Genomic DNA, 455,681 nt, shown 5'->3' with positions numbered 1-455,681 from the left:
TGATCCAGTCGACCCCGTCGGGATCGTCCGGGTCCGCCTCCCACTCCCCGTCGGCCCCGACGGGCGCGAGGTCGGTCGGGTCGAACGCGCGGGTGCGTCCGTCGTTCGCGATCGCGGGGGGGAGGGTGCTGGCGGCGACGGCCACGGTGGCGGGCTCGGCCGCGAGGACGGTGGTACCGACGAGGTCGTCGGCGACGAGCATCGCGGTGTCGGTGTCGTCGGCGATCGTCTCGCCCTCCGCGACGACCACCGTGAGCGCGGCGACCACGTCGTCCGGGGACGTGCGGTCGGCCACGGCCGGGGCGAGCGCGCGCCGGAGCGCGGAGGTGGTCAGCGGCCCCAGCCCGGCGAGGTCGACGTCCCCCGAGCGCGCCCGCGCCAGGACGGCCTCCAACGGGCGGGTGCCGAACGGGTCCCGACCGGTGGCCGCGAACGCCAGGATCGCCGCCCAGCCCCAGAAGTCGGAGGTCTCGTCCGGCTCGTCGCCGTCGAGCAGCTCGGGTGCGAGGTAGCCCGGCGTGCCCAGGACCATGCCCTCGGCGGTGAGCTTGGAGTCGTCGGCGGCCTGCGCGATGCCGAAGTCGATGAGCACCGGCCCGTCGTCCCCGACGATCACGTTCGAGGGCTTGAGGTCGCGGTGCAGCACGCCCGCGCCGTGCACCGCCACGAGGGCGTCGCGCAGCCCCTCGGCCAGGTCCAGCAGCTGCTCGGCGTCCAGCGGGCCGCGCTCGCGCACGTGCTCCTCGAGGTTGTCGCCGGCCACCAGCTCGGTGACCAGGAACGCCTCGGTCGAGTCGGCCTCCGCGTCGAGGATCGCGGCGACGCCCGGGTGCCGGAGCTTCTGCAGCGCGTGCACCTCGCGGCGCAGCCGGTCCCGCGCGACCGCGTCGGACCCGATGTGCGGGTGCAGCATCTTGAGCGCGACCGCGTCGCCGCCGCCGTCGACCGCGCGGTAGACCGTCCCCATGCCGCCCGAGCCCAGCGGGGCGACGACGGTGTATCCGCCGATCTCCGTCCCGGGCTCCAGCCCCATCCGCTCCATCCCCGCACCGTAGCCGGAGCCCTCGGCACCCCGCCCGGCAACGCGCGGTCCGACCAGCACAGATAGGGTCGGTCGCAGACCCGAGGAGTTGATCTGGTGCCTACCGACGCGCCCGCGCACGGCTACGACTTCGTCGTCGTCGCGAACCGGCTGCCCGTGGACGTGAGCCTCGACGACGACGGCGAACCCACCTGGACGCGCTCCCCCGGAGGCCTGGTMACCGCTCTCGCTCCCGTGATGGCGAGCACGTCCGGCGCCTGGGTGGGCTGGGGCGGGTCACCCGACCTGGAGCTCGAGCCGTTCGACGTCGACGGCACCGAGCTGATCCCGGTGGTGCTCACCGAGGACGACCTGGAGAAGTTCTACGAGGGCTTCTCCAACGACACCCTGTGGCCGCTGTACCACGACGTCATCGAGCCGCCGGCGTTCCACCGGCAGTGGTGGGACTCCTACCAGAAGGTCAACCAGCGCTTCGCGCAGGCCGCCGCCGCCCAGGCGGCCGAGGGCGCCACGGTCTGGGTGCACGACTACCAGCTGCAGCTGGTCCCCCAGCTGTTGCGGGCGCTGCGGCCGGACCTGCGCATCGGGTACTTCCACCACATCCCGTTCCCGCCCCTGGAGCTCTTCGCGCAGCTGCCGTGGCGCGTGCAGGTGATCGAGGGGCTGCTCGGGGCGGACCTCGTGGGCTTCCAGCGGGCCGGTGACGCCGCGAACTTCGTCCGCACCGTGCGTCGGCTCACGGACCTCACGACGCGTGGGCAGATGGTCACGCTGGCGGAGCCCGACGGGCACACGGGACCGGGTCGGCACGTGCGCGCAGCCGCGTTCCCCATCTCGATCGACTCGCACGCCTTCGACGAGCTGGCGCGCACCGACGCCGTCCGCGAGCGCGCGCTGCAGATCCGCCGCGAGCTGGGCGACCCCGAGTACCTGCTGCTGGGCGTCGACCGGCTCGACTACACCAAGGGCATCCGGCACCGGATCAAGGCCTACGGGGAGCTCCTCTCCGAGGAGCGCCTGTCCCCGCAGAGCACCACGCTCGTGCAGGTGGCCAGCCCGAGCCGCGAGAACGTCGGCGCGTACCAGACCCTGCGCGACGACGTGGAGCTGCTGGTCGGTCGCATCAACGGCGACTACGGCCAGGTGGGCCACGCCCCGGTGCAGTACCTGCACCAGTCCTTCCCCATGGAGGAGATGGCGGCGCTGTACCTGGCGGCCGACGTCATGCTGGTCACCGCGCTGCGCGACGGCATGAACCTGGTCGCCAAGGAGTACGTCGCCGCCCGGTCCGACGACCGCGGCGCGCTGGTGCTCTCCGAGTTCACGGGCGCCGCCGACGAGCTGACAGGAGCGGTGCTGGTGAACCCGCACGACATCGACGGGATGAAGGACGCGATCACGTACGCCGTCCACATGGACGGCCGCGAGTCCCGCAAGCGGATGCGTCGGCTGCGACGCCGCGTGCTCGGGCACGACGTGGTGGCCTGGTCCGAGGACTTCCTGGCCGCCCTGAACGCGGTGCCCGTGCGAGCCAGCCGTGGCTGAGGACCTCGCGGCCGCGCTCGGCGCCGTGGCGACGGACCCGACGCGACGCCCGCTGCTGGTCGCCCTCGACTTCGACGGCACGCTGGCCCCGCTGCAGGACGACCCGTCCGCGTCCCGGATCCTACCCGACGGCGTCGACGCGCTCGAACGGCTGGCCGGGACGCCCGGCGTGGCGCTCGCGCTGGTGTCCGGCCGCGCCATGCACGACCTGCACACGCTGGCCCAGGTGCCGCCCGGGACGTTCCTCATCGGCAGCCACGGCGCGGAGCGGGCGCGCGTGACGACGTTCGGCCTCGACCGCGACGTCGTCCGGCTGACCGACGAGCAGGCGGACCGGCTGGCGTCGCTGGGTGCGGAGGCGGCACGGATCACTCGCGGGCGGGACGGCGTCTGGGTCGAGACGAAGCCGACCGCGGTCGTCGTGCACACCCGGCTCGCGGAGGACTCGGTGGCCCGCCCGGCCGAGGAGGAGGCGATCGCGCTCGGGGAGCGGCTCGGCTCCGGGGTCCTGCACGGCAAGGACGTCGTCGAGATCTCCGTGCTGCGGGCGAGCAAGGGCGAGGCCCTCACCGCGCTGCGCGACGAGCTCGGCGCACCGGTGGTCCTGTACGCCGGCGACGACGTCACCGACGAGCACGCCTTCGAGGCGCTCCGCGACGACGACCTGACCGTGAAGGTGGGTCTCGGACAGACGGCGGCGCGCTTCCGCGTCGACGGCCCGGACGAGCTGGTGGCCGCGCTCGCGGTGCTTGCCGACGGGCTCTGAGCCGCCGCCGACGGCCTGTGGTCGGTCGTACGACCGAGGCGTAGCGTGCGGAACATGCCCGGCCGGATGCACCAGGTCGAGCTCGTCGAGACCGTGGACGAGCCCGTGCGGTCGTCCACGGCCGGGGTGCCGGGGCGGCGCGTGGCCGTCGCGCTCGACGACGCTGCCCCCGTGGAGCGGCCCGACGACGTGCTCGCCGCCCGGACCTGGCTGCGCCGCCACGCCCGGTCGCTCGTGCCGACCGCCGCGGTCCTCGCCGCGACGCTCCTGGTCACCCAGCTCGTCATCGACCGTCGCGAGTCCGCACGCCTCGCCGCGCTCGCGGCCATCCCCGGCGTCGTGCCGCCGGCCGACGCGTCGATCGGCGTGATCTGGCGTGCCGACCCCCAGCTGGCAGCCGCTCTGCAGTCGGGTGCGATGGTCGACGGCGTGCTCGTCGGCGGGATCCAGGCCGCCGACGGCGCCCCCTCGATCGTCGGGCTCGACCCGGACACCGGGGTCGTCGCCTGGGCAACCCCGGTGGACCTGCCCACGCCCCAGCCGACGCCCACGAGCTCTTCGCCCGAGCTCTGGATCTCCTGCAGCGCGATCCGCCACGGGGGCGCGCACCTGGCCGCGTGCGTCTCGCAGCAGTACGGCGAGGACGTCCAGGGGATCCCCCCGTCCTCGGTCTGGATCCTCGACCCGGACGACGGCAGGCTGCTGGCCGAGCGCGTGGTGGACGGCGGCTCGGGGCTCGCGTTCACGGACGACGCGATGCTGCTCGCCGAGCGGGTGACCGACGACGCCGACGCGGTGCGCTGGTCGGTCACGGCCACCGACCTCGTCAGCGGCGACACCCGCTGGACCTGGGCCTCCCCACCGACCGAGCTCGTCAGCCGGGACGACGGCCCGGAAGGCCTGTCCGGGACGATCGCAGCCTCCCTGCAGACCTACGACGACCGGATCGTGGTGGGCGTCGACAACCACGCCTGGGTCCTGACCACCGACGGGGAGCTGGTGCAGGACGTGCCGCTCGAGCCGGCGTCGTGGCTGCAGCCCGCTCGGGCGGGCGTGTTCATCAAGAGCACCTGGACGTCGTCGGACCTGTACCAGGGCACCCTGCTGCTGGAGGACGGGACCGAGATCCCCGTCGACGAGGCCGCCGGCTGGCTCGCGGTCGACGACGGCTCCGCGCCGGGCGTGGTGCTCACGGTCGGCGAGGGCGGGCGCGGCACCGACGGGCTCAGCGGCCGCTCCGCTCGCACGGGCGAGCGCCTCTGGCACCTGACCGGGACCATCGTCGCCGCCCTGATGCTGGACGGGACGCTCTACGTGGCCACCAGCGACTCCCTGCGCGCGCTCGACGCCACGACCGGCGCGGTGCTGTGGCGGACCCCGCTCGAGCGCCTGGCGCACCAGCTGTCGACCGACGGCACGTACCTGCTGGTCCCCGGGCTCGGCGTCACGCTGGAGGCCTACTCGCTGCGCGACGGGGAGCTGGCGTGGAGCACCGACCTGTCCGAGGAGGTGGCCGGGGACCGGTCGACCGTCTTCGTGCAGGGCTTCCGGTCGGGCTGGCACGACCCGCGCCTGTACGTGTGGATGGACAGCGGCTCGGTCGCCGTCCTCGGGTGAGCGATGAGCGCGCCGGTCGGGCATCTCGCGCGAGTCGAGCTCGAGGAGCGCGACGAGCACCGTGACCGTGACGACGAGACCCGCACGCCGCGGGTCCGCTCCCGGGCGCGGCGGCACGCGGGCCGGGTGACCGCCTCGGTCGTCGCCCTCGTGCTGGTCCTGCTCGGTGTGCAGTCGTGGCTCGACGCCCGCGAGCGCGCACGGCTGCGGTACCTCGCCGACGTGCCCGGCGTCCTGCGCCCCCTCGCGGACCTACCGGGCGTGCTGTGGCCGTGGACACCCGCCGTCGGCTCCCTCGTCGCCGGCGACAGCGCGGGCGGCTGGGTGGTCGGCGCCGACTACCGTGCGGGCGGGGTGGACCTGCGCGGCATCGACCCCGCCACCGGCGACCGGCGGTGGTCCGTGCCGTTCCCGCTCGACGCCGCACTGCCGCCGGGAGGTCGCTCCGAGTTCCCGTCGGTGTGGGTGCGGTGCACCACGGTGCGGTCGGGCGACGGGCCGCTGGCGGTCTGCGCGGCCGAGGTCTCCCCCGTCGCGTCCGGCGGCGCCGTGACCCCGCTGATGGTGCTGGACCCCGTCGCCGGCACGGTGCTCGCCACCCCGACGGTCCCGCCCGGCTCGTTGTGGTCGACGACGGCCTCGCAGCTGGTGCGCGCGACGCCCGCGCAGGACGGTCGTGGTGGGGTGCGCTGGACGCTCACCGCGACGGACCCCACCACGGGGTCGGTGCTGTGGCGGCGCAGCACGCCCGTGGTGCCGCAGGTCCACGAGGTCCGGATCGGCGACGACGTGTTCCCCTCCGAGCCGGCCCTCGCCGCGGACGACGACCGGGTGCTCCTGACCGACAGCGGGCACGCCTGGCTGTTCGGCGCCGACGGGTCGCCTCGGGGCGACGTCACGGTCGCGACGGACGGTTGGGCGGAGCTGGGACGCTCCGGCACGCTCGTGTGGATGCCCTGGCAGAACTTCGCGGTGCCCGCGGGCGTTCTGGTCACCGCTGCGGGGGCACGCGTCGCGGTGGGCGAGCTGCCCGCCCGGCTGTCCGTGGACGACGGCACCGCGCCCGGGGTCGTCCTGCTCACCGGGGGCGACGGCGGCTGGGACGGCGTCGCCCTCGTGGCCCGCGACGCCCGCACGGGCGACGAGCTCTGGCGCGCCGAGGGCGTCCGGGGCGACCCGCTGCTCGTCGACGGCGTCGTGCACACCGCGGAGGGTGCCGACGTCGTCGCGCGCGACGCCCGCACCGGCGAGGTCCGGTGGTCCGTACCGGTGGGCGCCGTGCCGGCCTACCTGGGCACGGACGGGTCCCTGGTGGTCGTCGTCACCCCCGACCGCACGCTGCTCGGGCTCGCGCTCACCGACGGTCGCCGCGCTCGGAGCGTCGACCTGACCCGGCTGACCGCCGGCGATCCGGAGGGTATCGACGAGGTCACCGACTACGCCGGCCGGCTGCTGGTCCGGTTCCGCGACGGGTCGGGGATCGTGCTGGGCTGAACGTGGTGCGTGTCACTTCCGGGTGTGGACCGTCCACACCGGTATGGCATGATGACCCCGGGTCACCGCAGGACAACCCTCCTTCCGGTGCCCGTGTCATCGAGGACACTCTTGACACTCTTCACTACGGATCGTCCGGCACGTACCTGCCGGTGAAGGGATTGATCAGCCATGGCAACGGTCACTTTCGACAAGGCCTCCCGGGTCTACCCGGGCACTGAGCGCCCCGCTGTCGACTCGCTCGACCTCCACATCGAGGACGGCGAGTTCCTCGTCCTCGTCGGCCCCTCCGGTTGTGGCAAGTCCACGTCGCTCCGCATGCTCGCGGGCCTCGAGGACGTCAACTCGGGCCGCATCCTCATCGGCGACCGCGACGTCACGGACGTCCAGCCGAAGGACCGCGACATCGCGATGGTCTTCCAGAACTACGCGCTGTACCCGCACATGACGGTCGCCGACAACATGGGCTTCGCGCTCAAGATCGCCGGCACCCCGAAGGCGGAGATCCGTCAGCGCGTCGAGGAGGCTGCCAAGATCCTCGACCTGTCCCAGTACCTCGACCGCAAGCCGAAGGCCCTCTCGGGTGGCCAGCGTCAGCGCGTCGCCATGGGCCGCGCCATCGTGCGTTCGCCCCAGGTGTTCCTCATGGACGAGCCGCTGTCGAACCTCGACGCCAAGCTCCGCGTCCAGACCCGTACGCAGATCGCGTCGCTGCAGCGTCGTCTCGGTGTCACCACCGTCTACGTCACGCACGACCAGACCGAGGCCCTGACCATGGGTGACCGCATCGCGGTCCTCAAGGACGGCCTCCTGCAGCAGGTCGGCACGCCGCGCGACATGTACGACACCCCGGCCAACGTGTTCGTCGCCGGCTTCATCGGCTCGCCGGCCATGAACATCGGCACGTTCCCCGTGCTCGACGGCGTCGCCAACCTGGGCCGCGCCCGCGTCGCCGTGCAGCGCTCGGTCATCGGCCAGTTCACCGAGGACGACAAGAACCACGTCACCGTCGGTTTCCGTCCCGAGTCGCTCGACGTCGTGCCCGAGGGCACGCCGGACGGCATCCCGGTCATCGTGAACATCGTCGAGGAGCTCGGCTCCGACGCGTTCGTCTACGGCTCGCTCACCAACGAGTTCGGCCGCGCGGACGCGGTGCACTCCGGTGCCGGCGACGCGCAGGTCATCGTCCGTGTCGACCCCCGCGAGGTCCCCGCCAAGGGCCAGACGATCTACATCCGCATCCGCGAGGGCGAGACCCACCTGTTCCACGCAGGTTCGGGCGAGCGGATCGCCGTCTGACCTGAGCAGTCCCCGTCAGGGCGGTCCCGGCTTCGGCCGGGGCCGCCCTGTCGTTTCCCTGTCGGGGTTCTCTGAGAGGATCGGCCCATGAGCCCGACGCCGCAGCGCCTGCAGATCACCGCGGCCTCGCCCGACCCCGCCCTCCTCGACCTGCCGTGGCACATCCCGCTGGAGGAGTGGCCGGCCGAGACGCTCGCCGCCCTGCCCCGCGGCATCTCCCGGCACATCGTGCGGTTCGCCAAGATGTCCGGCCGCGTGGTCGCGGTCAAGGAGATCGGCGAGACCGTGGCGTACCGCGAGTACGAGCTGCTGCGCCAGCTGCGCCGCCTGGACGTCCCGAGCGTCGAGCCCGTCGGGGTCATCACCGGACGCAGCGACGTCAACGGCGAGCGGCTCGAGGCGGTGCTGATCACCAAGCACCTGTCGTTCTCGCTCCCGTACCGCGCGCTGTTCAGCCAGTCCCTGCGCCCCGACACCGCCACGCGGCTCATCGACGCGCTCGCCGTGCTCCTGGTCCGGCTGCACCTGGTCGGCTTCTACTGGGGCGACGTGTCACTGTCGAACACCCTGTTCCGCCGCGACGCCGAGACGTTCGCCGCGTACCTGGTGGACGCCGAGACGGGCGACCTGCACGACAAGCTGTCCGACGGGCAGCGCGGCTACGACCTCGAGGTCGCCCGCGTGAACATCATCGGCGAGCTCATGGACCTGCAGGCCGGCGAGTTCCTCGAGGAGGACGTCGACGCCGTGGCCATCGGGGACGCCCTGGCCGAGCGGTACGGCGAGCTCTGGCGCGCCCTGACCGAGTCGGAGTCCTTCACGTTCGGCGACCGCTGGCGTGTGCAGGCCCGCATCGACCGGCTCAACGACCTCGGCTTCGACGTCGGCGAGCTCGACATCACCACGGACGTCGACGGCACCAGCGTGCGCATCCAGCCCAAGGTCGTCGACGCCGGGCACCACTCCCGCCGGCTCATGCGGCTCACCGGCCTCGACGTGCAGGAGAACCAGGCGCGCCGCCTGCTCAACGACCTCGACGAGTTCCGCGCCGCGACGGACCGCCAGCGGGACGACGAGTCGTTCGTCGCGCACGACTGGCTGACCGAGATCTTCGAGCCGGCCGTCCGCAGCGTGCCGCGGGACCTGCGCGGCAAGCTGGAGCCCGCGCAGATCTACCACGAGCTGCTCGACCACCGCTGGTACCTGTCGGAGCAGCAGGGCCGGGACGTGGCGATGAAGAACGCGGCGAAGAGCTACGTGAAGAACATCCTGCCGACGCGCCCCGACGAGCAGGCGATCCTCGGCGTGCAGCCCGGCGAGATCCCGGAGGGCGACCAGCTCATCGGCTGACGCGTCCCCTCACCTAGACGGCGCGCTGGCGGGACACCTCGAACAGGGCGATGCCCGCGGCGACGCCGGCGTTGAGCGACTCGACGGCCGACGTGATCGGGATGGACGCGATGGCGTCGCACTGCTCGCGGACCAGGCGCGACAGGCCCTTGCCCTCGGAGCCGACGACGAGCACGAGCGGGTCGGTGGCGTAGGGCAGGTCGGTGATCGACACGTCGCCGCCGCCGTCCAGGCCGACGACGAACACGCCCGCCGACTTCAGGCTCTGCAGGGTGCGCACCAGGTTGGTCACCCGGGCGACCGGCACGCGCGCGGCCGCGCCCGCGGAGACCTTCCACGCCGACGCGGTGACGCCGGCCGCGCGCCGCTCGGGCACGAGGACGCCGTGGGCGCCGAACGCCCCGGCGGACCGGAGCACTGCGCCGAGGTTGCGCGGGTCGGTGACGCCGTCGAGCGCGACGATGAGCGCCGGACGGTCCGACTCCGCGGCGGCGTCCAGGAGGTCGTCGTCGTCCGCGTAGGCGTACGGCGGCACCTGGATGGCGACACCCTGGTGGACCGAGCCGTCGGTCAGGCGGTCCAGCTCGGCGCGGCTGACCTCGAGGAGCGGGTAGTTCGAGTTGCCCGCGGCGCTGATGATCTCGCGGGTGCGGTCGTCGGCCTCGAGCCGCGAGGCGATGTAGACCGTGGACACCGGGATGCCGGCGCGCAGGGCCTCGACCACCGAGTTCCGTCCGGAGACGATCTCGTGCGTCGAGCTCTTGCGACCGCCCTTGGACCCGGCAGCGCTGCGGCTCGCCCCGGCCGACTGGCGACCGGACGTGCCGCGGGTGCCCGCGACCGCGCGCCGCTCGGCGGCGAGCTTCGCCTTGTGCGCGGGGTGGTACTCGCGGTCCTCGGCCTTCGGCGTCGGGCCGCGGCCTTCGAGCGAGCGCCGGTTCTTGCCGCCCGTGCCCGCGCTCGCGACCTTCTTGGAGCTGCCCTTGCGGACAGCCCCCCGACGCTCGGAGTTTCCAGCCATGTTCAGTTCTCCATTCGGTGGTCGAGCCGGGGCCCCGGAGGGCTCAGCTCTCCTCTGCTGTGTCGGTGCGCGCGGCGAGTGACCAGCGCGCTCCGGAAGACGAGTCCTCGACCACGATGCCGGCCGCGGCGAGGCGGTCCCGGATGGCGTCGGACGTGGCGAAGTCGCGGGCGGCGCGGGCCTGCGCGCGGGCCTCCAGCTCGGCGGCGACGACCGCCTCGAGCGCGCGGGCGTACCGGGCGTCGCTGCCGTGGGCGCGCCACTGGCTGCCGCCCGGGTCGAGGCCGAGCACGTCGAGCATCGCGCGCAGCACGACCATCGCGTCGCGGGACTCGCTCAGGTCACCGCGCGCGAGGGCGGAGTTGCCGGTCCGCAGGTGCTCGTGCACCACCGCGAGCGCGGCCGGCACGTTGAGGTCGTCGTTCATGGCCGCCACGAACTCGTCGGGCAGGGCGACCGCGGCCACCTCGGCGTCGTCGGCCACCCCGACCTTCTCGGCGGCACGCTCGACGAAGCCCGCCAGCCGGTCCCAGGTGGCCTCGGCCTCGCGCAGGGTGTCGTCGGTCCACTCGAGCATCGAGCTGTACTGCACGGCGGTCATCGCGTACCGCAGCACGGCCGCCCGCTCCTTGGCCAGCACGACGGTGACCAGCAGCCCGTTGCCGAGCGACTTGCTCATCTTGGAGCCGCCCTGCGTGACCCAGCCGTTGTGCAGCCAGTACTGCGCGAACCCGTAGCCGGCCGCGCGGGACTGGGCCTGCTCGTTCTCGTGGTGCGGGAACCGCAGGTCCAGACCGCCGCCGTGGATGTCGAAGGTGTCGCCGAGGTAGCGCTGCGCCATCGCGGAGCACTCCAGGTGCCAGCCGGGCCGACCGCGTCCGAACGGGGTGTCCCAGGCGGCCGTCTCCGGCTCACCCGGCTTCGCGGCCTTCCAGAGGGCGAAGTCACGGGGGTCGCGCTTGGCGGTGTCGTCGACGGTGCCGTCCGGCGCCGGGACCATGTCGTCCACGCGCTGGTTGGTCAGGGCGCCGTACTCCGGGTAGGAGCGGACGTCGAACCACACGTCGCCCGGGCCGGTCGTGTAGGCGTGGCCGGTCTCGACCAGGCGGTCCATGAGCTCGATCATCGCCGGCACGTGGCCGGTGGCGCGGGGCTCGTGGCTGGGGGGCAGCACGCCGAGCGCGTCGTAGGCCGCGCTGAACGCGCGCTCGTTCTCGGTCGCCCACGCCCACCACGGTTCACCGGCGTCGGCGGCCTTGGCCAGGATCTTGTCGTCGATGTCCGTCACGTTGCGCACCAGCGTCACGCGGTGCCCCGTGCGGCGCAGCCAGCGGACCAGCACGTCGAACGCGATGGCCGACCGCAGGTGCCCGATGTGCGGCGGCGCCTGCACCGTGGCCCCGCACAGGTAGATGCCCACCTCGTTCGGCACGAGCGGGACGAAGTCACGCACCGTCCGGGTCGCGGTGTCGAAGAGGCGCAGGGTCACCGGTCAAGGCTACCGGCGCGGAACCCCCGCGCCTTTCACACGCCGCCCAGCCCCAACGTCCGCGGATCCGAGCGCCCTGACGACCGAAGCTGCGGACGCTACGCCTGCACCCACCGGGACGTCCGACGATGCGAGCGCCCGGGCGACCGGATGCTCGGACGTCCCGGACTCAGCCGAAGGTGCGGTGCTCGCCGCGGTAGGTGGGGACCGTGGACTCGATCGTGGTGCCRCGGACCAGGTGCACCTGCTCGAAGCGCTCCATGACCTCGCCCGACTTGGCGTGCCGGAACCAGACCCGGTCCCCGATGCGCAGGTCGGCGTCGCCGGACAGCCGCAGCGGCGTCTGCACCTCGCCCGCCCCCTCGCGGCCGGTGAGCGCCAGCCCCGTCGGCCACACGGGCCTGGGCTGGCGGGACGCGGTAGGCGGACCGGAGGCGATGTAGCCGCCGCCGAACGCGGTCGCGTAGCCCTGGCCGGGGATGCGCACCACGTCGAGCCCGAAGAACGCGGCCGGCCGGGGGGTGAACGAGCGGTAGGCGTCGAACAGGGTCGGCACGAAGAGGCCGGAGCCCGCGGTGACCTCCGTGACCACCGGGTCCGCGGCACTCGACGCCACCGAGCCCGAGCCGCCGGAGTTCACCAGGGTCAGCTCGTGGCCGACGGCCGTCTGCACCGCGTCCACGACGGCGGCCCGGCGGACGGCCAGGTCCCGGATGGACAGGCGCTTGATCGCGCGGACGGCCGGGGACGAGTCGGGCAGCCCCGCGACCTGGGCCTCGTAGAACATGACACCGACCACGTCGACGCCGGACCGCCGGGCGATCGCCGCAGCCAGCACCCCCGCGTCGGACGCCGTGTGCACCGGGGAGCGCCGCACGCCCAGGTGCGCGACCACCGGCCCGAGCCGCAGCTTGAGCGAGGCGTCGACGTCGAGGCAGACGCGCAGCGTGGAGCCGTGCGCGTCCCCGGCGCGGGCGGCCAGCTCGACCTGCGCGACGTCGTCCACCATGAGAGTCACCGCGCGGGCGGCCACCGGGTCGGCGGCGAGGGCGTCGAGCGCCGCGGTGTCGACGCTCGGGTAGCCCAGCAGCACGTCGTCGACGCCCTGCGCCACGAGCCACAGCGCCTCGCGCACCGAGTAGGCCATCACGCCGGCGAACCCGGGCAGCGCGAGCACCCGCTCGAGCACGTGCCGCACCCGGACCGACTTGCTGGCGACGCGGATCGGGGTCCCGCCGGCCCGGCGCACCAGGTCGGCGGCGTTGGCGTCCAGGGCGTCGAGGTCCACCACCGCGAGGGGCGCGGGGAGGCCGGTCGTGGCCGCGTCGAGGCGGTCGCCGAGGGTGCGCGTCACGCACCGGCTCCCGAGTCGGCTGTGGCCGGTGTGCCGGCGTCGTGGGACACCCCGAAGCGTCCCGCGAGCACCGCCACGGCGACCACCAGGACGATCGGGACGAGGAAGCCGTAGTGCAGCGAGGACGTGCTGCCGATGGCACCCACCAGCACGCCGCCGAGCACCGCGCCCACGTAGTTGAAGATGTTCAGCCGCGCCACGACCGCGTCGGCGTGCCCGGGGGCGAGCGCTCCGGCGGCCGAGAAGCACAGGGGCGCGATGACACCGAGCCCGGCACCGGCGACCGCGAAGCCGACCAGCGCCGCCCAGGGCCCGGGTGCGGCGACGACGAGCACCAGCCCCAGGGCACCGACGATCGCCGCGACGCGCAGGACGATCACCCGACCCCACCGCCGCACCAGGGGATCGCCGGCCAGCCGGGAGCCCAGCGTGGTCGTGAGGTACGCGGCGTACCCGAGCGGCGCGAACGATGCGGCCGCGAGCAGCACGTCACCGAGGTAGATGGTGCTCCAGGTGGAGATCGCCGTGTCCGCGACGTAGTACGCGACCACCCCGAGCCCGAGCAGCAGCACGGCGCCCCACGGCACCACGGGCCGCTCGCCCGCACCGACCGGCACGGCCAGCGCCTCGTCGGGCCGGGCGACGCCGTCCGCGTGCACCCCCGCCGGCCCGCGACCCCGCCAGGCGTCCCGGAGCACCCAGCCGGCCGCGAGGCCTGCCACGAGCGTCCCCGACAGCAGAGCGAGCGCCACGGGATCGGTCGGCGTGCGGCCGGTGGTGACCGCGACCAGCACGGCTCCGACGATGCCGCCCGCCGACCACGAGGCGTAGAACCCGGTCAGCAGCGAACGCCCGTACTCGCGCTGGACCGCCACGGCCTGCATGTTGGTGCCGGCGTCGACCATGCCCAGCCCGACCCCGTAGACCGCGAAGCCGGCGCCCAGCAGGGCGAAGCCAGGCGCCACGGCAGCGACCACGACGGACGCCGCGACGATCACGAGGCCGGCCCCGAGGACCACCCGGCTCCCCCCGCGCGAGCGGGCCACCCGGTCGGCCACCAGCGTGCCGAGCGCAGCCATGACGCACACGCCGAGCACGACGAGCGTGATCTGCCCGTCGTCGAGGCCGTACCGGTCCTTGAACCCCTCGAGGCTGGTGAGGAGCACCGCGTAGACGAAGCCTTGTGCGGCGAACCCGGCGGACGTGGCGACGCGGGCGCGACGAATCACCGTGGACACAGTCGGCACGGTCGGCGAGGGAACGGTCACGCCGGAGTCGCGGCGGCGTCGCCGGCGTCCGCGCCGACGGGTGCGAGCGCGACGGGCACCGCCATCGTCGACAAGTACCGGCCGAAGGCCAGCAGCCCCGCGCGCGCAGCCTCCGAGTCGCCGTCCACGAGCCACGCCAGGGAGTACCCGTCGATCACGGCGACCACCGTGCGCGCGAGGTCGCCGCGCGGCAGCGACCAGCCGACGTGCGCGGTCCGCTCGACGAGGTCCAGCACCTGCTCCGCGGCCGCCCACTGACCGCGGTACTGCTCGATGGCGACCTGGTTGAGCTCGGAGTGCCGCAGCGACGACGTGGTGAGCTCGTAGCTGAGCAGCTGCGGTCCGCGGGACTCCCGGATGCCGGTCCACAGGGCGTCCAGCACACCCTCGATGACGGTGTCCGGGTCGTCGACCTGGTCGGGGAGCTCGCCGAGGCTCCGCTCGAGGTTGGCGGTCGTGATGGCGTGCGCCATGGCGCGGAGGAGCTCGTCCTTGTCCTGGAAGCAGTAGTGCACGACTCCCAGCGAGACACCCGCCTCGGCGGCGACGGCGCGCACGGTGGCGGCATCGATGCCGTCCCGGCTCGCGACGGCGAGCGCAGCCTCGATCAGCTGCTCGCGTCTCTCGGCCACAGGCAAGCGGTTCATGACAGGGTCCCCTCCCTCTGGCGACGGCCCCACCGGCCACCCCCGACCGGCAGACGAGGCCAATGCCTCCCCCACCACACAGTTCAATAGCACTTGTCACGATAGTCAAGGACTTTGAGCACTTGACTTGGACAATCGACCAGTACGATGGTTCACCAGTATGGGACGATCGTCGGCCGCTGGCACCTGGCAGAACTGGGCCCGCACCGCGCGCGCGACGCCCCGCCGCGTCCAGCACCCCCGTGACCTGGGAGAACTCGTCGCAGCGGTCCGTCAGGGGTCTCGCGACGGGCTCGGCGTCCGGGCGGTGGGCGGCGGGCACTCCTTCACCCCCGTCGCGGTCACCGAGGGCGTCCAGATCCGTCTCGACGCGTTCGACGCGTTCGAGCGTGTCGCGCCCCGGCCGGACGGTACTTCGCACGTCACCGTCGGCGCGGGGATCCGGTTGGGCGCGCTGAACACCCTGCTGGCCGAGCACGGCCTGGCCATGCGCAACCTGGGCGACATCGACAAGCAGTCCATCGCCGGCGCGATCTCGACGGGAACGCACGGCACCGGCGCCCTGCTCGGCGGGCTCGCGACGCAGGTCGTCGGCGCCCGGCTGGTGACAGCGACCGGTGACGTGGTCGAGACCTCCCCCACCCGGCACCCCGAGCTGTTCGAGCTGGCCCGCCTGGGCCTCGGCAGCGTGGGCGTGCTCGCGGCCGTCACGCTCGAGGTGGTGCCCGCGTACCGGCTGGAGGCCCGCGAGGAGCCGTGGCCGCTGGAGGACGTCCTCGAGCGGCTGGACGGTCCGGACGGACTCGTCGAGGGCAACGACCACTTCGAGTTCTACTGGTTCCCGCACACCCGCCGCGCGCTCACCAAGCGCAACAACCGCGTGCCCGACCACGACGTGCGCCCGCTGCACCCGGTGCGGGGCTGGGTCGACGACGAGCTGCTGTCCAACGCCCTGTTCTCCGTGGCCAACGGCATCGCCACCCTCGCCCCGTCGACCACGGCCTCGATCAACGAGTTCGCTGCGCGTGCGCTGTCCTCGCGGCGCTACACCGCTCCGTCCGCCGAGGTCTTCGTCTCCCCGCGGCGCGTGCGGTTCCGCGAGATGGAGTACGCGATCCCGCGCGAGGACCTCGTGCCGGTGCTGCGGGAGATCGACGCGTGGATCGAGGGCAGCGGCGAGCGCGTCCCGTTCCCGGTCGAGGTGCGGTTCGCCGCCGCGGACGACCTGTGGCTCTCGACGGCGCACGGGCGCGAGACCGCGTACGTCGCCGTGCACCAGTACCTGCGCCTGCCGTTCGCCCGGTACTTCGCCGCGGTCGAGCGGATCGTCGCCCAGGTGGGCGGCCGCCCGCACTGGGGCAAGATGCACTGGCTCGAGGCCGAGCGGCTCGGGGAGCTCTACCCGCGCTTCGCCGACGCCCAGCGCGTCCGTGCGGAGGCGGACCCGGAGGGCGTCTTCAGCAACCCCTACCTCGACCGGCTGCTCGGGCACCACCGGCCACCGACCTCCCGGGCGGCCTAGCGCCGCGCGACCGTCGAGCCGCGGATCACCAGGCGGCCGGCCACGTACTCGGTACCCGATCCGATGTCGACACCGTCGAGCGCGGCGAACACCCGCTGCGCGGCGGTGCGGCCGAGCTGCTGCAGGTTGGCGTCGATGCTGGTCAGCTCCGGGCGGGCGTTGGTGGTCAGCACCTCCCAGTTGTCGAACCCCATGACCGCGACGTCGTCGGGCACCGTCCGGCCGAGGTCGCGGGCCGTGTCGAGCGCGCCGCGGGAGATCTGGTCGGACCCGCAGAGCACGGCGTCGATCTCGGGGTGCCGGGTCAGCAGCACCGCGGCGGCGTCGCGCCCCCAGCGCTCGGACCACTCGCTGTACATGACGTCGCCGACCAGCTCGAGACCGGCCGCGTGCAGGGCCGCCTGGACGCCGTCGGCGCGGTCGCGGGCGGCCGCGTAGGCGCGCTCGCCGGTGATGTGGGCGATCCGGGTGCGCCCGCAGGCCACCAGGTGCTCGACCGCGAGCCGCCCGGCGCTCACGTTGTCGGGGGTGATCGACAGGTCGGAGGGGTCGTCGGAGGGCGCGTAGGCGTAGACCACGGGCACCGGGATGTCGTGGCCGAGCGACGGGCGGGGGTCGGTCTGCCGACCGACGACGATGAGCCCGTCCACGCGCCGGCTGAGCAGGGCCCGCAGGTGGTACTGCTCGCGGATGGTGTCACCGCGGGCGTCGCAGAGGAACACGTTGACCTGGCCCGCGCCGAACGCGTCCTCCGCGCCCATGAGGATCGGGATGACGAACCGGCCCTCGAGGTCGCTGGTGAGCAGACCGACCGTGCCGGTGCGGCCGGCGAGCAGGCCACGGGCCAGCGGGTTTGGGGTGAACGACAGCCGTTCCGCGGCCTCGACCACGCGCTGGCGAGTGCTGTCCTTCACCTGGTCGCGGCCGTTGAGGGCCTTCGAGGCGGTCGCGACGGAGACGCCGGCGAGGCGGGCGACGTCCGTGAGGGTCACCGCGCGAGCGGGTTCTGAGCGTGCCACGGGACCACCTCCTCGTGCTTCCTCGTGCCGTTCGTGATCGAACTGTAACTGCCGCACCCCGTTGACGCGCCAGCCCCGCCCAACTATGTTCAGAAAACCTTTTCGGTGAGTTTCGGGAAACGGTCGGTTCCTCGGGCCGTCGTCGACGTGCACGTCATGACGTCGTCGGCTCGAGATGGACCCGCTTGTTCCGCCTCCTCGGACTCGCTCACCGACAAGGGTTTCGCCCCTGGACCCCCGCGGTGCCGACGACGGCACCCGCTCGACGAAGAGCACGAGGAGATGCCCATGAGGATCACCCGCACCCGATCGGCCCGCCTGGCCGCCGGGATCGTGACGGCCGGCCTGCTGGTCGGCCTGGCGGCGTGCAGCAGTGCCGACGACAACGGCGACGAGGGTGCGGCCGTCACGGCCGGCCCCGACGGGACCGACGACGGCACCACGCTCACGCTCTGGACCCGCGCCCCCCTGGAGAAGCAGGCCAAGCTCCTGGTCCAGGCCTACAACGACTCGCACGAGAACCAGGTCGAGCTGACCGTCGTGCCCAACGACGACTACGTCGCCAAGGTCGGCGCCGCCGCCGGCTCGGACGGCCTGCCGGACCTGTTCGCCGCCGACATCGTCTACGTGCCCAACTGGGTGCAACAGGGCCTGTTCCAGGACCTGACCACGCAGATCGACGGGCTGGAGTTCAAGGACGAGATCAACAAGGGGCACCTCGCGGCCGGGACCGCCGACGGCAAGGAGCACGTGCTGCCGTTCGTGCTCGACCTGTCGATGCTGTTCTGGAACAAGGACCTGTTCGCCGAGGCCGGGCTCGACCCGGAGAAGGCACCCGCGAACATGGCCGAGTACGCCGAGGCGGCCAAGGCGGTCCAGGCGCTCAACAAGCCGGACACCTACGGCACGGCCACCGGCCTCAACTGCGGCGGCTGCCTGGTGTTCACCTGGTTCCCGTCGGTCTGGGCGGACGGCGAGCAGGTCATGAGCGAGGACGGCACCGAGTCGCTGCTCAACAGCGACACGGCCAAGGAGATCTACTCCACCTGGAAGGACCTCTGGGACTCCGGCGCGGTGCTCCCGTCGTCCGAGGACGAGGCGGGTCCGACGTGGACCGCGGGCTTCACCGAGGGCAAGGTCGGCCTGATGTTCTACCCGGCCACGCTGCTGTCGTCGACCACCGGTTTCGACGTCGGCGTCGCCGGCATCCCCGGACCCGAGGGCGGCGCCTCCACGTTCGTCGGCGGTGACGGCATCGGCGTCTCCAAGGACTCCGAGAACGCGGCCCAGGCCTGGAACTTCCTGTCCTGGATGATGTCCGAGGACGCGCAGGTCGAGGTGCTGGCCAAGAACAACGACGTGGTGTCGCGCTCCGACCTCGCGGACAACGAGTACGCCGCCAAGGACCCCCGCCTGGTGACCATCAACGAGGTCGCCGGACAGGGTGACACCCCCGTCGCGCTCAACTTCCAGCAGGCGTTCAACGCGCCGAGCAGCCCCTGGCTGACCCTGGTGCGCGGCGCGGTCCTCGGCGACGGGGCGAACGTCGACGCGGACAACGACGAGATCACGGCGGTGCTCGGGCAGTAGCCCGTGACCGGTGGGGTGCCGTAGGGCACTGCGGCACCCCACCTCCCGCCCGACCGACCACGCTCGAGAGGTTCCTCCGATGACCGTCCAGACGGCCACCAGCCCGGCACCGCCCCCCACCCGCAGACGCACCAACGGCCACCGCCTGCGCGGCTGGGCGTACGCCTCACCGACCGCCCTGTTCGTCCTCGTCCTGTTCGTGGTGCCGCTGGGCCTCGTGTTCCGGATGAGCGCGTCGAAGTGGCCGCTGCTGTCGGGCGACCAGGGGATCAACTTCCCCGACAACTTCACCGCTGCGGTCGACAACCGGTTCTTCGTCGACTCCGTCTTGTTCACGCTGAAGTACACGATCCTGGCGACCATCCTGCTGATCGCGCTCGGCCTCGGGCTGGCGCTCATGGTGCAGGAGTCGTCGCGCTGGAAGGGTCTGCTGCGCACCTCGTTCCTGGTGCCCAGCGCGCTCGGCCTGGCGTCCGCGTCGCTGCTGTTCTACGTCCTGTACTCGCCGCTGGCCGGCCCGCTGGCGCCCTTCATGGAGCGTATGGGCTGGAGCTTCCTCGGCTCGCCCGACGCCGCTCTCGCGTCGACCCTGTTCCTCATCGTGTGGCGGTACGCCGGCTTCTACATGCTGCTCATGCTCGTGGGGCTGCAGTCGATCCCCGGCGACATCTACGAGGCGGCCCGCATGGACGGCGCCAACCGGTGGCACACGTTCAGCAAGATCACGATCCCGCTGCTGAAGCCGACCCTCGCGCTGACCACGATCCTGTGCGTCACCGGGTCGCTGCTGGCGTTCGAGCAGTTCTACATCCTCACCAAGGGCGGCCCGGACAACAGCACGATCACCGTGGTCCAGCTCATCTACTCGGTCGCGTTCCAGGGCCAGAACGACCTGGGCGTCGCCGCGGCGCTCTCCGTGCTCGTGCTGGCCGCGCTCGTGGTCATCAACGTGGTCCAGCTCCGCGCGTTCCGCGGCTCGGACGAGAGCTGAGGGGCCGACATGACCATCGCCACCGTCACGCACGCGGACCCCACCGCGGAGCTGCCCCCGGTCCGCCGGTCCGCTCCGCCGACCACGATCGCCGGCCTCGCGCTGCGCACGCCCTTCTGGGTCTTCTCCGGCGCGCTCGCCGTGATCTTCCTGTTCCCGCTGGTCTGGACGTCGGTGGCCTCGGTGTCGCCGAAGCCGGGCACGGGTCAGGTCGACGGCTGGGGCTTCGGCAACTACGTCACGCTCGCCCACTACCAGGCGGGCATCTGGCAGTACCTGGCCAACTCGGTGATCGTCTCCGGGTTGTGCGTGATCCTCACGCTCGCCATCTCGACGCTCGGCGGGTACGCGTTCGCGCGGTTCCGGTTCCCGGGCCGCAACGCCCTGTTCATGCTCACGCTGGCCATCCTCATGGTCCCGTACGCCACCCTGCTGATCCCGCTCTACGTGCTGCTCAACACGCTCGGCCTGCAGAACTCCCTGGTCGGCGTGGCCCTCGTGCTCACCATGTTCCAGCTGCCGTTCTCCACGTTCATGATGCGCATCTCGTTCGAGTCGATCCCCCGGGAGCTCGACGAGGCCGCCATGGTGGACGGCTGCTCGTCGTTCTCCGCCCTGTGGCGGGTGCTGCTGCCGGCGGTCCGTCAGGGACTGATCACCGTCGGGCTGTTCGCGTTCCTGGCCGCCTGGAACGACTTCTTCGCGCCCCTGATCCTCATCAACGACTCCAACAAGCTGACGCTGCCGCTCGCGGTGGCCAACCTGCGCGTGCAGGTGCAGGGCGTCGTGGACTACGGCGCCACCGAGGCGGGCGTCGTCGTGCTGGCGCTTCCCTGCATCGTGCTCTTCCTCCTGCTCCAACGACACTACGTGCGCGGCTTCATGTCGGGCGCGCTCAAGGGATGACGATGACCACCACCACCACGACCGCCGCCACCCCCGTCGCCCCGTCCCACGGCACGCTGCGCCCCCTCGGGCTCGACGAGGTGCAGGTCACGGGCGGCTTCTGGGCGCAGCGGCAGGCCGTCAACGCCACCGCGAGCCTCGCGCACATCGAGCACTGGATGGAGCGCGAGGGCTGGATCGGCAACTTCGACCGGGCCGTGGCGGGCACGCTCCCGTTGGACCGCGGCGGCCGGGAGTTCTCCGACTCGGAGGTCTACAAGCTGCTCGAGGCGATGGCGTGGGAGATCGGCCGGACCGACGACGCCGACCTCGACCGGCGCTTCCGGGCGCTCGTCGGGCGCATCGGCGCGGCGCAGGAGCCCGACGGCTACCTCAACACCATGTTCGGCCGGACGGGGCAGCGCCCCCGGTACAGCGACCTGGAGTGGGGCCACGAGCTCTACTGCTACGGCCACCTGTTCCAGGCCGCGGTGGCGCGGGCCCGCACGCGTCCGGACGCCGACGACGGGCTGCTGGCGATCGCCCGCCGCGCGGCCGACCACGTGGTCGAGGCGTTCGGACCGGACGGCATCGCGTCCGTGTGCGGGCACGCCGAGATCGAGCCGGCGCTGGCCGAGCTGGGCCGGGCGACCGGTGACCGGCGGTACGTCGACCAGGCCGCGCTGTTCGTCGAGCGCCGCGGCACCGGGACCCTGGCCGACATCGAGCTCGGCCGCGCCTACTACCAGGACGACGTGCCGGTGGTGCGGGCGACCGTCCTGCGCGGGCACGCCGTCCGGGCCAACTACCTGGCCGCGGGCGCGGTGGACGTGGCGGTCGAGACCGACGACCACGAGCTGCTCACCGCGCTGACCACCCAGTGGGAGAACACGGTCGCCCGCCGCACCTACGTCACGGGCGGGCAGGGGTCCCAGCACGAGGGCGAGGCGTTCAGCGACGACTTCGTCCTGCCGCCGGACCGCGCGTACTCCGAGACCTGCGCCGGCGTCGGCTCCGTGATGTTCTCGTGGCGCCTGCTCCTCGCGCAGGGCCTGCCGCGCTATGCCGACCTCATCGAGCGCACCCTGTTCAACGTCGTGGCCACGTCCCCGTCCCACGCCGGCACCGAGTTCTACTACACGAACACGCTGCACCAGCGGGTCCCCGGCACGGTCCCGCCGACGGACGTCGCGAGCCCCCGGGCCTCGTCGTCGCTGCGCGCGCCGTGGTTCGCCGTGTCGTGCTGCCCGCCCAACGTCGCCCGCACGCTCGCCAGCCTCGCGGCCTACGTGGCCACCACCGACGACGACGGCGTCCAGCTGCACCAGTACGCGCCGTCCCGCATCCGCACGAGCCTGGCCGACGGTCGCCGCGTCGAGCTCGACGTCGAGACGGAGTACCCCCGCGACGGCGTCGTGCGGGTGAGCGTCGTGGCCACCGAGGACCGGCCCTGGACGCTGAGCCTGCGGGTGCCCGCGTGGGCGCAGGGCGCGACGCTGGTCACGCCCGAGGGTGAGCAGGCGGCACCGGCCGGGACGGTGGGGGTCACGCGACGGTTCGCCGCGGGCGACGTGGTCGAGCTGCGCCTGCCGATGGCGCCCCGGGTGTCGGGCGCGGACCCGCGCATCGACGCGGTCCGCGGCTGCGTCGTCGTGGAGCGCGGACCCGAGGTGCTCTGCGTCGAGTCGGTCGACCTGGCGGGCGGGGCCGACGTCGCGAGCCTCCGGCTGCGTGGCGTGCGGGAGTCGGACGGCAGGGTGCTCGCGTCCGTGCTGACCACGGCGTACGACGACGCCGACTGGCCCTACGGCGACCGCGCCGAGCCGGATGGCGCCACCACCGAGGTGCCGCTCATCCCGTACCACGACTGGGCGAACCGGGGTCCGTCGACCATGCGGGTGTGGCTCCCGCTGGCGTGAGGCGCGACGATCACCCGAGGGGGTGATCCCATCCCTCGGGACGGCCCTGCTCTGGCCCTGGGACGCGCGACAGGTGCAGAGTGTGCCGGTGGCACTCACCAGCAGGGCCGTCGTCGCTACCGCGTACGGCGGACCGGAAGTCCTCCGCCTCATCGACGTCTCCCCGGGCGACCCCGGCCCCGGCAACGTGCTCGTCGAGGTCAAGGCCGCCGGGGTCAACCCGACCGACTGGAAGGGCTACGCGGGCGCTTACGGCACCGACCCCTCCAAGCTGCCGATGCGGCTGGGCTACGAGGTGTCCGGCGTGGTCAGCGCCGTCGGGCCGTCGGTGCGCTGGCTGTCACCGGGCGACGAGGTCATCGCGTGGCGCGTGCGCGGCGGCTACGCGGACCGGATCATCGTGTCCGAGCAGGTCACCGTCCGTCGGCCGCCCGCCCTCGACTGGCCCGCCGCCTCCGGGCTGCTGCTGGCGGGAGCGACGGCCGTGCACACCCTGAGCGCGACCGGCACCCACGACGGCGACGTGGTGCTGGTGCACGGTGGCTCGGGCGGTGTCGGTCGCATGGTCGTCCAGCTGGCGATCCTGCGCGGCGCCCAGGTGATCGCCACCGCGTCCCCGTGGCACCACGACGACCTCAAGGCGCTCGGCGCGACGCCCGTCGCGTACGGCCAGGGCCTGCTCGACCGGGTGCACGAGGTCGCCCGGCACTCCGGGCACGTGACGGTGGCGATCGACTGCGTCGGCACCGACGAGGCCCTGGACACGTCGGTCGCGGTGGTCGCGGACCGGCAGCGGGTGGCGACGATCGCGGGGTTCGGCCGCGCGGCCGACCTGGGCATCAGGGCCCTCGGCGGCGGTCCCGGCGCGGACCCGGGGACCGCGGTGCGCGAGGCCGCCCGTGCGCAGCTGGCGGAGCTGGCGGCCGACGGCACGCTGGACGTCCGGGTGGCGAAGACCTACCCGCTCTCCGAGGTCGCGCAGGCCCACCGGGACGGCATGGCGGGCCACTCGGCCGGCAAGCTCGTGCTGGTGCCCTAGACGCGGCTCAGAGCGGGTTCAGAACGGCAGCGGCGGTGGCGTGTCGGTGATCTCGCGGCGGTGGTGGTCGTCGAGCTCGCGCAGACCGGCGCTGGTGGCCTCGAGCACGTCGAGCGGGACACGGACCCGGATCCGGATCGCCTGGACCCCGTTGTCCCGTGCGGGCAGGGGGTTCTGGTGGAGCGCTCCCACCACCGGGAGCAGCTCGGTCTGGGCGTCCGACGACTGTGTCACGCCGGGGACGGTACCCGGACATCAGACCGGACGCCACCCCTGATTTCGGACACCCGGCTCACCTGGCCGCAGACGCGGCGTCGTCAGGCGACATCGATCTCCGCGGCGAGCGCACGGAGCTCGTCCAGCACCCGCCGGACCACCAGGCGCTCGGCGCGGTCGCGGCGCAGCAGCGCGTCGATCCGCCGCCCCGCACGGACGCCCGCGAGCGGGACGAGGCGCACCTGCGCCCCGCCGCCGAACGTGTAGCGGGGCAGCAGGGACACGCCGTGCCCGGCCGCGACCAGGGCCTCGACCACGTGGAAGTCGTTGACGCGGTGCGCGATGCGCGGTGCCGCCCCGGACTGCGCACCGACGGCGCCGAGCACGCCCGCGACCGGGAAGCCCTCGCGCACGGCGATCCAGGACAGGTCCCGCAGGTCCTCCGGGCGGACCTCGGCTCGGTCGGCCAGCGGGTGGTCGGGCGGGACGGCGAGATCGAGCGGCTCGCGCAGCAGCGGCACCACCAGGACGCCCTGGGCGGCCCAGCCCGCGCCGTCGTCGGGCCGGTGCGCCACCACCACGTCCATCCGGTCGGTGAGCGCCACGAAGTCGTCCTGCGCCACGTCCTCGTCGGTGCACTCGAGCGTGATCCCGTCGATGGACGCGACCCGCGTCAGCAGTGCCGGCAGCAGCAGCTGCGCGCCGCTCTGGAACGCCGACACCCGCACCACGCCCTGCGGTCGTGCCACGAACTCGTCGCACGCGGCCCGCGCCCGTTCCAGGGCCACCGCGACGTCGACCGCGGCCGCGGCGAGCGCCTCCCCCGCGGGCGTGAGCCGCACCCCGCGACCCACACGTTCGGTGAGCGGCACGCCGACCTCGCGCTGCAGGAGCGCCACCTGCTGCGAGACCGCCGACGGGGTCACGTGCAGGACGGCCGCGGCGGCCGTGACCCCGCCCTGGGTGCCCACCGCACGGAGCGTCTCGAGTCCCCGCGGATCCATGTAGCGACGCTACATCGTTTCGTCAGTTCTTTTCGCTGGTGCTGCACGGTACGCAGACCGCATGCTCGGTCCATGCCCGCCCGCGACCGCCTCCTCGCCGCCCTCGTCGCGGTGTGCTGGGGCCTGAACTTCCCCGCGATCCACCTGTCGCTGGAGCAGTTCCCCCCGTTCTTCCTGGTCGCGCTCCGGTTCGCCCTCATCGCCGTCCCGACCCTCCTGCTGGTCCCCCGGCCGACCGCCCCCTGGCGGTGGATCGGCCTGTACGGCCTCGGGTTCGGCGTCCTGCAGTTCGTCTTCCTGTACCTGGCGATGTCGAGCGGCATGCCGACCGGCCTGGCGTCGCTGGTGCTGCAGTCGTCGGCCCCGTTCACCGTGGTGCTCGCGGGGGTGTTCCTGCGCGAGCGGATCACCGCGCGGCAGGGCGTCGGCATCCTGCTCGCGGTGGCCGGCCTGGGCGGGATCGCCGCGCACCGGGCCGGGCTCGACGGCGGCGCCACGCTGGTCCCCGTGCTGCTCACGCTGTGCGGCGGCCTGGGCTGGGCGGTCGGCAACCTGGGCAACCGCCGTGCCGTGCAGGCGCAGCCGGGCGAGCCGTTCCGGCTCATGCTCTGGATGTCCGTGGTGCCGCCGCTGCCGCTGCTCGCGCTCTCGCTCGTCGTCGAGGGTCCTGCGCGGATCGCGGGATCGTTCCAGGGGCTCGGCACCACCCAGGGGCTGCTCGCACTGGGTGGTCTGGTCTTCACGGTCGTGGTGGCGACCCTGGTCGGCTCCGGGCTGTGGACCACGCTCATGGGCCGGCACCCGTCCAGCACGGTGGCGCCGTTCTCGATGCTCGTGCCCGTCGTGGGCATCGGGGCGTCCTGGCTGCTCCTGCGGGAGCGCACGTCGGTCACCGAGCTGGCGTGGGGTGCCCTCGTGATCGCCGGCGTGCTGCTGGGCAGCACAGGCCGGCGTCAGACCACCAGTGCCGTGGCGATCGCGGCGACGCCCTCGCCGCGGCCGGTGAGCCCCAGCCCGTCGGTCGTGGTGGCCGAGACGCTCACGGGTGCCCCCGCGGCCGCCGACAGCGCAGCCTCCGCCTCCGCCCGCCGCTGACCGATCTTCGGCCGGTTCCCGATCACCTGGACCGTGACGTTGCCGATGGTGAACCCCGCCGCGCGTACGCGGCGCGCCGCCTCGCCCAGCAGAGCACCCCCGGCCGCGCCGGCCCATTCGGGCTCCGACGTGCCGAAGTTCGACCCGAGGTCGCCCAGGCCGGCCGCGGACAGCAGGGCGTCGGCGGCGGCGTGCGCGGCGACGTCCGCGTCGGAGTGCCCCGCCAGCGGACGCTCCCCCGGCCAGGACAGCCCCGCGAGGTGCAGGACGGCGTCCGGCGCGGGATCGGGGTCGTAGGCGTGCACGTCGACGCCGATCCCGGTGCGGGGCAGGGTGCTCACTCGGCGCTCTCCGTCGGCAGGGCGGCGATCGCGAGATCGCGCGCGGTGGTGATCTTGGCCGCGCGCTCGTCGCCCGCGACCACCCAGACGGGCTCGCCGAGCCGCTCGACCAGGCCGGCGTCGTCGGAGGCGGCCAGCGCCTCGTCGTGCGCGTGCTCGGCACCCGACGCGTGGGCGCGCAGGAGCAGCTCGCGGGTGAACCCCTGCGGCGTCTGGATGGCCCGCAGCTCGGCGCGGGGGACGGTCTCGAGCACCGGCTCGACGAGGACGCCGCGGTGCGGGGCGACGCGCTTGATGGTGTCCGTGACCAGCAGCCCGGGCACGACGGCCGGATGCCCGTCGCGCACGGCCTCGATCACCCGCTCGACCAGGGACGCGGGCGCGAGCGGGCGCGCGGCGTCGTGCACGAGCACCACGTCCACGTCGGCGCCACGGGGATCGGCCACGAGCGCGGCGAGCCCGACGGCGACCGACGCCTGCCGGGTGGCACCACCCGCGACGACGAGGAGCGCGACCTCGTCGGACAGCGGCCCCAGTTCGCGCTCGATGGCGGCGAGGTGGAAGGCGGGCGCGGTGACCACCAGCACCCGGACGCGATCGTCGCCCGCCGCGCGCGCTGCCAGCAGGTTGCGGGCGGCGTGCGCGACGAGCGACTGACCCTCCAGAGGCACCAGTGCCTTCGGGAGGGGATGACCGAGCCTGCTGCCGCTCCCGGCGGCAGTCAGGACTGCAGCGACGCTCACCTGTGTGGCGGCGTCAGGACGCGAGGACCTCGTCGAGGATCGCTTCGGCCTTCTCCTCTTCGGTGTGCTCGGCGAGTGCGAGCTCCGACACGAGGATCTGGCGGGCCTTGGCGAGCATGCGCTTCTCGCCCGCAGACAGGCCACGGTCGGCGTCCCGGCGCGAGAGGTCGCGCACGACCTCCGCCACCTTGATGACGTCACCCGACGCGAGCTTCTCGAGGTTCGCCTTGTAACGACGGGACCAGTTGGTCGGCTCTTCGGTGTACGGCGCCCGGAGGACCTCGAACACCTTGTCGAGACCTTCCTGACCCACCACGTCACGCACGCCCACCAGATCGACGTTCTCAGCCGGGACCTCGATGGTGAGATCTCCCTGAGCGACCTTGAGCTTGAGGTAGAGCTTGTCCTCTCCGCGGATGGTCCTGGTCTTGATCTCTTCGATCAATGCCGCACCGTGGTGCGGGTAGACAACGGTCTCCCCAACAGTGAAAGTCATCTGCAGGTGTCCCCTTTCGCAGAGGGGTATCTTATCACGCCGATTTTCGCCTTTTGCCGCGTGATTACGGCCATCCGCGCAGGTCAAGCGCCCATCGCCGCAGACCGACGACGAGCGCCGTCCGGGCTGTCCCGCAGCCGGGCGGACCCCCGTGCGGCGGCTAGGCTGGCCCTCGGACGGACACCCCGTCGATCGCCCGCAGTGCCCGACGCCCCGAGGAGTCATCGTGACCTCGCCCCGCCCCCGCACCCTCCGGGTTGCCGCCCTCACCACCGGCCTCGCCGTCGCGGGGCTCGTGCTCGCCGGTTGCTCCGCGACCAACCCGATGACCACCGAGGACCAGTACTCCGCCTCCGACGGCGTCCGCGTGACGCTCGGTGACGTGCGCGCGTCGAACCTCCTGGTGCTCTCCGCGGCCGAGGGCGACGTCGGCTCCATGCAGGGCGGGCTGGTCAACCAGAGCAGCGAGGACCGCACGGTCACGCTGGCCGTCGGCGACGAGGAGACGACCGTCGAGCTGGGCCCGAAGGAGACCGTGCTGCTCGGTACCGGGCGCGGGTCCGAGGACGGGTTCGCCGAGGTGACGTTCCCTGCCGTCGACGTCCCGCCGGGCGGCCTGGTGGAGGTGACCGTCTCCACGCCCGAGGCCGGCTCGATCGTGGTCGAGGTGCCCGTGCTCGACGGCACCCTCCCCGAGTACGCCTCCGCGGTGCCCACCACCGACAGCTGACCGCACGACAGAAGGGGCCGTCGGCGAACCGGCGGCCCCTTCTGCGTGCGTCTGCTCAGCCGAAGCGGCCCGAGATGTAGTCCTCCGTGGCCTGCACGCGCGGCGAGGAGAAGATCGTCGACGTCTCGTCGATCTCCACCAGCCGGCCCGGCTCCCCGGTTGCGGCGAGGTTGAAGAACGCCGTCCGGTCCGAGACGCGGGCCGCCTGCTGCATGTTGTGCGTGACGATCACGATCGTGTAGTCCGACTTGAGCTCGGCGATGAGGTCCTCGATCGCCAGCGTGGAGATCGGGTCCAGGGCCGAGCACGGCTCGTCCATGAGGAGCACCTGAGGCTTCACGGCGATCGCGCGCGCGATGCACAGGCGCTGCTGCTGCCCGCCCGAGAGGCCGGAACCGGGGCGGTTCAGCCGGTCCTTCACCTCGTTCCAGAGGTTCGCGTGGCGCAGCGACTGCTCGACGATGTCGTCGGCGGCGCTCTTCGAGATGCGCTTGTTGTTGAGCTTGATGCCCGCCAGCACGTTCTCCGCGATCGACATCGTCGGGAACGGGTTGGGGCGCTGGAACACCATGCCCACCTGACGGCGGACCGCGACGGGGTCGATGTCGGAGCCGTACAGGTCCACGCCGTCCATCGCGACGCTGCCCTGCACGTGCGCGCCGGGGATGACCTCGTGCATGCGGTTCAGCGTCCGCAGGAAGGTCGACTTCCCGCAGCCGGACGGGCCGATGAAGGCGGTGACCGAGCGGGGCTCGACCGACATCTCCACGTCAGCCACGGCCTTGAACTCGCCGTAGAAGATGTTCAGGTCCTTGACGTCGATGCGCTGTGCCATGGGAGGTGTCTTTCAGCCGAGGTTCTTGGGGGCGAAGAAGCGGGTGATCAGGCGGCCGATCAGGTTGAGCAGCATGACGATGAGGATCAGCGTCAGCGCGGCGGCCCAGGCCCGGTCGTAGTTGATCGTCGGGATGCAGTCGGTGGCGCCGGGCGTGCAGGGCACCAGACCCTGCGAGTACTGCCGGTACACGTAGACAGGGAGCGTCATCATGCGGCCCTCGAACAGGTTGAAGTTGATCGAGTCGATGACGCCGACGGTGATGAGCAGCGGGGCGGTCTCCCCGATGACCCGGGCGATCGCGAGCGTGATGCCGGTGCCGATGCCGGCCACCGCGGTGCGCAGCACGACCTTGATGACCACCAGCCACCGCGGCACGCCCAGGGCGAGGGCCGCCTCGCGCAGCTCGTTGGGCACCAGCCGCAGCATCTCCTCGCAGGAGCGCACCACCACCGGGATCATCAGCACGCTCAGGGCGACCGAGCCGACGGCACCCATCCGGATGCCGGGACCGAGGATCACGGCGAACAGCGCGTACGCGAACAGGCCCGCGACGATCGACGGGATGCCGGTCATCACGTCGACGAAGAACGTCACCCACCGCGCCAGCTGTCCGCGCCCGTACTCGACGAGGTAGATGGCGGCGAGCAGACCGATCGGCACGGAGATGAGCGTCGCGAAGAGCGTGATCTCCAGGGTGCCGATGATCGCGTGGTAGATGCCACCGGCGTCCATGCCGCCGTACACCCCGCGCATCGAGTGCGTGAGGAAGTACATGTTGAAGCGCTCGATGCCGTTGACCAGCACCGTCCACGAGACGGAGACCAGCGGGAGCATCGCGATCACGAACGCGCCGACGATCAGCACGCGCATGACCCGGTCGGTGCGGTGGCGGCGCGGGTCGACCTGCCGCAGCAGAGCGCGGAGCTCGCTGTTGTCGACGGTAGGGGCGGTCATCAGTTCGCTCCCGAGAAGTCCTTGCGGCGCGCGACGATCGCGCGGGCGGCCATGTTGACGATCAGGGTGATGACGAACAGCGCGAGACCCGTCGCGATCAGGGCGGAGACGCCCAGCGGGTTGGCCTCGGGGAACTGGGCGGCGATGTTGGCCGCGATCGTCTGCTGCTGACCGGCCTCGAGCAGGTGGAACGAGTAGAGGAACCCGGGCGACAGGATCATGAGCACGGCCATCGTCTCGCCGAGCGCGCGGCCCAGGCCGAGCATCGCGGCGGAGACGATGCCCGAGCGGGCGAAGGGCAGCACGGCGACCCGGATCATCTCCCACCGGGTGGCGCCGAGCGCGAGCGCGGCCTCCTCGTGCAGGCGCGGGGTCTGCAGGAACACCTCGCGGCTGACCGCGGTGATGATCGGCAGGATCATCACGGCGAGCACGATGCCGACGGTCATGAGCACGCGGGCGGTCGGGGAGACCGTCCCGCCGAAGAGCGGGATGAAGCCGAGGTACTCGTTGAGCCACGCCCAGATCGGCTTGACCATCGGGGCGAGCACCAGGCCGCCCCACAGGCCGTAGACGACCGAGGGGATGGCGGCGAGCAGGTCCACCAGGTAGCCGAGGCCGGAGGCCAGCCGGCGCGGTGCGTAGTGCGAGGTGAACAGCGCGATGCCGAGCGCGATCGGTGTCGCGATCACCAGGGCGAGCGCCGCGGCGAGGATCGTGCCGAAGATCAGCGGGCCGACGAAGTCGAGCAGCGACGTGGCGTCGCCCATCCAGGAGACCTTCTCGGTCAGCTCGGCGGCCGGCGTGGCGAGCGCGGGCCAGGCGCGCAGCACCAGGAACGCGGCGACCGCCACCAGCACCAGGAGGATGAGCGCTCCCGCTGCCGTGGCGGTCCACCGGAACAGCCGGCTGGCGCCCCGGTCGACCACGCGGGTACGACGACGCCGCACGGGCGCCGGCGCGAGCGTCGGGCTCTGCGTCGGCGTCGGCGGGCTCTGGGTGCTGGTCACTTCTCTCCTGCGTCTCGTCGTGGGTCGTGCGTCCGCSGGTGGCGGGCCCGTCTCCCCCCGGGACGGGCCCGCCACCGGCGGGGTCGTGCAACGTGCGTCAGGCCGCCGCGGTGATCGCGTCGATCGCGGCCTGGACGTCCGTGCGGAGCGCGTCGGACAGCGGCGCGGAACCCGCGGCCTCCTCGGCGGCGGACTGGCCCTCGGCGCTGACGACGTAGCTGAGGAAGCCCTTGACCAGGTCGGCCTTCTCGGCGGTGTCGTACTGGAGGCACGCCACGCCGTACGAGATCAGGATCAGCGGGTAGGCGCCGGCCTGGGTCGTCTCGCGGTCGATCTTGATGACGATGTCGTGCTCGGCACGCTCGTCGTCACGCGGGGAGGCGTCGACCGCAGCGGCCGCACCCTCCTCGGACGGGGCCACCCACTCCTCGCCGACCTTGATGCTGGCCACGCCGAGCGTGCCGACCGCCGAGTTGTCCGCGTACGCGATGGTGCCGTCCGCTCCCTGGACCGCCTGGATGACGCCCGAGGTGCCCTGCGCCGACTCACCGGTCTGGAACGGCCAGTTGCCGTCGGCCTCGTACGTCCACGCGCCACCGGACGCCTTGGCCAGGTAGTCGGTGAAGTTCTTCGTGGTGCCCGACTCGTCGGAGCGGTGCACCGGCGTGATCGCCGTGGCCGGGAGCGTGGCGTCGGGGTTCTCCGCCGCGATCTCGGGTGCGTCCCAGGTGGTGATCTTGTTGTCGAAGATCCCCGCGATGGTGGCGGCCGACAGGTTGAGCTCGGTGACGCCCTCGAGGTTGAACACGACCGCGATCGGGCTGATGTAGACAGGCAGGTCGATGGCCTCGGTGGTGCAGATGGCCTTGGCCGACTCGAGCTCCTCGGCGTTCAGCGCCGAGTCGGAGCCGGCGAAGTCGACGGAGCCGTCGAGGAACTGCGTGCGACCGCCGCCGGAGCCGACCGGGTCGTAGTTGATGTTGACGTCAGGGTTCGCGCTCTGGAAGCCGGCGCGCCAGGCGTCCATCGCCTTCTCCTGCGACGTGGCGCCGGCGCCGTTCAGGTCACCGCTGAGCGTGCTCTGCGCGGGGGCGTCCGTGGTGTCGCCGGACCCGGTCGGGTCGTCCGATCCGCAGGCCGCGAGGGAGAGGGCGAGCGCGCCGGTGAGGGCGATCGCGCCGATCCGGCCGTGGAGGGAGAGCTTCACTGTGTTCCGTCCTGTCGATCAGGTGCGCACCGATGTGTGCGCGGCGATGCTGACGGTAGGAAGCCGACGTGACCAGGTGGGCGGCTGCGGGTGAACCCCAGGTGAACGATGGCGGTACAGCACGACGCCCCACGCACCGGATCGGTGGGCGGGGCGTCAGGTCCGGGGCGGGCTACTCGCCGTCGTCGGTCAGCTTGTAGCCCAGACCGCGGACCGTGAGCAGGAGCGCCGGGTTGGCCGGGTCGACCTCGATCTTGGCGCGGACCCGCTTGACGTGGACGTCGAGCGTCTTGGTGTCGCCGACGTAGTCGGACCCCCAGATCCGGTCGATCAGCTGCCCGCGGGTGAGCACGCGGCCGGCGTTGCGGAGCAGCAGCTCGAGCAGCTCGAACTCCTTGAGCGGGAAGGCGACGGCCTCGTCGCGCACCCGGACGGTGTGCCGCTCGACGTCCATCCGCACCGGTCCCGCCACCAGCAGGTCGTCGTCCTCGACCTCGGGCGCGGCGGGGGCGCCCGCAGTGACGACCGCCTCCCGGCGGCGCAGCACCGCGCGGACGCGGGCCAGCAGCTCGCGTGACGAGTACGGCTTGGTGACGTAGTCGTCGGCGCCCAGCTCCAGGCCGACCACCTTGTCGATCTCGTCGTCCTTGGCGGTGAGCATGATGACCGGCACGTCGCTGACCAGGCGCAGCCGGCGGCACACCTCGGTGCCGGGCAGCCCGGGGAGCATGAGGTCGAGGAGCACCAGGTCGGCGCCGAACTCGTCGAACCGGGCCAGGGCCTCGGGTCCGGTCGCCGCGGTGACGACGTCGAAGCCCTCGCGCTCCAGCTGGTACGTCAACGGGTCCCGGTAGGACTCCTCGTCCTCGACGAGCAGGATCCGGGTCATGACGCGGTCCGGCGCACGTGCGCTCCTTCGATGGTGACGGGCACGCCGGGCAGCTCGGCGACGGGGGCGGTGGGCTCCTCCGCGCGCGGCAGCCGGAGCGTGAACGTGGACCCGCGGCCGGGCTGCGACCAGACGGTCACCTCTCCCCCGTGGTCCGCGGCGACGTGCTTGACGATCGACAGGCCCAGCCCGGTGCCGCCGGTGTCCCGGGAGCGGGCGGGGTCCACGCGGTAGAACCGCTCGAACACCCGCTCCTGCTCGGCCGGGGTGATGCCGATGCCCTCGTCGACCACCGCGATCTCCACGAGCTCGCCATGGGTGCGCACCCCGACGCCGACGTGCGACGCCTCGCCGGAGTACGCCACCGCGTTGTCCAGCAGGTTGCGCACCGCGGTGACCAGCAGGTCGCGCTGGCCCAGCACCCGCGTGCCGCGCTCGCCGCCGATGTCGAGCCGCACCTTCTTGGCCTCCGCGGTGGTGCGGGCGCGGTCGACGGCCTCGGAGAGGACCTCGTCCACGTCGACCAGCCCCACCTGGCCGAGCGCGCCGGCCACCTGCAGCCGGGAGAGCTCGATGATCTCGTGCACCAGCGCGGACAGCCGGGTGGCCTCCGCCTGCATGCGGCCGGCGAACCGGCGCACGGCCTCCGGGTCGTCCGCGGCGTCCTGCACGGTCTCGGCGAGGAGCGCCAGGGCACCGACGGGAGTCTTCAGCTCGTGGGACACGTTCACGACGAAGTCGCGCCGGATCGCCTCGAGCCGCCGCGCCTGCGTCAGGTCCTCCGCCAGCACCACCAGGTGCTCGGCACTCACCTGCGCCACACGCACCTGGACCAGCAGGACACCGGGTCCGACGGGACCGCGGGGCACCTCGAGCACCTCGTCGCGGATCACGCCGTCGCGGCGGACCAGGGCGATGAGGTCCCGGATCGCCGCCGGGGCGATGCGTCCGTCGCGCACGATGCCCAGGGCGTGGGCCGGCGCGCTGGCGCGCACCACGTCGTCGGCGTCGTCGAGCACCACCGCCGCGGAGCGCAGCACCGCGAGCATGCGGACGAGCCCGTCGTCGAGCGTGGGCTCCGCCCGCGGCGGCAGCGCACGCTGCGTCCGCTCGCTCCACCGGAACGCCAGGGTCGCCCAGACCCCCGTCAGCAGGCCGAGCCCGCCGGCGAGGAGGAGCAGCAGCCCGTCGATCCCGTCCACGGCACTCACCCTAGGACGCGCCGGAGGGTGCGACACGCCGATGGCGCCCCCCGGCGCCCGCCCGCCGTGGAGCGTTCACCGGGCGTTCACTCAGCCGAAGGTCTCCATCAGCAGCGACCGCTCGCCCTCCGTCAGGTTGGTGGCCACGAGCGTGCTGTGCAGGCCGTGGAACCGCTCACCCAGACGGTCCATGTCCGCGTTCTCGGTCACCGCGCACAGCAGCGAGGTGCCCTCCGTGATCTGCGCGCGGATGCTCTCCAGCTGGGCGTCGTCGATGCCCACCGCGGCGACCGCCTTGCTGACTCCCCCGATCGCGGCACCCACCGCGGCTCCGAGCAGCGGCACGAAGAAGAGTCCGCCGAACAGCAGCCCCCAGAACGCGCCCCAGCCCGTGCCGCGGAGCTTGTCGTCGTTCGAGTGGTGCATCGAGGGCTTCGCCTCACCCTGGGGCCAGCTGATGACCGCGTGGTCGACGATCCGCACCAGCCGGTCGGTCTGCGCTGCCTTCAGGGCGTCGACGGCCTTGGCAGCTCCGTCGGCGGTGTCGAACTTCCACGCCGTGAACGTCGTCATCGTCATACCTCTCGTGTCGGACGGTTCTTTCAGCGGTTGGCGCGCGCGACCTCGTCACCGTGCACAGTCAGCGCCCACAGGATGAAGAAGTCCAGGGCGATGGCGGTGAGCGACCACCACGGGGTGACCGGGAGCGACACGAACTGCGCGAACATGTTGAGGAGCACCAGCACGATCGCGGTGACGCGCGCCCAGCCGGCCCCGGAGAACAGCGCGAACCCGACGAGCAGCAGCAGAGCACCCAGGACCAGGTGAACCCAGCCCCACGTCGAGACGTCCACCAGGGCGATGCCGTCCGGCGTCCAGGACACGACGGTCTTCGGGGAGAAGACCGCGACGCCCCCCGCGATGATGTTGAAGAGTCCCGAGACGAGGATCGCGAACGCCGCGAACCACACCCAGCCGACCCATGCCGTCACCCGCTGCGCCATCTGTCGTCCCTCCGTCGTCCCGCGTCGATGCCCCTTCCGCCATGCTGGCCCAGGTGGAGGTGCTGCTGCCTCACCCGATTCGCATGAGGTGCCGGGGCGTGTGCACAACGGCCGTCGTCCGTTCATCTGGAGGCGCCCGTCCGTTCACCTGCCGATGTCAGCCTGTCGCTGCGCGCGGCACCTGCCGTGGCGGCACGAGAGGGAGCACATGCGGGACATCTTCGACGCCGAGCTGCACCAGCTGGGCGAGGACCTGGCGGCGATGAGCGGTCGGGTCGAGCAGGCCATCACCAACGCCGGCATCGCGCTGCTCACGGCTGACCTGGCACTCGCGGAGTCCGTGATCGCCGACGACCTGGCTATCGACGCGATCGAGCGCGACCTCGACGAGCGGTGCGTCCTGCTGCTCGCGCAGCAGCAGCCCGTCGCCACCGACCTGCGGATCGTCGTCTCCGCACTGCGCATGAGCGCGTCGCTGGAGCGCATGGGCGACCTCGCCCGGCACATCGCCCAGGTGGCCCGGGGCCGGTACCCGCGGCACGCGGTGCCGCAGGCGCTGTCCGGCACGTTCGCCGAGATGCACGACGCCGCCGTCCGCGTGGCCCGGCGCACCACCACGCTGCTGAACAGCCGCGAGATCCAGCTGGCGGAGAGCATCGAGCAGGACGACGACCTCCTCGACGAGCTGCACGAGGACACGTTCGCGGGGCTGCTCGGGGGCTCCTGGGCCGGCACCACGCAGGAGACGGTCGACGTCACCCTGCTCGGCCGGTACTACGAGCGGTTCGGGGACCACGGGGTCTCGGTCGCCCGCCGCGTGACCTACCTGGTGACGGGCGTCGGCCGCCCGGAGCTGGACCGCACCGCCGGCTGACCCCGGCTCAGGCCGACGCCGAGAACGGCAGCTCCCCGCCGGGAGCTGCCGTTCTCACGTCCCGCGCGCGTCGGTAGCGTGGCTCGCATGGCGGAGCGGGTGCTCGGGTGGGGCGACGACGACGTCGCCGTCGCCCGCGAGAGGCTGGGCGCAGTCGTCGCCCAGCTGCCCGAGACGGTGGCCGAGGTCGACGTGTACGGCAACACCGGGTTCTTCACGCGCGGCAGCCGGTTCGCATGGATCCTGCCCGACCATCACGCCGACGGCCGGCTCGCCCTCTGGTGCAAGGCCGACCGGCACGAGCAGCAGGCGATCGTCGCGCGCGATCCGGCCCGGTACTTCGTCGCCCCGTACATGGGCCGGTTCGGGTGGATCGGCGCGCACCTCGACGCCGCGCACGACCCGGACTGGGACGCCCTCGCCGAGCTGGTCGAGCAGGCCTGGCGCCTATCGGCGACGAAGGCGGCGATCGCGAGCTTCGACGCCCGCTGAACGCAGCAACGTCCGAGCAGATGCGCCCCAGGGGCTCCATCTGCTCGGACGTTGTGGTGTGTCGGGGTCAGCGACCCTGGTTGGCCACGGCCTTGATCGCCTCGGCGGCGGCCTCCGGGTCCAGGTACGTGCCGCCTGGGTTGGTGGGCTTCAGCGTCTCCTCGTCGAGCGTGTAGAGCAGCGGGATGCCGGTGGGGATGTTGATGCCGGCGATCGTGCTGCTGTCCACGTCGTCCAGGTGCTTGACCAGGGCGCGGATCGAGTTGCCGTGGGCCGCGACCAGCACGACCTTGCGGGCCTGCAGGTCGGGGACGATGTCCGACTCCCAGTACGGCAGCGCGCGGACGAGGACCTGCTCGAGCGCCTCGGCGCGCGGGATCGGCTCACCGGCGTAGCGCGGGTCGGCGTCCTGCGAGAACTCCGAGCCCAGCTCGATGTCCGGCGGCGGGAAGTCGTAGGACCGGCGCCAGAGCATGAACTGCTCCTCGCCGTACTCCTCGAGCGTCTGCTTCTTGTCCTTGCCCTGCAGGGCGCCGTAGTGCCGCTCGTTCAGGCGCCAGGAGCGCTTGACGGGGATCCAGTGACGGTCGGCGGCGTCGAGGGCCAGGTTGGCCGTGGTGATGGCCCGGCGCAGCAGCGACGTGTGCACGACGTCGGGCAGCACGCCCGCGTCGGTGAGCAGCGTGCCGCCGCGGACGGCCTCCGCGGTGCCCTTCTCCGACAGCGGCACGTCGACCCAGCCGGTGAACAGGTTCTTCGCATTCCACTCGCTCTCGCCGTGGCGGAGCAGCACGAGGGTGTAGGTCATGGGCCCATCCTGCCGCAGGCGCCCCGAGGCGGCCTGGGACGTCCGACCCTCAGACGCGGGACGCCCGGACCTCGCCGGCCACCGAGTAGACCTTGAGCATCTGGTCCGCGGTGGTCTCCCAGCCGAACCGCTCGGCCACCCGGCGGGCGCCGACGGCGTACCGCGCGCGGTCCTCGGTGGAGTGCAGCACGTCCGAGATCACGTCGGCCCACACCGCCGGGTCGTGGCCGCGGACCAGGCGGCCGGACACGTCGTGGTCGACGATCGTGCGCAGCCCGCCGACGCACGCGGCGATGACCGGCACCCCGCTGGCCTGGGCCTCGGCGGCCACGAGCCCGAACGACTCGCTGCGCGACGGCATCGCGACCACGTCGGCCGCGTGGTACCAGCGCGCAAGGGTGTCGCGGTCGGCGGGCGGGTGCACGACGACGTCGTCGGCCACCCCCGTCATGGCCGCGAGCGCCTGGAGCTCGCGCACCGCGCTGGAGCGACCGGACGGGCCACCGAGCACGACGAGCAGGGGAACCGGCCGGCCGGTCTCGCGCAGGACGCCCAGGGCGCTGACCAGCACGTCCGGGGCCTTGAGGGCCTGCACGCGCCCGGCGAACAGGACGATCTGGCGGTCGGCCGGCAGCCCGAGCTCGCGGCGGGCCGTCGCCTGGTCGCCCGGCACGAACCGGTCCAGGTCCACACCCGGCTCCACCACGTGCACGCGGTCGGGGTCGGCGCCGTACAGCTCGACCAGCTCCTCGGCCTCGACCGGGGTGCTGGCTACCAGCGCGTCCGCCTCGGCCGCGAGCTGCTCCTCCCCGACCACCCGCGCGGTCGGCTCGGGGGTGTCGCCCGGTGCCAGGGACGCGTTCTTGACGCGCGCGAGGGTGTGCGCGGTGTGCACCAGCGGCACCTCCCAGCGGTCCGCGGCGATCTGGCCGACCTGCCCGGACAGCCAGTAGTGGGAGTGCACGACGTCGTACCAGCCGGGCCGGCGCGCGGCCTCCCAGCGCAGGACCCCGGCGGCCATCCCGCACAGGACGCCCGGCAGGTCGTTCTTGTCCAGCCGCTCGAACGGGCCGGCAGGCACGTGGTGCACCAGGATCGGCGGCGTCACGCCGGGGCCCACCTCGTCGGCGAGCAGCACCGCGCGGGCGGCGTCACCGACGAGGGGACGTCCGAGCGCGTCGGCGCCGGGCAGCAGCACGGTCTCGGCCTGGTCCGAGGACGTCGCTCGCGTGAAGATCTCGACACGGGCACCGCGAGCGGCCAGCGCGCGGGACAGCTCGAGGACGTAGACGTTCATCCCGCCGGCGTCACCCGTCCCCGGCTGCTCGAGCGGGGACGTGTGCACCGAGAGCATGGCGACGCGCGGGGCGTGCTCGAGGGTCACGGGCGCTCCTGTCGGGGGACGGGTCTGCACCCATTCTCACGCACGGAGCCGGACCTCACCTCACGGCTGGGCGGTGACCTCTGCCGCGTGCGCGCCCGACGAGCGACGCGAGTTGAGCTTCGAGCGCAGGTTGCTGAGCCCGCTCGGCGGCTTGTAGTCGCCGCGGATCGGGAAGATGTTCCCGTCCGGGAGGAAGCCGCCCGCCGTCGAGGGGTAGAACGCGAGCTCGGGCCACAGGGTGACGATCTCCTTGAGCCGGGCACCGCGGGCGAACGCGGCGGCCAGCTGCGGGTCGTTGCCCGTGTAGGTCAGCGTGAAGTCGTGGTCCTGCACGACGGTCTCACCGGTGGGCACCTCGCCACGACGCGGGGTCCAGCCCCACGGGCTCTGGGGCTCCTGGTGGTTCCGGTCCGGACCGACCCGGTAGATGTCAAAGCCGTTGCGCATCGCGGGACCTCCTCGTTCGTCGTCGACGAGGAGAGGATCGACAAGATCCGGCAGGTGCTGAAGGACTTTGGTCCGTTGTCACCCGTTAGGGGTCACCTCACCACCAGAAGGTGGGGAGAGCCGATCCACGGCAGGTAGGTCGGGTCGCCGCCGTAGGTGACGAGGACGAGCGAGGTCCGGGTCCCGACGGGCAGCGTCACGACCGCGGTGCCCCGGGCGTCCAGGGTGGCGGAGCCCTTGCGGGAGCCGTTGACCCAGACGTCGACCGTGCCGGTCGGGGTGACCCCCGCGACACCGGCCACCTGGACGTGCACCTGCTTGGGGTCGGACCGGCGCACCGTCCAGTCGGTGCCGTCCGTGCGGACCGTGGGCAGGGCCCGGGTCACCCAGAGGGTCGCGGCCGCCGACGTCGAGCCGGCCACCGGCGGGTCGGCCGCCGGCGCGCCCCCGTAGACGGCCGTGATCGCGTGGCGGCCCGTGCTGAGGTTCGCGGCGAGCCGGACCGTCGCGGTGCCGTCCGCCGCGAGCGGCACGGTGGCCACCGACGTACCGTCCACGAGCACCTGCACGGACCCGGTCGGCGAGCCGCCGGGAGCGCGCACCGTCACGCGTGCGGTCACCGGGTTGCCGAAGACCTTCACCGACGACGACAGCGACAGGCTCGTGGTCGACGCGACGGGCGGGGCGGTCGAGACGCCGAGAACGTCGGCCAGGAGGTCGACCGCGCCGCTCGCGTCGCCGGACATCAGCGCGTGCTCGGCGTCGGCGGTCAGGGCCGCGTCAGCGGAGTCGGGTGCAGCGGCGTCGTCGGGACCGGAGGCCTCCTGGGCGAGGTCGCGCACGAGCGAGACGACGATCCCCGCAGCGGTCGCGGTGTCGCGGTCGGTGCCGTTCAGCTCCTCCGCCGCGGCGAACAGCAGGCGGACCGCCTGCCCCGTGCGCGCCGGGTCGAGTGCCGACCCGTCCCAGATCGGCGCGTCGAGCACGGCCTGGACGGCGTCCTGCGCGTCGCCCGCGGGCAGGGTGGCGACCAGCGCGGTCAGCCGGTCGCGCTGCGCGTCCGTGCGCAGGCCCCAGCCGTACGGGTACAGCGGCGCGTAGACGTCGTCGCCGACGTTGACCGGCACCTGGTCCGCCGTGACCGGCCAGCTGACGGGGAGGCGTCCGGTGAAGGGCCGGGTGCCGAACAGGACGTCCGCGACGCCCGCGCCCTCGGTGCCCGGCAGCCACGAGGCCACCAGCGCGTCGATGGCGCCCAGCTGGTCGGTGACCAGCTGAGGACGTCCCGACACGACGAGCACGACGCACGGCAGCGCGCCGCAGACCGTGTCGATCGCGGAGCGGTCCGCCGCGCTCAGGCTCAGGGACTTGCCGCTGTTGCCGACGTCGCCCTGCCCCTCGGCGTAGGGCGTCTCGCCGACGACGACGATGCCCACCTGCGCGTCCCCGACCGGCGCCGAGGCGTCCTTCGAGTACGTCACGGCCGGGGCTGCCGCCTGGATGCCCTCCAGGATCGACGTGCCCGGCGTGATGTCGCCCGAGCCGCCCTGCCAGGAGATGGTCCAGCCGCCCGCCTGGTTGCCCAGGTCGTCCGCGTTGGACCCGGCCACGTAGACCTTGGTGTCGGCGGCCAGGGGCAGCAGGTCGTCCGCGTTCTTGAGCAGCACCTGCGACTTCGCGGCCGCCTCGCGGGCCACCGCCCGGTGCGCAGCGGACCCGACGTCCCCGGCAAGCGACCGGTCGGCGAACGGGGCGTCGAACAGCCCGAGGGCGAACTTCTGCGTGAGGATCCGCCGGACGGCGTCGTCGACCCGCTCCTGCGACACGTCCCCGGAGCCCACCTTGGCGGTGATCGCGGTGATGAACGCGCCGAAGTTGTAGGGCGCCATCGCCATGTCGAGCCCGGAGTTCACCGAGCGAGCGGCCTTGTCGGCGTAGGTGCCGCCGGGCAGCTTGTCGATGCCCTCCCAGTCGCTGATGAGGAAGCCGTCGAAGCCCAGCTCGCCCTTGAGCAGGTCGGTGTTCAGCGCCCCGTACTCGTGCATCCGGATCGGGTCCGCGCCCGCGACCGAGACCGCCGAGTACGAGGGCATGATCGAGCCGACGCCCGCCTCGATGGCCGGCACGTACGGGTCGACGTGCAGGCGCCGCAGCGCGTCGAGGCTGTCGACGTGCGTGATGCCCTGGTCGATCGGGTAGCCGGTGCCCGCGAGCGCCGGGTCGTAGGTGGTGCCGCCGTCGCCGACCCAGTGCTTGGCGGTCGCCAGCACCTTGTCGGGACCCGAGAGGTCACTCGGGTCGGCGCCCTGGAGCCCGACGACCGCTGCACCCGCCATCGCCGCGACGAGCGCCGGGTCCTCACCGAACGACTCGTAGCTGCGGCCCCAGCGCTCGTCGCGGGTCACGCACAGGCACGAGGCGAACGTCCACGGGACGCCGGTGGCCCGCACCTCCTGCGCGGTGGTCCGCTCGACCTGCTCGAGCAGGTCCGCGTCGCGCGCGGCTCCCAGCCCGGAGTTGTGCGGGAAGATCGTCGCGCCCACCACGTTGTTGTGGCCGTGCACGGCGTCGACGCCGTAGATCAGCGGGATCTGCAGACGCGTGGACAGCGCCTGCCGCTGGAACCCGTCGACCATGTCCGCCCAGCCGGCCGGGGTGTTCTGCGTCGGCACCGACCCGCCGCCGGAGAGGACCGACCCCAGGCCGAGGTCGGCGATCTGCGCGGGCGACTGCAGACCCAGGCGCTCGGCCTGGGTCATCTGGCCGATCTTCTCCGCGAGCGTCATCCGGCCCAGCAGGTCCTCGACGCGGTCCGCCGTGCTCGCGCTGGGGTCGAGATAGGCGGCACCGACTGCGTTGAGGACGATCTTCGGGCTCGTGCCGACGACCGCTCCCGTGGCCGTCAGGTCGACCGCCAGCGTGCGGGCGTCGTCGGTCGCGGCGGTCGCGTGGGTGACCACGTCGATCGTCTGGGTGGCCCCGGTGGCGGTGCCGGCGGGGAACGTGAGCGTGCCGGCGAACGCGTCGTAGTGGGTGCCGGCCACGGCGGTGCCGGCGCCGTTCGCGTACTCGACGGTCACGTCCGCGGCGAGCGGCTGCCCGTCCGTCGTCGTGAGGACCACCGGGACCTGCGCGGTCGCGCCGGGGTCGACGAGGACGACGTCCTGGCTGGTGATCGTCGCCGTCGGTGCGGGGACCGCCGAGCCGTAGAGCTGGACGTCGTCGACCGCCCAGGAGACCGACGTGGCCGTGCCCGGAACCATGGTCAGCGCGTAGCCCCACGCGGACGTGAGGTCGAGGGTGCCGTTGCGCGTGGCAGCGTCGCCCGGCTGGTAGCCGCCGAGGGTGAACGCCGAGAAGGGCAGGTCGACGATCTTCCAGCGGCTGCCGTCGCTGGACCAGTTGTCCTTGAACGTGGCCGCCCACAGCTCCGAGTGCTCGCCGTCCGGGCCGCCGTCCTTGAGCTCGACCTTGATGTCGTCGCCCGCGGTCGGGCTCGCGGGTCGCGTCGGCTGCGACGCGTACCAGGCCAGCCGGATGCCCCGGAACGAGCTCCAGTCCTGGCCCGCGGCGAGGTTCTGGCTGAAGCCACCCCACCCGCCGGACGGGATCAGGTAGTCGCCGGACAGCACGTGGTTGCCCGCCGGGGCACCGTCGCGCTCCTGCTCGGTGACGCCCAGGCTGACCAGGTCGGGGGCGGAGCCCCACGTGAAGATGCCGACCGTGGTGCCGGGCGCGGCGAGCGGGACGTCGCCCTCGGCGTCCTCGATCATGCTCACCCGGTCGTACAGGCCCAGGTCGTCGAACGTCCACGCGCCCGCACCCAGGTCGGTCAGGGTGACCGCGAACCCGGTGCTCGCCGTCGGGTCGAAGCGGGCGTCGGACGCCGGGTTGCCCTTGAGCCGCAGCTGCGAGAACGCCACGCTGACCTGGCGCCAGCCCGCGGTGTCGTCGGTGACCGAGCGCTCGAAGAGCTGGCCGTTGCTCTTCAGCTCGTACCGGAGCAGCCCGCCGTTGCCGGTGCCCAGGAACCAGAACGTGAAGCCGTCGTGCGCGGACCAGTCGGTGGCGGGGATGTCGTGCGTGAAGCCGAACCAGTCGCCGGCGGCGGGGGTGCCGCCGACAGTGGCGATCAGGCCGTTCCCGCCGCGGTCCACGGTGCCGGTGCTCAGCACCGGGGTGACCGGCGCGCTGATGCCCCAGGTGGTGTACCCGGCCGGGACGCCGGACTCGTAGTCGTCGAGCACGGTGACGCCGCCGACGTCGGGCAGGTCGCCGTGCGGGGTGATGGTGACGGTGCTCGTCGTGCGGCCGCCGAGGACGAGGCCCGCGGACGGCTCGGACAGGGTCAGCTCGACCGTGCGCACCTGACCGAGAGGGCCGTGGTCGACCGTCGGCACGGTGACGCTCGCCTCGGTGGTGCCTGCCGGGAAGGTGAGCGTCTGGTCGACCGCGGTGTAGTCGGTGCCGGCCACGCCCGTGCCGCCGGTGGACTGCACGCGGACGGTGGTGTCGGTCGCGGCGGCGACCGCCAGGATGACCGGGACGACCGCGTCGGTGCCGGCCGGGACGGTGGTGCCCGAACCGGCGAAGGCTGCGGCGACCTGCGTCGGCGTGCCGTACACCTCGAGGGAGAACAGCGAGTATCCGTACCAGTGCAGGCGGGACGGGTCCCAGGTGAAGCTGGTCCGCTGGGTCATCTGGACCCGGACGTAGCGGGCGCCGGTCGCCGCGAACGTGACGTCGTCCGTGCCACCGTCGCCGGCCGTCTCGGAGTGCACCGACGTCCACGACGCCGGGTCGTCGGGTGCGGTCGTCGCCACCTGGACCTCGTACCCCGCGGCGAACGCGGCCTCCCACGCCAGGACGACGTGGTCGACGGACGCCTCTGCACCGAGGTCCACCTGGACCCACTGCGTGAACGGCACGTCCTCGTCCGGGCCGTTGCCGCTGGCCCAGCGGGTGGCCGGGTCGCCGTCGATCGCCGCGTCCGGCGGGAACGTGCCGTCCTGGTCGGACTGGAACTGGGACGCCGTCGCGGTGCCGGTACGCGCGAGGTCACCGGGCGCCGCGGCCGCGGGCGTCGCGAGCCCGACGAGGGCGAGCGGGACGACGAGCGCCAGGGCGGCGAGGCTCGCGGGGACGGTGTTCAGGCGGTCGGCACGACGCACGGTCACTCCCTCGTGACGTGGCCGGGCTCCGTTGCGCAGCCACTTCCGTCCGGGTCCGGTCAGCGCGTCGTTGCCCTGCCGTCACGGTCGGCTGCCGCCAGACAACCACAAGCACTTACAGGGCGGTAAGTCGAGAAGATCACGATTCGATAACGGGCAATTCGTGCGAACGTCATGTCGAGAATCCGCGCCCGTCGACGTCATCAGGTGTCGGGTGACGAGACCCGGCTCGAGACCTCGGAGGACACCATGACGACCACGCCCGTCGATCCCCCTGCCACCGCTCCCAGACTCCCCGCCATCGTCGACCAGGCCACCTGGCAGGCGGCCAGCGACCGCCTGCTCGTCCGCGAGAAGGCCCACACGCGCGAGAGCGACGCGCTCGCCGCAGCCCGTCGACGGTTGCCGATGGTGGAGCTCGACGGGACGACCCCGGTCGTCGGGCCCGCCGGCCCGGTGCCCTTCCGGGACCTCTTCCACGGCCGCGACGAGCTCATGGTCTACAAGCACATGTGGCACGACGGAGCCCCGCACCAGGGCCAGTGCGAGGGTTGTACCGTCTCGGCCTGGCACCTGCGGGACGCCGTCTACCTCAACGCGCGCGGCGTCTCCTTCGCCATCGTGACCACCGGCCCGTGGGACGAGGTGGCTCCCTACATCGACTTCATGGGCTACACGCAGCCCTGGTACTCGGTCCGCGACGTCGCGCCGCCGATCGGTGACGACATGGGGTCGTTCACCTGCTTCCTGCGCGACGGCGACCGCGTCTTCCTCACGTACTCCACGACCGGCCGGGGCGTCGAGGCGGTCACCGGGCCCTTCGGCCTCCTCGACCGGACGCCCTACGGCCGCGGCGAGGCCTGGGAGGACACCCCCGACGGCTGGCCCGGTGGGCACGACCCGTGCTGGTACTGGCGCACGGGCATGGACCGACACCCGGACGTGGGCCCGACCAGTCGACCCGCGCCCCAGTGGACCCGCCCCGGCGCGACACCCGAGCAGACGCTGGGCCGGCTGGGCCACCACCACTGACGGGTTCGGCGCCCCCGACGGACCGGTGAGATCGAGGGTTCGGCGCCAGATCGTGGGTGCGAACCGACGGTCTCGTGCCGAACCCTCGATCTCGCAGGCGCTACGCGGGCAGGACGCAGGTCGGTGCCGGCAGGTCGATGGTGCCGACCACGGAGCCGTCGGCGGCCAGCGTGCTCAGCCCGCCGGGCACCTGCTCGGCGACGACCGTCCAGCCGTCGACGACCTCGAAGTGCCGCGGCCACGCTCCCGGCAGCTCGTCGTCGGCCACGGGCTCGAGCAGGCCGTCGCCGCCGATGACGAACCGGGCGAGCACGTCCGACGTCCGCACGCCGACCAGCAGCCGGTCACCGTCCCGGACGACGTGCGACGGCAGCCGACGCTCCGCTGCCGGCACCGTCGTGGCCGGCAGGGTCTGCACGAGGCTCCCGCTGCCCGCCTCCCACGCGAGCACCCGCACGGTCACGTCCAGCTCGCCGACGACGTACGCGAACCGCCCGTCCGCGCTGAACGTCAGGTGCCGCGGTCCGGTGCCCGCGGGGAGCGCGGCCGCGATCCCGTCCTCGACCAGGCGCCCGTCGACGCGCCGGTACCGCCGGATCTCGTCGGTGCCCAGGTCCACCACCAGCACGAACGCGCCGCCGGGGTCGAGCGCGACGAAGTGGGCGTGCGGCGACTCCTGCCGGTCCTCGTCGGGACCCGAGCCGGTGTGCCCGAACACCTGGTCCGGGCCGAGAACGCTGAAGCCGCCGTCCGCGTCGAGCGGCAGGACGGCGAGCGTGCCCGACGTGTAGTTGGCGACGAAGAGCGTGCGACCGTCGTCGTCGAGCAGCAGGTGGCAGGGGTCGGCACCCCCCGACGGGACCGTGGCGCGGTGCACGAGGGTCTCGCCGACGACGTCGAACGCGCTGACCGTGCCGTCCGCCTGCTCGTTCGCGGCGTACAGGACGGTGCCGTGCAGGGCGAGGAAGCTCGGCGACGGCGTCTCGACGACCTGGTGCGCCCTGCCCAGCGCACCCGTGGCGAGGTTGAGGTCGACGCGCCAGATCCCCTCCCCCTGACCGACGGGCGTGCCCGCACCGGCGGCGGGGTAGGTGCCGATCCACAGGGGTGTCTGCTGCGCGCTCACGGTGACGGAGCCTACGGGCGCGCGACGCCCCTCCCGTCGGACGTCCGCACACTCGCGCGCGCCGACGACCGGATCCGCGGACGCAGCACCTCTCCACGTCGCGCGTCCGCGCATCCGCGCGTTCCGACGACCCGTCGTGCGGACGTCGCGCTCTACAGTCGGGGCAGGACGTCCGAACCGATCGAGGTGGTGGGCATGACCGACGCCGAGTCGCCGTACCGGGTGCTCCCCGAGCAGATCCGGCTGGAGGACACCGTCGCGATGGTGGAGACCGTGGCAGCGCCCGACCCGACGATGGGCCGCGACACCGAGACGGAGTTCATGCTCCGCAACGCGGGCTGACCAGGACGTCCGCACTTCGTCGCGTTCCAGGGTGCACGAGTGCGGACGTTGCGGCTCAGGCCTGGGAGCGGAGCCACTCCGCCGGGTCGGCCAGCACCCGGGCCAGGGCTGCGAGCGCGCCGCCGGTCATCGCCGGGTACTGGCCGGCGCGGGCGGGCGACACGGTCAGCGGCGACCAGGGCGCGAAGATCACCAGCTCGTCGAGCCGGGCCGAGACCTCGTCGTGCACGTGGTCGAACAGCTGGCCGAAGGTGCCGCCGAGCACCACCTCGCCGACGTCGACCACGTTGGCCACCGACGCGAGCGCGACGCCGAGCGCCCGGGCGGCCTGCGCCACGGCGGCCGTCGCGCGGGCATCGCGGGCCGCCAGCGCGTCGAGCAGGGCGTCCAGCCCGGCGGTCGACGGCAGGCCCGCGGCGCGCAGCATGGCGTCCTGGCCGGCCAGCGCCTCGAGGCTCCCGTCGGAGACCCGCGGACCGCGGAACGCGTCGACGACGATGTGCCCGATCTCGCCGCTCCAGCCGTGCCGGCCCGGGAAGATCTCGCCGTCCAGCACGATGGCGCCACCGATGCCGACCTCGCCGGAGACGTACGCGAAGCTCGGCGACCCCCGGCGGGCGTGGGCCTCGGCACGCGCCGCGAGGTTGGCCTCGTTGGCCACCCGCGGCGGGAACGCGTGCAGCGCCGGGTGCGCGGACACGACCCCGACGACGTCGACGTCGCGCCAGCCGAGGTTGGGGGCGACCCGCAGCGGGCCCGTCACGCGGTCCACCAGCCCGGGCAGCGCCAGGACCGTGCCCGCGACGCGCACTCCCGCCGACCGCAACCCCTCGATCACGGGTTCCGCGAGCGCGGCGAGCCGGTGCAGCACCTGCGCGGCGTCGACCCCTCGCAGGTCGTCGAGCTCGACGTGCTCGGCCAGCACGCCACCGGCCAGGTCGAGCGCGCGGACGCCCAGGTAGTCGACGTTGACCTCCATGCCGATCCCGGCGACGGTCCCCCTGGCGGGGGCGAGCGGGACGGCGGGGCGGCCGGCGCGCTGGGTCTGCGCGGGGTCGAGCTCGCGGACCAGTCGCGCCTCGATGAGGTGGTCGACCAGCCCCGAGACCGTGGCACGCGCGAGGTCCTCCGACGCGGCGAGCTGGGCCCGCGACAACGGCTCGGCGGCGTCGACGATCCCCCGCAGGACGACCCCGAGGTTCTGGTCGCGCATCTGCGCCTGCCGGGCCACGCGCGACGGGTCGCGGGGCTCGGACATCGACATGGCTTGACCCTACCGGCTGGACGGGATAAATTCATCCGGCAAACTAAATTCGATCATCTCGATGAGGAGACGTGTGATGGCACCGCAGCCCACCCGTGCAGACAAGTTCTCGTTCGGCCTCTGGACGGTCGGCTGGAACGCCCAGGACCAGTTCGGATCCGCCAGCCGCCCGTGGCTGGACCCCGTGGAGTCGGTCCACAAGCTGGCCGAGCTGGGCGCCGCGCACGTGACGTTCCACGACGACGACGTGGTGCCCTTCGGCTCCGACGCCGCCGAGCGCGACCGCATCCTGGCCCGCTTCAAGGGCGCCCTGGACGAGACCGGCATCACGGTCGAGATGGTCACCACCAACACGTTCAGCCACCCGATCTTCAAGGACGGGGCGTTCACCTCGAACGACCGCCGCGTCCGCCGCTACGGCCTGCGCAAGGTGGTCCGCAACGTCGACCTCGCCGCCGAGCTGGGCGCCGACACGTTCGTCATGTGGGGCGGCCGTGAGGGTGCGGAGTACGACTCCGCCAAGGACCTCAACGCCGCGCACGACCGGTACGCCGAGGGCATCGACACCGTCGCCGCGTACATCAAGGAGAAGGGCTACGGGCTGCGCATCGCCATCGAGCCCAAGCCGAACGAGCCCCGCGGCGACATCCTGCTCCCCACGGTCGGGCACGCGCTGGCGCTCATCGCCAAGCTCGAGCACGGCGACATCGTCGGCCTCAACCCGGAGACGGGCCACGAGCAGATGGCCGGCCTGAACTACACCTCGGGCATCGCGCAGGCGCTGTGGGCGGAGAAGCTCTTCCACATCGACCTCAACGGCCAGCGGTCCATCAAGTACGACCAGGACCTGGTGTTCGGCCACGGCGACCTGTTCTCCGCGTTCGCCACCGTGGACCTCGTCGAGAACGGCTTCCCGTCCGGCGGGCCCCGCTACGACGGCCCGCGTCACTTCGACTACAAGCCGTCGCGCACGGAGGACATGAAGGGCGTCTGGGACTCGGCCGCCGCGAACATGTCCACCTACCTGCTGCTCAAGGAGCGCGCGCAGGCGTTCCGGGCCGACCCCGAGGTGCAGGCCGCACTCGAGGAGTCCGGTGTGCTCGAGCTCTCGCAGCCGACGCTGGCCGAGGGCGAGACCCTGTCCGACCTCCTGAACGACCCGTCCGCCTACGAGGAGCTCGACGTCGACGCGGTGGCCGCCCGCGGCTTCGGCTTCGTCCGCCTCAACCAGCTGGCTCTCGAGCACGCCATCGGCGCCCGCTGACCTGTCCCGTCCCGCGACGTCCGAGCAGAGTGGGCCTCTGACCCACCTCTGCTCGGACGTTGCACCTCATTCCTTCCCGCGTCCGGGCAGAGCACCCCTCTGCTCGGACGTTGCGGGTTCACCTGGAGGTAGCTCATGGCACTCGTCGCCGGCATCGACTCGTCGACGCAGTCCTGCAAGGTCGTCGTGCGCGACGCCGACACCGGCGCGCTGGTGCGCACCGGGCGCGCGTCCCACCCCGACGGCACGGAGGTCGCACCCTGGTACTGGTGGGACGCCCTCCAGTCCGCGATCGTCAGCGCGGGGGGTCTCGACGACGTCGACGCGATCTCCGTCGGCGGTCAGCAGCACGGGATGGTCGCGCTCGACGCGGACGGTGCGGTGGTCCGCGACGCGCTCCTGTGGAACGACACCCGCTCCGCGCCCGCCGCTCTGGACCTCATCGAGGAGCTCGGCGGACCGCAGGCGTGGGCCGACGCCATCGGCTCCGTGCCCGTCGCCTCGCTGACCGTGACCAAGCTGCGCTGGCTGCGGGACGCCGAGCCCGAGAACGCCGCACGCGTCGCCGCCGTCGCGCTCCCCCACGACTGGCTGACCTGGCGACTGGCCGGCGCGACCGGCCTCGACGCCCTGGTCACCGACCGCTCCGACGCCTCCGGCACCGGCTACTGGTCGCCCGCCACCGAGGACTACCGCCACGACCTGCTCGAGCTCGCGCTGGGCCACGACGCCCTCGTGCCGCGCGTGCTCGGCCCGTCGGAGGCCGGCCCCCGTTCCACGGGCGGCGCGATCCTCGGCCCCGGCGCCGGTGACAACGCCGCCGCGGCCCTGGCGCTCGGCCTCCTGCCGGGCGACGTCGCCGTGTCCATCGGTACCTCCGGGGTGGTCTCCGCGATCGCCTCGACCGCCACGGCCGACGGCTCCGGCCTGGTCACCGGCTTCGCCGACGCCACCGGGGCCTTCCTGCCGCTCGCTTGCACCCTGAACGCGTCGCGCGTGCTCGACGCGGCCGCCCGGATGCTCGGCGTCGACCACGCGGGGCTGTCCGCGCTGGCCCTCTCCGCACCGGCGGGGGCCGACGGCCTCGTCCTCGTGCCCTACCTGGAGGGCGAGCGCACCCCGAACAAGCCCGACGCCACGGGAGCCCTGCACGGCCTGCGGCTGGCCAACACCACCCCCGCGCACCTGGCCCGCGCGGCCGTCGAGGGCATGCTCTGCGCGCTCGCCGACGGCATCGACGCGCTGCATGCCCAGGGCGTGGCCGTCGAGCGGCTGTTCCTCATCGGGGGCGGCGCGCAGTCGGCCGCCGTGCGCGAGATCGCGCCGTCGGTGCTCGGCCTCGACGTGCTGGTCCCGACGCCCGGTGAGTACGTGGCGGACGGCGCCGCCCGCCAGGCCGCGTGGGTGCTCTCCGGCGGCGCGACCCCGCCGTCCTGGACCTCGGCCTCCGAGGCGACCGCCTACCGCGGCGACCCGGTCCCGAGGATCCGCGAGCAGTACGCCGCGGTGCGCGAGCTCACCGGGACGCGACCCGTCTGAGTGCGGACATGGCGAGAGCCCGGCATCGGGGGATGCCGGGCTCTCGACCGTCGATCAGTGGGCTGCGTCGTACGCGGCCTTGACCTCCGCGGAGATGCGGCCACGCTCGGACACGTGGTGCCCGTGCTCCTTGGCCCACTCGCGGATCGCCTGCGCGTCACCGGACGACGAACGCCGCCCACGAGCAGGCGTCGACCTTCCGGCGGAACGACCGCCGACCTTGCGTGCGTGCCCGACCCACTGGGCAAATGCGTCACGCAGCTCGCTCGCGTGACCACTGGTCAGGTCGATCTCATACGTGACGCCGTCGAGCCCGAACGTCACGGTCTCGTCTGCAGTTCCGCCGTCGATGTCGTCGACCAGCAGAACCTGAACCTTCTGCGCCATTGAGTGCTCCGTCTGACAGATGCGGGGAATGCTGTCGCGTTCACTATCGCATCGGCGCATTATGGCGTCAAACGGTCGGCGGGGATTCCTTCTTCATCGCGGCCAATTCCGCGTCACGCTCCGCGGCATCCATTCTGGCCATTGCCTGCCGTTCGGTGCGGTCCGCATTGACGAGCGCGCGGATGGCGAACCAGAACAACAGACCGACACCGATGGACGGCAGGAGTGCCGCCAGGGCGGTGAGCAGCGGGTTCATGACTGCAACGGCTTCACCAGCGGGAACAGGATGGTCTCGCGAATACCCAGACCGGTGAGGGCCATGAGCAAGCGGTCGATCCCGAGCCCGATGCCCCCGGCGGGCGGCAACGCGTACTCCACGGCCATGAGAAAGTCCTCATCCACGCGCATCGCCTCGTCGTCGCCAGCCGCCGCCAGCAACGCCTGCGCCTCGAAGCGGTTGCGCTGGATCACCGGGTCGACGAGCTCGGAATAGCCGGTCGCCAGCTCGAACCCGCGCACATAGAGGTCCCACTTCTCGACGACACCGGCGACGCTGCGGTGATCACGCACGAGCGGGCTGGTCTCGACCGGGAAATCACGCACGAATGTCGGCGCAAAGAGGTGGTCGCCCACCTGGTGCTCCCACAGCTGTTCCACCAGCTTGCCGTGGCTGAGCCGCTTCGGGTCCACCTCGATGCCGAGCTTGTCGGCGTACACCTGCAACGCGTCCAGCCCGGTCTGCGGCGTGATCTGCTCGCCCAGCGACTCCGACAGCGACCCGTACATGGTCAGCTCGGCCCACTCGCCGCCCAGCTCGTACTCCTCGCCGTCCGGCAGGACGACCACGGTGGTGCCGAGCACGTCCTGCGCCGCGGTCTGCACGAGGTCGCGCGTCAGGGCGGCCATGGTGTCGTAGTCGCCGTAGGACTCGTACGCCTCGAGCATGGCGAACTCCGGGGAGTGCGTGGAGTCGGCGCCCTCGTTGCGGAAGTTCCGGTTGATCTCGAAGACCCGCTCGATGCCGCCGACGAGCGCCCGCTTGAGGAACAACTCGGGCGCGATCCGCAGGTACAGGTCCATGTCGAACGCGTTCATGTGCGTGATGAACGGCCGGGCGGACGCGCCGCCGGGCTGCGTCTGCAGCATCGGCGTCTCGATCTCGATGAAGTCGCGGCGGTGGAAGTTGTCGCGCAGCGAGCGCATGAGCGCCGGGCGCTGGCGGGCGGTCTCGCGCGCCGCCGGCCGCACGATGAGGTCGACGTACCGCTGCCGGACCCGTGCCTCCTCGGACAGCTCGACACCCTCGTAGAGGTTCGGCAGCGGGCGCAGTGACTTGGCCGCCATCTGCCACTCGTCGGCGAACACCGACAGCTCGCCGCGGCGGGACGCGATCACGCGGCCGTGCACGAACAGGTGGTCGCCCAGGTCGACGTCGGTCTTGAACGCCGCGAGCCGCTCCTCACCGACGGCGGCCAGGCTGAACATGGCCTGCAGCCGGTTGCCCTCGCCGTCCTGCAGCGTGGCGAAGCAGAGCTTTCCGCCGATCCGGACGAACACGACGCGACCGGCGACACCGACCTCGTCGTCCGTCTCCTGGCCCGGCTCGAGCTCGGGGTGCTCCGCGCGGACCTGCGCGATCGTGTGCGTGCGCGGCACGCCGACCGGGTACGCCTCGATGCCTGCGGCGAGCATCCGATCCCGCTTCTCGCGCCGCACCCGGAGCTGCTCGGGGGCGTCGTCGGGGGCAGGGGTGCTCTGGGGCGTCTCGCTCACCGGGCGATCTTACCGGCGCGGTCCCGTGGGTCCGGGCTCCAGGTCGAGGGCCAGGTCCAGGATCGGCGACGAGTGCGTGAGCCCGCCCACCGACAGGTAGTCGACCCCCGTCGCCGCCACCTCCCGCGCGCGGTCGAGCGTGAGGTTGCCGGTGGCCTCGAGCTCGACCGCCTCCCCCGTGGCCCGCACCGCCGCGACCACCTCGGTGAGCAACGGCGTCGGCATGTTGTCGAGCAGCAGGAACCGCGCGCCGGCGGCGATCGCCTCCAGGGCCTGCGCGAGGGTGTCCGCCTCCACCTGGATGGTCACGTCGGGGAAGCGTTCCCGGACGGCCGCGACGGCCGCCGCGACGGAGCCCGCGGCGACCACGTGGTTGTCCTTGACCATCGCGACGTCGTACAGGCCCATGCGCTTGTTGGTGCCGCCGCCGCAGCGCACCGCGTACTTCTCCAGCGCGCGCAGGCCGGGGGTCGTCTTGCGGGTGTCGAGCACCTGGGCGCCCGTGCCGTCCAGGGCGTCGGCCCACCGGCGGGTGTGGGTGGCGACGCCGGACGCGCGCGAGGCGAGGTTGAGCAGGGTGCGCTCGGCGACGAGGAGCACCTGCACGGGGCCGCGCAGCACGGCCAGCACGTCACCGCGGGTCACCCGGGTGCCGTCCTGCACACGTTGGTCCACCGTCGGCACCGCCAGCCCGAGCCGGGCGGCGACCTGGCCGACGACCTCGGGCACCACCACCAGCCCGGCGACCACGCCGTCCTGACGGGCCACGAGGTCCGCGGCGCCGACCGCGTCCGGCGGGATCGTCGACTGCGTGGTGACGTCCCGGCCGGGCTCCGGGCCGAGGTCCTCGTCGAGGGCGATCGCGACCGTCCGGGCGAGCCAGGCGGGGTCGAGTGCGGTCATGGCGTCAGCCGATCTGTGCGCGTCGGGAGACCAGGTCGCCGTCGGCGTCGAGCGACAGCTCCAGCCGGACCTGCCAGGCCTGCTCCGTGTCGGGGAAGTCGCTGCGCGCGTGCCCGCCGCGGCTCTCCTCGCGCTCGAGCGCGGCCGCGGTCAGCACGGTGGCCACCTGGTGCACGTTGGTCGTCTCCCACTCGGCCACCTGCGGAGCCGCCAGCCGGCGCCCCTCGTCGGTCCGCAGGTGCGCGTCGGTGGGCACCGCCGCGAGCTGGGCCACGGCGCGGCGCAGCCCGTCGCCGGAGCGCAGGGGTCCCGGTCCGTCCGACGCGATCCGCTGCACCCGCGCACGGGACGCCGCAGCGACCAGCGCCTCGTCACCGGGCCTGGGCACCGGGGTGAGCGGCGGGAGCGCGCCCTGGTGCACCTGCGCGGCGATGTGCCGGGCGGCCCGGGTGGCGAACACCAGGCCCTCGAGCAGCGAGTTCGACGCGAGCCGGTTGGCGCCGTGCACCCCGGTGCAGGCCACCTCGCCGACCGCGTACAGGCCGGGCAGGCTGGTGCGCCCCACCAGGTCCGTGACGACTCCGCCCGAGTGGTAGTGCTGGGCGGGTGCGACCGGGACCAGGTCGGTAGTCATGTCGATGCCGTGCTCGAGCAGGCGCTCGTTGATCGTCGGGAAGCGCGCGCGCAGGAAGTCGTCGCCGAGGTGCCGCGCGTCCAGCCACACGTGGTCCGACCCGGTCGCGGCCATCCGTCGCACGATCGCGTGCGCGACGACGTCCCGGGGGGCGAGCTCCGCCATCGGGTGCACGTCAGGCATGAACCGGACGCCGTCGGTGTCCAGCAGGAGCGCACCCTCACCGCGCACCGCCTCGGAGACGAGCGTCAGCTGACCCTTCACGCCCGAGCCGAGCCAGAGCACCGTGGGGTGGAACTGCACGAACTCGACGTCGCCCAGCACCGCACCCGCGCGCAGCGCCGCCGCGATGCCGTCGCCGGTCGCCTGCGCCGGGTTGGTCGAGGAGCGGTAGACCTGGCCGATGCCCCCGGTGGCCAGCACGACCGCACGACCCAGGGCGGCGCCGACGCCGTCGCGCTGCCCCTCCCCGATGACGTGGAGCGTGACGCCGCACGCGCGACCGGGGGTGCCGTCCGGTCCCGGCGGACCCGTGAGCACGTCCAGCACGAGCGCGTGCTCGATGACCTCGATGCCCGGGTCCTCACGCACGGCCTCGATCTGCGCGACCAGCGCGCGGGAGATCTCCGCGCCCGTGGCGTCGCCGCCCGCGTGCGCGATCCGGTCGGCGTGGTGCCCGCCCTCGCGCGTGAGCGAGATGCTGCCGTCCGAGGTGGTGTCGAACACCGCGCCGCGAGCGACGAGCTCCCGCACCCGCGCGGGACCCTCGGTGACCAGCACCTCGACCGCCCGCGGGTCGCACAGGCCGGCACCGGCGACGAGCGTGTCCTGCAGGTGGGCCGACGGGGAGTCAGAGGGGTCCAGGGCGGCGGCGATGCCTCCCTGCGCCCACACGGTGGAGCCCGACGCGAGGATGTCCTTGGTGACCAGCAGGACGCGGGGCACGCGGGTGCGCAGCTCGAGCGCGGCGGTCAGGCCGGCGATGCCGGAGCCGACGACGACCGCGTCGGCCTCCACCGTCCAGCCGGGTTCGGGCGCGGCGAGGCGGGTGGCGAGGCGGGTCACCGCCCGACCATCGCACGTCCCTGCGCGAACGGCACACCGCTCGGTTCCAGCCCGGACCAGCCGTCCGGGACCTGGCCGGGGTCGTCCCCGACCTCGACGACCCGGTTCTGGGCGTCCACGAGCACGACGTGCGGCTCGTAGGTGCGGGCCTCCGCGTCGGACAGCTGCCCGTAGGCGATGAGGATGACGACGTCCCCGGGGTGCACCAGGTGGGCGGCCGCACCGTTGATGCAGACCTGCCCGGAGCCCGGCTCGCCCGCGATGGCGTAGGTGGTCAGCCGCGCGCCGCTGGTGACGTCCACGACGTCCACCTGCTGGCCCGGCAGCACGTCCGCCGCCGCGAGCAGGTCCGCGTCCACGGTGATCGAGCCGACGTAGTGCAGGTCCGCCTGCGTGACGGTGGCGCGGTGGATCTTGCCGGTCATCATCGTGCGCACCAAGGAGGTCACGCGCCCACCTGCACGACCGCGTTGTCGATGAGCCGCGTGGACCCGACGGTGGCCGCGACGAGCAGCAGGGCCTCACCGGCGAAGTCGTCGGAGACCTCCGTGAAGGTCATCGGATCGACCAGTCCGACGTAGTCGACCTCGGTCTCCTGCATCGCGAGGCGGGCACGCTTGCGGATCTCGTCGGCGGTCCCCCGGGCGTGCAGCGCCCGGGACAGCCCGAGGGCGCGCCGGCGCTCGTCGTCGCTCAGGTAGGCGTTGCGGCTGGACAGGGCGATCCCGTCCTCGTCGCGCACGATCGGCGCCCCGACCACCGTCACCGGCACGTCGAGGTCCCGGACCATCCGCCGCACCGCGGCCAGCTGCTGCGCGTCCTTGGCGCCGAACAGCGCGACCTCCGGGCGCGTCAGGTGCAGGAGCTTGAGCACCACGGTGAGCACGCCGTCGAGGTGACCCGGCCGGCTCACACCCTCGAGCACGTCCCCGATCGACCCGGCGCTCACGCGCACGATCGGGTCGCCGTCCGGGTACACGACCTCGGGACCGGGGGCGAAGACGATGTCGTCCGGACCGAGCAGGCCGGGCCCGGAGAGCAGCGCGAGGTCGCGGTGCAGGTCACGCGGGTACCGGGAGAGGTCCTCCGTCGGTGAGAACTGCAACGGGTTGACGAAGATCGTCACGACGACGGCGTCCGCGAGCTCGCGTGCGCGGGACACCAGCGAGAGGTGGCCGGCGTGCAGGGCACCCATGGTCATGACGACCGCCCGGCGGTAGGGCCGAGCGGTGTGCGCGGTACCCGCGTGGCCCTCGGTGCGAGGCACAGCCTGCACGTCCTGCACGGCGAGCGCCGCCGCCAGCTCCTCGCGCGTGTGCACGAGGGTCGGCGTCTGGGTCTGCGTGGTCATTCGTCCTCCTGCGGGTCCGGCCCGTCGTCCACCTGCAACGTCCCGGCGTCCTCGTTGATGCCGTCCAGCAGCTCCTGTGCCGCGGCCGACGAGATCAGGCCCGCCGCCAGTGCGCGACCGGTTGCCGAGCGCGCCAGGGCACGGTATCCCGCGACGACGTCGACCGCCCCCGTGGATGCGGCGAACGTGGTCAGGGCCACACCGTGCTCGCGGACCGTCCCCGCGTCCCCGCGCCGCACCGGACCGGTCAGCGCGGTGATGGCGCCGGGTCCGTCGGTCGACTCCGCGCGCAGGGCGCCGTCGAGCGCGGCCTCCAGCAGCGGGGTGAGCATGCGGCCGGGGTCCGCGACGCCCGCCGCCGCCAGCGCCTGGGCGGCCTGCGCGACGAGCACGACGAGGTGGTTCGCGCCGTGCGCCAGGGCAGCGTGATAGAGGCCGCGGGCCTCCTCGGCGAGCACCACCGGCTCGCCGCCGATCTCCACGACGAGCGCCTGCCCGATCGGCAGCACCGGGGCCGGCGCGGTGACCGCGAACGAGCAGCCGACCAGCCGGGAGAGATCGAGGGACGTGCCCGTGAACGTCATCGCCGGGTGCAGCGCGAGCGGGATGACCCCCGCCGCGCGGGCGGGGCCCAGCACGTCGACGCCGAACCGCCCCGACGTGTGCACGACGATCTGGCCCACCTGCCACGCGCCGAGGTCCGCCAGCCCGCGCACCAGGTCCGGGAGCGCGTCGTCGGGGACCGTGAGGAGCACCAGCTCGGAGCGACGGACGACCTCGGGGATGTCGAGCACCGGGATGCCCGGCAGGAGTGTCGACGCGCGCTCGCGCGACGCCTCCGAGATCGCGGAGACCGCCACCACCGGGTGACCGGCGGCGCGCAGCGCGCTGCCCAGCACCGCACCGACGCGGCCGGTCCCGATGACCCCGACACCGAGCCGACCCGGGCGGTCCGCCGGGTCCGGTGGGGTCACGCGCCCGCTCCGGCCGGACCGGTCGTCGAGGGCGCATCGGCCTGCGCCTCGGTCGGCGGCGGCGTCGTCGGCTCCGGGTCGTGGTCCGTCGGTGTCGGCSCACCGACGGCGCGCATCCACTGCTCCGGCGTGGCGGACGCGCGGGCGGTCCACGCACGCTCCGCCTGCTCGTCGAGCAGGGCCGCCGCGACGCCGGCGTCGAGGTGCTGGACGCTCGGGGCCACCGGTCCGGGGGTGGAGTGCAGGACGAAGGACGCCAGCCCGAGCCGCCGCTGGAGCGGACCCTGCGCGAGACCGAGCGACTGGGTGCGCTCGTGCGGCACCACGTCGACGCTGCGCCAGATCCGACCCGACCGCGTGACCAGTGCACGGTCGGTGACGCGCACACCGTGCCGGCGCCAGCCGACGGGGTCTACCCAGCGCGCACGTCGCGGCGCGGCCGTGAACCCGCCGTCCGTGTCCTTGCCGGTCATCGCGGCCTCGACGAGCGCCGTCGGGTCGTCGACCCCCAGGTCCGGCAGGACGAGCCACAGCGCGGTCATCGCCTCGCCGCGCGTGGCCACCGGGTGCAGCACGGTGTCCCGCTGCTGCTGGTCGCTCTGGCCGTAGCCCGCCACGTTGATCTCGACACGCCACCAGTCGGGTCCGCGCCAAAGCGGCCCCTGCCGCAGGCGGATGGCCTGCACGCGACCGGGCGGCACCGTCTGGGCGCGCGCCTCGGTCAGCCCGTGCCGCAGGCGGATGCCGTCGGGCGAGATCGCGGCGCGGAAGTTGGCGCCCTGGTTGATCCGGCTCCACACGTACGTCACCGCTCCGAACAGGGGCGCGACGAGCACGAACGCGGCGCTGATGTCCCGGGACGCGATGCTCAGCGCGATCGCACCGGCCACGATGAGCAGCAGCGTCGGCACCGTGCCGGACCGCAGCGTGGCCTTGACCAGCCGACCCATCGGCAGCTCGTACACCTGGCGCTCGGGGGCGACGTCGAACGGCTGCGGCACCGCCGCGCCCGCGGTCGGTTGCTCGGCGTCGGCCACCTGCACCGCCCCCGGGCGCTGCAGCCCCGCGGCCAGCGCGAGCAGCTCCGCACGCAGCGCCTCCGCCTCGGCCTCCCGCAGGAACGCGAGCGACACCGCGGACCCGCTGCCGCCGGCGACCTCGAGCTTGAGCTCGGCCAGCCCGACCAGCCGGGCGAGCAGCGGCTGCACCACGTCGACCGCCTGCAGCCGGTCGAGCCGCGCCTGGCGCTGCTGCCGGAACAGGATGCCGGTGCGCAGGTGCACGGCCTCGTCGGTGACCGCGAACCGGGTCACGCGCCACGCGACCGCCGAGTAGCCGAAGCCGATCAGACCGATCAGCAGGATGCCGCCGAGCAGCAGCAGGAACGCCGTGCCGTGCAGGAGGTCGATCGCCTGCTCGATGTTCTCGCCCACCTGGAACCAGCCGATGGCCAGCACCGCGACCAGGACCTTCCAGCCCTTGAGCGCCGGGGTGACGGGGTGCATCCGGCGCCAGCCGGTGACGTCGTCGACGCTCTCGGTCTCCCTGTCCGGCGCACCGGGCGCTCCGGGCGTACGGGGTGCGCTGGGCGCACCGGGTGCGCTGGGCGTGCCGGGTGTGCTGGGCGTGCCGGGTGCGCTGGTCACAGCCCCGCCAGCCGCGCCTCGCCGCGGGAGGCCATCCGGTCGCGCAGGCGCGCGGCCTCGTGCGGCGGCAGCCCGTCGATCGACGCGCTCGTGGCCGGTGACGCCGTGTGCAGCTGCACGGAGGCGATCCCGAACCTGCGCGCGAGCGGACCCGCGTTGACGTCCACGTACTGCATGCGCCCGTACGGCACCACGACGAGCGAGCGGAACATGATGCCGCGCCGCACCAGCAGGTCGTCCGCACGCTCCGCGTACGCCATCGCGTTCACCTGGCGCGGTACCAACCACACGATCCACAGGGCCAGCAGCGCGACCACCGCGGGGAACACCCACAGCCAGCCCTCGCCGACGAGCACCGCCATGAGGACGAGCAGGACGAGGATCGGGGTGAGCACGATCGCCGTGACGGTCAGCCGCGCGCCGATGAGCCGCCGCGACACAGGCGTCCAGGTGACGTCGGCAGGGTCGAACGGCTCGCGCGTGCTGCGAGGGTCAGCCGGGGCGGCGTCGGAGGTCATGGGGCCATCATTCCACCTGGTCAGGTGGCGGTCGGGTCCGGTGCGGGATGCTCGCGCGCGGCCTCGGTCCCCTCCTCGGGCGGGGGCACCCGGCAGAACCACTCGACGACGAGGCCGACCACCGCGAGCACCACGGCGCCGCCCGCCGCGACGCCCGCCGCGACGGCTCGGCCGCGGTTGCCCGGGACGCCCAGGTCACTGACCAGCGCGAGCACCTGCCCGCCGTACCAGCCGGCGAGCAGCGCGCCCGTGTAGCAGGACGCCTTGGCCAGCACGGCCGTGCGCGCGGCACGGATGGGGTCCAGCGTCGGCCGCTTGCCGCGCAGGAACTGCCGCACGGCCCAGCCCATGGAGAACACGACCGCGGCGATGAGCAGCTCGACGGCCACCACCAGCCCCGGCACGGACGGGAGCAGGCCGCCGCGCCCGGCGACCGCGCGCAGCACGATCCACGTGACGGCGGCCCCGGCGACGGCGACGAGCAGGAGGGTCTGCCAGCGGGTGCGGTGCATCACGCGTCCAGGACCTCCGGGCCCGGTCGGGGGCCGGCCGGGACGCCGGCGGTGTCGTTGCCGACCGCCGGGATCGGGGCGGTCAGCCAGTCGAGCGCGAGCCAGCGCACGCCGTCGCGGTCCGGTGCGGTCGCGGCCAGCGCACCGACCGGCCCGCCACCCAGGCCCGGCAGCACCGCGTGCGGGGCCACCTGCGCCCACGGCTGCAGCACGAACGCACGCTCGTGCGCGCGCGGGTGCGGGAGCTCGAGGTCGTCGGTCACGGCGAGCACCGAGCCGTACAGCACGATGTCGATGTCCAGCGTGCGCGGCCCCCAGCGCTCGTGCCGCTCGCGCCCGTGCGCCTGCTCGATCGCCTGGGTCGCCCGCAGCAGCTCGCGGGGCGCGAGCGTGGTCGTGGCCAGCACGACGGCGTTGAGGTAGTCGGCCTGCTCGGGTCCGCCCACGGCCGAGGTGCGCGCCAGGGCCGAGACCTCGACGACCTCCACCCCGGGGGTGCCGGCGAGGTCGCTCACGGCCTCGCGCAGGGTCTCCTGCGCCGGGCCGAGGTTCGCGCCGAGCGCGAGCACGATCTCGACCGGCCCGTCGGGCGCCTGGTCCAGCGCGTCCGTGACGAGCTCGCCGTCCACGACGGCCTCGGGGATCGTCTCCAGCTCGGTCGACCGCGTGTCCGGTCCCCCCACCGAGAGCTCTCCGGGAGCGGGGGCGACGACGGCGTCGGCCCACTGACCGGCGGGCAGGGCGGCGGCGACCGCGGGGGCGCCGGGCGCCGGGGTGACGGGGAACGCGGCGGTGGACGTGGGGACGGGCCGGGAGACCGGCTCGGCGGCCGTCGGGCGCGGGAGGTACGGCTCCGCGGCCGGGAGCTTGGTCCGGTCGCGGTGGATGGCGACGACGACGTCCCCGAACGGCACCTGGATGGGCGCGTGCGGCTTGTGCACGGCGACGTCGACGGCCTGGACCACCCCGGAGGCGAGGACGGTCGCGGCGATCCGCTCGGCCACGGTCTCGATGAGGTCGACCGGCTCCCCGGACAGGACGGCAGCCACCTGCTCCGCCAGCGCGCCGTAGTCGAGCGTGTGCGCGAGGTCGTCGCGCGCCGCGGCCCGCCGCGTGTCGAGGTGCACGACGACGTCCGCGACGAACGTCTGCCCCTCGCGCCGCTCGTGCTCGAACACGCCGTGGTACCCGAGGGCCGTGATGCCCGTCAGCCTGATCTGGTCGAGCCGACGCCCGCTGGCGTCCAGCGCGTCCGGTCGGCTCTCGTCGTTCGTGGTCACCGCGTGCTCCCTCCGGTTCTCGCGTCCTCGTCGACGGCCAGCTCGTCGTCACCGGGTTCGGCACCGGCACCCGCGCTGGTCGCAGCCGTGCCTGTCGCACCCTGCCACGCCGCCGCCACCCGAACGGCGTCGGCCGAGCCTGCCACCTCGTGCACCCGCACGCACCAGGCTCCCGCGACCGCGGCCAGCGCGGTCACCGCCGCCGTGGCACGGTCACGCGCGAGCGGCGGCGCGGGTTCGGCGTCCGGGCCCGCCAGCAGGTGCCCGAGGAAGCGCTTGCGGCTCGCACCGACCAGCACCGGGAAGCCGTCGGCCACCAGCTCGGGCAGCCGCGCCAGCAGGGGCCAGTTGCTGCTCCCCGCCTTCGCGAACCCGAGGCCGGGGTCGAGCACCACCTGGTCGTCGCGCACCCCCGCGGCGCGCAGCGCGTCGACGCGGGCGGCGAGCTCGCGGCGCACGTCGGTCACCACGTCGTCGTAGTCGTCGAGGTCGTCCATCACGTCGGCGTGGCCGCGCCAGTGCATCGCCACGTAGACCACGCCGGTGTCGGCGACCGCGGAGTACATCGCGTCGTCGGCCAGGCCGCCCGAGACGTCGTTGACGATCGCGGCGCCGCGCCCGACGGCCGCACGGGCGACCACCGCGCGGGTGGTGTCCACGCTCACCGTCGCACCGCGGTCCACCAGCTCCTCGACCACCGGCAGCACCCGGGCCAGCTCGTCCTCGACCGCGACGCGGCGGGACCCCGGCCGGGTCGACTCGCCGCCGACGTCGAGCAGGTCCGCGCCCTGCTCCAGCAGCTCGAGGCCGTGTGCCACCGCGGCGCCGGGCGTGAACCACCGGCCTCCGTCGGAGAAGGAGTCCGGCGTGACGTTGACGACGCCCATCACGAGCGTCCGCCCGAGATCGTGCAACCGTGCCGGCAGCGGTGCCGGACGGGAGGAGCCTGGGCCTGTCACGGTGCGAGCCTAGGGTCTGCCGGGCGTCAGCGGCCGAGCACGAGGCTCATGGCCTCTGCGCGGGTGGCGACGTCACGCATCTGCCCGCGCACCGCCGAGGTGACCGTGCGCGACCCCGGCTTGCGGACGCCGCGCATCGACATGCACAGGTGCTCGCACTCGACGACGACGAGCACGCCACGCGGCTGCAGCTCGGCGACGAGCGCGTCGGCGATCTGCGAGGTGAGCCGCTCCTGCACCTGCGGGCGCCGTGCGTACACGTCGACCAGTCGTGCGAGCTTGCTCAGGCCGGTGATGCGGCCGTCGGTGCCCGGGATGTAGCCGACGTGGGCGACGCCGTGGAACGGCACGAGGTGGTGCTCGCAGGTGGAGTACACCTCGATGTCCTTGACCAGCACCATCTCCTCGTGACCGATGTCGAAGGTGGTGGTCAGGACGTCACCGGGCTCCTGGTAGAGGCCCGCGAAGATCTCCCGGTACGCCCGCGCGACTCGCGCCGGGGTCTCCCGCAGCCCCTCGCGGTCGGGGTCCTCCCCCACCGCGACGAGCAGCTCGCGGATGGCGGCCTCGACGCGGTCCTGGTCGTACTCGCCCACGGCCGCGCCGGTGAACGTCACCGGACCGATGTCGGACACCTGCTCCTGTGCCACCGCGCGGCCCCTACGCGTCCGGGGTCTGCGACGGCGGGACCTCGATGACCTGCTCCTTCGGGTGACCGAAGGCCGCGGCGGCCTCGTCCTCGGGGATGATCGGGTGCCCGTTCTGGGCGGCCTTCTCCGCGGCGGTCATCACAGGCGGCCGGTCGGACACCGCGCGCTGGTCGCTGGACAGCCACACCTGGCGCGGGGGGCGCTTGGTGATCGGGGCGAAGATCGTGGCCAGCTGCTCCTGGTTGAGCGTCTCCTTCTCGAGGAGCTCCAGGACCAGGGCGTCGAGCACGTCGCGGTACTCGACCAGGATCTCCCAGGCCTCGTCGTGCGCCCGCTCGATCAGGGAGCGCACCTCGATGTCGATCGACGCCGCGATGTCCTCGGAGTAGTCCCTCCCGTGGCCCATGTCGCGGCCCATGAACACCTCGCCGGAGGCCTGGCCGAGCTGGATCGCGCCGAGCCTGGCACTCATCCCGAACTGCGTGACCATCTTGCGGGCCGTCGCCGACGCCTTCTCGATGTCGTTGCTGGCACCCGTGGTCGGGTCATGGAAGACCAGCTCCTCGGCGACGCGGCCACCCATGGCGTAGGCCAGCGTGTCCAGCAGCTCGTTGCGGGTGGTCGAGTACTTGTCCTCGGTGGGCATGACCATCGTGTACCCGAGCGCGCGGCCGCGCGGCAGGATCGTCACCTTGGTGACCGGGTCGGTGTACCGGAGCGCCGCCGCGACGATGGCGTGACCACCCTCGTGGTACGCGGTGATCTTGATCTCCTTCGAGTTCATGATCCGCGTGCGCTTCTGCGGCCCCGCGATGACGCGGTCGATCGCCTCGTCCAGCGTGTGGTCGGTGATCGTCTGCTGGCCCGTGCGGGCGGTGAGCAGCGCGGCCTCGTTGAGCACGTTCGCCAGGTCGGCACCGGTGAACCCGGGGGTCCGGCGGGCGACGACGTTCAGGTCGACGTGCGGCGCCATCGGCTTGCCCTGCGAGTGCACCGCGAGGATCCGCTCGCGGCCCTTGAGGTCCGGCGGGTCCACGGCGACCTGGCGGTCGAAGCGGCCGGGACGCAGCAGGGCGGGGTCGAGGATGTCGGGCCGGTTGGTGGCCGCGATGAGGATGACGTTCGCGTTGACGTCGAAGCCGTCCATCTCGACGAGCATCTGGTTGAGCGTCTGCTCGCGCTCGTCGTGCCCGCCGCCCATGCCGGCGCCGCGGTGGCGGCCGACGGCGTCGATCTCGTCGATGAAGATGATCGCCGGGGCGTTCTCCTTGGCCTGGTTGAACAGGTCACGGACGCGGCTGGCGCCGACGCCGACGAACATCTCGACGAAGTCCGAGCCGGAGATCGAGTAGAACGGCACACCCGCCTCGCCGGCGACCGCGCGGGCCAGCAGCGTCTTGCCGGTTCCGGGCGGGCCGTACAGCAGGACGCCCTTGGGGATCTTGGCGCCGACGGCCTGGAACTTGGCCGGCTCCGCGAGGAACTCCTTGATCTCCTGGAGCTCCTCGACCGCCTCGTCGACACCCGCGACGTCCGAGAACGTGACCTGCGGGGACTCCTTGTTGACCAGCTTGGCCTTCGACTTGCCGAAGCTCATGACCCGCGAGCCGCCGCCCTGCATGTTCGACATCAGGAACCAGAAGATCCCCAGGATGATGATCAGCGGCAGGATGAAGCTGAGGATGCTGGCCCACCACGACGTCTGCGGGACGACCGAGGTGTAGCCCTTCTCCATGTCCGCGTCCGCGATGGCGGCCACGACGGACTCGCCCTGCGGGACGACGTAGTTGAACTGGACCAGCTTGCCCAGGTTGTCCTCGCCCTTGGTGAAGTCCTCCGTGAGGGTCAGGTCGACGCGCTGGACGCCCTCGGTGATCTTCGCCTGCTCGACCTTGCCGTCCGCGATGAGCGTGAGGCCGTCCGACGTGTCGATCTTGCTGATCTTCGGGGCCGCGAGCGTGGACGCGCCGATGTACAGCAGGATCACGGCGATGACGACCCACAGGATGGGGCCACGGGCAAGTCGCTTGACGTTCATGGGCGATCGGGGCAGGGCCCCTCAACCTCCGCTCGCGGGACAGGTGGCCTCGAAGTTACACGGGGAACCTGGGCGGGACCGACCGTGTTCACCGAGGGCGCACTCGACCTCAGGCGCCGTACACGTGCGGAGCGAGCGTGCCGACGAACGGCAGGTTCCGGTACTTCTCCGCGTAGTCGAGGCCGTAGCCGACGACGAACTCGTTCGGGATGTCGAAGCCGACGTAGCGGACGTCGACGTCGACCTTGGACGCCTCGGGCTTGCGCAGCATCGTCGCGATCTCGACCGTGGCCGGCCCGCGCGAGCGCAGGTTGGACAGCAGCCAGGAGAGCGTCAGGCCCGAGTCGATGATGTCCTCGACGATGAGCACGTGCCGGCCGGTGAGGTCGGCGTCGAGGTCCTTGAGGATCCGCACGACGCCCGACGACTTGGTGCCCGAGCCGTACGAGGAGACCGCCATCCAGTCCATCTGCACGGTCGAGTGCAGCCGGCGGGCGAGGTCCGCCATCACCATGACCGCACCCTTGAGGACGCCCACGAGGAGCAGGTCCTTGCCCGCGTAGTCGGCGTCGATCTGCGCCGCGATCTCGTCGAGCCTCTGGTGCAGCTGCTCCTCCGAGAGGAGAACCCGCTCGAGGTCGTCGCCCATGTCCGCAGGGTCCACCGAAGTCACTCCTCTTGATCCGCCACCCGTACCGGCGCTTCCCGCGGGGCGGGGGCCGGACCCAGGGCAAGCCTGCCACACGCGCGACGGGCCGCGACCCCGCCCGGGAGGGCCACCGCGCCCTGCCCGTGCCAGTCCGTGACCAGCGCGTCGACCGCCAGCACGTGCACCCGCAGGAGCGCACCGGCGGGGCTCCCGGCGGCGACCGCGGCGGCCCGCAGCGCCCGGGTGCGCAGGGCCGGCGGCGCGGCGGCGAGCACGTCGACGTCGAGACCCTCCGTGGACGACGCCGCGGTCAGCAGGTCGGCGGCCAGCGCGTCCAGCAGGTCGGCGTCGTCGCGCAGCTGGGCCGCGGTCCGAGCCAGCGCGTCCGCGACACCGGGGCCGAGCACCCGCTCGAGCGTCGGGAGCGCGTCGCTGCGGACGCGGCTGCGCAGCGAGGCGTCGGCGTGCGCGCCGTCGTTGGTGGGGTCGTGCCAGGGCACCAGGCGCTGCGCGGCGCAGGCGGCCAGGGTGTCGGTGCGGCGCAGGCCCAGCAGGGGCCGGCGGAACCGTCCGCGCGTCGCCGGCATCCCCGCGAGCGTCCGTGCGCCGGACCCCCGCGCGAGCCCGAGCAGCACGGTCTCGGCCTGGTCGTCGAGCGTGTGCCCGAGCAGGACGGTCGCCGCACCGAGCTCGTCGGCCGCCCGGTCGAGCGCCGCGTACCGGGCCGCGCGTGCGTGCGCCTCGCCCGGGCCGTCCACCGCGACGCGGACCACGACGGCCTCGAGCCCGAGCCCGCGGCACGCCTGCGCCGCCTCGTCGGCCACCCGCGCCGAGCCGTCCTGGAGCCCGTGGTCGACGACGACGGCCTGAGCCCGCCACGTCGTCGTGGAACGCCCCGCGACGAACGCGACGCCCGCCGCGAGCGCGAGCGAGTCCGGACCGCCGGAGCACGCGACGAGCACGAGCGCGTCGGGCGGCAGGTCGGCGACCGAGGCGACGACCGCCGACCGCACCGCGGCGACCTCGCGGGCGGGACCTTTCACCCGTGCACCCGTCTCACCCACGCGCGCGGGTCCGAGATCTCCTGCGGGCGCGGCAGGCGCTCCGCCGACGTCCAGATCGCGTTCAGCCCGTCGATCCCGACGTCCTTGCGCACCGCCCGGACGAACGCGGCCCCGTCGCGGTACTGCGCCAGCTTGGTGTCGAGGCCGAGCAGCCGGCGCAGCACGCGGTCGACGCCGCGGGCCTTGGCCGCCTCGTCGCGCCGGGCCTCGAACGCCTTGCGGATCTTGCGCACGCTTGGCACCACCCGCGGGCCGACCTCGTCCATCGCGACGTCCGCGTGCCCCTCGAGCAGGGCCATCACCGCGCCGACCTCCTCGAACACCTCGCGCTGGTGGGCGGACAGCAGGTCGAGCACCCCGACGCCGTCGTCGGCACCGCCGGTCACCGCCCGTGCGACGGCCTGGAGCAGCTCGCCGACGCGCGGGACCAGGGACTTGTCCCCCGCCAGGTCGGTCATCAGCTCGGCCGCCCGGCTGCGCAGGTGCTCCGCGAGCCACGGCGCCGCGGCGAACTGCAGCGCGTGGGTCTGCTCGTGCAGGGCCACCCAGAGCCGGAAGTCGGACGGGTCCACCTTGAGCCGGCGCTCGTGGTGCAGCACGTTCGGCGCGACCAGGAGCAGCCGGCCGCGGCCGTCGCGGGAGGTGAACGGGTCGAACTGGCCAAGCACCTTGCCGGACAGGAGCGCCAGCACACCGCCGACCTGCAGCGCAGCGGCCGAGCGCGCGGCCGACGACGGCGTCGTGGCAGCGAGCGGACCGGTCATCGCGGCGAACACCTCGGCGTTGGCCAGGGCCCAGCGCGGACGGTCCACGACGAGCACCGTCGACACCTGCTCCGGCGGGGTCCCGTCCGCCGCCGAGAGGCCCGTGATCGCGCTCGCGTGCGCGGCCGCGCGGCCGGCGGCGTCGCGCAGCTCGTCGACCAGCGCGGTCAGCTCCGCGCGGTCCGCCGCGGGTCCCGGCGCGGCCAGCCGCCCGGCGATGCGGGCGGCGAGCTCCCAGTCGACCGGGCCTTCGGTGGTGTCCACCGGGTCAAACTAACCGCAGCCGCACCCGGACAACGCGGTGACGAACGAGTCGATCGCCGCGCGCGGCCCCCACTGGCCGCCGTCGGGCGTCGCGTCGGCCATGACGACGAACACCAGCTGACGTCCGTCGGCGTCGAGCGCCGTCCCCGCCAGCGACGTGACGTGCGGGAGGCTGCCGGTCTTAGCGCGCACCAGCCCGCGGGCCGGCGACTGGGTGTAGCGGTCGCTCAGGGTGCCGGTGAGCCCGGCGATCGGCATGCCCGTGGCCACGTCCCGCAGCACGCCGTGCGCGGGGTCGGTGGCCAGCCGCAGCAGGCCGACGAGCAGGTCCGGCGGGAGCACCGACCCGGCTCCGAGGCCCGACGCGTCGGAGAGGCTGGCGCCCGTGGTGTCGACGCCGGCGACGGAGACCGCGTGCAGGACGGCGGTGGTGCCGCCCTCGAAGCTGGCGGGCAGGCCCGCGTCGATGGCGACGAGCCGGGAGACGAGCTCGGTGATCGTGTTGTCGGAGGTGTCGAGGAAGTGGTGCACGATCCCGTCCAGCGGCGCCGAGTGCACGACGCCGAGCTCGCGGGCGTTCCCCGGCGTCTCCGACCGGCGCGGCGTGCCGTCGACCGTGATCCCCACCTCGGCCAGTCGCTGCGCGAACGTCTTGGCCGCGGCCAGCGACGGGTCCGGGTAGCGGGGCGGGTACTCACCGGGCGTGATCTTGGCGGTGTCGACCGCCAGCGGGGTGACGGGCGCGACGAAGCCCGCGGCGATGTCCGCCGGGTTCCACGTGGGGCTCAGCGTCGGACCGGAGAACAGGGAGTCGTCGAACCCGAGGCTGACCGTGGTCGCGCCCTCGAGCTGCAGCGCCTTGGCCACCTGGGCGGCAAGGTCGGCCAGCCCGGCGTGCCCCTCGACCGCCGCCGGGTCGCCTGCACCGGCGGCGAGCATCATGTCCCCGCCGCCGACGAGCACGATGCTGTTGCCCGGGCCGCGCACGACCCTCGTCGGCAAGGTCACGTCCGGCCCGAGGGTGCTCAGCGCCGCGACGGCCGTCACCAGCTTGGCCGTCGACGCCGGCGTGCGACCGGCGTCCGCCAGGTGCGCGCCGAGGACGTCCCCGGTCAGCTGGTCCACGACGACCACCCCGACGCTCGCGCCCATCCGCGGGTCCTTGACGAGCCGGTCGACCAGCGCCTGCACGTTCGCCGCCACCGGCACGGGCGCCTGCGGGTCCAGGTCCGCGAGCGCGGAGCCGGTCTCGGCCGGCTCGACCGCGCCCGGGGCGGTGGGGAACGGCAGGGGTTCCGGCGGCGGGTCCTCGAGGGTGACCATGCCCGGGACCACGTCGTACGCGTCCGCCGTCACGTACGCGCCGCAGGCCAGCAGCAGGACGAGGAAGCMCGTGCCGACGACTCTCGCCGCTGTGGTCATCGTCACCCCGCCCCGCTCGCTCCCCGGTGGGACGCCCCGTCCCGCGGTGCGTCAGGATACTGTCCGAGACAAGGGCGCCCCTGACACTCCGGCGCGCCGCACGACGAGTGTCGCGCGACCGCTGGTCCCATCACGGGGGCGGACGTGGGGATGAGGAGAGCTGCTGTGGAGTTCGACGTCACGATCGAGATCCCGAAGGGTCAGCGCAACAAGTACGAGGTGGACCACGCCACGGGGCGCATCCGCCTCGACCGGATGCTGTTCACCTCGACCCGGTACCCCGACGACTACGGCTTCATCGAGGGCACGCTCGGCGAGGACGGCGACCCGCTCGACGCCCTGGTGCTGCTCGAGGAGCCGACGTTCCCCGGCTGCCTGATCCGCGCCCGCGCGCTCGGCATGTTCCGCATGCGCGACGAGGCCGGCGGCGACGACAAGGTCCTGTGCGTGCCGACGGGCGACCAGCGTGCCGCCTGGCGGCAGGACATCGACGACGTGTCCGACTTCCACCGGCTCGAGATCCAGCACTTCTTCGAGGTCTACAAGGACCTGGAGCCGGGCAAGAGCGTCGAGGGCGCCCACTGGGTAGGCCGGTCGGAGGCGGAGGCGGAGATCGAGCGCAGCCGCCAGCGCGCCATCGACACCAACTACTACAGCCACTGACTCTGCTCCCGCTCCCCCGCAACGTCCGCACTCCTGCAGGTTCCAACGCGCGGGAGTGCGGACGTTGCTGCACTCCCCCTCGTGACGTCCGCACTCGATCGGGGTGAAGCCCTCACGAGTGCGGACATTGTCGAGCCGTCCACCGGATGCAGCGCCCGGTTGTTGCTCCACAGCCTTGGTCGCGGCTCCGCGTCACGCTGCGTCCGCCGACAACCTGGGCGCATGGCATCGGATCGTCAGCCGCGCGTGGAACGCCGCGACCGTGTCGCGGCACACGCTGTGGGCCAGGCCGGCCTCCTCACTCGCCCGCAGATCCGCTCACTCGGAGTCACCGCTGCGCAGCTTGACGCGGAGCTCGCCGCCGGCAGATGGCGATCCGTCGGCAGGAACACCGTCGTGGTCGCGCCTCCGCAGCCGCGCGACAAGGTCGACTGGTGGTTGGGCGTGCTCGAGTGCGCTCCGCGGGCTGCCACCGGTGCACGCCCCCGAGCCGCCATCGCCGGGCTCACAGCACTGATCGCGGCCGGGCTCTCGGGAATCGCCGACGACGGCCTCGTGCACGTCGCCGCTCCGAAGTCGTCGCACCCGATCCCGCCGCCACCGGGCGTCCGGGTGCACGAGACACGACGCTGGCGCGACGAGGACGTCGTGACTGCGGGAGTGCCACGAGCGAGGCCCGCGATCGCAGCCATCCAGGCGGCCCTGTGGGCGAGGTCGGACCGGGAGGCGGTACTCGTGCTCGTGGCGAGCGTGCAGCAACGACTGACGACGATCGATCCTCTTGTCTCGGCGCTCGAGAGGGTGAAGCGAGACCGGAGGCGCTCACTGCTCCGGAGCGTGCTCCTCGACGTGGCCGGCGGAGCCCACTCCCTGAACGAGCTCGACTTCGCCGCACATTGCCGGGCACGTGGCCTGCCCGAACCCGACCGCCAGGTCGTGGTCTCCTCAGCGCGCGGTCATTCGTACCTCGACGTGCGCTGGCGACGGTGGCGAGTGGTGGTGGAGGTGGACGGGGTCGGTCACCTGCAGCCCGACCAATGGATCGACGACAGCGTCCGGCACAACGAGATCGCGCTCGGGGGCGACACCGTGCTGCGGATCCCCAGTCTCGGCCTCCGCCTCGACCCGCACCGCCATCTTGACGCCGTGGAGCGCGCGCTGCGCCAAGCGGGATGGACCCCAACCCCCTCCCGGGAGGGGCCGACGGTCTGACAACGTCCGCACTCCGACGGCTCCGAGCAGGCAGGAGTGCGGACGTCCCCCGCAGGGAGAGCACGACGTCCGCACTCAGGAGGGCTCCAGCCCCATCGAGTGCGGACGTTGCGGACGAGCGAGAGACGAGGGCGTTACGGGCGGCCGGCGAAGGGCATCGTGTTGCCCCAGCGCATCTTGGTGGTGCGCAGCGGGTCGCCCGGCTTCGAGGCCTCCATGATCTGGCCGCCGCCGGCCCAGATGGCCACGTGGTAGATCGCGTCCGGGTTGGTGGCGTCGGTGGACCAGAAGACGAGATCGCCGGGGCGCAGGTCGTTGTAGCTGATCTTGAGCACCTGCTTGTACTGGTCACGCGTGGTGCGGGCGAGGTTGACCCCCGCGGTGCGCCAGGCGCTCATCGACAGGCCCGAGCAGTCGTAGCCGTCGGGGCCGACGCCGCCCCAGATGTACGGGAGGCCGGTCTTGGTCTGCGCCCAGGCCAGCGCCGCGGCACCGCCGCCCGCCGAGCCGCGCGACGTGCCGGTCCCGAGGCCGTACTTGCCCGGCGCGGGCGCCGGAGCAGGTGCCGGGGTCGTCGTCGCGGGAGGGGTGGTGGTCGCCGGAGGGGTCGTGGTCGCCGGAGGGGTCGTCGTCGCCGGAGGGGTCGTGGTCGCCGGAGGGGTGGTCGTCGCCGGCGGGGTCGTGGTCGCCGGAGGGGTCGTCGCGGCCGGCGCCGTGGCCACGGGTCGCATCGCGGCGGTGCGGGCGGCGGCGTCCTCTCGCTCGCGGCGCTGCTGGTCGACGAAGTCCTGGCGGGCGCGCTCGACCTCGGCGCTGGTCTGGCGGGCGGCGGCGAGCGCCGTGATGAGGCTGTCGCGCTCGGTGGCTGCCGCGGTCAGGGCCGCGGCGGCGTCGTCCTGGGCCTGCTCGGCGGCGGCCAGGGCGTCGGCGGCGGCGGACTTCGCGGCCTTGGCCTCGTCGGCGGCCTCGGTGGCGCGGCCGGCGAGGGTGGTCGCGACCAGCTGCGTCGCCTTGTACTGCTGGACGGCCTCGTCGGCCTTGCCGCTGATGCGGTCGAGCGCGGTGGTGCGGCGGGCGACGTCCTGGAACCCGTCGGACGACAGGAGCGCCTGGAGCAGGTCGGTGGAACCGCCGGAGCGGGCGAGCTCGCGGGCGATCGCGACGAGCTGGCGGCGGGCGTCCTCGGCCTTCGCGGAGGCGTCCGCGGCCTGGGCGACGGCGTCCGCCGAGGCCTGCTGCGCGGCGTCCGCGTCGACGACGGCCCGGTTGTAGGCCTCACCGGCCTGCTGGACCTTGAGCTCGGCGGCGTCGGTCTCGGCGCTCAGCTGCGCGAGCCGGACCTCCATCGAGGCGACGGAGCGTTCCGCGGACTTCACGGCGCCCTGCGCGCGCTGCACGTCCTGCGTGGACGGCGGCGTCGGGTCGGCCAGGGCGCTGGAGGCGCCGGCCGCGAGCAGGGCAGCGACGAGGGCGCCCGCGACGAGGGCCCTGCGCGTGCTCCTGCTGTGCTTCACCGTGGGCGCCTTTCCGGACGTCGTCGAACAGCCGAGGGCAGCCGTTCCTCGAAGGACGCTACCTGCGAAAACCCCAGGAGAGAACACCTGTCACACCAGTCCCACGAGTCACATCCATGTGCTTTGGGACGAACCGGACGCGATCCGTGCGACATCACCCGTTCGCAGCAACGGACACCCGAGAATCCACATCGTGAGACGGCTGTTCCAACGACCGGACGGATCCGCCTACCCTCGGCCCATGACCCGCCGAATGTGTCGCTGACCCAGCGCACGCTCGGCTGTGCCCGCGGGCAGGTCGCCGTCACCAGAAGACGGCCCTGACCCCGCCCGAGCCATGGCTCGACCCGTGCGCCACTCCCCCCTCCGCGGGACGGATGTCGGCTGCCCGAGACCCTCCGCGGATCCGTGCACCACAGCAGATCCATCGACAGTCCATCGACAACGGAGCGCAGCACCATGAGCAACGAGAACTGGAACTTCGAGACCCGCCAGATCCACGCCGGCCAGACGCCCGACCCGACGACGGGTGCCCGCGCGCTGCCGATCTACCAGACGACATCATTCGTCTTCCCGGATGCTCAGACGGCCGCCAAGCGGTTCGCGCTCGCCGAGCTCGGCCCCATCTACACACGCATCAACAACCCCACGCAGGAGGTCGTCGAGAACCGGATCGCCAGTCTCGAGGGCGGCGTGGGCGCGCTGCTCGTCTCGTCGGGCCAGGCGGCCGAGACGCTCGCGATCCTCAACATCGCCGAGGCAGGTGACCACATCGTCGCCAGCCCGTCCCTGTACGGCGGCACGTACAACCTGCTGCACTACACGCTGCCCAAGCTCGGCATCGAGACCACGTTCGTCACCGACCCGCACGACGCGCAGTCGTGGAAGGACGCGGTCCGCCCGAACACCAAGCTGTTCTTCGCGGAGACCATCCCCAACCCGAAGGCCGACATCCTCGACATCGAGCTCGTCGCCGGCGTCGCGCACGAGTCCGGGGTCCCGCTGATCGTCGACAACACCGTGGCGACGCCGTACCTGATCAACCCGCTGCAGTGGGGCGCGGACATCGTCGTGCACTCGGCGACCAAGTACCTGGGCGGCCACGGCTCGGCGATCGGCGGCGTGATCGTCGACGGCGGCTCGTTCGACTTCGCCCAGTACCCCGAGCGGTTCCCCAACTACAACACCCCCGACCCGTCCTACAACGGCCTGGTGTTCGCGCGGGACCTCGGTGTCGGGGGCGCGTTCGGCGTCAACCTCGCGTTCATCCTCAAGGCCCGCGTGCAGCTGCTGCGCGACCTCGGCTCGGCCATCTCGCCGTTCAACGCGTTCCTCATCGCGCAGGGCATCGAGACGCTGTCGCTGCGGATCGAGCGGCACGTGCAGAACGCCGAGAAGGTGGCCGCCTGGCTCGAGGCGCGCGACGACGTGCTCACGGTCCACTACGCGGGTCTCGAGTCGAGCCCGTGGCACGCCGCCCAGCTCAAGTACTCGCCGCGCGGCGCGGGCGCGGTGCTCGCGTTCGAGCTCGAGGGCGGCACCGAGGCCGGTCAGGCGTTCGTCTCCGCGCTCGAGCTGCACTCCAACGTGGCGAACATCGGGGACGTGCGCTCGCTCGTCATCCACCCGGCGTCGACCACCCACAGCCAGCTGACCCCGGAGGAGCAGGCCCTCTCCGGTGTGACGCCGGGCCTCGTCCGCCTCGCGGTCGGCATCGAGCACATCGATGACATCCTGGCTGACCTCGACGCGGGCTTCCGCGCAGCGAAGGGTGCCTGACCGCGCATGAGTACGACGCCGCCGACGCCGTCGGAGCCGACGACCGGCTCCGACGGCTCGGTGGCACCCCGTGAGAGGAAGCACGTGCCCGACGTCACCCTGTCCCCCGCCCGACCGCGCACCCTCGGGTCCCGCGCGCCGCAGCCCCAGCGGCCCGTGCCCGTGAGCGCCGCGTGGCGCGACGGCGACCCCGTGGGGCGTCGGCAGTTCGCCGACCTCGGGCCGCTCAAGCTCGAGTCCGGCGGGCGCCTGCCGGCCGTCCGGCTGGCGTACGAGACGTGGGGCGAGCTGAACGAGGACGGCGCCAACGCGGTGCTCGTCCTGCACGCCCTGACCGGCGACTCGCACGTCACGGGTGAGGCGGGCGACGGTCACCCGACGCCGGGGTGGTGGTCGTCGATGGTCGGGCCGGGTGCGCCGATCGACACCGACCGCTGGTTCGTCGTCGCGCCGAACGTGCTCGGCGGCTGCCAGGGTTCGACCGGGCCGGCGTCCCCCGGACCCGACGGCCGGCCGTGGGGCAGCCGGTTCCCGCTCCTGACCGTCCGCGACCAGGTGGCCGCGGAGGTCCGGCTGAGCGACCTTCTCGGCATCGACTCATGGGCGCTCGTCATCGGCGCGTCGCTGGGCGGTCTGCGGGTGCTCGAGTGGGCCGCGAGCGCACCCGAGCGCGTGGAGTCGATCGCCGCGATCGCGACGGCGGCGCAGACGTCCGGTGACCAGATCGCCGGCTTCCACACCCAGCTGGCCGCCATCCGTGCGGACCCGCACTACCGCGACGGCGACTACTACGACGCCCCCGACGGCGAGGGTCCGCACGTCGGCCTCGGCCTGGCCCGGCAGATCGCGCACCAGACGTACCGCAGCGCCCTGGAGCTGGACGAGCGGTTCGGCCGCATCCCGCAGGGCGCGGAGGAGCCGCTGGAGGGCGGTCGGTTCGCGGTGCAGTCGTACCTGGACCACCACGGCGACAAGCTCAGCCGGCGGTTCGACGCCAACACCTACGTGGTGCTCACGCGCACGATGATCACCCACGACCTCGGCCGCGACCGCGGCGGGGTCAGCGCCGCGCTCGGCTCGATCACCGCGCGGGCCCTGGTCGTCGCCGTCGACTCCGACCGCCTGTTCCCGCCCGCGCAGTCCGAGCGGATCGCGGCCGGCATCCCGGGCGCCTCGCTGCACACGATCCACTCCGACTACGGCCACGACGGCTTCCTCATCGAGGAGGACCTGGTCGGCGCCTACGTGCGTGAGTTCCTGGAGCAGGGCGCCGAGCGCCGGTAACCGGCGTCAGGCCCCGCTCGCGGCGGCCGCCTCGTCGCTGTCCGCCACCAGGTGCCGCGAGAGCACCGCGAGCAGGATCACGGTCGGGCTCGGCAGCCGCTCGGCGCCGACGGTCATCTCCAGGCGCCGGCGCAGGAGACCGCGCGGGTGGACCTCGAGCAGAACCGCGCCGTCCGCGTCGACCCAGCGGAACGACGTGCTCAGCAGCCCGGCGGACTCCCAGCGGACCGCGCGCCCGTCCACGACGCCGGACCGCCGACCGGTCCACCCCGCCCGGCCGACCTCGGCCACGGTGTGACTGGTCACGCCGTCGCGCACCTCCATCGCTCCTCGCCGGTCACGCGTGAGGGTCCACGGCGCTCCGGCGCTGCGCACCTCGTCGGTGCGCTTCGACGGGCCGGGGGCCATCCGTGCCACGAGGCCTTGCGGCCCGACGAGCTCGACCGTGCTCCGGCGGGAGGCCGCGGGCGTCGTCGACAGGGTGGAGCCGGGATGACCGACGGAGTCCCAGGGAGCGAAGTCGACCGTCTCGGGCATCGGCCCATCCTGCCGGAGTGCTCGCGGGCGGCGAGGCGGAACGGGTGAGTTCCAGGGCGGGGATGTGCGCGGGACCCGAGGGCGGCACGATGGGGACCATGCCCTCCGGAGACCTCGTCGACGCCCGCACCGCCCTGCACGAGCAGTGGGACCGCCTGCGGTCGTGGGTCACGGACGTGGTCGACGACGACGTCGCCGACGCCCCCTCGGTCCTGGCGGGCTGGACGGTCGCCGAGCTGGTCGCGCACCTCGGACGCGCCATGGAGGCCCTCGCGGTGTGCGCCCCCCTTCCGCAGGGCACCGTGCCCCTGACGCTCGGCGAGTACCTCGGCACGTACGCGGACCGGGCCGCCGACATCGCGGAGACCACCCGCAAGCTGGCCGCCGAGATCTCCCACGACCCGCTGATCGAGGTGGACGTCCGGGCGCGGGCGGCCTTCGCGCAGCTGGACGCGCTGGGCCCGCAGGACTGCGTGGTGCAGGCACGGCGGGGACCGGTGCTGCTCAGCACGATGGCGATGTCGCGCGTGATCGAGCTCGTCGTGCACGCGGACGACCTCGCGCGGTCGGTCCCGATGGGGCCGGACCCGGTCGATCCCGACGCCCTGCGGCTCGTCGCCGACGCCCTGCTGGACATCGTCGTCGCGCGCGGCGGGTGGAGCCTGGAGGTGGCCGACGCCCGGAGGTGGGTGCGCCTGGCTGCCGGCCGTGAGCCGTACGACGTCGACGTGCTCGCCGTCGCGCTGCACCCGCGCTACACGTCGGACGGGGTCCCCGACCTCGGGCGGATGCTGCCGATCCTCTGACGGTTCACCAGAGGCGCGGCTAGTGCCGCAGCGCCTTGGTGGTCAGGCCGACCCGGCGGGCCAGCTGACCGACCGTGAGCAGGACGTCGTCCATGTCCGTGAACCTAGGGCCTTGCCGCGGGGGAACCTCAAGCGCGCGCGCTGCGGCCGATACGTTGGGCCCGTGATCGCCGCCTACGCCGCCCGCTTCTCGTCCGACGACCCCGTCAGCGGCCTCGAGGTGGGTGACCGGCCCGCCCCGGAGGCCCGCGAGAACTGGTCGGTGGTCGACGTGCGCGCCGCCGCGCTCAACCACCACGACGTCTGGACGCTGCGGGGGGTCGGCATCCGCGCCGAGCAGCTGCCGATGATCCTGGGCACCGATGCCGCGGGGGTCACCGCCGACGGGCGCGAGGTCGTGGTGCACGGGGTGATCGGCGGGGCCAGCGGGCACGGCGTGGGGGCCGACGAGCCGCGCAGCCTGCTGTCCGAGCGCTACCCCGGAACGCTCGCCGAGCAGGTCGCGGTGCCCACGTGGAACCTCGTCGACAAGCCGGCCGCGCTGTCGTTCGTCGAGGCCGCGTGCCTGCCGACCGCCTGGCTCACCGCGTACCGGATGCTCTTCCGCGCCGGTGGCGCGACGCCCGGTCAGCGGGTGCTCGTGCAGGGCGCCGGCGGCGGGCTGGCCTCGGCGGCGATCCTGCTCGGCGCCGCCGCGGGGCTCGAGATGATCGTGACCAGCCGGTCGCAGGACCGTCGCGAGCGGGCGTTGTCCCTCGGTGCCGCTGCGGCCGTCGAGCCCGGTGCCCGGGTGCCCCGGGTCGACATCGTGCTCGAGAGCGTCGGCAAGGCCACCTGGTCGCACTCGGTGCGCTCGGTGCGGCCGGGCGGGACGATCGTCGTCGCGGGTGCCACCAGCGGGGACGCCGAGCCGGCCGAGCTGACCCGGATCTTCTTCCAGGAGATCAGCGTGGTGGGCACGACGATGGGGTCGCGCGACGACCTGCAGCACCTGCTGGCGTTCCTCGCCCGCACGGGCGTCCGCCCGCTCGTCGACTCGACGTTCGCGCTCGCCGACGCGCGGGACGCCGTCCGGCGCCTGGCGGACGGGGACCAGTTCGGGAAGATCGTCCTCGAGCCATGAGCCGGGGGGACGCGGTGGACGGCGAGTGGGTCGAGGACGTCCTCGGCCCCGACTACCACGTCCGCACGCTCGTCCTGCGTCCCGACGACGAGGGGGACGTGGTGGCCAGCCTGGTCCGCTACGCGCCGCCGACCGCCGAGCCGCTGCGCCCGTCGCGGGCGATCCTGTACGTGCACGGCTGGTCCGACTACTTCTTCCAGACCGGGCTCGCCGAGTACTGGCACGCGCGCGGCGCCGCGTTCTACGCCCTCGACCTGCGCAAGTACGGCCGCAGCCTGCGTCCCGGCCAGACGCCGGGCTACGTCGACGACCTGGAGACCTACGACGAGGAGCTCGAGGCGTCGCTCGGCGTGATCACCACCGACCTGGGCGCGCGCGCCCGGGTGATGGTCATGGGCCACTCCACGGGCGGGCTCATCGCGGCCCTCTGGGCGCACCGGCACCCCGGCGAGCTCAGCGGTCTGGTGCTCAACAGCCCCTGGCTGGAGCTGCAGGGGTCGTCGGTGCTCCGGCACGTCAGCACCCCGGCGGTCGCGCGCATCGCCCGGTTCCAGCCGAAGGCCCCGCTGCCCAACATCGACCCCGGCTACTACGCCCGGACGCTCAGCAGCGCGAGCGGCGGCGAGTGGACGTACGACACGGTGTGGCGGCCGACGCCCTCGTTCCCCGTCCGCGCCGGCTGGCTCCAGGCCATCATGGCGGGCCACGCGCGGGTGGCCCGCGGTCTGGCCGTCGAGCAGCCGATCCTCGTGCTCGCGTCCAGCCGGACCGTCATCAACCCGCGCTGGAGCGAGGAGATGCGCCACGCCGACGTGGTGCTCGACGTCGAGCTGGTGGTGCGCCGGGCGGTGCAGCTGGGCACGCACGTGACTGTCGTCCGCATCCGGGACGGCCTGCACGACCTGACCCTGTCGCCGCCGCCCGTGCGCCGGCGCCTGTACGCCGAGATCGACCGCTGGTCCGCGGCCTACGGGTGGAGCTGACCGGGCGTCACGGACGCAGGATGCCGGTGGCCTCCGCGAGCGTCGGGCCGCCCTCGCCCAGCCGCCACGCGCGCCAGCCGTCGACGAGGTTCTCCGCCGCCACGGCCGCCGACGCAGCCTTGTCCGGGTCCGCGTACAGCTCGCCGGTGGGCAGCTCGATGAGGCCGTCGGTGCGCAGCATCGCGACGAGCCGCTGACCACGGCGCGCCCGGACCCAGACGAGCGTCGTGATCGCGCGGCGGCTCTTCGCGAGCGTGGCGAGCTCCGGCATCGCGTTCAGGTCGTCGTCGAGGACCGCGTCCCGGACGGGGGCGATCTCCTCGGTCGGTGCCGGCGGAGCGGGCGGAGCCGCCGGGGGCGGGGGCATCGGGATGGTCGGCACGGCCGGTGTGGCCGGGGTCGTCGGGAAGCTGGACGAGATCGGCAGCGGGGCGGAGACCGGGACGAACGGGCGGGGGCCGGCCGCCTCGCCCGTGCGCTCGCGTGGGGGCGTGCGCGGCAGCACCTGGTCGGCGGCGGACCGCAGGCCCACCACCGGGGTCAGCGTGGTCGGCGCCTCGTGCACGGTCGGCCGCGGCTTCTGGTCAGCGGTGGGCCGCGGCGCCGGCTCGGCAGGGGGCACCCGCAGCGGGGTCGGGGCCGGCGGCGCCGGTGTGGCCGGGGGCGGGGTGACCGCGCGCAGCTCCCCCGTCGCGGGTGTGCGCACGGGCCCGACCGCCGGGACGTAGGGCTCGTACGGAGCACCCGACGTGAAGCCCTCGCTCGACCGCACCAGGCGCAGCGCGGTGGGCTCGACGGAACGGCGGGCGCCCTCGTGCGTGGCCAGCGGGGAGACGTCGAGCAGGCGGCGGTCGTCCACGCCGCGCACGACGCCGACCTGGAGCACGTCGACGTGCCGGCCCGGACCGCGCAGGAAACCGAGCGAGTCACCGGCCTCGGCGGCCACCTCGGAGCACAGCAGAACCAGCCGGACGCCCTCGCGCCGGTTCGTCTGGACACCGAACGCCGCCTGCTCACGGAACGCCGCGAAGTCGACGGCGAACCGGCTCGGGTCGGGGTGGTAGGCCCGCGCGAGGTCCGTGGTGGTCATGCGGGAGGCCGCACCGGCGTGCCGCAGGGCGGAGATGACGGCGTCGTCGTCGACCACCTGCACCACGTCGACCACCACGGGACGGCCGGCGGCGTCCAGGGCGAGCAGCTCCGGGAGGTCCGCGTGGTCGGGGGCACCCGTGCGCGAACGGACCGCGAAGAGGGGCTCACCCGCGATGGCGGCGAGGTGGTGCGTGAGGAGCGAGGCACACTCCTGCGCGAAGGAACCGGTCAGGGGCTGCATCGGCTGGACAAGGCGCGGTCGGCCCTCGTCGAGCTCGAAGATGGGCATCTGTCTGGCCTTCCGCGTCCCGTCGTGCGCCCGCGCACCCCGGCCGGCGCGCTCGCGACCACACTGTCCCACAGCGCGCTTTGCACGTCAGCCCGTCCGTCCGGCGTGGTCGTCGGAGATCGGTCACATCACCCGGATGCGTCCGGTTTCCGCCGTCCGGATCGTCCGACCGGTCGCCTTCGTCACTCGTTGGTGAGCGCGGCCTCGACCCGGTCGACCTTGCCCGTGAGCTCCCCCACGTGTCCCGGCCGGATGTCCGCCTTGAGCACCAGGCTGACCCGGTTGCCGTGCCGGCCGACCGCCTCCGTGGCGCGCTTGACGACGTCCATCACCTCGTCCCACTCGCCCTCGAGCGTGGTGAACATGGCGTCGGTGCGGTGGGGGAGGCCGGACTCGCGGACGATGCGCACGGCATCGGCGACGGCGGCGGTCACGGACTCGCCCGCACCGAGCGGGGCGACGGAGAAGGCGACGAGCATGCGGCCAGCCTAGGCGCGCGCGTCGACCGTCCGGTGCGCGGGCAGGTGCGCCGCGAGCAGCTCGGCGAGGTGCACGCCCTGCACCCCGGCCAGCTGGTCCGCCTGCGTGCGGCACGAGAAGCCGTCGGCCAGGAAGACGTCCCCCGCGGCCGCGTCGCGCAGCGCCGGGAGCAGGGCGTTCTCCGCCACCGCGACCGAGACGTCGTAGTGCCCCTTCTCCATGCCGAAGTTCCCGGCCAGCCCGCAGCAGCCCGCGAGCGCCGAGAACTGCGCACCGGCGTCGGTGAGCAGCCGGCGGTCGGGCGTCCACGTCATCACCGAGTGGTGGTGGCAGTGCGGCTGCACGACGGCCGTGACGTCCGACAGGTCCGGCACCCGCCAGCGGTCGCCGGGGCCGATGGGGGCCGGCGCGGTGAGCAGCTCCGCGAGCGTACGGGTCTCGCGTGCCACCGCGACCGCGCGCGGGTCGTCCGGGAGCAGGTCGCGCAGGTCGGAGCGCAGGACCGCCGTGCAGGACGGCTCGAGGCCGACGATCGGGATCCCGTTGACGGCGAACGGCCCGAGCACGCCCAGCAGGTGGGTCAGCTGCTTCTTCGCGCCGTCCAGCTGGCCGGTGCTGATCCAGGTGAGGCCGCAGCAGGCGTTGTCCTCGGGCACCAGCACCTCGTACCCCGCGTCGACGAGCACCGCGACGGCGGCCCGCGCGACGGACGGCGCGAGGGTGTCGGAGAACGAGTCGGTCCAGAGCACCACCTGCGGCCTGCGCGGACCGGTCGTCCCGCCGTGCTGGGTGCCCTTGCCGGGCCGCCCGAGGAACCGGTCGCCGGGACGCGCGCTCGCTCGGACCTTGCGCTCGGGATGGTGCCGACGCTCGCTCCCAGCGCCGGTGCGCACCACCGTCACGCTCTGGCTGCCAGCGCCGCGCACCCAGGAGCGGAACGGCCGCCGGGCGAACGTGACCATCTGCCGCCGGGTGTCCATGCCGCCGGCGGCCAGCACCACCGTGGCCACGGGACGGGCGCCGAGCACCGCGTTGACCAGCGAGGACAGCCCGGGGACTCCGGTGATCAGCCGCGCCCAGCGGGGCAGCCAGCCGAGGGCGTAGTGCGACGCCGGACGCAGCTTCCCGCGGTACGTCCGGTGCAGGACCTCCGACTTGTACTGCGCCATGTCGACGCCGGCGGGGCAGTCCGACGAGCACGCCTTGCAGGACAGGCACAGGTCGAGCGACTCGTGCACCTCGGGCGACGACCAGCCACCGCTGACGAGGGTGCCGTTCGCCATCTCCTGCAGCACGCGCGCGCGGCCGCGGGTCGAGTCCTTCTCGTCCTTCGTCGCCAGGTACGAGGGGCACATGAACCCCCCGGCCGCGGTGCTGTCGGCGCGGCACTTGCCGACGCCGACGCAGCGGTGCAGCGCGGTGGTCAGGTCGCCCGCGTCGTGCACGAACGAGAACCCGTGGTCGGCCAGCAGGGGGCGGGCGTGCGGCCGGCGCAGGTCGGCGTCGAGCGGGCGCGGCCGGACCAGCACGCCGGGGTTGAGCAGGTCGCGCGGGTCGAGAAGGTCCTTGAAGGCGCCGAACAGGTCGATCGTCTGCGCGGAGTACATGACCGGCAGCAGCTCCGAGCGGGCGCGGCCGTCCCCGTGCTCCCCGGACAGCGACCCGCCGTGGCTCGCGACGAGGGCCGCGGCGTCCGTCATGAACGCGCGCAGCGGGTTGCCCGAGCGCTCCAGCGGGATGTCGAGCCGCAGGTGCACGCAGCCGTCGCCGAAGTGCCCGTACGCCAGACCGTCCACGCGGTGCGACGCCATGAGCGCCTCGAGCTCGCGCAGGTACGCGCCGAGCCGCTCGGGCGGGACGGCCGAGTCCTCGAACCCCGGCCACGCCTGCGCGCCGGACGGGGTCCGCCCACCCAGGCCGGCACCGTCCTCCCGGATCCGCCACATCGCGGCGGCCTCGGGTCCGGGCGGGAAGAGGCCCACCGCCGTCGTCCCGGCGGAGGCCGCGAGCGCGTGCGCCCGGTCCAGCGCCTCGGTCAGGTCCGAGCCGCCGACCTCGACCATGAGCCACCCGCCGCCCTCGGGCAGGGGCGGCACCGCGGCGGTCCCGCGCACGCGGCGGACCACGTCCACCAGCCGGGAGTCCATGCCCTCGATGGCCAGCGGCGCGTGCGCGAGCAGCGCCGGGACGGCGTCGGCGGCCGTCGGCATGTCCGGGTAGCCGAGCACCACCAGCACGGGCGCCGCGGCGATCGGCACCAGGCGGACCGTCGCGCCCAGGAGCGTCGCGACCGTGCCCTCGGTGCCTACCAGGGCCTTGGCCAGGTCGGTGCCATTCTCGGGCAGCAGGTGCTCGAGGGAGTAGCCGGAGACCTGCCGGCCGAAGCGGCCCAGCTCCGTCCGGATGACGTCGAGGTTGCCGCGGACGAGGGCGTCGAGACCCGGCACGACGTCGAGCGCGCCGGCGCCCGACCGCGCCTCGAACCGTCGGCCGGTGCCGTCCACCACGTCGAGGGCGAGCACGTTGTCCGCGGTCCGCCCGTACGCCACCGCGCGGGGGCCGCAGGCGTTGTTGCCGATCATGCCCCCGAGCGTCGCGCGCGCCTGCGTGGACGGGTCCGGCCCGAACCGCAGCCCGTGCGGTGCCGCCGCCTTCTGCAGGCCGGCCATGATGACGCCGGGCTCGACGCGGGCGGTCTGCGCCTCCGGGTCGATGTCGAGGATCCGGTTGACGTGCCGCGAGAAGTCGAGCACCACGCCCGTGCCCACCGCGTTCCCGGCCACCGACGTGCCGCCGCCGCGGGCGGTCAGGGGCACCCCCAGCGACCGGGTGACCTCCAGCGCGGCGAGCACGTCGTCGGTGTCCCGCGGGAACGCGACGACCTGCGGGACCACGCGGTAGTTCGACGCGTCGGTCGAGTACTCGGCGCGGCGGCGCGTGCTGTCGTCGACCGCTCCGCGCAGCGCGGACCGCAGCGCCTGCACCACGTCGGCGCTCTCGGATCGGCTCGGATCCCCTGCCACGGTCTCGGTCACGGCCACCACGGGGGCAGTCTCGCACCGGCGGCCCGCTCCCCCGCACACGTCACCGAGGGATGGTCACGACAGGGACGTCCGAGGAAGCGAGCGCCAGGACGACCGGATCCTCGGACGCAGCGCGTTCTCCACCGCAGCGTCCGAGGAAGTGAGCGTCGGGGCGACCGGATCCTCGGACGTCCGGTGGAGTGCGGGTCAGGCGAGCGAGGCGTCCAGGGTGATCTCCGTGCCCGTGAGGGCCTTGCTCACCGGGCAGGTGGCCTTGGCGTTCTCGGCGGCGGCCAGGAAGCCGGCGTCGTCGAGGCCCTCGACCTCCCCGCGGACCGTCAGCGCGATCGTGGTGATGTGTAGCCCGCCGGCCGGGTCGGGGCGCAGCGTGACGTCGGCGCTGACCTCGAGCGCCACCGGGGTGCCTCCGGCCGCGGCGATGACGCCGGAGAGCTGCATGGCGTAGCACGACGTGTGCGCGGCCGCGATGAGCTCCTCCGGGCTCGTCGTGCCCCCGGCCTCCTCGGCGGTCCGCTTGGGGAACGAGACGTCGAACGTGCCGGCCCCGGAGCTGGTGAGCTCGACCTGCCCGGCGCCCTCCATCAGGGTCCCGTTCCAGGCGGTGCGAGCGGTGCGCGTGGACATGGTGCTCCTCTGTGCTCGATCGGCCGGGCGGGATGCCCGGGACCTCCACGCTATGCAGCCGGGCGGCTCAGCGCGCGCGCTCGAGGTGCCCGGTGACGATCTGCGGCGGAGCGCCGGCCTGCCGCAGCGCCCAGGCGGCCCGCGCGTGCAGGGCGCGACGCTGGTCGGGCTCGAGCCCGTTGTACAGCGCACCGCGCACGAGGTCGTGCCCGAACACCAGCCGGTCACCGCGCGCGCGGACCACGCCCGCGGCCAGGCCGTGCCGCAGCGTGCGCCAGCAGTCGCCGACCGGGTCGCCGACCAGGGACGCCAGGTCCGCGATCACGAACGAGGTGCCGAGCACGGACGCCTGTCCGAGCAGGGCCAGCACGTCGGGCCCGAGGTACTCGATGCGCCGCCGGACCACCTCGTCCAGGGGCGTGAGCCAGCCGACGCCCGTCGTGTCGAGGACGCCGTCGGTGGTGACCAGGGCGCCGGCGGCGCGGGCCGTCCGCACCACGTCCGCGACGAGCCGGGGATTGCCGCCCGTCGTCGCGAGGGTGCCGCGCAGCGACGGCCCCAGCGGGCTGCCGACGAGGTTCTCGGCGAGCTCCACCGTGGCGCGGGCGTTCAGCGGCCGCAGCTCGAGGTACCGGGCTCCCGCCCGCGTCCAGGCGGCGACGACCGCCGCGAGCTCGGGGCGGTAGGGCACCGGACGCATGGTGAGCACGACGAGCGCCCGGGGCACCGCACCCTCGTGCGCCAGCTGCAGGAGCACCTCGAGCGAGGGGGCGTCCGCCTCGTGCACGTCCTCGAGCACCAGGGCCCACGGGCGACTGTCCCCGCGGCGGCGCAGCAGGGCGGCGAACAGCTCGGCCGCGCGGTCGTGGCGGGCGACCGACCGGACGGGGTCGGCGTAGATCGCGTCGAGCAGGTCGGTCAGCTCCGCCTCGACCGGGCCACGGCTCGACCGTCCCGAGCGCACCAGCAGCGCGTCGGAGAGCAAGGCATACGGCCAGTTGCGCAGCTCCGTGGCGCGCGCGGTGCGCAGCTCGACGTCCAGGAGCCTGGCCGAGCCGCGCAGTGCATCGACCAGGCTCGTCTTTCCGACGCCGGCCTCACCCTCGAGCAGCACCGTCATGCCGACCCCGTCGGCGGCCGTCGACAACAGGTCGTCGAGGTCGTCGAGCTCGGCGGCGCGGCCCACCAGGGGCCACGTCCGCCCCGGCTCGGCCGAGGTGCTCATGCGCCCGATCGTAGGGCCGCCGTGCCGGGTCTGGGCCGACGGGTCAGTCCGTGTACTCCCAGTGCCAGGCCTCGGGCTTGCTGCCGCCGCTCTCGGCCCACGACGGGTGCGTCCAGTTCAGCGCCGGAGCGTTGGCCGTCATCCACCGGTACTGCTTGGTGCCGAAGGTCTCGATGCCGCCGCCGAGGTCCACCGCGACACCCGTGCCGTGGTTGGACGTGCCGGGCGTCGCGCAGAGGTAGCCCTTGGTGCGCTTGCACAGGATCTGGCCGGCGTAGGAGCGGTAGGAGTCGCTGATCGTGAGGTTCGTGCCGAACTTGGCACGGAAGGCGGAGTTGAGGACGTCCAGCTGCTCGGCAGCGTCGCAGCGCAGCCGGACCGAGGAGTCGAAGCTCACGCCGCAGAGGGCGGAGTCGGGGATCTTGCCGTTGGCGTAGCCGAGGAGCGACTGCTTCCACGCGGCACGGGTGGCGGCCTCGGCCTCCGCGGCGGCCTGCGCGGCGGCGGCCGCGTCGGCGGCGGCCTGGGCGGCGGCAGCAGCAGCGGCCTCGTCGGCGGCCTTCTTCGCCTCGGCGCTCTCCTTCGCGGCGGCCGTGGCGGTCGCGACGGCGGCGACGGCCTCCCGCAGCTCCGCGGTCGTCGCGTCCTCCTCGCCGGTGCTCGGCGGGATCGTCGGCACGGCGGCGGGTGTCTGCTCGAACACCGAGGCGGGGTCGGCGTCTGCCGCCGGGGTCGGGGTGCTCGTCGCGGCGGCGGCGGGCTCCTCCGCAGCGACGGAGGTGCCCTCCATGCCGGTGACCTCGTCGCGCTCGGCCGATCGCGACGTCGCTGCTCCCCGGTCGACCTCGGCGGCCGCGACGGTGAGCAGCTCGTCGAGGTGCGCGGTCGCGGCCTCGAGGGCCTGGAGCTGCGTGGCGTCGATCGCGACCTGGGACGCCTCCGCCTGGACCGACTGGGCGACCTGCATGGCGTCGGTGGCGACCTCGACCGCACCGGCCCGCGCCTGCTCGACCTGCGCGGTCGAGCTGGGGGCCGGGAGCACGCCGATGAGCGCGCTCCCACCGTCACGCGCATTCGCCGAGACGGCCACCATCGCGCACATGCTCAGAGCGAGCGCCGTGACCACGGCACCCTGGGCGAGGCGGGCGGGGTGGGCGACAGCACGCGCGGGCGCAGGGCGCGCCGCAGCGTGCCGGCCACTCGCTGGCCGACCTCGGAACGGAATCTTGTTACTCACGCGTAACACGTTAAGTTCTTCGGAAGGTCACCCCTGACACTTGAGGCCCCATAGCGGGGGAGATCTCGTGTGGATCTCGTCACGTCTCCGTCACACAATTCACAGGGACGGGCCGCTACGCTTTCGCCGTGCACCCCGAACCACCCGCCGCCCCGCCCGCACCGACCACCCCGGTGCAGGGCCTCGACGACCTCTACGACATCGCCCGGCTGGCCGACCGGCTCGGGGTCGAGCACGCCACGATCCGGGTCTGGCTGTCCCGCAAGGTGCCGTGGCTCCCGCAGCCGGACGGGCGCCTGAACGGCGGTGCCGTCTGGCGCGCGACGACGCTCGAGGGCATCGAGATGCGCCGCGAGCGGGGTCGCCCGGGCCGCAAGCCGAAGTTCGTGCCGGCCCAGTCCGCGGCGGACGTCCCGCGCACGGGGATGATCCCCGTGGTCCCGATGAAGGAGACCGTCTAGAGGACGGTCAGGCGCAGCGCACCCGGGGCCGACGCCGGCACCACCGGCCGCACCGGGCGCACCGGGCTCACCCGCTCGTACCGCTCCCCGGGAGCGGGCCGTGGATCGGGCTCCCCCGCGTTGGGCCACAGCGAGATCGCCCGCTCCGCCTGCGCGGTGATGGTGAGGGACGGGTTGACCCCGAGGTTGGCGGAGATCGTCGAGCCGTCCACCACGTGCAGCCCGGGGTAGCCGAACACCCGGTGGTAGGCGTCGACCACCCCCTCGTCCGGGGAGCGCCCGATCGTGCAGCCGCCCAGGAAGTGGGCGGTCATGGGCACGTCGACCACCTCGCCGAGGCTGCTCGCCGCGAAGCCGCCGAGGTGCGCGGCCATCCGGCGGTAGGCGGCGTTCGCAGCCGGGATCCAGGTCGGGTTGGGCTCACCCTCCCCGGGGGTCGACGTCAGCCGCGTGGTTCCCCGCCACGTCCGCCGCAGCCGCACGGTGATCGAGGCGCCGCCGGTCTGCATGACCAGCCCGATGACGGTCCGCTGCGACCAGCTGCCCAGGCCGAGGAGCAGCGACGCCACCTGACCGGGGTGGCGCAGCACGTTGCCGAGCCAGCGCACCGGTCGGGGGACGCGTCCTCCGCCGTCGGTGAGGACCGTGCTCAGCAGGCCCATGAGGTTGGACCCGCGGCCGTACCGGACCGGCTCGAGGTGGGTGTGGTCGTCGAGGTGCACCGAGGACGTGATGGCCACTCCGCGCGTGAGGTCCGGCCGGCGTCGCCACCCGCGCCACCGCGTCGCTGCGCCGCCGAGCGACTCGCTGTTGGTCCGGGTCAGCTCCCCGAGCCGGTCGGACAGCCGCGGCAGCGTGCCGTCCCCCTTCATCCGGTGCAGCAGCTCCTGGGTGCCCCACGTGCCGGCCGCGACGACCACCTGGTCGGCGGTCACGGTCCGGTCGCCGCCCCTGCGGCCCGTGCGCCTGGTGCGGACCTCCCACTCCTGACCGCGCGGGCGCACCGAGGTCACGGTCGTCTCGGCGACCACCCGGGCCCCCGCGCGCTCGGCCAGGTACAGGTAGTTGGTGGGCAGCGTGTTCTTGGCGCCGTGGCGGCAGCCCGTCATGCACTCGCCGCACTCGAGACAGCCGCGCCGCTCCGGGCCGGCACCCCCGAAGAAGGGGTCCGGCACCCGCGCGCCCGGTGTCCCGAACACCACGCCCACCGGCGCCAGCCGGAACGAGTCCCCGACGCCCAGGTCGACGGCGGCCTTGCGCACGATCTGGTCGGACGGCGTGCACGTGGGGTTGTCGACGACGCCGAGCATCCGGCTCGCCTGGTCGTAGTACGGCGCCAGCTCGGCGCGCCAGTCGGTGATGCCGGCCCACTGGGGGTCGGCGTAGAACGCGTCGGACGTGGGCCGGTAGAGGGTGTTCGCGTAGACGAGCGAACCGCCCCCGACGCCCGCCCCGGCGAGCACCACGACGTCGGGCAGCACGTGGATCCGCTGGATGCCGAGCCAGCCCAGCCGCGGCGCCCAGAGGAACCGGCTGACGTCCCACGAGGTGCGCGGCAACGTCTCGTCGGTGAACCGTCGGCCCGCCTCGAGCACGAGGACGCGGTAGCCCTTCTCGACCAGCCGCAGGGCCGCCACGGACCCGCCGAACCCGGAGCCGACGACCACGACGTCGTACTCGGCCATCTCCGCCTCCTCGCGCTGGAGGCCCGATCGTAGGCTCACCTCATGGGTGCGCAGGCCGACCCGACACGCGCCGCCGACGTGGCCGAGGCGATGCGCGAGCTCGCCCGTGAGCGGTTCCTGCCACCGGAGCAGCGCGCCCGTGCGGCGGAGGACCACCCGCTGCCCCTCTGGCACGGGCAGACCAGCTCGCAGCCGAGCACCGTCTCGTTCATGCTCCGGCTCCTGCAGGTGCCCGTCGGGGCGCGGGTGCTCGACGTCGGCTCCGGCTCCGGCTGGACGACCGCGCTGCTCGCGTGGCTCGTCGGTTCCCGCGGCGAGGTGCTCGGGCTGGAGCTGGACCCCGAGCTGGCCGAGTGGGGTGCGGAGAACCTCGACGCGTGCGACCTGCCCTGGGCCCGCATCGAGCCGGCGACCCCGGGTGCGCTCGGCCGGCCCGTCGACGGCGGGTGGGACCGGATCCTCGTCTCGGCGTCGCCGCGCCGGCTGCCGACCGCCCTGGTGGACCAGCTCGGCGACGACGCGCGCATGGTGATCCCGGTGCGCTCGACGATGCACCTGGTCGAGCGCAGGGACGGCCGGACGGAGATCACCACGCACGGGTCGTTCGTGTTCGTGCCGCTGCGCTGAGGGCGCAGGTCACGAACAGGAAACGATCATTTCGCCAGAAGGTGACGAATGCCGTACCTGCCAGTAACGTGCACCGGGCGTGCGCCTGCGTGTGACTACCGTCACGTCGCGGCGCACGCCAGTCGATACTCCTCGAGCCAGGGATGCGCACATGCCACGTCGACCCGTCCTCGCCGCCCTCACCGCGCTGTCCATCGCGGCCACCACCGCGTTACTCGGCGCCGGAGGCGCGTCGGCGGCACCCCCGCCGACAGGGACGGGCTTCGAGATCACGAAGCCGGGTGGCGGCCAGACGGAGCTCAAGCCCGGCCGGTACATCGTCACGCTGGCCGACGACGCGGCCGCCACCTACGACGGCGGCGTGAGCGGCTTCGCTGCCACCGCGCCCGAGGAGGGCGACCAGCTCAACGCCCGCAAGGCGCCGGTGAAGAGCTACCGCCAGCACCTCACGGAGAAGCAGGAGGCGGTGGCCGAGGCGGCCGGCGTCACCATCGATGCGTCCTACACGCTGGCTCTCAACGGGTTCTCGGCGGACCTGACCGCCGGCCAGGCGGCTGAGCTCCTGGCCGACCACGACGTGGTCTCCGTGGTGCCGGACGAGCTCCGGCACGTCACCGCGGAGCCGTCGACGTCGTTCCTCGGGCTCGAGGGACCGGGCGGCGTGTGGGAGGCCGTCGGCGGGGCCGACCAGGCCGGTGCGGGCGTCGTCGTCGGCGTGCTGGACACCGGCATCGCGCCGGAGAACCCCGCATTCGCGGGAGACCCGCTCGGCACCACCGCAGGCGCCGAGCCCTACCTCGACGGCACCGCCATCGCCTTCCAGAAGGGTGACGGCAGCGTCTTCCGGGGCGTGTGCCAGACGGGCGAGCAGTTCACCGCCGCCGACTGCTCCACCAAGGTGGTCGGCGCGCGCTACTACGTCGAGGGCTTCGGCGTGGACAACCTCGGCGACGCGACCGTGGGCGAGTACATCTCCCCGCGGGACGGCGACGGGCACGGGTCGCACACCGCGAGCACCGCGGCGGGCAACGTGGCGACCCCGACCTCCATCGGCGGGATCGACTTCGGCACCTTCACCGGTGTGGCCCCGGCGGCACGCATCGCCGCGTACAAGGTCTGCTGGACCGGCCCGGACCCGGCCGTGACCACGGACGACGGCTGCACCACGACCGACATCCTGTCCGCCATCGACCAGGCGGTCGCCGACGGCGTCGACGTCATCAACTTCTCGATCGGTGGCGGCGCGGCCACGAGCGTCGCCGCGCCCGAGGACCAGGCGTTCCTCGGTGCGGCAGCGGCCGGCATCTTCGTCGCGGTCTCCGCGGGCAACGACGGCCCGGGTGCCTCGACGACGGACCACGCGTCCCCCTGGTACACCTCCGTGGCCGCCTCGACGATCCCCAGCTATGAGGCCACGGTCACGTTCGGCGACGGCCAGGCCTTCGCCGGTGCGTCGATCACGGTCGACATGGACCCGGCCGCCGAGCCGCTCACCGGTGCGCTGGTGAACTCGACAGCCGTGGCCCTCGCAGGCGGCACCGATGCGCGACTCTGCGCACCCGGTTCGCTCGATCCGGCGCTCGTCCAGCCGGGCACGATCATCGTCTGCGACCGCGGGGTCTACGACCGCGTCGCCAAGTCCGCCGAGGTCGCACGCGTCGGCGGCATCGGCATGGTGCTGGTCAACGTGACGCCGGGCTCGATCGACACGGACTTCCACTCGGTCCCGACCGTGCACCTCAGCCACGTCTACCACAGCGCAGTCGTCGCCTACGCGGCCACCCCGGGCGCCACGGCCACCTTCATCACGGGCAACGCGCTGGGCACCACCCCGCCCACCCCGCAGGTGGCCGGCTTCTCCTCGCGCGGCCCGGTGCTCGCCGGCGGCAGCGACATCATCAAGCCCGACATCGCGGCACCCGGCGTCTCGATCCTGGCGGCCGGAGCCAACGCCGAGGGCGGGGACCCGACGTTCCAGTTCCTCAGCGGCACCTCGATGGCGTCGCCGCACATCGCCGGCCTCGCGGCCCTGTACCTCGGCGAGCGTCCCAACGCGACGCCCGGTGAGATCAAGTCCGCGATGATGACGACCGCGTACGACACCGTCGACACGGCGGGCAACCCCGCGACCGACCCGTTCGCCCAGGGCGCCGGCCACGTCGACCCGACGAAGTTCTTCGAGCCGGGCCTGCTCTACCTCAACGGCCTGTCGGACTGGTACGCGTACCTGGCCGGCGTCGGCTACAACGTCCCGGTCACCCCGATCGACCCGAGCGACCTCAACATCGCCTCGATCGGCATCGGCAGCCTCACGGCACCGGAGACCATCACCCGCACGGTCACCTCGACGCAGGCCGGCACCTTCACCTCCTCGGTGCAGGGTCTCTCGGGCATCGGCGTGGTCGTCGAGCCCGCGACGCTGGAGTTCGGCGCCGCAGGCGAGACGAAGACGTTCTCGGTGACGTTCAGCCGGACGGACGCGGCTCTCGACGAGTTCGCGACCGGCTCGCTCACCTGGACGTCGGGTGCCACGACCGTGCGCAGCCCGATCGCCGTGCAGCCCGTCACGATCGTCGCCCCGGCGTCGGTCGAGGGTGAGGGCGTGACCGGATCGGTCGCCGTCGAGGTGACCCCCGGTGGCGACGGTGACATCCCGCTGGCGACCACCGGCCTGTCCGCCGGTGAGCTGCTCGCCGACCCGACGGGTACCGAGACCGAGCACAGCGGGTCCGGCACGACGGGCGACACCGCGCAGTACCTCGTCGACGTCCCCGAGGGTGCGCAGTACGCGAGGTTCGACCTCGACGCGCTCGACGACACCGCCGACCTCGACCTGATCGTCTACCTGCTCGACGCTGCCGGGAACCCGGTCGCGGGCTGGCAGTCGGCGACCGGCTCGGCCGACGAGCGGGTCAACCTGCTCGCCCCCGACGCCGGGACCTACGCGGTCCTCGTCGACGTCTACAGCGCGCCGAACGGCGTCACCTGGGACGCCACGGTCACCTCGGTGGTCGAGGGTGGGGCGCCGCTGGCGCTCGACCCGGCGGTCCTGTCCGGCGTGCAGGGCATCCCGGTGACGTACACCGCGTCCTGGGCCGACCTCACGCCGCGGACGACCTACCTGGGTCTCGTCAGCTACGGCGACACCGGCGAGTTCACGGTCGTGCAGGTGGCCACCGGCGAGCCGGCGACACCGACGACCACGACGCTCGCGGTCACCGGCGGGAAGAAGGCCGGCCAGGAGCTCACGCTCACGGCCACCGTCGTCCCGGCCGAGGCCACCGGCACCGTGACGTTCCTCGACGGGCAGACCCCGATCGGTTCGTCGGCCGTCACGGCCGGCAAGGCGACCGTGAAGGTGAAGCTCGGCGCCGGGTCGCACTCGCTTACTGCGAGCTTCGCACCCACCGCCGGCAGCGGGTTCGCCGCGTCGACGTCGGCGGCCGTCCCGGTGGAGATCGCCAAGTCGTCCTCCACCACCACGTTCACACTGGCCAAGTCGTCGGCCCAGTACGGGCAGACGACGAAGGCGACGATCGTGGTCACGGGCGCGACCGCTCCGCCGACCGGCACCGTCGAGATCAAGGACGGCGGGGTCACCATCGCGACCGGCACGCTCACCGTGACCGGCCTGCGGGGGGTCGCCGAGCTGGTGGTCCCCGGCACGCTCTCGGCCGGCAACCACCGCCTGGTGGCTGTCTACTCCGGCAACGCGGACGTGTCCGGGTCGCAGGCGGAGAAGCGGTTCACGGTGACCAAGGCGCCCGCCAAGGCGTCGCTCACGGCGACGTCGTGGACCGTCTCCAAGGGCGCAAAGCCCGTGCTGACCATCACGGTGTCCGGCGCGAAGGGCGCACCCGCGCCCACCGGCTCGGTCACCGTCCTGCTCGGCCTGCACCGGGTGGCCACCGTGCCCGTGACCAACGGGGTCGCCACGGTGACCCTGCCGGCCGTGCAGCGCTCCACCCTGGTCATCGCGACCTACAGCGGGGACGGCGGCTACTGGCCGACGGCCACCTCGCACGCGCTGACCGTCAGGCGCTGAGCCTGACGGCTCGGTGACGAGGGCCGCGTCGACCTCCGGGTCGGCGCGGCCTTCGCGTGTCCGGGGGTCAGTTGCCCGTGCGTACTGAGACGCCGACCGGGCGATCCCGGGGTGTCCGGGTCAAGCGACGGGCCCGCGCGGTCGATACTCGGCACATGGGACTGTTCCGACGCGCAGAGATGCCGACCGACGGGTCGACGGTGCCGCACCCGCACACACCCGGGGACGACACCCGCTCCGTCCAGGTGGAGCCGCTCAACCCCGCCGAGCTGGTGTGGGCCGCGCAGCACCGCGAGATCATCACCGGCCTGTGCTCCGGGACGGTCGACACCCAGACCCTCGGCGACCTGTTCGACCGCGTCCAGGCGATCTGGTTGCAGTCCGACGAGCGCGACCGCACGGACCCGGAGCCGCTGGTGCACGCGTTCGGCGTCACCCTGGGCGACCTCGTCGCGCAGCGGGTGCCGGGCCTCGTGTGGGGTTCCGCGCGCGGTGACGGCTCCCCCGAGCTGGTCCTCACGCACGCGGAGCACGACCTCGTGGTGTTCCCCGTGGCTGCCGTGGGGCAGTCCTGGGGCAGCGCTCCGGTCGGCTGGGTGGCGGAGTACGTGACCGAGGCGTCCGAGGGCGCCCTCGCGATCCTGGCCCGGGACCGCCAGCCCCACTGACCGTCCTCAGAACAGGACGTCGGGCTCCAGGGCCGCGGTCGGGACCGACGGTTCCGGACCGGCGTCGCGCACGCCGCGCGCCGCGATGCCCGCGAGCTCGTCGGCCCGCTCGTTGAACTCGTCCCCGCGGTGACCGCGGACCCACACGAAGCTGACCGCGCCGGGCCGCTGCGCGATCTCGGAGTCGATGGACTGGATCAGGGCGAGGTTCTGCACCGGTCCGCCGGCGGCCGTGCGCCAGCCCTTGCGCTTCCAGCTGTGCACCCACTCCGACGAGCACTTGATCGCGTACTGCGAGTCGGCCTGGATCACCAGGGGCTCGTCACCGGGGTGCGACCGGATGGCCTCGAGGACCGCCATGAGCTCGGCGACCTGGTTGGTGCCCGACGGGTGACCGCCGCTGGCGGAGCTGCCGTCGTGGTTCGCCCACGCCCAGCCGATCGCCCCGCCGGGGTTGCGCAGGCAGGAGCCGTCCGTGCTGACCGTGATCACGGGGGGTGATTCTGCCCTGCCGGCGGAGGGTCGCTGCACCCGAACGGGGGCATTCGTGGACACAAGTGCTCATGTGTCCCGGCGATCTGGCCGATACCCACGCATGACGACGTTCGACGACACGGACTTCTTCACCGACGCGTTCACCGGGTTCGGTGCCGACGAGGCGCCACGGCGTCGCTCCAGCATGCTCACCGCGCTCGTCCTGGTCGCCGCCGCGGCGCTCGTCGCGGGCGGCATGATCTGGGTCCGGCTCGCCCAGATCCCGGCCGACGTGGACCCTGTGGACCCGGCGACCACGCTCGCCGTGTTCGAGCGACCCCAGCGTTCTGCGGACGTCGTCGGCGCCGATGATCTCTCCGGCAGCCAGATCGACCCCGACAGCACCCGGCTGCTCGCCACGACATCCGACACCCGCTACTACGCGGGCGTCTCGCAGAGCCAGCTGCTCTGCGTGCTGACCCTCACCGAGGGCGAGCTGCCGAGCACCGGGTGCACGTCGACCGACGGCGGCGTCGTGCACTTCGGCATCGGCGACGAGCTCATGCTCGTGAACGCAGGAGAGCCCGCCCCGGCCGGCTGGCACGAGGCGGGCCCCCAGGTGTTCCTGAAGGACTGACGCCGCTCACTCCTGCGGCAGGCGCAGCCGCGCACCGAGCGCCGCGGCGCCGATGACCGCACCCGCGCAGGCGAGCACGATGTCCTTCAGCACGTACTGACCCGTGAGGGTCGGTCCGCCGGCGGGGAACAGCTCGCCGTAGAAGAGCACGACCGGCGACATGATGCCGACCAGTGCAGCGGCGAGGACGACCAGGCCGGTGCGCAAGAACAGACCCGTGACCAGCGTGAGCCCGATGACGGTCTCCATGATCGCGGTGAGCAGCAGCGCCGCCGTGGGGCCGACGAGGCCGAACGTCAGCGTGCCGATGGTCCGCTCGGCCAGCTCCGCCGCCGGGCTCATGCCGGGGAAGAACTTCAGGACGCCGAAGCCGAGGAACACCAGCCCGAGGCTGATCCGCAGCGCGGTGATCGAGTAGCGGGTCAGCACGCTCGCCAGTCCGCCGACCGCGCGGTCGACCATCGAGGCCGGCGGGAGGGCGGGAGCGAACGTGTTGCTCGGCACGGGGGCCGACGTCCGCGCCGCGGGTCGCGCGGTGGACGTCAGGGTGCGGGCAGAGGACATGGGACGTGCCTTTCCGGTCGAGACCCCGGGGTCGGGGCGCAGGGTGCCGGGGATCTCCGGCGGGGGCGTGGCTACCGGTCGGTAACGCACGTCCCAGCAGGAGGACGCCTGTCCATGTCTGATACGTCCGATTTCGTTTCCGTCCCTGACTTTCACCCGCTGAGGGCGTCCACCACCCTCTTCACGCTCGACGACAGCCCCCACGCCTGCGCCAGCGTGACGAGCGCCTCGGCGTCCGCGACGACGCTCGGCAACCGGTCGTCGAGCTCCCCCACGGGCGCGTCCGGTGCCACCCGGACGACGGCCGGCGCGACCGCCAGGTAGTCCGCCGCCTCGATCAACCGCTTCCGCTGCGTCGCGGTCAGCCCGGCGTCGCCGGCGTCGCGCGCGGCGAGGATCCCGTCCAGCGACCCGTACCGGTGCACCAGCTGCGCGGCCGTCTTCTCGCCGATCCCCGGCACACCGGGCAGCCCGTCGCTCGGGTCCCCGCGCAGCACGGCCATGTCGGCGTACCCGGGTCCCGACGCGACCGCGTACTTCTCCTTGAGCACCGCCTGGTCGATGGCCATCAGGTCCTTGATGCCCCGGATCGTGTAGAGCACCCGCACCGGCACGCTGTCGTCGACCAGCTGGAACAGGTCCCGGTCCCCCGTGATGACGTCCACGGGCGCGCGGTCCTTCTTCGCGACCTCGCGCGCGACCAGGGTGCCGATGACGTCGTCGGCCTCGTAGCCGGGCACCCCGACGCGCGCGATGCCGAGCGCCGCGAGCACCTCGACGATGATCGGCACCTGCGGCGACAGGGTGTCCGGCACCTCCTCGACGCCCGTCGTGCCGGGCACCTCCACGGCCACCCGGTGCGCCTTGTACGACGGGATCGCGTCGACGCGGAACTGCGGGCGCCAGTCGTCGTCCCAGCACATGACCAGCCGCGTCGGCCGGTGGTCGTTGACCAGCCGCGCGATCATGTCGAGCAGCCCGCGGACCGCGTTCACGGGCGTCCCGTCGGGCGCCTTCACGGAGTCGGGAACGCCGAAGTACGCCCGGAAGTACAACGACGCGGTGTCCAGCAACAGCAGCTTCTCGGTCCGCTCACCCATGCCCGCGAGTCTGTCAGCAACCGCCGACCATGTCGTTGACTGCGCGACGAGGCCCGATACCGGCTCTGATCACATGCTCGGGACCGCGGCCCCGGACGAGAACAGCGTGGGTCGCTCTTCGGGGGGTCAGAACGCGACTCACGTTGTTCCCGGCGGGCATGACGAAGGCCGGTCGGCATCCCCTCCGACGCCGGCCGGCCTTCGTGCTCTCTCCGCAGAGCTTCCGGGGGGAGTCAGCCCGCTGCGGAGAAGTCCAGCTGGTCGTCCACGACCGCGATGACGCTCCACGTGACACCGTCGGCGTCCGCGAGCTCGTACGTGGGCACCAGCACCGACGCCCCGGTCGGCAGGGTGGTCAACGCGACCCCCAGCCGGGCGGAGACCAGCGTGACCTCCTGCACCGGCCACGCCAGCGGGCTCCCGGCCTCCGGCGTGGCGGGAACGGTCGGCTCGGTCATCTCCGGGGAGACGACGGAGTCGTCCGCCGCGCGCATGCCCTCGGCGGCCAGCGGCATCACGCCGCCCCCGCCCGAGACGCCGAACCGCGGGTCGCCCAGGCGCTCGACGGCCTCGGTCGGGCTGACGACGTCGTACGTGCCCAGGTCCACCATCGGCGCGAGCGGTGCGTACACCGACTGCACCCCGTCGGCGACGACCGTGACGCTCGCGGTCACCCCCGTGAGCTGCCCGTCGAGCGACTGGCTGGCGGTGACGTAGGTGAGCTGCGGGGTGGACGGCTCCGTCGAGACCGCGAACTCGTAGCCGGCGGTGTCGATGCCCAGCGACGCGAGCACGTCCTTCGCCTGCTGGGCCGCAGCGTCCCCCGTCGGCGCGTTCACGGGGGTCGGGCACTTGGACTGTCCGCCGTCGATCGCCGGCTCCGGGAGCGCGACCCCGCCGTCGGCAGCCCCGCCCTCCACCGACCCGCCGCTGTCGGGTGCCGAGACCGCGCAGTTCCACGGGTCCCGCGTCGGGTCGTAGTACGACAGGCTCGCGAGGCCGTCCGGGGACAGCGACACGGACGGGGCGGAGCCGTCGTTCGGGCCGACCGTCCAGGTGCCGTACTCCAGCCGGGGCTGCCCGGCCACGCCGAGCGCCGCCGCGGCAGCGACGACCGTCGCCTCGGAGTACGTGCCCGCCGCGTCGAAGCCCCGGGCCTCGCCCGAGCCGCCCTCGGTGGACAGCCCGTCGGCGGTGAACACCGTCCGGCCCCCGTACCAGGGGTACATCAGCTTGGCGGCGTCCTGCCCACCCGCGGCCATCGACGTCGCGGCCTCGTCCCGGGCGGCCTCGGGGGCCGGCGCCTGACCGAGCGTGATCGCCGGCGCCGACGCCACCGTCTCCGGCGCGTTGGTGAGGCCGAACGCGTAGCTGCCCCCGCCGATCACGGCGACGCCTGCCACCGCGGCGGCGATGGAGAGCCAGCGCGGTGCACGCCGGCTGCGGCGCGCCGCGAGCTCGTCCTGCGGGGCGGACACGGTGACACCCGTGCCCTCCGCCACGGCCGCGTAGAGCGCCGGCAGGTTCGGCTCGCTGCCCGCGGCGGGGTCGGCCGCCTGGACGCGGGCGAACGCGACGTCGTCGGTGGGCTCGTTGTTCGTTCGGTCGTCCACGATGCTGCCTCCTGGTCCGGGTGCGGTGCTCCTCTACCCCTCATGTGTGCCGAGGGGCCCGCACCTTGCAGCTCAGGACTCGGCAGCCGCCCATACCTCGCGCAACCGGGCCCGTGCCCGGCTGAGCGCGGCGTCCGCCCCGCCGCGGCCGATGCCGAGCACCTGGGCCAGCGCGTCGCCGGTGAGCCCCTCCCACGCGTTGAGCAGCAGGACCTCGCGGTCGCGGGCACTGAGGGCGCCGAGCACCTCGCGCACGCGCTCCTCCTGCACCGCACGCACGGCCGGGTCGTCGGAGTCGATCTCGTCCGGCACGTCGGCGACCGGGATCGGCCGCCCCTTGCGGCGGTGGTTGGCGACGACGAACCCCGCGGTCCGGTACAGCCAGGGCAGCTCGGCGCCGTCGGGGACGTCCGCGCGGCGGCGCCACGCGACCGTCAGCACGTCGGCCGCGAGGTCCTCGGCCTCGTCGCGGCCCGCGCGACGGACGACGAAGCGGTGCACCGCGGTCGCGTGCTCGCGGACCAGCGCCTCGAACCAGGCTGCGTCGTGCCCGCTGTCCCCGACGTCGGTCGGCACGTCGCCGGTCTCGCTGTCCGGCGTGCTCGATGTCCGCGACGGCACGGTGCTCCCCTGGTGGTGGTCGGACGAAGGCCTACACCTGCACTCTGTCGCGAGCGCACCAGATCTTGCACGCCCCTGCGGGCGAGTTCTCAGAGGCCGTCGGCCACCACGGCGGTGACGCGGAGCCACGCGTCGCGGGTGGTCGTGCTCAGGGCCTCGTAGTCGATGGGCCCGCCGGCGACGAGCGCCTTGTCGTGCGGCACCTCCAGGACGGCCCGGGTGAGGGCGCCGAAGTGGGACCGGAGGCGCTTCTGCAGGTCCTTGTCGACCTTCGGCTCCGGCGCCGACAGCACGGTGACCGCGCGGCGGACCGCCTCGTCGTGGCCGGTGGCCCGCAGCGCGTCCAGTGCCCAGGCGGCCGACTGCGCGGTGTCCTCGCGGACGGTCGAGACGACGACGATCTGGTCGGCGGCACCCACGGCGGCCTGCCAGTTCGAGGCCCGCATGTTGTTGCCGGTGTCGATGACGAGCACCCGGTAGAAGCGCGAGAGCACCTGGTGCAGCGACGTGAACGAGTCGGCGTCGACCGACGAGGCGGACGCCGAGTTCTCGTCGGACGCCAGCACGTCGAACTGCTCGCTGGGCTGCGTCCGGACGAACCCGTCGAGGTCACCGATCCGGACCGTGCCCTCGGTGCCGAGCGCGGGCAGCGCGTTGAGCAGGTCCACGGCCGTGCGGGTGTGGTCGGCGTGCGACGAGCGCCAGCCGAGGGTGCCGCGGGTCTCGTTGTTGTCCCACGCGAGCGTGTACCCGCCGCGCTGCAGCCCGAACGTCGCGGCCAGCAGCATCGTCGCGGTCGTCTTGTGGGCGCCGCCCTTGGGGTTGATGACGACGATCGTCTTGGGTCCGTCGAGCGTGCGCCGCACCGAGGCCGACGCGATCCGCCGACGCCGCTCGTCGCGGCCGGGACCGGGCGAGATTCCCCCGAACGTGAGCCGGCGGATGCCCGCCTGCCAGCCGTGCTCGGCGGGACCACCGGTGGCGGCGGGGTGCCGCGCGGCCAGGAGGTCGTCGAGGGTCGGGAGCGACGACGCGGCCACCGGCGCCGTGGCCGCACGGGCCGGGGTCGGCCCCGCAGCGCCGGCGAGGTCGTTGTCGGGGGTCGCCGGGCTCTCCTCCTGCGGCCGTACGGAGGCGCCGCGCGTCGCGGCAGGCCCGCGGTTGGGCGTCGGCGGGGCGGTCGGTGAGCTCGCGGGGGCCGGGGTGACCGGCAGACCCCCCGACGGGGTGGAGGGCACGGAGGCGGAGGGCACCGCCTCGGGGCTGGAGGTGACGGTGGCCGACGTGGCCGGGCGGTCCGGAGCGGGCTTCGCGTCGACCACCTCGATCGGGCCGGAGTCCTGCGCGCTGTCCGCCGCGTCCCCCGGCGCCTCGTCGACCAGGCCGTCCGGGTGGATCAGCAGGGACCAGACGCCGTCGGGGTCCCGCACCTGCACCGGGACGGGCTGCCCGAGGGAGCCCGCCAGCCCGGCGATGCGGCTCGTGATCGCGGCGCCCGCCTCGGCGAGGGTCGCCATGCGCACCCGCTCGATGACGCCGTCGACGGAGATCTCCCCCGTACCGTCCTCGCGCACCTCGGCACGGATGTCCGGCAGTCGCGTCGTCGTCGTCGACGTGTTCTGCCCGTCGGTGCGCTCACTCATGGTCTGGTTGCCCCTCGCTTCTGGTCGTCCGCCCCCGAAACTACGCTGCACAGGCCCTGCGCGCACTGTCGAGGCGCAGGCCAGGGCACTACGACCGCCCGCAGGGGACCCCGTGAGCAGCGGTCAGGGACCTCCGCGTGAGATCCGGCACTGCCGGACATGCCGGGCGTGTCGAACGGCGCGGGCCCGGTCAGTCGTCGGTCACGACCTCGAACCACACCGTCTTGCCGTCCGCGTGGGTCTGGATGCCCCAGTCGGAGGACAGCGCCTCGACGAGCGCCAGACCACGGCCGCTCGGCGCGGTCGGCTCCGGGTGGGCGACCGTGGGCGTGCCCCCGCCCGCGTCCCGGACCCCCACGTGGACGGTCGCGCCGTCGATCCGGACCTCGACCCGCACGTCGCCCGCCTCGGGACCGTGCACGACCGCATTGGACACCAGCTCCGCCGTCAGCAGCTCGACGACCTGGTTGGAGGCCCCACCGACGCCGGCGTCGGCGATGGTGCGCATGACCCAGTGCCGGACGGCCCGAGGGGCCGAGCGCTCCGCCTGGACCACCAGCTCGCCGGCGAGGGTCTGGGCGTCTCGACGGCGCACGCTCGCGGCGCTCCGGAGATCTCGCACATCACCCACCCGCCCAGAGTGCCCGACGCGGTCCGTTCCTGCCTGGGGGGACCGCCGACGCGTCCGAGTGAACCGCAGGCTGCTGGGCGGTGCTGCTCGCCTCCTCGACGCCCACCAGCCAGGGACACCGGGCCCGCAGCTCGCGCTCGAGGCGCGCGCGCAAGGTGACGGCCGCCGCGGGGCACCCGTGGCAGGCGCCGTCCAGGTGCACGGTGACGCGCCCGTCGCAGACCGCGGCCAGCGTGATCCGCCCGCCGTGGGACCGGGCGAACGGGCCGACGATGTCGCCGACGACCTCCCGGGCCGCCGCCAGGAGCAGACGGTCCCGCTCGTCCCGCCCGGACGGCGCCGTGGCCAGGCCCGCGCGCACGGCGTCGCGCACCCGCGCCGACTCCTCGGCCCAGGTGCGCCCGGGGGCCAGCGTGGTGCGGACGTGCTCGGGCCCGAAAACGAACGAGTCGAGGACGCCGGCGTCCCGTAGCGCGAGGAGCGCAGACGGCTCGGTCGGCGACGGAGGCGTCGGAGGCGTCGGGCCTACGTACCAGGCCACCGTGCTCGGATCGGCGGTGGTCTCCGGGTGCAGCGGGAGCAGGGTCATCCCGTGAGCCCGATCGTGACGGCACGCGCGATCCACGCCATCACCCACGCCAGCGCGGTCATGTAGGTGAACGCGAGCGCCGGCCAGCGCCAGGAGTTGGACTCGCGGCGCAGCACCGCCAGGGTGGCGAAGCACTGCATCGCGTACACGAAGAAGGTCAGCAGCGCGACGATCGTCGGCGCGGTGAAGATCGGCGTCCCCGCACGCGGTCCGCTGTCCCAGGTCATCGCCTCGAGGGCCTCGGCGGGATGCTCGGTGTCGCTGGACGCGGCGATCTGGCCCATCGTCGAGACGAAGACCTCCCGGGCGGCCATCGCACCGAGCAGGCCGACGTCGATGCGCCAGTCGAAGCCCAACGGTGCGGTCGCCGGTTCGACGGCCCGGCCGACCGCCGCGGCGTAGCTGTGGTCGAGCTGGTAGGCCGACGCGTCCGCCGGGGCCATCGACGCCGTCTCGGTGGAGTGCGTCGGGAAGGTCATGAGCGCCCAGAGCACGACCGTCGCGCCGAGGATGATCGTGGCCATCTTGCGCAGGAACGCCCCGACCGCTCCCCCGACGGCCTGCGCCACGGCGCGCACCGACGGCAACCGGTACGGCGGCAGCTCGAGGTAGAAGGGCAGCCCGCCGGCGCGCAGCACGGTGGACTTGAGCACCGAGGCGACGACGAGCGCGGAGATCCCGCCGGCCAGGTAGAGCGCGAGCATCGCCAGGCCACGCATGCCGACAGGCCCCCAGGCCGCGTCGGCCGGCACGAGCATGCCCACCAGGAGCAGGTAGACGGGCAGTCGCGCGGAGCAGGTCATCAACGGCGCGGACAGCATGGTGGCCAACCGGTCGCGCGAGGACGGCAGCGTCCGCGTCGCCATGATCCCCGGCACCGCGCACGCCACCGAGGAGAGCATCGCGACGAACGCGCGCCCGTCCAGCCCGCTCACCTCCATGACGCGGTCCATCAGCATCGCCGCGCGGGCCAGGTACCCGACGCCCTCCAGCAGCGAGAGCAGGAGGAAGAGCAGGGCGATCTGCGGGAGGAAGACCAGCACGCCGCCGACCCCGCCGATCAGGGCCGTGCCGACGAAGTCGGCGAGCACCGGGGGCCCGATGTGCTCGATCGCCAGTGACGACAGCGCGGCGAACACCTGCTCGATCAGGCCCATGGCGGGCGCCGCCAGGGCGAAGATCGCCTGGAAGAACGCGAACATCACGACGAGGAACGCGGCGACGCCGCCGACCGGGTGCAGCAGCACGCGGTCGATGGCGCGGGTCCGTCCCGGTGCGCCGGCCGGCGTATAGCGCGCACGGTGCACCACCGACGAGATCCAGGCATCCAGCTCGGCCGGGTCCTCGGCGGGCGGGGGCACCACGGCGGACGGCCACGAGCTCCAGCCCAGCACCTCCTGACGCAGCGCGGGGATCCCCTTGCCACGGTTGCCCTGCACCTCGTGCACCGGCACGCCGACCGCGGCGGCGAGCAGCGCGAGGTCCAGCCGACCGCCCCGGGCACGCAGCTCGTCCATCATCGTCACCGCCAGGGCGCACGGCCGCCCCGTCGCCAGCGTCCGGGCGACCAGCTGCAACGAGCGCCGCAGCGTGGTGGCGTCGACCACGAGGAGGAGCGCGTCGGGACGGGGCAGGCCGGGGATCCGGCCCGCCAGGTGGTCCGCGACGACCTGCTCGTCGGGGCTGACCGGGTCCAGGCCGTAGGTGCCCGGCAGGTCGGTCACCGCGACGGACGCCGGCGCGCCGTCCACCGTGCCCGTGATCGTCCCGACGGCGCGGGTGACCGTGACGCCCGGATAGTTCGCGGTCCGCACGTGCAGCCCGGTGAGGTGGTTGAAGACGCTGGACTTGCCGGCGTTCGGGCAGCCGACCATGGCGACCTGGCGGAGGCCGGTCGCCGTCGGTGCCGCGGGAGCGTCGTGGCACGTCGCGCTCACGGCAGGACCTCGACCACGACGAGCGCGGACAGGTCCCGGCGCAGGCACAGGTCGGACTCCCCGACCCGGAAGAGCACCGGGCTCCCCCACGGTGCACGCCTCACGCAGACGACCTCGCAGCCCGGCCGGAAGCCGAGGTCGCGCAGGCGGGCGAGCGTCGAGGGTGCTGCGCCCTCGACGCCCACCACGGTCGCGCAGGCCCCTCGGGGAAGGTCCCGCAGCCGCACATCCATCGCCCCACCCGTCCTGGCGACCCGGGGCTCGTCCCCGGCACCGCTCCGGACGTTAGTGGAGCCTTACCTCATCATCTGGGTCGTTGGTCCCGGCTCAGCCGCGCATGTCCATCACGACCCGGCCGTCGATCTCACCGCGCTGCATCTCGGCGAAGATCGTGTTGATCTCGGCGAGCGGACGCGTCGTGTACGTCGGGCTGACCAGTCCACGGGCGAAGAAGTCGAGCGCCTCGGCCATGTCCTTGCGCGTCCCGACGATCGACCCACGGACCGTGAGCCCGAAGAGCACCGTGGTGAAGATGTCGAGCGGGAACTGCTCGGGCGGCAGCCCGACCAGGGCGACCGTGCCGCCGCGCCGCAGCGCACGGACCGCCTGCGGGAACGCGGTCCCGTTCACGGCGGTGACCAGCGCGCCGTGCACGCCACCGGTGCGCTCCTGCAGCCGGGCGGCCGGGTCGTCCTCGAGCGACGCGTTGACCACGACCTCGGCGCCGTGCTTGGTGGCCAGGGCCAGCTTGGACTCGTCGACGTCGACGGCGGCGACCCGGCGGCCCATCGCGACGGCGTACTGCACGGCGAGGTGGCCCAGGCCGCCGATCCCGGAGACCAGCACCCACTCGCCGGGCTTGGTGTCGGTCATCTTCAGGCCCTTGTAGACCGTGACGCCTGCACAGAGGACGGGTGCCGCGCCGGCGGGGTCCACCCCGTCAGGGATCACCGGGCAGTAGCGCGAGTCCACGACCATGTACTGCCCGAAGGACCCGTCCACGGAGTAGCCGCCGTTGCGCTGGTTCGGGCACAGCGTCTCCCAGCCGGTCTGGCAGTACTCGCACTCGCCGCAGGCGGACCAGAGCCACGCGTTGCCGACGAGGTCCCCGACGGCGACGCGGGTGACGTCCTCGCCCACCGCGACGACGTGCCCGACGCCCTCATGCCCGGGGATGAACGGCGGCGTGGGCTTGACCGGCCAGTCGCCGTGGGCCGCGTGCAGGTCGGTGTGGCACACCCCGGAGTAGTCGACGCGCACCAGCGCCTCGTGCGGGCCGACGGTGGGGATGGCGACGTCCGCGACGTCCAGGTCGCTGCTGAACGACCGGACGACCGCGGCCTTCATGGTGTCCATGGTGTGCACTCCTCAAGCTGCTCCGCCCCCGGCACGGGGGTGTCCGCGACGGTGCGGACACTCCAGGTATGGCCCTCGGCTCGAGGCGCCAGTAGGGCCACAGGTCCCGCGGACGGGAGCGGTCAGGGCAGCTGGCTGACCAGCCCGACCAGGTTGCCCTCGGAGTCGCGGACGAACGCGTGCCACTCGTCGGTGCCCGCCGGGCCCAGGGTCTCGTCCTCGTGCCGGAAGATCACGTGCGGCTCGGACTCGACCACGACGCCGCGGCTGCGCAGACGCTCGATCGTCGCGGCGACGTCGTCCACCCGCAGGTAGAGCAGCGCGGAGGGGGCGCCGACGTCGAGCAGGAGCCGGACCCCGTCGAGGTCGAAGAAGAGGAGCCCGGGCGGGTCGAACCGGGCCGTCGGCGGCGCTCCGAGCAGGTCGGAGTAGAAGGCCGCGGCGCGGTCGAGGTCCTCGGCGTGCTGGGCCACCTGGACGAGTCCCATGCGCCCATCCTGCTCCTTCTGAGGTACCTCAGACACCGGCACCCCCACCTCAGGTCCCGCTGGCCAAGCCTCAGACGGACATCTGCCGGATCAGCTGCTCAGGACCCGTCGACCGACCGATCCGGCACCCTCCCCCTCACGACCAGAGTCGTGGTTGTCAACGAGAGCCGGGCAGATCGTCCGGCGTTCATGAGGAGGACACCATGGCTGACTTCTGGGGACCCGCCCTCGACGCCGAGCTCGCCTACCGCCACGAGCGCCTGTTCACGGCGCTGCGCGGGATCCCGGTCGGGGACGACCACGACACCGAGGACTCCGGCGCGACGGCCCCTGCGGCCACCGCCCGGCCCGACGGCTCGCTGCGGCCCGTGCAGCCCGCGCACCCGCTGGTGAGTGCGGCGCGTGGGTGGCTGCTGCGAGGATCGGAGACATGGCACGCGGCTCGATGAGCACACCCTTCGTCGCCCGCGCGCTGCAGGTCGACCAGCTCACGCTGGCGCTGCAGCGCGCGGGCGTCGGCGAGCCCTCGACCGTCCTGCTCGGGGCCGACGCCGGCGTCGGCAAGACCCGGCTGCTGCGGCACGTCGCGGAGCTGGCCGACGCCGCCGGAGCGCGGGTCGTCGTGGCGCACTGCGTGGACCTCGGCGAGATCGGCCTCCCGTACCTGCCGTTCGCGGAGGCGCTGTCGCAGCTGCACGCGCTGGACCCCGAGGCGGTGGACGCGGTCGTCGCCAACCGTCCGGCGCTCGCCCGGCTGCTGCCCGGCCCGTCAGGCTCTGCGACCGCCCCCGACGACCAGGCGAACCGGCTCCAGCTCTTCGACGGCCTCGTCGAGGCGTTCAGCGCGGTCGGCAGTCCCGGACACCCGCTCCTGCTGGTGCTCGAGGACCTGCACTGGGCGGACGCCTCGAGCCGGGACGTGCTGCGGTTCCTGGTCTCGCGGCTGCGCGACCAGCACCTGCTCGTCGTCGCCAGCTACCGCACCGACGACCTGCACCGGCGCCACCCGTGGCGGCCGGTCGCCACGGAGCTCAGCCGCCACCCGCGCGTGGAGCGGCTCGACCTGTCCCCGTTCACCGACGACGAGCTGCGCGAGTTCACCACCGCGCTGTCCGGCGCCCCGCTGACCGAGTCCACGCTGCGCCGGGTCATCGACCGGTCCGAGGGCAACGCGTACTTCGCCGAGGAGCTGCTGGAGGCCGGCGCCGAGGCCGACGAGCTGCCCTGGTCGCTCGCCGACGTGCTGCGCGCGCGGCTCGAGCTGCTCGACCCGTCGGTCCAGCGCCTGGCGCGCATCGCCTCCGCCGCCGGCCGTCGCGTGTCGGAGCCGCTGCTGCGCGCCGCCGTCGTCGCGGACGCGGACCCGCAGCTCACCGCGCCCGGCGCGTTCGACACCGCGCTGCGGGAGGCCGTCGCCCACCACGTGCTCGTCGGCGAGGACGAGCTCATCGCGTTCCGGCACGCGCTGCTGGCAGAGGCCGTCTACACCGACCTGCTCCCTGGCGAGCAGTCGTCGCTGCACCGGGCCTACCTGCGGGTGCTCCGGGACGACCCGACGCTCGGACCGTCGTCGCAGCTGGCCTCGCACGCGCTGCGCGCACCGGACCTGCCGACCGCGCTGCGCGCCTCCCTCGACGCGGCCGACCAGGCGCACGAGGTGCTCGCGCCCGCGGAGGAGCTGCGGCACCTGGAGGTGGTGCTCCGGCTCTGGGAGGCCGTCCCGGAGGTCACGGCGACTCTCGGCACCGACCACATCGACGTGCTCGTCGCAGCCGCCGCGGCGGCGAGCCGCGCCGGGCAGGTGGACCGCTCGGTGCAGCTGGCTCGTGCGGCCGTCGAGGAGACGGCCTCGGACGTCCCGCGGCAGGCCCACCTGCGCACCGGCCTCGCGCGGTACCTGCTGGGTGTGGAGAGCGTGCACGACGCCCTCGAGCAGTCGTCGCGCGCGCTCGCCGACCTCCCGGACACCCCGACGCCGGAACGGGCCTGGGCCCTGGCCACGTACGCCCGCAGCGCGCTGAACGCGGACCTGGACGACGAGGCGGTGGCCAGCGCCACCCGCGCGGTCGAGCTCGCACGGGAGGCCGGGGCGGCCGACGCGGAGTCGGACGCGCTGACCACGCTGGCGGTGCTCGTGGTGGACGACGAGGACCGCGCGGCCGAGCTGCTGACCAGCGCGCTCGCCCGCGCCCGGGAGGCGTGCGACTACGCGACCGAGCTGCGCACCATGTACAACCTCGCCAGCAACCGGTACTACGCGGGGGACCTGCCGGGTGCCACGCAGGTCACGGCCGACGGGGTGGAGCGCGCCCGCTCGCTCGGGATGACGTGGAGCGTCTACGGCGTCGAGCTGCACATGTTCACGCAGCTCATCCGGTACGTGTCGGGTGACCTGCGTGCCGCGGCCATCGGGGCCGTCCCGGACGAGCTGGCCGACACGCTCATCGCCGTGAACCTCTACGCGGCGGTGGCCCGCGGAGACGCCGACGCCGCCGAGCGCGGGCACGCCCTCGAGCCCAGCTGGTCCCGGGACGGGCTGATCGCCCTGGTGGCCGGCGGCTGCACGATCGACGCGCACACCTGGCGCGGGGAGCTCGACGACGCGATCGCGCTGGCGCTGCGCCTGCTCGAGCACCTGTGGCGCGCGTGGTCGGACTACTTCCTGGGCGGCATCTGGCTCGTCGCGCTCGCCCTGAGCGCGCTGGCCGACGCGGCCGCGCAGGAGCGGCTGCTCGGTCGGGACGTCTCCGAGCGGCTGGCTCTCGGCGACCGCCTGCTGGAGCGCGCCCGGACGACGGCGGAACGCGGGCGGCCGCGCGGCGGGCGCCTCGGCCCCGAGGGACGGGCCTGGCTCGCCCGCGCGCACGCCGAGCACTCGCGGCTGGCAGGCACCAACGACGTGGACCTGTGGCGCGCGACCGTCACGGAGTTCGACTACGGCTACCGCTACGAGGTGGCGCGCAGCCGGTTCCGGTTGGCGGAGGCGCTGCTGGAGAACGGCGACCGGGAGGCCGCGCGCGACGAGGCCGGGATCGCGCTGGCCGAGGCGGACGCGATGGGAGCGGTGCCGCTGGCGACCGCCGTCCGGGGGCTCGCACGGCGTGGCCGGCTCGACCTGCCGGGGGTCCGGGTAGGCGGCGTCGACGTGCTCACCGCGCGCGAGGCCGAGGTGCTCGCGCTCGTCGCGCAGGGGCTGTCCAACCGCCAGATCGGCGAGAAGCTCTTCATCTCCGGCAAGACGGTCTCGGTGCACATCTCCAACCTGCTGGCCAAGCTGGGGGTCTCGGGCCGCGCGGAGGCCGTGTCGGTGGCCCACCAGCGGGGGCTGATCGGTGCGGGCTGACCTGGGCGCGGACCGACCCCAGCCCCTAGGTTGAGGGTCATGTCTCCGTCGAAGACGCCTGCGGTCGAGCTCGAGGTGCGCGGCCGGACGGTCCGGGTCAGCAGCCCGGACAAGCTCTACTTCCCGGAGCGCGGCATCACCAAGCTCGACGTCGTCCAGTACTTCGTCTCGGTCGGCGACGGGATCCTGGGAGCACTGCTGGACCGGCCGACGACGCTGGAACGCTGGCCCAAGGGCGTGTTCGAGGGCGCCAAGCTGGCCACCCGGATGGACTCGACCGGCGACGCGTTCTACCAGAAGCGCGTCCCGCAGGGCGCCCCGGAGTACGTGAAGACGGCCCGCATCGCGTTCCCGAGCGGCCGGACCGCCGACGAGGTGGCGCCCAGCGAGCTGGCCGTCGTCGCGTGGGCCGCCAACCTGGGCACCCTGACGTTCCACCCGTGGCCGGTGCTCGGCGACGACGTCGACTCCCCCGACCAGATCCGGATCGACCTCGACCCGCAGCCGGGCACCGACTTCTCCGACGCCGCACGCGTCGCACCCCACGTGCGGGAGCTGCTCGCCGAGCACGGCCTGGAGGGCACGCCCAAGACGTCGGGCGGCCGGGGCATCCACATCTTCGTGCCGATCGAGCCGCGCTGGTCGTTCGTCGACGCGCGCCGGGCCACCATCGCGTTCGGCCGCGAGCTCGAGAGGCGGATGCCCGCGGAGGTCACGATGAAGTGGTGGAAGGAGGAGCGCGGCGCCAAGATCTTCGTCGACTACAACCAGATGGCGCGCGACCGCACCATCGCGTCGGCGTACTCGATCCGCACCAACCCGCGCGCCACGGTCTCCGCCCCGCTGCGCTGGGACGAGGTCGCGGACGCGCACCCGAACGACTTCGACGTGACGACGATGCCGGCCCGGTTCGCCGAGGTCGGGGACCTGTTCGCCCCGCTGGTCGCCCACGCGGCGCCGCGGTACTCCATCGAGTCGCTGCTGGAGCTGGCCGATCGCCAGGAGGTCGAGCACGGCGAGGGCGACCTGCCGTACCCGCCGGAGTACCCGAAGATGCCGGGCGAGCCCAAGCGCGTGCAGCCCAGCAAGGACCGTGACCGCCCCCGCTGAGCGCACGGACGGCATCGTCTATGCGTCCGCGCGCGGCCGGTGGGTACTGTTCGCGACCGTCCTCGGCTCCGCGATCGCGTTCATCGACGCCACCGTGGTCACGATCGCCCTGCCGACCATCGCCGAGGACCTGGACGCCACGACCGCCGACCTGCAGTGGACGGTCAACGCGTACGCCCTGACGCTCGCGGCGTTCCTGCTGCTGGGCGGCTCGCTCGGCGACCGGTTCGGGCGCCGGAAGGTGTTCCTCGTCGGCGTCGTCTGGTTCGCGGTCGCGTCCCTGCTGTGCGCGGTGGCGCCCACCATCGGGGCGCTCAACGCCGCGCGCGCACTGCAGGGGGTCGGCGGTGCGCTGCTCACCCCGGGTTCCCTCGCCATCCTGCAGTCGACGTTCAGCGGTCCCGACCGCGGGCGCGCGATCGGCGCCTGGTCCGGGCTCGGTGGGATCGCGGGTGCGGTCGCGCCGTTCCTCGGCGGCTGGATCGTGCAGGTCACCACCTGGAGGTGGATCTTCGGCATCAACCTGCCGCTGGCCGCGGTCGTCGTCGCGGTGACGATGCGGCACGTGCCGGAGAGCGCGGACGCGAGCGCGGTGAAGAAGCTCGACGTCGCGGGCACCGTGCTCGGCGCCCTCGGGCTGGCCGGTCTGACGTACGGGTTCACGGCGTGGACCGAGAGCGGGACCCCGGATGCCCTCGTCGTCGGCGCGCTGGCGTTCGGGGTCGTCGCGATGGTGGCGTTCCTGGTCGTCGAGTCCCGCGCGAGCGCGCCGCTGCTGCCGCCGGCCCTGTTCCGGTGGCGGCCGTTCGCGGGCACCAACGCCGCCACGCTGCTCATCTACGCCGCGATCTCGGGGCTGTTCTTCTTCCTCGTCGTGACCCTGCAGGTGGTGGCCGGCTACTCGCCGCTGGCGGCCGGTCTGGCCCCCCTGCCGGTCACCGTCCTGATGCTCCTGCTGTCCCCGCGGGCCGGTGCGCTGAGCACGATCATGGGCCCGAAGATCCCCATGACGGTCGGTCCGCTGGTGTGCGCGGTCGGCGCGGTGATGCTCTCCGGCATCGGCCCTGACGAGCCGTACCTGACGCACGTCCTGCCCGGCATCCTCGTGTTCGGGCTCGGCCTGTCGGCGACGGTCGCGCCCCTGACGACGACCGCCCTGGCGGCGGCCCCCGACCACCTGGCGGGCGTGGCCAGCGGCGTCAACAACGCGGTCGCCCGGGTGGCCGGCCTGCTGGCGATCGCCGTCCTGCCGCTCGCCGCCGGCGTCGGCTCGTCGCTCACCGACCCGACCACCCTGGAGCCGGCCCACCGGGTCGCGATGCTCGTCTGCGCCGGCCTGCTGGCCGGCGGCGGGGTGATCTCGCTGCTGACGGTCCCGTCGAGCGCCGACGCGGTGCGACCGGTCGAGGTGGTCTGAGCTCAGCCGCGGTACTCGAAGTGCCAGTACTCCGGGTTCGAGCCGTTGCGCCCGGCCCAGGACGGGGACACCCACCCGTACGACGGCCCGTTGCTGACCAGCCAGCTGCGCTGCGGGGTGTCCCAGCCGTACTCGCAGGGGAGCTCGGGCACGTCCAGCGCGAGGCCGGTGCCGTGCGTCGAGGTCCCCGGGGTCGCGGCTACCGAGCCGAGCGCCGCGCGCATGGCCACCTGCGTGTCGTAGTCGCGGTAGGTGAGGTCGAGGTCGAGGTTGTGCCCGAACGCCGCCCGGAAGGCCGTGTTCAGCCGCTCGAGCGCGGCCGCGGCGGAGGTCTTCAGGTAGTACGGCGTGCCGTGCGGGTCGACGTCCCAGCTGATCGCGGCGAGCGCCTCGGGGGGCAGCTTGCCGTTGGACCCGTCACCGCCCGCGGTCGCGGGCGACGTGTAGAACGGCGGGCCGGAGTAGGTGGTCCCGCACGAGGGTGCCGACGTGGCCGGCGTGCCGGGGGTCGCCCTCGGGACGGTCGGACGTGCTGCCGCGGCAGCCGCCGCCTCAGCGGCCGCCTGCTCCTGCACCCAGGCGTCGTGCGCCGCGACGACCACGGCGTCGGAGGCGGAGACCCGCGCGGCGAGCGCGCGCAGGGACGTCGCGCTCTCGCTCGTGGCCGCGAGCGCCGTGTCGGCCGCGGCGAGCTCCCCCGCGAGCGCCTGTCGGACCGCGTCGTCGGCGACCGTGCCGTCGCTGGTCGCGAGCGTGGCGCGCGCCTGCTCGGCGGCGGCCGCGAGCGCGGTACGGGCGTCGTTGCGGACCGCCGCCGCCCGGGTGCTCGCGGCCTCGGACTCCCGTGCCTGCAGCTCGTCGGCGTCGGTCACCTGGGCCGCGAGGGCGTCGGCCGAGCGCTCCTGCGCGGACGCCTGCTCGGCGGCCACGCGGTCCTCGTGCTCCGTCCACGCCCACGCACTCCCGGCGCCGCCGACCAGCAGGACGGCGGTGACGGCGACGACGATGGTGCGCGAGGGTCGGCGGATGGGGTTCTCCTGTGCGTCAGGCGGTCAGGACCGGCAGCCAGCGTAGCCTCCCGCTCCCCGCAGCCGCCCGTCCGGCGGCCGCCGCCATCCGGTGGAACGGCCGTCGGCGCCCTCAAGAACACCCGCCCGCGGGCCGATCCCGCACCCATGACCGAGGTGCGCCAGACGCTGTCCCTTCCCGCGTCGGACGCCCACGAGACCGTCCCCGGCGTGCGGTCCCTGACCGCCGCGGAGGCCGGGTACCTCGACCGCGCGCGGACCCACCTGCGGGCGAGCGGGGTCGACCTCGCCGACGCCCAGGCGGTCGGCACCCTCCTGCACACCATGCGGTCGCGGTGGGCCGACGGGCCTGCTGCAGGGGTACCGCAGGCGACGGTCATGGCGCTCGGCGTCGGCGTCGGGGACCTGATCGTCGACCGCGTGCCGGGCGCGCGCTGGGCCCTGCGCACCCGCGGTCCGGCGCCCACTCCGACGGTCGTCTCCGCGTCGGGGACGGACGCGGCATTGCCGCTGGCGGACGTCGCCGCGCGCTGGCAGACCGGGTGCGGACCCGAGTGGGTGGCCGAGTACGTCACCGCGGCCGCCGCCCACCTGGCAGCCGACACCGGCCACGAGGTCCCCAGCCCCCGGGCACCGGTGCGGGCCAGCGCTCCCCCGGCCTCCTTCCGCACACCCGCCGACCTCCCGCACCCCCCGTCGCCGGCGGCGCAGGACATCGCGCTCGGCGTGCTCGACCAGGCGCTCGCGGCCGCGCTCACGCCCGGTGCCGTCGCCGTGCCGTTCGCCGTCGTCGACGACGGCCCCGCACAGAGCCCCACGGTGCGCCGCTTCGGCGGCGAGGCCGCGCAGGCGCTGCAGGAGGCCCGCGCGTGGGTCCGCGGCTCGGGCGCTGCACGGGCCGCGGTCGCGTGGTTCGCGCAGCTCCCGACAGAGGGGGCAGGCGGGCCCGCGGTCCTCGTCGAGGCCTCCGACGCCGGGGCCCCCAGCCTCGTCGTCGCGCACCGCTACACGGCCGCCACACCCGAGGGCGACGGACGGGCACGACCCGCACGAGCCGTCGGCGAGCCGCTCGTCCTGGGCCAGGGCACCCCCCTGCTCTAGTCTGCGACGTGCGCTCCCCTGAGCCGGGCGCGGGCGCAGTCCGAGGAGGAACCCATGCGATTTCGCACCACGGTGGAGCTCAGCGGGAAGTCCGCGACCGGCCTGCCCGTGCCCGACGACGTGGTCGCGGCGATGGACCGAGGAGCGCGGTTCCCCGTCGTCGTGACGATCAACGGCTTCTCGTACCGGAGCACCGTGACGCCCTACCGCGGGAAGACGATGCTCCCGCTCAGCTCCGAGAACCGCACGGGCGCCGGTGTGGAGGCCGGCCAGGAGATCGACGTCGACATCGAGTACGACGACGCCCCGCGCACGGTCGAGGTTCCCGACGACCTGGCTGCGGCCCTGAGCGGACCCGCCCGCGCCGCGTTCGACACGCTCTCGGTCAGCAGGCAGCGCGCGATCGTCGACCCGATCGAGGCCGCCAAGACGGCGGAGACCCGCGAGCGCCGGATCGCGAAGGCGGCCGAGGAGCTGGGCGCCGGCTAGGACTGGGCGCGCACCGGGTACCACCGCGACCCGAACCGCCGGGTCACGCTGCGGCCGCTGATGTCCGCGAGCTCGTCGAGCCGGGCGAGCACGGCCCAGCCGACCCGGCGGGCGGTCTGGTCGTCGTCGGCCTGGAACCGCACGGTCACGCGGGCCTGACCCCGCACGATCGCGACGTCGTGGGCCTCGACGGTGGTCATCGCCTCGGCGGTCGCGACGGCCTGCGGAAGGACGTCCGGCGCGGACACCCCCGGCTGCAGCAGACCGATGGCGGCGGTCACGCGGTAGGACGGCACGTCAGCTCGTGATCTGGGCCGCGCCCACGGCACCGTCAGCAGGGTCCATGGGCGCCACGGTAGCCGGGAGCCGCGGTGGAGCTGGTCAGTCGGTCCAGGGTGGTCCGTAGTCGGGCTGGTCGGCTGCCTCCCAGTCGGCGGCGTCGATCGAGCAGGCACCGATGACCTCACCGTTCACGACGAGCCGGTTCTGCGCGGTCCAGCCCGGCCCGGCCTCGCCCAGGTCGCTGGTCGAGAGCAGGAGCGGGTCCAGAACCATGTCGGGCGAGCCCATGCTCGTCGTCGCGTCCTGAGTCACCTCGATCACCGACCCGTCCGCCCGGCGGAGGTCCGTCTCGATCAGGGCGCCATCGAGCGTCGCCGCCGGGGAGGTCCAGGTCCACGTGATCCGCAGACCCTTCTCGACGTGGTCGTCGGTCTCCCGGACGATCCACAACCGCCGCTCGAGCATGGTGCCGCCGGCCCGGGATGCCGTCGCGGTAGCTGTCGGGGCGGCGACCGTCCCGTCGTCGACGCACGGCACCGGGGACTCCCACTCTCCGCCCCACGAGCTCGACGACGACATCGAGAACCCCACGCCGAGCACGCACACCGAGACCGCCGCGACGGAGACCGCCGTCGATCCGACGGCCGACGGCTCCCGCCGGTACCGCGCGAACCACGGGTGCGCCGGGGGTTCCCGCGTCTGCACGACCAGCGTCCCGGCGATCGAGTCGGCGAACGTCTGCCTCCGCGCGTTCCAGAGCGGGCGCAGGTACCCGATGAGGAGGATCGAGTCGAGCAGGTGCGCCACGACCCGGAGCCCGGAGGCGAAGATGCCTGCCGGCCGCCCGTCGGACCGCCGGACCACCGCCACACCAGCCACGCGCTTGCCGGGCGTCGCGCCGGTCCAGCCCTGCAGCGCGAGCATCCCGAGCACCAGGGCGACGAGCACGCCGCTGGTGTGCCACCCGACCGGCTCGGCGACGTCGGGAGCGAAGTCCCCGAAACCGGGTTGCAGCCACGGCACGACACCACGCGACCCGAGCACGAGCCAGGTCGCGCCGGACAGGATCGCCCCGTCGAGCAGGGCAGCCACGACGCGTCGCGACCAGGCGGCCAGCGGCGGCCCGTCGACGGGCGCCGCGAGGTCCGTGGGCAGCGCCACCGTGTCGGTCACGCACCGATCGTGGCAGGTCAGCGGCGTGCGCGTCCGGAGAATGACGGCGACGCGGGCACCCGGATCGTGCCAGGCTCCCGCCCCATGACACGCGAGCACCTCAGCCCGCGACTGATCAGCTGGGCATCGATCCTCGAGGAGAACACCCGGGCCCAGGCAGTCGCCACCTCCACCCTCCCCTTCATCTACCCGCACCTGGCCCTCATGCCCGACGCCCACCTGGGCAAGGGCGCGACGGTCGGCAGCGTCATCCCGACGCTGGGCGCGATCATCCCCGCCGCCGTCGGCGTGGACATCGGCTGCGGCATGATCGCCGTCCGCACGCAGTGGACGTCGGAGCAGGTGCGCGGTCGGGGGTCGCTCGCGACGCTGCGGCAGGCCATCGAGAAGGCGGTCCCGCTGTCGGCGGGCGGCGTGAACCAGCGCCTCACGACGACGGCAGCGGCTCGCGTCGAGACGCTGGAGACCGCCGCGGCGGCCGCCGGGTTCGACCCGGGTGCCGACGCCGCACGCTGGCGCCTGCAGCTGGGCTCGCTGGGGTCCGGGAACCACTTCATCGAGGTCACGGTCGACGAGGCCGACACGGTATGGCTGTTCCTGCACTCGGGGAGCCGCGGGGTGGGCAACCGGATCGCGCAGCGGCACATCAAGGTGGCGGCGGACCTCTGCCGGAAGTGGTGGATCTCGCTGCCCGACCGCGACCTGGCGTACCTGGTCGAGGACACCGACGAGTTCTGGGCGTACATCCGCGAGCTGCGGTGGGCCCAGGACCACGCCCTGCTCAACCGCGAGGAGATGATGGACCGCGTCGTGGACGCGATCTCCGAGCACATGGGCGAGCCGGTGCTCGAGGCCGAGCGCGTCAACTGCCACCACAACTTCACGGAGCAGGAGACGCACTTCGGCAAGCGCGTCTGGGTGTCCCGCAAGGGGGCGATCAAGGCCGACGTCGGTGACGCCGGGCTGATCCCGGGGTCGATGGGCACCGCGTCCTACGTGGTGACCGGCAAGGGCGACGCGCTCTCGCTGAACTCGTCGCCGCACGGTGCCGGCCGCAACCACTCGCGGTCCGCGGCTCGCCGGCTGTTCACCCACGACCAGCTGCGTGAGGCCATGACCGGCATCGAGTACCGCGACACCGACGCGTTCATCGACGAGATCCCGGCGGCGTACAAGGACATCGACCAGGTGATGGCCGACGCCGCCGACCTGGTCGAGGTTCGCCACGTGCTGCACCAGATCGTCAACGTGAAGGGCGACTGACCCAGGGGCGCRCAGCCGGCACACCGGCTGCGCGCCCTTGCACGACCCGAACATCCGCCGCACCTCCCGCACACGCAGCAGCGTCAGGCTCCCCTCACGACACCCCGCCGGGGCGTCCCGCCCAAGGAGCCGACGATGCCCGCACGACACCGCACCCTCTCTCGCCTGGCCGTCACGACGATCCTGACTCTCGGACTCGTGGCCGCCGGAACCACCTCTTCTATCGCGGCGCCGGCCGCCGCCGGCACGACGGCCGACCGCACCGAAGACCTCTGCACACGGGCGGACCACCTCCGGGCGCGCCTGGAGAAGGCGCTCGACCGGATCCAGGGCGACGCCGGCACGCAGGGCTCGGTCGCCTGGCTGCGTGCACGCGCCGACCGGGCGTCCGCCACCGACCACGCCGACCTGGCCGCGTCCCTCCGGGCGCGAGCCGACCGCCGGGAGGATCGCGTGCCGGAGATCGAGGACGTGCTGGTCCGCCTGGCGAGCGCGACGGCGGAGCACTGCGCGGCGGCGTCGCCGAGCTCGCTGTGAACCCCCGGCGGCTCCGGCGCGCCGCAGTCGCTGGCGCCGTCGTCGCGCTGCTCGGCGCCGGGGTGGCGGCGTGCGACGGTCGGTCTGACGGCGTCGTGGGCGCGCCCACCCGGTCGGCGACCGCGATGCCCCAGGATGACCTCGACGCGTTCGACGCCACGGTCGGCGACGGCGAGGACCTCGCCGGGTCGGTGGAGTCCGAGCTCGTCGGCGACGACGGATGAGGGCCGCACCGGACATCGGCCCGACGGGAGGCACGTGACCACGGGGACCGGGCTCGTGATCGTCGCAGAGGACGACCCCGCCGTCGTCGCGCTCCTGCGGCTCTACCTGGCACGCGACGGGTTCGGCGTCGAGACGTACTCCGACGGCCTCGCCGCCCTGCAGGGGGTCCGCACGCACCGGCCGGTGGCGGTGGTGCTGGACATCGGGCTGCCGGGGCTGGACGGCATCGAGGTCTGCCGTCGACTGCGCGCTGCCGGCGATCGCACACCGGTCCTCTTCGTGACCGCCCGCGACGACGAGGTGGACCGGGTCCTCGGTCTCGAGCTCGGCGGCGACGACTACGTCACGAAGCCGTTCAGCCCGCGCGAGCTCGTCGCGCGGGTGCACGCGGTCCTCCGGCGGGCGCAGCCGGTCGACGTCGAGCTCCTCGCGCTCGGTGGCGTCTCGGTCAACGTGCCCGGCCGCCGCGCCACCGTGGACGGCGTCCCGGTCCACCTGACCGCGACGGAGTTCGACCTGCTGGCCCACCTGCTCCGCTCCCCCGGCCGGGTGCACACCCGCGAGACGCTGCTCGGTGCGGTCTGGGGGTACGGCGCGGCAGCCGGCACCCGGACCGTCGACGTCCATGTGGCCCAGCTGCGCGCCAAGCTCGGGTCGCGCGCACCCATCCGGACGGTCCGCGGCGTCGGCTACTCGGCGGACGGCTCGGCGGGCGGACCATGAGGAGCATGAGCCTGACGGCACGGATCACCGTGCTGTGCGTCGGCGTCGCGATGGTCACCGCCGTGCTCGCCGGACTCGCGGGCGCCAGGTTCGCCGTCGCGGAGCAGCGCGCCGAGTCCGTCGCGACGGCGACCGGGACCTCGCGCCAGGCCGACCGCATCGAGCGCCGTGCCGGGATCCGGGTCACGCGCGCCGTGCTGGTGTCCGTGGCGCTCGGTCTCGGCGTGGGCGCGCTGGCGGGCGGTTCCGCCGCGCAGGTGCTCACGCGGCCGCTGCGCCGGACGGCCGAGGCCGCCCACGCGATCGGGTCGGGCCGGCGTGACGTGCGGGTGCCGGTCGAGGGGCCGCCGGAGATCGCCGAGGTCGCTGCCAGCCTGAACTCGTTGGCCGAGGCGCTGGTCGCGAGCGAGGGTCGGCAGCGGCGGTTCCTGCTGTCGGTGTCGCACGAGCTGCGCAACCCGCTGACGGCCGTGCGCGGGTTTGCCGAGTCGGTGGCCGACGGCGTCGTGACCGGCACCGACGCGCGCGCCGCGGGGACCGTGATCCTCGCGGAGTCCGGACGCCTCGAGCACCTCGTGCGCGACCTGCTCGACCTGGCGCGCCTGGGCGCCGACGACTTCCGGCTCGACCTGGACACGGTCGACGTCGCGGCGCTTCTCGACGAGGCCGCGCAGGTGTGGTCCGGGCGGACGCGCCTCGAGGTCGAGCGATCGGGCGTGCCGCTGCCGGTCCGCACGGACGCGGCTCGCCTGCGGCAGGTGCTCGACGGCCTCACGGACAACGCCGTCCGCATGACCCCGGCGGGCCGCCCCGTGGTCGTCGCCGCCCGGGCGGCCGGTCCCGCCGATCCACCGGGCACGCGCGCGGTGCTCGAGGTCCGTGACGGCGGACCCGGGCTGACCGCCCAGGACCGCGCGGTCGCCTTCGAGCCGGGCGCACTGGGTGCGCGCTACCGGGACGAGCGGCCCGTCGGCGTCGGCATCGGGCTCTCGCTGGTGCACGGGCTGGTCAGCCGCCTGGGCGGTTCGATCACGGTGGGAGACGCCGCCGAGGGTGGTGCACGCTTCACCGTCGCCCTCGCCGACGCGCCCGAACCGGTCGACGTCAGTAGGTGAAGGCCGACATGCGCATCCGCAGGTCGGCCGACAACGACGCCAGCTCGGCGACGGCCGCGCCCATCTGACCGAGCACCTGGGTGCTCGTGTCGGCGGACTCGGCGACGCTCCCGATGTTCTGGGCGATGTCGCTGGAGCCGGTCGCAGCCTCCTGGACGCCCCGGGACATCTCGTTGGTCGTGGCGGTCTGCTCCTCGACGGCGGCAGCGATGGTCAGCTGGAAGTCGTTGATGGAGCTCACGATCGACGCGATCTGCCCGATGGCGGTCACCGCCCCCAGGCTGTCGCTCTGGATGGCGTCGATCCGGCGGGCGATCTCCTCGGTGGCGCGTGCGGTCTCCTGGGCCAGGTCCTTGACCTCGCCGGCAACCACGGCGAACCCCTTTCCTGCCTCGCCCGCACGAGCGGCCTCGATGGTCGCGTTCAGCGCGAGCAGGTTGGTCTGCGCGGCGATCGAGGTGATGACCTTGACCACGTTCCCGATCTCCTGGGAGCTGATGCCCAGCTGGGTGACCGTGTGGTTGGTGGTCGCGGCGACCGCGGTGGCCTGGTTCGCGACCTTGGCGGCCTCGTTGGCGTTCTGCGCGATCTCGCGGATCGAGGCGCCCATCTGCTCGGCTCCGGCCGCGACCGTCTGCACGTTGCGGCTGACGTCCTGGGCGGCTGCGGCGACCACGAGCGCCTGCGCGCTGGTCTGGTGCGCGCCGGCCGCCACCTGGGCGTTCGCGGCGGACAGCTCCTCGGACGCGGCGGCGACCGTCTGCGCTGTCTCCGCGACTCCGGTCATCGTCTCGCGCAGCTTGTCCAGCGTGGCGTCCAGGCTCGCGGACATCCGGCCGATCTCGTCACCGGACGTGTATCCCGACCGACGGGTCAGGTCGCCGCCCGCGACGCTGGACAGGACCGCCTCGACCTTGCGCAGCGGGTGCGTGATCATGCGCGTGATCCAGACGGCCAGCCCGATCGCGAGCAACGCGCCGACGGCGAGGGTGATCAGGACGGTGTTGCGGGTCGAGGTGACGGTCGACTCGGCCTGGCCGACCAGCGTCGACGCGTTCGTGGCCTGCTCGTCGGTCACCGCGGCAAGGAGGGTCGTCATCTCGGCGACGAGCGGAGCAGCCTTGTGGTCGCGAAGGTCCTGGACCAGGGCGACATCGCCCGCGAAGCTCGCCGGCACGTACTCGTCGTCGATCACCTTGCGGTAGTCCGCAAGACCGGCGGCCAGCGTGGCGGTCTCGTCGGCGTACTCCGTACCGGCTGTCGCGAACGCGGCAAGGTCGGCATCGGTCACCTTGCGCGCGTCCGCCATCTTGACGCCGTACGCGTCCTTCGTCTCGCGGTCGACGGAGCCCGCATGGGCGAGCACGAGCACGCGCTCGGTGAGGAGATCGCTCTGCAGGTGTGCCGCCAGGACGGACGTCGTGAGGGCGTCGTCGTCGATGGTCCGGATGTCCCCGCGCAGCGTGGTGAGGCGGACGACGGAGAGCGCGACGAGGCCTGCCGACAGCAGCACCAGCAGCAGTACCAGAATCCCGATCTTGACCCCGACGGGTTGATCTCTTGCCGACATTCGGAACACGATCCTTCTTCCTTGAAGGTCTGCTCGTGATCCAGGTCGCGACATGACGAGTTGAGCGAGGGGTCATGCTTCCGCCGGCAACCTGGGGCCTCGACCCTCTGATCGGCAGAGTCGCGACGCTCTGAGCTTCTGGTGCCCATGCCCTCGTGTCAGTCGGTAGATTCACCCGCCCTGCGGCGGAGCGTGGGTCTCGGTGTCAGCGGGCAGGGACCTCCACGTCCACGCGGACCACGTCGCCCGTCCGCCGGAACACCCGCTCGCTCACGTCGGCGTCGAGCGCGCCGTCGACCCCCTCGACCCGTGTGCCGTCGGCGAGGTGCGCGACGACGGACAGTGCCGCACCCGGTCCGTCGACGCGCCGGTAGACCACCGGCACCTGGCAGAACGTGAACGCGAGCGATCCCGCGGGGAGCGTGAGGCCGCGCTCCTGCTGGGCGACGTCGTGGTACGTGAACGTCGTCGGGGTGGTGGTCCACTCGTCGGCGCGCAGCAGCACGGGCCGCACGACGACGCTCCCACCCTCGACCCGCAGCCCCAGCTCTCCGAGGCGGGCGAGGATCTCCTCCTTGACCTGGCCGGTCATGCCGGGCTGCCGGGCGCCCTTGCCGGCCGGGGTGTGCGAGTACGGGTCGACCGGGAACGCGCCGTACACGTCGGGGGTCTTGCAGTAGCCGAGGCCGTGCCGGACGTCCTCATAGGCGTCGGCGAGGCCGGCCACGACGAGCGAGTCGGCACCCTCGGCCACCGCGCGCTCGTGGTTCTCCTGCACGGCGAGCAGCAGCTTGGACACCATGTGCCAGTAGATGCTGCCGAGTCCCTCGTACGCGAAGAACGACCCCGACCGACCGGTGAACTCGGCATGCTTGAACACCTGCTCGAACACGTCGAGCACGGCCTGTCGACCCTCGGCCACGCCCGGGACCCTTCGGGTCAGAGCGTCGAGCGCGGCGTCGAGGTCGCGTGCGTTGTGCAGGCCGGGCGCGAACCGGTAGTCGCCGCGCACGTCGCGCAGCACCAGCGACGTGTCGCCGGCGTCGACGAGCGCGGCGAGCAGCGGCGCGGACGCGGCCTGCTCGGCGGTGACGAGGTTGCGGGCCAGGAACGTCGGCAGCTCGCGGTCGGGGTAGAGCTGGTAGGAGTGCTGGTCCGCCCGGTAGAGCGCGCTGCGACGCAGCGCCCGGACGAGCTCGAGTGCCTCCGCGGGGGTCAGCAGGCCGGACGACAGCACCGCGACCTGGCCCTCGAGCATCTCCTGGAGATGACCGACGGTCGCCCCGTCGCGCAGGTCGAGCAGGTTGTACGCGTGGAACAGGCCGTCCTCGCGACGGTTGGCCCGCAGCGCGGCATCGACGTAGAGCTGCGCGTGCGAGAGGAACGCCTGGACGGCCGTCGTCGACACCCCCGTGCGCGCGCCGCTGAACCCGGCGTACACGCGGGTGCGGTACGCGGTCCCGGCCGCGCCGAGCGCGTCCATGACGGCCCGCCGTCCCCGGTCGTCGAACCCCGTGGCCGCCTGCTCGCGATGCTCGTCGAGCGCCGCGTGCACGTCTGCCAGCAGGCTCGCGAGCTCGCTCGTCACCGTGAGGTCGTCGGCCAGCAGGTCCCGGGCGAGGGTCAGGGCGCGGCGCAGGTACGCGAGGGTGACGACCGACAGGCCCTTGCCGACGAGCGCGTTGTTGGCGTCGTTCCACTCGGGGCGCTGGGTGTTCATCCAGATGCCGCCGTCGGGCACCAGGTTGACGACCTTCGCGAGGATGGTCAGCAGCAGCTTCTCGCCGAGCGACACGCGCACGAGCTCGCCGTCGGGTCCGTGCACGAGCCGCCCGTCCGCGCCGTCGGTGGCGACGCGCCGCTCGACCCGCTCCTCGGTCTCGGTGTCGAACGCGATCGTCGCGATCGGCTCAGCGACGGTCTCGTCGTAGGTCGCGATGCGGTACGGCACGTCCGCGTGCGTGAAGACGGCCCGGTCGACGAGCGACTCCAGGCGGCCGGGGTGGAACCGGTGCGACGCCTCCAGGAGCTTGACCAGGTAGATCACCTGGTGGTCGCTCCAGTAGCCGATGTTCGCCCACGGGTTCGACGGCTCGGGCACCTCCCAGTCGATGCCGGAGCGCGAGATGCGGTACGGGTTGTAGCCGTCGGCGGTCGTCGCGTCGAGGAACACCGCGACCATCGACTCGACGTACTCCGGGAACGACCAGGCGAGCGCCTCCCAGTTCTGGAAGATGTCCCGCCAGTTGCCCTGGAAGTCGACGCGCGTCTCGCCGTTCGCGTCCGTCAGGGCGATCTTGAACTTGTTCCAGGGGCGGCTCGGGTCGCCGTGCCGACGGCTGAACGTCAGCGGCAGGTACTCACGCACGAGCCGCAGCAGGTCCGGGTCGCCCGACGCGTCTGCCCGCTCGACGAGGTCGTCGAGCTGCTCGGTCGCGCCGAGCCCGTCGAACCACGTGCCGCTGCGCTCCGCCGTCCGGGGGCTGCGCTGGCCGACGAAGGCGCGCAGGTCGGTCGTGCGGACGGTGTAGCCGTCCACGAGGACGCCGCCGCGCATGACGTTGAACAGCACGTTCGCGCGGTGGTGCGCGGTCGCGAGCTCGTCGCCCGTGACCTGCGCGGCGTCGGCGGTCCCGACGAGCCGGTCGAGGTGCGCACGCGTGCCCTCCACGTCCGCAGCCAGCGCCGCGGCGGCCGCGGCCGGGTCGGCGAGCTGGGTCTGCAGGCGCACGACGTCGGCGGCGCTCTGGTCGACGTCGGCGACGACGCTCCAACGGCGCCGCTCCCCGGGGGCGATCGTGAGGCGAGCGCGGACGAGGTAGGCGCCCTTCTCGCCGCGGACCTCGTGCTCCGCGACGACGGGGAGGCCGGTCGCGAACGCACCGACCTGGCGCGCGGAGAGCAGGTGGTCGACGTCGTCGAGGCCGACCTGCCAGGCGACGGTCGTGGACAGCGACTCGCTCGGGTCGGCCTTGTCGGTGAGCGTCGAGTTCAGGTAGACGAGCCCGAGGCCCGTCGCGGCGTCGACCTCGGCACGCTTGTAGGCGTCGAGCAGGCTGCTGAGCTCGCCCTGCGTCTGCACGGTGACGCCCGCGGGCAGCAGGTCGACGAATCCGTCCAGGACCTCGGCCCGGACGTGCCGGTCGGTCGCCGAGGCGACCTCGACCTCGCGCACGACGCCGAACCGGGCGGCGGTCCGCCACGTGACCCGCACGCGCAGGCCCAGGTCTGGGCGGGTCTCCTCGAACACGAGGGTGGTGCCGAGCGGGTCCTTGTACAGGTGGCGCTCGGCGTCCGGGTCGCCCGGACGGCGCGGCGCGAACGGCTGCCAGAACACGTTCCCGTCGGCCGTGGCGACGCGCAGGAGCGTGAGCCCCCCGGTCCGGCCGGCACCCGCGGCGACCTTGTCCTCGGTGGCGTACGGGAAGAGCGCGCGGTCGGCCTCCTCGCGCCCCGCCGTGACGCCTCCGGTGCTGGAGATGAACAGCCACAGGTCGCTCGCGCCGACCAGCGTCATGAAGAACGGCGGCAGGTCGTCGTAGGACGTGATGCGGTAGAAGCGTCGGCCGTCGAGGTCGACGAGCCCGGACTCGAGGGCGTCAGGGACCTGACCCAGCTCGTCCGTGGGTGCGGGCGTGAAAGTCTGCGACGCCATTGCCGATGTCCTTCGTTCGTACGCGCGTGGGGCCACCTGCGAGCCGCGTCTGTGCGGCCGTGGATGCGCTCCCATAGAGTGACACGTGTCACCCCGCAAAGGCAACGCCGCACGGAGGCGTCGCCTCCGTGGCCTACGCCGCCAGGTACGGGTACTCGGCGGACCGGCCCTGGAACGTGAGGATCGCCTCGTTGCGGACCTGACCGTCCTCGATCTCCACCGCCCGCTGGATCGTGTCCGACGAGGCCCACGACTCGGAGCCTGCCATCACCGTGCGCAGGAACGGCATCAGCGCCTCGCTGATCTCCCACGTCGCCGAGTTCCACAGCAGCGACGGGCTGTGGTCGACCGCGTAGTAGTTCGTCGTGTCACCGACCGTGAACATCGGGTCCGCGAACGACGTCGGCCGCGCCCAGCCGAAGCCCATCCCCTCGTCGACGGACACGTCGACGATGAGGCTGCCCGGCCGGAACTCACCCAGGTTCGAGGTGCGCAGGTACGTCAGCGGAGCGTTCGGGTCCTGCAACGTGCAGTTGACGACGATGTCGTTCTCGGCCAGGTACCCAGGGAGCCGCACCGGTCCGTCCTCGGTGGTGACCGTGCTCTCGAACGGGTCCTCGGGGTTGTGGTCGAAGTGGATGATGTCCACCGACGGGATCGGGGAGCCGACGGCGGCGATCTCCCGGTTGGTCAGCACCCGCACGTCGTGGATCCCGTGCGCGTTGAGCGCCGTGACGGCGCCGCGCGCGGTCGCCCCGAACCCGATCACCACCGCGCTGAGCCTGCGCCCGTAGTCACCGGTCGACCCGCACAGCTGCAGCGCGTGCAGCACCGAGCAGTAGCCCGCCAGCTCGTTGTTCTTGTGGAACACGTGCAGGCCGAAACCGCCGTCAGCCTGCCAGTGGTTCATGGCCTCCCAGGCGATCAGGGTGAGCCGCTTGTCGATCGCCAGCTGGGTGATCCGGCGGTCCTGCACGCAGTGCGGCCACCCCCACAGCACCTGACCGTCGCGGAGATCCTCCAGGTCCGACGCCTGCGGCTTGGGCAGCAGCACGATGTCCGCCTGGGCGATGACCGCGTCGCGGTCGCACATCTGCCCGACGAGCGGCGCGATCTGGTCGTCGGCGATGCCGAAGCTGGCGCCGTAGCCCCGTTCGAGGATCATCTGCGCCCGGAGGTCCGCGTCGATGCGCTCGAGGTGACCGGGGTGGATCGGGAGCCGCCGTTCGTCGGGCTTGCGTGACGTGGCCATCACACCCAGGCGTAACAACTCGGCCTTGGCAAACGTTTTACTCATGGTTGATCGTAGTCGCGTCAGGCCGGCCGCGTGGGCGAGCCCCAGGTCCACCGTGTGACTGCCCGCACGTACCATCGGTGTCCGGTGCGCGCCAGGCGCGCGCGAGAGGGGGTGCGGTGCCACGGATCGATGCCCCGACCGTCGCCGAGCACCGGGCCGCGCGGGAGCGAGCGCTGCTGGACGCCGCACGCGGGCTGCTGACGGACCGGCCGGAGCGAGTGCCGACGCTCGCGGAGGTCGGGGAGCTCGCCGGGCTGTCCCGCTCGAGCGTGTACCAGTACTACGCCTCGAGCGAGGACCTGCTCTCCGCCGTCGTGCGCGACTCCTTCCCGCGCTGGCAGGAGCGCCTGGACGCGGCGATCGGAGCGGCCCACGGCCCACGCGGACGCGTCCTGGCCTACCTCCGTGTGAACCTCGAGCTCGTCGCCGACGGTGAGCACGCCTTGGCCCGGACCTTGGTGTCGGTCGCACCGTCCGAGGAGCTGACGCGCCGGTCGCAGACCTTCCACGACCGGCTGCTCGCGCCGTTGCGCGAGGCGCTGCAGGAGCTGGGCGCGCCGGACCCGGAGACGACGACCGAGCTGATCAACGCCCTCGTGCACACCGCCTCGCGCCAGGTCGAGCAGACCGGCGAGCTGGAGCGCGCCTACGACGCGACCGCGGCGCTGGTCGACGGGTACCTGCGCACGCTCGCCTGACCGCAGGCACCCGTCAGACCGGCCGGAGCCTGCCGTCCACCATCTCCAGGACGCGGTCGCAGTGCTCGAGCACGTCGTGGTCGTGGGTGACCATCACGGACGCGACGGCGTGCTGGTGGGTCTGGTCGGCCAGCAGGCGGACGGTCTCGTGGCTGCGGCGCCGGTCGAGCGCAGCGGTCGGCTCGTCGACCAGCAGGACCGAGGGCGAGGCCACGAGTGCGCGGGCGATGCCGACGCGCTGGCGCTCCCCGCCGGACAGGCGACCCGGGCGCCGGTGCGCGTGGGGCGTCATCCCGACGGCCGCCAGCAGCTCCTCCGGGGAGGTCGTCGCCGGCCGGCCGGTGATGCGCTCGACCAGCCGGAGCTGGTCGAGCGCGGTCAGTGCGGGCACGAGGTTGCCGGACTGGAAGACGAAGCCGACGCGGTCGCGCCGGAACGTGGCCAGGGCGCGCGTCGACAGCGCGGTCACGTCGACGTCGTCCACGACGACCGACCCGGAGGTCGGCCGGACGAGGCCGCCGGCAACTGCGAGCAGGCTGGACTTGCCTGCGCCCGACGGGCCGACGACCGCGACCAGCTCGCCCGGCGAGACGTGCAGCTCGACCTCGTCGAGGGCGGCGACCTGCTGGTCGCCGTCACCGAACGTCAGGGTGATGCCGGCCAGGGACAGGCCGGTGCGGACGCGGGTGGGGACGGTGGTGGCGGTCATCGGTTCTCTCCGAGGGCGGTGACAGGGTCGATGGAGGCGATGCGCAGGGTCGCGACGGTCGCGCCAGCGAGCCCGAGGCCGAGCAGCAGCGCGGCGCCGCCGGCGATCGGTGCGGTCTCGAGGGCGAACGGCATGCCGGTGCCCAGCACGAGCGCACCGAGGCCGAGCCCCGCAGCGACCCCCACGGCGACGGAGGCGGCGAGCATGATCGCGGCCTGCAGGACCCCGTCGCGGAGCAGGAATCCCGTGGAGGCGCCGATCGCCCGCATCACGGCCAGCTCGCGGGTCCGCTGCACGGTCCAGAGCGTGAAGAACGCCCCGACGACGAGTGCCGAGATCGCGTAGAGGAAGACTTGGATGAGCTGCATCGTCATCAGCTCGGCGGTGTACCCCGGCGAAGAGTCGAAGGCGTCCTCGATCGTGCGGGCCGACGTCCCCGCGTCCGCGTCCGCGGCCCCGAGGTCGGGCAGCGCACCGTCGACCCCGCGCACCGCTACGGCGCTCGCCACGTCGTACGCGCCGGCGTCCGGCTCCTCGCCCGGCAGCAGGCCCGCATGGACCTCCTGCCAGGTGCGCAGCGCGAGGTAGGCGATGTCGACGTGGCCGAAGGTCCGCTGGTCGGCGGTGAAGCCCACAACCTCGAGCTCGGTGCCGAGCCGGTCGAGCGTGAGCACGTCGCCGAGCGCGACACCCTCGTCTCGGGCCGAGGCGCTCAGCACGATCTCTCCCTCGGCGGCGATCGCGCGACCCTCGGCGGCATCGGGCGCGACCCACCCGGCAGGCTCGACGCCGAACAGGGTGAGGTCCACCGGCGTCCCGTCGTCGTTCCGCGCGTTCACGATCGACGTGCCGAGCAGCTCGGCGTCGGCCACGTCGTCGCGCGCCGCCCAGCTGTCACGCTGGGCGGTCGTGACCTCGGAGCGCGTGAACGCCGAGTCGGTCTTCGTTCCTTCCGAGAACACAACCACCTGGATCGGGCTGCGCATGAGGCCGGACACGCCGTCGACCACCAGGCCGGACGACAGCCCGGACAACAGCACCATGAGGACGGCGATGAGCGCGACGACGGCGCCCATCAGGCCGAAGCGGGTGCGCGCGAAGGCAAGCTCACGCAGGGCGAGGAACACGGTGGACCTCTCGAGAGGGGACCGCGACGTTATCGACACGGTGTCGGTATCTTACCGACACCGTGTCGATTAGTTGTCGTGACGGTGCTCACGCCCTCCGCGGACCAGCCAGCAGCGTGCCCGGCGACCACTGCGCGCGTCGCGTCTGGCGATCACTCGCCCGACCGACCCCCTGAGGTCAGCGCGCCTCGGCCAACCAGGCCTCGTTGACGGTGCGGCGCACCTCGACCCGTTGCCGGGTCTGGACGATGAAGCCGATCACCGCCAGCACGAGCAGGAGCACGTACCAGCCCCAGCCGGCGTCGACCGCGCTGCTGAAGCCCCCCTCCGTGAAGTCGGCGGAGTTCAGGGTGCCCAGCAGCAGCATCAGGCCGGCGACCACGCTGATGGCGCCCGCGAGGGAGCTGGCCACCGCGAGGACGACCATCGGCATGTTCCCGACGACCGCCAGCAGTCCGAAGAGCGCGCCGATGGCCACGCCCACGAGAACCGCGACCCAGCTCCAGTCGATCCCCAGGGCGACGACGAGGCCCGCACCGATCGCGTAGCCGAACGCCGCCATCGCGAGGATCACGGCCACCGCGTAGTAGAGGTAGGCGAGCAGGGCGAAGATCACGGCGAAGACGAACCCCGAGACCCAGCCGAGTGCCGTGCCGAGGAAGCTCTCGTCCGCGAGCTCGGCAAAGAGGCCTGCGCCGAAGGCGAACCCGGCGAAGAAGCCCCAGATCGGGAGCACGAGCCGCAGCACGAACTGCCCCGCGAACAGCATGGCGCCCCCGGCGACGATCGCCAGGATGCCCAACAGGATGTCTGCCATGTCTGCAATGTAGGACTCGCCGCCCCCGATCCGTGGGAAAACGCGGACAAACCGTCGCGTCGATCCCACCGAGGGCGCCACACGCGAGAAGTGGAGCCGCCCTCGCAGGAGCGCGGCGTCACTCCGGCAGGAGTGCCCGCACCTGGTCTCGGATCTCCTGGACGACGTGGTCGACGGGGTTGGGGGCGTTGATCGTCGCGGCCATGCTGATGAACATGATGGCGGAGACGATGTGCGCGCGTGCCGCGGCGTCCTTCGCGCTGGTGATCCCGTCCCGCCGCAGGACGGCGGCGATCGCGTCCTCGGTCTGCACGGTCAGGTCGAGAGCGTCGCGGTGGTGGGGTTCGGCGGGGTCGCCGAAGACGATCTCCCGCAGGTAGGTCCGCCCGTTGCCGACGTGCTTGCGATTGCACTCCACGACCGGGCGGACGATCGCCATCACGGCGTCGAGGGTGCCCGTGATCGCCTCGGCCGCCGACCTGCCCCGTGCGAGCGCGTCAGCGTAGGTGGAGTTCTGCACGAGCAGGAGCAGCTCCGCCTTGGACTTGGCATAGAGGAACAGCGTTCCTGCCCCGATATCGGCTTTGTCGGCGATCTCCTGGGTCGTGACCTCGTCGACGCCGCGCTCGGTGAAGAGCGCACTGGCGGCGGCGGTGATGCGGTCGAGCTTCTCCTGCTTGTTCCGCTCGCGCCGACCGGGCGACGTGGAAGCGAGGGGCATGGTTGCCGACCTTCGTTGCTGAGTGGGCTCGGATCTGCCGGCGCTCATTCTTCCACGGCAACCAGTGGCACCCTCATGTCACGGAGCTCCGGGTAGAGCATCTCGACCGGACCACTCAGAGCCGCCTTGACCTGGGCAGTCAGCTCATCTCCGATGACCTCGTACTCATCGGCTTCGACGGCGTCGTAGACCTTGGTGACGAGGTCGGCCGGCGCCATCTTGGGCCCGTCCGCGTGCGCTGCCATCCGGGTCTCGACGTAGCCCATGTGCACCCCCGTCACATGGACGCCGCGGGGCGCGAGCTCCAGACGCAGAGAGTTGGTGGCCGACCAGAGGGCAGCCTTGGCAGCGCTGTAGATGCCGCCGAACCCGAACCAGCTGGCGACGGAGTGCACGTCGACGAGGATCGACCGCCGGTTGGCGGCGAGGACCGGCGCGAAGGCTCGGGCGAGGAAGACGGGCCCGAAGAAGTTGACCTCCATGTTGGCCCGGATGTCCGCCTCGGTGACCTGCAACAGGCTCGCGCTCGGGGGGTTCGCCCCCGCGTTGTTGATGAGCGCGGTGATGTCGGGTGCGGCGGCTACGGCGGCGTCGATGGACTCGGCGTCGGTCACGTCGAGCGTGAGCGGGACGATCCGATCGTCGTCCCACGTGTGGGGTGCGCGGGCGGTGGCGTAGACCTTCACGGCGCCGCGGGCGAGAGCCTGGTGCACGAAGTGGGTTCCGATGCCGCCGTTCGCCCCGGTGACCAGGACGACTGCTCCATTGAGGGAGGGCATGCTTGCGTTCCTTCTGTCGGTGGATCACCGGCCGCAGGTCGGCCGATGCTGTTATCGCTGGTAGTGCGAGAGCCGCTCGCCGTCCTTCACGTAGGTCAGCGTGTCGGTGACGTCGTAGGCGTGGACGGCGGAGGCGAACGGTGCCAAGGCGTCTGACAGGCTCGCGACCTCGGGGGCCTCGAAGAAGGCCGCGCGCGCTGCCGGATCCGCGAAGCCCAGGATGAAGGAGGCGTGGAACCGCTGGTCCGCCGGGTTGTCGTGGGCGACGTCCGGGGTGTCCCAGAGCTTCTCGTTCCAGTGCATGAAGACCTGGGTGCGCAGCTCCCTCAGCACGCCCATGCCTGCGACCGTGCCGGCAAGCACGTCGAGGTGCCTGCGGAACGCGTGCGTGCGGACTCCGTCCCTTCGCCTCAGGTAGACCAGGGCTCGGGCACCCGCCTTCTCGCCGTGCACGCCGACGTCGTACCAGCGCGCCGAGTACGGAGGTCCGGCGTAGAGCAGGGTGCGCCTGAAGACGTTCACCTCGTCCTTGTACGCAAGGCGGGTCTGCTTGCGGCCCCGCAGCGGCGACAGGACGGACCCGAACGTCACCTCGGCGACCCCGTCGATCCGCCGGTCTGCTGGGATGGCGGTCTCGACGCCACGGGTGGCAGGCCACAGCCCGGGGTTGTGCTCCGCGAGATGGATCTGGCGGTACTCCTCGAAGCCGGGCGTGGCGGTGATGATCGTGGAATGGGGACCACGCCAGTAGTCCATGCCCGTCTGCCGTGGTTGGTCGGTGCGCATCCACAGCGGGATCGATGAGACGAGCGGCTTCCTCGCGTAGGGCTTCGCAGTCATGTCGGTGCCTCCATCCGGAGCGATCAGCGGGCGAGGAACTCGACCGCGATGGGAGCGAACTCCTGGTGGAACTGGAAGATGCCGCCGTGCCCGGAGTCCGGGTAGATGACCAGTTCCGAGCCCGTGATGCGGCGGTGCAGGTCCTCGGAGAGGGCCGACGGCACCATCCGGTCGTTGTCACCGTTGGCGATCAGGGTGGGTTGCGTGAGCGTCGACAGGTCAGCCGGGGCTGAGCGCCCGAACTCCTGGATCGCCTTGAGCTGGGTCCGGAACGCGCGCACGGAGATGTCCGCGTCGCGGTCGACGGTGCGCTCCTTCAGGCGCTGCACGAAGGCGCGAGCAGCGGGCTTGCCGGTGGCGTTGCGGTGGAAGAAGAGGAACTCCTTGGGGTCCGACCGGGTCAGCGTCGCTCGCAGGATGTCCCAGAAGGTGACGCCGACGACCTTGTCGATGCCTGCGCCGCCCCGGGGCCCGGTGCCGGTCAGGACGAGCCTGCGGACCAGCGCGGGGTGCTTGACCACGAGGTCCTGCGCGACGAACCCGCCCAGGGAGAAGGCGAAGACGTCGATCGTGTCGAAGCCGAGGGCCCTGATGAAGGTGTAGGCGTCGTCGGCCATCGCCCCGACGCTCTTGGGGACGTGGCCGCTGGAGGCCCCGACGCCGCGGTTGTCGAACGCGATGACGTGGCGCCCGGCCGAGATCGGGTCGACGATTCGCGGGTCCCAGTTGTCCAGGGTCGCACCGAGGTGCACGAAGAAGACGACCGGGATCCCGCCCTTCGGTCCCAGCTCCCGGTAGGCGTACGTGACGCCGTCGGCGGTGATGGTGCGGGTCGGCGCTTGGGCGTACGAGGTGATGACAGGTTCGGTCGAGGTGCGGTTGTCCTTCACGATGCTCTCCGGTGGTCGGGCTGCGACGGGGCCCGTCCGACCCCGGTGAGGACGGTCTTGCCGCGGATGCCGCCCTTGCCGAGCGACTGAACTGCTTCCGCGGTCTGGTCGAAGTCGACGACGCGTCCGACGACGGGCCGCAGCGCGCCGCTCTCGACGAGTGCGGTGATCTGGCGGAGCTGGTCCCCGCTGGCGCGCATGAAGAGGAACTCGTACGTCACACGCAGCTTCTTCGCCTGCCGCCGGATCTTGCTGCTGAGCACTGCGATGGCCGAGCGCAGCACCGGGTTCATCCCGATCGCCCGGGCGAACGCGGGGTCGGGCGGTCCGGCGATGCCGATCGCCGTGCCGCCGGGGCGCAGCACACGCAGAGACTTCTCGAGGTTCTTGCCTCCGAGGCTGTCCAGCACCAGGTCGTACCCGTCCAGGAGCTGTTCGAAGTCCTGGTTGCGGTAGTCGATGACGATGTCGGCGCCGAGCTCGCGGACGAAGTCGACGTCGCCGGCGCTCACCGTGGTCGCCACGGTGGCGCCGAGGTGCTTGGCGAGCTGGATCGCGATGGTCCCGACGCCACCGGCGCCCGCGTGGATCAGGACTCGCTGGCCGGGCTGCACGTTGCCCTTCTCGACGAGCGCCTGCCATGCGGTCAGGGCCACCAGCGGCAGCGAACCCGCCTCCTCGACGGTGGCCGTCGCCGGCGCGAGCGCCAGGTCCGCCTCCGCGACCGCGATGCGCTCCGCGAACGTACCGATGCGGTCCTTGTCGGGCCGGGCATACACCTGGTCGCCGAGAACGAACCCCCGCACCTGGGCACCGACGCCGATCACGGTCCCGGCGACGTCGTTCCCCACGACCTGCGGCAGCTCGTACCGGAGGAACGACTTGAACTCCCCTGCGCGGATCTTCTCGTCGAGCACGTTCAGCCCGGCGGCCTGCACCTGGACGAGCACGTCGTGCTCCCCCACCACGGGCTCGGGGACATCCGCTTCGTGCAGCGGTCCCTGGTACTTGCTGACGACGAACGCTCGCATGGGTGACTTTCCTTCGTGCATGGGTGGGCAATACCGAGTGGACTCAATTATGAGCGTCCTCAGGTCCGTAGTCAACAGATGCCCGCGCGAGCTCGGTACATGCCGACGCCTCCGAGCAGCCGGACGTGGGTCAACGACGACCCGGCCAACCCAGGCCAACCCGCCGGATGAAGCGGGAACGACGAAACCCCGCGACCAGCGATACCGCTGGTCGCGGGGCCTTCATGTCGGTGCCTGTGCGGGGAGTCCCGGACGGCGAGTCAGGCGAAGTCGAACAGCGGCGGGAACACGATCACGACGACCGCGGCCCAGGCTGCGTAGACCGGCAGGTACCGCGTCTGCCAGCGCTCGAGCGCCGAGAACGTGCCGTGACCACGCAGGAACCGGCCGCTCCGCCACGCCGAGACCCCGAGGTGCACGAGCAGCAGCAGGTTGAGACCGAGCGCGGCGATCTTGTTGGGGCTCGTGCCGAACTCCGCGATCCGCGTGAGCATCGCGGTCAGCATCACGGCGTCGACCGCGAGGGCCACCCCCACCAGGACGAGCTGGAGCCAGTCGGCGAGCGCGGGCGGCGCGAGCGGGTCGCGGGCCGAGATCGAGTAGAGGAGCAGCGCCAGGACCAGCACGAGGATCGCGTCCATCAGGATGAGCAGGTCGCGGTCCACCTCGACGAGTCCCCCGGAGGCGATCAGCGCCACCAGGACGGCCACGAGCATGACGATGGTCAGCGGCGTGAAGATCCGGGTCAGCACAGGGGCGATGTTCTCGACGACGTCCTGCTTGGCCTCGACGAGCCAGGCGGCGACGATGAGCGCGCCCGGGACGGCGAACGGCATCACCCACTCCGTGATCACCGGGCCGGGGTCGACGCCGACGAGCTGGAGCACCCCGGCGGTGAGGCCCAGGAGGACTCCGCCACCCAGCGCGAGCAGCGTGTAGTAGATCGCGAGCTCGCCCGTGAACCGCACGAAGTCCATCCGCCGGCCGTCCGAGCGCCACGACTCGGCGACGTACGCGAGCCCCACCAGCAGCCACAGGACGACGGGGGCGTGGATGATCGCCAGCACCTCGGTCGACCCCTCGGGGATGAACGGGTACACGTTGAGCACGACGGCGAGCACGACGAACGGCACGGCGATCGCCGCCACGGTCCGCACGCCGACCTGGCGCTTCCACCCGAGGTACGCGGCGAGGAACGGGACCACGAGCAGGCCGATGTTGCGAGCGAGCGCGAGCTCGTCGTCGAACCAGGCGACACCCGCACGCACCGCGACGCCCGCACCGACCGCGAGCGCGAGCACGACCGCGAGCTCCCGCCACCGCGGCGCCGGCGCGCCTGTGGTGCCGAGGGTGCTGTCGGGGACCAGCGCAAGCTGCTTCCACAGCCGGTCCGAGTGCTCACGGGCGTACTCGCGGGAGACGACGTCCAGGTTGCCGAGGCGCTTGATCGCGACGAGGAACGCCTCGTCGTCGTCGAGCCCGGTCGCACGCAGGTCGGCCACCTGACCCCGCAGGTGGTCCTCGAGCTCGTCGACGTCGGCCGACGAGATGACCTGACGTCGGTGCACGTAGCCGCGCCACCTGTCGATCTGGGCCTCGAGCTGGTCGTCGTGCGCCATCACGCCCACACCTCCACGACGGTGGCGGGCCGCGGCGCCGACTCCCAGACCTGCCGGAGCGCGTCCGCGACCACGTTCCACTGTGCCTGCCGCTCGGCGAGCGCCGCCCGGCCGGTCGGGGTGATCGCGTAGTGCTTGCGGCGTCGGCCCGCCTCGGACGTACCCCAGGACGACGAGACGTGGCCGAGCCGTTCGAGCCGGTGCAGCAGCGGGTAGAGCATGCCGTCCGTCCACTGCATCCGACCGCCGGAGAGCTCGCCGACGCGTTTGAGGATCGCGTACCCGTAGAGGTCGCCTTCCGCCAGGATCCCGAGCACGAGCGGAGTCGCCGAGGCGGCGACCAGGTCCTTGTCGATGCGCACGACGACGGCTCCTCTACCTTGATGTGCTAGGTATGTAACCCTAGCGGCTCTAGGTATGACGACGAGACACCGGTCTGCCTTCCCGCTCGGCCAAGATGCACTGTTCACGGTCCGAGTGGCGACCACGAGCGGCCGTGCGATGCGCCGTCAGAGCAGTCTGGACGAGGTGTGGCGCGCGACTCTCGAGGCTGTCGTGGCCGACACCGACGGTGCGGACGTGCGGCGTTCGCAGGGCTTGCGGGCAGGAGGCGGTACGTGCGGAGCCGCAACGACCGACCTCGTGACCGTTCTGGGGCAGACCGAATCGCCGCAAGTCCCCTGCACGACTCGGCCCCCAGCCGGTTGTTCTGAGCGCCGTCTCCAGGTGAGCCGAGCTTCTCGAGCGGATCGTGCGAGCCGTGAAGCGGGGGCTGGTTTCTGCCGATGAACCAAGCATGACGACGCCGGTACCTCTGGAAGCACATGAGCGGACATCAGTACCGGCGGTTGCCGAGGAGCAGGCGACGGCCGACGTCGTAGCCGTGACGGTGGAGGCGGAGCTGGACGACGAGGACGCCGCACGTGAGATCGCAAAGGCGGTCAGCGCTCGCCACTCCATCGCTCGCAAGTACGTCATCCGTGTCCGTCGCCGGCATCCGGACGCGACGCCCGCCGAGGTGATCCAGATGCTCGAGCGGCACTACGGCACGTCAATCAGCACCGCGGGTGCCGTCATCGCCGCCGGCGCAATCGCGGCGGACATCGGCATCGCGTTGATCCCAGGTGTCGGGGCAGCGGCAGCCGGCGCCAAGAGTGCGGGCCAGCAGGCCGCCAAGAAGGCGGGCAAGGAAGCCACGAAGGTGGCGGCGAAGACCGCTGCGAAGGCGGCCGCGAAGAACGTGGCTCTGGGTGTGACCAAGAGCGGTGCTCAGCGAGTCGCGGCGATGTTGCCTGCGGGCGACGAGCAGCTGCAGTTCGAGCTCACTGCGATCTTCGGTCTCGCCATCGCCGATATCCACGGGATGGAGCTCGACCAGGACCAGGCTCATGCCCTCGTGTACGGCTTGTCGAACAGTCGCGTCAGCCAGCAGCAGATCGCGACCATGGCGGCAGACGTCGCGAGCGCCTCGTCAGAGGGCGTCGTCGGCGTCGGGCAGCGGATCGCTGCTGGCCGTGGGGACTGGTCGCACTGGGCGAGCACGCTCGCAGACACGCTGCCCGCGGGAGGGGCGCAGAGTCTTGTCCGGACCATTCAGACGGGCCAGCTCGACACCGTCCGCGAGTCCCTAGGCGGGAAGCAGCAGGCGGCGATCGAATACGGCGTCGGGGCACTGACGGGAGGAGTCACCCGCTTCGTGTTCGGTCGCGACGTCATCAACGCATCACGAACCGCGTTCGCCGCCGCACCCGACGCGTTCCCCGCACATCTGGCGATCCCGGTGAAGGTCAAGGCCGACGCGGACGATCTCGAGTCCGAGACCAACCGCGCTCTGGCAGCGTTGGAAGACGCGGCGACGGCGACCGGGAACTGGATCTCAGGCACCGCCAGAACGGCAGGAACCGGCGTCGCGACGAGCGCCGTCGCAATGGGCACCAGCATGGCTGGCGCCGCCAGCACGGCGTCGCGACAGTTCCGGAGCGTGGACCTCGACGGAGACGGGATCCCGGATGAGCCCCAGGCACTCACCGCGGTCAAGGGCGTCGGTGGGGCAATAGCCGGCTCGGCCGGCGCGGTGGGCGTGAGCGTCGCGGGACTCTTCAGGTCGAGGAAGCGGTCGGGACGCGGTGACGCCAGCGGTCTGGTTGCAGTTCAGCGACCGGGCGAGAGTGAGGACGGCGCAGTCGTTGCGGACCAGCTCGCCTAGTCCCATCGCAACTTGCTAGGCAGTGCCGCCCGTGGGGTCCATCTGCGCCTGCAACGCGTTGGACGCCGAGGAACAGCCCTCCAATCGGCCCGCCCGTGCACCGCTGCGCCGCGCACCGAGTCCAAGATTGGGACCACGGGCAGCCTCAAAGGGCGCAGGCCCGGGCATGTCGAAGGCCCCGCGCCAGCGATGTCGCTGGTCACGGGGCCTTCGTGGTGGAGCCGCCTAAGAGAATCGAACTCTTGACCTTCTCATTACGAGTGAGACGCTCTGCCGACTGAGCTAAGGCGGCGTCGTCGTGGACCGTGGTCCCCGGCGAGCCCGCTTACTGTACCCGGCAGACCCCCGCCGCTCCAAAGCGAGCGGGATCGTCAGCAACGGGTCCCGTCGGCCGGGACTGTCCCCGCCAGCAGGTACCCGTCGACGGCGGCGGCGATGCACTCGTTCGAGGAGCCGTAGGCGGTGTGGCCCTCCCCCTCGTAGGTCAGCAGCACGCCCGACGACAAGAGGTCGGCCATCTCCTCGGCCCACGCGTACGGGGTCGCCGGGTCGCCGGTGGTACCGACGACGAGGATGGGTGCCGCGCCCTCGGCCGTGTACGAGGGGAGCCCCCCGACCTCGGGGACGGGCCACTGGGCGCACACCGTAGGGCCGTAGCCGAAGAAGACGCCGACCGTCGGCGCCGCGGCCTCGATCTGGGCGGCCTCGGCGCGCATGGCGTCGAAGTCGGCGGGGTCGCGGCTGTCCAGGCAGTTGATCCCGAAGAACGCCACCATCGCGTTCGTGCTGTAGGTGCCGTCCGGCTCCCGGTCGAAGTACTGGTCGGCCAGCTGGAGGAGCATCGAGCCGTCGTTGCTCTCGAGCGCCGCCGTCAGGGCCTGCGTCAGGTAGGGCCAGTACGACTGCGAGTACAGCGGCATCGCGATCCCGTAGAAGGCCAGCGAGGCGGTCAGATCACGGGCCGTGCCGGTGGACAGGGGGTTGCTGCGCGCGCGGTCGAGCAGGTCCTTGATCTGGGCGAGACCGTCGTCGGCGGACCCGTCCAGGGGGCACCGGGGACCGGCCTGGCAGTCGGTGATATAGGCGCGCAGGGCGGTCTCGAAGCCGACGGCCTGCCCCTGCGACACCTCGGTGGTGGTCAGCGTGGGCGGCTTGGCGCCGTCCAGCACCAGGCGGCCCACCTTCGCGGGGAACAGGGCCGCGTACGTGGAGCCGAGCACCGTCCCGTAGGAGTAGCCGAGGTAGGAGAGCTTCTCGTCACCGAGCGCGCCGCGCAGGATGTCGAGGTCGCGGGTCGCGCTGACGGTGTCGACGTGCCCCAGGACGTCGCCCGTCCGCTCCGCGCAGCCGACTCCGAGCTCGCCGTACATGTCGATGACCGTCTGGATGCCCGCGTCGGTGGAGTAGTCCGGGTCGAAGGCGAGAAGCTCGTCCAGGGCAGGCCCGTCGACGCAGTCCACGGGGCTGGACCGCTGGACGCCGCGCGGGTCGAACGCGACGAGGTCGTACTGCAGCCGCACGTCCGGGCTCACCGTCGACGAGAGCGAGGCGAGGAAGTCGACGCCGGACACACCCGGGCCTCCGGGGTTGACCAGCAGGGAGCCGAGCGGCTCGCCCCCGGTCGCCTTGAGTCGCGCCAGTGCGATCCCGATCGACGGGCCGGACGGGTTCGCGTAGTCCACCGGAACCTGCGCCGTCGCGCACTCGCCCTCCGCGCACGTCGTCCACTCGAGCTGCTGCCCGTAGAACTGGGCGAGGTCACCGGTCGCCCCGTCGGACGGCGCCGCCGTGCTCGTGCCCTCGGCGGGGGCCGACGCCTGGTTCTTGGGTGCCACGCACCCGGCGAGCAGGACGACGACGACGAGGGCGGCACTGACGAGGGCAGCGGCGAGGCGTGGCCGCCGGTCACGTTCGACGCCCGCGGGCGCGACGAGGCGGGCGGAGAGCGGCATGCGCACACGGTAGCCGCCGATCCTGAGCCACAGTCGCCCGGTCCGCCCAGGGTGCGCAGCCGTCACTCGATCTGCACAACCGGCGCGGACGATCAGCCCTGCGGACGCAGCGCCACCGCCATCGCCTCGACGGCGAGCAACGGGGCCACGTTCCCCGCCAGGCGGGTGCGCGCCTGACCGACCGCATCCATCCGGCGCAGGGTCTGGACGGACGTGCTCGCCTCCGCCAGTGCACGGACCGACGCCTCGTGCTCGACGTTCACCAGCTCGACGCCTGCTCCCAGCTGCACGACGAGCACGTCCCGGTAGAGCGAGAGCAGGTCGACCATCGCGCGGTCCAGCACGTCCCGCTGCGCGCGGGTGGCCCGGCGCTTCTGGTCCTCCTCCAGCTGCCGCACCTGGGTGCGCAGGGAGGGCGGCAGGGTGGCTGCGCCCTCGGCGCCCATCGACCGGAGCAGCTCCGCCTTCTCCTCGGCGTCCCGCTGCTCGGTGGCGGCCTTGGCGTCGGCCTGCGCGGTCTCGACGAGCTCACCGGCCGCCATGACCGCGTCGCCGACCCCGCGGATCTTCGCCGCGATGCCCAGCACCGCGGACCGGCGTGCGCGAGCCTCGGGGTCCCGGGCCAGCCGTCGGGCGATCCCGACGTGGCTCTGCGCCGCGCGGGCCGCGACCATGGCCACCTGCGGGTCGATCCCGTCGCGCGACACCAGCAGGGCCGCGACCGCGTCGACCGGTGGAACCCGGAGCGCCACCGACCGGCTGCGGGACCGGATGGTGACCAGGACGTCCTGCGGGCTCGGCGCGCAGAGCACCCAGACCGTGCGGCCGGCCGGCTCCTCGATGGCCTTGAGCAGCGAGTTGCCGCTGGTGTCGTTCAGCCGGTCGGCGTCCTCGATGATGATGACCCGGTGCCGCCCCTGCGAGGGGGACCGCTGCGCGAGCTCCACCAGCGGGCGGGCGGTCTCGGCGCGGATGAACACGCCCTCGGTGGCGACGACCGTGACGTCCGGGTGCAGCCCGCGCAGGGTGGTGGTGCAGTCGTGGCAGACGCCGCAGCCGCCGGTCGCGCACTGCAGAGCCGCGGCGAACGCGCGGGCAGCGTTCGACCGTCCCGATCCGGGGGGTCCGGTCAGCAGCCACGCGTGGGTCATCGCCGCGGGGTCCTCGATGGCGTGCCGGAGCACCTCGACCGCGGGCTCTTGGCCGACGACGTCGTCCCAGACGCTGGTCACGGCGCGACCCCGAGCAGCGGTGCCACGCGCTCGCGCACCGCGGCGGCGAGCTCGTCGACCGGCCGCGTCGCGTCCAGCACGAGCCACCGGCCGGGCTCGGCTGCGGCCCGGCCGAGGAACGCCTCACGCGTGCGCCGGTGGAACTCGTCGCCGGCCCTCTCGAGCCGGTCCGGGTCCCCCGTCAGCCGCGCCTTGCCGGCCACGGGATCGAGGTCCAGCAGCACGGTCAGCGCCGGGAGCAGCCCGTCGACGGCCCACAGGGAGAGGCGCTCGACCTCGTCGGCCCCCAGGTCCCGGCCGCTGCCCTGGTAGGCCACGGAGGAGTCGAGGTAGCGGTCGGTGACGACCACGACACCGCGGGCCAGCGCCGGGCGGACCAGCGACGCCACGTGGTGCGCGCGGTCGGTGGCGTACAGGAGTGCCTCGGTGCGTGCGTCGACGTGGTCGCCGTGCAGGACCGCGTCCCGCAGCAGGACGCCGAGCTCGGTGCCGCCGGGCTCCCGCGTGAGCACGACCTCGCGGCCGAGGCCGGTGAGCCACTCGCCCAGGAGGCGCGCCTGCGTCGACTTGCCGGCGCCGTCGCCGCCCTCGAAGGAGAGGAAGAGGCCAGCAGGAGGCGAGGTCACTGCGTCAGGGTAGCCGCCGCCGGTGACAGCCCGGGCGCCTCACTCCCCGGGGTAGCCGACGCCGATCTGCGAGCGGATCGTGTCCATGGTCCGCAGCACCTCGAGGGTGTTGCCCCAGGTCATCCGCGGGCTCTGCGTGGCGCCCTCGGCCACCCGGCGGGCGACCTCCGCGGCCTCGTACTGCAGGCCCTTGGTGCCCGGCTGGTTGAACTCCCAGACCCGGCCGTCGAGGCGCTGCACGTGGAACGAGGTCGGGGCGTAGAAGCTGCCTTTGACCACGATGTTGCCCTCGGTGCCCGAGATGAGCGCCATCGTCGGCGTCTTGGCCCACATCGTCGTCGACAGGGTGGCCTGCGCCCGGTCCCCGTAGGACAGGACCATGGAGATCTGGCCGTCGACGCCCGTGGTGGTCAGCTGCCCGACCGCCTGCACGCCATCGGGGACGCCGAGGAAGTCATGGGCGAACGAGACGGGGTACACACCCAGGTCGAGCAGGGCGCCGCCGGCCAGCGCCGGGTCGAACAGCCGGCTCTTCGGGTCGAACGTGAACGCCTGACCGTGGTCGGCGGACAGGTTGATGATCTCGCCGATCTCCCCGGCGTCGATCACCTGGTGGAGCGCGTAGACGTGCGGCAGGAACCGCGTCCACATCGCCTCCATGACGAACACCCCGGCGGCGCGTGCGGCGGCGAAGACCTCCTCGGCCTCCCCGGCGTTCCGCGTGAACGCCTTCTCGACCAGCACGTGCTTGCCGGCCTTGATGGCCAGGAGCGCCTGCTCCTTGTGCTCGGAGTGCGGGGTCGCGATGTAGACGGCGTCGACCTGCGCGTCCTCGACGAGCTCGCGGTAGCCCACGTGGGTGGTGGGGATGTGGTGCGCCGTGGCGAACCGCTCCGCACGGTCCTTGTTGCGCGAGCCGACCGCGACCAGCTGCGCGCGGGTGTGCGCGTTGACGGCCGACGCGAACGTCGCGGCGATGTTGCCGGCGCCGAGGATGCCCCAGCGGATCGGCGGTGCGGAACGGGGGTCTTCAGCGCGGTCAGCCATGGGCCACAACCTAGCGCGCGTGGCGGTGCGCGCCATGCCGGGCCGGTGCCGGTCCGGGCCGCCGCGGCGCCGAGTTCGTGAGGACGAGTCGAGTTCGTGAGCCGCAGCTCACGAACTCGCCCAGAACTCACGAGCTCGCCGGGCGGACCGCCTTGCCGTCGCGTGCTCGACGGCCGCGCGGACCCGACCGTGACCCGCGAGAGCCTGTTCGGCTGAGCCCTACTTCTTGGCGGCGGCCTTGCTCTTGGCCGGTGTGCGGCGGGCGGGGGCCTTCTTCTTCGCGGGGGCCGACGCACGCTTCTCGGCCAGCAGCTCGACCGCCTGCTCGCGCGTGATCGACTCGGGCGTGAGGTCCCGCGGGAGGGTCCGGTTGGTGACCCCGTCCGTGACGTAGGCGCCGAAGCGCCCCTCCTTGACGGTGATCGGCTTCTCGGACGTCGGGTCGTCGCCCAGCTCACGCAGGGGCGGTGCCGACGTCGCGCCGCGGCCGCGCTTGGGCTGCGCGTAGATGGCCAGCGCCTCGTCGAGCGTCGTCGAGAAGAGCGCCTCCTCCGAGGCCAGCGTGCGCGAGTCCGTGCCCTTCTTCAGGTACGGGCCGTAGCGGCCGTTCTGCGCGGTGATCTCGGTCCCGGACTCGGGGTCCACGCCGACCACGCGCGGCAGCGACAGGAGCATGAGGGCGTCGTCGAGGGTCACCGACTGCAGCGACATCGACTTGAACAGCGACGCGGTGCGCGGCTTCGGGGCGGCGGCCAGCGCCCGCTTCTGCGCGGCGGCCGACAGCGACGTGTCGATCTCCGGGTCGGGCAGGATCTCGGTCACGTACGGGCCGTAGCGGCCGTTGCGCGCGACGATCGGGGTGCCGGCGACGGGGTCGGTGCCAAGCACCTGGTCGCCCTCGGGCTGCGTCTCCAGGAGCTCGCGCGCCTTGGCCACGGTGAGCTCGTCGGGTGCCAGCTCCTCGGGGACCGACGCGCGCCGGGTGGTGCCGTCCTCAGCCGGCTCCGCCAGAGAGTCCTCGAGGTACGGCCCGTACCGGCCGACGCGCAGGACGATGCCCTCGCCGATCGGGATCGAGTTGACCTCGCGGGCGTCGATGTCACCGAGGTTGGCGACGAGGTCCCGCAGGCCCTCGCCCTCCTCGTTGCCCGAGCCGTCGCCGAAGTAGAACCTCGACAGCCACGCCACGCGGTCCTTGTCCCCCGCCGCGATGGCGTCGAGGTCCTCCTCCATCTCGGCGGTGAAGTCGTAGTCGACCAGCCAGTCGAAGTTCTCCTCGAGCAGTCGCGTGACTGCGAACGCCAGCCACGACGGCACGAGGGCCTGCCCGCGACCGGTCACGTACCCGCGGTCCTGGATGACGGAGATCGTCGCGGCGTAGGTGGACGGGCGGCCGATCCCGCGCTCCTCGAGCGCCTTGACCAGCGAGGCCTCGGTGAAGCGCGGCGGCGGGGACGTGCGGTGGCCGTCGGCGGTGAGGTCCGACGCCGACAGCGGGTCGCCCTCGGACATCTTCGGCAGGCGGGCGTCGTCCTTCTCGGCCGGGGCCTCCTCGGCGTCCTCGGAGTACCGCGAGACGTCGCGACCCTCCTCGTACGCGGCGAGGAACCCGCGGAACGTGATGACCGTGCCCGACGCCGAGAACAGGACGTCGGTGCCTTCGGCCGCGGTGGCACCGAGGCGGACCGAGGCGGTCTGACCGCGGGCGTCGGCCATCTGCGAGGCGACGGTGCGCTTCCAGATCAGCTCGTACAGGCGGAACTGGTCGCCGGACAGCTCCTTGGCCACCTGCGCCGGGGTCCGGAAGTGGTCACCGGCGGGCCGGATGGCCTCGTGGGCCTCCTGGGCACCCTTGGCCTTGCTCGTGTACACGCGGGGCGCGTCGGGGATGTACTCGGCGCCGTACAGCTCCGAGGCCTGCCGCCGCGCGGCGTCGATCGCCTGCGTGCTCAGCGACGAGGAGTCCGTACGCATGTAGGTGATGTAGCCGTTCTCGTACAGCCCCTGCGCGGTGCGCATGGTCTGCCGGGACGCCATCCGCAGCTTGCGCGACGCCTCCTGCTGGAGGGTCGAGGTGGTGAACGGGGCGGCGGGGCGGCGCGTGTACGGCTTGGTCTCCAGCGAGGCCACCGAGAACGACGCGTCGGCGAGGCCGGCGACGAGCGACGTCGCCCGCGCCTCGTCGAGGTGGGCGACGTCGGCGGCCCGCAGCTGCCCGGTGTCCAGGAAGTCACGCCCGCTGGCGACACGCTGCCCGTCGACCGACGTCAGGCGGGCGTCGAAGGACGGCTCGGCCTCGTCGGCGACGGCGAACGTGCCCGTCACGTCCCAGTAGTCGGCGGCGACGAACGCCATGCGCTCGCGCTCGCGCTCGACCACCAGCCGCGTCGCGACGGACTGCACGCGGCCGGCCGACAGGCCCTGACGGACCTTGCGCCAGAGCACGGGGCTGACCTCGTACCCGTACAGCCGGTCGAGGATGCGGCGGGTCTCCTGGGCGTCGACCAGCCGGTCGTCCAGCTCGCGGGTGTTGGCCAGCGCGCGCTGGATGGCCTCGCGGGTGATCTCGTGGAACACCATGCGCTTGACGGGGACCTTGGGCTTGAGCTCCTGCAGCAGGTGCCAGGCGATGGCCTCGCCCTCGCGGTCCTCATCGGTGGCCAGGAAGAGCTCGTCGGAGTCCTTCAGCAGCTTCTTGAGCTCGCTGACCTTCTTCTTCTTGTCCGCGTCGACCACGTAGTACGGCGCGAAGCCGTTGTCCACGTCGACCGCGAACTTGCCGAACGGACCCTTCTTCATGTCCGCCGGCAGCTCCGAGGGCTGGGGGAGGTCACGGATGTGCCCGACGCTCGCCTCGACGTCGTACTCCTCGCCGAGGTACCCGGCGATCGTGCGCGCCTTGGCAGGCGACTCCACGATCACGAGCTTGCGCCCTGCAGACATCGGTCAGGCCCTTCTCAGACTTCGGCGGGCCGGACGACCCGCTTCCTCGTTCACCGCTGGGGACTCTACGGCGTGCCGTCAACCCCGCGGCAATCGCGATGCCGCGGCCTGCCGCAGCACCAGCATGACCGCGAACGCCAGGCACGACGCCATCAGGGCGCCCGCGGCACCGCCCAGATAGGCGGTCACCTGCTCGGCGCGGGCCTCCAGATCGTCCCGGTTGTTCCACGTGTGCGAGAGGGCGACCGCCGCGGACGCCCCCGCGCCGACACCCACGATGACGAGCCCCGCGAGCACCGCGCGCATCGTGGCGGGCGCCGGGGGCGGGTCCGACGCGAGGCGGAGGGCACCGGTCGCGGTCGACGGCCGCGCGGGCGTCAGCGCGACGAGCGCGCAGGCGATCGCGGTCCACGCGAGGACGACGAGCACCGCCGCGACGACGTCCGACGGCCGGTGCCACTGACCGATGAGGGTCGAGACGCCCGTCGCCGTCGTGTAGCCGGCGCCGAGCACGGCCGCCCACGGGCGCATGCGCGGCGGGACCACGAGCAGCAGCGCCGCCGAGATCGAGGCGGCCGCCGTGGTGTGCCCGCTGGGCAGGGTGTTGCCGTAGCTGGCCTCCACCCCGAGGTCCGGGCGGTAGAGGACCGCGTTCTTGAGCACGCGGGTGGTGAGGTTGGCACCGATCATCAGCACGGCCACCTGCACGGCCAGCGACCAGCGGCGGCGCAGCGCGGCGATGAGCATCGCGCCGAGGAGGACGGCGGCGATGGCGCTCACCGACACCACGTCGAGCACCCGCTCGGCCACCCGCCACAGCTGCGTCTGGCCGTACAGGGCGCCCTGGAGCGCGGCGTTCTCCACCTGCTGACCCGCCAGCGTGTCGACGAACACGCGCCAGAGCACGAACACCCCCGCGAACGAGAGCACCGCCACGACGACCGCGATCGCGACGACCACACCACGCCGGTCCGCGGCGGCCGGAGCCTGCCGCGACGGTGCGGGGATGACGGGGGTGTCGCTCACCGCACCAAGGTAGGTCACCCGAAGGGGTGCACCCGGTGCCGTTCCGACGTGCAGACAGCCTCACGGCAGCGGCGTCGGCTCCCCCGGCCCGACCACCACGGCGTGCCGGCAGCCGTCCAGCCGCGCGCGCACGTCGGCGTCCGCGTTGATGCACAGCAGGCAGCCGCCCCGGCGCTCGAGCTCCCAGCCCGCCTCGTCGATCGCCTCGGCCGCGTGCCCGCTGCGCAGGCTCACGGCGGCGAGGTCGAGCACCACCAGCGACGCACTCGCGGACAGCGCGCCCAGCAGCGCGCGGAGCCGGACCACGTCCGCGCGACCGAACGACCCCGCGGGCCGGACGTTCGCGGTCAGCCAGGGGTCCAGCGTGGCGGGTGCGGTCGCTGCGGTTGCATGCAGGCTCATGGCGGGCCTCCCGGCTCTGTCGGTCACGCGGTGCGTGCTCGACACCCACTTCACCGACCGGGGCTGTGCACAACCTGGACGTGACCACCTCTTTGCCTGTGGGCTGCGTCGACCGCGAGCGCGGTGTCCTCCGCGATCAGGTCCAGGTTCAGCGCCGCGGCGGCGCGCGTGCCGGCCGCCATCGCTCCGGTCACCTGGGCCATCAGGTCGGCCGCGTTGCCGGCCACCCACACGCCCGGGACGCTCGACGCCCCCATGAGGTCCGACGCGGCGTGCTCCCCGACGCCCATCTCGTGCGGCACGGCGACCAGCCCGAGACCGGCGAGCCCGTCCAGCCGCGCGACGAACCGCGGCATCACGGTCAGCGCGGACCGGGCCACCACCTCGCCCGACTCCAGCCGCACGCCGCTGAGCCGGCCGTCGGCGGCGAGCACCTCCGCCACGCGGCCGGGCACCACCCGCACACCTCGCGCTGCCAGCTGCTCGGCCTGCTCCGGCGTCGGGTCCGGGGCGGTGTGCTGGAGGAGGAGGACGTCGTCGGACCACTGCCGGAACAGCAGCGCCTGGTGCACCGAGCGCTCCGTGGTGCCGAGCACACCGATCGGCTGGTCGCGCACCTCCCAGCCGTGGCAGTAGGGGCAGTGCAGGACGTCGTGGCCCCAGCGCTCACGCAGGCCGGGGAGGTCGGGGAGCTCGTCGACGAGGCCGGTGGCCACCAGCAGGCGTCGCGCACGCTCGGTCGTCCCGTCGGCCAGCGTCACGACGAACCCGTCGTCCTCGCGTGCGGCGGCCACGACCTGGCCGGGAAGCACCAGGCCGCCGTACCCCACCAGCTCGGCCCGCCCGCGCTCCAGCAGGTCGAGCGGCGGCACCCCCTCCTGGCCCAGCAGGCCGTGCACCCCGTCGGCCGGCGCGTTCCTGGGCGAGCCGGCGTCGATCACCAGGACCGACCGGCGTGCCCGCGCCAGCGTCACCGCCCCGCTGAGCCCCGCAGCACCACCACCGATGACCACCACATCTCTCATGCGGAGAGCATCAGACGCCCCCACGCCGACCGGCAAGCATCCTTGCCGAAGTGGCAAACTGCGACCCATGGACGACATCGACCAGCTGATGCGCACCGTCGGCCCCCGACTCCGCGCGGTCCGCCAGCAGCGCGGGCTGACCCTGGCTCAGGTCGCGGACGCCACGAGCATCTCCGTCAGCACCTTGTCGCGCCTCGAGTCGGGTACCCGGCGCCCGCAGCTGGAGCTGCTGGTCCCCCTGGCCGGCCTGTACCGCGTGCCGCTCGACGAGCTGGTGGGCGCGCCCGCGACGGGCGACCCGCGCATCCACCCGCGCCCGGTCACCGAGCACGGCAAGACCGTCATCCCGCTGTCGCGGCGCTCCGGCGGGATGCTCGTCTACAAGCTGGTCCTGCCGCCGGCCCCGCCGACGCCCGACCCGGAGCTGAACACCCACGAGGGCTACGAGTGGCTCTACGTCATCGACGGCCACCTGCGGCTGGTGCTCGGCGAGCACGACCTGGTGCTCCCTCCGGGCGAGGCCGCCGAGTTCGACACCCGCGTGCCCCACTGGTTCGCCAACGAGGGACCGGGCCCCGTGGAGCTGCTGGTCATCTTCGGCACCCAGGGCGAGCGGGTGCACCTGCGCGCGTCGCCGCGCACGAAGGAGCAGGGCCGCCCCGCCCCCGGCTAGCAGTCCCGTGGAGAGGGAGCCGGGGGCAGGGCGGGGCTCAGCGGACCTGCAGCTCCACCGGCACGGGCTGCGGCTCGAACCCGGCGGCGGCGACCGTCGCGGGGTCGTGGCGCAGGCACGCGACCGAGCGGCGGGGGTCGTCGCCCTCGACCGCGGGCGCGACGAGCTCCGGGGTGATCGCCGCGCAGGCGTCGAACACGTGCGCGCACCGCGTCCGGTAGGGGCAGCCCGTGGGCAGGTTGGACATGTCCGGGGGTGACCCCGGGATGCCGGTCAGCTCACGCCTGGGCCCGCGCAGGGGCGGGAACGAGTGCAGCAGCGCGTCGGAGTACGGGTGCCGCGGGCGGCGGTACATGTCCTGCGCCGACGCGTCCTCGACGATCTCGCCGGCGTACATGATCGCGATCCGGTCGGCGATCTCGATGAGCAGCGAGACGTCGTGCGTGATGAAGATGACCGAGAACCCGAGCCGGTCGCGCAGCTCCGCGATCTGCTCCACGATCTGCCGCTGCATGACCACGTCGAGGGCCGTCGTCGGCTCGTCCATGATCAGCACCTGCGGGTCCAGCGCGAGGGCCATGGCGATCATCACGCGCTGCCGCATGCCGCCCGACAGCTGGTGTGGGTAGTCGCGCAGCCGGTCCGCGGAGATGCCGACCAGCTCGAGCATGCCCGCGGCACGCTCCAGGGCCTCCTTCTTGGTGACCCCCGGCAGGTGCGCGGAGATGCCGTCGGCGATCTGCCGGCCGATCCGGTACACCGGGTTCAGCGAATTCATCGCGCCCTGGAACACGATCGCGAGGTCCTGCCAGCGGGTGGCCCGCAGCTCGGCGTCGTTGAGCGTGAGGATGTCGGTCTTCTGCCCGTCGCGGTCGGTGAAGACGACCTCGCCGCCCGTGATCAGACCGGGCGGAGGCAGCAGCCGGGTCGCCGCGTAGGCGAGCGTCGACTTGCCGCAGCCGGACTCGCCGGCCAGGCCGAGCACCTCGCCGCGGTTGAGGGTGAGCGAGACCTGGCGCAGCACGTGCGTCGGGTCCTCGTCGTACCCGTAGTCGACCGAGAGGTTCTTGATCTCCAGGACGGGGTCGGTCGCAGCGGCGTTCGCCCGGAACGCGCGCTGGGTGGTCACGGCACTCACGCGCGATCCTCCTTGGCCTCGTAGACCACCGGCGTGAAGCCGATGCGCGGACGGATCTTGCGCTTGCGCATCGAGCGGGCGTTCAGGCCCACCGACCGCAGGCGCGGGTTGACGAACTCGTCGATGCCGAAGTTGATGAGCGTCAAGGCCATGCCCAGCAGGGCGATGAGCAGACCGGCGGGGACGAACCACCACCACGCACCGCGCTGCAGGGCCAGCTGCGCCTGCGCCCAGTACAGGACCGTGCCCCAGTTCCACTCGTTGGTGGGCGTGATGCCGACGAACGAGAGCGTGATCTGCGACAGGACGGCGAACCCGACGGTGCCGACGAACCCGGCGGCGATGATGGCCGTGAGGTTGGGCAGGATCTCCGCGGAGATGATCCGCCACGTGCTCTCGCCGTTGGCGCGCGCGGCCTCGACGAAGTCGCGTTTCCGGAGCGAGAGCGTCTGCGCTCGCAGGACGCGGGCGCCCCACGCCCAGCCGGTCGCCGCGATCACCAGCGCGACCGTGAGCCCCCCGGCGGACGGCAGCTGGCCCGCGATGATGATGATGAGCGGCAGCTGCGGGATGACCAGGAACACGTTGGACAGCGCGGACAGCGACTCGTCGCCGAACCCGCCGATGTAGCCCGCGGTGACGCCGACGATCACGCCGATCACCGTGGCCACCGTGCCGGCCACGAACCCGACCACCAGCACGCTGCGCGTGCCGAGGATCAGCTGGCTCATGATGTCCTGGCCCTGGTGCGTGGTGCCCATGAGGTGCGCCCACGACGGCGGCTGCAGGATGGCCGACGACCGCGCGTTCGGGTCGTACGGCGCGATCCACGGCCCGATGATCGCGATGAGGAAGAAGAACCCGAGGATCACGAGGCCGGTGAGGGCCTTCGCGTTGCGCATGAACAGGAACCGGCGCTTGCCCGTGCGCGGGGCCGTCGCGTCGGGCGTGATCTCCAGGTCCTCGAGGAACGCGGCTTCGACGGTCATGTCAGCCCTCCTGACGCGTGCGGGGGTCGAGGAAGCCGTAGGCGACGTCGGCTGCCATGTTGGCGAGCAGCACCGCGAACGTGATCACCAGGAAGCACCCCTGCATGAGGGGGTAGTCCTTCGCGTTCACGGCGCTGAAGAGGTAGTAGCCGATGCCCTGGTACGAGAACACGATCTCCATGACCAGGGTGCCGCCGACGATGAAGCCGAGCGACAGAGCGAAGCTGGACACCTGCGGCAGGATCGCGTTGCGGGCGGCGTAGCCCATCCGCACGGTCCGCTCCTTGAGGCCCTTGGCCTGCGCGACGGTCACGTAGTCCTCGGAGGACACGGTGACCATCATGTTGCGCATGCCGAGCATCCAGCCCGCGATCGACGAGATCACGATCGTCATGGCCGGCAGGAACCCGTAGTAGATGACGGACCCGATGAACTCCCACGACAGGTTGGGCACCATGCTGCGGTCGTAGCTGCCGCTCGCGGGGAACCAGCCGAGCGTCACCGAGAACAGCGAGATGGCGATCAGGGCGAGCCAGAAGTACGGCACGGCCGAGAAGAAGGTCGACAGCGGCAGCAGCCCGTCCATCCAGGTGCCGCGGCGCCAGCCGATGCCGGTGCCGACGAGCGTGCCGATGGTGAAGCTGATGAGCGTCGCGATGCCGACCAGCCCGATGGTCCACGGCAGCGCCTGGCGGATCACGTCCGCCACGGGCGCCATGTACGTGAACGAGATGCCCAGGTCGCCGTGCAGCAGCAGCTGCCAGTAGGCGACGTACTGGTCCCAGAGGGACATGTTCTCGTCCAGCCCGAACAGGGCGCGCAGCGCCTCGGCGGCGTCGGGGCTGATCCGACCCTGGTTCTTGGCGATCAGGGCGCTCACCGGGTCGCCCGGCATGATCCGCGGGATGAAGAAGTTGATGGTGATCGCTGCCCACGCGGTGATCGCGTAGAACACGATCCGGCGGGTGAAGAACCTCATCGGTCGACCTCCAGCACAGAGACGTCCACGGTCGGCCGCTCGCCATACGCGTCGAGCACGGACCCCAGCACAGGCCGGTCCTCGCGGTCCGCGTACCCCCAGCAGGCGGCCTCGCGGCCCTCCCCGACGGGCATCAGCGGCGGCACCTCGGTGCGGCAGACGTCGTTGGCGAACGGGCAGCGCGGGTTGAACCGGCAGCCGGCGGGCGGGGCCACCAGGCTCGGCGCCTCACCGCGGGCGCCCCGGGCGCGGGCCTCGAGGTCGTCCGGGTCGGGTGCGGACCGGACCAGCAGCTGCGTGTACGGGTGCTTGGGGTCCTGCGTGACCGACTCGGAGTCGCCCTTCTCGACGACCCGGCCGGCGTACATGACCATCGTCGTGTCGGCGAAGTAGCGGGCCGACGCGATGTCGTGCGTGATGTAGAGGATCGCGAGCTGCAGGCGGTCCCGCAGGTCGCGCAGCAGGTTGAGGATGCCCAGGCGGATCGACACGTCGAGCATCGAGATCGGCTCGTCGGCGAGCAGCACCTCGGGGTCGGCCGCGAGCGCGCGGGCGATGGCCACGCGCTGGCGCTGACCGCCCGAGAGCTCGTGCGGGAACTTGTCGATGTACCGCGCGGCCGGGCGCAGCTGCACCCGGTCCAGCAGCTCCTCGAGCGCGGCCTCCAGCTCGACGCCGCGCAGGCGCCCGCGGTGGATCTTCAGGCTGCGCGTGAGCATGTAGCGCACGGTGTGCACGGGGTTCAGCGACCCGAACGGGTCCTGGAAGATCATCTGGACCTTCCGCACGTACTGGTGGAACGCGCGGCGGTTCTTCACGGTCGCGTCCTGCCCGTGCAGCAGGATCTGCCCGCCCGTGACGGGCATCAGCTGCGCGAGCAGCCGGGCGATCGTGGACTTGCCGGACCCCGACTCCCCCACCAGCGCAACCACCTTGCCGCGATAGAGGGAGAGGTTCACGTCGTCGACGGCGTGCACGACCTTCTGCGAGCGGAAGCCGCGGACGGGGAAGTGCTTGCGCAGGTCGATCGCCTGCAGGACTGGCGGGTCTTCTTCGTGCGGGGAGCTCATCGGGTCACCTTGGGGGTCGGGTGCGTTGGTGCGGCGGGCGAGCCGGAGCCCGCCCGCCGCACCACCWGCGTCACTCGGTCGGCGTGAGCTTCGACAGGATGAGCGCTGCCTGCGGGCCCGTCGGCTGCGGGTTCGCGTACGGGTCCTCGTCGGTGGGGAAGCCCGTGTAGTTGACCGTCGAGTACTGCGCGACGGCCGGACGCGACCAGATCACGAGACCGGGGACGTCCTCCACGAAGTGCTTCTGGACGACGTCCAGGGCAGCCGCGCGGTCGTTGTCCGAGGTGCCCGCCTTGAAGTCGGAGAGGGCCTGGGTGACCTCCTCGTTCTGGTAGCGGCCGAAGTTCCAGGTCGCCGACTCACCGAGCGGCACGTAGGACGCGCCGTCCATGATGTTGGCGTACATGTTCCACGGCGTGCTGCCGCCGTCGGTCCAGTGCAGCGAGGCCTGGAAGTTGCCGAGCGGGATGATGTCGTTGAACCAGGTGTCCTGGACGACGCCCTCGACGGGCGCCTCCACACCGAGCGCCTTGGCACCCTCGGAGATGATCCCCAGGGCGTCGAGGTAGTCGGTCCAGCCGGTCGGGTTCTGCAGCGTGAAGGCGACCTTCTCGCCGTCGGGGTCCACGAGGGCACCCGAGCCGTCCCAGGTGTAGCCGGCCTCCGTGAGGACGTCCTTGGCACCGTCGACGTCGACCGAGAGCTCCTGGTCCGCGTACGCGTCCGAGATGAACGCGTCGCCCGAGGGCTGCGGCAGGCCGGTCACGCTCGTGATCTGCGGCCACACGCCGTACCCGGCGGTCGCCGAGATGTCCGCGCGGTCCACGACCATGTTCAGCGCCTTGCGGAACGCCACGTCGTTGAACGGCTTCGTCTCGTTGTTCAGGTAGAGCACGTCGACGCCGAAGCCGCCGCCCGCCACCTGGTGGAAGTGGTCGGGGTCCTGCGCGATGAACGTGTTCTCGAAGTCCGGGATGAACGTCCAGCCCCACTGCGCCTCACCGGTGGTGAGGGCCGTGGTCAGGCCCGCGTTGTCGTTGAACGTGTCGTACCGCAGGGTGCCGACCTTCGGGGTCTCGCCCCAGTAGTCGGTGTTCGGCTCCAGGGTGACGGCCTGCGGGGTGAACGACTTGAGCTTGAACGGGCCCGTGCCGATCATCTCGTCGTCGGTCCAGGCGACCGGGTCCTCGCCCTCCCACAGGTGCTTGGGCACGATGAGGAGCTTGAGCAGCTTGACCTGGTTGACGTACTGGCCGGACAGGAAGTTCACCGTCACCTTGTTGCCGTCGACGGTGATGTCGCCGTACTGGTCGGGGAAGTCGGTGTTCAGCTCCTTGGTGTCCTTGCGGAGCTGGATGGAGAACGCGATGTCCTCGGCGGTGAAGTCCGTGCCGTCGGACCACTTCACGCCCTCGCGGGCCGTGATGACGGCCTGTGTCGAGTCCGGGTTCCACTCGACCGACTCGGCGAGCCACGGCGTCGGGGGGTCCGTCGGCTTGAGCTCGTTGACCTGCATGAGCGACTCGTAGACCGCGAACGCGTACCCGAGCGAGAGCGACGCGGAGCCGGTCGCGAGCGGGTTCTGGTTGGGCTGCTGCGGGCCGTTCGGCATGCCGATCGTCAAGACCTTGTCCGAGACGCCGTCGGCGCCTGCGGTGCTGTCGTCGCCGCTGCCGCCGCTGCCGGAGCAGGCGGTGGCGAGCAGCGCGAGGGTGGCCGCCGTAGCGATCACCGTCGAGAGCTTGCGGATTCTCACGAGTGCCTCCTTGCACTGGGGTGGAACTGCTGGTCGTAACCGGCCCGACGGGACTGCGGATCTCGTCGGACCGGAGCTGTGCTGGTCGGGCTGCTTGGTCGGGCTGCTTGGTGTCGCTACGCCGGCGCGGGACTGGGGAGGGCCACGTCGACCGTGAGGCGCAGGTCGCTCGAGGAGCGGCCGACGCGGATCGGATAGGTACCGGCCGGGGTGACCCAACCGGGCTGTGCCGAGTCCCAGGTCCGGAACGCCTTCGCGTCCACCCGGACCCGGACGACCGCGTGCTCGCCTGCGGCGGCGAGCACGACGCTGAACCCGCCGAGCCAGCGCACGGGACGATCTCCCGTGCTGGGCGGCTCGACGTAGACCTGGACCACCTCGCGCCCGTCGCGGGCGCCGGTGTTGCGGACGGTGACGTCCAGGACGACCGACCCGTCGGCCTCGACGGGTTGCGCGACGACGCCCACGTACTCCCACGTGGTCCAGCCGAGGCCGTGACCGAAGGGTGCCGCGGGGGTGCGACCGAGCTTGAGCCACGAGCGGTACCCCACGTGGACGCCCTCGTGGTACTCGATGACGCCGTCGACGGGGATCGCGTCCGGCACGGGCACGTCGGACTCGTGGGCGGGGAGCGTCCAGGGCAGGCGACCGGTCGGCTCGGTGACGCCGGTGAGCACGTCCGCGAGCGCCTCGGGCCACTCCTGGCCGCCGAGCCACGCCCACAGGACGCACGGCACCTCGTCGAGCCACGGCAGCAGCACAGGCGCACCGGCGTTGACGACGACGATCGTGCGCGGGTTGGCGGCCAGCGCCGCCTTGACCAGCTGGTCCTGCGTGCCGGGGAGCGCGAGCGACGTCCGGTCGTACCCCTCGGACTCGATCTCCTCGTTGGTCCCGACGACGACGATCGCGAGATCGGCTGCGGCGGCGGCCTCCACGGCGACCGCGAGGAGCTCGTCCGGGGACGTGCCGGGGACGCGGTGCACCAGCTCGGCGCGGGCGAAGCTCGCGTACCCCACCGGGTGCACGGCCTGCACGAGCGCGTCGACCTCGACGGTCGTCGGCTCGGTCACGTCGATGACCAGCGTCGCGGGCACGGGCTGGTTGACGCTGGAGTCGAGGATGACCTCCGCGCCGACCACGTGGTCGCTCGTGGAGAGGACCTGACCGCCGACCGTGATCCGGTGCCTGCCCACGGTGCCGACGCCGACCTCGTGCCGGCCGGGCTCGTCGAGCCGGACGGTGGTGCGGATGCGCAGCGCGACCGCGGGTCCGGGCACCTCGCGGAGCCAGCCGTTCCAGTCGGTCACGTCGGCGGCGGCCAGGACCGCACCGTCGGCGTCGAGCAGCTCGCCGAGCGCGCCGACGTGGCCCTCGGGCGTGGTGCACCGGCCGGCCAGGTCGAGCGACGGAGGCAGCAGGCGGGAGACGGCCCCGGGGTGCACGTCGACCTCGACCTCGCCGAAGGCCTCGCGGATCGCCGCCTCGGGGGTCGACAGGTGGTCCGGACGGACGAACGCGGAACCGCCGCCCTGCACGAACGGGTGAACCGCGTTGGGGCCGAGCAGGGCGATCCGGGTGACGTCGTCGGGTGACACCGGCAGCGCGTGCTCGTCGTCGCGGAGCACGACCATGGAGCGGGAGACCAGCTCGCGCAGCACGCCACGCACGTCCACGTCGGCCACCCGGTCGCGGCTCGCACCCGACGGCGCCACGCCCTCGAGCGCACCGACGCGCTGGGCCAGCCGGAGCAGTCGGAGCACCTTGGCGTCCAGCAGCGACTCGCTGACGTCCCCGGCACGGACCGCGTCGAGCAGGCCGTCGCCCCAGGGGCCGTCCGGTCCGGGCATCTGCAGGTCGAGGCCACCCTCGGCGGCAGCCGCGACGGACTTGGTGGCCACCCAGTCGCTCATGACGACGCCGTCGAAGCCCCACTCGTCCTTGAGCACGCCGGTCAGCAGGGGGCGGTGCTCGGCGGCGGTCGCGGCGGTGGTCCCGTCGTCGATCCCGGAGTACGCGCTCATCACCGACCACGCCTGGGCGTCGTGCACCAGCCGCTCGAAGGGTGCCAGGTACACCTCGCGCAGGGTCTGCTCGTCGACGCGCGACAGGTAGCTGGTGCGCTGCGTCTCGGAGTCGTTGGCGACGAAGTGCTTGACGCACATGCCCACGCCGCGGTCCTGCGCGGAGCGGACCACGTGCACCGCGATGTCGCCGGTGAGCAGCGGGTCCTCGGAGTAGCACTCGAAGTGCCGGCCGCCGACGGGCGTGCGCTGGAGGTTCACCTGCGGGGCGAGGACGACGTCGACGCCGTGCCGGCGGGCCTCGGCGGCGAACACGTGGCCCAGCTCGTCGGCCAGGTCGACGTCCCACGTCGCGGCGAGCGCGCTCGGGGCAGGGAAGCTGGCGGACGTCTCGTCGGCGGAGTCGGAGACACCGCGGACGCCGGCCGGACCGTCGGACACGTGCATGGCGCGCAGGCCGATGTGCGGGATCGCCGTGGTGGACCACAGGCCGGCGCCGACGACGAGCCGCGTCTTCTCCTCCAGGCTGAGGGCAGCCAGGATGGTCGAAAGGTCTGTGGCGGGCCGTTCAGCCGTGGGCGGCTGGGTGGCCGTGTCGAGTGACACAGCAGGGTTCTCCGATCGGACAGCGTTGTCGTCTGCCGAGAATGAAACCACAACTTACTGACTTGTCAGTAAGTGGCAAGATCACAGTATGGTTTCGGTCATGGACGACGCCGTTCCCCCCGCAGCCGCGCCCAGGCGCCGCGCGCGGCAGCCCCGTCAGGCCACGGCAGACCGCCGTGCGGAGATCCTGCGCGCCGCCGCGATCACGTTCGGGTCCAAGGGGTACAACAACGGCTCGCTCGCCGAGGTCGCCGAGCAGGTGGGGATCACGCACGCGGGGGTCCTGCACCACTTCGGCTCCAAGGAGCAGCTGCTGGTCGAGATGCTGGAGTACCGGGACAAGGAGGACGTCCGCGACCTCGAGGGCCAGCACATCCCCGGTGGGCTCGGCCTCTTCCAGCACCTGGTCCGCACCGCGCGCATGAACGTCGACCGGCCCGGCATCGTCCAGAGCTACTCGGTGCTCACCGGCGAGTCCGTGACCGAGAACCACCCCGCCCGAGGATGGGTCACCGACCGGTTCCGCGTGCTGCGCGGCGAGATCTCGGACGCGGTGATCGCTGTCGGTGAGGGCAGGGTGTCCCGGGAGACCGCCGACTGTGCCGCCAGCGCGATCATCGGCGTGATGGACGGTCTGCAGGTCCAGTGGCTGCTCGACGACGACGTCGACCTGCCCACCTCGACGCAGTTCGCGATCGAGGCGATCCTCGCGGCGGCGCTCCTCGGCGACGACCGCCCGCACACCCTCGACTGAGCGATCCTCAGCCAACTCACAGGTTCGGTCCAGGGCCACAACAGGTAACCGGCCCAGTCTTGGGGTCATGACGACGACCATCAGCCACCGCCCGGACGCGCTCTCCCGTGCCGACGGATCCCCTGTCCGTGCTCTGGTGGTCGACGACGAGCCGACCCTCGCCGAGCTGCTGTCGACCGCCCTGCGCTACGAGGGCTGGCAGGTCGACCACGCGCTGACCGGCCACGCCGCCGTCCGCGCCGCCAAGACGCTCGACCCCGACGTCATCGTGCTCGACGTCATGCTCCCCGACCTGTCCGGCATCGACGTGCTCCGCCGGGTCCGCGCCACGCACCCGAACGTCCCCGTGCTCTTCCTGACCGCCAAGGACGCGGTCGAGGACCGGATCGCCGGCCTGACCGCGGGCGGCGACGACTACGTCACCAAGCCCTTCAGCCTGGAGGAGGTCGTCGCGCGGCTGCGTGCCCTGCTGCGGCGGACCGGTGCGGTGTCGTCGCGCGAGGAGGCCGTGCTCGTCGTCGGCGACCTGCGGATGGACGAGGACAGCCACGAGGTGTCCCGCGACGGCGAGGACATCCGCCTGACCGCCACGGAGTTCGAGCTGCTGCGCTACTTCATGCGCAACCCCAAGCGCGTGCTGTCCAAGGCCCAGATCCTCGACCGCGTCTGGCAGTACGACTTCGGCGGCCAGGCCAACATCGTCGAGCTCTACGTGTCCTACCTGCGCCGCAAGATCGACAAGGGCCGCACCCCGATGCTGCACACCCTGCGCGGGGTCGGCTACGTGCTGAAGCCGTCTGTCTGATCGTGCCCACTCGTCCACGCTGGACGCTGCGCCGGCGCCTCGTCGTGATGGTCGTCGCGCTGGTGGCGATCGTGGCGGGCGCCATGGGCACCGTGTCGACGCTCGCGCTCCAGGGCTCCCTGGTCGCGCAGCTCGACGAGAAGGTCACCGCGGCTCACCGGCGCGCGGCGGACTTCCCGCGGCAGGGCACCCAGGACCCGGGCGAGGTCTTCGCGGCCCCGCCCGGCACCGGTGACTTCCGCCCGGGGCAGGACGCCGGCACGGTCAACGTGGAGCAGCCCGCCGGCGTCGACCCCGCCGACCTGACCGTGTTCCAGGCCGGCTACATCGACGACGACGGCACGCCGACCGCGCTGACCGACGCCCAGACCGTGGAGATGCTCGCCGTCCCGACCGACGGCGACGCGCACACGATCACCCTGACCGGGCTGGGCAGCTATCGGGCGGTCTCGAGCATCGACGCCGATGGCACGACGACGGTCACCGCCCTGCCCACCACCTCGGTGTCCAGCACCGTCACCACGTTCGTCGTCGTGGAGCTGGTGGTGGCCGCACTCGCCCTGCTGGTTGCGGCGGCCGCCGGCCTGGTGCTCGTGCGCCGCGAGCTCCGACCGCTGGACCGGGTCGTCGGCACCGCCAACCGCGTGGCACAGCTCCCCCTCGACCGCGGTGAGGTGGTGCTCGCCGACCGCGTGCCCGCGCAGGACACCGATCCCGCCACGGAGGTCGGGCAGGTGGGTGCCGCGCTCAACCAGCTGCTCGGGCACGTCGAGCAGGCCCTCGCGTCCCGGCACGAGTCCGAGTCGCAGGTGCGCCAGTTCGTCGCCGACGCCAGCCACGAGCTGCGCACCCCGCTGGCCTCGATCCGCGGGTACGCCGAGCTGGTGCGCCGCTCCCCCGACGAGATGCCCGTCAGCGCGCTGCAGGCCATGTCCCGCGTCGAGTCCGAGTCCCTGCGCATGACCGCGCTGCTCGAGGACATGCTGCTGCTCGCGCGGCTCGATGCGGGGCGCCCCCTGGCCTCGGAGCCGGTGGACCTCACCGTGCTGGCCATCGACGCGGTGACCGACGCGCACGCCGCCGGCCCGGACCACGACTGGCGGCTCGACCTGCCGTCGGACGACGACCTCGAGGACGCCCTCGTGGTCGGCGACGACCACCGGCTGCGCCAGGTGCTGGCCAACCTGCTGTCCAACGCCCGGCTGCACACGCCCGCGGGCACCACCGTCACCGTCCGCGTCCGCCGCGCCGGGCAGCAGGTCGTCGTGCAGGTCGCCGACGACGGACCCGGCATCCCGCCCGCCCTGCGCGAGAGCCTGTTCCAGCGGTTCACCCGCGGCGACGCCTCCCGCAACTCCGCCAGCGGGTCCACCGGTCTCGGGCTCGCCATCGTGCACGCGGTCGTCACCGCCCACGGCGGCACGATCACGGTCGACAGCGGCCCGGGGACGACGTTCACGGTCACCCTCCCGGCGGCGGCCAGTCCCGACCGCACTCTCGCGCACGCCTAGCCGCCGGGCCGGTCTCGCGAGAACCTGGACGAGTTCTCGACCCTGATCCGGAGGAATGACCATGGCGGACCTCAGCAAGGCGTTCAGCGGGTTCTCGACCGACGACGTCCCGGCGGCGAAGGCGTTCTACGCCGACGCGCTCGGGCTCGACGTCACCGAAGAGAACGGGATGCTCTCCCTGCACTTCCAGGGCGGCCACGACGTCCTGGTCTACCCCAAGGGGCCGGCCCACGTGCCCGCCACCTACACGGTGCTGAACTTCCCGGTCGAGGACGTTCCCGGCACCGTGGCGGAGCTGCGCGGGCGCGGGGTGCCGTTCGAGCGGTACGAGGGCACGCCGGTGCAGACCGACGACGACTACGTGTTCCGCGGCGGGGGTCCGCTGATCGCGTGGTTCACCGACCCGGCCGGCAACATCCTGTCGATCATCGCGGCGAGCTGACTGCCGGGAGAACGACCTGGGACGCGTCCCCGGTCGTTCTCGGTCGTCAGAGCGGGAACGCGTTGTAGAAGTCGACGATCTCCGCGACCGGGCCCGTGACCTGGAAGACCGCGGAGCCGTTGGTCCAGACCGCGATGCCGGTCCCGTCGCCCGCGTCGCTGATCGTGTATGTGCCGGCCGCAGCCCCGCCGGCCGTGACCTCGCCGGTCTGCGGGAGGGTCGGACCGGTGGGCGACGCGGACGGGTCCGGGGCGGGTGCGGCCGGGACGGCGGCGACGAGGCTCGCGGCGAACGCGGTCGCCTCCGCGGGCGTCTCCCACTGGCCGGCGCGGACCGTCACGGTGCCGCTCCCGCCGTCGGAGTACGTCTCGGTATAGGCCTCGATGGCGCCCGCCGCCTGCCACTCGGCGTCGGGGACGGACGTCGCGAGCGCGTACTGGAGCACGGTCGTCGGAAGCGCCACGGCGAACGCGGTGGTCGCGGGCCGGGCGACCGGCTCGAGCGTGGGCGTCGGGGACGGCAGGAGGATGGTCGTCGCGACCGCGGGGGGCGCCTCGTCGGTGTCGCCGTTCGAGCTGACGACGATCCCGACGACGATCGCGGCGACGACCAGCACGACGACGCCGATGATCGCCGGGATCAGCCAGCGGGGACGACCCGAGCCGGCGGGCTCGGCGGCGGCGGGCTCCTCGTCCGCGCGCGGCGCAGCGAACCCGGTGGGCGGCCCTGCGGTCGGGCCCTGAGGTCCCGGCGAGGCGGGCGGCACCGGCGCCGTCGGGGGCTGACGCTGCACCGCCTCCCAGTTCGAGATCGGCGGCACCGGCTGGCCGACAGGTCGTTCGGGGCCGGGACGGCCGGTGTCGCTCATCGGGGCTCCCTCGTGCATCGCGTCGCCCGAACCCTCGTCGGACGCCCCGCAGCCTACCTACGCACGCTCATCCCACGACGTCACGACGCCGGAACGCGGCCAGCCCGGCGCAGATCAGCCCGACCGCGACGACGACCAGGGCCAGCACGGGCGGCCAGTCCATCGGCTCGGCCGGCAGCTGCGGGGTGTACGTGAAGGGCGAGAGCACGTCGGACCCCTCGGGCAGCAGCCGGGCGAACATGCCGAGGACGCCGACGTACGTGACGTAGGCCCAGACCAGGCCGAACGCCCGCGGGGCCACGCCCATGACGACGACGGCGACGCCGAGCACGATCCCGACCGCGGGCAGCGTGACCGCCGCGGCGCCGACCATGCGCCCGACCCAGGCGTCGTCGTCCAGCGAGATCGCCGCCATGACCCCCATCAGCAGGCCTGCGGCCAGCATCATCACGATCGCCGCGACACCGGCGACGGCGACCTGCGCCCCGAGCCAGCGTGCGCGGGACACCGGCCCGGCGAGAACGAGGGCGCCGCGTGCCGCTGTCTCCTCCGCCCGCGCGGCGCTCACCGCGGTCGCGCAGTAGGCCCCCGCGACGACCGCGAGGAACACCACGTAGAGCGCGAAGGCCGACGCCGCGGCGCCGGTGGGCCCGGTCGGGAACATCTGCTCGAGCCGCGGCTCGCTGGAGATGAAGTCCACCAGGGCCCCGGCCAGCAGCCCGATGAATCCGCCCATGGCGACGATCCCGACCCCCCACGCGAGGATCGAGCCCGCCTGGCGTCGCAGGGTCAGCGCGACCATCCCCGAGAGGCGTTCCGAGGCCCGCGCCGGGCCCACCCGCTCGGCCAGCAGACCGGTGCCCAGGTCGCGGCGGCCGACGAGCCAGAACGCCACCGCCACGAGCGCGAGGGCCACCACGAAGCCGATCGCCAGCGGCCAGAAGCGCTCGTCGACGTAGGCGCGCGTCGCCTGCGCCCACCCGAAGGGCGACAGCCAGGTCAGCACGCTCGTGCTCTCCGGCCCCCGCACGTCACCGATCGCCCGCAGCACGAACGCGACCCCGAGCGCCGCCATCCCGAGCGAGCTGGCCGCCCGCCCGTGCGCGGTGAGCTGGGACGCGACCGCGGAGATGCCGGCGAAGACGAACCCGACCATGACGATCCCGCCGGCGAGCGCGACCGAGCCCACCGGGTCGAGCCCTGTGCTCAGCAGGGCGAGGAACGTCAGGCCGCCGACCGCGAGGGTCGCGACCGCGGCGGCGACGAGCCCCGCGACCACCGGCGCGTCCCGGCCGACGGGCGCGGACCGCACCAGCTCGAGCCGGCCGTCCTCCTCCGCCGCGCGCAGGTGCCGGGTCACGGTGAGCAGCGCCATGATCGCGACCGGCACCATGACCCACAGCCCGAGCTCGTTGGCCGTCATGGCGCCGACGGTGTAGTCGTCCAGCCCGTAGCCCGGTCCGGCCAGGGCGGTCGCCGCGGGCGACGAGATGAGCTGCGCGCGTGCGGCCAGCGACTCCGGCGACGAGTACAGCTCCGTGAGCGCGTTGACCGACACCTGCGTCAGCCCGGCCACCGCCACGGCCCAGACCGCGGTCCGCCAACGGTCGAGGCGCAGGGCGACCCGGACCAGCCCCGCGGTGCCGGACAGCTGGTTCCCGCGTGCGTCGACGACGGTGGTCATCGCGATCCCTCCGGGACCCCCAGGGTCGCCAGCTCGTCGCTGTACTCGCGCAGGAACAGGTCCTCGAGGGTCGGCGGGTGCGCGGTCAGCGACTGGACGCCGAACGCGGTCAGCCGCGCGAGGACGCCGTTCAGCGAGGCGGTGTCGACGTCGACCGTCAGGTGGCCGTCGTCGCGCTGCACGTGGTGCACGCCGGCCAGCGCGGCCAGCGCGTGCTCGGCGTCGTCGGCGTCGCGAAGCCCCGCCGTGACGGTCGTCCGCGTGAGGCTGCGGAGCTCCTCGAGCGACCCGCTCTGCACCGCCCGGCCCTGCCGGATGATCGTCACGCGGCGGCAGAGGGCCTCGACCTCCGCGAGGATGTGGCTGGACAGCAGCACGGTGCGCCCGTCGGCCGCCGCCTCCTGCACCACCTGCTGGAACACGGCCTCCATCAGCGGGTCCAGGCCGCTGGTGGGCTCGTCCATGAGCAGCAGCTCGACGTCCGCGGCGAGCGCGGCGACGAGCGCGACCTTCTGCCGGTTGCCCTTCGAGTACGCACGGCCCTTGATCCGCGGGTCCAGCTCGAACCGCTCGACGAGGGCGTCGCGACGGCGGGGGTCCAGTCCGCCCCGGAGCCGGCCGAGCACGTCGATCGACTCACCGCCGGACAGGTTGGGCCAGAGGGTGACCTCGCCCGGCACGTAGGCGAGCCGGCGGTGCAGCGCCACGGCGTCCCGCCACGGGTCCCCGCCGAGCAGCTGCAGGTCTCCCGCGTCGGGCCGAAGGAGCCCGAGCAGCACCCGGATCGTGGTCGACTTGCCGGCCCCGTTCGGTCCGAGGAAGCCGTGCACCTCCCCCGTCCGGACCGTGAGGTCGAACCCGTCGAGCGCGCGCTTGGCGCCGAACGTCTTGACGAGTCCGCTGACCGCGATGGCGTCGGTCATGGCTTCTCCTTGTACTGCAGGTAGGCGTCGAGATAGGCGCTGTCGGTGAACAGGCCGTACGTGTAGAGCTCGAGGCCGGGGAGCATCGAGGCCCTCGTCAGCTCGTCGATGGCCTTGGCGGGGTCGTCCGTCGGGGCGACCCCCCGACCGACGGCGGCGTCGAGCTGGGCGAGCAGGATGAGGCCGACCTGCGTGGCGATCACCTGGCGGGCGCGGCCGCGGGGGTCCGCCGACGGCCGTATCGTCCCCGCCCCCTCGCCCGCCTCGAGGTAGGCCTGGGCGTCGTCGACCAACCCGTCGACGAAGTGCCCGGCGAGCGCACCGCCGTCCAGGAGGCTGCGGACGATGTAGGCGAACAGGGGGGCGTACTCCTCCACGCGCGCCAGCATCCCGATGGTCTCGGCCGGTGACCCGTTCGTGATCGCGGCGGACTTCTCCTCGCGGACCACCCGGAGCACGTGCTCGTCGCACTCGGCGCGCAGCGCGTCCTTGGAGCCGAAGTGGTGGATGACGAGGGCAGCGCTCACGCCGGCGTCCTCGGCGATGGCGCGCACCGGCGCACGGAACCCGTCGCGCCCGAAGCGTGCGACGGCCGCGTCCCGGATCCGGGCGCGGGCGGTGAGGTCCTCTGAACGCACGTTCACCAGACTAAACACTCGTTCAGTCGCGTGGCAAGGGCGCTCTGTCAGAGCCTGCGGCTAGCGTGCGGCGCGTGACCACGACCTCCTCGAAGCGGCCCGACCGCAGCGCGCGTCCGGCGTTCCGTTGCACCGAGTGCGGGTGGACCGCCGGCAAGTGGGTGGGCCGGTGCGGCGAGTGCCAGGCCTGGGGGTCGGTCCTCGAGGACACCGGCCCCGGCGGCGGTGCACCGCGCACGGTCGCCACCTCCCCCACGCGCTCCCCGGCCCGGCCCATCGACCAGATCGACGTCGAGACCGCACGGGCGCGACCCACTGGGGTCGACGAGCTGGACCGGGTGCTCGGCGGCGGCCTCGTGCCCGGCGCCGTGGTGCTCCTGGCCGGCGAGCCCGGCGTGGGCAAGTCGACCCTGCTGCTCGACGTCGCCGCCCGAGCCGCGCGCACCGGGCGCAAGGTCCTGTACGTGACCGGCGAGGAGTCGGCCGCGCAGGTGCGCCTGCGGGCGGGCCGGATCCACGCGCTCGACCCGCAGCTGCTGCTCACCGCGGAGACCGACCTGGGCACCGTCCTGGGGCACATCGAGCACGTCGACCCCGACCTGCTGGTGCTCGACTCCATCCAGACGATCGCGTCCGCGCAGGTCGAGGGCACCGCCGGTGGGGTGTCCCAGGTGCGCGAGGTGGCCACGGCGGTGATCCAGGCCGCCAAGGCCCGGGACCTGCCCGTCGTGCTCATCGGTCACGTCACCAAGGACGGCTCGGTGGCCGGACCGCGCACGCTCGAGCACCTGGTGGACGTCGTCTGCCAGTTCGAGGGCGAGCGCCACTCCCGCCTCCGCATGCTGCGCGCGACCAAGAACCGGTACGGCCCCACCGACGAGGTCGGCTGCTTCGACCTGTCGGAGTCGGGGATCGTCGGGCTGGCGGACCCCAGCGGGCTGTTCATCTCGCAGGCGCTGCACGCGGTCCCGGGCACCTGCCTGACCGTGACGCTGGAGGGCCGCAGGCCGCTGGTGGTCGAGGTGCAGTCGCTCGTGGCGCCCAGCGCGGTGCCCAACCCCCGGCGGACCACCAGCGGGGTCGACAGCAGCCGGCTGGCCATGGTGCTCGCGGTGCTCCAGCGCCGGCTGGGCGCCCGTCTGGCCGACCAGGACGTGTACGTGTCGACGATCGGGGGCGCCCGGGTGGTCGAGCCCTCGGCCGACCTGGCGCTGGCGCTGGCCGCCGTGAGCTCGCGGGAGAACGTCCCGCTGCCGCGCGGTCTGGTGGCCATCGGCGAGGTGGGGCTCGCCGGTGAGATCCGGACCGTCTCCGGCGTCGGTCGGCGGCTCGCCGAGGCGGCGCGGCTCGGCTTCACGCGCGCGATCGTGCCGGCGGGGGCGCTGGACGGCGCGACGCCCCCGGCAGGGCTGACCGTCCTCATGGCCGCCGACCTGGGAGAGGCCGTCACCGCGGCCGGTCTGGTGCCGGATCTCGCGGGCAGCGCACGTCGCTGACGTCGATCGCCAATTCCTCTTGACCGGTATAGAGGCTTGGGTTACTTTATCGGTACAGAAGAGATCGAGACCGACAGGAGAACCCTGATGTCGATGGACACCCCTCAGTTCGGACTGCTGTTCGGTGTGACTGCGGCGCGGCACGAGGCCGAGAGCGCACGGCCCTGGGCACCCGAGGTGCCGGAGCCGGAGCGCATCCCGCGCGTCCGCCGGGCCCGCGCACCACGCACCCGCCGCAGCCTGGCCGGTGCGCTGCACCACCTGGCCGACACCATCGCCCCCGCGAACGGCTGCGAGGGCTACCCGGCGCGATGATCGCCTCGCCACCGGGACCGGCCCCGGCGACCTACCCTGTCCCGCATGGAGCGGAACAGGGTGGCGTCGTGTCCCGGGTGACGCTGCAGACGATCGCCGACCGCGTGGGCGTCAGCCGGATGACCGTGTCGAACGCGTTCTCCCGGCCGGACCAGCTCTCGGCCGAGATGCGCCGCACGATCCTCGCGGCCGCTGCCGACCTCGGCTACGTCGGCCCGGACCCGTCGGCGCGGGCACTCGCCCGCGGCACCACGGGTGCGGTGGGCGTGCTGCTCACGGAGTCGGTGGGCACGGCGTTCCGGGACCCGATCGCCGCGGCGTTCTTCGGGGCCGTCGCCGAGGAGCTCGCCCCCACCGGGATGGCCGTCGTGCTGCTCCCCTCGACGGGCTCGGAGGGCATGATCCCCGCCCGCGACATCCCGATGGACGGCGCGCTGGTCTACGGGTGCGCCGGCGACTACCCCGCCGTCGACTGGCTGGTGAAGCGCCGGCTGCCGCTCGTCTTCGTCGACGGGGAGCCGGTGGCGGGCGCGGCGAGCGTGCTCCTCGACGAGCAGCACGGCGCGCGCCTCGGCGCCGAGCACCTGCTCGGCCTGGGGCACCGACGGATCGGCATCCTCACCATGAACGTGACCGTTCCCCCGGGGCTCGCCCCGGACCCGTCCGCCGCCGGGTCAGGGTTCGTGGCGCGCGAGCGGCAGATCGGCTGGATGGACGCCCTCGACGCGGCGGGTGTGACGCCCGCCGTGATGGAGGTGCACGACAACGCGGAGCCGTACATCTCGGAGGGCGCGCGGGCGCTGCTCTCCGGCGACGACCGACCGACCGCGGTTCTGTGCTTCTCCGACCTCATGGCCGCCGCCGTCGTGCACGCCGCCGAGGAGCTCGGGCTGCGCGTCCCGGAGGACCTGTCGGTCGTCGGCTTCGACGACTCGCCCCTCGCCCGTCGTCTGCGCCCGGCCCTCACCACCGTCCACCAGGACTTCGCCGCCAAGGGCAAGGCCGCCGCCGCAGCACTGACCGCGTCGATCGCGCGGTTCCGCGCGGGCGACGGCCCCGAACCGGAGCACCACCGGATCCTCGTCGACCTGGTGGTGCGCGACAGCACCGCCCCGCCGCGCTCCGCCTGAGCGTGTCGAACGAGCGAACCCTCGTCCGTCATGCGGGTCGTGACGGCCGTTGACCCCGCCCATCGTTACCATGCAACCGTGCCGTCGCACCTGCACGCCTCCGATGACCTCCTGAGGTCCACGCTCGCCGCCGTCGCCCCGGGTGGCGAGCTTCGCGACGGTCTGGAGCGGATCCTGCGCGGGCGGACGGGCGCGTTGATCGTCCTCGGGTTCGACCAGACGGTCGAGAGCATCTGCTCGGGTGGCTTCGTCCTGGACGTCGAGTTCTCCGCGACCCGCCTGCGCGAGCTGGCCAAGATGGACGGCGCCGTCGTCGTGGATGCGGGCATCTCCCGGATCCTGCGCGCGGCCGTGCAGCTGCTGCCGGACGTGACCATCGAGACGTCCGAGTCCGGCACCCGGCACCGCACCGCCGAGCGCGTCGCCAAGCAGACCGGCCTGCCGGTCGTGTCGGTCTCCGCGTCCATGCGGATCATCGCCCTGTACGTCGGCGGTCAGCGGCACGTCATCGAGGACTCCACGACCATCCTGTCCCGCGCCAACCAGGCCCTGGCCACCCTCGAGCGGTACAAGTCGCGGCTCGACGAGGTCAGCGGCACCTTGTCCGCGCTGGAGATCGAGGACCTGGTCACGGTCCGCGACGTGTCCGCCGTGGTGCAGCGCCTCGAGATGGTCCGCCGGATCTCCGAGGAGATCGAGGGCTACGTCGTCGAGCTGGGCACCGACGGTCGCCTGCTCACCCTGCAGCTGGACGAGCTGGTCGGCGGCATCGGCTCCGACCGGGCACTGATCATCCGCGACTACGTCGACACCAGCCGCCGGGACGTGGACTCGGTGCTCGACGAGCTGGCCGAGCTGGACTCCACCGAGCTGCTCGACAACGCGCGGATCGCCAGCGTGCTCGGCCTGCCCGGAGGTGGCGACGCGCTCGACGCGGCCGCCGGACCGCGCGGCTACCGGCTGCTGTCCAAGGTCCCCCGCCTGCCCGGCGCCATCGTCGACCGGCTGGTCGCGCACTTCGGCGGGCTGCAGAAGCTGCTCGCCGCGGGCATCGAGGACCTCATGGCGGTCGACGGCGTCGGTGAGCAGCGCGCGCGGGCCGTGCGCGAGGGGCTGTCCCGGCTCGCCGAGTCGAGCATCCTCGAGCGGTACGTCTAGCCCAGTCCGAACACCGCGGGCGGGGCGCTCGTCCCGGCCAGGTTCAGCTGCGCCGAGTACGTGCCGGCACCGGGAGCCGGGAGTCCCTGCGGGCAGCCCTCCGCCGACCGGACGCGGTTCCAGGCGAACGACGTGGTGTCGGTGAAGCCCGCAGCGAGCAGGAGCGTGCGCTTCTCCGTGCCGGGGACCACGCAGTCCCGGTTGGACCACACCCGGTCCGCGCCGGACGTGATGACGATCTCGCGCTGGACCTCACCCGCGTCGACCAGGCAGGCCTCCGCGCCGGTGTTGGTGATCGAGACCGTGAACGTGGCGCTCACCCCCGCCGCGAACGACACGGCGTCCGGCGTCATGGCCAGGACCAGGCCCGTGGGTGCGCAGCTGGCCAGGGCCGGCGTCTCGCTCGGCGTCGGCTCCTCGACCGGCGGCGTCGACGTGGTCTGCGCGTCCGGTGCCGGGTCCTCGTCCGACCCGCGCCCGGCGACCAGCCAGACCACCACGGCGAGGACGACGAGCGGGATGCCGAGCACCACCAGCCGACGCACCCAGTAGACCCGGGCGGGGAGGCGTCGCGAGTCGCTCATGCGTCCTCCGGACCGGTCGGCTGCGCCGCGCGATCCCGCGGCGCGACCACCGTAGAGGCAGGTCCGCCGACCCGCGCGGCGGACGCGCGGACGCGCTCAGAGAGCGAGACGAACGATCGCCCGGCCGTCCTTCGGCCGCGCCACCACGTCGAAGTCGGCCGCCAGGAAGAGGCTGACCGTCCCCCGGTAGAGGTCGGCCGACGAGAGCCTGCGGGCGCCCGGCTCGAGCGGATACCCCTCGAGCGTGTGGGCGCCGGATGCCCGGGCGTGCTCGACGGCCGCCGCGAGCAGGGCACCCGCGACACCCTGTCGTCGGAACCCCGTCCGCACGACGAAGCAGGTCACGGCCCAGATCCCCGGGTCGTCGAGATCCGCCTTGAGCTCGCGCGTGGTCATCGACGGGCTCGTCCGGATCCGCGGGAACTCCGACCGCGGCGCCACGGACGCCCAGCCGACCGGGTCACCGTCGAGCGTCGCGACCACGCCCGGGCTCGCTCCGGGCTCGCTGATCCGGGTAGCGAGCCGACTCTGCAGCTCCTCGACCGACATGGCCCGGTACTGCGAGTTCGGCACCCGGTCGAACTGGCAGAAGCACCGGCCGGGGTCACCCGGACCCTCGAGGACCGCGACCGCGTCGTCGACGCTCGCGCAGGGCGCCGCCCGCAGCTCAGCCATGCGACCACGGTAGCCACGACCTCGGACAGCCTCCTGTCACCGCGTGAGGCAGGATGCTGCGGTGCCGCCGTCCCCCGCCCAGCTGCGCGAGCCGGTGCTCGCCTGGTTCGACGTGCACGCGCGCGACCTCCCGTGGCGCGCCGCCGACCGGACGCCGTACGGCGTGCTGGTCAGCGAGGTGATGCTGCAGCAGACGCCGGTGGTCCGCGTCGAGCCGGCGTGGCGTGCGTGGATGTCCCGGTGGCCGACACCCGCGGACCTCGCGGCGGCCCCGACGGCCGACGTGCTGCGCGCGTGGGACCGCCTGGGCTACCCGCGCCGCGCGCTCCGGTTGCAGGAGTGCGCGCGGGCGATCGTGGAGCGGCACGGCGGGGTCGTCCCGTCCGACGAGTCGTCGCTGCTGGCGCTGCCCGGCATCGGCTCGTACACCGCCGCCGCGGTCCTGGCCTTCGCCTACGGACGCCGGTCGGTGGTGCTCGACACCAACGTCCGGCGCGTGCTGGCCCGCGCGGTCGACGGAGCCGCGCTCCCGGCCCCGAGCCAGACGGTGGACGAGGTCCGCCGCGCCACCCGGTACGTCCCCGAGGACCACACGACCGCCGCGCGCTGGGCCGCCGCGTCGATGGAGCTGGGCGCCCTCGTCTGCACCGCCCGGTCCCCGCGCTGCGACGCCTGCCCGGTCCGGGACGTGTGCGCCTGGTACGCCGCCGGACGGCCCGCCGACGAGCACGCCGGACGTCGCCGGACCCAGTCGTTCGCCGGGACCGACCGGCAGGTGCGAGGACGCGTGATGGCTCTGCTGCGCGAGGCCCTCGGTCCGGTCCCCGCCGCTGCGGTCGACGCGGTCTGGCCGGACGCCCCCCAGCTCGCCCGCTGCGTCGACGGGCTGGTGGCCGACGGGTTGGTCGCGCGGGACCCGGCCGTCAGCGACGACGACCCCCCGACGTACCGGCTCCCGTCCTGACCGCGTGGGACGATGCGGCCATGCTGACCTCCGCCGACGTGCTGAACCAGAAGTTCGCGGCCACCAAGTTCCGCGAGGGCTACGACCAGGACGAGGTCGACGACTTCCTCGACCGCGTCGTCGAGACCTTGAAGGAGCAGGAGGGCGCCGGCCGTGCGGCGAAACCCCTGACCGCATGGGACATCGGGCAGGTCCGGTTCCAGACCACCAAGTGGCGCGAGGGCTACGACCAGCAGGAGGTCGACGCCTTCCTCGACCGGGTGCGCGAGCAGCTGACGGTCGACGCCGCACCGGCGGCGGAGCCGGTCCCCGTGTGGCAGCCCGCTGCGACGCCGGCGATCTCCGGGTCCGCGCTGGTGCTGCACCTGCAGACCATGCGGGCCACGCGGCCGGCCGGTGCCCCGGACACCATCTCCGTCCGGCTCCCCGACGGCACGCTGCGCCCGGTCACCGACCTGCGCAACACGGCGGACGGCATCGAGCTCGTCGTCCGCTGACCTCCCGCGGCTACCGCCGCTCCCACGTCTCCTTGGTGATCTCGTATCGGAAGCCGCCCAGCTCGGAGCCCTCGACCATGAGCATGTCGTCGGGAGTGTCGAGCTTCTCCGCGACGGTCATGTCGACCTTCTCCATCACCTTCTGCGAGGCGCGGTTCAGGAACATCGTCGCGCCCCAGACCACGCGCACGTCGAGCTCGGTGAACGCCTTGTCGAGCAGTGCGCGCGAGCCCTCGGTGGCGTACCCCTTGCCCCAGGCGTCCTGGCGCAGCCGGTACCCGAGCTCGACCTCGTCCGTCGGGCCACCCGGCTCGGGTCGCAGGCAGAACCACCCGACGAACGCGCCGCTGTCCTTCTCGTGCGCCGCGAACACCCCGAACCTCCCGTCCCACCGGTCGTAGCCCCGCAGGAGGCTCGGCAGGTCGCGCTCGCGGACGACCTCGGGCGGGGTCGGCTCGCCCCCGCTCAGGTAGCGCATCACCTCGGGGTCGCTGTCCAGCTCGATCAGGAGGTCGGCCTCGTCGGCGGAGAAGGGGCGCAGGGTCAGGCGCTCGGTCGCCAGGTAGGTGGTCACGCCCTGAGCGTGCCCGACGCGGACCGGGCATCCCACCGATTTACAGCTCGATGAGCATCCGGGTGTTGCCGAGCGTGTTCGGCTTCACGCGCGCGAGGTCGAGGAACTCGGCGACGCCGTCGTCGTGCGACCGCAGCAGCTCGAGGTAGACGTCCGGTGTGACGGGCGTGCCCTCGATGACGTGGAAACCGTGGGACTCGAAGAACGCCACCTCGAACGTCAGGCAGAAGACGCGGCGCAGCCCCAGCTCCCGGGCACGGTCCAGCAGCGAGTCCAGCAGCGCGTGCCCGACGCCGGTCCCCCGGAACGTGCGGTCGGCGGCGAGCGTGCGGATCTCGGCGAGGTCCTGCCACATCACGTGCAGCGCACCGCAGCCGATGACCGTCGCGTCGTCCGCCTCGGCGACCAGGAACTCCTGCACCGCCTCGTAGTACCCGACCCACTCCTTGGCCAGCAGGATGCGCTCGGCGGCGTACGGCTCGACCAGGGCGCGGATCGCGCGGACGTCGGCGGGCAGGGCGGGACGGACACGGAAGGACACCGGGACAACCTAACCGCGAGCCGGGCGCCCACGCGGGACGGCTCACACCGCGGGCTCGGGCTCCGATCCGCGCGGGACCGGGACGGTCTCGTCGGGCATCCCGTCCGCGATCGCCCAGGCCTCCTCCGTCACCGTGCGCGGCCAGACCGCCGCGGCCACGAGGTAGGCCAGGAGCGACGCACCGAACCCCCAGAACGTCGGCCACCCGTCGAACGACGCGTCGATCAGGTCGTTCGGGATGTACCAGACGTCGTTGGGCACCCCGTAGACCGTCGGCGTGAGGACGAAGAGCACCAGCCGGACGCCGACACCGACCACCAGCGCGGCGACGGCCGCCCGGGTGCCGCCGCGCTTCCAGAACAGCCCGAGGATGAACGGCACCAGCAGGCCGGCGAGCATGAGGTCGAAGGCGAGGGTGAGCAGGATGCCGGTCTGAGCCACCTTGAGCGCCACCGAGACGCCGAGCACGACGATCGGGACCATCGCGACGCGGGTCCACAGGAGCAGGGGGTCCCGGACGCCCTCCTCCTTGACGGAGACCACGCGGCGGACGCCGACGATGTTCCGGACCGCCACGGCGGAGGTCGCGAGGATGGCTCCCGACGCGGTCGAGAAGGACGCGGCGACGATCCCCGACAGGACCAGCACGGTCAGGCCGGAGGGCGCGTAGTCGTCGAGGAGCTGGAACAGGATCGGCCCCGAGTCCGTCGTCAGGCCGAGCACCGACGACGCCGACAGGGCGACCATGGCGAACGCGACGCCGATGATCGCCGTGCCGGCCGCGCCGGTGAAGCAGGACTTCTGCGCGGTCTCGGGGTTGCGCGCCGCGAAGATCCGCTGCATGAAGTCGATGGCGACGATGTCCCCGATGCCGAGCGCGACGAGCGTGGCCCAGTTGATGGGCGCTCCAGCGCTGGTCTGGGTCAGCTGCTCGAAGTCGAACGGTCCCATGCCGTCGGCCACCTCGAACCCGTAGGTCATGCCGAACCAGACGACCAGGCTGACCGTGGCGACGATGGTGATGACGATCTGGATGGCGGCGGTGTAGGCGTCGGAGAACATGCCGCCGCCGATCGTGTAGACGAGCACCAGGGCGACCGCGACGAGCACCCCGACGGTGTAGTCGAGGCCGAGGAACCGCTCCAGCAGGAACCCGCAGGCCACCAGGTTGCCGGCCATGAGGATGGCGAACGCGAAGATCATGAACACCGACGACGCCACCTCGACCCCGCGCCCGTAGCGCAGCCGGTAGAAGTCGGCGAGCGTGAACAGCTTCATGCGGTTCATGGGCTTGGCCAGGAACAGGCCGGTCAGCAGCAGACAGATGGCCAGGCCGAGCGCGAGGGACGCCCCGGCCCAGAAGCCGAAGGACGCCGACAGGTCGGTGTTGCCGACCGTGGCGTTCGAGTCGACCGCGGCGGCCATGAGGGAGGCCGCGACGAGGGGGACGCCCAGGCGGCGGCCGGCGACGAGGTAGTTGGCGCTGTCCCCGTCGACCTTGCGGGCGACGACGATGCCGACGAGGACGACGGCGAGGACGGAGAGACCGACTCCGGCGATGATCATGGGGGCTCCGGGTGGCGAGAGGGGACCGACCGCCGGCCCGGAGTTTCTGTCGGCCGACAGGATCATTGACCACCCGGCCTGTGTCGGCTCCGCTGCACGCACGAAACGCTTGTGTTAATTCGGCGGCTGCAGCACTCGCGTACGCGCGCGAGGGGCTCAGACGGTGAGCGACACCGGCAGCGCGCGGGCCAGCGCGATCTCTGTCGGCGTGCAGCCGACCAGCCGCAGGACCCCGTCGGCCACCGCGTCCTGCACGGTGGGGACGTCGAGGTCCGGGGTGTCCCGGCGGCGCAGGATCACCGACTCCACCAGGCCGAGGACGAGCTCCCCGCGGTCGTCGGCCTCGTCCGACGCCGCCGAGGAGAGCTCGCTGTACCGGGCCCGCAGCCGCGAGCGCAGGGCGTGGAACTCGGCGAACTGCTCGCCGGCCACCTCGGGCAGCACGTAGAGGACACCGAGGTTCACGGGTCCCGCACCGAGCAGGCCGACGTCGGCGTGCACGAGGGTCCACAGGCGCGCCGCGGCGGGCTCGGAACCGGCGACGAGGGCGTCGGCGAGCTCCAGCGACGGGCGCACCGTGCCGAGCAGGAGCTCGAGGAGGAGCGCGTCCTTGCCGGCGAAGTGGTGGTAGATCGAGGCCTGGCGGACCCCGGCGGCGTCGGCGATCGCGCGGGTGCTGGTGGACGTGAAGCCGACCGTGCAGAACAGCGCGGCGGCGGCGTCGAGCACGTCGCGACGGGTGTCGCGCTCACCGTCGGGGTCGCCGCTCGCGCGCGGTCGACCGGGTCTGCGTGCCATGGCGAGCCGACGCTACCACCGGGCACCGAACGCTCCGTCGCCCACCCGCAGCGTCCGAGGATCTGGTCGCCCGAGCGCTCAGTTCCTCGGACGCTGCGGGGTGACGGCGGCTCGTAACAGGAGGTTTACCTGGCGGAGACGGGACGGGAACCTCCGCGCACGAGCCTGTTTCTGTCAGTCGACAGAAATCGAGGACGCGATGACCGCCACCACCACCGGGACCACGGCCGGCGCCCGGGAGCACGCACGGGCCCAGGAGGCCGCCGCCGCCGGCACGGTCCCGACCCTGCCGGTCCGCCCCGCGCGCGACTGGCCGACGCCGCCCAGCGAGGTCGATCCCGCCACCCTGGTGCATACCGAGGTCGTCGCGGGCGGCGGCTACACGCACCTCGCGGTCGCCCGGGGGACGCACGTCCGGCTGACCGACCTCGTCGGCGACGCCTGCGCCCACCTGCTGGCCTACCGGCTGGACCGCCCGTGGGAGCGGCTGAACGTCGCGGACACCGTCAAGGTGCAGTGGCAGGTCTACCTGACCGCGGGCCACCTGCTGCTGAGCGACCAGGGCCGCGTGCTGGCGAGCATCGTCGGCGACACGTCCGCGCACCAGGACGCGCTCTACGGGACCTCGTCGAGGGCCCGGAACGAGCAGCGGTACGGCGACGGCAGCGCGCAGGGTCCGACGCCGGCCGGGCGCGAGCTGTTCGCGCTTGCGGCGGCCAAGCACGACCTCGCACGCCGCGACCTGCCGCCGAGCATCTCGTTCTTCCAGGGCGTCCGGATCGACGACCAGGGCCGCCCGGTGTTCGAGGGCTCCGCGGGGCCGCGCGCCTCGCTCACCCTGCGGGCCGAGGTGCCGCTGCTCCTGCTCGTCGCCAACACGGCCCACCCCCTCGATCCGCGCGAGTACGTCAGCACGCCGGTGGAGGTCCTGGCCTGGCGCGGGGAGCCGACGGCGGAGACCGATCCGCTCTGGACCGCCACGCCGGAGGGTCGCCGCGCCTTCGTCAACACGCTCGCCGACCTCACCGCACGGGGGCTCGCATGACCACGCTGCTCGACACCGTCGTCCCCGCCCGCGCGCCCTGGTCCGCGGTGGTGCGCCAGGGCGAGGTCCTTACCATCGTCGACCTCGGCGGCAACCAGGCCGTCGACTTCCTCGTGTTCGACGCCACCGACACGAGCCTGCGCTACAGCGCCCCCGACACGATCCAGGGCCAGGACTCGGTGTTCCTGACCACCGGCTCGGTCCTGCGTGACTGCGAGTACGGCCCGCTCATGACCGTGGTCGCCGACGAGGTCGGCCGGCACGACACGCTCGGCGGCGCGTGCTCCAAGGAGTCGAACACCCTGCGCTACGGCCACCACACCTGGGCGCAGCACGCCTGCGTGGAGAACTTCCTGGCCGAGGGCGGTCGGTACGGGCTGGGCAAGCGCGACCTGGTGTCGAACATCAACTGGTACATGAACGTGCCGGTGGACCCGGACGGTGCGCTCGGGATCGTCGACGGCATCTCCGCACCGGGCCTGTCCCTGTCCCTGCGCGCCGAGCGGGACGTGCTGGTGATGGTCAGCAACTGCCCGCAGATCAACAACCCGTGCAACGGCTTCGACCCGACGCCGGTGCGGATGGTGATCTCGTCGTGACGTTCGACACCCTGCTCGTCGCCAACCGCGGGGAGATCGCCGTCCGGATCCTGCGCACCGCGCGCGAGCTGGGCCTGCGCACGGTCGCGGTCTACTCCGACGCCGACGCGGGCGCGGCCCACGTGCACCTGGCCGACGTGGCGGTCCGCCTCGGCCCCGCGCCCGCGCCGCAGTCGTACCTGCGCGCGGAGCTCCTCCTCGACGCGGCCCTCGCGCACGGCGCCGGCGCGATCCACCCGGGCTACGGGTTCCTCAGCGAGAACGCGGCGTTCGCTCGCACGGTCGAGTCGGCGGGGATCGCGTTCGTGGGTCCGACGCCGGAGCAGCTGGAGCTCTTCGGCTCGAAGCACACCGCCCGCGACGCGGCCCGTGCGGTCGGCATGCCGATGCTCTCGGGCACCGGCCTGCTGGGCTCCCTCGACGAGGCGGTCGCGGCGGCTGACGCGATCGGCTACCCCGTCATGCTCAAGGCCACGGCAGGTGGCGGCGGCATCGGCATGCGGGCGTGCCACGGCCCCGACCAGCTGGTCTCCGCGTGGGAGGCGGTGCGCCGGACCGCGGGGGCCGCGTTCGGGTCGGCCGGCGTCTACCTGGAGCGGCTCATCACGGCCGCGCGGCACGTCGAGGTGCAGGTGTTCGGCGACGGTCTCGGCCGCGTGGTGACCCTGGGCGACCGCGACTGCTCCCTCCAGCGCCGGCACCAGAAGGTGGTCGAGGAGGCTCCAGCCCCGAGGCTCCCCACCCACGTGAGGTCCCAGATCGACGACGCCGCCCGCGTGCTCGCCGAGTCGGTGAGCTACCGGTCGGCCGGCACGGTCGAGTTCGTGTATGACGCCGAGCGGCACGAGGCGGCGTTCCTCGAGGTGAACACGCGCCTCCAGGTCGAGCACCCGGTCACGGAGGCGGTGTTCGGCGTCGACCTGGTCGCCTGGATGATCCGGCTGGCCCAGGGCGACACGTCCGTCGTCGACACCCCGCTCCACCCGCGCGGCGCCGCTGTCGAGGCTCGCGTCTACGCGGAGAACCCCGACCACGACCACCTCCCGAGCGCCGGGACGGTGACCGCGTTCGAGGTCCCAGGCGACGTCCGCGTCGACACCTGGATCGAGCCCGGCACGGAGGTCTCCACCCACTACGACCCGCTGCTCGCCAAGGTCGTCACGGCCGGCGCCGACCGCGAGAGCGCCTGGCACGCCCTGGGCGTCGCGCTGGCCGACACCCGCCTGACGGGCATCGCGACCAACCTGGGCCTGGTTCGCACGATCGTGCACTCCCCCGAGGTCGCCGCCGCGCGGCACCACACCGGCACCCTCACGCACCTGCGCGACGAGACCCCGCGCCTCGAGGTCCTCCGCCCGGGGCTGCTGACGACGGTCCAGGACTGGCCCGGCCGCACCGGGCTGTGGCACGTCGGCATCCCGCCCTCGGGTCCGATGGACGACCTCTCGTTCCGGCTGGGCAACACCGCGCTCGGCAACCCCGAGGGCGCCCCCGGCCTGGAGTGCACGATGGCCGGCCCCGAGCTCAGGTTCGTCACGGGCGCGACGGTCATGGTCACCGGCGCGCCGGCCGCGGTCACCCTCGACGACGTCCCGGTCCCGCAGTGGGAGCCGGTCGAGATCCCGGCGGACGGGGTGCTCGCGATCGGTGCCCCGGCGCTCGGCATGCGCACGTACCTGCTGGTCAGGGGCGGCCTCGACGTCCCGCACGTGCTCGGCTCCGCGGCGACGTTCGACCTCGGCCGCATCGGTGGCACCACCGGTGTGCCGCTGCGTCCGGGCGACCAGCTGGCGATCGCGGCACCGACCGGGACGGCGCGGGCGGTTCCCGACAGCGACCGGCCCCTCATCACCGACACCTGGCACATCGGCGCCCTCGAGGGGCCGCACGCCGCCCCGGAGTTCTTCACCCCCGGCGACGTCGAGACGTTCTACGCCGCGACCTGGGCGGTCCACTTCAACTCCGCGCGCACGGGCGTCCGGCTCGTCGGCCCCAAGCCCACGTGGGCGCGCCCGGACGGCGGCGAGGCGGGGCTGCACCCGTCGAACATCCACGACACCCCGTACGCGGTCGGTGCGGTCGACTACACCGGCGACCTGCCGATCCTGCTCGGTCCGGACGGCCCGTCGCTCGGCGGGTTCACGTGCCCGGCGACGGTCGCGCTCGGGCAGCTGTGGAAGCTCGGTCAGCTGCGGCCCGGCGACACCGTGCGGTTCGTGCCGGTCGACGAGGCCGAGGCGGACGCGCTCCGGGCGAGACCGCAGGCGGCACCCCGCGCGACGCGGCACGCGCACGACGACGGCGGCATCCTGGCTCGCACCGACTCCGACAGCGAGGTCACCTACCGCCGCAGCGGCGACGACAACCTGCTGGTCGAGTACGGCGCGATGACCCTCGACCTGGCCTCCCGGATGCGCGTGCACGCCCTCGCGCAGGAGGTGCAGCAGCGCGTCGACCACGACGGCCTGCGCGGCATCGTCGACCTGACGCCCGGCATCCGCTCGCTCCAGCTGCACGTCGACCCCGAGCGGCTGCCGCTGCGGAAAGCGCTCGACCTGGTCCGCGAGATCGAGCACACCCTGCCGGCCACCACGGACCTCGTGGTCCCCAGTCGCACGGTCCACCTGCCGCTCAGCTGGGACGACCCCGCGACGCGCGAGGCGATCGAGCGCTACATGGCCGGTGTCCGCGACGACGCCCCGTGGTGCCCCTGGAACATCGAGTTCATCCGCCGCATCAACGGCCTGGGCTCGGTCGACGACGTCTACCGGACGGTGTTCGACGCGTCCTACCTGGTCATGGGCCTGGGCGACGTGTACCTGGGCGCCCCCGTGGCCACCCCGCTGGACCCGCGCCACCGGCTGGTCACCACCAAGTACAACCCAGCCCGCACGTGGACCCCGCAGAACGCGGTCGGCATCGGCGGCGCCTACCTGTGCATCTACGGCATGGAGGGACCGGGGGGCTACCAGTTCGTCGGCCGCACCATCCAGGTCTGGGACACGCACGCGCGGCACCGGCCGTTCGAGCCGGGCACCCCCTGGCTGCTCCGGTTCTTCGACACCATCCGGTGGCACCCGGTGGGCGCTGACGAGCTGCTGGACCTGCGCGCGGACATGGCGGCCGGCCGGCTCGACGTGACCATCGAGCCCGGCACCTTCTCCATCGCGGAGCACCAGCGGTTCCTGGCGGACAACGACTCGGAGATCACCTCCTTCCGCGCGCAGCAGGCGGCGGCGTTCGGCGCCGAGCGGGACGCGTGGGCGGCGGCGGGCGAGTTCGACCGCGTGATCGAGCCGGACGCACCCGCCCCGTCGGTCGCCACCGAGGTGCCCGTCGGGTGCGAAGGCGTCGAGGCGCCGTTCGTCGCGACGGTCTTCCGCGTGGACGTGCGGCCCGGCGACGTGGTCGAGCGCGGTCAGCAGCTGCTCGCGCTCGAGGCCATGAAGATGGAGGCCCCGGTCATCGCGACGGTCGGCGGCACGGTTCTCGACATCGTCGTGACCCCGGGCGACCAGGTGGGCCCGGGCCAGGTGCTGGTCATCGTCGAACCGGCGGCGGTGACCACGGCGGCCTAGGTCACACGATCCCGTCGCCCGCGGCGTTGTCCCACGCCTCGCTCTCGCCCGACTCGAGCCACTCGTCGAACGCCAGCGCGTACTGCTCGTCCAACGTCACCTGCGGAACGTAGCGCGCCGGCGCTACATCGGCGCAAGGCTCTGGGCGCCGCTACACCCGCGCGCGCACCCGCCGCGGGTGGGGCGGCTCGGCCGCGTCGAGCAGTCCGGTGGCCGTGATCTCGTCGACCACCAGGTCGGTCACCACGCCGGCGCGCAGGGCGGCCAGCAGCGGCGCCACCTTGTTGTCCCCGGCCACCACGCACACGCGTCGCGGGATCCGCTGCAGCTCGACGGGGGTCGGGCCGGTGGCGCGCTCGTTCAGGTGCACGTCCTGCCAGGACCCGTCGGCGCGCAGGAACACGGTGCACACGTCGCCCACGACGCCCTCGTCGTGCAGGTTCTTCACGTCCGCGTCGTCGAGGTAGCCGGCGGAGTAGACGTGCGACGGCACCGCGCCGGCGACCGCCCCGACGGAGAACACGGCGATGTCCGCGCGCCGCTGCATGTCGAGCACCCGCCGGACCGACCGCTCGCGCCACATGGCCGCCTTGGTGTCCGGGTAGTCGAAGAATGCGGGCACCGAGAAGTGGTGCACGGCCGCCGCGAACGCGGTGCCGAACGTCGAGATCAGGTCGCTGGCGTACTCGATCCCGCTGGTGCGCATGTTCGCGGCACCGTTCAGCTGGACCACCGCGGAGCCCCGCGTCGGCTTCGGCGCGAGGTACCGGGACACCGACGCGAGGGTGGTCCCCCACGCGACGCCGAGCACCATGTCGGAGTCGAACCACGAGGACAGCAGGCGCGCCGCGGTGATGGACACCTGGTCGAGCCGCTCGATGTGGCTGGCGGAGTCGGGCACGGGGACCACATAGGTGTCGATGCCGAACGTCGCCGCGATCGTCCGACCGAGACCCGGTGCACGCGTGCTCGCCGGGCGCAGCGTGATCTCGACCAGCCCGGACTGCCGCGCACGCTTGATGAGCCGGGAGACGGTCGACCTGGAGGTGCCGAGGTGGCGGGCGATGACCTCCATCTTGATGTCCTGGAGGTAGTACATGGACGCGGCCCGCAGCACGTCCTGCTCACGCTCGACGTACACGGACACCCCCTCCCGGCTCGCAGCCGATCCTGCACGTATGTGCACCGCGGTTGCGCGTTCGTTCGCCTCATGACGACGATAGCGAGCATGCCCGTACTGGGCGAGTGGGACATGAAGGACAAACAGAGCCACCGGGGGTACCACGGATGAGGACGGCGCCGCTGACGGCCCAGGCACGACAGGACGCACTCGACGCGATGCGCGGGAGTGCCGAACGCGGGAACGAGCTCGACGTCCTGGTCATCGGTGGCGGAGTCACCGGCGCGGGGATCGCGCTCGACGCGGTGAGCCGTGGCCTGTCCACCGCGATCGTGGAGGCGCAGGACTGGGCGAGCGGCACGTCGAGCCGGTCCAGCAAGCTGGTGCACGGCGGCCTGCGCTACCTGCAGATGCTCGACTTCCACCTGGTGCGCGAGGCGCTCACCGAGCGTGACCTGCTGATCAACCGCCTGGCGCCGCACCTGGTCAAGCCGGTGAGCTTCCTGTACCCGCTGGAGAACCGCATCTGGGAGCGGGCCTACGTCGGCGCCGGCGTCGCGCTCTACGACACGCTGGCCTCGGTCACCGGCTCGCGTCGCGCGCTCCCGATCCACCGGCACCTGACCCGCAAGGGCATGGAGCGGCTGTTCCCCGACCTTCGGCACGACGCCGCGATCGGCGCGGTCCGCTACTGGGACGCCAGCGTGGACGACGCCCGGCTCGTCGAGACCCTGGTCCGCACCGCCGTCAGCTACGGCGCGCACGCCGCATCCCGCACGCAGGTGCTCGACCTGCAGACCACCACGGGCGGCGCAGTCACGGGCGCCGAGGTGGTGGACCTGGAGACCGGCGAGCACATCGACGTCCGGGCCCGGGCCGTCATCAACGCGACCGGAGTGTGGACCGAGCAGACCGAGGCGCTCGCGGGGGCCGAGGGCGGGCTGCGCGTCCTGGCCAGCAAGGGCGTGCACATCGTCGTGCCGCGCAGCCGGATCTCCGGTGACACCGGGCTGATCCTGCAGACCGAGAAGTCGGTCCTGTTCATCATCCCGTGGTCGCGGTACTGGGTCATCGGCACCACGGACACCCCGTGGGAGCAGGAGCTGCTGCACCCCGTGGCCACGAGCGCGGACATCGACTACATCATCGAGCACGCCAACACGGTCCTGTCCCGGCCGATCACGCGCGAGGACATCATCGGCACCTGGGCCGGCCTGCGTCCGCTGCTCCAGCCGCACGTCAAGGAGGGCACCAGCTCCGCCAAGGTGTCCCGCGAGCACACCGTCGCCTCCCCCGCCCCCGGCTTCACGGTCATCGCGGGCGGCAAGCTCACCACCTACCGGGTGATGGCCAAGGACGCGGTCGACTTCGCGATCGGCAGCCGGGCGACGAGCCTGCCGTCCATCACGCACGACCTCCCGCTCGTCGGCGCCGAGGGACTCCAGGTGTTCCAGCGGCAGGCCCGCGCCATCAGCCAGAAGTACGGCTGGAGCCGCCCGCGCATGGACCACCTGCTGCACCGGTACGGCTCCCTGCTGGGCGAGCTCATCGACCTCGTCGACGCCGACCCGACGCTCGCCGAGCCGCTGGAGCACGCCGACGCGTACATCCGGGCGGAGATCGTCTACGCGGTCAGCCACGAGGGCGCGCTGCACCTCGACGACGTCGTCATGCACCGCACGCGGCTCAACTACGAGCAGGCGGACAAGGGCGTCGGCGCACTGGAGGAGATCGGTGACCTCGTCGCCCCGATCCTCGGCTGGGACGCGCACACCCGCAGCCAGGAGATCGAGGCGTACCGCGCGCGGGCCGAGGCCGAGGACGCCGCCGCGCAGGAGCTGGACGACGCCGAGGCCGAGAAGGTGCGGCTCCGGGCAGCGGACGTCTCGCCGATGATCGGTGACGCGTCGGTGAACGCCGGCACCAAGCCGGGATCCCCCGCCGGGAAGGGGTCCTCAGGCCCCGTAGGCACCTGAAACTCCCCGCGGCCATCCGCGGGGTGCACGTGACAACGATGTCCGTCAGAAAGGGTCGACAGTGGACTTCACAATGGGAGACGCCTTCGTCTCGGAGGTGATGGGCACCGGGATGCTGATCCTCCTCGGTGCCGGCGTCGTCGCGAACGTCATCCTGCCGAAGAACAAGGGCTTCAACGGCGGCTGGCTCCTCATCAACTTCGGATGGGGTCTCGCGGTGTTCGCGGGTGTGTACGTCGCGTACAAGTCGGGGGCGCACCTCAACCCCGCGGTGACCATGGGGATCTGGACCAGCGGAGCGGACGAGTTCGCCCCGGGCATCCCGGTCACGGCGGCGAACGGCTTCCTCTACGTGGTGGCCCAGATGACGGGCGCGGCACTCGGTGCAGGTCTCGCGTTCCTCGCCTACAAGCCCCACTTCGACGAGGACGCCGACGCCGGGACCAAGCTGGCCGTCTTCTCCACAGGACCGGCGATCCGCTCGTACGCGTGGAACTTCGTCACCGAGGCCATCGCGACGTTCGTCCTGGTGTTCGTCATCCTCTGTTTCGGCCTGACTCCGTCCGGGCTGGGACCGCTCGCCGTCGCCCTCCTGGTGGTCGGCATCGGCGCCAGCCTCGGTGGCCCCACCGGGTACGCCATCAACCCCGCGCGTGACCTCGGGCCCCGCATCGCCCACATGCTCCTGCCCATCAAGGGCAAGGGCTCGAGCGACTGGGCCTACTCCTGGGTGCCGGTCCTCGGCCCCCTCGTCGGTGGCGCCATCGGTGGCCTCGTGGCCGCCGCATACGTCGTCTGACGTCCCGACAGCCGTCCCCGTCCGGGCGGCGTCCACCAGCGCCGGTGGACGTCGTCCGGGCAGCCCCTGAACCACCGGAGGAAACCTCACCATGCCCGACACCAAGTACGTCCTCGCCATCGACCAGGGCACCACGAGCACCCGAGCGATCGTGTTCGACCATTCCGGCCAGATCGTCGAGTCCGGCCAGATCGAGCACGAGCAGATCTTCCCGCGCGCCGGGTGGGTCGAGCACAACGCCGAGGAGATCTGGAAGAACACCCGTGAGGTCGTCGGCCTCGCGCTCACCCGCGCCAACCTGACGTACCGGGACCTCGCCGCGGTCGGCATCACCAACCAGCGCGAGACCGCCGTGGTCTGGGACCGCACCACCGGCAAGCCGGTCTACAACGCGATCGTCTGGCAGGACACCCGCACGCAGAAGATCGCCGAGGAGCTGGGCGCGCTGGGGGGCGGCGCCGACCGGTACAAGGCGAAGGTCGGCCTCCCGCTGGCCACCTACTTCTCCGGCCCGAAGATCAAGTGGATCCTCGACAACGTCGAGGGCGCCCGCGCCAAGGCCGAGGCCGGGGACCTCGCGTTCGGCAACACCGACGCGTGGGTGCTGTGGAACATGACCGGCGGCGTCGACGGCGGCGTCCACGTCACCGACCCGACCAACGCGTCCCGCACCATGCTCATGGACCTCGCGACGCTCACGTGGGACGCCGACATCGCGGCCGACATGGGCATCCCGCTGTCGATGCTGCCCGAGATCAAGTCGTCGTCCGAGGTGTACGGGAAGGGCCGCGAGGGCGGCATGGTCCCGGGCGTCCCGATCGCGGGCATCCTCGGCGACCAGCAGGCGGCCACGTTCGGTCAGGCGTGCTTCGAGGTCGGCATGGCCAAGAACACCTACGGCACCGGCAACTTCATGCTCATCAACACGGGCACCGAGCCGATCCCGTCGAAGAACGGCCTGCTGACGACGGTCTGCTACAAGATCGGCGACGAGCCGACCGTCTACGCGCTCGAGGGCTCGATCGCCGTGAGCGGCTCGCTCGTCCAGTGGCTGCGCGACAACCTCGGGATCATCTCGTCGGCACCTGAGATCGAGGAGCTGGCCAAGACGGTGGACGACAACGGCGGCGCCTACTTCGTGCCGGCGTTCTCGGGCCTGTTCGCGCCGTACTGGCGGTCCGACGCCCGCGGCGCCCTCGTCGGGCTCACGCGGTACGTCAACAAGGGGCACATCGCCCGGGCCGCGCTCGAGGCGACGGCGTTCCAGACCCGCGAGGTCCTGGACGCCATGAACGCCGACTCGGGCGTCGACCTGACCGAGCTCAAGGTCGACGGCGGCATGGTCCAGGACGAGCTGCTCATGCAGTTCCAGGCGGACATCCTCGGAGTCCCCGTGGTCCGGCCGAAGGTCGCCGAGACCACGGCGCTCGGTGCGGCCTATGCGGCCGGCATCGCGGTCGGCTTCTGGAACGGCGAGCAGGACGTCATCGACAACTGGGCCGAGGACAAGCGCTGGGAGCCGACGATGGACGCGGACGAGCGCGACCGGCAGTACCGGCTCTGGAAGAAGGCGGTCACCAAGACGTTCGACTGGGTGGACGACGACGTGAGCTGACCTGTGCACGACGAGGGCCGGGGTGGCAGGCTCCCCCGGCCTTCGTCGTGCCCGGGCTACTGCGCGACGGGTGCGACCGGCGCCGCGGGCGCGCTCGGGCGCTCGAGTGCAGCACCCTCGATGTCGACGTTCGGGATGATCCGGTCGAGCCAGCGCGGGATCCACCAGGCCGACCTGCCCAGCAAGGTCATGGCCGCCGGGATCATCGTCATGCGGACCACCAGCGCGTCGAACAGGATGCCGATGGCCAGCGCGAACGCGATCGGGCTGATCTGCGCGGACCCGCTGAACACGAAGCTGGAGAACACCGAGATCATGATCAGCGCGGCGGCGAGCACCACGCGGGCACCGTGCGCGAAGCCGAGGCGGACCGACGTGACCGGGTCGGCACCGTGCACGTGCTCCTCGCGCATCCGGGACACCAGGAACACCTGGTAGTCCATGGCCAGCCCGAACAGCACGCCGACCAGCAGGATCGGCAGGAAGCTGAGCAGCGGGCCGGCCGAGTCGACGTTGAAGATGCCCGACAGCCAGCCCCACTGGAACACGGCCGTGGTCGCGCCGAACGCGGCGGCGATGGTCAGCAGGAAGCCGAGCACCGCGGTGATCGGGACCAGGAGCGAGCGGAACGCCACGAGCAGCAGGACGATCGCGAGGCCGACGACGATGAGCAGGAACAGCGGGAACGCGTCGGCCAGCTTCTCGGTGATGTCGATGTTCGCGGCGGCGGCGCCGGTCACCCACAGGTCGGTGCCGGTGGCGGCTTCGAGGTCCGGGCGGGCGTCGCGGATGGCGTGCACCAGGTCGGCCGTCTCCTCGGAGTTCGGCGCGCCGGTGGGGATGACGACGACGAGCGCGGCGTCGGCACCCGCGGACGCACCGGGCGCCGCGACGGGGGCCGCGTAGGCGACGTCGGGAAGCTCCGACACCCGCGCCACCACGGCGCCGACCGCGTCCGGCAGGGACGCCGGGTCCTCGGCCGCGTCGACCAGCACGACGAGGGGGCCGTTGAACCCGGGACCGAAGCCCTCGGCCAACAGCTCGAACGCCCGTCGGTCGCCCGAGCCCTCGGGCTCGCGTCCGGCGTCGGGCAGCCCGAGCCGCAGGCTCAGCGCCGGGATGGCGATGGTCAGCAGCACGGCGGCGCTGACGACGAGCGTGATGATCGGGTGCGTGGTGACGAAGGCGCCCCAGCGGTTGCGCGCCTCGCGCGAGTGCTCGGCCTGCCGCATCGCCCGGCCGCGCGGACGCAGCCGCTCGCCGGCGAAGCCCATGATCGCGGGCAGCAGGGTGAGGGCGACGGCGACCGCGATGACGACGGTGGCGGCGGCCGCGAGGCCCATGGCGGCCAGGAACGGGATGCCGGTGACGGTCAGCGCGGCGAGCGCGATGACGACGGTGGTGCCCGCGAACCCGACCGCGCTGCCCGCGGTGCCGACCGCGCGGCCGGCGGACTCGAGCGGGTCCATGCCGTCGGCCAGCTGCTGGCGGTGCCGGGAGAGCAGGAAGAGGGCGTAGTCGATGCCGACCGCGAGCCCGAGCATGAGGGCCAGGGTCAGGGTGGCCGACGAGATCACGGTGATCCCGGACAGGGAGAGCACCCCGGCGATGCCGATGCCCACCCCGAGGAGCGCCGTGAGGATCGGCATGCCCGCGGCCAGCAGCGACCCGAACGTCACGACGAGCACGACGAGCGCGATGACCAGGCCGATCGCCTCGGTGGGTCCGGCCAGCTCCAGGGGCGCGGTGAACGGGCCACCCGACAGGGCGACCTCGTACCCGTCGGCCTCGAGCGCGTCGGCGGCGTCCTCGAGCGCGTCGGTCGTGGCCGCCGGGACGTCCTCCATGCCGACCGTGAACTGCACGTCGACGTACATCACGCTGCCGTCGGGGGCGACCGCCTGGGTGGCCACGGGGTCGGACACCCCGGCCACGGCCTCGGCCTGCGCGACCGGGCCGATCGCCGTCATGACGTCCTGGATCCCGGTGCCCTCGAGGAACGACTCACCCTCGGGCGCGGCGACGACGACGCGGGCGCTGGACGGCGCCTCGGCGTCCTGCGCCTGGGACGAGCTGCTGGACCCCACGCCGGCGGCCTGGTCGCCGAGCCGCTCGGCGACGAGCGCCTGGGCGCGGTCGGACTCGGTGCCCGGGATCGAGAACGAGTTCGACAGGTGCAGCCCCGACGACACCGCGCCGAACGCGGCGGCGGCGAGCACCAGCAGCCACGCGACGAGCACGATCCAGCGGTGCTTGTAGCTTCCCCGGCCCAGACGGTCCAGCACGCGTGCCATGTTCACTCCTTGGTCGACGGTGCAGGATACCCGACACGTGTCGGTTAACGAACGATGGCATCATGTGACGCGTGACGATCCAGGACGACGGCGCCCGGGTGGATCCACGAGTGCTGCGCACTCGTCGGCTGCTCCAGGATGCCCTGCTCTCCCTCGCGCGGGAACGGAGCCTGGACGAGATCTCGGTCGCCGACGTCGCCGACCGGGCGACCGTGAACCGCAGCACCTTCTACCAGCACTACCCCGACACGGACACGCTGCTGGCCGACGCCCTCGACGCGCAGGCCGCCCTCGTGGGCGCAGACCTCACCGACATCCACCCGGGAACGGGCGCCGGGGAGGCCCCTGACGTGCTCGTCCGCTACGCCACCCACGTGGCTGAGAACGTCGGCCTGTACCGCAGCGCGCTCGGCGAGCACGGCTCCCCCGTCGCCATCGCGCGGTTGCGCCGACGGATCGCCGCGCTGGCCCTCGAGGGCCTGGACCTGCACGGCTCCCCACCGGCACTCGCATCGATGCCCCGGCCGATCGCCGCCGCCGCGCTCGCCGGATCGGTCATCGGGGTGCTCGTGGCGTGGCTGGAGCGCGACCCGCTCCCGCCGGCGCAGGACGTCGCCTCCTGGGCATGGTCCGCCGTCAGCGGCTGGCCCGCACAGGGCTGAACCCCAGCGTCCGCAGATTCGCGCGCCCCGACGACCGGACGTGCGGACGCTGGGGCCTCCGAGGACGCGGTCAGGTGAAGTACGCGCCGCCGTTGACGTCGAGGACCGTGCCCGTGACGAACGCGGCGCCGTCCGACGCCAGGTAGAGCACCGCCTCGGCGATGTCGTCGGGCGCCCCCGCGCGGCTGAGCGGCGAGGCGCTCACCGCGGCGCGCTGCGCGGGCTCGGGGGTGTGCGCGGCGTGCAGCGGGGTCCCGGCGACGAACCCCGGCGCGACGACGTTGACCGTGATCCGGCGCGGTCCCAGCTCCCGGGCGAGCGCGCGGCTGAACCCCTCGAGCGCGGCCTTGGCCGTCGTGTAGGCGACCATGCCCGTGCCGCCACCGCTGCTCGCCGCCTGGGCGCCGATCGTGATGATCCGCCCGCCGTCGGGCATCACCGCGAGCGCGGCGCGGCTGGCGTAGAACGCGGACGAGAGGTTGAGGTCGAGCACTCCGTGCCAGTGCGCGTCGTCCATGGCCGGCACCCCGCGACGCTCGACGGGTCCGCCGACGTTGTTGACCAGGATGTCGATGCCGCCACCGAGCATGCTCGCCGCGTCGCTGACGGCCTTGTCGACGTCCCAGCTGCGTCGCAGGTCCACCTGGAAGGACGCCGCCGTGCGACCGAGGTCCTTGATCTCCGCGACCACGGCTGCGGCGTCGTGCGACAGGTGCGTGATCGCCACGTCGGCGCCTGCCCGGGCCAGGGCGAGGGCGGTCGCTCGGCCGATCCCCGAGGCCCCGCCGGTGACGAGCGCGCGACGGCCGCTGAGCTCGTCCTTCACCTCGGGTGACCTCCTTGTGCCTGGTGTTGAGCGCACCGTACGGGAGCGTTTCGTCCCGCTCAACAGCAGGTTGTCCGAATCGTCCGGTTGGCTCAATGGTCAGTGGCTCCCGGTAGCGTCCTGCCTCATGCGCCTGGCCACCTGGAACATCAACTCGATCCGCGCCCGCACCGACCGTGCGCTGGCCTTCCTCGAGCGGACGGGCGTCGACGTCCTGGCCCTGCAGGAGACCAAGTGCAAGGACGAGCAGTTCCCCCGCGAGGGCTTCGAGGCGCTCGGGTACCAGGTGGCGACCACCGGGTTCAGCCAGTGGAACGGCGTCGCGATCGTCTCGAAGGTGGGCATCGAGGACGTCGAGGTCGGGTTTCCGGGGATGCCGACGTGGGGGGACCCCGCGGCGGCCGAGGCCCGCGCGATCGGTGCCACCTGCGGCGGCGTGCGGGTGTGGAGCCTGTACGTGCCCAACGGCCGCGAGCTCGAGGACCCGCACCTCGCGTACAAGCTCGACTGGCTGGCCCGCCTGCGGGACGCCGCTCAGGGCTGGCTCGCCGCGGACGCGCAGGCGCAGGTCGCCCTCGTCGGCGACTGGAACATCGCACCCCTGGACACCGACGTCTGGGACATCGGCTTCTTCGCCGGTCGCACCCACGTGTCCCCGGCCGAGCGGGACGCGTTCACGGCCATCGCCGAGGCCGGGTACACCGAGGTCTCGCGCGTCCACCAGCCCGCCGAGCACACCTACACGTACTGGGACTACCAGCAGCTCCGGTTCCCCCGGAACGAGGGGATGCGCATCGACCTCACGTACGCGACGCCGGCGCTGGCGGCGCGGGTGACCGGGGTGAGCATCGAGCGCAACGAGCGCAAGGGGAAGGCGCCGTCCGACCACGTCCCGGTCATCCTCGAGATCGCCGGCTGACGGCGGGCCTGGTGCGGGTGATGTCGACGGAAACAGCGGTCGCCGGACGCTCCCGTTGGGCTAGGTTGCGCGCATGAGCAACGAGCCCGGGGGGCCGGCTCCGGTTCCCGACCCCTACGCCGCCCCCGACCCGGCACCCGCCGCCCCGGTGCCGCCCAGCGGCTACGAGGCCGTCCCACCGAGCGGGTACGAGGCGGTGCGGACGCCGGTCGGCGAGACGCCGCCGACCTACCCGTACGGCGCGACCCCTCCAGCGGCGAACCCGTATGCCCAGCAGCCCGGAGCCGGCGACGCCCCGCCCGCCTACGGGGCACCGCCGGCCTACGGCGGGCCGCAGCACGGAGCACCCCAGTACGGAGCGCCGCAGTACGGAGCACCGCAATGCGGAGCACCGCAATACGGAGCGCCTCAGTACGGCGCACCCGGCTACGCCCAGACTCCTCCCCCGTACGGCGCGCAGCCCTACGGGTACGGGCAGCCGTACGCCCCGCCCCCCACCGAGGGCATGGCGATCGCGTCGTTCGTCACCAGCACCGCCGGGCTCCTGTTCTTCGGCGGCCTCCCCGGCCCTGTCGGCCTCGGGCTCGGGATCGCCGCGCTCCGGCGCATCGGGGTCAACGGCAAGGCCGGGCGGGGATGGGCCATCGCGGGCATCATCATCGGCGCGGTCGGCATCCTGTCGATGCTCGCGATCGTCGCGTACATCGTGTTCGTCATCGCTCTGATCGGCAGCTCGGGCAGCGGCTTCTGGGACGAGGTCGGGCAGGGCTTCGAGGAGGGGTACGACCAGGGCACCGAGGACTCGGGGTCCGACCAGCTCCCGGACTTCGACCTACGCACCGACCTGGCGGCCGGCACCTGCCTCACCACGTACTCGTGGGAGTACGACATGGCGGACACCGAGCCCGTGGACTGCGCCGTCCCGCACGAGGCCGAGGTGGTCGGAGTGATCACCATGACCGGCCCGGTGAGCCTGAACGCCGACGACGAGTTCGACTCGGCCTACAACGACGCCTGGGACGAGTGCGACCAGCTGACCGAGGGCCTCCTGCCCGACTACTTCTCGAACGGCAGCATCGAGCTGTACTACCCGCACCCCGACGACTTCGCCGCCGGCAGCACGTCCGCCTACTGCGTGTACTACGGCGACGAGACCGGCATGACGGGATCGGCCACCGCGGGCACCCTCGAGCTCGCCGCCTCGGGGACGTCCTCCTGAGCAGTCCCACCAGTCAGTACGAGTACCCGGAGCCGCACTACGCCCCCGGGTGGGCACCGCCGCGTCCGCGGCTCGAACCGACGGCCGTCTGGTCGCTGGTGACGGGCGTGCTCGGGCTCGGTCCTGCGGCGCTCGTGCTCGCGATCGTCGCGCTGCGCCGCATCGCGTCGCGGCAGACGCGTGGGCGTGGCCTCGCGATCGCCGGGGCAGTCCTCGGCATCCTCGGGACGGTGGCTCTGGTCGTCGGGGTGACCGTCGTCGTGCTCACCACGCTGGCCACCCGCCCGCTGCCGACCGACGTGCCCGCAGCCCGCGACGCCCGGGCCCAGCAGCTGGTCACGGGCAACTGCCTCGCGTCGCTCCCGGCGGACGGCCGGGTCGGCTCGGTCCGGGTGGTCCCGTGCGCCGACCCGCACGAGGCCCAGGTGGTCACCGAGTTCTCGTTCGCGTCGAACGCCGTCTGGCCCGGGCAGCAGGCGGCGGACGCCCGCGTGGCCCGGGCGTGCGTGCTCGACGAGGACGAGATCGCCGCCGGCGTGCGGACGGTGACCTGGTCGCCGACCGAACGCTCCTGGGCGGACGGCGACCGGGTGGGACTGTGCCTCGCGGTCGTGGACGGCGGCGGGGTCACGGGCTCGTTCCTCGACGGCACGGCGACCCTTCCCTGAGGCTGCGGACTCCCCCGCACACCATCGCCGTGGTCGTTGCTCGTGGGCCATACTCGGCCCGTGACCACCGACGATCGGCCGCCCTACCTCGACGTCCTCGCAGCCATCCACCGACGGTTCGCACCGCGGACCTACCTCGAGGTGGGGCTGCGGAACGGGTGGTCGTTCGCGCAGGCGTCGTGCGCGGCCGTCGGGATCGACCCGGAGTTCGAGATCAACGCCGAGCTCAGCGGACGCATCCAGCTGCGGCGGACGACGAGCGACGACTACTTCGCGCGGGAGGACCCGAAGGTGTGGCTCGGCGGGCCGATCGACCTGGCGTTCATCGACGGCATGCACCTGGCCGAGTACGCGCTGCGTGACTTCATCAACATCGAGCGGCACTGCACGTGGTCGAGCGTCGTCATCTTCGACGACGTCCTCCCGCGCACCTCCGACGAGGCCGCCCGCGATCGGCACACGCAGGCGTGGACCGGTGACGTCTTCCGGGTGCGGGAGATCCTGGCCGAGCACCGCCCCGACCTGACCCTGACCGTCCTCGACACGAACCCGACGGGGCTGCTGCTCGTGACGGGGCTCGACCCGACCTCACGGGTCCTCGACGAGACGTTCGACGCGATCGTCGCCGCGCACGTCCACCCGGACCCGCAGGAGGTCCCCGACCCGGTGCTGCACCGGACGGGCACCGTCCGCGTCGACGCCCTGTTCGGCTCGGAGTACTTCGACACGGTGGCACCGGGACGTCGTCGCACCGCTCGGCGGGTTCGGCAGCTGCACGACGTCACCGCCGCGTTGGCCTGATCCACGGACACTTACCACGTGGTAGGGAATCGGGTAGGGTAGCGGGAACGAACCCCAACGAGGAGGTACCCCGCGATGACGCAGGTCTTCGACGTCGAACGTGTCCTGGCTCAGCTGACCCTGGAGGAGAAGGCGTCCCTGACGTCCGGCTCCGACTTCTGGCACACGCAGGGCGTCGAGCGCGCAGGCGTCCCGGCGGTCATGGTCACCGACGGCCCGCACGGCCTGCGCAAGCAGCCCGAGGAGGCCGACCACCTCGGGCTCGGCAACTCCGTCCCGGCCACGTGCTTCCCGACCGCAGCCGCCCTCGGCTCGTCGTGGGACGTCGAGCTGGTCACCCGTGTCGGCGAGGCTCTCGGCCGCGAGACGCGCGCCAACGACGTCGCGGTGCTGCTGGGCCCCGGCGTGAACATCAAGCGGACACCTCTCTGCGGTCGCAACTTCGAGTACGTCTCGGAGGACCCGGTGGTCGCCGGTGAGCTGGGCACCGCGATCGTTCGCGGCATCCAGAGCCAGGGCGTCGGCACGTCGCTCAAGCACTTCGCGGCCAACAACCAGGAGTCGGACCGCATGCGCGTGTCCGCCGAGGTCGACGAGCGCACGCTGCGCGAGATCTACCTGCCGGCCTTCGAGCGCGTGGTGACGAACGCGCAGCCGTGGACCGTGATGTGCGCGTACAACAAGGTCAACGGCACGTACGCCTCCGAGAACCACTGGCTGCTCACCGAGCTGCTGCGCGACGAGTGGGCGTTCGAGGGGCTCGTCGTCTCCGACTGGGGCGCCGTGCACGACCGCGTGCCCGCGCTCGTCGCCGGCCTGGACCTGCAGATGCCCGCCGCCGGCCCGCGTCCCGACGAGGAGGTCGTGGCCGCCGTCCGCGACGGCTCGCTGGACGAGGCCGTGCTCGACGTCGCCGCGCGCCGGGTGCTCCGCCTGATCGCCCGGTCGCTGCCCGGCGTCGAGGCGGACGACTCGTTCGACGTCGACGCGCACCACGAGCTGGCCCGCGAGGCCGCGGCCGCCGGATCCGTGCTGCTGAAGAACGACGGCGGGCTGCTGCCGCTGGCCTCGACCGAGGGCGTCGCGGTCATCGGCGAGTTCGCCCGCACCCCCCGCTACCAGGGCGCCGGCTCGTCGCAGGTGAACCCGACTCGGCTCGACGCCCCGCTGGACGCGCTGCGGGAGGCCGGTGAGCTCGAGTTCGCCCCCGGCTTCACCATCGCGGGCGGCCCGGACGGTGACGACGCTGCCCTGCTCGCCGGGGCCGTGGAGGTGGCGCGCTCCGCGGAGACCGTCGTCGCGTTCCTCGGCCTGCCTGGGCCTGACGAGTCCGAGGGCTACGACCGCCCCCGCCTCGGGCTCCCCGACAACCAGGTGGCCCTGCTCCGGGCCGTGGCCGAGGTCAACCCCCGGGTCGTCGTCGTGCTCGCCAACGGCTCCGCGGTGAGCGTGACCGACTGGCGCGACCTCGCCCCGGCGATCCTGGAGACCTGGCTCGGCGGACAGGCGGGCGGGTCGGCCGTCGCGGACCTGCTGCTCGGCGTCCGCACCCCGTCCGGCCGGCTCACCGAGACCATCCCGCACCGGATCGAGGACACCCCCGCGTTCGGGAACTTCCCCGGCGAGGCCGGTGTCGTCCGGTACGGCGAGGGCGTGCTGGTGGGCTACCGCTGGTACGACACCCGCGCGATGGACGTCGCCTACCCGTTCGGCCACGGCCTGTCGTACACGACGTTCGGCTACTCCGACGTGGCGGCGACCGCGGACGGCACCGACATCACCGTGACCGCCACGATCACCAACACCGGGTCGGTCGCCGGCGCCGAGGTGGTCCAGGTCTACGTCCGCGACCCGCACGCCTCCGTGCTGCGCCCGACGCGCGAGCTCAAGGCCTTCGCCAAGGTGGCGCTCGAGCCCGGCGAGTCCCGCGCGGTGTCGTTCACGCTGGGCGCCCGCGACCTGTCCTACTGGCACCCCGGCCTGCACCGCTGGGTGCTCGAGGGCGGCGAGTTCGTCATCGAGGTCGGTGCGTCGTCCCGTGACCTGCGCGGTGCGGTGTCGCTGGAGATCGAGGGCGAGCCGCTGTGGGGCGAGCTCACGCCGATGTCCACGATCGAGGAGTGGCTCGCGCACCCGGTCGGCGGTCCGCTGCTGCAGGCCGCCCTGGTGCCGCCGGCCGACATGGGCCCGCTCGAYGAGACGATGCAGGCGATGATCCAGCAGATGCCCGCCAAGGTGATCGCCGACTTCGGCCTCTCGGGCTTCGACCGCGAGACGCTGGACACCCTGGTGGCGAAGGTCGCCGCGGGCTGACGCCCACCGCCGCGAGAACGGCACGTCACGCTGCCGTTCTCGCGGCTGGGACACTCGTGCGATGGACCTGGACCTCGTGCTGGCCCGGCTCGACTCGGCCGGGGTCTGGCTGGACCCCGGGCTGAGCGCCGACGAGCTCGCGGACGTCGAGCGGCGGTTCGGGTTCACGTTCTGCGCCGACCACCGCGAGCTTCTGACGCTCGCCGTGCCGGTCGGTGACCGCTGGCCGGACTGGCTCGACGAGGACGCGGAGGCACTCCAGAAGCAGCTCGCGTGGCCCGTCGACGGCGTGGTGGTCGACGTGCTCCAGAACGAGTTCTGGCCGGCGTCGTGGGGTCCGCGGCCTACCGACGACCTCGAGGCCGAGGCCCGTCGGCACCTCGCAGCGGTCCCGACGATGGTCCCCGTGTACGCGCACCGCTACCTGCCGAGCGGTCCCGCGGCGCCGGGAACGCCCGTCTTCTCGATCTACCAGACCGACGTCATCTCCTACGGCTGCGACCTGGCGGACTACCTGGAACGCGAGCTCCTCGGTCGGTCGTCGCCCGTCCCTCTGCCGGACGCCTCGCTCCGGGTCCCGTTCTGGTCCGACCTCGTAGACGGCGTCGACCCGGCGGACATGTGACGTCCACCCGGTCGCCGAGCTCGTGAGTTCGCGTCGAGTTCGGGAGCTGCAGCTCAAGAAGTCGGCGCGAACGCACGAACTCGCACCGGTCAGTCGGTCAGGAGCGCCGCGAACTGCGCCCGCAGGGCCTCCGCCATGTCCGGGCGGTCGTCCGGGGTGTCGGCCGCGAGCAGCCACTGGATCTGCATGCCATCCATCACCGCGACCGTGAGACGGGCAGCGGCGAGCGGATCGATGCCGGCGCGAAGGCGTCCTTCGTCGCGCCACCGCTCGAACTCCGCCGTCGTCAGGGTGAGGACGGCGCGGTAGCGGTCCTGGAAGTACTCGTGCGCGGGATGGTCGGGGGCGGTGGCCTCCGCGGAGAGCGTCGCGAACAGCTCGACGATCCCGGGGCGCGCGGCGTTGCGCTCGATGAGTCGCGCCAGGCCGGCGAAGTAGTCGTGGCCCGCGTCGAGGTCGGCCCGGAAGAGCGCCTCGTCCACCTCGTCCCGCCGCGCGAGGACCGCCGCGAGCAGTACGGCCTTGCTCGAGAAGTGGTGCAGCAGACCCGGGTGGGAGATGCCGACACGCGAGGCCACCTCGCGCAGGGACGCCGTGTGGTACCCCACCTCGCCGAACAGCTGCATGGCCGCGTCGAGGATCTCCTCGCGCGTGGCACGGCCCTTGGCGTAGCCGGCCGCGCGGGAGCCTGACGCCGGAGGAGCTGCGGACTGCGTCGCTGCGGTCGTGACCTCGGTCGTCATGGGCCCAGGATGCCACGAGGGAGCCAATTCCGACCAGATGGTAACCACGGCCTTCCACCAATCCCGACCGCGTGGTAACTTCCCACTTACCACGCGGTCGGGATTCAAAGACGGTCCGACCCGCTGTCCGACACAGGAGTCGACATGGCCCTCTCCCAGCCCCCGGCCCCGCTCACGAGCGCGGCACCCCCGGCACCGAGCACCACCGCGCGCGAGCCGCGCAGCTACCTGCCCGCCCTCAGCCTCGCCAACCTCGGCGTCTACGTCGCGCTGCTCACGCCGGTGATGGTGTCGATGGCGTTCAAGATCGACCACCTCGTCGGCAGCGAGGCGGCGCCGGCCACGCTCGGCATGGTCATGGGTGTCGGCGCGCTGTTCGCCCTCATCTGCAACCCGCTGGCCGGCCGCCTGTCCGACCGCACCACCAGCCGCCTCGGCATGCGTCGCCCGTGGATCATCGGCGGCGCGATCGTCGGCACCGCGGCCCTCGTCGTGGTCGGCACCGCGCAGTCCGTCGCGCTCGTGCTGGTCGGCTGGTGCGTGGCGCAGRCCGGGTTCAACGCGGTGCTCGCCGCCGCCAACGCGACCATCCCGGACCAGGTGCCGGTCGAGCGCCGCGGCAAGGTGTCCGGCCTGGTCGGCATGGCGTTGCCGCTGGCCATCCTGCTCGGCAGCGTGATCGTCAACCGGATCTCCGCCGACGTCACCCGGTTCCTGGTCCCGGCCGCCCTCGGCCTGCTCTTCTCGCTCCTGCTCGCCGCCGTCCTGCGCGACCGCCGCCTGTACGAGGCGCCCGCGCAGAAGTTCACCGCCGGGCAGTTCTTCGGGTCGTTCGTCTTCAACCCCCGCAAGCACCCGGACTTCGGCTGGACCTGGCTGACCAAGTTCATGGTGATGTTCGGCTACGCGGGCATCGCCACGTTCCTGCCGTACTACCTGATCGGCCGGTTCGAGCTGTCCGAGCAGGACGCCACCGGCGTCATTCTCACCGCCACGTTCGCGTCGGTGATCGGCATGGTCATCTCCAGCCCCATCGGCGGCATCCTGTCCGACCGGTTCGGCAAGCGTCGCCCGTTCGTCGCCGCCGCCGGCGCGATCATGGCCGTCGGCCTCGTGGTGCTCGCGTTCGCTCCGTCGATCGCGCTGGTCGTGGTCGGGCAGGCCATCATCGGGCTCGGCGCGGGCGCGTTCTTCTCCGTCGACATCGCGCTGGCCACGCAGGTGCTGCCCAGCAAGGACGACACCGCCAAGGACCTCGGTGTCCTCAACATCGCCAACGCGCTGCCGCAGTCGCTGGCGCCCGCGATGGCCCCCGCCATCCTGGCGGTCGGCGCCCACCTGCCCATCGGGCAGTACCCCACCTGGTACCTGTTCGGCGCGCTCGTCGCGCTGGCCGGCGCCGCGCTGGTCTACAAGATCAAGGGCGTCCGCTGATGCGGGAGTACGAGGACCCGACGCGGCCCGTCGACGAGCGCGTCGAGGACCTGCTCGGCCGGATGACGCTCGAGGAGAAGGCCGGCCAGCTGTTCCAGCACATGATCACCGCCGGACCGCTGGACGAGAGCGACGCCGTCTTCGGCCTGCCGTCCGCCAAGGAGTACGTCCTCGGCAAGCACATGACGCACTGGAACCTGCTGGGCGTCCCCGGCGACGCCCGCCAGATCGCCGAGTGGCACAACCGCCTCCAGGCCCTGGCGCAGGAGACGCGGCTCGGCATCCCCGCCACGATCGCGACCGACCCCCGGCACGCGTTCACCGACAACCCGGGCACGGCCCTGCTCTCCGGCCCGTTCTCGCAGTGGCCCGAGACGCTCGGGCTGGCGGCGACGCGCGACGAGGCGCTCACGGAGCGGCACGCGGACATCGCCCGTCAGGAGTACCTCGCGGTCGGACTGCGGACCGCGCTGCACCCGCAGGTCGACCTGGCCACCGAGCCTCGCTGGGCGCGCGCCAACGGCACGTTCGGGGAGGACGCCGACCTGACCGGCCGCATGGGCGCCGCGTACGTGCGGGGGTTCCAGGGGCCCGACTTCGGGGTCGAAAGCGTCTCGACGATGACCAAGCACTTCCCCGGCGGAGGTCCGCAGAAGGACGGCGAGGATCCCCACTTCGCCTACGGCCGCGAGCAGGTGTACCCCGGGGGCCGGTTCGCCGAGCACCTGGAGCCGTTCAAGGCGCTCCTGGCGGCCGGGACGCGGCAGATGATGCCGTACTACGGGATGCCGGTCGGGTTGGAGGGCATCCCCGAGGTCGGCTTCGGGTTCAACAAGCCGGTGCTCGACCTGCTCCGCGACGAGCTCGGCTTCGACGGGATCATCTGCACCGACTGGGGCCTGGTGACCGACGCCGAGGTGTTCGGGCAGCCGTTCCCCGCGCGGGCGTGGGGGGTCGAGCACCTGTCGGTCGAGGACCGCGTCGCTCTCATCCTCGATGCCGGCGCCGACCAGCTGGGCGGCGAGGCGTGCCCGGAGGTCGTCGTGTCGCTCGTGCGCAGCGGCCGGATCACCGAGGCGCGGGTCGACGCGTCCGTCCGGCGGCTCCTGCGGGAGAAGTTCCTGCTCGGGCTCTTCGACGAGCGTCGTTACGTCGACGTCGACGCGGCATCCCGGATCGTCGGTTCCGACGAGTTCCGCGCCGCCGGCATCGCAGCCCAGGCCGCGGCGGTGACCGTCCTGACCAACGACGGCATCCTGCCGCTGGCCCCCGGACTGCGGATCTACGCCGAGGGGTTCGAGGGCACGGTGGACGACCCCGCCGATGCCGACGTCGCGATCCTGCGGCTGCAGGCGCCGTACGAGCAGCGCGGTCCCGGGTTCGAGTCGTTCTTCCACGCCGGCTCGCTCGACTTCCCCGAGTCGGAGGTCGCGCGCATCGCCGCGATCTGCGCGCAGGTGCCGACCATCCTCGACGTGTACCTCGACCGGCCGGCGATCCTCACGCCGCTGGTGGAGGGGGCCGCGGCGGTCGTCGTGAACTTCGGCGCCGGTGCCGGTCCCCTGCTCGACGCGCTCCGCGGTGCCGCGCGCGGGAGGCTCCCGTTCGACCTGCCCCGGTCGATGGCCGCCGTCGAGGCGTCCCGCGAGGACGTCCCGTTCGACACGGCCGACCCGCTGTTCCGGTTCGGGCACGGCCTCACCGTCTGAAGCCGGCACTCGCGTGAAGACTTCGTACCGCCTGGCGTGACGAAGTCTTCACACGAGCGAGGTGCCGCCCTCGTCCCGGTCGCGCTCGTCGAGGACGACGAGCGCGAACCGCCGCAGTCCGCGGAGCCCGCCCACCGCTCGCGCCGCGTTCTGCTCTTGCTGCTGGTCCCGGTCGCGGCGGTCGCCGTGCTGGCCGGCGCTCAGCAGGTGAGCGAGGCCCTCGAACGGGCAGCCGACGCGAGGGTGGCCGCACTGCCGGGCGCGATCGACCCGCTGGGCGACAGCGTCGACGTCGTGTGGCGCTCCGACCCGATCGACCTCCCGCTCGCGTACGGGCTCGTGGCGCAGGGCGCGGTGCACGGCGTCGTCGTCGGCCCGGACGGGTCGCTGACGTACCGGGCCGTCGACCTCGCGACCGGGGCCGAACGGTGGTCCACCGACCTCCGCGGCCCCGACCCGGACCTCGTCGACCCCCTGAACACCAGCCGCACCCGCTGCCAGCCCTGGGGCGCGGACCTCGCCGACCCCACGCAGGTCGTGTGCCTGGTCACCGACGTCTACCTGGGTCGAGCCGGCACGGGCGAGGCGGGCCGCGTCGCCTCGCAGTCGCGGCTGCGCCTGCTCGACCTGGCGGACGGGCACACGCTGGTCGACCGCGCGATCGAACCCGTCGGCTCGATGGCGGTGCTCCCGGGCCTCGTCGCGACCGGCGCCGTGGACGCTGCGAACCACCTGCTCGTCGTGGCGACCGACCCGCTCACCGGGGCGGAGCTCTGGCGGTACCGCGGCGCCGGACCCCTGCCCGGAGCCACCCCGCCGCCCCCGGACGTCGCCGGGGTGGGCGGCCTCGTCTTCGTGGCCACCAGCGCCGCCGACGGCCCGATGCTGCTCTCTGCCACGGGCGAGCGCATCCCGGTCGACGCCGCGACCAACGGCTGGGCGGGGACCGAGCAGGGCTGGCTCACGCTGCAGCGGCTGGAGCCCGGCCGCAACGACCCCGTCACCACCGTGTACCGGCCCGGCGAGCCGCCGGTGGAGGTGGACGGGACGTTGCTCGACCGCAGCGTCGACGACGGCAGCGTGCCGGGCTTGGAGGTGTCGACAGGGCAGGAGTTGTACGGCTGGGACACGAGGACGGGCGCCCGGCGCTGGGAGGCAGACGTGGACGTCGCACCCGCCTTCCGACCGTCGGTCCTGGTGATCGAGGGGGTCGTGTACGTGGCGGGGTTCGACGACATCGTCGCGCTCGACGCGCGGACCGGCGACGTGCGGTGGACGTTCCCGCGACAGGTCGGCAGCTACCGCGGGGAGCTGCTGACCGACGGCGCGCACATCCTGCTCGTCGAGGCGCTCGGCGACGGCTTCGGGACCGCCTACGTGATCATCCTCGACCGGCGCGACGGCAGCTTCGTCCACCGCCTCGCCCTCCCGGCCGGCGTCCGGGACGTCTTCGCCGCGGGGCGCCGGCTCGTCGACGCCGGGCCGCAGGGGATCGCCGGGCTCGGGTGACGGATCAGGTCCCGACCACCAGCCCGGCCTCGCCGCGGTCCACGAGGACCGTGTCGCCGTCCTTGATCTCGCCCGCGAGGATCTGCCGGGCCAGCCGGTCACCGATCTCGCGCTGCACCAGTCGCCGCAGCGGCCGCGCGCCGTACGCGGGGTCGTAGCCCTCGATCGCCAGCCACTCGCGCGCGGCCGGCGAGACCTCGAGCGTGAGCCGGCGGTCCTTCAGACGACGGCCCAGAGCGGCCACCTGGAGCTCCACGATGTGCCCGAGCTCGTCCAGCGAGAGAGGGTCGAAGAGGACCACGTCGTCGAGCCGGTTGAGGAACTCCGGCTTGAACGCGGTCCGCACCGCGGACATGACCGCCTCGCGCTTCTGATCGTCGGACAGGAGAGGGTCCACCAGGAACTGCGAGCCGAGGTTCGACGTGAGCACCAGGATCACGTTGCGGAAGTCGACCGTGCGCCCCTGGCCGTCGGTGAGCCGCCCGTCGTCGAGCACCTGCAGCAGCACGTCGAACACCTCGGGGTGCGCCTTCTCCACCTCGTCGAGCAGGACCACCGAGTACGGCCGGCGGCGGACGGCCTCGGTCAGCTGCCCGCCCTCCTCGTACCCGACGTACCCGGGGGGCGCGCCGACGAGCCGGGCCACCGAGTGCTTCTCGGCGTACTCGGACATGTCGATGCGGACCATGGCGCGCTCGTCGTCGAACAGGAAGTCTGCGAGCGCCTTGGCCAGCTCGGTCTTGCCCACGCCGGTCGGCCCGAGGAACAGGAACGATCCCGTCGGCCGGTCGGGGTCGGACACGCCCGCACGCGCACGGCGGACAGCGTCCGACACCGCGGCGACCGCGGGGCGCTGCCCGATGAGCCGCTCCCCGAGCACGTCCTCCATGCGCAGGAGCTTGGCCGTCTCGCCCTCGAGCAGCCGCCCGGCCGGGATGCCGGTCCACTGCGCGACCACCTCGGCGACCTCGTCGGGCCCGACCTTCTCCGCGATCATCGGCGCCGAGTCGGGCAGGGAGTCGACGGCCTCCTCGTCCGCCTCGGCAAGAGCGATCTGCTCCTGGAGCGCGGGCAGCTCGCCGTACTGGATGCGCGCGGCACCGGCCAGGTCGCCCTCGCGCAGCAGCCGCTCCGCGTCCGAGCGCAGGGCGTCGAGCCGGGCCTTCAGGTCGCCGACCAGGTTGTGCCCGGCCTTCTCCTTCTCCCACCGCGCGGTCAGCGACGCGAGGTCCTCGCGCCGGTCGGCCAGATCTGCCCGCAGGCGCTGCAGCCGGTCCGCCGAGGCGGGGTCGTCGGACTCGCTGAGCACGACCTCCTCCATCTCGAGCCGGGTCACGGCGCGCTGCAGCTCGTCGATCTCGATCGGCGACGAGTCCAGCTCCATTCGCAGGCGGGACGCGGCCTCGTCGACCAGGTCGATGGCCTTGTCGGGGAGCTGGCGGCCGGTGATGTAGCGGTCGGAGAGGGCGGCCGCGGCGACCAGGGCGGAGTCGGCGATGGTGACCTTGTGGTGCGCTTCGTACCGCTCCTTGAGCCCGCGCAGGATGGCGACGGTGTCCTCCACCGAGGGCTCGCCGACGAACACCTGCTGGAACCGCCGCTCCAGCGCGGGGTCCTTCTCGATGCGCTCGCGGTACTCGTCGAGCGTGGTGGCACCGACCAGGCGCAGCTCGCCGCGGGCCAGCATGGGCTTGAGCATGTTGCCCGCGTCCATGGCGCCCTCGGAGCCGGCACCCGCACCGACGACCGTGTGCAGCTCGTCGATGAACGTGATCACCTCGCCGTTCGAGCCGGTGATCTCCGCCAGCACGGCCTTGAGCCGCTCCTCGAACTCGCCGCGGTACTTGGCGCCGGCCACCATGGCGGCCAGGTCGAGCGCCACGAGCTTCTTGCCGCGGAGCGACTCGGGCACGTCACCGGCGACGATGCGCTGGGCGAGCCCCTCGACGACGGCGGTCTTGCCGACGCCGGGCTCGCCGATGAGGACGGGGTTGTTCTTGGTGCGGCGCGACAGCACCTGCACGACGCGGCGGATCTCGGCGTCGCGGCCGATCACCGGGTCGAGCTTGCCGTCACGGGCGCGCTGGGTCAGGTCCATGCCGTACTGCTCGAGCGCCTTGTACGTGCCCTCGGGGTTGGGCGTCGTGACCCGCGCCGAACCGCGGACCGCGGGCAGCGCTGCCGCGAGCGCGTCCCGGGACGCGCCCTGCGCGCGCAGGGCTTCGGCCACACCGGACTGGCCGGTGGCGAGGCCGAGCAGCAGGTGCTCGGTGGAGATGTAGTCGTCGCCGAGCGAGCGCGCCTCGGAGGACGCCGCCTCCAGCGCGGTCGACGTGGCGCGCGATGCCGAGGGCTGCGCGACGGTGGAGCCGCTGCTGGACGGGAGGTTCACCAGCATGGCCCGGACGGCCCGGCCGAGCGCACCGCGGTCCGCGCCGACGGCGTCGAGCAGGCCGTTGGCGACGCCGCCCTCCTGCTGCAGGAGCGCGTTCAGCACGTGTGCGGGCTCGAGCTGCGGGTTGCCGGCGGCCGATGCCTGCTGGATGGCGTCGCCCAGGGCCTCCTGGGACCGGGTGGTGAACTTGTCGTCCACGTGACCTCCTTGTGTGTCGAGTCTGCTCTTCGCAACCGCGGCCAGAGTTGAGTCTATTCCGCTCAAGTCTGGAAGCCACCTCGGCAGGTTCGCTCGTGCGACGATCACGCCATGACCGACGACGTGCTCGGGCCCGGCTGGACTGCTCAGACGCTGCCGCTGCGGCCCGACGGCCGCACCCCCGATCCCGTCGCCACCCTCGTCCACCGCACCGGATCACCCAGCCGACGCGCCCTGCTCTACGTGCACGGGTTCGTCGACTACTTCTTCCACACGCACGTCGGTGACGCGCTCGCGGCCCACGGCTACGACGTCTACGCGCTCGACCTGCGCGACTTCGGGCGCTCGATCCGCGACGGTCGGCCGCCCAACCACGTCACCGACCTGGGCGCGTACGCCGAGGAGATCGACGCCGCCGTCCGGATCATCCGCGCCGACCACGACGAGGTCGTCCTGCTGGGTCACTCGATGGGCGGGCTGGTCACGTCCCTGTGGGCGGACGCCCGCCGGGGCGAGCACCTCATCGACGCGCTAGTGCTCAACAGCCCGTGGCTCGACCTGCGCGGCTCGTGGTTCGAGCGCACGGTGTTCACCGCCGTGCTCGACGGCGTCGGCAGGGTCGCCCCGGACGTCGTCGTCGGCAAGATCGGTCCGTTCTACGGGCGCGCCCTGCACGAGGGCACCGGCGGGGAGTGGTCGTACGACCTCGCGTGGAAGCCTCACGACGGCTTCCCGGCCCGCGCCGGGTTCGCCCGGACCATCCGGCGCGGCCACGCGCGCGTCGCCCGCGGCCTGGACATCGACGTGCCGGTCCTCGTCCTGGCCTCCGACGCCTCCGGCCCCGACGACGTCTGGCACGACGCCCTGCTGACCACGGACTCGGTGCTGGACGTCGCGGACATGAAGCGGCTAGCACCCAACCTCGGCCCGGACGTCACCTACGTCGAGATCCCCGGCGGCACCCACGACCTGGCGCTGTCCCCCAGGCCCACCCGCGACACGTACGTCGCCGAGGTGCTCAGGTTCCTGGACGCGCGTCTGGGCTGACCGGGTCCATCAGCGGCGGGCGGTTGGTGACCACCAGCCACGCTGCGAGCGTGGCGAGCACCAACCCGACCAGCAGCGACACCTGCGGCACCACCGCGACCGCCATGAACAGGCTCAGCCAGCCGTTGCGGGTGGCGGCGACGACGATGCCGACCACGGCCGCCCCGACCGCGAGCGCCAGGGGCACCGCGTCCCACGCGGAGTGCACGGCGAACCCGAGCGCGACGCCGACGAACAGCGCGGGGAAGATGCGTCCGCCACGGAAGCCGGACGTGGCGGCGACCAGCAGCGCGGCCAGCTTGATGCCGGCCAGGGCCAGGAAGCCGAGTGCGGTCGTGGTGGCAGCCAGGCCGGGCAGCTCCTGCATCTGCGACAGCCCCTTGAACAGGGTCACCTCGCCGCCGAGCGCGCCGAGCAGGCCCAGCAGCAGACCCCCGGCCGTGAGCATGAGGACCGGGTGGCCGATCCGCAGGAACAGGCGGTGCATCGGCACGAAGAGGTACACGGCGACCAGGCCGACCGCGGCGGCGCCGACGGCGATGACGATCGCGTAGCCGAGGTCCTCCAGGCCGCCGTAGGTGTACGCGGGGACGTCGACGGACAGGTCCAGGTCCTCCAGCTGCAGCATGGTGAGCGCCCCGGCGGTCGCCGCGACCAGAGGAGCGAACAGCCGGTCCCACAGCGGGATGCGGCGGTCGCCCGCATCCAGCTCCGAGAGCAGCAGCGCGGCCGCGACGGGCGTGCCGAACATCGCGCCGATCGTGCCGGACACCGCGATGGCCAGCCACATGGTGGTCTTGACCTTCGGCAGGAAGCGCAGCCCGAGAGCCACCGCCAGTCCCACGTTGATCCCGATGATCGGGTTCTCCGGCCCGAGGCTCACCCCGCCCGCGAGCATGAGGACCAGGGCGAGCGCCAGCCCCGGCAGCACCCGCAGGCCCAGAGGCGCGGCGACCAGCTCCTGCGTGGCCGGGTCCGGACCCGCGTGCCCCGGCACGTAGCGGATGACGAGCCCGATGAGCAGACCGATCGCGGTGAGCACCCCGATGATCCAGAGCGCGGAGTTGGAGTCCACGCCGAGCGCCGCGCTCAGGTCGTCCCAGATCCAGCCCTCGAGCAGCTTGGCCAGCCAGCTGAGCGCGAAGAGCGTGAGCGCGCAGCCGATCCCGACGACCGCCGCGGGCACGGCGAGCCGCAGCAGGCTCAGGACCGGCACCCGGAACTCCTGCTCGGTCGCCATGTCAGAGGCCCGCGTCCTGGGGCTCGGACAGGGAGAGCGTCGCGCCGACCACCGCGGGCGTCGCCGAGATCCGCCGCTCCAGCGACGCGAGCACGTGCGACGCGTCGTCCTCGGCCATGTTGCCCGCCAGGTCGACGGCACCCACCAGGTAGATCTGCCGCGCGCCGACGAACTCGAGCCGGAGCTCGGTGACCCGGTCGACCTCGGGGAGCTCCAGCAGCGCCCGGACGGCCGCGGCCTGCAGGCTCGGGTCCACCGCCTGGCCGACGAGGAACCGCCGGTTGCGGTCGATGAGCACCACCGCGACCACGGCCAGCAGCACCCCGACGAGGATCGAGCCCACCGCGTCCGGGACAGGCGAGCCCGTCACCTGGTGCAGCGCGATGCCGACGAAGGCGATGAGGATGCCGACGAGCGCCGCCGCGTCCTCGAAGAACACCGCCCGCACGGTCGGGTCCGACGTCTCGAGCACGTGCTCGAGCACGTCCCGGTCCTGCCGGGCGGCGGCACGCTTCACCTGCCGTGACGCCTGCACGAACGAGATCCCCTCCAGCACCGCCGAGACCGCCAGCACCACGTACGCGATGACGAAGTCGCTGGCCGGCTCCGGGTGGATCAGCTCCTGGATGCCGTGCGTGATCGACACCCCGGCGCCCACCGCGAACAGCCCGATCGCCGCGAACAGCGACCACACGTACACCTCGCGGCCGTAGCCGAGCGGGTGCGTCGGGTCCGGGGGCCGTGCGGCGCGCCGCTGCGCGATGAGCAGGAACACCTCGTTCCCGGCGTCGGCCCACGAGTGCGCGGCCTCCGCGAGCATCGACGCCGCCCCCGTCATCACGGCGGCCACCGTCTTGGCGACGGCGATGAGCAGGTTGGCCCCGAACGCGACGACGACGGTCAGCGTGCTCTCGCCGTGGGACTCCTCCGTCGACCCCGCGGCGGACACCACGGCGACGGGCGGTTCCCTGGGGTCGCCCGCGGCGAAGGGTGCCATGAGACGTGACTAGCACAGGCACCGGGTGATGTCTCCCCCCACAGAGCGCGTTCTGGCTGGTCGCCCGGGTGCGGCCAGCGCGGCGGGGGTGTTGGGTGAGCGCATGACGACCCACCGCGAGGCATGGCCCACCGGCACCCCGGCGTGGGCCGACATCACGGTGCCGGACGTCGCCGCCGCACGCGCCTTCTACGGTCCGCTGTTCGGCTGGGAGTTCGAGGTCGGCGGTCCCGAGGTCGGCTCGTACACGCAGGCGTTCACCGACGGGCGCCGCGTCGTCGGCTTCGGCGAGCCCATGAACGAGGAGCCCGCGCCCCCGCCCGCCTGGTGCGTCTACCTCGCCACCCAGGACCTCCCCGCGACCGCCGCCGCCATCGCCGAGGCCGGCGGAAAGCAGGTCGTGCCGCCGATGCCGATCCTGGACCTCGGCAGCATGGGCATCTTCGTCGACACCGCAGGGGCCGTGTTCGGGGTCTGGCAGCCCGGCTCGCACACCGGCTGGGACGTGGTCGAGGAGCCCGGCTCGGTGGTCTGGTCCGAGGTCATGGTGCACGACCAGCCCGCCGCGGCCGCGTTCTACGAGCGGGTGTTCGCCTACGACGTCGAGGACCTGAGCGCGCCCGGCTTCACCTATGCGTCGGTGTCCGTCGGCGGCGCACCCGTGGCCGGCGTGGGCGGCTACGGCGCCCAGGCCGGGGCCGACGCGCCCGCCGCGTGGACCCTGTACTTCGGCGTGACCGACACCGACGCGTCGGCCGCGCGTGTCACCGAGCTGGGCGGCACGGTGGTCAGCCCGCCGACGGACTCCGCGTTCGGGCGGATGGCTATCGTGGCCGGGCCGTTCGGCGAGGTCTTCGCGCTGATGGGGCCGACGGCCGACGCCTAGGCTGGACCCTCGTGACCCTCCCGTCCGACGCGTTCCGGCACGTGGCGTCGCGGCCGCACGAGCCGCTGCGCACGTTCCACCCGCGTCGCGCTCCCCTGGGCCCCGAGCGCGAGGACGCCCTGCGGCACCTGTGGCCGCGGCTCGGGTTCTCGGTGCACGACGCGGGCTCGCCGATGCCAGTGGCGCCCGACGGCTCCCTGGACACGGTCGCGCTCTTCGGGCGGTCGGCTCCGGTGGTGCTGGAGATCGGGTCGGGCATGGGCGAGACGACGACCGCGATGGCCGCCGCCGATCCCGCGCGGGACTACCTGGCGGTCGAGGCGCACCTGCCCGGCGTCGCGAACCTCCTCGGCCTGGTCGACCGCGCGGGGCTCACCAACGTCCGGGTGGCCCACGGCGACGCGCTGGACCTCGTGCGGACCGCCGTAGCCGAGGAGTCGCTCGACGCCGTGCACGTGTTCTTCCCCGACCCGTGGCCCAAGGCCCGCCACCACAAGCGCCGCCTGGTGCAGCCGTCGCACGTCGCGCTCCTGCGGTCGCGGCTGCGGCTCGGCGGCACCCTGCACTGCGCCACCGACTGGGCCGAGTACGCCGACGCGATGCTCGCCGTGCTCGCGGCCGACCCGTCCCTCGAGAACACCGTGGACGCGTTCGTCCCGCGTCCGCCGCACCGGCCGGTCACCAAGTTCGAGCAGCGCGGCCTCGACCTGGGCCACGAGGTCCACGACCTGGTGTTCCGGAGGATCCGATGACGTTCCGCATCCTGCTCGTCCCCGGCGTCAACCCCGACCGCTGGCTGCGCGTCTGGCAGGAGCGGCTGACGGACGTCCCGGTCGAGCTGGTGCACGCGCAGCCCGACGAGGCCGTGACCGTCCTGCGATCGGGCCGTGCCGACGTGGCCCTGGTCCGGCTGCCCGTGACCGATGACGACCTGTCGACCATCCCGCTGTACACCGAGTCCACGGTCGTCGTGGTGCCCAAGGACCACGTGTTCAGCGTGGTCGAGGAGATCGACGCAGCGGACCTTGAGGACGAGCTGCTCGTCGTGCCCCTCGACGACCAGCTGCACTGGGCCGACGCGCCCGGCGCCCGCTTCGCCGGCGACCCCGTCCCGATGACCACCGACGCGGTCGAGCTCGTCGCCGCCGGGGTCGGGGTGCTCGTCCTGCCGCAGTCGCTCGGTCGCCTGCACCAGCGCCGCGGGCTCGTCGCGCGGACCGTGCGGGACGCGCCCGGGTCCGCCGTCGGCCTGGCGTGGGTCACCGACCGGTACGACGACCTGACCGAGGAGTTCATCGGCATCGTGCGCGGTCGCACCGCGACCTCGTCGCGCGGCCGCGGCGCCCCGGCTGCGGAGGCGACTCCGCCGAAGGCCCGCGGCAAGGGATCCGGCACGGGCGCGACGGGCAAGGGCGGGTCCGGCAAGGGATCGACGGGCAAGGGCGGGTCCGGCACGGGCGCGACGGGCAAGGGCGGGTCGGGTCGCAAGCCGTCGGCCAAGGGCACCGCCGCCCCCCGCGCACGCAAGCCCCGCCCCCGCTGACCCGCAACACGTGACGAGAACAACCCTGGACGCGTTCTGCACCCCCGTGACGCGTCCCACGTTGTTCTCGTCGGCCCGTCGGGCGACTCGGCCGGGGGACGGCCCGGTCGGCCCCTCGGGCGGCTCGGCCGGGGGACGGCCCGGTCGGCCCCTCGGGCGACTCGGCCGGGGGACGGCCCGCGGGAGTAATGTCCGGATCCGGGGGTACCGCGACGACGCGAGCCGGGAGGTCCGATGAGCAGCGCCCTGACCGACGAGTCCCCTGCACAGACGAAGGGGCTGAGCTCCGGTTCGCTGGGCCTCTGGGGCAACACCGTCATCGGCCTGGCCAGCACGGCACCCGCCTACTCGCTGGCGGCGACGCTCGGCTACGTGGTGCTGGCGGTCGGCGACAAGTCGCCGGCCATGTTCCTCATCGCGTTCGTGCCGATGCTTCTCGTCGCGATCGCCTACCGCGAGCTCAACTCGGTCATGCCGGACTGCGGGACCACGTTCACCTGGGGCGCCAAGGCGCTCGGTCCGTGGGTCGGCTGGCTGGGGGGCTGGGGCCTGGCGGTGTCGGGGATCATCGTGCTGGCCAACGTGGCCGAGGTCGCAGCCGTCTACTTCCTGCGCGCGTTCGGCCTCGACGAGGTGGCCGAGAACCGGATCGCGGTCCTGCTCATCGGAGTCGGCTTCATCGCGGCCATGACCTGGGTGAGCTACCGCGGCATCCTGGTCAGCGAGCGCCTGCAGAACGTGCTCGTCGTCTTCCAGTTCATCGTGCTGGGGGGCTTGAGCATCCTGGCGCTCTGGAAGGTCTACGCCGGCACCGCCGGACCGCAGGCCGTGCTCCCGGAGTGGTCCTGGTTCAACCCCGCCGGGCTGTCGTCGTCGGCCATCGCCGCCGCCGTGATCCTGTGCCTGTTCATCTACTGGGGCTGGGACGCGTGCCTCGCGGTCAACGAGGAGACCAAGGACCTCGCACGCACCCCCGGACGCGCCGCGGTGCTGGCCACGGTCATCCTGCTGGTCACCTACTGCCTGGTCGCGGTGGCCGTGCAGGCGTACGCGGGGTTCGGCACCACCGGGATCGGCCTGAACAACGAGGCCAACATCGACGACGTGGTCACCGTGCTGGGCGGTCCGCTGCTCGGACCGGTGATGGCGTTCATCCTCCTGCTGGTCATCGCGGTGTCCGCGACGGCGTCGACGCAGACCACGATCCTGCCGACCGCCCGCGGCACCCTCGCGATGGCCGTCTACAAGGCCGTGCCCGAGCAGTTCGCGCGCGTGCACCCGGTGTTCAAGACCCCGTCGTTCTCCACGCTGGTCATGGGGATCACGGCCACCGTGTTCTACATCGTGCTCAAGCTGCTGAGCGAGGACGCCCTGTTCGACTCGATCGCGTCGCTGGGCCTCGCCGTGGCGTTCTACTACGCCGTGACCGCCTTCGCGTGCGTCGCGTACTTCTGGCGGTCGATCTTCCGCAGCGCCCGCAACTTCTTCCTGCGCGGCCTGTTCCCGCTGCTCGGCGGCGCCGGCATGGTCTGGGCGTTCGGCATCTCGGCGCGCGACATGCTCGACCCCGACTACGGGTACACGAGCTTCGGCGGGGTCGGCGGTGTGTTCGTCATCGGGGTCGGGATGCTGGTCCTCGGGGTGCCGCTGATGGTCGCGTGCGCCGCGAAGCTGTCCCTGCGGCCGTACTTCCGCGGCGAGTCGCTCAACCGCGACACCCCGGTGCTGGTGCCCGACTTCGAACCGCCGCGCGGGGGCCTCTGATCAGCCCTTGCCGGAGGCGGCCTTGCGGTCGGCCTCGGCCTTGCGGTCCGCCTCGCGCGACTCCTGCAGGCGCTCCTCCAGGCGCACCTGCGCGGCGATCTCGCGCTCGCGGACCAGCCAGTTGGGCGGCTCGGCCTGCAGCGCCTCGATCTCTTCCGTGGTCAGCGGGTCCGTGATCCCGCCGCGCGCGAGGCCGCTGATCGAGATGCGCAGCCGGCCCGCGATGACGCTGCGGGGGTGCGGCCCGTCGCGGCGCAGGTCCACCAGCCACTGCGGCGGCGTGCGCTGCAGCTCGGTGAGCTCGTCGCGCGTGATCATCCGGTTCTGGAAGTCCTCCGGCGTGGCCGGCAGGTATACGTCGAGCTTGGCGGCTGCGGTCGACGCCTTCATCTCCTGGGACTTCTTCGCGGGTGTCACGCGACAAGGGTAGGCCCCGGCACCACGTCACAGCGTCCGAGGACGTGAGCGCCGTGGCGGCCACTTCCTCGGACGCTGCGCGTCGTCACTTCTCCGGGGGCACCGGGTGCGTGTGCCAGATGCGGTCGATGTAGTCGCGCATCGAGCGGTCCGAGGAGAAGAAGCCGGACCGCGCCACGTTGAGCACCGCCGACCGCGTCCACGCCTCGGTGTCCGCGTACGCCTCGTCGACCCGGGCCTGCGCGTCGATGTACGCCTGGTAGTCGGCGAGCACCAGGAACCGGTCCTCGGACAGCAGGTTGGACACGATGGGCTCGAACGTCGTCCGGTCGCCGCCGGAGAACGTGCCCGACGCGATCAGGTCGAGAGCGTGCCGCAGCGAACGGTTCTCCTCGTAGTACGACGTGGGGTGGTAGCCACGGTCGACGATCTCCGCCACCTCCGGCTCGAGCAGCCCGAAGAGGAAGAAGTTGTCGTCGCCCACGAGCTCGCGGATCTCGACGTTCGCGCCGTCGTCGGTGCCGATGGTCAGGGCGCCGTTGAGCGCGAACTTCATGTTGCCCGTGCCTGACGCCTCCTTGCCGGCCAGCGAGATCTGCTCGGACAGGTCCGCCGCGGGGATCAGCTTCTCCGCGAGCGTGACGTTGTAGTTGGCGGGGAACGCGACGGTGAGCCGGCCCTGCAGCGCGGGGTCGTTGTTGATCGTGCGGCCGACGGCGTTGATCAGGCCGATGGTCTGCTTGGCCATCTTGTAGCCGGGTGCCGCCTTGGCACCGAACGCGAAGGTGCGCGGCGTGACGTCCTCGATCTTCACGGCGCCGGACGTCACCTGGTCGTACAGGGTGACCACGTGCAGGAGCTTGAGCGTCTGGCGCTTGTACTCGTGCAGGCGCTTGACCATCACGTCGAGCATCGTGTCGGGGTCGATCGCGATGCCGTCGCGCTCCGCCAGCACGTCCACCAGCCGGAGCTTGTTCGCGCGCTTGACCTCGCGGAACGCCTGCCGGAACTCGGCGTCGTCGGCCAGCGGCTCGAGATCCTTCAACCGTTCCAGGTCGGTGACCCATCCGTCACCGATCGCCGCCGTGACCAGCTCGGACAGGCCCGGGTTGGCCAGCCGCACGAACCGCCGGGGCGTGACGCCGTTGGTCACGTTGGTGAACTTGTCCGGGAAATAGTCGGAGAAGTCGTGCAGCACCTTGTCCTTGAGCAGCTGCGAGTGCAGGGCCGCCACACCGTTGACCTTCGAACCCGCCACGGTGGCCAGGTACGCCATCCGGACGGCGCGCTCGGGGTACTCGGCGATGATCGACATGCGGCGCACACGGAGCTCGTCGTCCGGGTACGCCTCCCGGAGCTCGGCCATGAAGTCCTCGTTGATCCGGTAGATGATCTCGAGGTGGCGCGGCAGGAGCTTGCCCAGCAGGTCCACCGACCAGACCTCGAGGGCCTCCGGCAGCAGGGTGTGGCAGGTGTACGCGAAGCACTTCTGGGTGACCGCCCAGGCGTCGTCCCAGTCCCAGCCCTTCTCGTCGACGAGGATCCGCATGAGCTCCGGGATCGCGATGACGGGGTGGGTGTCGTTGAGCTGGAAGATGATGCGCTCGGGCAGCTTGTGCAGGTCGAAGTCGCCGGGCAGCACCTGGTCGAGGAAGTCACGGATCGAGCAGGCGACGAAGAAGTACTGCTGCTGCAGGCGCAGCTCCTTGCCCTGCGGCGTGGAGTCCTCCGGGTAGAGCACCTTGGAGATGTTCTCCGCGAACGTCTGGGCGCGGACCGCCTGCGCGTAGTCGCCGGCGTTGAAGATCTCCAGGTCGAACGCGCGGGTGGCGCGCGCGCTCCAGAGGCGCAGCGTGTTCACGCGACCGTTCTCATAGCCCGGGACCATGTAGTTGTACGGGACGCCCAGGACGCTCCAGCCCGGCACCCACCGGCTCCGGGTCTCGCCGTCGTCGGCCACGTACTGCTCGGTGTGACCGCCGAAGTCGACGGTGACGGCGGCCTCCGGGTGCGGGAACTCCCACGGCGACCCCAGCGCCAGCCAGTTGTCGGGCTTCTCCACCTGCCAGCCGTCGACGAACGTCTGGCGGAAGATGCCGTACTCGTACCGGATGCCGTAGCCGATGCACGGGACGTTCATCGTCGCGAGCGAGTCGATGAAGCACGCCGCGAGCCGGCCGAGGCCACCGTTGCCGAGACCGGGCTCGACCTCCGCCTCGCGCAGCTCCGCCAGGTCGATGCCCAGGGACGCCAGACCCTCCTCGACGACCTCGTCGAGGTCGGCGGCGAGCAGGGCGTTGTCCAGCTGCCGGCCGAGCAGGAACTCCGCCGACAGGTACGCCACGGACTTGGCCTGGATCTGGTACTGCCGCCGCAGGGTCTCCATCCAGCGGACCATGAGGTAGTGGCGCACCGTGCGGGCCATGGCGAGGTACTTGTCGTTGACCGACGCGCGCGTGAGGTCGGTGCCCTGACCGAAGTTCAGCTCGCGCAGGAACTCCCGGACAAAACCGTCGACCGTGTGTTCGGGGGTGGCGATGGGCGTGGGTGTCGAGTTCTCCGTCACCCGAGCCACGGTAGCGGGCGTCCTGGCCAACGACCGAGCCGTGCGATCACTCGTAACAAACGGACTGGTCACACCCTGGCGGCGCGGTAGCGCGCTTCCCTAGGGTGAGGCTCAGGGCCCGGGACCCGCTCCCCGCCCCTGACGCGAAGGAGCATCTCCGATGGTCGTCTTCCTGATCCGGGCGTTCATCTTCCTGGCCTCGGCGGCCCTCGGCCTGTGGATCGCGTCGCTGATCGTCGACGGGTTCACCGTGACGGCGTCGGGATTCCTCGTCGCGGTGATCGTCTTCGCGGTCCTGCAGAGCATCCTCACGCCGTGGTTCCTGGTGATGTCCCGCAAGTACGCGAACGCGCTCACCGGTGCCGTCGGCCTGGTCTCCACGGTCGCGGCGCTGTGGGTGGCGACCCTCATCGGCGAGGGCCTGACCATCAGCGGCACCACCGCCTGGGTCTTCGGTTCGCTCACGGTCTGGATCGTCACCATGCTCGGGACGCTGATCCTGCCGCTGATCTTCCTGCGCAACCGGGTGCAGAAGAACAACGCCGCGGTCTGACGGGCTCACCAGCCGCTGGACGAGTCCGGGTGCAGCTCAGGGCACGTCTGCGCGCCGTCGGCCAACAGCTCGAAGTGCCAGATCTCGTTCGCGTACGTGCGGCACAGGCCCAGCTCGAACCCGTGCTCACCCAGCCACAGGGCTCCCTCGGTGGGTCCGACGTCGATCGCGGTCCCCTGCACGTGCGCGGACGACTCCGGCGGGAGCACCCACCGCCGCGCCTCCTCGATCGACCCGTACCGCTCGACCGCGTCGTCGACGATCGCCTGCTGGTCCGCCGCCGACCGCCAGCCCGACGTCAGGGTGAGGGGCACACCGGCCAGCCCGGCCGCCTCCTGCGCGGCGGCGAACCGCTGCTCGAGCACCGGGCTCAGCCCCTGGGCGGTCGGGGTCGGACCCGGAGTCGCGGCGCTGCCCAGCGCGTGCACGAGGCCGGCGACGGCGACGCAGAGCACGACCACCGCACTCGCGACCGCCCACCGCGCACGGCGACGGCGCACTCGTTCCGGGAGTCGTCCGACATAGAGGGTCACGATCCTCACTCTGCGTCGGCAGGACCCCGCGGCGAGTGGCCCTCAGGGCGGATCCCGGCCGCCGGCCGTTGGTCCCCCGGGCGGACCGCCGTCATCCCCCAGGTCAGTCGTGGTAACCCATCGGGAAGCCGCTGTCGCCCTCCGCCCAGGCGTCGCTCGTCGCCCGAGGTGGTGGCACGTGCCGCACGTCCCCGCACCGCGTGCACCGCCACGTCGAGTCGACCGCGGCGAGCCGGACATACGTGTGGTCGATCGGGAGCTCGCACCACCACCAGGCGCCGGGCGGCTCGTGGTCGGGCGTCCGGTCGCGCAGCGCCGAGACCAGGTTGATCAGCGCGAACACGGCCACGAGGGCGAGCACCACCCCGAGGAACGCCCCGCCGAGCCAGAACCAGGCTGTGGGGAGCAGCAGCGCCAGGGCCCCGCCGAGCGCGACGGCCAGCACCACCGACCGGAAGATCACCCGTCGTCGTCGCACGGCGTGCCTCCTGGAGCCGTCGCCGGCACCGGCGACCTCGGACTCCGTGCACCCGATCGTCCTCCGCGAGCGTGCCCAGGGGAAGGACGGGGCGGCTCGGATCGGGTCAGCGCTACTGTGGTCGGGTCTGCGATGTCGGGGACAGCTGGGGGCCCCATCGTGAAGATGGACGACGCGCTGCGCATCGGAGTCGATGTCGCCTGGCAGGTCGCGCGCGGGCAGGACTACGCCCAGGAGCTCACCGAACGCGTCGACCGGGCGCTCTCCTCGGACGCCGGGACCGGCCTGTGCCTGTGGTCGACGACTCCCACCGGCCTGAGCGGAAGCGTGATGCTCGGCGTCTCGCGGCTGTTCACCCTGACGCCCGCCCAGGTCGCCGAGGCCGAGTCGGTGGCCGGCCGGCATCCCTCGTTCCGCACGCTCCTGCGCAACCGCCTCGTCCATCGCGTCAGCGACGTCGCCGAGATGGAGCCGTTCTGGGACTCCGACATCTACCAGGCGATGCACTCCCACACCGAGGGCCGCTACCCCGCCGCTCTCGCCCTGCAGCGCACCCCGACGACGCTGCTGTTCCTGGGCGTGCACCGGCAGTGCGGCGACCTCACGGACGACGAGCTCGCCTGCCTCGCGGCGCTCGGGGAACCGGTCCGTGCGGCGCTGACGTTCCGCGCGGCACTCGACTCCGCCATCGCCCGCCTCGGGGAACGGTACGAGGAAGGAAGCACCCCGTTCACACCGAGAGAGGCCGAGGTCATCGCCCTGGCCGGCCGCGGATGGACGACCACGCGCATGGCCCGGCACCTGGGGATCAGCGAGAGCGCAGTGAAGCACCGCCTCGCCGCGGCGCGCGACCGGGTGGGAGCGGCCAGCCGCATCGAGCTCGCGGCCCGCTGGGCCCGACAGGTCGACCACGCCGAGTAGCGGGGTGCCCGGTGGGGGTCAGCTCAGCTCGGCGCAGAGGTCCCGGGTCGGGCCCGCGAAGGACTCGAGCGTCCAGACCGCGTCCGCGTCGACATGGAAGACGACCCGGCCGTTGTAGAGGGTGGTGGACGGCCCGGCAGGCACATCCGTCGGGAACAGGATGACGATGTTGCTGCCGTTCAGCTCGTAGCGGGAGGCATCGTCCGGCAGCTGCGTCACCCGCACCGCGACGCCCTTGGACCGCAGGCTGAGCGACGCGCTGGTGTCCACGTTGGTCAGGGTGAGGTTCTCGCCCCGGCCGGTGAACATGATGACGTCGCCGTGCTGGTGGAACTTGAGGGCTCCACCGTCCCCGACGATGTCGAGCGGGAAGTCGCAGGCAAGGCCCGCGGGTTGCACCGCGGCGTGCGCCGGCGCGGCGGCCAAGGCGGTCAGACCGAGCGCTGCGAGGGCGGCGGTGGCCAGGCGGAGGGTGCGAGCAGGTGTGACGCTCATGGGGATGATCCTTCGGTGCGGCGATCGCGATGGGCGATGGCGCGTCACGGTCCGGAGGACGGGGCGCGCGGTGGCGGCCGGCCGCAACAGCCGAAGCGGGCCGGCGTGGTGCGCTGCCCGACTCCGGGCAGGCTGTCTCACGTTATCGGCGAGCGACCGAACGCCTCGCCTGTCCCTTCGGCCACGTTGTGCCCCGAGCGCCGGGTGTGCTCGGGCAAGAAGAGAGGCGCACTGCGTGTCAGCAGCGCGCCTCGTCTTCTTCATCCTGCTCTGTGCGCCCGAAGGGACTCGAACCCCCAACCTTCTGATCCGTAGTCAGATGCTCTATCCATTGAGCTACGGGCGCATGGCCCCGCAGGGCCGCAGACGACGATACAGGTCAGGTGCCCGGTCGCCCAAACCGTGGCCACGTGACCCGTCACACGCCCGTGGCAGGATCGCCCGGTGACGACCACGCAGCGACTGGGCACCGGCGGCGGCCGGTGGGGCATGCGCGCGGACGTGCTCCGGCACGGGGGCGGCCACGACGGCAGCCGGGTCGGGTACATCGAGCTGTTCTTCGACCTCGTGTTCGTCTTCGCGGTCACCCAGCTGTCGCACAGCCTCATCGCGCACCCGGACCTCACCACCCTGCTCCAGACGCTCGTGCTCGCCTGGGCGGTCTGGTGGCTGTGGATCGACACCACGTGGGTGACCAACTGGCTCGACCCGGACAAGACCCCCGTGCGGGCGATGCTGCTGGTCCTCATGCTGCTGGGTCTGCTCATGTCGAGCGCGATCCCCGAGGCGTTCGAGGGCAAGGCGCTGCTGTTCGCGGTGCCGTACGTGGTGATCCAGGTGGGCCGGACCCTGTTCACGGTGTGGGCGATGGGGCGGCACTGGCCGGAGAACGCCACCAACTTCGTGCGGATCACCGTGTGGCTGAGCGTGTCCGGGGCGTTCTGGATCGCGGGCGCGCTGGTCGACGAGCACCTGCGGCCGGCGCTGTGGATCACGGCGGCGCTGATCGACGTCGTCGGCCCCCGGGCGCTGTTCTGGGTGCCGTTCATGGGGCCGACGGACCCGACGACGTGGTCCGTCCGGGGCTCGCACATGGCCGAGCGGGTGGCCCTGTTCCTCATCATCAGCCTGGGCGAGTCGATCATCGTCACCGGCACGGCGTTCGCGGAGCTGGAGCTCGACACCACCACGCTGCTGGCGTTCCTCGCGGCGTTCGCCAGCACCGTGCTCATGTGGCTGCTGTTCTTCGACCGGTCCGAGCGGTCGGCCACCGAGTACTTCTCGTCGCGCGCGGAGCCGGGGATGGTCGCGCAGACCGCCTACACGTACGTCCCGTTCCTGCTGATCGCGGGGATCGTGCTCACGGCCGTGGCCGACGAGCTCGTGCTCCTGCACCCCCTCGGGCACACCGACACGTGGACCGCGGGGCTGGTCTGCGGCGCCGCGGCGGTGTACCTGCTGGGGAACGCGTTCTTCCGACGCGCGACCGGCGGCCGGTGGTCGGCGCCGCACCTGGTCGGCGTCGTGGCGGTGCTCGGGGTGTTCGCGCTGCGGGACGCGGCCTCCCCGCTGGCCCTGAACTGGGTGTCGAACGCGGTGCTGCTGGCGGTGATCGTCGGCGACGTGGTGCTGGCGCGCCGGGGCCGGACACAGCAACAGCCCGAACCGTGACGGTTCGAGCTGCTGGTTCGAGCGAGATCTCGTGCAAGAGCGGAGACGGTGGGATTTGAACCCACGGAAGGCTTACGCCTTCACGACCTTAGCAGGGTCGCGCACTAGACCGGGCTATGCGACGTCTCCAGGACCAGCACAGGGTACCCGCGCCGGTGGCCCACCACCAAAGCGGCCCCTGACCTGCGGCGTCGCTGCCGCCTAGCCCTTGGGCACCCACTCGTTGGCCCGCTTGCCCTCCGCCGCGAGCCGCGCCGACTCCTCGAGCCGCGCCGCACGCGTGGTCGCGCGCTTTGCCTGCACGATCCAGCCGAGGATGGCGCGCCGAGCCGACGGCGGGAATGCGTCGAACTGCGCGCGCGAGCCCGGGTAGCGGTCGAACGCCGCCGCCAGGTCGTCCGGGACCACCAGGTTCTCCACGTCGTCGAGCAGCGTCCACGACCCGTCGGCCTTGGCCGCGTCGATGACCGCGCGGCCGGTGGGGGTCATCCGGCCCTCTGCCTCCAGTCGCACGATCCGTTCCTTGTTGGTCCGCGCCCAGCCGCTGCCCGGCTTGCGGCGCGTGAACCAGAGCATCCGGCGCTCGTCGTCGACCGTCTTGCTCGTCGAGTCGATCCACCCGACGCACAGCGCCTCCTCGACCGCCCGCTCGTACGGCACGGTCGGCCTGCCGGTCGCGGTCTTCCACGACACCAGCCACGCCCCGGGCACGGTGTCGTGGTGGGCGCGCAGCCAGTCGCGCCACTCCTCGATGCTCTCGGGGTGCACCCGCGGGGCGTCGTCCCTGCTGTCTGCCATCGGCTCCTCCTACTTCCCGTCGCGTGCGGCCTCGGCCGCGTCTCGTGCTCGTTCCGCACGGTGGAGCTCGCGCTCGGCCACCGCGACGTCCTTGTCGTCGGCGCGCAGGGTCTGCTGCGTCGACGCCACGTCCTTGTCCGCGACCGTGGCCGCCTTGCCGGCGGCGGCGAGGCGGCGGCGGACCTCCGCGAGCTCGCGCACCAGGTCGTCCTCCTCCTCGTGAGCACGGGCGGCACGCTCCTGCGCGCGGGCGACCTCCGCGGCACTCTCGTCGCGCGCCGCGACCGCGGCCTCGTGCCGACGCCTGGCCTCCGCCGCGGCTCGCTCGGCCTCCTCCCACGCCGCCTGCGCCTCGTCGCGGGCGCGCTGCTCGCGCTCCTCGCGGCGCCGGCGTTCGCGGTCGACGGCGGTCTCCTTGGGCTCTGCGCGCTCCGACTCCCCGACGAGCCGGAGCTTGCCGCGCGCGGCGGGCGGGCTCGGCTCCTTCGGTGCCTTCGCCGGCTTCGGTGGCGCAGGCGGGGGTGCACCCTCGGCCGTGTCCGCGCTGCCGAAACCCGCATACTCGCGCGCCGCGGTGAGACGACCGGACACGACCTCGCGCGCCACCGCCGGGTCCGCGAGCGCGGCGGTGAGCGTGGCGTCGAGCTCCTGGACCACCGCGTCGCCGATCTTCTGACCGGTCGGCTGCGCGAGCCGGCGGGCGCGGGCCACCAGCGAGCGGACGAGCTGGCGACGCTGCGACGACAGCTCGCGCAGAGCAGGTCCGTCCAGCGACCGTTCGGCGTCCCGCAGCCCCTCGCCGAGCGCGACGATCTGCCCGGCGAGGGCGGGGTCGTCGCGCACCAGCAGGTTGACCAGCCAGGCCGAGACGGTCGGCTTGCGCAGCTCTCCGATGGCGTCGGCGAGCTCGCGGTCCTTGTCGGCCTTCGCGGCCTTCACGGCGGCGGCGCGGCGGGCGACGAACTCCGCGGGAGGCCCGGCGTAGAGCTCGTCGGCGACGTCGTCGAGCTCGCTCATCGGTCCGCCCCGGCGCTGGTGTGCACGCTCCGACCCTGCCACGTGGCCGTCCACCTGCGCACGGATCTCCGCTCGGGTCGCGCGACCGACCACCCGCGGTGATGATCTGGACGACGGATCGAGCAGCGGTCCCGCCCAGCTGATCCCCTGGGAGTGACGGAGATGGCCCTGCCTGGAAGCGTGCGACTGCGCGCGCTCGGCCCGAGCAGCGGCGCACCGACGATCCCCCGCACGGTCGGTGAGGCCCTGCGCGACGTCGTGACCTGGCCCGCCGACCTGCTCCCCGGTGGGGGCCGCACGATCGAGCTCTGGGAGCTGCTCGCCACGCTCGGCGCCGCCGACCTCGGTGTGGCACGGGCGGTCGAGCCGCACCTCGACGCGCGCGCGATCCTGGCGCAGGCCGGCGTCCCCGACGGCGGCCGGCGGACTTGGGGCGTGTTCGCGGCCGAGGGCCCAGGCGTGCGGCTCGACGCGGCGCAGGACGACGACGGCTGGCGGCTGCACGGGACGAAGCCGTGGTGCTCGCTGGCGGGCGAGCTGGACGCGGCGCTGGTCACCGCGCACCTCGCGGACGGCACACGGGGGCTGTTCGCGGTGGGCCTGCGCGAGCAGGGCGTCCGGCCGGCCGACCAGGAGTGGGTGTCCCGGGGGCTGGCCGAGATCCCGAGCACCGCCGTGGCGTTCGACGACGTCCGCGCGACTCCGGTGGGCGCGCCCGGCTGGTACCTCGAGCGGCCGGGGTTCTGGTGGGGCGGCGTCGGGGTGGCGGCGTGCTGGTTCGGCGGCGCGGTCGGGATCGGCCGGCGGGTGCACGCGCAGGCGCACGGGCGCGACGACCCGCTGCTCGCGATGCACCTCGGGGCAATCGACCAGCGGCTGGAGTCCGCCCGCCGGGCCCTCGCCGAGGCGGCCGGCCTGGTGGACGCAGGCTCGCTCGACGCCGCGCAGGGCAGGCTGCTGGCCAAGCGGGTGCGGGCGACCGTGGCCGGGGTCTGCGAGGACGTGCTGCGGATCGCCGGGCACGCGCTCGGTCCGGCGCCGCTCGCGCTCGAGGCGGAGCACGCCAAGCGGGCGGCCGACCTGCAGGTCTACGTCCGCCAGCAGCACGCCGAGCGCGACGACGTGTCCCTGGGACAGGCGCTCGCCGCCGTGGCGGATCCGCCGTCGTGACGTTCGACGGACAGGCCCCCGGCACTCCCGCCGACGCCTGGTCCGCCGACGCCCGATTCCGCGACCTGCCCGCGCTCGCGCTCCGGCGGACCGGACGCACGGTGGTGGTCGCCGCCCACCCGGACGACGAGACGCTCGGCGCCGGCGGCATCCTGGCCGAGCTGGCAGACGCCGGTCACCCGGCCGAGGTCGTCGTCGTCTCCGACGGCAGCGCGTCCCATCCCGGCTCCCCGACGCTCACGCCCGACGCGCTGGTGGAGGTCCGGTCGGCGGAGGTGCGCGAGGCGGTGCGGCTGCTGTCCCCCGACTCCCCGGTCACGCTGCTCGGTCATCCCGACGGCGGGCTGCGCGAGGTGCGCGACGCGGTCGAGGCGGACCTCCGGAAGCTGCTGGCCGACGGCCCTCCGGTCGACCAGCTCGTTTCCCCGTGGCGCGGGGACGGGCATCGCGACCACCGGGTTGTCGGCGAGATCTGCGCGACGCTGGCCGACGAGCTGGGCTGCACGCTGCTGGAGTACCCGCTGTGGCTCTGGCACTGGGCGACGCCCGACGACCCCCGCGTCCCGTGGGACCGGCTCCGGGTGGTCGACCTCTCGGACCGGTCGGTGGTGCGCAAGCACCGGGCCGTGGCGGCGCACGCGACTCAGGTCGCCGCGCTGTCGCCGGACCCGCGCGACGCCCCGACGCTGCACCCCGCGTTCCTGCGGACGTTCGACCGGGACGTCGAGGTCGTCGTCACGCAGGAGCCCACCCTGCCGTCGCTGACCGGCGAGTTCTTCGACGCCACCTACGACCGGCACGACGACCCGTGGGGCTACACCGACCGCTGGTACGAGAAGCGCAAGCGCGCGCTGACGCTCGCGGCCCTGCCGGACGCGCGGTACGGCCGGGTGCTGGAGGTGGGCTGCGGGATCGGCGTCCTCACCGCGCAGCTCGCCGAGCATGCCGACGACCTGCTGGCCATCGACGTGTCGGCCGCCGCGGTCGAGCGTGCCCGCGAGCGCGTGCCGGGCGCGCGGGTGGAGGTCGCGGACGTCGCGTCCCGTGTGCCGACCGGCCCGTTCGACCTCGTCGTCCTGTCCGAGGTGGGCTACTACCTGGACCGGCCCACCCTCGCGCGTGTGCTGCGCGAGCTCCGCGCGCAGCTGGCCCCCGGCGGGACCCTGCTCGCCTGCCACTGGCGGCACCCGGTCGAGGCGTACCCGCTCGGTGGCGACGACGTGCACCGCCTGCTGCGTCGCACCACCGACCTCACGCTCCTGGCCGAGCACCGGGAGGCCGACCTGCTCCTCGACGTCTACGCCGACGACCCGCGGTCGGTGGCCGAGCGGACGGGGCTGGCGTGAGGCCGCGCATCGAGCACGTGGTGGTCGTGGTGCCCGCCCGCGACGAGGAGCAGCTGGTGGGGCGGTGCCTCGGCTCGCTGCAGTCGGCGAGGCAGGCGGCCCGGGCGGTGCGGCCGGACCTCACGGTCGACCTGGTGCTCGTGCTCGACCGGTGCACCGACGGCACCCGGTCGGTCGCGCTCGGGCACCTCGACGTCCGGCTCGTGGACCTCGACGAGGGCCGCGCCGGAGCCGCCCGTGCGGCGGGGGTGCGCGACGCCCTGGCACGCTCCACCGCGGACCCCGCGCGGACCTGGGTGGCCGGCACCGACGCCGACTCCGTGGTGCCCGAGGGCTGGATCCTCGAGCACCTGCGGCTCGCGGACGCCGGCGCGGACGTGGTCGTCGGTACCGTGCGCCCGGATCCCACCGACCTCTCCCCCGCCCAGCTGGCCGCGTGGCGGACCACCCGCGTGCCCGGCCGACCGAACGGGCACGTGCACGGCGCGAACCTCGGCGTACGCGCGGACGCCTACGTGCGCGCGGGCGGCTTCCCCGACCGGCCCGAGCACGAGGACGTCGACCTGGTCGAGGCGCTCACGGCGGTGGGCGCGCGCATCGTCGCGACGGAGGACTGCGACGTGCTCACCTCGGGACGCCTGGTCGGCCGGACGCCGGGCGGCTACGCGGGCTACCTGCGGTCGAGGTTCGGCTCGGCGGAGGACGAGGCGGAGTCGGCCTGAGGCTCCGCCAGCTCGAACACGACCTTGCGCTCGTGCACGGAGGCCTGAGTCACGCGGACGCGCACGTCCTCCCCCAGGGGCAGGCCGACGCCCTCGATCCGGCCGCGGACCGCGGGGTCGCGGAGCTGGACCACGCCGAGGTCGCGGTCCTCCCGGACGTCGACGATCGCGCCCTCGAACACCTCACCGACCCGCCCGGTGAGCAGTGCCGCCTCGACCAGGTCCAGGCAGCCACGCTCGAACTCGGCGGCGTGCTTGTCCCCGCCGGCCATCAGCCCGGGGAGCTCGGGGAGCGCGTCGCGCACCCACGTGGGGACGGGCTCACCGGCGCACAGCGCGAGGCACGTCTCGCCCACGAACCGGTCGACGAGCCGGCGCAGCGGCGCGGTGGTGTGGGCGTAGGGCGCGGCGATCGCGGCGTGCATCGTGAACGGCGGCACCTCGCCGTCGAACGCCACATAGGCCGCTCCGCGGAGCAGCGAGGTCGCGTCGGTGAGCAGCGCCGCATGCGTCGGGTTCGCCGCGTCGAGCTCGCGGATGACGTCGCCGGGGGTCGCCCCCGCCGGCCACGGCACGCCCAGGGCGTGCGCGGACAGTCGCAGCCGGTCGACGTCGCGCGGGTCCGCCTCCGGAAGCGTGCGGACGATGCCGATCCGGCCGTCCAGCATGAGCTGCGCCGCGCACATGCCCGTGAGCAGGGAGATCTGGGCGTTCCACTCCTCGACCGGCAGCGTGGCACGGCTGCCGAGGGTCCAGATCCCGTCGGCGTCCTGCTCGACCACCTGCTCCGGCGTGGGGAGCGTGATGCCCCCGCGGGCGCGCTCGGCCGCCTCCCGGAGCGTGCCGACCTCGCGAAGGAGCCGGAGCGTCTCGTCGGCGGACCCGTCGTCGAGCGCCGCCTGCGCACCCACGTAGGTCAGCTGGGCGCGGCTGCGGACCGAGGCCCGCACGACGTTGACCTCGACCGGGGCACCCTCGGCGTCGAGGTCGATCGTCCACACGAGGGCCGGGGTCACCTGGTCCGGCAGCAGGCTCGCGACGCCCTCGGACAGCTCCGGCGGGTGCAGCGGGGTCCGGCCGTCCGGTGCGTAGAGGGTCTCGACCCGCTCGCGCACCTCGCCGTCGATCCGGCCGCCGGGACGGACCCATGCGCCCACGTCGGCGATCGCGTACCGGACGCGGAAGCCGTGCCCCTGGCGCTCGATGTGCAGCGCCTGGTCCAGGTCCTTCGAGCCCTCGGGGTCGATGGTGACGAACGCGATGTCCGTGGCGTCGGACCGCTCGCCGTCGGGTCCCCGTGCGATGACCGCGGCCGCCTCGGCGAGCACGTCCGGGGGGAACTCGGGCGGCACGTCGAGCTCCCGGCGCAGGTCGTCCAGGCCGCGCCGGACGAGGACGTCGACGGCCTCCCCCTGGGCCTCCTGCGGCGGGCGGGCATGCAGCTGGACGTGGCGTCGGGGCACGCGCCGAGCCTAGGTGGGCGACGAGCCGCACGCCTGTCGGTCGGTACCGCGGAGGGCGTGGGATTCGAACCCACGAGAACGGGGTTGTCCCGCTCCAACGGTTTTCAAGACCGTCTCTTTCGGCCGCTCAGACAGCCCTCCCGCGCGGGCACAGGCCCGCAGCGGCACGAGTCTCCCACAGCAAGTCGCGCGTACATGGTCTAGACCAGTAGAGTCGCCAGGTCATCGTCGACCCGTCTTTGGAGGCAGGCCATGCAGCGTTCCGTCGTCGTCGCTCTTCCCGGAGGGCTGCACGCCCGCCCCGCCGCGCAGTTCGTCGCGGCCGCCGCCAGCCAGCCCGCACGGGTCACGATCGCGCGGGCCGGCGGCGACCCTGTGGCGACCGCCTCGATCCTCGCGATCATGACGCTGGGCGTCGGGGTGGGCGACGAGGTGGTGCTGGCCACCGACGACGACGGTGCCGACGCGGTCGCCTCGATCGACGCGCTCGAGCAGTTCCTCCTGCAGACCGCCTAGAGACCCAGCTCCTCGAGCACGTCCAGCGACGCACGCACCGCCGACCGCGCCTCGTCGGCCGTGCGCTGCGCGAGGGCGAGGCCGGCCAGCTCGCGGCACCGCTCGAGCGTCACGGCCGCCAGCACCGCGCCCACGTCCGGCAGGGCCCGGGGCGTCATCGACAGCGACGCGACGCCGAGCCCGACGAGCACCGGTGCGAGCACCGGGTCCGCCGCCGCCTCGCCGCAGACGCCGACGGGCCTGGTGCGGGCCGCTGCGCCCGCGCAGGCCAGCTGGATCAGCGACAGCACGGCCGGCTGCCACGGGGTCGACAGCCGCGCCAGGCCGGCCAGCTCCCGGTCCGCCGCCATCGCGTACTGCGTGAGGTCGTTGGTGCCCAGGCTCGCGAACCGCGCGTGCAGGAGCAGGTCGCCGGCACGGAGCGCGGCCGCGGGCACCTCGACCATCACCCCCGCCTGCGGGAGGCCGTGCGCGACGCAGCGCTCGACGAAGCCGTCGGCCTCGTCGGCGGTGGCCACCATCGGGGCCATCACCCAGACGTCGGCCGACGACGACGACGCGGCCTGGGCGATGGCCGCGAGCTGGTCGTCGAGGACCCCGGGGTGCGCCCAGGAGGTACGCAGCCCGCGCACCCCGAGGGCGGGGTTGGGCTCCCCCGCCGCCGTCACGAACGGCAGCGGCTTGTCGGCGCCCGCGTCGAGCGTGCGGATCACCACGCGTCGGCCCGGGAATGCGGCGAACACCCGCGAGTAGGCCGCCACCTGCTCCGCGATCCCCGGCGCGGTGGTCCGGCCCAGGAACTCGAACTCCGTGCGGAACAACCCGATGCCCTCGGCCCCGGCCTCCGCGGCGGCCGCGGCACCCGCCGGGTCCGCGACATTGGCCAGCAGCGGGACGGCGTGACCGTCGGACGTGGCACCCGGCCGCTCCAGGCGGGACGGGCGGGGTCTCGTCCGTGCTGCCCGCTCGACCATGTCGACGTCGGGGGACCGCACGACCTCGCCCACCGAGCCGTCCACGAGGACCGTCTCGCCGTCGGCGATCGCCTCCGCCCCGACCACGGCGACCACGCACGGGATGCCCAGGGAACGCGCGAGGATCGCCGTGTGGGCCGTCGGCCCCCCGCCGGCGGTCACGATGGCCAGCACGCGTTCCGGGTCGAGCCGCGCGGTGTCTGCCGGCGCCAGGTCGCCGGCCACCAGGACGAACGGGATGCCCGGGTCCGGCACGCCCGGCGGCCGCAGGCCGAGCAGCTCGGCGATGACGCGGTCGCGCACGTCCTGGACGTCAGCCGCGCGGTCGGCGAACAACCCGCCCAGAGCGCGGAGCTGCTCCGCAACCAGCTCGGCCGCGTCCCACACGGCCCGGGCGGGGGTCGCCCGGGTCTCCAGCACCCGCCGACGGGCCTCGTCGGCGAGCGTCGGATCGGCCGCCATCGCCGCGGTGACCACGAGGATGTCCGCCGCCTCACCGCTCGCCGCCTCGGCGGCCCGGGCCAGGTCGTCCTGGACCCGGGCCGCCGCGCGGTCCACCGCGGTCGCCGCCGCGACCAGGTCAGTGCCCGGAGCCGACGGCTCGGGCGACGGTGCCGGCGGGGCGTCAGGCATGCGCGCCACGACTCCCAGCCGGCGGCCCGGGCTGACCCCGAACCCCCTCAGGGTCAGTGCGGCGGCGACCGCTGCGGTCATCGTGCGGGGGCCGGCTCGTCCGACGCGGCCTTCTGCGCGGCGTTGTCGGCCTGCACCTGGTCGTCCGTCGGGAAGACCTGGACCGTGCCGTCGTCGTCGTCCTCGCGGCCCGGCGTCCGCAGGTTCCAGCGCGTGATGACGAACCGGAACAGGAAGTAGTACACGACCGCGTAGCCGAGCCCGATCACGATCAGCAGCAGCGGCATCGTGGCGATCCGGAAGTTCAGCAGGTAGTCGATCGCGCCCGCGGAGAACCCGAACCCGTCCTTGATGCCCAGCGCGTTGACCAGCGCCAGCGACGTGCCGGTGAGGATCGCGTGGATGACGTACAGCGGGTAGGCCACGTAGACGAACGCGAACTCGAGCGGCTCGGTGACCCCGGTGACGAACGAGACCAGCGCGGCCGAGCCCATGATGCCCGCGATGATCTTGCGGTTCTTGGCCTTGGAGGTGTGCACGATCGCCAGGGCGGCTGCGGGGAGCGCGAACATCATGATCGGGAAGAAGCCCGTCATGAACGTGCCGGCGGTCGGGTCACCGTGCAGGAACCGCGCGATGTCGCCGTGCCACACGTCGCCGTTGCCGTCCGTGTACGAGCCGAACTGGAACCAGGGCAGCGAGTTGAGCAGGTGGTGCAGGCCGATCGGGACGAGCAGGCGGTTCATGGTGCCGTAGACGAAGGCGCCGAGGATCGTCGAGCTGGTGACCCAGTCGCCGACCGCCGTGAAGCCGGAGTCGAACGCGGGGTAGATCAGCGCGCCGACGACGGCGACCAGGATCGCGGCACCCGCGGTGACGATCGGCACGAAGCGCCGACCGCCGAAGAACGCCAGGTACGGGGGCAGCTTGATCCGGTAGTACTTCTGGAACAGCAGCGCGGCCACGAGGCCCATGACGATGCCACCGAGCACGCCGTAGTTGATGAGCTCCTGCGGGTCGTCCCCGACCGGCTTGCCCAGCACGTAGGGCGAGAGCGCGTCGCTGACGCCCTTGAACACGAGGTACCCGATCACGGCCGCGAGGCCGGTGGAGCCGTCCGACTTGCGCGCGAACCCGACGGCGACGCCGACGGCGAACAGCAGCGCGAGGTTGGCGAACAGGGCGTTCCCCGCGGCGCCGAGGACGGCAGCCACGGGAAGGAGCCACGCGGCGTGGGCGCCGAGGCCGTCGGCGCCCAGCATGTCGGGCTGACCGAGCCGCAGCAGCAGCGCGGCGGCCGGCAGGGAGGCGATGGGCAGCATCAGCGAGCGGCCGATGCGTTGCAGCTGGGCGAGGCCGGGGATGCCCCGCTTCTGGGTGGCGTCGGCGGTGACGGTGGTCATGGAGCACTCCTCTATGGGTGGTCCTGAAGCTCTCGGGGGGGTGTCTGGTCTGGACCAGTTGCGAGCAGACTGGTCTAGACCTCATGATGTGTCAAGGGTCACGTCACGACGACGCAGACCGTCGTCGCAAAGGAGTGGCCGCGCGTGGACGAGTCGGAGCAGGGCAGCGCGCACAAGTACCTGACGGTGCGCGACCACCTGGCCACCCTCGTCGCCCAGGACCTCCAGGTCGGCGACGCGATCCCCTCCGAGCGGCACCTCAGCCAGCAGTTCGGCCTGTCCCGGATGACCGTGCGGCAGGCCGTCGACACGCTGGTCACCGACGGCGTCCTGGTCCGCGAGCAGGGGCGCGGCACGTTCGTCGCGCCGAAGCGCATGGACTTCGAGATGCGGCTGACCACGTTCGGCGAGGAGATGCGCCGGCGCGGCATGGAACCCGCCACGAACGTGCTGACCGCTCAGGTCGTCTCCGCGACCCCCGACGTCGCCACCGCGCTCGAGCTCGAGCCCCGCCAGAAGGTGCACTTCCTCTACCGGGTGCGCAGCGCCGACGGCGTCCCCATCTGCATCGAGCAGGCGTGGGTGCCCGTCGCCCTGGCACCCACGCTCTTCGACGACGGGCCCCCGGCGAGCATGTACGAGGCGCTGCGGGACCGCGGGCTGGCCCCCGAGTGGGGCGAGGACACGCTGTCCGCCGACGAGGCCACCGACACGGAGGCGTCCCTGCTCGGGCTCGGCGACGCCCGTGCCGTGCTGCGCGCCGAGCGTCGCACCTACTCCGTCGACACCGCGACGATGTTCTCCCGCGCCTGCTACCGCGCCGACCGCTACAGCGTGTGGGTCCCGCTGCGCGCGCCGCGGCCCGCACTGGTTCCCCGACGACGGGCCGAGGGTGACCTCGAGCCGGCACACGCACCCACCACAGGAGGACGGCAATGAGGCCGCAGAGCAAGGACCAGGCGGCGGCGATCCTGGCCGCCCTCGGAGGCGTCGACAACATCGACGAGATCGAGCCGTGCACCACGCGGCTGCGGTCGCTCGTGCGTGACGCGAGCCGTGTCGACGCCGCCGGGCTGCGCGCCGCCGGCGCGTTCGGCGTCATGATCTCCGGGCGGGTGGTGCAGGTCGTCGTCGGCCCGCACGTCGACCTCATCGCCACCGACCTCGACGAGCTGATGTGAGGGTGCCAGACATGACGAAGGCCGAGAAGATCCTGGCAGCGCTGGGCGGGGACGCGAACGTCCTCGACCTCGAGCCCTGCATCACCCGCCTCCGGGTCGAGGTGGAGAACCCCGCGCTCGTCGACGAGCGCGGGCTCAAGGCGGCGGGCGCGATCGCCGTCGTGCGGTCCGGGGTCGCGGTGCAGGTCATCGTGGGGCCCGAGGCGGACACGCTGGCCTCGGACATCGAGGACCTCCGGTGACGATCCTGCTCACCGTGCTGTCCCCCGTCAGCGGCCAGGTGCTGGGACTCGGCGACGTCACCGACCCCGTGTTCTCGGCCGAGCTGGTGGGCCCCGGGCTCGCGCTCGACCCGGAGCGCTCCGCGACCGCCCAGGTGATCTCCCCCATCGACGGCACCATCGTCAAGCTGCACCCGCACGCCTTCGTCGTCCAGCACGACGACGGCCGCGCGGTGCTCGTGCACCTCGGCATCGACACCGTCGAGCTCGGTGGCACCGGGTTCACCCTGCACGCCACCGAGGGTTCGGTCGTCACCGCGGGGCAGGTCGTCCTGAGCTGGGACCCGTCCGCGGTCGCGGCCGGCGGCCGGTCGCCCGTGTGCCCGGTCGTGGGGCTCGAGGCCGGCTCCGACGCCCTCACCCGCCTCGCGCTCCCCGGCGACACCGTGTCCGCCGGCGAGCCGCTGCTGTCCTGGGCATGACCGCGCTCGAGATCGCGGTGCAGGACGTGGCCGGCGCGGTCGCGTCCGCGGGGCTCGGCGCCGACCGGCTGGAGCTCTGCGCCGCGCTCGCCGCCACCGGCGGGATCACGCCGTCGATCGGCCTGCTCGACGCGACCCTCGCGGCCGTCCCGTCGGGAGTGGGCGTTCACGTGCTGGTCCGGCCGCGCGCCGGGTCGTTCGTCTACCCGCCCGACGAGCTCGCCGTCCAGGTCAGGGACGTCCGGGCCGCGGTGCGCGCGGGTGCCGCCGGCGTCGTGGTCGGTGCGCTCCGTCCCGACGGCTCCGTGGACCGGGACGCGGTCGCGCGGCTGGTGGAGGCCGCCGACGGGCGCGAGGTCACGTTCCACCGGGCGTTCGACACGCTGACCGACCTGGCTCCGGCCGTCGACGAGCTCGTGTCGCTCGGGGTCGTGCGCGTCCTGACCTCCGGCGGTGCCGCGCGCAGCGTCGACGGCCTCCTCCGCCTTACCGCCACGGTGGCGCACGCCGCGGGCCGGCTGCAGGTCATGGCCGGTGGCGGCGTGCGGCCCGACGACATCCCCGCGCTGCTGGGCACCGGCGTCGACGCCGTGCACCTGTCCGCCAGCCGGCACGTCGACGAGTCCGGGGGACCCGGCGGCGGGTCGGCCGGCTACACGACCACCGACGCGACGGTCGTGGCGGCCGCCGCCGCGGCGCTACACCCCGTGGACCGCCTCCAGCCGTCCTGAGTCGATCGCCGACAGGAGCGCGGAGTGGTCCTGCTCGGTGCGGTCGGCGTAGCCGACGGCGAAGTCGGCGAACGCCTCGTCGGCCTCCTTGGAGCCGCCGAGGTACCGCGCGATCGCGACACGGTCGCCGGACCGGGCGTGCGCGCGGGCCAGCGTCCAGGCGCACAGACCGCCGTACCGGCGGAAGCCGTCCGGCCGCATCTCCTCGATGACCGCCGAGCCCTTCCAGTCCCGCAGCTGACGGATGTAGAAGTCACGCTCGATGCCGTCGATGCCCGTGCTCCGCTGCCAGCCGAGCAGCGCGTCGCTCGCGGCCTGCATGAGCCGCTGACCTTCGACCACGCGCTGGCCGGACTGGGTGTACTCACTGGCGCCCAGGAACTGCTCGAGCACCGAGACCTGCGCCTCCTTGGCCTGCAGGACGAGCAGGTCGTCCTCGTCGACGCCCTGCAGGAGCAGGATCCACGCCCGGGTGCCGACGCTGCCGACGCCGACGACCTTGCGTGCCATGTCGATCACCCGGTACTGGCTGAGCAGGTGCCGACGCGCCGGCTCCAGGCTGCTCTGGTACGCCCGCACCAGCTCACCCATCGCCGCGGTGAAGATGCGCGCGGCCTTGTCGCCGAGGATCTCCTCGAGCGAGGTGACCAGCGGCGGGTCCGACCGGAACCGTCGCCGCCCGTCGACGATCTCCGTCAGCTTTCCCACTGCCCGCAGGTGGTCGTGCGTCCGCGCCTTCTTCACCGACGACTCCGTCCGCTTCAGCTGCGCCTTGCCGAAGTCGTCGCGGTGCTCGTGCAGGAAGTCGTCGATGTCGATCCGCGCGTACCAGACCTCGAGGTTCCCCTTGTCGGCAAGGTCGCGGATCGCCGTCCGGTACGTCTTGGCCACCTCCGTGAGGATCTTCCGCCGCTCCCGGTCGTCGACCCCGATGCTCCGCGCCGCGACCTCGACGCTCGCCACCAGACGCTTCACGTCCCACTCGAACGGTCCGGGGAGGGTCTCGTCGAAGTCGTTGAGGTCGAACAGCATCCGCCGCTCCGGCGTCCCGTACACGCCGAAGTTCGACATGTGCGCGTCGCCGCAGAGCTGGACGTCGAGCCCGGAGTCGGGGACGGCCGCGAGGTCGGACGCCATGAGCAGCGCGGCCCCGCGGTAGAACGCGAACGAGGAGGTCGCCATGCGCCCGTACCGGAGCGGGACGAGCTCGGGCAGCCGCGTCGTGCCCTGCGACACCAACAGCTCGATCGGGTCGGGCCGGGAGTCCCCCGCGCCCAGGTGTGCAAGCCGATCCCGCGGCAGCAGAACCCGGGCGGCGGCCCCTCGGGCCTCGCGTTCCTCGCGCGTCAGGTGCGTCACCGGGTCGGCGGCCCGGCGGCGAGAGGGAACGAGGGGCGGCGCGGGCCTGACCCCCCGAAGATCGGGTGCTGGGTCTCGGAGCGCTCCACCGTCGTGAGTCACGATCCGAAACTAGGCCCGCGAGGCGCCGCGCGGAAGAGCACCTACCCCCCGGCCCGCTCCCACCAGCCGGCCGGCCACCCGGGCGAGACGATCGTCAGCCCGTGCAGGGCCGAGGCCTGCGCCAGCTGGAGGTCGTAGGTGGCGACGCCCCCGACCCCCGGGTGCGCCAGCGCGGCCCCCAGGTGGAGCGCGATGAACGGCGGCAGCACGCCGGACACCTTGGTGGCCGCCCGGAGCGTCTGGTCGGAGAACCGGATGACCTCGAGGCGCTCCTCGACGTCGTGGGCCACGCCGGTCGCCTCGACGCCGCGCGGACGGGCTGCACGGCGGAGCTCGGTCAGGCCGAGCGGCGTGGTGAGGAGCTCACCCTCGTGGTCGGCGGTCCACTCGAGCCACTGCGCGCGGCACGGTGCACCCACGAGATACCGGGACAGGGCCGACCCGTCCGCGTACACGCGGAGCGTGGGTGTCGGCGCAGGAACGGGTGCCACGACATCCGGCGTCAGGACCTCGACCGCCCGGGGTTCGTCGTCGGGCGCCGGCCGTGGCTGCGGCAGGACCGCGCTACCGTCGTCGCGCGGTCGCGGCGACGGGCCGAAGGGCGAGGCGGTCACGCCCCCATGATCCCTCACCTGGTCGACGGACGACTGCGGCCGGTCCCCCGCAGGGGACCGGCCGCAGTCGGGTGAGACCTCTCGGGTCACCGGCTGCGCAGACGCTCCATCGCGAGCTGCACGAGGGAGATCAGCGCCTGCTTGGTGGCCGCGCGCGACCGGGCGTCCGTGTAGAGCACCGGCACGTGCGCCGGGATCGCGAGCGCCTCACGGACGTCGTCCAGCTGGTGCTTGGCGACGCCGTCGAAGCAGTTGACACCCACGACGAACGGGATGCCACGGCTCTCGAAGTAGTCCACGGCCGGGAAGCACTGGTCGAGCCGGTCGGTGTCGACGAGGACGACGGCACCGATGGCGCCGCGGACCAGGTCGTCCCACATGAACAGGAACCGGTCCTGGCCAGGGGTACCGAACAGGTAGAGCCAGAGCGACCCCGGCAGGGCGATGCGACCGAAGTCCATCGCCACCGTGGTGGTGGTCTTGCGGTCCGACACACCGCCGGCGTCGTCGACGCCGACAGAGTGCTCGGTCATCGCGGCCTCGGTGTTGAGGGGCTCGATGTCCGAGATGGAGCCGATGAAGGTCGTCTTGCCGACGGCGAAGCCGCCTGCGACGACGATCTTGACGACGGTGGGTGCGACGCTTCCTGCCGTGCCCGCCGGAGCGGCCACAGCGGCGTCAGAGGGCGGAAATGCCATTGAGAACACTCTCCAGCACGCTGAGGGACAGGGCAGGGGACTCACCGGTGTTGACCTCGACCGGCTGTGAGGTGTGCACACGCACGAACTGCTGGTCGGAGAGGTCGGACACGAGGATCCGGATCACGCCGAGCGGCAGGTGGAGCAGAGCGGAGAGCTCGGCTACCGAGATGTAGTTGGAGGCGGCATGTTGCAGGATCGCCCGCTTCTCAGGCGGGAGCCCCTGGCTCGTGACGGCGCCGGGCATTGCCTCGACCAGCGCCTCGAGAGGCAGGTCGGAGCGCGCCGAGCGCACGCGGCCACCGGTCACGGCGTAGGGCCGGACCGTCCTGGCCTCGTACTCGATGTGCTCTGTCATGTGTCTGTCTCTCTCCGTAGCCTCAGGCGACCGGCGTGCGAGTGACGCCGTCGACAGGGAGCTGACCCCGCATCTCGGAGATGAGCTGCGGCGTGAGGGTCGATTCGGTACGGGAGACGAGCATCGCCATCTCGTAGCCGACGAGGCCCACGTCGCAGCTGGACTCCGCGACCACGGCGAGGACAGAGCCGTTCGAGACGCTCATGAGGAAGAGGAACAGAGAGTCCATCTCGATGATCGACTGACGCACCTCCCCCGCACGGAGCTGGCGCGCGGCGCCACGGGTCAGGCTTGACATCCCGGAGACGATCGCCGCGAGCTGGTCGCCGCTGGTGCGGTCGAGCTGCTCGGACATCGCCATGAGGAGACCGTCCGCAGACACCACGAGTGTGTGGCGAGTGCCGGGCACGGTCCGGACGAAGTTGTCCAGGAGCCAGCCGAAGTTGGCTGCATCGGTGCTGAGCGCGGTCACACTTCCTCCTTGCTGGTGCAGTCGATGACTGCGGGGTCAGACGCCACCATGGCGGTGACGACGGTAGTGGGGTTGGGGGCAGTCATCAGCTCACGCCGTTCTGGCCGGACGGGTCCTCCATGGCACGACGGCCACGAGAGGTCCCGGACTGGAAGCTCGACAGACGCGACCGGAGCTGGTCCGCATCACGCTCCACGGGCTTCCCTTCGTCCTCGGAGACGGTCGTCGCCGGGACAGCTGTGGGGACTCGCTTGATCAGGCGCTCCGCGTTGCCACCCGTCGCGGCCGGCCGGTAGGCCGACAGCTGGGAGAGCTCGGAGAGTGCCTGCTCCTGGATGTCCGAACGAAGGGCCAGCATGGCGGCCACCTCGTCGTCGAGCGTGCCGACGCGCGGCGCGACCGACGGCGGCAGCGCGGGCTGCGGGACCGTCGACGAGGGGGCGCGGTTGCCGCCCGGGCGTGCAGCCCACTCCGGCGGCGACCACTGGCCGGCGCCGGCGGGCTCCAGGGGAGCCGGAGCCTTGGGCAGCGGCGCGGCAGGTGCCGGAGCCGACCAGGTGGTCGACGCCATCCACGACTGCGACGAGTCCGCGCCGGACGGCGACTGCGGAGCTGCTGACTCCGACGTCCACGCCGAGGTCCGCACGGGGGCGACCTGGCTGGCGGGCTCCGGGGCGACCGGCGCCTGCGCGACCGGGGCGGCGGGCTCAGGGGTGACCTCGTCGCCCTTCTTCCGACCGAACAGCCCCCAGCGGCGACGCCCCTTGGCGTCGTCGGACTGCGACTGCACGAGCTCGGAGAACGGTGCCTCGGGTGCCGGCGCGGCCGGAGCCGACGCCGTCGGCGCCCACGCCGGTGCGGCGACGGGCTCGGGTGCCGCGAACGTCACCGGGGCCTCGTAGGCGGGTGCCTGCGGGGCGTACGCGACGGGCTCGGGCGTGACGGCGGCTGCCGCCTCGATCGGCGTGAACATCTGCGTCGGCTCGTCGACCTGCGGCTGCGGGGCCTGCGTGGCCCACGCCGGCGCCTCCTGCACGGGAGCTGCCCACGCGGGCACCTCCTGCACGGCGACGGGCTCGGGCTGCGGCTCGGCCTCGGCCGCGGTGTCCGTGCCGTATGCGGGCTCGGGCTCGAGGTAGACGCGACGGAACGCGACACCGTCGACGACGGCGACCTCGGGCTCGGGCTGCGGCTCGGGCGCCGCCTCGGCGACCGGGGCAGCCTCGGTGGCCTGCTCCGCCCACTCGGGCGCCTGCCAGGTCGGCGGCTCCCAGACGGGGACCGGCCAGGCGGCGTCGTCAATGGCGGGCGCCTCGGGCTCCTCGACGGCCTGAGCCGGCTCGGCCACGGGCTGGGCAGCTGCGGCAACGGGCTCCGGCACGATCGGCATGGCGCCGGTGTGCCAGGCGCGGGCCTCGTCGAGCGTCCGCTCGAACGGCTGGTACGGCGCGGCGGGGGCGCCCCAGCCGGCGTAGCCGCTGTACGAGGTGAAGCTCTGGACGGGCGCCACGGGTGCGTCCGGCGCAGCCACGTCCTCCGCCGGCGCTGCCGCCGGGGTGACGCGTCCCGCGAGGGCGACCGGAGCCTCCTCGCCGACGACGGGGGCCTGCCAGGCGGGCTCGTCGTCGACGATCGCCTGGTCCCAGGCCTGCGAGTCGGACGTCGAGGGCGCGACCCACGCCGAGGTCTCGGCTCCGGTGGTCTCGTCCCAGGTACGGGTCTCGGCAGCCGGGGCGTCGAAGCCGGGGGTCTCGGCGACCGCGGGGGCCTCCCACGCCGGGGTCTCCGCCACGGCGGTCGCGTCCCAGGTCGGGGTCCCCGCGACGGCGGGAGCCTCCCACGCCGGGTCCTCCGCGACAGCGGGAGCCTCCCACGCGGGGGTCTCCGCGACAGCGGGAGCCTCCCATGCGGCGGTCTCCGCCACGGCGGTCTCGTCCCAGGCCGGAGCCTGCGCGGCGGCGGTCTCGTCCCAGGTCGGGGACTCCGCGACAGCGGGAGCCTCCCACGCCGGGGCCTCCGCGACAGCGGGAGCCTCCCACGCGGGGGTCTCCGCCACGGCGGGCTCGTCCCAGGCCGGGGTCTGCGCGACAGCCGGGGGCTCCCACGCCGGGGTCGGCGCGGCGGGCGTCTCGGTCTGTGCCCAGGCGGGAGTCGGCTCCCAGACGGGCGCCTCCTCGGCCGCAGGAGCGGACTCGGTCTGCTCGGCCCGCGCGGCGGCGTCCGCCGCGGCGGTCTCGGCGGCCCGTGCCTCGCGGTTGCCGGCCTCCTGCACCTCCCACGAGTCGTCCTCGTCCGCGAGCTGCGGGATCACGATCGGCTCGGCCGGTGCGGCGTGCGCACCGCTCGACATCCACGGGGCGCGGACGGCGTTGGACTGGGCGGGCGGCAGCGCGCGGTCCTCGTCCTCGGACATGAGGCCGGGGACGACGAGGTTCTCGCCGGTGTCGGTGGACGCAGGGGTCTCGGTGCGTCCGCGGAAGCCGGAGAACAGGCCGGCGCGAGCGGCGGGGGCGGGCGCGGGGGCGCTGGCCGTGCTGGTCGGCTCCTCCGGCTTCGCCCACGCGGACGTGGCGGCACGGCTACGGCTCGGCAGACCGCCCTTGAGCGGGGCCAGCGTCTCCGGCTTCCAGTCGGAGCCGGCGGCGGAGATCTCGGGCGCGATGTGGCCGTCCGGGGCCTCGGGCAGGACGAGGTTGTCCTCGTCGAACGTCTTCTTCGACCGCGTCGGCAGCCCGGAGGACTGCGCCAGCTCGGTGACGGGGATCGGGCCGACGGGCTCGTCGGAGCCGTCGTCGCGACGGCGGCGGTGCGGCAGGCCGAGCGACGTCTGGCCGTCGGTCAGGGCGGCGAGGTCGACGGCCTCGACGACGGGTGCCTCGATCTGGGGCAGGCCCGGGTCGTTGCGCGGCGCGGCCAGCTGGGCCGGGGCACCGTTGCCGTAGAGGTTGGTCTCGGTCATCACGAACAGCGTGGCCGGGAAGCGGACGATCGTCTCGGTGCCGGTGCCGTGCGCGGCCTTGAGCAGCTTGACGTCGGCGCCCAGGCGCTGGGCGATGCGGCCGACCACGAAGAGGCCGAGGCGCTGGTTGCCCAGGGAGTCGCTGGCGGAGGTCGAGATGATCTTCGCGTTCGCGGCGTCGAGCTCGGCGTCGCTCATGCCGAGGCCCTGGTCGAGGATGCGGACCACCACGAACTGGCCCGAGACACCGGTGGTGACCGTGACGGGCGTCTCCGGCTCGGAGAAGATCGTCGCGTTCTCGAGGAGCTCGGCGAGCAGGTGGGCGGCGCCGAGGGCGTTGAACCCGTGCATGTGCGGGTCGACCTGCAGGTCGAGCTCGACGCGGTCGTACTGCTCGATCTCCGACGAGGCGGTGCGGACCACGTCCGACAGCGGCATGGCGTCGCGCAGACGACGACCCGAGTCGATGCCGGCGAGCACGAGGAGGGACTCCGCGTTACGACGCATGCGGGTGGCGAGGTGGTCGAGGCGGAACAGGTTGGCCAGCGTGCTCGGGTCTTCCTCGGCACGCTCCAGGGAGTCGATGAACGACAGCTGGCGGTTGAGGAGCACCTGGTCGCGGCGGGCCACGTTGACGAACATCTCCGCGATGGAGCCACGCAGGGCGGCCTGCTCCTGGGCGACCTGGACCGTGGTCGAGTTCACCGAGTTGAACGCGGCGGCCAGCTGGCCGACCTCGTCGCGGGACGTCACGGGGATGGGCGCCAGGGTGATCTGCGGCCCCTCACCGGGGATGGCCACCTGCTCGACGAGTCGCGGCAGCTGCTCGCGGACGTCGGCCGCCGCCTTGGTCAGGCGGCGCAGCGGGACGACGATCCCGCGGGAGACGAGGAGGGCGAAGGCCAGCGAGGCCGCGAGGGCCAGGACGACGATGCCGATGGTGATGAACGTCCGGCTCCGTGCGTCGTCGACCGCCTGGCCGGCGACGTCGCTGGCGGTGGTCAGGACGTCGTCGTTCAGCGTCGAGAGGGTGCCCAGCTGGTCCTGGATCTCTTTGAGGTAGCCCGCGACGTCGATCTGGGCGAAGCCCTGCGGGTTGCCCTGCTCGAGGAGGGCGCGCATCCGCGTGAAGTTGGAGGTCGGGTCCTTGGTCGGGAGCGCCAGGTCGTCCACGCCCAGGGCGGTGACGGCGTACTGGGCGCGCCCGCGGGCCAGCTCGGTGGCGGAGACCTGGGTGGCGTACTGGCGGACGGAGGCGGGGGCCGCGGCGCGGGTGGTCAGCAGCGCGATGCCGTCGATCATCTCGACGACCAGGTTGTCGGCGGTGGTACCGATCTCGCGGTACGCCGTGACGTGCGCGGCCAGGTCGCGGTTCTCGAGGCTGTTGGAGACCTGCTCCATCAGCGACAGCTGACCCTCGATGATCTGCGCGTAGTTGCGCTCGATCTGCGCACGCTGGGACTTGATGTCGACACCGGTACGGACGGCGGGAAGCATCGTGTTGTGCGCCAGCTGGACCTCGACGAACTGGTCGACGACCGGCTTGGGGAACTGGCTCAGGTCCAGGTCGGCCGTGATCGGCCGGACCGACGCGAGCGCTTCGTCCGTGGCCTTGCGGGCGGCGGCGATCTGCTCGGCGGTGCCGCCGTTGAGCGACAGGATCCGCTCGGCCTGCATGTTGGTCGAGACCGGCGTGTACGCCTGGAGCACCGTGATGACGCTGTCGGCGGCCTGGGCGTAGCGCAGCTCGGAGAGTGCGTTCCACGAGATGTACCCACCGGCTGCGAGCAGCACGATCATGGGGACGGCAAGGACAGCCATCACTTTGGCGCGGATGCCGAGCCGTCGCAGCATGTCGTTCCCTTCCGTCTTCCGACAACCGGTGTTGCCACCAGGTCGTGCCGGTCGTTCAATCTGGGCCGTATGACCCAGGAGTGTCCCGATGGCCTTCATCGGCTGTTGGACGCCAGACCATTAGCCCGCGGCAGAGTTTGCCATGGACCTCACCCGCGGGGATACGCCGACCGGCCACCCCTTTCGGGTGTCGTGTGCTAGCACCCCGGCTCCGCCGACCTGCACAGGGCCTGCGGCGATACCGTACGGACGTGCGTGGGGTCGTGATCACCAAGCCGGGCGAACCGGACGTCCTCGCCGTCGAGGACCTGCCGGACCCCGTCCCGGGCGCCCGGGACCTMCTCGTGGAGGTCGTCGCCGCCGGGGTCAACAGGGCGGACCTGCTCCAGCGCGCGGGCCACTATCCCCCGCCGGACGGCGCGCCCGCGTGGCCGGGGCTCGAGGTCTCGGGGACCGTGGTCGCGCGCGGCTCGGACCTGGGGGCCGACGACCTCCAGGTGGGCGACCGGGTCGCGGCGCTGCTCTCCGGCGGCGGGTACGCCGAGCTGGTCACGGTGCCGGCCGAGCTGGCGCTCCGGCTCCCGGAGGGGCTGCCGCTCGTCGACGCCGCGGCACTGCCCGAGGCGCTCGCGACCGTGTGGTCGAACCTTCGGGCCGCACGGCTCTCCCCCGGGGAGAACCTGCTGGTCCGCGGCGGCTCGGGCGGGGTCGGCTCGATCGCGGTCCAGCTGGCGCACGTCCTGGGCACCCGCGTGATCGCGACGGCCGGGGGGCCGCAGCGCACGGCCCGCGTCCGCGACCTCGGGGCGGACGTGGCCCTCGACCACCGCGAGCCGGACCTCGTCGCGCGGGTGCGGGACGCCACGGACGGTCACGGCGTGGACGTGGTGCTCGACGTCCTGGGCGCCGGTGGCCTCGCGGACAACCTTGCGATGCTCGCCGACGACGGGCGCCTGGTCGTGATCGGCATGCAGCAGGGGCGCCGCGGGGAGCTGGACCTGTCGGCGCTGCTGACCAAGCGGGCCAGCATCCTCGGCACGATGCTGCGCTCGCGCCCGCACCATCAGAAGGTCGCGATCATGGACGGCGTCCGCCGCCACGCGTGGCCGTTCGTCGCCGACGGGTCCGTGCGTCCGGTCGTGCACGCGCGGCTGCCGTTCGACCGGGCCGGCGACGCCCACCGGATGCTGGAGTCCGGCGAGGCGTTCGGCAAGGTCCTGCTGATCCCCTGACGTCCGCACGATCGAGCGCCGGGACGACCGGAGGTGCGGACGTCCCGACTGGTGTCAGTCGAGCAGACCCGCGGCCAGGGCCGGGACGATCACCGGGGTCAGCGGCAGGCGCGGGATCAGCGTCGCCTGCACCGCGTGATAGAGGTCGGCCTTGCCGGCCCACACCGTGCGCGACACCTGGTTGTCGGTGCCGAGCTCGTGCCACCACGACCCGCCGACGCGGTCCAGGTGGTGCGCGCCGATGTACTCCCACCACTGCGTGTACGCGTCGTCGAACCGCTGCTCGCCGGTGGCGGCGTGCAGGGCCGCGGCCGCAGCCACGCCCTCGGCGGCCACCCAGTGCATCCGCTCGCGCACCACGGGCGCGCCCGACCAGTCGACCGTGTAGACGAACCCGGGGGCCCCGTCGACGTCCCAGCCCTCGCGCACGGCCGCGTCGAAGAGCGAGATCGCGTCCTCGAGCATCCAGGCGGGGGCGACGTCGCCGCGGGCGGTGATCGCGCCGCGCGCGTGCAGGGTCAGCCGCGCCCACTCCAGCCAGTGGCCGATCGTCGCGCCGTAGGGGCGGAACGGGTGCGCCGGGGTGTCCGCGTTGTACTCGAGGTCCGGCACCCAGTCGGCGTCGAAGTGCTCCGGGATGCGCCACTGGTTGCCCGCGGCGAACCCGTGCACGACGCGCTCGACGATCCGCAGCGCCCGGTCCAGCCAGACGCGCTGCCCGGTGACGTCGGCGGCCGCGAGGTAGGCCTCGACCGTGTGCATGTTGGCGTTCACGCCGCGGTAGCCGTCGAGCGTGCTGAACCCCCGGTCCCACTGCTCGACGACCATGCCGGCCTCGTCGTCCCAGAACCGCTGCTCGGAGACGGCGAGCGCCTCGTCGAGCAGCGCGCGGGCGCCCGGCCTGCCCGCGGCGGCGGCGCTGGAGGCGGCCAGGACGACGAACGCGTGCGGGTACGCGGCCTTGTCGGTGTCCCGCGGGGTGCCGTCGCGCTCGACCTCGGCGAACCAGCCGCCGTGCTCGTCGTCGTGGAAGGCGCCGGTCAGCGCGGCGAGGCCGTGGTCGACGAGCGCCGCGGACCCCGGGCGGCCCAGCAGGTGCCCGATCGCGTAGACGTGGGTCATGCGGCACGCGATCCAGAGCTCGAGCGGACCGTCGACCGCGGCACCGGCCTCGTCCTGGCGGGCGAACCCGCCGGGGACCGCCGAGGCCCGTCCGAAGTCGAGGAGCCGGTCGGTCTCGTCCTCGAGCCACCGGGCATGGGCAGGTGTGGTGAGCCAGGCCATGGCGCACACCCTAGCGAGCACAGAGAGCCTCCCGATCGCTGCGCTCAGGACCGGAGTCGGTGAGAATGCCCTGGTGACCGACAACGAGCCGCAGGACGCCGCCCCGACCGACGAGAAGCCGCGCGTGGTGGTGATCGACCCCGCCGAGGCCGACGACGACGAGCCCGAGGACATCGTGTCGCTGGTGGGCCAGCCGGCGAAGGTCATGCGCATCGGCACGATGATCAAGCAGCTGCTCGACGAGGTGCGCAGCGCCCCGCTCGACGACGCGGCCCGCGCCCGCCTGGCCGAGATCCACGAGCGGTCCCTGCACGAGCTCGAGGAGGGCCTCTCCCCCGAGCTCGTGGCGGAGCTGCACCGGATCACGCTGCCGTTCGTCGAGGACCAGGCGCCGTCCGACGCCGAGCTCCGGATCGCCCAGGCGCAGCTGGTGGGATGGCTCGAGGGCCTCTTCCACGGCATCCAGACCGCGCTCGTGGCGCAGCAGGTGGCCGCACAGAACCAGCTGAGCGGCATGCGCCGCCAGCTGCCGTCCGGTCCGGTGCCGGGCCTGGACGCACCCGCGACCGACCCCACCGGGCGGAACCCGTCCACGGGCCAGTACCTCTAGCCAGCACGTCAGGCCGGCGGCGGCGCCTCGTCCGTCGGCGGCTCCTCGCGGTCGAGCCCGGTCAGCACGATCGCGCCCGAGACCAGGAGCAGCCCGACCACCTCGAGCCCGTGCGGCACCTGCTGGAGCATCACGGCCCCGATCACCGCGGCCGTCGCGGGGAGCATCGCCAGCAGCACGGCGAACGTCGCGGCCCGGACGCGCCGCAGGACCACCTGCTCGAGCGCGTACGGGATCACCGACGAGCACACCGCGATCCCGACGACCAGCGCCGCCAGCTGCGGGTCGCGCAGCACGGGTCCGGCACCCCAGGCCAGGCAGGGTCCGAGCACGACCGCCCCCGCCGCCATGGCCACCGACAGACCGGTGATCCCGCCGGTCGGCGCGCGGGCCACCCGCCGGCCGAGCAGGATGTACGCCGCCCAGCAGGTGGCCGCGACGGCGATCGCCACGAGCCCGATCACCGCGTCCGGCCCGGTGTCCAGGCTCACCCCGGCGAGCAGGACGACGCCGATCCCGGCGATCGCGATGCCCACCCGGTCCCGCCAGCCGCGGCCCGTGAAGGCAGCGACCGCCACCGGGCCCAGGAACTCGATGGACACCGCGGTGCCCAGGGGCAGGTGGTCGATGGCGATGTAGAACGCCACGTTCATGACGCCCAGGACGACGCCGAACACCACGGCGGTGCGCAGGTCCTGCCGGGTGAACCGGGACCGCCACGGGCGTCGCCACAGGACCAGCACCACGGCGGCGACCGCGATGCGCAGCCACGCCACCGTGGCCGGGGCAACCGTGCCGAAGATGCCGACCGCGAGCGCCGCGCCCAGGTACTGCGTCAGCCCCGAGAGGATGAAGAGCAGGGGCGCGGGCACCGCCTCAATCTAGGCGGTGCCCGACGCCCTCAGCCCTTGACCGACCCCGCCAGCAACCCGCGGACGAAGTACCGCTGCAGCGACAGGAACACGATGAGCGGCACGACGAGGGCGATGAACGCGCCCGCCGACAGCAGCTGCCACTGCGACCCGCGCGTCCCGCTCAGCTCCGCGAGGCGCACGGTCAGCGGTGCCACGTCGGTGGTCCCGCCGGCGAACGTCAGCGCGACCAGCAGGTCGTTCCACACCCACAGGAACTGGAAGATCGCGAACGACGCGATCGCGGGCGTGAGCAGAGGCATGAGCACCTGGAAGAAGATCTTCACGTGCCCGGCGCCGTCCATCCGCGCGGCCTCGACCAGCGACGGCGGGATGTCCTTCATGAAGTTGTGCAGGATGTAGATGGCCAGCGGCAGCGCGAAGATCGAGTGCGACAGCCAGATCACCCAGAACGACCCGGCGATGCCCCAGTCCACGTACTGCGAGAGCAGCGGGATGAGCGTGACCTGGATGGGCACCACCTGGAGCGCGAACACCGCGACGAACAGGATGTTGCGGCCCTTGAAGTCGATCCACGCGAACGCGTAGGCCGCCAGGAGCGCGAGCGCGATGGGGATGATCACCGCCGGGAGGGTGATGACGATCGAGTTCACGAAGTAGGTCGCCAGGCTCGTCGACGAGCCGAACAGCGCCTCCTGGTAGTTCTCCAGGGTGAGCTCGAAGTTCCACGGCAGGGTCCACCAGCCGGACGTCCGGATCTCCGACCGCGGCCGGAAGGACGTGATGAGCAGGCCGAACGTGGGCACCGTCCACACGATCGCGATGAGGATGGCGATCAGCGACGTCCACGGCGAGCTGAGCTTGCCCTTGACGGCGGCCGCGCGGGCATCCGCACGGGACATCCGCGTGGGCTTGCGGGTGGTGTCGACCTCCTCCGGGTCGACGAGCGTGGCGGGGGGCAGCGGGGCCGAGGCGGCGGTCATCGGATCTCCTCCGAGAGGCGGAGCTGCCGGACGTTGTAGACGATGATCGGGATCACCAGGACGAAGAGGATGACCGCGAGCGCGGCACCCAGTCCGGCCTGCTGCGCGCGGAAGCTCTGCGTGTAGAACTCGTAGGCCACGACGGACGTGTTGAAGTTGCCGCCGGTCATGGTCCGGACGATGTCGAAGACCTTGAGCGTGCCCATGGCGATCGTCGTGATCACGACCACCAGCGCGGGACGGATGCTCGGCACGGTGATGAACCGGAACATGCCGATCCCGTGCAGCCCGTCGAGCCTGGCGGCCTCGGTGATGTCGTCGGGGATCGCCTTGATGGCCGCGGACAGCACGGTCATCGCGAAGCCCGCCTGGATCCAGATCATCACCGCGATGAGGAAGAACGTGTTCCACGGTTGGTTGAGCAGGAACTGGTACGGCTCCAGCCCCAGCCACACCAGGATCTGGTTGGCCAGGCCGATCTGCTGGATGTTGCCCTGGTTCGGCTTGTACTCGTAGACGAACTTCCAGATGATGCTGGCGCCCACGAGCGAGATCGACATGGGCAGGAAGATCAGGGTCTTGGCCAGCGACTCGTAGCGCGTCCGGTCGACAAGCACCGCGTAGATCAGCCCGATGGCCGTCGCGAGGATCGGCACCAGGATCACCCAGAGCATCGTGTTGCGGAGCACGGTCTGGAACTGGTCCTGCGTGAACGCCGTGACGTAGTTGTCGAGACCGACGAAGTTCTTGCTCTTGGAGTCGTACAGCGACAGCTTGATCGTGTTGAGCCCGGGGTACACCAACCCGAAGACCACGAAGATCAGGGTCGGGCCGAGGAAGCCGGCGACGACCACCCAGGTCGGGACCCTCTTGAGCTTGTCGATCCCGAAGAGGATCGCCCCCATGATGCCGACGAACAGCAGGATCGCGATGATCATCAGCGCGAACTTGTGTCCCACGGAGCCGGCTTCGATGAACCAGTCCATTCCTCACCCTTTCCCTCGTCGTCGAGGTGGCGCGTTCCGGACGATACGCCCGGAACGCCGGGATGGGGGCCGCCGAGCCGACGACCCCCACCCCGTTCCGTCAGCCGGTCAGGACGATGCCGGCCAGGCCGCCTCGATGTTGTCGAGGGTCTCGGCGTCGGACTGGTTCTCCGCGATCCACGCGGTCATCTGCTTCCAGAACGCGTCGGCGCCGACAGCACCGGGCATCTGGTCGGAGCCGTCGAACCGGAAGGTGTAGCTGTCGTCAGTCAGCAGGTCGAACGACAGCTTGTCGATCGGCGACTGCAGCAGCGCCGGGTCGAGGCCGCTGTTGGCGCTCAGCCAGCCCTGGCCGGTGGCCTCGGCCTTGGCGTTGGCCCACTCCGGGCTGGACAGGTACGCCTGGAACGCCTGGACCTCGGGACGGTCCGCGAAGGCCGTCACGAACTCGCCACCGCCGAGCAGCGGCTTGTCGTCGGCCGACTCACCGGGCAGGTAGAACGCGTAGACGTCGCCGTCCTCGGCGACCGTCAGGCCCTCGTCCCAGTTGGCCTGGTAGAAGTTGGCCGCGCGGTGCAGGAAGCACGTCTGGTCCGGGATGCCGTTCGCCGACTCGTTCCACGGGGCCGTGGCGATGGACTGGACGTCGCCCAGGCCGCCGTTCACGTAGTCCGGGTTCTTCAGGATGCTGCCCACCGTCTCGAGGGCGGACAGGACCTGCGGGTCGTTGAACGGGATCTCGTGGGTGACCCACTGGTCGTAGACCTCGGGGCCGGCCGTGCGCAGCAGCACGTCCTCCAGCCAGTCGGTGGCCGGCCAGCCGGTGGCGTCACCGGACTCGATGCCTGCGCACCACGGCTTGGCGTCGGGGAAGTCTTCCTTGATCTGGTCGGTGAGGGCGATGAGGTCGTCCCACGTGGTGGGGATCTCGTAGCCGTTCTCCTCGAACGCGGCCGGGGAGTACCAGACGAACGACTTCACGTTGGCGCCCAGCGGCGTCGCGTAGAGCGTGCCGTCGACCGTGCCGTAGTTGACCCAGCCCTCGGTGTAGTACTCGTTGGCGTTGTCGATGACCGCCTGCGGCGCCGCGACGACGGTGTCCGGGTAGTCGGCGACGATCGACGCCAGGAACCCGGGCTGCGGGATGTACGCGATGTCCGGCGGGTTGCCGGCCTGCAGGCGGACGGGCAGCTGCGCCTCGAACTCGCGCGAGCCCTCGTACTCGATGGTCGCGCCCGTGCACTCCTCGAAGGGGATGTACGAGTCGGTCTGCTGGACCGACTCCGGGTCGACGATCGACGTGTACACGCTGATCGACTTCCCGGACAGGTCGCCGTACTGCTCGAACGCTGCACAGTCGGCCGATCCGGTGGAGTCGCCACCGCCGCCGTCGCCGCCGTCGTCATCGCTCGAGCACGCTGTGAGAACCAGCGCGAGACTTGCCCCCGCCGCGGCCGCAGCCAGATAGCTGCGGCGCCTGCGTGTGCCGTTCATGAGACCTCCACGTCGTCATGCTCCGGTATGGCGCCGGCGTCTTCACCGGCACCCTTGCAAGCGATGCAAGTCGTTACGCAAAGCGGGCGCAACCGTAATGACCAGGCAATACGGTCACGATTGAGTTACAGGCTGACCTCGACGGTCCCGGACGACGGAAATCGTGCGGAAACGCCCTCGCCACGCACGAGATCGTCAGCGGCGTGGACGGGCCACGGCCACGTCAGACGAGGAGGCTGCGCAGGACCGCGAGGGCACCGTCGTCGTCGATGGTGCCGGTGACCTCGTCGGCCGCCGCGCGGACCGCCTCGGGCGCGTGGCCCATCGCGACGCCGCGCGCGGCCCAGCGCAGCATCTGCACGTCGTTGCCGCCGTCGCCGATCGCCACGGTCGCGTGCGGCTGCACGCCGAGGTGCTGGCGCACCTCCTCGAGCGCGCTCGCCTTGGACACGCCGCCCGGGGTGAGGTCCAGCCACGCGGACCAGCCGACGGCGTACTCGACCTCGTGCAGGCCCACGCGCTCGACGAGCTCGTGGAACTCCTCGGGCGTGCTCTGCGGGCTGCGGATGACCACGCGGGTGGCGGGCGTCGCGGTCAGCTCCTCCCAGGACACCACCTCGAGGTCGCCGGACAGCTCGCCGTCCGGGAAGTCGGCGGAGACCCGGAAGCCCAGGCCGAGGTCCTCGACGGCGAACAGGGCGTCGGGCAGCTCCATCGCGATGGTCCGCAGCGCGGGGCCGGGGTCGAACGTGACCACCCGGACGATCTCGTAGCCGTTCTCGGCGGCGGGATCGAGGCGGGCGGTGACCGCGCCGTTCGAGCAGACGACCCACCCCTCTGTCAGCCCGAGCTCCCGGGCCACCGGCGCGGCGGAGTGCACCCCGCGGCCGGTCGCCAGGACGATGTGCAGGCCGGAGTCACGGACCTGCAGGACCGCTTCGCGCACCTCGGCGGAGATCGTGCCGTCGTAGGACATGAGCGTCCCGTCGACGTCGAGCGCCACGAGGCGGCAGCGGGTCATCGCACCGGCTCCAGCACCTCGAGGCCGCCCAGGTACGGACGCAGGCCCTCCGGCACGCGCACCGAGCCGTCGGCCTGCTGGTGGTTCTCCAGGAGCGCGACGATCCACCGGGTGGTGGCGAGCGTGCCGTTGAGCGTGGCCACGGGCCGCATCGACCCGTCGGCCGTGCGCTCGCGGATGCCGAGGCGGCGGGCCTGGAACGTGGTGCAGTTGGAGGTCGACGTGAGCTCGAGGTACCGCTCCTGGCTGGGCAGCCACGCCTCGCAGTCGAACTTGCGGGCGGCGCTCGAGCCCAGGTCACCCGCGGCGGTGTCGATGACGCGGTAGGGCAGCTCGGCGAGGGCCAGCATCTCCTCCTCCCAGGCGAGGATGCGGCGGTGCTCGTCGTAGGCGTCCTCGACGGTCGTGTACGTGAAGGCCTCGACCTTGTGGAACTGGTGCACGCGGATGATCCCGCGGGTGTCCTTGCCGTAGGAGCCGGCCTCGCGCCGGTAGCAGGCCGACCAGCCGGCGTACCGCTTGGGGCCCTTCGACAGGTCGAGGATCTCCCCCGAGTGGTAGCCCGCGAGCGCCACCTCGCTGGTGCCGACGAGGTACAGGTCGTCAGCGGGCAGGTGGTAGATCTCGTCCGCGTGGGCACCGAGGAAGCCCGTGCCGGCCATGATCTCCGGCTTGACCAGCGTGGGTGTGATGACCGGCGTGAACCCGGCGCTCAGGGCCTTGTCGACCGCGGCGTTCAGGAGCGCGAGCTCGAGGCGCGCGCCGATGCCGGTCAGGTAGTAGAACCGCGCTCCGGACACCTTGGCGCCCCGCTCGGTGTCGATGGCCGCGAGGCCCTCGCCCAGCTCCAGGTGGTCCTTGACGGGGAAGTCGAAGTCGCGCGTCTCGCCCACGTACTTGAGGACCACGTAGTCGTCCTCGCCGCCCGCGGGGACGCCCTCCTCGACGACGTTCGAGATCCGGCGGCTCAGCTCGGTGGCGCGCGTCTCGGCGGCGTCGGCGTCGGACTGCAGCCCCTTGACCTGCTCGGCCAGGTGCTTGGCGCGGGCCAGCAGCGCCTGCTTCTCCTCGCCCTGCGCCTGCGCGACCAGCTTGCCCAGGGACTTCTGCTCGGCCCGCAGGGTCTCGAAGTCGGTCAGCGCGGAGCGCCGGCGCGCATCGGCGTCGAGCACCTCGTCGACGAGGTGGGGGTCGTCGCCACGCGCCACCTGGCTGGCCCGGACAAGGTCGGGATCCTCCCGCAGGAGCCGCAGATCGATCACCCAAGAACCCTACAGACCCGCGGGTGACCACCCGAACCGGAGCGCGCGGCCTGGTGGGCCGTAGATTCTGCCCATGACGTGGGAGGCGTGGGTGGCCGTGAGCGCGGCCGTCGCCGCGCTGTCCGCGCTCCTGCTGGTCCTGGTCCTCTGGTTGCGCCAGCGCGAGCTGCGTCGCCGGATCGAGTCGCCCCGCTCCGGGGCGAACGAGCGGGCGCTCCGGCTCGCGCGGGACGTGGACGAGACCGGGCAGCAGGTCGCGTTCGTTGCCAACCCCTCCAAGCCGGACGTCCCCGCGCTCCGGGCGGCGGTGCAGCGCGCGTGCGCGGAGCAGGGGCTGCCGGAGCCGCTGTGGTTCGAGACGACCATCGCCGATCCCGGCGTCGGGCAGGCGCGCAAGGCGATCGCCGAGGGCGCGGACGTCGTCGTCGCGATGGGCGGGGACGGCACGGTCCGGGCGGTGGYCGAGGGGCTCGTCGGCACCGGGGTGCCGATGGGACTCATGCCGCTGGGCACCGGCAACCTGCTGGCCCGCAACCTCGACCTGCCGCTCAGCGACCCGCTGGCCGCCATGCGGATCGCGCTCGAGGGACGGGACCGCACGATCGACGTCGGCTGGCTGCGGGTGCACCGGTGGGAGTCCGACCTCGACGACCCCGTGGCGGAGGCCGCCGAGGAGCTCCCCGACGAGCTCGGGCTCCCCCGCGACCACATCTTCCTGGTGATCGCCGGGCTCGGGTTCGACGCCGCGATGGTGGCCGACACCGACGAGCACCTCAAGGCCCGGGTCGGCTGGATCGCCTACTTCGTGTCCGGCATGCGGCACCTGCACGGGCGCCGCACCCGCATCCACGTCCGGCTCGACGACCAGCCGATGACGTCGACCCGCCTGCGCAGCCTGCTCATCGGCAACTGCGGAAAGCTGCCCGGCGGGATCACGCTGCTGCCCGACGCGCTGCTCGACGACGGCTGGCTGGACGTCGCAGCCATCGACACGCGCGGCGGGATCGCCGGCTGGGCACAGCTGTTCGGCGAGGTGGTGCTGCAGGGCGCCGGCGTGCGCAACGACCTCCCCGCCAAGATCGGCCGCATCGACCACACCCGCGCGCAGGAGGTCCGCGTGGTGGTGCAGGGCGGCGAGCACGTGCAGGTGGACGGCGACATCGTCGGCCGGGTGACCGAGCTGTCCGCGCGGGTGGACCACGCGGCGCTCGTGGTGCGGGTCGCCGCCACCTGATCCGGACGTCCGCGGGCAACCCCGTCATCCACCCACGCGGTGCTGCTCCCGACCGCTACGATCCCCGGCGAACGAGGCCGCGACGACGCGGCTCGCACCGGAAGGACCCCCGTGACCACCACCCTGCGCGCTGCCCTGTCGGCGGTCCTGCTGGCCGGCTTCTACATCGTGGCGCTGGCGATCATCGTCGGCATGGGGGCGCTCAGCTGGTGGGCGTTCCAGTCCGACGCGGAGGCTGCCGCCGCCAAGCTCGGCTTCTTCACGGCGGCCATCGCCGTCGGTGTCGTCGTCGCGCTGTGGAAGGTCGCCCGGGCACGCCCGGCGCCCGACGAGGGGCCGACACTGACGCCCGCCGACGCGCCCGCCCTCTGGGAGACCGTCCGCGAGCTCGCCGCCGAGGCCGGCACCCGCGCGCCCGACGACATCCGCCTCCTCCCGGACGTCAACGCGGCCGTCTCCGAGGACACCCGCCTGCTCGGTCTGGTCGGCGGCACCCGCCACCTCTACCTCGGGGTCCCGCTGCTGCAGGCGCTCGACGTGGGCCAGCTCCGCTCCGTGCTCGGGCACGAGCTCGGCCACTACTCGAACAGCCACACCCGTCTCGGCCCGCTGACGTACCGCGGCAAGCAGGCGATCGTCGCGACGCTCGAGCAGCTCTCCGGCAACGTCGTCGGCTGGTTCCTGCGCCTGTACGCGCACCTGTTCTTCGCGGTCTCGGCCGCGGTGAACCGGCGCCAGGAGCTGGAGGCCGACCGGCTCTCCGTGCGGATCGCCGGGCGCGCGACCGCGCAGAGCGCGCTGCGTGAGCTGCCCGTCGCGGACACCGCCTGGTCCTTCTACCTGCAGAACTACCTCGAGGACGCGTGGGAGTCGGGGTACGCGCCGACCGCGCACGGCTTCTTCGGCGGCTTCGGTCAGCTGGTCACGGCCCGGACCGCCGAGCTGGCCGAGATGCGCGACGACGCTCCCCCGGCCGAGCAGTCGCGGTGGGACAGCCACCCGTCCATCGCCGCGCGCGTCGCCGCGATGGACCGCATGCCCGACGTGGCGGTGGCCAGGGACACGCGACCGGCGTGGGTGCTGATCCCCGACTTCGAGAGGCACGCCACCGAGCTCGCGGCGCGTGTGGTCGACGTCGAGGGCCGCACCCAGCTCGACTGGGAGGAGCTGACCGCGACCTCCCTCGTGCTCTCCCGCCAGCGCACCGCGGACATCGTGTACCGCGCGGCGGCCCGGGTGGCCGGACAGCAGCGCGCGAACCTGGGCACGGTGCTGGACGTCATCGCCGGTGGCCGGCGCGCCGAGCTCGAGAAGGACCTCGGCACCGAGGGCGACCAGCTCGCGGACCTCGTGGAGCTGCTCGTCTCGCAGGCCGCCGTCCAGGCCGGGATCGCCCGGTGGCAGCACTCGTGGAGCGGCCCCGCCCGGCTGGTGGGCCGCGACGACCAGGTGCTCGACCTCGCGCCCGTCGCGAGCGCCGCGCTGCAGCCGGAGACGGTAGGGGCCGCTCGCGCGCGGCTGGCCGAGATCGGCGTCGATGTCGCCTCCACCGGCCAGGTCGCCGACACCGCCTCGGCCCACGGCGGCGAGGTGCTCGGCGGGCTGGCCAGCGTGAAGGTCGACGGCGCGAAGCACGACGTGATCGTGCTCGACATCGGCATGATCCTCGTGCCGACGCCCAAGAAGGACGAGTACGGCAAGGCGCGGATGATCTCGCTGCTGCAGTCGGGATCGGTGGTGCAGCTGGCGTCCTACCACCGGTACCTCGCCTACGAGCAGATCGCCACCGCCCGCATCGTGAAGCGGACGCCCCTGCAGGCCGAGCTGACCCTGCACGACGGGCGGACGGTGTCCCTCAAGGAGACGTGGACGGGCGAGACGCTGGACAAGGAGAGCTCGCTGCGGCTCCTCGAGCGCCTGCTCGCGTACGAGCCCGAGGTCGCGCAGCCCTGACCCTCAGGTCGCCGAGCCGCTCCGGAGCGCCTGCAGCCAGGTGCGCGCGCCGACGAAGTCGGTGTCCGCGGTGCCCACGTGCACGGTCGGCTCGACGGCGTCGGCCCGCGGGTAGGAGCCGAGGAACCGCACGTACGGGCAGCGGCGGTGCAGGCCCATGACGGCCTCGCCGACGCGCTCGTCGGTGATGTGCCCCTCGGCGTCGAGCGAGAACGAGTAGCGGCCGAGGGCGTCACCGATGGGTCGGGACTCGATCCGGGAGAGGTTCACGCCCCGCACCGCGAACTGCTCCAGCATGGCGAGCAGCGCACCGGCCTCGTTGTCGGGCAGGTGGACCACGAGCGTCGTCTTGTCCGCGCCGGTGGGCGGCGGCACCGCGCCGGGGTGGCCGACGACGACGAACCGGGTCTGCGCGGAGACGTTGTCCGCGACGTCCTCGGCCAGCGGGACCAGGCCGTAGGAGTCGACCGCAGCAGGCGGCACCAGCGCGGCGTCGAAGCCCAGCTCGGCCCCACCCGCCGCGATGAGCGCCGCGGGAGCCGTGTTGGACGTCGCGGGCACATGCACCACGGACGGCAGGTGGTGCGCCAGCCAGCGCCGGCACTGCACCCACGCGTGCGGGTGGGCGGAGATGCGTCGCACGTCCTGGAGCCGCACGCCGGGCGCAGCGGCCAGCGTGAACTGCACCGGCACCAGCATCTCGCGCACGATCACCAGCGGGTCGCCGCCCGCGAGGCTGTCGAGCGTCGCGGTGACACCGCCCTCGACGGTGCTCTCGATGGCCACCACCGCGAAGTCGGCGTCGCCCGTCCGGACGGCCTCGATGGCCGACGACACGTCGGACACCGGGAGGTCGACGCACACGCCCACGGGCGCGACCTGGCGCAACGCGGCCTCGGTGAACGTGCCGGCCGGACCCAGGTAGGCGTACCGCGGTAGCCCCTCGGACATGGCGTCCCTCCCGTGCAGATGATGTGCACGCTGCACGGATACCCCGCAGCGCCGCCGGGGTCGAGGGTAGTGCGCCCGTACGCTGGAACGGTGCTGACCCCTGCCCGCCCGCGCGCGTCCCTGCTCCGCGGCGCGGTGCTCACCCTGGTGCTGAGCCTGGCGGGCATCCTCCTGGCGACCCCTGCACAGGCGGCGGACGAACCTCCGGTGCTCCTCGTCGGCATGACCGGTGTGCGCTGGGACGACGTCACCACCCTGACCACGCCCGCCCTGTGGAGCATGTCCCGGGAGGGCTCGATCGGTCTGGTCGCCGCACGGAGCGTGGCCTCCCGGTCCTGCCCCGCGGACGGCTGGCTGGCGGTCTCCACCGGGACCCGCGCCGCCGACCTGCGAGCCGACGACGGCACGTGCCGCACCCTGCGCGACCCCGGTGAGAGTGGCGAGGTGCCGGGCTGGGACGACTACGTCGCGGCGGCCGACGCCGAGTCGTACGGAGCCACCCCCGGGCTGTTCGGCGACATGCTCGCCGAGGCCGGTTCAGCCGTCACCGGGATCGGTCCCGGTGCGGCGATCGCGCTCGCGGACACCGGCGGCATCCCGGTGGGCACCTACGAGACCCTCCCGATCAACACCCTCGGCCTGACCCGCGTGGTGCGCGACGCCCTCGACGCGTCGCAGCTGGTGGTCGTCGACGCCGGCTCGTTGCGTGACCCCGGGTACGCCACGACGGCCCGGCCCAGCACCCCGCAACCCACCGAGACCTCCCCGGGGGACGTCCTCGAGGAGCCGACCCCGCCCGAGGTCTCCACGCCCGACGCGATCACCGAGCCGTCCCGGGCGCTCCAGGCGCAGGTCATCGACGCCCGGATCGGTGCCGCCATCGCCGGCGCCCAACGCTCGGGCGCGACCGTCCTGGTGGTCTCGCTCGCCGACTCCGGCCGCACCGCGCTCCAGCTCGCTGCCGCCACCGGACTCGCCCCGAACGGCGAGGAGTACGCCGACAGCCTGCTGACCTCGGGCTCCACCCGGCAGGCGGGCGTGCTCCAGACCGTCGACGTGACGCCGACGCTGCTGGCCGGGATCGGGCTGGACAACAGTGCCGCGGCCCTCAGCGGAGCGGAGATCCTGCCCGGCCCGCCGACGTCCGCCGCGACCGCCCGCGTCGCGCACCTGCTGGACGTCCAGCGCCACGCCACCATGGTCACGCGGGTGAGCGGCGCGTACTCGACCCGCCTGGTGCTCATCCAGGCGGTCCTGTTCATCGCCGCCGCGATCATCCTCACCCGCACCGGCCGCTCCGACCGCGCGCCCCTCCGACCCGCGCTGCGCGTGCTGCAGGTCTCCGCGCTGGCCCTGGCCGCCGCGCCGGTGGCCTCGTTCCTCACGAACACCGTCCCGTGGTGGCGCTCGAGCATGCCGGTCACCGCGTTCTGGTGGGTGCTGCTCGGCTGGATCGCCGTCATCACCGTCGTCGCCCTGGTGGGACCGTGGCGGCGCAACCTGCTGGGCCCCGCGGGGCTCGTCGCGGGCGTCACGGTGGCCGTGCTGGTGGTGGACGCCTGCACCGGCTCCACGTTGGTGATCGACTCCCCGATGGGCGCCCACCGCCTCCTCGCGGCCCGGTTCTACGGGATGAGCAACCAGGCGTTCGCGCTCCTGACGGCGGCCGGCCTGCTGCTCGCGGTCGCCATCGCGGACCCGCTGCTGCGGCGCGGTCGGCGGGGGCTCGCGACGGCCGTCGTCGCCGGGCTCGGCCTGCTGCTCGTGGTCGTCGACGGCGCCCCGGGTCTGGGCAGCGACTTCGGCGGCCCGCCCGCCCTGATCCTCGCGTTCGCGATGCTGACCATCGTGGTGAGCGGCCGCAAGGTCAGCTGGAAGTGGATCGGGCTGATCGCGCTGGTCGGCGTCGTGGTGGTCGGCGGGTTCGCGGTGCTCGACTGGATGCGCCCGGCGGCCGACCGCACGCACCTGGGCCGGTTCTTCGCCACCGTGCTCGACGGCGGCCTGTGGGATGTCGTCGGCCGCAAGATCGCGGTGAACCTGCGCGTGCTGACGTCGTGGCGGTACCTCGTCACCGCGATCGGCGGCATCGCGCTCACGTGGCTCGTCGTCGTGGGCGGCCGTCCGCGGCGCGGCGAGCTGATGGGCACCGGCAGCCCTCTGGCCGGACTGACCCGCGCGGTTCCCCTGCTCCGGCCCGCGTTCGCGGCGATCGCCGCTGCCCTGACGGTCGGCTTCCTCATGAACGACTCGGGCATCGTGGTCCCGGCGACGGGCATCGCGGTCGCGGTCCCGTGCCTGGTCGCAGCAGCCGCGCAGTGGCGGCTCGGGGCACCGGACGGGGAGCTGGCCCCCGCGGAGCCCGTGAAGGAGCCTGCGCGCGCCGACTAGCGGTGCGTCTGTGGCGGCTTCTGCGCGGGCGCCACGCTGCGCTTCACGGCCCCGGCGGCGCGGCGCACACGGCGTGCGTTGACCGCCAGCTGCACGTCCCGGTACTGCGCCGCGCGGTGCAGCTGGCCCTTCAGGTCGGTCCCGGACGGCCGGTGCCGCAGGTCGCAGGGGACCTCGACGACGCGGAACCCGCGACGCAGCAGGTCGATGGTCATGCCGGTCTCGACGCCCCAGCCGTGGGCCAGCGGGGTGGCGGCCTCGAACGCCGCGCGCGTCAGGCAGCGCATGCCCGAGAGCGGCTGGGTCGGGGTCCAGCCGGTCATCGAGGCGATCGCGCGGCGGGCGGCGCCGACGACGATGCCCCGGCCACCGGCACCGGGCTGCGGCGGGATCAGCGCGATGGAGAGGTCGGCGTGCCCCTCGAATACCGGCGGCACCAGTGGGGCGGTGTTGACCGCGGTCTCGCCCAGGTCGCCGTCGATGAACAGCAGGATGCGCGGCTGGCGGTCGGGGGCGTCGCGCATGGCGACGACAGCGGCACCCGTCTCCATCGCGGCTGCCTTGCCGCGGTTGTGCGAGTGCCGGACCACCACAGCACCGGCCTCGCGGGCCACGTGCTGCGTGTCGTCCTCCGAGCCGTCGTCGACCACGAGCACGAGGTCCACGTGCGGGATCGCGCGCGCCGAGCGGACCGTCGCCGCGATGCGCCGGGACTCGTCCTTCGCGGGGATGATCACGGCGACCCGCTGGCGGGCCTTGTGGACGGCCGCCTTCCGCTCGTCGACGGCTGCCTTGCGCGCCGCTGCGGGCGAGTCCGGCACCGGCGCGGCCACCCCGTCGGCGGTGGGGTCCGCAGGGGCCGTCGTCGCCTGGTCGTCGGCGGCCTTGCCGCCCGTGCGCGTCACGTCCGCAACCCTATCTATCCGAGCGGACCCTGCCCGTCAGCGCAGGGTGACCTGGCGGGCCACCAGCCCGGCTCGGGCACGACGCTCGTTGGCGTCGAGCGGCGAGGTGTCCGCGAGCGCGGCCTCGAACGCGGGCACGAAGTCGGCCAGCGGCTTCTCGATGTCCTCGGCCTCCGACCCCTTCGCCAGCTCCCACACCGGGACGACAAGACCGGCCGAGCGGAAGTAGCCGACGAACTTGGCGCCCTCGAACCCGGACGCACGCTTGGCGTGCAGACGCGCGAGGCCGTCGAGCACCACCTGCTCCTCGTGCGGCTGCGCCCAGCGCAGGAACTCGCGAGCGCCCATCCGGCACCAGTAGGCGGCGTCGGCAGCCTCGAGCTTGACCGTGTCGATGATGCCGCCGTCGGCCTCCTCGATCGCGGCCTGCAGGTCCGGGGTGCGCTCGGTGTCCGGGGCCAGCCAGTACGCGAACGAGTCCTGGACCGTGACCTCGAACGGCACGCTCAGGTCGAGCACGTCCTGCAGGCGCGGGCCCGGCTCCGGCAGCCCGATGGTCTCGACCGCGGTGCCGGCCTCGACCTCGATGGCCTCGAGCAGCGCGTGCGCCAGGTCGCGGCTGACGTCGTTGGAGCTGCTGGTGGTCTGCAGCGCCAGCAGGATCACGCCGTCGGCGCGGTGCAGCGCGGGCCAGCTCGTCGGGAGCACCGTGGTGACCAGCACGTCGTGCGAGCCGTACTGCGTGGTGGTGCGGGCGGTCGCGGTCGCGGCCGGGACGAGCTCCTTGAGCGCCACCCAGTCGGGCTCACCGGGGAGCCCCTCGAACGGGCGCAGCACGAAGTCGGACGAGTTCTTGGCCATGCCGGAAAGGCTACCGGTCGGTGCGGGCCGGGGTGTGCGGGACCCCGGGGCGTAGGGGAGGATCAGGGACATGGACCCGCGCGCCGGAACACCTGCCCAGCCGTCCGACCTCGTCGATCTGGATGCCCTGACCGGCGCCTACTACGACCGCGAACCCGACCTGGACGACCCCGCGCAGCGCGTGGTGTTCGGCACCAGCGGTCACCGGGGATCGGCCCTGGACTCGGCGTTCAACGAGGCCCACATCGTGGCGATCACCGCCGCGATCGTCGAGTACCGGCGGTCCCAGGGCACCGACGGTCCCCTGTTCATCGGCCGGGACACCCACGCGCTGTCCGACCCCGCCTGGCGCTCGGCGCTCGAGGTCCTGGCGGCGGCGGACGTCGAGGTGCACGTGGACGCGCGCGACTCGTGGACGCCCACCCCGGGCGTCTCGCACGCGATCCTGCGGCACAACGGCGCCGGCAGCTCCGAGGGCGTGCGCACGCAGGGACCGGGCCTGGCCGACGGCATCGTCGTGACCCCGTCGCACAACCCGCCGCGCGACGGCGGCTTCAAGTACAACCCGCCGGACGGTGGGCCCGCGGGGTCCGAGGCCACCGGCTGGATCGCCGACCGCGCCAACGCGATCCTGGCGTCCGGGTGGAAGAACATCCCGCGCGTGAGCGCCGAGGCTGCGCTGGCGGCGGACACGACCCTGAAGCACGACTACCTGTCCTCCTACGTGGCGGACCTGGCCAACGTGATCGACATCGAGGCCATCCGGGCGGCCGGGGTGCGGATCGGTGCGGACCCGCTCGGCGGCGCGTCGGTCGAGTACTGGGGCGAGATCGGCGAGTACTACGGGCTCGACCTCACGGTGGTGAACCCGACGGTCGACCCGCAGTGGGGGTTCATGACCCTCGACTGGGACGGCAAGATCCGGATGGACTGCTCGTCGCCGTACGCGATGGCCTCGCTGGTCAGCCGCATGGCGGGCGACCCGGCGCCGTTCGACATCGCGACCGGCAACGACGCCGACTCCGACCGGCACGGCATCGTCACGCCGGACGGGCTGATGAACCCGAACCACTACCTCGCGGTCGCGATCTCCTACCTGTACGGCGGCGCACGCCCGGGCTGGCCGGACGGGACCGCGATCGGCAAGACGCTCGTCTCCTCGAGCCTCATCGACCGGGTCGCCGCCAAGCTGGGCCGGCGCCTGCTCGAGGTGCCGGTCGGGTTCAAGTGGTTCGTGCCCGGACTCGTGGACGGGTCGGTCGGGTTCGGCGGCGAGGAGTCCGCCGGGGCGTCGTTCCTGCGCAAGGACGGCACCGTGTGGACCACCGACAAGGACGGCATCCTGCCCGCGCTGCTGGCCTCCGAGATCCTGGCGACCACCGGGAAGTCGCCGTCGGTGCACCACCGCGAGCTCGTCGCCGAGTTCGGGGAGAGCTGGTACGCCCGGGTCGACGCGGCGGCCAGCCGTGAGGAGAAGGCCACGCTGGCCAAGCTCACCCCGGAGCAGGTCACGGCGACGACGCTGGCGGGCGAGGCGATCACTGCGCGGCTGACCGAGGCACCCGGGAACGGCGCGTCGATCGGCGGGCTGAAGGTCACCACGGAGAACGCCTGGTTCGCCGCCCGGCCGTCCGGCACCGAGGACGTGTACAAGATCTACGCCGAGTCGTTCGTGTCCGCGGAGCACCTGGCGCAGGTGCAGGCGGAGGCGAAGGACGTGGTCTCGGCGGCGCTGGGCTCCTAGCGCCTCAGTGCTGCGGCGCCCGCACCAGGTCCTGGTAGTCGGGGTGCCGGCCGATCCACGCCTTCACGTACGGGCAGAACGCCACGACGTCCCGGCCGCTGGCCCGGACCGCGTCGAGGGCGGCCTGCACGAGCGTGGACGCGATGCCCTGACCCTCGAACGCCGGGTCCACCTCGGTGTGCGTGAACACGACCGTGGTACCGATCGTGTCGTACACCGTGAACCCGAGGAGCTCCCCGTCGGGGCTGCGCGCCTCGAACCGGTGCTCGTCGGGTGCGTCGCTGACCTGCACGTCCGTCATGCCATGAATGGTGAGGCACGACGCGCCGTCGCGATAGACCTGGTGACAGACTGAGGCGGTGCTCCAGCCCTACCGCGACGTGCTGACGCGCCCGGGGGCTCTGGCCTTCTCCGGCGCCGGTGTGCTCGCCCGACTGCCCATGTCCATGGTCGGCATCGGCATCGTCCTCATGATCTCCACGGTGTACGGCTCCTACGGTCTGGCCGGTCGCGTCTCCGCGGTCTACGTCGTGGCGCAGGCGCTGTGCTCGCCGCAGCTGGCGCGGCTCGTGGACCGGCACGGGCAGTCGCGGATCATGCGGCCCGCCGTGGCGATCGCGGCCGTGGGGCTCGTCGGGGTGGTCGTCGCCGCGTCGCAGGAGGCCCACGAGGCGTGGCTGTACGCCGCCGCGGTGGTCACCGGCGCGGGGATCGGGTCGTTCGGGTCGCTGGTCCGGGCGCGCTGGGCCCGCGTGCTCGGGGCCGACCCGCACCGGATGCACACGGCGTACTCGCTGGAGTCCGCGCTCGACGAGCTCGTGTTCATCGTGGGCCCGGTGCTCGCCACCGTGCTCGCGACGGGGGTCGCCCCCGCGGCCGGACTCGTCGTCCCGCTGGTCGCCATGCTCGTCGGCGGCTACTGGTTCCTCTCCCTGCACAGCACCGAGCCGCCGCCCGCCCCGGTCGGTAGCCCGCGGCCGAAGGGCTCCGTGCTGCGCAAGCCGGGCATGGTCGTCCTGGCGATCGTGTTCGTCGCGATGGGCTCGATCTTCGGCGCCACCGACGTGTCCACCGTGGCGTTCGCGGAGGAGTCCGGCTCCAAGGGGTCCGCGGGGATCATCCTGGCGATCTTCGCGCTCGGGTCGCTCATCTCCGGGCTGCTCTACGGCACCCGCGTGTGGAAGCGGCCCCTGTACCTGCGGTTCGCCACCGGCATGGTCGCCCTGGCGGTCGGCGTCTGCTTCTTCTTCCTCGTGCAGTCGCTCGTCGCTCTGGCCGCGGTCATGTTCGTCGCCGGGTTCGCCATCGCACCCACGCTGATCAACGGCAACGGGCTGGTACAGGACCTGGTCCCGCGCGAACGGCTGACCGAGGGGCTGACGTGGGTGGGCACGTCGCTCGGCGTCGGGGTGTCGGTCGGGTCGTCGGTGGCGGGCGCGCAGATCGACGCCGCCGGGTCGCACGCCGGGTTCCTGGTGGTCGTCGTCTCCGCAGGCCTCGCGGTCGTGGCCACGCTCGCGGCGCTGCGGACGCTGCGCGGCGACGCCGGCGATCACGTGCACGACTCCGTGGAGGCCGGGTCGCCCTCGTCGACCGGCGGTGCGGCCGTGGCGGCGTGCGAGGTCGCCGAGTCCGTCGAGCCGGCGCGCTCGGTCGGTACCCTCGACGCGTGAATGATGCTCTGACCTCGCTCGTCGCCCCGCTCGGACCTCTCGCGGACGTCGAGCTCCTCACCGGAGGACAGTTCGCGACCACGTACCGGGTCACCCTCGCCGGCGGCGCACGCGTCGTCGTGAAGACCGCGCCGGTCGGCACGGACGGGCTGCTGACCTACGAGCACGACCTGCTGCGCGCCGAGGCGCTGGTCTACGGTCTCGCCGCCGACCGGCCCGCCCTGCTCATGCCGCAGGTGCTGCACACGGACTTCTCCCGGACGCTGCTGCCCAGCGACGCGCTCGTGGTCAGCCACCTGCCGGGGGTGCCGTGGGTCGACGCGGGCTTCGGACCGGCGTCGTCGGACCCCCGGACCGCGCGCGCGGAGCGGGAGACCGGTGCGGTCCTGGCGGCGCTGCACGCGATCGAGGGGCCGGCGTACGGCTACCCGTGCGGGCGGCGGGAGGCCACCTGGTCCGAGTCGTTCACGGGCATGGTCGACGAGCTCCTGGCCGACGCCGAGACCTGGTCGGTCGCGGTGCCCGCCGGCGAGGTCCGCGCGGTCCTCGAGAAGCACCGGCACGTGCTCGACGACGTGGTCCGTCCGTCGCTGGTGCACACCGACCTCTGGGCCGGGAACGTGTTTGTCGACCCGGACACCGGCGCGGTGGTCGGGGTGATCGACCCGGAGCGCGCGTTCTGGGGCGACCCGCTGGCCGACCTGGTGGGCATCGACCCCATGGGCCGTGAGCCCGGGACGCCCGCGCTGCTCGACGGCTACGGTCCGCTGGACGTCGAGAGCCCGTCGGCGCGCGTGCGCCTCGACCTGTACCGGATGCGCCTGTGCCTGGTCATGATGATCGAGATCACGCCCCGGAAGTTCGAGGGCGACTGGGTGGAGCCGCACCGCACGGCGGTCACGGCGAACCTGCACGCGGCGCTCGCGTCCCTCCACGGACAGGCTCCCTCTCGGCCGACCGGGTGACGTCACGCTCGTCGTCACCGGTCGGACGAGATGACGACGTGGGCGCCCCCGCGGGTAGGTGAGGATGGGCGGATGCTCCCGCTCCGCCTCGCCGGTCCGGCCCGCGGTGCCGCCGCCGCCCTCGCGATCGTCGTCCTCGCCGGCTGCTCCGCGGAGGACGGCGCCGACCCGGCGGCGTCCCCGTCGGCCTCCTCGACCCCCACGCGCGCACCGCTGACGTTCGAGCAGGCGACGGCCGCGCTCACCGCGACGCTCCTGCCCACCGCGACCGTGCAGCGCTGCGACGAGTACCAGCCGGGCTCTCCCGAGGCGCAGGAGTACCTCGACCAGCTCGCCGCGGAGCTCGCTTCCACGCAGGACGAGGAGGCCGCGGTCCCCCTGCCGAGCCCGGGCTTGCCCCAGTGCGGCAACCCGGCCCTCGGCGACCTGCGGGCAGCGTCCCTCGCGGGCCACGCGTTCGCCGTGGGCGACCCGGTCGCGCTGCCCTTCGCCGGCGGCGCGAGCCGGGCGATCGAGGTCTACGAAATGCGCGACGCGGACACGGCGCAGACCGCCGTCGCGACGGAGGCCGCGGACCTCGACGGCTGGGCCGCCGACAAGGAGACGCCCCGGGTGGACAACGCAGACGGCACCTACATGCCGCGGACCGTCATCTCCGAGGCAGGCGTGGAGGAGGTGGACCTGCCCGGGTGGACGGCGTGGGTGCTCTCGCGCGACGAGGCGTCGTTCCAGGACGACGGCAGTGTCGCCGCCGACCCCTACTCCGCGGCGCACCTCTGGGCGACGCGCGACGGCCTCGTCGTCCGCGTGCAGGTCGTCGGCGACACACCCGGCCAGGCTGTCGCGACGGCCCTCGACACGGCCACCCGGTACGTCACGTCCCTCGACCCGACGGGCGCCACCGACTGACGACCACGCCCGGCCGTGCGCGGTCGCCGGCTCGGGCCGGAACATGCCGCGCCCTAGGGCACCGGGTGGCGGGCGTCGTAGTCCCAGAACGAGCGCTGCGCCCGCACGAGCACCCAGAGGAGCACCACGCACAGGCAGCCGCCGATCACCGCGGCCCACCCCTCGCCGACCGTCGACGCCGCCCCGCCGAGCAGCGCCTCGCCCAGCCGGGGTCCGCCCGCGACGACGACGATGAACACGCCCTGCAGGCGGCCGCGCATGTCGTCGGGTGTCGCCGTCTGCAGGATGGTCTGCCGGAACACCGAGCTGATCGCGTCGGCCGCCCCGGCGACCACGAGCATGAGCACCGCGATCGCGAGCGCGAGCCAGAGCACCTGGTCCGGGTGCGACTGCCCCGCCAGGACGAGGACCAGCCCGAACCCGGCGATCGCGAGCCCCCAGACCGTGATGGCCACCGCGATGATCCGGCCCTGCCAGCGGATCCGGGTCAGCCCGCCGGAGAACAGCCCCGCCAGCCCGACGCCGACCGCCGCCGACGCGGCCATGACCCCGGTGGTCGTCGCGCCGCCGCCCAGGTAGACCAGGCCGATCGCCGGGAACAGCACGCGCGGCGACGACGTGATCATGGCGACCAGGTCCACGGCGAACGTCATCCGCACGTTCTTCTGGGTGCCCAGGTACCGGAACCCGTCGATCACCGAGGCCAGCCCCGCGCGCTCCCGGCGGTTCTCCGAGTGCTCCGGGGGCTGCGCCGGCAGCCGGAACAGTGCGAGGAGCGCGGCCGTGAACAGGAGCGCATCGAGCGTGTAGGCGACGCCGTAGTCGAACGCGGCGACGAGGAACGCGCCCAGCAGAGGGCCGACCGTGAACGCGACGCTGAACCCGAGCGTCTGCAGGGCGTTCGCCGCGGGCAGGAGCGTCGGGTCCAGGAGCCGCGGGATGATCGCCGACCTCGCCGGCTGGTTCACCGCGAACGCCCCCGACTGCACCGCGACCAGCGCGAAGAGCACCCACACCTGCTCGTTGCCGAGCCACGCCTGCACGGCCAGCCCGATGGTCACGCCCCACGCCACGAACGACGCGATCAGAGCGACCTTGCGGCGGTCGTAGTGGTCGGAGATCGCGCCGCCGTACAGCCCGAAGAAGACCAGCGGCACGAGCGCGCAGAGGCCGAGGATGCCGACCGACGCCGTCGACCGGGTGAGCGCGTACACCTGCAGCCCGACCGCGACCACCGTCAGCTGCGCCCCGAGGTTGGAGATCGACAGCCCCCACCACAGCCGCCGGAACGCCGGACTGACACGCAGGGGTGTCGTGTCGACGACGAGCGAGGGCATCGGGCGAGTTTAGTTGCCCGAGGAGACGCGCTCCCCACCTGCGCGAGCTCGGCAGTTTCCGCCGAGTTCGGTAGTTGCAGCTACCGAGCTCGGCGGAAAGTCACGAACTCGAGCCCGCGCGGGCGTGCGAGGCTGTCGCCCGTGAGCAGCCAGCCCGAGCACCTCGTCGTGATGGGCGTGTCCGGTACGGGCAAGTCGACCACCGCGCTCCTGCTCGCCGAGCGCCTCGGCCGGCCGCTGATCGAGGGCGACGACCTGCATCCCCCGGCCAACGTGGAGGCCATGCGCGCTGGCCGGGCGCTCACCGACGACGACCGCGGTCCGTGGCTGCGCGCCATCCGGGACGCGATGACGGCCGCCGGCGGACCGACCGTCGTGACCTGCTCATCGCTGCGCCGGTCCTACCGCGACGTCCTGCGCACCGCCCAGGGCCGCGTGCGGTTCGTGCACCTGGTGGTCCCGCCCGACGAGCTCGCCCGCCGACTCACGGAGCGGACGGGCCACTTCATGCCGGCCACTCTCCTGGCCAGCCAGCTGGCGACCCTCGAGCCGCTGGCCGCCGACGAGGACGGGGTCGACGTTCCGGTCGCCGGCCCGCCGGAGTCGGTCGCCGAGGAAGCCCTCCGCCTGCTGGCCCTCGCGCACCCTTGACCCGGCCGCGAGATCGTGGGTCCGGCACGAGATCGCGAGTGCGCACCCACGAACCGGCGCCGAACCCACGAGATCGAGAGCGACGACGGGCCGGCCGCCGCGGCGACCGGCCCGTGCGACAGCCTCAGGACTCCAGCGACGCGCCCGTCTCCAGGAGCGTCTTGAGGTCCGACAGGATCTGCGGCCAGCCGCCGCCGAACTGCGGCAGGTCGCCGGAGATGAGTGCCGCGGTGCGCGGGGCGTCGGTCACGTCGTGGACCAGGGTCAGCTGCGTGACGCCCTCGCCGCGGGGCTCGAGCTCGTAGGTGAGCCGCGTGAACCCCTCCGCGCGGGCCTCGTCGTCCCACAGGGTGCGCCAGGTGAGCACCAGGCGGGAGTTCTCCACGACCTCGACCACCTCGCCGTCGAGGATCGGCTGGTCGGCGGGGGTGCCGTAGGCGACCATGTCCGCCGACGGGAGCGTGGTGAACGCGCCGCCGGGCGTGAGGTCGAACGTCGAGGGGCTCTTGTAGCCGTAGCGGGCGTTCCACTCCGGCGAGGTGATGGCCTTCCACACGGTGGCGGCGTCGGCCTTGATCCAGATGCGGTTGACGAGGACGGTCGTGGTGGCCGTGTCGGTCTGGGTGGACATGGTGGTCTCCAGGGCTGATTTGAGGTCGGTCAGCGCGTGCAGGCGCTCGGCACCGAGCACGTCGTACTTGTCGATCCACCGTTCGTGGATCAGCTGGATCGGGACGGCGTTGAGGAAGTGGAGCTTCTCCCGGCCCGATCGGCGCGTGACGACGAGGCCCGCCTCCTCGAGCACCTTGAGGTGCTTCATGACCCCGAACCGGGTCATCTCGAGGTCCTGCTCCAGCTCCGTCAGCGTGCGGCCGTCACGCGTGTAGAGCTGGTCGAGCAGGTGGCGACGGGTGGCGTCCGCAAGTGCCTTGAACACCAGGTCCTCGTCCATGCCGACGACGATAGGTGACCAATTAGTCACATGTCAACGACTACCAGCCGCGACTTCCCGGAGACCCCTTGAACGGTCCGACGACGCGCGAGGTGATCCAGCCGCCGTAGAAGCCCCCGGCCTGCGGCTCGACGAGCTCGCCGTCCACCGTGCAGGTCAGGTCGGTCGCGTACAGGGCCACCCGGTCGACGAGCGACTCGTACCCCGGCAGCGGCGCCGGGTAGGTCCAGCCGACGCGCGACAGCAGACGCCCCCCGACCCGCAGGGACACGTACGACGCCACACCCTTGAACTCGCACACCGACGAGCCGACCGCCGGCTCCAGCACCCCCGGCTCGAACGCGTCGAACGGCAGGTAGTACACCGGCGGGTGGCTGGTCTCGAGCACGCGGACCGCGTCGGTGGTGGTCGCGACCGGGACGCCGTCCAGCGTCACGACCACCCGCTCGGACGTGGGCTCGGCCCGGGGCGGCCGCGGGTAGTCCCAGACGGACTCCTGACCGGGAGCCGCCGGCAGCGGGGTAGGGCTCACCGCTGCCCGGGGTTGGCGTCGTCCGCGTCCATCAACGGCTGGACCACGGTCGGCGACGAGTCGTCGGTCGGGTACTTCGTGGTGGACGACGAGACCGCGCTCTTGGCCGTGTCGACCGCCTTCTCCCACACGGCGGCGCCCTGCTTCTTGGCGAACGCGGTCGCCTGCGCCTCGTACTCCTGCACGTAATCCTGCACGCGCGGGTCGTGCCAGACGTCCCCCGCCCAGACCTTCATCTTCTCCAGCTGGCGGCGCCCGGACGGCGTACCGAGCAGGTACCCCGCGGAGACGCCGGCGACGAACACCACTCGCTTGATCATGCGTAGTCCTCCCGAACTCGGCTGAGTGTCCGAGCGTAGGCACGGTTCCGCGTCGACGCGCGGCGGACGGCGAGCGGCAGGAGGTCGGCCGGACGGGTGAGAAGGCTTCGATCCGGCCGTGACCACCCGCGCGCGCCCGTACGCTCTCCCCCGATTCGAGGGGGATCCATGCGCAGCACGACCATCGGCGCCATCGTCGCCGGCACTCTCCTCGTGGCCAGCGGTGCCACGGTGACCGCACTCCTGGTTCGCGACGAGCCGGGTACGAACCCTGCCCTGTGGACGACCGAGACGCTGACCGCCGACGGAGCACAGGCCCTGCCGCACCCGCTGCACGTCACCCCGGCGGACTGCCCCGGCTTCTCGCTGTCGTCCCCGGTGCCCGAGGAGAGTCGCAACGTGCCCGGATCGGGGTCGTACACGGTGACGCTCGCCCCCGAGCACCACGCGTTCTTGGTGTGCCTCGGTTCCACCGAGGCGGTCGGCGGGCCACGCGATGCGGTCGCCGACCAGATCGGCATCGTCGAGGACGTGACCAGCTTCAACCCCGCGCTGGTGAGCACGCCGTTCGGCGAGGCGGTCCGCGTGGACCGCGCGTTCGGCCCGGACGCCGTTCCTCGGCTCACGGACTGGCTGGTCGATCACGGCGGCTACACCTACGCGTTCGGCTACCTCCACCCGACCGAGGCCGCGCAGTACTACGAGACCGTCGAGGCGATGATCGCGTCTGTCGTCTGGGACCAGTAGCCACACCGGTCAGTGCGCACGGAGCCGCCGGGCCTCGTCCTCGAGGTCGAACGAGCGCGCGATCGCGGTCTCCACCCGGTCGTCATCCCACCCCACGTCGGGGTCCGGCTCGAGGTAGGACAGCACGGTCGCGACGACCGCGTACGACTCGGTGGTCCACGGCGACTCGGTGGTCGACCCGAGCGCCCGCATGAGCCGCGGTGGTCGTGGCGGGACGATGGCGGCGCGGGCGACGAGACCGCTCATCAGCGCCCCCGTCGCCTCGGCCATGAGCGTGAACCCGGTGCCGGGGTCGAGCCACGGGACGAGCCGGTAGCCCACCACGTCCGGGAGCCGCGCGTACACACGCGCGCGGCGGTCGGTGAAGGCCCGCTCGGAGCTGGCGAGCTCGGCGGCTACGGCGTCGCGCAGGTCGCCGGGGGGCAGGCTCGAGCAGGTGGCCCGCAGCGCCAGGTGGTCCCGCCACGCGGTCGAGCCGGCGATGCGGCCGAAGTCGCTCTCGGTGGCCACCCGCAGGCTCTCGACCACGAGCGTCCGCCTGCCCTCGGGCGTGGCCAGCACGTCGCGGTGCTCGACGACGAGGTCGCGGACCGCCGCGATGTCCGCGTCGGACTCGGGTTCCAGCTCCGCGTTGCGCACCACGCGCAGGAGGACCTGCTGGAGGAAGTCGGCCTTCGTCGGCCAGTGCCGGTACGCGGTGGCCCGCGAGACGCCGGACGCCGTGATCGCCTCCTCGAGGCTGATGTGGTCGAGGCCGACCGTGAGCCCGCGTTGCCGGATCAGCTCGACCGCGGCGTCGATCACCCGGGATCCGGCGCTCCCGGTCCGTTGACTCGTCTGAGACATGATGTCTATTCTGCATGAGACATCATGTCTCATCGAGTCGGGAGCCCCCCGTGCCAGCTCATGCCCTCCTCGGCCTGGTCGCTCTGCTGCTGTCCGTGCTGGCGGCGCTGACCGCCCTCGTCTACGTCGGGGTTGCCCGCACCCGGCACGCGATGCGCTGGCCCGTCGTCGTCCTCGGCGTCCTGGCACTGACGGCCATCGGTTTCGCAGGCGAGGCGGGCAAGACGCTGCTGACCGCCGTCGAGTCCCTGGGCTCCGCCGACGAGGTGCTGGCCGCGCAGGCGCACGGCCACGGCTCCGACGCCCTGACCACGTCGGTGTTCCTCCTGGTCGCGTCGACGCTGGCCACGGTCTGGGGACCGTTGCGCCCGACGCAGCCCGCCGGAGGCACCGCGGCACGCTGGTGGGCCGCGGTCGTCGGCGTGCTCGCCGTGACGACGCTGGTCTCGGCGGTGGTCGTGCTCGGGCACGCGCTCGAGGCCGTCACCGCCGGCAACCCGGCGTGGCAGGTGGGCTGACGTGCGCGTCCTGATCGTCGTCGAGTCGCTGTTCGGGAACACCCACGCCATCGCCCAGGCGGTCGCCGACCGGCTGCAGGAGGACGGCGCCGAGGTGAGGCTGGTCGACGCCACGTCCGCCGCCCCGAACCTCGACGGTGCCGATCTCGTCCTGGCGGGCGCGCCGACGCACAACCTCGGCCTACCGACCGAGAAGTCGCGCGCGTCGGCCGTCGACCGCGGCGCGCAGCCCGTGAGCTCCGGCCTGCGCGAGTGGATCGGAGCCCTGGAGGCGTCGAGCACGCCGGTCGTCACGTTCGCGACCAGGGTCCAGGGCCGGTTCTCCGGCTCCGCCAGCAAGGCGGCCGTGAAGCTCCTGCGGCGCCGCGGGATCGATGCTCGGCAGGGCACCGACTTCGTCGTCGCCGGCACCACCGGGCCGCTGACCGAGGGCGAGACCGCCCGCGCCCGGGAGTGGGCCGGCACCCTGCACGGCTGACGCAGACCAGGACCTTGTGCCCTGCCCGACGGCGGAGCGTGCGCGCTTGGATGGGTCCTGAATCGATTCACGGCGTCATCGACGACGCCACGAAGGAGGCTGCACGATGTCGCACCGCATGATCTGGAACCAGACGGCGTACTTCGGCCCCGGCTCGATCGAGGTCGTCCCCGACGAGCTGACCCGGCGCGGGTTCACCAAGGCTTTCGTCGTGTCCGACGCGGTCCTCGTCGAGACGGGCGTGACCGCGCGCGTCACCGAACTGCTCGACACCGCCGGCTTCCCGTACGAGGTCTACAGCGACGTCCAGGCGAACCCCACGATCGAGAACGTGCAGGCCGGCGTGGCAGCCTTTGCCGCCGCGGGCGCGGACGTGCTCGTCGCGATCGGTGGCGGCTCACCCCAGGACACGTGCAAGGCGATCGGGATCATCTCCGCCAACCCCGAGTTCGCCGACGTCCGCTCGCTCGAGGGCGTCGCCCCGACCACGCACCCCTCCGTCCCGATCGTCGCGATCCCCACGACGGCCGGCACCGCGTCCGAGACGACGATCAACTACGTCCTCACCGACGTCGAGCGGCAGCGGAAGTTCGTCTGCGTGGACCCTCACGACATCCCCGTGCTGGCCGTCGTCGACCCGCAGATGATGTCCACCGCCCCGCGCTCCCTCAAGGTCGCCACGGGGCTCGACGCCCTGACGCACGCGATCGAGGGCTACATCACGCAGGGCGCGTGGGAGCTGTCCGACCTGTTCCACCTCAAGGCCATCCAGGTCATCGCCACGTCCCTGCAGGCTGCCGCGGACGGCGACGAGGCCGCGGCCGAGCGGATGGCGCTCGGGCAGTACGTGGCCGGCATGGGCTACTCGAACGTCGGCCTCGGCCTGGTGCACGCCATGGCGCACCCGCTCGGCGCGTTCTACTCGGCCCCGCACGGCGTGGCCAACGGGATCCTGCTCGCGCCGGTCATGGCGTTCAACGCGTCGGCCAGCGGGGAGAAGTACCGCGACATCGCCGCCGCGTTCGGGGTCGCCGACGCCCAGACGATGCCCCTCGACGACGCCCGCACGGCCGCGGTCGCCGCCGTCGCCGCCCTCACCCGTCAGCTGGGGAACCCGACCGCCCTTCGCGAGGTCGGCGCCACCGAGACCGACGTCGCCGCGCTGGCGAAGGCGGCGTTCGAGGACGTCTGCGCCGGCGGCAACCCGCGCGAGGCGTCCGTGGCGGACATCGAGGAGCTGTACCGCTCGCTGCTGTGACGGACAGGCTGGCGGCTCGTCCCGAGGCCGGGCGAGCCGTCAGCCGCAGTCGTCGCAGATGCCGGTCGCGGGGAGGGCCATCGCGCACGTGGGGCAGATCGCCGCCACGCGCTCGGGTGCTGCGGGGGCGCGTCGGACGGCCGGCGCGCGCCGTACCGGGGCGACGGGCGCACGGCGCGCGGTCGCCGGCTCGGTCACCTCGAACCCGCGCTTGCGCAGGACCGCCGAGCCGCCCGTGCCGACCTCGTCGGCGCTCGCGAGCCGGCCCGTCGCGTACCGGTGCGCGACCCCGAGGATCGCGGTCGAGTCGTAGCTGCGGCCCTCGTGCACGAGCGGGTACCCGCCCGGGGCGAAGCCGTAGACGCCGAGGAAGTCGTCGCCGCCGCGCGAGTCGTACTCGGCGATGGCCTGGAGGATGTGCTGCCGGGTGACGGCGGAGAACGTGGCCACGAGGACGAGGGTACGTCAGCCCTCCGCGGTCAGCGGGAGCCGCCGGACGCTCCGGAACCGTCGCGGGGTGCCGTCGACCGGGTCGGTGAACGCGAGCTCCCCGGCGAGCAGCTGCAGCGGGCGGGTGAAGTCGTCGACGTCGACCTCGCGCACCACCGGGTACAGCGGGTCGTCGACGATCGGGATGCCGAGACCGTGCAGGTGCACCCGGAGCTGGTGGGTGCGGCCCGTCCGCGGCGTCAGCCGGTAGACCCCGCGGCCGTCCACCTCCGACTCGAGCTCGACGAGCGTCTCCGCGTTCACCGGGGCACCGGGCACCACCTCCGCCTGCCAGGCGCCCCGCTCCTTGTGCAGGTGGTTGCGGACGACGACGGGGAGGACCAGGTCCTCGCGCAGCGGCGCCAGCGCCCAGTACGTCTTGTCCACGGCACGGTGCTCGAACAGGGTCTGATACGGCCCGCGCCACCGCGGTTCCGTGGCCAGCATGAGCAGGCCGGACGTCACACGGTCCAGGCGGTGCAACGGAGACAGGTCCGGCAGCCCGAGCTCGTCGCGCAGGCGGACGACCACGCTCTGGCGCACGTGGCGGCCCCGCGGGATCGAGGACAGGAACGCGGGCTTGTCGACGACCACCAGGCGCTCGTCGCGGTGGACCATGTGGATCGGCGCGGACACCTCGGGCTCGTCGCGCAGGTCGCGGTGGAACCACACGAACTGGTGCGGCGCGTAGGGGTCGTCCGCGCGCACCGGCCGGCCGGCCTCGTCGACGAAGCGCTGCCCGTCGAGCATCTGCGACACGTCGACGTGCTCGGGCAGCCGGTCCCGGAGCCAGGCGCCCATGGTGGGCCACTCGTCCGCGCGGGAGCGGTCGCGATCAGGCGTCCGCAGCCAGGCGGCGCTGAGGCCGTGGCGTGCCGGCAGCGGCGATCTGGGTGGCACCTGCCGATGCTACGGGCTACGTCGCGACGGCCTGGATCCCACCCGGGCCGGCGGTTCCGGTCCGCCGAGTCGGGACGCGCTCCCCGCTTTCACGGCTTTTCGCGCCAGATGCCGCTGTCAGTTCCGAGGAACACACCCGTCATCACTCGTTCGCCGCGCCGCTTGTCCGCATCCGAACTCATACCCCAGCCGTCACGCACCGATCAGAGATGCGGGGGCACGTCTCGCCGCGCGGCTACGGCGACCTCGACCGAACGGACCGGACCGGACCATGCACCACCTCGCGCACTGCTCCCTCTCGGCCGAGGGGCGCGTGCTCGACGGCTTCGTCATCTCCTGCGCGGACGGGACCCTGATGATGCGCACCGAGCCCGGGGCCGGAGGCGGGACATTCCGTGCCGGTGACGACGTCCAGGTCCTGGTCCTCGACGACGTGCGCGGCGAGGTCAGGTACAACGGCTGGGTCGCGAAGGTCCGCGCCACGTCGGTGCAGATCGCGGACCTCGAGCTCACGTCCACCCTGCAGAAGCGGAGGGTCGCTCGCGTCAGGATCGCGCAGACCTGCACGGGCGTCGTGACGTCGCCGGAGGGCGACACCCGGTCCCTGACGTTCGTCGTGCTCGACATCAGCGCGCACGGGATGCGCATCTCCACGATGGCCGAGCTCGCGGAGCGGGATCGGATCGCGTTCCGGTTCCCGGCCCGCGACCGCGTGGTGTCCCTCGACGCGGAAGTGCTGCGGTCACACCGGACCGACGGCCGGTCGACCCACTGCGGCTGCCGCTTCGTCGGTCTCGTCGAGCGAGATCTGGACACCCTGTTCCGGTACGTGCTGCAGACGCAGGGCAAGCAACGGCGCACCCGCCTGCGCGCCTGAGGTCACCGGCGGCTCAGTTGGCCTCGGAGCGCCCCGCACGCCAGTAGCCCATGAACGCGACGGACTTGCGGTCCACGCCGCACTCGGCGACCAGGTGCCGGCGCAAGGTCTTGATGACGGCGGCCTCGCCCGCGAGCCAGGCGTACAGCGCGGCGTCGGCCCGCAGGGGCTGGCCCTGGGCGTCGACCGGAACCTCCCACAGGAGCCCCTCGTCGATGTCGACGTCCTCCAGCTCGACGTCCGGCGCGGGTGCCTGGCCGGGCAGCAGTCGCGCGCACGCGGCCTGCACGGCGGGGATGAGCAGCTCGCCGTGGGCGCGACCGTCGCGGCCGTACCAGCGGACGGTCACCCCGTCCGGCGCAGCAAGGTCGAGCCGGTCGCCCGACAGCGGCATCTCGATGAGGGCCTCGCCGCGCGCGTCGGCGGGCAGGCGCTCGAGGATGCCCGCGATGGCCGGCAGCGCGGTCTCGTCACCGGCGATGAGCAGGCGGTCGGTGTGCGCCGGGGGCACGAAGTCGACGCCGCCGTGCGGGCCCTCGGCCTCGGCGTTGGGGCCGAGGATCACCAGGTCGTCGCCGGGCGCGGCCGAGAGTGCCCAGCGCGAGGCGGGGCCGAGGTCGCCGTGCAGGACGATGTCGACGTCGACCTCCCGGCGGTCCTGGCGGACGCCGCGGGCGGTGTACGTCCGGATCGGGTGGCGCTTGTCGTCGGGCATCGCGCGCCAGCGGCCGTACCAGTCGGCGCTCGACTCGAGGCTGAGCAGCTCGTCGTACGGCGAGTTCTCGAGCGGCAGGAAGAACTTGATCCGCTGGTCGAACCCGTTGTCGGCGAACCGGTCCAGGTCGTCGCCGGTGAACGTCACGCGCAGGACGCTCGGGCACATGGTCTGCACGGCAGCGACCTGCACGGCGAACATGCGGAAGGGCAGCGCGGGGGCTTCGACCGAGACGGGCACGTCGCCCAGGGTAGAGGAAGGTGAGGCTGTCCTCACTACGGTGTTCGTCACAGTGCGCTCCTTCGCGTCCGCCACAGCAGGAAGATGAAGTAGGGGGTGCCGATCATGGCCGTCAGCAGGCCCGCAGGGATCTGCGCCGGGGCGATCACCGTGCGGCCCAGGGTGTCCGCCACGCTGACCAGCAACGCGCCCAGCAGCACCGCGACCGGGATCACCCGGGTGTGGGACGAGCCGACGAGCGAGCGGGCCAGGTGCGGGGCGATGAGGCCGACGAACCCGACGACCCCGATCGCCGACACCGCGGCCGCCGTGAGCAGCGCGGTGACGATCAGCAGGCCGAGCCGGGTGCGTTCCAGCTGGACGCCGAGCACGCGTGCCACGTCGTCGTCGACCGCCAGCACGTCGAGGTCCCGACGCCAGCGGACCACGAGCGGGACGATGACCAGCAGGGCGACCGCGACCGGCCACACCTGCTCCGCGGTCCGCCCGTAGGTCGAGCCGGACAGCCAGGTGAGCGCCATCGTCGTGTTCCACGGGTTGGTCAGGACCACGATCAGGGTGATCAGCGACGTCGCCACGGCCGACACCCCGATGCCGACGAGCACGAGCCGGTCGGAGCTGAGCCCCCGGCGGTTGGCCAGCGTGTAGACGAGCGCGAACGTGGTCAGCGCCCCGACGCAGGCCGCGGCGGACACGATCCAGAAGCTGCCACCGGGGAACAGGACGATGGCGAGCACGGCACCGACGCCGGCACCGCCCGTGATGCCGAGCAGCGACGGCTCCGCGAGCGGGTTGCGCGCGACCGCCTGCACCGTGGTGCCCGCGAGGCCGAGGGCCGCGCCGGCAAGAAGGGCGGCGAGCACGCGCGGGCTGCGCTGGTCGAGCACGAAGCTGACCTGCCGGCCGCTGACGCCTGCGAACCAGTTGGCCACGTCGCCCGTGAGGAGCAGACGGTCGCCCAGCAGGAACCCGGCGACCAGCGCGACGACGACCGCGAGCGCCAGCACGACGACCACGAGCGCCACCCGGGCACGCGTGGCGGGGTGGGCGCCGACGGACGCGGTGCTGCGGGCCGGACCCGAGTCACGCAGCCGGCGGGCCAGCCAGACCATCACGGAGGCGCCGACCAGGGTGGTGACGACTCCGGTGGGGATGGCCACGCCGGCGACCCCGGGCACTGCCAGCCGCAGCAGGACGTCGGCGCCCAGCACCACGACGCAGCCGGCCAGCGCGGCCAGCGGCAGGAGCAGCCGGTGCCGCGCCAGCCCCGGGACGCGTCCCGCGACCAGGCGGGCGATCACGGGGGCGGTCAGGCCGACGAAGCCGATGGGGCCCGCCACCGTGACCGCGAGCGCGGCGAGCAGCACGGCCAGCAGCACGGTGACCACGCGGGTACGGCGGACGTCGAGGCCGAGGACGGCCGCGGTGTCGTCGCCGAGCGCGAGGACGTCGAGCCGGCGCGCCCTGACCACGAGGACGGTGCCCGCGAGCAGCACGACCGGCGCGGCCTGCGCCACCTTGGACGTGCCGGACTGCACGATCGAGCCCTCGCCCCACGCGAACATCCCGGCGGTCTCCTGCTCGAACAGCAGCATGAGCAGGATGGTCAGGGACGAGAGCGCCAGCATGGTCGCGGACCCCGCGAGCACCAGCCGGGTGGGCCCCTCCGCGCCGCCGCGAGCGATGGCCAGCACCAGTGCGGCGGCCCCGAGACCACCCACGAACGCGAGCGCACCGCTCACCGCGAACGGCAGCGTGAGGCCGGTGACGGCCGCGAGCACCACGGTGAAGTACGCGCCGGCGTTGACCGCGAGCGTGTCGGGCGAGGCCAGCGGGTTGCGCGCCACGGACTGCAGCGCGCTGCCGGACAGGCCCAGGGCGGCGCCGACGACCAGCGCGGCGAGCACGCGCGGGGCGCGCGACGCGACGAGCACCGCGAGGGCCTCGTCGTCACCCGATCCCGTGAGCAGGCCGAGCAGGTCGCCGACCCCGACGCGGGAGGTGCCGAGCGTCAGGTCGACGAGCGCGAGGAGCACCACCGCGGCGACCGCGCCCACGAACACGGCGATGATCCGCGCAGGCTGCGCGCCGCGGGTGCGCGCGGGGACGGCGGCAGGATCCGCCACGCCCAGCGCGGCGGATCCTGCCTCCATCGGTGCGTCGACGCTCACGGGTCGGGTGTCAGGCCGCGGTCAGAGCCGCGACGGCCGCGTCGACGAACGCGGACGCCGACCGCGGGCCGCCGAACATCCAGATGCCGTCGGGCAGACGGGCCGTGTTCCCCGCGACGACGAACGGCAGCTGCTCCCAGATCGCGTTCCCGGCGAGCCCGTCCTTGAACGCGTCGCCACCGTCGGTGTCGTTGCCGACGTACAGGAAGTGGATGTCGCCCAGGCTGGTCAGGCCCTCGACGTCGGTCTGCGCCAGGCCGTAGTCGGGGTCGCCCTCGCCGGTCCACGCGTTCGTCAGACCGAGCTCGGTCGCGACGCCGCCGAGGAACGACCCGGGCGTGTACATGCGGATCGACACCGCACCGTCGGACACCCAGCCGTCGGCCATGGTGAACTCCGCACCTGCCAGGCCGGCCTCGTCGAGCTGCCCCTTGGCGTCCTCGACCTTGGCGTCGAAGTCCGCGAGCGCGGCCTCGGCCTCGTCGGAGGTGCCGGTGGCCTCGCCCAGGATCTCGAGCGTGCTGCGCATCTTGCCGATCGGGTCGGACGCGTCCGAGCCGCGCAGCGCGATCACCGGGTACTCGGCCTCGATCTGCTCGATGACCTCGGCCGGCAGGTCGGTGGTGGTGACCACCAGGTCCGGCTCCAGGGCGGCGATGGCGTCCAGCGACGGCTCGCCACGGAAGCCGACGTCCGGCGTCGACTCGTCGAGCGGCACGACGGTCGCCCACGTGTTGTAGCCCGCGACGTCCGCCGCGCCGACCGGCGTGACCCCGAGCGTGAGCAGGTTCTCCGTCAGCCCCCACTCGAGCGAGACGACCTTGCTGGCGGGGCCGTCCAGCTCGACGGTGCCGCGGTCGTCCGTGATCGTGATCGGTCCACCGGCGGCGGAGCTGGACGACGACGGCTCGTCGGCCGCGTCCTCCGTCGTGCCGCAGGCGGCCAGGAGCAGGGCTGCTCCGGCGAGCAGGGCGGGAAGGGCTGTCTTGCGCACAGGGGTGTCCTCAGAGGTAGGCGAAACAGGGGGACTAGACGGTGGTCAGGTGCTGGCGGTGCGTGTGCTTGCCGACCGGGCGGGTGTGCACGCGGCCGGTGTGCTCGTCGCGCACCACGTCGATGCGGATGCCGTACGTCTCGGTGAGCGCGTCGGCGGTGAGCACCTCGTGCGGGCGGCCGGAGCCGACGACCACGCCCTGGCGCAGGAGCACCACGTGGTCGGCGACGGCGGCGGCCTGGTCGAGGTCGTGCAGGACGACACCGACGGCGACCCCGTGGTCGTCGGCCAGGTCCCGCACCAGGTCGAGGATCTCCACCTGGTAGCGCAGGTCGAGGTAGGTGGTCGGCTCGTCGAGCAGCAGGACGCGGGTGTCCTGCGCGAGGCAGGTGGCCAGCCAGACGCGCTGGAGCTCGCCGCCGGAGAGCTCGTCGACACCGCGGTCGGCCATCGAGCCGACGCCCGTGACCTCCATGGCCCAGGCGATCGCGCGGGGTCCGTCGGCGTCGTTCTGGCGCCAGCGGCCGCGGTACGGGTGCCGGCCGTAGCCGACGACGTCGCGGACGCTGACCCCCGAGGGCGTCGGCCGCGACTGCGACAGGAGCGTGACCCGACGCGCGAAGTCCTTGGCGGACAGGGCGTGGGCGTCGGGGACGTCGGGGAGGCTGACCGTCCCCTCCTGCGGGGCGTGCAGCCGGGCGAGCGCGCGCAGGAGGGTCGACTTGCCGGAGCCGTTGGGCCCGATGAGCGCGGTCACCTGACCGGGCTGCAGGCACAGGTCAGCGGAAGTCACCACGACGGTGCCGTGATAGGCCAGGGTGAGGCCGTCGCCGCGGAGGGCGTCCCGCTCGGAGGAGGTCACATGGTGAGGTTAGCCTGCACTAAGTAAGGGTTGGCAAACCTTGTTCGTATGATGGGCGTCACACCGTGGCGCCGAACGCCAGACCGAGCAGGTACGTCGCCGCAGCGGCCCCGTAGCCGATGGCCAGCTGGCGCAGCGCGCGCTTCACCGGCGACGCGCCCGACAGGACCCCGACGGTCGCCCCCGTGGTCAGCAGCGCGAGCCCCACCAGCACAGACGCCCACACCACCGCGGTCAGGCCCTCCGCACCCAGCAGGTACGGCAGGACCGGGATCGCCGCACCCGACGCGAAGAAGCAGAAGCTGGCCGCGGACGCACCGACTGCGGTGCCGACGGCCTCGTGCTCGTCCACCTCGTCCGTGCTCGTCGGCGAGACCGAGCCCGGTTCGCCCAGCGTCCGCAGCCGCTCGTCGGCCCGCGCCTGCGCCTCGGCCGGCTCCATGCCGCGGGCGCGGTAGACCAGCGCGAGCTCGTTGGCGTCGACGTCCAGGTACGGCAGAGCCGCGCGGGCGGCCTGCCCCGGGCGGGACGCCTCGAGCAGCTCCCGCTGCGAGCGCACCGACACGTACTCCCCCGCCGCCATCGACAGCGCACCGGCCAGCAGGCCCGCCAGGCCGGTCAGCAGCACGATCGACGCGGACGCCCCGCTGGCCCCGATGCCGAGCACCAGGGCGAGGTTGCTCACCAGACCGTCGTTGGCGCCGAACACCGCCGCCCGGAACGTGCCCGAGATCCGGTTGCGCCCCCGTGTGGCCAGACCGCGGACGACCTCCTCGTGGATGGCCTCGTCGGCCGCCATCGTCGGCGTCGCGTCTGCCTCGCCGTCGTATCCGGACCGAGCCTCCGCGCGCTGCGCGAGGGCCAGGACGAACACCGACCCGAACCGGCGGGCGAGCACGCCGAGCACCCGGGTCCGGAAGTCGCCACGGCGGGGCTTGCCGACGTCGTCGCCGAGCAGGTCCAGCCAGTGCTGCTCGTGACGACCCTCGGCCTCGGCCAGCGCCAGCAGGATCTCGCGCTCCTCGCCCGTACGGCGCGACGCGATGTCCCGGTAGACGGCCGCCTCCGCGCGCTCGTCGGCCAGATACTGCCGCCACCGCCGGATCTGGGAGCTCGAGGGCGCCTGACGTGCGGGAACGTCCGCGCCGGAGGGGGTCGAAGAGGTCTGCACCCTCTCATCGTCCCAGCCGTGGGGGCGAGAAACCGGCTCCAGGGCGGTGTTCAGGTTGCCGAATCATCAGTTGTGCACAACCGTGGCCGGGACCGACGGGGGGCCGATGCGGCCTTCCCACCATTCCCTGGGAGGCCCCCGATGTACGCCGAGACCGCCGTGTCGCCCTCGCTCTCCGCGATCGCGCCCGCACGGCACTGGGCGCGGGACCGACTCTCCGAGGCAGGGGTGGACGACGGGCGGCTCGAGCTGCTCGTCCTGCTGGTCAGCGAGCTGGTCACCAACGCCGTCGCGCACGCCGACCCGCCCGTCACGCTGCGGGTGCACGTCGACGAGGAGCGCACGCGCGTCGAGGTCACCGACGGCGTCCGCGAGGTGCCCGTGGTGCGCAACCCGCCGCCGACCGCGTTCGGGGGCCGGGGCGTCATGTTCGTCGACCGGCTGTCCAGCAGCTGGGGGACGCGCGAGGAGGACGGTGACGCCGCGAAGGCGGTCTGGTTCGAGCTCCGGCACGACGACGTCGCCGAGCTCGGCGGGTTCTCCTCCGAGCGGTGACGCCCGCGGCCTGACGTCGGACGACGACCGCGGCACAGGCGCTCCCGTCGTCGGGTAGGTTGCGACCGCCCGTGCCGTGGGACGAAGGAGGCGCTGTGGCGACGATGGCCGACGTCGCACGGCACGCCGGTGTGTCCGTGAAGACCGTGTCGAACGTGCTCAGCGGCTACCCCCACGTCCGGGACACGACCAGGGACCGGGTGCTCGTCGCCGTCGACGCGCTCGGCTACGAGATCAACGTGACCGCGAAGATCTTCCGCTCCGGCCGCAGCGGTGTGGTCGGTCTCGCGGTCCCCGAGCTGGGGCAGCCCTACTTCGGCGAGCTGGCCGACGAGATCCTCGCGGCAGCACGCGACCACGGCCTGCAGGTGCTCATCGAGCCGACGGGCTTCACCCGTGAGGGCGAGCTCGCCGCGCTGCGGGTGCCCCGCCGTGGCCTCGTCGACGGCCTGATCTTCAGCCCCGCGGCGCTCGTCCAGAGCGACGCGCACCTGCTCGACGATCTCGGCTACCCGCTCGTCCTGCTCGGCGAGCAGCTGTTCTCACCGAGCGTCGACCACGTCACCATGCGGAACATCGACGGAGCCCGGGCGGCGACCGATCTCCTCCTCGACGCCGGCCGACGCCACATCGCGGTGATCGGCATGCTGCACGCGCAGACCGCCGGATCGGCCTCCCTGCGCTACGCCGGATACCAGCAGGCGCTCGAGGCGCGCGGGATCGACGTCGACACCCGCCTGCTCGGCTGGTCGGACGAGGCGTGGCACCGGGCCAACGGCGCGCGCGCGATGGCCCACGTGCTCGACTCCGGCGTGCCGGTCGACGGCGTGGTCGCGTTCAACGACGCGCTGGCCATCGGCGCGATGTACGAGCTGCAGGCGCGCGGTCTGGCCATCCCGCTGGACGTCGGCGTCGTCGGCTTCGACGACATCGAGGACGCGCGCTACTCCGTGCCGACGCTCACTACCGTCGACCCGGGCAGGCGGGAGATCGCGCACGTCGCGGTCGACATCCTCCGCCGCCGGGTGCGCGAGCGGTGGGACCCGAGCGCGACGGACAGCGCGCCGGTTCTCTACCTCGCCGGCATGCGCCTCGTGGAGCGGGAGAGCACGCCGCGACGCGACGGCTGACCGGCGGGACCCGCCCCACCAGTGGCCGATACTTTCGCGAACTGCTGTGCGCGTGGTCTCCTGAGACTGATCCCGCGTCCGACTCCATTCCAATCTCCATCGGTGGAATTCACCCGTATGGGTTACAAAACGTTTCGCTCAAGATATCGCAACTACCGGAGCGCTCCCATGCCTTGACCGCGTCTGAGCCACCGCCACAGGGTGAGGCGCCGGCGATCAGCCGACGAGTGCACCACCGAGGAGGATCAATCACGACCCCACGACCAGGACGCCTGACCGCGGCTATCGGCGGCCTCGCCGTCGCCGGCCTGTCTGTGGCACTGGCCCTGCCCGCGGCGGCAGCGGGCAGCACCCTGCAGGCAGCGGCCAGCGAGAGCGGGCGCTACTTCGGCACCGCCATCGCGGCCAACCGGCTCAGCGACTCGACGTACACGACCATCGCGAACCGCGAGTTCAACATGATCACCGCCGAGAACGAGATGAAGATGGACGCGACGGAGCCGTCGCAGAACCAGTTCAGCTACGGCAACGGCGACCGGATCGCGAGCTGGGCCCGGCAGAACGGGAAGCAGGTGCGCGGGCACGCGCTCGCCTGGCACTCGCAGCAGCCGGGCTGGATGCAGAACATGTCCGGCTCCTCGCTGCGCAACGCGATGCTGAACCACGTCACCCAGGTGGCCACGCACTACAAGGGCCAGGTGTACGCCTGGGACGTCGTCAACGAGGCGTTCGCGGACGGCTCCTCCGGCGGGCGTCGCGACTCCAACCTGCAGCGCACCGGCAACGACTGGATCGAGGCCGCGTTCCGCGCCGCCCGCGCCGCCGACCCCGGCGCCAAGCTCTGCTACAACGACTACAACACCGACAACTGGTCGCACGCCAAGACCCAGGGCGTCTACGCCATGGTTCGCGACTTCAAGTCGCGTGGCGTGCCCATCGACTGCGTCGGCTTCCAGGCGCACTTCAACTCGGGCAACCCGGTGCCCTCCAACTACGACACGACCCTGCGCAACTTCGCCGCGCTGGGCGTCGACGTGCAGATCACCGAGCTCGACATCGAGGGTTCGGGCAGCTCGCAGGCGCAGCAGTACCAGGGCGTCGTCCAGGCGTGCCTCTCGGTCGCCCGCTGCACCGGCATCACCGTCTGGGGCGTGCGGGACAGCGACTCGTGGCGCGCCTCGGGCACCCCGCTGCTCTTCGACGGGTCCGGCAACAAGAAGGCCGCCTACACGAGCGTGCTCAACCAGCTCAACGCCGGCGGGACCACCACCCCGAACCCGACGCCCACCACGCCGGTCCCGACACCGACGACCACCACGCCCCCACCCACGGGCGGCGGCAGCTGCACGGCGACGTACTCGGAGGGACAGAAGTGGAGTGACCGCTTCAACGGCACGGTGACCATCCGCGCGAACACGAACATCAGCGGCTGGCAGTCGACCGTGACGGTCAGGAGCCCGCAGCGGATCATCGCGACGTGGAACGGGTCGCCGACGTGGGACTCCTCCGGCAACGTCATGACCATGCGGCCGAGCGGCAGCGGCGCGCTCTCCGCGGGTCAGACGACCTCGTTCGGCTTCACGGTCCAGCACGGCGGCAACTGGACCTGGCCGAGCCTGACGTGCACGGCCTCCTGACGACCTGAGGGCAGGTCCGCACGCGCGACGGGCGCGGCACCCATGGTGTCGCGCCCGTCGGTGCGTCTAGTCCTTCCAGGGTGGCGTCTCGTCGAGCTTCGCGTAGTACTTCGCCAGGTGGCTCCTGATGCGATCGCGGTCCTTGTCCGGGACGTCGACCCCACCGCGCGACCCCTGCATGACGGCCGCGGCGGCGAACACGCCCCGTGGCACGGCCTTCAGGCGGCCGTCGATCACGTCGGCGATCAACAGCTTGTACGCGGTGAAGTTCTCCTTGTTCTCGGCGTCGTACCAGACGTGCGCGTCCCGGTACCTCTCGTTCGGCTCGTCCTGCGCCTTGGCCCAGGCCCGGACGCGCTTCTCGGCGGCGTCGCCGTCCCAGGACCGGTCGCGGTCGGCCAGCGGGAGGTCGCCGAATGCGGTGACTGCCATGTGCGGGCTCCTCTCGGTCGCTCTCGACTCACGACCGTGGCACTGGCGTCACCCGTTCGCATCCGCTAGGCGTCCGCCCACGCCTCCCTGGCGGTATGGACGGTGTCGCCGGTGCGTGCCGCCTCCTCGATGGCCAGACCGAGCAGGTGGTCCTGGCAGCCGTCGGCCAGCGGGTACGGCGCGGGACCGCCGCCGCGCACCCAGGCACCCGTCGCGTCGAGCAGGGCCGCGACCGCGATGTCGTCGTCGGCGAGCCGGGCACCCTGGAACGCGTTCCGGTACACGACCTGGCCGTCGAAGCCCAGGTGCTCGAGATCGAAGCCGTCGAGGTTCTGCTCCAGGCCGCTGACCCGCCGGACGATCGGGGACGTGAGGACCGTGCGCTCGTCCACCACCCGGGTGACGGCGTCGTCGACGATCTCGCCGTGCGAACCGCGGATGACGATGCGGTTGGTGCGCAGCGGGTTGTGCCACTGGTTGTCGGTGAAGTCGTACAGGGCGCTGCGGCCGTCGCCGAAGTCGAGGGTGGCGAGGATGTTCCACGCGTCGGCCGGCTCGGTGGCGCCGGTCCAGCCGTCCCGCTCCAAGGGGGACAGCAGCGGAGAAGTGAACGTGCTCGCCCGCACGGTGACCTCGTCGCGACCGGTGCCGAGCAGCCTGCGGATGAGGCCGACGGCGTGGTACAGATGCGTGGAGGAGATCTGTACGCTCGTCGGCCGCCCGATGGTCCCCGCGTCCACGACCGCGATCCGCGCCGCGTGCGAGGGCATCGACGGGCTGTGCTCGGCCACCTGCACGAGTCCGGACGTGCCGACCTCGGCCCACAGCTCGCGCAGACCGTCGACGTCCGGCGCAGGCGGGGTCTCGGCGAGCACCGGGATGCCGAGCGCGACCAGCTCCATCGTCGCCACCGGGGTCACCGGCCACGGGACCGAGACGACGACGAACTCGGGCCGGTCGGTGGTCGGTCCGACGGCGGTCACCAGCTCCTCGATGGTGCGCACCGTCGGCACGCCCCACTCGCGCTCGACCTGCGCACCGCGCTCCGCCGACCGCGTCACCACACCCACGCACTGGAACCGCTCGGGCATCAGCCGCGCCATGCGGACGAAGAACTCCGCGCGCCAGCCGCTGCCGACCACGCCGAACCTGATGGGTGCCATGGAACCGTCCTCGTCGTCGGCCGTGCTGAACTCGGCGAGCGTAGCCGCGTGACGACGTCGTCACGCGCGCGTCAGTCCGCGGTCACCTCGGTGACCTGCCCGTCCTCCACGTGCCAGCGGCGGGTGAGCCGGACCGTCTCCAGCATCCGCCGGTCGTGCGTGACCAGCAGGATCGTGCCCTCGAAGCTGTCGAGCGCCTGCTCCAGCTGCTCGATGGCCGGCAGGTCCAGGTGGTTGGTCGGCTCGTCCAGCACCAGCAGGTTCACGCCACGGGCCTGCAGGAGCGCGAGCGCCGCGCGGGTCCGCTCCCCCGGCGACTGCGACGACGCGGGCCGGTGGATGTGGTGCCCGCCCAGGCCGAACTTCGCCAGCAGCGTGCGGACGTCGGCGGTCGGCCAGTCCGGCACCTCGCGGGAGAACGCGTCGACCAGCGGCTCGTCGCCCTCGAACGCGCGCCGCGCCTGGTCCACCTCGCCGACCAGCACACCCGAACCCAGGTCCACCGCACCGGACGTGGGCTCCAGCCGGCCGAGCAGCAGGGCCAGGAGGGTCGACTTGCCGGAACCGTTGGGGCCGGTGACCGCGACGCGGTCCTTCCAGTCGAGCTGCAGGTCGACCGGGCCCAGGGTGAACGCTCCGCGCGTGAGCACGGCGTGACGCGCGACGGCGACGACTGCCCCGGAGCGCCCGGCCGTCGCGATGCTCATCTGCAGCTGCCACTCCTTGCGCGGCTCGTCGACCACGTCGAGGCGGGCGATCATCTTGTCGGTCTGCCGCGCCTTCGCCGCCTGCTTCTCCGACGTCTCGCCGCGGTGGTGCTTCACGTGCTTGTCGTTGTCCGAGGCCTTGCGGCGCGCGTTCCGGACGCCCTTCTCCATCCACGCCCGTTGCATCCGGGCGCGAGCGTTGAGCGCATCGCGCCGGGCGGCGTACCCCTCGTACGCCTCGCGGGCCTGGCGACGGGCGATCGAGCGCTCGTCGAGGTAGGAGTCGTAGCTCCCGCCGTAGGTGGTGACGCGCTGCAGGCTGCGGTCGATCTCGACGACGGCCGTGACCGTGCGGCTGAGGAACTCCCGGTCGTGGCTGACGACGACGATCGCTGCCTCCGAACGGTCGACGAACTCCTCCAGCAGGTCCAGGCCCGCGGCGTCGAGGTCGTTGGTCGGCTCGTCGAGCAGGTAGAGGTCGTACCTCGAGAGCAGCAGCGCGGCGAGGCCGACCCGGGCCGCCTGGCCGCCGGACAACGCGGTCATCGGGTGGTCGAGGTCGACGGTCAGTCCGAGGTCGTCGGCCACCGTGCCGAGCCGCGCCTCGAGGTCGGCGCCGCCCAGTGCGAGCCAGCGCTCGAGGGCCTCGGCGTAGACGTCGTCGGCACCGTCCTGGCCCGCGCCGAACGCGTCCGCGGCATCGTCCAGAGCGCGCTGCGCGTCCGCGACCCCGGTCCGCCGCTCGAGGTGGGCACGCACCGACTCCCCGTCGGCACGCTCGATCTCCTGCGCCAGGTAGCCCAGCTGCGCGTGCGACGGCGACACCGCGACGCTGCCGGAGTCGGGCTGCCGACGGCCGCCGAGGATCTGCAGGAGCGTGGACTTGCCGGCGCCGTTGGGGCCGACGAGGCCGATCACGTCACCGGGCGCGACGACGAGGTCGACACCGGAGAAGAGCTCACGATCGCCGAAGCCGGCCCCGACACCCTTGGCCTGCACTGTTGCGGTCATGCGGTCATTCTCCTTCGGCCGAGCCCCGCCGTCGGACGGCGGGACTCGGAGAAGGTACGCGGACGTCCGACCGTGGTGCGCCCTGTTTAGGAGGCGAGTGCCGCCCGCAGGCCGTCGACGAGGGTGGTCGTGGGCCGGCCGATGAGCGTCCGCAGGTCCGACGTCGCACCGGCCAGGTCGCCGCGGCGGATGTCGGCGTCGAGCGTCGCGACGAATCCCGCGGTGCCCTCGTCGAGACCCGCGCCGAGCAGGATCGCGACGTGCTCGTCGAACGACACCTGCTGGGCGACGACGGGCACGCCCAGCACCGTCGACGCGGCCTCGGCGAGCTCGTCGAAGGTCCACGCGACGTCGCCCGAGAGCTCGTAGACGCGGCCGTCGTGGTCGCCGCCGAGCAGCACCGCGGCCGCGCCGGCGGCGAAGTCGTCGCGCGATGCGCTGGCGACCCGCCCGTCGCCGGCGCTCGTGAGGATCACTCCGGTGGACCGCGCCTGGTCGAGCGCGCCGACGTAGTTCTCCGTGTACCAGTTGTTCCGCAGGATGGTCCAGGCGAGGCCCGAGCCACGGAGCAGCTCCTCGGTCGCCTTGTGGTCGGGAGCCAGGACGAGCGAGGTCGTGTCGGCGTGCGGCGCGCTGGTGTAGACGACGCGGCGGACATCGGCGGCCGCGGCCGCGGCGATGACCCGGCCGTGCTGGGCGACCCGCTGGCCGACCTCGCTGCCGGAGACCAGGAGCACCGTCTCGGCCCCGGCGAACGCGGCCTCGAGCGACGCCGAGTCGTCGTAGTCGACCGCGGCGGTGCGGACGCCGAGGTCCGCCAGGCGCTCGACGTGGCGGCCACCCGCGACGATCTCGTCGGCGGGCAGGCCGCCCGCCAGGAGGTGCTGGACGACAAGACGGCCGAGGTGGCCTGTGGCACCGGTGACGACGACGGACATGAGTGGGTTCCTCTCGACGGGCGACTGCGTGTCGTCCGCCGCAACCGGCCGTCGGTTCAGAACCTTCCGGATCGTGGGTACCCACTTTGGCGTAAGGTACGCACGTGACGGTGAGTAACGAGGTCAGCGCCCTGGATCGCCTCCTGACTGACGGGGTCCTGGCCGCGGCCTGCCCGTCGCGTGTGGTGCTCGACCACGTGACGAGCAAGTGGGGCGTCCTGCTGCTGGTCGCCCTGTCCGAGCGCACGATGCGCTGGGGCGAGCTGCGGCGGATCGTCGAGGGGATCAGCGAGAAGATGCTGGCCCAGACCCTGCGGACGCTCGAGGCGGACGGGATCGTGCACCGCGAGGTCACCGCCAGCATCCCGCCGCGCGTCGACTACTCCCTCACCGAGCGCGGGTCCGAGCTGGTGGCCCGGCTGCTGCCGCTGATGGAGTGGATCATGGACAACGCCGAGGAGATCGTCGCCGGCTGAGCGGCACGCCGGCGTGCCACGGTGGACCGGTCGGGCCCACGACCGGGTCCGGGGCCCGCCTGGGACTGGGTTCCGTCGGACGAGTGAGGGTTCGCGACTGAACTCCGGGCCGCGGGATGCCGACAACAAGACGTGGGCTCCGCGATCCGGGCTCGCCTCGCACGTCGACGTCTTGGAGGGCAGGCCGTGTCTACGCCGACCGACGCGTTGCACGCAGCCCTGATCGCCCGCCCGCAGCAGACCGCGCTGGAGCTGGCGCACGGCCTCGCACTCGCCGGGCACCCCGGCCTGACGGAGGCCGAGGTGGAGCAGGTCCTCCGCCGCGATCCTCGGCTCCGGCACGACGCGAGCACGCCTCCGCGGTGGCGCGCGCTCGGGGCGGGCCACCCGACCACCGCCCTGCACGTCCCGACCCCGTACCTGCCCGTGACGCACGTGCTCGCGCCCGCCGTGTTCTTCGGCCAGCGGGCCGCGGCCGACGCCTCGCGGCCGCCGGTCACGCCGCAGGGGATCCTGCCCGTGGCCGCGTTCGGGGGCAGGCCGCCGGTCCGGCTGCTGGACGACGCCGCGGCGGCACCCGCAGAGACCATCACGGACCCTCCCGTCCCGCCCCCGATGCCGGTCCGCGTCCCCGTGATGGCCCGCCTGACGGCCGTCGACCCGCCGCCCGCACCCGCGCAGGCTCTCGCACACCCCGTCACGACGCCGCCGGCACTGCCCGCCCGGCCGATCGCGACGCCGCCGGCACTGCCCGCCCGGCCGATCGCGAGGCCGTCGGCGCTGCCCGCCCGGCCGACCACGGTCGAGTCCTCCAGCGCGACGACGACGCTCCCGGCACCCCCGACGACGCACCCGGTCGCCCGGATCGCCGCGCCCGCGGAGCCCGCCCCGCACATCGAACCCACAGAGCCGGTCGCACCGGTCGCACCCGTCACCGAGACCGAGCCACTCCCCCGACCGTCGGCCGGCGCCCCCACCCGCACCGCCGACCGCAGCCCCCTCCCGCCCGGCGGCGAGGTCCGGTACGTCGGACCCCAGCTGCGCCCGTGGCAGAAGGACGTGCTCGACGCGTGGCTGGCTGCGGGCCGCCGCGGGATCGTCGAGGCGGTGAGCGTGCAGGGCCGAGGTGTGGTCGGTGCGCTGGCGGCCTGGGACGCGCTCACGCGCGGCGAGAAGGTGCTCGTCCTGGTCCCGACGACGGACCTCCTCGAGCAGTGGCTGACCACCCTGACGCTCCAGCTGCCCGGCCTGTCGCTCGGCCGTCGCGACCTCACGACCGCCCACACGTTCGACGACTGCGACGTGCTGGTGTCGCTGGTCAGCAGCGCCTTCGGGCACGACCTCCTGGAGGACCGGGCGGGCCTGCTGGTCGCGGACGAGGTGCACAAGTACGGCTCCGCGCGTCCGGCGGAGACGCTGCGCGACGGGTTCCGCGCGCGCCTCGGCCTGACGACGTCGGTCGAACGCCAGGACGCCGGCGTCGACGAGATCCTGCAGCCGTACTTCGGCACGGTGCTCGACGGCTGCGACCTGCGTCGCGGTCGCGCGGAGGGTGTGCTGGGCCGGTTCCGGCTCGCGCTCGTGCCGGTGGACCTCGACCCCGCCGACCAGTCGGAGTACGACACCCTGTCCGCGCAGCTCACGGACCTGCAGGAACGCCTGACCGCGCACGGCTGCGCGCCGGGCACGTTCCACGACGACGTGATTCGGCTGCAGGGCGGCTGGCGCGAGAACGCGCGGGCCGCAGCCGACGCCAGCGCGTGGCTGCGCGCGGTGAGCAGCCGGCGTGACCTGCTTGCGACATCGACGGCCAAGCTCGACGCCGTGGCGCAGCTCGCTCCGCTGCTCGCCCGGTCGGCCCGCGGCCTGGTCTACACGCACACGAAGGACGATGCCGACACCGCCGCCTCGCGACTGCGGTCGGTCGGCGTCGCCGCCTCGTGGTTCCACAACGGTCAGGAACCCGAGGTCCGGCGGAACACCCTGCGCGACCTGCGCAGCGGCGGCGTCACGGTCCTGTCCGTCCCGAAGGTGCTCGACGAGGGCCTCGACCTGCCGGCGATCGGCGCGGTGGTGATCCTCGCCGGCAGCCGGACCCGACGGCAGCTGGTGCAGCGCGTGAGCCCTGTCCTGCACCCGGCGGAGGCGGACCGGCTTCCCGTGGTGGTCGTCGTGCACGCCCGCGGGACCGTGGACGCGGACGACGGCTTCCTCGCGGAGCTCGCCGAGGTCGCCACGGAGGTCCGCGCGTTCGACGCGGACGCCGCCACGATCGCCGACTGGTCCGCAGGCGCCTAGCCCGCAACCCTGTCCGAGGCGCCCTCTACCCTCGGCGCATGTTCCTTCTCGACGACGGTGGCCTGGTCCTCAGCCCGAGCGACCTGGCCAACGCCGCCGCCTGCGAGTTCGCCGTGCTGAGGAACCTCGACAGCCGCCTCGGCCTGGCGGAGCCGGCGCCGATCGCCGCGGACGCCATGCTCGCGCGGGTGTCCGCACTGGGCACGGCGCACGAGAACCGGGTGCTCCAGGAGTACCGGGCGTCACACGCGGTCGTCACGATCGCCCGCCCGCGGTACGACGAGGCCGGCGACCGAGCCGCACTGGAACGCGTGCACGCCGTCACGCTCGCCGCTCTGGGCTCGGATGCCGACGTCATCTACCAGGCGGGGTTCTTCGACGGCCGGTTCACGGGGTGGGCCGACTTCGTGGTGCGCGAGGAGGGCGGCTGGGCCGTGCTCGACACCAAGCTGGCCCGGAGCGTGAAGGTCACCGCCCTGCTCCAGCTGGCGGCCTACGCGGACCAGCTGATCGGTGCGGGCATCCCGGTCACGGCCGAGGTGCACCTGATCCTGGGCGACCGGACGCGGTCGAGCTACCGCCTGGCGGACCTGCTGCCGCTGTACCGCGAGCGCCGGACGCTGCTCGAGGACGTGCTCGACGAGCACCGCGCCGCGCAGACGCCCGTGGCCTGGGGCGACACCCGCTACCGGGCATGCGGCCGGTGCGACGTCTGCGCCGCGCAGATCGCCGCGCACCGGGACGTCCTCCTGGTCGCGGGGCTGCGGTCGACGCAGCGCGCGCGGCTGGCGGCGGTCGGGATCGGCACCGTCGACCAGCTGGCCGCGAGCGCCGGCCCGGTCCCGGGGATCGGCGGCGCGACGCTGGCCAACCTGCGCCGGCAGGCGGCCCTGCAGGTGCGGCAGGAGACGTCGACCGAGCCGCTGGTGTTCGAGGTCATCGACCCCGGGGCGGTGCAGGACCTGCCCGCGCCGGACCCCGGCGACATCTTCTTCGACTTCGAGGGTGACCCGCTGTGGACGGACGACACGGTCCCGGCCGACGCGCCCGCCGACTGGGGGCTGGAGTACCTGTTCGGGGTGGTCGAGGCCGACGGGACGTTCCGGCCGTTCTGGGCGCACGACCGCGCTCAGGAGAAGCAGGCGTTCGTCGAGTTCCTCGCCTATGTCGCCGAGCGCCGTGCCGCGCACCCCGGCATGCACGTCTACCACTACGCCCCCTACGAGCGGACCGCCCTGCTCCGGCTGGCCGGCCGCTACGGCGTCGGCGAGGACACCGTGGACCAGCTGCTGCGCGACGGCGTGCTGGTCGACCTGTACGCGACCGTGCGGCGGGGTCTGCGGGTGGGCAGCAGCTCGTACTCGCTGAAGAAGCTCGAACCCCTCTACATGGGTGACGAGACGCGAGAGAGCGAGGTGACGACCGCGGCCGACTCGATCGCCGAGTACGCCGAGGCGTGCGACCTGCGCGACGCGGGGAACGAGACCGCCTGGCAGGCGAAGCTCGCCGAGATCGCCGAGTACAACCGGTACGACTGCGTCTCCACGCTGCGGCTGCGCGACTGGCTGCTGGCGCACGGCCCGGTTCCGACGGGAGCCGCGGCGGGTGAGCCTCGGGAGCCCGCCGACGAGGACCCGCTGGTGGCGGACGTCCTGGCGAAGGCCGAGGTGCTGGACGACCCCCGTGACCAGCAGGCGGTCCGGATGCTCGCCGCGGCGGTCGGCTACCACTCGCGCGAGGCGAAGCCGTTCTGGTGGGCGCACTTCGACCGGTTGCAGTCCGACCCCGCCGAGTGGATGGACCCCCGCGGCACGCTCCTCGTCGACGGGACGGCTGAGGTGGTCGAGGACTGGACCATCGGACCCGGCAAGCGCACCTTCGCCAGGACGCTGCGGCTGACCGGGCAGCTGGAGCCGGGCAGCGACCTGCGCGCAGGCGGCACCGCGTACGCGCTGTACGACCCGCCGCCGGAGTACGCGCAGACCTCGAGCACCGGCCACCGAGGCTGGACCACAGGCGTCGACATCCTCCAGGTCACGTCCCGGGAGGCGACCGACTCGGCGTCGGGCACGCGCGACGTCCTGCTGGTCAGCGACCGGCTGCCCACCGGGGCGACCCCCGGACCCGACCTGCCCATGGCGCTCGCCCCCTCCGCCGGTCCAGGCGTGAAGGGCATCGTCGAGGCCATCCGCACCCTCGTCGGCGGCGTGGCCGACGGGCTCCCCGACCTCCCGCCGCTGCCCGCGGCCGACATCCTGCGCCGTGTCCCCCCGCGCACCCGTGCCCTGCCGCTCCCCCGGCCCGACGACGTCAGCGGGACCACGGAGGCGATCATCGAGGCGGTCCTCGACCTGGACGGCTCGTATCTCGCGGTCCAGGGGCCGCCCGGCACCGGCAAGACGTACACCGGCGGCCACGTGATCGCCGCGCTCGCCGCCCAGGGCTGGACGGTGGGCGTCGTCGCACAGTCGCACGCCGTCGTGGAGAACATGCTGCGTGCCGTGAACGCCGCCGGCCTGCCGGCGGAGCAGATCGGCAAGAAGGCGCAGGACCAGCACCCCGCCGACGCCGTCTGGCAGTCGTTGCCGAAGGGCAAGGACGCGACCGCGTTCCACGCCCGGCAGCCCGGCGGCTTCGTCGTCGGCGGTACCAAGTGGGACTTCACGAGCCGCGACCGCGTCCCCGAGGGCGGCTTCGACCTGCTGGTGGTCGACGAGGCCGGCCAGTTCGCGCTGGCCGACACGATCGCGGTGTCCACCGCGGCGCGGAACCTGCTGCTGCTCGGCGACCCGCAGCAGCTCCCGCAGGTGACCCAGGGCCGGCACCCGGAGCCGGTGGACCGGTCCGCCCTCGGATGGCTCGTGGACGGCCAGGACACGCTGCCCGACGAGCTCGGGTACTTCCTGGCCCGCACGTGGCGGATGCACCCGGCACTCTGCGCGGCCGTCTCGCGCCTCTCCTACGAGGACCGCCTGACCGCGGTCCCGCACACCGCCGACCGCTCGCTCGACGGCGTCGCGCCCGGGCTGCGGACGATCGTGGTCGACCACGCCGGCAACGCGGTCTCGTCGCCCGAGGAAGCCGCCGTGGTCGTGGACCAGGTCCGGGACCTGCTCGGTCGCTCTTGGACGGACGGGTCGACCCGGCCGCTGACCGGGGAGGACATCCTCGTCGTCGCCCCCTACAACGCCCAGGTCTGGACGGTCCGCCGCGCGCTCGACGCAGCCGGGATCAGCGGCGTCCGCGTGGGCACGGTCGACAAGTTCCAGGGCCAGGAGGCCGCGGTCGTGCTGGTCACCACCTGCGCGTCGTCGGCGGACGACGTGCCGCGCGGGATGGAGTTCCTGCTCAACCGCAACCGGCTGAACGTCGCAGTCTCCCGGGCGCAGTGGTGCGCGATCATCGTCCGCTCCGCCCGCCTGACCGACTACCTGCCGGCACGCCCGGAGCAGCTGGCGGAGCTGGGCGCGTTCATCGGCCTCTGCTCGAGCTGACGGTCGTTCTCGCCGCGCGCATCCCGGACGAACCGGGTAGAACCGAACCCCATGACCATCGTCGGCTTCCACAACTCGCACGAGCAGGTCCATCCCGCCGCGCTCCTGGCGGCCACCCAGCGCGCGGAGCAGGCGGGGTTCGACGCCGCCATGTGCTCGGACCACTGGGCCCCCTGGTCGGTCCGGCAGGGGCACTCCGGGTTCGCCTGGACATGGCTCGGCGCCGCGTTGGCGACGACCGGGCTGCCGCTGGGCGTCGTGAACGCGCCGGGCCAGCGGTACCACCCGGCGATCATCGCGCAGGCCGCGGCGACGCTCGCGGCGATGTTCCCCGGACGGTTCTGGGTGGCGCTGGGCTCGGGCGAGAACGTCAACGAGCACATCACCGGCGGGCGCTGGCCGGCCAAGGCGGAGCGGGACGCGCGGCTGCGGGAGTGCGTCGAGATCATCCGCGCGCTGCTGGACGGCGAGGAGGTCACGCACGACGGGCTGGTCACGGTGGACCGGGCCAAGCTGTGGACGCTTCCCGACGAGAAGCCGCTGCTCATCGGTCCCGCGGTGACGCCCGCGACGGCGCGCGCGCACGCCGGGTGGGCCGACGGGCTGGTCACAGTGAACCAGTCGCCGGAGGTCCTCAAGCAGGTGGTGCAGGAGTACCGCGACGCCGGTGGGCGCGGCGCCCTGACCCTGCAGGTGCACGTGTCGTGGGCACCGTCCGCGGAGACCGCCCTGGCCGTGGCCCGGGACCAGATGGCCGGCCAGGTGTTCGGCCCGCCGGTGGCGTGGGACCTGGACACCCCCGAGGCGTTCGACTCCCTCGGGACCCATGTCGGCGACGAGGCCCTGCGTCGCAGCGTGCTGGTCGACCACGACCCGGCACGCCTGGCCGACCGGGTGAGCGAGCTCGTGGCCATCGGCTTCGACGCGGTCTACCTGCACCAGGTGGCGACGGACCCCGCACCGAGCGACGAGAAGCACGACGACGCCGCCCCCACGAGCACCCCGCGCAGCGCGACCCTCGACGCGTTCGTCGACATGGCCGCCGAGCACCTCCTCCCCCAGCTGAAGCAGGTGACCGCATGAGGATCCACGACACCGGCGACCTCTGGTGGAAGAACGCCGTCATCTACTGCCTGGACGTCGAGACGTTCATGGACTGGAACGACGACGGCGTCGGCGACCTGCCCGGCCTGGTCCAGCGCATCGACCACCTGGCCGACCTGGGCGTCACGTGCCTGTGGCTCATGCCCTTCTACCCGACGGCCGACTTCGACGACGGCTACGACATCTCCGACTTCTACGGGGTCGACCCGCGCCTCGGGCACTCCGGTGACCTGGTCGAGGTCGTCCGGACGGCCAAGGACCGCGGGATCCGGGTGATCGTCGACCTCGTCGTCAACCACACCTCCGAGAAGCACCCGTGGTTCCAGAGCGCGCGCAAGAGCAAGGACAGCCCCTACCGCGACTTCTACGTGTGGCGCTCGGACAAGCCGCCGTCCACCAAGGACAAGGTCGTCTTCCCCGACAAGGAGGCGGGCATCTGGACCAAGGACGACGCCACGGGCGAGTGGTACCGGCACACGTTCTACCACCAGCAGCCGGACCTCAACACGGCGAACCCGCAGGTCAGGGACGCGATCGCCAAGGTGATCGGCTACTGGGCGGAGCTCGGGCTGAGCGGGTTCCGCGTCGACGCCGTGCCGTTCTTCCTGGCCGACGCCGCGAAGACCCCGGGCGACACGGTGGAGGACAAGCACGACTTCCTCAAGGAGCTGCGTTCGTTCCTCACGCGCCGGGTGGGCGACGCGATCCTCATGGGCGAGGTGAACCTGCCCTACGAGGAGCAGAGGCAGTACTTCGGCGGAGGCGCGGCGGACAGCGACGAGCTCACGCTCCAGTTCGACTTCATCGGGATGCAGAACCTGTACCTGGCCCTGGCCCGGGAGGACGCGCGGCCCATCGCGAAGGCCCTGGACGACCGGCCGGAGATCCCGCACGACGCCCAGTGGGCCACCTTCGTCCGCAACCACGACGAGCTCACGCTGGACAAGCTGTCGGAGGACGAGAAGCAGGAGGTGTTCGCCGCCTTCGGCCCGGACCCCGACATGCAGCTGTACGGGCGGGGACTCAGGAGGCGCCTCCCGACGATGCTCGGCGGCGACCCGCGGCGCATCCGGATGGTCTACTCCCTGCTCTTCTCGCTGCCCGGCACCCCGGTGCTGTTCTACGGCGAGGAGATCGGCATGGGCGAGAACCTGGCCGCCGAGGGCCGGCTGGCCGTCCGCACGCCGATGCAGTGGACCTCGGGCGTGAACGGCGGCTTCTCGCGCGCCCCGAAGCGCAAGCTGTCCGGCCCGGTGACCGAGGGCGGGTTCTCCCCGGAGCACGTCAACGTCGCCGACCAGCGCCGCGACCCCGACTCCCTGCTGAGCTTCGTCCAGCTGCTCATCCGGCGCTACCGAGAGTGCCCCGAGCTCGGCTGGACGACGCGGGCGGAGATCCTCGACCAGCCGCACGCGTCCGTGCTCGCGCACCGCAGCACCTGGGACGACGGCTCGCTGGTCGCACTGCACAACCTGGGTGCCGAGCCGGCGATGGTCCCGCTGCGGTTCGCCGACTACGACGACACGGTCCGGCTGGTCGACCTGCTCCAGGACGGCTCGTGCACGATCGACGCCCGCGGGGCCACCGAGGTGGAGCTCGACGGCTACGGGTACCGCTGGCTGCGCGTGGTCCGGGAGGGCGACCGGCGGCTGCTCTGAAGCGATTCGCGCCGCCCAGCCACCGGGCCGCTCAGCGGGCTCCCAGCAATCTCGCGTACCGTGCCGAGGTCCGCCGCCTCCCCGGGCGGGACCCGAACCGACGGAGGACCCTCGTGCGCCGCACGACCACCGCCCGCCGCGGCCTTGCCGCCGCAGCTCTCGCCCTGACCCTCGGCCTCTCGCTGGCCGCCTGCGCCGGCGACTCGGCCGACGACCCGACGCCCTCCGCGACGTCGACGTCGACCGCCGACCCCGCCGACGTGGCCGCACTGGCCAAGGTCAAGGTCGAGGGCGAGCCCGGCAGCAAGCCCACCATCACGCTCCCGACGACGCCGTTCACGGTCAGCGCTCTCGTGGTCCGCGTGGTCGACGAGGGCACGGGCGACGAGATCACCGAGGGCCAGACCCTCTCGATCGAGACGGCCGCGGTCAGCGGCACGGACGGCACCGAGCTCGGTGACACCTACGCGGCCGACAGCCCGCCCGAGAAGATCGTCGCCGACGACCAGCTGCTCCCCGACCTGCACGACGCGCTCGTCGGCCAGAAGGTCGGCGTCCGCATCCTGTTCGCCGTCCCGGACGGCGAGGGCACCAACGTCGTCGTCGGCGAGGTCGTCGAGGCCAACGACACCGTGCCGGCCCTCGAGCGCGCCGAGGGCGAGGCCGTGACTCCTCCCGCCGGCCTGCCGACCGTCACGCTCGACGCCGACGGCAAGCCGTCGATCACGCCGATCGCCGACCCGGCCCCCACGACGCTCGTCGTGCAGCCGCTGATCAAGGGCACCGGCGCCGAGGTGACCGCGGACCAGACCCTGACCGTGAACTACACCGGCTGGCTCTGGGACGGCACGCAGTTCGACTCGTCCTGGGACTCGGGCGAGCCCGCGACGTTCGCACTGAACGGCGTCATCGCCGGCTGGACGCAGGGTCTGACCGGCCAGACGGTCGGCAGCCAGGTGCTCCTGGTCATCCCGCCGGACCTCGGTTACGGCGACCAGGCCAGCGAGACGATCCCCGCCGGATCGACGCTGATCTTCGTCGTCGACATCCTCGGGGCCGTCTGACCGACCGAACGGAGTACGAGCCCGGGACGCGCCTCGCGTCCCGGGCTCGTCGCGTCCTAGGGTGGCTCAGGAGCAACCTCGAACCAGGAGTGAGCCATGGACCAGGCATCGACGCCGCGGATCCGGACGGTGGCGCTCCTGGGCGCCGCCGGGTCCGGCAAGACGACTCTCACGGAGTCGTTGCTGCACCGGGCCGGGGTGCTCACCCGAGCGGGCCGCGTCGAGGACGGCTCGACGGTGACCGACCACGAGCCGGAGGAGATCGCGCGCGGGATCTCCCTGGGCCTCGGCGTCGCCCCCTTTCCGTGGACCGCGACGGACGGCAACGCCTACGACGTGACGCTGCTGGACGCGCCCGGCTCGGCGGACTTCGCGGGCGCGGTCGACGCCGCGCTGGCGGCCGCGGACCTCGCACTGATCGTGGTCAGCGCGGTCGACGGGGTGCAGGCGGGCACGCACGCCGCGTGGCGGCTCGCGGCCGAGGCCGGGGTGCCGCGGATGGTCGTCGTCACCAAGGAGGACAAGGCCCGGGCCGACTTCCGGCACGTGCTGGCGGACCTGCGCACGGCGTTCGGCGACGGGCTGGTCCCGCTCGAGCTGCCGCTGGGCGAGGAGACGTCGTTCACGGGCGTCGCCGACGTGCTCAGCGAGCAGGGCCTGGCCTACGACCGGGACGGCCACCACCACACCGAGGCCCTGCCGGCCGGGCTCGCCGACGAGGAGCACCGCCTGCACGACGAGGTGACCGAGGAGATCGTCGCGCACGACGACGACCAGCTGGAGCGCTACCTGTCGGGCGAGGTGCCCAGCACGGCCGAGCTGGAGAGCACCCTCGCGCAGGAGGTCCGGGCCTGCGAGGCGTTCCCCGTGCTGCTGGCGTCCGGCGTGACCGGGGTGGGCGTGGACCGGCTCGCGGACCTGCTGTGCGAGCTCGGGCCGTCGCCGGCGGACCGGACCGCCCGCGTGCAGGCCGGGAAGACCGAGGTCGAGGTCGCCGCCGACCCGGCGGGGCCGACGCTGCTGTACGCGTTCCGGACGCTGGCGGACCCCTTCGTCGGCCAGGTGACCATGTTCAGGGTGCTGTCCGGCACGGTCCGCAACGGCGACCGGCTGCTCAACACCGCGACCCGGACGGAGGAGCGCATCCCCGGACTGTTCCGGCTGCGCGGCAAGGAGCACCTCCCGGTCGACGCCGTCCCCGCGGGGCAGATCGGCGCCGTCGCCAAGCTCACCGGGACCCCGTCGGGGAGCCTGCTGGCGGAACGCACCGGGCCGGGCGCGTCGATGACCGCCCGGCCTCCCCGTGCCCGGGACACCGTCTACGCCCTCGCGCTCGAACCCGTGACCCAGTCCGACGACGACCGCCTCTCCGCCGCGCTGTCCCGCCTGACCGCCGAGGACCCGACCCTGAGCATCGACCGCTCCGGCGACAGCACGGTGCTGCGCGGGCTCGGTGACACGCACCTGGCGGTCGCGCTGGAACGGCTCGCGCGCGTGTTCGGGGTGCACGTGAGCACCTCGCCGGTGCCGGTCGGGTACCGGGAGACGATCCGTCGGCCGGTCGAGGCGGAGGGCAAGGTCAAGAAGCAGTCCGGCGGGCACGGGCAGTTCGCGGTGGTGCAGCTGCGGGTGTCGCCGCTGCCGCACGGGTCCGGGTTCGAGTTCGTCGACGCCATCGTCGGCGGTGCGATCCCCCGCACCTACGTCCAGGCGGTGCACAAGGGCGTCGTCGAGGCGATGGCCTCGGGCGGCCCGCACGGGTACCCCGTGGTGGACCTGCGCGTTGAGGTCTACGACGGCAAGTCGCACTCGGTCGACTCCTCGGACATGGCGTTCCGCACCGCCGCGGGCAACGGGGTGCGCGAGGCCCTGCACTCCGCGGGGACGACCGTCCTGGAGCCGATCAGCCACGTGTCCGTCACGGTGCCGATCGCCGCGCAGGGCGACGTGATGAGCGACCTGAGCGCGCGCCGGGGGCACATCAACGCGACGACGTCCCTCGACGACGGGCTGGTGCGCATCGACGCCTCGGTGCCGGAGGCCGAGCTGGGTCGGTACGTGCTGGACCTGCGCTCGCTCACCGGGGGCCGCGCGGAGCTGACCATCGCGCCCGACCGGTTCGAGGTCTGCCCGGACCACCTGGTCCCCGCGTGACCGAGCTCGCTGAGCTGGCCCGCCTCGTGCGGGAGTTCAGCACCGAGCGCGACTGGCAGCAGTTCCACGACCCCAAGTCCGTGATCCTGGCGCTCGTCGGGGAGGTCGGGGAGCTGGCGGAGCTGTTCCAGTGGGTGCCCGCGGACGACGCGGTCGCGCAGTTCTCCGCACCCGACCGTCATGCGCGCGTCGCCGAGGAGATGGCCGACGTCCTCGTCTACCTGGTGTGCCTGGCGGACGTGCTCGGCGTCGACCTGGGTGAGGCGGCGCGCGCCAAGCTGGCCGCCTCGCACCTGCGGTTCGCCGCCGACCAGGTCCGGGGCGTCGCACCCCACAAGCCGTAGCCTCGACACCATGGCCCGGTACTTCGACGTCCACCCCGAGAACCCCCAGCCGCGGTCGATCGCGCAGGTGGTGGACCTGCTGCGCCACGACGCGGTGATCGCGTACCCGACGGACTCCTGCTACGCGCTGGGCTCCCGCATCGACAACCACGACGGCGCCGACCGCATCCGCAAGATCCGGCACCTCGACGACCGCCACCACTTCACGCTGGTCTGCGCCGACTTCGCGCAGCTGGGCCAGCTGGTGCACCTGGACAACAGCGCCTTCCGCGCCATCAAGGCGGCGACCCCCGGCCCGTACACGTTCATCCTGCTGGCCACCCCCGAGGTGCCCCGGCGGCTGGCGCACGCGAAGAAGCGGTCGGTCGGCGTCCGCATCCCGAACCACCCGGTGGCCCAGGCGATCCTGCGCGAGCTCGGCGAACCCCTCCTGTCCAGCACCCTCCTGATGCCCGGCCACGAGTGGCCGATGGTCGAGGGCTGGCAGATCAAGGAGGAGCTGGACCTGGTGCTCGACGCGGTGGTCGACGCCGGCGACTGCGGCACGGAGCCGACGACGGTGGTCGACTGGACGGAGGGCACCCCGGAGGTGGTCCGCGTGGGCGCCGGGGACCCGGACCGGTTCTGACCCCGCAGCACCCCGAGCTCGGTGGTTGCTGCAGAACTCGGTAGCTCTACCCACCGATCTCGACTGGAAGCACCGAGCTCGAGGAGCGGCACATGGCTTACGTGGGGGTCGTCGGACCGTCGGACGCGTCGTCCGACGAGCGCACCGCCGCTGAGGAGCTCGGGCGGGCTCTCGCCGAGCGTGGGCACGTCGTCGTCTGCGGCGGGCTCGGCGGGGTGATGGCGGCGGTCTCGCGCGGAGCTGCGGCAGCCGGCGGGACCGTGGTCGGCCTGCTCCCGGGGACCGACCGGGCAGAGGCCAACCCCGATGTCACCGTCGCGATCCCCACCGGGCTCGGCGAGCTGCGCAACGCGCTCCTGGTGCGGTCGAGCGACGTCGTCGTGAGCGTCGGAGGGTCCTGGGGCACGCTGAGCGAGGTGGCGTTGGCCGTACGGACGGGCGTACCGGTGGTGGCCATCAACGGCTGGCGCATGCCGGCGCCCGCGGAAGGTTCCGCGCAGGTGTCGTCGGTCGACGAGGCGCTGCTCCTGCTGGACCGGCTGCTCGGCTGAGGAGATGGTAGGAATGCCCGCGTGACCGACGACTCCCCCTCTCCCGTGGTCGGGCCCGACCTCTCGTGGGGCGCCCCGCCCGCGGCGGAACCCGTCCCTGCCCCGCCCCGCTACGCGCCCTGGTGGCAGCGTGCGGCCGGTGCCGTGGTGGACGTGCTGGTCACGTTCGCCGTGTACCTGCTCGGCGTCGCGCTCACACTCCTGACCGATCCCGACGGCACCGCCGAGCCCCCGACCGTCGGCGGAGTCGTCGTCGTCGCCGGCGCGGTCCTCATCCCGGTCGTGTGGATCTGGAACCGCGGAGGCCAGCAGGGCCGCTCGGGGCAGTCGCTCGGCCGCTCCCTGACGGGGACCCGGCTGGTCTCGGCTGCGACGGGCCAGCCGATCGGCGCCGGACCGGCCCTGAACAGGGACATCGCCCACCTGCTCGATCTCCCGCTGCTGGTCGGGTTCCTCTGGCCGCTGTGGGACCGGCGCCGCCAGACGTTCGCCGACAAGACCGCGCGGACGGTCGTCGTCCGCGCGGCATGACCCCGGACGAGTGAATCGGGGCAACTGGTTCTCGGGGGGCGTGATCGGGCATAGTCCGTCGTCAGAGCGCGATTCCGCCCGTCCGATGTCCCCCTGGGCAACCTTTTCCGGGTGTGGACACACGCTGCACGAGACGGGCATTCCTGGCACGATGCTGACTTGCCGCCGAGCCGGGCGGTGCGATGACGGATCTGACGGCGACTTTGGGGGCCGACATGAAGTTTGCGATGGGTTCAGACGTCCTCTCGACGCTGACCAAGAAGACCTCGACGTCCAGCGAGGACCTCGGAGCACTGGTCAAGCAGCTCTCGGCCGCCGCTGAGCCTCTCCACGGCAAGTTCAACGGTGCCGGTCGCGCCGCCTTCGACAAGTTCAAGGGCGAGACGGACCGCATCTCGGCAGACCTCAACGCCGCGCTGGCCGGCGTGCTCGGCGGCATCGCCGGCATGGACCGCTCGTTCGGCGAGGGCGACCAGCAGATGGCGGACGAGACCCGATCGACCGAGGGCGGCACGGCGTTCGACGCTGCACGCTTCGGTTCCACCAAGGCCTGAGGGGGACGACCATGAGCACCGGCAACAGCATCGACCGCCGCGACTACGAGCTCGCCGCCTCGCAGACCGCGCAGGAGAACTTCAACGCGGTCGCCTCGCGCCTCGAGTCCCTCATCGACGCCCGTGACCGCGACGTCAAGAGCGCGATGGCCGACTACACGGCCGACGGCGTCTCCGAGGACTACGCCGCCAAGGAGGCTCGGTGGAACCGGGTCGCCGGCGAGGTGCGCACGATCATCCGCACGCTCCGCGGCGCGCTGGAGAAGAACGACACGACGGCGCAGGACACCCTCAAGAAGGCCAAGGCCGCCGTCGACGCGATCGGCTGACCCGATGACGGGATGGCGCATCGAGCCGGAGGGGGTGCAGTCCGTCCTCACCAAGGTGGGGACGGCTGCTGAGTTGCTCGGCACGGCGGTGGAGAACCTTCCCCCGCACGCCGAGACGGTGGTGGCAGGGTCGGCGAACTCGCCGATCATCGCCGACGCCATCGCGGGGTTCTTCGAGTTCTACAAGCCCACGCTGACGTCCATCGGCAACCGCATCAACGCGTCCGTCGGCGGCGCGGCTGCGGCCACCCGCTGGTACCGCACGGGCGACGAGACGATGGCCGCGGAGCAGCAGGCGGCCGCCCAGACCGTCGCCGGCACGGGTGTGTCCACGTTCACCGTCCCCCCGGTGCCGGGCTCATGAGCGCGGACGTGTGCTACGCGGGCGGCGGCATCCAGCCGTACGCGATCCCGGGTGCGGACCTCGACCCTGACGGCGTGATCGCCGCCGCGGACTCGCTGAGCACGGGTGGCGGCTCCGTCCGCGACGCGGGCGCGGACGTCGTCGGAAAGTGGCGCGGCCTCGGGACGTACTACGAGGCGCCCGAGTCGGGGCAGCTGTTCACCGTGATGGATCCGGTCGAGACCCAGGCGCGCGACTTCGGTGATGCGGTGCAGCAGGTCGCGACCGTGCTCAAGGCCTATGCGGAGGAGATCCGCCCGATCAAGGCATCCCTGGACGCGGTGCGCCGCGACGCGTACGCGTTCCGGGACAAGATCGCCTCGAACTCGGAGTGGGAGTACGACCAGGACCTCGTCGACGAGAACACCGACCTGGTCAACCGGGTCAACTCCGCGCAGATCAAGCTCTGGGACGCCGAGCGCACCTGCGCCAACGGCATCCGCGCCCTGTACTGCGCCGCCCCCTGGCACGCCGCCACCAGCGCGGACGACCCGCTGGGCTACGGCGTCTCGGCGATCCCCGCCGACGCCCCCATGGCCTGGGGCTCGTCGGTCGAGCGCAAGGACCACTGCCCCAAGTCCGCCGCCGTCGGCGTCAAGCGGTTCGTCTGGGACGGCGTGGTCGTCGACGGCCTGTGGGGCACCGTGGTGGGCCTGGGCGCCCTGGTCGGCGTCAAGGACTGGTCGTGGTCCTGGGACAACTTCACCGAGTCGTGGACCGCGATGGGCGGCCTGATCGGGTACGCGGACGGCGAGTGGTCCTGGGGCAATGCGGGCGACTCGTGGCTCGCGCTCGGCAAGGGCCTGATCGCGTACGACATGTGGTCGGAGGACCCCGCACGCGCCCTGGGTGGTGCCGGGTTCAACATCTTGACCATCGTGGTGCCCGCCGGTGCGGCGGTCTCCGGGACGAAGGCGGCCGCGTCTGCCGCGGGTACGACCTCCCGGGCAGCCGCGCTGCTGTCCAAGGGCGCCAAGATCGTGGACTTCCTCGACCCGATCTCCCTGGTGTTCAAGGGTGGTCAGCTTGCGCTGCCCAAGCTCGGAGACCTGCTCACCGGGATGCGCGGCGCCACCGAAGGCCTCAGCGACGCGCTGCGGATCCCCGACATGCCCACCAACCTCGACCTGCCGACCAGCGGCCTGGACGACCTCGCCGACGGGTTGCCCCCGCTGCGCGACCCCGACGTCGAGGTCCCGACCGTGCACGAGCCGGTCGAGTTCCCCGTCCCGGCGAACCAGCTGGTCGGACCCGACGGCAACCCCATCCGGGACACCCCCGGCGGCACCGGCTCCGGCGCCGACGACCTCGCCGGCCCGCAGGCACCGCCGGCCGGTCCGATCCACACGCCCGGGACGGACGCGCCGACGGGTGGGTCGTCGCACGGCCCCTCCACCGGAGACGGTGCGGGCACCGGTGGCTCCACCACCCCGCCCTCGGGTGGGGGCCACGCTCCGGCGACCCCGATCGGCGGGGGCTCAGGCGGTCCCGTCGACCCCGTCACGCCGACCGATCCCGGTGCCGGCCCGGTCGACCCGGCCGCGCCGCACGACCCGTCGAGCCCGGCCGGCGGACCCCCGGCGCCCACGCCGCCCGGGACCGGCCTCGGCAGTTCGCCGTCCGGCCCCGAGCTCAAGTTCACGGACGTGCTCGACGACGTCCTGCTCGACAACGGGCTCAACCGCACCCACTTCCGCGAGCTGCTGCAGACCCGCGTCGAGGACCTCACGCGCGCGCAGGTGGACGTGCTCGTCGACATCCGGCAGGCCATGCCGCCGGTGTACGCCGACACCCTCCTGCAGAAGGTGATCACCCAGGAGCAGGCGCTAGGCCTCCTCGACGGGGACGCGGCGCGGTTCATGGAGCCCGACCAGCTTGCCGCCGCCAGGGCATCCGGCGCGCAGCAGGTTCCCACCATCGGTGGGTTCGTGTCGCGCCTCATCGATGTCGACGGTGCCACCCCGGCGCAGCTGTACCACCAGCTCGGTCTGAACTACCCCGGCAGCACGTTCAGCCCCGACGGTGGTTCCGTGTTCACGGTGCGTTACATGGCCGGCGACGGGATCGCACCCGGGCCGCTGCCTACGCCGGTCGTCGCGGGGATCCCGGACGGCACCTTGCGCGCGATGGCGTCCATGCCCGACAGCATCTTCCAGATCACGAACGACGCGGCCCGTCGGACCGCGATGTTCGACTGGGTCAGGACCGTAGACCCGAGCTCGACGTACGACGCCGCTCGCGCGTTCGACGTCGACCGTGCGACCGGTGTGCCGAACGTCGGCCCCGACCGCAACCCCTTCCGGGGATCGGGCTGGAGCGGGACGTCCTCGGCTTACAGCCCTGAGCTGGCATACGGATCCAACAAGATCCAGATCATCGAGGGTTCGGAGCTCTGGCGCGTCCGACCCGACGGAACGCAGGAGATCGCCGCTGTCTACACAGGCGGTGTGTGGAAGGTCGTGCCGTGAGAGCTGGGCCCTACGCGGAGGTTGACGGCGTCACGTACCCCGCCGTGGCCCTGCACGGCCCGACCGTCCGGATTCTGGCCTTCGGCGACGAACAACCGCTGCCCGGGTTCGAGCACGACGGGTGGGACCGGTGGGGTCGTCTCGTGGACCGGTCGGCGATCAGTCGCCTGTTCTGGGTGCAGACGACTGCCACGTGGTCGGGCAGGACGGTCACTGTCGACAACGTCGTCGGCAACAAGGCGACGTTCAGCTACGACGGGGACGACCTCCCACTGGACAACCCCGCCGTGCGCCGCATCGGACGCTTCGAGTGGCAGGGCACCGTCCCGGTCGATGAACTGAGCGACGTCGTCGAAGTCCTCACTGACGTCCCGCTCTGACGTGCACCCCCAGGAGCTGCCGACGTGAGAGCCGGCCCGTACGCCGAGTGGAGCGGTCGGACCTGGAGGCTTGTCAGCGTCGACAAGCCGTTCGTCCGGCTCCTCGAAGGGGGTGACCAGCCGAAGCCGGAAGGCTTCGAGCTCGATCGCTCGGGCCGGTGGACGCGGGTGATCGACCGGTCCGAGGTCACGCGGATCTTCCGGGTGGAGACCACCGCGTCCTGGCGAGGGCACACCGTACGGATCTCGCACGTCGACGGAAGCCTGGCGCAGTTCACCTACTTCGGCATGGGCCTGCCGGAGACGCGGGACGTCGCTCGGGTGCAGTCGGACGAGTGGCAGGGCGTCGTCCCTGTCGATGAGCTCTCGCACGTCCTCGAAGTCGTCCACGAGATCCCGCTGTGAACGGACGAGGCCGCTTCCTGATGCGCGTGGGCCACTACGCCGAGGTCGACGCGGCGGTGCACCCGTGCGAGGCGCCGTACTCCCCACGGGTCCGGCTGCGGTCGACGGAGGCCGACGACGACCCGACGCTGACCACCCGCGAAGTGGACCGCGACGACGTGACCCGGGTGTTCAGCGTGACGACGACCGCCGTGTGGCACGACGCCCCGGTGGAGGTGCAGGCCCTCCGCCTGGCTGGCGTGGTCGTCCTGGGACAGGCCGCGAGCCGCCCGCGCGGCGTTGCGGTCCGCGATACCGGGTACACCTGGCAGCAGGTCGTCGACCCGACCGAGCTCACCCAGGTCGTCGAGCGCGAGACGGATCTCCTGCGTCGCCGGCCGCGTTGGGTGGTCGACGGACCCGTGCCGACGCAGGTCGGCACGTACGCGGAAGTCGGCGGACGGACGCTGCCGAGCGGTGAGGCGTTCGCGGGTCTGCTGCCCGTCGGGGACGCGATCGCCGGTCTCGGCGAGGTGACAGCCATGAGCACGGTGTCGACGACCGCGAGCCTGGCCGGTGCGCGCGTGACGGTGCGATCGGTCGACGGGTCGAACGCCCTGGTCGAGCACACCGACGGCCGCGCGGACGTCGTGCCCGTCGGTGACCTGACAGACGTGGCGGAGGAGATCAGGTCACTCCCGGTCCCGGCACCACCGGCAGCACCGACCGCTCGCGTGATCCGGCCGCCCCGACTCGCACCCGGCGCAGGAGTCAGTCCCGAGCTGGCCGAGTGGGTGGCGAGCGGAGGCACGCGGAACCGCGAGCTGCGCGACCTCGTCGCGGCACTGGCCAGGGCGGCGGACGCGGACGGTGCGGCGATGATCGCGCAGGAGACACCGCGGATCCTGGCCGTCGACGACGACCTCGACGACGCCCGGGGTTATCTCCGGCTGGACTGGACCCTGCGCACGGCGACCGCCACCTGGGCCGCGATCGGGGGCTTCGCCGGCCTGGCCGACGCCCTGCGGGCACTTCCGCCAGTCACCGACGACGACACGGCGCTGCACGCCCGGCCCCTCCTCGAGCAGGCGAGTCCCGTGATCGACCGGGTGCGCATCGCCGTCCGCCGCGGCCCCGCAGACCAGTGGGAGGAGATCGCGTGGCGAGCGGCGCGCAAGGGCGGCCGCGCCGACGCGCTCGTCGAGGTGGGCAAGTCGGTGCCGGTCCACGGTCGCGCGGTGGGGACGTCGGGCTCCGCTCCGGGTGCGGTCGCTGCGCTGACCTCCCTGGCCGGCGCGGTCCGGTACGACCTCGGCCGCATCGTCGCGAAGCGCGGCATCGACCCGGCGGTGACCGACACATCCCCCTACCCGCTTGGCGCTGCTTTCCGCCGGTCCGCGATGGAGCTCCTGGTCAGGGCCCTGGCTCTGGGGGCGTCGACGTGAAGGCCGGCCAGTACGCCGTCGTCGACGGGGTCGAGTACGTCGCCCCACCCCGCGGCACGGCGGTCTTCGTCGCCCACTCGCGGGACCCGGGGCCGTACTCGGACGTCACGCAGGGGCATCCGTCGAACCTGCGATTCGAGGCCATCGACAACGAGTGGGTCGGCTACCTCGAGGTGGATGCCCTCCCGGACGTGCGCGAGATCCACCACGATGTGTCGGTCGCCACCTACTCGACCCCGCGCGAGCAGCGTCCCCGCAGATGACGACCGCTGGGGCTGTGGACGTGCCCGGTCCGCCTGCCGCTCCTGCGACATACTCGGTAGCCGTTGCCGACGACCCGGAGGACCACTTGTCCGTCATGCAGAAGGCCGTGACCCCCGCCATGAGCGCGGCGTACCTCGACGGCGGCTACGACCGCGTCGCGGGGTTCGTGGTGCGCGCGGAGGACGTCGCGTGGGCGACCACGCCGGCCGACCTGTTCGAGGCGCACGGGCTCGGCTTCCCGGGGTCTCCGTTCACTGCTGACGCCCCGCACGTCGACGTCCTGCGCTTCCCCGCGACGCCGCAGCTGCGGTTCGAGAACGCGACGGGTGGCCCCGACCAGAAGACGCGCGAGCTGACCGGTGGCCCGTTCATCGACCGGCCTCCGTTCCAGGGCACCGGGTTCGTGCTCGCGCCGGGCCACCTCGTCCCGCTCTACTGGCTGGTCCACTCGCGGGTGCCCGCCGGGTCGGAGCTGGTACGCGTCGCCGCCGACGGCTCGAGCACGCTCCTCGCCCGGTACGTCGACGTCGGGTTCGCGTGGGTGTCCGACGTGGTCACGGTGACGCCCTCGCCGAACCCGCGGATCTCGCGCCTGGTCGGTCCGATGGCGAAGTGGGAGAACACCTACCTCAGCGCCGACGTGCTCGGGGACGACGTGGTCGTCGTCGCCGAGGTCGAGCCGCCGGACGCGTACGGGTTCGAGCGGACGCCCGCGGGTCGGTTCCGCCGCGTGGTGCCGAAGGCCGAGACCTCCGAGCTGTTCGAGATGGACATGTCCGGCCGGTGGAACGGGCTCGAGGTCCGGGTGGTCGACCAGTGGCCGACGCCCGACGGTGCCGGTGTCTCACGCGTGTCCTACACCGGCCACAACGCCGACCTGGCCGAAGGGCTGCAGCTGCCCAAGGTCGACGCGGCGGTGTACGAGGTCACCGTGCCGACCGACCACCTGGTCGAGGTGGTCACCACTCAGCTCATCCCCGCGTCGTGGACCACCTCGGGCTGAGCGCACCGGTGTCGCTCGGGGGGCGGTCGCAGGGCCGCGGGAAACGTGCCAGTATCGGCGGTCGCAGAGGGCCACGACTGACCGCCGACCGCCGTGGCACCCAGCTACACCGAGGGGGTCCGCCGGCATGACCGTCGCCGTCGCCGCCTCCTGTGGCGTGTGCGCGTCCGCTCTGCCCGGCGGGCGCGACGTCTGCCCCCGGTGCGGATCGCGCGTGCAGCACCCGCAGGCCACGATGCCCACCGTCCTGGCCGGCACCCTGCCCGCTGCCGGGGGGTCCCGTGCGGGAGCGACGGCCGTGGACGTCGTCCTGCTGCTCGTCGCGGTCTCCCCGCTGGTGATCGGCCTGCTGAGCGACTCCGGTGCCCGTGCCGCACTGGTCGCGACGGGCGCCGTGCTCGTCGTCGGCCTGCTGCTGGCCATGTGGGTCTCGCTCGCTCGTGCTGGTCAGACCCTTGGCGGCGCGCTGCTGGGACTGCGGACCGTCGACGCGCTCACCGGACTTCCGCCCGGCACCGGCGTGGGGCTGCGGACATGGTGGCGGGACACCGTGACGCTGGACGTGCGGGCGGGTCGTGACCCGTTGCACGACATGGCGCCGGAAGGACCGCGCGAGAGCACGCCGGTCGCGGCTGGCCCCGCGACGCGGCGACCCCGCGCGGTCGGGCCGGACGTGACCGCTGCCCCTGCGGCCTCCGGTCCCCGGGAGATCGGGCCCGACGTCGCCGCCGCACGGGCGATACCGACCGGAGCCACCCGCGCCGCGCGCCGCGCGGGAGCCCCCGCCACCGGCGCGGTGCCGGCCGTGGCCGCCCAGCCGACCACGAGACCCGCGACGGGTTCCTTCCCCACCGTGCCCGCACCGCCGACCACCGGCGCGGTGCCCGCCGTCTCCACCCCGTCGACCACCAGACCCGCCACGGGTTCCTTCCCCGCCGAGCCCGACGGCTCGCGCCGCTCGCGTCGGTCGCAGCCGCCCACCGGCGCGGTCCCCGTCATCGACACCCCCGCCGCGGGCGCCCCGGCGGTGAGCGGCATGGTCCTCGTCGCCGCCGACGGCCACCGCCTCGAGGTCACCGGCCTCACGCTCGTCGGCCGCAACCCGGAGCCGGTGCGCGGCGAGGTCCCGGACCAGTTGGTCCCGCTCATCGACCTGTCCCGATCGGTGTCCAAGACGCACGCGTCCCTGCGCTGGGACGGCCGCACGCTCTGGGTCGCGGACCGCGGCTCCACCAACGGCACCACCGTGTCGATCGGCGGCGGAGCGCGCACGCTCCTGCCCCCCGGCGGCGAGGAGGCCCTGCCGGTCGGCACGTCGGTGCACTTCGGCGACCAGACGTTCACGGTCGAGGGGCCGGTGGGCATGTGACGGCTCCGCACCCCGCGATCGACGCCTCCGCGGGCGAGGTCATCGCCACCGAGACCCGTGCCGAGATCGCGTACCTGAGCGAGGCCCGCGCGGACCTGCTCGTGCAGGCGTCGGCCGCGCACCGGACCGTCGCGCTGGTCAGCGACGAGGTGACCCGGCTGACCTACCCCCTGCGCGAGGCACTGCGCGACGCCGGCGGGCGGTGGGTGGTCCGCGGGATCGACGGCACCCTGCGCGACGGGCTGGACGGTCGGCGCCTCGCGTCGGTCGCGGACGCCGCCGACCGCACGCCCCTCAAGCACGCCGACGATGTCGCCGTCCGCTTCCTGCGTCCCGTTCCGGCCGAGTCGGTGCAGCTGCTGATCTCGCAGTCGGTCCGGCACAAGGCCGCGGACACCACCCTGCTGGGCGCCACAGCCGAGCTGTTCGCGCACGAGCTGACGGGCGCGGCGCCGAGCGGGTGGGGCGCGCACGAGCCGGCGGTCAGCACGTGGGACCGCACGCGGCTGACGGAGCTGGCCCGCAGGCGGATGCCGAACGAGACGGTCGTCATGGTGGCGGGGTCGCCCGAACGGCCGCTGATCGGCACGCTCCGGACCGCGCGCACGGAGAGCGGGCTCGAGGAGACCACGCAGCTGCTCGTCGGCATCGGCGAGCCCGGCAGCGACCAGGCGCGGACCGCGATCGACTCCCTGCCGTCGGTGTTCGCGGCGCTGGCCACCCACCAGATGCCCCTGTTCGGCCTGGTCATGGGCCGGCACGGCCGTCGCGACCTCACGTTCCCGTCCGTGCTCGAGGCGCCCCCGACGCCCCTCGGCCTGCTGATGGGTCCGCCGGGCGTCCGCGAGCTGGGCCTGCCCGTCGAGGAGCTCACCGCGCGGCTCGGCGCCCGCGTGGTCGGCCGACCGCGCGTCCCCGGCCTGTACTTCCCGCTCGGCTCGCTCGATCGCGAGGGGTGGACCGCGCTCGACGCGGTGCTCGACGCGATCGGGCATGACAACGTGCGGCGCGCGCTCGGCACCGGCGGACCGTTCGAGGAGGTGCTCGATGGCCCGCGACCCTGATGCGATCCTGCTCGAGTCGGTCAAGGTGCACCGCGGCCGGCTGCGCGCGGCGTTCCTGCACGGTGACCTGCGCGACCGCCGGACCACCAACGACAACGTCCGCCGGTTCGTCGGCAGCACCGTGATCGCGGCGCTGCTCTGCGCCGGCTGCGCGGGGTACTCGTTCATCCAGGCCAACAGCGGCTCGCTGCGTGGCGGCATCGGCACCACCACTCCCTCGTCGACCGGGGGGACCCCGTGAGCACGTTCACCCGACTGACGCTCGTCGGCTCCGTCCGCCGCGCCGAGGTGGTGGTGCCCTCCGACGAGGGCGTCGCCGCGATGCTCCCGCAGCTGCTCGAGCTGCTCGGCGAGGCCCCGCGGCTGTCGCCGCAGGCGGTCGCGCTCGTGCGGGTCTCGGGCGACCAGGTGGACCTCGCACTCGACCCGGCCTCCCAGGGTCTGGCCGACGGTGAGGTCCTGCGCGTCGTGCGTGCGGCGGCCGCTCCTCCCCCGCCGCAGGTCGCCGACGTCACCGACGCGACCGCCGAGGAGCTGCGCACCCGCGCGGGCCGGTGGTCGGTGGGCACCCGACAGGCCGTGGCCGCGACGGGCGCGGGCCTCGCGGTCACCGTCAGCGGCATCGTGGCGGCCGGGCACGTGGACGCGGGACCCGCCGCGGTCGGTGTGGGGCTCGCCGCGCTCGTCCTGCTGGCCACGAGCGCCGGGCTCGGCCGCGGCGGGCAGCGGTATGCCGGTCTCGCCTTCCTCGCGCTGGCCCTCGGCTGCGCGGTGCCGTTCGGGCTGCTGCTGGACGCGAACCTCCTCGAGAGCGTGCTGGCGGCCGTGCTGCTGGCCTGGGTCGCGCTCGGTGCGGGCATCGGGGTGGGCCGTCGGGACCGCGGGGCGCTCGCGGGCGCGCTCGCGGGCGCCCTGATCACCGGGCTCCACCTCGCGCTCGGTGCGCTGGTCGACGCCGTGCACGCGGACACCGCGGTCGCGGTCGTGGCCGTCGTCGCGTGCGGGCTGCTGCCCTGGTGGGCCATGACGTCCTCGGGCCTGACCGGGCTCGACGACGCCGCGCTCGACGGTGCCGCCCCCAGGCGGACGCGCGTGCGGACCACCCTCGACGAGGCCTACCGCGGCCTCACCTGGAGCGCGGTCGCGGTGGCCGTGGCGATCGCGATCTCCTGCACGGGTCTGGTCGCGTCGGGCGACGACGGGGCCACGCTGCTCGCCGGGATCGTGCTCGCCGTCGTCGCGCTCCGGACGCGCAGCCTCCCGCTGCGCACGCAGGCCGTCGCCCTCTGGGTCGCCGTGGTGGTCCCGCTGGTGGTCGGCGTGCTCGGCCCGTGGGGTGCGCAGGAGCCGTGGCTCGCCGCGGGGATCACCCTCGGGGTCGGCGTGCTCACCGCGATCGTCGCCGGCGCGCGTCCGTCCGGTCAGCAGCGGGCGCGGCTGCGCCGGCTCGGGGACCTCGCGGAGCTCATCGGCGTGCTGGCCGTCCTGCCGGTCGCGCTCGGCGTGTTCGGCGTCTACGGCGACCTTCTGGGCACGTTCTGATGCTCGTCCGCGACGCGCTCCGGCTGGGGTTCGCCGGCTCGACGGCGGTGGCGCGCGACCTCGTGGCGGCCGACGAGGGACTGCGCCGACCAGTGTCCACGAGCCGACGGATCGCTGTCGTGCAGGCGCACGGCGGGGCAGGGGCGACGACGGCGACCGCCGGGGTCGCGTCGGTGCTCGCCGGTCGACGTCCGACCGGGGTGCTGGCCATCGACGCCGGGCACGGGAACGCGTCGCTGGCCGCCGCGTGCGGGATCGACCGACCGCTCGCGTGGGCCGACGGCCGCGCCCGGACCGCGGGGATCGCGCGGGCGGAGCAGGCGCGTGCTGCGCTCCCGCGCACCCGCGACGGGCTCGCCGTCCTGGGCGACGGGTCGGCGTCGGCACCTTGGCCCCCGCAGCCGCGGACGTGGCGCGAGGTCGTCGACCCCGTGGGCCGGTTTTTCGACGTCGTCCTCACCGACTGGGGCGTGCGCGGCCCGGACGAGCTGGCCGTGGTGGCCGGCGACCACCACGTGGTCGTCGTGGTCGCGCGCGCGGACCGGGCGGACGCCGAGCGTGGTGTCGCCCTGGCGTCGCACCTGGCGACCACGGAGCAGCGGGCACCCGCCGTCGTCCTGCTGCTGGTCGACGTCGGCGGCACCGGCGGCCCGTCTGCGACACCGGCCCGCGACGCGCTGGCCGCGCATGCCGTGACCGTCCGGAGCGTGCCCCACGACCCCGCCCTCGGTGCGGGCGCGACGTCCCCGGGGACCGACGTCCGCACGGCCTTCTCCACCCTCGGCGCGCACCTGCTCACCCTCGCGTGCGACCCGCACGCCGCCCTGACGGCCGGGGACGCGGGATGACGCGCACCCTCGTCCACCGCCCTGCTCGCGTGGTCCGACCCCTCGCCGCGCCGCCCGACGTCCCGGTTGCCGCACCGCCGCAGATGAACGACGCGGCCGGCGGCTCCGGTCTGCAGTCGATGCTCCCCGTGGTCGGTGCCGTCGGGTCCATGACGATGATGCTGGTGCTCCGCGGGAACCCGCTGTTCGTCCTGGTCGGCGTGATGGTGCTGGTCGTGGCGCTCGTCGGCGGGGTCGGCATGGCGCTCAGCCACCGCGGCACGGCGGCGCGCGGTCGGCGGCTGCAGCGCGAGCGGTACCTGGACTACCTCGAGGGCCTGCGCTCGGACCTGCGGGACGCCGAGAACGACGCGCGCGACGTGGCACGGACCGTGCACCCCGACCCGGTCGCGCTGGTCGACGTCGTGCGCGACCCGGAGCGCCGCTGGGAGCGCCGGCGGACCGATCCCGACTTCCTGGACCTGCGGGTGGGGGCCGGCGACCGGCCCTGGTTCGACCTGCGGGTGCCCGAGGACCCCAACCCGACGCAGCCGTTCGACCCCGCCATGGCGGCGGAGGCCGAGGCGGTCCGGGTCCGGCACGGACGCGTCCCGCAGATGCCGATCACCGTGCCCCTGGACCGCGTCGGCGAGGTGGCCGTCATCGGGCCGCGGGACGCCTGCCTCGCGGTCGTCCGCGCGCTCACGGTCCAGGCCGTCGCCCTGCACGCCCCCGACGACCTGCAGGTCGCCGCCACGTTCTCCGCGGACCGCGCCGGCGACTGGGCGTGGCTGGGCGCGGTCCCGCACGTCGTCGACGACGCGCTCTTCGACGGTCCCGTCCCCGCCCGCCGGGTGGCCGCGGACCTGCCCGGCCTGGTCCGCGTCGTCGGCCCCAGCCTGGTGGACCGCGCGCAGGCGGCCGCCCGGGTGCGCCGCGGCGGCACAGGCGTCGCCGCGAGCGCCGGGTACGAGTCGCGCCTGCTGGTGCTCGCGGACGGGCACGGAGCCGTCGCGGGCGTCCTGCCGCCGGTCGACGCGGCCCTCGGGCTGGCCGACCTGGGGGTCACGGTGGTGCACCTGCTGGCCGACCGGCTGCACGAGCCGTCGGACACGGCCCTGCGCCTCACGGTCGACGAGGACGGCACGGTGACCATCGAGGACCTGCGCGACGAGCACCCGGTGCCGGTCGTTGCGACGGTCGACGACGTCTCCGTCTCGCTGGCCACCGGCCTGCTCCGCGCGCTGGCCCCGCTGCGCCTCACGCTCGACTCCGTCGGCGGCGGCGGTCCCGCGGCCGCGGTCGGCACCGACGAGCTGCTGGGCGTCACGGACGTCACGGCCATCGACGTCGGGCGCACCTGGGCCGGCCGGTCCACCCGTGACTTCCTGCGCGTGCCCATCGGGGTCGACGACACCGGCTCGCCCCTGCTGCTCGACCTCAAGGAGTCCGCGCAGCTCGGCATGGGACCGCACGGGCTGTGCGTCGGCGCCACCGGGTCCGGCAAGTCGGAGATGCTGCGCACGCTCGTCGCGGCGCTGGCCATCACGCACCCGCCCGAGGACCTGTCGATGATCCTCGTCGACTACAAGGGCGGCGCCGCGTTCGCGCCGTTCGCCTCCTTGCCGCACGTGGCCGGGATCATCGACAACCTGGCCGACGACGCGGGCCTCACCGAGCGGGCGCGCGCGAGCATCGCCGGCGAGGTGGTGCGCCGCCAGCAGGTGCTGCGCGACGCGGGCAGCTCGCCGTCCATCACGCACTACCGCGAGCTGCGCGCGCAGCAGCCGGACCTGCCGCCGCTGCCGCACCTGCTGCTGGTCATCGACGAGTTCGGCGAGCTGCTCACCGCCGACCCCGACTTCGTCGACCTGCTGCTCACCATCGGGCGCATCGGCCGGTCGATCGGGATGCACCTGCTCCTGTCCAGCCAGCGGATCGAGTCGGGCCGGCTGCGCGGGCTGGAGACGTACCTGTCGTACCGGATCGGGCTGCGGACGTTCTCCGAGGCGGAGAGCACCGTCGTCCTGGACACCCCCGACGCGTTCCACCTGCCGGCCGTCCCCGGCTACGGCTACCTCAAGGTCGACACCACCGTCTACCAGCGGTTCCGCGCGGGCTACGTGTCCGGGCCCGTGCGCTCGGAGAGCGTGCAGGAGCCGGAGGTGGACGAGGAGCTGCACCGGCCGCTCGTGCTCCCCGTGCACCACGGTGTGCTCGCCGCCAACGGCATCGAGACCGGTGGCGGCGGCGAGGTCGAGCTGGTCCGGCCGTCCGTCGGCGCGTCGATGGTGGACGTCATCGTCGGGCAGCTGTCGGGCCTGGCGACGCCCACGCGTCCGGTCTGGTTGCCGCCGCTGCCGTCGCGCCTCCCGCTCGGACGCGTGCTCGGGACGCAGCACCCACACCTGTCCGTGCCGATGGGTCTGCGCGACGACCCGGCCAAGCAGCGGCAGGCGCCGTGGCTGCTGGACCTGACGCGCGCGGGCGGCCACGTGGCCATCATCGGTGCCCCGCAGACCGGCCGGACCACCCTGCTCTGGACCCTGGCCGCGGGCCTCGCCCTCACGCACACGCCGCGGCAGGTGGCGGTCTACGGGATGGACCTCGCCGGCGGCGGGCTCGCGCGGATCGAGGGGTTCCCGCACGTCGGCGGCGTCGCCACGCGAGCCAGCCGCGACCGGCTGCGGCGGCTGCTCGAGGAGCTGCACGGCATGCTCGCGCTGCGCGAGCGGGTGTTCGCGGACCACGGGATCGACTCGCTGGCCATGCTGCGCGCCGAGCACGCCGCCGGGCGCACGCCCGAGCTGGCCGCCGCGGACGTGGTCCTGCTGGTCGACGGCGTGGGCGCGCTGCGGTCCGACTTCGAGGAGCTCGACGAGCCGTTCTCCGACCTCCTCGCGCGCGGCAGCGGGTTCGGGGTGCACGTCGTCGCGACGATGACGCGCTGGAACGAGCTGCGGATGCAGGCCCAGCCGCTGGTCGGCACCCGGATCGAGCTGCGCCTGAACGACCCGGCCGACTCCACCGTGGCGCGCAAGCTGGCCGCGACCCTGCGCGCCGACCAGCCGGGCCGCGTGCTCACCGACGAGTCCCTGTTCGCGCAGGTGGCGCTGCCGTTGCTCGACGACGGGGACTCCGACGAGGTGGGAGCGTCGCTCCAGGCCCTGGCGCGCAGCACCGCGCAGGAGTGGGCCGGCCCCGCGGCGCCGCCCATCCGCCAGCTCCCCGAGGACCTCGACCCGGCCGAGCTGCCCGACGCCCTGGACGAGCCCGACCTGGTGCCGGTGGGTCTGCGCCAGGACACGATGGGCCCGTTCCTGCTCGACCTTGCCGGCCGCGACCAGCACCTGCTCGTGCTCGGTGACCCGCGCTGCGGGAAGACCACCCTGCTGCGGACGATCGTCGCCGGGCTGGTGGAGCGGGCGACCCCCGACGAGCTGGTCGTGGCCCTGTTCGACCCGCGCGGCGGCCTGGCGGACCTGTGCCCCGAGGAGTACCTCGGCGGCCGCGCGACCAGCGGCCCGCTCGCGCTGCAGCTGTCCACCGCGGTCGCCGCCGAGCTGGCCAAGCGGACCGACGGCAGCGCCCCCGGCCCGCGGATCGTCGTCGTGGTCGACGACTACGACATCCTCGCGTCGGGCGGCACCGACCCCCTGCGCCCGCTCCTGGCCCATCTGCCCGCCGCGCGCGACCTGCGGCTGCACGTCCTGCTCACCCGCCCGGTCGCGGGTGCCTCCCGCGCGCTCTACGACCCGGTGCTCCAGGCCATCCGCGACACCGGCGGCAGCGGGCTGCTCATGGCGGGCGAGCGCTCGGAGGGTCAGGTCTTCCCCGGCACCTACGCCGAGCAGCTCCCGGCCGGCCGCGGGCGGCTGCTGCGCCGCGGCGAACGGCCCACGCTCATCCAGGTCGCACACACCCCGGAGGTGCTCGGTGCCCCGTGAGATCGTCGTCCTCAGTCCCACGCCGCCGGACGCGCGCGCCCTGGTCGAGGCGGGGGCGTCCGTGGACCCGGAGCTCGGCCTGCGCACGCTGCACGGTGGCGCGGTGCACCAGGTGGTCCGCGCCGACGGCGGCGAGGGGCGCGCGGTGCTGAGCATCCACCAGCCACTGACCGTCCAGAACGCCGCCGAGATCCGTCGGCTCCTGCCGTCCGTGCGCCAGCTGCCGACGTGGGCCACCGACGGCAGCCCGCTGTGGTGGGTCGAGGCGCTGGTCCCGTGGAACGCCGAGGACGCCCGCACCGGCCTGGCCGTCGTGCAGGAGATGACCGCTCGCCTGGGCGGGCTGTGCGTGGTCCAGGACGGCGAATGAGCCTCGACCTGCTGGCCCCCGAGGCGCACCGCTGGCTGACCGGCCCGGTGCCGGACGGCACGCGCGTGGTCGTGGCCGGCGTCGCGGGCGGGGTCGGCACGACGACGGTCGCGGCGCTGGTCGGGCGGATGCTGGACGGCCGCTGCGCCCTGCTCGACCACTCCGGGGGCACGCTGCACGCCCGCGCCGGCTCCACCTCGTCGCGCGGACCGGTCGTCGTGCACGACCTCGGCCCGCACGCCCTGGCCGGCGAGAGTCCCGCGCTCGAGGACCCGGGCGCGGTGGTCGTCCTGGTCTGCGCGAGCCACACGGCCGGCCTGGCGGCGGCGGTGCGGGCGTTCGAGACGCTCGAGCCGCGCTCCCCCGGCCTGCACGGGCGGGCGCTCATCGTCCCGGTCGCGGTCTCCGGGCCGGGGCTCGGTGCACGCGAGCTCTCCGGTCCGGTGCCCGTCCTCGGCCTGCCCCGCAGCCGCGCCCTGGCGGCCGGCGGCGTCCTGCCGCCCCTCGAGCGCGACCTGCGGGCCACCCGGGCGGCGGGCGTCGTCGGCGCCGAGGTGGTCCGTCGCGCCCGGTGGGTGGCGACGGTCGGATGACCCCCGCCGGCGTGCCGACGACGCCGGACGACGTCGTGCGCGCCGCGGCGGCCGCCCCTGACCTGGCGGCGCTCGACGCGGTGGTCCCCACGTGCCGGGCGTGCCCGCGGCTGGTCGCCTGGCGCGAGCTCGTCGGCGTCGAGAAGCGGGCAGCCTTCCGCGACGAGACGTACTGGGCGCGGCCGGTCCCCGGCTTCGGCGACCCGGCCGCGGCGGTGCTCGTCGTCGGCCTGGCCCCCGCCGCGCACGGCGCCAACCGCACGGGCCGGATGTTCACCGGCGACCGGTCGGGCGACTTCCTGTTCGCCGCGATGCACCGCACGGGCTTCGCGTCGCAGGGGACCTCGGTGTCCCGCGACGACGGCCTCACCCTGACCGACATCCGCGTGACCGCCCCGGTCCGGTGCGCCCCGCCCGCCAACGACCCGACCCCGCAGGAGCGGCGGACCTGCGGGCCGTACCTCGCGCGGGAGCTGGAGCTGGTGCGGCCGGGGGTCGTCGTGGTGCTGGGCGCGTTCGGGTGGCAGGCCCTGCTGACGACGCTCACCGAGCAGGGCTGGGCCGTCCCCCGGCCACGACCCCGGTTCGGGCACGGCGTCGAGCTGACCCTCGCCGGACCGGGTGGCGCCACGGTGGTGCTCCTCGGCTGCTTCCACGTCAGCCAGCAGAACACCTTCACCGGACGGCTGACCCCGGCCATGCTCGACGCGGTCCTGCTGCGCGCCCGGACCCTCGCGGGGTGACGTCGGGGGCTGTCGGCGGCCGGGACTAGCGTCGGCGGACATGGAGATCTCGTTCGTCGCGGGCTTCGGCCCCATCACGCGGGACGCGCACGTCGCCCGCTCGTTCTGGGGCGACGGCCTCGGCATCGCCCTCGAGGAGCCCGCGCCGGGGTACCTCACCAGCGACGACCTCGAGGGCGTCAAGGCGTTCGCCCTGTGGCCGATCGCGCAGGCGGCGCAGTCGACGTTCGGCACGCCGGACTGGCCCGCGGACCTGCCGACCCCGCAGGCCTGGATCGAGTTCGACGTCGCATCCGTCGCCGCGGTCCCCGAGGCCGTCGCGGAGCTGACCGCGAAGGGGCACCGGCTGCTGAAGGGCGCCACCGAGGAACCCTGGGGTCAGACGACGGCGCGCCTCCTCAGCCCCGAGGGCCTGCTGGTCGGCGTCACGTTCACGCCCTGGATGCACACGGGCTGAGCGGCGCGCTCACCCGAGCGAGGGGTCGGGGGCGAGGCAGAGGTAGAAGCCGGTGCCGTCGGCCAGGTCGAGGACCGAGTAGGTCTGCGCGGGACAGTCCGACCCGTCGCTCTCGAGGGTGACGAGCGTGCCCACGTACTCGTGCGCGGTCTCGCACCGCACCTGGAGTGCCTGGGCGTCGCCCGTGCCCTCGACCGTCCAGCACGAGCCGGCGATCGCCGGGCCGAGCGGAGGGAGCGACGACGCGCGCGCCACCTGCACCACACCGACGACGGCCAGCAGCGCGGCGAGCCCGGCGGCACCGAGCACGAGCGACTTGCCCGCGGCCGACCACGGGGTCCCGCCCTTGTCGACCATGACCCGGTACGACTTGCCGGCGCGAACGAAGGCGACGGCCGCCGAGATCAGCCCGCCGGTCGCGATGTAGCTGCCGCTGCTCCCCGAGACGCCGAGCTCCAGGGCACGTGCCCGGGCGATCGCGACCGCCCCGCCGACCACCATCGCGACGATGCCACCCACGAGCGACCAGGTCGTCGCCCGGCGGGCCGAGCGGACCGCACCCTCGTCGACGAGTCTCCCGAACGGAAGGGCCGTTCCGTAGGAGGTGCCCGGCTGACCCGGGGCCCCGAAGGACTGTCCGAAGGGCGCGATGGTCTGCCGCGGCGTCTCGAAGCCGGCGCCGAAGCCGAAGGTCATGGGCGTCTGCACCCCGAACCCCACCGGCTGGCCGAAGGCCGCATCGTGCGCGTAGGCCGCTGTGGGGACGGGCGCGGGAGGAGCGAGCGGACGCGTCGTCTCGGTCCATGCAGTCCCGTCGAACCACCGCTGGACGCCGGGCGTCACGCCGTCGTCGTACCAGCCTGCTGGATGCCCGCTTCCTCCGGTCACCTCACCCCTTCGGCAGATCGACCCACGAACTTGACCCGACCCTTTGTTCACTCGGCGAAGAAAGTCGGTAGGCTGCTCTCGTGATCACTGGAGATGACCTCGGCTACGTGGCGGGCATGACGTGGGGCTGGACCGGCGTGCGGGGCACGTGGGGCGGACCGGAGGCCGAGCGGTCGATGGACCTGATGGTCGAGCGGCTCGGGGTGACCTGGACGGCGGTCACGTTCGGTGCGCTGCAGGACACCGCACAGTCGACCCAGATCCACTTCCGCGAGCAGCCGACCGTCACCGACGACGAGGTCCGCTGGGCCATCCGGGCGGCCAGGGCGCGCGGCCTCAAGGTCTGCCTGAAGCCGGTGGTCAACGTCCGGAACGGGACGTGGCGCGCGCACATCAACTTCTTCGACATCGACGTCCCGCCGGAGCCCACGTGGTCCGAGTGGTTCGCCTCCTACACCGAGTTCATCGTCCACCACGCGCGCATCGCGGCCGAGGAGGGCGCCGAGATGCTCTGCGTCGGCTGCGAGATGGTGCAGACGGACCGCCGCGAGGCCGAGTGGCGTGCGCTCGTCGCGGAGGTCCGCGCGGTCTACCCCGGCCTGGTCACCTACAACTGCGACAAGTACCAGGAGGACCACGTCGGCTGGTGGGACGCGGTCGACGTCATCTCGTCCTCGGGCTACTACCCGGTCGACGACTGGGAGAACCAGCTCGACCGCATCGAGCCGGTGGTCGCCGCGCACGGCAAGCCGTTCTTCTTCATGGAGGCCGGCTGCCCCAGCCGCGTCGGCTCCCCCGCGCTGCCCAACGACTGGGCGCTCCCCGGTGCCACGTCCGAGCAGGCGCAGGTCGACTGGTACGAGGCGGCGTTCGGGGCGTGCGCGCGCCGCGACTGGGTCCGCGGCTTCATGCTCTGGGACTGGCCGGCCCGGTTGTACGACGAGGCGGACGCGGCGGCGAACGACGACTACTGCATGTTCGGCAAGGCCGCCGAGAGCGTCGTCCGTGGCGCCTATGCGGCCGTGTTGACCAGGTAGAGAACGCAGAAGACGCAGCCGAGCACGCCGCCGACGATGCCGAACACTGCGCGCCCCGACCCGTGCCCACCGGTGCGGGCACGCCGCAGGCCCAGCACGCCCACCACGACCGCCACCGGGGCGAGCGGCCAGATCAGCAACGCCAGGAGGCCGAGGTAGCCGGCCAGGATCGACTGCCACGAGCGGCCGACGGGCAGCAACCAGTGGAGCGTCTGATCAGGTGCCGTGATCCCCGCGGGGTCGCCCACGGGCGCCGGGGGCCACGGGGCCGCCACCCTCGCGCCCGGCGCGGGCGGCAGCGGCGCGACGTGCGGGGTCCAGCTCGTGCCGTCGTACCAGCGCAGGACGCCAGGCGTGGCGCGGTCGTCGTACCACCCGGGAGCCGTCGTCATCGCACCGAGACTGTCTTGACGATCTTGTCCGCGAACGTCTGCCGCTTCGCGTCCCAGAGCGGGAACCAGAAGCCGAGGCCGAAGATCCAGCAGTCGAGCCAGTGCGCGAGGTCCCGCAGCAGGGCACGCCAGACTCCGACGTTCTCCCCCGTCTCGTCGCGCGCGAGCCGCAGACCGACCACCTTCTTGCCCCACGACTGACCAGTGCGCGACTGCTGGAAGCCCCGGTTCCACACCCAGAGCGCCAACGAGACCAGCGCGCCGATCGCCAGCGCGGCCGAGCCGGCCGGCGTCGAGACGCTCGTCGGCTGACCGAACTGGTCGTACCCGGGCGTCGACAGCATGCCGGAGACGAACGCACCCACCCAGTACGGGATCACCCCGAGGAGGTCGAGCAGCATCGCCGCGACGCGCAGACCCCAATGCGCGTACGTCGGCGCCGACGCGAGCGGGTAGCCGTATGTCGGGGCGGCGTACTGCGGGCCGGCCGGGTAGCCGTAAGGCGGCGCCGCGGGCGTCCCGTAGGACGCGAACGCGGGGTGCTGCGCCTGCGGGGCACCGAACGGGTCGGCCTGGAACGGCGGTGGTGGAGGCGTGCCGTACTGGTCACCCGTGTACGGCGGCGGCGTGCCGTAGGCGTCGCCCTGCGGCGAGTAGGCGGGAGCGGCGAAGCTGCCGGGCTGCCATCCGGCGCCGCTCGGCTGCTGGTACGGGTCCTGGTTGCTCACGGCGCTCCTGGTGTCGGTCCCGCGCGCCGGGGTCCGCGGCGGTCTGCGCTGGACATCGACGTCTCACCCGCTCCGCGTGAGCGTCGACGGATCACGATCTGACGCATCACCCGATCGGCTCTCAGGCGCGGACCAGCTCCTCCTCGACGACCCGGAGGTAGCGGGTGGCGCCCTGCCCGTACAGGACTCTGGCCGACACCCTCTCGTGGCGGTGCACCGGGATCAGCACGCGATGGGTCAGGCGCGCGCCGATGGGCAGCGGCTCGACCACGACCTCGCGCTCCCACGCGTGCTCGGGCACCCCGGAGAGGCTGCGCAGCACGATCGACCGGCCCGGACGCAGGCCGACGACCTGCTGGAACGTCGCGGCGCGCCCCCCGCCGACCCTGTCGACGAGCACGCAGACGAGCTCACCGACCTCGCCCCGCCGGGAACCCGGCACCGTGAAGCTCACGGCCGACGGGTCCGACGACTCGAGCGCGACCCTCTCCGCATCGGCGACGAGCTCCCAGGCGTCCTCGGCCGACGAGGCGATCTCGATGGCGGCGGTGACCTCGATGTCGACGATCGATCCGCCGTCCGCACACCGCGGCACGCACGGAGCGTCGACCTCGGGGGCGACCTGCCCGGTCATGCACGCGGCGATCCGGCCGAGGTGCTCGACCAGCGCGGCCGAGAGGCGGGGCCGTAGGGCCTCGACGTGCTCGGGGTGCGTCTCGGCGGCCACCTCCCACGTCAGCTCGCCGTCCGCGACGGTCACGGTCTCCCGGTGGCCGTGGCCCTCGCTCAGCACCCGCACGACGAGGCGGACGCCCTCGACACGCTCGACCGTCTCGCCGAGCACTCCTTTCCAGGACCCGTCCCCCTGTCGGACGACCGTGCACAGGACCTCACCGACCGCGCCCGCCGGCGTCCCGGGGACCACGAACGACCGGACGTGCTGGGCACCGAGGATCGCGCCTTCGTTCCCGGGGTCGGTGACGAAGGCCCAGATCTCCGCCGCCGTCCGCGGAACGGCGACCTGCTCGCACACGTGGGCCGTCACCAGCGGGCGGCGCAGATGAGCCTGCACCTTCCGCCGGTGACGCCACGCCTCGACCGCCGCACGGCCCCCGAACCACCTGCGTGCGATCCACTCGTTCACCCTGGACGAGTCGACCAGGTGGACTCTCTACTTGAGCAGCTCGAGGTGCGACGGCACGCGCGGCTCGAACCGCAGCCGCATCCCCGCCTCCGTAGGCGTGCGGTCGCGCTTGCGGTGGTTGCAGGCCGCGCAGGCGGCGACGGTGTTCAGCCACGAGCTCGCGCCGCCGCGGCTGCGGGGCAGCACGTGGTCGACGGTCAGCGCGCCACCGGTGCCGCAGTACGCGCAGACGTGCCCGTCGCGGACGAGCATCCCTGCACGGGACCACGTCGGCACCCCGCCCCGGTGGCGCCAGCGCATCTGCACGTAGCGGACCAGGCGGAGCACCGCGGGGAGCGGGTACGGGCCGAACGTGCGGCCGTCCACGGCCTCCTCGACGACCGCGACGCGGCGGTGCAGCATGCGGACGGCGTGCGCGAGGGAGACGCGGTGCAGCGGCTCGTAGCCCGCGTTCAGGACGAGTACTCCCGCCATCGTCGTTCCTCTCGGTGGTGCCCCGCGCTGGAGTCGAACCAGCAGCCTCCGGCGTCGTAGGCCGGCACTCTGTCCTGTTGAGCTAGCGGGGCGGATCGGTGTGTGGTCGCGAGCGGAGGAGTCGAACCTCCCGGGGCGGGGCTCATCGACCCGCCGGCGACCTGCGCCCGCGGCGACCAGGGTGCGCGCCGGGGCCGCGATCCGGCCAGTGATTTCCCGGTCAGTCGAGCGAGATCCGCAGCCCGACGCCCGCGGCGGCCGTGGCGATCGTGACGTCGAAGACCAGGGCGGGGTCGGCGGCGACCCGGTGCAGGTGGCCGAACAGCTCGACGGAGATCGCGCCGACGAGGGATGTGAAGAGGGTCGCCGACCGCGTGGCCACCCGGGCCACCTCGACGGGCACGGCGGCCGGATCGGGGAAGCCGGCGAAGGCGTAGACCTCGGGTGTCATGCGACCGACGGGGTCGAACGCAGGGCCCGCCGGGTCGAGCACGCCGTCCCCGTACGCCTCCAGCAGCAGCCCGACGAGGACCGCCCACACCCGGACCGCGGAGCGCACGGTGTCGTCGGGGGCGCGGTAGCCGCGGACCGGCGTGCCGTAGATGAGCTCGAACGAGTACGGCTGCTCGAGCGCCCACCGCCGCACGGCGCGCGCGACCTCGAGCCACGCCTGAGCGGGGCCGGCGTCACGGGCGCCGGCAGCGGCCTCCTCGGCGACCTGGCCCACCGCGTCGTACGCCTCGATGATCAGCAGGGTCAGCAGGGCGTCGCGGGAGGGCACGTACCGGTAGACCGCCGACGACGCCATGCCGAGGTCCCGCGCGACTGCGCGCAGGCTCAGCGCCGCGGACCCTTCGCTCTCGAGCCGGGCGCGGGCCGCGGCGAGCAGCTCGGACATGAGCTCGGCCCGGGCCCGCTCCCGTGCGCGCAGGGGGGCGGTCGTCGGCTCGGTCATGGCGTCAGTGTGCCAGAACTGCGAGCAGTGCTCTTGTTCTCGTCGCAGTCTTGTGCGAGCATTGCTCACATCACAGAGCACTGCTCGCACTTCGATCCTGGGAGATCTCGCCATGAGCCGCCACGTCATCGTCGGCAAGGGTGCTGTCGGCACCACGCTGGCCCACCTTCTCGCCGCCGAGGGCGCCGACGTCCTGGTGCTCAGCCGCTCCGGCGGAGCCTCCGCCGGCGGCATCACGCACGCGGCGGTCGACGCGACCGACGTCGACGCCCTCGCGGCGGCGGCCCGCGACGCCGAGGTCCTCTACAACTGCGCCTCGCCCGCCTATCACCGCTGGCCCACCGACTGGCCGCCGCTGTGGGCGTCCCTGCTCGACGCAGCAGCCCGGACCGGGGCGGTGCTCGTGACCGCAGGAAACCTCTACGGCTACGCCACCCGCGGCGCCGTGATGACCGAGGACTCGCCGCTCGACGCGACCGACTCCAAGGGTGCCGTCCGCGCGCAGATGTGGCGCGAGGCCGAGGCCCGGCACCGCGCAGGAGACCTGCGGGTGGCCGAGGTGCGCGGGGCCGACTACCTCGGCCCGCTCGCGGACTCCCAGGCGCTCGCCGGGCCGCGGTTCCTCGAGCCCCTCCTGGCCGGCAAGGTCGTGCGGCCGGTCGTCGCCGTCGACCAGCCGCACAGCTGGACCTACCTGCCCGACTTCGCGCGCGCGCTCGTCGCCGCCGGCGCGACCCCCGACGCCTGGGGGCACGGGTGGCACGTGCCGACCGCGGAGCCGTTGACGCTGCGCGAGCTGGGCGCACGGTTCGCCGCGCACGGCCCGGCTCCGCGGATCCGCCCGATGCCGGCTGCGGTGGTGCGCGCGCTGGGACTCGTGTCGCCGCTGCTGCGGGAGGTCGCCGCCGTCTCCGACCACTTCACGCAGCCCTACGTCATGGACACCGCGGCATCGTCACGCGTGCTGGGACTCGTCGCGACACCGTGGGACGTCGCGATCGCCGAGACGCTCGGCCGGACGGCTGTCGGAGGCCGGGCGTAGCGTCCGGTTCATGAAGTTCGGTGTCACCGCCACGTGCGGATCTGCTGCCCAGAACATCGAGATGGCGGTCGCCGCCGAGGAGGCCGGCTGGGACGGCTTCTTCGCGTGGGACGGCATCGCCATCGGCCCGATGGACACGTTCGACCCCTGGACCCTGCTCGGGGCCGCGGCGGTGCGGACCAGCCGCCTCACGCTCGGCGCCATGGTCTTCTCGCTGCCGCGGCGCAAACCGTGGGAGGTGGCCCGGCAGGCGCTCACGATCGACCACCTGTCCGGCGGCCGCCTGGTGCTCCCTGTCGGCCTCGGCGCCATCGACGACGGCGCGTACAGCCGGGTGTCCGGCGAGCACGTCGACGTCAAGGAACGAGCAGCGCTCCTCGACGAGTCCCTCGCGATCCTCGACCTCGCGTGGACCGGCGAGAAGTTCAGCCACGAGGGCACCCACTACCAGCTCACGGACTTCGAGTTCCAGCCTCGGCCGGTGCGCGGGACCATCCCGGTCTGGGTGATCGGCGCGTGGTTCGCCCCACGGTCGATGCGTCGCGCCGCCGGGCGCGACGGGGTGCTGCCGGTCCGGCGGGAGAACTCCTTCGACCCGCTCGGCCCCGACCAGCTCCGCGAGATCAAGGCGTGGGTGACCGAGCAGCGCGGCGGCGACCCGTTCGAGCTGGTGGTCGAGGGCGTGCTGCCGACCGACCCCGCCGAGGCCGCGGACAAGATCGCCGCACTCGAGGACGCCGGCGTCACGTGGTGGATCGACTCCAGCTGGGACTTCGACACGGTCACCCCGGACGGCCTGCTCGAGCGCATCCGACGAGGCCCCGTGTGACGGTGACCGTCGCGGACTGCGAGCGGGTCCAGCTCAGCTGGTTCCAGCTGCGCGCCGAGGTGCTCGGCGGCGACACGTGGGAGGACGACGGGCTGGTCTGGGCGAACGGCGACCTCATGTTTCCCCGGGTCATCGACCCGGCGGCACTGGCACGCGGCGTGGAACGTGCGCGGGCCAACGGAGCCGCAACCGTCGGCGCGTGGCTCGGGCTGGACGTCGACCCTGCGCCACTGGCCGCCGCCGGGTTCGAGCGCGGCTGGGAACCGTGGTGGATGGCCGGGCCGGTGGATCTCGGAGGCATCCTGGCGGACGCGCGCGTCGAGCTGCAGGCCACGACCACCGACTACCGCGGGATGCACGCCGGCTACGCGGCCGAGCTTGCGATGGCGCGGCTCCGTCCCGCTCGGGCCTGGTACGCCGCCGCCTACGACGAGGGCCGGTTCGCGGGCCGCGCGTGGTCGCACCGGGTCGGTGACCTGGCGGGGGTGTTCGACGTCGACGTCTGGCAGCCGTTCCAGCGGCGCGGACTGGGCACCGGACTGATGCAGGCCGTGTGCTCCGCAGCGGCCGGCGCCGGGGCGCGGACGGTGGTGCTGAACTCCACGCCGGCAGGGGTCCGGCTCTACGAGAAGTGCGGTCTGGAACGCATCGGGACGGGCATCACGTGGTGGTTGCACCTGCCGATCGGCGCCGGAGGTCCGCTGGGTGCGTCACACTCTCTGTAGAGACGAAGGAGCACCATGCTGACATGCCCGGTCTGTACGTCCGGAGAGCTCGAACTCGTCGAACGGTTGGCGGACGATCGCCGCATCATTCGATGCACCGCGTGCGCGCACCAGTGGACCCGTGGGGAGTCGAAGGCGCAGGCCGCCCTCCCGGCCTCGTCGGCCGACCTGCAGGCGCGGTTCCCGGATCGTTCCGCGGTCGACCCCGCCCGGCTGGAGCAGGTGGCTGCGCTCGCCGCGGCGACCGCACCGACCGAGCCCGGCTTCGACTGGTCGCACTACCAGCAGGTGTTCAGCCGGGACGAGGTCGCCGACTGCGACCCCCGCGACCTCCTGTCGTTCGTCAACGAGACCCCCGGCGCCACCAACGCGACCACCGCGTCGTTCAACCGGGCGTGGAAGTCGATGGGCGAGCGTGAGGCGTCGGCCCGCACGCGCAACACCATCCGCTACCTGCTCTACGGGCCCGCGACGGTCCCGCTGCCCGACCGGCTCACGCGCCTGATCCTGGGCCAGGGCGGTCTGGGGATGACGGGCTTCAAGGAGCCTGCGCTGACCCGCGTCCTCGTCGCCACGTCGCCGGACGCGTACCTGCCGATCTCGACGTACGGCGGCGCGCGCGGCGGCAAGAAGGAGATCGCCCAGCGCGTCTACGGGCTGACTCTTCCCGAGGTGGCCAAGGAGCAGTTCACCCTCGGGCGGCTGATCCTGTGGAGCAACGACCTGCTGGTGGACCTGGTCGAGGACGAGTTCGACGACCTCACCCAGGCGGCCGCGTTCCTCACCAGCGTGAAGGTGCCTGTCCCCGCCTGATCACTCGTCGTGTGGCCGCGCCAGCTCCTCGCGCAGCGTGGCGACGACGTCCGGTCCCAGCTCGAACCCCTGCGAGCTGCCCGGGTTGATCACGATGCCCACGTCCGCGGGCATCCGCAGCAGCACCTCGCGCACCGGCATCGTCACGGCCTCACCGCCGAGGCGGCCTTCGTCGTGGAACCGCTGCACCGACGAGAAGGCCACCAGGTGGTGCGCTCCGTCGCGGTGCACGATCGCGGGGATGAACCCCTCGAGGTGCTCGCCGACCGGTCCGCCGCTCGGCACGGCCAGCTGCTCGTAGGCGAACCGCGTGAGCAGCTTGGCGCCGTCGATCGTGCCGGGCGCCGCGGTGCGCAGCGCCTGGTCGAAGTCCTTCATCGTGGTGCTCCCTCGTCGTTGCGGGCGAGGGTCACGCTACCTGCGGATCAGAGCGTCGCGAGCCGGAACAGGCTCGGCGTGACGACCTCGAGCCGCAGGACGTCGAAGCCGGTGTGGTGCCGACGCCCGACGACGTGCCGCGACCACGCGAGCTCCCGGCACAGCTCCGGCGTCGACCACACCTGCCCGTTCGGCCAGCCCGGCGTGTCGAGCCGGACCCCCATCACCTCGCCCATCACCAGCACCCAGCGGGTGTCCGGTCCGTCCGACGCCTCCCCGATCGGGTGCGCCACCGCCCACACGGTGGTGCCGACTTCCGGCTGGTGGTCGTCGGTCGCGGAGTAGAGGCGGGGCACGTCCAGCGCGATGGCCATGGCACCCAGTGCACTCCGGCGACGTGGCCGCCAGGTGGCGTCTCGTCGACGGTTCGGCGACGACTCACTCCGCGGGCGGCGGCCCGCCGTGCGCGTCGACCTTGCGCGGAAGCACGAACACCAGCGCGAAGGCGACGACGGCCAGTGCGGCGCTCACCGCCATGGCGTGCGCGGCGCTGTCGGTGAACGCCTGCGCGATCTGCGCGGGGTCGTTGCTGGTGATGACGAGGGTGCCGAACAGGACGCTGCCGATGACGGCGATGCCGATGGCCGACCCGACGCGCTGCATCACCCCGATCACCCCGCTGGCTGCACCCGCCTCCGAGCGGTCCACGGTCGCGACGATGAACTGCGCGTTCGGAGCGATGAACAGCCCGCTGCCGATGCCGCCGATGAGCAGGGGGACCAGGAGCTGCCAGTGCGTGAGGTCGGCGGCGGGCACCTGGCGGAACACCAGCCACACCCAGACCAGGCCGACCGCGACCATTGCGGTGCCGACGACGAGCACGGTGCGGCCCAGCCGCTGCGAGAGACGGTTGCTCTGCGACGCCCCGATGATCGACCCGATCGCGAACGGCACCGCCACAAGCCCGGACTCCAGCGCGGTGTGCCCGAGCCCCGCCTGCCAGAGCAGCGAGATGGTGAAGAAGATGGACGTGAACGCGGCGAAGTAGACGAGCGCGAGGATCGTCCCGCCCGTGAACGCCGGGTGCGAGAACAGGTGCGGCGGCACCATCGGGTTGTCGTCCTCGATGTGCTTCTCCCAGAACGCGAACGCCACGATCAGGAGCACGCCCACCGCCAGCGTGACGAACGTCCACGCCGGCCAGCCCTTGTCCTGTCCCTCGATCAGCGGCACCAGCAGCGCGATCAGCCCCGCGGTCACGAGCGCCAGGCCGACGAAGTCGTACCCGGGCTTCTGCTTGCCCTCCGCGCCCGCCGGCAGGATCTTCGCCGCGGCGACCAGGGCGAGGACACCGATCGGCAGGTTGACCCAGAAGACGAGCCGCCAGCCGTTCTCGTCGCCGAACGCCTCGATGATCAGCCCACCGAGGATCGGCCCCAGTGCCGTCGACACCCCGATGACCGAGCCCATGATCGCGAACGCCTTGCCGCGCACCTGCGGGGGGAACAGCAGCTGGATCATCGCCGTCACACCCGGCACGAAGATGCCCCCGGCGAGCCCCTGCACCGCCCGCGCGACGATCAGCTGGAGGCTGTCCTGCGCCAACCCGCAGAACGCGCTCGCGACCGTGAAAAGCAGCAGGCCGGTGAAGAACACCCACTTGTGGCCGACCCGGTCACCGATCCGCCCCGCCGGGATCAGCGCGATGCCGAACGCGAGGGCGTAGCCGCTGATGATCCAGCTGAGCGTGGCCTCGGACGCGTCGAGGCTGAGCCTGATCGTCGGGAGCGCGACGTTGACGATCGTGGTGTCCAGCAGGGCCATGAACATGCCGGCCATGAGGACGATGAGCGCGTTCCACGCGGAGCGCGGGACGGCGGGGGGCTGGCGGACAGCCGTGGCCTCGGTCATGAAGGGACCCTTCGGGCTGTTGGGCTGTGGAGTGCGAATGCGTTGCTGATCATCGCAGCGAGAGGCGGCCGCCGCCCTCCAGAGCCCCCGAACCGTCGGTGTCGCGGGCCACTCACAACCAACCTTGCGTTTTGCGTTCAGTTACTGCTCAGCTGATCCGGTGGACACTGCCGTCGAGAGCGCCCTCCGTATGCGGATCTTCGATTGGGTGCGTGAGCGCGCAGACGCCAATGGTGGGTTTCTGCATCGACACGAGCTCTTGGACTTCACGATCGATGGCAGGGAGCTGCCGATCATTGACTTCTCGAGGGGTATCCGCAATCCGCGTGAGTTCTCGTCGACTCTGGCAATCGTGGCCTCTGCCAGCGGCCCGTACGACGACACTGAGAGCCAGACCGATGGCCTCCTGCATTACGCGTATCGGGCAGGTGACCCAGCTGGTGGGGACAACCGGAAGTTGCGTGCTGCCATCTCCACTGGACAACCACTGATCCTCTTTCGCAAGGAGATCGCCAACTACTACACGCCGGTCATGCCGGTCTATGTGGTCGATGACGATCCCGTGAGGCGCTCGTTCACCATCGCCTTGGACGAGGCATTTCGCTTCATGGGATCGACGCGGGACCTTTCAGACCCACAGCGGGCTTACGCGCTGCGACTGGCTCGCCAACGCCTGCACCAACCCGCTTTCCGGACTCGGGTTCTCCTCGCCTACGAGACGACCTGCGCGGTGTGCACACTTCGACACGGCTCTCTCCTTGACGCCGCGCACATCGTGCCGGACACGGAGGCGGGAGGCGTTCCGACGACGTCCAACGGGCTTGCCCTCTGCAAGATCCATCACGCCGCGTACGACCAACAGATGCTCGGCATCTCCCCCGACTACAAGGTGTCGATCGATAGGGACCTGCTCCTGGAGATCGATGGCCCGATGCTCCGACACGGTCTGCAGGACATGCATGGCCGCAGCCTGACCATCCCGAAGAAGGCCAAGGATCAGCCCGATCGCACCCTGCTCGCGTGGCGATGGGAACGGTTCGAGGCTCACGCTGCGCCCGCGACCTCTGGCTGAGTTCGATCCCGAAACCCCCCCGCAACACTCCGCACGTACCGTCCCCAGAACCAGGGCATGGACGCAGGCGTCTCCCGCACGCGACCCTGTCCCCACCCGGACGAGCGCAAGGAGCGGCGGATGTTCGAACGCGTCGACCCCTTCATCGGCACGGAAGCCACGAGCCTGCCCGACCAGCACGGCCTCGCAACGACGTGGTGGTGGCCCAAGCCGCAGGTCGGCAACACCCACCCGGGTGCCACGTACCCGCTCGGCATGGTCAGTGCCTGCGCGTACAGCGGCGCGTACCCGACGGGCTACGGCCGCTACGACCTCGGCACCGAGGGCCTCCCCACGGAGATGCACGAGCGCCAGGTGGCCAGCGGGTTCACGCACTTCCAGCAGTCCGGCACGGGCGCGATTCGCAAGTACTACAACTACTTCCGCGTCACCCCGATGCTGCAGCCCCTGGACGGCCTCGGTGACCTGTGGGAGATCGTGGACGAGGCTGCGGAGCCGGGCTACTACGCGGYCACGCTCGAGTCGGGCATCCGCGCGGAGATCACCGTCGGCCCCAAGTCGGCGGTCCACCGGTACACGTTCCCTGCGCACCGCGACGCGCGCCTGGTGATCGACTTCTCGCTCGGCGGTCTGACCATCCCCTACGGCCGCACGGTGCCGCTGCGGGCGCACCTGCACTCGATCAGCCCGGGGATCGCGCAGGGCGAGATCGTCGTCGAGGGTGCACCGCTGGCCATCCACGTGGAGTGCGACGACCCGCGCTGGCGGCAGATGCTCTGGTACGACCGTCGGCTCATGCCGGGTGGCACGCGGCTGGACTTCGACCGCATCCGGCCGACCACCCTGAGGCCGTTCGGGCTCATGTGGGCCGGGCCGTCCGAGCCCGGTCAGGTGGTGGAGCTGCGGTTCGGGTTCTCGCTGCGAGGCGTCGACCAGGCCCGGGAGAACCTCGAGCGCGAGTGCGGTCCGGGGCCGTCCAGCTTTGCGACGAGGCGCGCGGCGACTGCGGAGAAGTGGCAGGAGAGCCTCGGCAAGATCCGGGTGGACACTCCGTCGAAGGACAAGCAGACGGTCTTCTCGACTGCGCTGTACCACTCGCTGATCAAGCCGTGCCTGGCCCTGGACGAGTCGCCGTTCTGGCCGACCGACGGCCCGTTCGCGTTCGACATCGCGACCATGTGGGACATCTACCGGACGCAGCTCCCCCTGCTGACAACGCTCATGCCGGACAAGGCCGTGGAGCTGGCGAACGCGCTCCTGTACATCTCCGAGGAGGAGGGGAACCTCCCGATCGGGTACCGGATGGCCCGCGGCGCCGACCAGTTCAGCCGGCAGGCGAGCGCGCTGGCGCACACGTTCCTGTCCGACCTGTGCCAGCTGGGCCTGCCCGGGATGGACTGGGACTGGGCGCTGGTGCACATGCACAACGACCTGCGCCGCACGTACGGCGAGGACTTCCTGCTGCGCGGCAAGGTGCACCCGATCAGCCACACGCTCGACCTGGCGTTCGGGTACTGGTGCACCTCGCAGATCGCGGCGCACGTGGGCGACCCGATGCTCGTCGAGCAGTTCACGCCGCTGGCCGCGCGCTGGGTCAACGCGTTCGACGAGGAGACCGGCCTCCTGCAGGACTCCACGTACTACGAGGGCGGGCGCTGGAACTACTCGTTCCGGCTGCTGCACGACATGGCCGCGCGCATCAAGCTCTCTGGAGGCGATGACGCCTTCGTCGCGCAGCTCGACCAGTTCTTCGGCTTCGACGCCCCACCCGTGACGCAGCCGGGGCTGCGGCCGGACCTCGAGGAGATGGCGGCCGGCTACGCGCTCAACCGGTTCGAGGGCCTGAACAACGAGCCCGACATGGAGGCTCCCTGGTCCTACCACTACGCCGGCCGGCCCGACCGGACCGCCGAGGTGGTGCAGGCGATCGTGCAGAACCAGTTCGGCGTCGGCCGCGGCGGGCTGCCGGGCAACGACGACTCCGGCGGGTTGAGCTCGTGGTTCGTGTGGGCGTCGCTGGGGATCTTCCCGGTGGCCGGCCAGAACCTGTTCCTCATCAGCGCGCCCGCGTGGCGGGAGTCGAGCATCGAGGTCGGCGACCGCAACTTCGTCATCGAGACCTCAGGGTTCATCGAACCGACACCCGACGGACCTACGCAGTATGTACAGTCCGTCCACCTCGACGGTGAGCGGCTCGATCGCACGTGGCTGACCGGTACCGAGCTCCACCGCGGCGGACGCCTGCACCTGGAGCTCGGTCCGACGCCCAGCGCCTGGGGCACCACCGTCCGGCCCCCGTCCGTCAGCACGACCCCCCCGTCCACCGCGCTGCGGCGCTGACCCCAGGAGTCGCCGTGTTCCCGAACCGCCGTCTCGTCATCGTCGTCCGCGCCGACCCGGTCATCTGCGGGCACTCGGGCGAGGCCCGCAACCTCGCGGAGGCCGCCCTCCAGCGGGGTTTCGACGACGTCCGCATCGTCACGTGGCCCATCGACCGGCTGCAGGCGACGGGCCTCCCCCTCAAGCCGCTCGACGGGGTGCTGCCCTACTCGCCGGGGATCACCGTCGAGCGCCCCGAGCCCGTCGGCGACTACAAGGTCCCCGACGGCCGCTGGCTCGCGGGGATCGTCGGCCGCCTGGTGGAGCTCTTCACCGACGGCGTCCCGACGGTCGCCATGTCCCTGTACCTGAGCCCGCACTCGCTCGCGGTGGCCGACGCCGTGCACGTCGCCCGACGGACCGGCCTGCCCGTCAACGTCACGACTGTCGCCGAGGCGGTCGGCTCCGACGTCACCAACGTGGTGCGCGCCTGCGTCGAGAAGGACGAGTTCGGTGCAGCCGCGCACGTGCTGTCCAGCTACCTCGAGCACGACGTGTGCCTGGCGGTCAGCGACTACACGCGCGAGCTGATCATCGCCGAGGCCGCCGCCATCGACGCCAAGCACGGCACCACGTTCGCCGCCCAGTGCCGCGAGCGCGTGACGGTCTCCTATCCGGCCATCGACGTGGGCTCCTACCTGGACCTCGACGCCGCCGAGACCGACCGCGTCCTGGCGTCCCGCGGCCTGGAGCGCGACGGCTACGTCCTGTTCCTGTCCCGTCTCGCGCACGCCAAGGGGGTCGACGACCTCATCGCCGGCTTCGCCGAAAGTCGCGCGGCCGACTCCCTCCGGCTGGTCGTCGCGGGCAGCGGACCCGACGCCGACCGGCTCCAGGAGCTCGCCGCCGCGTCGAGCGCCGCCGACCGCATCGTGTTCTTCGACGACGTCGACGACGACGAGAAGGCCCACCTGATGGCCGCGTCCGCGTCCTACGTGCTGCCGAGCAAGCCTCGGCCGGAGTTCGTCGAGACGTTCGGGATCGCCCTGGCCGAGAAGATGCTCGCCGGCGGCGGTCCGGTCATCACCACGGACACCGGAGGCATCGGCGAGGCGGTCGGCGACACGGCGATCATCGTGCCGGTGGAGTCACCGTCGGCCATCGCCGCCGCGCTGGACCGCGTGCTGACCATGTCTCCCGACGAGCGCGCCGGCTGGGAGACCCGCGCCCGCCTGCACGCGATGCAGTTCGACCGCGGGGCGGTGCTGGACGCGATCCTGGACCGCGTCGCCCGGGTCGAGCGGGTCCCGACACCGGTCGGCTAGAGGATCACGCGGGCGCGTTCCCGGGCGATCTCGACCAGACGCTCGGCTTCGCGCCGCGTCAGGCTCGGGACGGCCGCGCGGAACTCGTCCGCCAGGTCCAGCGCAGGCACCCGGACGGGACGCGCGGGCGGGACGGAGGGGCTCCCCGGAACCACGATGTAGCCGCTGTGGACGTCGCCGAGGACCCGCATGGCCGGGGATCCCGTGCCCCAGAGCCAGGCGAGATAGGCGCAGAGGACGGCGTCGACCTCGTCCTCGACGCGGTCGAGATCCGCGATCCGGCCGGCCGCTGCCACCGCGCTGCGGATCTCCGCCCAGCGCGCCGACGTGGTCAGCCGGAGCGGTTCGTCGCAGACCCGCTCCATGTGGTCGAGGAGGGACAGGAAGGCGACCTTGAGGCTGTCCAGCCCGCGTCCGCGCTTCGCCTTGTAGGGCAGGACGCTGGCCAGCGCGAAGAGCACGACCATCGCCGGGTGCGGGTAGACCTCGATGGCGACCGAGGTGCCGTGGCCGGGCGCGGTCGCCGGGTCGGGGTCCCACCCGAACCGAGCGCAGAGCGTCTCGCCGCGCGGAGGGTCGAAGAGCGGGCGGGACCGGTTGGAGGGGTAGGCGCCCGCGTTGTAGGGCCCGAACTCCCGCGAGACGAGCTGCTCCGGCACCCGCGAGCCCGTGGCGTTGGGGACGATCAGCGGCGCGTCGATCGCGGCGACGACGGTCCCGCTCGTGTGCGCGTCGACGAAGGTGGCGATCTCGTCGTCCGTGACCACCGCGGTGGACGCGACGAGGCGACCGGTCTCGTCGAGCGCGGCAAGGCCGGTCCGCGCCCGCGCCGCCCACGCGAGGTCGATCCCGAGGTAGCTCGTCATGCAGCCCATCGTCGTCCACCACGGGCGCCAGACCGCGCCGCCGCGCGCTCGTCGGCAAGCGCACGTACGGTCGAGGCTCCGCCTGTCACCGTCGTGAGGACCCGCCCGATGGCGCCCACCGAGCCCCTGATCTTCGTCCTGCACGGTGCCCGCGGGGACCTCGCGCGGCGCATGGTCCTGCCCGCGCTGGCCACCCTCCAGCGCCGCGGTCTGCTGCCCGAGCGCTGGGCGCTGCTCGGCACGGGACGCACCCCGATCAGCTCGACGGAGTTCGACGAGCTGCTCCGCACCGCGGTCGAGGAGTTCGGCGACGAGGAGGCGGCCGAGGGCGTCCCCGAGCTGACCACGCACACCGCGTACTGCGGTGACGTCACCGAGGACGGCAGTGCCGACGAGCTGCCGGGAGAGCTGGACCGGCTGCAGGGCGTGCTCGGTGGCGGTGCCACGGTCGTCCACTACCTCGCGGTGCCGCCGTCGTCGTTCGCGCCGATCACGCGGGCGCTGGACAAGGCCGGGCTGACCGACGGCGTCCGGGTGGTCTACGAGAAGCCGTACGGCACGTCGCTGGAGACGTTCCGGGACCTCGACGCGACCGTGCACGCCGCGTTCGACGAGGAGCAGGTGTTCCGGATCGACCACTTCCTGGGCAAGGAGGCGACGCAGAACCTGCACGTCCTGCGGTTCGCCAACGAGCTGTTCGGCGGGGTGTGGAACCGGCGACACGTGGAGCAGGTGCAGATCGACGTGCCCGAGACGCTGGACGTCGCGCAGCGCGCCGAGTTCTACGACGCAACCGGCGCCGCGCTCGACATGCTGGTCACGCACCTGTTCCAGGTGGCCGCGGAGGTCGCGATGGAGCCGCCGCGCAAGCTCGACGCGGCGAACCTGGGCAAGGCACGCGAGGACGTCATCCAGCACTTCCGGCCGCTCGACCCCGCGAACGACGTGGTGCTCGGGCAGTTCGAGGGCTACCGCGACATCGACGGCGTACCCGACGACTCCACCACCGACACGTTCGTCGCCGCGCGGCTCTGGGTGGACACCGAGCGGTGGAAGGGCGTGCCCTTCCTGCTGCGGACCGGCAAGCGGATGGGCGGCTCGGCGCAGCAGGTCACCCTCGTGCTGCGGACGCCGGACACGCTGTTCGGCTCCCCCGTCGGCCCCAACCGTGTGATCGTCTCGCTGGCCGGCTCGGGCGAGCTCGAGGTGACGACGACCGTCAAGAAGCCCGGCGCGTTCCTCGAGCTCGGGACCGGGACGGCCAACCTGGAGCTGGCCGACGTCGAGCCGGGCGAGTCCCTGCCGCCGTACGCCGGGCTGCTGGAGGACGTCCTCGTCGGCGACCGCACCCTGTTCACGACGCCGGCCGGGCTGGAGGCGGCCTGGATCGCCTTCGCTCCGCTGCTGGGCGACGCGCGTCCGACGCCCGAGCCGTACGCGGTCGGCTCGTGGGGGCCGAAGTCCGCCGAGAGGCTGGCCGAGCCGCACGGCTGGGTGCTCGGCGACTGAGATCAGCCCGCCCCGGCGCGTCCGACGAGGCAGCGTGCTCGTACGATGCGCGCGTGACCGCCCCCCGCCTCGAGCTCAGCTTCCTCACGTTCGTCCCGTACGACGACCCGGCCGACGCGGGCCAGTCCCTGCGCGACGCCATCGACCTCTTCCAGTACGCGGAGGAGCTCGGCTACGACATCGGCTGGGTCCGGGTCCGTCACCTGGAGAAGTTCCTCTCCTCGCCGTTCCCCCTGTTCGCGGCCATCGGCCAGGCGACCACGCGCATCCGGTTCGGCACCGCGGTCCTGCCGATGCGGTACGCCGACCCGATCGCGGTCGCGGAGGACGCCGCGACGGTCGACCTCCTGTCCGGCGGCCGGCTCGAGCTGGGCGTCGCCGGCGGGATCAAGCCGTCGGCCGCGCTGCTCGACGGGGTCTACGGCTCCAGTGAGCTCTCGTTCGACGACGAGTCCCAGCACCGCATCGCCCGGCTGCGCGCGGCTCTCGCCGGGGAGCCCGTCGCAGTCGCCCCGGAGGGCGGCTTCCCGATCGCACCGCCCGGCACCCCCCTGACCGTCACGCCGCACAGCCCCGGCCTCGCCGACCGGGTCTGGTACGGGCCCGGGTCTCGGGCGACCGCCGTACGGACCGCCGAGCAGGGGATGGACCTGCTGGTCTCGACGCTCAACGGGGAGGACGACGGGCGGTCCTTCGAGGAGACGCAGCGCGACCAGATCCGCGCGTACAAGGAGACGTTCGACGTCCCCGGTCGGACCCCGCGCGCGGTCGCCGGACGGATCGTCCTGCCGAGCGTCATGCCCGCGGACGACGAGCTCTTCGCCGAGTACATCGCCTGGTACGCGGGCCGCTTCGACGCCACGGGTCGCCCGCCCGCCGGCACCGGGTTCGGGGTGTTCAGCCCGACGCACCACGGATCGCCCGACGAGGTCGTCGCCAGCCTGCAGGCCGACGTCGCCCTCCAGGAGGCGACGGGGCTCGACATCGTCCTGCCCGCGAACGCGACCCACGCCATGAGCCGCCGCATCCTCGAGAACGTGGCGACGAGCGTCGCGCCGCGGCTCGGCTGGAACCCGGCCTGACTCGTCGGCGGGCGACGCCTCGACGAGGCCGCCGCGTGGCCCCGCCCGTCCTTCGGCCCCCTCGGCGACAGTCCGGCCGCCGCCGGGCTCAGAACGGTGGGTCGCCCCAGTCGCGCGGTGGCGGTGGCGGCGGTGGGTGCTCGGCGACGGACGGCGTGGTCAACAGCTGGACCGGATGGCGCGCGTACGTCAGCCCGTGCCGGTCGGTCCACGTCGAGATCCCGGTGACCGGGTCCCAGGTCACCTTCCACCACCCCTTCGTCTTGGCCTCGTGGTGGTGCTTGCACAGGGCGTGCAGGTTCGCCTCGCACGTCTGAACGTCGTGCACCGAGCCGGCCGGCGCTCGCGAGAAGTCGTAGGGGACGCGGTGGTCGATCTCGCAGCGCGACGCAGGCTGCCGGCACCCCGGGAAGGTGCAGGTGACGTCGCGGGCGATGACGGTGCGGGTCAGGTCGGCGCCCGGCCGGTAGGTGGCGCTGCCGACCGCGCAGACCTGGCCGGTGGCGTCGGTCAGCACCCGGCGCCACGTGGCGTCCTGCGCCAGCTCGCGGGCGACCTCCGCGGTGATCGGACCGTACGACTCGAGGACCGCCGGGTTGTCGTCCACGCCCAACAGGGTGCTCGCCGCCACCGCGACCTGCAGGGAGACCCGCTGCCCGTGCCGGGTCGGCAGTGGCGTCCCGTCCGGGGTGGCCTGCCGGTCCAGGATGCCCGTGAACACATCGGCGAACGCGTCCGCGCGACGCTGGTCGACCGTGCGGTCGTCGCCGTCGACGGCGGCGTTCCCCGCGAGGGCGTCGACCGCCGTGAAGGCCGCGGTCGCGTGCTCGGCCGGCAGGTAGGCGCTGAGGAACGCCATCCCGTGCTCGGACAGGCGCATCGAGACCCAGCGATCGGCTCGCTCCTTGACGCGCCGCCGCTCCGCAGCCGCGGCGTCGGCACCGATCACGGCACCCCGCACGTGCCGAGCCAGCTGGGGCGCCGTGAGGTCCTGGGCGCGGTCGAGAGCGTCGGCGACCACCGCAGCCACGGTGCCGGGCTCCGCGGCGAGGGTCTCGGCGACGATCACGTCGACCTTGCGCGCGTCGACCGCACCCGCGGCCCACGCGTCCGCGAGCGCCGGACGGTCACCCGCGAACGACGCCCGCAGGACCAGGTCCCGAGCCAGCCGCCCCGTGCACACCAGCGCGCACGCCAGCTCGTCGCCGACCTTGGCCAGCGCGTCCGGCGTCCTCGCCTCCATCTCGCGGATGACGACGGCCTGCGCGGCCTGCGCCATGTTGAGCACCTGCTGCCACGCGGTGACGGCGTTGACCAGCTCGACGTCGGAGGCGTCCGCGACCGACACGGACTCGAGCCGGCCGGCGAGCTCGCTGAGCGTCAGGCCGGGGATCGGGAACGCCTCGACGTGCCTCAGGTCCAGCTCGGGCGACGGGCCCCAGTCGGAAGCCGGGGTGCGCGGGTCGTCGAGAAGCGCCGTCACCTCGCTACCTCCTGTCGATCCCTATCGGAATCGAACAAGTGTACGATCGACCGCCGACACTCGGCGGGCCATGATGACCGCACATCCGGTACCGCGTCAGGCGCTGATCACATCGCCGGCGCCGCCGTCACCTGGTCGGCCGGCGGGGCCTCGATCGTCACCGGGCCGCCCCAGTTGCTGAGCGTCATCTCGATGTGCGAGCCCATCATGTCCATCACGAGCTTGCGGGGCAGCTTGTCGTCCCCGACCCAGTACGTGTAGGTGATCTCCTTCGGCACCTCGACCCCGGCTGCGGCCGCGGCGGCGAACTGCTCCGCCGACGGGCCGGCCATCTTGCTGGTGTCGACCACCACGTCGTACGGCTGCGCGCTGACGCCGTCGAGCTGCTCGGCGGCTCCGGCCTTGGTGACGCTGACCAGGGCGGGGAGGATCTCCTCGAGGCTGTCGGTCGCGCTGGAGCCGGTCGTCTGCGAGAGCGACGCGGTCAGGGGGTTGCTGGTGTCGGTGGGGTCCAGCTGCCAGAACATGCCCCCGGTCAGCTCACCCATGTTGATGTACATCTGGCCGCCGACGATGCGCATCTCGATGGGCGCGGTCATCTGCGCGCTGCTCATCGTCATGGTCAGCTCGTTGCCGGCGTCGGTGACGCGTGCCTGGCCCTGAGCGGTCATGGAGGCGCCGGCGACGTCCGTGACCATCGTCGTGTCGTAGGTCTTCGCGGCCAGCATCGCCGTGGCGATGTCGCCCAGGTTGTCCGTGGTGAGCTCGAAACCGGCGGGCTCGACGACCGTCTCCTCCTCGACCGATGCGCCGACGGAGGACGTCGGTGCGGCCTCCGGCGCGGACCCTCCGCACGCGGTCAGCGACCAGGCGAGGACGGCGGCGGCCGGGACGACGAGCAGACGACGGGACACGCGCACGGGGGAACTCCCAAGGTGGAGGGCGGAGAGGGAACGAGGGGAAACCCTTCCATACCGGCGGGTGGTCCCGTGCCCGATCCACGCCTGCGCCTCAGCCCTCGCACAGCGACGGCACAGGCTCGCTCGGCTCAATGGAACCCGTCCCACTAGGAGGGTTCCCATGACTCAGTACGCGCTCCTCGCGCTCGATCTCGTCGCCATCAGCGTCCTCGCACTCGGCGTCTACTTCCCCCGGCACCGGCGGCGTGACCTCGTCGTCGCGTACCTCGGCGTCAACGTCGGCGTGCTGGCGGTGGCGACCGCCCTGGCGAGCAGCGCGGTGGGCGCCGGCCTCGGGCTCGGGCTGTTCGGCGTGCTGTCGATCATCCGCCTGCGCTCCACGGAGCTGACCCAGCACGAGGTGGCGTACTACTTCTCGGCGCTGGCGCTCGGGCTGCTGGGCGGGCTCGCGGTGACGCCGTCGGCCCTGAACGCCTCGCTGATGGTGATGGTCGTCGTGGTCATGGCGGTCGTCGACCACCCGCGGATGCTCCGGCAGTACCGGCAGCAGACGATGATCCTCGACTCGGCCATCACCGACGAGACCGCGCTCGCCGCGCACCTGGAACGCCTGCTCGGCGCCACGGTGCACACCGCGATCGTGCAGCGCGTCGACCTGGTCAACGACACCACCTGCGTGGACGTCCGGTACGAGCTGACCACGGCACGAGCCCGGGTGGCGGTGTCGGCATGAGCTTCGAGCCCATCGACCTCGTCGAGCTCACCGAGCGGGCGAGCCTGCAGACCCGGATCGACCGCAAGTACGTGGTCCCGGCGGACGCGGTCCCGGTGCTCCTGCGCGGCGTCGAGCCCGGTGCACGCATCCTCGAGATCGGCGACCAGCGCGACTTCGCCTACGAGTCGGTCTACTTCGACACCCCCGACCTCACTAGCTACCTCGGGGCGGCCCACCGTCGCCGGCGGCGGTTCAAGATCCGCACGCGCACCTACGTGGACTCCGAGCTCTGCTGGGTCGAGGTGAAGACCCGCGGTCCGCGCGGCAGCACGGTCAAGACGCGCCTGCCGTACGACCCGGACGACCGCGACACCCTGACCGACGAGGGCCGCCGGTTCGCCGACGACGTCCTCGACAACGCCGGGCTCTACAGCCCGACCCTGGTCAGCACATACCGCCGCTCGACCCTCTTCCTGCCGCGGACCCAGAGCCGCACGACCATCGACACCGGGCTGGTGTGGACGTCGGCCCTCACGGGCGGGTCGAGGGCGCTGCCGGACCGCGTGGTCATCGAGACCAAGACGGGCTCCACGCCCTCCTCCACCGACCGCCTCCTGTGGCGGCACGGCCACCGCCCGGTCCGCATCTCCAAGTACGGCACCGGCATGGCCGCCCTGCACGCCGACCTCCCCCACCACCCGTGGCGCCGCGTCCTCGACCGGCACGTCACCCGTTAGGAGCACACCCCATGCGACGCCTCACCCCGAAGTTCCTCGTCCCCGCCGCCCTCGTCGCGGCCCTGCTGGCCGGCTGCACTGCGACGGCCGACGCCGCGGACAGCACCGACTCGAGCACGACCGTCACCACGACCTCCGACGCGAACGTCACCGTCGAGCAGGCGATGGCCGCCAACACGGCCCCGTCCGACGTCGACCTGGAGGCCTCGTCGGACGAGGTCGCGGTCGACCTGGACGACCCGACCGCGACCGACGGCGTGACCGTCGACGGCAGCACGATCACGATCACCGCCGCCGGCACCTACCGGCTGAGCGGCACGCTCGCCGACGGCTCCGTCGTCGTGAACACCACCGACGACGGCGTGGTCCACCTGATCCTCGACGACGCCGCCCTGGCCAGCTCGACCACCTCCCCGCTGCAGGTCCTCGACGCCGACCAGGTGGTGGTCCACCTCGAGGGCGACAGCACCCTGTCCGACACCACCGCCTATGCGGACACCGACGACGCGAGCGCGGCCCTGTTCAGCAGCGCGGACCTCACGATCACCGGCGACGGCTCCCTGACCGTGGCCGGCAACGCGAACGACGGGATCGCCGCCAAGGACGGCCTCGTCATCGCGGGCGGCACCATCACGGTCGACGCGGTCGACGACGGCATCCGCGGCAAGGACTACCTCGTGGTCTCCGGCGGCACGCTCGACGTCACGGCGGGCGGCGACGGCCTGAAGTCCGACAACGACGAGGACGAGACGCTCGGCTACGTGGAGATCACCGGCGGCGACGTGACGATCGCGGCGGGTGACGACGGCATCGCCGCGCAGACCGACGTGATCGTCGCGGACGGCACGGTGGCCGTCGTCGCAGGCGGCGGCAGCGGGACCGCGGTCGCGGAGGACGCCTCCCCCAAGGGCATCTCCGGCACGGTGTCCGTGGTGGTCGGCGGCGGGCAGCTGCTGATCGACGCGGCCGACGACGGGATCGGCTCGGACGGCGTCGTCAGCATCGCGGGCGGCTCCCTGACCATCGACGCGGGCGACGACGGCGTGCACGGCGACCAGGCGCTCCAGATCAGCGACGGCACCGTCGACATCACCGGATCGAACGAGGGTCTCGAGGCCGGCCTCATCACGATCGGCGGCGGGGACATCTCCGTGGTCGCCAGCGACGACGGCGTGAACGCCTCCGACCCGGACGCGACGGGCGAGCAGGCGGCCCCCGGCGGGACCGCGAGCACCGACGTCGGCCTGACCATCACCGGCGGCACGATCGTCGTCGACTCCGAAGGCGACGGGCTCGACGCCAACGGGTTCTTCACCATGACCGGCGGCACGGCCGTCGTGAGCGGCCCGACGAACGACGGCAACGGCGCACTGGACGTGGACGGCGCGTTCGACGTCTCCGGCGGCACGATCCTCGCGGCCGGCGCGTCTGGGATGGCGATGACGCCCGGTGCCGAGTCCGCGCAGTCGTTCGTCGCCTTCACGTTCTCCTCGACGCAGCCCGCCGGCACGGTGGTCCACGTCCTCGACGCCGACGGGAACGAGATCGCCGCGTTCGAGTCGTCCAAGGACTTCACGTCGCTGGTCTACGCGTCGGCCGACATCGTCTCCGGGGACACGTACTCGGCGGCGACCGGCGGCTCGGTCAGCGGGGAGACGGTCGGCGGGCTCGCGCAGGCCGGCGACAGCAGCGGCTCCACGGTCGCGGCGACCGGCACCGCCGGTGAGGCGATCGCGGGGATGGGCGGCGGCGGCGGCCAGGGCGGCCCCGGCGGCGGCGGTCGACCGGGCACGCGCCCGTGACCTCCGAGCTCAGCGCTGCGGCCTGACGATCTTCGCGACGAGCTCGGGGGTGCACCCGACCGCCCGCGCGATCGACCGGTAGGACCACTCGCCAGACAGGTGGAGGGAACGCACGAGAGCGTCTCGCTGCTCACGATGCTGAGCAGCGAGACGCTCTGCGTCCTGGGCCGCGCGATGGTGCTCGCGCGCCTGCTGGGCCCTACTGTCCACGCGCGAAGTCGCCGATCAGACCGGGGACGGCCGAGTCGAAGCCGGCCACGTCGAGCATCCCCGCATCGGTCGGGTCGGCGATCGAGAACCCTGTGGACGTCATGCCCACGACGACCAGCCGCGCCGGGATCCCGGTGGCGTCCCGGTACCGCTGCAGGGCCTGGAACGGGTGGACCTCCCCGTGCCACGTCTCGTTGTCCGTGTAGACGACGAACGTGTCGATGGCGAGGCCCGCCTCCAGCGCGTGGAGCATCGGCAGCGCGCAGTCCGTCGGACCGAACGGCAGGTTCGCCGTGGTCCGCAGGACGTCGTCGAGCCGTTGCCTCGGACTGATCGAGAGCGGGGTCAGCCCCGCCCGCTGGCGCCAGCGTCCGATCCCCCGGCCCGTGAACCCGACGATGGTGACGTCGTCCTCGGTCGCCGCCGTGACGAGCGCGAGCGCGGCCGACGCCTCACGGGCCGTCAGCGGCATGCCCGAGATCCCCGCCCCCATCGACCCCGACACGTCGAGCGCCAGCATCAGGCGCTTCCGGGTCGGCTCGACCGTGCGGTATGCCGCGTAGTAGGCGGCATCCAGGGCGTCGACGATCCGACGCTCGGGAGTCCACTCGCCATCGCCACGTGCCGAGCGCCCGGACGCATAGGTCCGTTGCGCCACGAGCACGTTGACGGGGTGCACGCGAGCCGCCAGCAGCCGTTCGGGGTCGGCGAGCCGACCCGCGACCGACTTGCCGAGGTCACCCTGGAGCAGGCCGAGCCGCGTGAGCCGCGGGAGCTGACGCATCAGCGCGGTCTGCGGCATCCCCTTGGCCAGCAACGCCTCCCACACCTCGCGCTCGCCGAGCAGGCGGTCGGGCAGCATCTCCCACGACAGCGGGTTCCGCGCGACCAGTGCGACAGCCTCCGAGACGTCCGCCACCTGCACGGCCTCCGCCGCGGTGACGACGGCCGGCAGCGCCGGGTCCTGGACGCCGCGCACCACCCACTCGAACAGGGCCCTGCGGTCCGGCTCGGTGGTGACGGGGTGCGCCAGGCGCAGCAGGTCGCGGTGCGTCCAGCCCTCTCGTCCGCGGTACTTGACCGCCTGGTAGGCGACGTCAGCGATCGGCTTGTCGAGGTACCAGCGCCCGACCGCGCGCCGCAGTCCACGGCCCCAGCCGCGGAACTGCTCGACGTACCGCGCGAAGACGAACAGGTGCGTCCCGGTGCGCGCGACCGACGGGAGCGCGGCAAGGGCAGCGGCACGCGCGTCGTCGTCGCCGACCGACGCGACCATCGCGAGCGCGAAGAGCGCCGGGTTCTGCTTCGGCGCGCGCCCCGCGGTGGAGACGTCGACGATCGCGCGGACCACCGCGAGCCCGTCTGCCCTGGCCATGCGCAGGACGGCGGCGGCATTGTCGGCGGTGAGGTCACGCGCGGACGCGTAGTAGGTGCCGCCCTCGGTGCCGAGCGTGAGGAAGCGGTGCAGCCGAGTCGCGTCGTCGACCTCGAACACGAACCCGCCGGCGCCGTTGCGCACCTGCTCGGGGCGCGCGCGCTCCGTCTGCGGGGTGCGGCGCAGGCGGAACATCGACAGGACGTCGCGCACGGTGCTCCTCGGCGGATCGTCGGGACGGAGAGGTCGGGGTGGGCGTGTGTGTGACGCCCGGGATGTGAACTGCTCTGCCTGGTTGAGCTACACCACCCGAGGGCGGCGACGGGAATCGAACCCGCAACCCGTCCATCCTGTGTGAGGTAACCGACCGTCTCCGGCCCACCCCGACTGCCGGACTGTAACGCGTTCCACCGTCGCCCAACAGCGTATTTACCCGCAGCCCCGCACCGCTCACCCGTTCAGGCGAGACGGGCCCCCTAGAGCACGACCGGCGAGCGGAGCGCCTCGGTCGGCACCTGGCCCGGCTGACCGACACCGGTGGTGATCCGGCGCTTCAGGCTGACGTTGATGTACCAGCTCCACGCGTCGTGGCAGATCTCGAAGCACTCGTGCGCCGGCACCAGCCCGAGGTGCGTGAACGTGAGCCGGGTCCCGGAGTCGGTCGGCGTGATGTCGAACCGGATCCGCGTGCCCACCCACTCGGCCGTGTCCTCGACGAAGTTCAGCTCCGCCTCGGTGACGAGCCACTCGACCCGCTCCCCCGGCACGACGTCGGTCAGCCGCTGGACCGACCGGTGGATGGGCTCGTTGTGGAAGATGAACTCGTCGCCCAGCTGGGTCGTCCCGCCCTCGATCGCGTCGACCCACCAGCCGCGCACGTCGACGACGGCCGCGAACACCTCGTCGGGTGTCTGGTCCACCGTGTAGGTCGTCGTGAAGTCCTGCTCGCTCATGGATGGCTCCTCTGCATCTGCAATGAATTGGTTGCAGATCGACGGTAGATGTCGATCTCTACAAATGCAACCCTCTGATTGCAGATTGCTTCGACGCGCGCGCCGAGTCGGTCGCGGCCACGATCGACACATGGCCGACGAGCGCGACGACGCCCACCGTGAGCCCCCGGGCACCCCGGACGCCGTCGTCGACGCCGTCGGCGCCCTCACCGCCGCGTTCGAGGTGGTCGAGCACGCCCGCGGGATGCTCTACGCGTTCCACCGGCTCACCGGCCGCGCGGACAACGAGCTGGCCGAGGCCCTGGACCAGCTGGCGGAGTCGGGGCACCAGGAGCTGGCCGACGAGCTCCGCGCCGAGCTCGTCGGCCGCAACGTGCTGCCGGGTCGGTGGACGTTCCAGGTGGTCGAGGCCTACGACGAGCAGTACTACCGGGTGTTCGAGGCCGCGGAGCGGCGCGTCCGCGACGAGCTCCTGGCCGGTCGCCGGCACGTGTACGAGGCGCGGCTCAAGGAGGAGAACCGCACCCACGGCCGCCCCGGCCACGAGGCACGTCCGCAGGCCTAGCGGCCCGTCACGCGCGCCTTCCCCGCGGCGAGGTCGAACAGTCGCGGCAGGATCTCGTCGCCGGCTGCGCGCAGCCCGTCGTGCAGGTGCTCGTTGGTGATCCAGACGTCCAGGTGCCCGACGTCCGTGGCCAGCGCGAGGTCCAGGTCCACGTAGGGGTCGTCGTAGTACTGCACGGCCGCCACCGGCACCTCGTTCGACGCCAGCCGGCCCAGGTCGTAGAGCGCAGGCCACGACGTCCGGGCGGCGAGCTCCTCGGCGGCCCCGCGGAACGGGCGCAGCGCGCGGTGCTGGGAGTACATCCAGGGGAAGATGACCTCGCCAGTGAGCTGCAGCGGGCGGGCGGCCGCGGCGAACGACGGCCACCGGTCGTGCTCGGCCTGCGCCGCCCAGCCGGGCTCCCGGTCGCCCTGGTGGTAGATGACCTCCTGCAGCACCGCGTAGAGCGGCCCGCCGTCGAACCCGGTCTGGTCGGCCACCGCCGCGAGGAACCCGTCGGAGAGACCGCCGTCGGCGCGGAGCGCGGTGTCCAGCAGCCAGTGCACCTCGTCGATCCCGGTGCTCATGCCGAGCGGCATGCCCAGCTGCTGCAGGCGCTCGGGCGTGAACGGGTCGCCGTTCGGGAGCACCGCGTCGCGCTCGCCGAGCAGGTCCGCGATCCGCCCCAGCACCGGCACGTCCGCCGGGTGCAGGCGCGCGAGCTCGCGGTTGCGCGCCGCCTGCCGACGGTACGTGTGCGCGTAGACCTCCTCCGCGGTGGCCGTCGCCGGCGGGAGCCCGCCGGTCACGAAGCAGCGGGTGAGCGCGCCGGGGTGCCGCGACAGGTAGGTGAGCGTGAGGAACCCGCCGTACGACTGCCCGAGGGTGGCCCACTGCCGGCCCTCGTAGACCGTCCGGCGCAGGTGCTCGGCGTCCTCGACGATGGCGTCCCCGCGGAAGCACGCGAGGTAGTCCCCGGCCTGCGCGGCGTCGTCGAACCCGCCGATCACCCGCCCGTCCACCGGCGACGAGCGCCCGGTCCCCCGCTGGTCCAGCAGGATCACGCGGTACCTCTCGAGCGCCTTCGCGATCCAGCCGCCGCCGAGCGGCCGCGGACCCTGACCGCCGGGCCCGCCCTGCAGGAACAGGAGCAGCGGCAGGTCGTCGGACGCCTGCTCCGGGTCCACCAGCTCGCGGGCGAACACCTCGATCGACCCGAAGCGCTCCGGTGCGGACCAGTCGACCGGCACCTCCACCCGGTGGTCGCGGACGGTGAACCCGGTCATCGCGTACTGGTGCGTCACACCGCCAGCCTAGGGTCGAGCCAGAACCACCACCGAGGAGGTACCCCTGAGCAGCACCGGCGTCGGCTTCCGCTCCGACCGCGGCCCGATCCTCGTCGCCATCATGGTGACCACCGGCCTGGTCGCCATCGACGCGACGATCCTGGCCACCGCGGTGCCGACGATCGTCGCGGACCTCGGTGGCTTCACCAGCTTCCCGTGGTTGTTCTCCGTCTACCTGCTCACCCAGGCCGTGAGCGTCCCGATCTACTCCAAGCTGGCGGACACCATCGGCCGCAAGCCGGTGGTCCTGCTCGGCATCGGCCTGTTCCTGCTCGGCTCGATCCTCTGCGGGTTCGCGTGGAGCATGCCCGCCCTCATCGCGTTCCGTGCCCTGCAGGGTCTGGGCGCCGGCGCGGTGCAGCCGATGGCCATCACGATCGCGGGCGACATCTACACGGTCGCCGAGCGGGCCAAGGCACAGGGCTACATCGCGAGCGTGTGGGGCGTCTCGTCGGTGGTCGGTCCCACGCTCGGCGGGCTGTTCTCCGAGTTCCTGTCCTGGAACTGGATCTTCTTCGTCAACATCCCGCTGTGCCTCGCCGCCGCGTGGCTGCTGGTCCGGTACTTCCACGAGACGGTCGAGCGCACCCGGCACCGGATCGACTGGGCGGGCGGCGTGCTGCTCACCACCGGGATGAGCCTGCTGATCCTGGCGCTGCTCGAGGGCGGGAACGCGTGGGAGTGGCTCTCCGTGCCGAGCGTCGGGGCGTTCGCCGTCGGCGCCCTGCTGCTCGTCGCGTTCGTCCGCGTGGAGCAGCGGGCGGAGGAGCCGGTGCTGCCCCTGTGGGTGTTCTCGAGGCGGCTGCTGCGGGCCTCGGCGCTGGTCGGGGTGGGCGTCGGGATCATCCTCATCGGCCTCACCTCGTACGTGCCGACGTTCCTGGAGGCGCTGCTCGGCGTCTCGCCGCTGACGTCGGGGCTCACGCTCGCGGCGCTGACCATCGGCTGGCCCATCGCGGCGTCGCAGTCGGGCCGGCTCTTCCTGCGGCTCGGGTTCCGCACCACGATGCTCATCGGGTCCGCAGTGGTGGTGCTGGGCACCGCGGGGCTCGTGCTCGCCTCGCTGCACCCCTCGGTCTGGGCCGTCGGCCTCGCGTGCTTCGTGTCCGGCGTCGGGCTCGGGCTCGTCGCGTCCCCTAGCCTCATTGCCGCGCAGTCCAGCGTCGGCTGGGGCGACCGGGGGGTGGTCACGGGGGCCAACCTGTTCGCGCGGTCCATGGGCAGCGCGGTGGGCGTCGCGGCGCTCGGAGCGCTGGTCAACGCACTGATGAACGGTGAGACCCCCGCGCAGGACCCGGCGCAGTTCGGCGACGCCGTCACGCTCGCGTTCGGCGCCGTCACGCTGGTCGCGCTGGCCACGGTCGCGGCCGCGGCCGCCATGCCCCGGACCACCGTCGAGCACGGCTCGTCGGGCGCTCCCGCGGTCGAGGTCACAGACTGAGACGCGTCACGAGACGAAGGGACAGCGCCATGGGTATCGAGGATCTGGTCGGCAAGGCGAAGGACGCGCTCAGCGGGCACGAGGAGCAGGCCAAGGACGCGCTCGACAAGGCCGGCGAGGCCGTCAAGGCGCGGACCAACGACAGCCAGGACAGCACGGTCGACAGCGTCGTCGAGAAGGCCAAGGACTACCTGGACGAGCAGAAGAAGTGACGACGACGCCCCCGGTCACCGACCGGGGGCGTCGCACTCGTCAGTCCTGCTGCAGGCAGAGGTACGTGCCGGCGTCGTCGCCGTCGAGGTAGATGTCCTCGGGGCACTTCTCGATGTCGTCGACCAGGGAGACGGCCTTGTACTCGTGCGCGTCCTCGCACGCGACCAGCAGGGCGGTGTCCTCGTCGTCGATGTGCCAGCACGAGCCGGCGGTGGCGGACAGGCTCTCCTGCCCGAAGAACGAGGCGGCGGCGGTGACGCCCGACCCCACCACGAGCACCAGCCCGACGATCGCGACGATCCTGGCGGTCCCTCGCAGCGACGGGGCCCCCTCCTTGCGCGCGGACCGGTACGCCGTGAACGCCCGGACGAGGGAGATGACGCCGACGATCATGCCGCCGTACCAGTAGATCCCGCTGGTCGAGTTCGACGTGACGATCGTGGAGATCGCGCCGGCCAGGAAGAAGCCGATGCCGACCCAGAACGAGGTGACGGCCTGCTTGTAGTGCCGCGTCCCCTCGGTGGTCTCCCCCGCGAGCGTGACGTCGTCCTCGACCCACAGGAGCCAGCCGGGCGGCGGGGCGGGCAGCGACGGGTCCGGCGTCCAACCCGGCTCGGGCGTGAACCCCTCAGGAGGTGCCGGCCAGTTCGGCGGCGGGTTGAACTTCACAGCTGGGGCTCCATTCTCCGTGAGCGCCGAGCGCGCCCTGTGACGCCCTCATCGGTTGCCCGGGACAGGCACTTGAGCCTCCAGGGAATGCGCGTGCCCGGCACGAGGGTTCCGGTTCACATGCCTCTCACTGGTGAGTACGCCCCCAGCACCTCCGCATGGGCCCGCAAGCAGGCCGAGACCTTCGAGCGCTCCGGCGGCCAGAAGGCCAACACGCTGCACGGCAAGCCGGTCATCGTGCTCACGTCCGTGGGTGCCACGAGCGGCAAGCTGCGCAAGACGGCCCTCATGCGTGTCGAGCACGAGGGCCGGTACGCGGTCGTCGCATCGAAGGGCGGGACCCCCGAGAACCCTGCCTGGTACCGCAACCTGGTCGAGCACCCGCACGTCGAGCTCCAGGACGGCGCGGTGAAGAAGGACTACCTCGCGCGTGAGACGAGCGGCGCCGAGCGCGACGAGTGGTGGGCGCGCGCCAACGAGGTCTGGCCGTCGTACGACAGCTATCAGACGAAGACGGACCGGCTCATCCCGGTGTTCGTGCTGGAGCCGATCGAGGACTAGAGCTTCGCGCCCGTACGCGAGTCGAAGTGCGGGTTCGCGGCGATCGAGTGCCGGTACGAGTACGCGAAGTAGATGACCACCCCCACCGCCAACCAGGCGAGGAACCGCAGCCAGGTCAGGGTGGTCAGGTTCACCATCAGCCACAGGCACGCCACCCCGGCGACGATCGGCAGCGCCGGCGACCAGGGCACCCGGAACCCGCGCGTGAGGTCCGGGCGCCGCTTGCGCAGGACGGGGATGCCGAAGCTGACCAGCACGAACGCCGACAGCGTCCCGATGTTGATCATCTCCTCGAGCAGCTCCACCTCGGACAGCCCCGCGATGATCGCGACCACGATGCCGACGCCGATCTGCAGCCGGACCGGGGTGCCGTACTTGGGGGAGGTCCGCGACGCACCGCGGGGCAGCAGCCCGTCGCGGCTCATGGCGAACACGATCCGGGTGAGGCCAAGCAGGAGCACCATGAGCACCGACGTGAGGCCCACCAGGATCCCCACGGAGATGACGCGGCCCGCCCAGTCGGCGCCGACCAGGACGAACGCGGTGGTCAGCGACGGGGTGTCGGCCGCCGCGAGCTCGGTGTAGGAGACCATCCCGGTCACCACCACCGTCACCAGGATGTAGAGCACGGTCACGATCGCCAGACCGCCGAGGATGCCGCGCGGGACCGTCCGCTGCGGGTTCTTGGTCTCCTCGGCGGTGGTCGCGACGACGTCGAAGCCGATGAACGCGAAGAACACCAGCGCCGCGCCGGACAGGATGCCGATCACGCCGTACGCGGTGGGCTCGAGGCCGAACAGGAACGCGAACACCGGCTGCTCGAGCGAGGTGCGCTCCGGCGCAGGCTGCGACGGCGGCACGAACGGCGAGTAGTTGGCCGTGTTCACGTAGAAGAACCCGACGACGATGACGAAGATCGTGATCGCGACCTTGATGATGGTGAACACGCTGTTGACGCGGGTGCTGAGCTTGGTGCCGAGGGCCAGCAGCGCCGTGAAGATCCCGACGATGACGACCGGCCCCCAGTCCACGTCCACAGGGCCGACCTGCAACGTGGTCGGGATGTCGACGCCGAACAGGCTGAACGCGTCCGCCAGGTAGACGCCCCAGAACTTCGCGATCACCGCCGAGCCCAGCAGCATCTCGAGGATGAGGTCCCACCCGATGATCCAGGCGACGAACTCCCCCATCGACGCGTAGGAGAACGTGTAGGCGGACCCGGCCACCGGCAGCGTCGAGGCGAACTCGGCGTAGCACATGATGGCCAGCCCGCACACGATCGAGGCGATGATGAACGACAGGATCACGGCCGGCCCGGCGTAGTTCGCCGCCGCTGTCGCACCCACCGAGAAGATGCCCGCGCCGACGGCCACCGCGACACCCAGGACGATCAGGTCCCACGTGGTCAGCGTCCGGCGCAGCGCCCGCTCGGGATCGAGCGACTCCTCCATGGAGTCCTCGACCGACTTGCGTCGGAAGATGCTGGTGTCCACGGCCATGTCCGATCACCCCCGGGGACGAGCATGCCGGTACACAGCAGGTTTCGTCTTGCGCTGGCGTCAACCGAGCAGGAGGTACCAGCCGCCGACGCCGATGATGCCGCCCAGCAGAGGGGCCGCCACGGGCACCCAGGAGTACCCCCAGTCGGACGGGCCCTTGTGCTTCAGCGGCAGGAAGGCGTGCACGAGGCGGGGCCCGAGGTCACGCGCGGGGTTGAGCGCCGGACCGGTGGGACCGCCGAGGCCGGCGACGAGGCCCCACACCAGGAACCCGAGCGCGAGGTGGGCGACGGCGGGCTCGTTCACCGCGAGCGGTGAGTGCACGATGGCCAGCGCGCACGAGAAGAGCACGACCGATCCCAGGAGCTCCGACAGGAACCCGTTGAGCCGCGAGTGCACCGCGTTGACCGTGGAGAACGTCGCCAGGATGTCCGCAGGGTCGGTCGTCATGTCGTAGTACGGCTTGTGCGTGACCACGATGGCGATCTGGCCGGCCATCGCACCGAGCATCTGCGCGACGATGTACGGCGCCACCTCGCTCCACGGGAACAGCCCCCACACGGCCAGCCCGAGCGTGAAGGCGGGGTTGATCTGGTTGCCGCTGATCCCGCCGAACATCATCGCGGGGATCATCACGCCGAACCCGTAGCCCATCGCGATCAGCGACCATCCGCCGCGGTACCCCTTGGAGCCCTTGAGGTGCACGTTCGCGACCGTGCCGTTGCCCAGGATGATGAGGATCGCGGTGCCGATGAACTCGCAGGTCAGCCGGACGGCCAGGCTGTACGACGGATCCATCGGCGCTCCACTGTTCGATCCGGCTCAGGCTGGGTCAGCCTGGCACAACCGACAGCCGCCGGACGAACGCCCCGAGCGCTGCACCGACCGCGTACGCGACGAGGTCGAGGGCGGCGAAGGTGGTCCCGAGCACGTAGCGGGCGGCGGGCACGGCGTCGACCGCTGCGGCGGGGATCCCGGTGAGCTGTGCGAGCTCCACCAGCGAGCAGAGCCCGAAGGCTGCGGCCGCGACGATCCCCGCTCTCGCTCGGGGGGCGACGACGACGAGGAGCGCGTAGACGAACGCGGCGTAGAGGGCGTCGCCGACGGGATCGGCGAGCGGGTGGTCGAGCCGGGACACGAGGAGCCCGAGCGCGACGAGCCCGGCGGCCGCGAGCGCGGCGAGCGGCCGCACCCTCTCGCGTGAGGGGTTCGTTCCTCTGAGCGGAACGAGGTCTCCACGCGAGCGGTTGTCGGTCACGTGAGCGACCGTACGTGCCGCACTGCGGAGGTGATGTCAGGCGTTCGTGCAGGTCCTGCGCTCGTACAGGCCGATCTTGAGCTCGATCGCCTCCAGGTGCGTGGCCACCTCGGCCAGCTGCTGCCGGACGCGGTCGCGGTGCGCGACCAGCAGCTGGAGCCGCTCGGCCTCGTTGCCGTCGCCCGCCCGGACCAGGTCGGCGTACTGGCGGACCTCCCGGATCGGCATGCCGGTGGAACGCAGGCGCGTGATCATCCGGATCCAGCCGAGGTCGTCGTCCGAGTACCGGCGATGGCCCGACGACGCCCGGTCGACCGCGTCGAGCAGCAGCCCGTCACGCTCGTAGTAGCGCAGCGTGTGGGTGGTCAGGCCGGTGGCCTCGGCCGCCTCGGCGATGCTCAGGGTCACCCGGTCCGTCACGACGCTCATGGCGTCGATGGTGCGCCTTCGAGTGCACTCGAAGTCAAGCGAGCCGCCCCCAGCCCCGGCGGTCCACAAGAGAGGCCCTGCGTGCGGCACGCGATGCCCACCCTGGCACGGTGACCTCCTGGCAGCGCCCCGGCCCGTGGCTCGTCGGCCTCGTCGTCTGCGTCGCGATCGGAGCCGGCGCACCCGCCTGGTCCCAGGCCCGGGTCGCCGCCCGGTACGCGGTGACCGCCGACGACCTCGCCGCCGGCCACGCGGCGCTCGACGCCCTCCCCGTCCGCGGCAGGGCACCGAGCACCGGGTACGCCCGGGAACGGTTCGGCCAGGCGTGGGCCGACGTGGACCGCAACGGCTGCGACACCCGGAACGACATCCTGCGGCGGGACCTCCTGGACACCGTGGTCGAGCACTGCGTGGTCCTCAGCGGCACGCTCGACGACCCCTACACCGGCGTGCCGGTCCCGTTCGCTCGCGGACCCGACTCGGCGGCCGTCCAGATCGATCACGTCGTCGCGCTCTCGCACGCGTGGCAGACCGGCGCGCAGGAGTGGTCGCCGGCCGAGCGCGAGGCGTTCGCCAACGACCCCGCCAACCTCCTCGCCGTCGACGGTCCCGCCAACCAGGAGAAGGGCGCCGGCGACGCGGCGACCTGGCTCCCGCCCAACCGCGGGTACCGCTGCGTCTACGCGCTGCGGCAGGTGCGCGTGAAGGCGGCGTACGGGTTGTGGGTCACCGCCCCGGAACGTGAGGCGCTGGACCGGGAGCTCGGACGGTGCGTCGTCGGTACGGTGAAGCCACCATGACGCTGCGCCTGCCTCCCCTGCTGCTCGGCCCCACGACCAAGGGCGTCTGGGCGCCGACCCCCGTGACCCGGTCGGAGTTCGTCGCCGCGGGTCACACGCTCACCGACGGCTCGCTGACCTGGCCCGCGATGACCCTGGACGCCGACGCCCTGGCGCACAACGTCGCGCAGCTCGCGGCGTTCACCGCCGAGCACGGCCTCGTCTTCGCACCGCACGGCAAGACGACGATGTCGCCCGAGCTGTTCGCCGCGCAGCTGGACGCCGGGGCCTGGGGCATCACCGTGGCCACCGGGAACCAGCTGCTCGCCGCGTACTCGTTCGGTGTGCGTCGGCTGCTGGTGGCCAACGAGGTGCTCGACCCGACCGTCCTGCGCTGGATCGCCACGGCCGCCGACGCCGAGATCCTCCTGTGCGTCGACTCCGTCGAGGCGGTGGACGCCGCTGCCGCCGCGGTGGGTGACGGCCACCTGCGCGTGCTGGTGGAGGTCGGCTTCGACGGCGGTCGGACCGGCGTGCGCACCGGCGACCAGGCTCTCGCGGTGGCGCAGCGCGCGGCGGGGGTCCCGGGGATCGAGCTCGTCGGGGTCAGCGCCTACGAGGGCGGCCTCGGCGACGTCGACGCAGCGCGGGCGTTCCTCACCGACGTCCGCGCGGTGGCGGAGATGCTCGTCCGTGCGGGACTCCTCGGTGAGCACGTGGCGCTCTCCGCCGGCGGGTCCGCCTACTTCGACGTCGTCGCGGAGGTGCTCGGCGGGTCGGAGATCGCCGGCGTCCCGAGCGTGACGATCGTGCGGTCGGGCTCCTACGTGACGCACGACCACGGGACCTATGTGGCGTCGACGCCGTTCACCCGCATCGCCGGCGACCTGCACCCGGCGCTGCGGGTCTGGGCGCAGGTGTCGTCGACCCCCGAGCCCGGGCTCGCGCTGGTCGGCGCCGGCAAGCGCGACGTCCCGTACGACGCCGGCCTCCCGGTCCCGCTGCGCCGGCACCGGCCCTCCGGGGACCCGGTCGACATCGAGGGCTGGACCGTCACGCGCACCAACGACCAGCACGCCTACCTGGAGGGCTCCGGCACCGAGCTGCGCGTGGGCGACCTGATCGAGCTCGGCATCTCGCACCCGTGCACGGCGTTCGACAAGTGGCGGGTGATCCCGGTGCTCGACGCCGACCTCCGCGTGGTCGACGTCGTCACCACCTGGTTCTAGCGGTGGGCGGACCTAGTCGTCGTCGGACGTCAGCCGGCCGGCGATCACGTCGATCTCGACCTTGATCCCCGCCAGCTGCGAGCCCACCGTCGTGCGCGCCGGCTTCGGGTACGGGAAGAACTCGCCGTAGGCCTCGTCGAACTCCGCGAAGTCCGCGAGGTCGGCCAGGTGGACGGTCGTCTTCAGCACGTCACCGAGGTCGAGCCCGGCCGCGACCAGCGTCGCCTCGACGTTCCGGAGCACCTGCCGCGTCTGCTCGGCGACCGACGCGGGGATCTCGCCGGTGACCGGGTGCTGCGGCCCGAAGCCCGCGGTCCACACGAGGTTGCCCAGCCGGATCCCCTGCGAGTAGTTGCCCGCCGGCTGCGGCGCGTCGGGGGTGCTGATCTTCTCGCGGGTCATCGCACTGCCTCTCGGTGGTGAGCGCTACGGGCACAGTCTTCCTCAGCGGACCGCGCGACCGGGGAGGGCGCCGGTGAGGCGCGCGTCGCGCAGGGTCGGGACGCCGTCGACGAGGACCGCCTGCACCCCCGACGCCAGCCTGCGGGGCTCGTCGTACGTGGCCCGGTCGGTGACCGTCGCCGGGTCGAGGAGCACGACGTCGGCCCGCGCGCCCGGCTGCAGGGTCCCGCGGTCGTCGAGGCCGAACCGCCGTGCGGCCGTCGTGGACAGGTGCGTCGCGGCGGTGGGCCAGTCCCAGTCACCCAGCTCACGCACGTGCCGGCCGAGGAAGCGAGCGAACGTGCCCCAGCCGCGCGGGTGGGGGTGGCCGCCCTGGTAGATGCCGTCGGACCCGGCGCAGTGCGCGGGATGCCGGAGCAGGGCGCGCATGGACTCGTCGGAGTTCGTCGGCGGCTGGGCGAACACGCAGCCCACCTGCAGGTTCGTCGTGACCAGCAGGTGCAGGACGGCGTCGGCGGGGGTCATGCCGAGACGGCTCGCCGCCTCCAGCAGCGACAGCCCCTCCGCCCAGGGCATGCCCGGCACCCACGCCAGCGTCACCCGCGGCCAGACGTCGTCGTGCGCGGGAAGCCGGTCGCGGACCGCGGGGTCGGCCAGGAGAGCGAGCGTGCGGTCGGCGTCGGCGAGCGGCAGCCAGTCCGGGAGTGCGACGAGGGCGAGGATCGACGCACCGCGCAGGTACGGGTACGCGTCGAAGGTGAGGTCGACGCCCTCGGCCAAGGCGTCGTCGACGAGCGGGCCGAGGCGCTCGGCGGGCCCGTGGTAGTGCGACACGTGCGTGCCGACGCCGGTGGCGCGGGCCAGGTCGAGCAGCTCCGCGAGCGCCGCGGGGGCCTTGTCCTCGTACCCGCGCATGTGCGACACGTGCGGCCGACCCCGCCTAGCCAGCACCTCGCACAGGGCGAGCAGCTCCCCGCGGTCCGCGGACGACGCGGGCGCGTACTCGAGCCCGGTCGACATCCCGCGGGCGCCGTCGTCGAGCCCTTGCTCCAGCAGGCGGGCCATCGCCGCGACCTCGTCGGGCCGGGCAGGTCGGTCGTCCGCCCCCAGCACCGCGTACCGGAGCGTCCCGTGCGGGACCAGGTAGGCGGTGTGCACCGTGGTGGCGCGGTCGTAGGTCGCCAGCAGGTCCGCGACCGTCCCGCCGCGGAACGTCGGGTGCGTGCCGTTGATGGCGGCGAAGTACCGCTCCGCGTACTCGGTGGCCCCCGACCCCGGCGGTGAGGGCGCGAACGAGACGCCGTCCTGGCCGAGCACCACCGTGGTCACTCCCTGGTGGGTCAGCGCCGCCTGCACGTCGGGGTCGAGCACCCCGGCATCCGCGTGCGCGTGGGCGTCGACGAACCCCGGCAGGACGACCAGCCCGCCCGCGTCGAGGACGTCCGCACCGTCGACCGGCAGGTCCGGACCGATCTCCGTGATCCGGTCGCCGACCACCCGCAGGTCGGCGCGGACCAGCTCGTCACGGGCCAGCAGGCCGCCGCGCACCAGGATCACCCGACGATCATCCATCGGGATTGACGATGAATCGTGTCAGGAGCAGCGTGGCGCCCATGACCTCCCCCGAGCCCACGGACGACCCGCAGGCCTTCGCGCGCGCGTTCGAGGAGGCGTTCCAGCAGGCCTACCTGCGGTTCCACCGTCGCGACGGCAAACGGTCGCAGATGTCGGGGGCGTCGCGGGCGGTCCTGCTGCACCTCGCGCACGCCGGACCGCTCACCGTCGGCGAGGCCGCCAAGCACCTCGACCGCGCGCAGTCCGTGGTGAGCGACATCGTCACCCAGCTGGAGTCCAAGGACCTGCTGGCGCGCGAGCCCGATCCCCACGACCGGCGTCGCACGCTCGTCTGGCTGACCCCGGCCGGCTTCGACGCCCTGGACCGCGACCGCCAGGTCCTGTCCACCGAGCTGATCGCGCGCGCGGCCGCGACCCTGTCCGCCGAGGACCGCACGGCCCTCGTCGGCATCCTGCACGCCCTCAACGAAGGAGCACGACCATGACGACGCACGACCTGCACTGCGACAGCTGCGGCATGCCCATCGAGTCCGGCCAGTACTGCGCGTACTGCACCGACGCGGACGGGAACCTGCAGGCATTCGACGAGCGCTTCGAGCGCATGGTCGGCTGGCAGTCGCGGCAGCACCCGTCGGCCCCCCGCGAGCAGCTGGAGACCGAGACGCTCACGTACATGGCGACCATGCCCGCGTGGAAGGACCACCCCCGCGTCGTCGGTCGCACGGCATGACCGAGGTCCTCCCCCTGACGCCGGACCGCTGGCCGGCGCTGGAGGAGCTGCTGGACCACGGCGGTCCCGCGGCGCGGTGCTGGTGCATGGCGTGGCGGATCGGGCCGGAGTACCGGCGTCGGACCGCCGAGCAGAACCGCGACGACCTGCACGCGGTCGTGGCGGGCGGTCCGCCGCCGGGGCTCCTCGCGTTCCGGGACGGTGTCGCGGTCGGCTGGTGCCAGATCACCCCGCGCGACACCGTCCCGGCGATCGACCGCCAGTGGCGGCTGCGGCGCGTCGACGACGTACCGGTCTGGGCGATCACGTGCTTCTACGTGCGCAAGGGCCATCGTCGCGCCAGGGTCACGTCCGACCTGATCGCCGGGGCGGTCCAGCTCGCCCGGTCCGCCGGCGCGCCCGCGGTCGAGGCCTACCCGCTCGACGGGTCGGTCTCCCCCAGCGCGACGAGCACGGGCTACGCGACGACGTTCGCCGCGGCGGGGTTCGTCGAGGTGGCGCGACGGTCGCCGGAGCGGCCGATCATGCGGCGCACGCTCTAGACCTGCAGGCCGATCAACCAGATCGCGCCGAGGGCGAGGGCGGCCAGGCAGACGAGCAGCAGGATGCCCACCCAGAGGGAGCCGGGGGTGTGCGTCAGCCGGCCCAGCAGGCCCGCGTCGGAGGTGTCGGCCACCCCGCGCCGCCGCGCCCTCCGGCGCTCCGACTGCATCTCCAGCACCGCGCGCGGGGCACCGAGCAGCAGGAACCAGGTCATCGCGTACGCCGCGACGCTCTGCACGGTCGCCGAGCCCCACACCGTCACGCCGACCAGCAGCGCGCCGGTCACCAGCACGGACCACAGGCCGTACCAGTTGCGGATCTGCACGAGCACGAGGACCAGCACCACGAGCAGGATCCAGAGCAGCGCGACCGCGTACCCGCGCGACAGCAGCCACGCCGCGCCGACGCCGAGCACTGCCGGGCCGAGGTACCCCGCGGCGACCGTCGCCACCATGCCCGGACCTCGCGGCTTGCCCACCGACACCGTCAGGCCGGAGGTGTCGGAGTGCACCCGGATGCCCGAGAGGCGGCGGCCGACGAGCACCGCGACGCCGGCGTGCGCCGCCTCGTGCACGATCGTCAGCCCGTGCCGGGCGACGTGCCACGCCGTCGGCACGAGCAGGACGAGCAGAACCCCCGCCGCGGTGAGGAGCACCACGGTGCTCGACGGCACCGGTTGGGGCGTCGTGATGTCCTGCCAGGCGTCGCCGAGCCAGTCCACGGGGGTCCTTCGTCCGTCGTCGACCACCCAGCCGGGCGGGCAGGACGGACCCTACCGAGCGGGAGGCGCCTCGGTGGGCAGGACGACGTCCGTGCCGTTCGCGGTGATGCGCACACCGTCGGCGACCACGGTCGCGTCGGAGAGGACGAGGACCTCCGGGAGTCCGCTCACGGGGATCTCGATGTCGGTCAGGCGGTTGCCGATCGCCCGCGGCAGGTCGTCCACCGACACGGTCAGCCCCGCGATCTGCACGTTCTCGACGGTCACCAGCAGCCGCCCGTCCTCGACCCGCGGCACCAGGTTCGCCGCCAGCTCCAGCCCGAGCACCGTGCCCGAGGCAGTCAACGCCTGACCGTCGACCGCGACCGCGATGTCCAGCTGCGAGCGGTCCGCGACGATCTGCTCGATCGACGCCGTCGGCAGCGTCGCAGCGATCGTCGCGGTGCCCAGGGTGTACGGCTCGGAGGTGGTCACGTCCTGCGCGTCGATCGTCACGTCAGTGGCGTCGATGCCCTCGAGCGTGACCCCGTCGACCGCGCCCGTGACCTCGTCCACCGAGCCGGCCAGGAGCTGGGTGAGGAACGGGAACCCGCCGATGTCGACCGTCGGGGTACCCACGACGTCGAGGTTCTGCTCGATCGCCTCGGACACCCGCCGCTCCGCCGTCGAGTGCGTCACCCGGTCCGCCACCAGCACACCGGCGGCAAGCACCACGACGACGACGATCCCCCCGGCCACCGCTCCGCGCACGCTCACGGCTTCACGCTAGGGGGCACCGGCCCGCTCCGCTGGTCAGGGACGCTTCTCGCAGCCGATACCGTCGCCGTCCCCGTCGAGCTTGGGCGCGTACCCGGGGTCGCCGGCGAGCACGGGCGCGGCCCCCGCCGCCCAGGCCTCGGTGCAGTTGGCGAACGGTCCCGAGATCGCGGCGGGCGGTGCTGGTGCCGGGAGGTCTGGTGCTGCGGGCGCTGCGTCCGGGGCGGCCGCGACGGGGGGTGCCTCAGCGGTGAGCGACGGCACAGGCGACGCCGGCGGCAGCGGCTCCGCCGGGCACGTCGACAGCACGCGAATCATCGCGTCCTGCTCCGCCTGCGTCACCCAGAGCCCGTACGCGTGCTTCACGGCCACCTGCCGGGCCACGTACGCGCACCGGAACGCGGTGTTCGGCGGTAGCCAGGTGGCGGTGTCGCCGTCGCCCTTCTGCTGGTTCAGCCCTCCGTCGACGGCGAGCAGGTTCAGGGGGTCGTTGGCGAACGCCTCGCGGGTCGGCGCATCCCACTGCTGGGCGCCCTTCTGCCAGGAGTCCGACAGGGCGACGACGTGGTCGATCTGCACCGCCGTCGACGTCCCCTGGCCGCGCACGAACGCGATCGCCGCAGCGGAGTAGGGGTCCCGGAGGGTGCCCGACGCCACGACGCAGCCGTTCGTCCCGGGCTTGAGCAGCTGGTCGACCAGGTCCCTGCGCAGGACGTCGTTGCGGGTGTCGCAGCCGTTGCGGTCGACGTCCTTCCACGCCTGGCCGTACAGGTCCCGGGAGTAGCCGGTCTTCGGGGCGCGGCCCTTGACCGCGAGCAGCGCCGCGGTGCCGAGCGCGGTCCCGGGCGGCGCGGCGGCAGGCTCGGCCTCGGGAGCCGGCTCGAGCTCGGGCGGCGTCGTGGCCCGCTCCTCGGCGGTCGGCTCGGGGCTCACGCTCGCGTCGGCCGTGGGGCTGGGTCCTGCGGCGGTCGGCGAGGGTGTCGACGCGGCCACGGGAGGGGTGGGGGCCGGAGCCGCCACTGCGGAGACGACGACGAGCACGGCGAACGAGCCCGCGAGCAGCGCGGCGGACACCCCGCGACGCATCGGCCCCAGCCACGAGCGCCGGCGCACCACGGCGTACAGCGCCGTCACGCCGATGTACAGCGCCGCGAACATCAGCGCGCCCGACCAGCCGGACGTCAGGCCGAGGAGCATCACGGCGACCAGACCGACGACGCCGGCGTTCGTCGCCGCGCGCCCCCGAGTCCGCGTCGTCGCGGCGGGCGGGACGTCGACTCGTGCAGGCGCGTCGTCTCGCGGTCCCGTCACTCCCTGATCATCGGCACGACGACGCTTCGACGTGACGGTCCGTGGTGCACGCCACCCGATGCCCCGTCCCACGGAGTGGACATGCCGGGAAGATGATTGCGGTCCGCAACCTTGGGTCAGTCATGGCCCGGATCCCCGCGACGCGCGTGAGCGTCGGCTTCGTCCTCCTGCTGTCGGCGCTCACCGCGATCGGCCCTCTCACCTTCGACACCTATCTCGCCGCGTTCCCGCAGATCGCCGACGACCTGAACTCCCCCGCCGCGGCCGTCCAGCTGACGATCGCGGCCTCGCTGGCAGGGCTCGCCCTGGGGCAGCTGCTGTTCGGGTCGATCTCCGACGCGTTCGGTCGCCGCCGGCCTCTGCTCGGTGCGCTCACCGTGTACGTGCTGGCGTCCCTCGGCCTCGCCCTCGTGGAGAACATCACCGCGTTCACCGCGCTCCGGTTCGTGCAGGGCTTCACCGCCGCCGCCGGCATGGTCCTGTCGCTGGCGATCGTCCGCGACCGGTTCGAGGGCCTCGCGGTGTCGAAGGTGATGGCGCGCCTCATGCTCGTCGTCGGCGTCGCCCCGATCCTGGCGCCCACCATCGGTGCGCAGCTGCTGCTGTTCGGGACCTGGCGGCTGATCTTCGTGTTCCTCGCTGCCACCGGCGCGATCCTGCTGGTCACGGCGTGGTTCACGCTCCGCGAGTCGCTGCCCGCCGAGCTGCGCCGCACGGGCGGCACCGGGGCGGCGCTGCGCACCTACCGCGACCTGCTCACCGACCTGCCGTTCCTCGGGCTCGCGCTCATGTCCGCGTTCTACCTGTCGGCCATGTTCACCTACGTCGCGTCGTCGACGTTCGTGTTCCAGGACGGCTACGGCCTCTCGCCGCAGGAGTTCGGGTGGGTCTTCGCGGCCGGTGCGGTCGCGATCACCGCCGGGTCGCAGGTGAACGGCGCGCTCGTCGGTCGGTTCCGCCCGGAGCAGATCCTGTCCGGTGCCGTGGCCGCCGGCCTGGTGCTCAGCCTCTCGCTCTTCGCCGCGACGCTGCTCGGCGCTCCCTTCTGGCCCGTCACCGTCCTGCTCGTGCTCACGCTCGGCACCGCCGGGTTCGTCCTGCCCTCGGCACCGGCGATCGCGCTGGCGTCGAACCCGCACCGGGCCGGGTCGGCCGCGGCGCTGCTCGGTGCTCTGCAGTTCGGGCTCGGCGCGGTCATTGCGCCCCTCACGAGCCTCGGCGGGGAGCCGACCGCCGTGACGATGGGTGCCGTGATGGCCGGGGTCATCGTCGTGGCGGCCGTGCTGCTCGTCGCCGTGCGGCGGTCCTGGGCGCGCGGTCCGGTCGAGGAGGCCGAGGGCGTCGTCGCTGCTGCGGAGCTCACGGACGCGGAGCTGGCCTTCGCGACGAGCATCCGCGGCGCCGAGCGCGACCACGTGTCCGCGACGAAGGCGCGTGCGTTCGCCGCCCCCGCGGACGAGCCGGACGCGGTGCCCTCTCCCGGCTGAGCCGGCGGCGTCACCACATCGCAACCTCGTACGTCCAGAAAGGTGTGGCGCAGGTCACATCGGCGACCTAGCCTGGACGTACGCGCACGATGAAGGACGCACGATGAGCTGGGTGATTCTCGCCGCAGTCTTCTTCCTTCCGGCGCTCGTCTTCGGGGCGATCTGGCAGCTGTTCCCGTCGCCCGACGAGCCGCCGCGATGGCGGACGTTCCTGGCCACCCGGCTGGAGCGCCTCGCTGCACGTCTGCGTCCACCTCGGCCCCCGACGTACGACCCGTTCATGACGTTGCGGGTGCAGGAGCGGCTGGGGGTCGTCGCCGACCACGTGCGCTCCCTGGAGCTCGATCCGCACACGTTCGCGCGCGCCGAGCGGATCATCGCGTCCCAGCTGGCCTACGACCAGCTGCTGATGGAGGCGTGCCAGCTGGCGGGCGTCGAGGTCCAGCCGGCGGCCAAGGGTGACCCGGCCGAGCGGTTCCGCGAGGAGGTCGAGCTCGCCTCCCGCGGCTGGGCCTGGTGACGATCGCCCGACGTCGCGTCCGGTAGGTCGAGCCCGCTCGTCGGTATCGACCGGCGCACGCATGCACCACTCCTCAGCCCGCGCGCACCACCAAGGTGCTCGGCCCCTCGGCGGTCGGGCGGATCTCGATGCGGTCGGCGATCGACTGCTTCAACGCCTCCACGTGGGACACGACCCCCACCACCCGTCCACCCGCGCGCAGACGCCCGAGCTCGGCGAGTACCGCGTCGAGCGTGTGCGGGTCGAGCGATCCGAAGCCCTCGTCGACGAACAGCGTGCCCAGGTCCATGCCACCGGCCTCGGCGGTCACGACGTCCGCCATGCCGAGCGCCAGGCAGAGCGACACGTAGAACGTCTCGCCGCCGGACAGGGTGCGCGGGTCACGCGGTTGCCCGGTGACGTGGTCGACCACGCGCATGGCCAGACCGGTGTTCCGCGCGCGCACGTCCTCCTTCTCGTCGCTGCGGACCAGCTCGTAGCGACCGTCGGACATGAGCAGCAGCCGCTCGTTCGCGGCCGCGACCACGTCCTCGAACCGGCGCACGAGGACGAACGTGGCCAGCGAGAGGCTGCGCGCGTTGTCACCCCCGCCGCCGCCGGTCAGGTCCGCCAGCCGGGACACGGGACCGGCGGCCTCGACCTCCCGGGCGAGCGTCTCGGCTGCCGTGAGCACATCGTCGGCCGCAGCGGTCGCCGCTGCGGCGCGCTCGGCGGCCACCCGGGCCTCCCCCGCGGCCTCCTCGGCGCGCGTCCGGGCGAGCGTCTCGGCGGAGCGCGTGCCGTCGACGTCGACCGACAGGTCCTCCGCCAGCTCCGCGATCGCAGGCTCGGCCAGACCAGCGGCCACCCGGTCCAGCGCGGACGCGTACGCGGTGACGATCCGGTCCAGCTCGGCGAGCACCTCGGCGTCGACGGCCGCGTCCCGGGCAGCACCGAGGGAGTCGAACCCGTGCTCGGCCAACCCCTGCGCCAGCTCGTCGTGGCGACGGTCGCGCTCGTCCTGCGCGGCCTCCTGCTCGGCCAGGGCGTCGAGGATCTCGATGGACGCGGCCGACCGTTCCAGCAGTTCCGCGTGCCGCGCGGCGACGGTCGGGTGATCCCCGCGTCCCGCGACGACCTCCGCCTCGGACGCGTCGAGGTCCAGCACCGTGACCTCGAGGACGGACCGGTCCCCGGTCAGGCGAGCGACGGCCGTGGCCCGTTCGGTCTCCCGGCCGTGCGTCTGCGCGTCGAACCCCTCGAGAGCGGGGGCGAGGCGGGCCACGTCCGACTCGGCCGTCCGGGCCTCGTCGAGCGCGGCGCGCGCCAGCGCCGTCAGCTGCTCGGCCTCCTCGGCGGTGACCTGCCCGACGCGGACGCGCAGGGAGTCCACCCGCTCGGTGAGCGCGCTGCACCGCTCGGCTGCCTCCCGGAGGGCGGCCTCTGCCCTCGCGCGGTCCGCCTCGGCGCGGTCGACCCGCTCGGCGGACACGTGGTCGACGTCGAGCACCGCCTTCGCGGGGTGGTCCGCCGACCCGCACACGGGGCAGGGGTCGCCGTCGTCGAGGCCTGCGGCGATCTCGCCCGCCAGGCCCGTGATGCGTGCGGCCCGCAGGTCGCGCTCGGTGTCCAGCGCCGCCGTCGCCACGGCCGCCGCGGTCGCACGTGCCTCGACGGCGGCCGCCAGTGACGTCTCCGTCACCGCCAGCTCCCGGTGCGCGACGACCAGCTCGGTCGCCGACGCGAGGGCAGCCTCGTGGTCGCCCCGCAGGGCCGCGCGGGTGCGCGCCGCCTCCAGCTCCGCCAGGAGGGTGGTGCGTGCGGCCGGCCGCGCCGCGAGCCACTCGTCGTCCGCGGCGATCGCCGCGACCAGGTCGTCGATCGCGTGGCGGGCGTCCCGGACCGCTCGGCGCCGCGCCTCCAGCCCTGCCTCGACGTCCACGAGCCGAGCGAGGGCGGCGGCCTCCTCGACGGCCACCCGGCCGGTCGCCTGCACGTGCGCCCGCAGCGCGGTGCCCGTCGGGGGGATGGCGATGTCGTCGGGCGCGGCGTCCAGCGCGGCCCGGAGCGCCTTGCGGGCCCCGTCCAGCGCCGTCTCCGCGCGCTCGAGCCCGACCAGCAGCGGCCGGACGGCCTGGGCCGATCGGGCGGCCGTCAACCGCAGGACCGCCTCGGCGTTCACGTCCGCGGCGGCGTCGAGAGCCGCACGCTCCGTGCGCAGCGCAGAGCGGCGCGTCAGCAGCGCATCCGTGGCTGTCACCTGGTCGAGCAGTGCCCGAGCCTGCCGGCGCACCTCGTCCGCGGCCGTCGCCGCCGCGCGGGCGGTCTCCGCCGCCCGCAGCAGTCCGTCGGTCCGTGCGGCCACGACCGTCTCCACGCCGGCGACCAGACCCTCGCCGCGCAGCACCGCGGCGTCGATCGCGGCGCGCACCTCGGTGGCGTCCTCGCTGGTCAGCCGTGCCGCGCCGACCAGCTGCGACGAGGCGGACACGAGCGCGGCGCGGGCGGTCGCGCAGGCGCGGTCGCCCTCCCGGCGCATCTCCGCCAGCCGCTGCGCGAGCCGGTCGTACACCTCGGTACCGAAGATCTTCTGCAGCAGGCCGCGCCGCTCCTCCGGCTTGGCGCGCAGGAAGTGCGCGAACTCGCCCTGCGGCAGCACGATCGTCTGCACGAACTGGGTCCGGTCCAGGCCGACCGCCTTCTGGATCTCGGCGCCGATCTCGTCGAGCCGGTTGCCCAGCGGGACGCCCACCGCGTCGAGCGTCGCCGGGTCGAGCTCGACCCCGGCAGGCAGGCGCCAGGCCTTCACCGTCGCGTTCGCCGTGGTGGTGCCCGTGCCCCGCCGCTTCGCGCGCTGGTACGCCGGGGTGCGCCGCACGCGGTAGACCCCCGCGGGCACCTCGAACACCAGGTCGACGACGCTCTCGACGTCGTCGGCCGCGTACGCCGAGCGCAGCCGCTCCTCCGACGCCTCGCTCGACGCGACCTTGCCGTACAGGGCGAACACGATCGCGTCGATGAGCGTCGACTTGCCGGAGCCCGTGGGCCCCTCGAGCAGGAACAGCCCGGCCTGGCCGAGCGCGTCGAAGTCGACCGTGTGCCGGCCGGCGAACGGCCCGATCGCCTGGAGCGTGAGGGAGCGCAGGTGCATCAGGCGCTCCGCTCCATCGCGGTGACGTCCTCGTAGGCGCGACGCAGCACCGCGGCCTCGGCGGGCGTCGGCCCGTGGCCGGTGACGTGCGCGAGGAAGTCGGCGGCCACGACCAGCGGGTCGTGCGCCGCGGTGACGACAGTCGCGCGGGCGGCACCGGCGGTCTCCGCGGCCCGGTGCTGCACGACCAGCGCGTGCGGGAACCGCTGCTTGATCCGTCGGTAGAGGTCGTCGGGGCGGTGCGCGTCCGTGACCGTCACTCGCGTCCAGGCCTCCGTGTGCGGCTCGCCGGCAGCGCCGAGCAGGTCCTCGAGCGTGCCGGTCACGTCCGCCAGTCGGCGGGGCACCGGCGCGTCGACCAGCGACGTGCGGACGGAGCCGCCCGACAGGTCCACCAGGACGGACGACTTGGCGTGGTGCTGCTCGGAGAACGAGTACGCGAGGGGCGATCCGCTGTACCGCAGGACGGTGCCGTCCACACCGGTCAGCTGCTGGGGGCCGTGCAGGTGGCCGAGGGCGACGTAGTCCGCGCCGGCGAACACCCCCGCCGGCACCTGGTCCACGCCGCCGACACGGATGTCCCGCTCCGACTCCGTCGGCGCCCCGCCGATGACGAACGCGTGCGCGGCCACCACGGAGCGCGGCCGGGCAGACCCGGAGCGCGTCGCCAGATCAGCCCGGATCTTCCTCATCGCCGCCGACGCCACCGCCCCGTGCGACCGGGCGAGCGGCTCAGGACCGTCGGCCAGCTCGACGCGGGCGAAGTCGGGGTCGAGGTACGGGATGCCGTAGACCAGCACGTCGCCGTCGTCGTCGGGAAGCACCACCGGCTCCGCCAGCCCGGCGACCCGCGTGCGCAGCCGGACGCGGTCCCGCATGAGCGCCGACCCGAAGCCCAGCCGCGTGGCCGAGTCGTGGTTGCCGGACGTCACGACCACCGTCGTGTGCTCGGCCAGCCGCGCGAGCGTCTCGGACAGGAGCGTCACGGCCTCCACCGGCGGGATCGCGCGGTCGTACACGTCCCCCGCGACCACCACGGCATCCACCTGCTCGGCGCGCACGACATCGACCAGGTGCTCCAGGTACGACGCCTGGTGGTCGAGCAGATCGACCCCGTGCAGCGTCCGGCCCAGGTGCCAGTCCGACGTGTGCAACAACCGCATGCCGCGAACGTAGACCAGCCCACCCACACGCCCGCCGACCGTGCCGGGGTGTTGCGTCAGACGCGCGTCACAGGCTCCGCGGGGAGCTCGCCGGACAGCCCGACCATGTCGAGCACGTCCCGCAGCACGCGGTGCGGGTCGAGGAGCGTGACCGGGATCCCGGCCTCCGATGCGGCGAGGTGCAGCTGCAGCACGAAGGCGATCCCGGAGGAGTCGATGAAGGTCGCCTGCGTGGAGTCGATGACGACCGGGTCGCCGGTCACGAGTGCGAGACCCATGCAGGCGCTGGCCTCGTCGCGCAGCGCCGCGTCGATCTCTCCGACGAGGACGATGACGGTCCGAGCGTCCTGGGCCTCGACCCGGATGGTGCCGGCCGCGGCCGCGTGCTCGATCAGGTCCATTGCTCCTCAGTCCATGCCCGGTCGCGGCACCGGAGCTCCATTCCGGCGGGACGACGCTACCGGTCCTGCAGGATCGCGCCATCCGAGGGGAGAAACGGACATCGGCCGCCCGCGGTTCCCGGTTAGCCTCGAGGAATGGCTTCCCACGAGCTCCCGCCCAGCCACGCCGACCTGCTGGAGCGCCCCACCTTCGCGCACCTCGCCACGGTCGCGCCCGACGGCTCCCCGCACAGCAGCGTGATGTGGTTCGTGTGGGACGGCGAGGTGCTCCGGTTCACGCACACGTCGACGCGGCAGAAGTTCAAGAACCTCCAGCACGAGCCCCGCGTCGCGATCTCGATCCACGACCCCGAGGACCCCTACCGGTCGCTCGAGGTGCGCGGCACGGTCGAGTCCACGGTCAAGGACGACGAGGTGGCGAGCTTCTACAAGTCGCTGCAGGAGAGGTACGGCCAGGACTACGAGATCACCGACGCCGCCCGGCGCGTGATCCTCACGGTCCGGCCGACCACCTTCGTCACGAAGTAGCGGAGGACCGAGCCGGAGCGGAGCGCAGGCTCAGGCCGACACCGGGCCCGAGGCCTCGGGGTCGGTCACGTCCGCGACCGTCGCATCGAGCGCGTGCACGAGCTCGGCCCCGTCGACGTTCGCCGCCACGCCGTGGGCGCCGCCGCCGATGGACACGGTCCGGGTGGGCACGCGGGAGTCGGCGACGACGGGCCACGCGACCAGAGACCCGAACGGCGTGATCGTGCCGCGCACGTAGCCGGTGACGTCCCTGGCGGTCTCCGCGTCGGGCATCGACAAGCGTGTGACGCCGAGCAGGGCACGGAGCTTCGGCCACGAGATGGTCCGGTCACCGGGGACGAGGACGAACAGGAAGTCGTCGTCGCCGCGACGCACCACGATCGTCTTGACGATCCCGGCCGGGTCGACGCCCCGGGCCGCGGCCGCCTCCGCCAGCGACCGCACGGGTCCGTGGCGGGTGACCTCGAACGTGATGCCCGAGGCCTCGAGGCCGGAGAGCGCGCGACGCTCCCCCTCGGTCGCCGCTCCCGCTGCGTCGCTCATGCGGTCACTGTAGGACCGAGGACGTCAGCGGGCAGGCGCCGCGCCCGCCATCGCCTGCGCGAAGGCGGCGGTGTCGAACACCAGCGTCTCGGCGGCGAGCTTTCCCTCCCGCACGACGAAGTGGTCGACCGTCAGCGGGAGCGGCTGACCCGCGGGACCGCGCAGCTCGTACATCACGAGCGCCTCGTCGTCGTCGGCGAACGCCGCGACCTGCCGCCATCCCGGCCCGATCCGGGCGCCGAACCGCGCGAGGAAGGGAAGGAAGTCGGCTGCCGAGGTGAACGTCGCACCGGCGCCCTGGAAGGCGAAGTCCGGCGCGAGGTAGGTCGCGGCGGCGTCGAGGTCGCCGGAGGTCCAGGCGTCCTGGTAGGCGGTCACGAGGTCGAGCACGTCCTGCGGCATGGCTCCTCCAGTCGGGTTCATCGGGTCCAGGTGTCGGGGCCGGGGTCGTCGCCTGCGGCCGTGGACGTCAGGCGTGCGAGGAAGTGCACCCAGCCGTCGGCGTGCCCCGCGAGCCGCGTCTCGGGCAGGCCGGTGTGCGACAGGTCGACCCGGGTCCCGCCCGGCTCGGGCGTGAGGACGAACTCGACGCGGCTCGCGGACGGTGGCAGGTCCTCGCTGCCTTCCATCCCCCACGACACGACGACCCGGCGGTCCTGCTCGAGCTCGAGGTACTCCCCGCGCACGAGCGATCCGCCGACGTCGACGGAGAACTCGCCGCCGGGCACCGGATCGAGGGTCGCCCGGTGACCCATCCAGGCGATGAGGCGCTCGGGGACCACCAAGTGGGCGAACACGATGTCGGGCGGTGCCGCGACATGGATCGACGTCGCGTAGTCAGCCACGGGACACCTCGGCCTCGGCGGCCGCCTTGAGCGCCCGCAGCTGAGTCGGCCAGAAGTCGTCCAGGTAGTCCCGCACCGCGGCCAGGCCGTCGGTCCGGACCGCGTACAGGTGCCGTGTCCGGTCGCGCTCCTGTGAGACGAGCCCCGAGTCCCGCAGGACCCGCAGGTGGTGCGAGACGGCCTGCTGCGACATCCCGACCTGCGTGGCGATCTCCCCGACCGCGTGCGGCTGGTCCCTGACGACGGAGAGGATCCGGCGACGGTTCGGGTCGGCCAGGGCGTGCAGCGCCGCGGCGGCGATGTCCATGTGTCCTCCACAAGTGTTTGCTTGTACAAATGACGGTAGCGACGAGTAGACGTCCCGGCAAGGGCCGGCCTGCTGCGACATGCTGGGCGCCGACATCGACGGGAGGACACGCATGCTCGACAGCGTCACGGAGACTCTCCGCCTCGCCGCGGCCGCCCTCGGGACGACGGTGGCGGACCCGCAGCCGCTCAGAGGATCAGACCGCTCGACGGTGCTCCGGTGCCAGGTCCCCGGTGGGACGGTCGTCGTCAAGAAGTACCCGGACGGGGCGGCCTCGTCGTTCGCCCGCGAGGTCGCCGGGCTGACCGCACTGGACCGCACCCCGGAGCTTCTGGCGGTCGACCGCGACCACCGACTCGTGGTCATGAGCGACCTGGGAACCGGCCCCACGCTCGCCGACCTGCTGCTGGGCGTCGACGCAGACACTGCCTGGGCCGGGGCGCTGGAGTGGGTCGACGCCCTCGGCGACACCCTCGGTCGGAGCCAGGTCGGCACCGAGGCGTTCTCGGCGGTGCTGAGCGGTCTGCCCGCCCAGGAGCCCTCGGCCGCGGCACGAGCGGGTGTCCGCCGGCTCCTCGACGACGTCCTCGGCCTGCCCGCCGACCCCGCGATCGAGGCGGAGCTCGACGCGATCGCGACGCTCGACCACCGCGACCCCCGCTCCGACGTCGTCTCCCCCACCGACACGTGCCCCGACAACGCGATCCGCACTCCCGACGGGTGGCGCTTCCTCGACCTGGAGGGCGCTGCCGTCCACCACGTCGCCTACGACGCGGCCTACGCCGCGATGCCCTTCTCCACCTGCTGGTGCGTCTTCGACCCGCCGCCCGGCTTCACCGACCGGCTGCTCGACCGGTTCACCGCGGCGGTCGGGGCACACCTCCCCGACGTCGTCGGCGACCCAGGGTGGGCCAGGGCTGTCGACCTCGCGAGCGCGGGTTGGATCCTGGCCATGACGGGATGGCTGATCGACGGTGCCGACGAGGACCGCCCTCGCGTCGGTCCGGAGGGTGTCCCGTCGCCGAGCTACCGCCAGCTGCTCACCACGCGATGGCGTGGGGGCGCGGTCCGGCTCAGCTCGACACTGCCCGCCGTCGCGGGCCTCCTGGCCGCCGCCGCTGCATGGGCCGACGACGAGTGGGGAGCGTCCGCCGTCCCCGTCGGGCCGTACCGCGCGTTCGCCCGCGACGAATGAACGAGCGGTCCTGGCCCCGCACCTGGGAGACTGGGCCGTCGTGAGCGCACCGTCCCCCTCCCCTGCCGACCCGTCCGGGTCCGATGCGGGGCGACCCCCGAGGAATCAGCGCCGGGGCCGCGGGCGTCGTCAGCCGGCGGCAGCAACCGAGCAGCAGGCAGCACCTGCGGGTCATCGCTCGTCGGGTCAGCGCTCGTCAGGTCGGCGGTCCTCAGGTCGCGACGACGCCGGGCGCACCGCCGCCCGCCGCGCCCGGGCCGCCGCGATCCGGCAGGCCGTCGACCTCCCCCCGATCGTCTACCCCGAGCAGCTCCCCGTCAGCGCCCGTCGCGCGGAGATCAGCAATGCCCTGCGCGACCACCAGGTGGTCGTCGTCGCCGGCGAGACGGGTTCGGGCAAGACGACCCAGATCCCGAAGATCGCGCTCGAGCTGGGCCGCGGTCGCGCCGGGCAGATCGGCCACACGCAGCCGCGCCGGATCGCCGCGCGCAGCGTCGCGGAGCGCATCAACGAGGAGCTGGTCGGCGACGCACCGCTGGGCGGGATCGTCGGCTACCAGGTGCGGTTCACCGACGAGTCGAGCGAGTCGACATTGGTCAAGGTGATGACCGACGGCATCCTGCTGGCCCAGATCCAGCGCGACCCGATGCTCTGGGCCTACGACACGCTCATCATCGACGAGGCCCACGAGCGGTCGCTCAACATCGACTTCATCCTCGGGTACCTCACGCGGCTGCTTCCCCAGCGCCCGGACCTGAAGGTCGTCATCACGTCCGCGACCATCGACTCCGACCGGTTCGCCCGTCACTTCGCGAGCGCGGACGGGGTCGCGGCGCCCGTCGTGGAGGTCACCGGACGGACCTACCCGGTCGAGATCCGCTACCGGCCGCTGTCGCCGGACGTCGAGGAAGGCGCGCCGGTCAAGAAGCGGGGCGCCGAGGACCGCGACCCGATGACGGCCATCTGCGAGGCGGTCGACGAGCTCAGCCTCGAAGGGCCCGGCGACATCCTCGTGTTCCTGTCGGGCGAGCGGGAGATCCGCGACGCCGAGGACGCCCTGCGCTCTTCGCTCGGCGCGCGGGTGTCCGACCCGCGCACGCCAGGCGCCGTCGAGCTGCTCCCCCTGTACAGCCGGCTGTCCGCCGCCGAGCAGCACCGGGTGTTCGAGCGCCACCAGAACCGCAGGGTGGTCCTGTCCACCAACGTGGCCGAGACCTCCCTGACCGTCCCGGGGATCCGGTACGTGATCGACCCCGGCACCGCCCGCATCTCCCGGTACTCCAAGGCGACGAAGGTCCAGCGCCTGCCGATCGAGCCGATCTCGCAGGCGTCGGCGAACCAGCGCTCGGGGCGCTGCGGGCGCGTCGCGGACGGCATCGCGATCCGGCTGTACTCGCAGGACGACTTCGACGCGCGGCCGTTGTACACCGAGCCGGAGATCCTCCGTACATCGCTGGCGTCGGTGATCCTGCAGATGATCGCCGTCGGGGTGGCGACGACCCCTGAGGACATCGGCGACTTCCCGTTCGTCGACCCGCCGGACACCCGCGCGGTGCGCGACGGCGTGCAGCTGCTCACCGAGCTCGGGGCGCTGGGCGACGGTCGTCTGACCGACGTCGGACGGGCGCTCGCGCAGCTGCCGATGGACCCGCGGCTGGCGCGGATGATCGTCGAGGGCGGCCGTCGCGGGGTGGCGCGCGAGGTCATGATCATCGCCGCGGCGCTCTCGATCCAGGACCCGCGCGAGCGACCCGTCGAGGAGCGCGAGAAGGCCGACCTCTCGCACTCCCGGTTCGCGGATCCCACGTCCGACCTGCTCACCTACCTGAACCTCTGGCAGTACCTGAAGGACCAGCAGCGCGACCTGTCGGGGTCGGCGTTCCGCCGCATGTGCCGGTCCGAGCACCTCAACTACCTGCGCATCCGTGAGTGGCAGGACGTGGTGACGCAGCTGCGCGAGCTGGCCAAGCCGCTGGGGATCGTGATGAACGCCCCGCGTCAGGCCGCCGAGTCGGACGGCCTCCAGCTCGAGTGGGACGGCGACCGGATCCACGTCGCGATCCTGGCGGGGCTGCTCTCGCAGATCGGGATGCAGGAGGCGACGGAGGTCGCTGCGACGGGGAAGGGCCGGACGCAGGGAAGGCCGGACCGTCGCGCCCGCAACGAGTACCTCGGCGCCCGTGGGGCGCGGTTCGCGATCTTCCCCGGATCGGGCCTGGCCCGGAAGCCCCCCGCCTGGGTCATGGCCGCCGAGCTCGTCGAGACCTCCCGCCTCTGGGGCCGCGACGTCGCGCGCATCCAGCCCGAGTGGGCCGAGGAAGTGGGCGCCCACCTGGTCAGACGCACGTACTCCGAGCCGGCGTGGTCCACCCGGCAGGGAGCGGCGACGGTCTTCGAGAAGGTGCTGCTGTACGGCGTCCCGATCGTCAACCAGCGGCGGGTGCTCTTCTCCAAGGTCGACCCCGAGCACGCACGTGAGCTCTTCATCCGGCACGCGCTGGTCCAGGGCGAGTGGACCACCCACCACGCGTTCTTCCACGAGAACCGCCGCCTGCTCGCCGAGGCGGAGGGCCTGGAGGCGCGCGCCCGCCGACGGGACCTGGTGGTCGACGACGACACCCTCTTCGCGTTCTACGACGAGCGCGTCCCGGACGACGTGGTCTCCAGCCGGCACTTCGACCAGTGGTGGAAGTCGGCCCGGCGTGACGACCCCGACCTGCTGACCTTCACGCGCGAGCTGCTGGTCGGCGAGGCCGGCGCGATCGACGAGTCGGCGTTCCCGTCGCGCTGGCCGCAGGGCGATCTGCGCCTGCCGCTCACGTACCAGTTCGAGCCTGGTACAGAAGCAGACGGCGTGACTGTACACATCCCGCTGTCGACGCTCGCCCGGCTGATGCCCGAGGGGTTCGGCTGGATGGTCCCGGGCCTGCGCGAGGACCTGATCACCGCCACGATCCGCTCGCTGCCCAAGCCGGTCCGCGTCCAGCTGGTCCCCGCGCCCGACGTCGCCCGCGGCGTGGACGCCTGGATCACCGAGCACACTGCCGACTGGGAGGACACCGTCCGCGCGGGCGACGCCGCTCCCTCGTTCCGGGACGTCTTCCGCCGGGCGGTCCGCGAGCTGCGTGACGTCGACGTCCCCGAGGACGCGTTCGACGACGACCGCCTGCCGGCGCACCTGCGGATGACGTTCCGCGTGGTGGGCGACCGTGGGGGAGTGGTGGACGAGGGCAAGGACCTGCAGGTCCTGCAGCGCCGGCTCGCGGACCGCACGCAGAAGGCGGTGGACGACGCCGTCCGCACCGCCGTGCGCGCGGCGATGGAGGAGGCCCGCAAGGCAGCACCCCCGGAGGCGCCCGCCGCGAGCCCCGCGCCCGCGATCGACATCGAGCGCACCGGCCTCACCACCTGGCCCGCGGACCTGCCGGAGCTCCCGGAGGTCGTCGAGGTCGGAAAGGTCCGCGCGTTCCCGACGCTCGTCGAGGAGGGGCAGTCGGTCGCCGTCCGCGCACTGGCCGACGAGTCGCAGCGTGCCGTGGCGTCCCGCCGCGGGCTGCGCCGGCTGCTGGCGCTCGACGTCGGCCTGGCGCCTGCCCGGATCACCACACGCTGGACCGGCACGCAGGCCCTCACGCTCGCCGCGAGCCCGTACCCGAGCACGGACGCCCTGGTCAGGGACGTGCAGCTCGCCGCGATCGAGCACCTGATCACGGAGCCGGTCCGCACAGCCGACGCCTACGCCCGGCTCCGCACGACCACCCGGGACCGCCTCGAGGACACGGTGTTCGCCGTCGTCACCGACCTGGTCGCCGTGCTGACGGCGTGGCGCGAGCTGGATGCCGAGATCCGCGCCCGGTCGAGCCTCGCCCTGCTGGCCACCGCCCAGGACATCCGCGCCCAGGCGGCGCGGCTGGTGCACGACGGGTTCGTCAGCGAGGTCGGCGTCGCCCGGCTCCCACACCTGACCCGCTACCTGCGGGCGGCCCGCCACCGGCTGGTGAAGGCCGCGGACAACCCGCAGCGCGACGCCGACCTGACGTGGCAGGCGCAGGACGTCGAGGCGCTCTACCGCCAGCTCGTCGCGAAGCACCCGCACGACGCCGGCCTGACGGAGATCCGCTGGATGCTCGAGGAGCTCCGCGTCAGCCTGTTCGCCCAGCAGCTGGGCACCCCGGTCCCTGTGTCGACCACCCGCATCAAGAAGGCGCTCGCCGCCTACTGACCGCGTCGGAACAGCACGGCCGCCGCCAGCCGCGCGACCACGAAGATCCCGACGCACCACACCACCGCCGCGAGCGCCGAGCCCCCCGCGCCGGTGCCGAGCAGCAGCGCGCGCAGCGTGTCGGTGATCGGGGTGATCGGGTTGTAGGTCGCGATCGTCTCCAGCACCGACGGCATCGACTCCGGCGGCACGAACGCGCTGGACACGTACGGCAGGAACAGGATCGCGAAGGTGAACCCGCTGGCCGCCTCCGGCCCGGACGCGACGACCCCGATGGCGACGGCCACCCACGTGAGCGCCAGGACGAACAGCCCGATGAGGCCGATCGCGGCCAGCCACTCCAGCGGGGACGCGTCCACGTCGAACCCGATGAGGAACGCGATGCCGATCACGAGCGCCGTCGAGACGGCGTTGCGCGCCATGCTGGCGACGACGTGCCCCGTGAGCACGCCGGTGGAGCGGATGGGCAGGGACCGGAACCTGTCGATGATGCCGCCGGTCATGTCGCTGGCGACGTCCACGGCCGTGGTCGACGAGCCGTAGCCCGCCGTGAGCAGGACGATCCCGGGGACCACCCAGTTCACGTAGTCGCCGCCGGTCTGGATGGCGCCGCCGAACACGTAGACGAACAACAGCAGCAGGATCACGGGGAGCATCACCGCCATGAGGACGGTGTCGAGCTGGCGCAGCGACCGGCGGATGCACCGGCCGATCAGCGCGGCCGTGTCGTGCGCGGTCCAGCCGAGGGCCGGAGGTGCAGGGGCGAGCGTGGTCATCAGAACTCCCGGGCAGCGACGAGGGCGGGTGACTCGGAGGCGACCGGGCGGCCGGTCAGGGTGAGGAAGACGTCGTCGAGCGTGGGGGAGCGGACCTCCCAGTGCTCGACGTCGATCCCCCGGCGCTCGACGTCGGCCAGGATCCGCCGCACGTCCGGCACCGAACCGTCGGTCAGCAGACGTTCCTCGGTGCCGTCCTTGAGGCGCAGCTCGACGTGCGCAGAGCCGACCGCCCGCTTGAGCTCCCTCGCGGTGCCGTCCGCGATCACCCGGCCGTGGTCGATGACGGCCACGCGGTCGGCCAGCTGGTCTGCTTCCTCGAGGTACTGCGTGGTGAGCAGGACGGTGGTGCCCGACGCGACCACGGAGCGGATGACGTCCCACAGGTCGTTCCGGCTGCGCGGGTCGAGGCCCGTGGTCGGCTCGTCGAGGAACACCACCTGCGGCCGGGAAAGGAGGCCCACGGCCAGGTCGAGGCGCCGCCGCATCCCGCCGGAGTACGTCTTGACCACGCGCCTGCCCGCCTCGGTGAGGTCGAACAGCTCGAGCAGCTCGGCGCTGCGGGTGCGCACCTCGGCGCGCCCCAGGTGGGCGAGCCTCGCCATGAGGTGCAGGTTCTCGGTGCCCGTCAGCAGGTCGTCGACCGCCGCGAACTGCCCGGTGAGGCTGATGGCCGCGCGCACCTGAGCCGGCTGACGCACCACGTCCTTGCCCGCGACGTACGCGGTGCCGCCGTCGGGCCGCAGGAGCGTGGACAGGATGCGGACCGTCGTGGTCTTGCCGGCGCCGTTGGGGCCGAGCAGGGCGAGCACCTCCCCCTTGCCGACGTCGAGGTCGACGCCGTCGAGCACGGTCAGGTCGCCGTAGGACTTGCGCAGCCCCCGGGCGACGACGACAGGAGCAGTCATCGCGATCTCGCTTTCTGTGTATGTCGTAAACTGTGTGTGTACTTCATACACACTTGTAGGATCACGGGTCAAGGAGGTGCCGTGGACGACGACGAGGCACGAGAGGCCGAGGAGGCCCGCCGCGAGGCCGAGCTGCTGCGACGCGACCGCGAGAAGGCCGAGCGCGCGGAGGCCAAGGAGGCCGAGCGCGCCAGGAGCGACCTCGAGAAGGCCGACCGCGACGCCCGCAAGCAGGTCGAGCGCCGCGAGCGCGACCGCCTGAAGGCCCTGCAGGACGCGGCCAAGGAGGAGGAGCGCCGACGCAAGGAGCAGGAGCGAGCCGCTCAGCAGGCGGTCAAGGAGGCGGCCCGCCAGCTCCGGGAGGCGGAGAAGGCGCAGCGTGCCGCGGCCCTGGCCCAGCAGCAGGCTGCGCGCGAGGCGGAGAAGGCGCGCCGGCACGCCGTGCGCGTGGCCGGCTCCGAGGGCGCGCCGATCGACCTCCCGCCCGGGATCGCCGTCCTGTGGCGCACACCGGCCCCCGGCCGGCCCGGGCCGCGGCCGGGTCTGACGCTCGAGCAGATCGCCGACGCCGGCATCGCGCTGGCCGACAGCGAGGGGATCGAGTCCGTGTCCATGGCCCGGCTCGCCGAGTCGCTCGGGTTCACCACGATGTCCCTGTACCGGTACGTCTCGTCCAAGGACGAGGTGCTCAGCCTCATGTCGGACCGGGCGTCGGGCCGGCCGCCCGTCCTCGGGCCCGAGGTGGGTGGCTGGCGGGAGCGGCTCGAGCTCGTCCTCGCCGTCCAGCAGCCGATCCTGCGCGCGCACCCGTGGCTGGCGCGGGCGTCCGCGGTCCTGCACGCGGTCGGGCCCGGGCGGCTCGCCTGGATGGAGGCGATGCTCTCGGCGCTCGACGGCACCCCGCTGTCGGAGGACCAGAAGGTGGGGGCGATCGGCCTGCTCGCCTCGCACACCCTGGACCAGCTGCGGATCGGCGAGGAGCTGAGCGGCGCCGGGCGCACCGCCGCGGTCGGCACCACCGCCGGGGGAGCCCTGCCGCCGGACCTGGGAGAGCTCATCACGATGCTCGCCTCCGCGGACGAGCACCCCACGCTGCTGCGGGCGGCAACCGCGGGCGCCTTCTCCTTCCCGGAGGACGCGCCCGAGGACGACGAGCTGGACTTCGGCACCGTACTCATCCTCGACGGGATCGAGCGGCTCATCACCCTGGCCTCCTGAGCCGCCCACAGCCCCGTCGCCTGCACAAGCGGCGGTCACGATGTCGGCGCGGCCGGGCAGACTCGACGCATGACCTCGCCCGACGCCCCGCGCACCGGCCGCTGCTTCGGCGACGGCACCCCCCTGTACGAGCAGTACCACGACGAGGAGTGGGGCAAGCCCGTCCACGACGAGCACGCCCTCTACGAGCGGCTCGCCCTGGAAGGCTTCCAGTCGGGCCTCGCCTGGATCACGATCCTGCGCAAGAGGCCCGCGTTCCGCACGGCGTTCGCGGACTTCGACCCGGAGGTGGTCGCGGAGTTCGGTGACGACGACGTGGCCCGCCTGATGGCCGACGCCGGCATCGTGCGCAACCGCGCCAAGATCGAGGCGACGATCGCCAACGGCCGTGCCCTGCGCGAGCTGCACGCGGCGGGTCGCACTCTCGACCAGGTCCTGTGGTCGCACGCCCCCGACCGGACGGGTTACCAGCGCCCCTCGGGCTGGGCGGGCGTGCCCGCGCAGACGCCGGAGAGCCGCGCGCTGGCCAAGGAGCTGAAGTCGCTCGGGTTCCGGTTCGTCGGCCCGGTCACCGCCTACGCGGCGATGCAGGCGTGCGGTGTCGTCGACGACCACCTGGCCACGTGCCCGGCGGCGTGGGGCTCTGCCGGCACCGGAGAGCTTGCCGGGTGAGATTTGCTTCTGGCGGGTGATCGTGCGGCTGCCCTCTCGGCACCACGCACCCTGCGGACTACAGTGCCAGCCATGACGGAGATGCCCGACCCTGACGTTCGGCGTGATGCCGCGCGCGAGGCGGCCGAGGCGCTCACGGACAACGTCGTCCCCGATGCAGAGATCCTCGAGGCCGTCCAGGTCGGGCTGCTGTCCGTCCCGGCCGGCTCGCCGAACTCGTGGTTCGACGTCCCGTCGCAGCGCAGCCGCATGCGCTCCTCGAACCTGGCCCCGCGCCGCCCGCACTAGACGGGCGCCGAAGCAGACATGCTCCGCGGACGGCGCCGTCTCACGGGTCGATCACTGTTGCCCAGCATGTGATCTGCGGACTACCATCGCGGCTACCATCCAGAGCGGCCGAGAGACCTGGCTCGACGACGCCGCAGCAACCCCCCTCCTCGCGAGGGTGTGGGTGCTTCCGCCAGGGGCGATGGAGTGAGTCATGCCCCCACAGGACACCTGTCCCCGCACCACCCCGGTGCCGACGACCCCGCCGGCCGCGCCGTGAGCGCAGCCGTGGCTGAGCCCCGCACCCCCGGGCTGCACACCGCGCCCGCCCGCCGGGCGCAGAACGCGAACGACCGCCCGACGATCTCGTTCGAGCTCTTCCCGCCCCGGAACCCCGACGCGGCTCCCCGCCTGTGGGCCACCATCCGCGAGCTCGAGTCGGTGCACCCCGACTTCGTCTCGGTCACCTACGGCGCCTCGGGCAAGACGCGACTCACCACGCGCGCGCTGGTCCGCCGGCTGCTGCAGGAGACGTCGCTCAACCCGATCGCCCACCTGACCTGCGTCGGGACCTCGCGCGAGGAGATCACGACGATCGTCGGGGAGTTCCTCGACGAGGGCCTGCGGTCGTTCCTCGCCCTGCGGGGCGACCCGCCCACGGACCAGAGCGACTGGCAGGCCCACCCGGACGGCCTGCAGACCGCGGGCGAGCTGGTCGAGCTCCTGCGCGAGATCGAGGCGCAGCGGTGCCTGGACAGCCCGTCGCAGGCGGTGCGGGCTCGGGTGCGACCCCTGTCCGTCGCGGTCGCGGCGTTCCCGCGCGGCAACCACGCCACGGGCGGCACCCGCGCGCAGGACGTCGCCTCGCTGCTGGCCAAGCAGGAGGCCGGCGCCGACTTCGCGATCACGCAGGTGTTCTTCGACGCGGACGACTATCTCGGTATCGTCGCGGAGGCCCGTGAGGCCGGCGTGACCATCCCGATCATCCCGGGCATCATCCCGACCACGGACCCGGCCCGGCTGCTGCGCGTGCAGGAGCTGACCGGCGTCCCGGTGCCGAAGGACCTGATCGACCTGCTCGGATCCGCCGACGACGAGCTCGACCGTCATCGCCGGGGCATCCGGGCCAGCGTCGACCTGGTCAACGGCGTCCTGGACGGCGGCGCACCCGGCGTCCACCTCTACACGTTCAACCAGCACCACGCCGCACTTGACCTGCTCGAGGGTGCACACCTCGACGGCGGAGCTCGGACAGCTCCCGACCTGGCCAGCTGGCCGCAGGACACGGCACCCGCCCGACCCCCGAGGGACTGAACCACATGACCGAGAACCGCCCGATCTTCCCCGCCAGCTCCGTGCTCGGCTACCCCCGCATCGGCCCGCGCCGCGAGCTGAAGAAGGCCCTCGAAGCGTTCTGGGCAGGTCGCACGTCGGCCGACGAGGTCGAGGCCACCGCCGCCGACCTGCGTCGCCGCACCCGCACGCGGCTGGCCGAGCTCGGCCTGGCCACCGACGTGCCGGCGATCCCGAGCGCGTTCTCGTTCTACGACCAGGTGCTCGACGCCACCGCCGTGATCGGCGCTGTCCCGGCCCGCTTCGCGGACGTCGTGGGCGCCGACGGGTCGCTCGACCTGGCCGGGTACTCGACCGTGGCCCGCGGCCGCGGCGACGACCTGCCGCTCGAGATGACCAAGTGGTTCGACACCAACTACCACTACCTGGTCCCGGAGATCGGCCCGGAGACGACCTTCCGCTACGCGAGCACCCGCCCGGTGCGCGAGTTCACCGAGGCCCTCGCGGACGGCGTCCTCACGCGTCCGGTCATCGTCGGCCCCGTCACGTACCTGGCGCTGGCCAAGGCCACGGAGGACGCCCCCGAGGGCTTCGCCCCGATCGACCGCCTGGCGGACCTGCTGCCGGTCTACGCCGAGCTGCTCAAGGACCTCGCCGCCGCGGGTGCCACCTGGGTGCAGCTGGAGGAGCCCGCCCTGGTCTCCGACTCCGTCGCCGTCCCGGCCGAGCAGCTGCTCGCGTCCGTGATCGAGGCGTACCGCGCGCTGGCCACCGAGCTGACCCCCCCGGAGCGCCCGGCCATCCTGGTCGCGGCCCCCTACGGCGACCTCGCCGCGGCGTTCCCGGTGCTCGCCGCGACGGACGTCGAGGCCATCGGCATCGACCTGATCCGCGGTCACGCGCCTGCCGAGTCGGTCCCGGGCCTGGAGACCAAGACGCTGGTCGCCGGCGTGATCGACGGCCACAACATCTGGCGCGCGGACCTGGACGCCAAGCTGGCCGTCCTCGAGCAGCTCGAGGGCCTCGGCGCGGCCGCGGTCACCGTCGGCACCTCGACGTCCCTGTTCCACGTGCCGCACACGCTCACGGACGAGCCGAACCTCGACGAGACCCTGAAGACCTGGCTCGCGTTCGCCGACGAGAAGGTCGTCGAGGTCGTCACCCTGGCCGAGGGTCTGACCGAGGGCCGCGAGGCCATCCACGAGCAGCTGCTCACCGCCACGGACGCGGTGAACTCCCGCCGGACCGCACCCGGCGTCGTCAACCCGGAGGTCCGCGACCGCGTGGCCGCCCTCGGCGAGAATGCGTTCAGCCGCGGCTCGTTCGACGAGCGCAAGGTCGCGCAGGCCGCCCGGCTCAACCTGCCCCCGCTGCCGACGACGTCCATCGGCTCCTTCCCGCAGACCACCGAGATCCGCACCGCGCGCGCTGCGTTCGGCAAGGGCGAGCTGACGGAGGCGCAGTACGACGAGGAGATGAAGGCGGAGATCCGCCGGGTCGTCGAGCTGCAGGAGAAGATCGGCTTCGACGTGCTGGTGCACGGCGAGCCCGAGCGCAACGACATGGTCCAGTACTTCGCGGAGAACCTCGACGGGTTCGCCGTGACGCAGAACGGCTGGGTCCAGTCCTACGGCTCGCGCTGCACGCGTCCGTCGATCCTGTGGGGCGACGTCTCGCGGCCGAAGCCGATCACGGTCGAGTGGTCGTCGTACACGCAGTCGCTCACGGAGAAGCCGGTCAAGGGCATGCTCACCGGCCCGGTGACCATCCTGGCCTGGTCGTTCGTCCGCGACGACCAGCCCCTCGGCGACACCGCCAACCAGGTGGGCCTTGCCCTGCGCGACGAGATCGCCGACCTCGAGGCCGCCGGCATCGCCGTCATCCAGGTGGACGAGCCCGCGCTGCGCGAGCTGCTGCCGCTGCGGGTCGAGGACCACGCCGCGTACCTCGACTGGTCGGTGCGCTCGTTCCGCCTCGCCACGGCCGGGGTCCGCCCCGACACGCAGATCCACACGCACCTGTGCTACTCGGAGTTCGGCGAGATCATCGGCGCGATCGACGGGCTCGACGCGGACGTGACCTCCATCGAGGCGGCCCGCTCGAAGATGGAGATCCTCGGCGACATCTCGGCGGCCGGCTACCCGCGGGGGATCGGCCCGGGCGTCTACGACATCCACTCGCCGCGCGTCCCCAGCGAGGCGGAGGTCGAGGAGCTGCTCACGGAGGCCGTCAAGGCCATCGCGGTCGACCAGCTCTGGGTCAACCCGGACTGCGGCCTGAAGACCCGCCGCTACGAGGAGGTCGCCCCGTCGCTGGAGCACATCCTCGCGGCCACGCGGGCGGTCCGCGCCACGCTCTGACGCATGCTCACGGCCCCGGACACCTGCACAGGTGTCCGGGGCCGTCTGCGTCCTAGGGGGCACCCTGCGTGCCCAGCCACGTCAGGATCGCGTGGTTCGTCTCGTCGGGCTTCTCCTGCTGGATCCAGTGACCGGAGTCCAGGCTGACCACGTCCACGTGAGGCACGAACGTCGACAGGTTCTCCGACCTCACGACCGGATCGCGGTCGCCGTAGATCATGAGGGCGGGCTGCTGGATGACGGGGTCCACGTCCGCCAGCAGGTGCCAGTTGCGGTCGAGGTTCCTGTACCAGTTGATGCTGCCCGTGAACCCCGATGCGTCGAAGGCGGAGACGAAGACGGCCAGCTCGCTGTCGCTCATGACGGGCTCACCGCGTGGTGTCGCCGCTCTGGCGAGGTTGATCCACGCCATACCGGGCTGAGGCTCGGTGGGCGGCTCGTTCTTCCGGTACAGGTTGCGAAGGAACTGGAACGTGTTGTCGTCGAGCACGGCGTCGGCGACGCCCGGCTGTCGATTGAAGTGGACGAAGTAGAAGTCGCCGCCGAGAACCTGTTCCATGAGCTCGATCGGGGGGATCTCCCCGCGCTCGATGTACGGCAGGCTCAGGTTTATCACCTTGGAGACGCGGTGGGGATGCAACAACGTCAGTCCCCAGACGACGTTCGCGCCCCAGTCGTGACCGATGAAGAGGGCGTCCTCGTACCCGTAGTGGTCGAGAAGTGCGACGAGGTCACCCGACAGGTGCCCGATGTCGTAGTCCGTCACCTCGGTCGGACGGGACGAGTTCCCGTAACCCCGCTGGTTCGGGACGATGACGTGGTAGCCGGCTGCGACGAGGGCAGGCACCTGATAGCGCCAGGAGTAGGCATGCTCGGGCCAGCCGTGACAGAGCACGACAGGATTGCCGGCATTCTCCTGGCCCGCTTCGAAGACTTCGAGCGTCACGCCGTTGACGGAGATGAGGGCGGGCTCGGGAAAGTCGGTCGGATCGAACACGGCAGGTCCTCCGTAGCTCTGGGTGATCGGCCGCGTGCGGCCTGATCGGTTGCCGCCACCGTAGGGAGCATTGCGGACAGGATCGGTCCGCAAGAGGTGGCAGACTCGGAGCATGCGAAAGGACCCCACCGGTCGAGCGTTGCAGCTGCTCTCGCTCCTGCAGACCCATCGATGGTGGGGTGGTGCCGAGCTCGCCGATCGCCTCGAGATCACGGAGCGAACGGTGCGCCGCGACGTGGACCGGCTGCGCGAGCTCGGCTATCCGGTCGACGCCACGTCAGGAAAGGACGGGGGCTACCGGCTCGCGACGGGGGCGCACCTGCCACCCCTGGTCCTCGACGACGACGAGGCCGTCGCGGTAGCCGTCGGGCTGCGCTACGCCGCGGAGGCCGCGATCGGCGGCATGGAGGAGACGTCGCTTCGCGCCCTGACGACGATCGAACAGCTGCTGCCCCATCGGCTGCGCCGCCGGGTGTCGGCGCTGCACTCGAGCGTCAGCTCGATGCGGTGGCCGGGCGACGACGACGTCGTCGACCCCGACGCACTCAGCGTGCTCGCCGCAGCGTGCCGGGACCGCGAGGACGTGCGCTTCGACTACCGACGACATGACGGCACGGACAGCGGACGGCTCGTCCAGCCGCACCAGCTCGTCACCGCCGGCCGTCGCTGGTATCTCGTGGCATGGGACCAGCGCCGCGACGACTGGCGCACGTTCCGGCTGGACCGGCTCCGGGAGCCCCGGCTGACGGGCGGTCGTTTCACACCCCGCCAGATCCCCGGCGGCGATGCGGCGACCTTCGTCGCAACCTCGCTCGGCTCGATGTTCAGTCAGCATCACGCGACGATCGCGGTCGACGCCCCGTTCGCCGAGCTCGAGCTCCGGTGGGTGGACCACACACCGATCGAGACGAGAGCGGACTCCTGCGTCGTGCAGATCCGTAGCGAGGATCTCGACTGGCTCGCCCTGACCGTCGCCCGCATCGCGCTCACCGCCCCGGTGGCCGTCATCGAGCCGGCCGAGCTCGCCGACACCGTCAGGCAGCTGGCCGCCCACCTGCGCCTAGGGTCGGTCGCGTGACGATCTTCGACACCGTCCCGCTCGACCAGCTGCGTCGCCGGACGAGCGTGAAGTGGCGGCACTACCCGCCGGACGTCCTTCCGCTGTTCGTCGCCGAGATGGACGTCCCGCAGCCGGAGCCGGTGATCCGGGCGGTCTCCGACGCGCTGCGCGGCGGGGACACCGGGTACGCCGAGGGCACCTCCTACGCCGAGGCCTTCGCCGCGTTCGCCGCCGAGCGGTACGGCTGGGACGTGGACGTGCCGGCCACCCGGACCGTGCCCGACGTCATGCTCGGGATCGTCGAGGTCCTCGGGCTGCTCACCGGGCCCGGCGACGCCGTCGTCATCAACCCACCGGTGTACCCACCGTTCCGGGGCTTCGTCGAGCACGCCGGCCGCTTGGTGGTCACGGCTCCGCTCGGCCCTGACGGGCGGCTGGACCTGACCGCGCTGGGGGAGGCGTTCGCACACGCACGTGCGACCGGGCGGCCCGCGGCGTACCTGCTGTGCCACCCGCACAACCCGACGGGCACCCTGCACACGGCGGCCGAGCTCCGGGCGGTCGGCGAGCTCGCGGCGCAGCACGGTGTGCGGGTCGTCGCCGACGAGATCCACGCGCCGCTGATCCCCACGACGGCGGACGGCTCGGCCCCGCACTTCGTGCCGATGACGACGCAGATCCCCGACGCGATCGCCTTGCACTCCGCATCGAAGGCGTTCAACCTGGCTGGCCTGCGGGCCGCCCTCGCGGTGCCGGGTCCCGCTGCGACCGAGGACCTGGCCCGCCTTCCGGAGCTGGTCGGCCACGGCGTGATGCACCTGGGCGCCGTCGCGCAGATCGCGGCGCTGCGCGACTGCGGCCCGTGGCTGGACGAGGTGTTGCGCGGGCTCGGGGAGAACCAGCGGCTGCTCTCCGGTCTGCTCGCCGACGCGCTCCCCGAGGCCGCCTGGGCGGTTCCTGACGCCACCTACTTCGCGTGGCTGGACCTGCGCGCGGTGCCGGCTGTGCGTGCGGGTGCGGACCCCGCACGGCTGGCCCTCGACCGAGGTCGGGTGGCGCTGAACCAGGGGCCGACGTTCGGCGTCGAGGGCGCGGGGTTCGTCCGGTTGAACCTCGCCGCCTCGACGGCGACCCTCGCCGAGGCGGTCAGCCGAATGGCTCTTGCCCTGGCGAACTGAGACCGATTCGTGACCAACCGTGGACCACGCGGGCTCATGTCCACCCCGGGCACGTGCCGATCTCTCCCACAGCAGGGCCGTACAACGACGTAATGGGAGATCGACATGGTGAAGTGCGACGAGTGCAGCTCCGCCGTGCAGGTGTGCGAGCGGTGTGATGGCGCCGGTCGCAAGCGCTGGTCCGGGGAGTGCAGCTACTGCCGTGGCACCGGCCAGACGTGCATGAAGAACGCCAACCACCGCTGGTGAGCTGACCAGCGCACCCGCCACCAGAGGGGGGCAGGCACCACAGGACTCAGCCGAGGCGGACGGTCAGGCTCGCCAGCCTGTCCACGATGCGCACGTCCGCGTCGAGCCACGGCACGTCGTGCCACTGGTGCAGCGGGAGCCACCGCAGCTCGTCGTGCTCGACGAGCGGCTCCGCCGTGCCCTCGACCACCTCGGCCAGCCAGATGCGCATCACGTACTCGTCCGACAGGCGCCAGAGGCCGTCGTCGGGACCGACGAGCTCGTCGCCCAGGCCGATCCGCACGCCGAGCTCCTCGCGGATCTCGCGGTGCAGCGCGTCCTCGGGCGACTCGTTCCCGTCCACCTTGCCGCCGGGGAACTCCCAGCGGCCCGCCAGCCGCGCCGGCACAGCCCGGCGCGCGGCCAACAGCTCACGAGGGTCGTCCAGGTCGTCGACGATCGCGGCGGCCACGACGAGCACGGGTGAGGTCATGCGGTGAGTCTGCCAGGCCCGCGCAACGCGGGTCCGGCGGCAGCGGGACGGCCCGGTGTCTTGAGCCGTCGGAGCATGGTCAGCGGATGCCGTGCGCGACGGCCCAGGCGACGGCTTCCGCGCGCGTCGAGGCACCGATCTTGCGGTACACACTGCGGACCTGCGACTTCACGGTGTTCCTCGTCACGAAGAGGCGCGTCGCGATCTCCTCCAGGGTGACGTCCTCGGCGAGCTCCGCCAGCACGACGCGCTCACGACGCGTGAGTGCTTCGTTCGCGACGCCGACAGTCCTGCTCGTCTCCAACATGCTCATGGTGTCCTCCGGTGTGCTGCGTGACCCGGGTGATCCGGGTCACGCTCTGGGCTGCGTACCGGATGAGAGAGGGCTGGTGGTGAGCCATGACGCCACTTCCAGCAATCTCCTCATGCGCGGGTTCCCCCCCGCCAAGCGCCCGATCGCGCGTGCCACCCACAATGAACGTCCACTGCCGAATCAGATACGCCGAACGCGTGAGCATCTGCGGGGTTCACCCGTAAGGCTGACGCGCGCGAACGCACGTGACACTGGTGCAACGGGGCAGCTGCCCGCTGGGTTCAGCCCGCGTTCTGAGCCGTGTACTCCTCGGCCGTGAGCAGCGGCCCGGCCGAGGTGACCTCGACCTTGAGCAGCCAGCCCTGTCCGTAGGGATCCGAGTTGACCACCGACGGGTCGTCGACGGCCGCCTGGTTGACCTCGACGACCGTGCCGGACACCGGCGAGTAGAGCTCCGAGACCGACTTGGTGGACTCGATCTCGCCGACGACCGCGCCGGCGGTGATCTCCTCACCCACGGCGGGAAGCTCGAGGTAGACGATGTCGCCGAGCGCGTCCGCCGCGATCCCGGTGATGCCGACGGTCGCCGGGGCGCCGTCATCCAGCCATTCGTGCTCGACCGTGTAGTGCAGGTGGGTGGGCAGCTCCGCTGTCATGTGTCTGGCTCCTGTCGACTTCTCTAGGGCTTGGTCTACCGGGGTCGGCGGTAGAAGGGAAGAGCCACGACGCGGACGGGTTCGAAGCGTCCACGCACGTCAACCGCCAGCTGCGTGCCCTCGGCGCTCACCTCGGGGCTGACGTAGGCCATCGCCACCGGGTGTCCGAGGGTCGGCGAGGGCGCTCCGGACGTGACGGTACCGACCGTCGGGGCGTCCGCAGCGGTGGAGTGCTTCACCGGGTACCCGTGTCGGGCGGCCCGGCGGCCGAGGCCCTCGAGCCCCACCAGCACGCGGGCCGGCTCCGACTGCCCGCGGGCCTCGAGCGCGGCGCGGCCGACGAACGGGAGCGGGTTGCCGTCGGCGTCGACCTTGTCCAGCTTCACCACTCGGCCGAGGCCGGAGTCGTGGGGGGTGGTCGTGCGGTCGAGCTCGTTGCCGTACAGCGGCATGCCGGCCTCGAGGCGGAGGCTGTCGCGCGCGGACAGGCCGGCGGGGACCAGCCCGAACGGCTCGCCGGCCGCGAGGAACGCCTGCCACAGGGCAGGTGCCAGGGGCGCGTCGAGGAAGAACTCGAAGCCGTCCTCGCCGGTGTAGCCGGTGCGCGCGACCAGGACCGGCTCGCCCTGGAACGTCATCGGCATGGCCGCGTAGTACTTCAGCGTCTCGGCGTCGTGGCCGGCCTCGGCGAGCCCGTCGGTCGCCCGCAGGATCTCCAGGGCGCGGGGGCCCTGCACGGCGATGAGGGCGGTCTGCGGGGAGCTGTCCTCGACGGTCACGTCGAAGCCCGCAGCGCGCTCGGCGAACGCGGCCAGCACGGTGTCGTGGTTGGACGCGTTGGCGACCACCAGGAACGTGTCCTCGGTGTCCCGGTAGACGATGAGGTCGTCGACGACGCCCCCGTCCTCCGCGCAGATCATGGTGTAGCGCGCACCCAGGATCCTCAGTGTGGAGAGGTTGCCGACGAGGGCGAAGTCGAGGAACCGGCCGGCGTCCGGACCGGTCACCCCAATCTCACCCATGTGCGACAGGTCGAACAGCCCGGCGGCCGTGCGGACCGCCGTGTGCTCGGCGATGTCGCTGGTGTAGCGCAGGGGCATCTGCCAGCCGGCGAACGACGTGAGGGCGGCGCCGAGGGCGACGTGCTCCGCGTGCAAGGGGGATTCGCGATCCGTCATGTCTGCGTCCTCTACTCGGCGTACGACTCGATAGGCGGGCAGGAGCAGACCAGGTTCCGGTCGCCGTGCGCGCCGTCGATCCGGCGCACGGGCGGCCAGTACTTGCCCTCGCGCAGCGCGGCCACGGGGAACGCGGCGAGCTCACGGGGGTAGGCGTGGTCCCAGACGTCGGCGGACAGGGCCGCGGCGGTGTGCGGCGCGTTCCGCAGGGGGGAGTCGGCGAGCGGCCAGCGGCCCGCCTCGATGGCGTCGATCTCGCCGCGGATGGAGACCAGGGCGTCGACGAACCGGTCCAGCTCTGCCAGGTCCTCGCTCTCGGTCGGCTCCACCATGAGCGTGCCGGCCACCGGGAAGGACAGGGTCGGGGCGTGGAAGCCGTAGTCCATCAGGCGCTTGGCCACGTCCTCGGCGGTCACCCCCGTCTCCTTGGTGATGTCCCGCAGGTCGAGGATGCACTCGTGCGCGACGAGCCCGTTGGGGCCGGTGTAGAGCACGGGGAAGTGCCCTGAGAGGCGTGTGGCCAGGTAGTTCGCCGCCAGGACCGCGGTCTCGGTGGCCGTCTTGAGGCCGTCGGGACCCATCAGCGCGACGTAGGCCCAGGAGATCGGGAGGATGCCGGCCGAGCCCCAGGGGGCGGCGCTGACCGGAGCGACGGTGTTCGCCTTCGTTGCCGATGGCGTCGGATCGCCGGGCAGGAACGGGGCCAGGTGGGCGGCGACCGCGACCGGTCCGACGCCGGGTCCGCCGCCTCCGTGGGGGATGCAGAAGGTCTTGTGGAGGTTGAGGTGGCTGACGTCGCCGCCCAGCTCACCGGGACGGGCCAGGCCGACGAGCGCGTTGAGGTTGGCGCCGTCGATGTAGACCTGACCGCCGGCCTCGTGCACGAGGTCGCAGACCGTGCGGACACCCTCCTCGTAGACGCCGTGCGTCGAGGGGTACGTGATCATGATCGCCGCGACCTTCGGGCCGTGCTGCTCCAGCTTGGCGCGCAGGTCGTCCAGGTCGATCGAGCCGTCGTCGGCCGTCGCGACGACCACCACGCGCATGCCCGCGAGCGCCGCCGACGCCGCGTTGGTGCCGTGCGCGGACGCCGGGATCAGGCACACGTCGCGCTGGTCGCCGCGGGATGCGTGGTAGCCGTGGATGGCCAACAGCCCGGCCAGCTCGCCCTGGCTTCCCGCGTTCGGCTGCACGGAGACGGCCGCGTAGCCGGTGATCTCGGCCAGCCAGTCCTGCAGCTCGGTGACCAGCTCCGCGTAGCCCTCGGTCTGGTCGGTGGGGGCGTAGGGGTGGATGGTGGCGAACTCCGGCCAGGAGATGGGCTCCATCTCCGCCGTGGCGTTGAGCTTCATGGTGCACGAGCCCAGCGGGATCATCGTGCGGTCCAGCGCCAGGTCCTTGTCCGAGAGGCGGCGCAGGTAGCGCAGCATCGCGGTCTCGGAGCGGTGCAGGTGGAAGACGGGGTGCTGCAGGTAGGCGGTGGTCCGGCGCAGCTGCGCGGGGAGCGCGTCGGAACCGTCTGTGCCGAGGAAGCCGAACGCGTACGTGCCCTCCTCCGCCTCCAGGGTGGTCACCCCGGCGGCCGCGAAGGCGAGCACGATGCGCAGCAGGTGGTCGTCGGTGGTGCGCTCGTCGCACGCGATCTGCACGTGGTCGTCGTCGGGCGCCCACAGGTTCACGCCGGCCTCGGCGGCCTGCGTGACGACCTCGCGCGCCTTGCCCGGGACGACCGTGCGGACGGTGTCGAAGAACGTGTCGTGCTCGACCGTCACCCCGACGCCGTCGAGGAGCTCGGCCAGGCCGGCTGCGCGCGCGTGCACGCGCTCGCCGATCGCCCGGAGGCCGTCCGGACCGTGGTAGACCGCGTACATCGACGCCACGATCGCCAGCAGGGCCTGCGCGGTGCAGATGTTGCTCGTCGCCTTCTCGCGGCGGATGTGCTGCTCACGCGTCTGGAGGGCGAGTCGGTAGGCGCGGGCTCCGTCGGCGTCGATCGAGACGCCCACGAGCCGGCCCGGCAGCATCCGCTCCAGACCGTTGCGCACCGCCATGAACGCGGCGTGCGGGCCGCCGCCGAACAGAGGTACGCCGAAGCGCTGCGCCGAGCCGACGGACACGTCGGCGCCGAGCTCGCCGGGGGAGGTGAGCAGGGTGAGCGCGAGCAGGTCCGCGGCGACCGTCACCAGACCCCCGCGCGCCTTCGTGTCCTCGATGACAGGCCGGAGGTCGCGGACACGCCCCGACGCACCGACCTGCTGGACGACGACGCCGATGAGGTCGCCCTCGATCTCGGGCAGCCCGTCGGAGAGGTCCGCGACGACGACCGGGAGGCCGATGGCCTCCGCGCGGCCGAGCGTGACGGCGAGCGACTGGCCGAACAGGTCGGCGTCGAGCACGACCGTGCCGGCCTTGCCGCGAGCTGCGCGCCACATGAGCGCGACGGCCTCGGCGACCGCGGTGGCCTCGTCGAGGAGCGACGCGTTGGCCAGGTCCAGGCCGGTGAGGTCGGTGACCATCGTCTGGAAGTTCAGGAGCGCCTCGAGCCGGCCCTGCGAGATCTCCGGCTGGTAGGGCGTGTAGGCGGTGTACCAGGCCGGCGACTCGAGCACGTTCCGGCGGATGACCGCGGGCGTGATGGTGTCGGAGTAGCCCTGGCCGATCATCTGCGTCATCACGCGGTTGAGGCCGGCGATCGTGCGCAGCGCGGCGAGCACGTCCTCCTCGGACCGCGCGGCCGGCAGGTCCAGCGGGCGGTCCGTGCGGATGCTCGCGGGGACCGCGGCGTCGACCAGGTCGTCGAGCGAGTGGTAGCCGACGACCGACAGCATGTGCGCCGTCTCGCCGCCGCGCGGGCCGATGTGGCGGTCGGCGAACACCTCGGCCGCGGGGGTGTGCTCCACGCTGGTGAACGGGACGGCGTCGGAGCTGGTGTCCAGGTGGACGGCGGGGACACCGTTGAGGACGGCGTCGTGCAACTGGCTCAGATCGGTCACGGGCTGCTCCGCAGGGTCGTCCGGACGTGCCGGGACGGTGGGTGGGCTCCCCGCTCTGTCATCCGCGCAGACTCGCGCAAACCTGAGAGTTTTGCCGGTCCGCCTGTCGGGGCGCGCCGGCTTGCACCGTCGGTGGGGCCCTCGCGGGTCCGCTTTCCAGAGTTGCCTCGCCGTGGCGGTACAGGGGCCTGAGAGATTCCCGGGGAGGGTTGCTCCTTCGGCGCCCCGCACGATGCGCGTTCGATCTGCGGGAGCTCTCCCGCCGCGGTTCGAGCAGCGTGTGAAGTTGTGGGGCCAGCGTACCGGGCGATGTCCAGGGGACAGCCCGACCGTCCACCGGTGGGGTCGCGTGCGTAGATTGGCCCGGTGCAGACGCCCACGTCACCCCTCGCCGCGGTGATCGTCGTGTCCGACCGGTCCGCCTCCGGCGAGCGCGAGGACCGTTCCGGTCCGGTGGCAGTCGACCGCCTGTTCACCGCCGGCTTCGCGGTGGACGCCGTGGCGGTCGTGCCCGACGGGGCCGAGTCCGTGGAGCGGGCGATTCGCGAGGTGCTCCGTGCCGGAGCGCGGTTCGTCGTGACGTCCGGCGGCACGGGCGTCAGCCCACGCGACCAGACCCCCGAGGGGACCCGACCGGTGCTCGCCCGCGAGCTGCCGGGGGTCGCGGAGCTGCTGCGGCGCGAGGGCGCGAAGACCGTCCCGACGGCGGTCCTCTCCCGCGGCCTGGCGGGCGTGACCGAGGAGGGCGCGCTCGTGGTCAACCTGCCGGGGTCGCCGTCCGGCGTGGCCGAGGGTCTGGACGTCCTGCTGCCGCTCGTGGACCACCTGCTCGACCAGCTGTCGGGAGGCGACCACTCGTGATCGCGCGCGTCGTCGACGAGCCTCTCGACCTGCAGTTCCACGTGGAACATGTGAGCGACCCGCGGGCCGGAGCGGTCGCGACCTTCGTCGGGCTGGTGCGCGACCACGACCCGTCGGTCGAGGGGTGCGTGGTCGGTCTGGACTACTCCGCGCACCCGAGCGCGGAGGCGGTGCTGCACGGGATCGTGGAGCGGGCGCTGACGGACGGGGTCCTGGGCATCGCCGTCAGCCACCGCGTCGGGCACCTGGCGGTCGGGGAGGCCGCGATCGTGGCCGCCGTCGCCACCGCGCACCGGGCCGAGGCGTTCGACGTGTGCCGCGCGCTCGTGGAGACCGTCAAGGCCGAGCTGCCGGTGTGGAAGCGTGAGGTCCTCGAGGACGGCTCGCACGTGTGGGTGGGGATGACATGAACGACCAGCTGATCGACCGGTTCGGGCGCGTGCACCGCGACCTGCGGATCTCGCTGACCGACCGCTGCTCGCTGCGCTGCACCTACTGCATGCCCGCCGAGGGCGTCCCGTGGCTCGCGCGCTCGACCATGCTGAGCACCGAGGAGATCGTGCACGTCGCGCGCGTCGGGGTCTCCCTGGGCATCACGGAGATCCGGCTCACCGGCGGCGAGCCGCTGCTCCGCGTGGACATCGTGGACGTCGTCCGCCGGCTCACCGCCCTGACCGGCCCCGCCGGCAGCCCCGAGGTGTCGCTGACGACGAACGCGCTGCGCCTGCCCGGTCTGGCCTCCGACCTCAAGGACGCCGGCCTGTCCCGCGTGAACATCAGTCTCGACACGCTCGATCGCGCCAAGTTCCTGTCGTTGACGCGCCGCGACAAGCTCGTGGAGACGCTCGCCGGGATCGCCGCCGCCGACGCCGCCGGGCTGCACCCCGTGAAGATCAACGCCGTGGCCATGCGCGGGGTGAACGACGACGAGGTGGTCGCCCTGACGCGGTTCGCCGTGGAGCGCGGCTACCAGATGCGGTTCATCGAGCAGATGCCTCTCGACGCGGGGCACACGTGGGACCGCGCGGAGATGGTGACGCAGGCGGAGATCCTGGCGCGGCTGCGCGCGGAGTTCACGCTCAAGGAGGTGCCCGGCCGCGGCGCCGCTCCTGCGGAACTGTGGACGGTCGACGGCGGACCGGCCACCGTCGGGGTCATCGCGTCGGTCACCGCGCCCTTCTGCGGCGCCTGCGACCGGCTGCGGCTCACGGCCGACGGGCAGCTGCGGGCGTGCCTGTTCTCGCAGACGGAGACGAACGTGCGGGACCTGCTGCGAGGCGCCGAGGAACCCCCGGCCCAGATCGGCGTCGGTCCCGGTCAGGCGGTCCGCATCGGCACGTCGGCCCCCGCTCGGCCGGCACCCGTGGCGGCCGACGTCGACACCGCCCTGGCCGACGCGTACCGCCGGTGCCTGGCAGGCAAGAAGGCCGGGCACGACATCGACGACCCGTCGTTCCTGCAGCCGGACCGCCCGATGAGCGCGATCGGCGGCTGACGGCCCCGCACGTCGCCGGCGTCGCGTCGACGTCCGCGTCGTCACGCTCGCTCATCGCGCTCGTGTGAGGACTTCGTTCCGCCTACCGCAACGAACTCTTCACGCGAGGACTCCCCGCAGCTCGCGGGCGGCATGTTGCGGGGTCATGTGGTCGCGGGCATCGACATGCTCTGGTCCTCGCACCCGCTACGGGCGCACGCGTCGCGGCCATCAGCCGCCCGCGAACGGGGGCAGCACGTCCAGGGTGACCCCGGCGAGGACCGGATCATCGCCCTCCACCCGCGTGCCGTCCGCGAGCAGCGCGCACCGGCCCAGCACCCGGTCCAACCCGGGACCGTGCGAGGCGACCATCGCGGCCCTGACCTGCGCGGCAGACCCCGCGGGCAGCTCCTCGGTGTCGACGCCGGCGGCCTCGGCGGCGGCGGCGAAGTAGCGGACCGTGATCACTGCTCGACGGTCCAGGCTCCGGCCTCGGCCTCGATCCGCGCCAGGATCGGCGCCGGGTCCACCCCTGCGGCCGCGAGCCCCGCGATGAACATGGTGATCGGCACCGCGGGGCGGGCCACCTGGTGGGCGACGTCGGCGGCGACGCCGAGGAGCCGGTCGGTGTCCACGAGAGCCGGGTCGACGCCCAGCGCGGCCGTCAGGCTCTCGATCCAGGCGGGCAGGTCGGCGCCGGGTGCGCGGCGGGGGTCGTCGGTCATGGCTCGATCCTGTCACTGAGCGCTGCGTCGAGGCGTTCGACGTCGGCCCAGGTGTCGGCGTCCGCCGTCGCGTCGTGCTCGTCGGGGACGTCCACCAGGCGCAGGCCACCGACCAGGCGGTGCATCGCCGCGCCGCGCACGTCCGGGAGCGCGTCGAGCGCGGACCGCAGGGCGGCCCGCCGGTAGACGGCCACCAGGTGCTGCGGTCGGCCCTCGGCACCGACCATCCGGGCGCCGTCCGCGTCCTGCACGGCCGCCAGCAGCGCGGGCAGCGCGCGTCCGGCGAAGGGCACGTCGCACGCGAGGACGACCACCAGCTCGGGTCCGTCGCCGGGCAGCTGGTCGAGACCGGCGGCCAGGCCCGCGACCGGGCCGCCGTCCGGCGGGTCCTCCAGCACGGTCACGACCCCCGGCCGCGCGAGGTCCGGCGGCCCGACGACGACGACCTGCGCCGCGCCCGCCACGGCCGCGAGCGCATGGTCGAGCAGCGCGGTCCCGCCCACCTCGACCTCGGCCTTGCTGACGCCCCCGAGCCGACGGCCACGGCCGCCCGCGAGCACGACCGCGTCGAACGCCGGCGCCGGCGTCGCGTCGAGCAGCCGCGCGGGCCCTGCGTCCGGTCCGAGCTCCGTCACGCCTCGCGCCGCCACTCGCCCGAGCGGCCGCCCGACTTCGCCTCCAGCTGCACGTCGACGATGCGGACGGACTTGTCGAGCCCCTTGACCATGTCGACGACCGCGAGCGCGGCCACCGACACCGCGGTGAGGGCCTCCATCTCGACGCCCGTGCGGTCGGCCGTGCGGACGGTGGCGGTGATGGACACGCCCTCGTCGGTGAGCTCGAGGTCGACCACCACGCCGTGCACTCCGATGACGTGCGCGAGCGGGAGCAGCTCGGGGGTGCGCTTGGCGGCGGCTATCCCGGCGATCCGTGCGACCGCGAGCACGTCGCCCTTCGGCACAGCCCCGTCCCGCAGCGCGGCCACCACGTCAGGGCCGCACTGCACCCGTCCGCTGGCGGTGGCCGCACGGACGGTCGGCTGCTTGGCGGTCACGTCGACCATCCGGGCGTGCCCAGCGGCGTCGAGGTGCGTGAACTGCTCGGTCATGGGCTCACTCTCAGGACGGTGACGTGGTCGCCGGCGACGACCTCGTCGATCTCGGCGGGGATCACGGCGAGACCCTCGGCCAGGGCGAGACGGGCGACGAGGTGCGAGCCGGAGCCGCGCGCGGTCGCACGGACCACGCGGTCGGGGCCCACCCAGCGCACGGGCATGAGCTGGGCGCGGCCGGGGGGCGTGGTCCACCCCTCGTCGGCCACCACCTGGACCGTGGGGCGCTCGACGTCGGCCAGCCCGCGCATCCGCAGCAGGGCCGGGCGCACGAACATCTCGAACGACGCGAACGAGCTCACCGGGTTGCCGGGCAGCGTGTAGATCGGGGTACCGCCGGGGAGCCGGCCCAGGCCCTGCGGCTTGCCGGGCTGCACAGCGACGGGGAGGAACTCGACGCCCGGCTCGTCGGCCAGCGCGGCCTTGACCACGTCGTACGCGCCGACGCTCACCCCGCCGGACGTGATGATCGCGTCGACCGAGCCGTCGAGGTCCGCGAGCACCGACCGCAGGGCGTCGACGTCGTCCGGCACCGGGCCGATCCGCACCGGCGTACCCCCGGCGTCCCGGACCGCCGACGCGAGCAGCCAGGAGTTCGAGTCGGGGAGCTGGCCGCGGCGCAGCGGGGTGCCCGGTGCCACGAGCTCGTCGCCGGTGGAGACCACCCCGACGCGCGGCCGGCGGTGCACCCGGACGGTGGCCCGGCCCAGCGAGGCGACGGCGGCGATCGCGGCGGGTCCGAGCAGCGTGCCGGCGGCCACGACGACGTCGCCGGGCACGGCATCCTCGCCCGCCCGGCGGAGGTGGACCCCGGCCGCCGGCGCCTCGCGCACCCGCACGGTCGCGGTGCCGGCGTCCGTCAGCTCGACCGGCACGATCGTGTCCGCGCCTGCGGGGACCGGCGCACCCGTCATGATCCGCGCCGCGGTGCCCGGACCGACCACGGGCTCGTCGGCCGTGCCCGCGGGCAGGTCCGCCACCACCCGGAGGGTCGCCGGCAGGTCGACCACGTCCTCGTGGCGCACGGCGTACCCGTCCATCGCGGAGTTGTCCCAGCGGGGCAGCGGCTCGTCGGTGCGCAGGTCGTCGGCGACCACGAGGCCGTCCGCGTCGTCGAGGAGCACCTCGACCGCGGGCAGGGGCGAGGCCAGCGCGAGGGCGGCCGCGCGGTGCTCGGTGAGGGAGCGCACGGTCAGCTGGCGTCCATCCAGGCCAGGATCCCGCCGTCGACGTTCGAGGCGTCGAACCCCGCGCCGCGCAGGATCTGCGCCGCGGTCAGGGAGCGGGCGCCCACCTGGCAGTGCACGACGATCTCCCGGTCGTGCGGCAGGCCGGCCAGCGCGGAGCCGTCGAACAGGGTGCCCAGCGGCACGAGCACCGCGCCCGGGATGGACGCCTGGGCGTGCTCGGCGGGCTCGCGGACATCGATGAGCAGGAAGTCGTCGGTGCCGGCCTCGCGGGCGGCCAGTCGGCGGACCAGCTCGGGGGCGGTGACGACGGGGACGTCGGACATGGGAGGGACCTCCGGGGTCGTTGCGGGTACCGGTCGGCGGGGTACGAGGGGGATCTCGGTCCATCGGCCGCGCAGGGCGTCGATGACGAGCACGCGGCCGAGCAGGCTCTCGCCGGTGCCGGTGATCAGCTTGACCACCTCGGTGGCCATGACGGAGCCGACCTGCCCGCAGAGCGCGCCGAGCACGCCTGCCTCGGCGCAGGACGGGACCTCGTCGGGCGCGGGCGGCGAGGGGAACAGGTCGCGCAGCTCCACGCCCGCCCGCCCCCAGAACACGGTGGTCTGGGCGTCGAACCGCAGCACGGACCCCCACACCTCGGGCAGGCCGAGCCGGACGCAGGCGTCGTTGACCAGGTAGCGGGTGGGGAAGTTGTCGGTGCCGTCGACGACGACGTCGTAGCCGCGCAGGATCTCGTCGACGTTCTCGCTGGTCAGGCGCGTGCGATGAGCCACGACGCGGATGTCCGGGTCGAGGGCGGTGACCGAGTCGCGCGCGCTGTCGACCTTGTGGCGGCCCACGTCGGCCGACCCGTGGATGACCTGGCGCTGCAGGTTGCTGACGTCGACCACGTCGTCGTCGACGATCCCGATCGTCCCGACACCGGCCGCCGCGAGGTACTGGAGCACCGGGGCACCCAGGCCACCCGCACCGACCACGAGCACCCGGGCGTTGCGCAGCCGGCGCTGGCCGTCGACGCCGATCTCCGCGAGGAGGAGGTGGCGGGACCCGCGCTCGGTCTGCGCAAGGGTCAGGGGCGGACCCGGGGGGACCAGGGCGGACAGAGGCACGAGATCCAACCTACGTCGCGGCGGGCGGCTGGATGACCGTCGCCTCGGACAGGGCACCCGCAGCACGCGCCGCGGCCACGACCGCCTCGACGTCCACCAGCGGCCCCTCGACCAGCACGGGCTGACCCAGCAGCGACGAGCCCGACCAGCTCACGGCCGCATGCTTCGGCGGCCGGAAGTCGACGGTGCGGGGCAGGTGCACCACGGCCGCGGCCCGGACGCCCAGGTCCTCGGCCCGGCGCACCAGCACGCTGCGAACCGCGTCCAGCCGCTCGACGCTGCGGACGAGCACCCGCTGGCGGCGCTCACTGGTGCGGAACGTCACGACCACCAGCCCGTCGTCGCCCGCGACGTCACCGGTGGCCAGCGACTCGAAGTTCACGCCGCGCGTGGCGAACACCCCGGCGAGCGCCGCGATGGTGCCGGTCCGGTGGTCCGCCCGGACGAACGCCACCCAGCGGTCGTCGTCGTCGGAGATCATGCGCCGCCTCCCAGCCACGGCGCGTTCGCCGCGTCGATCCGGTCTGCCACGGCCGTCAGCCGGCGGACCTCGTCGGGCGCCGGCTCGTCCAGCAGCACCCGCGACCAGCCCTCCTGCCCGACCACCACGGGGACGCCGAGCACCCCGGTGCGGTCCAGCACCTCACCCGAAAGCGCCACCTGCCCGGCGACCACGATGTCCCGCCCGTCGAGGATGGTGTCCACCAGGTCGATCGTCGCGCTCGCGGTGCCGGCAGCGGTCTTGGCCCCGCTCTGGTGCGTCATCCACGGGCGGGCGACCACCCGCAGGTCCGGCGGCCAGCTGTCGATGAGCGCGAACGCCTCACCGATGTCCCGGATGGCCCCGAGCTGCGCCTTGGCGTCCGCGATCTCCGCGCCGAACCCGTCGAGCGAGCGCCCGCCGCGCAACGTGGCCACCGCCCGCCGCCGCTCGTCCACGTCGAGTCCGCTGATCCGCACGGACGACCAGAGGGGCACCAGGTCGTCCCCGTGCTGCCCGGCCACGAACCCGGCCACGCGGTGGCGTCGGACCCCGAGCGACACCGCGATCTCCCGCCGGAACCGCAGGGTGTCCAGCCACGCGCCCATCCCGATCACGCGGTGCCGCTTCAGCGCGGAGGCCATGACCGCGACCCCGAGCTCGACGGGGTTGGAGACCACGACCACGACCTCCTGCCCCGAGCCGTACCGGGCGAGCGCGTCCGCGTAGGCCGTGAACGCGGCCAGGTTCTGCTCCGCGAGCTCCGCCCGGGTCATCGGGGCACCCGCCGACGCCGGAGCGGTCGCGCCCGCGGCGACCACCACGACGTCCGCGACCACGTCCGCCGGGTCCAGGGCGACGTCGAGCAGCGGGGCGTGCTCGTCGTACGCGTCGATGAGGTCCGCGCGCAGCCCGTGCACCGCGCGGCCGGAGGCACCGTCGAGCCGACCGACCAGCTGCAGCCGCGAGCTCGTCGGCAGGATCCGCCGCTCCACCAGCTGCGTACAGATCTGCCGTCCCACATCGCCCGTCGCGCCGAGCACCGCCACGTCCATGGCCGTGACTGTAGGGGGCTCGTGTTACAGCGAACGCTGCCAGGCGACGATCCGGTCCACGGCCTGCCGCACCACGTCCACCGACGACGCGAACGAGAGCCGCACCCAGTGGTGCCCGTCGACCGGATCGAAGTCGGTGCCCGGCGTGAGGGCGACCCCGGCCTCGTCCAGCAGCCGCGCGCACCAGGTGATCGAGTCCAGGCCGCTCGCGGAGATGTCGCCGTACAGGTAGAACGCGCCGTCGGCCGGGGCGATGCGCGCCCAGCCGAGCTCCGGCAGCCGGTCGAGCAGGTGCGCGCGGGCCGCTGCGTAGCGCTCGACGTTCTCCCGCGCGGCGGCGTACCCGGCCGGGCTGAACGCGGCGACCCCGGCGTGCTGGGCCAGCGCCGGCGGGCAGAGGGCGACGTTGCCCGCGAGCGCGTCGACGGTCGTGACCAGGTCGTCGGGGAGCACCAGCCAGCCGAGCCGCCAGCCGGTCATCGCCCAGTACTTGGAGAACGAGTTCACGACGACGGCACCGCGGTCCAGGTACCGGGCGGCGGTGGCCGTCGCCTCGGAGCCGTAGGTGATCCCGTGGTAGATCTCGTCGCTGATCAGCCGCACGCCGTTCCCCGCGCACCAGTCCGCGATCGCGGCGAGCTCGTCCGGGTCGATCATCGTGCCGGTCGGGTTGGCCGGGCTGGCGATCACGAGCCCCTCGACCGGTGGGTCCAGGGCCTCGAGCTGCGCGACGGTCGGCTGGTACCGGGTCTCCGGGCCGCACGGGACCACCACGACCTCGCACCCGAGGGCCGCGAGGATGTTGGCGTACGCGGGGTAGCCGGGGACCGCGAGCGCCACCCGGTCGCCGACGTCGAACGCCGCGAGGAACGCGAGCACGAAGCCGCCGGACGAGCCGGTGGTGACGGCGACCCGGCCGGGCTCCACGCCGACGTCGTAGGTGTCGCGGTAGTGCTGCGCGATCGCCGCGCGCAGTGCCGGAGACCCCAGCGACTCGGTGTACCCGAGGTCGCCCGAGGTCAGCAGGTCGATCGCGCGCTGCCGCACGACCTCCGACGCCCCCGTCGACGGCTCGCCCGCGCAGAGGTTCAGCACATCCTCGCCCGCGGCCTTGCGCGCGTTGGCGGCGGCCAGGATCTCCATCACGGCGAACGGTGGGACGTGGGCGCGGGCGGCAACCTTCATGGGCTCATCGTGGCGCACGGGCTCGGCTTCGGCGCCGGACCCGTGCGGCAATCGATCAGCTGTTGTCGACGGTGTCCGCTCCCGCTGCGTCGGACTTGATGCGGTCGATGGCGTTCTGGGCCGACGCCTTCGCCGAGTAGCCCTCGCTGGACGCGAGGACGTTGCCGTTGGTCGCGACGATCCGGAACCGGAACTCGCCCGCCTTGTCCTTGTAGATCTCGAACTTCACGACAACCTCCGGGAGTTCTTCCGCGGGTGCCGCCGGCGTTCGTCGACGGCCCTGCCAGTCTGTCGCGCCAGGGCCAGGAGCGCGCGGTCTAGCCTTCGTCTCGTGATCGTGGACTGCGCGCTCTACTCCGCCGGACGCCGGCGGCACCACATCGATGACCTGCGCCTGGCCCTGCAGGAGGCCGAGGCGGAGGACGGGTTCGTGTGGATCGGCCTGGTGGAGCCCACCGCCGAGGAGTTCGACCAGCTCGCCAAGGGCTTCGAGCTCCCGCAGCTGGCGATCGACGACGCCATCCGGGCCCACCAGCGGCCCAAGCTCGAGCAGTACGGCGGGGTCACGTTCGCGGTGGTCAAGCCCGTGCACTACGTCGACCACGTCGAGGTGGTCGAGGTCACCGAGCTCGCGATCTTCCTGGGCGAGCGGTTCGTCATCGTGGTCCGGCACGGCGACACGACGATCCCGGCGCAGGTGCGGGCGGCGCTGGAGGCCGACCCCGAGATGCTGCAGCACGGCCCGCCCGCGGTGCTGCACGGGATCCTGGACAAGGCCGTCGACCAGTACCTCGACGTCACCGCGGCGATCGACGAGGACCTGGACCAGATCGAGGACCAGGTGTTCGGTGACGACCCGGGCAGCGACCACGCCGAGCGGATCTACAAGCTCAAGCGCGAGGTGCAGCAGTTCCGGCGCGCGGTCGTGCCGCTGGTCCAGCCGCTGACCCGGCTGGCCGAGCAGCAGGTGCCCTGCATCCCCGCCTACTCACGCCCGTACTTCCGGGACGTCCAGGACCACGCCCTGCGGGCCGCGGAGCTCATCGAGGCCGCCGACGCCCTGCTCACTGGCGTCATGCAGGCCGACCTCGCGCAGGTGAGCGTCGAGCAGAACCGCGTGACGGTCCAGCAGAACTCCGACATGCGCAAGATCTCCGCGTGGGCGGCGATCGCCCTGGTGCCCACCGCGATCGCCGGCCTGTACGGGATGAACTTCGACTACCTGCCCGCCTCGGACTGGTCGCTCGGGTTCTGGATCGTGCTGGCCGGGATCGGCGTCGTCTGCGTCGGCCTGCACCGAGCCTTCCGACGCAACCGCTGGCTCTAGCCGGGCAGGGACGACTCGATCAGCTCGACGATCTCGGGCGCGTCCGGGGACGTCTGCGGGCGGAACCGGTGCACCGACCCGTCCGGCGTGACGACGAACTTCTCGAAGTTCCACGTGACCCGGCCGGCCTTGCCCGACGCGTCCGGGGTCGTGGTCAGCGCGGCGTACAGCGGGTGCTGGTGCCTGCCGTTGACCTTGACCTTCTCGAACATCGGGAACGTCACGCCCCACGTCGCCGAGCAGTACTCCGCGATGGCCTCCTCGGAGCCGAGCTCCTGGAGGAACTGGTTGCTGGGGAAGCCCAGGACCGTGAACCCGCGGTCGCCGTAGGTCTTCTGGAGCCGCTCGAGCGTCTCGTACTGCGGGGCCAGGCCGCACCGGGAGGCCACGTTGACCACCAGCTTGACCTTGTCCGCGTACGCGCCGAACGTCGTGGGCTCGCCCTTGAGGGTGGTCAGCGGGATCTCGTCGAGGGACATGCCTCGGTCAACCATGGCGACTGACCTGCGCATTCCCCAGCTCCGCGCGGACGTGCTCGACGATCCCGTCGGCCGCGGCCTCGATCTGGGCGAGGCAGTCCTCGAAGTCCTGCGCGCCGCCGTACCAGGGGTCGGCGACGTCGAGGTCGCCGGCCGCCACCGGGTCGAACGAGCGGAAGAGCACCGGCTCGACGTCCAGCCGCCGCAGCGCCCGCGCGTGCGCGTTCGTCATGGCCAGCACCAGGTCTCGGTCGTCACCGGCCCGCACCTGACGCGCCCGGTGCCCGTCACCGGCGGGGTAGCCATGGCCCAGCAGGACGGCCCGCGCGCGACGGTCCACCGGGTTGCCGTGCTCCTCGGCGCTGATGCCCGTCGAGTCGACGACCACCTGGTCGGCGAGCCCGGCGGCGGCGAACCGCTCGCGCAGGACCACCTCGGCCATCGGGGAGCGGCAGATGTTGCCGGTGCAGACGACCATGACGGAGTACGGGGTGGGCATCCCGCCATGATCGCCGCTCGACGTCACCTGTGCGCCCGGAACACCTTCGCCGCCGGGCCGAGCCGCAGGAGCACGGTCTCGCCGGAGGCGTCCTTGAGCCCGTCGTTGTCCGTGATCGCGTAGACCTGGCCGTCGCCACCGATGGTCAGGCCCTCGAGCTTCTCCTGCGTCCACCCGTTGGTCGCCCGCAGGTCCGGGACCAGGTCGCGGACCAGCGTCTTGGTCAGCGTGCCGACGGTGCCCGGTGCGGGGTCCCTGGCCGGGATCCGCACCGTGTAGACGGCCTTGACCTTCGCGTCCGGGCCGTTGAGCTTGTCGCGCTCGACGACCGCGAGCGTGTCGCGGTCCACGACCGTGATCTCCGACAGGCCGATCCAGTCGCCGGCGGTCGTCGTCGTGCCCAGCGGGTAGGCGAACCACGCCCAGGTCCCGGTGCGGACGTCGTAGCGGCCGATGCGCGCCCGGGTCTCGTCGCCGGTGAGCCCGCGCTGGAGCGCGACCCACACGTGCTCGCCGCGGGAGTCCTCCGTGGCGGCGACGCCCTCGATGCCCCACTTGCTCAGCCCCGCCGAGACGTCCGCGGGCAGCGGCACCGTCTGCTGGATCGCGCCGCTCGCGTCGGTGCGGACCAGCGCGTTCGCCGCGCCCGTCGCCCCCTCGGACCCCAGCCAGAAGCCGCCCCGCCGACGGGCCGAGACGCCCTCGATGTCCAGCGACGCCGCCGTGCCCCCCTGCGTCACGACGACGTCGCGGTCGATCACCGCCGGCGTCCGCGACACGTCGAGCCGGAGCAGGTGCGCCGTGGAGTAGGCCGCGTCCGACGCCGTCCACAGGTGCTTCTTGTCGGTCGGGTCCGCACTCAGCGCGCCGAGAGCGCCCCAGCCGATCGGGTTGCCCGCAGCGTCGTCGGCGGAGACGACGCTCGGGAACTGCGGGGCGCCGCCGGTCCGGGCGTAGGCCTTGCCACGCCCGAAGACGGTCACCGACGAGCGGACCAGGACCGACGCGTCATCGGTCTCGCTGGAGACCAGCAGCAGGTCCCGCGACGGCACCGGCAGGATGCCTTCCGGCCCGTTGGTCGTCGCCAGCACCTGGACGAACCGCGGGTGCGCGGCGTCGTCCACGTCGTACACCGCGACGAAGTTCGACCGCTCGGAGCCGACGAACGCGTACCGCTTCCCGCCGAGGGTCGCGACCGCCAGCCCTTCGATCTCGACGCCCTTCTTCCCGGCGCGCGACTCGGAGTGCAGCCCGGTCCGGACGGCCAGCCGCTCGAGCTCCGCACCGGCGTCCCAGACCACCGCGCCGGAGGTGTCGAAGACGGTCCACCCGCGGGTGCCGCCCTTCCAGTCGCCCTCGTTCGCCGTCGCCAGGTGCGTCGCGTCGAGCCACGCGACGGCGTCGGGCTCGCGCGGCGTGGCCGGGATGGACCCGGTCTGGTTGATCACACCGTCCTGCGCGGTGTCGATGCCGGTCACCGCGACGCTGCCCGCGCTGAACACGCGCGAGACGGCCCCGGAGGCGATGTCGACGAGCGCGACGCCGTTGTTCTCCTGCAGGGTCACCGCGACCGTGGTTCCCGTGGGGTCGATCGCGACGTACTCCGGCTCCGGGTCCTGCGGGGTGTCGAGCCCGGCGAGCGCGTCCGCCGTGAACGGCACCGCCCGGGTGGTCCAGGTCGCGGGGTCGGTCCCGAGCAGGTCCACGAGCTGCAGGAACCCGCCGGGCAGCTGCGGCAGATCGCCCTTGGCGCCGCCCGTCGGCTTCGCGTCCTCGTCGCGCTGGTTCTCGATCGCGATCGCCGCGTGCGTCTTGTCAGGCGTGAGCGCGATCGAGTCGGGCTGGCCGCCGAGGTCGATCGTCCGCACCAGCGCGTGCGTGGCCAGGTCGATCACCGCGAGCAGTCCCGACGGATTCGTGAAGCTCTCGGACGTGTCGACGACGACGAGCACGTAGCCGCCGACCACGGCCACCGACGTCGGCTCCGCGTGGTCGCCCACCCCGAGGTCCGCCGCCAGGTCGAGCGTGCCCAGGCCCCGCGGCTTCGCCGGGTCCGTCAGGTCGACGAAGCCGATCCGGCCCGCGAGCGCGTCGGTGTGGATGAACGTCCGACCGTCCTCGCTGACTGCGGAGATCTCCGCGACGGTCGGGTCCGCTGCCGGCACGTCCGCCGGGCGGTTCAGGTAGACGGGGTACGTGGCGAGGCGGTGGAACACAGCCTGGGGGGACGGCTGGGGGTGCGCCGCCGCGGCGGTCGCTCCCAGGCCCGCGCAGAGCACGGCGGTGCAGGTCAGCGCGGCAAGGGTGCGGCGGGCGTACGGCATCGAGGTCCCCTTCGATCGGTGTGCACCGAGGGTGACCAGGGCGGATGTCCGAGTTGCGGCAGGCAGGTGAACAGGGGTGGGCGGCGACGTGACGTTTGCCACGGAGGGAATCACGGCCCGTCGTCGCCCGGTTGTCGGGAGCATGCGAGCCATCACCTACTCCCGCTACGGCGCGTCCGACGTCCTCGAGCTCACCGAGCAGCCCACCCCGAAGGTCGGCCCCGACAGCGTGCTCGTCCGCGTGCGCGCCGCGTCGGTCAACCCCGTCGACTGGAAGGTCCGGGCCGGGTACCTCGACGAGATCATGGACGTGACGTTCCCCGCGGTCCCCGGCTGGGACGTGGCCGGCGTGGTCGAGCGCGTCGGCCTCGACACCCCCGAGTACCAGGTCGGCGACGAGGTCTACGGCTACGTGCGCCGCGACTGGGTGCAGGGCGGCACGTTCGCGGAGTACGTCGCCGCACCCGTGCGGACCCTCGCGCGCAAGCCGTCGACCCTCTCGTTCGAGGAGGCTGCGGCCGTGCCGCTGGCCGGCCTGACCGCGTTCCAGGCGATCCGACGAGCCGGCGTCCGCGACGGTCAGACCGTCCTCGTGCACGCCGCCGCGGGCGGGGTCGGCGCGTTCGCCGTGCAGATCGCCCGCTCGGTGGGCGCCCGGGTGATCGGCACGGCGTCCGCGCGCAACCACGAGTACCTGCGCGACCTCGGCGCCGAGCCCGTGGAGTACGGCGACGGGCTGGCCGACCGCGTCCGCGCGCTGGTGCCCGACGGCATCGACGTCGTTCTCGACTTCGGTGGTGACGACCTCGTCGAGACCTCGAAGGCCCTGCTGGCCGACGGCGGGGTCGTGGCCTCGATCGTCGACGCCGCCGCGCGCGATGAGCTCGGCGGCCACTACGTCTGGGTCCGGCCGAGCACCGCGGACCTCGACGCCCTCGCAGCCCTGATCGACGCGGGCACCGTGAAGGTCGACGTCGCCGAGGTGTTCGAGCTGGCCGACGCCGCCGCAGCCCACGAGGCCAGCCAGACCGGTCACGTCCGCGGCAAGGTCGTCGTCCGCGTCGACTGACTCTTCCACGACGACGGCCCGCATCCTCAGCGAGGGTGCGGGCCGTTCGTGCTTGGCAGACGCGTACTAGTCGAGATATATTCTGGATCGAGCATTCGAACTGGAGCAGGAGGAGCCATGGCACCGCGCAGCCGGAACAACCCACTGGCCCTCGCCGTGCTCGCGCTCCTGTGGGAACGCCCGATGCACCCGTACGAGATGTCGATGACCCTGCGCGAGCGCCGCAAGGACGAGTCGGTCCGGCTGAACTTCGGCTCGCTGTACTCGGTGGTCGACTCGCTGGTGAAGCAAAGGCTGATCGAGGCCGCGTCCACCGAGCGGGAGGGCAACCGCCCGACGCGCACGGTGTACCGGATCACGGACGCGGGCGCCACGGAGGCCATCGACTGGCTGACCGACCTGGTCCGCACGCCGGCCAAGGAGTTCCCGCAGTTCGAGGCCGCGCTGTCGTTCCTGCCGCTGCTGGGTCCCGACGACGTCGTCCGGCTGCTGCACCTGCGGCAGACCTCGCTCGAGCGGCAGATCGCCGGCTTGGAGAGCGGGCTGGTCGACGCGCGTGCGATGGGCCTGCCGGCGATCTTCTCGCTGGAGAGCGAGTACGAGGTCACCATCGTCCGCGCCGAGCTCGGGTTCGTCACCGCGCTCGCGACGAGCATCGCGGACGGGTCGTTCGAGGGCGTCGATCTGTGGCGTGACCTGCACCAACGCGCCAGCACGCACGGCCGGTTGGATCCCGATGAGCTTGCGGAGGCGCTCGCGCCCTATCTGAGCCCTCCGTAGAGAAGAAGGTCGGCCCAGGTGCTGGAACACCCGGGCCGACCACCACGAACCGACCGGGACCCGTGAGGGCACCTGTGCGATCCGCCGCACGAATCAGCATAGGTGGCAGCTCGGTCGGACCACCCGCCGTTCTGGCCGGAAGGAACGGACGGCACGACCGAAGGCGGCACCATGCCCGCAGCACCCGTGGTCGAGGCACTCGACCTCGTCAAGACCTACCCCGGCGGCCGCGGCCGACCGGACGTCCGAGCCCTCGACGGCCTCACGCTCAGCATCCCCGGCGGCACCGTGCACGGGCTGCTCGGACCCAACGGAGCCGGCAAGTCCACCACCACGAAGGTGCTCACCACCCTCGCGCGCGCCACGTCCGGGGTCGCCCGCGTGGGCGGGCGCGACGTCGTGCGGGAGGCCGACACCGTCCGCCGCAGCATCGGCTACGTCTCGCAGGGCACGGGCGCCGACCCGCTGCTCAGCCCGCGCGAGAACCTCGTCATGGCCGCGCGGCTGCGGGGGCTGTCCCGAGCCGCCTCGTCCGACCGGGCAGCTGCCCTCGTCGACCGGTTCGGGCTGGCCGGGGCCGCCGACCGTGGCGCAGGCAAGCTCTCCGGAGGCACCCGGCGCAAGCTCGACGTGGCACTCGGTCTCGTGGGCACCCCGCAGGTCCTGTTCCTCGACGAGCCCACCACCGGGCTCGACCCGGAGGCGCGCGCCGCGATGTGGGCGGAAATCCGACGGCTCGCGGGTGAGGACTCGCTGACCGTCGTGCTCACCACCCACTACCTCGAGGAGGCGGATCGACTGGCCGACGGGTTGACGATCGTGGACCGGGGCCGGGTGGTCGCGTTCGGTTCCCCGGACGCGCTGAAGGCCACGCTCGAAGGGGACACGCTCACGGTCGACCTGGTCGAGCCGACCCCCGACCTCGTGCGGTCCGCGGTCGCGCCGATCACCGCGCTGCGCGAGGTCGTCGTCCACGTCGAGGGGCCGACCGGTCGCCTCGTCGCACGCACCACCGACGGACCGGCCGTCGTCGGCACCGTCATCTCCGCCCTGCAGGCGGCGGGCGTTCGGCACGGAGCCGTCGCGGTCTCCCGCCCCACCCTCGACGACGTCTACCTGCGGCACGCCGGCCGCTCGTGGACGTCGGCAGACGTCGCCTCGAAGGAGGTCGCCCGATGAGCACGCTCACCGTCACTCGTCCCGTCACCACGCCGACCCGCGCGTCGTGGGTCACGCAGACCGTCGAGGTCACCCGCCGCTGGACGGTGGACGCGATCCGGCAGCCGTGGGGCCTCGGGGTGGCGATCATCCAGCCGGTGATCTGGCTTGTCCTGTTCGGGAACGTGTTCTCGTCGGTCGCCACCGCTCCCGGTTTCGGGTCCGAGGACTACATGACGTTCCTGGTGCCGGGCATCCTCATGATGACCGTCCTGTACTCGGGCGCGTGGGCGGGCACCGGGTTCATCGACGACATCCGCTCAGGGGTCATGGACCGGATGCTCACGTCCCCGGTGTCGCGGTCGTCGCTCGTGGCCGGGCAGCTGGTGCAGCAGCTGCTCGTCTGCGTGGTGCAGGGGATCTGCGTCCTGGGGATCGGCGCGCTGGCCGGCGCGCGGTACTCCGGAGGTGTCGGGGGCATGGCCCTCGCGATCGGGGCGTCACTGCTGCTCGCGGCGGCGTTCTGCTCCCTGTCGGCCGCCGTCGCGCTGCTGGCCCGCGACCAGACGGCGCTCATCGGCATCTCGACGATCATCGTGCTGCCGGCGACCTTCGTCTCGACCGCCCTCATGCCCGCGGCGCTGCTGCCCGACTGGGTGCAGACGGCCGCGCGGTACAACCCGCTGACCTGGGCGACGGAGATCGCCCGCACGGGGATGTCCCCGTCGGTGGACTGGTCGGTGGTGGCCACCCGCGGCGCACTGCTCCTGGCCCTGGCGACGCTCATCGGGTGGTGGTCGGTCGGGGCGATGCGCACGTACCAGCGCTCGCTGTAGAACCCGCAACGTCCGCACTCGATGAGGTTCAGACCCGCTCGAGTGCGGACGTTGCTGGTCCCTGGCTGGGACGTCCGCACTCCGTCGGGTTCAGGCCCTCTCGAGTGCGGACGTTGCGGTCAGTGGGAGGTGGTGCGGCCGAAGTGGAACTTGGCCGTCGCCGGGCTGCTGGGCCAGCGGCTGGTGACCACCTTGCCGCGCGTGTAGAAGCGCACCGACTCGGGGCCGTAGATGTGGCTCTCGCCGAACAGCGAGTTCTTCCACCCGCCGAACGAGTGCCACCCGACCGGCACGGGGATCGGCACGTTGATGCCGATCATCCCGACGTTCACGGCCCGCTGGAACGTCCGCGCCGCGTCGCCCGAGGACGTGAACAGCGCGGTGCCGTTGCCGTACGGGTTGGCGTTGACCAGGGCGATCGCCTCGGACAGGTCCGCCGCCCTGATCACCACGAGCACCGGCCCGAAGATCTCCTCGACGTACGCGCGCATGTCCGTGGAGACGCCGTCGAGGACCGTGGGGCCGACGAAGAACCCGTTCTCGTGACCAGCCACCGAGTGCCCGCGGCCGTCGACGACCGCAGAGGCTCCGTTGGCGACCGCGTCGGTGACGATCTCCTCGATCCGCAGCTGCGACGCCTTGGTGATGACCGGGCCCATGTCGCTGTTCGGGTCGGTGCCCGGCGCCACCCGGACCTTCTCCGCGCCCGCCCGCAGCCGCTCGAGCAGGGCGTCCGCGACCTCGTCGACCACGACCGCCACCGAGATGGCCATGCACCGCTCGCCGGCCGCGCCGAACGCCGCACCGGTCAGGTGGGTCGCCGCGAGGTCCAGGTCGGCGTCGGCCAGCACGACCGCGTGGTTCTTGGCCCCACCGAGCGCCTGCACCCGCTTGCCGTGCGCTGTCGCGGTGGCGTGCACGTGCTGTGCGATCGGCGTCGAGCCGACGAACGAGACCGCGGCGATGTCCGGGTGCGTGAGCAGCGCGTCGACGGCCACCCGGTCGCCCTGCACCACCGAGAACACGCCGTCGGGCAGCCCAGCGGCCTTCCACATCTTCGCCAGGAACAGCGACGAGGACGGGTCGCGCTCGGACGGCTTGAGGACGAACGCGTTGCCGGTGGCGATGGCCATCGGCGACATCCACAGCGGCACCATGGCCGGGAAGTTGAACGGGGTGATGCCCGCGACCACGCCCAGCGGCTCCCGGAACGAGAACACGTCGACGCCCGTGGCCGCCTGGTCGGTGTACTCACCCTTGAGCAGCTGCGGCATGCCGCAGGCGTACTCGATGACCTCGAGCCCGCGGGCGATCTCCCCGTGGGAGTCGGCCAGCACCTTCCCGTGCTCGGCGGTGATGATCGCGGCCAGCTCGTCGGTGTGCTGCACGATCTGCTCGCGCAGCGCGAACAGCACGGCGGCCCGCTTGGCGACGGGCTCCTGCGACCACGACTCCGCCGCGACCACGGCCGCCGCGACCGCCGCGTCGACGTCGGCCTGCTCCGCCAGGAGCACCCGGCCCGACACCTCCCCGGTCGCGGGGTCGAACACGTCCTGGGTGCGGGACCCCTCGGGGGTCGTCACCTGGCCCCCGACGACGTGACCGATGAGCGGAGCAGTTTCGACGAGCGCGGACATCAGAGGCCCTCTTCCGTGCGGATCCGCCGGCGATGCCGGATCGAGCCAATCTAAGTCCGCCGTCAAGAACAGGGAACGTCCGCACATCCGGTCGCTGGGACGCGCGAGCCCGCGGACGTCCGAGGATGCGGCTGCCCTGGCGACCGCTTGCTCGGACGCTCACCGGCTCACCTGCGTTGCGTCCGAGGATGTGGCTGCTCCGGCGGCCACTTCCTCGGACGTTGGACGTCTGGGTCAGTCGCGGGCAGTGAGGACCAGGGCGCCGTCGGGGGTGATCGCGATCGTGTGCTCCGCGTGGGCGGCCACCGAGCCGTCGCCCGTGCGGATGGTCCAGCCGTCGGCGTCGATCGTGTACTCGTCGCCGCCGGCCATGAACCAGGGCTCGATCGCGATGACCAGGCCGGCCTTGAGCTTCTGCCCGGTGCCGCGGCGCCCGAGGTTGGGCACGTGCGGGTCCTCGTGCATGGTCCGCCCGACGCCGTGGCCCCCGAAGTCGGCGTTGATCCCGTACCCACCGGCCCGGCCGATGGTGCCGATGGCCGACGAGATGTCACCCATCCGCGCGCCCGCCCGAGCTGCGGCGATTCCGGCGTCGAGGGCCCGCTCGGTGGTCTGGATCAGCTTCTGGACGGCCGGGTCCTGCGTGCCGATCTGGAACGTCAGCGCGGAGTCGGCCACCCAGCCCTGGACCTGCGCGGCGAAGTCGATGCTCAGGACGTCACCGTCGGCGAGCACGTAGTCGGACGGCAGGCCGTGCAGTGCGGCGTCGTTGACGGAGGTGCACAGCACGCCGGGGTACGGCATCGCGCCGAACGACGGGTGGTAGCCGAGGTAGACCGAGTGGGCGCCGGCCGCGTCGATCATCTGGTGCGCGTGGGTGTCCAGCTGCTTGAGGGTCATCCCCTCGCGGGCGACGTCACGCAAGGAGGAGAGCACGCCGGCGACGAACTTCCCGGCCGGGCGCATCTGGTCGATCTGGGAGGGGTTCTTGAGAGCCACGCCTCCAGCCTGCCACGAGATGGGCAGGCAACAGCCCGTGGGCCAGGCCTCCGAAGAGGCCCTGCCGCGAAGGACGAGGTCGCGGCTCCCACGGGCTGCGGTGACTGCCATGGATTCGCTCGCCGGTCCGGGTGGGCCTGCGGGCGGATCGTCTGTGCAATCCGTCCGAGTACTTTCGGGCGACTAGCGGGCAGTCACCTCACGCGTCCTGGAATAGAACATGTCCTGGACCACCTCCTTCCCGTGTGCGACGACCGTACGTCCGGATCCCGCCGCCGCCAAGGGGTTTTCCGGGTGGCGAACACGGGAACACGTGGCGACGCTGGACGGGTGATCTCCGCGCTGCACGTGCTGCTGGCCAGCTCCGACCCCGCCGCCGATCGCGCGTTCCTGCGTGACGTGCTCGGGTGGCCGTCGGTGGAGGATGCGACCTCGGGCGACGGGTGGCTGATCTTCGCCCTCCCTCCGGCCGAGCTCGGGGTGCATCCCGGCCACAGTGCGGACGGCGCGACGCTGCACCTGATGTGCGACGACCTGGACCGGACGCTCGCCGACCTGGCCGCCAGGGGGGTGCGGCCGGTCGGACACCCGCACACCGAGGACTGGGGCGTCGTCACCCGGATCCCGCTGCCCAGCGGTGGGTCGCTCGGGCTGTACGAACCCCGGCACCCGTCACCGCTGACGATCTTCGGCGGCCCGGCCGTCCGAGAACCGATCACCCGGCACGCGGGCCTGGAGTTCTCCCTGTCCACCACGGTCCTGGAGGCCCGCGACGCCAACGCGCTCGGCGACTTCTACCGCCGCCTGCTCGGGTGGCGCGTCATGGGCGAGGAGCCGGGCTGGATGATGCTCCGGCCGCCGGGCGGCGGGACTGGCGTCGCGTTCAGCTCCGACCCGCTCTACGAGACGCCTGTCTGGCCGGCGACGACCGACCACCAGCAGATGATGGAGCACCTCGACATCTGGGTGAACGACATGGCCAGGGGCGTCGAGCACGCGCTCGCGGAGGGGGCCACGCTCGCGGGGTTCCAGCCGCAGGAGGAGGTCCGCGTCATGCTCGATCCGGCCGGCCACCCGTTCTGCCTCTTCGAGAGCTGAGCCGGCGGCCTACGCCTTCAGCCGTGTGGCGATGTCGTTCGTGCCCCGCGCCAGGTGGTCCAGGACGGCAGCTACCGCGACCGGGCCTGGAGCCACTCCGCGAAGGTCAGCCGGCCGACCGCGTGCTCGGGCGTGAGGTGGTGCCCTCGTCGGAACCCGCCCAGACCGGGGAACGGGACGGTCCACACCGGCCGCCGCCGCCCGGTCGCCGAGAGGTACGTGCGCATGAGCTCGGCGGTGGTGAGCACCTGCGGGCCGCCGAGGTCGTCGACGCGACCGGAGGGTCCCGCCGCCACCAGTGAGACCAGTCGCGACGCCACCTCGCGGACATCGACGGGCTGGTCGCTCATGCCGGCGGGCGCGAGCGCGACCGGTCCGCGGGACAGGAGGTCGAGCAGGTGGGCGACGAACTCGTGGAACTGGGTCGCCCGCAGGATCGTCCACGGGACACCGCCGTCCTCGACGATCTCCTCCACGCGGTGCTTGGCCTTGTAGTACGCGAACGGCACGCGGTCGACGCCGACGATCGACACGTAGACCAGGTGCGGGACCTCGGCCGCACGGGCCGCCAGCAGCAGCTGGACGGCGGCGTCCAGATCGTCGTCGGGCTTGCGCGGGTCGCTCGCACAGTGCACGACCGCGCTGGTGCCTGCCACGGCCTCGACCAGACCGTCGCCGGTCAGCAGGTCACCGACCGCCCACTCGACCGCGGCGGGGACGGCAGGTGAGCGATCGCGCCTGCTCAGCACCCGCACCGGACGGTGTGCGTCGAGGAGAGTGTGCACGAGGGCGCGGCCCAGGGTCCCGGTGCCGCCGGTGACCAGCACGGGGCGTTCGACGTCTGCCATGCCCTCGATCCTCGCCGATCGCGCTGCAGGACCGCGAGGCCCCAGGCGCATTCGAGCCCGATCCGCGGGATCGACGTCGCCGGCGCGAGCAGGGTCAGCGGAAGGTCGTGAAGTAACCCCCGACGTCGACGACGAGGTCGGTGGTGGCTGAGTGCGTGTAGAAATCCACCCCGCCCCCGGTGCCGATCTTCGAGATCACCATGTTCGGGTCGTCACGACCCGGGACCAGGTTCAGGTTCGAGATGGACGGCAGCTGAGCCAAGCCCGCGGGGAACACCCGGATCACCGTCAAGTACCCGGGACGAGCGCCCGTGACATTGAGCACCGCCGCCTTCGCGTCCGCCGGGATGCCGTGCGTCCCCGACACCCTGAGCGTGCGGGACTCGGTCGGTACCATCCGCCCACCGGGCAGGCCGAGACCCGTTCGCGTGTCCGCGAGCCGAACCGGATCCATCGCCGTGAACCCGTTCGCGCCCGTCGGGCTGTAGTACCCCGCCAGGTCCGCGACCAGGAACATGTCGGTGTTGTGGACGTAGAACCGGACCTTGCCGTTCCAGCCCACCTTCACCGTGACCAGGTTCGGCTGGTCGCGGCCCGGCATCAGGTTCAGGTTCGAGACCTCCGGTCGCCAGCTGTTCCGGAACGGCTCCGGCGTCGGATACACCCGCACCGTGGTGCGGCCGGGCGGGTTCACGCCCGTCACGTTGAGCACCACGGCGGACGCGTCGGCAGGCACGCCGTTCTTCCCGGCCACCTGCAGGTCGACGTACGTCCCCGCGCTGATCCGGCCCTTGAAGCTGCCGTCCTCGCCCGTGCGGTTGTCCATGACGCGCACCGGCGCCAACGGCACGTACGCCGTGGCGCCACCGGCCCCGTAGTAGCCCGCGAGGTCCACCACGATGTGCGTGGTCGTCCAGATCGACGAGATCCGCACGCTCCGGTCGCGTCCCAGCTTCACCGTCACCAGGTTGGGCTGGTCGATGCCGTTGGCCAGGTTCAGGCTCGACGTCGACGGCTCCGTGGTCACACCGACCGCCGGCGTCGGGAACACCCGGACGAACCCGGCCCCGACGGGCGCGGCGGCGGTGACGTTCAGGACGACCGCCGTCGCGTCCTCGGGCAGCTCGTCGAACGACAGGTCCAACGGCGAGCCCGGCCGCAGCGCGCCGCGACCCTGCCGGGTGTCCAGCCACCGCTCCGGGTCGACCGGCGTGTACCGCTGACCCGCCGCACCCACGGTGAACCAGCTGCGCACGACATCCGGCATCACGTCCCCGTCGGTGTCCTCCAAGCCTGTCACCAGCACCTCGTAGTGCCCACCGGTCACCAGGTCCGCGGTCGGCGTCAGCGTGATCGTGTGGCCTGACGCGTCGAGAGTCACTCCGGCCGCGACAGACTTCCCGTCGGACCCCACGAGCGTGACGCCGGTCGCCCGCGCCAGCGAACGCGTGCTGGTCACCTGCACGTCCGGGCGCGCCGGCACACCAGTGGCGAAGGCCTCCGGTGAGACTGCCCAGACCCACGCCGCAGCGCCCGGCGTGTCGTCTCCGTCGGGCCCGAGCTGCGGAACCACCAGCGTGCTGTCGCGGGTCGAGCAGATCAGGTCCGGCCGACCGTCACCGGTCAGGTCACGAACCTTCACCACATCGCCGTCGATCTCCAGGTACTGGCGCTGGATGGCGCGGAAGCTGCGGTCAGATCTCTGCAGGACGATCCAGTCGCGTCCGACGATGTCGGTGTGCCCGTCACCGTTGACGTCGACGAGAAGCAAGGACCGCGGCGAAGCGGGCGGGATGTGCACAGGCTGTGGGGCGCTCAGGCCACCCCCCGCCTTGCCATAGAAGATGGACGTCTCGCTGTTCCCGCCCGACTGGATCAGGAGATCGGGCAGGGCGTCGTCATCGATGAGCGCGACCCTCGACTCGTAGCCGCCGTAGATGCCCAGCTCGGGACCAGGAGCGAAGGTTCCGTCCGGGCGCTGCAGGGCGGTGCGCCCTTGGTCGAACACCAGGTCCAGCCCGTTTGCGCCGTCGAGATCCAGCAGCTCCACGGTCGTCCCCGCCATCGAGGTCAGGGTCTCCTGGTGCAGCTCGCCACCGACGTTCCGGAACACGAGGGTCTGATACCAGAGGGTCACGACCACGTCCTGGTCGCCGTCACGATCGAGGTCCCCCGTCGTGACTTGCCGCACGTTCTCCGTCACCGCACCGACGGGGATCAGAGGAGCCCAGGACCCGCCCCGAGCGCTCGTGACATAGGCACCTGCGGATCCGGGGACGACGAACAGCTCGGGGACTGCGTCACCCGAGATGTTCACCGGCACGGTGAAGATCGTCTGTCGATCGGGGGTCGGTATACCGAGAGTGACCGCGGGTCCGTCCGCCCCGCTCGCCAGACCAGGCCACAGGATCAACGAGTCCGACCAGGTCCCGACCCCCACCCGGTCCTCGATGCCATCACCGGTCAGGTCGGCACCAGCAAGGCCGGAAGGCGTGGGCGCGATGGCCGCCGGCTCGTCGAACAGGACGAAGTCCGTCGACCGTTGGGTCGGTGCACGTCGGATCGTCAGGAGCGTGACGCCGATCTCCTCAGCATCCTGCGCACGAGGCCCGACCCCGACGTACATCGTCCCGCCCGCCAGGCTGCGGTAGGTGTGCTCCCGGCCGAGCAGGTCCTGCGCTTCCGGGTGCACCTCCTTGCCGTTCTTGTCGAGCACCACGACGAGGTCGAGCGGGCTCCAGTACTCCGGGCGGGCCACGATCTCGTAGTCGGTGCCTGCCACGCTCTCGAACCGACGCCAGTCCGCGTCACCCTGAGCCTCGAGCGGCACGACCGCATCCGTCACCGGCAGGGAGACCGCGACCGCGCGGCTGGGCAGGTCGTCGGTGGCGCCCGCATCGCCCACCGCGCGGTCGAGCGGGACCGCCGGGGTCTGGCCCAGCGCCGCTCCGGCGTCGAGGATCCCCCGACCGAAGTACGGGTCGACGCCACGTGGGCCCGCGTCCCGAGACGTCGCCATCAGCCGCTCGGACACCTGCGCGGGCGTCCACGTCGGGTTCTTCTGGATGACCAGAGCAGCCGCACCGCTCACGAACGGAGCGGCCACCGACGTCCCACTCATGGAGACCCACGGCGTGCCATTCGCGCCAGCACCGATGATGTCCAGGCCGGGAGCGGCCAGCGACACGGAGTCACCCCCGGAGGAGCTCGGCAGGGTCTCGCCGTCGTCGTTCGTCGACGCGACGGACAGGACACCGGGCAGCTCAGCGGCGTAGGCGGCGGGGTACTGGGGGACGTCGTCCCCGGAGTTGCCCGCGGCCACCACGACGACCGAGCCGCGCGACACGGCCGTCTGCATGGCAGCACGCAGGACGAGCGACGGATCGGGGCCACCCAGAGACAGGTTGATCACCTTGGCACCGTGCGACGAGGCCCAGTCGATACCCGCTGCGATGGTGGAGTCAGTTCCCTGACCTGAGTCGTCGAGGACTCGGACCGGCATGACCGACGCGGCGTACGCGGCCCCGACCGCCCCGAGGCCGTTGGCACCACCCGCGGCCACGCTCGCTACAGCCGTCCCGTGGGAGTTCGTCATCCAGCCGCCGACGAGATCGATACCCGGGACGATCCGGGACGCGAGCTCGAGGTGGGTGGTGTAGATCGCCGTGTCGAGCACCGCGATGGTCACGCCGCGGCCGTCGGCCGACTCCCAGGCGGACGGCAGCGTCGTGAGTTCAAGGTACGGCCAGGCGTGCTCGAGGTACTCCTCACCGCCCCAGACCTCGACCCCGCTCGACGCCCGCACATGATCCACCTGGACGTCCGCCACGGAAGGGTCCGCGTCCAGCTCCGCGGCGACGTCAGCGGCCTCGCCCGGAGCCGTTTCGACGGCGACGAAGCCGGTGCCGCCGATCGCACCGTCCTGCGTCCCGTCGGCGGCCTCGATGGAGCCGCGCTTCGCCGACGCCGAGGTACCGGGCGCGAATCGGACGAGGACGCGGTCGGGCTCGATCGCGGGTGCTGCCGGCTCCAACACCGGGACGAGGCCGAGGTCGGCGCGATCCGCCGGCTCCGCCTCCGGGTCGGGCACGGCAGCCGACTCTCCTGCCGTGATCTCGGCGACCCGTGCGGGAGCGGGCGAGGCGACAGAGACCATCGGCGTCGCGACGAGCACGGCCGCGACCGCCGCCGCGAGGGCACCCGCTCGGCGACTCGTGAGTCGCATCCGGGCGCGGCGACGGGTGGGCGATGCGGTCATGGCGGTCCTCGGGCGTGGTGCGGCGTCTCGGTGATCTCCAACAGTCCGAGGTGCGCGGATTTTTGCATAAGCGCGGGTCACGCCCCAAGCGCCCGAGATGAATCGCCCGTTCGGGTCCGCCATACCGGGATGATCCGGCGCGCGAGCGCCGTGGTCCGAGGCTGGCGGGCCTCGGACCACGGTCTCGTTCACTCGTGGGCGACGAGGAACTGCGTGTACGCCGGCACCGTGAGGAACGTCGGGAACTCCTCCGACAGGGCGACCTGCCGGAACAGGTCGGCCGCGTCGTCGTACCGGTCGCCGTCGGTCCGCGGGAGGTCGGCCAGCACCGCCTTCAGCACCTGCTCGACCCGCTCGGCGTCGATGCGCGTCCCCTCGGCGGTGACGACCTCCTGGTGCACCCACTGCCACACCTGCGACCGCGAGATCTCGGCCGTGGCGGCGTCCTCCATGAGGTGGTCGATCGCGACGGCGCCGATGCCCCGCAGCCACGCCTCGAGGTACCGGACGCCCACCGACACGTTGCCGCGCAGGCCCCCGTCGGTGACAGCTCCGGGCTCGCCGCCGCCGGCCGACGGGATGTCCAGCAGGTCCGCGGCGGTCACGTGCACGTCCTCACGCAGCCGGTGCCGCTGGTCGACGCGGTCGCCGAGAGCCTCGTCGAACACCTCGCGGGCGACCGGGACGAGGTCGGGGTGAGCCACCCAGGTGCCGTCGTACCCCTGTCCGGCCTCGCGCTGCTTGTCGGCCCTGACCTGAGCGAGCGCCTTGTCGGTGACCTCCGGGTCGCGGCGGTCGGGGATGAACGCGCTCATGCCGCCGATGGCCTGCGCGCCCCGCTTGTGGCAGGTCGCGACGAGCAGCTCGGTGTACGCCTTCATGAACGGGACCGTCATCGTCACGCTGCCGCGGTCCGGCAGGACGAACCGCGGTCCGCGAGCGCGGAAGTTCTTGATGACGCTGAAGATGTAGTCCCAGCGGCCGGCGTTCAGCCCCGCGCAGTGGTCGCGCAGCTCGTAGAGGATCTCCTCCATCTCGAACGCGGCCGTGATGGTCTCGATGAGCACCGTCGCGCGGATGGTCCCGTACCGCAGACCCAGGTAGGCCTCCGTGAACCGAAAGATCTCGTCCCAGAGGCGCGCCTCCAGGTGACCCTCCAGCTTGGGCAGGTACAGGTACGGGCCGCGGCCGGAGTCGATGAGGGCCTGCGCGTTGTGGAACAGGTACAGGCCGGCGTCGACGAGGCTCGCGGACGCCGCGCACGTCTGACCCGCGCGGTCCGTGAACTCCAGGTGCTTCTCGGTCAGGTGCCAGCCGCGCGGCCGGAACACGATCGTCGGCGTGGTGGGGCCGACCCGGTACTCCTTGCCCTCGGGGGACGTGAAGTCGATCTGCCCCCGGATCGCGTCGAACAGCGAGTGCTGCCCGCCGATGACGTTGCCCCACGTGGGGCTCGTGGCGTCCTCCATGTCCGCCAGCCACACCTTGGCGCCGCTGTTCAGCGCGTTGATCGTCATCTTGCGGTCGGTGGGGCCGGTGATCTCGACGCGCCGGTCCTCCAGGCCCGGCCCGGGGCCGGCCACGCGCCAGCTCGGGTCCGCCCGGATCCCCGCGGTCAGGGGCAGGAAGTCGGGGTCGGCACCGTTGGAGAACCGCGTCCGGCGGTGCTGACGGCCCAGCAGCAGGTCGTGCCGGCGGCTGGAGAAGCGCAGGTGCAGGTCGGTGAGGAAGTCGATCGCCTCGGTGGTGAGGATCTCGTTCGTGCCGGGCACGGACGGCCCGGTCTGCGACAGGTGAGGTCGGATCAGCGGCGGGGGGATGGTGATGGTCATGGCGGGTGCTCCTGGGGTTCTGGGGCCGCGAGTTCGGCAGTTCCGGTCGAGTTCGGTTGCTACAGCTGCCGAACTCGACGCGAACTACCGAACTCGCGGCGGGTAAGGGAGGTCAGTGGGTGAACTGGGCGGTCTCCGTCGAGCCGGCGAGCGCGAGGGTGGCGCTCTCGGGACTGATCGCGGTGGCGACGCGGTCGAAGTAGCCGGTGCCGACCTCGCGCTGGTGACGCGTGGCGGTGTAGCCGTCGGACTCGGAGGCGATCTCGGCCTCCTGCAGCTCGACGTACGCGCTCATGCCGCGCTCGGCGTAGCCGCGAGCCAGCGAGAACATCGAGTGGTTGAGGGCGTGGAACCCGGCCAGGGTGATGAACTGGAACACGTACCCGTGGCCCGCGAGCTCCCGCTGGAACCGCGCGATCTGCAGGTCGTCCAGCTGCGAGCGCCAGTGGAACGACGGCGAGCAGTTGTAGGCCAGCAGCTTGCCCGGGAACCGCTCGTGGATCCGCTCGGCGAACTCGATGGCCGCGCCGACGTCGGGCGTCGACGTCTCCACCCAGATGAGGTCCGAGTGAGGCGCATAAGCGGACGCGCGTTCCACGACGGGGTCGAGGCCCGGGCGCACCCGGTAGTAGCCCTCGGCGGTCCGCTCCCCGGTGAGGAACGGCTCGTCGCGCGGGTCGATGTCCGACGTCAGCAGGTCGGCGCCGAGCGCGTCGGTGCGGGCGACGATGACCGACGGCACCCCCGCGACGTCGGCCGCGAGCCGCGCCGCGGACAGGGTCCGCACGTGCTGCGACGTCGGCACCAGCACCTTGCCGCCCAGGTGTCCGCACTTCTTCTCGGCCGCCAGCTGGTCCTCCCAGTGCACGCCCGCCGCACCCGCCTGGATCATCGAGTGCATGAGCTCGTAGGCGTTCAGCGGCCCACCGAACCCGGCCTCGGCGTCGGCGACGATCGGCGCCAGCCACTCGCGCGTGCGGCGACCGGTCTCGGCGAACTCGATCTGGTCGGCGCGCAGGAGCGCGTTGTTGATCCGGCGGACCACCGCGGGCACCGAGTTGACCGGGTACAGCGACTGGTCCGGGTACGTCTGGCCGGACAGGTTGGCGTCGGCCGCGACCTGCCAGCCGGACAGGTAGATGGCCTCGAGCCCCGCGCGGACCTGCTGCACGGCCTGGTTGCCGGTGAGCGCACCCAGCGCCGGCACCAGCGTGCGGGAGTGCAGGAGCTGCCAGAGCCGCTCGGCGCCGCGGCGGGCGAGCGTGCTCTCCTCGCGGACCGACCCCCGGAGGGCGACGACGTCCTCGGCGGTGTGGGTGCGGCGGATGCCGGCCCAGCGCGCGTCGAGGTCCCAGCTCGCCGCGAGCTCGGCCGCGGTCTCGGTCTGGTCGCCGTGCCTGTACGTGCTCATCGTGATCCTCCGTCATTGGCGGTTCTTCTCGGCCCTTCGGCCTGACCTCGACTTTCCTCGCTGTTCCACGGTTCTTCCCCGGCAGAGTCCGCAGAAGATCGGCGTTCCTTCTCCTGGACAGAAGCGCGGGCGGCGGGCGATGGTGGACGCATGACGACGACGGCCAACGGCGGCCTCGACACGCTGGTGCTGGGACGACGGATCCGGCACCTGCGCACGGGCCGGAACATGACGCTCGACGACCTGGGCACGGCGATCGGTCGCGCGCCCTCGCAGGTGTCGATGCTGGAGAACGGTCACCGCGAGCCCAAGCTCTCGCTGCTGGCACAGGTGGCGGAGGCGCTCGACGTCCCGCTGTCCGAGCTGCTGCGCACCGAGCCGCCCACGCGCCGCGCCGCCCTGGAGGTGGAGCTCGAGCGCGCGCAGCGGGGACCCCTCTTCGCGTCGCTCGGCGTCTCGCCGGTGAAGGTCGGTCGCTCCCTGCCTGCTGACGCCCTCGAGGCGCTGGTCCGCCTGCAGGCCGAGATCCAGCGCCTGCTCACGGAGAACGCCGCCACGCCGGAGGAGGCCCGCCGCGCCAACGCCGAGCTCCGCATCCGGATGCGCGCGCAGGACAACTACTTCCCGGAGCTCGAGGACCACGCCCGCCGCCTGCTCGCCGCGATCGACCACCCCGGCGGCCCGCTGTCGCAGCGCGCGACTGCGGACATCGCCGCGCACCTGGGATTCGGCCTCCACTACGTGCCCGACCTGCCGCACTCCACCCGATCGGTCACCGACCTGGCCAACGGCCGCATCTACCTGCCCCAGGGCAACCCCGGCACCAGCGACGCCCGTTCACCGCTCCTGCAGGCCATCGCCAGCCACGTGCTCGGCCACGCGGAGCCCAGGGACTACGGCGACTTCCTGCGCCAGCGCGTCGAGGCTAACTACCTGGCGGCCGCGCTGATGCTCCCGGAGGACGGCGCCGTGCCGTTCCTGCAGGAGGCCAAGGCCGAGCGGCGGCTGTCGGTGGAGGACCTTCGCGACGCCTTCGCCGTGCCCTACGAGACCGCCGCGCACCGGTTCACCAACCTGGCGACGCGCCACCTGGGCATCCCCGTGCACTTCATGAAGGTCCACGAGGGCGGCACCCTGCACAAGGCCTACGAGAACGACGGCGTGAAGTTCCCGGCCGACCCGCTGGGCGCCATCGAGGGGCAGCCCGTCTGCCGGCAGTGGACCGCCCGGGTGGTGTTCACCCTGCCCGACCGGTTCTCGCCGTACTACCAGTACACCGACACGTCGTCCGGCACGTACTGGTGCACCAGCCGCGTGCAGCCGTCGTCGCAGGGCGCGTTCTCCGTGTCCGTCGGGGTGCCGTTCGCCCAGGTCCGCTGGTTCCGGGGCCGCGAGACCACCGAGCGCGCGGCGTCGAAGTGCCCGGACCCGACGTGCTGCCGGCAGCCGCCCGCCGACCTGGCCGAGCGTTGGTCGGACAAGTCCTGGCCGAGCGCCCGCCCGCACGCGTCCCTGCTGGCTGCGCTGCCCGTGGGGGTGTTCCCCGGGGTGGACACGACGGAGGTCTACCGGTTCTTGGACCGGCACGCGCCGCAGGCGTGACGTCCGGCTGGGGTCACCACCGCCTCTCGCAGGCGATCCCGTCGCCGTCGCGGTCGAGCTCCTTGCTGTAGCCGGGGTCCCCGGTGCGGAGCGGAGCAGCGCCCGCGGCCCGGACCGCGTCGCAGTTCTTGTAGTAGACCGTGCCGCCCGGAGCCGCCGCGGGAGCCTTGGTCGTCGTCGGCGTCGGAGCCTTCGTCGCCGCTGCCTTCGTCGCCGCTGCCTTCGCCGCTGCTGCCTCGGCCGCGACCCGGGCCGCCTCCGCGTCGGCTGCCGCCTGCGCCTGACGCGCTGCCTCGTTCGCGGCCGCCTGAGCCGCCTGTGCTGCGGCCGCCTCGGCGGCGACCCGCTCCGCCTCGATGCGCTGCTCCTCCGCGGCCCGCGCCTGCTGCAGCGCCGTGGCGGCGGCGCTCAGGCGCTCGTTCACCGCTGCCGTCCGACCTCGCAGGTCGGCGACCAGCACCGCCGGCAGCCGCGCCGCCTCGTCGCCGTCGAGCATGGCGGTCACCTCCGCTCCCGCGACCGCCGCTGCCGCGACCACGGCTCCCCGCCGGTCCACCTCCTCGACACCCGCTCCCGCCGGTAGCGACGACGCTGCCTCGGCGGCCTCGGCACCGGTCACCTCGAGCGCGGCCACCTGCGACGACACCGTGCACTCCGCGGCCGCGCCGAACAGACCGACGCCGGCCGCGATCGCCTCCTCCTCCGCGGCCAGCACCTCGTCGGTGACCACCGTGTTGGCGAGCGTGTGCCCCAGCCCCAGCCGTGCCGGCTCCGCGTTGACCAGCACGCCGTCGGCGTAGACGGCAGCGAGGCTCTCGCCGGACACCTCCAGACGCACCTCGGTCCCCGCCGGCAGCAGCTCCTCGAGGGCCCGCGCCGCCTGCGCTCCGAGGCACTCATCCAGTCCGGGCGCATTGAGACCGAGCAGTGTGAGGCTGGCGGACGCGCCGTTCTGCTCCACCTCGACCGTGTCCCCGTCGACCACCCCGATGACCGTCGCCGCGTGCGGGTCGGAACTGACATCGGCGGCGGAAGCCACGCTGCAGCCGGTCGCGGTGGCCGCGACGAGGAGTCCGAGGAGGGCGACGCGCGAACGGTGGGAACGCATGCCAGCGACATCGGCCGAGCGCGCGGCCCGGTTGACGTCGGGACGGAGCGTTCAGCCTTCCGCCAGGTCAGGCGACCGCGGTGCTCCGCTGCTGACGGACTCGGGTGATCGCACCCGCCAGGCCGGTCCGGGCGGCCAGCGCGTCGACCCGCACGAGGGCGTCGGCGCCCAGGTCACGGTGCAGCGCCACGAGGTCGGCGAGCAGGTCCTCGTGCGGCACGGGGACGGTGGCGTCGAGCAGCGTCTCCGTGCCGTCGGTGACCATGTACGCGATCGCCGGCCCGAACTCGTCGGCGGGCGCGACTCGGAAGCGCACGGTTCCCGCCTCCACGGGCGCCGGGAGGGCCTGGCCGCGCACGTGACCGATCTCGAGCAGGTCGCGGATGGCCTTGGCGCCGGCCGCGTCCAGGCCGGCCGAGGCGTCGAGGGAGTCGAGGTCCGCGAGCACGACGCACCCCTCGGTGGGCTCGTCGGACCCCGGGTGCCAGGAGGCGTCGACCTCGAGCGCGAGGAAGCCGCCGCTCACCGAGAACGCGTCCCGGATCAGGGCAGCGCGCTCGTCGGCCGACATCCCGCGCAGGGGGTGGCGACGGGTGGAGCCGGCGGAGCCGCAGGAGCAGGACAGAGTGATCATGTCCACCAGGGTGCAGCCGACCACTGACACTCGGCGGTGGGCACGCCGGGGAGGTGCGGATCGATCAGGCCGGCGGGTCCCACCGCTGCACGGCTGCGGCGGCCCGCGCCGACGCCGCGTCGGGCATCGCCCGCAGGAGCAGGTCCCGTGCCGCGGCGGCCGGCCCCCAGCCCAGCTGGGCGACGCGCCCGACGGCCCGGGCTCGACGCGCGATCGCCTGCGTCCGCGGACGCCGCAGCCGGTCGTACTCCGCGAGCGCGGCGCGCAGGTCGCCGTCGCACAGGACCGCGAGGGTCGCCGCGTCCTCGAGCGCCTGCCCGCCGCCCTGCCCGACGTCGGGGGTCATCGCGTGGGCGGCGTCCCCGAGCAGGGCCACCCGACCCTGCACGAACGACGGGAGCCGCCGGTCGAGGTCGTGGATGTCGTGCCGCAGCACCGCGGCCGGGTCGGTGCCGGCGACGAGCGCGGGGATCGAGTCGTGCCAGTGGTCGAAGCGGCGACGGACCTCGGCGACCTCGTCGGCGGACCGGGTGCCCGGCGGGACGCTCGCGACGGCGAACCAGTACACGCGTCCGTCCCGCAGTGGCACGTACCCGAACCGCTCGCCGCGGCCCCACGTCTCGCCCGCGGAGCCGAGCAGGTCGACCGCACCCTCGGTGACTCCCCGCCACGCGGTGTAGCCGACGTACCGGGGGGACGCTCCGTGGGCGAACGTGCTCCGGACCGCGCTGCGGAGCCCGTCTGCACCGACCACGAGGTCCGCGGCCGCGCGACCTCCAGAGGAATCAATGACGACCCCGCGCGCGTGCTCGACGCCGGCCACCGTCATGCCCGTGCGCACCACGCCCTCGGGCAGCGCGTCCAGCAGCATGCGCTGCAGGTCCTGCCGGTGCACGACCGCGAGGTCCTGCGTGGAGCTCGGGGGGACCTCGACCAGCCACCGTCCCGACGGCTGCCGCTGGCCCGTCCGCAGCGTGGAGTCGTACGGAGCGGAGACCGCGCGGACGTCGTCGGCCAGTCCGAGCACCCGAAGGGCGGCGAGCCCGTTGGCGAACAGCGAGATCCCGGCGCCGGGCGCGGTCAGGTCCGGGCTGCGCTCCAGCACCGTGACGTCATGCCCTCGGCGGTGCAGCCCCACCGCGACCGCGAGCCCACCGATCCCTGCGCCGACGACCGTGACCTGCATGAGCACAGGATGCCGGGTCGGAGGGCCGACGTGACAGAGTCGCGGCCCCCGGTTCGTGAACCGGGGGCCGCGCAGACGGGACTACTTGGCGTACGTCTCGAACTCGGCCACCCGGGGGGTCGCCGACGATCCAGTGATCTCGAACGTGACCTTCTTCAGCGACGTCGTCGTGAAGCTGATGACGCCGGCGCCGCTGCCGGTCTTCAGCACCGCGCCCGTGTCGCCGTTGAGCACGCGCCAGTTCCCGATCCGGCCGGTGGCCCCGGAGGCCTCACGGATCGCGATGGTCGACACCGTCTTCGCCGATCCCCACTTGACGGAGATGCTGCCCGTCGATCCGGACGGCGACCAGTACGTGCTCGTGGACCCGTCGATGACGTTGCCGTAGCTGGTGCCGCTGGCCTTGCTCGAGCCGTCAGCGCCCGCGCCGATGCTGAGGTTGGTGCCGGTGGGCGTCGTCGACGTCGGGGAGGGCGTCGGGGCGGGGGTCGTGGTCGTCGGCGTCGGGGTCGGCGTCGTCGGGGTGGGCGTCGGCGTCGTAGGGGTGCACGAGCCGTTCGAGACCTTCAGGCCTGTGCCGGCGCCTGCCGTCTGGCGCACGATCGCCGGCACGCAGGCGGCCCCGTCGAGCGTGTAGCCGTACGGGATGCTCACCGTCGTGGTGGACGTCGGGTTGGGTCCGGCCGGGTTGTTGTCGGTGCCCTTGGCGCTCCAGGTCACGTTGTCGAAGATGTTCCCGGCCACCTGCCAGCTGCCCGGCAGGTCCGTGTAGAAGGTGCCGAGCACGTCCTTCGAGTCCTCGAAGTAGTTGTTCTCGACCTTGGCCTTGCCTCCGGCGCGGGAGTTGATCCCGGACTCGTTGAGGCCCGCGTAGTAGTTGTTGTAGATGTGGGCCGTGGCGCCGCGCAGCAGCGGGGCGCGGGAGTCGATGTTCTCGTACAGGTTGTGGTGGAACGTGACGGGGCCGTTCTGGAGGTCGCTGTCGCTGGAGCCGACCAGGCCCCCGCGGCCAGAGTTGCGCAGGATGCTGTAGGAGAGGGTCACGTACGTCGTGCTCGCCTTCATGTCGAAGAGGCCGTCGTAGCCCTCCGACTCCCCGCCGGACGCCTCGAGCGTGGCGTGGTCGACCCAGACGTTGTGCACGCCGCTCTCCATGCCGATGGCGTCGCCGCCGTTCGACGTGGGCGAGCCCGACTTCTTGACGTTCCTGACCGTCACGTTCTGGATGATGATGTTGCTGGACTCGCGGATGTGGATGCCCAGCTGGTCGAACACGGCCCCGCTGCCCACACCGACGATCGTCACGTTGCTGATCTGCTTGAGCTCGATCACGCCGGCCGCGGTGCTGCAGCTCTCGCCGGACACCTTGGCCGTGTTGGCGTGGTTGATGGTGCCCTGCACCTGGATCGTGATCGGTGTGCTGCTGCTCGCGCGGTTGCACAAGGCCGCGTGGATCGCGGTGCCGGTGCTCGCGGTGACCGTCTGCCCGCCCGCACCTCCGGTGGTGCCGCCGTTGACGGACGCGAAGCCGGTTGCCGGGCCCGTCGCCGCCTGCGCAGCCGAGACCGTCAGGGCCGTCACGCCGATCGCCGTCGCCAGCGCCACCGTGGTCCCCGCTGCCAGGAGCCGGGGTGCGAGTGGTCGTCTCATCGTTGCCTCACTTCGTCGTGGGAGCTTCCCCGGGCTGCGAGAGACCGGTTTCACGACAGTAGGAGAGCGTTTTCCGTGACGACAACCCCGCCTAAGCGTTTAGCGCTGGGGTCCGAGCTATCGGCGTGCGCGCAGCGGGTGCCGGTGCGGCCGGAGCCGACGGCGGATACCCGGGCCCGCCTTCTCGAGGTGCGACCGGCGCTGCTCGAGGCGGACCTCGAGCTGGTGCTCCTCGTGGCGGTACATGGCGATGGCAAGGTCCGGGTGCATGAAGGGTCTCCTCGTTGAGCACTCATGGCAGGTAGAGCGGCTTGTGGCCAGTTCCACTCTCCTCCTGCGGACCCCCGTGACCCGCACCACCAGGGGCCCCTCACCCGATCACCACGGTCGCCAGCGGGTGATCTCGGAGCCTGTGGGGGTCCAAGGTCCCAGGGCGGAACGGCACGACCCTCCCTCGGGACCGTGCAGGTTCCGAGGGAGGGTCGGGGTCGAGCTGCTCAGATCGCGACGATGTCGATCTGCGCGAACTCCTCGTCGCCGATGACGGACCGGATCCAGTCCTGGGCCGCCTGGGTGTCGACGCGGTACCCGAAGTCGGTGCCGCGGCAGTACGAGTTCAGACCGAACGACGTCACGGCCACGATCGTGTTCGACGTGTAGCCGCCGTGGAACACCGGCCCGCCGGAGTCACCCGAGCAGGTGCCGCCCTTGCCCTTGCCGTTGCCCGTGGTCTGGATGTTGAACCCGCCGGTGTTGTTGCTGGTCAGGTTCGTCAGGCGAGCGGACGCCATCAGCCGCTCGCGGAACGACTCGACCCCGACCGGGCTGCTGTAGGACAGCCCGTACCCGCTCGCCGTGAAGGTCACGTTCTTGGTGCCCTGCGCCGTCGCAAGGCTGTCCAGCGAACCGACCGCGGCCAGCGAGCCGTACTCGTCCAGCGTGATCGGCTGGTCGAGGATCACGATCCCGATGTCCTTGGTGTCGGGGAAGCCGGCGAAGTCGTCGAAGCCCCAGTTGTAGGTCTCGTCGGACGTCGCGCACACGACGCCGAGGGTGTCACCGGCGCAGAACTCCGGGTAGCCGGTGATGGGGTCGAGCTCGGTCTCGGGGTCGTAGTTCACGCCCGCGTCCTGCTGGAAGTAGACGACCGCGGTCGCGACGTCCTCGGTGCAGTGGCCGGCCGTGAGGAACACGGTCGGGGTGAGCAGCGAACCGGAACAGCGGCCCGCGAACACACCGTCGGCGTCGAAGGTGGTGAGCAGGCCCACGTAAGGGTGCTCGAAGTCCTTGACGTAGTTGCCTGTGATCGCGGCAGCGGGTGTCGCCGACGCGAGGAGCAGGCCGACCAGCGCGATGAGCGCGAGGAGGGTCTTGCGCACTGTGCCTCCCATGGTGAGGGGCGGTCGGGGTGGCCGCCTCAGCGCAGGCTAGGCCGGGTACGCCACGGGGGCATCCCGGACGAATGGGACGCGCGAGACGGGACGTTCGGCCCTCTTGCGAGCAGGCCCTGAAGGCGTTCCCTGAAGCAAGGCGAAGGGCCGGTGACCGGCATGTTCCAGGTGCGCATCCACGGACGGGGCGGGCAGGGCGTGGTCACGGCCGCCGAGCTCCTCTCGGTGGCCGCGTTCCGCGCAGGCCGGCACGCGCAGGCGTTCCCCAGCTTCGGCTCCGAGCGCACGGGCGCCCCCGTCGTGTCCTTCTGCCGCATCGCGGACGGTCCGATCCGGTCGCACGACCCGGTGGCCGCACCGGACGCGCTGATCATCCAGGACGTGTCGCTGCTGGGACGGGTCGACGTGCTCGCCGGGATGGTGGCCGACGGGTACGTGCTGCTCAACACCGTGCGGACGCCCGCCGAGCTGGGGCTCGGGTCGGCGGCCGCGGCCTTGCCACCGGGCCACGTCGTGACCGTCCCCGCGTCGGAGCTGGCGATGGAGCACGTCGGCCGGCCCGTGCCCAACGTCCCCCTGCTCGGCGCGTTCGCGGCGCTGACGGGGGTGATCACCCTCGACGGGGTCGTCGCGGCCCTCGAGGAGCGCTTCCCCGGACCGCTCGCCCGGTCCAACTCGGCGGCTGCCGAGGCCGCGTACCGGCTCGTCGTCGAGGAGGCCGCTCATGCTCCGGCAGGTTGAGGGATCGCGAGCCGTGGCGGCTGCCGTCGCCGCGTGCCGGCCGCAGGTGATCTGCGCCTACCCGATCTCGCCGCAGACCCACATCGTCGAGGAGCTCAGCCGCTTGGTGAAGGCCGGCGAGCTGGCCGGGTGCGAGTACGTGAACGTCGAGTCGGAGTTCGCCGCCATGTCCGGCGCGATCGGTGCCAGCGCCGTCGGCGCGCGGTCCTACACCGCGACCTCCAGCCAGGGCCTGCTCTACATGGTCGAGGCGGTGTACAACGCGTCCGGCATGGGCATGCCGATCGTGATGACCGTGGCCAACCGGGCCATCGGGGCGCCCATCAACATCTGGAACGACCACGGCGACACGATGTCCCAGCGCGACTCCGGCTGGATCCAGCTGTACGCGTCGAGCAACCAGGAGGCCGCGGACCTGCACCCGCAGGCGTTCGCGATCGCCGAGGAGCTGTCCGTACCGGTCATGGTGTGCATGGACGGGTTCGTCCTCACGCATGCCACGGAGGGGATCGACGTGCTCGACGCGGCGGGCGTCGACGCGTTCCTGCCGCCGTTCGAACCTCGCCAGGTCCTCGATCCCGACGAGCCGGTGTCGATCGGGTCGATGGTGGGCCCGGACGCGTTCACCGAGGTGCGCTACCTGGCTCACCTGCGCCAGCTCGAGGCGCTCGAGGTCATCCCGCGCGTCGCGGCGGAGTTCGCCGCACGGTTCGGCCGGGACTCTGGCGGTCTGCTGCGGCCCTACCGGACCGACGGTGCCGAGACCGTCGTCGTCGCACTGGGGTCGGTGTTCGGCACCCTGCAGGACGTGGTCGACGCCGAGCGCGACGAGGGCGTCAGCGTCGGGCTGCTCGGGGTCACCTCGTTCCGGCCGTTCCCGTACGCGGCCCTGGCGGCCGCGCTGGCGGGGGCACGGCGCGTGGTCGTGATCGAGCGGGCGCTCGCCGTCGGGGCGGGCGGGATCGTCTCCGGCGACGTCCGCCTCGCGCTGGCCGGGACAGGGATCGGCCAGAGCACGGTGATCGCGGGGCTGGGCGGACGGCCCGTCACGACGACGTCGCTGCGCGAGCTGCTCGGCCGCGCGGTCCGCGACGAGCTCCCGGAGCTCACGTTCCTCGACCTCGACACCGCGGTCGTCGACCGCGAGCTCGCGCGGCTCCACCCGAGCCTGAGGGAGGTGCGGTCATGAGCGCCACGCCGGTGAAGTTCTACCAGGTCGGCAGCTTCGCGGTCGGGAACCGGCTGCTCGACCCCGAGCTGCGCAGCGCGCAGTCCGAGCAGGGTCGCGCCAACTCGCTGACGTCCGGTCACCGCGCCTGCCAGGGGTGCGGCGAGGCGCTCGGCGCGCGCTACGTGCTGGACGCCGCCATGCGCGCGGCGGGAGGCCGGATGGTCACGGTCAACGCGACGGGCTGCCTCGAGGTCTTCTCGACGCCCTTCCCCGAGACGTCCTGGCGCGTGGCGTGGCTGCACTCGCTGTTCGGCAACGCACCGGCGGTCGCCACCGGCGTCGCGGCCGGGCTGCGTGCCCTCGGCAAGCCGGACGTGCGCGTCGTCGCACAGGGCGGCGACGGGGCGACGGTCGACATCGGCTTCGCGTGCCTGTCCGGGATGTTCGAGCGCAACGACGACGTGCTCGCCGTCTGCTACGACAACGGCGGCTACATGAACACCGGGGTGCAGCGCTCGGGTGCCACGCCGCCCGCCGCCCGCACCATGACCACGCAGACCGTCGGCGAGCACCCCGGCAACGTGTTCGGCCAGGGCAAGGACGTGCCGCGCATCGCGATGGCGCACGAGATCCCGTACGTCGCGACGGCCACCGTCGCCGACCTGCGCGACCTCGAGGCGAAGGTCGAGAAGGCCATGGGGATGCGCGGCGCGCGCTACCTGCACGTGCTGGTCCCGTGCCCGCTCGGCTGGGCGTCGGCGGCGAAGGACACCGTGCGGATCGCGCGGCTGGCCACCGAGAGCGGCTACTTCCCGGTGTTCGAGGCCGAGCGCGGCGAGGTGACGTCGGTGCGCCCGATCCGGCACCGCGTCCCCGTCGAGGAGTACCTCGCGCTGCAGGGCCGGTACGCCCACCTGTTCTCGCCGGTCCGGCGCGACGACGTGATCGACCGCCTGCAGGCGATCGCGGACCGGAACATCGCGCGGTACGGGTTGCTGGAGGAGGTGCAGTCATGACCAAGCCGTTCGCCATCACGCTCGACGTCGGCTCGAGCCTGGCCAACCACACGGGTGCCTGGCGCCAGGAGCGACCGGTGTACGTGGACCTCACGCCGCCGTGCGCGCACGCCTGCCCCGCCATGGAGGACCCGCAGAAGTGGCTCTACGCCGCCGAGGACGGCTCGTACGAGCAGGCCTGGCGCACGCTCGTCGAGGCCAACCCGTTCCCCGCGATCATGGGACGTGTCTGCTACCACCCGTGCGAGACGGTCTGCAACCGCAGCTTCCTCGACGAGGCGGTCGGCATCAACGCCGTCGAGCGCTTCCTCGGCGACCACGCCATCGAGCAGGGCTGGGCGCTTGCCGTCCCCACGGTGACGACCGGTCACCGCGTGCTGGTGGTCGGCGCCGGCCCCACCGGGCTGTCGGCCGCCTACCAGCTGCGGCGGCTCGGCCACGAGGTCACCGTCCGCGACTCCTCGCCGAAGCCCGGCGGGATGATGCGGTACGGCATCCCCGCGTACCGGCTGCCGCGCGACGTGCTCGACGCGGAGATCGCCCGCATCGTCGACCTGGGGATCACCCTCGAGCTGGGTCGTCGGGTGGACGACGTGCTGGCCGCCCTGGCCGAGGGGTTCGACGCCGTGTTCCTCGCGGTCGGCGCGCAGATCGGCAAGCGCGCGTACGTGCCCGCCGGGGAGGCGGCGCGGATCGTCGACGCGGTCTCGATGCTGCACGACGTCGCGCAGGGCGAGCCGCCGCTGCTCGGCCGCCGGGTGGTCGTCTACGGCGGCGGGAACACCGCGGTCGACGCCGCGCGGACCGCGAAGCGCCTCGGTGCGACCGACTCGATCATCGTCTACCGGCGCACCCGCGACCGGATGCCCGCGCACGACTCGGAGATGGCCGAGGCGCTCGAGGAGGGCGTCGTCGTGAAGTGGCTGTCCACGGTCGCGCACGCGGACGCCGGGCACCTCCGGGTCGAACGCATGGAGCTCGACGAGAGCGGCTTCCCCCAGCCGACCGGTGAGTTCGAGGACCTCGAGGCCGACTCCCTCGTCCTCGCGCTCGGCCAGGAGAGCGACCTGTCGCTCGTCGACGACGTCCCGGACGTCGCGCTCAGCGACGGGTCGGTCCAGGTGGACTCGTCCTTCATGACGGGTCACCCCGGCATCTTCGCGGGCGGCGACGTGGTGCCCGCCCAGCGGACGGTGACCGTCGGCGTCGGGCACGGAGCCCGGGCCGCTCGCGCGATCGACGCCTGGCTGCGCCGGGTTCCGGCGGTGGAGCCGACCGAGGCCCCGCTGGCGGAGTACGCCTCCCTGAACACCTGGTACTACGCCGACGCCCCGCACGCGGTCCGGCCGCGCCTCGAGGCGGCCCGGCGCACCTCCGGGTTCGAGGAGGTCGTCCAGGGACTCGATGCCGAGACCGCCGCCTACGAAGCACGCCGCTGCATGTCCTGCGGCAACTGCTTCGAGTGCGACAACTGCTACGGCGTCTGCCCCGACAACGCGGTGATCAAGCTCGGCCCCGGCAAGCGGTTCGAGATCGACTACGACTACTGCAAGGGCTGCGGGATCTGCGTGGCCGAGTGCCCGTCCGGGTCGATCCTGATGGTCCCCGAGCCGCGGTAGAGGCTCGTCACCGCCAGGTGCGGAAGTACCCCCCGACGTCCACGACCAGGTCGGTCACCGCGGAGTGGCTGTAGAACGAGACACCACCGCCCTGACCGATCCGGGAGATCACCATGTTCGGGTCGTCCCGGCCCGGGATGAGGTTGAGGTTCGAGATGCTCGGCGCCGGCCCCGGACCGGCCGGGAACACCCGGATCACCGTCAGGTAGCTCGGCCGCGCACCGGTCACGTTGAACACGGCCGCGGTCGCGTCCGACGGGATGCCCCGCACGCCCGCGACAGCCAGGGTGCGGGTCTGCTCGGGATACATCCGCCCGCCCGGCAGGCCCAGCCCGGTCCGGGTGTCCGCGAGCCGGACCGGGTCCATCGCGGTGAACCCGTTGTCCCCGGTCGGCGAGTAGTAGCCCGCGATGTCGGCCACGAGCATGACGTCGGAGGCGTGCGAGTAGAACCTGACCTTGCCGCCCCAGCCGACCTTCACCGTCACCAGGTTCGGCTGGTCGCGCCCCGGCATCAGGTTGAGGTTGGACACCGACGGCAGGTAGTCCCCGTAGAACGGCTCCGGGCTCGGGAACACCCGCACGACCGTGCGGCCCGGCGGGTTCGCCCCCGTGACGTTCAGGACCACCGCGGTCGCGTCCGCGGGGACACCGTTGCGGCCCGCCACCTGCAGGTCCACCCACCGGCCGGGGTGCAGGACCCCCTTGGGGCCACCCGCCTCGCCGGTGCGCAGGTCCATCACACGCTTCGGCTCCATCGGCACGTACGCGGTCGCACCACCGGCGCTGTAGTAGCCGGACAGGTCGACCACCACGTGCGTGGTCGTCCAGACGGTCGAGATGCGTACCCGCTGGCCCGCCCCGAGCTTGACCGTGACCAGGTTCGGCTGGTCCACGCCCGTCGCGACGTTGAGGTTCGAGATGTCCGGCTCGGGTGTGCCGGCGCTCGCGGGTGCGGGGAAGACCCGGAGGAACCCGGGTCCCTGCGGCGACGCGGCCGTGACGTTGAGGACGACCGAGGTCGTGCCCTTCGGCAGGTCGCTGAAGTCGAGCTCGACCGGGGATCCGGGACGCACGGCACCCTTGGTGGTCTCGCGTGTGTCGAGCACCCGGTACGGCTCCACGGGCGTGAACCGCTCACCCGCGGCACCCACCGTGAACCAGCTGCGCGCCACCTCGGTCATCGTCGCCCCGGCCGCGTCACGCAGGCCGGTCACGACGACCTCGTAGTGGCCGCCGGTCTCCAGGTCCGCCCTCGGCACGAGGGACACCGCACCCGTGGCGACGTCGGTGGACCGGTCCGCGGGGACGTCCTCGCCTTCGCGGTCGACCAGCCGCACGGACTCGGCCGTCACCCCCGCCGGGTCGAGCTGGCGCTTGCTCGTCACCGTCACCGTCGGCCGCGCGCCGACCCCGGACGCCTCGTCCTGCGGCGTCACGCCCCAGACCCAGGCCTGGTCACCCGGCGGGTCGTCCACATCGATCTGCGGCAGCACCGCCAGGTTGGAGTACCCGTCGCTCGCGAGGACGTCCGTCCGCGCGTCACCGGCTCCGTCGAACGGCAGGGCCCAGCCCGTGGTCGAGGTCCCCCAGGGGTGCGTGACGTACTGCTTGGCCCCGAACGAACCGTCCGCGTGCTGGATGGCCACGTAGGTGTTCCACACCAGGTCGAGGCGGCCGTCGCCGTCGACGTCTCCGAACGACGGGCTCAGCATCTCGACGGAGGTCGAACGAAGACCGCTCTGCGGGGCCGAGAGGATGCCGCCCGCGACGCCGTACACCACGGTCGTCGTCGCCAGGGTGCTGTTGGTGCTGATGAGGTCGGGCGCGCCGTCCGCATCCAGGTCGGCCACCTGGGCCTCCGTCGGACCCGCCAGCGCCGACACGTCGGGACCCGGTGCGAACGTGCCGTCGGCGTTCTGGAGCAGCGTCTTGCCCCGCCCGAGGAGCACGTCCGGCCCGCGAGCACCGTCGAGCTGGACCACCGCGACCGAACCCGGTGCCGTCGACGTGACCTGCTCCTTCAGGTAGGAGCCGGCCTGCGACCGCAGGAGGACGAGACCGCCCTGCGAGCCGACGAGGACGTCCACGTCGCCGTCGGCGTCGAGGTCCGCAGCCGCGACGCGTGCCGCCTCGCCCAGCCCGGTCGCCAGGACGACGGGCTGCGCCCACGCCCCGCCCGCCGCACTGAACGCCGAGACCTGGGACTCCCCTGCGGCGACGACCTCCGGAACCGTGTCCCCGTCGAGATCGACGACGACGAGCGTCGGGGGCCAGAACCCCGTCGGCACCGGGGCGTACGACGAGGCTGCGAACGTCCCGTCGGCGCGGCCGACGTTGAGCACGAGCTGGCCTACGCGCCCGAGACCGCCCGGACCCGGCGTAGAACGTCCCGTGACCAGGTCGGCGACGCCGTCCCCGGTGACGTCAGCGAGCGTCGGCCGCGTGTATCCCAGGAAGCCGACACTGGTCGCCTGTCCGCTGCCGAACCGCACCGCGTCCGCCGCGCGCTGCACTCCCGACGGCCGGACGACGACGATCGACTCCGGGTACGTGGGACCCCACGACGTGCTCTGGCGCGTCCCGTTCGGGGCCCACACCTTGACGTACACCCGCCCGCCGGCCGTGCGGAACCGTGAGCTCAAGGTCCCGAACTGCGTGAGCTGGTGGCCGTCGCTGTCGAACACGAGACCCCGCATCGGCCCGTCGACCATGTAGGCCTCGTAGTCGATGCCTGCCTGCAGGCCGTTGATGACCAGCCAGTCCACGTCCGCCTCTGCGCGCAACGACACCGCGTGCGCACCGAGGGCGACGATCGTCGCGTCCATGGCGAAGTCGTCGCTCGGCCCGTCGTCCCCGATCCGGTCCAGGGGGACCGCGGGCACCTGCCCGAGGGCCGCGCCGGCGTCGAGGATGCCGGCGCCGTAGAAGGGGTCGACCCCGCGAGGACCCGCGTCTCGCGCGGTCGCCTTCAGCCGGGCCGCGACCTGCTCCGCCGTCCAGCCGGGGTTGCGCTGGACCAGGAGCGCGGCCGCGCCGCTGACGAGCGGTGCTGCGAGCGAGGTCCCGGTGGCGGACACGTACACGTAGGAGCCCGCGGCCGACGGGCCGAGGATCTCCCGACCCGGTGCGGCGATCGACACCGCGTCGTTGTGGGACGAGGCCCCGGTCGAGGTGTACTGGTCCGTCTCGGTGATCCGGCCGCTGTCCTCGACCGAGGACACCGAGAGCACACCGGGGATCTCGGCTGCGTACGCCGCCGGGTACTGGAGCACCTCGTCGCCCGTGTTCCCTGCCGCGATCACGACGACGGAGCCGCGGGCGACAGCCGTGACGAGAGCGGCGCGAAGGATCGGGGACGGCGACTCGCCGCCGAGCGACAGGTTGATGACGTCGGCGCCGTTGGACGACGCGAAGTCGATGCCGGCCGCGACGCTCGAGTCCGTGCCCACACCGGAGTCGTCGAGCACCCGCACCGGCATGAGCGACGCGCGGTATGCGGCGCCGACGATCCCGGCGCCGTCGGCGGCACCCACGGCCACGCCGGCGACGAGCGTGCCGTGCCAGCCCGAGCCGGTCGGGTCGGCGTCGCCGCTGATCGCGTCCCATCCCGGCTTCACCCGGCCGGCCAGCTCGTTGTGCGAGGTGAGCACCGCCGAGTCCAGGACCGCCACCGTCACGCCGGTGCCGTCCGCGGTCTCCCACGCCGAGGGCAAGGTGGTGAGCTCGAGGTACGGCCACTGCTCGCCGACGTAGTCGTCGCCGCCCCAGACCTCGACACCGCTGGCCGTGCGGACGTGGTCGACCTGCACCTCGGCCACCCGCGGGTCGTCCGCGAGGTCGTCCGCGACCGCCGCGGCCCCCCCGGCCGGGGTGTCGACCGCGACGAAGCCGGTCCGACCCACGGTGCCGTCCACGCTGGAGTCGACGGCCGCGAGCGCCGAGCGGCGGGCCGAGTCCTCGGTCCCGGCGCGGAACTTGACGAGGACGCGATCCGGCGCGGCGGGCGCGGCGGGTGCGGCCGGGATCGTGTCCAGACCGAGCTCGGTGCGGTCGCGCGGCTCGTCCAGCGAGGGCACGACAGGCTCTGCCTGCGCGGGTCCCGCCAGGGCGAGCACCAAGGACGCCACGACGACGGACCCGATGCCCGTCTGCGTCAGTGCTCGGTGCGTGCGTCGTCGCAGGGAGATCATCAGAGTCCTCGCTCGTGCTTCCGGCTGCCCGCCGGCGGGCGCCAGACCGGCGCCGTCGATGCGTGAATCATCGGGCATCGAGATGCCCGGCCAAACCGCGCATTCGGGTGAACCGCCCATCGGGCGCCGAACACGGCAGCAGCCCGGACCTGGAAGGTCCGGGCTGCCGCTCAACGTGTGCGCGAGGGGGGATTTGAACCCCCACGCCCTTTCGGACACTGGCACCTGAAGCCAGCGCGTCTGCCGTTCCGCCACTCGCGCGCGCCGCAGAACATTAGCACGATCGCGACCTCCCTCCGACCAGGCCGAGAGGCCCCGGCAGGCTCGCCGCGCGCACATCACCCCTCATCCGGCCCCGTACCGGTGGGGCACGGATACGATCAAGGCGGGTTGCGGGTGCTGTACCTGCACGCAGAGGCGCACGAGGGACGAGGGAGGTGGCTGTGGGCATCCTCGACAGGTTCGAGAACGGCGTCGAGCGCGTCGTCAACAACGCCATCGCCAAGGCCTTCAAGAGCGAGCTGAAGCCGCTCGACCTCTCCAGCGCGCTGCGCCGCGAGGTGGACGACCGGGCCGCCGTCGTGGGACGCGACCGGACCGTCGTGCCCAACGAGTTCACGATCGAGCTCGCGACTGCCGACTACGACCAGGTGGAGTCGTGGGGTGCGGAGGCGTTGGCGGACGAGTTCGCCAACAACGTCACCGACTACGCCGCGAGCCAGCGGTACGCGTTCGTCGGGCCGGTGACCGTGTCGTTCAGCGAGGACAGCGAGCTCGAGGCCGCGCGATTCCGCGTGCACAGCGCGACGGTGCGCGGTGCGGTCGCCCCGGCGTCGGCGACGTCAGCACCGAGCGCGCGTCACCCGCTGGTGGACATCGACGGTCAGCGCTACATCCTCACCGGCCCGGTGACGGTCATCGGGCGCGGCTCGGAGGCGGACATCATCGTCGACGACCCGGGCGTCTCGCGTCGCCACCTCGAGATCCGTGTGACGTCCGACGGCGTGGTCGCAACCGACATGGGCTCCACCAACGGACTGTTCGTCGAGGGCCACCAGGTTCCGGCCGCGACCCTGCTGGACGGCAACACGCTGACCATCGGCCGTACCCGGATCCTGTTCTGGACCGGTGGCGAGCCGGACCCGGACGAGTGACGCCGGCGCATGAGTGAACTGACGATCACCCTGCTGCGGCTGGGTTACCTGGCCCTGCTCTGGGTGCTCGTGCTCTTCGCCATCGGGGTGCTGCGCCGCGACCTGTACGGGACGCGCATCACCGACCGTCGTCGTCGCAAGGCTCCCGTCGTGGCAGCCGGTGCGGCCGCGGTCGCCACCGAGCCCGCCAAGCCCGAGACCGCGCCGACGCGCACCCCCCGCTCGGCCCGCAGCGGCGCCGGCCCGTCGCGCCTCGTGGTCACCGAGGGTCCGCTGCGCGGCACGATCGTCCCGCTGGGGACGTCGGCGGTGCTCATCGGACGGGCGCCCAGCTGCACGCTCGTCCTGGACGACGACTACTCGTCGTCGCGGCACGCACGGATCTTCCCGCAGGGTGGCCAGTGGTTCGTCGAGGACCTCGGATCGACGAACGGGACATTCGTGGCGGACCAGCGCGTCGAGGCTCCGACCCCCGTCCCGACGGGTACACCCGTGCGCGTGGGCCAGAGCGTTCTCGAGCTGCAGAGGTAACCCGGTGACCGTCGCACTCAGGTATGCGGCGCGGTCCGACGTCGGACTCGTGCGCTCCAACAACCAGGACTCGGCCTATGCCGGTCCGCACCTGCTCATGGTCGCCGACGGCATGGGCGGCCACGCCGGGGGCGATGTCGCCTCGTCGGTGGCCGTCGCCGCGTTCGCGCCGCTCGACGGGGAGTCGCACGGCCCCGACGACGCCCTGGACGAGCTGGAGACGGCGCTGGCCAACGCCCGCGACGAGATCATCGCCCGCAGCGACGCCGACCCTGACCTCGGCGGCATGGGGACGACCGTGCTCGCCATCCTGCGCGCCGGCAACAAGCTCGCGATGGTGCACCTCGGCGACTCGCGCGGCTACCTCATGCGCGACGGCGTCCTCACGCAGGTCACCACCGACCACACGTTCGTGCAGCACCTGGTGGACATCGGCCGGATCACGCCGGAGGAGGCCGAGCACCACCCGCAGCGCTCGGTCGTCATGCGCGTGCTGGGCGACTTCGACCCCGAGGTGACCCCGGACCTGTCCGTCCGCGAGGCCCGCCCGGGCGACCGCTGGCTCCTGTGCTCCGACGGCCTGTCCGGCTTCGTGAGCGCGGAGACCATCGAGGAGACGATGGCGACGATCGACGACGTCGACGCGTGCGCGGACCGGCTGGTCCAGCTGGCGCTGCGCGCGGGCGGCGGCGACAACATCACCGTGGTCCTGGCGGACGTCATCGAGCTGGACGCCGTCGCGGACGGCGCCGGTCCGACGACGAACGCCACCGTGGTCGGCGCCGCCGCGCTGACCCGCAACGCCCCGACGGCCGCCGCCGACGGTCCGGCGGCGCGCGCGGCAGGCCTCACCCGGGCGCCCCAGGCGGGGGACGACGCCGGGGAGGAGTCGGTCGAGCCGCCGACCCCGGACGACCACGACGACGAGCAGCCGACGCCTCCGCGGCGCTGGCGCTCGGTCGTCGCGTGGGTGGTCGTCGCCGTGGTCGTCCTCGGTGGTGCCGCGATCGCCTACGGCTGGACGCAGACGCAGTACTACGTGGGCGTCGACGACCAGGAGGTCGTGATCTTCCGCGGGCTCCCGCAGAACCTCGGACCCGTCCCGCTGTCGTCCGTGGTGGAGCGGACCGGTACCTCCTTGGAGGACCTCGCGTCGGGCTACCTGCGTGCCCGCGTCGAGCAGACCATCCACGCCGAGTCCCTGGACGACGCGCGCGAGCTCGTCGCCATGCTCGAGGAAGACACCGTCGGCACTGTCCCACCGAAGTCGTCGCCTTCGTCGACCCCGTCCCCGTCCGTCTCCGTCACCCCGACGGCCGCACCGTGAGCCGCGCGTGATGGCTACGGTCCAGCCGCACCGCGTGCGGGCCGGCCGGGATGTCGAGCTCGGCCTCCTGCTGCTCGCGCTCGCCATCGGCGTCGCCGCGTACGCGCTCGTCGGCATCGGCACCACCGACAAGGTCCCGCCGGACGTCATCGGCTACGGGGTCGGCATGGCCGCGCTGGCCATCGGCATCCACCTGGTGCTGCGGTGGCGCGCGCCGTTCGCCGACCCGGTGATCCTGCCGATCACCGTGGCACTCAACGGCATCGGGCTCGCGATGATCTACCGGATCGACTTCGCGTATACCGCGCGAGGCCGCGAGGACGCGTTCGCGCAGCGCCAGCTGGTGTGGACGGCGATCTCCGTGGTGCTCGCCGCCGCGGTGATCATCCTGCTGCGCGACCACCGGACCCTGCGGCGGTACACGTACACCGCCATGCTCGCCGGTCTCGTGCTCGTCATGCTGCCCCTGATCCCCGGCCTGGGCGTGCTGATCAACGGTGCGCGCATCTGGGTGCGCGTCGGTGGGGTCGGCTTCCAGCCCGCGGAGTTCGCCAAGATCGCGTTCGCCATCTTCTTCGCGGGGTACCTGGTCACCCATCGCGACACGTTGGCGCTCGCCGGGCCCAAGGTGCTCGGCCTGCAGCTGCCGCGACCGCGGGACCTCGGACCGATCCTCATCGTCTGGGGCGCGTCGGTCGCCGTCCTCGTGCTCGAGCGTGACCTCGGCACCTCGCTGCTCTTCTTCGGCCTCTTCGTCGCGATGCTCTACCTCGCCACGGAACGGCTGAGCTGGGTGGTCATCGGCCTCCTGCTGTTCGTCGTCGGCGCGGTCCTGGCCGCAGGCGCGTTCTCGCACGTGGGAGCGCGGTTCGACGCCTGGCTGCACGCCTTCGACCCCGCCGTGTTCGACCAGAGCCCGGGCGGGTCCGGGCAGCTGGTGCGCGGGCTGTTCGGCATGGCCAGCGGCGGTCTGTTCGGCACCGGGTGGGGTCAGGGGCGCCCCGACCTCGTGCCGTTCGCGGAGTCGGACTTCATCGTCGCGTCCCTCGGGGAGGAGCTCGGGCTCACCGGGCTGCTCGCCATCCTGCTCTTCTACGCGATCCTCGCCGAGCGCGGCATGCGCACCGCGATCGGGGTGCGCGACGGGTTCGGCAAGCTGCTCGCGGGCGGTCTGGCGTTCATCGTCGCGCTGCAGACGTTCGTCGTGGTCGGTGGCGTCACGCGGATCATCCCGCTGACCGGCCTGACCACCCCGTTCATCGCCTACGGCGGCTCGTCCCTGGTGGCCAACTGGGTGATCGTGGCCCTGCTGCTGCGGATCTCCGACGAGGCCCGGCGCCCGGCACCGTCCATGAAGCCGTCGCTCACGCCGATCGCGGGTACTCCGGTCGTCGGCGGCAGCAATGAGGATGATCAGCCGACCGAGATCATGCGGGGGGTGCGGTGAACACTCCCCTGCGCCGCCTCGCGACGGTTGTCCTCGTCATGTTCGTCGCGCTCATGGCCAGCGCCACCTGGGTGCAGTACTTCCAGGCCGAGCGGCTCAACAACGACAGCCGGAACGTCCGCACGCTCTACCGGGAGTTCGGCAACGCGCGCGGACCGATCGTGGTGGCCGGCGACGCCATCGCCCTGTCGACGCCGGTCGAGGACTCCTACGGCTACCAGCGCTCCTACACGGCCGGGGAGCTGTACTCGACGATGACCGGCTTCTACTCCGTGGTGAACGGCCGGACCGAGCTGGAGCGGGCGGCGAACGACGACCTGACCGGCCGCGGCGACCGGCTGTTCTTCTCGCGGATCCGGGACCTGCTGACGGGGAGCCAGCCCGAGGGCGCCGCCGTCGAGACCACCCTGCTGCCCGCAGCGCAGCAGGCCGCGCTCGAGGGACTGGCGGGCCAGCAGGGGGCGGTCGTCGCGATCGAGCCGTCCACCGGCAAGATCCTCGCGCTCGTCTCGACGCCCGGGTTCGACCCCAACGCGCTCGCCTCCCACGACATCGCGGCCGCCGGGGCCGCGTACCAGCAGCTGGCCTCGGCGGAGGGCAACCCGCTGCGCAGCAACGCCACGCAGGAGCGGTACCCGCCCGGCTCGACGTTCAAGCTGGTCACCGCGGCGGCGGCGCTGGAGAGCGGTCAGTACACGCCGCAGAGCACCCTCCCCGCGCCGGTCGAGCTCACGCTCCCGCAGACCACGGCGACCATCGGCAACTTCGGCGGTGGCGGCTGCGGCAGCGACCCGATCACGCTCGCGGACGCGCTGCGCATCTCCTGCAACACCGCGTTCGGACAGCTGGGCCTGAACGTCGGCGCCGACGCGCTGCGCACCCAGGCGGAGCGGTTCGGCTTCAACGACCCGAACCTCACGATCCCGATGAAGGTCGTCGAGAGCGTGTTCCCCGACGAGATGAACGCGCCGATCACCGCCCAGTCGGCCATCGGCCAGCGGGACGTCCAGGCCACCCCGCTGCAGATGGCGATGGTGTCGGCGGCGATCGCGAACGGCGGTCGGCTGATGACGCCGTACGTGGTGCAGACGGTGCGGTCGGCGGACCTGCACCGGGTGTCTGAGACGGAGCCGGAGCTGTACTCGACGGCGATGTCGCCCGGCACGGCCGCGTCGCTGCGGGACATGATGGTCGGCGTCGTCGACAGCGGGTCGGGCACGGCCGCCAAGATCCCGGGCGTGCAGGTGGCCGGCAAGACCGGTACCGCGCAGACCGCCGACGGGCAGGCTCCGCACGCCTGGTTCACGGCGTTCGCCCCGGCCGACGCCCCGCGCGTCGCGGTCGCGGTGCTCGTCGAGCACGGCGGGAACGCCGGCAACGAGGCCACCGGCGGACGCGTCGCGGCGCCCATCGCGAAGGCCGTCATCGAGGCGGTGCTGGGCTCGTGAAGACGGCATCGGGTCTCCTGCTCGGCGAGCGCTACCGGCTGGTCCGGCAGATCGCCGTCGGCGGCATGGGCGAGGTGTGGGAGGGGTACGACGACGCCCTCGCCCGCCCGGTCGCCGTCAAGGTGCTGCGCTCGGAGTTCGCCGGCGACCGCGGGTTCCTCGAGCGGTTCCGCACCGAGGCGCGCAACTCGGCGTCGCTGTCGCACCCGAACATCGCGCAGCTGTTCGACTACGGCGAGCAGGAGGGTTCGGGCTTCCTCGTCATGGAGCTCGTCGTCGGCGAACCCCTGTCCGACCTGCTCGAGCGCGAGCCCGTGCTGCCCACCCGCCGACTGCTGCCGATCCTGGCCCAGACCGCCCGCGCGCTGCACGCCGCGCACCTCGCCGGGGTCGTGCACCGGGACGTGAAGCCCGGCAACATCCTGCTGGGCCGTGGCGGCCGCGTGAAGATCACCGACTTCGGCGTCTCGCTGGCGCGCAACCAGGTGAACATGACCGCGACCGGCATGGTCATGGGGACCGCGCAGTACCTCTCGCCCGAGCAGGCCGTCGGCAAGCCCGCGACGCCCCTGTCCGACCTGTACTCGCTGGGGATCATCGCGTACGAGGCGCTCGTCGGGCACCGGCCCTTCACCGGGCCGACGGCGGTCGACATCGCCGTTGCCCACGTGAACAACCCGGTCCCGCCGCTGCCGTCCAGCGTCGACAAGCAGCTCGCCGCGCTGGTCATCCGGCTGCTGTCCAAGGAGCCCACCGCGCGACCCGCCTCGGGCGAGGAGCTCGCTCAGCTGCTGGACAAGATGGTGCCGCGCACGCCGCCGTCGGGCATCCCCGTGCTGGTCAGCAAGCACCAGCGCACCCCGGACACGTTCGCGACCGCGGTCGCGTCGGGGGGCGCCTCCGCGGAGGTACCTCCGCCCTCCTACCCGCCGCGCCGCACCCGGCGGGCCGACGAGCCCACCGGACGCGCCGCAGCCCGGCGGGCGTCGACGACCACCGGGGTCCGCCTGGGCCGGACGGGCCGGCTGTCCTGGCCGCTGCTCGCGCTGGTCCTGCTGCTCATCGGCCTGCTCGGGGCCGCCCTGGCAACACGGTTCACCAATGCGGACGGGCCTCCTGGCGACCAGACCAGGCCGTCGGCATCGGTCGCCCACTACCCTCGTGGCGACACCCTCGATGGGATGATCACGGAGAACGGGTCCGGCGCGCTCACAGCGGGCCCGGCATCGACGGAAGCAAAGGACGCCTAGTGGTGGACGACGGATCCCGCATCCTCGCCGGACGGTACGAGGTCGGCGAGCTCATCGGCCGAGGTGGCATGGCCGAGGTACACATCGGGCACGACACCCGGCTCGGTCGCACCGTGGCCATCAAGATCCTGCGCTCCGACCTGGCACGCGACCCCTCGTTCCAGAACCGGTTCCGCCGCGAGGCCCAGTCCGCGGCCGCGCTGAACCACCCAGCCATCGTCTCCGTCTACGACACCGGCGAGGACGTGTTCACCGAGCCCACGGGCGTCGTCGCGCACGTGCCGTTCATCGTCATGGAGTACGTCGAGGGCCACACGGTCCGCGACATCCTGCGGGACGGCCACGCGGTGCCCATCGAGGAGGCCGTGGAGATCACGGCCGGCGTGCTGTCCGCGCTCGAGTACTCGCACCACGCGGGCATCGTGCACCGGGACATCAAGCCCGCGAACGTCATGCTCACCCCGACGGGCGCGGTCAAGGTGATGGACTTCGGCATCGCCCGCGCCATGGCCGACTCGGCCGCGACGATGACGCAGACGCAGGCGGTCATCGGCACCGCGCAGTACCTGTCGCCCGAGCAGGCGCGCGGCGAGACCGTCGACGCCCGCTCCGACCTGTACTCCACCGGCTGCCTGCTCTTCGAGCTGCTCACCGGCCGGCCCCCGTTCGTCGGCGACTCGCCCGTGGCCGTGGCCTACCAGCACGTGCGCGAGGCCGCCCCGGTCCCCTCGACGTTCGCGTCGGACGTGCCGGACACGCTGGACCGCATCACGCTCAAGGCGCTGGCCAAGGAGCGCGACTCCCGCTACTCGAGCGCCGCCGAGTTCCGCTCCGACCTCGAGGCCGCCGTCCGCGGCGGTGCCGTGGGCGCGCCTGCTGTCGGTGCGCTCGCCGCCGCCGCGCTGGTCGCGACCCCCGCCACCGAGGCTACGCAGGTCATGGCCCCGCCCGTCGCCACGACGCAGGCCATGCCTCCGGCCACCTCGCCGTGGGCGTCCACCGGTGCCGCGGTCGCCACGGCCGGCCCGCCCGAGGAGGACGAGGGGAACAAGCGACCGTGGCTGCTTCCCCTGCTCATCGGGATCGCCGTCCTTGCCGTCGCGGGCATCGTGGCGCTGCTCATCGCCAACGCGAACAAGAGCAACGCCCCGGAGCCGATCCTCGTGCCGTCCGTCGTCGGGATGACCGCGGCAGAGGCCGAAGCGGCGATCACGGACGCCAACCTGATCTTCGTGCGGGCGCAGGAAGCCTCCGACACCGTCGAGGCCGAGCACGCGATCAGGACGGACCCTGAGGAGGGCACCGAGGTCAAGGCCGAGGACCCGATCACCGTCTACATCTCCACCGGACCCGCCAGCCTCGCCGTCCCCGACGTGTCCGGCCGGACCGAGCAGGAGGCGACCGACATCCTCACGGGCCTGGGCCTCGTCGTGTCCGCCAACCGTCAGGACGACGACAACCCCGCCTTCCCGCAGGGCCAGGTGACCAAGACCGAGCCCGCGTCGGGCACGTCCGTCAGCGCGGGTTCGTCCGTGACGCTCTTCGTCTCCACCGGCAACGTGCTCGTTCCTGACGTGGCCGGCAAGACGAAGGCCGAGGCGACGCAGATCCTCAACGACGCCAAGCTGCAGGTCAACACGTCACCGGTGGAGTCCGGCACCCAGGCGCCCGACACGGTCGTCTCGCAGGACGTCCCGGCCGGGACGCCGGTCAAGCAGGGTCGCGTGATCAACCTGCAGATCGCCATCGCGCCCACCACGGCGACCATTCCCCAGGGGCTCCCCGGCCAGACCTACGACCAGGTCGTCGCGGCGCTGCAGGCGGTCGGCCTGACCAACTTCAACCGCATCGAGGACCAGTCCGACCGGCCCGCGAACGAGGTGCTCCGGACCGACCCCACCGCGGGCGACGAGGTCCCGCTGGACCAGCAGATCGACATCCACGTCTCGAAGGGGCAGGGCAACGACCCGGCCCCGACCCAGACGCCCTAGGTGGCATGACGAAGGGGCCGTCCCGGTCGGGGCGGCCCCTTCGTCGTGCGTCAGAGGCGGACGAGCGGGTGCAGCCCCTCGGAGCGCGCCACGGCCTGGTCGTCGCCGCAGATCTCGAGCCAGTTGGCCAGCAGCCGGTGACCGCCCTCGGTGAGCACGGACTCGGGGTGGAACTGCACCCCGTGCAGGGGCAGCGACACGTGCTGGAGACCCATGATGATCTGTCGCCCGTCGCCTGCGACGACCGCCGTGACCTCCAGCTCGTCCGACACCGTGTCGTTCACCACCGCCAGCGAGTGGTACCGCGTGGCGGTGAACGGGTCGGGCAGCCCGGCCAGCACCCCCTCGCCCTTGTGCTCCACCTGGCTGGTCTTGCCGTGCATGAGCTCGGGCGCATGCGTGACGGTCCCGCCGAACACCTCGCCGAGCGCCTGGTGACCGAGGCAGACACCCAGCATCGGCAGACCGGCGTCGGCGCAGTCGCGGATCACCTGCATGCTCTGGCCGGCGTCGGCGGGGGTGCCGGGTCCGGGGCTCACCAGGACGCCGTCGAAGCCCGTGCGCTCCTCGACCGGCGGGACCGCGTCGTTGCGGACCACGACCGTCTCGGCGCCCAGCTGGTTGAGGTAGCCGACGATCGTGTAGACGAACGAGTCGTAGTTGTCGATCACCAGGATCCGCGTCACGTCACTCACCCACAGTCGTCTCGTTGAAGGGCATGAAGGGCGCGATCGCCGGGAAGACCCACAGGAAGCAGGCGGTCAGGACCGCGAGCGCGGCGACCGTGAGGATCAGCACGCGCACCGCGGCGGGTCCGGGCAGCCGGTGCCACAGCCATCCGTACATCAGCGCCCTCCGTCCCGCTCGCAGGTGACCATCATGCGCCACCGAGCAGCTCGGCCGGGATCCCGTCCGACGTCGGCGCCCAGTAGTCGAGCACCCCGTGGACGATGAACCGCTCCCGCGCCGAGAACATCGGGTGGCAGGTGGTGAGCGTGATCATGCGCTCGGTGGGAGCCGCGCCGGGGTCGCCGGGCACGGGGGCGATCACCGAGACCTCGGACGGCAGGACGATCTGCGTCGACGTGACCCGGTAGACGTACCAGACGTTGTCGGTGGTCCGGATGACCAGCGGGTCACCCACCTGGAGCTCTTCGACCCGGTTGAACGGCTTGGCGTAGGTGGTCCGGTGGCCGGCCACCGCGAAGTTCCCGAGCCCTCCGGGCATCGCCGTGCCTTCGTAGTGCCCGGCGCCGAGCACGTCGAGCACCGTCGCACGGTCCGTCCCCTGGCTGATCGGGCGCTCGGGCTCGCCCACCCACCGCGGCACCTGGATGGTCGCGAAGGTCGTCGCGTGCGGCGGCTCGGCCATCACCGGCGGCTCGTCGCGCCGCGGCGGGGCGATGACCGGTCCCGCGGGTGCTCCGGCGCTCGGTGTCGCGGTCGGCACCGGCTCGAACGGGAGCTCGCGCACGATCTCGGCCTGCGCGCGGTTGCCGACGACGTCGGTCCACCAGAGCTGCCACACCAGGAACGCGAACAGCAGCACGCCGAGCGTGATGAGGATCTCGCCTATGACGCCGACGATCCCGTAGACCCTGTGCCGGACCCGGTGGGCCGCGACCTTCTTCTGGCGCTCCCGCCTCGTGTCAGGAGGGGGCTCCGTCGTCGTCCCGGTCATCCGTCGGCACCGGGGCTTGCGCGGTTCTCCGCCTCCGCCTCGGCCTCCTCGAGCCCGGGCAGGATCTCGACACCGTCAGGGACGCTCGCGGACGTCAGCTCGGTCGCGCCCGAGTAGGCCCCGAGCGAGAGTGGCTCCTCCGCGTCGGTGACCGACCAGCCGAGCCCGACGTCGGCGGCGTCGCGCAGGTACGACTGCACGGCGGGCGAGGCGAGGAGCGCGCGGCGCAGCTCCGTCGGGTCGCCGATGGCGCGCACCACGTACGGCGGGGAGTACAGGCGCCCGTGCAGCTTGAGCACGTTCCCGACGCACTGGAACGCGCTCGTGGAGATCACCCGCTGGTCCATGAGCTCCATGGCCTCGGCGCCCCCGGCCCACAGCGCGTTCATCACGGCCTGCAGGTCCTGCTGGTGCACCACGAGCACGTCGGGGCTCACCTCGTCGCGCCGCGGCGAGTCGGTGGGCGCGTCCTCGAGCTGCACCGTGACTCCCGGGCCGACGACGGGCACCAGGCCCCCCTCGACCACGTACCCGGCGCTGGGGCTGCCGGGAGGGGTCCCGCCCGCGGCGTTCTCGCTCGTCGTCAGGTCGTCCACGTCGGCGCGCAGGCCGTCGACCTCGGTGGAGAGCCGCGCGACGCGGTCCGTCTCCACCTGCACGAGCTCCCGCAGGTCCTGCGGGTGACGCTCGCCTGAGGCCCGCGCGAACTTCGCGTTGGCCGCGAACAGCGCCCCCGACAGCGCAAGCACCAGGGCGACCGACAGCGTCCCGCGCGCGAGGAAGCGACGCGCGCGGTGCGGGTGGTCGGTCACGGACGGCTCCTCGGGCGGTGCATCACGACGGGCACAGTTCGGGTGGGCACTACGCTAGGTCACGATGCGACGGGTCCGTGACGACGCGGCCTCGGCGCATCATCGACGAACGCCCATTTTCGACCACGCCGTTTCCCGCGTGGTCTCCCGTGGCCCGTGGGCCGCACCGCCGCAGGACAGGAGCACCGGACGTGCCTGAGTCGAAGTCGCGCAAGAAGGCGACGTACACACCGCCGCCCGCCAAGTCGACGGGACCCAAGGTCAACGCGCCCTGGTTCCTCCCCGTGATGCTCGGGCTGATGATCCTCGGACTGATCTGGATCGTGGTCACGTACCTCACCCAGTCGCAGTACCCGATCCCTGGCATCGACCAGTGGAACCTGGCCATCGGGTTCGTCCTCATCATCGCCGGCTTCAGCATGACGACGCGCTGGCGCTGACGCTCCACACGCTCTGACCGAGGCGCCGTTCGCACCCGCGAGCGGCGCCTTCGTCGACCCCGGCGAGCGGGCGTCCGCTATGCCCGGACCCGGCGCTCGTCCCCACCCTCGTGCCACCGACGTCATCCCCAGGCCGCGGCGCTGACCTGCGGGAACGCCCGGGCTGTCCCCAGCGGTGCACAAGTCTGTGGATAACTACACGGGTGTAGTTCCACAGCTGTGGGCAACCGTGGGGACACCGGGAGAGGTGCCGGATCGTGCTGTGAGCGGGCTTGAGACTCAGTCGAACGCGCCGACGGAGGCATACGTGAGCAGCGTGGCCACGAGCAGCACCGCGACGAGCGCCACGGGCGCCGCGACGGCGACGAGCCGTCGTCGGGACGCGGGGGCGTAGGCGTACGCCGCGGCGAGCAGCCCACCGGTGACCAGCCCGCCCACGTGCGCCTGCCACGCGATGTTCGCCATGACGAACCCGAGGGCCAGGTTGATGCCGATGAGCACGAGGATGCCGCGGACGTCGCCGCCGAGCCGCTTGCTGACCACGAGGATCGCGCCGAACAGACCGAACACCGCACCGGACGCACCGACGCTCGTGACGGCCCAGCTGTCCGTCGCGGTGGCCAGCAGGACCGACCCGACGGAACCGCCGATCGCGGACACCAGGTAGAGCGTGATGTACCGGGCCCGGCCGAGCGTGTTCTCGAGCGTGGGCCCGACGAACCACAGGGCCACCATGTTGAACACGATGTGCAGGTACTGGCCGGGGGAGTGCAGGAACGCCGCGGTGAGGAATCGCCACGGCTCGTAGAACCCGAGGATCGGCGAGAACAGCCAGCGGCCGGTCCACGACGGCAGGACCAGCTGCAGGACGAAGCTGACCACGCACAGGCCGATGAGGGTGAGCGTGACGACGGGCCGGCCGTCGTGCCGCACCCCGCCGAGCGCGGTGCGGGTGCTCGGCACGGCACGGGCCGCCTCGGCCACGCAGTCGACGCAGTGCACGCCGACCGCGGCCTGGCGCTGGCACTCCGGGCAGGTGGGCCGGCCGCACCGCTGGCACCGCACGTACGACACCCGGTCGGGGTGCCGAGGGCAGACCGGCGGCGCGACCGGCGCGCCCGGCTGGGAGGACTCGCTGATGGTGGTCTCAGTCCTCGATGGTGATCGAGTTGATGACGATGTCCTCGACGGGACGGTCACCCGGGCGGACACGCGTCTTCTCGATGGCGTCGACCACGGCACGGCTCTCGTCGTCGGCGACCTTGCCGAAGATCGTGTGCTTGCCGTTGAGCCACTCGGTGGGCGCCACCGAGATGAAGAACTGCGAGCCGTTGGTGCCGCCGACCTTGCCGGTGGTCGGGTCCAGACGCTTGCCGGCGTTGGCCATGGCGAGCAGGTAGGGCTCGTTGAACGACAGCTCGGGGTGGATCTCGTCGTCGAACGTGAAGCCGGGGCCTCCGCGGCCGGTGCCCAGCGGGTCGCCGCCCTGGATCATGAACCCGGAGATCACGCGGTGGAAGACGACCCCGTTGTACAGGGGGTCGGTGCGCTCCTCGCCGGTGGTCGGGTCCGTCCAGGGGGTCGTTCCCGTGGCCAGCCCCGTGAAGTTCTGCACCGTGCGGGGCGCGTGGTTGGGGTAGAGCTCGATCCGGATGTCTCCGGCGGTCGTGTGCAGAGTCGCAAACATGCGAGAAGTCTCGCACGCGACCCTGCTGAGGACCTGGAGACGAGCGGTCGCGCAGGCCACGGGCCGAATACCACCCTGCACGGGTGCGCTCACGGTGGCAGAGTGGGACGCCAGTACAGCCGACGAGCCGGGAGCCGAGAATGCCGTTCACGAAGAGCCCGAAGATCGACGTCGATACCGAGAAGCTGAAGGACCAGGCAGCCGACCT

421 protein-coding genes, 6 tRNA genes, 1 pseudogene and 2 riboswitches (2 of these 430 running past the window's edge) are annotated in these 455,681 nt (G+C 72.9%); of the genes and pseudogenes, 194 read left to right on the top strand and 234 right to left on the bottom strand.

Annotation, left to right across the window (positions count from 1 at the left end):
• A protein-coding gene (locus AC1DXT_RS03555) for a serine/threonine-protein kinase (RefSeq protein ID WP_477059979.1) crosses the window boundary here: on the bottom strand, positions 1-1,042 show its 5' portion. The gene continues 662 nt to the left of window position 1, outside the view; the window shows 1,042 of its 1,704 coding nt (coding positions 1-1,042); it begins with the start codon at positions 1,040-1,042; its stop codon lies off the left edge, out of view.
• 96 nt (positions 1,043-1,138) lie between these two features.
• On the opposite strand from AC1DXT_RS03555, the gene AC1DXT_RS03550 reads away from it, so the two are divergent.
• The 6 genes from AC1DXT_RS03550 (at position 1,139) to AC1DXT_RS03525 (ending at position 9,113) form a co-directional block, all read left to right on the top strand.
• The gene (locus tag AC1DXT_RS03550; protein WP_477059978.1) at positions 1,139-2,587 is read left to right on the top strand and encodes an alpha,alpha-trehalose-phosphate synthase (UDP-forming); all 1,449 of its coding nucleotides are present in this window, start codon (positions 1,139-1,141) and stop codon (positions 2,585-2,587) included.
• Positions 2,580-3,353 carry a trehalose-phosphatase gene (gene otsB / locus AC1DXT_RS03545; protein WP_477059977.1) on the top strand — a complete coding sequence of 258 codons (774 nt, stop codon included), beginning with the start codon at positions 2,580-2,582 and terminating at the stop codon, positions 3,351-3,353. The genes AC1DXT_RS03550 and otsB overlap by 8 nt, the downstream gene beginning before the upstream one ends.
• Before the next feature lie 54 nt (positions 3,354-3,407).
• Positions 3,408-4,970, top strand: coding sequence for an outer membrane protein assembly factor BamB family protein (locus AC1DXT_RS03540; protein ID WP_477059976.1), 1,563 nt, complete (start codon positions 3,408-3,410; stop codon positions 4,968-4,970).
• Positions 4,971-4,973: 3 nt separating this feature from the next.
• Positions 4,974-6,464, top strand: a complete 1,491-nt coding sequence (locus AC1DXT_RS03535) for an outer membrane protein assembly factor BamB family protein (RefSeq protein ID WP_477059975.1) — start codon at positions 4,974-4,976, stop codon at positions 6,462-6,464.
• Positions 6,465-6,635: 171 nt separating this feature from the next.
• Positions 6,636-7,763: an ABC transporter ATP-binding protein gene (locus tag AC1DXT_RS03530; RefSeq protein ID WP_421742140.1), complete on the top strand. Its 1,128-nt coding sequence runs from the start codon at positions 6,636-6,638 to the stop codon at positions 7,761-7,763.
• An 87-nt stretch (positions 7,764-7,850) separates the two neighbouring features.
• A complete protein-coding gene (locus tag AC1DXT_RS03525) occupies positions 7,851-9,113 on the top strand; it encodes a DUF4032 domain-containing protein (RefSeq protein ID WP_477059974.1) in 1,263 nt (420 codons plus the stop codon).
• A gap of 13 nt (positions 9,114-9,126) precedes the next feature.
• Here the strand turns inward: AC1DXT_RS03525 and rlmB are convergent, their stop codons facing one another.
• The 5 genes from rlmB to AC1DXT_RS03500 form a co-directional block, all read right to left on the bottom strand.
• Positions 9,127-10,134 (bottom strand): 23S rRNA (guanosine(2251)-2'-O)-methyltransferase RlmB, encoded by a 1,008-nt coding sequence (gene rlmB / locus AC1DXT_RS03520; protein ID WP_477059973.1) that lies wholly within the window; start codon positions 10,132-10,134, stop codon positions 9,127-9,129.
• Between the two features lie 43 nt (positions 10,135-10,177).
• The gene (gene cysS, locus AC1DXT_RS03515; RefSeq protein WP_477059972.1) at positions 10,178-11,623 is read right to left on the bottom strand and encodes a cysteine--tRNA ligase; all 1,446 of its coding nucleotides are present in this window, start codon (positions 11,621-11,623) and stop codon (positions 10,178-10,180) included.
• A 169-nt stretch (positions 11,624-11,792) separates the two neighbouring features.
• A complete protein-coding gene (locus AC1DXT_RS03510; protein WP_477059971.1) occupies positions 11,793-12,977 on the bottom strand; it encodes an alanine racemase in 1,185 nt (394 codons plus the stop codon).
• On the bottom strand, positions 12,974-14,215 hold the full coding sequence (locus AC1DXT_RS03505) for an MFS transporter (protein ID WP_477059970.1): 1,242 nt from the start codon (positions 14,213-14,215) through the stop codon (positions 12,974-12,976). Before AC1DXT_RS03505 ends, AC1DXT_RS03510 begins: the two co-directional genes overlap by 4 nt.
• Before the next feature lie 26 nt (positions 14,216-14,241).
• On the bottom strand, positions 14,242-14,892 hold the full coding sequence (locus AC1DXT_RS03500) for a TetR/AcrR family transcriptional regulator (protein WP_477059969.1): 651 nt from the start codon (positions 14,890-14,892) through the stop codon (positions 14,242-14,244).
• Positions 14,893-15,052: 160 nt separating this feature from the next.
• Between AC1DXT_RS03500 and AC1DXT_RS03495 the strand changes: the two genes are divergently transcribed.
• The gene (locus tag AC1DXT_RS03495; RefSeq protein ID WP_477059968.1) at positions 15,053-16,414 is read left to right on the top strand and encodes a D-arabinono-1,4-lactone oxidase; all 1,362 of its coding nucleotides are present in this window, start codon (positions 15,053-15,055) and stop codon (positions 16,412-16,414) included.
• On the opposite strand, the gene AC1DXT_RS03490 is transcribed toward AC1DXT_RS03495, so the two are convergent.
• On the bottom strand, positions 16,411-17,433 hold the full coding sequence (locus AC1DXT_RS03490; protein ID WP_477059967.1) for a LacI family DNA-binding transcriptional regulator: 1,023 nt from the start codon (positions 17,431-17,433) through the stop codon (positions 16,411-16,413). The two genes, AC1DXT_RS03495 and AC1DXT_RS03490, sit on opposite strands and share 4 nt — an antisense overlap.
• Before the next feature lie 288 nt (positions 17,434-17,721).
• Here AC1DXT_RS03490 and AC1DXT_RS03485 point away from each other — a divergent pair, with 288 nt between their 5' ends.
• From AC1DXT_RS03485 to AC1DXT_RS03465, 5 genes are all read left to right on the top strand, one after another.
• The gene (locus tag AC1DXT_RS03485; protein WP_477059966.1) at positions 17,722-19,023 is read left to right on the top strand and encodes an ABC transporter substrate-binding protein; all 1,302 of its coding nucleotides are present in this window, start codon (positions 17,722-17,724) and stop codon (positions 19,021-19,023) included.
• Between the two features lie 79 nt (positions 19,024-19,102).
• Entirely contained in the window at positions 19,103-20,014 is a 912-nt protein-coding gene (locus AC1DXT_RS03480; RefSeq protein WP_477059965.1) for a carbohydrate ABC transporter permease, read from the top strand.
• Positions 20,015-20,023: 9 nt separating this feature from the next.
• Positions 20,024-20,920 (top strand): carbohydrate ABC transporter permease, encoded by an 897-nt coding sequence (locus tag AC1DXT_RS03475; protein WP_477059964.1) that lies wholly within the window; start codon positions 20,024-20,026, stop codon positions 20,918-20,920.
• Positions 20,917-22,818 carry a glycoside hydrolase family 127 protein gene (locus AC1DXT_RS03470; RefSeq protein WP_477059963.1) on the top strand — a complete coding sequence of 634 codons (1,902 nt, stop codon included), beginning with the start codon at positions 20,917-20,919 and terminating at the stop codon, positions 22,816-22,818. The genes AC1DXT_RS03475 and AC1DXT_RS03470 overlap by 4 nt, the downstream gene beginning before the upstream one ends.
• An 88-nt stretch (positions 22,819-22,906) precedes the next feature.
• Positions 22,907-23,857, top strand: coding sequence for a quinone oxidoreductase family protein (locus AC1DXT_RS03465; protein WP_477059962.1), 951 nt, complete (start codon positions 22,907-22,909; stop codon positions 23,855-23,857).
• A gap of 18 nt (positions 23,858-23,875) precedes the next feature.
• Here AC1DXT_RS03465 and AC1DXT_RS03460 read toward each other — a convergent pair whose 3' ends face one another.
• Both AC1DXT_RS03460 and AC1DXT_RS03455 read right to left on the bottom strand, forming a co-directional pair.
• Positions 23,876-24,091: a hypothetical protein gene (locus AC1DXT_RS03460; protein WP_421742154.1), complete on the bottom strand. Its 216-nt coding sequence runs from the start codon at positions 24,089-24,091 to the stop codon at positions 23,876-23,878.
• Between the two features lie 83 nt (positions 24,092-24,174).
• The gene (locus tag AC1DXT_RS03455; RefSeq protein WP_477059961.1) at positions 24,175-25,077 is read right to left on the bottom strand and encodes a LysR family transcriptional regulator; all 903 of its coding nucleotides are present in this window, start codon (positions 25,075-25,077) and stop codon (positions 24,175-24,177) included.
• A gap of 72 nt (positions 25,078-25,149) precedes the next feature.
• Between AC1DXT_RS03455 and AC1DXT_RS03450 the strand changes: the two genes are divergently transcribed.
• Complete coding sequence (locus AC1DXT_RS03450) at positions 25,150-26,172, top strand: EamA family transporter (RefSeq protein ID WP_477059960.1); 1,023 nt, start codon at positions 25,150-25,152, stop codon at positions 26,170-26,172.
• Here AC1DXT_RS03450 and AC1DXT_RS03445 read toward each other — a convergent pair.
• From AC1DXT_RS03445 to AC1DXT_RS03435, 3 genes and pseudogenes are all read right to left on the bottom strand, one after another.
• A pseudogene (locus AC1DXT_RS03445) lies at positions 26,094-26,477 on the bottom strand (2-C-methyl-D-erythritol 2,4-cyclodiphosphate synthase); the annotation flags it as partial. The gene AC1DXT_RS03450 and the pseudogene AC1DXT_RS03445 sit on opposite strands and share 79 nt — an antisense overlap.
• 32 nt (positions 26,478-26,509) lie before the next feature.
• Complete coding sequence (ispD, locus tag AC1DXT_RS03440) at positions 26,510-27,256, bottom strand: 2-C-methyl-D-erythritol 4-phosphate cytidylyltransferase (RefSeq protein WP_477059959.1); 747 nt, start codon at positions 27,254-27,256, stop codon at positions 26,510-26,512.
• A 13-nt stretch (positions 27,257-27,269) separates the two neighbouring features.
• Positions 27,270-27,752 carry a CarD family transcriptional regulator gene (locus AC1DXT_RS03435; RefSeq protein ID WP_055916922.1) on the bottom strand — a complete coding sequence of 161 codons (483 nt, stop codon included), beginning with the start codon at positions 27,750-27,752 and terminating at the stop codon, positions 27,270-27,272.
• A gap of 226 nt (positions 27,753-27,978) precedes the next feature.
• On the opposite strand from AC1DXT_RS03435, the gene AC1DXT_RS03430 reads away from it, so the two are divergent.
• Positions 27,979-28,482 (top strand): hypothetical protein, encoded by a 504-nt coding sequence (locus tag AC1DXT_RS03430; RefSeq protein ID WP_477059958.1) that lies wholly within the window; start codon positions 27,979-27,981, stop codon positions 28,480-28,482.
• 55 nt (positions 28,483-28,537) lie between these two features.
• Here the strand turns inward: AC1DXT_RS03430 and pstB are convergent, their stop codons facing one another.
• From pstB to AC1DXT_RS03390, 8 genes are all read right to left on the bottom strand, one after another.
• A complete protein-coding gene (gene pstB, locus AC1DXT_RS03425; RefSeq protein ID WP_477059957.1) occupies positions 28,538-29,317 on the bottom strand; it encodes a phosphate ABC transporter ATP-binding protein PstB in 780 nt (259 codons plus the stop codon).
• Positions 29,318-29,329: 12 nt separating this feature from the next.
• Positions 29,330-30,274, bottom strand: a complete 945-nt coding sequence (gene pstA, locus AC1DXT_RS03420; protein WP_477059956.1) for a phosphate ABC transporter permease PstA — start codon at positions 30,272-30,274, stop codon at positions 29,330-29,332.
• A complete protein-coding gene (gene pstC, locus AC1DXT_RS03415; RefSeq protein ID WP_057208412.1) occupies positions 30,274-31,284 on the bottom strand; it encodes a phosphate ABC transporter permease subunit PstC in 1,011 nt (336 codons plus the stop codon). The genes pstA and pstC overlap by 1 nt, the downstream gene beginning before the upstream one ends.
• Positions 31,285-31,381: 97 nt before the next feature.
• Positions 31,382-32,491, bottom strand: a complete 1,110-nt coding sequence (gene pstS / locus AC1DXT_RS03410) for a phosphate ABC transporter substrate-binding protein PstS (RefSeq protein WP_477059955.1) — start codon at positions 32,489-32,491, stop codon at positions 31,382-31,384.
• A gap of 172 nt (positions 32,492-32,663) precedes the next feature.
• Positions 32,664-33,380, bottom strand: a complete 717-nt coding sequence (locus AC1DXT_RS03405) for a response regulator (RefSeq protein WP_477059954.1) — start codon at positions 33,378-33,380, stop codon at positions 32,664-32,666.
• Positions 33,377-34,582, bottom strand: coding sequence for a sensor histidine kinase (locus AC1DXT_RS03400; RefSeq protein ID WP_477059953.1), 1,206 nt, complete (start codon positions 34,580-34,582; stop codon positions 33,377-33,379). Before AC1DXT_RS03400 ends, AC1DXT_RS03405 begins: the two co-directional genes overlap by 4 nt.
• A 90-nt stretch (positions 34,583-34,672) precedes the next feature.
• Positions 34,673-35,155 carry a DUF1269 domain-containing protein gene (locus tag AC1DXT_RS03395; RefSeq protein ID WP_477059952.1) on the bottom strand — a complete coding sequence of 161 codons (483 nt, stop codon included), beginning with the start codon at positions 35,153-35,155 and terminating at the stop codon, positions 34,673-34,675.
• A gap of 29 nt (positions 35,156-35,184) precedes the next feature.
• Entirely contained in the window at positions 35,185-35,586 is a 402-nt protein-coding gene (locus AC1DXT_RS03390) for a DUF7144 family membrane protein (protein ID WP_477059951.1), read from the bottom strand.
• A 208-nt stretch (positions 35,587-35,794) separates the two neighbouring features.
• Between AC1DXT_RS03390 and phoU the strand changes: the two genes are divergently transcribed.
• A complete protein-coding gene (gene phoU, locus AC1DXT_RS03385; RefSeq protein WP_477059950.1) occupies positions 35,795-36,460 on the top strand; it encodes a phosphate signaling complex protein PhoU in 666 nt (221 codons plus the stop codon).
• 87 nt (positions 36,461-36,547) lie between these two features.
• Positions 36,548-36,952 (top strand): MmcQ/YjbR family DNA-binding protein, encoded by a 405-nt coding sequence (locus AC1DXT_RS03380; RefSeq protein WP_477059949.1) that lies wholly within the window; start codon positions 36,548-36,550, stop codon positions 36,950-36,952.
• A gap of 67 nt (positions 36,953-37,019) precedes the next feature.
• Here AC1DXT_RS03380 and AC1DXT_RS03375 read toward each other — a convergent pair whose 3' ends face one another.
• The 4 genes from AC1DXT_RS03375 to AC1DXT_RS03360 all read right to left on the bottom strand — a co-directional run bounded on the left by AC1DXT_RS03375 (position 37,020) and on the right by AC1DXT_RS03360 (position 44,762).
• Positions 37,020-37,760, bottom strand: a complete 741-nt coding sequence (locus tag AC1DXT_RS03375) for a phosphoglyceromutase (protein WP_056085734.1) — start codon at positions 37,758-37,760, stop codon at positions 37,020-37,022.
• Positions 37,761-37,809: 49 nt separating this feature from the next.
• A complete protein-coding gene (locus AC1DXT_RS03370) occupies positions 37,810-39,144 on the bottom strand; it encodes a glycosyltransferase (protein ID WP_477059948.1) in 1,335 nt (444 codons plus the stop codon).
• 60 nt (positions 39,145-39,204) lie between these two features.
• Positions 39,205-39,591: a hypothetical protein gene (locus AC1DXT_RS03365; RefSeq protein WP_477059947.1), complete on the bottom strand. Its 387-nt coding sequence runs from the start codon at positions 39,589-39,591 to the stop codon at positions 39,205-39,207.
• 92 nt (positions 39,592-39,683) lie between these two features.
• On the bottom strand, positions 39,684-44,762 hold the full coding sequence (locus AC1DXT_RS03360; protein ID WP_477059946.1) for a glycoside hydrolase family 3 N-terminal domain-containing protein: 5,079 nt from the start codon (positions 44,760-44,762) through the stop codon (positions 39,684-39,686).
• Between the two features lie 249 nt (positions 44,763-45,011).
• Between AC1DXT_RS03360 and AC1DXT_RS03355 the strand changes: the two genes are divergently transcribed.
• On the top strand, positions 45,012-45,794 hold the full coding sequence (locus AC1DXT_RS03355) for a DUF899 family protein (RefSeq protein ID WP_477059945.1): 783 nt from the start codon (positions 45,012-45,014) through the stop codon (positions 45,792-45,794).
• 100 nt (positions 45,795-45,894) lie between these two features.
• Here the strand turns inward: AC1DXT_RS03355 and AC1DXT_RS03350 are convergent, their stop codons facing one another.
• Complete coding sequence (locus AC1DXT_RS03350; RefSeq protein ID WP_477059944.1) at positions 45,895-46,920, bottom strand: lactonase family protein; 1,026 nt, start codon at positions 46,918-46,920, stop codon at positions 45,895-45,897.
• 195 nt (positions 46,921-47,115) lie between these two features.
• Here AC1DXT_RS03350 and AC1DXT_RS03345 point away from each other — a divergent pair, with 195 nt between their 5' ends.
• Positions 47,116-47,262: a heme biosynthesis protein HemY gene (locus AC1DXT_RS03345; RefSeq protein ID WP_477059943.1), complete on the top strand. Its 147-nt coding sequence runs from the start codon at positions 47,116-47,118 to the stop codon at positions 47,260-47,262.
• A 55-nt stretch (positions 47,263-47,317) separates the two neighbouring features.
• Here AC1DXT_RS03345 and AC1DXT_RS03340 read toward each other — a convergent pair whose 3' ends face one another.
• On the bottom strand, positions 47,318-48,526 hold the full coding sequence (locus AC1DXT_RS03340; RefSeq protein WP_477059942.1) for an ROK family protein: 1,209 nt from the start codon (positions 48,524-48,526) through the stop codon (positions 47,318-47,320).
• A 76-nt stretch (positions 48,527-48,602) separates the two neighbouring features.
• On the opposite strand from AC1DXT_RS03340, the gene xylA reads away from it, so the two are divergent.
• Entirely contained in the window at positions 48,603-49,790 is a 1,188-nt protein-coding gene (xylA, locus tag AC1DXT_RS03335; RefSeq protein ID WP_477059941.1) for a xylose isomerase, read from the top strand.
• A gap of 135 nt (positions 49,791-49,925) precedes the next feature.
• Positions 49,926-51,329: a xylulokinase gene (gene xylB, locus AC1DXT_RS03330; protein WP_477059940.1), complete on the top strand. Its 1,404-nt coding sequence runs from the start codon at positions 49,926-49,928 to the stop codon at positions 51,327-51,329.
• A gap of 54 nt (positions 51,330-51,383) precedes the next feature.
• Here the strand turns inward: xylB and AC1DXT_RS03325 are convergent, their stop codons facing one another.
• From AC1DXT_RS03325 to dacB, 19 genes are all read right to left on the bottom strand, one after another.
• Positions 51,384-51,716, bottom strand: a complete 333-nt coding sequence (locus tag AC1DXT_RS03325; RefSeq protein ID WP_477059939.1) for a histone-like nucleoid-structuring protein Lsr2 — start codon at positions 51,714-51,716, stop codon at positions 51,384-51,386.
• 67 nt (positions 51,717-51,783) lie between these two features.
• Positions 51,784-51,972 carry a hypothetical protein gene (locus AC1DXT_RS03320; protein WP_056085743.1) on the bottom strand — a complete coding sequence of 63 codons (189 nt, stop codon included), beginning with the start codon at positions 51,970-51,972 and terminating at the stop codon, positions 51,784-51,786.
• Positions 51,969-53,489 (bottom strand): lysine--tRNA ligase, encoded by a 1,521-nt coding sequence (gene lysS, locus AC1DXT_RS03315; protein WP_477059938.1) that lies wholly within the window; start codon positions 53,487-53,489, stop codon positions 51,969-51,971. The genes AC1DXT_RS03320 and lysS overlap by 4 nt, the downstream gene beginning before the upstream one ends.
• A gap of 9 nt (positions 53,490-53,498) precedes the next feature.
• Positions 53,499-54,392, bottom strand: coding sequence for a carboxylating nicotinate-nucleotide diphosphorylase (gene nadC / locus AC1DXT_RS03310; protein ID WP_477059937.1), 894 nt, complete (start codon positions 54,390-54,392; stop codon positions 53,499-53,501).
• Between the two features lie 4 nt (positions 54,393-54,396).
• Positions 54,397-56,091, bottom strand: a complete 1,695-nt coding sequence (locus AC1DXT_RS03305; protein WP_477059936.1) for an L-aspartate oxidase — start codon at positions 56,089-56,091, stop codon at positions 54,397-54,399.
• Positions 56,088-56,540 (bottom strand): aspartate 1-decarboxylase, encoded by a 453-nt coding sequence (gene panD / locus AC1DXT_RS03300; protein WP_477059935.1) that lies wholly within the window; start codon positions 56,538-56,540, stop codon positions 56,088-56,090. Before panD ends, AC1DXT_RS03305 begins: the two co-directional genes overlap by 4 nt.
• Entirely contained in the window at positions 56,537-57,442 is a 906-nt protein-coding gene (panC, locus tag AC1DXT_RS03295) for a pantoate--beta-alanine ligase (RefSeq protein ID WP_477059934.1), read from the bottom strand. The genes panD and panC overlap by 4 nt, the downstream gene beginning before the upstream one ends.
• Complete coding sequence (locus AC1DXT_RS03290) at positions 57,439-58,416, bottom strand: Rossmann-like and DUF2520 domain-containing protein (RefSeq protein ID WP_477059933.1); 978 nt, start codon at positions 58,414-58,416, stop codon at positions 57,439-57,441. The genes panC and AC1DXT_RS03290 overlap by 4 nt, the downstream gene beginning before the upstream one ends.
• The gene (locus AC1DXT_RS03285) at positions 58,413-59,921 is read right to left on the bottom strand and encodes a PH domain-containing protein (protein WP_477060807.1); all 1,509 of its coding nucleotides are present in this window, start codon (positions 59,919-59,921) and stop codon (positions 58,413-58,415) included. Before AC1DXT_RS03285 ends, AC1DXT_RS03290 begins: the two co-directional genes overlap by 4 nt.
• Positions 59,922-60,058: 137 nt before the next feature.
• Positions 60,059-60,580, bottom strand: coding sequence for a PH domain-containing protein (locus AC1DXT_RS03280; RefSeq protein ID WP_477059932.1), 522 nt, complete (start codon positions 60,578-60,580; stop codon positions 60,059-60,061).
• A gap of 20 nt (positions 60,581-60,600) precedes the next feature.
• Positions 60,601-61,092: a DUF3180 domain-containing protein gene (locus AC1DXT_RS03275; RefSeq protein WP_477060806.1), complete on the bottom strand. Its 492-nt coding sequence runs from the start codon at positions 61,090-61,092 to the stop codon at positions 60,601-60,603.
• A complete protein-coding gene (gene folK / locus AC1DXT_RS03270; protein ID WP_477059931.1) occupies positions 61,092-62,372 on the bottom strand; it encodes a 2-amino-4-hydroxy-6-hydroxymethyldihydropteridine diphosphokinase in 1,281 nt (426 codons plus the stop codon). Before folK ends, AC1DXT_RS03275 begins: the two co-directional genes overlap by 1 nt.
• Complete coding sequence (folP, locus tag AC1DXT_RS03265) at positions 62,369-63,259, bottom strand: dihydropteroate synthase (RefSeq protein ID WP_477060805.1); 891 nt, start codon at positions 63,257-63,259, stop codon at positions 62,369-62,371. The genes folK and folP overlap by 4 nt, the downstream gene beginning before the upstream one ends.
• Positions 63,260-63,357: 98 nt before the next feature.
• A complete protein-coding gene (gene folE / locus AC1DXT_RS03260; protein WP_477060804.1) occupies positions 63,358-63,957 on the bottom strand; it encodes a GTP cyclohydrolase I FolE in 600 nt (199 codons plus the stop codon).
• A gap of 34 nt (positions 63,958-63,991) precedes the next feature.
• Complete coding sequence (gene ftsH / locus AC1DXT_RS03255) at positions 63,992-66,019, bottom strand: ATP-dependent zinc metalloprotease FtsH (RefSeq protein ID WP_477059930.1); 2,028 nt, start codon at positions 66,017-66,019, stop codon at positions 63,992-63,994.
• A gap of 109 nt (positions 66,020-66,128) precedes the next feature.
• On the bottom strand, positions 66,129-66,683 hold the full coding sequence (gene hpt / locus AC1DXT_RS03250; RefSeq protein ID WP_056085754.1) for a hypoxanthine phosphoribosyltransferase: 555 nt from the start codon (positions 66,681-66,683) through the stop codon (positions 66,129-66,131).
• Between the two features lie 5 nt (positions 66,684-66,688).
• Positions 66,689-67,711 carry a tRNA lysidine(34) synthetase TilS gene (tilS, locus tag AC1DXT_RS03245; protein ID WP_477059929.1) on the bottom strand — a complete coding sequence of 341 codons (1,023 nt, stop codon included), beginning with the start codon at positions 67,709-67,711 and terminating at the stop codon, positions 66,689-66,691.
• Entirely contained in the window at positions 67,708-68,760 is a 1,053-nt protein-coding gene (locus AC1DXT_RS03240) for a zinc-dependent metalloprotease (RefSeq protein WP_477059928.1), read from the bottom strand. The genes tilS and AC1DXT_RS03240 overlap by 4 nt, the downstream gene beginning before the upstream one ends.
• 9 nt (positions 68,761-68,769) lie before the next feature.
• Entirely contained in the window at positions 68,770-70,182 is a 1,413-nt protein-coding gene (dacB, locus tag AC1DXT_RS03235; protein WP_477060803.1) for a D-alanyl-D-alanine carboxypeptidase/D-alanyl-D-alanine endopeptidase, read from the bottom strand.
• Between the two features lie 165 nt (positions 70,183-70,347).
• Here dacB and AC1DXT_RS03230 point away from each other — a divergent pair, with 165 nt between their 5' ends.
• Positions 70,348-70,845, top strand: coding sequence for an inorganic diphosphatase (locus AC1DXT_RS03230; RefSeq protein WP_056085756.1), 498 nt, complete (start codon positions 70,348-70,350; stop codon positions 70,843-70,845).
• A gap of 81 nt (positions 70,846-70,926) precedes the next feature.
• A complete protein-coding gene (locus AC1DXT_RS03225) occupies positions 70,927-72,057 on the top strand; it encodes a hypothetical protein (RefSeq protein WP_477059927.1) in 1,131 nt (376 codons plus the stop codon).
• A gap of 134 nt (positions 72,058-72,191) precedes the next feature.
• Here the strand turns inward: AC1DXT_RS03225 and AC1DXT_RS03220 are convergent, their stop codons facing one another.
• Positions 72,192-73,571: a C40 family peptidase gene (locus tag AC1DXT_RS03220; protein ID WP_477059926.1), complete on the bottom strand. Its 1,380-nt coding sequence runs from the start codon at positions 73,569-73,571 to the stop codon at positions 72,192-72,194.
• Between the two features lie 426 nt (positions 73,572-73,997).
• Here AC1DXT_RS03220 and AC1DXT_RS03215 point away from each other — a divergent pair, with 426 nt between their 5' ends.
• Both AC1DXT_RS03215 and metX read left to right on the top strand, forming a co-directional pair.
• A complete protein-coding gene (locus AC1DXT_RS03215; RefSeq protein ID WP_477060802.1) occupies positions 73,998-75,350 on the top strand; it encodes a bifunctional o-acetylhomoserine/o-acetylserine sulfhydrylase in 1,353 nt (450 codons plus the stop codon).
• Positions 75,351-75,356: 6 nt separating this feature from the next.
• Positions 75,357-76,634, top strand: a complete 1,278-nt coding sequence (metX, locus tag AC1DXT_RS03210) for a homoserine O-acetyltransferase MetX (RefSeq protein ID WP_477059925.1) — start codon at positions 75,357-75,359, stop codon at positions 76,632-76,634.
• Between the two features lie 6 nt (positions 76,635-76,640).
• Here the strand turns inward: metX and AC1DXT_RS03205 are convergent, their stop codons facing one another.
• A complete protein-coding gene (locus AC1DXT_RS03205) occupies positions 76,641-77,171 on the bottom strand; it encodes a hypothetical protein (protein WP_477059924.1) in 531 nt (176 codons plus the stop codon).
• 98 nt (positions 77,172-77,269) lie between these two features.
• Between AC1DXT_RS03205 and AC1DXT_RS03200 the strand changes: the two genes are divergently transcribed.
• The 3 genes from AC1DXT_RS03200 to AC1DXT_RS03190 all read left to right on the top strand — a co-directional run bounded on the left by AC1DXT_RS03200 (position 77,270) and on the right by AC1DXT_RS03190 (position 80,083).
• Positions 77,270-77,977 (top strand): maleylpyruvate isomerase N-terminal domain-containing protein, encoded by a 708-nt coding sequence (locus AC1DXT_RS03200; RefSeq protein WP_477059923.1) that lies wholly within the window; start codon positions 77,270-77,272, stop codon positions 77,975-77,977.
• A 163-nt stretch (positions 77,978-78,140) separates the two neighbouring features.
• Positions 78,141-79,100, top strand: a complete 960-nt coding sequence (locus AC1DXT_RS03195; protein WP_477059922.1) for a zinc-binding dehydrogenase — start codon at positions 78,141-78,143, stop codon at positions 79,098-79,100.
• A complete protein-coding gene (locus AC1DXT_RS03190) occupies positions 79,097-80,083 on the top strand; it encodes an alpha/beta hydrolase (protein ID WP_477059921.1) in 987 nt (328 codons plus the stop codon). The genes AC1DXT_RS03195 and AC1DXT_RS03190 overlap by 4 nt, the downstream gene beginning before the upstream one ends.
• 7 nt (positions 80,084-80,090) lie before the next feature.
• Here AC1DXT_RS03190 and AC1DXT_RS03185 read toward each other — a convergent pair whose 3' ends face one another.
• The 6 genes from AC1DXT_RS03185 to AC1DXT_RS03160 form a co-directional block, all read right to left on the bottom strand.
• Entirely contained in the window at positions 80,091-81,464 is a 1,374-nt protein-coding gene (locus AC1DXT_RS03185) for a restriction system modified-DNA reader domain-containing protein (RefSeq protein WP_477059920.1), read from the bottom strand.
• 182 nt (positions 81,465-81,646) lie between these two features.
• Complete coding sequence (locus AC1DXT_RS03180; protein WP_477059919.1) at positions 81,647-81,943, bottom strand: MTH1187 family thiamine-binding protein; 297 nt, start codon at positions 81,941-81,943, stop codon at positions 81,647-81,649.
• Between the two features lie 9 nt (positions 81,944-81,952).
• Complete coding sequence (locus AC1DXT_RS03175) at positions 81,953-84,988, bottom strand: FAD-binding and (Fe-S)-binding domain-containing protein (protein ID WP_477059918.1); 3,036 nt, start codon at positions 84,986-84,988, stop codon at positions 81,953-81,955.
• A gap of 186 nt (positions 84,989-85,174) precedes the next feature.
• Positions 85,175-85,612: an OsmC family peroxiredoxin gene (locus AC1DXT_RS03170; protein ID WP_477059917.1), complete on the bottom strand. Its 438-nt coding sequence runs from the start codon at positions 85,610-85,612 to the stop codon at positions 85,175-85,177.
• A 67-nt stretch (positions 85,613-85,679) separates the two neighbouring features.
• Positions 85,680-86,837 (bottom strand): AAA family ATPase, encoded by a 1,158-nt coding sequence (locus tag AC1DXT_RS03165; protein ID WP_477059916.1) that lies wholly within the window; start codon positions 86,835-86,837, stop codon positions 85,680-85,682.
• A 43-nt stretch (positions 86,838-86,880) separates the two neighbouring features.
• On the bottom strand, positions 86,881-87,930 hold the full coding sequence (locus AC1DXT_RS03160; RefSeq protein WP_477059915.1) for a M15 family metallopeptidase: 1,050 nt from the start codon (positions 87,928-87,930) through the stop codon (positions 86,881-86,883).
• A gap of 272 nt (positions 87,931-88,202) precedes the next feature.
• Between AC1DXT_RS03160 and AC1DXT_RS03155 the strand changes: the two genes are divergently transcribed.
• Positions 88,203-88,535, top strand: coding sequence for a hypothetical protein (locus AC1DXT_RS03155; protein WP_477059914.1), 333 nt, complete (start codon positions 88,203-88,205; stop codon positions 88,533-88,535).
• Here the strand turns inward: AC1DXT_RS03155 and AC1DXT_RS03150 are convergent.
• Complete coding sequence (locus AC1DXT_RS03150) at positions 88,532-90,220, bottom strand: FAD-dependent oxidoreductase (RefSeq protein ID WP_477059913.1); 1,689 nt, start codon at positions 90,218-90,220, stop codon at positions 88,532-88,534. The two genes, AC1DXT_RS03155 and AC1DXT_RS03150, sit on opposite strands and share 4 nt — an antisense overlap.
• A gap of 42 nt (positions 90,221-90,262) precedes the next feature.
• On the opposite strand from AC1DXT_RS03150, the gene AC1DXT_RS03145 reads away from it, so the two are divergent.
• The 3 genes from AC1DXT_RS03145 (at position 90,263) to AC1DXT_RS03135 (ending at position 95,560) form a co-directional block, all read left to right on the top strand.
• Positions 90,263-90,847, top strand: coding sequence for a protein-L-isoaspartate O-methyltransferase family protein (locus tag AC1DXT_RS03145; protein ID WP_477059912.1), 585 nt, complete (start codon positions 90,263-90,265; stop codon positions 90,845-90,847).
• Positions 90,848-90,998: 151 nt separating this feature from the next.
• Positions 90,999-94,892: a S8 family serine peptidase gene (locus tag AC1DXT_RS03140; protein WP_477059911.1), complete on the top strand. Its 3,894-nt coding sequence runs from the start codon at positions 90,999-91,001 to the stop codon at positions 94,890-94,892.
• A 155-nt stretch (positions 94,893-95,047) separates the two neighbouring features.
• Positions 95,048-95,560 (top strand): DUF3806 domain-containing protein, encoded by a 513-nt coding sequence (locus AC1DXT_RS03135; protein ID WP_477059910.1) that lies wholly within the window; start codon positions 95,048-95,050, stop codon positions 95,558-95,560.
• Between the two features lie 6 nt (positions 95,561-95,566).
• Here the strand turns inward: AC1DXT_RS03135 and AC1DXT_RS03130 are convergent, their stop codons facing one another.
• Positions 95,567-96,052 carry a ribonuclease H family protein gene (locus tag AC1DXT_RS03130; RefSeq protein WP_477059909.1) on the bottom strand — a complete coding sequence of 162 codons (486 nt, stop codon included), beginning with the start codon at positions 96,050-96,052 and terminating at the stop codon, positions 95,567-95,569.
• 103 nt (positions 96,053-96,155) lie between these two features.
• Here AC1DXT_RS03130 and AC1DXT_RS03125 point away from each other — a divergent pair, with 103 nt between their 5' ends.
• Positions 96,156-96,671: a hypothetical protein gene (locus tag AC1DXT_RS03125; protein ID WP_477059908.1), complete on the top strand. Its 516-nt coding sequence runs from the start codon at positions 96,156-96,158 to the stop codon at positions 96,669-96,671.
• A 6-nt stretch (positions 96,672-96,677) separates the two neighbouring features.
• Here AC1DXT_RS03125 and AC1DXT_RS03120 read toward each other — a convergent pair whose 3' ends face one another.
• The 11 genes from AC1DXT_RS03120 to AC1DXT_RS03070 form a co-directional block, all read right to left on the bottom strand.
• Positions 96,678-97,235, bottom strand: coding sequence for a DoxX family protein (locus tag AC1DXT_RS03120; RefSeq protein WP_477059907.1), 558 nt, complete (start codon positions 97,233-97,235; stop codon positions 96,678-96,680).
• 152 nt (positions 97,236-97,387) lie between these two features.
• A complete protein-coding gene (locus AC1DXT_RS03115; protein ID WP_477059906.1) occupies positions 97,388-98,335 on the bottom strand; it encodes a 5'-3' exonuclease in 948 nt (315 codons plus the stop codon).
• 233 nt (positions 98,336-98,568) lie between these two features.
• On the bottom strand, positions 98,569-99,948 hold the full coding sequence (locus AC1DXT_RS03110; protein ID WP_477059905.1) for a hypothetical protein: 1,380 nt from the start codon (positions 99,946-99,948) through the stop codon (positions 98,569-98,571).
• Between the two features lie 72 nt (positions 99,949-100,020).
• A complete protein-coding gene (locus AC1DXT_RS03105) occupies positions 100,021-100,569 on the bottom strand; it encodes an RNA polymerase sigma factor (RefSeq protein WP_477059904.1) in 549 nt (182 codons plus the stop codon).
• A gap of 89 nt (positions 100,570-100,658) precedes the next feature.
• Entirely contained in the window at positions 100,659-102,212 is a 1,554-nt protein-coding gene (locus AC1DXT_RS03100) for a MinD/ParA family ATP-binding protein (protein ID WP_477059903.1), read from the bottom strand.
• A gap of 190 nt (positions 102,213-102,402) precedes the next feature.
• Positions 102,403-102,807, bottom strand: coding sequence for an ATP-binding protein (locus AC1DXT_RS03095; RefSeq protein WP_477059902.1), 405 nt, complete (start codon positions 102,805-102,807; stop codon positions 102,403-102,405).
• Positions 102,808-102,835: 28 nt separating this feature from the next.
• Positions 102,836-103,432 (bottom strand): NifU family protein, encoded by a 597-nt coding sequence (locus AC1DXT_RS03090; RefSeq protein ID WP_477059901.1) that lies wholly within the window; start codon positions 103,430-103,432, stop codon positions 102,836-102,838.
• Positions 103,429-105,369, bottom strand: a complete 1,941-nt coding sequence (feoB, locus tag AC1DXT_RS03085; protein WP_477059900.1) for a ferrous iron transporter B — start codon at positions 105,367-105,369, stop codon at positions 103,429-103,431. The genes AC1DXT_RS03090 and feoB overlap by 4 nt, the downstream gene beginning before the upstream one ends.
• Positions 105,366-105,602, bottom strand: a complete 237-nt coding sequence (locus tag AC1DXT_RS03080; RefSeq protein ID WP_477059899.1) for a FeoA family protein — start codon at positions 105,600-105,602, stop codon at positions 105,366-105,368. The genes feoB and AC1DXT_RS03080 overlap by 4 nt, the downstream gene beginning before the upstream one ends.
• 94 nt (positions 105,603-105,696) lie before the next feature.
• Positions 105,697-106,725 carry an alcohol dehydrogenase AdhP gene (gene adhP, locus AC1DXT_RS03075; RefSeq protein ID WP_477059898.1) on the bottom strand — a complete coding sequence of 343 codons (1,029 nt, stop codon included), beginning with the start codon at positions 106,723-106,725 and terminating at the stop codon, positions 105,697-105,699.
• 122 nt (positions 106,726-106,847) lie between these two features.
• Positions 106,848-107,213 carry a VOC family protein gene (locus tag AC1DXT_RS03070; RefSeq protein WP_477059897.1) on the bottom strand — a complete coding sequence of 122 codons (366 nt, stop codon included), beginning with the start codon at positions 107,211-107,213 and terminating at the stop codon, positions 106,848-106,850.
• A gap of 203 nt (positions 107,214-107,416) precedes the next feature.
• Here AC1DXT_RS03070 and AC1DXT_RS03065 point away from each other — a divergent pair, with 203 nt between their 5' ends.
• The 4 genes from AC1DXT_RS03065 to AC1DXT_RS03050 are packed head-to-tail and all read left to right on the top strand — an operon-like array spanning position 107,417 to position 113,083.
• Positions 107,417-107,662, top strand: coding sequence for a hypothetical protein (locus tag AC1DXT_RS03065; RefSeq protein ID WP_477059896.1), 246 nt, complete (start codon positions 107,417-107,419; stop codon positions 107,660-107,662).
• Positions 107,644-110,556 carry a helix-turn-helix transcriptional regulator gene (locus AC1DXT_RS03060; protein WP_477059895.1) on the top strand — a complete coding sequence of 971 codons (2,913 nt, stop codon included), beginning with the start codon at positions 107,644-107,646 and terminating at the stop codon, positions 110,554-110,556. Before AC1DXT_RS03065 ends, AC1DXT_RS03060 begins: the two co-directional genes overlap by 19 nt.
• Before the next feature lie 39 nt (positions 110,557-110,595).
• Positions 110,596-111,666, top strand: coding sequence for a non-homologous end-joining DNA ligase (gene ligD / locus AC1DXT_RS03055; RefSeq protein WP_477059894.1), 1,071 nt, complete (start codon positions 110,596-110,598; stop codon positions 111,664-111,666).
• Positions 111,650-113,083 (top strand): DHA2 family efflux MFS transporter permease subunit, encoded by a 1,434-nt coding sequence (locus tag AC1DXT_RS03050; RefSeq protein ID WP_477059893.1) that lies wholly within the window; start codon positions 111,650-111,652, stop codon positions 113,081-113,083. The genes ligD and AC1DXT_RS03050 overlap by 17 nt, the downstream gene beginning before the upstream one ends.
• A gap of 2 nt (positions 113,084-113,085) precedes the next feature.
• Here AC1DXT_RS03050 and AC1DXT_RS03045 read toward each other — a convergent pair whose 3' ends face one another.
• Complete coding sequence (locus AC1DXT_RS03045) at positions 113,086-114,012, bottom strand: M15 family metallopeptidase (RefSeq protein WP_477059892.1); 927 nt, start codon at positions 114,010-114,012, stop codon at positions 113,086-113,088.
• 246 nt (positions 114,013-114,258) lie between these two features.
• On the opposite strand from AC1DXT_RS03045, the gene AC1DXT_RS03040 reads away from it, so the two are divergent.
• Together AC1DXT_RS03040 and AC1DXT_RS03035 are read left to right on the top strand one after the other, a co-directional pair.
• Positions 114,259-115,212, top strand: a complete 954-nt coding sequence (locus AC1DXT_RS03040) for a hypothetical protein (RefSeq protein ID WP_477059891.1) — start codon at positions 114,259-114,261, stop codon at positions 115,210-115,212.
• 54 nt (positions 115,213-115,266) lie between these two features.
• Positions 115,267-115,701, top strand: coding sequence for a YdeI/OmpD-associated family protein (locus AC1DXT_RS03035; protein ID WP_477059890.1), 435 nt, complete (start codon positions 115,267-115,269; stop codon positions 115,699-115,701).
• On the opposite strand, the gene AC1DXT_RS03030 is transcribed toward AC1DXT_RS03035, so the two are convergent.
• Positions 115,698-115,997, bottom strand: coding sequence for a hypothetical protein (locus AC1DXT_RS03030; protein WP_477059889.1), 300 nt, complete (start codon positions 115,995-115,997; stop codon positions 115,698-115,700). The genes AC1DXT_RS03035 and AC1DXT_RS03030 overlap by 4 nt on opposite strands.
• 85 nt (positions 115,998-116,082) lie before the next feature.
• Positions 116,083-117,156, bottom strand: a complete 1,074-nt coding sequence (locus AC1DXT_RS03025) for an RDD family protein (RefSeq protein WP_477059888.1) — start codon at positions 117,154-117,156, stop codon at positions 116,083-116,085.
• An 84-nt stretch (positions 117,157-117,240) separates the two neighbouring features.
• Between AC1DXT_RS03025 and AC1DXT_RS03020 the strand changes: the two genes are divergently transcribed.
• The 5 genes from AC1DXT_RS03020 (at position 117,241) to AC1DXT_RS03000 (ending at position 121,019) form a co-directional block, all read left to right on the top strand.
• Positions 117,241-118,419, top strand: a complete 1,179-nt coding sequence (locus AC1DXT_RS03020) for an RtcB family protein (RefSeq protein ID WP_477059887.1) — start codon at positions 117,241-117,243, stop codon at positions 118,417-118,419.
• Between the two features lie 135 nt (positions 118,420-118,554).
• A complete protein-coding gene (locus AC1DXT_RS03015) occupies positions 118,555-118,956 on the top strand; it encodes a hypothetical protein (protein ID WP_477059886.1) in 402 nt (133 codons plus the stop codon).
• The gene (locus AC1DXT_RS03010) at positions 118,953-119,180 is read left to right on the top strand and encodes a hypothetical protein (protein WP_477059885.1); all 228 of its coding nucleotides are present in this window, start codon (positions 118,953-118,955) and stop codon (positions 119,178-119,180) included. Before AC1DXT_RS03015 ends, AC1DXT_RS03010 begins: the two co-directional genes overlap by 4 nt.
• 34 nt (positions 119,181-119,214) lie before the next feature.
• Complete coding sequence (locus AC1DXT_RS03005; protein ID WP_477059884.1) at positions 119,215-119,904, top strand: response regulator transcription factor; 690 nt, start codon at positions 119,215-119,217, stop codon at positions 119,902-119,904.
• 5 nt (positions 119,905-119,909) lie between these two features.
• The gene (locus AC1DXT_RS03000; protein WP_477059883.1) at positions 119,910-121,019 is read left to right on the top strand and encodes a HAMP domain-containing sensor histidine kinase; all 1,110 of its coding nucleotides are present in this window, start codon (positions 119,910-119,912) and stop codon (positions 121,017-121,019) included.
• Here the strand turns inward: AC1DXT_RS03000 and AC1DXT_RS02995 are convergent.
• The 3 genes from AC1DXT_RS02995 to AC1DXT_RS02985 form a co-directional block, all read right to left on the bottom strand.
• Entirely contained in the window at positions 121,009-122,532 is a 1,524-nt protein-coding gene (locus tag AC1DXT_RS02995; protein ID WP_477059882.1) for a methyl-accepting chemotaxis protein, read from the bottom strand. The genes AC1DXT_RS03000 and AC1DXT_RS02995 overlap by 11 nt on opposite strands.
• A 262-nt stretch (positions 122,533-122,794) precedes the next feature.
• Positions 122,795-126,244 (bottom strand): hypothetical protein, encoded by a 3,450-nt coding sequence (locus AC1DXT_RS02990; RefSeq protein WP_477059881.1) that lies wholly within the window; start codon positions 126,242-126,244, stop codon positions 122,795-122,797.
• Positions 126,245-126,377: 133 nt separating this feature from the next.
• A complete protein-coding gene (locus AC1DXT_RS02985) occupies positions 126,378-127,541 on the bottom strand; it encodes a N(5)-(carboxyethyl)ornithine synthase (protein WP_477059880.1) in 1,164 nt (387 codons plus the stop codon).
• A gap of 116 nt (positions 127,542-127,657) precedes the next feature.
• Between AC1DXT_RS02985 and AC1DXT_RS02980 the strand changes: the two genes are divergently transcribed.
• Entirely contained in the window at positions 127,658-128,239 is a 582-nt protein-coding gene (locus tag AC1DXT_RS02980) for a TetR/AcrR family transcriptional regulator (protein WP_477059879.1), read from the top strand.
• A 13-nt stretch (positions 128,240-128,252) separates the two neighbouring features.
• On the opposite strand, the gene AC1DXT_RS02975 is transcribed toward AC1DXT_RS02980, so the two are convergent.
• The 10 genes from AC1DXT_RS02975 to AC1DXT_RS02930 all read right to left on the bottom strand — a co-directional run bounded on the left by AC1DXT_RS02975 (position 128,253) and on the right by AC1DXT_RS02930 (position 137,134).
• The gene (locus tag AC1DXT_RS02975; protein WP_477059878.1) at positions 128,253-128,948 is read right to left on the bottom strand and encodes an ABC transporter ATP-binding protein; all 696 of its coding nucleotides are present in this window, start codon (positions 128,946-128,948) and stop codon (positions 128,253-128,255) included.
• The gene (locus tag AC1DXT_RS02970; protein WP_477059877.1) at positions 128,945-130,075 is read right to left on the bottom strand and encodes an FtsX-like permease family protein; all 1,131 of its coding nucleotides are present in this window, start codon (positions 130,073-130,075) and stop codon (positions 128,945-128,947) included. The genes AC1DXT_RS02975 and AC1DXT_RS02970 overlap by 4 nt, the downstream gene beginning before the upstream one ends.
• Positions 130,076-130,253: 178 nt before the next feature.
• The gene (locus tag AC1DXT_RS02965) at positions 130,254-130,892 is read right to left on the bottom strand and encodes a DUF4203 domain-containing protein (protein WP_477059876.1); all 639 of its coding nucleotides are present in this window, start codon (positions 130,890-130,892) and stop codon (positions 130,254-130,256) included.
• 118 nt (positions 130,893-131,010) lie between these two features.
• Positions 131,011-131,613 carry a TetR/AcrR family transcriptional regulator gene (locus AC1DXT_RS02960; RefSeq protein WP_477059875.1) on the bottom strand — a complete coding sequence of 201 codons (603 nt, stop codon included), beginning with the start codon at positions 131,611-131,613 and terminating at the stop codon, positions 131,011-131,013.
• 44 nt (positions 131,614-131,657) lie between these two features.
• A complete protein-coding gene (locus AC1DXT_RS02955; RefSeq protein WP_477059874.1) occupies positions 131,658-132,392 on the bottom strand; it encodes an SDR family oxidoreductase in 735 nt (244 codons plus the stop codon).
• Positions 132,393-132,443: 51 nt separating this feature from the next.
• Positions 132,444-133,232: a strictosidine synthase gene (locus AC1DXT_RS02950; RefSeq protein ID WP_477059873.1), complete on the bottom strand. Its 789-nt coding sequence runs from the start codon at positions 133,230-133,232 to the stop codon at positions 132,444-132,446.
• 23 nt (positions 133,233-133,255) lie between these two features.
• Positions 133,256-134,122 carry an alpha/beta fold hydrolase gene (locus tag AC1DXT_RS02945; protein ID WP_477059872.1) on the bottom strand — a complete coding sequence of 289 codons (867 nt, stop codon included), beginning with the start codon at positions 134,120-134,122 and terminating at the stop codon, positions 133,256-133,258.
• On the bottom strand, positions 134,119-135,153 hold the full coding sequence (locus tag AC1DXT_RS02940; protein ID WP_477059871.1) for an NADP-dependent oxidoreductase: 1,035 nt from the start codon (positions 135,151-135,153) through the stop codon (positions 134,119-134,121). Before AC1DXT_RS02940 ends, AC1DXT_RS02945 begins: the two co-directional genes overlap by 4 nt.
• 260 nt (positions 135,154-135,413) lie before the next feature.
• Complete coding sequence (locus tag AC1DXT_RS02935) at positions 135,414-136,772, bottom strand: permease prefix domain 1-containing protein (protein ID WP_477059870.1); 1,359 nt, start codon at positions 136,770-136,772, stop codon at positions 135,414-135,416.
• Positions 136,772-137,134: a PadR family transcriptional regulator gene (locus tag AC1DXT_RS02930; protein WP_477059869.1), complete on the bottom strand. Its 363-nt coding sequence runs from the start codon at positions 137,132-137,134 to the stop codon at positions 136,772-136,774. The genes AC1DXT_RS02935 and AC1DXT_RS02930 overlap by 1 nt, the downstream gene beginning before the upstream one ends.
• Before the next feature lie 398 nt (positions 137,135-137,532).
• On the opposite strand from AC1DXT_RS02930, the gene AC1DXT_RS02925 reads away from it, so the two are divergent.
• Positions 137,533-138,978, top strand: a complete 1,446-nt coding sequence (locus tag AC1DXT_RS02925; RefSeq protein ID WP_477059868.1) for a hypothetical protein — start codon at positions 137,533-137,535, stop codon at positions 138,976-138,978.
• A 216-nt stretch (positions 138,979-139,194) separates the two neighbouring features.
• On the opposite strand, the gene AC1DXT_RS02920 is transcribed toward AC1DXT_RS02925, so the two are convergent.
• The 9 genes from AC1DXT_RS02920 to AC1DXT_RS02880 all read right to left on the bottom strand — a co-directional run bounded on the left by AC1DXT_RS02920 (position 139,195) and on the right by AC1DXT_RS02880 (position 149,231).
• Positions 139,195-139,270, bottom strand: a tRNA-Thr gene (locus AC1DXT_RS02920).
• A 79-nt stretch (positions 139,271-139,349) separates the two neighbouring features.
• On the bottom strand, positions 139,350-140,930 hold the full coding sequence (locus AC1DXT_RS02915) for an alpha/beta hydrolase (protein WP_477059867.1): 1,581 nt from the start codon (positions 140,928-140,930) through the stop codon (positions 139,350-139,352).
• Between the two features lie 92 nt (positions 140,931-141,022).
• The gene (locus AC1DXT_RS02910) at positions 141,023-142,162 is read right to left on the bottom strand and encodes a DNA polymerase III subunit delta' (RefSeq protein ID WP_477059866.1); all 1,140 of its coding nucleotides are present in this window, start codon (positions 142,160-142,162) and stop codon (positions 141,023-141,025) included.
• Positions 142,159-142,788, bottom strand: a complete 630-nt coding sequence (gene tmk / locus AC1DXT_RS02905) for a dTMP kinase (protein ID WP_477059865.1) — start codon at positions 142,786-142,788, stop codon at positions 142,159-142,161. Before tmk ends, AC1DXT_RS02910 begins: the two co-directional genes overlap by 4 nt.
• A 39-nt stretch (positions 142,789-142,827) precedes the next feature.
• Positions 142,828-143,835, bottom strand: a complete 1,008-nt coding sequence (locus AC1DXT_RS02900) for a Gfo/Idh/MocA family protein (protein ID WP_477059864.1) — start codon at positions 143,833-143,835, stop codon at positions 142,828-142,830.
• 219 nt (positions 143,836-144,054) lie between these two features.
• Positions 144,055-146,778 carry a type I DNA topoisomerase gene (gene topA, locus AC1DXT_RS02895; protein WP_477059863.1) on the bottom strand — a complete coding sequence of 908 codons (2,724 nt, stop codon included), beginning with the start codon at positions 146,776-146,778 and terminating at the stop codon, positions 144,055-144,057.
• A gap of 78 nt (positions 146,779-146,856) precedes the next feature.
• On the bottom strand, positions 146,857-147,804 hold the full coding sequence (locus AC1DXT_RS02890; protein ID WP_477059862.1) for a phosphatase PAP2 family protein: 948 nt from the start codon (positions 147,802-147,804) through the stop codon (positions 146,857-146,859).
• A 60-nt stretch (positions 147,805-147,864) separates the two neighbouring features.
• Positions 147,865-148,206, bottom strand: coding sequence for a hypothetical protein (locus AC1DXT_RS02885; protein WP_477059861.1), 342 nt, complete (start codon positions 148,204-148,206; stop codon positions 147,865-147,867).
• A gap of 50 nt (positions 148,207-148,256) precedes the next feature.
• Positions 148,257-149,231 (bottom strand): NAD(P)/FAD-dependent oxidoreductase, encoded by a 975-nt coding sequence (locus AC1DXT_RS02880; protein ID WP_477059860.1) that lies wholly within the window; start codon positions 149,229-149,231, stop codon positions 148,257-148,259.
• Between the two features lie 67 nt (positions 149,232-149,298).
• Between AC1DXT_RS02880 and AC1DXT_RS02875 the strand changes: the two genes are divergently transcribed.
• Entirely contained in the window at positions 149,299-149,904 is a 606-nt protein-coding gene (locus AC1DXT_RS02875) for a helix-turn-helix domain-containing protein (protein WP_477059859.1), read from the top strand.
• Positions 149,905-149,941: 37 nt separating this feature from the next.
• On the opposite strand, the gene AC1DXT_RS02870 is transcribed toward AC1DXT_RS02875, so the two are convergent.
• The 6 genes from AC1DXT_RS02870 to AC1DXT_RS02845 all read right to left on the bottom strand — a co-directional run bounded on the left by AC1DXT_RS02870 (position 149,942) and on the right by AC1DXT_RS02845 (position 158,466).
• Positions 149,942-151,042 carry an ABC transporter ATP-binding protein gene (locus AC1DXT_RS02870; RefSeq protein WP_477059858.1) on the bottom strand — a complete coding sequence of 367 codons (1,101 nt, stop codon included), beginning with the start codon at positions 151,040-151,042 and terminating at the stop codon, positions 149,942-149,944.
• Positions 151,039-152,031, bottom strand: a complete 993-nt coding sequence (locus AC1DXT_RS02865) for an ABC transporter permease (protein WP_477059857.1) — start codon at positions 152,029-152,031, stop codon at positions 151,039-151,041. The genes AC1DXT_RS02870 and AC1DXT_RS02865 overlap by 4 nt, the downstream gene beginning before the upstream one ends.
• A gap of 1 nt (position 152,032) precedes the next feature.
• Complete coding sequence (locus tag AC1DXT_RS02860) at positions 152,033-153,010, bottom strand: ABC transporter permease (protein ID WP_477059856.1); 978 nt, start codon at positions 153,008-153,010, stop codon at positions 152,033-152,035.
• Positions 153,007-154,080: an ABC transporter ATP-binding protein gene (locus AC1DXT_RS02855; protein ID WP_477059855.1), complete on the bottom strand. Its 1,074-nt coding sequence runs from the start codon at positions 154,078-154,080 to the stop codon at positions 153,007-153,009. Before AC1DXT_RS02855 ends, AC1DXT_RS02860 begins: the two co-directional genes overlap by 4 nt.
• Positions 154,081-154,150: 70 nt before the next feature.
• A complete protein-coding gene (locus tag AC1DXT_RS02850) occupies positions 154,151-155,836 on the bottom strand; it encodes an ABC transporter substrate-binding protein (protein ID WP_477059854.1) in 1,686 nt (561 codons plus the stop codon).
• 116 nt (positions 155,837-155,952) lie between these two features.
• Positions 155,953-158,466, bottom strand: a complete 2,514-nt coding sequence (locus tag AC1DXT_RS02845; protein WP_477059853.1) for a beta-d-glucosidase — start codon at positions 158,464-158,466, stop codon at positions 155,953-155,955.
• Between the two features lie 100 nt (positions 158,467-158,566).
• Between AC1DXT_RS02845 and AC1DXT_RS02840 the strand changes: the two genes are divergently transcribed.
• The 4 genes from AC1DXT_RS02840 (at position 158,567) to AC1DXT_RS02825 (ending at position 161,978) form a co-directional block, all read left to right on the top strand.
• The gene (locus tag AC1DXT_RS02840) at positions 158,567-159,220 is read left to right on the top strand and encodes a TetR/AcrR family transcriptional regulator (protein WP_477059852.1); all 654 of its coding nucleotides are present in this window, start codon (positions 158,567-158,569) and stop codon (positions 159,218-159,220) included.
• Between the two features lie 67 nt (positions 159,221-159,287).
• Positions 159,288-160,025, top strand: a complete 738-nt coding sequence (locus AC1DXT_RS02835; RefSeq protein WP_200938415.1) for a response regulator transcription factor — start codon at positions 159,288-159,290, stop codon at positions 160,023-160,025.
• Between the two features lie 2 nt (positions 160,026-160,027).
• A complete protein-coding gene (locus AC1DXT_RS02830) occupies positions 160,028-161,536 on the top strand; it encodes a sensor histidine kinase (RefSeq protein WP_477059851.1) in 1,509 nt (502 codons plus the stop codon).
• A 61-nt stretch (positions 161,537-161,597) separates the two neighbouring features.
• A complete protein-coding gene (locus tag AC1DXT_RS02825; protein ID WP_477059850.1) occupies positions 161,598-161,978 on the top strand; it encodes a VOC family protein in 381 nt (126 codons plus the stop codon).
• A gap of 46 nt (positions 161,979-162,024) precedes the next feature.
• On the opposite strand, the gene AC1DXT_RS02820 is transcribed toward AC1DXT_RS02825, so the two are convergent.
• The 4 genes from AC1DXT_RS02820 to AC1DXT_RS02805 form a co-directional block, all read right to left on the bottom strand.
• Positions 162,025-162,846, bottom strand: coding sequence for a hypothetical protein (locus AC1DXT_RS02820; RefSeq protein WP_477059849.1), 822 nt, complete (start codon positions 162,844-162,846; stop codon positions 162,025-162,027).
• A 67-nt stretch (positions 162,847-162,913) separates the two neighbouring features.
• A complete protein-coding gene (locus AC1DXT_RS02815) occupies positions 162,914-164,530 on the bottom strand; it encodes an ABC transporter permease (RefSeq protein ID WP_477059848.1) in 1,617 nt (538 codons plus the stop codon).
• On the bottom strand, positions 164,527-165,453 hold the full coding sequence (locus AC1DXT_RS02810; protein ID WP_477059847.1) for an ABC transporter ATP-binding protein: 927 nt from the start codon (positions 165,451-165,453) through the stop codon (positions 164,527-164,529). Before AC1DXT_RS02810 ends, AC1DXT_RS02815 begins: the two co-directional genes overlap by 4 nt.
• Positions 165,450-166,091 (bottom strand): TetR/AcrR family transcriptional regulator, encoded by a 642-nt coding sequence (locus AC1DXT_RS02805; protein ID WP_477059846.1) that lies wholly within the window; start codon positions 166,089-166,091, stop codon positions 165,450-165,452. The genes AC1DXT_RS02810 and AC1DXT_RS02805 overlap by 4 nt, the downstream gene beginning before the upstream one ends.
• A gap of 74 nt (positions 166,092-166,165) precedes the next feature.
• Here AC1DXT_RS02805 and radA point away from each other — a divergent pair, with 74 nt between their 5' ends.
• The 4 genes from radA (at position 166,166) to disA (ending at position 170,190) form a co-directional block, all read left to right on the top strand.
• Positions 166,166-167,587 (top strand): DNA repair protein RadA, encoded by a 1,422-nt coding sequence (gene radA, locus AC1DXT_RS02800; RefSeq protein WP_477059845.1) that lies wholly within the window; start codon positions 166,166-166,168, stop codon positions 167,585-167,587.
• Between the two features lie 93 nt (positions 167,588-167,680).
• Positions 167,681-167,902, top strand: a complete 222-nt coding sequence (locus tag AC1DXT_RS02795; protein ID WP_421735949.1) for a hypothetical protein — start codon at positions 167,681-167,683, stop codon at positions 167,900-167,902.
• A gap of 68 nt (positions 167,903-167,970) precedes the next feature.
• Positions 167,971-169,032 (top strand): LacI family DNA-binding transcriptional regulator, encoded by a 1,062-nt coding sequence (locus AC1DXT_RS02790; RefSeq protein WP_477059844.1) that lies wholly within the window; start codon positions 167,971-167,973, stop codon positions 169,030-169,032.
• 30 nt (positions 169,033-169,062) lie between these two features.
• Entirely contained in the window at positions 169,063-170,190 is a 1,128-nt protein-coding gene (disA, locus tag AC1DXT_RS02785) for a DNA integrity scanning diadenylate cyclase DisA (protein WP_477059843.1), read from the top strand.
• Here disA and AC1DXT_RS02780 read toward each other — a convergent pair.
• Both AC1DXT_RS02780 and AC1DXT_RS02775 read right to left on the bottom strand, forming a co-directional pair.
• A complete protein-coding gene (locus AC1DXT_RS02780) occupies positions 170,187-170,774 on the bottom strand; it encodes a hypothetical protein (RefSeq protein ID WP_477059842.1) in 588 nt (195 codons plus the stop codon). The genes disA and AC1DXT_RS02780 overlap by 4 nt on opposite strands.
• Before the next feature lie 96 nt (positions 170,775-170,870).
• Positions 170,871-171,449, bottom strand: a complete 579-nt coding sequence (locus tag AC1DXT_RS02775) for a GNAT family N-acetyltransferase (protein ID WP_477059841.1) — start codon at positions 171,447-171,449, stop codon at positions 170,871-170,873.
• Positions 171,450-171,510: 61 nt separating this feature from the next.
• On the opposite strand from AC1DXT_RS02775, the gene AC1DXT_RS02770 reads away from it, so the two are divergent.
• A complete protein-coding gene (locus AC1DXT_RS02770; RefSeq protein ID WP_477059840.1) occupies positions 171,511-172,413 on the top strand; it encodes an HhH-GPD family protein in 903 nt (300 codons plus the stop codon).
• 20 nt (positions 172,414-172,433) lie between these two features.
• A complete protein-coding gene (locus AC1DXT_RS02765; protein WP_477059839.1) occupies positions 172,434-172,910 on the top strand; it encodes a DivIVA domain-containing protein in 477 nt (158 codons plus the stop codon).
• Positions 172,911-172,920: 10 nt separating this feature from the next.
• Here the strand turns inward: AC1DXT_RS02765 and AC1DXT_RS02760 are convergent, their stop codons facing one another.
• The 4 genes from AC1DXT_RS02760 to AC1DXT_RS02745 all read right to left on the bottom strand — a co-directional run bounded on the left by AC1DXT_RS02760 (position 172,921) and on the right by AC1DXT_RS02745 (position 176,389).
• The gene (locus tag AC1DXT_RS02760; RefSeq protein ID WP_477059838.1) at positions 172,921-173,484 is read right to left on the bottom strand and encodes a GNAT family N-acetyltransferase; all 564 of its coding nucleotides are present in this window, start codon (positions 173,482-173,484) and stop codon (positions 172,921-172,923) included.
• Between the two features lie 40 nt (positions 173,485-173,524).
• Positions 173,525-174,025, bottom strand: a complete 501-nt coding sequence (locus AC1DXT_RS02755) for an amino-acid N-acetyltransferase (protein WP_477059837.1) — start codon at positions 174,023-174,025, stop codon at positions 173,525-173,527.
• A 42-nt stretch (positions 174,026-174,067) separates the two neighbouring features.
• Positions 174,068-175,591, bottom strand: coding sequence for a high affinity choline transporter 1 (locus AC1DXT_RS02750; RefSeq protein ID WP_477059836.1), 1,524 nt, complete (start codon positions 175,589-175,591; stop codon positions 174,068-174,070).
• A 156-nt stretch (positions 175,592-175,747) separates the two neighbouring features.
• The gene (locus AC1DXT_RS02745; RefSeq protein WP_477059835.1) at positions 175,748-176,389 is read right to left on the bottom strand and encodes a TetR/AcrR family transcriptional regulator; all 642 of its coding nucleotides are present in this window, start codon (positions 176,387-176,389) and stop codon (positions 175,748-175,750) included.
• A gap of 199 nt (positions 176,390-176,588) precedes the next feature.
• Here AC1DXT_RS02745 and AC1DXT_RS02740 point away from each other — a divergent pair, with 199 nt between their 5' ends.
• The 3 genes from AC1DXT_RS02740 to uca are packed head-to-tail and all read left to right on the top strand — an operon-like array spanning position 176,589 to position 181,611.
• Positions 176,589-177,434 (top strand): urea amidolyase associated protein UAAP1, encoded by an 846-nt coding sequence (locus AC1DXT_RS02740; protein ID WP_477059834.1) that lies wholly within the window; start codon positions 176,589-176,591, stop codon positions 177,432-177,434.
• Positions 177,431-178,033: an urea amidolyase associated protein UAAP2 gene (locus AC1DXT_RS02735; RefSeq protein WP_477059833.1), complete on the top strand. Its 603-nt coding sequence runs from the start codon at positions 177,431-177,433 to the stop codon at positions 178,031-178,033. The genes AC1DXT_RS02740 and AC1DXT_RS02735 overlap by 4 nt, the downstream gene beginning before the upstream one ends.
• Positions 178,030-181,611, top strand: coding sequence for an urea carboxylase (uca, locus tag AC1DXT_RS02730; protein ID WP_477059832.1), 3,582 nt, complete (start codon positions 178,030-178,032; stop codon positions 181,609-181,611). The genes AC1DXT_RS02735 and uca overlap by 4 nt, the downstream gene beginning before the upstream one ends.
• Before the next feature lie 151 nt (positions 181,612-181,762).
• Here uca and AC1DXT_RS02725 read toward each other — a convergent pair whose 3' ends face one another.
• The gene (locus AC1DXT_RS02725) at positions 181,763-182,752 is read right to left on the bottom strand and encodes a sugar-binding transcriptional regulator (RefSeq protein WP_315093300.1); all 990 of its coding nucleotides are present in this window, start codon (positions 182,750-182,752) and stop codon (positions 181,763-181,765) included.
• 146 nt (positions 182,753-182,898) lie between these two features.
• On the opposite strand from AC1DXT_RS02725, the gene AC1DXT_RS02720 reads away from it, so the two are divergent.
• From AC1DXT_RS02720 to glpK, 3 genes are all read left to right on the top strand, one after another.
• Positions 182,899-184,707, top strand: coding sequence for a glycerol-3-phosphate dehydrogenase/oxidase (locus AC1DXT_RS02720; RefSeq protein ID WP_477059831.1), 1,809 nt, complete (start codon positions 182,899-182,901; stop codon positions 184,705-184,707).
• A gap of 73 nt (positions 184,708-184,780) precedes the next feature.
• Positions 184,781-185,506 carry an MIP/aquaporin family protein gene (locus tag AC1DXT_RS02715; RefSeq protein WP_477059830.1) on the top strand — a complete coding sequence of 242 codons (726 nt, stop codon included), beginning with the start codon at positions 184,781-184,783 and terminating at the stop codon, positions 185,504-185,506.
• Between the two features lie 91 nt (positions 185,507-185,597).
• Positions 185,598-187,121 carry a glycerol kinase GlpK gene (gene glpK, locus AC1DXT_RS02710; protein WP_477059829.1) on the top strand — a complete coding sequence of 508 codons (1,524 nt, stop codon included), beginning with the start codon at positions 185,598-185,600 and terminating at the stop codon, positions 187,119-187,121.
• A 56-nt stretch (positions 187,122-187,177) separates the two neighbouring features.
• Here glpK and AC1DXT_RS02705 read toward each other — a convergent pair whose 3' ends face one another.
• Positions 187,178-189,415: an MMPL family transporter gene (locus AC1DXT_RS02705; protein WP_477059828.1), complete on the bottom strand. Its 2,238-nt coding sequence runs from the start codon at positions 189,413-189,415 to the stop codon at positions 187,178-187,180.
• Positions 189,416-189,486: 71 nt separating this feature from the next.
• On the opposite strand from AC1DXT_RS02705, the gene AC1DXT_RS02700 reads away from it, so the two are divergent.
• Positions 189,487-190,077, top strand: coding sequence for a TetR/AcrR family transcriptional regulator (locus tag AC1DXT_RS02700; RefSeq protein ID WP_477059827.1), 591 nt, complete (start codon positions 189,487-189,489; stop codon positions 190,075-190,077).
• A gap of 70 nt (positions 190,078-190,147) precedes the next feature.
• On the opposite strand, the gene AC1DXT_RS02695 is transcribed toward AC1DXT_RS02700, so the two are convergent.
• On the bottom strand, positions 190,148-190,903 hold the full coding sequence (locus AC1DXT_RS02695; protein ID WP_477059826.1) for an SDR family NAD(P)-dependent oxidoreductase: 756 nt from the start codon (positions 190,901-190,903) through the stop codon (positions 190,148-190,150).
• Positions 190,904-191,030: 127 nt separating this feature from the next.
• On the opposite strand from AC1DXT_RS02695, the gene AC1DXT_RS02690 reads away from it, so the two are divergent.
• The 6 genes from AC1DXT_RS02690 to AC1DXT_RS02665 all read left to right on the top strand — a co-directional run bounded on the left by AC1DXT_RS02690 (position 191,031) and on the right by AC1DXT_RS02665 (position 197,448).
• Positions 191,031-191,822: an exodeoxyribonuclease III gene (locus tag AC1DXT_RS02690; RefSeq protein ID WP_477059825.1), complete on the top strand. Its 792-nt coding sequence runs from the start codon at positions 191,031-191,033 to the stop codon at positions 191,820-191,822.
• Between the two features lie 73 nt (positions 191,823-191,895).
• The gene (locus AC1DXT_RS02685) at positions 191,896-193,041 is read left to right on the top strand and encodes a DUF4190 domain-containing protein (RefSeq protein WP_477059824.1); all 1,146 of its coding nucleotides are present in this window, start codon (positions 191,896-191,898) and stop codon (positions 193,039-193,041) included.
• Positions 193,042-193,136: 95 nt separating this feature from the next.
• A complete protein-coding gene (locus tag AC1DXT_RS02680) occupies positions 193,137-193,709 on the top strand; it encodes a DUF4190 domain-containing protein (RefSeq protein WP_477060801.1) in 573 nt (190 codons plus the stop codon).
• 60 nt (positions 193,710-193,769) lie between these two features.
• Positions 193,770-194,510: a class I SAM-dependent methyltransferase gene (locus AC1DXT_RS02675; protein WP_477059823.1), complete on the top strand. Its 741-nt coding sequence runs from the start codon at positions 193,770-193,772 to the stop codon at positions 194,508-194,510.
• Positions 194,511-194,585: 75 nt separating this feature from the next.
• Entirely contained in the window at positions 194,586-196,823 is a 2,238-nt protein-coding gene (locus AC1DXT_RS02670; protein WP_477059822.1) for an aryl-beta-d-glycosidase, read from the top strand.
• 61 nt (positions 196,824-196,884) lie between these two features.
• Positions 196,885-197,448 carry a hypothetical protein gene (locus AC1DXT_RS02665; protein ID WP_477059821.1) on the top strand — a complete coding sequence of 188 codons (564 nt, stop codon included), beginning with the start codon at positions 196,885-196,887 and terminating at the stop codon, positions 197,446-197,448.
• 89 nt (positions 197,449-197,537) lie between these two features.
• On the opposite strand, the gene AC1DXT_RS02660 is transcribed toward AC1DXT_RS02665, so the two are convergent.
• Entirely contained in the window at positions 197,538-198,191 is a 654-nt protein-coding gene (locus AC1DXT_RS02660) for a TetR/AcrR family transcriptional regulator (RefSeq protein ID WP_477059820.1), read from the bottom strand.
• 144 nt (positions 198,192-198,335) lie between these two features.
• Here AC1DXT_RS02660 and AC1DXT_RS02655 point away from each other — a divergent pair, with 144 nt between their 5' ends.
• From AC1DXT_RS02655 to AC1DXT_RS02645, 3 genes are read left to right on the top strand one after another with little or no spacing between them, the layout of a single operon-like run.
• Entirely contained in the window at positions 198,336-199,625 is a 1,290-nt protein-coding gene (locus AC1DXT_RS02655) for an MFS transporter (protein ID WP_477059819.1), read from the top strand.
• Positions 199,625-201,334, top strand: a complete 1,710-nt coding sequence (locus tag AC1DXT_RS02650; protein WP_477059818.1) for a glycoside hydrolase family 3 protein — start codon at positions 199,625-199,627, stop codon at positions 201,332-201,334. Before AC1DXT_RS02655 ends, AC1DXT_RS02650 begins: the two co-directional genes overlap by 1 nt.
• Positions 201,335-201,370: 36 nt before the next feature.
• Positions 201,371-202,843 (top strand): outer membrane protein assembly factor BamB family protein, encoded by a 1,473-nt coding sequence (locus AC1DXT_RS02645; protein WP_477059817.1) that lies wholly within the window; start codon positions 201,371-201,373, stop codon positions 202,841-202,843.
• A gap of 4 nt (positions 202,844-202,847) precedes the next feature.
• Here AC1DXT_RS02645 and clpB read toward each other — a convergent pair whose 3' ends face one another.
• Positions 202,848-205,436 (bottom strand): ATP-dependent chaperone ClpB, encoded by a 2,589-nt coding sequence (gene clpB, locus AC1DXT_RS02640; protein WP_477059816.1) that lies wholly within the window; start codon positions 205,434-205,436, stop codon positions 202,848-202,850.
• A gap of 111 nt (positions 205,437-205,547) precedes the next feature.
• On the opposite strand from clpB, the gene AC1DXT_RS02635 reads away from it, so the two are divergent.
• Positions 205,548-206,483, top strand: coding sequence for an alpha/beta hydrolase (locus AC1DXT_RS02635; protein ID WP_477059815.1), 936 nt, complete (start codon positions 205,548-205,550; stop codon positions 206,481-206,483).
• Here AC1DXT_RS02635 and AC1DXT_RS02630 read toward each other — a convergent pair.
• Positions 206,455-207,723: an ion channel protein gene (locus AC1DXT_RS02630; RefSeq protein ID WP_477059814.1), complete on the bottom strand. Its 1,269-nt coding sequence runs from the start codon at positions 207,721-207,723 to the stop codon at positions 206,455-206,457. The two genes, AC1DXT_RS02635 and AC1DXT_RS02630, sit on opposite strands and share 29 nt — an antisense overlap.
• A 1-nt stretch (position 207,724) precedes the next feature.
• Positions 207,725-208,720 (bottom strand): cation diffusion facilitator family transporter, encoded by a 996-nt coding sequence (locus tag AC1DXT_RS02625; protein WP_477059813.1) that lies wholly within the window; start codon positions 208,718-208,720, stop codon positions 207,725-207,727.
• A gap of 103 nt (positions 208,721-208,823) precedes the next feature.
• On the opposite strand from AC1DXT_RS02625, the gene AC1DXT_RS02620 reads away from it, so the two are divergent.
• The 4 genes from AC1DXT_RS02620 (at position 208,824) to AC1DXT_RS02605 (ending at position 212,913) form a co-directional block, all read left to right on the top strand.
• Positions 208,824-209,606, top strand: coding sequence for a VOC family protein (locus AC1DXT_RS02620; RefSeq protein WP_477059812.1), 783 nt, complete (start codon positions 208,824-208,826; stop codon positions 209,604-209,606).
• An 11-nt stretch (positions 209,607-209,617) separates the two neighbouring features.
• Positions 209,618-210,358 (top strand): tRNA (guanosine(46)-N7)-methyltransferase TrmB, encoded by a 741-nt coding sequence (gene trmB, locus AC1DXT_RS02615; protein WP_477059811.1) that lies wholly within the window; start codon positions 209,618-209,620, stop codon positions 210,356-210,358.
• Complete coding sequence (locus AC1DXT_RS02610; protein WP_477059810.1) at positions 210,355-211,149, top strand: LysR family substrate-binding domain-containing protein; 795 nt, start codon at positions 210,355-210,357, stop codon at positions 211,147-211,149. The genes trmB and AC1DXT_RS02610 overlap by 4 nt, the downstream gene beginning before the upstream one ends.
• 234 nt (positions 211,150-211,383) lie before the next feature.
• Positions 211,384-212,913, top strand: coding sequence for an APC family permease (locus tag AC1DXT_RS02605; protein ID WP_477059809.1), 1,530 nt, complete (start codon positions 211,384-211,386; stop codon positions 212,911-212,913).
• On the opposite strand, the gene AC1DXT_RS02600 is transcribed toward AC1DXT_RS02605, so the two are convergent.
• Both AC1DXT_RS02600 and AC1DXT_RS02595 read right to left on the bottom strand, forming a co-directional pair.
• On the bottom strand, positions 212,914-213,330 hold the full coding sequence (locus tag AC1DXT_RS02600) for a DUF5997 family protein (protein ID WP_477059808.1): 417 nt from the start codon (positions 213,328-213,330) through the stop codon (positions 212,914-212,916).
• A gap of 85 nt (positions 213,331-213,415) precedes the next feature.
• Complete coding sequence (locus AC1DXT_RS02595; protein WP_477059807.1) at positions 213,416-215,896, bottom strand: glycogen/starch/alpha-glucan phosphorylase; 2,481 nt, start codon at positions 215,894-215,896, stop codon at positions 213,416-213,418.
• Positions 215,897-216,056: 160 nt separating this feature from the next.
• On the opposite strand from AC1DXT_RS02595, the gene AC1DXT_RS02590 reads away from it, so the two are divergent.
• Entirely contained in the window at positions 216,057-216,449 is a 393-nt protein-coding gene (locus AC1DXT_RS02590) for a phage holin family protein (protein ID WP_477059806.1), read from the top strand.
• A 5-nt stretch (positions 216,450-216,454) separates the two neighbouring features.
• On the opposite strand, the gene AC1DXT_RS02585 is transcribed toward AC1DXT_RS02590, so the two are convergent.
• Both AC1DXT_RS02585 and AC1DXT_RS02580 read right to left on the bottom strand, forming a co-directional pair.
• Positions 216,455-216,982: a M15 family metallopeptidase gene (locus tag AC1DXT_RS02585; protein WP_477059805.1), complete on the bottom strand. Its 528-nt coding sequence runs from the start codon at positions 216,980-216,982 to the stop codon at positions 216,455-216,457.
• Between the two features lie 103 nt (positions 216,983-217,085).
• Complete coding sequence (locus AC1DXT_RS02580) at positions 217,086-217,460, bottom strand: hypothetical protein (protein ID WP_477059804.1); 375 nt, start codon at positions 217,458-217,460, stop codon at positions 217,086-217,088.
• Between the two features lie 165 nt (positions 217,461-217,625).
• Between AC1DXT_RS02580 and AC1DXT_RS02575 the strand changes: the two genes are divergently transcribed.
• Positions 217,626-218,381, top strand: a complete 756-nt coding sequence (locus AC1DXT_RS02575; RefSeq protein WP_477060800.1) for a helix-turn-helix transcriptional regulator — start codon at positions 217,626-217,628, stop codon at positions 218,379-218,381.
• Positions 218,382-218,399: 18 nt separating this feature from the next.
• Here the strand turns inward: AC1DXT_RS02575 and AC1DXT_RS02570 are convergent, their stop codons facing one another.
• Both AC1DXT_RS02570 and AC1DXT_RS02565 read right to left on the bottom strand, forming a co-directional pair.
• On the bottom strand, positions 218,400-218,876 hold the full coding sequence (locus tag AC1DXT_RS02570; RefSeq protein WP_477059803.1) for a hypothetical protein: 477 nt from the start codon (positions 218,874-218,876) through the stop codon (positions 218,400-218,402).
• A gap of 273 nt (positions 218,877-219,149) precedes the next feature.
• A tRNA-Arg gene (locus AC1DXT_RS02565) sits at positions 219,150-219,222 on the bottom strand.
• Positions 219,223-219,320: 98 nt separating this feature from the next.
• Between AC1DXT_RS02565 and AC1DXT_RS02560 the strand changes: the two genes are divergently transcribed.
• Complete coding sequence (locus AC1DXT_RS02560; protein WP_477059802.1) at positions 219,321-220,547, top strand: low temperature requirement protein A; 1,227 nt, start codon at positions 219,321-219,323, stop codon at positions 220,545-220,547.
• Between the two features lie 40 nt (positions 220,548-220,587).
• Here AC1DXT_RS02560 and AC1DXT_RS02555 read toward each other — a convergent pair.
• From AC1DXT_RS02555 to AC1DXT_RS02545, 3 genes are all read right to left on the bottom strand, one after another.
• Positions 220,588-220,676: transfer RNA gene (locus tag AC1DXT_RS02555), tRNA-Ser, on the bottom strand.
• A 72-nt stretch (positions 220,677-220,748) separates the two neighbouring features.
• Positions 220,749-221,345 carry a YdeI/OmpD-associated family protein gene (locus AC1DXT_RS02550; protein ID WP_477059801.1) on the bottom strand — a complete coding sequence of 199 codons (597 nt, stop codon included), beginning with the start codon at positions 221,343-221,345 and terminating at the stop codon, positions 220,749-220,751.
• A gap of 9 nt (positions 221,346-221,354) precedes the next feature.
• On the bottom strand, positions 221,355-222,362 hold the full coding sequence (locus AC1DXT_RS02545) for a hypothetical protein (RefSeq protein WP_477059800.1): 1,008 nt from the start codon (positions 222,360-222,362) through the stop codon (positions 221,355-221,357).
• Positions 222,363-222,524: 162 nt separating this feature from the next.
• On the opposite strand from AC1DXT_RS02545, the gene AC1DXT_RS02540 reads away from it, so the two are divergent.
• Genes AC1DXT_RS02540 through AC1DXT_RS02530 form a run of 3 tightly spaced genes read left to right on the top strand, consistent with a single transcriptional unit; the run spans position 222,525 to position 225,600 of the window.
• Positions 222,525-223,532 (top strand): acyl-CoA dehydrogenase, encoded by a 1,008-nt coding sequence (locus AC1DXT_RS02540; RefSeq protein WP_477059799.1) that lies wholly within the window; start codon positions 222,525-222,527, stop codon positions 223,530-223,532.
• Complete coding sequence (locus AC1DXT_RS02535) at positions 223,529-224,878, top strand: PIG-L family deacetylase (RefSeq protein ID WP_477059798.1); 1,350 nt, start codon at positions 223,529-223,531, stop codon at positions 224,876-224,878. The genes AC1DXT_RS02540 and AC1DXT_RS02535 overlap by 4 nt, the downstream gene beginning before the upstream one ends.
• The gene (locus tag AC1DXT_RS02530) at positions 224,875-225,600 is read left to right on the top strand and encodes a glycosyltransferase family 2 protein (protein ID WP_477059797.1); all 726 of its coding nucleotides are present in this window, start codon (positions 224,875-224,877) and stop codon (positions 225,598-225,600) included. Before AC1DXT_RS02535 ends, AC1DXT_RS02530 begins: the two co-directional genes overlap by 4 nt.
• Here the strand turns inward: AC1DXT_RS02530 and AC1DXT_RS02525 are convergent.
• Positions 225,549-227,063 carry an RNB domain-containing ribonuclease gene (locus tag AC1DXT_RS02525; protein ID WP_477059796.1) on the bottom strand — a complete coding sequence of 505 codons (1,515 nt, stop codon included), beginning with the start codon at positions 227,061-227,063 and terminating at the stop codon, positions 225,549-225,551. The genes AC1DXT_RS02530 and AC1DXT_RS02525 overlap by 52 nt on opposite strands.
• A gap of 49 nt (positions 227,064-227,112) precedes the next feature.
• Positions 227,113-227,204, bottom strand: a tRNA-Ser gene (locus AC1DXT_RS02520).
• A 111-nt stretch (positions 227,205-227,315) separates the two neighbouring features.
• On the opposite strand from AC1DXT_RS02520, the gene AC1DXT_RS02515 reads away from it, so the two are divergent.
• Entirely contained in the window at positions 227,316-227,579 is a 264-nt protein-coding gene (locus tag AC1DXT_RS02515) for an HPr family phosphocarrier protein (protein ID WP_477059795.1), read from the top strand.
• Here the strand turns inward: AC1DXT_RS02515 and ptsP are convergent.
• Together ptsP and AC1DXT_RS02505 are read right to left on the bottom strand one after the other, a co-directional pair.
• A complete protein-coding gene (gene ptsP / locus AC1DXT_RS02510) occupies positions 227,576-229,267 on the bottom strand; it encodes a phosphoenolpyruvate--protein phosphotransferase (protein ID WP_477059794.1) in 1,692 nt (563 codons plus the stop codon). The two genes, AC1DXT_RS02515 and ptsP, sit on opposite strands and share 4 nt — an antisense overlap.
• Entirely contained in the window at positions 229,264-230,589 is a 1,326-nt protein-coding gene (locus AC1DXT_RS02505) for a PTS transporter subunit EIIC (RefSeq protein ID WP_477059793.1), read from the bottom strand. Before AC1DXT_RS02505 ends, ptsP begins: the two co-directional genes overlap by 4 nt.
• A 144-nt stretch (positions 230,590-230,733) precedes the next feature.
• On the opposite strand from AC1DXT_RS02505, the gene AC1DXT_RS02500 reads away from it, so the two are divergent.
• The 5 genes from AC1DXT_RS02500 to AC1DXT_RS02480 are packed head-to-tail and all read left to right on the top strand — an operon-like array spanning position 230,734 to position 233,204.
• Positions 230,734-231,528, top strand: coding sequence for a GntR family transcriptional regulator (locus tag AC1DXT_RS02500; protein ID WP_477059792.1), 795 nt, complete (start codon positions 230,734-230,736; stop codon positions 231,526-231,528).
• Positions 231,525-231,770 (top strand): PTS sugar transporter subunit IIB, encoded by a 246-nt coding sequence (locus tag AC1DXT_RS02495; protein ID WP_056085872.1) that lies wholly within the window; start codon positions 231,525-231,527, stop codon positions 231,768-231,770. Before AC1DXT_RS02500 ends, AC1DXT_RS02495 begins: the two co-directional genes overlap by 4 nt.
• Before the next feature lie 11 nt (positions 231,771-231,781).
• Entirely contained in the window at positions 231,782-232,012 is a 231-nt protein-coding gene (locus tag AC1DXT_RS02490) for a PTS sugar transporter subunit IIB (RefSeq protein WP_056091320.1), read from the top strand.
• Positions 232,009-232,473 (top strand): PTS sugar transporter subunit IIA, encoded by a 465-nt coding sequence (locus AC1DXT_RS02485; protein WP_477059791.1) that lies wholly within the window; start codon positions 232,009-232,011, stop codon positions 232,471-232,473. Before AC1DXT_RS02490 ends, AC1DXT_RS02485 begins: the two co-directional genes overlap by 4 nt.
• Positions 232,470-233,204: a copper homeostasis protein CutC gene (locus AC1DXT_RS02480; RefSeq protein WP_477059790.1), complete on the top strand. Its 735-nt coding sequence runs from the start codon at positions 232,470-232,472 to the stop codon at positions 233,202-233,204. The genes AC1DXT_RS02485 and AC1DXT_RS02480 overlap by 4 nt, the downstream gene beginning before the upstream one ends.
• Here the strand turns inward: AC1DXT_RS02480 and AC1DXT_RS02475 are convergent.
• The 6 genes from AC1DXT_RS02475 to AC1DXT_RS02450 form a co-directional block, all read right to left on the bottom strand.
• Positions 233,172-234,440 carry a DUF2252 domain-containing protein gene (locus AC1DXT_RS02475; RefSeq protein ID WP_477059789.1) on the bottom strand — a complete coding sequence of 423 codons (1,269 nt, stop codon included), beginning with the start codon at positions 234,438-234,440 and terminating at the stop codon, positions 233,172-233,174. The two genes, AC1DXT_RS02480 and AC1DXT_RS02475, sit on opposite strands and share 33 nt — an antisense overlap.
• A 266-nt stretch (positions 234,441-234,706) precedes the next feature.
• Entirely contained in the window at positions 234,707-235,279 is a 573-nt protein-coding gene (locus AC1DXT_RS02470; RefSeq protein ID WP_477059788.1) for a hypothetical protein, read from the bottom strand.
• An 86-nt stretch (positions 235,280-235,365) separates the two neighbouring features.
• Entirely contained in the window at positions 235,366-235,977 is a 612-nt protein-coding gene (locus tag AC1DXT_RS02465) for a GTP-binding protein (protein ID WP_055916480.1), read from the bottom strand.
• Positions 235,958-236,335 carry a DUF742 domain-containing protein gene (locus tag AC1DXT_RS02460; protein ID WP_477059787.1) on the bottom strand — a complete coding sequence of 126 codons (378 nt, stop codon included), beginning with the start codon at positions 236,333-236,335 and terminating at the stop codon, positions 235,958-235,960. The genes AC1DXT_RS02465 and AC1DXT_RS02460 overlap by 20 nt, the downstream gene beginning before the upstream one ends.
• 22 nt (positions 236,336-236,357) lie before the next feature.
• On the bottom strand, positions 236,358-236,807 hold the full coding sequence (locus AC1DXT_RS02455) for a roadblock/LC7 domain-containing protein (RefSeq protein WP_477059786.1): 450 nt from the start codon (positions 236,805-236,807) through the stop codon (positions 236,358-236,360).
• Positions 236,808-236,892: 85 nt separating this feature from the next.
• Positions 236,893-241,620, bottom strand: a complete 4,728-nt coding sequence (locus tag AC1DXT_RS02450) for an ATP-binding protein (RefSeq protein WP_477059785.1) — start codon at positions 241,618-241,620, stop codon at positions 236,893-236,895.
• A gap of 251 nt (positions 241,621-241,871) precedes the next feature.
• On the opposite strand from AC1DXT_RS02450, the gene AC1DXT_RS02445 reads away from it, so the two are divergent.
• Positions 241,872-242,852, top strand: a complete 981-nt coding sequence (locus tag AC1DXT_RS02445; protein ID WP_477059784.1) for an NAD(P)H-quinone oxidoreductase — start codon at positions 241,872-241,874, stop codon at positions 242,850-242,852.
• Positions 242,853-242,906: 54 nt separating this feature from the next.
• On the opposite strand, the gene AC1DXT_RS02440 is transcribed toward AC1DXT_RS02445, so the two are convergent.
• Positions 242,907-244,136, bottom strand: coding sequence for an AGE family epimerase/isomerase (locus tag AC1DXT_RS02440; protein ID WP_477059783.1), 1,230 nt, complete (start codon positions 244,134-244,136; stop codon positions 242,907-242,909).
• 73 nt (positions 244,137-244,209) lie between these two features.
• On the opposite strand from AC1DXT_RS02440, the gene AC1DXT_RS02435 reads away from it, so the two are divergent.
• Entirely contained in the window at positions 244,210-244,746 is a 537-nt protein-coding gene (locus tag AC1DXT_RS02435) for a bacterial proteasome activator family protein (protein ID WP_477059782.1), read from the top strand.
• Between the two features lie 8 nt (positions 244,747-244,754).
• Here the strand turns inward: AC1DXT_RS02435 and AC1DXT_RS02430 are convergent, their stop codons facing one another.
• The 6 genes from AC1DXT_RS02430 to serS all read right to left on the bottom strand — a co-directional run bounded on the left by AC1DXT_RS02430 (position 244,755) and on the right by serS (position 251,364).
• A complete protein-coding gene (locus AC1DXT_RS02430; RefSeq protein WP_477059781.1) occupies positions 244,755-245,618 on the bottom strand; it encodes an EamA family transporter in 864 nt (287 codons plus the stop codon).
• 29 nt (positions 245,619-245,647) lie between these two features.
• Positions 245,648-246,601 carry a carbohydrate ABC transporter permease gene (locus AC1DXT_RS02425; protein ID WP_477059780.1) on the bottom strand — a complete coding sequence of 318 codons (954 nt, stop codon included), beginning with the start codon at positions 246,599-246,601 and terminating at the stop codon, positions 245,648-245,650.
• Positions 246,598-247,587: a carbohydrate ABC transporter permease gene (locus AC1DXT_RS02420; RefSeq protein WP_477059779.1), complete on the bottom strand. Its 990-nt coding sequence runs from the start codon at positions 247,585-247,587 to the stop codon at positions 246,598-246,600. Before AC1DXT_RS02420 ends, AC1DXT_RS02425 begins: the two co-directional genes overlap by 4 nt.
• A 108-nt stretch (positions 247,588-247,695) precedes the next feature.
• The gene (locus AC1DXT_RS02415; protein ID WP_477059778.1) at positions 247,696-249,081 is read right to left on the bottom strand and encodes an ABC transporter substrate-binding protein; all 1,386 of its coding nucleotides are present in this window, start codon (positions 249,079-249,081) and stop codon (positions 247,696-247,698) included.
• Positions 249,082-249,304: 223 nt separating this feature from the next.
• Positions 249,305-250,102: an HAD family hydrolase gene (locus tag AC1DXT_RS02410; RefSeq protein ID WP_477059777.1), complete on the bottom strand. Its 798-nt coding sequence runs from the start codon at positions 250,100-250,102 to the stop codon at positions 249,305-249,307.
• Complete coding sequence (gene serS, locus AC1DXT_RS02405; RefSeq protein WP_477059776.1) at positions 250,099-251,364, bottom strand: serine--tRNA ligase; 1,266 nt, start codon at positions 251,362-251,364, stop codon at positions 250,099-250,101. Before serS ends, AC1DXT_RS02410 begins: the two co-directional genes overlap by 4 nt.
• Positions 251,365-251,437: 73 nt before the next feature.
• On the opposite strand from serS, the gene AC1DXT_RS02400 reads away from it, so the two are divergent.
• Positions 251,438-252,598 (top strand): diacylglycerol/lipid kinase family protein, encoded by a 1,161-nt coding sequence (locus AC1DXT_RS02400; RefSeq protein ID WP_477059775.1) that lies wholly within the window; start codon positions 251,438-251,440, stop codon positions 252,596-252,598.
• A 111-nt stretch (positions 252,599-252,709) separates the two neighbouring features.
• Positions 252,710-254,551 carry a M48 family metallopeptidase gene (locus AC1DXT_RS02395; protein WP_477059774.1) on the top strand — a complete coding sequence of 614 codons (1,842 nt, stop codon included), beginning with the start codon at positions 252,710-252,712 and terminating at the stop codon, positions 254,549-254,551.
• 3 nt (positions 254,552-254,554) lie between these two features.
• Here AC1DXT_RS02395 and pheA read toward each other — a convergent pair whose 3' ends face one another.
• On the bottom strand, positions 254,555-255,502 hold the full coding sequence (gene pheA, locus AC1DXT_RS02390) for a prephenate dehydratase (RefSeq protein ID WP_477059773.1): 948 nt from the start codon (positions 255,500-255,502) through the stop codon (positions 254,555-254,557).
• A gap of 90 nt (positions 255,503-255,592) precedes the next feature.
• On the opposite strand from pheA, the gene AC1DXT_RS02385 reads away from it, so the two are divergent.
• A complete protein-coding gene (locus tag AC1DXT_RS02385; protein ID WP_477059772.1) occupies positions 255,593-257,893 on the top strand; it encodes a hypothetical protein in 2,301 nt (766 codons plus the stop codon).
• Here the strand turns inward: AC1DXT_RS02385 and AC1DXT_RS02380 are convergent.
• Positions 257,890-258,798, bottom strand: coding sequence for a glycosyltransferase family 2 protein (locus AC1DXT_RS02380; RefSeq protein ID WP_477059771.1), 909 nt, complete (start codon positions 258,796-258,798; stop codon positions 257,890-257,892). The genes AC1DXT_RS02385 and AC1DXT_RS02380 overlap by 4 nt on opposite strands.
• Before the next feature lie 36 nt (positions 258,799-258,834).
• On the bottom strand, positions 258,835-259,659 hold the full coding sequence (locus tag AC1DXT_RS02375; protein WP_477059770.1) for a DUF5926 family protein: 825 nt from the start codon (positions 259,657-259,659) through the stop codon (positions 258,835-258,837).
• Between the two features lie 70 nt (positions 259,660-259,729).
• Here AC1DXT_RS02375 and pgm point away from each other — a divergent pair, with 70 nt between their 5' ends.
• Positions 259,730-261,403, top strand: coding sequence for a phosphoglucomutase (alpha-D-glucose-1,6-bisphosphate-dependent) (pgm, locus tag AC1DXT_RS02370; RefSeq protein ID WP_477059769.1), 1,674 nt, complete (start codon positions 259,730-259,732; stop codon positions 261,401-261,403).
• Positions 261,404-261,407: 4 nt separating this feature from the next.
• On the opposite strand, the gene AC1DXT_RS02365 is transcribed toward pgm, so the two are convergent.
• Complete coding sequence (locus AC1DXT_RS02365) at positions 261,408-261,704, bottom strand: GNAT family N-acetyltransferase (RefSeq protein WP_477059768.1); 297 nt, start codon at positions 261,702-261,704, stop codon at positions 261,408-261,410.
• A 58-nt stretch (positions 261,705-261,762) separates the two neighbouring features.
• On the opposite strand from AC1DXT_RS02365, the gene AC1DXT_RS02360 reads away from it, so the two are divergent.
• The 3 genes from AC1DXT_RS02360 to AC1DXT_RS02350 all read left to right on the top strand — a co-directional run bounded on the left by AC1DXT_RS02360 (position 261,763) and on the right by AC1DXT_RS02350 (position 264,950).
• Positions 261,763-263,076, top strand: a complete 1,314-nt coding sequence (locus AC1DXT_RS02360; RefSeq protein ID WP_477059767.1) for an MFS transporter — start codon at positions 261,763-261,765, stop codon at positions 263,074-263,076.
• On the top strand, positions 263,073-264,041 hold the full coding sequence (locus tag AC1DXT_RS02355) for a phosphotransferase family protein (RefSeq protein ID WP_477059766.1): 969 nt from the start codon (positions 263,073-263,075) through the stop codon (positions 264,039-264,041). Before AC1DXT_RS02360 ends, AC1DXT_RS02355 begins: the two co-directional genes overlap by 4 nt.
• Before the next feature lie 72 nt (positions 264,042-264,113).
• A complete protein-coding gene (locus tag AC1DXT_RS02350; protein WP_477059765.1) occupies positions 264,114-264,950 on the top strand; it encodes a hypothetical protein in 837 nt (278 codons plus the stop codon).
• 53 nt (positions 264,951-265,003) lie between these two features.
• On the opposite strand, the gene AC1DXT_RS02345 is transcribed toward AC1DXT_RS02350, so the two are convergent.
• On the bottom strand, positions 265,004-266,287 hold the full coding sequence (locus tag AC1DXT_RS02345) for an MFS transporter (RefSeq protein WP_477059764.1): 1,284 nt from the start codon (positions 266,285-266,287) through the stop codon (positions 265,004-265,006).
• Positions 266,288-266,458: 171 nt separating this feature from the next.
• On the opposite strand from AC1DXT_RS02345, the gene AC1DXT_RS02340 reads away from it, so the two are divergent.
• On the top strand, positions 266,459-266,938 hold the full coding sequence (locus AC1DXT_RS02340) for a gluconokinase (protein ID WP_477060799.1): 480 nt from the start codon (positions 266,459-266,461) through the stop codon (positions 266,936-266,938).
• Positions 266,939-267,062: 124 nt separating this feature from the next.
• On the opposite strand, the gene AC1DXT_RS02335 is transcribed toward AC1DXT_RS02340, so the two are convergent.
• The 3 genes from AC1DXT_RS02335 to AC1DXT_RS02325 are packed head-to-tail and all read right to left on the bottom strand — an operon-like array spanning position 267,063 to position 268,742.
• Positions 267,063-267,890: an ArsR/SmtB family transcription factor gene (locus AC1DXT_RS02335; protein ID WP_477059763.1), complete on the bottom strand. Its 828-nt coding sequence runs from the start codon at positions 267,888-267,890 to the stop codon at positions 267,063-267,065.
• Between the two features lie 40 nt (positions 267,891-267,930).
• Positions 267,931-268,422 carry a DUF427 domain-containing protein gene (locus AC1DXT_RS02330; protein WP_477059762.1) on the bottom strand — a complete coding sequence of 164 codons (492 nt, stop codon included), beginning with the start codon at positions 268,420-268,422 and terminating at the stop codon, positions 267,931-267,933.
• Positions 268,419-268,742, bottom strand: coding sequence for a YtxH domain-containing protein (locus AC1DXT_RS02325; RefSeq protein WP_477059761.1), 324 nt, complete (start codon positions 268,740-268,742; stop codon positions 268,419-268,421). The genes AC1DXT_RS02330 and AC1DXT_RS02325 overlap by 4 nt, the downstream gene beginning before the upstream one ends.
• A 168-nt stretch (positions 268,743-268,910) precedes the next feature.
• Here AC1DXT_RS02325 and AC1DXT_RS02320 point away from each other — a divergent pair, with 168 nt between their 5' ends.
• Positions 268,911-269,489 carry a hypothetical protein gene (locus AC1DXT_RS02320; protein WP_477059760.1) on the top strand — a complete coding sequence of 193 codons (579 nt, stop codon included), beginning with the start codon at positions 268,911-268,913 and terminating at the stop codon, positions 269,487-269,489.
• A 9-nt stretch (positions 269,490-269,498) separates the two neighbouring features.
• Here the strand turns inward: AC1DXT_RS02320 and AC1DXT_RS02315 are convergent, their stop codons facing one another.
• A complete protein-coding gene (locus AC1DXT_RS02315) occupies positions 269,499-270,335 on the bottom strand; it encodes a TetR/AcrR family transcriptional regulator (RefSeq protein ID WP_477059759.1) in 837 nt (278 codons plus the stop codon).
• A 50-nt stretch (positions 270,336-270,385) separates the two neighbouring features.
• On the opposite strand from AC1DXT_RS02315, the gene AC1DXT_RS02310 reads away from it, so the two are divergent.
• The 3 genes from AC1DXT_RS02310 to fucO all read left to right on the top strand — a co-directional run bounded on the left by AC1DXT_RS02310 (position 270,386) and on the right by fucO (position 272,589).
• The gene (locus tag AC1DXT_RS02310) at positions 270,386-270,853 is read left to right on the top strand and encodes a hypothetical protein (RefSeq protein WP_477059758.1); all 468 of its coding nucleotides are present in this window, start codon (positions 270,386-270,388) and stop codon (positions 270,851-270,853) included.
• Between the two features lies 1 nt (position 270,854).
• Positions 270,855-271,331, top strand: coding sequence for a flavodoxin family protein (locus AC1DXT_RS02305; RefSeq protein ID WP_477059757.1), 477 nt, complete (start codon positions 270,855-270,857; stop codon positions 271,329-271,331).
• Between the two features lie 106 nt (positions 271,332-271,437).
• Entirely contained in the window at positions 271,438-272,589 is a 1,152-nt protein-coding gene (gene fucO, locus AC1DXT_RS02300; RefSeq protein ID WP_477059756.1) for a lactaldehyde reductase, read from the top strand.
• A 39-nt stretch (positions 272,590-272,628) separates the two neighbouring features.
• Here the strand turns inward: fucO and AC1DXT_RS02295 are convergent, their stop codons facing one another.
• Both AC1DXT_RS02295 and AC1DXT_RS02290 read right to left on the bottom strand, forming a co-directional pair.
• Positions 272,629-273,039: a ScoMcrA-related endonuclease gene (locus AC1DXT_RS02295; RefSeq protein ID WP_477059755.1), complete on the bottom strand. Its 411-nt coding sequence runs from the start codon at positions 273,037-273,039 to the stop codon at positions 272,629-272,631.
• A 15-nt stretch (positions 273,040-273,054) separates the two neighbouring features.
• Positions 273,055-273,978, bottom strand: coding sequence for a pseudouridine synthase (locus AC1DXT_RS02290; RefSeq protein ID WP_477059754.1), 924 nt, complete (start codon positions 273,976-273,978; stop codon positions 273,055-273,057).
• A gap of 271 nt (positions 273,979-274,249) precedes the next feature.
• On the opposite strand from AC1DXT_RS02290, the gene AC1DXT_RS02285 reads away from it, so the two are divergent.
• On the top strand, positions 274,250-274,855 hold the full coding sequence (locus AC1DXT_RS02285; RefSeq protein WP_477059753.1) for a PilZ domain-containing protein: 606 nt from the start codon (positions 274,250-274,252) through the stop codon (positions 274,853-274,855).
• A gap of 13 nt (positions 274,856-274,868) precedes the next feature.
• Here AC1DXT_RS02285 and AC1DXT_RS02280 read toward each other — a convergent pair whose 3' ends face one another.
• The 5 genes from AC1DXT_RS02280 to AC1DXT_RS02260 form a co-directional block, all read right to left on the bottom strand.
• Positions 274,869-275,771 carry a siderophore-interacting protein gene (locus tag AC1DXT_RS02280; RefSeq protein WP_477060798.1) on the bottom strand — a complete coding sequence of 301 codons (903 nt, stop codon included), beginning with the start codon at positions 275,769-275,771 and terminating at the stop codon, positions 274,869-274,871.
• An 86-nt stretch (positions 275,772-275,857) separates the two neighbouring features.
• A complete protein-coding gene (locus tag AC1DXT_RS02275; RefSeq protein WP_477060797.1) occupies positions 275,858-277,963 on the bottom strand; it encodes an iron ABC transporter permease in 2,106 nt (701 codons plus the stop codon).
• Between the two features lie 28 nt (positions 277,964-277,991).
• Positions 277,992-278,975 (bottom strand): ABC transporter substrate-binding protein, encoded by a 984-nt coding sequence (locus AC1DXT_RS02270; RefSeq protein ID WP_477059752.1) that lies wholly within the window; start codon positions 278,973-278,975, stop codon positions 277,992-277,994.
• A gap of 34 nt (positions 278,976-279,009) precedes the next feature.
• Positions 279,010-279,837 carry an ABC transporter ATP-binding protein gene (locus AC1DXT_RS02265; RefSeq protein ID WP_477059751.1) on the bottom strand — a complete coding sequence of 276 codons (828 nt, stop codon included), beginning with the start codon at positions 279,835-279,837 and terminating at the stop codon, positions 279,010-279,012.
• Between the two features lie 58 nt (positions 279,838-279,895).
• Complete coding sequence (locus tag AC1DXT_RS02260) at positions 279,896-281,008, bottom strand: VIT1/CCC1 transporter family protein (RefSeq protein WP_477059750.1); 1,113 nt, start codon at positions 281,006-281,008, stop codon at positions 279,896-279,898.
• A gap of 141 nt (positions 281,009-281,149) precedes the next feature.
• Between AC1DXT_RS02260 and AC1DXT_RS02255 the strand changes: the two genes are divergently transcribed.
• The 3 genes from AC1DXT_RS02255 (at position 281,150) to AC1DXT_RS02245 (ending at position 284,330) form a co-directional block, all read left to right on the top strand.
• Complete coding sequence (locus AC1DXT_RS02255; protein WP_477059749.1) at positions 281,150-281,563, top strand: ATP-binding protein; 414 nt, start codon at positions 281,150-281,152, stop codon at positions 281,561-281,563.
• Between the two features lie 104 nt (positions 281,564-281,667).
• Complete coding sequence (locus AC1DXT_RS02250; RefSeq protein WP_477060796.1) at positions 281,668-282,693, top strand: LacI family DNA-binding transcriptional regulator; 1,026 nt, start codon at positions 281,668-281,670, stop codon at positions 282,691-282,693.
• Between the two features lie 248 nt (positions 282,694-282,941).
• The gene (locus AC1DXT_RS02245; protein ID WP_477060795.1) at positions 282,942-284,330 is read left to right on the top strand and encodes a glycoside hydrolase family 10 protein; all 1,389 of its coding nucleotides are present in this window, start codon (positions 282,942-282,944) and stop codon (positions 284,328-284,330) included.
• A gap of 66 nt (positions 284,331-284,396) precedes the next feature.
• Here the strand turns inward: AC1DXT_RS02245 and AC1DXT_RS02240 are convergent, their stop codons facing one another.
• The 4 genes from AC1DXT_RS02240 to AC1DXT_RS02225 form a co-directional block, all read right to left on the bottom strand.
• On the bottom strand, positions 284,397-284,762 hold the full coding sequence (locus tag AC1DXT_RS02240; RefSeq protein ID WP_477059748.1) for a hypothetical protein: 366 nt from the start codon (positions 284,760-284,762) through the stop codon (positions 284,397-284,399).
• Between the two features lie 65 nt (positions 284,763-284,827).
• On the bottom strand, positions 284,828-285,925 hold the full coding sequence (locus AC1DXT_RS02235; RefSeq protein ID WP_477059747.1) for a Gfo/Idh/MocA family protein: 1,098 nt from the start codon (positions 285,923-285,925) through the stop codon (positions 284,828-284,830).
• Positions 285,926-285,996: 71 nt separating this feature from the next.
• Entirely contained in the window at positions 285,997-287,643 is a 1,647-nt protein-coding gene (locus tag AC1DXT_RS02230; protein ID WP_477059746.1) for an ABC-F family ATP-binding cassette domain-containing protein, read from the bottom strand.
• Between the two features lie 86 nt (positions 287,644-287,729).
• Positions 287,730-288,581, bottom strand: coding sequence for an SDR family oxidoreductase (locus AC1DXT_RS02225; protein ID WP_477059745.1), 852 nt, complete (start codon positions 288,579-288,581; stop codon positions 287,730-287,732).
• Positions 288,582-288,685: 104 nt separating this feature from the next.
• Here AC1DXT_RS02225 and AC1DXT_RS02220 point away from each other — a divergent pair, with 104 nt between their 5' ends.
• The 30 genes from AC1DXT_RS02220 to AC1DXT_RS02075 all read left to right on the top strand — a co-directional run bounded on the left by AC1DXT_RS02220 (position 288,686) and on the right by AC1DXT_RS02075 (position 321,025).
• Positions 288,686-289,057, top strand: coding sequence for a winged helix-turn-helix transcriptional regulator (locus AC1DXT_RS02220; protein ID WP_477059744.1), 372 nt, complete (start codon positions 288,686-288,688; stop codon positions 289,055-289,057).
• Between the two features lie 186 nt (positions 289,058-289,243).
• Positions 289,244-291,355, top strand: coding sequence for a DEAD/DEAH box helicase (locus AC1DXT_RS02215; RefSeq protein WP_477059743.1), 2,112 nt, complete (start codon positions 289,244-289,246; stop codon positions 291,353-291,355).
• Between the two features lie 38 nt (positions 291,356-291,393).
• Positions 291,394-294,849, top strand: coding sequence for a TM0106 family RecB-like putative nuclease (locus AC1DXT_RS02210; protein ID WP_477059742.1), 3,456 nt, complete (start codon positions 291,394-291,396; stop codon positions 294,847-294,849).
• A gap of 51 nt (positions 294,850-294,900) precedes the next feature.
• On the top strand, positions 294,901-295,932 hold the full coding sequence (locus tag AC1DXT_RS02205; protein WP_477059741.1) for a TIGR03885 family FMN-dependent LLM class oxidoreductase: 1,032 nt from the start codon (positions 294,901-294,903) through the stop codon (positions 295,930-295,932).
• The gene (locus AC1DXT_RS02200) at positions 295,929-297,611 is read left to right on the top strand and encodes an alpha-amylase family protein (protein ID WP_477059740.1); all 1,683 of its coding nucleotides are present in this window, start codon (positions 295,929-295,931) and stop codon (positions 297,609-297,611) included. Before AC1DXT_RS02205 ends, AC1DXT_RS02200 begins: the two co-directional genes overlap by 4 nt.
• Positions 297,612-297,724: 113 nt before the next feature.
• Positions 297,725-298,675, top strand: coding sequence for an FKBP-type peptidyl-prolyl cis-trans isomerase (locus tag AC1DXT_RS02195; RefSeq protein ID WP_477059739.1), 951 nt, complete (start codon positions 297,725-297,727; stop codon positions 298,673-298,675).
• 96 nt (positions 298,676-298,771) lie between these two features.
• On the top strand, positions 298,772-300,829 hold the full coding sequence (locus AC1DXT_RS02190; protein ID WP_477059738.1) for an elongation factor G: 2,058 nt from the start codon (positions 298,772-298,774) through the stop codon (positions 300,827-300,829).
• A complete protein-coding gene (locus AC1DXT_RS02185) occupies positions 300,826-301,173 on the top strand; it encodes a nucleotide pyrophosphohydrolase (protein WP_477059737.1) in 348 nt (115 codons plus the stop codon). Before AC1DXT_RS02190 ends, AC1DXT_RS02185 begins: the two co-directional genes overlap by 4 nt.
• 10 nt (positions 301,174-301,183) lie before the next feature.
• The gene (locus AC1DXT_RS02180; protein WP_477059736.1) at positions 301,184-301,801 is read left to right on the top strand and encodes an L-threonylcarbamoyladenylate synthase; all 618 of its coding nucleotides are present in this window, start codon (positions 301,184-301,186) and stop codon (positions 301,799-301,801) included.
• 56 nt (positions 301,802-301,857) lie between these two features.
• Positions 301,858-302,352, top strand: a complete 495-nt coding sequence (locus AC1DXT_RS02175) for a TIGR00725 family protein (protein ID WP_477060794.1) — start codon at positions 301,858-301,860, stop codon at positions 302,350-302,352.
• Between the two features lie 21 nt (positions 302,353-302,373).
• Positions 302,374-302,883, top strand: a complete 510-nt coding sequence (locus AC1DXT_RS02170; protein WP_477059735.1) for an RDD family protein — start codon at positions 302,374-302,376, stop codon at positions 302,881-302,883.
• A 227-nt stretch (positions 302,884-303,110) separates the two neighbouring features.
• Entirely contained in the window at positions 303,111-303,437 is a 327-nt protein-coding gene (locus AC1DXT_RS02165) for a hypothetical protein (protein WP_421742472.1), read from the top strand.
• A gap of 11 nt (positions 303,438-303,448) precedes the next feature.
• Positions 303,449-303,766, top strand: a complete 318-nt coding sequence (locus AC1DXT_RS02160) for a pore-forming ESAT-6 family protein (protein ID WP_056085931.1) — start codon at positions 303,449-303,451, stop codon at positions 303,764-303,766.
• A gap of 4 nt (positions 303,767-303,770) precedes the next feature.
• Positions 303,771-304,130 (top strand): DUF6507 family protein, encoded by a 360-nt coding sequence (locus AC1DXT_RS02155; RefSeq protein WP_477059734.1) that lies wholly within the window; start codon positions 303,771-303,773, stop codon positions 304,128-304,130.
• A complete protein-coding gene (locus AC1DXT_RS02150) occupies positions 304,127-306,637 on the top strand; it encodes a hypothetical protein (RefSeq protein WP_477059733.1) in 2,511 nt (836 codons plus the stop codon). The genes AC1DXT_RS02155 and AC1DXT_RS02150 overlap by 4 nt, the downstream gene beginning before the upstream one ends.
• Complete coding sequence (locus tag AC1DXT_RS02145) at positions 306,634-307,017, top strand: hypothetical protein (RefSeq protein WP_477059732.1); 384 nt, start codon at positions 306,634-306,636, stop codon at positions 307,015-307,017. The genes AC1DXT_RS02150 and AC1DXT_RS02145 overlap by 4 nt, the downstream gene beginning before the upstream one ends.
• Before the next feature lie 24 nt (positions 307,018-307,041).
• Positions 307,042-307,422 (top strand): hypothetical protein, encoded by a 381-nt coding sequence (locus AC1DXT_RS02140; protein WP_477059731.1) that lies wholly within the window; start codon positions 307,042-307,044, stop codon positions 307,420-307,422.
• Positions 307,419-308,846: a hypothetical protein gene (locus AC1DXT_RS02135; RefSeq protein ID WP_477059730.1), complete on the top strand. Its 1,428-nt coding sequence runs from the start codon at positions 307,419-307,421 to the stop codon at positions 308,844-308,846. The genes AC1DXT_RS02140 and AC1DXT_RS02135 overlap by 4 nt, the downstream gene beginning before the upstream one ends.
• Positions 308,843-309,109 carry a hypothetical protein gene (locus tag AC1DXT_RS02130; RefSeq protein WP_477059729.1) on the top strand — a complete coding sequence of 89 codons (267 nt, stop codon included), beginning with the start codon at positions 308,843-308,845 and terminating at the stop codon, positions 309,107-309,109. Before AC1DXT_RS02135 ends, AC1DXT_RS02130 begins: the two co-directional genes overlap by 4 nt.
• Positions 309,106-310,113 carry a hypothetical protein gene (locus tag AC1DXT_RS02125; protein ID WP_477059728.1) on the top strand — a complete coding sequence of 336 codons (1,008 nt, stop codon included), beginning with the start codon at positions 309,106-309,108 and terminating at the stop codon, positions 310,111-310,113. Before AC1DXT_RS02130 ends, AC1DXT_RS02125 begins: the two co-directional genes overlap by 4 nt.
• A gap of 214 nt (positions 310,114-310,327) precedes the next feature.
• The gene (locus tag AC1DXT_RS02120) at positions 310,328-311,482 is read left to right on the top strand and encodes an RDD family protein (RefSeq protein WP_477059727.1); all 1,155 of its coding nucleotides are present in this window, start codon (positions 310,328-310,330) and stop codon (positions 311,480-311,482) included.
• Entirely contained in the window at positions 311,479-312,546 is a 1,068-nt protein-coding gene (locus AC1DXT_RS02115; RefSeq protein WP_477059726.1) for a DUF6177 family protein, read from the top strand. Before AC1DXT_RS02120 ends, AC1DXT_RS02115 begins: the two co-directional genes overlap by 4 nt.
• Positions 312,530-312,787 (top strand): hypothetical protein, encoded by a 258-nt coding sequence (locus AC1DXT_RS02110; RefSeq protein WP_477059725.1) that lies wholly within the window; start codon positions 312,530-312,532, stop codon positions 312,785-312,787. Before AC1DXT_RS02115 ends, AC1DXT_RS02110 begins: the two co-directional genes overlap by 17 nt.
• Positions 312,784-314,088: an EsaB/YukD family protein gene (locus AC1DXT_RS02105; RefSeq protein ID WP_477059724.1), complete on the top strand. Its 1,305-nt coding sequence runs from the start codon at positions 312,784-312,786 to the stop codon at positions 314,086-314,088. The genes AC1DXT_RS02110 and AC1DXT_RS02105 overlap by 4 nt, the downstream gene beginning before the upstream one ends.
• Positions 314,088-314,936 (top strand): hypothetical protein, encoded by an 849-nt coding sequence (locus tag AC1DXT_RS02100; RefSeq protein WP_477059723.1) that lies wholly within the window; start codon positions 314,088-314,090, stop codon positions 314,934-314,936. The genes AC1DXT_RS02105 and AC1DXT_RS02100 overlap by 1 nt, the downstream gene beginning before the upstream one ends.
• 29 nt (positions 314,937-314,965) lie before the next feature.
• Positions 314,966-318,862: a type VII secretion protein EccCa gene (gene eccCa, locus AC1DXT_RS02095; RefSeq protein ID WP_477059722.1), complete on the top strand. Its 3,897-nt coding sequence runs from the start codon at positions 314,966-314,968 to the stop codon at positions 318,860-318,862.
• A complete protein-coding gene (locus AC1DXT_RS02090) occupies positions 318,852-319,232 on the top strand; it encodes a hypothetical protein (protein WP_477059721.1) in 381 nt (126 codons plus the stop codon). The genes eccCa and AC1DXT_RS02090 overlap by 11 nt, the downstream gene beginning before the upstream one ends.
• Positions 319,229-319,825 carry a hypothetical protein gene (locus AC1DXT_RS02085; RefSeq protein ID WP_477059720.1) on the top strand — a complete coding sequence of 199 codons (597 nt, stop codon included), beginning with the start codon at positions 319,229-319,231 and terminating at the stop codon, positions 319,823-319,825. The genes AC1DXT_RS02090 and AC1DXT_RS02085 overlap by 4 nt, the downstream gene beginning before the upstream one ends.
• Positions 319,822-320,568 carry a uracil-DNA glycosylase gene (locus AC1DXT_RS02080; protein ID WP_477059719.1) on the top strand — a complete coding sequence of 249 codons (747 nt, stop codon included), beginning with the start codon at positions 319,822-319,824 and terminating at the stop codon, positions 320,566-320,568. Before AC1DXT_RS02085 ends, AC1DXT_RS02080 begins: the two co-directional genes overlap by 4 nt.
• A 40-nt stretch (positions 320,569-320,608) precedes the next feature.
• Positions 320,609-321,025 carry a VOC family protein gene (locus tag AC1DXT_RS02075; RefSeq protein WP_477059718.1) on the top strand — a complete coding sequence of 139 codons (417 nt, stop codon included), beginning with the start codon at positions 320,609-320,611 and terminating at the stop codon, positions 321,023-321,025.
• A gap of 9 nt (positions 321,026-321,034) precedes the next feature.
• Here the strand turns inward: AC1DXT_RS02075 and AC1DXT_RS02070 are convergent, their stop codons facing one another.
• Positions 321,035-321,913: a DUF2510 domain-containing protein gene (locus tag AC1DXT_RS02070; protein ID WP_477059717.1), complete on the bottom strand. Its 879-nt coding sequence runs from the start codon at positions 321,911-321,913 to the stop codon at positions 321,035-321,037.
• Positions 321,914-321,993: 80 nt separating this feature from the next.
• On the opposite strand from AC1DXT_RS02070, the gene AC1DXT_RS02065 reads away from it, so the two are divergent.
• Entirely contained in the window at positions 321,994-322,950 is a 957-nt protein-coding gene (locus AC1DXT_RS02065; protein WP_477059716.1) for a glycoside hydrolase family 113, read from the top strand.
• Here AC1DXT_RS02065 and AC1DXT_RS02060 read toward each other — a convergent pair.
• The 6 genes from AC1DXT_RS02060 to AC1DXT_RS02035 form a co-directional block, all read right to left on the bottom strand.
• Entirely contained in the window at positions 322,926-323,342 is a 417-nt protein-coding gene (locus AC1DXT_RS02060) for a DUF2510 domain-containing protein (RefSeq protein ID WP_477059715.1), read from the bottom strand. The two genes, AC1DXT_RS02065 and AC1DXT_RS02060, sit on opposite strands and share 25 nt — an antisense overlap.
• Positions 323,339-324,070, bottom strand: coding sequence for an RDD family protein (locus AC1DXT_RS02055; protein WP_477059714.1), 732 nt, complete (start codon positions 324,068-324,070; stop codon positions 323,339-323,341). Before AC1DXT_RS02055 ends, AC1DXT_RS02060 begins: the two co-directional genes overlap by 4 nt.
• A 121-nt stretch (positions 324,071-324,191) precedes the next feature.
• On the bottom strand, positions 324,192-325,142 hold the full coding sequence (locus tag AC1DXT_RS02050; protein ID WP_477059713.1) for a hypothetical protein: 951 nt from the start codon (positions 325,140-325,142) through the stop codon (positions 324,192-324,194).
• A gap of 99 nt (positions 325,143-325,241) precedes the next feature.
• Positions 325,242-325,688 carry an HNH endonuclease gene (locus AC1DXT_RS02045; protein WP_477059712.1) on the bottom strand — a complete coding sequence of 149 codons (447 nt, stop codon included), beginning with the start codon at positions 325,686-325,688 and terminating at the stop codon, positions 325,242-325,244.
• A 15-nt stretch (positions 325,689-325,703) separates the two neighbouring features.
• Positions 325,704-325,780 (bottom strand) — tRNA-Arg (locus AC1DXT_RS02040).
• 128 nt (positions 325,781-325,908) lie between these two features.
• Entirely contained in the window at positions 325,909-326,643 is a 735-nt protein-coding gene (locus AC1DXT_RS02035) for a TetR/AcrR family transcriptional regulator (protein WP_477059711.1), read from the bottom strand.
• 112 nt (positions 326,644-326,755) lie between these two features.
• On the opposite strand from AC1DXT_RS02035, the gene AC1DXT_RS02030 reads away from it, so the two are divergent.
• From AC1DXT_RS02030 to AC1DXT_RS02015, 4 genes are read left to right on the top strand one after another with little or no spacing between them, the layout of a single operon-like run.
• Positions 326,756-327,685 (top strand): NAD-dependent epimerase/dehydratase family protein, encoded by a 930-nt coding sequence (locus AC1DXT_RS02030; RefSeq protein ID WP_477059710.1) that lies wholly within the window; start codon positions 326,756-326,758, stop codon positions 327,683-327,685.
• A gap of 10 nt (positions 327,686-327,695) precedes the next feature.
• Positions 327,696-328,514: an LLM class flavin-dependent oxidoreductase gene (locus tag AC1DXT_RS02025; RefSeq protein ID WP_477059709.1), complete on the top strand. Its 819-nt coding sequence runs from the start codon at positions 327,696-327,698 to the stop codon at positions 328,512-328,514.
• Positions 328,511-329,239 (top strand): GNAT family N-acetyltransferase, encoded by a 729-nt coding sequence (locus AC1DXT_RS02020; RefSeq protein ID WP_477059708.1) that lies wholly within the window; start codon positions 328,511-328,513, stop codon positions 329,237-329,239. The genes AC1DXT_RS02025 and AC1DXT_RS02020 overlap by 4 nt, the downstream gene beginning before the upstream one ends.
• A 15-nt stretch (positions 329,240-329,254) precedes the next feature.
• Entirely contained in the window at positions 329,255-330,052 is a 798-nt protein-coding gene (locus AC1DXT_RS02015; protein WP_477059707.1) for a hypothetical protein, read from the top strand.
• Here AC1DXT_RS02015 and AC1DXT_RS02010 read toward each other — a convergent pair whose 3' ends face one another.
• The 3 genes from AC1DXT_RS02010 to AC1DXT_RS02000 form a co-directional block, all read right to left on the bottom strand.
• On the bottom strand, positions 330,053-330,430 hold the full coding sequence (locus tag AC1DXT_RS02010; protein ID WP_477059706.1) for an SseB family protein: 378 nt from the start codon (positions 330,428-330,430) through the stop codon (positions 330,053-330,055).
• Positions 330,431-330,477: 47 nt separating this feature from the next.
• Complete coding sequence (locus AC1DXT_RS02005) at positions 330,478-330,804, bottom strand: hypothetical protein (protein ID WP_477059705.1); 327 nt, start codon at positions 330,802-330,804, stop codon at positions 330,478-330,480.
• 64 nt (positions 330,805-330,868) lie between these two features.
• The gene (locus AC1DXT_RS02000; RefSeq protein WP_477059704.1) at positions 330,869-332,341 is read right to left on the bottom strand and encodes a DHA2 family efflux MFS transporter permease subunit; all 1,473 of its coding nucleotides are present in this window, start codon (positions 332,339-332,341) and stop codon (positions 330,869-330,871) included.
• A 160-nt stretch (positions 332,342-332,501) separates the two neighbouring features.
• Between AC1DXT_RS02000 and AC1DXT_RS01995 the strand changes: the two genes are divergently transcribed.
• The 3 genes from AC1DXT_RS01995 (at position 332,502) to AC1DXT_RS01985 (ending at position 337,057) form a co-directional block, all read left to right on the top strand.
• On the top strand, positions 332,502-333,413 hold the full coding sequence (locus tag AC1DXT_RS01995) for an HNH endonuclease (RefSeq protein ID WP_477059703.1): 912 nt from the start codon (positions 332,502-332,504) through the stop codon (positions 333,411-333,413).
• Positions 333,414-333,533: 120 nt separating this feature from the next.
• Complete coding sequence (locus tag AC1DXT_RS01990; protein WP_477059702.1) at positions 333,534-335,753, top strand: glycoside hydrolase domain-containing protein; 2,220 nt, start codon at positions 333,534-333,536, stop codon at positions 335,751-335,753.
• Positions 335,754-335,767: 14 nt separating this feature from the next.
• The gene (locus AC1DXT_RS01985; RefSeq protein ID WP_477059701.1) at positions 335,768-337,057 is read left to right on the top strand and encodes a glycosyltransferase; all 1,290 of its coding nucleotides are present in this window, start codon (positions 335,768-335,770) and stop codon (positions 337,055-337,057) included.
• On the opposite strand, the gene AC1DXT_RS01980 is transcribed toward AC1DXT_RS01985, so the two are convergent.
• Complete coding sequence (locus AC1DXT_RS01980; protein ID WP_477059700.1) at positions 337,054-337,923, bottom strand: DUF429 domain-containing protein; 870 nt, start codon at positions 337,921-337,923, stop codon at positions 337,054-337,056. The genes AC1DXT_RS01985 and AC1DXT_RS01980 overlap by 4 nt on opposite strands.
• Before the next feature lie 108 nt (positions 337,924-338,031).
• Here AC1DXT_RS01980 and AC1DXT_RS01975 point away from each other — a divergent pair, with 108 nt between their 5' ends.
• A complete protein-coding gene (locus tag AC1DXT_RS01975) occupies positions 338,032-339,432 on the top strand; it encodes a glucose-6-phosphate dehydrogenase (RefSeq protein WP_477059699.1) in 1,401 nt (466 codons plus the stop codon).
• Positions 339,433-339,485: 53 nt separating this feature from the next.
• Positions 339,486-340,514, top strand: coding sequence for an LLM class flavin-dependent oxidoreductase (locus AC1DXT_RS01970; protein ID WP_477059698.1), 1,029 nt, complete (start codon positions 339,486-339,488; stop codon positions 340,512-340,514).
• Positions 340,515-340,602: 88 nt separating this feature from the next.
• On the opposite strand, the gene AC1DXT_RS01965 is transcribed toward AC1DXT_RS01970, so the two are convergent.
• Both AC1DXT_RS01965 and AC1DXT_RS01960 read right to left on the bottom strand, forming a co-directional pair.
• Positions 340,603-341,997 carry an HNH endonuclease signature motif containing protein gene (locus AC1DXT_RS01965; RefSeq protein WP_477059697.1) on the bottom strand — a complete coding sequence of 465 codons (1,395 nt, stop codon included), beginning with the start codon at positions 341,995-341,997 and terminating at the stop codon, positions 340,603-340,605.
• 107 nt (positions 341,998-342,104) lie between these two features.
• Complete coding sequence (locus AC1DXT_RS01960) at positions 342,105-342,917, bottom strand: SCO4651 family lipoprotein (RefSeq protein WP_477059696.1); 813 nt, start codon at positions 342,915-342,917, stop codon at positions 342,105-342,107.
• Between the two features lie 160 nt (positions 342,918-343,077).
• Between AC1DXT_RS01960 and AC1DXT_RS01955 the strand changes: the two genes are divergently transcribed.
• Genes AC1DXT_RS01955 through AC1DXT_RS01945 form a run of 3 tightly spaced genes read left to right on the top strand, consistent with a single transcriptional unit; the run spans position 343,078 to position 346,171 of the window.
• Positions 343,078-343,650 (top strand): DUF4956 domain-containing protein, encoded by a 573-nt coding sequence (locus AC1DXT_RS01955; RefSeq protein ID WP_477059695.1) that lies wholly within the window; start codon positions 343,078-343,080, stop codon positions 343,648-343,650.
• Positions 343,647-344,369 carry a polyphosphate polymerase domain-containing protein gene (locus tag AC1DXT_RS01950; protein WP_477059694.1) on the top strand — a complete coding sequence of 241 codons (723 nt, stop codon included), beginning with the start codon at positions 343,647-343,649 and terminating at the stop codon, positions 344,367-344,369. Before AC1DXT_RS01955 ends, AC1DXT_RS01950 begins: the two co-directional genes overlap by 4 nt.
• 11 nt (positions 344,370-344,380) lie before the next feature.
• On the top strand, positions 344,381-346,171 hold the full coding sequence (locus tag AC1DXT_RS01945; protein WP_477059693.1) for a carbohydrate-binding domain-containing protein: 1,791 nt from the start codon (positions 344,381-344,383) through the stop codon (positions 346,169-346,171).
• Positions 346,172-346,370: 199 nt separating this feature from the next.
• Here the strand turns inward: AC1DXT_RS01945 and AC1DXT_RS01940 are convergent, their stop codons facing one another.
• The gene (locus tag AC1DXT_RS01940) at positions 346,371-347,969 is read right to left on the bottom strand and encodes a TROVE domain-containing protein (protein ID WP_477059692.1); all 1,599 of its coding nucleotides are present in this window, start codon (positions 347,967-347,969) and stop codon (positions 346,371-346,373) included.
• A 263-nt stretch (positions 347,970-348,232) separates the two neighbouring features.
• Positions 348,233-348,709: an SRPBCC family protein gene (locus AC1DXT_RS01935; protein WP_477059691.1), complete on the bottom strand. Its 477-nt coding sequence runs from the start codon at positions 348,707-348,709 to the stop codon at positions 348,233-348,235.
• A gap of 130 nt (positions 348,710-348,839) precedes the next feature.
• Between AC1DXT_RS01935 and AC1DXT_RS01930 the strand changes: the two genes are divergently transcribed.
• A complete protein-coding gene (locus AC1DXT_RS01930; protein ID WP_477059690.1) occupies positions 348,840-349,274 on the top strand; it encodes a hypothetical protein in 435 nt (144 codons plus the stop codon).
• On the opposite strand, the gene AC1DXT_RS01925 is transcribed toward AC1DXT_RS01930, so the two are convergent.
• The gene (locus AC1DXT_RS01925; protein WP_477059689.1) at positions 349,271-350,557 is read right to left on the bottom strand and encodes an alpha/beta fold hydrolase; all 1,287 of its coding nucleotides are present in this window, start codon (positions 350,555-350,557) and stop codon (positions 349,271-349,273) included. The two genes, AC1DXT_RS01930 and AC1DXT_RS01925, sit on opposite strands and share 4 nt — an antisense overlap.
• 103 nt (positions 350,558-350,660) lie before the next feature.
• Between AC1DXT_RS01925 and AC1DXT_RS01920 the strand changes: the two genes are divergently transcribed.
• Together AC1DXT_RS01920 and AC1DXT_RS01915 are read left to right on the top strand one after the other, a co-directional pair.
• Positions 350,661-352,040 carry an MFS transporter gene (locus AC1DXT_RS01920; protein ID WP_477059688.1) on the top strand — a complete coding sequence of 460 codons (1,380 nt, stop codon included), beginning with the start codon at positions 350,661-350,663 and terminating at the stop codon, positions 352,038-352,040.
• 29 nt (positions 352,041-352,069) lie between these two features.
• Positions 352,070-352,252, top strand: a complete 183-nt coding sequence (locus AC1DXT_RS01915; protein ID WP_056085984.1) for an antitoxin — start codon at positions 352,070-352,072, stop codon at positions 352,250-352,252.
• 40 nt (positions 352,253-352,292) lie between these two features.
• On the opposite strand, the gene AC1DXT_RS01910 is transcribed toward AC1DXT_RS01915, so the two are convergent.
• Entirely contained in the window at positions 352,293-352,922 is a 630-nt protein-coding gene (locus AC1DXT_RS01910; RefSeq protein WP_477059687.1) for a hypothetical protein, read from the bottom strand.
• A gap of 120 nt (positions 352,923-353,042) precedes the next feature.
• Between AC1DXT_RS01910 and AC1DXT_RS01905 the strand changes: the two genes are divergently transcribed.
• Complete coding sequence (locus tag AC1DXT_RS01905; protein ID WP_477059686.1) at positions 353,043-353,483, top strand: nitroreductase family deazaflavin-dependent oxidoreductase; 441 nt, start codon at positions 353,043-353,045, stop codon at positions 353,481-353,483.
• Here the strand turns inward: AC1DXT_RS01905 and AC1DXT_RS01900 are convergent.
• The 4 genes from AC1DXT_RS01900 to AC1DXT_RS01885 form a co-directional block, all read right to left on the bottom strand.
• Positions 353,480-354,982 carry an amino acid permease gene (locus tag AC1DXT_RS01900; protein WP_477059685.1) on the bottom strand — a complete coding sequence of 501 codons (1,503 nt, stop codon included), beginning with the start codon at positions 354,980-354,982 and terminating at the stop codon, positions 353,480-353,482. The two genes, AC1DXT_RS01905 and AC1DXT_RS01900, sit on opposite strands and share 4 nt — an antisense overlap.
• Positions 354,983-355,042: 60 nt before the next feature.
• Positions 355,043-355,780 carry an MIP/aquaporin family protein gene (locus tag AC1DXT_RS01895; RefSeq protein ID WP_477059684.1) on the bottom strand — a complete coding sequence of 246 codons (738 nt, stop codon included), beginning with the start codon at positions 355,778-355,780 and terminating at the stop codon, positions 355,043-355,045.
• A 34-nt stretch (positions 355,781-355,814) separates the two neighbouring features.
• Positions 355,815-356,174 (bottom strand): ribosomal maturation YjgA family protein, encoded by a 360-nt coding sequence (locus AC1DXT_RS01890; RefSeq protein ID WP_477059683.1) that lies wholly within the window; start codon positions 356,172-356,174, stop codon positions 355,815-355,817.
• Between the two features lie 102 nt (positions 356,175-356,276).
• Positions 356,277-356,669, bottom strand: a complete 393-nt coding sequence (locus AC1DXT_RS01885; protein WP_477059682.1) for a MerR family transcriptional regulator — start codon at positions 356,667-356,669, stop codon at positions 356,277-356,279.
• Positions 356,670-356,779: 110 nt separating this feature from the next.
• On the opposite strand from AC1DXT_RS01885, the gene AC1DXT_RS01880 reads away from it, so the two are divergent.
• Positions 356,780-357,469 carry an HNH endonuclease family protein gene (locus tag AC1DXT_RS01880; protein ID WP_477059681.1) on the top strand — a complete coding sequence of 230 codons (690 nt, stop codon included), beginning with the start codon at positions 356,780-356,782 and terminating at the stop codon, positions 357,467-357,469.
• Positions 357,466-358,677 (top strand): alanine racemase, encoded by a 1,212-nt coding sequence (locus AC1DXT_RS01875; RefSeq protein WP_477059680.1) that lies wholly within the window; start codon positions 357,466-357,468, stop codon positions 358,675-358,677. Before AC1DXT_RS01880 ends, AC1DXT_RS01875 begins: the two co-directional genes overlap by 4 nt.
• Positions 358,678-358,689: 12 nt before the next feature.
• Here the strand turns inward: AC1DXT_RS01875 and AC1DXT_RS01870 are convergent, their stop codons facing one another.
• Both AC1DXT_RS01870 and AC1DXT_RS01865 read right to left on the bottom strand, forming a co-directional pair.
• The gene (locus AC1DXT_RS01870; protein ID WP_477059679.1) at positions 358,690-359,079 is read right to left on the bottom strand and encodes a RidA family protein; all 390 of its coding nucleotides are present in this window, start codon (positions 359,077-359,079) and stop codon (positions 358,690-358,692) included.
• A 42-nt stretch (positions 359,080-359,121) separates the two neighbouring features.
• Positions 359,122-360,651 carry an N-acyl-D-amino-acid deacylase family protein gene (locus AC1DXT_RS01865; RefSeq protein ID WP_477059678.1) on the bottom strand — a complete coding sequence of 510 codons (1,530 nt, stop codon included), beginning with the start codon at positions 360,649-360,651 and terminating at the stop codon, positions 359,122-359,124.
• Positions 360,652-360,692: 41 nt separating this feature from the next.
• Here AC1DXT_RS01865 and AC1DXT_RS01860 point away from each other — a divergent pair, with 41 nt between their 5' ends.
• Genes AC1DXT_RS01860 through AC1DXT_RS01850 form a run of 3 tightly spaced genes read left to right on the top strand, consistent with a single transcriptional unit; the run spans position 360,693 to position 361,926 of the window.
• Positions 360,693-361,139: a MarR family winged helix-turn-helix transcriptional regulator gene (locus AC1DXT_RS01860; protein ID WP_477059677.1), complete on the top strand. Its 447-nt coding sequence runs from the start codon at positions 360,693-360,695 to the stop codon at positions 361,137-361,139.
• Positions 361,136-361,384, top strand: a complete 249-nt coding sequence (locus AC1DXT_RS01855) for a zinc ribbon domain-containing protein (RefSeq protein ID WP_477059676.1) — start codon at positions 361,136-361,138, stop codon at positions 361,382-361,384. Before AC1DXT_RS01860 ends, AC1DXT_RS01855 begins: the two co-directional genes overlap by 4 nt.
• Positions 361,381-361,926, top strand: a complete 546-nt coding sequence (locus tag AC1DXT_RS01850; RefSeq protein ID WP_477059675.1) for a GNAT family N-acetyltransferase — start codon at positions 361,381-361,383, stop codon at positions 361,924-361,926. The genes AC1DXT_RS01855 and AC1DXT_RS01850 overlap by 4 nt, the downstream gene beginning before the upstream one ends.
• Here the strand turns inward: AC1DXT_RS01850 and AC1DXT_RS01845 are convergent.
• The 3 genes from AC1DXT_RS01845 to AC1DXT_RS01835 are packed head-to-tail and all read right to left on the bottom strand — an operon-like array spanning position 361,923 to position 364,715.
• Positions 361,923-362,648 (bottom strand): M50 family metallopeptidase, encoded by a 726-nt coding sequence (locus AC1DXT_RS01845; RefSeq protein WP_477059674.1) that lies wholly within the window; start codon positions 362,646-362,648, stop codon positions 361,923-361,925. The genes AC1DXT_RS01850 and AC1DXT_RS01845 overlap by 4 nt on opposite strands.
• A gap of 51 nt (positions 362,649-362,699) precedes the next feature.
• Complete coding sequence (locus AC1DXT_RS01840; RefSeq protein WP_477059673.1) at positions 362,700-363,404, bottom strand: LmeA family phospholipid-binding protein; 705 nt, start codon at positions 363,402-363,404, stop codon at positions 362,700-362,702.
• A gap of 36 nt (positions 363,405-363,440) precedes the next feature.
• A complete protein-coding gene (locus AC1DXT_RS01835; RefSeq protein WP_477059672.1) occupies positions 363,441-364,715 on the bottom strand; it encodes a GmrSD restriction endonuclease domain-containing protein in 1,275 nt (424 codons plus the stop codon).
• Between the two features lie 122 nt (positions 364,716-364,837).
• Here AC1DXT_RS01835 and AC1DXT_RS01830 point away from each other — a divergent pair, with 122 nt between their 5' ends.
• Both AC1DXT_RS01830 and AC1DXT_RS01825 read left to right on the top strand, forming a co-directional pair.
• Entirely contained in the window at positions 364,838-366,202 is a 1,365-nt protein-coding gene (locus AC1DXT_RS01830; protein WP_477059671.1) for a multidrug effflux MFS transporter, read from the top strand.
• A gap of 103 nt (positions 366,203-366,305) precedes the next feature.
• The gene (locus AC1DXT_RS01825) at positions 366,306-366,722 is read left to right on the top strand and encodes a hypothetical protein (protein ID WP_056086017.1); all 417 of its coding nucleotides are present in this window, start codon (positions 366,306-366,308) and stop codon (positions 366,720-366,722) included.
• A gap of 73 nt (positions 366,723-366,795) precedes the next feature.
• Here AC1DXT_RS01825 and AC1DXT_RS01820 read toward each other — a convergent pair whose 3' ends face one another.
• From AC1DXT_RS01820 to AC1DXT_RS01810, 3 genes are read right to left on the bottom strand one after another with little or no spacing between them, the layout of a single operon-like run.
• A complete protein-coding gene (locus AC1DXT_RS01820) occupies positions 366,796-369,852 on the bottom strand; it encodes an AAA family ATPase (protein ID WP_477059670.1) in 3,057 nt (1,018 codons plus the stop codon).
• Positions 369,852-371,015, bottom strand: coding sequence for an exonuclease SbcCD subunit D (locus tag AC1DXT_RS01815; protein WP_477059669.1), 1,164 nt, complete (start codon positions 371,013-371,015; stop codon positions 369,852-369,854). The genes AC1DXT_RS01820 and AC1DXT_RS01815 overlap by 1 nt, the downstream gene beginning before the upstream one ends.
• Positions 371,016-371,071: 56 nt before the next feature.
• Positions 371,072-371,416, bottom strand: coding sequence for an STAS domain-containing protein (locus AC1DXT_RS01810; RefSeq protein WP_477059668.1), 345 nt, complete (start codon positions 371,414-371,416; stop codon positions 371,072-371,074).
• 135 nt (positions 371,417-371,551) lie between these two features.
• Between AC1DXT_RS01810 and AC1DXT_RS01805 the strand changes: the two genes are divergently transcribed.
• The gene (locus AC1DXT_RS01805; protein ID WP_477059667.1) at positions 371,552-371,944 is read left to right on the top strand and encodes a PPOX class F420-dependent oxidoreductase; all 393 of its coding nucleotides are present in this window, start codon (positions 371,552-371,554) and stop codon (positions 371,942-371,944) included.
• 30 nt (positions 371,945-371,974) lie between these two features.
• Here the strand turns inward: AC1DXT_RS01805 and AC1DXT_RS01800 are convergent, their stop codons facing one another.
• From AC1DXT_RS01800 to AC1DXT_RS01785, 4 genes are read right to left on the bottom strand one after another with little or no spacing between them, the layout of a single operon-like run.
• Entirely contained in the window at positions 371,975-372,487 is a 513-nt protein-coding gene (locus tag AC1DXT_RS01800) for an aminoacyl-tRNA deacylase (protein ID WP_477059666.1), read from the bottom strand.
• A 24-nt stretch (positions 372,488-372,511) separates the two neighbouring features.
• A complete protein-coding gene (locus AC1DXT_RS01795) occupies positions 372,512-372,889 on the bottom strand; it encodes a nuclear transport factor 2 family protein (RefSeq protein ID WP_477059665.1) in 378 nt (125 codons plus the stop codon).
• Between the two features lie 17 nt (positions 372,890-372,906).
• Positions 372,907-373,332, bottom strand: coding sequence for an SRPBCC family protein (locus tag AC1DXT_RS01790; RefSeq protein ID WP_477059664.1), 426 nt, complete (start codon positions 373,330-373,332; stop codon positions 372,907-372,909).
• Positions 373,325-373,639 carry an ArsR/SmtB family transcription factor gene (locus tag AC1DXT_RS01785; RefSeq protein ID WP_477059663.1) on the bottom strand — a complete coding sequence of 105 codons (315 nt, stop codon included), beginning with the start codon at positions 373,637-373,639 and terminating at the stop codon, positions 373,325-373,327. Before AC1DXT_RS01785 ends, AC1DXT_RS01790 begins: the two co-directional genes overlap by 8 nt.
• Before the next feature lie 112 nt (positions 373,640-373,751).
• Between AC1DXT_RS01785 and AC1DXT_RS01780 the strand changes: the two genes are divergently transcribed.
• The gene (locus tag AC1DXT_RS01780) at positions 373,752-374,834 is read left to right on the top strand and encodes an aminoglycoside phosphotransferase family protein (protein WP_477059662.1); all 1,083 of its coding nucleotides are present in this window, start codon (positions 373,752-373,754) and stop codon (positions 374,832-374,834) included.
• A gap of 40 nt (positions 374,835-374,874) precedes the next feature.
• Positions 374,875-379,056, top strand: a complete 4,182-nt coding sequence (hrpA, locus tag AC1DXT_RS01775) for an ATP-dependent RNA helicase HrpA (RefSeq protein WP_477059661.1) — start codon at positions 374,875-374,877, stop codon at positions 379,054-379,056.
• On the opposite strand, the gene AC1DXT_RS01770 is transcribed toward hrpA, so the two are convergent.
• Both AC1DXT_RS01770 and AC1DXT_RS01765 read right to left on the bottom strand, forming a co-directional pair.
• A complete protein-coding gene (locus tag AC1DXT_RS01770; RefSeq protein ID WP_477059660.1) occupies positions 379,050-379,832 on the bottom strand; it encodes an ABC transporter permease in 783 nt (260 codons plus the stop codon). The two genes, hrpA and AC1DXT_RS01770, sit on opposite strands and share 7 nt — an antisense overlap.
• Positions 379,832-380,740, bottom strand: a complete 909-nt coding sequence (locus tag AC1DXT_RS01765) for an ATP-binding cassette domain-containing protein (RefSeq protein WP_477059659.1) — start codon at positions 380,738-380,740, stop codon at positions 379,832-379,834. The genes AC1DXT_RS01770 and AC1DXT_RS01765 overlap by 1 nt, the downstream gene beginning before the upstream one ends.
• Before the next feature lie 81 nt (positions 380,741-380,821).
• Here AC1DXT_RS01765 and AC1DXT_RS01760 point away from each other — a divergent pair, with 81 nt between their 5' ends.
• The 5 genes from AC1DXT_RS01760 (at position 380,822) to metE (ending at position 386,550) form a co-directional block, all read left to right on the top strand.
• On the top strand, positions 380,822-381,958 hold the full coding sequence (locus tag AC1DXT_RS01760; RefSeq protein WP_477059658.1) for a TetR/AcrR family transcriptional regulator: 1,137 nt from the start codon (positions 380,822-380,824) through the stop codon (positions 381,956-381,958).
• 69 nt (positions 381,959-382,027) lie between these two features.
• Positions 382,028-382,630 (top strand): DNA-3-methyladenine glycosylase I, encoded by a 603-nt coding sequence (locus AC1DXT_RS01755; RefSeq protein WP_477059657.1) that lies wholly within the window; start codon positions 382,028-382,030, stop codon positions 382,628-382,630.
• A 72-nt stretch (positions 382,631-382,702) separates the two neighbouring features.
• On the top strand, positions 382,703-382,918 hold the full coding sequence (locus AC1DXT_RS01750) for a hypothetical protein (RefSeq protein ID WP_477059656.1): 216 nt from the start codon (positions 382,703-382,705) through the stop codon (positions 382,916-382,918).
• Positions 382,919-383,010: 92 nt separating this feature from the next.
• A riboswitch (SAM riboswitch) is annotated at positions 383,011-383,106 on the top strand.
• Positions 383,107-383,185: 79 nt separating this feature from the next.
• Positions 383,186-384,211, top strand: a complete 1,026-nt coding sequence (locus AC1DXT_RS01745; RefSeq protein WP_477059655.1) for a methylenetetrahydrofolate reductase — start codon at positions 383,186-383,188, stop codon at positions 384,209-384,211.
• Positions 384,212-384,216: 5 nt separating this feature from the next.
• On the top strand, positions 384,217-386,550 hold the full coding sequence (metE, locus tag AC1DXT_RS01740; protein WP_477059654.1) for a 5-methyltetrahydropteroyltriglutamate--homocysteine S-methyltransferase: 2,334 nt from the start codon (positions 384,217-384,219) through the stop codon (positions 386,548-386,550).
• A gap of 52 nt (positions 386,551-386,602) precedes the next feature.
• On the opposite strand, the gene AC1DXT_RS01735 is transcribed toward metE, so the two are convergent.
• A complete protein-coding gene (locus tag AC1DXT_RS01735) occupies positions 386,603-387,547 on the bottom strand; it encodes an alpha/beta fold hydrolase (RefSeq protein WP_477059653.1) in 945 nt (314 codons plus the stop codon).
• Positions 387,548-387,659: 112 nt separating this feature from the next.
• Here AC1DXT_RS01735 and AC1DXT_RS01730 point away from each other — a divergent pair, with 112 nt between their 5' ends.
• The gene (locus AC1DXT_RS01730) at positions 387,660-388,625 is read left to right on the top strand and encodes a helix-turn-helix transcriptional regulator (protein ID WP_477059652.1); all 966 of its coding nucleotides are present in this window, start codon (positions 387,660-387,662) and stop codon (positions 388,623-388,625) included.
• Positions 388,622-389,785: a MalY/PatB family protein gene (locus AC1DXT_RS01725; protein WP_477059651.1), complete on the top strand. Its 1,164-nt coding sequence runs from the start codon at positions 388,622-388,624 to the stop codon at positions 389,783-389,785. Before AC1DXT_RS01730 ends, AC1DXT_RS01725 begins: the two co-directional genes overlap by 4 nt.
• A gap of 295 nt (positions 389,786-390,080) precedes the next feature.
• On the opposite strand, the gene AC1DXT_RS01720 is transcribed toward AC1DXT_RS01725, so the two are convergent.
• The 5 genes from AC1DXT_RS01720 to gcvP form a co-directional block, all read right to left on the bottom strand.
• Complete coding sequence (locus tag AC1DXT_RS01720; protein ID WP_477059650.1) at positions 390,081-390,506, bottom strand: (deoxy)nucleoside triphosphate pyrophosphohydrolase; 426 nt, start codon at positions 390,504-390,506, stop codon at positions 390,081-390,083.
• Positions 390,507-390,585: 79 nt separating this feature from the next.
• On the bottom strand, positions 390,586-390,819 hold the full coding sequence (locus tag AC1DXT_RS01715) for a LuxR C-terminal-related transcriptional regulator (protein ID WP_477059649.1): 234 nt from the start codon (positions 390,817-390,819) through the stop codon (positions 390,586-390,588).
• A 281-nt stretch (positions 390,820-391,100) separates the two neighbouring features.
• A complete protein-coding gene (gcvH, locus tag AC1DXT_RS01710; protein ID WP_477059648.1) occupies positions 391,101-391,475 on the bottom strand; it encodes a glycine cleavage system protein GcvH in 375 nt (124 codons plus the stop codon).
• Between the two features lie 35 nt (positions 391,476-391,510).
• Positions 391,511-392,653, bottom strand: a complete 1,143-nt coding sequence (gcvT, locus tag AC1DXT_RS01705; RefSeq protein ID WP_477059647.1) for a glycine cleavage system aminomethyltransferase GcvT — start codon at positions 392,651-392,653, stop codon at positions 391,511-391,513.
• A gap of 11 nt (positions 392,654-392,664) precedes the next feature.
• Positions 392,665-395,553 carry an aminomethyl-transferring glycine dehydrogenase gene (gene gcvP / locus AC1DXT_RS01700; RefSeq protein WP_477060793.1) on the bottom strand — a complete coding sequence of 963 codons (2,889 nt, stop codon included), beginning with the start codon at positions 395,551-395,553 and terminating at the stop codon, positions 392,665-392,667.
• Between the two features lie 259 nt (positions 395,554-395,812).
• Positions 395,813-395,918: riboswitch (glycine riboswitch) on the bottom strand.
• Positions 395,919-396,012: 94 nt separating this feature from the next.
• On the opposite strand from gcvP, the gene AC1DXT_RS01695 reads away from it, so the two are divergent.
• Genes AC1DXT_RS01695 through moaA form a run of 3 tightly spaced genes read left to right on the top strand, consistent with a single transcriptional unit; the run spans position 396,013 to position 398,002 of the window.
• On the top strand, positions 396,013-396,507 hold the full coding sequence (locus AC1DXT_RS01695) for a MogA/MoaB family molybdenum cofactor biosynthesis protein (RefSeq protein WP_477059646.1): 495 nt from the start codon (positions 396,013-396,015) through the stop codon (positions 396,505-396,507).
• Positions 396,504-396,917 carry a molybdenum cofactor biosynthesis protein MoaE gene (locus tag AC1DXT_RS01690; protein ID WP_477059645.1) on the top strand — a complete coding sequence of 138 codons (414 nt, stop codon included), beginning with the start codon at positions 396,504-396,506 and terminating at the stop codon, positions 396,915-396,917. Before AC1DXT_RS01695 ends, AC1DXT_RS01690 begins: the two co-directional genes overlap by 4 nt.
• Positions 396,914-398,002 carry a GTP 3',8-cyclase MoaA gene (gene moaA / locus AC1DXT_RS01685; protein ID WP_477059644.1) on the top strand — a complete coding sequence of 363 codons (1,089 nt, stop codon included), beginning with the start codon at positions 396,914-396,916 and terminating at the stop codon, positions 398,000-398,002. Before AC1DXT_RS01690 ends, moaA begins: the two co-directional genes overlap by 4 nt.
• Positions 398,003-398,212: 210 nt before the next feature.
• Here the strand turns inward: moaA and AC1DXT_RS01680 are convergent, their stop codons facing one another.
• From AC1DXT_RS01680 to AC1DXT_RS01635, 10 genes are read right to left on the bottom strand one after another with little or no spacing between them, the layout of a single operon-like run.
• The gene (locus AC1DXT_RS01680) at positions 398,213-398,449 is read right to left on the bottom strand and encodes a MoaD/ThiS family protein (protein WP_477059643.1); all 237 of its coding nucleotides are present in this window, start codon (positions 398,447-398,449) and stop codon (positions 398,213-398,215) included.
• Positions 398,446-398,706, bottom strand: a complete 261-nt coding sequence (locus AC1DXT_RS01675) for a DUF6457 domain-containing protein (RefSeq protein ID WP_477059642.1) — start codon at positions 398,704-398,706, stop codon at positions 398,446-398,448. Before AC1DXT_RS01675 ends, AC1DXT_RS01680 begins: the two co-directional genes overlap by 4 nt.
• The gene (mobA, locus tag AC1DXT_RS01670; RefSeq protein WP_477059641.1) at positions 398,703-399,341 is read right to left on the bottom strand and encodes a molybdenum cofactor guanylyltransferase; all 639 of its coding nucleotides are present in this window, start codon (positions 399,339-399,341) and stop codon (positions 398,703-398,705) included. The genes AC1DXT_RS01675 and mobA overlap by 4 nt, the downstream gene beginning before the upstream one ends.
• A complete protein-coding gene (gene moaC, locus AC1DXT_RS01665) occupies positions 399,338-399,814 on the bottom strand; it encodes a cyclic pyranopterin monophosphate synthase MoaC (RefSeq protein ID WP_477059640.1) in 477 nt (158 codons plus the stop codon). The genes mobA and moaC overlap by 4 nt, the downstream gene beginning before the upstream one ends.
• A complete protein-coding gene (locus tag AC1DXT_RS01660) occupies positions 399,811-401,007 on the bottom strand; it encodes a molybdopterin molybdotransferase MoeA (RefSeq protein ID WP_477059639.1) in 1,197 nt (398 codons plus the stop codon). Before AC1DXT_RS01660 ends, moaC begins: the two co-directional genes overlap by 4 nt.
• Positions 401,008-401,009: 2 nt before the next feature.
• Entirely contained in the window at positions 401,010-402,119 is a 1,110-nt protein-coding gene (locus AC1DXT_RS01655; RefSeq protein ID WP_477059638.1) for a ThiF family adenylyltransferase, read from the bottom strand.
• Positions 402,120-402,129: 10 nt separating this feature from the next.
• The gene (locus AC1DXT_RS01650; RefSeq protein ID WP_477059637.1) at positions 402,130-402,600 is read right to left on the bottom strand and encodes an ACT domain-containing protein; all 471 of its coding nucleotides are present in this window, start codon (positions 402,598-402,600) and stop codon (positions 402,130-402,132) included.
• Entirely contained in the window at positions 402,597-403,655 is a 1,059-nt protein-coding gene (locus AC1DXT_RS01645; protein WP_477059636.1) for a lactate/malate family dehydrogenase, read from the bottom strand. The genes AC1DXT_RS01650 and AC1DXT_RS01645 overlap by 4 nt, the downstream gene beginning before the upstream one ends.
• 24 nt (positions 403,656-403,679) lie before the next feature.
• A complete protein-coding gene (locus AC1DXT_RS01640) occupies positions 403,680-404,840 on the bottom strand; it encodes a pyridoxal phosphate-dependent aminotransferase (RefSeq protein WP_477059635.1) in 1,161 nt (386 codons plus the stop codon).
• A gap of 55 nt (positions 404,841-404,895) precedes the next feature.
• The gene (locus AC1DXT_RS01635) at positions 404,896-405,069 is read right to left on the bottom strand and encodes a YegP family protein (RefSeq protein WP_082610719.1); all 174 of its coding nucleotides are present in this window, start codon (positions 405,067-405,069) and stop codon (positions 404,896-404,898) included.
• Between the two features lie 102 nt (positions 405,070-405,171).
• Here AC1DXT_RS01635 and AC1DXT_RS01630 point away from each other — a divergent pair, with 102 nt between their 5' ends.
• A complete protein-coding gene (locus tag AC1DXT_RS01630; RefSeq protein ID WP_477059634.1) occupies positions 405,172-406,167 on the top strand; it encodes a magnesium and cobalt transport protein CorA in 996 nt (331 codons plus the stop codon).
• On the opposite strand, the gene AC1DXT_RS01625 is transcribed toward AC1DXT_RS01630, so the two are convergent.
• The 3 genes from AC1DXT_RS01625 to AC1DXT_RS01615 are packed head-to-tail and all read right to left on the bottom strand — an operon-like array spanning position 406,164 to position 409,469.
• Entirely contained in the window at positions 406,164-406,646 is a 483-nt protein-coding gene (locus AC1DXT_RS01625) for a glutathione peroxidase (protein ID WP_477060792.1), read from the bottom strand. The genes AC1DXT_RS01630 and AC1DXT_RS01625 overlap by 4 nt on opposite strands.
• A 7-nt stretch (positions 406,647-406,653) precedes the next feature.
• The gene (locus tag AC1DXT_RS01620; RefSeq protein ID WP_477059633.1) at positions 406,654-407,145 is read right to left on the bottom strand and encodes a low molecular weight protein-tyrosine-phosphatase; all 492 of its coding nucleotides are present in this window, start codon (positions 407,143-407,145) and stop codon (positions 406,654-406,656) included.
• A gap of 23 nt (positions 407,146-407,168) precedes the next feature.
• Positions 407,169-409,469 (bottom strand): esterase-like activity of phytase family protein, encoded by a 2,301-nt coding sequence (locus AC1DXT_RS01615; protein WP_477059632.1) that lies wholly within the window; start codon positions 409,467-409,469, stop codon positions 407,169-407,171.
• 142 nt (positions 409,470-409,611) lie between these two features.
• On the opposite strand from AC1DXT_RS01615, the gene AC1DXT_RS01610 reads away from it, so the two are divergent.
• The 4 genes from AC1DXT_RS01610 to AC1DXT_RS01595 all read left to right on the top strand — a co-directional run bounded on the left by AC1DXT_RS01610 (position 409,612) and on the right by AC1DXT_RS01595 (position 413,312).
• Positions 409,612-410,538, top strand: a complete 927-nt coding sequence (locus AC1DXT_RS01610) for an NADP-dependent oxidoreductase (protein WP_477059631.1) — start codon at positions 409,612-409,614, stop codon at positions 410,536-410,538.
• Between the two features lie 117 nt (positions 410,539-410,655).
• Entirely contained in the window at positions 410,656-411,318 is a 663-nt protein-coding gene (locus AC1DXT_RS01605) for a PadR family transcriptional regulator (RefSeq protein WP_477059630.1), read from the top strand.
• Between the two features lie 171 nt (positions 411,319-411,489).
• Complete coding sequence (locus tag AC1DXT_RS01600; RefSeq protein WP_477059629.1) at positions 411,490-412,497, top strand: ABC transporter ATP-binding protein; 1,008 nt, start codon at positions 411,490-411,492, stop codon at positions 412,495-412,497.
• A complete protein-coding gene (locus AC1DXT_RS01595; RefSeq protein WP_477059628.1) occupies positions 412,494-413,312 on the top strand; it encodes an ABC transporter permease in 819 nt (272 codons plus the stop codon). The genes AC1DXT_RS01600 and AC1DXT_RS01595 overlap by 4 nt, the downstream gene beginning before the upstream one ends.
• Before the next feature lie 119 nt (positions 413,313-413,431).
• On the opposite strand, the gene AC1DXT_RS01590 is transcribed toward AC1DXT_RS01595, so the two are convergent.
• Together AC1DXT_RS01590 and map are read right to left on the bottom strand one after the other, a co-directional pair.
• On the bottom strand, positions 413,432-414,949 hold the full coding sequence (locus tag AC1DXT_RS01590) for a CoA-acylating methylmalonate-semialdehyde dehydrogenase (RefSeq protein ID WP_477059627.1): 1,518 nt from the start codon (positions 414,947-414,949) through the stop codon (positions 413,432-413,434).
• Positions 414,950-415,183: 234 nt separating this feature from the next.
• Complete coding sequence (map, locus tag AC1DXT_RS01585) at positions 415,184-415,948, bottom strand: type I methionyl aminopeptidase (protein ID WP_477059626.1); 765 nt, start codon at positions 415,946-415,948, stop codon at positions 415,184-415,186.
• 330 nt (positions 415,949-416,278) lie between these two features.
• On the opposite strand from map, the gene AC1DXT_RS01580 reads away from it, so the two are divergent.
• A complete protein-coding gene (locus tag AC1DXT_RS01580; protein ID WP_477059625.1) occupies positions 416,279-417,046 on the top strand; it encodes a VOC family protein in 768 nt (255 codons plus the stop codon).
• 71 nt (positions 417,047-417,117) lie between these two features.
• On the opposite strand, the gene AC1DXT_RS01575 is transcribed toward AC1DXT_RS01580, so the two are convergent.
• The 4 genes from AC1DXT_RS01575 to aceA all read right to left on the bottom strand — a co-directional run bounded on the left by AC1DXT_RS01575 (position 417,118) and on the right by aceA (position 425,395).
• Positions 417,118-417,894 (bottom strand): SDR family oxidoreductase, encoded by a 777-nt coding sequence (locus tag AC1DXT_RS01575; RefSeq protein WP_477059624.1) that lies wholly within the window; start codon positions 417,892-417,894, stop codon positions 417,118-417,120.
• Positions 417,895-417,988: 94 nt separating this feature from the next.
• Entirely contained in the window at positions 417,989-422,152 is a 4,164-nt protein-coding gene (locus AC1DXT_RS01570) for a S8 family serine peptidase (RefSeq protein WP_477059623.1), read from the bottom strand.
• Between the two features lie 188 nt (positions 422,153-422,340).
• Positions 422,341-423,984 (bottom strand): malate synthase A, encoded by a 1,644-nt coding sequence (aceB, locus tag AC1DXT_RS01565; protein WP_477059622.1) that lies wholly within the window; start codon positions 423,982-423,984, stop codon positions 422,341-422,343.
• A 112-nt stretch (positions 423,985-424,096) separates the two neighbouring features.
• Entirely contained in the window at positions 424,097-425,395 is a 1,299-nt protein-coding gene (gene aceA, locus AC1DXT_RS01560) for an isocitrate lyase (RefSeq protein WP_477059621.1), read from the bottom strand.
• Between the two features lie 150 nt (positions 425,396-425,545).
• Between aceA and AC1DXT_RS01555 the strand changes: the two genes are divergently transcribed.
• On the top strand, positions 425,546-426,997 hold the full coding sequence (locus AC1DXT_RS01555; protein WP_477059620.1) for a helix-turn-helix domain-containing protein: 1,452 nt from the start codon (positions 425,546-425,548) through the stop codon (positions 426,995-426,997).
• 13 nt (positions 426,998-427,010) lie between these two features.
• On the opposite strand, the gene AC1DXT_RS01550 is transcribed toward AC1DXT_RS01555, so the two are convergent.
• The 6 genes from AC1DXT_RS01550 to AC1DXT_RS01525 all read right to left on the bottom strand — a co-directional run bounded on the left by AC1DXT_RS01550 (position 427,011) and on the right by AC1DXT_RS01525 (position 432,954).
• On the bottom strand, positions 427,011-428,105 hold the full coding sequence (locus tag AC1DXT_RS01550; protein WP_477059619.1) for a thermonuclease family protein: 1,095 nt from the start codon (positions 428,103-428,105) through the stop codon (positions 427,011-427,013).
• A gap of 67 nt (positions 428,106-428,172) precedes the next feature.
• Entirely contained in the window at positions 428,173-428,739 is a 567-nt protein-coding gene (locus AC1DXT_RS01545) for a hypothetical protein (protein ID WP_477059618.1), read from the bottom strand.
• A gap of 64 nt (positions 428,740-428,803) precedes the next feature.
• Positions 428,804-429,925: an FAD-dependent oxidoreductase gene (locus AC1DXT_RS01540; protein ID WP_477059617.1), complete on the bottom strand. Its 1,122-nt coding sequence runs from the start codon at positions 429,923-429,925 to the stop codon at positions 428,804-428,806.
• 81 nt (positions 429,926-430,006) lie between these two features.
• Entirely contained in the window at positions 430,007-431,575 is a 1,569-nt protein-coding gene (locus AC1DXT_RS01535) for a pectate lyase family protein (protein WP_477059616.1), read from the bottom strand.
• A gap of 117 nt (positions 431,576-431,692) precedes the next feature.
• On the bottom strand, positions 431,693-431,845 hold the full coding sequence (locus tag AC1DXT_RS01530; RefSeq protein ID WP_477059615.1) for a hypothetical protein: 153 nt from the start codon (positions 431,843-431,845) through the stop codon (positions 431,693-431,695).
• Positions 431,846-432,072: 227 nt separating this feature from the next.
• Positions 432,073-432,954 (bottom strand): trypsin-like serine protease, encoded by an 882-nt coding sequence (locus AC1DXT_RS01525; RefSeq protein ID WP_477059614.1) that lies wholly within the window; start codon positions 432,952-432,954, stop codon positions 432,073-432,075.
• Positions 432,955-433,125: 171 nt separating this feature from the next.
• On the opposite strand from AC1DXT_RS01525, the gene AC1DXT_RS01520 reads away from it, so the two are divergent.
• The 4 genes from AC1DXT_RS01520 to AC1DXT_RS01505 are packed head-to-tail and all read left to right on the top strand — an operon-like array spanning position 433,126 to position 437,513.
• Complete coding sequence (locus tag AC1DXT_RS01520; RefSeq protein ID WP_477060791.1) at positions 433,126-433,707, top strand: 2-oxoacid:acceptor oxidoreductase family protein; 582 nt, start codon at positions 433,126-433,128, stop codon at positions 433,705-433,707.
• The gene (locus AC1DXT_RS01515; protein ID WP_477059613.1) at positions 433,691-434,896 is read left to right on the top strand and encodes a hypothetical protein; all 1,206 of its coding nucleotides are present in this window, start codon (positions 433,691-433,693) and stop codon (positions 434,894-434,896) included. Before AC1DXT_RS01520 ends, AC1DXT_RS01515 begins: the two co-directional genes overlap by 17 nt.
• Positions 434,893-435,894: a thiamine pyrophosphate-dependent enzyme gene (locus AC1DXT_RS01510; RefSeq protein ID WP_477059612.1), complete on the top strand. Its 1,002-nt coding sequence runs from the start codon at positions 434,893-434,895 to the stop codon at positions 435,892-435,894. Before AC1DXT_RS01515 ends, AC1DXT_RS01510 begins: the two co-directional genes overlap by 4 nt.
• On the top strand, positions 435,891-437,513 hold the full coding sequence (locus AC1DXT_RS01505; protein ID WP_477059611.1) for an NAD(P)-binding protein: 1,623 nt from the start codon (positions 435,891-435,893) through the stop codon (positions 437,511-437,513). Before AC1DXT_RS01510 ends, AC1DXT_RS01505 begins: the two co-directional genes overlap by 4 nt.
• Before the next feature lie 7 nt (positions 437,514-437,520).
• Here AC1DXT_RS01505 and AC1DXT_RS01500 read toward each other — a convergent pair whose 3' ends face one another.
• Complete coding sequence (locus AC1DXT_RS01500) at positions 437,521-441,705, bottom strand: S8 family serine peptidase (RefSeq protein ID WP_477059610.1); 4,185 nt, start codon at positions 441,703-441,705, stop codon at positions 437,521-437,523.
• Between the two features lie 178 nt (positions 441,706-441,883).
• Positions 441,884-441,966, bottom strand: a tRNA-Leu gene (locus AC1DXT_RS01495).
• Positions 441,967-442,148: 182 nt separating this feature from the next.
• On the opposite strand from AC1DXT_RS01495, the gene AC1DXT_RS01490 reads away from it, so the two are divergent.
• Genes AC1DXT_RS01490 through pknB form a run of 7 tightly spaced genes read left to right on the top strand, consistent with a single transcriptional unit; the run spans position 442,149 to position 450,853 of the window.
• The gene (locus AC1DXT_RS01490; protein WP_056086159.1) at positions 442,149-442,859 is read left to right on the top strand and encodes an FhaA domain-containing protein; all 711 of its coding nucleotides are present in this window, start codon (positions 442,149-442,151) and stop codon (positions 442,857-442,859) included.
• Between the two features lie 9 nt (positions 442,860-442,868).
• Complete coding sequence (locus AC1DXT_RS01485; protein WP_477059609.1) at positions 442,869-443,390, top strand: FHA domain-containing protein FhaB/FipA; 522 nt, start codon at positions 442,869-442,871, stop codon at positions 443,388-443,390.
• A gap of 4 nt (positions 443,391-443,394) precedes the next feature.
• Positions 443,395-444,717, top strand: coding sequence for a PP2C family protein-serine/threonine phosphatase (locus tag AC1DXT_RS01480; RefSeq protein ID WP_477059608.1), 1,323 nt, complete (start codon positions 443,395-443,397; stop codon positions 444,715-444,717).
• A gap of 10 nt (positions 444,718-444,727) precedes the next feature.
• Positions 444,728-446,164, top strand: coding sequence for an FtsW/RodA/SpoVE family cell cycle protein (locus AC1DXT_RS01475; RefSeq protein WP_477059607.1), 1,437 nt, complete (start codon positions 444,728-444,730; stop codon positions 446,162-446,164).
• A complete protein-coding gene (locus tag AC1DXT_RS01470; RefSeq protein WP_477059606.1) occupies positions 446,161-447,612 on the top strand; it encodes a peptidoglycan D,D-transpeptidase FtsI family protein in 1,452 nt (483 codons plus the stop codon). Before AC1DXT_RS01475 ends, AC1DXT_RS01470 begins: the two co-directional genes overlap by 4 nt.
• Entirely contained in the window at positions 447,609-448,862 is a 1,254-nt protein-coding gene (locus AC1DXT_RS01465) for a serine/threonine-protein kinase (protein ID WP_477059605.1), read from the top strand. The genes AC1DXT_RS01470 and AC1DXT_RS01465 overlap by 4 nt, the downstream gene beginning before the upstream one ends.
• On the top strand, positions 448,862-450,853 hold the full coding sequence (gene pknB, locus AC1DXT_RS01460) for a Stk1 family PASTA domain-containing Ser/Thr kinase (RefSeq protein WP_477059604.1): 1,992 nt from the start codon (positions 448,862-448,864) through the stop codon (positions 450,851-450,853). Before AC1DXT_RS01465 ends, pknB begins: the two co-directional genes overlap by 1 nt.
• A 50-nt stretch (positions 450,854-450,903) precedes the next feature.
• Here pknB and AC1DXT_RS01455 read toward each other — a convergent pair whose 3' ends face one another.
• From AC1DXT_RS01455 to AC1DXT_RS01440, 4 genes are read right to left on the bottom strand one after another with little or no spacing between them, the layout of a single operon-like run.
• Complete coding sequence (locus AC1DXT_RS01455; protein ID WP_477060790.1) at positions 450,904-451,539, bottom strand: aminodeoxychorismate/anthranilate synthase component II; 636 nt, start codon at positions 451,537-451,539, stop codon at positions 450,904-450,906.
• Between the two features lies 1 nt (position 451,540).
• Positions 451,541-451,699 (bottom strand): hypothetical protein, encoded by a 159-nt coding sequence (locus tag AC1DXT_RS01450; RefSeq protein WP_477059603.1) that lies wholly within the window; start codon positions 451,697-451,699, stop codon positions 451,541-451,543.
• Between the two features lie 31 nt (positions 451,700-451,730).
• Positions 451,731-452,534 carry a class E sortase gene (locus tag AC1DXT_RS01445; protein WP_477059602.1) on the bottom strand — a complete coding sequence of 268 codons (804 nt, stop codon included), beginning with the start codon at positions 452,532-452,534 and terminating at the stop codon, positions 451,731-451,733.
• The gene (locus AC1DXT_RS01440) at positions 452,531-453,346 is read right to left on the bottom strand and encodes a DUF881 domain-containing protein (RefSeq protein WP_477059601.1); all 816 of its coding nucleotides are present in this window, start codon (positions 453,344-453,346) and stop codon (positions 452,531-452,533) included. Before AC1DXT_RS01440 ends, AC1DXT_RS01445 begins: the two co-directional genes overlap by 4 nt.
• A 191-nt stretch (positions 453,347-453,537) precedes the next feature.
• Here AC1DXT_RS01440 and AC1DXT_RS01435 point away from each other — a divergent pair, with 191 nt between their 5' ends.
• Positions 453,538-453,786, top strand: a complete 249-nt coding sequence (locus AC1DXT_RS01435; RefSeq protein ID WP_477059600.1) for a cell division protein CrgA — start codon at positions 453,538-453,540, stop codon at positions 453,784-453,786.
• Between the two features lie 279 nt (positions 453,787-454,065).
• On the opposite strand, the gene AC1DXT_RS01430 is transcribed toward AC1DXT_RS01435, so the two are convergent.
• Both AC1DXT_RS01430 and AC1DXT_RS01425 read right to left on the bottom strand, forming a co-directional pair.
• Positions 454,066-454,860 (bottom strand): rhomboid family intramembrane serine protease, encoded by a 795-nt coding sequence (locus AC1DXT_RS01430; RefSeq protein ID WP_477059599.1) that lies wholly within the window; start codon positions 454,858-454,860, stop codon positions 454,066-454,068.
• A 73-nt stretch (positions 454,861-454,933) separates the two neighbouring features.
• Entirely contained in the window at positions 454,934-455,473 is a 540-nt protein-coding gene (locus AC1DXT_RS01425) for a peptidylprolyl isomerase (protein WP_477059598.1), read from the bottom strand.
• Positions 455,474-455,613: 140 nt separating this feature from the next.
• Here AC1DXT_RS01425 and AC1DXT_RS01420 point away from each other — a divergent pair, with 140 nt between their 5' ends.
• On the top strand, positions 455,614-455,681 hold the 5' end (the start) of the coding sequence (locus AC1DXT_RS01420) for a hypothetical protein (protein ID WP_477059597.1). It continues 907 nt past the right edge of the window; the window shows 68 of its 975 coding nt (coding positions 1-68); the start codon lies at positions 455,614-455,616; the stop codon falls past the right edge of the window.

This window comes from Cellulomonas sp. P1_G12_2 (assembly GCF_056405535.1).
Note: the sequence above shows the minus strand (reverse complement) of the source record. Positions and strands in the feature narration are given on the sequence as shown.

Excerpts from the sequence above, each read along its gene's own strand:
- AC1DXT_RS03540 (WP_477059976.1), top strand. The coding sequence starts at position 3,408 with ATGCCCGGCCGGATGCACCAGGTCGAGCTCGTCGAGACCGTGGACGAG.
- AC1DXT_RS03535 (WP_477059975.1), top strand. The coding sequence starts at position 4,974 with ATGAGCGCGCCGGTCGGGCATCTCGCGCGAGTCGAGCTCGAGGAGCGC.
- AC1DXT_RS03530 (WP_421742140.1), top strand. The coding sequence starts at position 6,636 with ATGGCAACGGTCACTTTCGACAAGGCCTCCCGGGTCTACCCGGGCACT.
- AC1DXT_RS03525 (WP_477059974.1), top strand. The coding sequence starts at position 7,851 with ATGAGCCCGACGCCGCAGCGCCTGCAGATCACCGCGGCCTCGCCCGAC.
- rlmB (WP_477059973.1), bottom strand. The coding sequence starts at position 10,134 with ATGGCTGGAAACTCCGAGCGTCGGGGGGCTGTCCGCAAGGGCAGCTCC.
- AC1DXT_RS03500 (WP_477059969.1), bottom strand. The coding sequence starts at position 14,892 with ATGAACCGCTTGCCTGTGGCCGAGAGACGCGAGCAGCTGATCGAGGCT.
- AC1DXT_RS03495 (WP_477059968.1), top strand. The coding sequence starts at position 15,053 with ATGGGACGATCGTCGGCCGCTGGCACCTGGCAGAACTGGGCCCGCACC.
- AC1DXT_RS03485 (WP_477059966.1), top strand. The coding sequence starts at position 17,722 with ATGAGGATCACCCGCACCCGATCGGCCCGCCTGGCCGCCGGGATCGTG.
- AC1DXT_RS03480 (WP_477059965.1), top strand. The coding sequence starts at position 19,103 with ATGACCGTCCAGACGGCCACCAGCCCGGCACCGCCCCCCACCCGCAGA.
- AC1DXT_RS03475 (WP_477059964.1), top strand. The coding sequence starts at position 20,024 with ATGACCATCGCCACCGTCACGCACGCGGACCCCACCGCGGAGCTGCCC.
- AC1DXT_RS03470 (WP_477059963.1), top strand. The coding sequence starts at position 20,917 with ATGACGATGACCACCACCACCACGACCGCCGCCACCCCCGTCGCCCCG.
- AC1DXT_RS03455 (WP_477059961.1), bottom strand. The coding sequence starts at position 25,077 with ATGGATCCGCGGGGACTCGAGACGCTCCGTGCGGTGGGCACCCAGGGC.
- AC1DXT_RS03450 (WP_477059960.1), top strand. The coding sequence starts at position 25,150 with ATGCCCGCCCGCGACCGCCTCCTCGCCGCCCTCGTCGCGGTGTGCTGG.
- AC1DXT_RS03435 (WP_055916922.1), bottom strand. The coding sequence starts at position 27,752 with ATGACTTTCACTGTTGGGGAGACCGTTGTCTACCCGCACCACGGTGCG.
- pstB (WP_477059957.1), bottom strand. The coding sequence starts at position 29,317 with ATGGCACAGCGCATCGACGTCAAGGACCTGAACATCTTCTACGGCGAG.
- pstA (WP_477059956.1), bottom strand. The coding sequence starts at position 30,274 with ATGACCGCCCCTACCGTCGACAACAGCGAGCTCCGCGCTCTGCTGCGG.
- AC1DXT_RS03405 (WP_477059954.1), bottom strand. The coding sequence starts at position 33,380 with ATGACCCGGATCCTGCTCGTCGAGGACGAGGAGTCCTACCGGGACCCG.
- AC1DXT_RS03395 (WP_477059952.1), bottom strand. The coding sequence starts at position 35,155 with ATGACGACGTTCACGGCGTGGAAGTTCGACACCGCCGACGGAGCTGCC.
- AC1DXT_RS03390 (WP_477059951.1), bottom strand. The coding sequence starts at position 35,586 with ATGGCGCAGCGGGTGACGGCATGGGTCGGCTGGGTGTGGTTCGCGGCG.
- phoU (WP_477059950.1), top strand. The coding sequence starts at position 35,795 with ATGCGGGACATCTTCGACGCCGAGCTGCACCAGCTGGGCGAGGACCTG.
- AC1DXT_RS03380 (WP_477059949.1), top strand. The coding sequence starts at position 36,548 with ATGGCGGAGCGGGTGCTCGGGTGGGGCGACGACGACGTCGCCGTCGCC.
- AC1DXT_RS03375 (WP_056085734.1), bottom strand. The coding sequence starts at position 37,760 with ATGACCTACACCCTCGTGCTGCTCCGCCACGGCGAGAGCGAGTGGAAT.
- AC1DXT_RS03365 (WP_477059947.1), bottom strand. The coding sequence starts at position 39,591 with ATGCGCAACGGCTTTGACATCTACCGGGTCGGTCCGGACCGGAACCAC.
- AC1DXT_RS03355 (WP_477059945.1), top strand. The coding sequence starts at position 45,012 with ATGACGACCACGCCCGTCGATCCCCCTGCCACCGCTCCCAGACTCCCC.
- AC1DXT_RS03345 (WP_477059943.1), top strand. The coding sequence starts at position 47,116 with ATGACCGACGCCGAGTCGCCGTACCGGGTGCTCCCCGAGCAGATCCGG.
- AC1DXT_RS03340 (WP_477059942.1), bottom strand. The coding sequence starts at position 48,526 with ATGTCGATGTCCGAGCCCCGCGACCCGTCGCGCGTGGCCCGGCAGGCG.
- xylA (WP_477059941.1), top strand. The coding sequence starts at position 48,603 with ATGGCACCGCAGCCCACCCGTGCAGACAAGTTCTCGTTCGGCCTCTGG.
- xylB (WP_477059940.1), top strand. The coding sequence starts at position 49,926 with ATGGCACTCGTCGCCGGCATCGACTCGTCGACGCAGTCCTGCAAGGTC.
- AC1DXT_RS03325 (WP_477059939.1), bottom strand. The coding sequence starts at position 51,716 with ATGGCGCAGAAGGTTCAGGTTCTGCTGGTCGACGACATCGACGGCGGA.
- AC1DXT_RS03320 (WP_056085743.1), bottom strand. The coding sequence starts at position 51,972 with ATGAACCCGCTGCTCACCGCCCTGGCGGCACTCCTGCCGTCCATCGGT.
- nadC (WP_477059937.1), bottom strand. The coding sequence starts at position 54,392 with ATGACCGCACTCGACCCCGCCTGGCTCGCCCGGACGGTCGCGATCGCC.
- panC (WP_477059934.1), bottom strand. The coding sequence starts at position 57,442 with ATGACCACGCAGACCCAGACGCCGACCCTCGTGCACACGCGCGAGGAG.
- AC1DXT_RS03280 (WP_477059932.1), bottom strand. The coding sequence starts at position 60,580 with ATGACCTCCGACGCCGCCCCGGCTGACCCTCGCAGCACGCGCGAGCCG.
- AC1DXT_RS03275 (WP_477060806.1), bottom strand. The coding sequence starts at position 61,092 with ATGCACCGCACCCGCTGGCAGACCCTCCTGCTCGTCGCCGTCGCCGGG.
- folP (WP_477060805.1), bottom strand. The coding sequence starts at position 63,259 with ATGGGCGTCGTCAACGTCACGCCGGACTCCTTCTCCGACGGAGGCCGG.
- ftsH (WP_477059930.1), bottom strand. The coding sequence starts at position 66,019 with ATGAACGTCAAGCGACTTGCCCGTGGCCCCATCCTGTGGGTCGTCATC.
- metX (WP_477059925.1), top strand. The coding sequence starts at position 75,357 with ATGAGTACGACGCCGCCGACGCCGTCGGAGCCGACGACCGGCTCCGAC.
- AC1DXT_RS03205 (WP_477059924.1), bottom strand. The coding sequence starts at position 77,171 with ATGCCCGAGACGGTCGACTTCGCTCCCTGGGACTCCGTCGGTCATCCC.
- AC1DXT_RS03200 (WP_477059923.1), top strand. The coding sequence starts at position 77,270 with ATGCCCTCCGGAGACCTCGTCGACGCCCGCACCGCCCTGCACGAGCAG.
- AC1DXT_RS03190 (WP_477059921.1), top strand. The coding sequence starts at position 79,097 with ATGAGCCGGGGGGACGCGGTGGACGGCGAGTGGGTCGAGGACGTCCTC.
- AC1DXT_RS03185 (WP_477059920.1), bottom strand. The coding sequence starts at position 81,464 with ATGCCCATCTTCGAGCTCGACGAGGGCCGACCGCGCCTTGTCCAGCCG.
- AC1DXT_RS03180 (WP_477059919.1), bottom strand. The coding sequence starts at position 81,943 with ATGCTCGTCGCCTTCTCCGTCGCCCCGCTCGGTGCGGGCGAGTCCGTG.
- AC1DXT_RS03170 (WP_477059917.1), bottom strand. The coding sequence starts at position 85,612 with ATGTCCACGCGCACCGCTCGCACCGCCTGGAACGGGACCCTGATGGAG.
- AC1DXT_RS03165 (WP_477059916.1), bottom strand. The coding sequence starts at position 86,837 with ATGAGCACCTCGGCCGAGCCGGGGCGGACGTGGCCCCTGGTGGGCCGC.
- AC1DXT_RS03160 (WP_477059915.1), bottom strand. The coding sequence starts at position 87,930 with ATGGTGGCCGTCTCGGCGAATGCGCGTGACGGTGGGAGCGCGCTCATC.
- AC1DXT_RS03150 (WP_477059913.1), bottom strand. The coding sequence starts at position 90,220 with ATGGCCGAGTACGACGTCGTGGTCGTCGGCTCCGGGTTCGGCGGGTCC.
- AC1DXT_RS03145 (WP_477059912.1), top strand. The coding sequence starts at position 90,263 with ATGGGTGCGCAGGCCGACCCGACACGCGCCGCCGACGTGGCCGAGGCG.
- AC1DXT_RS03140 (WP_477059911.1), top strand. The coding sequence starts at position 90,999 with ATGCCACGTCGACCCGTCCTCGCCGCCCTCACCGCGCTGTCCATCGCG.
- AC1DXT_RS03135 (WP_477059910.1), top strand. The coding sequence starts at position 95,048 with ATGGGACTGTTCCGACGCGCAGAGATGCCGACCGACGGGTCGACGGTG.
- AC1DXT_RS03125 (WP_477059908.1), top strand. The coding sequence starts at position 96,156 with ATGACGACGTTCGACGACACGGACTTCTTCACCGACGCGTTCACCGGG.
- AC1DXT_RS03120 (WP_477059907.1), bottom strand. The coding sequence starts at position 97,235 with ATGTCCTCTGCCCGCACCCTGACGTCCACCGCGCGACCCGCGGCGCGG.
- AC1DXT_RS03115 (WP_477059906.1), bottom strand. The coding sequence starts at position 98,335 with ATGGGTGAGCGGACCGAGAAGCTGCTGTTGCTGGACACCGCGTCGTTG.
- AC1DXT_RS03100 (WP_477059903.1), bottom strand. The coding sequence starts at position 102,212 with ATGAGTGAGCGCACCGACGGGCAGAACACGTCGACGACGACGACGCGA.
- AC1DXT_RS03090 (WP_477059901.1), bottom strand. The coding sequence starts at position 103,432 with ATGACCCTGCTCCCGCTGCACCCGGAGACCACCGCCGATCCGAGCACG.
- AC1DXT_RS03080 (WP_477059899.1), bottom strand. The coding sequence starts at position 105,602 with ATGGATGTGCGGCTGCGGGACCTTCCCCGAGGGGCCTGCGCGACCGTG.
- adhP (WP_477059898.1), bottom strand. The coding sequence starts at position 106,725 with ATGGACACCATGAAGGCCGCGGTCGTCCGGTCGTTCAGCAGCGACCTG.
- AC1DXT_RS03070 (WP_477059897.1), bottom strand. The coding sequence starts at position 107,213 with ATGGGACTCGTCCAGGTGGCCCAGCACGCCGAGGACCTCGACCGCGCC.
- AC1DXT_RS03065 (WP_477059896.1), top strand. The coding sequence starts at position 107,417 with ATGGCTGACTTCTGGGGACCCGCCCTCGACGCCGAGCTCGCCTACCGC.
- AC1DXT_RS03060 (WP_477059895.1), top strand. The coding sequence starts at position 107,644 with ATGGCACGCGGCTCGATGAGCACACCCTTCGTCGCCCGCGCGCTGCAG.
- ligD (WP_477059894.1), top strand. The coding sequence starts at position 110,596 with ATGTCTCCGTCGAAGACGCCTGCGGTCGAGCTCGAGGTGCGCGGCCGG.
- AC1DXT_RS03040 (WP_477059891.1), top strand. The coding sequence starts at position 114,259 with ATGACCGAGGTGCGCCAGACGCTGTCCCTTCCCGCGTCGGACGCCCAC.
- AC1DXT_RS03035 (WP_477059890.1), top strand. The coding sequence starts at position 115,267 with ATGCGATTTCGCACCACGGTGGAGCTCAGCGGGAAGTCCGCGACCGGC.
- AC1DXT_RS03020 (WP_477059887.1), top strand. The coding sequence starts at position 117,241 with ATGACACGCGAGCACCTCAGCCCGCGACTGATCAGCTGGGCATCGATC.
- AC1DXT_RS03015 (WP_477059886.1), top strand. The coding sequence starts at position 118,555 with ATGCCCGCACGACACCGCACCCTCTCTCGCCTGGCCGTCACGACGATC.
- AC1DXT_RS03000 (WP_477059883.1), top strand. The coding sequence starts at position 119,910 with ATGAGCCTGACGGCACGGATCACCGTGCTGTGCGTCGGCGTCGCGATG.
- AC1DXT_RS02990 (WP_477059881.1), bottom strand. The coding sequence starts at position 126,244 with ATGGCGTCGCAGACTTTCACGCCCGCACCCACGGACGAGCTGGGTCAG.
- AC1DXT_RS02985 (WP_477059880.1), bottom strand. The coding sequence starts at position 127,541 with ATGAGTAAAACGTTTGCCAAGGCCGAGTTGTTACGCCTGGGTGTGATG.
- AC1DXT_RS02975 (WP_477059878.1), bottom strand. The coding sequence starts at position 128,948 with ATGACCGCCACCACCGTCCCCACCCGCGTCCGCACCGGCCTGTCCCTG.
- AC1DXT_RS02965 (WP_477059876.1), bottom strand. The coding sequence starts at position 130,892 with ATGGCAGACATCCTGTTGGGCATCCTGGCGATCGTCGCCGGGGGCGCC.
- AC1DXT_RS02960 (WP_477059875.1), bottom strand. The coding sequence starts at position 131,613 with ATGCCCCTCGCTTCCACGTCGCCCGGTCGGCGCGAGCGGAACAAGCAG.
- AC1DXT_RS02955 (WP_477059874.1), bottom strand. The coding sequence starts at position 132,392 with ATGCCCTCCCTCAATGGAGCAGTCGTCCTGGTCACCGGGGCGAACGGC.
- AC1DXT_RS02950 (WP_477059873.1), bottom strand. The coding sequence starts at position 133,232 with ATGACTGCGAAGCCCTACGCGAGGAAGCCGCTCGTCTCATCGATCCCG.
- AC1DXT_RS02940 (WP_477059871.1), bottom strand. The coding sequence starts at position 135,153 with ATGCGAGCGTTCGTCGTCAGCAAGTACCAGGGACCGCTGCACGAAGCG.
- AC1DXT_RS02935 (WP_477059870.1), bottom strand. The coding sequence starts at position 136,772 with ATGGCGCACGACGACCAGCTCGAGGCCCAGATCGACAGGTGGCGCGGC.
- AC1DXT_RS02915 (WP_477059867.1), bottom strand. The coding sequence starts at position 140,930 with ATGCCGCTCTCCGCCCGCCTCGTCGCGCCCGCGGGCGTCGAACGTGAC.
- AC1DXT_RS02900 (WP_477059864.1), bottom strand. The coding sequence starts at position 143,835 with ATGGCTGACCGCGCTGAAGACCCCCGTTCCGCACCGCCGATCCGCTGG.
- topA (WP_477059863.1), bottom strand. The coding sequence starts at position 146,778 with ATGTCTGCAGGGCGCAAGCTCGTGATCGTGGAGTCGCCTGCCAAGGCG.
- AC1DXT_RS02885 (WP_477059861.1), bottom strand. The coding sequence starts at position 148,206 with ATGAGCCTGCATGCAACCGCAGCGACCGCACCCGCCACGCTGGACCCC.
- AC1DXT_RS02880 (WP_477059860.1), bottom strand. The coding sequence starts at position 149,231 with ATGAGAGATGTGGTGGTCATCGGTGGTGGTGCTGCGGGGCTCAGCGGG.
- AC1DXT_RS02875 (WP_477059859.1), top strand. The coding sequence starts at position 149,299 with ATGGACGACATCGACCAGCTGATGCGCACCGTCGGCCCCCGACTCCGC.
- AC1DXT_RS02865 (WP_477059857.1), bottom strand. The coding sequence starts at position 152,031 with ATGACCGTCGAAGCCGCGTTCCTCGAGGACCTGGAGATCACGCCCGAC.
- AC1DXT_RS02860 (WP_477059856.1), bottom strand. The coding sequence starts at position 153,010 with ATGAGGTTCTTCACCCGCCGGATCGTGTTCTACGCGATCACCGCGTGG.
- AC1DXT_RS02855 (WP_477059855.1), bottom strand. The coding sequence starts at position 154,080 with ATGAGCTCCCCGCACGAAGAAGACCCGCCAGTCCTGCAGGCGATCGAC.
- AC1DXT_RS02840 (WP_477059852.1), top strand. The coding sequence starts at position 158,567 with ATGGACGACGCCGTTCCCCCCGCAGCCGCGCCCAGGCGCCGCGCGCGG.
- AC1DXT_RS02835 (WP_200938415.1), top strand. The coding sequence starts at position 159,288 with ATGACGACGACCATCAGCCACCGCCCGGACGCGCTCTCCCGTGCCGAC.
- AC1DXT_RS02825 (WP_477059850.1), top strand. The coding sequence starts at position 161,598 with ATGGCGGACCTCAGCAAGGCGTTCAGCGGGTTCTCGACCGACGACGTC.
- AC1DXT_RS02820 (WP_477059849.1), bottom strand. The coding sequence starts at position 162,846 with ATGAGCGACACCGGCCGTCCCGGCCCCGAACGACCTGTCGGCCAGCCG.
- AC1DXT_RS02815 (WP_477059848.1), bottom strand. The coding sequence starts at position 164,530 with ATGACCACCGTCGTCGACGCACGCGGGAACCAGCTGTCCGGCACCGCG.
- AC1DXT_RS02810 (WP_477059847.1), bottom strand. The coding sequence starts at position 165,453 with ATGACCGACGCCATCGCGGTCAGCGGACTCGTCAAGACGTTCGGCGCC.
- AC1DXT_RS02795 (WP_421735949.1), top strand. The coding sequence starts at position 167,681 with ATGGACACCCCTCAGTTCGGACTGCTGTTCGGTGTGACTGCGGCGCGG.
- disA (WP_477059843.1), top strand. The coding sequence starts at position 169,063 with ATGCGGGTCGTGACGGCCGTTGACCCCGCCCATCGTTACCATGCAACC.
- AC1DXT_RS02780 (WP_477059842.1), bottom strand. The coding sequence starts at position 170,774 with ATGAGCGACTCGCGACGCCTCCCCGCCCGGGTCTACTGGGTGCGTCGG.
- AC1DXT_RS02775 (WP_477059841.1), bottom strand. The coding sequence starts at position 171,449 with ATGGCTGAGCTGCGGGCGGCGCCCTGCGCGAGCGTCGACGACGCGGTC.
- AC1DXT_RS02765 (WP_477059839.1), top strand. The coding sequence starts at position 172,434 with ATGCTGACCTCCGCCGACGTGCTGAACCAGAAGTTCGCGGCCACCAAG.
- AC1DXT_RS02750 (WP_477059836.1), bottom strand. The coding sequence starts at position 175,591 with ATGATCATCGCCGGAGTCGGTCTCTCCGTCCTCGCCGTCGTCCTCGTC.
- AC1DXT_RS02745 (WP_477059835.1), bottom strand. The coding sequence starts at position 176,389 with ATGGCACGCAGACCCGGTCGACCGCGCGCGAGCGGCGACCCCGACGGT.
- AC1DXT_RS02740 (WP_477059834.1), top strand. The coding sequence starts at position 176,589 with ATGACCGCCACCACCACCGGGACCACGGCCGGCGCCCGGGAGCACGCA.
- AC1DXT_RS02735 (WP_477059833.1), top strand. The coding sequence starts at position 177,431 with ATGACCACGCTGCTCGACACCGTCGTCCCCGCCCGCGCGCCCTGGTCC.
- AC1DXT_RS02720 (WP_477059831.1), top strand. The coding sequence starts at position 182,899 with ATGAGGACGGCGCCGCTGACGGCCCAGGCACGACAGGACGCACTCGAC.
- AC1DXT_RS02715 (WP_477059830.1), top strand. The coding sequence starts at position 184,781 with ATGGGAGACGCCTTCGTCTCGGAGGTGATGGGCACCGGGATGCTGATC.
- glpK (WP_477059829.1), top strand. The coding sequence starts at position 185,598 with ATGCCCGACACCAAGTACGTCCTCGCCATCGACCAGGGCACCACGAGC.
- AC1DXT_RS02705 (WP_477059828.1), bottom strand. The coding sequence starts at position 189,415 with ATGGCACGCGTGCTGGACCGTCTGGGCCGGGGAAGCTACAAGCACCGC.
- AC1DXT_RS02690 (WP_477059825.1), top strand. The coding sequence starts at position 191,031 with ATGCGCCTGGCCACCTGGAACATCAACTCGATCCGCGCCCGCACCGAC.
- AC1DXT_RS02685 (WP_477059824.1), top strand. The coding sequence starts at position 191,896 with ATGAGCAACGAGCCCGGGGGGCCGGCTCCGGTTCCCGACCCCTACGCC.
- AC1DXT_RS02665 (WP_477059821.1), top strand. The coding sequence starts at position 196,885 with ATGGACCTGGACCTCGTGCTGGCCCGGCTCGACTCGGCCGGGGTCTGG.
- AC1DXT_RS02660 (WP_477059820.1), bottom strand. The coding sequence starts at position 198,191 with ATGACGACCGAGGTCACGACCGCAGCGACGCAGTCCGCAGCTCCTCCG.
- AC1DXT_RS02650 (WP_477059818.1), top strand. The coding sequence starts at position 199,625 with ATGCGGGAGTACGAGGACCCGACGCGGCCCGTCGACGAGCGCGTCGAG.
- AC1DXT_RS02635 (WP_477059815.1), top strand. The coding sequence starts at position 205,548 with ATGACCGACGACGTGCTCGGGCCCGGCTGGACTGCTCAGACGCTGCCG.
- AC1DXT_RS02630 (WP_477059814.1), bottom strand. The coding sequence starts at position 207,723 with ATGGCGACCGAGCAGGAGTTCCGGGTGCCGGTCCTGAGCCTGCTGCGG.
- AC1DXT_RS02625 (WP_477059813.1), bottom strand. The coding sequence starts at position 208,720 with ATGGCACCCTTCGCCGCGGGCGACCCCAGGGAACCGCCCGTCGCCGTG.
- AC1DXT_RS02620 (WP_477059812.1), top strand. The coding sequence starts at position 208,824 with ATGACGACCCACCGCGAGGCATGGCCCACCGGCACCCCGGCGTGGGCC.
- AC1DXT_RS02610 (WP_477059810.1), top strand. The coding sequence starts at position 210,355 with ATGACGTTCCGCATCCTGCTCGTCCCCGGCGTCAACCCCGACCGCTGG.
- AC1DXT_RS02605 (WP_477059809.1), top strand. The coding sequence starts at position 211,384 with ATGAGCAGCGCCCTGACCGACGAGTCCCCTGCACAGACGAAGGGGCTG.
- AC1DXT_RS02590 (WP_477059806.1), top strand. The coding sequence starts at position 216,057 with ATGGTCGTCTTCCTGATCCGGGCGTTCATCTTCCTGGCCTCGGCGGCC.
- AC1DXT_RS02575 (WP_477060800.1), top strand. The coding sequence starts at position 217,626 with ATGGACGACGCGCTGCGCATCGGAGTCGATGTCGCCTGGCAGGTCGCG.
- AC1DXT_RS02570 (WP_477059803.1), bottom strand. The coding sequence starts at position 218,876 with ATGAGCGTCACACCTGCTCGCACCCTCCGCCTGGCCACCGCCGCCCTC.
- AC1DXT_RS02550 (WP_477059801.1), bottom strand. The coding sequence starts at position 221,345 with ATGGCAGACAGCAGGGACGACGCCCCGCGGGTGCACCCCGAGAGCATC.
- AC1DXT_RS02545 (WP_477059800.1), bottom strand. The coding sequence starts at position 222,362 with ATGAGCGAGCTCGACGACGTCGCCGACGAGCTCTACGCCGGGCCTCCC.
- AC1DXT_RS02540 (WP_477059799.1), top strand. The coding sequence starts at position 222,525 with ATGGCCCTGCCTGGAAGCGTGCGACTGCGCGCGCTCGGCCCGAGCAGC.
- AC1DXT_RS02515 (WP_477059795.1), top strand. The coding sequence starts at position 227,316 with ATGCAGCGTTCCGTCGTCGTCGCTCTTCCCGGAGGGCTGCACGCCCGC.
- ptsP (WP_477059794.1), bottom strand. The coding sequence starts at position 229,267 with ATGACCGCAGCGGTCGCCGCCGCACTGACCCTGAGGGGGTTCGGGGTC.
- AC1DXT_RS02505 (WP_477059793.1), bottom strand. The coding sequence starts at position 230,589 with ATGACCACCGTCACCGCCGACGCCACCCAGAAGCGGGGCATCCCCGGC.
- AC1DXT_RS02495 (WP_056085872.1), top strand. The coding sequence starts at position 231,525 with ATGAGGCCGCAGAGCAAGGACCAGGCGGCGGCGATCCTGGCCGCCCTC.
- AC1DXT_RS02490 (WP_056091320.1), top strand. The coding sequence starts at position 231,782 with ATGACGAAGGCCGAGAAGATCCTGGCAGCGCTGGGCGGGGACGCGAAC.
- AC1DXT_RS02480 (WP_477059790.1), top strand. The coding sequence starts at position 232,470 with ATGACCGCGCTCGAGATCGCGGTGCAGGACGTGGCCGGCGCGGTCGCG.
- AC1DXT_RS02465 (WP_055916480.1), bottom strand. The coding sequence starts at position 235,977 with ATGGCATTTCCGCCCTCTGACGCCGCTGTGGCCGCTCCGGCGGGCACG.
- AC1DXT_RS02460 (WP_477059787.1), bottom strand. The coding sequence starts at position 236,335 with ATGACAGAGCACATCGAGTACGAGGCCAGGACGGTCCGGCCCTACGCC.
- AC1DXT_RS02450 (WP_477059785.1), bottom strand. The coding sequence starts at position 241,620 with ATGCTGCGACGGCTCGGCATCCGCGCCAAAGTGATGGCTGTCCTTGCC.
- AC1DXT_RS02440 (WP_477059783.1), bottom strand. The coding sequence starts at position 244,136 with ATGGCCTGGCTCACCACACCTGCCCATGCCCGGTGGCTCGAGGACGAG.
- AC1DXT_RS02425 (WP_477059780.1), bottom strand. The coding sequence starts at position 246,601 with ATGACCGCCGCCTCGGCCCCGCTGCCCCCCGCCACGCTCGTCGACCCG.
- AC1DXT_RS02420 (WP_477059779.1), bottom strand. The coding sequence starts at position 247,587 with ATGGACTGGTTCATCGAAGCCGGCTCCGTGGGACACAAGTTCGCGCTG.
- AC1DXT_RS02415 (WP_477059778.1), bottom strand. The coding sequence starts at position 249,081 with ATGAACGGCACACGCAGGCGCCGCAGCTATCTGGCTGCGGCCGCGGCG.
- AC1DXT_RS02410 (WP_477059777.1), bottom strand. The coding sequence starts at position 250,102 with ATGACCCGCTGCCGCCTCGTGGCGCTCGACGTCGACGGGACGCTCATG.
- pheA (WP_477059773.1), bottom strand. The coding sequence starts at position 255,502 with ATGTCCGAGGGGCTACCGCGGTACGCCTACCTGGGTCCGGCCGGCACG.
- AC1DXT_RS02375 (WP_477059770.1), bottom strand. The coding sequence starts at position 259,659 with ATGGCCAAGAACTCGTCCGACTTCGTGCTGCGCCCGTTCGAGGGGCTC.
- pgm (WP_477059769.1), top strand. The coding sequence starts at position 259,730 with ATGGACCCGCGCGCCGGAACACCTGCCCAGCCGTCCGACCTCGTCGAT.
- AC1DXT_RS02365 (WP_477059768.1), bottom strand. The coding sequence starts at position 261,704 with ATGACGGACGTGCAGGTCAGCGACGCACCCGACGAGCACCGGTTCGAG.
- AC1DXT_RS02350 (WP_477059765.1), top strand. The coding sequence starts at position 264,114 with ATGCTCCCGCTCCGCCTCGCCGGTCCGGCCCGCGGTGCCGCCGCCGCC.
- AC1DXT_RS02345 (WP_477059764.1), bottom strand. The coding sequence starts at position 266,287 with ATGCCCTCGCTCGTCGTCGACACGACACCCCTGCGTGTCAGTCCGGCG.
- AC1DXT_RS02340 (WP_477060799.1), top strand. The coding sequence starts at position 266,459 with ATGGGCGTGTCCGGTACGGGCAAGTCGACCACCGCGCTCCTGCTCGCC.
- AC1DXT_RS02335 (WP_477059763.1), bottom strand. The coding sequence starts at position 267,890 with ATGGACGAGGACCTGGTGTTCAAGGCACTTGCGGACGCCACCCGTCGC.
- AC1DXT_RS02325 (WP_477059761.1), bottom strand. The coding sequence starts at position 268,742 with ATGATCAAGCGAGTGGTGTTCGTCGCCGGCGTCTCCGCGGGGTACCTG.
- AC1DXT_RS02320 (WP_477059760.1), top strand. The coding sequence starts at position 268,911 with ATGCGCAGCACGACCATCGGCGCCATCGTCGCCGGCACTCTCCTCGTG.
- AC1DXT_RS02315 (WP_477059759.1), bottom strand. The coding sequence starts at position 270,335 with ATGTCTCAGACGAGTCAACGGACCGGGAGCGCCGGATCCCGGGTGATC.
- fucO (WP_477059756.1), top strand. The coding sequence starts at position 271,438 with ATGTCGCACCGCATGATCTGGAACCAGACGGCGTACTTCGGCCCCGGC.
- AC1DXT_RS02285 (WP_477059753.1), top strand. The coding sequence starts at position 274,250 with ATGCACCACCTCGCGCACTGCTCCCTCTCGGCCGAGGGGCGCGTGCTC.
- AC1DXT_RS02280 (WP_477060798.1), bottom strand. The coding sequence starts at position 275,771 with ATGTTCGCCGTGCAGGTCGCTGCCGTGCAGACCATGTGCCCGAGCGTC.
- AC1DXT_RS02275 (WP_477060797.1), bottom strand. The coding sequence starts at position 277,963 with ATGGAGGCAGGATCCGCCGCGCTGGGCGTGGCGGATCCTGCCGCCGTC.
- AC1DXT_RS02255 (WP_477059749.1), top strand. The coding sequence starts at position 281,150 with ATGTACGCCGAGACCGCCGTGTCGCCCTCGCTCTCCGCGATCGCGCCC.
- AC1DXT_RS02250 (WP_477060796.1), top strand. The coding sequence starts at position 281,668 with ATGGCCGACGTCGCACGGCACGCCGGTGTGTCCGTGAAGACCGTGTCG.
- AC1DXT_RS02240 (WP_477059748.1), bottom strand. The coding sequence starts at position 284,762 with ATGGCAGTCACCGCATTCGGCGACCTCCCGCTGGCCGACCGCGACCGG.
- AC1DXT_RS02235 (WP_477059747.1), bottom strand. The coding sequence starts at position 285,925 with ATGGCACCCATCAGGTTCGGCGTGGTCGGCAGCGGCTGGCGCGCGGAG.
- AC1DXT_RS02230 (WP_477059746.1), bottom strand. The coding sequence starts at position 287,643 with ATGACCGCAACAGTGCAGGCCAAGGGTGTCGGGGCCGGCTTCGGCGAT.
- AC1DXT_RS02225 (WP_477059745.1), bottom strand. The coding sequence starts at position 288,581 with ATGTCCGTCGTCGTCACCGGTGCCACAGGCCACCTCGGCCGTCTTGTC.
- AC1DXT_RS02210 (WP_477059742.1), top strand. The coding sequence starts at position 291,394 with ATGTTCCTTCTCGACGACGGTGGCCTGGTCCTCAGCCCGAGCGACCTG.
- AC1DXT_RS02205 (WP_477059741.1), top strand. The coding sequence starts at position 294,901 with ATGACCATCGTCGGCTTCCACAACTCGCACGAGCAGGTCCATCCCGCC.
- AC1DXT_RS02200 (WP_477059740.1), top strand. The coding sequence starts at position 295,929 with ATGAGGATCCACGACACCGGCGACCTCTGGTGGAAGAACGCCGTCATC.
- AC1DXT_RS02190 (WP_477059738.1), top strand. The coding sequence starts at position 298,772 with ATGGACCAGGCATCGACGCCGCGGATCCGGACGGTGGCGCTCCTGGGC.
- AC1DXT_RS02180 (WP_477059736.1), top strand. The coding sequence starts at position 301,184 with ATGGCCCGGTACTTCGACGTCCACCCCGAGAACCCCCAGCCGCGGTCG.
- AC1DXT_RS02165 (WP_421742472.1), top strand. The coding sequence starts at position 303,111 with ATGGGTTCAGACGTCCTCTCGACGCTGACCAAGAAGACCTCGACGTCC.
- AC1DXT_RS02160 (WP_056085931.1), top strand. The coding sequence starts at position 303,449 with ATGAGCACCGGCAACAGCATCGACCGCCGCGACTACGAGCTCGCCGCC.
- AC1DXT_RS02155 (WP_477059734.1), top strand. The coding sequence starts at position 303,771 with ATGACGGGATGGCGCATCGAGCCGGAGGGGGTGCAGTCCGTCCTCACC.
- AC1DXT_RS02150 (WP_477059733.1), top strand. The coding sequence starts at position 304,127 with ATGAGCGCGGACGTGTGCTACGCGGGCGGCGGCATCCAGCCGTACGCG.
- AC1DXT_RS02125 (WP_477059728.1), top strand. The coding sequence starts at position 309,106 with ATGACGACCGCTGGGGCTGTGGACGTGCCCGGTCCGCCTGCCGCTCCT.
- AC1DXT_RS02110 (WP_477059725.1), top strand. The coding sequence starts at position 312,530 with ATGGCCCGCGACCCTGATGCGATCCTGCTCGAGTCGGTCAAGGTGCAC.
- AC1DXT_RS02100 (WP_477059723.1), top strand. The coding sequence starts at position 314,088 with ATGCTCGTCCGCGACGCGCTCCGGCTGGGGTTCGCCGGCTCGACGGCG.
- AC1DXT_RS02085 (WP_477059720.1), top strand. The coding sequence starts at position 319,229 with ATGAGCCTCGACCTGCTGGCCCCCGAGGCGCACCGCTGGCTGACCGGC.
- AC1DXT_RS02080 (WP_477059719.1), top strand. The coding sequence starts at position 319,822 with ATGACCCCCGCCGGCGTGCCGACGACGCCGGACGACGTCGTGCGCGCC.
- AC1DXT_RS02075 (WP_477059718.1), top strand. The coding sequence starts at position 320,609 with ATGGAGATCTCGTTCGTCGCGGGCTTCGGCCCCATCACGCGGGACGCG.
- AC1DXT_RS02060 (WP_477059715.1), bottom strand. The coding sequence starts at position 323,342 with ATGACGACGGCTCCCGGGTGGTACGACGACCGCGCCACGCCTGGCGTC.
- AC1DXT_RS02045 (WP_477059712.1), bottom strand. The coding sequence starts at position 325,688 with ATGGCGGGAGTACTCGTCCTGAACGCGGGCTACGAGCCGCTGCACCGC.
- AC1DXT_RS02035 (WP_477059711.1), bottom strand. The coding sequence starts at position 326,643 with ATGACCGAGCCGACGACCGCCCCCCTGCGCGCACGGGAGCGGGCCCGG.
- AC1DXT_RS02030 (WP_477059710.1), top strand. The coding sequence starts at position 326,756 with ATGAGCCGCCACGTCATCGTCGGCAAGGGTGCTGTCGGCACCACGCTG.
- AC1DXT_RS02025 (WP_477059709.1), top strand. The coding sequence starts at position 327,696 with ATGAAGTTCGGTGTCACCGCCACGTGCGGATCTGCTGCCCAGAACATC.
- AC1DXT_RS02015 (WP_477059707.1), top strand. The coding sequence starts at position 329,255 with ATGCTGACATGCCCGGTCTGTACGTCCGGAGAGCTCGAACTCGTCGAA.
- AC1DXT_RS02010 (WP_477059706.1), bottom strand. The coding sequence starts at position 330,430 with ATGAAGGACTTCGACCAGGCGCTGCGCACCGCGGCGCCCGGCACGATC.
- AC1DXT_RS02005 (WP_477059705.1), bottom strand. The coding sequence starts at position 330,804 with ATGGCCATCGCGCTGGACGTGCCCCGCCTCTACTCCGCGACCGACGAC.
- AC1DXT_RS02000 (WP_477059704.1), bottom strand. The coding sequence starts at position 332,341 with ATGACCGAGGCCACGGCTGTCCGCCAGCCCCCCGCCGTCCCGCGCTCC.
- AC1DXT_RS01980 (WP_477059700.1), bottom strand. The coding sequence starts at position 337,923 with ATGACGAGCTACCTCGGGATCGACCTCGCGTGGGCGGCGCGGGCGCGG.
- AC1DXT_RS01975 (WP_477059699.1), top strand. The coding sequence starts at position 338,032 with ATGGCGCCCACCGAGCCCCTGATCTTCGTCCTGCACGGTGCCCGCGGG.
- AC1DXT_RS01955 (WP_477059695.1), top strand. The coding sequence starts at position 343,078 with ATGACTCAGTACGCGCTCCTCGCGCTCGATCTCGTCGCCATCAGCGTC.
- AC1DXT_RS01950 (WP_477059694.1), top strand. The coding sequence starts at position 343,647 with ATGAGCTTCGAGCCCATCGACCTCGTCGAGCTCACCGAGCGGGCGAGC.
- AC1DXT_RS01945 (WP_477059693.1), top strand. The coding sequence starts at position 344,381 with ATGCGACGCCTCACCCCGAAGTTCCTCGTCCCCGCCGCCCTCGTCGCG.
- AC1DXT_RS01935 (WP_477059691.1), bottom strand. The coding sequence starts at position 348,709 with ATGAGCGAGCAGGACTTCACGACGACCTACACGGTGGACCAGACACCC.
- AC1DXT_RS01930 (WP_477059690.1), top strand. The coding sequence starts at position 348,840 with ATGGCCGACGAGCGCGACGACGCCCACCGTGAGCCCCCGGGCACCCCG.
- AC1DXT_RS01920 (WP_477059688.1), top strand. The coding sequence starts at position 350,661 with ATGGTGACCACCGGCCTGGTCGCCATCGACGCGACGATCCTGGCCACC.
- AC1DXT_RS01915 (WP_056085984.1), top strand. The coding sequence starts at position 352,070 with ATGGGTATCGAGGATCTGGTCGGCAAGGCGAAGGACGCGCTCAGCGGG.
- AC1DXT_RS01905 (WP_477059686.1), top strand. The coding sequence starts at position 353,043 with ATGCCTCTCACTGGTGAGTACGCCCCCAGCACCTCCGCATGGGCCCGC.
- AC1DXT_RS01900 (WP_477059685.1), bottom strand. The coding sequence starts at position 354,982 with ATGGCCGTGGACACCAGCATCTTCCGACGCAAGTCGGTCGAGGACTCC.
- AC1DXT_RS01895 (WP_477059684.1), bottom strand. The coding sequence starts at position 355,780 with ATGGATCCGTCGTACAGCCTGGCCGTCCGGCTGACCTGCGAGTTCATC.
- AC1DXT_RS01885 (WP_477059682.1), bottom strand. The coding sequence starts at position 356,669 with ATGAGCGTCGTGACGGACCGGGTGACCCTGAGCATCGCCGAGGCGGCC.
- AC1DXT_RS01875 (WP_477059680.1), top strand. The coding sequence starts at position 357,466 with ATGACGCTGCGCCTGCCTCCCCTGCTGCTCGGCCCCACGACCAAGGGC.
- AC1DXT_RS01870 (WP_477059679.1), bottom strand. The coding sequence starts at position 359,079 with ATGACCCGCGAGAAGATCAGCACCCCCGACGCGCCGCAGCCGGCGGGC.
- AC1DXT_RS01865 (WP_477059678.1), bottom strand. The coding sequence starts at position 360,651 with ATGGATGATCGTCGGGTGATCCTGGTGCGCGGCGGCCTGCTGGCCCGT.
- AC1DXT_RS01860 (WP_477059677.1), top strand. The coding sequence starts at position 360,693 with ATGACCTCCCCCGAGCCCACGGACGACCCGCAGGCCTTCGCGCGCGCG.
- AC1DXT_RS01855 (WP_477059676.1), top strand. The coding sequence starts at position 361,136 with ATGACGACGCACGACCTGCACTGCGACAGCTGCGGCATGCCCATCGAG.
- AC1DXT_RS01850 (WP_477059675.1), top strand. The coding sequence starts at position 361,381 with ATGACCGAGGTCCTCCCCCTGACGCCGGACCGCTGGCCGGCGCTGGAG.
- AC1DXT_RS01830 (WP_477059671.1), top strand. The coding sequence starts at position 364,838 with ATGGCCCGGATCCCCGCGACGCGCGTGAGCGTCGGCTTCGTCCTCCTG.
- AC1DXT_RS01825 (WP_056086017.1), top strand. The coding sequence starts at position 366,306 with ATGAGCTGGGTGATTCTCGCCGCAGTCTTCTTCCTTCCGGCGCTCGTC.
- AC1DXT_RS01820 (WP_477059670.1), bottom strand. The coding sequence starts at position 369,852 with ATGCACCTGCGCTCCCTCACGCTCCAGGCGATCGGGCCGTTCGCCGGC.
- AC1DXT_RS01815 (WP_477059669.1), bottom strand. The coding sequence starts at position 371,015 with ATGCGGTTGTTGCACACGTCGGACTGGCACCTGGGCCGGACGCTGCAC.
- AC1DXT_RS01810 (WP_477059668.1), bottom strand. The coding sequence starts at position 371,416 with ATGGACCTGATCGAGCACGCGGCCGCGGCCGGCACCATCCGGGTCGAG.
- AC1DXT_RS01805 (WP_477059667.1), top strand. The coding sequence starts at position 371,552 with ATGGCTTCCCACGAGCTCCCGCCCAGCCACGCCGACCTGCTGGAGCGC.
- AC1DXT_RS01800 (WP_477059666.1), bottom strand. The coding sequence starts at position 372,487 with ATGAGCGACGCAGCGGGAGCGGCGACCGAGGGGGAGCGTCGCGCGCTC.
- AC1DXT_RS01795 (WP_477059665.1), bottom strand. The coding sequence starts at position 372,889 with ATGCCGCAGGACGTGCTCGACCTCGTGACCGCCTACCAGGACGCCTGG.
- AC1DXT_RS01785 (WP_477059663.1), bottom strand. The coding sequence starts at position 373,639 with ATGGACATCGCCGCCGCGGCGCTGCACGCCCTGGCCGACCCGAACCGT.
- AC1DXT_RS01780 (WP_477059662.1), top strand. The coding sequence starts at position 373,752 with ATGCTCGACAGCGTCACGGAGACTCTCCGCCTCGCCGCGGCCGCCCTC.
- AC1DXT_RS01770 (WP_477059660.1), bottom strand. The coding sequence starts at position 379,832 with ATGACCACGCTCGCCCCTGCACCTCCGGCCCTCGGCTGGACCGCGCAC.
- AC1DXT_RS01765 (WP_477059659.1), bottom strand. The coding sequence starts at position 380,740 with ATGACTGCTCCTGTCGTCGTCGCCCGGGGGCTGCGCAAGTCCTACGGC.
- AC1DXT_RS01755 (WP_477059657.1), top strand. The coding sequence starts at position 382,028 with ATGACCTCGCCCGACGCCCCGCGCACCGGCCGCTGCTTCGGCGACGGC.
- AC1DXT_RS01750 (WP_477059656.1), top strand. The coding sequence starts at position 382,703 with ATGACGGAGATGCCCGACCCTGACGTTCGGCGTGATGCCGCGCGCGAG.
- metE (WP_477059654.1), top strand. The coding sequence starts at position 384,217 with ATGACCGAGAACCGCCCGATCTTCCCCGCCAGCTCCGTGCTCGGCTAC.
- AC1DXT_RS01730 (WP_477059652.1), top strand. The coding sequence starts at position 387,660 with ATGCGAAAGGACCCCACCGGTCGAGCGTTGCAGCTGCTCTCGCTCCTG.
- AC1DXT_RS01720 (WP_477059650.1), bottom strand. The coding sequence starts at position 390,506 with ATGACCTCACCCGTGCTCGTCGTGGCCGCCGCGATCGTCGACGACCTG.
- AC1DXT_RS01715 (WP_477059649.1), bottom strand. The coding sequence starts at position 390,819 with ATGAGCATGTTGGAGACGAGCAGGACTGTCGGCGTCGCGAACGAAGCA.
- gcvH (WP_477059648.1), bottom strand. The coding sequence starts at position 391,475 with ATGACAGCGGAGCTGCCCACCCACCTGCACTACACGGTCGAGCACGAA.
- gcvT (WP_477059647.1), bottom strand. The coding sequence starts at position 392,653 with ATGACGGATCGCGAATCCCCCTTGCACGCGGAGCACGTCGCCCTCGGC.
- moaA (WP_477059644.1), top strand. The coding sequence starts at position 396,914 with ATGAACGACCAGCTGATCGACCGGTTCGGGCGCGTGCACCGCGACCTG.
- AC1DXT_RS01675 (WP_477059642.1), bottom strand. The coding sequence starts at position 398,706 with ATGACCGACGACCCCCGCCGCGCACCCGGCGCCGACCTGCCCGCCTGG.
- moaC (WP_477059640.1), bottom strand. The coding sequence starts at position 399,814 with ATGACCGAGCAGTTCACGCACCTCGACGCCGCTGGGCACGCCCGGATG.
- AC1DXT_RS01650 (WP_477059637.1), bottom strand. The coding sequence starts at position 402,600 with ATGATCTCCGACGACGACGACCGCTGGGTGGCGTTCGTCCGGGCGGAC.
- AC1DXT_RS01645 (WP_477059636.1), bottom strand. The coding sequence starts at position 403,655 with ATGGACGTGGCGGTGCTCGGCGCGACGGGCGATGTGGGACGGCAGATC.
- AC1DXT_RS01640 (WP_477059635.1), bottom strand. The coding sequence starts at position 404,840 with ATGAAGGTTGCCGCCCGCGCCCACGTCCCACCGTTCGCCGTGATGGAG.
- AC1DXT_RS01625 (WP_477060792.1), bottom strand. The coding sequence starts at position 406,646 with ATGTCCCTCGACGAGATCCCGCTGACCACCCTCAAGGGCGAGCCCACG.
- AC1DXT_RS01620 (WP_477059633.1), bottom strand. The coding sequence starts at position 407,145 with ATGCCCACCCCGTACTCCGTCATGGTCGTCTGCACCGGCAACATCTGC.
- AC1DXT_RS01615 (WP_477059632.1), bottom strand. The coding sequence starts at position 409,469 with ATGCCGTACGCCCGCCGCACCCTTGCCGCGCTGACCTGCACCGCCGTG.
- AC1DXT_RS01610 (WP_477059631.1), top strand. The coding sequence starts at position 409,612 with ATGCGAGCCATCACCTACTCCCGCTACGGCGCGTCCGACGTCCTCGAG.
- AC1DXT_RS01605 (WP_477059630.1), top strand. The coding sequence starts at position 410,656 with ATGGCACCGCGCAGCCGGAACAACCCACTGGCCCTCGCCGTGCTCGCG.
- AC1DXT_RS01600 (WP_477059629.1), top strand. The coding sequence starts at position 411,490 with ATGCCCGCAGCACCCGTGGTCGAGGCACTCGACCTCGTCAAGACCTAC.
- AC1DXT_RS01595 (WP_477059628.1), top strand. The coding sequence starts at position 412,494 with ATGAGCACGCTCACCGTCACTCGTCCCGTCACCACGCCGACCCGCGCG.
- AC1DXT_RS01590 (WP_477059627.1), bottom strand. The coding sequence starts at position 414,949 with ATGTCCGCGCTCGTCGAAACTGCTCCGCTCATCGGTCACGTCGTCGGG.
- AC1DXT_RS01575 (WP_477059624.1), bottom strand. The coding sequence starts at position 417,894 with ATGGCAGACGTCGAACGCCCCGTGCTGGTCACCGGCGGCACCGGGACC.
- AC1DXT_RS01570 (WP_477059623.1), bottom strand. The coding sequence starts at position 422,152 with ATGACCGCATCGCCCACCCGTCGCCGCGCCCGGATGCGACTCACGAGT.
- aceB (WP_477059622.1), bottom strand. The coding sequence starts at position 423,984 with ATGACCATCACCATCCCCCCGCCGCTGATCCGACCTCACCTGTCGCAG.
- aceA (WP_477059621.1), bottom strand. The coding sequence starts at position 425,395 with ATGAGCACGTACAGGCACGGCGACCAGACCGAGACCGCGGCCGAGCTC.
- AC1DXT_RS01555 (WP_477059620.1), top strand. The coding sequence starts at position 425,546 with ATGACGACGACGGCCAACGGCGGCCTCGACACGCTGGTGCTGGGACGA.
- AC1DXT_RS01550 (WP_477059619.1), bottom strand. The coding sequence starts at position 428,105 with ATGCGTTCCCACCGTTCGCGCGTCGCCCTCCTCGGACTCCTCGTCGCG.
- AC1DXT_RS01545 (WP_477059618.1), bottom strand. The coding sequence starts at position 428,739 with ATGATCACTCTGTCCTGCTCCTGCGGCTCCGCCGGCTCCACCCGTCGC.
- AC1DXT_RS01540 (WP_477059617.1), bottom strand. The coding sequence starts at position 429,925 with ATGCAGGTCACGGTCGTCGGCGCAGGGATCGGTGGGCTCGCGGTCGCG.
- AC1DXT_RS01535 (WP_477059616.1), bottom strand. The coding sequence starts at position 431,575 with ATGAGACGACCACTCGCACCCCGGCTCCTGGCAGCGGGGACCACGGTG.
- AC1DXT_RS01530 (WP_477059615.1), bottom strand. The coding sequence starts at position 431,845 with ATGCACCCGGACCTTGCCATCGCCATGTACCGCCACGAGGAGCACCAG.
- AC1DXT_RS01520 (WP_477060791.1), top strand. The coding sequence starts at position 433,126 with ATGTTCCAGGTGCGCATCCACGGACGGGGCGGGCAGGGCGTGGTCACG.
- AC1DXT_RS01515 (WP_477059613.1), top strand. The coding sequence starts at position 433,691 with ATGCTCCGGCAGGTTGAGGGATCGCGAGCCGTGGCGGCTGCCGTCGCC.
- AC1DXT_RS01510 (WP_477059612.1), top strand. The coding sequence starts at position 434,893 with ATGAGCGCCACGCCGGTGAAGTTCTACCAGGTCGGCAGCTTCGCGGTC.
- AC1DXT_RS01505 (WP_477059611.1), top strand. The coding sequence starts at position 435,891 with ATGACCAAGCCGTTCGCCATCACGCTCGACGTCGGCTCGAGCCTGGCC.
- AC1DXT_RS01500 (WP_477059610.1), bottom strand. The coding sequence starts at position 441,705 with ATGATCTCCCTGCGACGACGCACGCACCGAGCACTGACGCAGACGGGC.
- AC1DXT_RS01485 (WP_477059609.1), top strand. The coding sequence starts at position 442,869 with ATGAGTGAACTGACGATCACCCTGCTGCGGCTGGGTTACCTGGCCCTG.
- AC1DXT_RS01475 (WP_477059607.1), top strand. The coding sequence starts at position 444,728 with ATGGCTACGGTCCAGCCGCACCGCGTGCGGGCCGGCCGGGATGTCGAG.
- AC1DXT_RS01450 (WP_477059603.1), bottom strand. The coding sequence starts at position 451,699 with ATGTACGGATGGCTGTGGCACCGGCTGCCCGGACCCGCCGCGGTGCGC.
- AC1DXT_RS01445 (WP_477059602.1), bottom strand. The coding sequence starts at position 452,534 with ATGACCGGGACGACGACGGAGCCCCCTCCTGACACGAGGCGGGAGCGC.
- AC1DXT_RS01425 (WP_477059598.1), bottom strand. The coding sequence starts at position 455,473 with ATGTTTGCGACTCTGCACACGACCGCCGGAGACATCCGGATCGAGCTC.